This is a genomic window from Wolbachia endosymbiont (group A) of Clivina fossor, from assembly GCF_964026865.1.
In the GTDB taxonomy this organism is placed as follows: Bacteria; Pseudomonadota; Alphaproteobacteria; order Rickettsiales; family Anaplasmataceae; genus Wolbachia.
In genome coordinates, this window is sequence record NZ_OZ034707.1 from 288,357 (window position 1) to 749,729 (window position 461,373).

Genomic DNA, 461,373 nt, shown 5'->3' on the forward strand with positions numbered 1-461,373 from the left:
CCTGGGTTTAAAAATTCCTATGTTTTTGTAAGAGATGCAGTTAAAAAATCTTTACATAAAGATGTTCCTTTTCCGGTAGGTTTACTGTTAGATGTAAATGATGATGCTAGTAATTTGGTAAGTTAGTTATGGAATGTAATTTAGTTAATCTGTCTAATAATAATGTAGGTACTGCTCAGCTCAATCCTTTGATATTTTCTGCTAAGCAAAAATTGAGTATTTTGCATGATATAGTGAGATGGCAATTAGCGAAGAGAAGAGCTGGTACTCATAAAACAAAAGGTATCAGTGATGTCTCTGGTACAACAGCTAAACCTTATGGTCAAAAACGTACCGGTAGGGCAAGACAAGGGAGCTTGCGATCTCCTCAATTTAGAGGTGGTGGGATTATTTTCGGCCCTGTTGTGAGGAGTCATACTTATTCTCTTAATAAGAAGGTACGCAAATTTGGTTTAAAAATTGCTTTATCTCTAAAGTATTTAAATAATCAAGTGATTATTCTGGATAATTTAAATATTGATGTGAAGAAAACGTCTGAAATGTGTAAATGTATTAAAAATTTTAAATTTTCTTCCTTTTTGATAGTTGGTGATTATGGAGATGATTTGTTGCGTGCTGTTAGAAACTTGCATTATGTAGACTTAATCAAACCTATTGGGTTAAATGTCTTTGATATATTGAATCACGAATGCGTGATGTTGACAAAGGATACTTTAAAGCATCTTGAAGGTAGATTGTTATGATCAAATATAATAATATAATAAAATCTCCTATAATTACAGAAAAGGCCTCTTTTTTGAGGGAGAAGTTTAATAAATATTCTTTGTATGTTTTTGTAAATGTAAATAAGCGTCAAATAAAGTTGGCAATAGAGTCTCTATTTGATGTTAAAATTTCTTCTATAAATGTTGTTAGAATTAAGCCTAAATATAGGCGTTTCAGGGGTGTGATTGGTTGTGAAAAACAGAAAAAGAAAGTTTATTTTTCTTTGATAGATGGTCAAAAATTAGATATAATGAGCGTTTAATATGGGTATGAAATTTTTTAATCCTGTTACTCCGTCTTCTCGTGGGACTGTGTTAGTAAGTAAAGTTGGTTTATCAAAAGATGAGCCAGAAAAGTCTCTTACATCCGGTAAAAAGTCCAGTGGTGGAAGAAATAATTATGGTAGAATTACAACTCGTCATAGGGGTGGTGGTCACAAAAAGAAGTATAGAGTTATAGATTTTAAGCGTAATAGAAGTGGTCAGGGTATAGTTGAAAAAATAGAGTATGATCCAAATAGAAGTGGGTTTTTAGCGTTAATATCATATAAGGAAGATGATATTAAGTCTTATATATTAGCTCCTCAAGGTATGAAGCCTGGTGATATTGTTACAGCTGGAAATGATGCTGATATTTTGCCAGGTAATTGTTTGCTACTCAAGTATATACCTGTTGGTTCTTTCGTTCATAATGTTGAGCTGAAGCCAGGTAATGGTGCTGCGATTGCTAGAGCTGCTGGTTGTTATGCGCAAATCGTTGGTCATGATGGCCAATATGTTTTATTACGACTCAGGTCTGGTCAAATTAGGTTGATTTTATCTTCTTGCAAGGCTACTATTGGTGTAGTATCTAACCCTGACCATAAGAATAGAAAGCTGGGTAAAGCTGGAAGAAGTAGGTGGCTTGGAATTAGACCTACTGTGCGTGGGGTTGCAATGAATCCGGTTGACCATCCTCATGGAGGTGGGGAAGGAAAAACCTCTGGTGGTCGTCATCCTGTTACTCCTTGGGGTGTTGCAACAAAAGGAAAGAAAACTCGGAGGAAAAATAAATCTAGTGATAAGTATATAAAACAATTGAAAGGTTAGTTTATGAGTAGATCTGCGTGGAAGCCTCCTTTTTGTCATCCTTCTATATTAAAGTCGGTGAATAATGCTTTAAACAAGGGGTTTGTTAACATGGCTATAAAAGTTCATTCCAGGGCTTCTGTAATTCTTCCTAATTGTTTAGGTTTAAAGTTTGCTGTTTATAATGGTAAGGATTACATTCCTGTTAATGTTAATGATCAGAATATGATAGGTCATAAGTTTGGTGAATTTTCGCCCACTCGTAAATTTACTGGGCATAGTGGTGATAAAAAGGCGACAAGAAGGTAATTGATATGAAAAACAGAGATGTAATAGTTAAAGCTGGTTCTAGGGTTTTAAAATCAACTCCTCGTAAATTGAATTTGGTTGCTGGTTTAGTACGTAATAAAAAAGTTTCTTTTGCCACTGTGCAATTAAGATTTTGTGAAAAGAAAGCTGCGGGTCTTATAAGGAAGGTATTAAATTCTGCGATTGCTAATGCTCAATATAATTATGGATTGGATATCGATAATTTATATATAAAAGAAATTTCAATAGGTAAGTCTCTTACTTTGCGTAGGGTATGTCCAAAAGCTATGGGTAGAGCTAATAGAGTTAGTAAACGTTATAGTAATATAACTGTAAAATTGGGAGAAATTATATGATTCATAAAAATAGAAAATTAATAAGGAAAGTGCAAAAGTATGGGAAACGTTAATCCTAAAGGATTTAGGTTAAAAATAATTAATACTTGGTCATCTGTTTGGTATGCTGAGAAGGGTTATAAACAAGGGTTGCATCAAGATTTATCTATTCGCAGTTATATAAATGAATCTTTTAAGCATGCTGGTGTTTCTAAAGTAATTATAGAGCGTACAATCGATTTGGTGTCTGTAATAATACATTCTTCTAGACCTGGAGTGATAATAGGTAAGAAAGGCTCAGATATTGAGAAGATAAAGCAAAAAATAGCTGAAAAAGTAAAAAATAATGTGGAAGTGAATGTAGTAGGAGTTAAAAGGTCTGAAATAGATGCAGTTTTAATATCAAGCAGCATTGCACAACAGTTAGAAAAAAGGGTTTCATTTAGAAGAGCGATGAAAAAAGCTATTCAAAGTTGTTTGAGGATGGGTGCTAGAGGTATTAAAGTAAGTTGTTCTGGGCGCCTTGGCGGAGCTGAGATAGCTCGTACTGAATGGTATAAAGAAGGTCGTTTGCCTTTACACACTTTACGTGCTAATATAGATTATGCTTTTTGTGAAGCAAAAACTATATATGGTATTATAGGAGTTAAGGTTTGGGTTTATATTGGTAATTAAGGTATATTGAGATGTTTGTTCCCAAAAAGAGTAAATATAAGAAGGTATTTAAGGGGCGAATTAAGGGTAATACAAAAGGTGGTAGCACATTATCTTTTGGAGATTATGGCTTAAAAGCTGTAGAAGCAGGTAGGATTCAGTCTAAGCATATTGAAACTGCAAGGCGTGTAATATCTAGAACATTAAAACGCTCTGGTAAAGTGTGGATAAGAATTTTTCCTGATACCCCTGTTAGTAAAAAGCCGGCAGATGTACGTATGGGTAAGGGAAAAGGTAGTGTTGAATTTTGGGTGTTTAAAGCTAAGCCCGGTAGAATGTTGTTTGAGATTAGCAGTGATGTTCCCATGCATTTAGCAAGATTGGCGCTTGAAAAGGCAACCGCTAAGCTTCCTATGAAGTGTAAATTTGTATCTAATCATAATTAAATGGAGTTGCAATGGATATAGCTGACATTGAATCGAGGTCTTCACAAGAATTGCATGAAATTCTTGTGAATTTGAGAAAAGAGTTTGTTAATTTGGTTTTTCAAAAGAAGTTGGGGCAGTGCAACAATATTTCGCGTTTTAGCTTAATAAGAAAGAGCATAGCTCGTATTCTAACTACATTAAATAAAAGAAGAAGAGAGGAAAAGAATGCCTAAAAAGGTTTTTTGTGGTACTGTAACTAAGGCTAAGTGTGATAAGACTGTAGAGGTTTCGGTATTACAAGTGTATAAGGATGAGCTGTATAAAAAGGTTATAAAAAAATACAAGAAGTATACAGCACATGATGAGAATAATAGTTGTAAAGAAGGGGACAAGGTTTTAATACAAGAACACAAGCCTATTTCTACTACTAAAAAATGGGTTGTTGTTAATAGCTCACATTGAATAGGATATTTATATGATTCAAAAAAATACATTGTTGGAAGTAGCTGATAATTCTGGTGCGCGTGCAGTGCTTTGTATTGGTTTATTGGGTGGTAGAAAGTCTGCATCTATAGGTGACACAGTTATTGTATCTACTAAATCTATTACTCCAAGAGGGAAGGTTGAGAAGGGAAAAGTATATAGAGCAGTTGTGGTGAGGGTGAAAAGCCCTATTAGAAAATCTGATGGTTCTGTAATTCGTTTTTCTAGCAATGCTGTAGTTTTGATTAACGATCAAGGTGAACCACTTGGCACTCGGGTATTTGGTCCGGTAAAAAAGTTATCATCTGGTTCTTTTATGAAGATAATGTCATTAGCTGTTGAGGTTTTATAATGAGTGCTAAAATAAAAAGTGGTGACGACGTTATAGTTTTAACTGGTAGAGATAAGGGAAAAATTGGTAAAGTGATTAAAGTTGTGGCATGTGATGCTAAAAAGAAAGTAATTGTTTCTGGGGTAAATGTACATAAGAGACACACTAAACCAAAAGCTGGTAGTAGTGGTGGTATATTAAATAAAGAGTTAGCTATTGATATATCCAACGTTGCAACATTGGACCCTAAATATAAAACTCCAACTAGAGTGGGGTTTAAGGTTATAGACGGTAGAAAAGTGCGTTTTGCAAAAGTTTCTGGAGAAGTGATAGATTAGGTTGATATGTTTAAAGAATTGTATAAAGATAGCATAGTAAAGTCCTTAAAGGATAAGTTTAATTACGGCAATATCATGCAAGTGCCTAAACTTGTCAAGGTGTGTATCAATATGGGCGTTGGAGATGCTGCTACAGATAGTAAAGCAATAAATGAACCACTTGATAGCCTATATTTGATTGCTGGGCAGAAGCCTTTATCAACTTTTGCAAAAAAATCTATTTCTGGCTTCAAGATCAGAAAAGGTGCTACAGTAGGTTGCAAAGTAACTTTGCGTAGAGATAAAATGTATGAGTTTTTAGAAAGATTGATATATATTGCTTTGCCAAGGGAAAAAGATTTTAGAGGATTTAGTGTGAAGCAATTTGACGGTAATGGTAATTTTTCCTTTGGTATAAAGGAACATATCTCGTTTTTAGAAATAGACTATGATAAAATAAGTAAAATTAGAGGTATGGATATTAATATTATAACAAGTGCAGTTAGTGATAAGGAAGCAAAGGAATTATTACTGGCTCTTAAATTTCCTTTTTTTGATTAATTGAGAGGAGAAATATATGGCAAAAAAATCTATGATAGAAAGAAATCTTCGCAGAATAAAGCTGTGCGATCAATATAAAGAAAAAAGAGAGAAATTGAAATCTATAATAAATAATAAGAATTTGTCTATTGTAGAAAGGTTTACAGCTCAAAATAAATTAATTAAAAAATTGCCTAGAAATTCTTCTAAAACCAAAATTAGAAATAGGTGTGCTTTAACTGGGAGACCAAGAGGAGTATATAGAAAATTTGGTTTATGTAGAATTGTTTTGCGTGATTTATGTTCTTTTGGGCAAGTTCCAGGAGTTACAAAGTCTAGTTGGTAAATATAATATAAGGAGTATATTGTGGCGTTATCTGATAGTATTGGTGATTTTTTAACAAGGATACGTAATGCTCAATTGGCAATGCATAGAACAACAAGAGTGTTGTTTTCTAAAGTGAATTCTTCTATACTGAAGATTTTAAAAGATGAAGGGTATATCCTTGATTATGAAAAGCAAGTTGTAGATAATTTACCTTCTTTCATTGTAAAATTGAAGTATTATGAGAAGTCACCTGTAATTAGTGACATAGTTAGGGTGTCAAAGCCTGGTTGTCGTTGTTATTCTAAGTATAAGGACATTTCTAAAGCATATAATGGTCTTGGTATTTTTATTATATCGACACCCAAAGGAGTGATGACTGATTATAATGCACATAAGTTAAAGGTTGGTGGAGAAGTTTTGTGTCGTGTGTTTTAAATAATAGGAGAAATTCATGTCTCGTATAGGTGCTGCTCCTATCAATATTCCTGCTGGTATTTCAGTTGAATATAATAATGGTAGGATGTTAATAAAGAGTGCTAAGGCTGAAAAAGAGCTTAGCTTAATCAGTGATGTTGTGTGCCGGATTGTTGATAATCAGCTACTCCTTTCTGTGGATCAAGATAAAGATGATTATGATGAAATAAAGCCTATGTGGGGCACTTATAGGAGTAATATTAATAATATTATTAACGGTATGGTTGATGGTTTTTCTGTTAATCTTGAGATTAATGGTGTTGGATATAAGGCAGAGTGTGATGGTAAGTATTTGACTTTGTATCTTGGTTATAGCCATAATGTTAAATATAAAGTTCCTAAAGATGTTGAGATTAAGTGCATAAAGCCAACTCACTTAGTAGTTAGTGGTATGGATAAGCAAAAAGTCTATATGGTGGCATCTGATATATGCAGGATTAGGAAGTACGATCCTTATAAAGGTAAGGGTATTGTAATAAAGGGTAAATTTATGTTGCGTAAAGTTGTAAGTAAAAAGAAGTAATTAAGATGAGAAGGTTATATAATTTTTTAAGTAACTATGAAAAAAGGAAGTTGCGTAATAGAGCGAAGCTTGACAAGAGCGCTGAACGTTTGCGTATATCCATATTTAAATCTAATAGGCATTTTTATGTCCAGTTAATTAATGATGTAAAAGGAGTAACTCTCACTTCAGCTTCTACTTTGGATGCTAAAATTAAGGATGTATGTAAAGGAAAAGTCAATGCTGAAACTATAAAACAGGTTTCTTCTTTAATGATTGAGCGCTTATCTGGTCTGAAATTAGAACAAAAGCTAGTATTTGATCGTGGAGCGTATAAATATACAGGATTAGTTTCTCAATTTGCTGAGGCTTTAAGAAGTTCTGGATTTGAGTTTTAGAAGGTTTTGAATATGGCTATAAAGAATTTACAAAATAATAATGATTTATCAGAGCTTTTAGTTTCGGTACGAAGAGTAACAACGGTTACCAAAGGTGGCAGAAGATTTTCATTTTCAATTTTGGTTGTTGTTGGTGATGGGAAGGGTAGGGTAGGATGTGGAATAGGTAAGCACGCAGAAGTTGCTGAAGCAAGAGTCAAAGCTGTAAATGCTGCAAAGAAATCGATGATTAGAGTGTACTTGCGTGAAGGTAGAACTTTGCATCATGATATTAAAGCTAAATTTTGTTCTGGTGAGATAGTTTTAAGAACCGCAAGAGCCGGAACAGGTATTATTGCTGGTGGAGCGATTAGATCAGTTTTTGAGGTGTTAGGTATAAAGGATGTGGTAGCTAAATCCACTAGATCAAATAATCCTCATAATGTTATATGTGCGGTATTTAAGGCTTTTGATAGTATGTTATCTCCTCGTCAGGTAGCAAGCAAAAGAGGCAAAAAGATTAGCGAGATAGTTGGAAACAGGTAAAGTATGAATAATGCTGTAAAATTAAACTCTATATTTACTAAGTTATCTAAAAAAAAGAAGCCTAAGTTGCTGGGTAGAGGTATCGGTTGTGGTAAAGGTAAAACATCCGGTAGAGGGCATAAAGGGCAAAAGGCTAGAAGTGGAGTTTCCATAAATGGTTTTGAGGGTGGACAACAGTCTATATATACTCGTTTGCCTAAAAGAGGTTTTAAGCCTATACGTAGGAACATATATTCTATAATTAATGTTGGCGATATACAGCGCTTAATGGAAGCTAAAAAAATAGTGAAAGACTCTGTTATAGATAAGGAGAGGCTGTATAGATTAGGTTTTATAAAGTCTATTAAGGATAAAATTAAACTTCTTAATAAAGGTAAGTTGAGCGAAAAATTTGTGTTTCATGTTGATTTTGCGTCAGAAGCTGCAAAAAAATCTGTAGCTTCAGTTGGTGGTAGTGTGGAAATACTATCGTAAATCATGGGCAATAAATCCGCATTTAATAGCTTGGATCCTACGTTGTTATATAAAGGCGATTTATTAAAACGTATATTTTTTACGCTAATAGCTTTAATTTGCTATCGCTTGGGTACTTATGTGCCTATTCCTGGAATTAATCTTGATGTAATTAATGATATATTTCCCAAAGAGGGCTCAGGTGTTTTTGGAGTATTTAATTTATTTTCTGGTGGTGCATTAGCTAGAATGACAATTCTAGCATTGAACGTTATGCCATATATAATGGCTTCTATCATTATTCAGTTGCTTTCTTCTGCGATTAAAGGAATGAAGGAAGTTAAGAATGATGGAGAGTCAGGCCGTAGAAAGATGAATTCTTATATACGCTACCTGACCATAGTAATTTGTGTATTTCAATCAATTCCAATTTTGGTTGGATTGGAAGGGATGAATAGGGAAGGGGTATTGGTTGTAATCGAACCTGGTGTTATGTTTCGTACAATAGGTGTTTTCAGCCTTTTAGGTGGAACTATGCTTTTAATATGGCTTGGTGAACGAATCAGTGCTAGCGGTATAGGCAATGGTATCTCATTAATCATTTTCACGGGCATAATATCAGAGTTACACAGCGCTTTGTCATCTCTGTTAACGTTAAATAAAAACGGTAGCGTATCGTTATTTATTATCCTTTTTGTTTTGGTATTGTTTTTTTTGCTGCTAGTCTTAGTCATTTTTGTAGAGTCTTCTTATAGAAAAGTTATTGTTCAACATCCTAAAAAGCAATTTAAAAGATTACATAATGACGATTTTACTTATATTCCATTGAAGATTAATTTATCTGGTGTAGTACCAACCATTTTTGCTAATGCAATTTTATTGACACCTATTTCAATTGCAAATTTCTATAAGGGGCACGCTTTTTCTGATTTTATTTTAAATTACTTTATGGCAAATAAAGTAGTATATATTGTAGCCTATTTGGTGCTGATAGTATTTTTTAATTTTTTCTATACCAATTTTATATTTAATCCAGAGGAAAACGCAGATTTTCTTAAAAAAAATGGTGGTTTTATACCTGGTAGAAGGCCTGGGAAACATACTTCTGATTACCTTCAAGATATAGTTTTTAAGTTGACATTCATTGGCTCTGCGTATTTGGTAGTCATATGTACTGTACCTGAAGTTATGAGATATTATTATGATATACCATTTATTTTTGGTGGGACGAGTTTACTGATTATAGTGAACGTTATTACTGATACTATTATGCAAATACAATCTTATATTTTTTCGAATAGGTACGATAGCTGGATAAAGAAATATGAGTCTAAAACGAGGAAAGTAAGATGATCATTACGATTTTTGGTCCTCCAGGTTCTGGTAAAGGTACTCAGTCAAGCTTGTTAATAGCAAAATATAATTTAAAATTAATTTCAGTGGGGGATTTATTAAGGAATATTATATCTGATGGCAGTGAGTTAGGTAAAAAAATAAAGGGTACCGTGGAATCTGGTAATTTAATTCAAGATGAAATTATATGTGGATTATTGCATGACCAGCTTGCATTAATGGATGATAATTGCTTATTAGATGGTTTTCCGAGAAATTTAAACCAGGCTCATTTTTTGACTCAAGTTTTGCAAGAAAAATATAATAGGGATGTTGATATTGTAATTGAACTGCAGCTTGACGATAATATTGCAATCGATAGATTAAAAAATCGTCTCGCGTGTTTGGACTGTAAAAGCATATATAGTGTATCTTCTTTTAAGAGTACTACTTGTGCTAAATGTAAAAGTACGAGGTTAGAGAAAAGAATTGATGATGCTGATATGTCTGCAATTAATAAGAGAATAAGTGAATATCACCTTCAAATGAAAGGTTTACGCGAGTATTATAAAGGCAAATTATTAACAATTGACGCTAATTTGAGTGTTGATGAGGTAACGCAAGAGATTGAAAGTAAAATTTCTTGTAATTTGGTTTGACTCTGAGTTGTTTTATGGTATAAATTAAGAGTTGTTATTAATAAAGTATCGAGGTACCAGTGGCACGTATTGCAGGCATAAATATTCCAGTGAGGAAATGTGTTCCTTTTGCATTAACTTATATATATGGTATAGGTATTGCTACTGCGAATGTAATTTGTCACGCTTGTGAAGTTGATAAGCGCAAACGTGTTTCAGAATTACGAGATGAAGATATAGAAAAGATCAGCAGTTTCATTAGACAAAATTATGTTATAGAAGGTGAGCTCAGAAAAGAAGTGGCTATGAACATAAAATCTTTAGTGGAAATGGGATGCTATAGAGGAGTGAGACATAGAAAAGGTTTACCTGTGAGAGGGCAAAGGACTCATACTAATGCTAAGACTCGTAAAGGTAGATCTCGGTTGCCTATTGCTGGGAAAAAATAAAATTTATTATTATTGTGAGTTTTAATGAAAAAAGTCAAAACGGTTGGTAAGAGTACAAAGGAGTTTATTACTGGTGTTGTTCATATTCGTGCAACTTTTAATAATACTTTTGTAAATGTAACTGATGTTCATGGTAATACGCTATGTCAAACTTCTGTGGGTGCATGTGGTTTTTCAGGTTCGAGAAAATCCACACCTTATGCTGCAGGTAAGGCTGCGGAGGCTGCTGCGAAGAATGCAATGGAGAGATTTGGTATGAAGGTTGTCTCTGTAATAATTCGTGGTCCTGGCTTTGGTACCGAAGCTGCGGTTAAAGCACTTCAGAGCTGTGGGTTGACTGTGACTTCAATTGCAGATAAAACCGCAATTCCTCATAATGGGTGCAGGTTAAGAAAAAAAAGAAGAGTATAGGATATTTGAAAAGGTTGTTTTATGTATTATAATAATAATGTTTCTCTCTGTAGCAATTTAGATAAATTGATTAAACCTAGTTCAGTTAAGGTAATATCAGATGATTCAAGTGAAAAAGGTGATATAGTCCTAGAACCGTTGGAAAGTGGTTTTGCTTTAACATTAGGTAATGCATTAAGACGTGTAATGTTATCTTCTCTTAAAGGTAGTGCTGTTTATGGAATAAAAATTGAAGGTATAACTCATGAGTTTACTTCAATTCAAGGGGTAAGAGAAGACGTAACTGATATAGTATTAAATATGGGCATGTTGAGTTGTAAATTAAATGGTGCTTCTAATAAATGCTTAAATTTAAACGCTAAAGGGCCTTGCCAGGTATTAGCTGGGATGATAGAAACTGATGATCAATGCTCTATTGTTAATAAAGATTTGTTAATATGTACGCTGGGGCAAAATGTAGAGCTTAACATGACCATATATGTGGCTAGCGGAAAAGGTTATCTTCCTGTAACTAAGTATAAAGAAAATGAACTTTTGAAGCTTATGAGTGAACAGGATTTAATTGGTTTTATTCCAGTTAATGCTTTGTATAGCCCTGTCAACAGGGTTTCGTACAGGGTAGAGAATAGTCGTGTTGGCCAAGTGACTGATAAGGATAAGCTGATATTGTCAATTGAAACTGATGGTACAATCTCTCCAAGTCAAGCTGTTGACTCTGCTGCAAGAATATTACAGGAGCAACTTCAGCCCTTTATTAGTTCTGATGTAAGTTATAAAAAATCGCAGGTTTCTTCGTCTAGTGGTGCTAAAGATTTGGGTTATGACCCTGTCTTATTGCGTAAGGTAGATGAAATGGAATTATCTGTCAGGTCTCATAACTGTCTGAAAAACGAAAACATCACTTATATAGGTGATCTTGTGCAAAAGACAGAAGGTGAAATGTTAAGAACTGCTAATTTTGGCAGGAAGTCTTTGAATGAGATTAAGGCAGTTTTGGCTAATTTTGGCTTGTCTTTGGGTATGAATGTGCTAAACTGGCCGCCTAAGGATATAGATGAGTTGGCTAAACAACATACTGATGAAGATTAGGTGATATATGAAACATGGAATAAAAAAACGTAAACTATCTCGTTGCACTGAACATAGATTATCGACGTTAAAGAATCTATCTATCTCATTAATTAACCATGAGCAGATTGTAACTACTTTACCAAAAGCTAAGGAACTTCGTCCATATGTCGAAAAGTTTATTACAATTGCTAAGAATAAGAATACTTTACATGGTAGAAGACTTTTGCTTTCACGCCTTCATAATAGTAAGTTAGCAGTTGATAAGTTATTAAACGTCTTAGCCAGCCGTTATCAAGATCGTAAAGGTGGGTATTCTAGAATAATAAAATTTAGCACTCGAAAGGGTGATTGCGCTTCAATGGCAGTGATAGAACTGGTTAATAGGGATATTGCAGCAAGAGGTAAGGTTTATAGTAAAAATAGAGAAGGAGGCAAAGTAGTTACACAAAGTTAATTGTTATCATAATTGTTCTTCTTATGGTAAGTAGGTTACGCTACTTTGTAGGTTACTTTGGCGAATTGTTAGTTTTGGCATATTTAAAGCTGAAATGGTATAATGTTATAAAACGCCGTTACCGTTGTAAGTTCGGTGAAATTGACTTAATTGTATCTAAAAAAAAGGAGCTGATTTTTATAGAAGTTAAAACAAGTTTACTTGGAAAAGAAATACCGATATCTCATCTTCAATGTCAGTCTATTATAAATTCTTCTAAGTATTTCTTAAGTACAAACCTTAGTTTTTTAGATTATTCAGTCAGATATGATTTATGTTTTCTTTCCTTAAAGAGAGGACCTGTTTATATAAAAAATGCTTGGATTGAAGAATGGAAGGTTTGTAGCTGAATTAATTTAGATTTACTGGATTTAATATGAAAAAGACCCAATACAATAATTTAGTTTCATCTTACGCTAGAGTGCTGTTTCATGTCTCAGGAAGCAGGTTAGGTATTATAAGGAAAGAAGTAGAATTTTTATTGGCTTTTTTTAAGGATCAACGTGATGTTTTTGTGTACCTACCTCATCCTATGATTTCTTTTGCACACAAAAAAGAAGTGATGCTTTCTATAAATGAGCACTTGAGTGAAAATTTAGTAAAATTTATTATGGTTATATTTGCAAATAAACGCTCTAGTTTATTGATCCTTATATTAGAAAAATTCTTAAGTCTTGCAAGAGAAAATGAAAATGAATTCGAGATTACTATAAAGTCAGCAGAAACTTTAAAGGAATCTGATATAAAAATAATTACTGAATCTTTGAGCTTTCTTGGTAAAATAATAAAAGTAAGCAATGTGGTTGACCCTTCTATACTAGGTGGCTTCGTAGTTAGGTATGGTTTTAATTTGATCGATGCTTCGCTAAAAAGTTACTTGGGTAGGTTAGTTGAATTAAGTAAAATGGAAATATTAAAAGTAAGGAATTTTGTATGAAGAACAGTATGAATGTTTCTGAGATAGCAAGTGTAATAAGGGAAAAAGTTGAGACGTTTGATAATCCTATAAAGCGGGAAAATATAGGTGAAGTAATTTCAGTAACAGATGGTATCGCATTGGTTTATGGGCTGGAAAAAGCAAAATTCGGTGAAAAGGTATTTTTTGCAAGCGGTGTAGAAGGAATAGTTCTTGATTTAGATCATGATACGGCTGGAATAGTTGTGCTTGGTAATGACCGTGATGTGAAAGAAGGGGACGTTATAAAATGTAGTGGTGATGTTGTGCAGGTGCCTATAGGGCATGAATTGTTAGGGAGAGTTGTAAATGCGTTGGGCCATCCTATAGACGACGGTGGGGAAATTAGAGCCAAAAACAGAATGGATATAGAATCTAAAGCGCCAGGCATTATTGATCGTAAGTCTGTGCATGAGCCACTGCAAACAGGAATTAAAATTATAGATTTGCTAATTCCAATAGGTAGAGGGCAGCGTGAATTAATTATTGGCGATAGACAAATTGGTAAAACTACTATTGCGCTTGATACTATTATCAATCAGAAGAAGATTAACGATGAGGTAAACGAAAATCAAAAAATTTACTGTGTTTATGTTGCTATTGGACAAAAAATTTCAACAGTAGCAAAAGTGGTAAATAAGCTGAAAGAAAGCGGAGCATTAGAGTATACAACTGTAGTTGTGGCTAGTGCATCTGACTGCGCGCCTATGCAATTTTTAGCACCTTATGCTGGTTGCACTATTGGGGAATTTTTCCGTGACAATGGAATGCATTGTTTGATTATATATGATGATTTATCTAAGCATGCTGTGGCATATAGGCAGATGTCTTTATTGCTCAGACGTCCTCCTGGTCGTGAAGCTTACCCTGGAGATATATTCTATGTACATTCTCGCTTGCTTGAAAGAGCTGCTAAAATGTCTGATAAAAAAGGGCAGGGGTCTTTAACTGCTTTGCCGATTGTCGAAACTCAAGCTGGTGATGTATCTGCATATGTGCCAACAAATGTTATTTCAATTACCGATGGGCAGATCTTTCTTGAGTCTGAATTATTTTATAAAGGATTTCGACCTGCAGTAAATATAGGTTTGTCAGTTTCACGGGTTGGTTCTGCTGCACAACTAAAGTCTGTGAAGAAAGTTGCTAGTTCTATAAAGCTAAGCTTAGCTCAGTATAGAGAATTAGAAGATTTTGCAAAATTTGGTTCTGATCTTGATGCTAGTGTTCAATTATCCTTGAATAAGGGTAAATATCTTGTCGAGTTATTAAAGCAAAAACAACATTTACCTATGTCAATAGAAGAGCAAGTAGTGCTGATGTATATTTTTTCTAACCTATATAATCAGTTAAGTAAAATACAAATAAGTTACATTAATAAATTTGAACATGATCTTATTAATTATTTTCATACTGTACACCCTGGGGTTTTAAAAAAGTTGTCAAATGACATGAGTGATGATATAAAAGGTGATATTTTTAACATTGTGAGTAATTTCGTTACTCAATTTAATTGCGTTTAGGTGGTGATTATGGCTTCATCCATTATTAATAAATTTCCTATGACGAGGGAAGGTTTTGAGAATATGCAAGCCGAACTTGAAAAATTAAAGGAAGAAAAACCTTCTGTGATACAGGCTATTTCTGATGCTCGTGATCAAGGTGATTTGTCTGAAAATGCAGAGTATCATGCAGCACGGGAAAGGTTAGGTTTTATTGAAGGCCGTATAATGGAGATAGAAAGTAAGCTCTCACATGCGGAAGTAATAGAAGTAAAAAATTTGTCTGGTGATTCAGTAATGTTTGGTGCAACTGTGACATTAAGCATGTTAAGTGATAATAACGGTGAAGTGGAATATGTTTATAAGGTTGTAGGCGAATATGAAGCTGATGTTTCAAAGCAGTTAATATCTACTAGTTCACCACTCGGGAGTGCCTTAATCGGCAAAAAAGTCGGTGAGTATGTGGAAGTGACAGTGCCAAATGGAGAGAAATTGTATAAAATAGTTAAGATTGAATTTAAGTAAATTATTATGGTACAGGCCACTTATGCTTCAATGAGTCTACCCGGTATTTCTTCTGTGGAAGATGTATTAGAGGATGCTCGTTCCGGTAAATTATTCATTTTAGTTGATGATGAAAGTAGAGAGAATGAAGGTGATTTGGTTGTCTTAGCTGAAAAAGTAAAACCAGAACATATGGCTTTTATGGTTAGGTACGGTACAGGGGTTGTGTGCTTAGCAATGACTAAATTTCACATGAAGAGGTTGGGCCTTAATTTCATGGAAAAGAAAAATATTGGTGAAAATCATACCGCATTTACTACATCAATTGATGCACGTTATGGCATTACAACCGGTGTTTCAGCAGAGGATAGAACGAAAACTATACATGCTGCTATCAACAAGGATGGCACTCAGGATGACATCATAACTCCAGGTCATGTTTTTCCTGTAATTGCACATAAAGGTGGGGTGGCACAACGTGCTGGTCATACTGAAGCGAGTGTTGAAATGGCGAAGTTAGTAGGGTTTGATCATTCAGCAGTTATTTGTGAATTAGTGAATGATGATGGCTCTATGATGCGCTTACCTCAGTTACTTAAATTTGCTGAACAACATAAAATTAAGTTAACTACCATCGACAAACTTATCAGTTACGTTAAAAAATTAAACTAGCGTTTATAAATTTGTATAATTTAAGTGTTAAAATATAGAATTCCTATAAATTATACAAGCACAGAATTTCCATGTTTAGAATTGCTAAGTTTTTGACCTTATTGTTCTTTTTTGCATATTATAATAATGCTTACTCTATTAACATTATTAGAGATAGTGAAGTGGAAGCAATAGTGAAAGAGCTAGCGCAACCTTTATTTTTCGCTGCAAACATTGATAGTGACCGAATGAAAGTTTTTATAATTAATGATAATTCGATTAATGCTTTTGTAATTAACAACAACAGTATCTTCATTCATTTAGGACTTTTACAATACTCGGCTAAACCTTATGTCCTGCTTGGTATATTAGCACATGAGATTGCTCACATATCTGCTGGTCATATATTGCAAATGAGTAGTGCTATGGGTTATTTTCAATCGATAGCAATGATTAGTTATATGGTAGGATTAGTTTCTAGTATTATCATTAACCCTCAGGTTGCTGGTGCAATTTTGCTTAGTGGTGTAGCACTCAGTTCAGGGCTATTTTTTAACTATTCTCAAGAGCAAGAAAGTGTAGCAGATAGCTATGCTTTAAGGTACCTTGATGAATCTGGCTATGATAATTCAGGTATGAAAGAGATTTTTGATTATTTTAAAAGTATTGAGCATGAGAACACCGAGGAATATTTCCGCACTCACCCACTTAGTGAGAAACGCATATTTGCTGTACAAAATTATAAGGTCAAAAACAACGTAAAACCAATTTTTGCGGATAAGTTACTAAAGTTTGAGCGTGTGGTTGCAAAGCTAGACTCTTTCTTTGCTCCTATTCATGTGTTATCTAATAAATATGAAAATAATTCTGAGTATGTAAATGCTATAGTTTGCTATAGGCAAGGAAAGATAGAAGAGGCTATTGCTAAAGTTAATTCATTGATTCAAGAGTCACGCAATGACCCATACCTATATGAATTAAAAGCAGAAATGTTATACAAGGCCGGAAATTTAAGTGAAGCAATAAAAATGTATGAGGAATCGCTTAGGTATTTATCTGAGAAAAACAGTTATTTAGTGAAACTTGCATTATCTCATACTTTATTATTACACGGTGATGCAAAAAAGGCGATTTTTTACCTGGAGCAGATTTTGAATGTAGAACCAAATAACGCTTTTGTCTGGAAATATTTAAGCATTGCATATAAATGTGAAGCTGATACGGCAATGCATTATTTTGCCTTGACAAAAAAGGCTTGTATTGAAGGTGATTTAAAGCAATTTACAAAATATGCTGAGCTAGCTGTTAAAACTCTACCAAAAGATAGTCCTTATTTGTTGCAAGTTGAAGATATGAAGCAATTTAATGGATAATAAAAAAGCATTTCTGCACTTTTATGGGTTATTTTCCACACTTTTCCAACATAGCTTTTGCTTCATTACTTACGTTGGGCATAATTTTCGTTATGATAGTTTTAGCGCCAAAAAATACACCACAGAACATGCCTAGAGCAAAGAGGGCTGGCCACGGCATCCTGCCAAATATTGCAAGCAAAGCTGCACCAATTATTACTACCGTCATAAGTGGACCGCCTATTCCCCAAACGTAACCAATAATATTGCATATTACTTTAGTTGTGTCATCCATATCAGGATCAGTGGTAGCTGCATAACCTGAGAAAGAGAAAAGTAATACTACACAAAAAACACTAAAAAATCTTTTTATTATAGAGCTCATTTTCTTGCCTTTAAATAACAAATTAACGCAAACGCAAACCTACACATATTTTTATTTTAAAGTAAAAATTATAATTTGTCTATACATAAGTGTTGCTACATAAATAACCCACCATTAATGTTAAGCACATGCCCTGTTATATATTTTGCTTCATCACTTGCTAAAAATAATACCCCTGCTGCTATTTCTTCCCCTGTTCCCATTCTTTTCATTGGAATATTATCTAATATTTTTCCCTTTTGTCCTTCATTTAAAACTTCAGTCATTTTAGTATCTATAAACCCAGGAGCAATACAATTTACTGTTATATTACGACTTGCAACTTCTTTTGCTATAGATTTGCTCATAGCTATTATTCCAGCTTTAGACGCTGCATAATTTGCTTGCCCGGCGTTTCCTGTCAGCCCTATTATTGAGGAAATATTTATAATTCTTCCCCAATTATTCTTAATTAGTCTCTTACATGCTTCTCTACTCAGCTTAAATGTAGAGCTCAAGTTAATATCAATTACTTTTTGCCATGCTTCATCTGTCATTCTCAATAATAAACTGTCTCGCGTAATGCCCGCATTGCATATAAGCCCGTCAAAGCCTTCCATCAACTCACTTGCTCTATTTACTAGTTGATTTACTTCCTCAGCATTTGATAAGTCACAAGGGAGTATGTGCATATTTTTTTCATATTGTTTAGCAACTTCTTCGAGCACTTCTTTTTTTGTGCCAGAAATACATAAAGTTGCTCCGGCTTTGTGCATAATTTTTACAATTGCTTGCCCTATTCCGCCTGATGCGCCAGTGATCAGGAACTTTCTACTTTCCAATCTAAACATAATAACTTTATATTATCTTAATTCCTAACAGAATATCGACTGGTTGGCAATAGATTTCTTACATAATATAAGTAACTCAGATATTCACAAAATAAAGGAAAAGTTATAATAAAGTTAAACGTCAAAAAATTTTAAAAACATAGTTGATGCAGGAATTGTTACTAAATAGTTTATTCTGGTGCTCTGCAGTCTAAATGGAATGCCTAAATTATAGATTCTTTGTTTTTGTGTGTTATCTTGAGTTAACACAAATTCACAGTAGTATTATGATAAGTAAGTTAAAAAAGCTTAGCGCTGGATTTTCTTTGACAGGCCTGATTGGCCATAGTGATAATATAAATATGCAAGGAGCAAAAAATAAAAAGAAGAAGTACCCAAAATTTTTGGATAAGACGTTTGCATTGATTGATGCAGTGATAAATTTTATTTTAAAACGCGAAAGTAATAACGTAAATGAAGTTCTGAGAGTAACATGGGGACCACTATTTTTTGGTCTGGTAGTAATACTCATCTTTTTTGGGATAGGTGGTATTTGGTCGGCTATAGCTCCAATTGACGGTGCGGTGCATGCAAGTGGAGAAGTTATTGTATCTTCAAATAGGAAAATAGTTCAACACTTGGGCGGAGGAATAATAAGCAAAATTTTAGTCAAAGAGAGCCAAGCAGTTAAAAAAGATGAGCCTCTAGTTTTGTTGAGTGATGTTAACGAGAAGGCGAATTTAAGTATTATCAAAGAGAAGCTCTTATCATTTTTAGCAACAGAAGCAAGGCTTATTGCAATCAGAGGAGATTTAGACACGCTCGAGTTTCCTGATGAGGTTAAAAAATTATCTCACGATGAACTTGTAAATAAAGCGATAAAGAATCAAGTAAAGTTGTTCAACTCTCAGAGAAAGAGCATATTGGGAAAAACAGACATACTGCAACAACGTATAAAGCAGTTAAATGATGAATTAGCTGGGCTAAACTTTCAACTAAATGCAGCTCATAAGCAATATGACTTGATAACTGAGGAGTTGGAAACAAAAAGACAATTACTTGATAGTGGCCATATAAGCAAACCACACATTTTAGCTTTAGAAAAACAGTTTGCTGAAATTGAAGGCAGAGTTGGACATTACCGTTCTGCAATATCTCAAGTGCAGCAAAAAATTGGAGAGAATGAATTAGAAATTATAAACGTGAGAAATGATTCTCAAGAAAGAGCAAACGCTGAACTTAAGGAAGTTAGTACGTCTATTGCAGACTTGAAAGAGAGGCTGATGGTTGCTGAAGATTCATTAGCACGTACAATAATTAAATCTCCTCAAGATGGGATAGTCACAGATATAAGATACCATACTGAAGGTGGTGTTATACAATCTGGAGTTCCAATCATGAGCGTAGTGCCATCGGATGATGACCTAATAATAGATGCTAAAATTCAGACCAGAAACATAGAAGAGGTACTGTCAGCACAAAAGAAAGATAGCAACATAGTCTCTATTGATGGGCTAGAAGGGCTAAAGGTTAAAGTCCGGCTGAGTGCTTACAGTGCACGTCGTTTAAGTTTAATTAGTGGTATAGTAAGCCATATTTCTCCTGATGCTCTTGATGATCCAAGACTAGGGCGTTATTATTCAGTGCGCGTGGTGATACCAAAGTCAGAGCTTGCTCAATTTAAAAATGTATACCTATACCCTGGTATGCCAGCAGAAGTGTACATAGTTACTCAATCCCGTACTCTTTTATCATTCTTGTTTACACCTATAATTGCAACAGTCGATAGGTCTTTTATAGAAAGGTAGCTCTATTTGGCTTCTCTAAAGATTTCGTTTACAGAATCTAGTAACTCAGCTATGCAGAATGAAAAAAGTTTGTATGGTATACAAATATAGTGTGTTTTTTTATAATTATTTTCTATAATGCGTAAATCTTTGGTCCAAGCTGTAAATGCTACCATAGGCATTAAAAGTTAATTAACAAACTGCAATGTATAATAAAATAAAGGAACTTGTAAGATTTTGATCTTGCAAATTATAAACTTGTCATAAAGTTTAATAGTGTCTGTTACTGCTTTTAGGTGTGAGGCTAGAGGGTTATTAGCAGTAACAGACACTATTAAACTTATTATAGAATTTACTTAAAGTAAATACTTAATTTAAAATATTATAATATTTTTCCTTACAATAGATTTATGTAAATGCTTTTTTCCTCAAATTAGTATTGTACTATTATACTTATTGAATGCTAAAAAATTATTAACCATCACTAATCTCTATTTGCATAGTAAGTTTATATATACTATTATACAGTATATCATTTAGTTTTATAGCAAACAAACAAAAGATATGGTGAAGTTATTTGCACTATTGATAATATTTTACTCAAATATATCTGTTGCCTCTGCTCCTACTTCCTGGCAATTTGGATTTCCTGCTCCTGCAACTGAAGTAATGGAGGCTGTAGTTAGGTCACATTCGTTTGTAATGGTTGTGATGGTTGCAATAATGCTTTTTGTGTGGGCGCTGCTTGCTTATGTAGTATTTCGCTTTCGTAAAAGCAAAGTGGCAAACGTAAGCCAAACTAACCACAATGTCCTTTTAGAAATTGTTTGGTTTGTTATACCAACGATTATTGTTGGTATATTAGCCTTTGAAAACGCTAAATTACTGAAGCTACAGGAAGAAATACCGAAAGCTGATATAACACTGAAAGTTATTGGCCATCAATGGTATTGGAGTTACCAATATCCAGAATATCAAGGTGTGTCATTTGATAGTTATATTAAGGGAAAAGAAGACTTTATCGAAGGAGATTTAAAGCTATTCTCTGTTGATAACAACATCGTTTTACCCATTAATACTAACGTTCGTTTACAAGTTACAGCAGGAGATGTGATACACAGCTGGGGAGTACCGGCTTTCGGTGTAAAAATTGATGCGATACCAGGTAGGCTGAATGAGGCGTGGTTTAATATCAAAAAGTCTGGTGTTTATTACGGGCAGTGCTATGAATTGTGTGGTCAAGGCCATGGATTTATGCCAATTGTTGTTGAAGCAGTAAGCAAAGAAGATTTTAATAAGTGGATTGAAAATAGAAAATTAGTGAGTTAAATTTGGAGTATAGATATGAGTGACGTACCAAAGGGCATAAAGCGTTGGTTGTTTTCCACTAATCATAAAGACATAGGGACACTGTACATTATTTTTTCCATATTAGCTGGAATTATTGGTGGATTATTATCGGTGATTATTCGCACTCAGCTAATGCACATTAATATACTTAACAATAATTATCAATTATATAACGTAATGGTTACAGGGCATGCGTTGATAATGGTGTTTTTTATGATAATGCCAGCCCTCATGGGAGGATTTGGTAACTGGTTTGTACCTCTCATGATTGGCGCACCAGATATGGCATTTCCTCGTATGAATAATTTAAGTTTTTGGTTATTAGTGTCATCTTTTATTTTGCTCATTCTCTCAGTGTTTATTGGTGAAGGTCCAGGTACAGGTTGGACTTTATATCCACCTTTATCACAGGTAATGTCCCATCCAAGTGCAGGAGTTGACATTGCTATACTTGCACTTCATGTTGCTGGTATGTCGTCAATTGTTGGGGCGATCAACTTTATAGTTACTATATTTAACATGCGCACAAAAGGAATGTCATTAACTAAGATGCCACTGTTTGTTTGGTCTGTCTTGCTAACAGCATTTATGTTGATTGTTGCCTTACCAGTGCTTGCCGGTGCTATAACTATGCTTCTTACTGATCGCAATGTTGGTACTTCCTTTTTTGATCCTGCCGGTGGCGGAGATCCTGTGTTATTTCAACATCTATTTTGGTTTTTTGGTCATCCAGAAGTTTACGTAATTATTTTTCCTGCATTTGGCATCATAAGTCAGGTTGTATCAACTTTTTCTCACAGACCTGTATTTGGTTACATAGGGATGGTTTATGCTATGATAGGTATAGCAGTATTTGGCTTTATGGTGTGGGCTCATCATATGTTCACTGTTGGGCTTAGTGCTGACGCTGCTGCATTTTTTAGCACTACCACAATTTTTATCGGTGTTATAACTGGTGTAAAAGTCTTTAGCTGGATTGCAACTATGTGGGGTGGAGCAATTGAGTTTAAGACCCCTATGCTATTTGCACTAGGTTTTATTTTCATGTTTGTTGGCGGTGGCATAACGGGAATAATTCTTTCTCATGGTGGAATAGATAAGCTTCTGCATGATACCTACTATGTTGTTGCTCACTTCCATTATGTCATGTCACTTGCTGCATTATTTGGAGCTTTTGCTGGCTTTTATTATTGGATTGGTAAAATGTCGGGTAAACAATATAATGAGCGCTTAGGTCAAATCCACTTTTGGCTTACTTTTATTAGTACCAATATCACTTTTTTACCTCAACATTTCTTAGGATTAGCTGGCATGCCAAGGCGTATACCTGATTATCCTGATGCGTTTATCCCTTGGAATTATATATCCTCAATTGGCTCATATATGTCCTTTGTTTCAGTTATGTTTTTTGTGTTTATAGTTATACATCTCTTTAAATGGGGCAAAAAAGCTGGAGATAATCCTTGGGAAGGTGACACCTTGGAATGGACAGTATCTTCACCACCGCCTTTTCATACTTTCGAAAAGCCACCAGTGGTAAAATAGAATGTACACAAGTATTTTGCTAAATGTTGAATCAACAATACTGGATTTTTGGCGTTTGCTGAAGCCAAGGATAATGTATCTTGTGGTATTTACTGCAGTTGCTGGTATGGTTACTGCACCAGGTAGTATGCACCCTTTTCTAGCACTAATATCTCTTATATGTGTTGCTCTTGGCTCAGGATCTGCAGGTGCTATAAATATGTGGTATGACAGAGACATAGATCTGCTCATGGAAAGGACAAAAAACCGCCCTATACCCTCAGGAAGAATTCTTGCAGAAAGTGCGCTTGAATTTGGTATAACTCTTGGAATATTGTCAGTATTTATCATGGCAATAGCAGTAAACTATATTTCTGCTGCTTTGCTTGCAGTTAGCATATTATTTTACGTTTTCGTATATACAATTTGGCTAAAAAGGCGTACTCCACAGAATATCGTTATCGGTGGTGCAGCAGGTGCTTTTCCTCCAATGATTGGCTGGGCAGCTGTGACTAATTCTGTCAGTTGGGAAAGTTTCATTTTATTTTTAGTAATTTTTATGTGGACTCCACCACACTTTTGGGCCCTATCTTTAAATAAGTCTGAAGACTATGCAAGAGCATCGATTCCTATGTTCAATATTGTTTATGGTCCGGAAAAAACAAGAAAATATATATTAATTTATAGTGTGTTGCTGGTATTAACCAGCTTGCTTCCAGCTCTATTTTTGAAAAAGGCTTTACTTTATCTAAGCATGGCAATTTTTGCAGGTTGCATCTTTATTTGGTACGCTATATCAATTCTCAGATTCAAGAACCACAACTCACAGAAACAAATGTTTTCTTATTCAATTTCTTATCTATTTTCCCTATTCGCCAGTATTATTTTTTGTTCTATTGATTTATTTTAGTTATGAAAGAACGGCAGAAGCATAAAAACTATTTTTTACTTTTCCTTTTGGTAATGCTCGTTGTCACACTTTTTTTTGTTTCTATAATAAAATTTAAAGGTGCAGCTTAAACTACCTTTAGAAATTGTGCTTTCATAAAAGCAACTATATACTTTGTTAACCGATATAAACAAAGATGAGTAAGAAAGAAGTGACAATATACACGGATGGGGCGTGTTCTGGTAATCCTGGAGCGGGAGGATGGGCAGCTATCATATTATTTCAAGATTATAGAAAAGACATTTATGGTAGAGAAGAAAATACCACAAACAATAAAATGGAGTTAACAGCGGTGATCAATGGGCTAAAAGTATTGAAATTTTCTTGTAATATTAATTTATATACGGATAGTCTTTATATTAAGCATGGCATAACAGAGTGGATAAATAAGTGGAAAATGAATGGCTGGAAAACAAGTAATAAAAAATCAGTAAAAAATATGGAATTGTGGAAAGAGCTAGACAACGTTGCTTCACAACACGAAATTGATTGGAAGTGGGTTAAAGCACACAGTGGCAATAAATATAATGAGGAGGCTGATATTTTAGCAAGAAAAGCAATAATCGATGCTTAAAAAAATTACTATATTATTTTCCGTAGCTTTATTGTTCATATTGTGCTTCTTTATTTTTTTAAAGCCTTTAGAAATCAATATTAATTATATTAATTTTTATGTTAAACATAAAATATCAAAAATATTTGTTGGCTCAAGCGTTAATATGGAGAATACCTCAGTTGTTTGGCAGAAAGATGGCAAAGATCCGTATTTAGTCATTACAGATTTGGCAATAGCAAACCCTAATTTTACTATAAAAGTTCCTGAGCTTTTTGTACATTTTAAGTTAAGTTCCTTATTTAAAGCTAGCACAAATCTCTCTCAGGTTTCAGCTGATAATGTGCATGTATGTATCAAGAGAGAAGAAACTAATGTTAATCCGCAAAACTCATTAGACCTTTTGGATAATCATTATTTAAATAGTAACCGCCTTCCTTCGGTGTCATTCCAGCGCGTGACGCTGGAATCTAGAAAAAAAGAAACAAGTAGTCAAGCTACTTGGATGACAAGGACGAGTGCTGGAATGACAAGGACGAGTGCTGGAATGACAGGGAAGAATTTCAAGATGACAGAAAGCAGTGCAAAAAATCTATTAAAAACAATAAGGGAATTTTTTTTTGACTTAAATGCGGATTCAAAAATTGAATTTACTAACATCGCTATTGATAAAAGCACAGAAGATGAATTTTTTATTGATAAATTATATATAGGGAAGGGGGAAGATTTTAATGTTTTAGATATTCATGTGAATACAAAAGATGGAAAGGGATTTTTGGATGATTTATCAATTACAATAAAAAATCGCAACAATTTGCTAAATGTATACGGGACATTTTATAATCTAAAATTGGGACTATTGAGCGAGTTTTCTACATTAGTTAAAAGCTACAATTTGGACAAAAATATAGGATTCAAAGGAAGCTTCTCAGTGAAAATTAATAAAAAGGATGAAATTGTAGATGGAAATATATACGTATTGAATACAGAAAATTATTTGAACAAAAATTTGGCCTTAACTAATGTAAATATAAATTTAACATATAGTGATGGAATTATTAGTGTAAAAAACTTCCATTTTAAGTTAAATGACACGTATCTCTCTTTAATAGGCAAGATGAACTTTAGTACAAGTCATGCTTTGCTTAGAATTAATATTAGCAAGTTTGCTGCAAAGGATTTATGTACTTATGTACCAGATGGTGTAGTGAATAGTAAATTTAGAAGCTGGTATTGTGATAATATTAATGGGGATGTTTTAAATACCATTGTAAGTTTCAATGGCAAAATTAACAATTTGGTTGATGACGATCTGTCAGACATTGTAATTGTTGCTGATATAGAAAATGGTAGCGTAAAATTTGATGAAGATTTTGAGCAAGTAAAGGAATTAAAGGGTGATTTGATCATCAAGAATAACGATCTCAAAATTACTGCAAATAGCGCTAAGTTTCAGAATTTCACTATTAATGGTGGTGATATTGAAATGAAATCTCTCAATAAGGAAAATTCAGTTCTAACCATTAATGGCCAAGCTGTAAGTGATGCGTATGGTTTATATGAGCCTATAAGATTTAAGCTGGATGATGTGGTGAAGGTTGAAAGGGATAAAGTAAGTGGAATGGCAAAATCTGTATTTAATTTTCGCATTTTTAATCTAAATGCTGATGACAAAAAAGTAGACTTCTCAGCAAATTTTCATTCTGAAATTGACAATTTGGCCGTCTATAATGCAAGTCTTGGTAAATATGACATTAAGCTTAGTTTTGGCAGTGACTTTATAGATTTAAATGGTAGTGGTATGGTGAATAACACACAGCTATTATTTGACCTGAAAAGTAGCAATAGGAATGAAAGTTTTGCCTGGAATTTGACCGGAGATTTACCCGCTCAAATACTTGATTTTGATGAAAATATAGGTGGCTATGTCAATACAAATATAGAATTGGTGATAAATCAAGATAAGACGGGACATGTTAATGGTAATATGGATTTATCAGAGCTTGAATCACGTTCAAGTTATTTTGGGTGGAAAAATCGTTTTGAAGATCACAATAAAGTTTTGTTCTCTGTAAAATTAAAAGGTGCCGATGAATTGTTAGTAGACAAATTAGATGTTATAGGAAATGACCTAGATATAAAATTCAGCGGAAGAGTAGGAAATGGAAATTTATATTTAAATTCTAGTAGTTTTAAATTGCCTGATAATGATTTTAGTATAGAAATTGAATCAGGTAAGGAAAAAAATGCCATAACTATTTATGGTGAGAAAATCAATTTGAGTGATATTTTAGGCTTGCTTGGCAAAAACAATAATGGATTAAACAAAGATATAGAAATTAGTATGAATGTTGACAATGTAATTATGAAAGAAGGCGTCGTTATCAAAAATGCTAAGCTGAATGTAACCTGTACTAAAGGTAATTGCAATGGAAGTCAATTTACAGGACAGTTTCTAGAAGATAGCAGCAACATACTAGCGGAATACAGTGGAATAGGGCTCGAAATATATGCGGATAATGCAGGTATACTTTCGTGTTCCTTAGGCATTAGTAAATCAGTCAAAAATGGTAAACTTTCTCTTTATCTATCTCCTCAAAGAGAAAATGAAGAACATTATGGCATGTTATCTATTAGTAATTTTTATATCAAAGATGCTCCACTACTCACTACTTTATTATCGATGTCTTCGCTTCCTGGTATTGTAAATGCTATAAAGGATGAAGGTGTATACTTTTATAAATGTAATGTACCTTTCTCATACAAAGATGGCTCTGTCGAAATTGAAGAATCTTGGCTTGAAGGGGCGGAATTAGGCATTAGCACTAGCGGTAAGCTCGACATTAGAAATTATAAATTCCAAGTTGAAGGACAGGTAATACCAGCATATTCAATTAATAAATCTTTGTTAAAAATTCCTATAATTGGGAAACTTCTTACTGGTGGGAAAAGTAGGGGAATCGTTTCAATAGACTATAAAGCAAGTGGTGATGACAAAAACAATAACGTATCTGTTGATCTTATCTCTTCGCTAACTCCAAACCTATTAAAGAGGTTATTGGGAGTGTTTGATCGCATTATGACAAAAACTAACGAAGCTGTCATCGGTGGCTTAAAAGGTGGTGTGAAAAAGAAATTTGGTTCGACATGACCAAAAGGGAAGTTGTTTAACAAAATTATGGACAAAAATGCAAGAATTTCAGAATGATCCACCTGGTTTTTTATCTAATTATTTAAGCAATACCACTCTCTTTCTGGAAACTTGATTATGATAAAGTAAAAGTTATTTCTTTACAAAATTATAGACAAAAAATGCAAGAATTTCCGAATGATCCACCTAGTTTTTTATCTAGTTGTTTAAGTGCCCTTTATCGCCTCCCATATCTGCAAAGTTATAAATATAACTAGAAGGGTAGGGGATAAAAGTTCGTTATTTTACTATATTAGGTCATCATGTTGGTGATAATCATGATTACATAGTGAGTAATTGCCTACGTAGTTTTCGTCAGCATCGTGATTAACATCAGGTTGTATTTTAGCCAAGCCGCACTATACTTGTTAGGCGGAAGTGGACGGCAACATGTGTCTTACGAAGTCTATGCTTCAACCTAGGATCTTGCTTATCCCTTCCATCGGCATTGCTATCTTTACTTTACATCAAATTATCTACTTTTTGCATTTATTGATAACAGAATTCTGTTTTACTAACCAACATCCTATGCATAATTACAGACAACTTCCGCGCTACGGCAACAATTGCTTTCTTCATACCCTTCTTTTTTGCAAGCCTCAATCCCCAGCTTCTCAATTTAAATTTCCTTTTACATTTTACCAGTAAGACTTGTGCTGCTTCGTACAACACATTCCTACATTCTACTGGTCCCATTTTTGATATACTTCCATGCCGATCAATCTCTCCAGAAGCGTACTGTCTTGGGCTCAATCCCATATAGGCTCCAACTGCATAAGATGTTTCAAACCTATATGCATCATCTATCGCAGCTTTGTATGTCATTGCTACTATAATACCAACTCCTGGAACAGTAGTTAATAATTTACAATCCTCATCTTTTTTACCTTGCTCTGAGAGCATTTTGTCAAGTTTTCTTATCGATTCTTCTATTGTTTCTAAGCTATGTACTAATGCTTCAATTGAGTTCTTGCTAATTTCATCTAGCTCATTAATTATTTCTTGCACTTTTAAAATGAAACTTGTAGATCTGGCACGCTGATCAATTTTTATCCCGTATATTTTTAATAATCCTCTTATTGTTCCCTCAATTTTCTCTCTGCTACGTGTTAATTGTCTTCTGCTTCCAAGCATTATTTTAATCTGACAAGCTTCATCTGACTTTACTAATACCTCTTTAAATAGCCCAACTCTCATCATTTGTGCTATACCTCTTGCATCATTTTTATCATTCTTATTGATTCTTGCAGACAATGCTGCTGCCATATGCCTTGCATCTACACAAGTTACTGGCAATCCAAATCTCCTCAATTCTTTGCACATTGATATTGATAGTTGTCCACTTTCTATCCCTATTGCTTCATATTTTTTGCTTTGACTAAGCAAATACTCCGCTATTGTACTGCTTTCACTTACAATAACTTCTTCTTTAACAATTTTTCCTTTCTCATCAACGATACTGATAAAAGTTTCTTTGAGTGAGACATCTAATCCACTATAATATTTCATAAGACTGCTCCTACTGTAAAAGTTTAAATTATTTTTGAAGAACTAATTCTATTGAACTTGTTACTTCGTGCTAAAATAATGGAGTATGTCTCTCCATCATTCAATAGCAATTACAGTATGTGTCTTATCTAACCATTCGGACATATTCTTGTCTGGATTATGAAAATACATTCGACTTATCTCCTTATTTTCATCAATAGAAATTACTACAGTTGCATTCTGACTTAATGGCCCCTCATTTAATCCATCACATTCACTAATGAGCGATTCATGAGAGTTCTTAATGTCTTTGATAAATTGAAGTTTTTCTTTTTCTGCTGAAAGATAACCTTTGTGTTGTATATCATAATTGGTCCCTTTGTACTTAAATTGCAACACTCCTGTAAACTCTGTGTATTCATCGCCTTTTTGTTCTTCTTCTGGTTCTGGATTCGTGCGGTTTTCATTTGCCTCTTCTTCAGACTTACTTCTGCTTATAAGCGTCTTATCTAGCTGTTTGAATATATTTTTGTCGGAGTTTTGAAAATATATTCGACTTATCTCCTTATTTTCATCAACGTAAATCGATAAAGCTGTATTCTCATTCCCCAATCCATCACATTCACTAACGAGCGATTCATGAGAGTTCTTTATATCTTGAATAAATTGAAATTTCTCTTCTTCTGAAAGGTCCTTGCGGTATATACTATAAGTTGTACCTTTGTATTTAAAACTAAACATCGATCCACGGTCTTTATATTCATCTAGTCCAGAATTCTTGACACATTGTATAATTTGAAATTTTTCTTCTTCTGAAAGATCCTTGCGGTATATACTACCAGTTGTATCTTTATATTTAAATTTAAACATCGATCCATGGTCTTCATATTCATCTACACCCATCTGCTTGCAAATAGCTTTATAATTTTTTTCTTCTACCTCAAGTCCAATTGCATTTGCCATCAGCTGACCATTTACAAAGTCCAATTCTCTTACTTTTGCTTCGGAAAGCTTAAATTGAAACACATGACCGAATTCATGAGCTAAAACGTTGTCCGTATAAACATCTTTATAGAGTAATACGCTTTCTCCATTTGTCATCCCACCAGAAGTATTGAGCGAAGATTGACTCCATGAAAACTTAGGAACCAAAGTGCCATATCTCCTATAATCATCTCCATTATTAAAAATATAGGTATGCACAGTAACTTGAGTATCACTATCCATACAAAACTTTGCTTTATATGCCTCATAGGCATTTTGAATATCAAGCTTTATTTGATCTTGCTCCCGTTGCGATACATTGTCATAATGTATTACGCAATTCAACTTTCCATATTCAAAATTGAATTGATTAGGTAATACATCTTGTAATCCTACGTATTTTGTATTCTCACCAAAGTTTTTTGATTGTGCAGTTTTATATAAATTATTACGGTATGTAATAGAGTTTCCGTTAGGCAACTTAGGTATCTGCGCAATCGCTGTTCCATTACTATCATAGAAGAAAATATCAGAATCACCAATCCTAAAATCCTTTATAGATTGCCCGCAAGTGCCATCATTTGCACAATCGTGATGATTTGGGTCAGTCTTCTTATAAAACCATGCATTAGTGTATTTTCCCATTTTGATACCTCACTACCAAACCTTACTATATTATTATCTTGGTAAAAATCATAATAATTCGTTAACTTGTATTTTAAATCTGTATATCAAGTGTACTTTTCTCATAAAGTGCCAATTGTGAAGCTAATGAACTTTATTTGTTTAAAATTTTGCTGAAATAGCTCTTTTTATACTATGTTTTATATAGCTAAACTGACTTAGATTTACCGACAATTTGAAAAACGACAAATTCGTCATCCCGCTACTAGTTAGCGGAATCTATGCCGAGATACCGCGAATGAATCGCGGTATGACGGTTCGCGGCGGGATGACGATAAGCTCGTCATCCCGCTACTTGTTAGCGGCTGAGAGATACCGCGGCGGTATGACATAGGAAAACCTTTCTTAGGTTAGCTATAGTTCGCTATATTATGTGATTTTATTTTTAGCGTTGCTTCTTATATTATGTGATTTTATTTTCCATAATGTATATTATGTAATTTTCAATGCTAATAAAACTACTTCCCAACCTTTTAAACAGCAACTTGTCGAACCTCCAGATTAGTACTTAAGAGAAAGTGTTAAAGTATCTCTTTAAGTATTATATATTAGTATTTGGAGATCATACTTATTATAGATCTCCAAAGTACTCATAACGCGTTATGAGCAACACTCGCTACTTTGTTTGAGTCTGGTTCATCTAGTTTATTACTAGGTTTTAATACTGCATATGTAATGCCACCAGCAACAATTCCGACTGCCAGCGCAGCAGCTACAGCTATGCCAACTATAGCTAATACTGATAATTGAACACCAGCAGCAAAACATCCACCACCGACTACCAATGCAGCTATAACACCACAAATGATATCAATTTCTAAAGACTTACGTGCTTCTTTATCAGGATCTCCTTTTACAGCAGCTTGAAAATTTCCATCATCCTTCAAAGTGTTTGTTACTGCAGTTCTTAAATCTTGATTGCCTACTACAGCTTCTTGTAACCCTTCATTACCTGCAACCTCAGTTACTAGTGTATCTTTCTTTGCACCAGTAAGTAACTGAGCAGCTACATCCTCATCTGATGGACTTTCTCCATCTTTATCAGGCTCTCCAAGTTTACAATCATCTTCATCCATAGTTTGGATTGCTGCTTTTCTCAAGTTTTTTATATCTTCATTACTTAAATATTCAGCGATTTTTAAATTGAATGGACCCTCTTTCCGCATAAAACCATCAAAATGTCTAGTAATACCAAATCTCATAAATAAGTAGGCAAATAACTCACAGAACAAATGGTTTTGATCGAACTTTCCGTAATATTACGAATGAATGCACATACAGTATCCTCCAATAAACTAACAGAGTCATATATTCTATTTTTAATGAGATTGTCTTTCAAATATTGCCATAAACGCTCTACTGGATTTAACTCTGGTGAATATGGAGGTAAATAGATTAAGGTAATATTTTGTGGTATTTTTAAACCTTTGGATCTATGCCATCCTGCACAATCCACAACAAGAAATGCCTCCCTTGTTCCTAAATATTGTGACATCTGCTCAAGGAATATATTCATACAATCAGTATTGACGTTTGGTACGAATAAGCTAGAACTCTCTCCATTTCTAGGATTAACTGCACTATAGAGATAAAAGTTTTGCCTACCTAATTTTACCTTAACCTGTGTCCTAATGCCTTTTTTAAACCACCCGTGTCCAATCTTTGAATGTGTGCCAAACCGCGACTCATCGAAGAAAAATAGCTCTTTTTCGGGATACGTGACAATAGTTTCATTAAGATTTTTTTTTAAACTCTTCTTGTTTATTTTTATCCTGTTTATTGTGCACAGGCCTTGGAGTAATATACGAAAAACCTAACTTTTGCATCAGTCTATGTGCTGTAGACTTACTTACCTCAATAGAAAACATTTTCTCAATTATGATTTTTAATTTCTTAGCCGTTAGGTTGGCTCCTTCTTCTGCTATGACATTTTTAATTTCTTCTTGCTGCTTGTAGCTCAACTTCGGCTTTACTCCACGTCCTGGTTGTATTTTAAACGCATTGACTCCTCCTTCCTTAAATCTTGTAATCCACTTCATCAATGTAGTTCTAGTAATTCGGTATATTTGAGCAACTTTTGTTATTCCATATTCTTTTGCAGATATTATTGCCTGTAATCTTCTTCCTATCTCTCCTCTTATGCCGTGCTTCTTTAATTCCAGGTTACACTTATTATATAATTCTTCTCCTATTGCTTTACTTTTTCCTGCCATAACTCCCCACTAATTCTTAAATTATTCTATTTTAGAAATTTTTCTTTATTCGTCTATTTATTTTTAGGAATTGGTATAATCTATCTCCTTCTAAATTGTGTACTAGGATTGGAAGTCGATCTTTCAACGCTTCATCAAAAAGAGTGTTTAAAATTTTCTCATCTGCATCTTTTATTAATTCTACAAACTGATCATTGCTTATTGTCTTGATAGCCTCCAGAAACTGATTCATTTTAAGGTGAGGGAAAATTTCTTTTACTTGGTCTAGATTTAAGTCTTTCACTAGGTTTGTAAGCTGATTTTTATCTAAAAGAGGAACAATTATTTGTAACTTTTCTGGATTTAGTTCCTGAGCAAGGGTTTTTAGCTGGTGATTGGTTAGATGATCCACTAAAGCTTGGAGAGCCTGATAAAGATGGAGAAAGTCCATCAGATGAGGATGTAGCTGCTCAGTTACTTACTGGTTTGAATTTAGTTCAGGAATTATTTTTTGCAGCTGCTCATTCGTTAAATTCTGTGCTAAAATCTGGAGTTGATTTGAATTCAGTTCAAAAATTATTTTTTGCAGTTGAATAGGTATATCAAGTAACATATTATTCACTATTTCCTTTATTTCCCCTGCATTACAAGGTGCTACGTTTTTTTGCAGCGCTGTATTGTAAGGTGAATCGATAATATTTCCTTTTTTATCTGAGAAATAGTATTTACCACTTTCGTCTCGCGTTACGTATTGATACGATACAGCTTGTGCAAGAAAACCCACACTATTGTACCTTCCACTGTTATCTCCTACACTAGTTATACCAAACTTCGTTATTGGGAAGACAAATAGAATATACGATAAATTCACTTAAACCTCCAGTTATAGGCGGAAAGCACTCTTTTTCATTTGTCTCATTATTATTGAGAATTGGTATTACTACGTTTACTAGCTGATCATTAAGGTATATAAGAGAATTATTAGTGGCATCTCGGTTATACCAGTTATTAGCGTTCAGACTTTGTCCCGATTCATTAAGACAAGTATACATTCCATTATGAAATTGACAGAAGTTTACGTTTAGTGTTAGCACCTCTTCACTTTTATCATTCAGCGGTATAAAAGCAAGTTTAGCAATTTTGTATGGTCTACTCACATCAGCATTATCTCTGCCAGAAAAAGAGGTTCCTAAACAAACATTTTTGCCTGGATAGCATGTCATTCCTTCGCTTATCACAAGAGACTTTCCAGGTACCATCTTAAAAACATGCTTTTTTCCACTCATAGGCATTACCAATAAATTAACTGTTAGTATTCTAACATTTATTGATTAATTTATTATTAAATTGGTATATATTAGAATTATAATAACAAATATTACTTGTATAGAGAAAAGTTACGAAAAGAAATAGGGATTTTTAGGAAAGTAGATTAAAATAAGCTGTTTTGACAGGTTTTGTGGCGTGCTAGAGCTAATATAGACTGGTGGAGGCAAGCGGGATCGAACCGCTGACCTTCTGCGTGCAAAACAGATGCTCTACCAGCTGAGCTATGCCCCCAATTCTTGCTTAAAGCATAAATCACTCAGGCTGAAATGCAAGAAATATTTATCTGTTATAGCTAAACTAACTTAGATTTACTGACAATTTGAAAAACCGTCATTCCGCTACGTGTTAGCGCCGCGGCGGTATGACGTGTTATACCAAATCTCATAAATAAGTAGGCAAATAACTCACAGAACAAATGGTTTTGATCGAACTTTCCGTAATATTACGAATGAATGCACATACAGTATCCTCCAATAAACTAACAGAGTCATATATTCTATTTTTAATGAGATTGTCTTTCAAATATTGCCATAAACGCTCTACTGGATTTAACTCTGGTGAATATGGAGGTAAATAGATTAAGGTAATATTTTGTGGTATTTTTAAACCTTTGGATCTATGCCATCCTGCACAATCCACAACAAGAAATGCCTCCCTTGTTCCTAAATATTGTGACATCTGCTCAAGGAATATATTCATACAATCAGTATTGACGTTTGGTACGAATAAGCTAGAACTCTCTCCATTTCTAGGATTAACTGCACTATAGAGATAAAAGTTTTGCCTACCTAATTTTACCTTAACCTGTGTCCTAATGCCTTTTTTAAACCACCCGTGTCCAATCTTTGAATGTGTGCCAAACCGCGACTCATCGAAGAAAAATAGCTCTTTTTCGGGATACGTGACAATAGTTTCATTAAGATTTTTTTTTAAACTCTTCTTGTTTATTTTTATCCTGTTTATTGTGCACAGGCCTTGGAGTAATATACGAAAAACCTAACTTTTGCATCAGTCTATGTGCTGTAGACTTACTTACCTCAATAGAAAACATTTTCTCAATTATGATTTTTAATTTCTTAGCCGTTAGGTTGGCTCCTTCTTCTGCTATGACATTTTTAATTTCTTCTTGCTGCTTGTAGCTCAACTTCGGCTTTACTCCACGTCCTGGTTGTATTTTAAACGCATTGACTCCTCCTTCCTTAAATCTTGTAATCCACTTCATCAATGTAGTTCTAGTAATTCGGTATATTTGAGCAACTTTTGTTATTCCATATTCTTTTGCAGATATTATTGCCTGTAATCTTCTTCCTATCTCTCCTCTTATGCCGTGCTTCTTTAATTCCAGGTTACACTTATTATATAATTCTTCTCCTATTGCTTTACTTTTTCCTGCCATAACTCCCCACTAATTCTTAAATTATTCTATTTTAGAAATTTTTCTTTATTCGTCTATTTATTTTTAGGAATTGGTATTAGCTATAGGCTATTGCTAAGCATTATAATAGTGCACAAATTCTGCAGGGTATATACAGTTTTCTATTTTTCTTATCTCCTTAGCGTTATACTTCACACCATCCAAATAAATCTGTGAACTGAAAATTAACAAGAAGTTTTCCTTTAAAAATTTTTTAAATTATCCATAGATTTTTTAACTAAATTATCACTAACGCAGTATATTATATAATTTATTTAACCACACATGAAAATTTTAGTTTGATTAAAACGGATAAAAACTGTATTGATGTTTAGTATAGCTGAAAAATGAAATGATCCCGTAGCTCAGCCGGTAGAGCAACTGACTTTTAATCAGTGGGTCACGCGTTCGAATCGCGTCGGGATCACCAGTCGTGTTTTACGAACTTCTCTCTATAGTAATTTACCACAACACAAAACCCGTTTGTCTAATTATTTGCCCCAAAATTCCTGTTTTCTTTCCGTAATCTGTTAATTTTCTACTATTTTTCTCAAAAAGGTAGGTACTTTTTTGCTATTTTGAGAAAAGTAAATGAGTAAATAAATGAATTTCGCGTGACGCTAAAGAGGACCTGTTTTCTCCATGAACATAGTTTATAGCTTCTTTCAATATTAAACGTAAGAAAAAATAGATTTTAGCTACTCCTGTTTGTTTAATTGAAGGGGTGCCCTCATAGTGACGCTGAACACTCAAAAAGTGTAGCTGCGACCTGCGTTCTATATCCAGCCACATAATAAGCAGCTATGCCTGCCAAATTAACGACTGTGTGGCTTGCCTAGACCGGTATTGGCTGCAACCTACTGCATATTAGCAGCACTGTTGTTGCCCAGATGTGCACTTTTTGCAGCATTTTGTATCTAAGCAACTTTTTCTGTTGAGCCGTAAAATTTCTCCAACTGCTCACTCCATAATATCGGTATCTTGGTTTTTTTGAAGTCTATCAATTTTAGGTAACGGGGTTGTGTTCCATTCAATATGTCTTCTTTCATCTTCGGTGCTAGATAATTTAGACGTAAAATGCGTTTTACATAGTCTAATCCAAGCTTCTCATGGGCACAGAGCTCGTTTATAGTTGCAAATTTTCCGCTACTTAGTTGCCTCTGCCACAAATCTGCTCTCACCAATGCTTTTAGTAATGGATTATCTACTTCCTTATCTTTCCCTTCAGGATCTATTATCATTGTTCTTCCTCCACGTTTTTTAAATTTTACTGGCATGAAAATTTTTTCTTCATTTTTGTTCATGCAGAATTCAATACCATCTTCACATACCTTTAAGTTTTTAATTACCTGACGAATTATTTTCTCTTGCTCTATCGGGGATAGATTATTCCACGTTTCTTCACTTATACCCTTCTCACAATTAAGTGGATTACTCAGTATCTGTGGCATATATTTTATTACTGTTTGTTCTATCTCACCTGCTGCAATATGACGCTGGCTAAATGTACATTCTATTCCCTGTTGATGATTTCTACAGACGTAGTAACAATAATTTCTCCTTTTCTTCTGAGTATAACATGACTTCATTGATGCTCCGCAGCTACAACTTATTATCCCCTTTAATAAATGATTTGTTGCTGTTGGACTTTTCCTACTCTCGGGATTTTTAAAAGTAGCTTGCACTTTTTGCCATAGTTCATCATCAATTATTGCTTCATGCTGCCCAGGATATAGATTTTCTTTATATTTTATACGACCATTGTAGATTGGGTTAGTCAGAACGCGATATAAATAATACTTTTGAAATGAATCTCCTCCGAAAGTTTGGCCAGATTTCTTTTTATACTTCTTTGTACAATGTCCTTCCTCATTTAATTCCCTAAGGGTTTTAATCGCAGACTTTGTCTCTACAAAACTCTCAAATATATTCTTTACTAACTCTGCTTCTTTTTCGTTCACAACCAGCTTTTTATCTTTTACATCAAATCCAAGTGGTGGCAGACCTCCTGTCCATAAACCTTTCTTACGTGATGCTGCTATTTTATCTCTTATTCTTTCCGCTGCTAACTCCCTTTCATATTGCGCAAAGCTCAGTATGATGTTTAGCATTAATCTACCTATAGGGTCTGCTGTATTGAATGATTGTGTAACTGACACAAACGTAACTTTATGTTTATCAAATAAATCCACTATTTCTGCAAAGTCAAGTAATGACCTTGATAAGCGATCTATTTTATAAATCACCACACAATCTATTGTGCCTGCTTTGATATCTCCAAATAACTTCTGTAGTGCTGGCCTCTTTAAATTCCCTCCAGAATATCCTTCATCATCATATCGTTTATCCACTGTAACCCATCCCTCTTGTTGTCGGCTTTTTATATAATGTTCTCCAGACATCCTCTGTGCATCTAGACTATTAAATTCTTGTTCAACTTTATCTTCACACGATTTACGTGTATATACTGCATATCTAATTTGTTTTAACATTGTTTCACCCCAAAAAAAACTAATCCATTCCATCTTGTTCCTGCAATTTCAGTTGCTATTGCAGATAGTGAGGTATAAAGTTGATCTTTATATGTAAATGATCTTTTCCCTCTTACTGTTACTTTATGAATTTCTCCTTTATATTCTTTTGTAAGTACTGTTCCTACCGGTAAAGCATTACCACTCCATACCTTCTTCCCTTGCTCCAATTGATTACGAAGGGAGGTAAGCTTTTTTTCCCCTTCACCCGACATACTACCACAAGCAATTTCCTGTAAACGATAAGCTACGCGCTTTATTAAAGATTTTTTGGAGTATGGTGGTGCGTCAGATTGAAATAAATCCTTCCATATTTCCCTCAGCTCTGCCAACGGTTTTCTCTCTAATGACAACACCTCCTTTTCCACCATTTCCTTCCTTTTCTCAATCAACTTCCATAACCTTCTGCTTCGCCACTAACTCTCTCATTATCTCCTCACTATTTGCCATATATGCCAGATCTATTGGCGTGTATCCTTTTTGGTCTTTCGCATTTACATCACCTCCCGCTTCTAATATCGCTCTCACGTTCCCTATTTCCCTCATAAATACCGCATTATGCAATGGCGTTCTTCCTATGTAGTTCCCAGTATTAACATTTGACCCCGCTTTTATTAGCTCCCTTACCGTCTCTTCATACCCCATTAGGCTCGCATAATGTAATGCCGTATTTCTCTTACCGTTTCTAGCATTTACATCTGCTCCTCCCCTTATCAGCACTTTTACATTTTCTAAACTTCTCGCAAATACTGCGCAGTGCAGTGGTGTATAACCCTTTTTATCTCTTGCATTGACCTCCGCTCCTTTTTTTATTAATAACTTCACTGTTTTGCAATCGGAGATTTCTACTGCATGGTGCAATACTGTTTCCCCTTCTTCATCTTTTTCATTAATATTCTTAAACGAGTTCTCTAATAATTCATAAAATGACTTATTAAAAGCTTCTCTCTTTTCCTTGCTAAACCTCATTTCATACCTCACTATAAAAACATACATAAAGTCGCCAATTTGGCTCACTTCAGTGCAAGATCAATTTCTTATGTTTACCTACACCTACCTAATTTATAGCTGTTTTGGCATGGAAAAGCAACTTCTTTTTTTCAAAAAACACACATTTTTACCGAATGTTAATGTAATATATGAAGATATAAATATAAGTATTTAGCGTATTAAACATATGGGCTGTTTTTCTTCCCAGGACCTGTTCAAATGTCGATGTTCATGCCAAGTTAGTACACATACTGTAATTGCTATTGAATGATGGAGAGACATACTCCATTATTTTAGCACGAAGTAACAAGTTCAATAGAATTAGTTCTTCAAAAATAATTTAAACTTTTACAGTAGGAGCAGTCTTATGAAATATTATAGTGGATTAGATGTCTCACTCAAGGAAACTTTTATCAGTATCGTTGATGAGAAAGGAAAAATTGTTAAAGAAGAAGTTATTGTAAGTGAAAGCAGTACAATAGCGGAGAAACCTTTCTAAAATTGGCTTGTATTTTAAATTCCACACTTGTTCAGATAGCTTATCACTTCCTAGTAAAAACCTTTTTCCCCTCTCTTCTATACTACTTACTGGAAAACATGCGTTTATTTCTCCTAAACTCCAACTGTCCGATAATACTATCTGCGCTTTAGCAAACTTAATCTCAGGTAATAAGCTCTGTGGTAGCGGATATAACGTTTTTAAATTATTCCACTGATGACTTCTTTCATAAATACCGTTATAATTCTTTGTGTGAGGCTCGGTTTCTCCAAGTATTGCTACATCTAGCCTATACAGATCATTACTTAATGCCTGCTCATAATGATCGCGTAGATAGTTTTCTATAATCCTAATAACTGGACCACTAGACCTGAAAAAATTTACTCTCCCAAATGATAACACTGGTCCATCTTTTTCTATTTTTACCCCCGAATAGTCAGAAAGAAGATCTCCAAATAAACTCTCATCCAATATAAATCTCTGCGCATTATAATAATCGTTAAAAATCCTCATTAGCCGTGATCTTGCAGGTAATGATAGTTTTGCTAGTTCTACTACTGCATCAACAAAGAAGTCTTTCGGAACATCTTTTATCCCTATCTGTAATTCAAAAAAGTGTTCTCCGGGTGGCTCTTCAATAATTGTAATATCTTCTATATTTGCCCATTTTAATGCTATTTTTAGTGACGCTGGTGTTCCTCTTAAACGCTGAAATTCTACCCCTTCTTTTATCGCTCTTCTTTTCTCTTTTGCCCAACGCAGAATCTCTTCTAACCCATATTCCTCTATTATCCACGGCAATACTTTTTCCCCTGGGCTAAATTTAAATCCTTTTACACAGCTTGGGTCTACTTTGTAATCGATTGCATCAATCAGCGCTTTTTCTTGCTTTGTTGCGTTTGGTGGTAATAGCATTAATTCAACTCAACATTTAAACTTCTTAAGGCAGCACACTCATTCCCCAGTACCACAACGTCCTCTCTTGGCTCGATTAATTCCACGTTTTCTACTCCTTCTACGAACAAATTCGCTATAATCCACGACCTTGTTACATTCCATCCTAATCTTTTCGTTGTTTCAAATTTTTCTATAAATTTCTTCTTCACCGTTTCAATAATATCTGGTCTTTTAATGCTAATTTTACTGTGGATATCTATTTCTATAATATTGCAACTTACCACTTCTATTGTATCTGTTAAAATCCTCACATCCTCCCTGTTTAGCTGATTTCTGACAATTTCTAGTAATTCTTCTGGCAGTGTGGATAATTCTGTGGATAAGATTGAAACTTGTACTTTTCCTGGTACAGGTGATTCTACTAATGCATCTTTTACTCTCGTATCTGCTGATAATGCATAATACCGATAATTTCCTCCTGTGCTTGAGCCAACTATTCTTGCCTTGATTCTTTTTCTAAATCGTTCATCCTTTTCCCCGTTCTCCCTTTCCACTCCGTAAAATTCAGCTAAATCATCAAGTTCTTCTCCCCTTGCAAACTTAAGTAAGTTGCCCCTTGCTGCTTCGTTTATTCTTTCTCTGAGCAAAAGTTCTCGCCATGCTGCTACCTCTAAAATCTTTATTGCTGGATCACTTTCTACCAATACTGTAAAACTTGAGTCTCGACGTATCAACTCCTCCTTCATACGTGAAAAGATTTCTTCGAAGTTCAGTGGCTCAATAATGTTAGGCTGCTCCATCTTTATACCACAACTCCATCAAAGCGAATCTTTTCCCCATTTGGTAGATAAATCCCATCCAAAGAAATTGTGACTTTCCCTTCTTTTACCTCTGTAATTTTTACCTTTTCCAGTTTGAACCTCTTTTCCCATTTCTGCAATGCCTCAGCGGTTGCTGCGTAAATTTCTAATGTAAAATCACGATTTACTGGCTTATCTACTAATTCAAATAATCTTGATCCATACTCTCTTCTCATAATACGTGATCCAATAGGAGTGGTTAAAATATCAGTAATTGATTGTTTTAAATGCTCCAAACCTTCTAATGCCTTACCTGTTTCAGCACTCATTCCCTTCATATCTTTATCCAGAAAAAACGCTGCTACTTCCACTTACTACCTTAAAACCACATGAGGCTAAATCACCAACTCGTGCAATACCAATATCATTAACAAATACGCTGTTTGACCCTTGCGTTAGTTTCTCACCTAGAGTTAAGATATCTCCTTTTCGACAAACAGATCTACCGTTTATAAAAACGTCGTTACTTCCACTCATACAAACATGAACCGGTATCCCCATGCAATGATCTCCTATACAAACTATAGCTCTTCTCATGTCAATTGAGATCAACTCTCCTTCCCTTAAGTTTTATTCCTTCTTTTGTCATCTCTATACTCGATTTTCCAACTTTTAGCGTTATTTTATCTACTACTTCAATCTCAAGATGATGATTCTCCTTATCGTACGATAATTTCGTTCCATCCTTAAACTCTAAAATATGCGCGTCTTTTCGGCATTCCGAGGGAAAATACTTCTGCTGATAAATTGCCGGTAACACCACCCCTAATGACAACTCTCCATATGGCGATAATACCATCACCTGCTCATCAATATCTGGGGAAAACCAACTTCTATCTTCTCCTGCTCTTGCCGTTACCCACGGAAGCCAATCGGTTAAAAATTCTCCTACCTTTACCCGCACTCTTGCTTTTTCATAGTCTACTTCTTTAACTAGACCTATACGAATAATGTTCGCTAGCCTTCTATTTAGCTCTGCAATCGCAAAATTATGGTCTAACATTTTCCCCCACACTAATAATATGCGGTATAATACCAGTTTCTAACCACATTGATTGACCTGTATGTAGCTCATGAACCCATTCGACCAACCACACTAGATATGCATCTAATTCTGGTCTAAAATCATCTCCTCCTGCTGATATAAATTCACCTGCTGAAACATTTTCCACGTCCCAAGTATTTTTATTCACAACTCTTGCAACTTCTGTTGCTAATTCTCTCACAACTATCGAGATGATATGAATTGTTATTGCTTGGCTGGAAGCATGAGAAGATAATAACTTCTCAGAGTGGATAGGTGGCAGGTTGAAAGGATTCATGAGGCCCTATTTTGCTTTTATATGCAATAATGGGATTAGACCTCGTTATCGAGATTAACCGCCCCTGCCACCGAAAACCATCGTGCGGCCCATAAAATTTGGTGACCGCGTATAGGAGGTTGGACCAACCGGTAATATTCTACTCTGATATTTTGTAGTATTCAATAAGAGGGAAAATTTATGCGTTACATAGGTATTGATTTACATACTAATAGCTTTACTGTTTGCTACTTATACCAAATCTCATAAATAAGTAGGCAAATAACTCACAGAACAAATGGTTTTGATCGAACTTTCCGTAATATTACGAATGAATGCACATACAGTATCCTCCAATAAACTAACAGAGTCATATATTCTATTTTTAATGAGATTGTCTTTCAAATATTGCCATAAACGCTCTACTGGATTTAACTCTGGTGAATATGGAGGTAAATAGATTAAGGTAATATTTTGTGGTATTTTTAAACCTTTGGATCTATGCCATCCTGCACAATCCACAACAAGAAATGCCTCCCTTGTTCCTAAATATTGTGACATCTGCTCAAGGAATATATTCATACAATCAGTATTGACGTTTGGTACGAATAAGCTAGAACTCTCTCCATTTCTAGGATTAACTGCACTATAGAGATAAAAGTTTTGCCTACCTAATTTTACCTTAACCTGTGTCCTAATGCCTTTTTTAAACCACCCGTGTCCAATCTTTGAATGTGTGCCAAACCGCGACTCATCGAAGAAAAATAGCTCTTTTTCGGGATACGTGACAATAGTTTCATTAAGATTTTTTTTTAAACTCTTCTTGTTTATTTTTATCCTGTTTATTGTGCACAGGCCTTGGAGTAATATACGAAAAACCTAACTTTTGCATCAGTCTATGTGCTGTAGACTTACTTACCTCAATAGAAAACATTTTCTCAATTATGATTTTTAATTTCTTAGCCGTTAGGTTGGCTCCTTCTTCTGCTATGACATTTTTAATTTCTTCTTGCTGCTTGTAGCTCAACTTCGGCTTTACTCCACGTCCTGGTTGTATTTTAAACGCATTGACTCCTCCTTCCTTAAATCTTGTAATCCACTTCATCAATGTAGTTCTAGTAATTCGGTATATTTGAGCAACTTTTGTTATTCCATATTCTTTTGCAGATATTATTGCCTGTAATCTTCTTCCTATCTCTCCTCTTATGCCGTGCTTCTTTAATTCCAGGTTACACTTATTATATAATTCTTCTCCTATTGCTTTACTTTTTCCTGCCATAACTCCCCACTAATTCTTAAATTATTCTATTTTAGAAATTTTTCTTTATTCGTCTATTTATTTTTAGGAATTGGTATTAGAAACAGGAAAGCAAGAATATATTCGCACATTTCACTTACAGAACTTGGACAATTTCGTTGAAGGTCTTAAATCAGAAGATGAAATAGCTTTCGAAGCTACAGGTAATAGCTGTTTCTTTTATGATGCAGTGTCATCTTACGTCAAGCGCGCAGTGATAATTGCACCCTGGCAATTTGAAGTTATTCGCCGCTCTGTAAAGAAGACAGACAGGCATGATGCAAGAGCTATTGCTTTCTTTCTAAGCAAGGATATGTTGCCTGAAGCGAGATGTAAAAGCAAACAATGCCAGCAGTTAGCTTCTCTTCTTCGAACAAGAGAGCAGTTAGTGAAATCACAAGTATCTCTAATCAATAAAATGCACGGTCTTTTTAATTATCATGGGATAAAAATTAAGAAGGAAACGCTGACAACTAAAGCTGGATTTGAACGCTCTATTCAAAAACACAATTGGGATTATATAGAAAAGATAGAGATTGAAGTAATTATCTATCAACTGGAAGCTATTAGAGAAAATCTCAAGAAGCTTAAAGAAGAAATTACTGCTTTTGCTAAGCAACTTCCTGGATTTAATAACCTTATCAGTATTAAAGGTATTGGTGCAATTTCTGTAGCAGTTTTTATCACGACAATTGGCGATATTAATGATTTTAGCAATCCTGAAAAGCTCACTGCTTATTTCGGAGTTGTACCATCAGTTTCTCAATCTAATCAGCAATGTACTATTGGAAGAATCACCAAATATGGGCCAAAAATGGCACGAACTTCTTTAGTACAGTGTACCTGGGTCGCTATACGATATAGTCCTTACCTGAAAAGTTTTTACGAGCATGTGAAAAAGAAGCGTGGTTCTGCTAAGGCTATTATTGCAACTGCTAGAAAATTTCTAACAACCATTTTCTATACACTGAAAAGGAACTGGATTTTTGAAGATTTTACAAAATTTGAATTTTTTATTGAACAATAATTGTAAGGGAAAATATGATACCTTAGTTTTTATAAGCCAAATGAATATGTGCTTTAAGTGTATGTAGACGCACATATTCATTAGCTACATTAATTTAAAAATATTAATTAAAAACTTAGTATTAGTATTTTTGTTGTCAATGAAACAACTTTTGATCGAATAAGATGGTACAGTAATAAATAAAAAATTACATTAGAGCTGAATTTTACATCAGAAAATGTTTTGAGTAATACAAAAATCATTATTGACTTTTATGCAATTGAGAGCTACCGATCTCTGACAGACATTTTCTACATACTTAAAGACAACCGGGTTTTTAAAGATTTTACAAAATATGAAATTTCTTATTGACAACAATCATAGGAGGATTCCTCGGTAGTTGAATTTTTGTCTAGTTCTTTACATAGATAAATGTTCTTTAGGTGCAATGAAATATTATCAATTGAACAGTCAAATAACTCTGCCATATGTTTCTGAGTAAGCCATAGATTTTCATTTTCAAATCTAACTTCAATACATACCTTTCCGTCATCTGTTTCATAGAACAAAATTTCATTATAATCTAGTGATTTGTTGTTCATATACTTCCCTAGCCATATACTTCATATATAGCACCTTCTGCTTTAAGTGACAAATTTTTAGACGCAGAGCCAGTCAATTGATACATAGAAAAAATTGTATACAATATCTCTGTTCGTTTCCCTCTTACTACAACCTATAATAAAAATATAAAGTTATCCGATAAAGGAGGTGAAAACCAAAAGGTCCATAATTGCGTTTTAAAACGATTTTGTAACTCTGGGATAGCTTTAACGCTTGTAACACCCTTTAAAAGACAAATAAAAAGCGTTTCTAATGATTCCATTGGTGCAAATAAACTTACGAGTAAGTTTAGCGTCATTTTTATTCATTGTAAAGAAAAAATTTGTATGAAGGTCTTATTTATAAAACTCACTTGATGTTTTTGCAATAGCCAACTCATGTTACTTCTACCATAAGGAGGGTGACAAAATGTCCCTACCCTTTAAAACGCTTTAGGAGGTCCTTATAACACTATTTGTAATTTAGGTAGGATAGAAATCCTTCTTTTTTAAATTAATGCGTGTAGACCCCTTTAAAACGCAAATAAAAGGCATCTTTAGTAATCTTACTGTTACAAAACAAACTTGCTTGCAAGTTTATCACGGTTTTTATGCTTTGTAAAGAAAAATTTGAAAAAATTGTAAAAACACAGCTACGTAGCCGACAATCAACTTTGCAATTTAAAATTATTTTAACTTTTTTTTCAAATTCATCATAAAAAACCATGAGAAACACGGTAATACATTAGTATAGGGGCAATGAAACAGATTACCTTGTAGGATGATTCTTGGATTTCCGTTGTTGGTCAGCAAAAAACTATAAATTGCTAGTGTATTTTGAAGGAACCAAACGATATTTAGTGCTGCTCGTAGTCAATGTTTTGGTAATTTTATGATAAATGCAATAGATTGTTCAAGAGTAAAAGTGGGTTGGTTCACCTCCTGAAAAAGAATTCACAGTACAAAATTGGCTCTCTGTAGGGATATCTCAGTGGTGATTATGAAGTTGGTAAGTCCCTTCTCGCTCAGCAATTAATGACAGCAGTTGCTACCGGAAAACCTTGGCTCAGTATAGATGTTAAACAAGTTAAGACATATGCTTTATTTTGTGAGGATGAAAAAAAAGATCTTATACGCAAGCAATGTGCAATAAATGAATTATACCAACTGAATTCTGATCTTGTCAACAATATTCGTTTATTATCTCGAGTAGGTGAAAATAATTCACTTATAGTTTTCAATGACAGCTATACAGGTCCCTTATTTTCACGATTTGCTTGAAGACATAAAATCTTTTCAACCAAAACTTGTGATATTGGATGCAGCTTCAGATTTATTTGGAGGAGATGAAAATATCTGTACTCACCGTAATGCAGCTTTGTTGTGCCAATATAGCAAGGACAGTAAATTGCGCTGTTTTGCTGTGTAAACACGATACAAATATAGATATGTGGCATAATAGGGCATTTTACTTATCTAGATCAGAAGAAGCAAGTGATGAACGTGTTCTACAGTTCGGAGAATTTAGTCATTTTTTGCGTTATCAAGATGGGGTCTTTGTAATTTAGGATGTCTATTTTAACACTCGACCTCGGCAAACAAACAGGCTGGGCTATTCTTACAGATGGAGTAATTCAAAGCGGAGGTGAGAGTTTTCATGGTAGCCGTTTCAGCGGAGGTGGCATGTGCTTCTTAAGTTTTAGTAATTGGCTTAATTCCTTGAAAGACATTTCTGTAGTGTATTTTGAAGAAGTAAGAAGACACATACTGTAATTGCTATTGAATGATGGAGAGACATACTCCATTATTTTAGCACGAAGTAACAAGTTCAATAGAATTAGTTCTTCAAAAATAATTTAAACTTTTACAGTAGGAGCAGTCTTATGAAATATTATAGTGGATTAGATGTCTCACTCAAAGAAACTTTTATCAGTATCGTTGATGAGAAAGGAAAAATTGTTAAAGAAGAAGTTATTGTAAGTGAAAGCAGTACAATAGCGGAGTATTTGCTTAGTCAAAGCAAAAAATATGAAGCAATAGGGATAGAAAGTGGACAACTATCAATATCAATGTGCAAAGAATTGAGGAGATTTGGATTGCCAGTAACTTGTGTAGATGCAAGGCATATGGCAGCAGCATTGTCTGCAAGAATCAATAAGAATGATAAAAATGATGCAAGAGGTATAGCACAAATGATGAGAGTTGGGCTATTTAAAGAGGTATTAGTAAAGTCAGATGAAGCTTGTCAGATTAAAATAATGCTTGGAAGCAGAAGACAATTAACACGTAGCAGAGAGAAAATTGAGGGAACAATAAGAGGATTATTAAAAATATACGGGATAAAAATTGATCAGCGTGCCAGATCTACAAGTTTCATTTTAAAAGTGCAAGAAATAATTAATGAGCTAGATGAAATTAGCAAGAACTCAATTGAAGCATTAGTACATAGCTTAGAAACAATAGAAGAATCGATAAGAAAACTTGACAAAATGCTCTCAGAGCAAGGTAAAAAAGATGAGGATTGTAAATTATTAACTACTGTTCCAGGAGTTGGTATTATAGTAGCAATGACATACAAAGCTGCGATAGATGATGCATATAGGTTTGAAACATCTTATGCAGTTGGAGCCTATATGGGATTGAGCCCAAGACAGTACGCTTCTGGAGAGATTGATCGGCATGGAAGTATATCAAAAATGGGACCAGTAGAATGTAGGAATGTGTTGTACGAAGCAGCACAAGTCTTACTGGTAAAATGTAAAAGGAAATTTAAATTGAGAAGCTGGGGATTGAGGCTTGCAAAAAAGAAGGGTATGAAGAAAGCAATTGTTGCCGTAGCGCGGAAGTTGTCTGTAATTATGCATAGGATGTTGGTTAGTAAAACAGAATTCTGTTATCAATAAATGCAAAAAGTAGATAATTTGATGTAAAGTAAAGATAGCAATGCCGATGGAAGGGATAAGCAAGATCCTAGGTTGAAGCATAGACTTCGTAAGACACATGTTGCCGTCCACTTCCGCCTAACAAGTATAGTGCGGCTTGGCTAAAATACAAATTAGCCATATCAGACCGCGGAGAGAACCATGGAAGCATGCTATTTTAACTTATATTAAGACTATGAAGGGAAAGAATGATACCTTAGTTTTTATAAGCTTAATGAATATGTGGATAAATACTTTAAATGTGTGTGGCGTATTTATCCACATATTCATTGGCTGCATAATTTAAAAGAGATTAATTAGAAATTTAGTGCTGGTGTTTTGATTGCCAATAAAACCCCTTTTGATTGAATAAGATAATACGATAGTAAATAAAAGGTTGTATCAGACCTGAGTTTTACATCAAAAAATATTTTTCATGATACAAAAAATTATTATTGACTTTCATGCAATTAGAGAACCTTGGAACTGATGGTGCGCATTGTTATGGTGGTTTCTTTGCTGTTTTAGCTGCTTGGTGTGAAAAGCATCATATACCTTATCAAGGTGTACCTGTCAAGACGATAAAACGTTTTATCACCGGTAAAGGCAATGCAAGTGTGGCAAAGTAGTGTTAACGGCAGGGGTTGATGTGCAAAAAGATCGGTTAGAAGTAGAAGTAGTAGCATGGGGAAAAAACCGAGAAAGTTGGTCAATAGACTACCAGGTATTTGAAGGAGATCCGGGAGGAGAAGAAGTATGGGGAAAACTTTCGGAGTTATTAAATCATCATTTTATCGGTGAAAATGGGCTTGAATACATGATAAGTATGATGGCGGTAGATGCTGGGTATGCAACACAAGAGGTATACAACTGGGTAAGAAGTCATCAAGGGTCAGGGAGAGTAATGGCAGTAAAAGGGGCAAACAAAGCGCTAGTGCCACTGAGCAGCCCAAGTAGAGTTGATGTAACAGTTAGCGGACAAAAGCTAAAGAGAGGAATGAAGCTGTGGCCAGTTGGAGTATCGATATTAAAGTCAGAATTGTTTCAGTTGCTGAATGTTTTAACAGAAGGGGCGCCGGGGTATTGTCATTTTCCAGATTATACACCTGAGTATTTTAAACAGCTAACCGCAGAGCAACTAATTACCAAAGTAGTAAAAGGATATACCAAACAAGAGTGGCAAAAGATAAGAGACCGAAATGAAGTACTAGATTGCAGAGTTTATGCAAGAGCAGCATCGATAGCACTGGGAGTAGACAGATGGCCAGAGAGTAAGTGGGAGAGTTTAGTAGGTGAAAAAACTAAAAAGCCTAAAAAGGTAAGAAAGAGTAGATGGCTGGGTGAGAAGAATGTACAGCAGTGAATATTTAGCCCAAGTTGAAGAAGCGATAAAGAAGCTGCAAAGCGGGGAAAGGGTTGTCTCAATTGCATATGGTGACCATGTAGTTCGGTACGGGGAAGTTCAAATAAAGGATTTATTGGAGCTCAGGCAACGAATCAAAGCAGAGTTAAAAGTTGCAGGTGTGAAGCCGAAGAGAAAGATTGTTATTGCAACGAATAAAGGGATCATATAATGATAAAAATCGTTGAAAGGAACACTATGACAAAAATTATAGGAAAAGAATATACAGAATTTTTAGAGCAGTTGAAAGAACATATTGCTATTAGTCGTTATAAGGCAGCAAGAACAGTAAATAAAGAACTGCTACTGCTTTATCATTATATTGGAACGCGGATTCTAGAAAAACAAAAGAGTCAGAGTTGGGGATCTAAAGTAATTGAGCAGTTAAGTAGAGACTTAAAGGCTGAATTCCCGGAAATGAAAGGTTTTAGCACGAGAAACTTGAAATATATGCGTCAATTTGCAGTGGAGTATCAAGATATTGAATTTGTGCAACAACTTGTTGCCCAATTGCCGTGGGGACATAATGTATTTCTAATGGACTTAGTTCAGGACAAAGAAGCGAGGCTATTCTACATAAAAGAAGCTATTGAACATGGCTGGTCACGTAACATTATGGTGATGCAGATAGAGCTTGGTCTACATAAACGTCAAGGGAAAGCTATTACTAACTTGTTGTCTAAGTGAAGAAGGTCGCCCCTCTTCACTCGACTTCAAAACCGTACGTGAGACTTTGCGCCTCATACGGCTTCTCTCTAATTTGGTGCTTGTCATGCACACCTCCTGTGTAATTCATCGTGACAATGCCCATGTAACAAAGATAAATTTTTGATCATATTGTTTCGTCTATTCCGGTCTTTATGATGTATTTCTATTATATCATCACTTTCAAACCATAGTCTACAATTACCGCATTTACTTTGTTGTAACTTCAATAGTTTTATTACTCTTGATGGCTTATCTGGTATTTCTCTAAGACGATTACCCCAATAAACCCAATCACCATCATATGGAGATCTGGTTTTTTGCACTTTGATATGTCGTTTAATAACATGATCGCTGTGTATAATAAGATGTATCTTGTTACTTGTCATAAAACGCCAGTTATCGTTATTATACTTTTTAAAGTATTTTCTTTTTATCCAGCATTTCCCTTTGTTTGGGTGCCTAAAGACTGCCCACTTCCAGAGCTTTCTATGTATAGTATTATCCAATGAGCTAAAGATTTTACATGAAACTACTGAAGAGTAATATTGACTCCACCCTCTAATGATTGGATTGAGATTCCTTATTACTACTTCCTGTGGCGCCCCACGCATTTCTCTAAGTTTATGTTTAATAGCAAATATATGCTGCTTTATAGAATTACGACTTGGTTTTATTAATAATTTGTAACCTTTCTTACTTTCTTTTGTTGGATATTGTCTTATTGAAAATCCAAGAAAATCAAATCCTGGTTTTATTCCATTAATGATTTTTAATGTATGAGAAACTTTTGTCTTAGAAGGCTTTAATTCTAATCCAATGGTTTTTAACCATTCTTCAACTAGAACTTTTGCCCTAAGAATAATTTCTTCACTTTCATGTATGACGACAAAATCATCACAGTAGAAAATTACACTAATAGACTTTTGCGCATTTTTATGCGATATCCTACCATATTTTCTTTTCATGCATTGAAAGAGTTCGTTTGTTAATGCTTTTTTGATATGTTGCTCTAATCCGTGTAATGCAACACAAGCTAGCAACGGTGAGATCGTCCCTCCTTGAATTGTACCACGTTTTGTGGATTGAAACTTTCCATCTTCCATAACGCCTGCCCTTAACCATCCTCTTATGATTTTCTTTAACGTTGGTGTGGTATTGAGCTTTTCAAGCAGTTTATTATGGTTAATATTGTCAAAACATCCAGAAATATCAGCATCTAATACATATGCTGTTTTCTGTTTTAGCACATCAAATATGGCTTCAATTGCATCATGACATGATCTACCAGGTCTAAAACCATAAGTGTTTGGCTCAAGTTTTGCCTCCCATTCTGGTTCTAAAGCCATTTTTACAAGTGTTTGTTTTGCTCGACACGATATAGTAGGTATACCAAGCGGGCGATGCTCCGATGGCTTACCAGGTTTTGGGATCCAGACGCGTCTTGATGGCTTTGCTTTTTCTTTTATATCTAAAGAATATGATAGTTGTAATCTTTCTTTTTGATTAAGATTAGCCTTTCCATCAATACCTGCAGTCTTCTTCCCCCTATTGTCCTGTGTTACTTTCCTAACAGCGAGTGTTTTTGCACTTGTTGATTTGAGTAATAATCTCTGAAGATTATGCATCTTTCTGATATCATTACATTTAGAAGCTTGGTAAATTCGTTTTTGTAGCTTAAATGAAGATTTCTTCAGCTTTCGCCAAGGAATTCCATTCCATTCATACCTAGCTTTTTGCTGGTCCATAACATATTCACTACTATTCACCACTTTACCTTCCAAATTAAAGTGTTTACGTCTGCGTATCCCAGATATTACTTTGGGCATTAGCTTCTTAAACAATCCTTCCACATAGCAGCTTGTGGTTGGCTACCTACTTATATTTTTATGAATATAAGAGCTTTTATGTGGTTACTCCGTTCCATGGCTTCGTTTCACGTTAAACTTAGATTCCTACTATTTGCCGGAAGCTGGGAACATCAATAACTAAAGTCTTCAATCTTTAGTTCCCCTTTTGCTTCGTACCATTTTGGTCTATGCGTAGTTCAACCTCTTTTCGCATACTATGCTTTGACGACAATTCAAACATAGGTTCCTCTCGTAATCATATCTAACTCTGTTTGCAGGGATTCACCATGAGGTTTAGTGTTACCTGCTTTTATCTCATGCTTGCATCCCAAAGGTTGCCACCCTTTAAAATGTGAGATATACATTATCCCCGATGTCTAGGGAAAGTGGAATTTAACCACCACAAAACCACGACTTTCAGGGTCGCACTGAAGAAAAATTACCATCTCCACAATCCGATCTAGCACATTATACATTAAAAGATCCATATATTTTTGATTTTTTAAGTATAGGTAAGGATGCTCACGAAAGAGAAGTAGAAAAGGGACTTGTAGGGCATATGGAAAAATTTCTGTTAGAACTCGGTGAGGGATTTGCATTTGTTGGTAGACAATTTCATTTAGATGTTGGTAATAAAGACTTTTATATTGATTTATTATTCTATCATTTAAAGTTACGTTGCTTCATAGTAATTGAACTAAAAGATAAAGATTTTAAACCAGAGTATGCAGGTAAAATGAATTTTTATCTTTCCGCAGTTGACGATTTACTGAAGCACTCGACAGATCAACCTTCTATAGGGTTAATCTTATGTAAATCTAAAGACGATGTACTTGCTAAATATACACTCAAAGACATAAATAAACCAATAGGATTAGCGGAATATCGAATAACTGAAAATCTACCAGAAAACATCAAAACAGCTTTGCCAACAATAGAAGAGTTAGAAGCTGAATTATCGAAAGTTTCAGATAAGGAAAAGTAATGCTACTAAAATCATTCAAGCAATTATTCCGCAAACCACCAAAGTCTAAAGGTTCAGCATGGAGGTTCAGGAAGGAGATTATTGCACTTTCAACCAGAGTCAGGAAGTATAAATAGCTTACTTTCCCAAAGCCTTGAACACTTACGCAGTCGGTCTCGTGATATGGTAAGAAAGAACTCCTATGCAGCAAACATAATCGATACGATAGTGAGTAATTGCGTTGGAACAGGAATAAAACCGCAATCAAAGGCGAAAGATGCAGAGTTTCGGAAAAAAGTGCAAGAATTATGGCTGAGATGGACAGATGAACCAACAGGACCAGAGCCTGCGATGATAATGTTTTTCATTTTTACCTCATATGAACCACCTAACGCTAGGCTTACCATAATATGAGATATAATGTAACAGTTTTTTTATTTAGAAATAGACTACTGTGGTGATTGCTGTGCTGCTACAAAACGCTCATGTTCTACTCTTGCCATTTTAGTACTGGGTTTAAATATCTCATATGTGATACGACCAGCTGCAAATGCTGCTACTGTAACTAAAGCTGCTGCGCCTATTATACGTGGTGCATCTGGTGTAATATTGCCAGTTGTAAAAAGTGTTATTGCTGCTACAGCCCCTAGTAACAGTGTTGAATAACGAACAAAGAGGCCTCCATTGCGTGCTTTTTCAAATTGTGCTAAACACCCATCACCAGACCCAGGTGAAAGCTTACTATTACCCACAAATAAAAACATAGTATTGTATTTACTCAAATAATTTAATTTTATTAACCTGAAAGCTTATTGGATTAAAATTATTAAACTAAGAGTTATAATTTTAGCAACTAAAAGCTGTAAATTGCACCATATAAACAGTTATTTCAAGCAAAAGTTATGCCATTAAGAGCTATGCAACAAACATTTATATTTGTGGGTAATAGTAAGAGGTGAAAGGAGCCATGCACGCCCGTATACATAGCTATATACTGGAGTTTCACTATTTTTATCCTTCACCCAAGGATCTGCACCATTTTGTATGAGAAGCCGTATTATAGATTCACTACCACTAACTGCAGCATAATGTAAAGGAGTACATTCCCAGATATCTTTTGTATGAACATTTGCGCCGTTTTTTATTAGAATCCTTGCTGCTTCTAGCTGATTACTTTTAGCAGCTGCATGTAAAGGAGTATGGCTATGCTTGCCATCAACATCTGCACCACTTTCTATCAGAATTTTTATTATGTTCGTATGGCCATGTTTAGCAGCCACATGCAGTAATGTACCTTGCCAACTAGCAATATTAGTAGTAAATTGGCAGTCTAATGAAAACTTACTTTCTTTCCATACATTATATTCTTCCTTTGCTAATGCTCCTTCAAATCCACTATCTAGTTTGCTTTTCTCTTCTAGTTTTTTCTTTATCTTTTTAACTATATTATTCGAGTTTAAATCTTGATCATTATTTAATACTTCCAGTATTTCATGTAGCGGCTCCATAATCACCCTCTCTCTTTAATTAAATAATACATTATGACTACCCTGTAGAAGAGAGTCAATTAAAAAGCATTTGAGGCAAAACTTTCTACAAATTAAATTATGTAAAAAAATGTTTGCACATTATGTAATTGTTCAATATAAATGGCATTAATTGTCAAGATAAGGTGTTTTATGCAAGCTGCAGAGTAAAAAACAGAACAGCAAATATTATCAAAAGAACTAAGAGAGGATAAAAGGCTACAGTTAACAAATATAACTGAAGAGCAAAAAGCTGCGGTAATAAAGCAACTTGAAACACGAGGAATCATCATCCGCAAGGGAGTTTAACGAGCTACCAGACTCAGCAACTTACATAGAAACAACTTAAAACACACAGCATTAAAGGGAAAGGGGGAAAGAATGCAAAATCCATTTACAAATCCAGCATTTAGTATGACGGAATTAACTAAAGCAATAAACATATTGCCGATAAATTATGGTCGCGTCGAAAATTTAAAATTATTTCCAAGTAAATCAGTAAAAGTTCGTCATATTACCATAGAAGAGCAAAACGGGGTATTGAGTTTATTACCAACGCAAGTTCCGGGAGCACCAGCAACAGTAGGAAAACGAGGAAAAAGGAAAATAAGAACTTTTACCATTCCGCATATTCCTCATGATGACGTAGTGTTGCCTGAGGAAGTACAAGGGATAAGGGCATTTGGGTCAGAAAGCGAACTTACGGCACTGGCGAGTGTAGTAACAGATCATCTGGAGTTGATGAGAAACAAACACGCAATAACGTTAGAACATTTGCGAATGGGGGCGCTCAAAGGAATAATTTTGGACGCAGATGGCAGTGAGTTATTAAATCTGTATAACGAATTTGAAATTACACCGAAAGTAGTAAATTTTGCACTGGGAACAGCAACCACCGATGTCAAGCGTAAGTGTCTGGAAGTATTGCGCCATGTTGAGGACAACTTAAGTGGTGAATATATGACGGGGATTCATAGTCCTGAGTTTTTTGATGCTTTAACTTCTCATGCCAAAGTAAAAGAAGCATACGAGAGATGGCAAGAAGGAGCAGCACTCCGGAACGATATGAGATCAGGATTTACGTTCTGTGGAATAACATTTGAGGAATATAGAGGGCAAGCAACTGATCCTGAAGGAAACGTAAGAAGATTTATTGAAGGAAATACCGGACATTGTTTTCCACTTGGTACAGCAAGCACATTTACTACTTACTTTGCGCCAGCAGACTTTAATGAAACAGTGAATACCCTTGGGCAGCCATTATATGCAAAACAAGAGCCGAAGGAGTTCAATAGAGGGACTAAATTGCATACTCAGTCGAACCCTTTGCCAGTGTGCCATCGTCCAGAAACATTAGTCAAAGTCGTTGCAGCATAACAATACTGATAGAGCAACTACAAAGTATGAGACTGCTCTACCAGTATGCCCCTTCTTAGCGTGCATGTAGAGGTTAGTGCATAAAGGTAAAGTATGCAAGCATCGAACAGACGAAATCTGTCAAATCAGAAAGAAACACACAAATTTAAGTTTTTAGTAGTTTTCAAGTATAGTTGTACAGGGAGCGCCTCTGCAGTTATGACCGACATTTTCAATGGTGCCTAAGTGCCCGTATGCAAGCATGGTTTTGGAAGGAACGGTCAAATCATTGATGGAGTCATTTAGACTACCTCGGTTAGGAGATTGTACTATCAACCGTTCCAAGCTGAAGCGTTTCCCTGTTACAAATTATATGTAGGAGTTACCATGAAAAAAGCAAAAAGTAAATTAGAAATAGTGAATCCTAATGCAGCAGGAATAGACATTGGTTCAGCTGTACACTATGTGTGTGTACCTGAAGGAAGAGATGAACAACGCGTTCAGAAATTTGGCTGCTTTACTGAAGACCTTCATAACTTAGCACAGTGGTTGAAAAAGTGTAAAGTTACAACAGTAGCTATGGAATCAACAGGAGTATACTGGATTCCTTTATTTCAAATACTTGAGTCATACAAATTCGAGGTAAGATTGGTAAATGCACGGCATGTAAAGAATGTACCTGGTAGGAAGTCTGACGTTCAAGATTGCCAATGGCTCCAACAACTGCATAGCTACGGACTGCTTCATGGATCGTTTAGGCCAGATAATCAGATGTGTGTATTGCGCAGTTACGTGCGGCAACGCAAAAATCTCACTGAAAGTGCATCTACACATATTCTGCGTATGCAGAAGGCATTAATTCAAATGAATATACAATTACACAAGGTTATTAGTCATATTACTGGGATAACTGGTATGAAAATCATTGAAGCTATAATTGAAGGCGAAAGAGATTCTGAAAAATTAGCAGAATTCAGGGACGTGCGAATGAAAAATGATCAGTCTACTATTGCAAAAGCGTTAGCTGGTGACTATAGAGAGGAACACTTATTCACGCTAAAGCAAGAATTTGAATTATATAATATTTATCAAGAAAAAATAGCAGAATGTGATAGAAATATTGAAGCCTATTATAAAACGTTTGAAACAAAGTCTTGTGAAAGCAAACAGCTAAGTAAGCAAAAGAATAAAAATAGCAAAAGTAAGCCAAGCTTTGCTTTGTATGAGGAACTGCACCGAATAACTGGTATGGATTTCACTAAAATTCCTGGATTTGATGTATTAAGTATACAAACCATAATTTCAGAAGTTGGTATAAACCATAGTAAATGGCCAACAGAAAAGCACTTTTCGTCGTGGTTGGGACTCAGTCCTGCTAATAAAGTTACAGGGGAAAAAGTGTTTAACACAAGAACACGTAAAGTCATTAACCGTGCTGCGAATGCTTTGCGAATAGCTGCTCATTCTGTAGGAAATAGTAAAAGTGCGTTGGGTGCATACTACAGAAGATTGAAAAAACGACTAGGAGCACCAAAAGCAATAACAGCTACTGCAAGAAAAATGGCATGCATATGGAGTTGAGGGAAAAAAGTTTAGCTATTATCGCTGTAGTAGTACTATACGTATTACTGATGGTAGGGAGAAGTGTACTAATAAATTGGTCCGTACAGATATGTTAGAAACAGCTATATGGGAAAAGGTGAAAAATTTACTAAAAAACCCAGAGATAATAAAAAATGAGTATCACCGTAGAATTGCAGAAAATAAAAATGATGAATCATCAGATAAGAAGTTTGCAAGAAGGGAAAATCAAATAAAACAAGGCATCGAAAAGTTAATGGAAGACTATTATAGTCAAGAAAATGTAGGAGATAAAGGATATATAAGTGAGGAAGAATTTAAACAGACGATGAAAAGAATGAGGGAACGCTTAAGAGGGATAGAAGAAGAGAAGAAAAAGGTAGTTGATCAAAAAGCAATAGAGAAGGGAATGAACCTTATCATCAACAGTATAAAGAGTCTTTATTCCAGTGTAAAATCTAATTTGGAACAGCTAGATTGGCAAACTAAGCGTGGCATCATTAAAGCATTAGTAGAACGAATTCAGATTGGTTATGACCAGGTAGAAGTGGCGTTTAGAATCGAAGAACCAGCACAGGATGGAGAGATTTTTAATTTGCAACATTGTACTGGACGTCATGAAAATGAAGGTATTCAGTTATCTTCATCTGTGCAGATTAAACAGCAAGAAAACAACGTAGTTGGCGTCTTATTTTTAATTTTTTGCACTATGTGCACCTTATGTCTTCACAACATTTCTAGGTTTTTACCTATATAAGCTGAAACGCGCTTATAAGTCGTTTAAGACAGTATAGTACGCCAATTTGCAGGATTAGGGAGTGAACACTAATTACCACGGGGTTTCTTTTGCCTTTTTTTCTGCTTAGTAAATTTCTTAAACATTTAAACAAAGGTGAGTTGCATTTAAAAGCAGCTAAATTGCAGTGTTTAAGACTTAAAAAACGCCAAATACTGAAAATAGACAATGACTAGGGCTTCTTTTGCCTTTTTTTTCGCTTGGTAAATTTCTTAAACATTTATAGCTAAACGACAACCGTCATCCCGCAGCGGGATCTCTTGTTAGCGGCTGAGATACCGCGAATGAATCGCGGTATGACGGTTAAGTAGGGTGTCATTCCAGTCTGGGATCCAGTCTTTATTATGCAGCCACTTGGTTAAAATTAAGTTTTCTGGATCCCAGTGTCTGGGCACTGGGATGACAAGAAAGAGGCTACTTGGATGACACCCTGACAATCGTCATCCCGCTGCTTGTTAGCGGGATCTATGTGAGATACCGCGGCGGTATGACGTAGGACTGCTGTCATGCAAGTACTAGAATCCAGTAAGCTTATTTATGCATATAAAAGGTTATTATTTTGTAAAGGCAAAGTTGCTTTTGGTTTTTAGTTAAAGTACAATAAATGCAAAGGCTCATATGATGAATTAAACTCGATCCAAGTAGTCAGCTACTCGGATGACATCAGAGAGATGGTAACCGAAGTTCATGCGATACACGCTACCAAAGTGTTTAAATAATTAATTAGGTTAAGGTTTGGTATTCAAACAGTCATACATATGCTAGTCAAAATAGGTACCAGAGGAAGCAAGCTTGCAGTTGCCCAGGCTTTGGAAGCAAAACAAAAGTTGCTGGACTCTTTTCCTAACTTATCTATTGAAATTGTTAAGATAAAAACTTCTGGAGATAAGTATGCAAACGCAAATCTTGCTGAAATAGGAGGTAAAGGATTATTCATTAAAGAAATTGAGGCTGAATTGCTCGAAAATAATATAGATATGGCAGTTCATTCGCTAAAGGATGTGCCTGCGTTTTTCTCAGGGGGTTTAACAATTCCTTGTGTTTTAGAAAGGCTAAGTCCATGCGATGCGTTTATTTCTCATAAACACAATAGCCTTGAGTCTTTGCCACAGCAGGCTACTATTGCCACTTCTTCAATAAGAAGAAAAGTTCAGTTGTTAAATGTTAGACCAGATCTAAATATAATATCGCTACGTGGAAATGTAACAACTAGATTGCAAAATCAAAGTTTTGATGGAATAATTCTAGCTGAAGCAGGACTCATAAGATTAGAAAAGAATCACTTAATTACAGAGGTATTGCCACCAAAAGTTATGTTAAGTGCAGTGGGACAGGGAGCGATTTGTATTCAATGTAGAAGGAATGATGTAAAAATTATCGATCTTGTAGAGAAAATTAATAATAATATGTCTTTTATAAGAGTGAAATCAGAGCGCAGTTTTATGAAGACAGTGAATGGTTCATGTTTTACACCACTTGCAGCTTTGGCTGAATATGTGAACGAAAATATGCTACACCTTTGTTGTATGTTAGCAAGTGGAAAAAATATATACTTCACTGAGCGCACTTCATTTATAGAAGATGCGGAGAAAATGGGTATGGATGCAGGACTAGAGTTGAAATCAAAATGCTTATAAGCTTACCTAAAGTACGTGGAATCTATCGTTATGACATCTTAATGTCTAAAGCGACGTGGTTAAACGTCGGTGGACGAGCTGATGTGTTATTTAAACCATGTGATATTGAAGATTTAACATACTTGATTAAAAATACTGAACTGCCAGTTAGCGTTATTGGTGCAACATCCAACATAATAGTACGAGATAGTGGCATTCGAGGAATAACAATAAAATTAGGTAAGGAGTTTGCATATATTAAAAGTAAGGGTAACAACTCCATTGTTGCAGGTGGTGCTGCGCTGCTCAGGAACCTTGCTTACTTTGCAGGAGAGCAACAAATTAGTGGACTCGAGTTTCTAGTTGGAATTCCAGGAACAGTTGGTGGCGGAATAGAAATGAATGCAGGTGCGTATGGTAGTGACATCGCAAGCGTTGTACAATCCATAAAAGCAGTGAACCTAGAGGATGGAAACCTATATGAGTTCTCCAGCAAAGAAATGGGATATTTTTATCGTGGACATAGCTTAAAAGGAAATTGGATTTTTGTTGAAGCTGAGTTTAAAGGAGTAAACTCAGAGCATGAGCTTATATTGCAAAGGTTAAAAGAAATTGTTGAGAAAAAAAATAAAAGCCAGCCAATAAGAGGAAAAACTGCTGGGTGCATATTCAAAAATCCAAAAAACTACCGAGCATGGGAGTTAATTGATAAATCTGGCTGCCTAGGGTTAAATATTGGTGGAGCTAGAATCTCTAAGAAACATTGTAACTTCTTGCTCAATTACGATAATGCAACTGCATCTGACTTGGAAAACCTTGGCAACAGAGTAAAAGATGCAGTGAAGGATAAATTTAATGTTGAACTTGAGTGGGAAATAAGGGTTTTGGGTAGCTATTAAACAGTTTTTATAGCTGCTGTATATTCTAATCTTTCCTAATGACTCAGCATGATCGTAACCTTTCACACTTAATTAAACAGACTAAATTCTGTAATTTTGGGATGTTGAAAAATTTACCTTACGTTGTTATTCCAGCGCATAACGCTGAAATCCAGATTTATAGAAACGAAAAAACTTGCTTGACAAGTTTCGCCGGCCCCCTTATTATGACAATGAAGGTATTCAGTTATCTTCATCTGTGCAGATTAAACAGCAAGAAAACAACGTATTTGGCGTACTATTGTTTAATTTTTTGCACTATGTGCATCGTATGTCTTTATAAAATTTCTAGGTTTTTACCTACATAAGCTGAGTCGCGGTTATTAAGTGTTTAAAACATAAAAAAAACGCCAATGTTTTAAAATAGATATTAACCGGGGCTTCTTTTGCCTTTTTTTCCATTTGGTAAGTTTCTTAATGTTTGTAGCTAAACGACAACCGTCATCCCGCTACGTGTTAGCGGGATCTCTTGTTAGCGGCTGAGATACCGTGAATGAATCGCGGTATGACGGTTAAGTATCCCGCTACGTGTTAGCGGCTAAGAGATACCGTGACGGTATGACGTAGGACTGCTGTCATCTCGCTACTTGTTAGCGGCTAAGAGATACCGCGGCGGTATGACGGTTCGCGGCAGCATGACGATAAGCTCGTCATCCCGCTACTTGGATGACAGCAGATCACCTCTTCACAAAAATTTTATCAGTAATACGCATATCAATAATACTCCAATCGCTGAAAGTAAAATCAGTTGTATTGTGCAAGTGGTTTAAATAGTCCCATGCACTAGAAGGGTTATCTTCAGGCAGTTTCACTGTGGAATCGTTATCAAGTATGATATTCCATCTTCTATTCCCTATATAAGCAAAAGAAGAAATGTGGTTACTTAATTGAGTTTTACTCTCTAACACATCTCTAACAAATTCTAGGTTTGATAACGAGTTTTGTCCTGTAATTACAACAAGATCATCTACTGGATAGTCATCTACGATCACTTTGCCTTCGAAATCAATTACCGAAGTTTTGTTATTATCTTTCCAGAGAGCAAACGGTTTATGCTCATCTATATTAATATGTAGGGTATTGGGCAAAATTCTGTGAACTCCTACGTATTTTATCCATCTGCTTACGGATTGTATGTTACCGGCAAGTTTTGAAAGTGATATATACAGGATAGGTTGCGTTCTATCTGTCAAACTTAGAATGTCCTTTTTGTTTGTAAATTTGTTGCCGCTCACGACTACTTCATCGATTGAAAATCCATTGCTGAGTAATAAACTGGATAGGCACTCATTACACCAAGTAAAGTAGTAATTAAATCGATTTATTATTTTATTAAGTGAACTATAAAGTACTAATGTAAAAAAAAGCGCAGTTATAATAACGAAAGCGCACTTGCGCAAAAAACTCCTTTGGCTTCTAGTAATACTGCTCAACATGACTTAAATCCCTAATATTTTTGTGCTGCAAACTATCTTCAATAATAATTTTAACTAATTCATTAAAATTGATTCCTTTTGCCAATTTTGCAATTTCTGGCACTAACGATAACTCAGTAAAGCCAGGATGTGTATTAATCTCAAGCATTTTTAAAGTGTTATTTTTGGGATTATAACGGAAATCTGAGCGGGAAATAGTTTTACAGCCTAAAAATTGATGAATTTTCAGTGCGTGTTCCAAGGTCATTTTATATATATTGTCAGGAATTTCAGCAGGAAATATATGTTCTGCAAATCCATCTGTATACTTTGCTTCATAATCATAGAATTTATTTTTTGGTCGTATTTCCATAGTGCCAATTGCTTCATCTAGCAATACAGCAGTATGTAACTCTATTCCTGGGACATATTCTTCTATGATCATCAAGTCTCTTGTCATAGAGGTAGCTGACACTGGTTCTTTTTTCTGGATTCCAGTGTCAGCTACTTGAATGACATCAAGTATGATAGCGTCATTTTTAAATTTTAAATGGTCTTCATATGAGGAAACAATATGCACTCCGATGCTAGAACCTTCGTTAATTGGTTTTAAGACGTACGGATAATCGATTTTAATATTATTTTTTAGTAGATCTTCTTGGCTAATTACATAACCTTTTGGAGTGTCGATACTAAGGGATCGAAATATATGCTTTGACATCACTTTATTCATAGCAACAGCAGAAGCCATAACTCCTGAGTGTGTATATTTTATACCTAAGATTTCCAATAAACCTTGAATGCAACCATCTTCACCATAAGGTCCATGCAGAGCAATAAAAGTAAGGCCCGGATTAATCTTTTTAAGCTTTTCAACAATGTTGCTGTCAACATCTATTTCTATTGCATTATATGAAAGGCTATCAAGTGCCTTCTTTACGGCTTTTCCGCTCATAAGCGACACTTCTCTCTCGCAAGAAAATCCACCACTTAAAATTGCTATAGTTGGAATCATGAGCATTCTATGTTTTGCTATATAGCATATAGAAGATACTTTTATCTTCAATAAAAACCTGCTTCTATAGCTAAAAATTTATCAATGAATTAATATTAACTTAGTATTAAATAATGTTAAAAACTTGATAATATGATTATTTTCAGCAATAAAAACTAAAGGTTGTGAGAACCGTTCATTTTGGAATCTGTATACCTAGCCTTTACTCCTCAAAAGATTATAAACAGGTTCTCACGACTATAATTCATCTGGCGGGTTGATCAGATAACATCTTGCTCCCTCTAACCCTTTTTCCTGATTAATTTTTGCTAGTGCTACTTGCTAGCCTATTAAGTGATAATCATGATTATAATCATCTAGCGGGTGATCAGTAGTTGTTATAACATCTTGTTGATCAGATTCCTTTAATTCTTTTTCCTGTTTCTCCTGATTAATTGTTGTTTTAGGTCTCTCTTCTGTATTTAACTCTCCTTGATTATCGTCTAATCCAATGTTTTTTAATTCTTCTGCTACATCTCTTATAAATTCGCCTCTTGGGAAAGAAGTGCCGTAATTTTTCTCATTATACAAATTTAGAGTAACATAAATCATTGTTGTCAAATCATTAGCTATAGACTCACTGTGATAATGGTATTCGTGATAATCCGCGGTAATAGAATCATAATCATCGTCAGACAAATTTGCTAAGTTGTTATACAATCGTAAGGAGATCTTTCTCATCTAATTGATCGTAATGTATTTCATACTTAAAGTTTGTTCCCTCAATATTGATTGTTTTTGAATGTGGCAACACTGTTTTTGGACTGATTTCTTCTTGGCTACTTTTTTCCTCATCTAGCTTGATTTTTCCTTCCTCTTCTGAGCCTGAAGGTTCTATTTTTTTTGGCTCTTCTTGATTAATTGTTGTTTCAGATGTTTCCTCTGTATTTGACTCTTCTTGATTGTCATTCAAGTTATTCAAATCTGGCAACATTGTTTCTGGACTGATTTTTTCTTGGCCACTTTTTTCCTCATCTAGCTTGATTTTTTCTTCTTCTCCTGAGCCTGAAGGTTCTATTTTTTTTGGCTCTTCTTGATTAATTGTTGTTTCAGGTTTCTCCCCTGTATTTGACTCTTCTTGATTATCGTCTAATCTAATGGCTTTTAATTCTTTTTCTACATCTCTTATAAACGTGTATTTGTCTTCTAGGTAAGGAGTACCGTGATTTTCCATATTATACAAATTTAGAGTAAGATAAATCACGTCTGTCAACTTATGAGCTATAGACTCACTTTTATAATGGTAGTGGTGACCATATGCGTTTGCATAAGCACCGTGACGCAAATCTGTTAAGTTGTTATATGTAAAGCCTTTGAAAGTATAATCTGTACTCACATCTAAACCATATCTCGCTTGGTAGGCATGAAAAATATGATTAGCGTATCTTTCGATCGTAAGAAGATCTTTATCATTTAATTGATCGTAATGTATTTCATACTTAAAGTTTGTTCCTTCAATATTGATTGTTTTTGAGTTTGGTAATACTGTTTCTGGACTGATTTCTTCTTGGCGACTTTTTTCCTCATCTAGCTTGATTTTTTCTTCTCCTCCTGAACCTGAAGGTTCTATTCTTTTTGGCTCTTCTTGATTAATTGTTGTTTCAGGTTTCTCCGCTGTATTTGACTCTTCTTGATTAATTGTTTGATGCTTTTCTGGACTGATTTCTTCTTGGCGACTTTTTTCCTCATCTACCTTGATTTTTTCTTCTTCTGAGCCTGAAAGTTCTATTTTTTTTGACTCTTCTTGATTGTCGTCTAATCTAATAGCTTTTAATTCTTTTTCTACATCTATTGTAAAATTGCCTTTTGGGATAGGAATATTACGACTTTGTTTATTATAGAAATTTAGAGTAATATAAATCATTTCTGTCAAATCATGAGCTACAGACCCACTTTTATGAGGGTAGTGGTGAAAAGATGCGCCTGCATAAGCCGTGTTATGCCCTGGACGTGCATTACGCAAATCTGTTAAGCTGTTATATATAAAGCCTTTAAAAGTATGATCTGTGTTGATATCTAAACCATATCTCTCTTGGTAGGCATGAAAAATATAATTAGCGTATTTTTCAATCATAAGAAGATCTTTCTCATCTAATTGATCGTAATGTATTTCATACTTGAAATTTGTTCCTTCAATATTGATTGTTTTTGAGTTTGGTAATACTACTTTATGCTTTGTTGGGTTTATACTCTCTTTAGCGTGATTTTCCATTTTGATGCCTCTAAATTTTATAATACTGTCATCCTACTAAAAGTTATATAATAATTCGTTAATTCTATATTTAACATAATCTTTCGTTGTTTCCAAGTAGATTATTATTAATCTAATATTAAATATTACTAAAAACCTAAATAATGCGACCATTTTCAATAACCAAAGACAAACAGGATAAGATATAAAAGAAGTTTCTTCCTCTTCAGCAGTATTACTCTAAATTTTCATCAAAATAAGCTGTTTTATCCTTTTTTTCCTTATACTCTTCTGCAGTATAGAGAGGTTGCTTTTTAGCTGTAATGTTTGGCCATTTTTGTGAGTATTCTACATTTATATCGTAAAATAACTTGAAAGTTTTTTGTTCGCTGCTCAGTAATTCTTCATCTAATTCTAAAATATCTTTTATGGAATCATCAGTTACAATTGCATCTACTGGACACTCAGGTATGCACACTCCGCAATCAATACATTCATCTGGGTTAATCACGAGCATGTTTTTACCTTCATAGAAGCAGTCAACGGGACATACTTCCACACAGTCCGTATATTTACATTTTATGCATTTATCTGTAACAAAATGCGTCATAAAACACTGTATATTTGCATTATCTTGGGTACACTAAATTGATAAGAAATTCAAGCCTTTTATGAAGATAAATAAATTGAACAACAAAGAATTAGAAGTATGGTTAAGCTTGGCTAGAACTATAGGACCAATAAAGTTTTTTAGTATACTAAGAACACATGGATCGCTAGATGAGGTGCTAAAATATCTCAATAGGGTGGCTAATAATAAGGTGTATGGCATTCAAGATGCACGAGAAGAAATCAATAATGCAGAAAGAATTGGAGCTAAAATTATACCCGCATGTGACCCAGATTACCCTGATCTTTTAAGAAATATCTCTAGTTGTCCTCCTATAATAACTGCGTTTGGTAATATATCATTATTAAGCCGTGAGATAATTGCAATAATCGGTGGGCGCAACTCTTCGATGAATGGAAGAAATTTTGCCAGTAAACTAGCACTTGATTTAAGCGAAGCTGGTTTTGTTATCGTTTCTGGACTTGCAAAAGGAATCGATACCGCAGCAAACAGTGTAATATACAAAAATCATCCCACTATTGCTGTTACAGCAAGCGGAATTGATGTGGTGTATCCAAAAGAGAATTTTGATCTATACAAAAAAATCACTGGGAACGGTGGTTTAGTAATTACTGAGCTTCCATTTGCTACTAAACCAAAGCCTCAGTATTTTCCTCAAAGGAATCGAATTATATCTGGTCTATCGCTGGGTGTTGTAGTGATTGAAGCATCGAAACGTTCTGGCTCTCTAATAACAGCAGATTTTGCTTTAAATCAAGGGAGAGAGGTATTTGCAGTTTCTGGTTTCCCTTTAGATTCACGCTGTAGTGGTAGTAATTATTTAATTAAAAACGGTGCTAAGCTTATCGAGTCCGCTGATGACATAATAGAAAGTGTTAGGTTTAGTTTACCTCCGCAGCAAAAAAACCTATTTGATGTTGAGCACCATTCTGTTAACCAAAAACAAGAAAAATTACAACAGGCAAAATCTGTTATAGTTAATCATATTAACTCTGTACCTGTTGATATAGATGAACTTATATTAGCAAGCGGACTTTCTGCCAACATAGCTCTAATGGCTCTTTTAGAACTAGAGTTGGAAAACAAAATAGAGCGTTCACCGGGGAATAAAATATCGTTAATTTTCTAGATTACTTTAGCTATAAGCCCACAACCGTACGAACATTGTGATTTGAGTCCACCAAGAAAGATGTCATTCCAACGCGTGACGCTGGAATCCAGCCTTTATTATGCAGCCACTTGGTTGAAATTAAGTCTTCTGGATCCAAGTAGTCTGGGCACTGGGATGACACCGTCTTGGATGGAAATCAGTGTCAGCTACTTAGATGACACCACCTTTGTATGGAAACCAGTGTCACTCTGACAACCGTCATCTCGCTACGTGTTAGCGGATACCGTGACGTTATGACGAGGGAGTACGCGTTAGCGGAATCTGCTGAGACGCCCGTGATAGCCCTATTCCTATAGTGAGTAATTCCCTTTTATCTACTTTTAGAATTGATAAGAGAAAACTTTTTTTCAACTTGTTGTATGATTTTATAAAAGTGATCGAAATCTAAGCTTGCACTGCCAATTAAAACTCCTGATAAATTTGAAATATTTAACAAATTTTCTATATTTTCTGAACTGACTGAACCACCATATGTAATGTGTTTTTTACCAGTACACAATTTTATTACCTCTATCACCTCAGCAATTGCATCATTATTTGGCACATGACCTGTGCCTATTGCCCATATTGGCTCATATGCTACGGTATATTCACCGTGTGTTGGCAAACGGTTTTTGCATTGATATTCTATTACTTCTTTTGTTTTTTCATTCTTATAATCTTCTGAATTTTCACCTACACAGATAATTGGGTGTAAGCCTGATTCTATTGCTATTTCCGACTTAAGTTTTATTTCACTATCTGTTTCGTTAGCCCTTTCAGAATGCCCAAGTATTACGTAAGTACACCCTAATTCCTTTAACATTTCTGCGCTAATTTCACCTGTGTAAGAACCAGATTTTTTATAATGGCAATTCTGTGCTCCTATATTAATATTATCGCTCAACTCTATACTGTCTGAAAATGCGGTAAATGGTGGACAAATCACTAGTCTAGAAGTAATCTCATTGTTCTTGTTATTAAGTTTGCCTATAAAGTCAACAAATGAAGAACGCATTCCATTCATTTTCCAATTTGCTACTATTAAAAAGGACATCAACTTTACTTATATGGGCGAGAGTGCCGGCTGTCGGACTTGAACTGACAACCTACTGATTACAAGTCAGTTGCTCTACCAATTGAGCTAAGCCGGCGTTAAACACATTAATAATATACAATTATCAATGGATTTTAGTCAACTGATTTTTAAAATACTGTATAATGAAAATAATATGAGAAAATTTTTACTGAAGCCAAAAAAAAGTCTAGGGCAAAATTTTATTTTATCGAGTGAGATAACAAAAAAAATCGTCGCTTTAGCCGGTAGTCTAGAGAATTTTAATGTCATTGAAATTGGTCCTGGATATGGTGCATTAACAAGAGAAATATTGGTGCATAATCCAAAGTCTCTACTTTCTATAGAAAAAGATAGAGATTTAGTAAAACACCATGACCAACTGCTAAATGAGCATCAAGGAAAGTATAGAATTATAGAAGCGGATGCACTGCATGTTATAGAAGAAGAGCTGATAGAGCGCCCAGTCAAAGTTATTGCTAACTTGCCTTACAATATCTCGGTAGCGTTATTTTTAAAGTGGTTAAATAATATAAAATTTTTTACGAACTTGACATTAATGTTTCAAAAAGAGGTAGCAGATCGCATTACGGCAAGACCCAATTCTAAAGATTATGGTTCCTTATCAGTGCTAAGCCAGTTACTATGTGATATAAAAAAGGAATTTGATATTGAACCTAAAGAGTTTTTTCCAAGGCCAAAAGTACATTCTTCAGTAATTACAGTAAATCCTTTGCCTACCCCAAAGTTTGCAGTAAATTTGGAAACCTTAACAAGATTAACACGTGCCGTTTTTGCTCAAAGAAGAAAGATGCTGAGAAATAGCTTGCAAAATATAACGAACCACGCTGAAACTGTCCTTGAAAACGCTAAATTGAGTGGAAACGAACGTCCAGAAAACTTAACTATTGAGCAGTTTTGTTTGCTGGCAAATAATGTAGAATGCTTATTTTGCAAAAGCCCTATTGCAATTTAATTAATTGGCGTATAAGCTTTAAATAAAGCCTATGAAAAAAATGGAAGCTTGTTATTCGTTTGACGATATACTTCTTTTGCCAGCCTATTCTAATATATTGCCTTGCGATGCAGATACAAAAACTTATTTAACAAATAATATAGAACTAAATATCCCTCTCATATCCTCTGCAATGGATACTGTTACTGAATCGGGCTTTGCAATAGCTATTGCCCAACATGGAGGGATAGGTTGCATACATAAGAATTTATCAATAGATGAACAAGTTTTAGAAGTAAGAAGGGTGAAAAAATATGAAAGTTGGATCGTGTATAACCCAATTACGATTTCACCGGATAAAACAGTTGCGGAAGCAATTTCATTAATGAGAGAGCACAATTATTCTGGCATTCCTGTAGTCGATCAACTCAAGTTAGTTGGAATTTTAACTAACCGAGATGTGAGGTTTATTGAAGACCAGAACATGAATGTAAAAGTTTCCGAAGTGATGACAAAAGATAAGTTAGTGACAGTGCGGGAGCAGGGAGTGAATAGTGCCTCAGCAATGAAATTGTTGCATGAAAATAGAATAGAAAAGCTTTTGGTCGTAGATGAAAATTCTTGTTGTATAGGTTTAATTACGGTTAAAGACATTGAAAAATACAATAGATACCCAAATTCATGTAAAGACAGTAAAGGGCGGCTCAGAGTTGCCGCTGCAATTGGCACTGGTAAAAAAGATGGTATAGAAAGATGTGAAGCTTTGATCGGAGAAGAAGTTGATGTAGTTGTTGTGGATACTGCTCACGGTCATTCCGAAAACGTTATCAATACCATTAGGGAAATAAAAAAGATGTATCCTAATACGCAATTAATTGGCGGAAACATTGCAACAAAGGAGGCTGCTGAAGCGTTGATTGATGCGGGTGTTGATGCAGTGAAGGTCGGAATAGGACCAGGATCAATCTGTACAACCAGAATAGTTACAGGTGTTGGTGTGCCACAATTCTCTGCAATCAAGAATGTTGCAGAGGCGTGTAGAGCAAGAAACGTCAGACTAATTGCTGATGGTGGGGTAAAATACTCAGGAGATGTTGCAAAAGCTATTGCAGCTGGTGCTGACTCTGTGATGATTGGTTCGATTTTTGCTGGCACTGACGAAAGCCCAGGTGAGATTATCATGTATAAGGGCAGAGCATATAAAGGCTATCGAGGAATGGGATCTATTAGTGCAATGAAACGAGGTTCAGCTAGCCGTTATTTTCAAGATAAAGATTCAAAACTAAAATTAGTTCCACAAGGAGTGGAAGGAAGAGTTCCATTCAAAGGTCCAGCTTCAGGAGTAATCCATCAGTTGATTGGCGGATTGCAAGCTGCAATGGGGTATACTGGTAATAGGAATATAGAAGAGATGAAAAAAAATTGTAAATTTGTTACTATTACTGCATCAGGATTAAGAGAGAGTCATGCTCATGATGTAGTCATTACACAAGAAGCTCCAAATTACGCTTATCAAGCGTCCAATTTGTCAACCGATTCAGAGTAGTGACCGTTTATTATTTTGCACCCCAGTCTTTTTCAAATATTGCTAGCCCTTGGTCAGTAAGTGGGTGATTAATTAATTGTCTAAGTACTTTTGCTGGCACAGTAATTGAATCAGCACCAAGCCTTGCAGCTTCTATTACATGTGCTGGGCTTCTCACTGATGCAACAAGAACTTTAGTATCAAAACCGTAATTAGAATATATAGTACATATATCTTCTATTAGCGATAAGCCATCATAGCTTATATCATCAAGGCGACCAACAAAGGGAGAAATAAAACAAGCACCGGCCTTAGCGGCAAGCAGTGCTTGTCCAGGAGAAAAACATAATGTGATGTTAACAGGTATTTTATGCTCTGTCCACAACTTTTTACAAGAAATTAATCCTTCATATGTAAGGGGCAATTTTACCACAACATTATCAGCGATTTTCGCTAACTTAAGGCCTTCTTTAACCATATCTGCATGGTTATTTGCAACAACTTCAACACTAACAGGCCCCTTGATAATAGAGCATATTTCACGCACTAAATCCTCGTATTTATCTTTACGCCCGGACTTTGCTATTAAAGAAGGATTAGTTGTTATGCCGTCAATGAACTCCTTTAGTTCTTTAATTTCATTTAAATCAACGCTATCAAGAAAAATTTCCATATTAATCTCCCATAAAAAAAATACCCTTGCAAAATCTTGTCATTAAACTCCTTGCATAACCATTGTTTACATGAAAAACCAGTAGCCCACCCTTTAGTATCATTCCAGCGCGTGACGCACAACTGTACGAACATTGTGATTTATAGGTAATTTGCGTAGCAGACATTGTCATTCCAGTGCGTGACACTGGAATCCAGAAAAAAAAGAAAACAGGTTCCAGTGTCATGCACTGGAATGATAGGAGGTAGTGCAAGAAACCTATTGGTTTGCAAAATAGATCCCAGTGTCGGAGCACTGGGATGACACCTTGGAGTTTCTGGGATAACGAAAAAAGAGCATTTGGAGCAACGATCTTACAGCCATTTGAATGATAATTGATTTTTTGCCTAAAGCAGCTAAGAAAGATGTTTCTCATTAAGATACCTTAAACATATACTAATTCTTTTGCTCTTCAACGATTCCTCATCATGAATTACATGATCAAAAATCTGAACTTGGTTCGCCATAATGCTACAATTGTTATCTGCAACTTCCAACACACCATTATCAACTACAACTTTTTCTTTTTTTTGATTACCCATTTTAATGGTAATTATACCAGGCAATAAATAAATTAAGTAAGGAGCATGGTGAGCTAAAATCATAAGCTCCCCTTCGAGCCCAGTTACTGAAAGAGAAACCACTCCACTGAATGAAATTTGATCATCAGGAGAGAAAAATTGCACTTTAAAAGTATTCATAATCTTTAACTTTTATTTAGCTTCAGCTTGTATTAATTCAGCCTTTTTTATTGCTTCATCTATATTCCCCACCATATAAAAAGCAGCCTCTGGTAAGTGATCATATTTACCTTCAACAATTTCTTTAAAACTGGAAACAGTATCAGAAAGTGAAACAAATTTACCAGGCATACCAGTAAATATTTCTGCAACGTGAAAAGGTTGAGAAAGAAATTTCTGAATCTTACGAGCCCTATCAACAATAATTTTATCTTCATCAGATAGCTCATCCATACCAAGTATTGCGATAATATCCTGCAGTGATTTATAAGTTTGCAATATACGTTTCACCTCAGAAGATACCTTATAATGTTCTTCACCAATGATTTCAGCAGATAAAGACTGAGAAGTTGAATCAAGTGGATCAACAGCAGGGTATATTCCCATTTCAGCTATTTGCCTTGACAACACTGTGGTGGCATCAAGATGAGAGAATGTAGTTGCTGGGGCTGGATCAGTTAAATCGTCCGCAGGAACATATATAGCTTGCACAGAAGTAATAGAGCCAGAAGTTGTTGAAGCTATTCTTTCTTGCATTGCACCCATATCAGTTGCAAGGGTTGGCTGATAACCAACAGCTGACGGTATTCTTCCAAGTAAAGCAGAAATTTCAGAACCAGCTTGTGTAAAACGGAAGATATTATCCACAAAAAATAGAACATCTTGGTTTTCACGGTCACGAAAATACTCTGCCATAGTAAGTGCTGTTAAAGCAACTCTAGCCCTTGCTCCAGGAGGCTCATTCATCTGACCATAAACCAAAACAGCTTGAGATTTTTCATGCTCATTTATATTTATTACATTTGAAGTGATCATCTCGTGATAAAGATCGTTACCTTCACGCGTTCTCTCCCCTACCCCGGCAAACACAGAAAATCCTTTATGAGCTTTTGCTATATTATTAATTAATTCCATTATCAGGACTGTTTTACCAACACCGGCTCCACCAAATAAGCCAATTTTTCCTCCTTTAAGATAAGGTGCAAGAAGATCTATAACTTTTATTCCCGTAACTAAAACTTCTTCCTGTATTCTCTGTTCAGTAAAACTTGGAGGTGCTCTATGTATAGGCTCTAAGTTATATTTTCCCTTCAGTGGACCACACTCATCTATAAGCTCTCCAACAACATTAAAAATCCTTCCTAAAGTTGAACGCCCAACCGGAACTGATATTGGTGCGCCTGTATCAACAAATTCATCCCCCCTTGACATGCCATCTGTGCTATCCATAGCAATACAACGAACTATATTGTCACCTATATGCTGCGAAACTTCTAAAACCAGCTCCTTATCCTTATATTTTAGTTTGCTTTTTAAAGCATTAAATATTTTAGGCAATTCACCTTCAAATTTTATATCAACAACTGCTTGAGTTACCTTAATCGCTCTACCTATATTCATCTCTTTATTTTTATCACCCAACACTATAATTCCATAAAAGAACTTCTAAAGAAAATAAATCTTATATTATTAATAGAAATTTTGCAACATTAAAACGCTTACTAGTTACGCTTCATTACAAACAATGCAAATGCATTTAATAGCCAAGTAATAATAAACAATACTAAACTAAGCGCATAAGCAGCAAGAGTTTGTACACTATTGAAATCCTGATCTCCGGTAAGTAATGTAGCGATCTGCACGGTAATGGTAGTAACTGAATTAAGAGGGTTAAAAGTCAAATTTGCGTTGATTCCCACAGCCATTAGCACAATCATTGTTTCACCTATCACTCTTGAAATTGACAATAAAATTGCACTTAAAATTGTAGGCATTGCATAAGGTATTGTTATATGCCATATAGTTTCCGCTGGAGTTGCGCCAAGTGCCATGAAGCCATAACGCAAGCTTTTTGGAACAGATCTTATGGCATCTTCGAGTAAAGAAATAATAAAAGGAAGAATCATTATCCCAATCGATAAACCGGCAACTAAGGCACTTTCTGAGTGTATACTTAAACCAAAAAAATTTGCTACCTGCTTTATAAAGAAAGACAAGAACACAACCGCAAAATATCCATATACAACCGTAGGAATAGCAGATAAAACTTGCAAAGTTGTATTAACAATATAACGCACTTTCTCACTCGCATATTCACTAATATATATTGCAGAAAATAAACCAAGCGGAACGACAACTAACATTGCTATAATAGTTATAAGTAATGTACCTACTAAAAGCGGCGCTATACCAAAATATCCTATCTTCTCTTCATTGACAGTGACTACATTGTGGCCCCATTTCAAGCAAAACAAGAATTCTGAAATAGCTACTTTATTAAAAAAATTAATGGATTGAATAAAAATAGATAGCATTATAAATAAAGTGATAAAAAATGATATGGCCAAAGCCACAAATAACGAAAGTTTTATTATCTTATTTCTTTTATTTTTAAAGATAAAAGCAAGCATGAAAAAAAGTAACGCTATAGAAATAAAAGTTACAAAACAATTATTATAGAGTACTAACAACCAAGTTAGCATCCATACACAACTAAGATATAGATAAGATTTAACCTTATTTACTTCTTGAAACCTACTAAAACAAAATAAAAGGATTAGTAGGACAGGTATGACTATCACCGAATTCATTTTCCCATGCATCAAATTTTATTCTACGAAAATGTCATACAAGTTCACCATCATTTGACAATAAAGTAAAACAATTTAAAATAAATAATTATATTAATATAAAAACAATGAAGAGAACATTTCAACCAAAAAATTTGATAAGAAAGCGCAGACATGGATTTCGTTCACGTATGGCAACAAGAGCTGGAAGAAAAATCCTTAATAGGCGCCGTTCATTAGGGTGTAACAAATTATGCGCATAGTAAGTATAAAAAAAAAGATTTTTCCTTTGCTTTCAAAAATAAGTTAGCACTCAGCAGTCTTTTTTATCGTGGGCTTTATATATCACTGTACGCCATAAAAGAAAGAGAACCTGAAAAGTACACTCATACTATTAGAGTAGGTCTGGCTATCAGTAAAAAAGCCGGAAAAGCAGCAAAAAGAAATAAAATAAAAAGGCAATTACGAATGCTTGCTAAAATTAGCATTTTAAATATAAGCAATATAGGGCACTACTACATAATACTAACTCATAGAAACATTATGCAAGCAAATTATAAAAACTTACAAAAAGATCTAACTATTTGCTTAAAAAAGATAAAATAAAAAAAAATCTCAATTAAGGTATTTACAACTATATTTTTTATGATAACATAAGTAAAATTTTTAAAATAAATTAACGGGTGTGGGTGTTTAATGGTAGAGAGTAGAAAAGAACAAGATAAAAATCTCAATATAAATACAAATAATGTTAAAGAAGATTTTTATGAATATAAAGAATCTAATTATCGTACACAATGGGAATTAGCATTTGAGCAAAGTCAATACTTAGAGCAGAATAAGAATAAGCCTAGACCACAATTATTAGATTTGAATATAGAAGCGACTTCTCGTAATAAAAGAATTATTAAAAGGCGATAAAAAGAAATTTTTATAAACTTGGCGGCGACCTACTCTCCCTTTTCAAGTACCATCAGCGCTAAAAAGTTTCACTTCCGAGTTCGAGATGAGATCGGGTGGTTCATTTTTGCTATAGCCACCAAGTCAATAAAAATTTCTAACTTAACAATTTTAACTTAATATTTAACACTGCATACACACATATAGAAAGCAAATAAATCAATCAGGCTATTAGTACTAGTTAGCTTCACATGTTACCATGCTTCCACACCTAGCCTATCAACGTGGTAGTCTTCCACGGCCTTAATTGGGAAATCTTTTTGAAGAGGGTTTCTTGCTTATATGCTTTCAGCAATTATCCCATCTATACATAGCCACCCAGCGATGCTATTGGCATAACAGCTGGTACACCAGAGGTATATCCATCTCGGTCCTCTCGTACTAGAGTCAGACCTTCTCAAATTTCCTTCACCCACGGCAGATAGAAACCGAACTGTCTCACGACGTTCTAAACCCAACTCACGTATCACTTTAATCGGCGAACAGCCGAACCCTTGGGACCTTCTTCAGCCCCAGGATGTGATGAGTCGACATCGAGGTGCCAAACGGTGTCGTCGCTATGAACGCTCGAACACCATCAGCCTGTTATCCCCGGCGTACCTTTTATCCGTTGAGCGATGACCCTTCCATACAGAATCACCGGATCACTATGACCGACTTTCGTCTCTGCTTGGCTTGTCAGCCTCGCAGTCAGGCAAGCTTATGCCATTATACTATCAAGCTGATTTCCGACCAGCTCTAGCTTACCTTCGCACGCCTCCGTTACTTTTTAGGAGGCGACCGCCCCAGTCAAACTACCCACCATACAATGTCCTAGTTCCAGATAATGAAACATAGTTAGATATCAAAAGTGTAAAGGGTGGTATCTCAAGGTTGACTCCATTATAGCTAGCGCCATAACTTCAAAGTCTCCCACCTATCCTGCACATCACACTTTTAATAGCAATGTAAAGCTATAGTAAAGGTGCACGGGGTCTCTTCGTCTAACCGCGGGTACCCCGCATCTGCACGGGGAATTCAATTTCGCTGAAGTGATGTTGGAGACAGTGGAGAAATCGTTACGCCATTCGTGCGGGTCGGAACTTACCCGACAAGGAATTTCGCTACCTTAGGACCGTCAGTGTTACGGCCGCCGTTTACTGGGGCTTCAATTTAGAGCTTGCACCCCTCCTATTAACCTTCCAGCACCGGGCAGGCGTCAGACCCTATACTTCCACTTACGTGTTTGCAGAGTCCTGTGTTTTTAGTAAACAGTCGCTACTCCCTATTTTGTGCCACCTGCTCATAGTTGCCTAAAAGCAGGTTACCCTTCTTCCGAAGTTACAGGTATAATTTGCCGAGTTCCTTCAACATCATTCTTTCAACACCTTAGTATACTCTACTCATCCACCAGTGTCGGTTTGCGGTACGGCCTCATAAATATAAGTGCTATTTCCTGGAGCTTCTTTTAAGCATAGATCAATCCAATAAGATCTATACAAATACGAAACCCGTCACACTTAAGAGGTTTAGGAATATTAACCTAATTGCCATCGACTACTCCTTTACGGACTCGCCTTAGGAACCGACTAACCCTACGCAGATTAACTTAACGTAGGAACCCTTAGATTTTTGGTGAGAGTGTTTTTCACACTCTTTTACGCTACTTATGTCAGCATTCTCACTTCCGATATCTCCAGCAGTTTTCACAAACCACCTTCACAGACTTACGGAACGCTCCGCTACCGCGCCTATTGATCGAAATCAATAAGTACTCACATCTTCGGTATACAGCTTTAGCCCCGGTACATTTTCGGCGCAGAAAAACTTATTTAGACAAGTGAGCTGTTACGCTTTCTTTAAAGGATGGCTGCTTCCAAGCCAACCTCCTAGCTGTAATGGTTTTTCTACTTCCTTCCCCACTTAGCTGTAATTTTGGGACCTTAGATAGTGATCTGGGTTGTTTCCCTTTCCACCACGGACTTAGCACCCGTAGTGTGCCTGCTGTATAATTAATTGTTGGTATTCGGAGTTTAGTTAGATTTGGTAAGACGGTGAATCCCCCTAGTCTATCCAGTGCTCTACCCCCAACAACATACATACAACGCTCTACCTAAATAGATTTCGCGGAGAACCAGCTATTTCCAAGTTTGATTGGCCTTTCACCCCTAATCACAACTCATCCAATAATGTTGCAACATTAACTGGTTCGATCCTCCAGTGTGTTTTACCACACCTTCAATCTGGTCATGACTAGATCACTTGGTTTCGGGTCTAATCCATAAAACTAAAACGCCCTATTCAGACTTGCTTTCGCTACGCCTACACCTAACGGCTTAAGCTTGCTTCATAGATTAACTCGCTGACCCATTATGCAAAAGGTACGCTGTCACTCTAAATATCAATAAATTGATATAGAGCTCCAACTGTTTGTAAGCACTTGATTTCAGATTCTATTTCACTCCCCTCCCGGGGTTCTTTTCACCTTTCCCTCACGGTACTTGTTCACTATCGGTCGTTAAGGAGTATTTAGGCTTGGAGGATGGTCCCCCCATATTCAAACAGGATTTCACGTGCCCCGCTCTACTCAAGGATTTAAAAACTTTCTACTTATACAGGACTATCACCTTCTATGGTTACTATTTCCAGAGTATTCTAATTCTTATTCTTAAATCACTAGCCTTTTCCGCTTTCGCTCGTCACTACTAACAGAATCTCGGTTGATTTCTTTTCCTTTGGCTACTTAGATATTTCAGTTCACCAAGTTTGCTTTACATACTTAGTATGTAATAACTAGCCAAGCTAGTTGGGTTTCCCCATTCGGAAATCTGCGGATCAAAATTTGTTGACAATTCCCCACAGCTTATCGCAGCCTGCCACGTCCTTCATCGCCTCTTAACGCCAAGGCATCCATCAAGTGCTCTTAATAATTTATTTACCCGACTATATGCAGAATATGCAGAGTTAAATATTATTAAAATTGAATTGAGATTAAATTAATCTCTACCATAAAACTTGTCAAACATCTAAAAACTAAATTAATCTTTATATTATAACCTAATAAATAATATGTCAACGCCTTTTTGCACAAAACATTTACTTATATTATCAACAACAATATACTAGCAATCCTAAACAGTACAATCTGAGAAATATGCGGTAAACTTATATATACAGTAAAAATTAATAAAAAAGATATTTTGTAAGATAAAATGTGTTAAAATCAATTGCCTAAAAATGATAATGAACATTCGGAGTATTTCTCATGTATGAAAAGTAATCTCTCTTTTATAAAAAACGTTGCTTTAAATTGTATGTCTAAGCTCATTGGTGTATTAAATATTAAGAAAGTAAAACACTTCATTGTGAATAAATATAATACTCTTCATAAAGAAATGACAGTGCTTCTTAAAAAATCTAAGAACCTGTTAAATACCAACATTGAAATCGGTTTATATCACTTTTATAAAGGTAGCATATCAGATGCAAAGTTACGATTTTGGTTAATTAGCATATTTTACCCCCATTTACCCATAGTCTGGTATAACATCGGAAGGTGTCATTTTGCGGTAGGGAATACTAATAAAGCTTGTAATTATTTAACACAGACACTAAAATTAGATAGTGATCACGAGGAGGCATCTTACTATATAAAAAAAATGACAAACTCAGCGCCTATTACAGAATTGCCAAAAAACCTCATAAGACAATATTTTGATTACACAGGTGAATATTTTGTTGAGCATTGGTTGATTGCTAAACAGTATAGAGGGCATGAACTTGTACACATGATAATTACAAAAATCTTCAACAACTCCACTTCTGAGCTCAATATACTTGACCTTGGTTGTGGGACTGGAATATGTGGTCATTTCTTGAAAATAAATAGTACTGGAAGCCACATAACAGGAATTGACATTTCAAGTAGAATGCTAAATATCGCAAGAGGATGCTTTATAAAAGGTAAGCCTGTTTACAATGAATTAATACATATGGAAATGAAAGAGTTTCTTAAACAAAAGAAAAACCAGCAGTATGATGTAATTATCTTTGCTGAAGTGCTACATTATCTACATGACTTTCAAGAAGAATTGGAATTAGCAAAAAGATCTACGAGCAAAAAAGGGGTTATTATATGTTTAATAAGAAGAAAGGAAGGTGAAGGTATTGACTTTGTAAACAAAGGAGACTATTTTCGTCACTCAGAAAGTTATGTTCAACATGTTGCAAAAAAAATAAATATGCAGATAAGTTATATGAGTTACTGTAAAATATATGGCAGTCAGGTTGACGGTATCTTGTTTGCATTACAGCATCAACAAGAAAATCCGAAAAACCTAACTTAAAAATCGCTCAAAGTGGCTTTTAAGTATCTATATATAATAAAAGAATAAAAGGAATTTTATGAATAACATTACTATTAATTACGCAAAGGATAGCAAATTAACCGATTTTGGAAAAGCAGTTCTATCAGACAGGTATTTAATAGAAAATGAAAGTTACCAAGACCTCTTTGCACGTATTGCTAATTACTATTCTGATAACAAAGAACATGCGCAGCGTCTTTATGACTACATGAGCAACTTGTGGTTCATGCCTTCAACACCAATACTCAGCAATGGTGGCACCAAGAGAGGGTTGCCTATCTCTTGCTTTCTTAATGAAACCGAAGACAGCTTGCAGGGAATAGTTGACTTATGGAATGAAAATGTTTGGCTTGCTGCACGTGGAGGAGGCATAGGTAGTTATTGGGGAAATTTACGTTCAATTGGTGAAAGTGTAAAAGGTAGTGGTAAAACATCAGGAATTGTACCATTTATTGTGGTGCAAAATGCTCTAACTCTCGCAATTAGTCAGGGATCCTTAAGGCGAGGAAGTTCAGCAGTCTATCTTCCTGTATCTCATCCGGAGATAGAAGAGTTTCTGGATTTGCGCAAGCCAACAGGCGGTGACCCAAATCGCAAAGCGTTAAATATACATCATGCTGTAATAGTAACAGATAAATTTATGCAGGCTGTTGAGAATGATCAAGAATGGAATTTAATAAGCCCTCACAACAATAAGGTTATTTCAACTGTAAAAGCGCGGGATATATGGATCAAAATATTAACAGCAAGAGTTGAAACTGGAGAACCTTACATTATTTTCCTTGATGCAACAAATAACAATAAGCCAGAATCTTACAAAAAGCTCAACTTAGACATCAAGATGTCAAATCTATGCAGTGAAATAACTTTAACTACAGGTTATGATCACCTGAATAAGTCACGCACTGCTGTGTGTTGTCTATCATCCGTAAACCTTGAGTACTACGAAGAATGGAAAGACAATAAACTCTTCATAGAAGATATAATGCGCTTTCTTGATAATGTATTGGAAGATTTCATAAATAAAGCACCGAATGAAATGCAGCGAGCAAAATATTCTGCAGCCAGAGAACGCAGTATTGGTCTTGGTGTGATGGGTTTTCATTCATTTTTACAAAGCAAAATGGTTCCTTTTGAATCAGTAATAGCACAACAATGGAATAAAAAAATATTTAAGTATTTACGTGAGCAAGCAGATATAGTTTCTAAAAAATTAGCAGAGGAAAAGGGGGCATGTCCTGATGCCAAAGAAGTTGATCTAATGGAAAGGTTTACACACAAGCTCGCTATTGCTCCAACTGCCTCAATCTCCATTATTGCAGGCAATACCTCTCCTGGAATAGAGCCATATGCAGCAAACGTATTCATACAAAAGACACTGACAGGCTCATTTGTAGTGCGAAATAAATTCTTGCAAAAACTATTAGTAGAAAAAAATCAAGACAATGATAAAATATGGTCTTCAATTTCGACAAACGAGGGTTCCGTTCAGCATTTAGATTTTCTTAGTGAGCATGAAAAATTGACATTTAAAACAGCGTACGAGCTTGATCAAAGATGGATTATAGAACATGCAAGTGATAGAACTCCGTATGTTTGTCAGTCTCAATCAGTCAATCTGTTCTTGCCTGCCAACATACACAAACGTTACTTGCATAAAATACACATGCTTACCTGGAAAAAAGGATTGAAGAGCTTATATTACTGCAGATCACAATCAATGCAGAGAGCTGACAAGGTTTCGCATGACATATTCAAAAAAAGTGAAATATTGCAACACAAAACAGATATTGACTACGATGAATGTTTGTCATGCCAATAGTGACCTTATTCAAAAAAAGTAGAGAGAAAGTTAAGCAAATGGGTAAGGAAATATAATAGACTTCTTGCATAACCATATAACGAACTTTTCTTGGGAATAGAAACGAAAAAACTTCCTTGACAAACTCCGCCAGCCCCCTTATCATGATAGTGAAGGTATTCAGTTATCTTCATCTGTGCAGATTAAACAGCAAGAAAACAACGTAGTTGGCGTCTTATTTTTAATTTTTTGCACTATGTGCACCTTATGTCTTCACAACATTTCTAGGTTTTTACCTATATAAGCTGAAACGCGCTTATAAGTCGTTTAAGACAGTATAGTACGCCAATTTGCAGGATTAGGGAGTGAACACTAATTACCACGGGGTTTCTTTTGCCTTTTTTTCTGCTTAGTAAATTTCTTAAACATTTAAACAAAGGTGAGTTGCATTTAAAAGCAGCTAAATTGCAGTGTTTAAGACTTAAAAAACGCCAAATACTGAAAATAGACAATGACTAGGGCTTCTTTTGCCTTTTTTTTCGTTTGGTAAATTTCTTAACGTTTGTAGCTAAAAGAGCCCAAGAGAGGTGTCATCCCGCTGCTTGTTAGCGGGATCTATGTTAAGAGATACCGCGAATGAATCGCGGTATGACGTAGGACTGCTGTCATCCCAGTGCCCAGACACTGGGATCCAGTTTTCCATATAATCTCATCGAAAATGTTGTAACCACTTTCTATGCTAGTTTGCTTGCTTACAAGCAAACTTTTCTGGATCCCAGTGTCGGGGCACTGGGATGACATCATAGGGGCACTGGGATGACAGGAGAAGGAGGCTACTTGCATGACACCATTCTTTTTCCTGAATCCAAGTAGTCAAGCTACTCGGATGACACCATTTACAACCACTCCCCTACCCTTTCTAGCTGTTTATAGCTGTTAAATCTCAGGAATTTATCAAAATATGGAGAGGCAATAAAGGGTGTGGAATTACTTAAATAATTAGATAAAAAACCAGGCAGATCATTTTTTAATTCTTGCATTTTGTATCTATAATTTTGTATAGAAATAACTTTTATTTTATCATAATCAAGTTTCCAATAAGCAAGTTCTGAAACTTCTCTTTTTGTTATATGTTCTACCGCTAAGGCTTGCAAAATTAACTGTGGAAAAAACCCCGACATCACTTCTTCGTTGGAAGGTGGTGAACCAAGTTTATAGTCTATAATTGCTACTTGCCCACTTGGTAGATACTCAACTCTATCACATCTTGCTGTCAGTAAAATTTCTTGTGGGATCAGATCTCTATTTGTCATCCAAGCAGTTTCATACTGGGATACATCATCACAAGAAATATAGATTCCAGCGTCACGCGCTGGAATATGAAATATCGGACAGGTAAAACTCTTTTCCAACTCAACATAATTGCTTCGAGTCTCATCAAATTCGACAAAAGATTGAATTATCCTTTGCAGTCTTACCCACCACATATTTGAAAAATTAAACTGACTAGTCGAGAATGCTTTTCGTGCAATGCTCATTGGCGACTTTTTGTTGCGTAAATATCTTGCAAGAATGTTGTGCACCATAGTGCCAAATTCCAATATCGATGGCTTAAAATTCAAGTCTCTTAATTGTTTAAGGCCCAGTATATATTCAACGTAAAATGAATAAGGATTACGAATTAGCTTTTCTATTGCACTGCAAGACATCACCTGCATTTTTTCTTTTCTAACTTCGGTTTGAGGTTTTGGCATAGGCTGAGTACATGGAACAGTACATTCAGGCGTATTTAATATCCTCAGCCAATCGCGATACGGCTGTTTCCCCTCCTTGAGCAGAATTTCCAAACGCTGCAATAGAATTGGTTTTCTATGGCTTAGCGATCTTGTAATATAAACCTTACTTGCGCAAAACAAATTGTGTAAAGTATAAAAAAAATACCCCTGCTCTTCTTGCACAGAAGGAAGGTTAAATTTTTCTCTCGTAAGTGCATTCAAAAGCGGACTTTGAAAGCTTGGCGCTTCATTAAATCCAGCGAGTATTACAACTTTGTTGTGATATAAGCTGAATTTATTCAAGTCATTTGCTACAGAGAAAAACTCTTTCTCTAAAAATAAGGTCAGAATTTGGCTATATAACTCTAAGGAGCACTTAATTTCTATACCCTCACATGCATTCAAGAAATTACAGGTGAAATTACCTATTTCACTATTTAGCTCTGAAAAATTTATACCAGATAGCACATTAATACACTGCAAATGAGTTGCCACCACATCAGAAATAGGGCAATTTATAGAGTTAAGTAAAAGATTAAGTATAGCCTCCAACCTATTGATAATAAGCAATATATCCTCTTTATGTTTTAGCTTTTTATAGGTATTAATAGCATCTATAATATCTTTAAGGCCATTTGTACTAAAGTTGCGTAATATCTCTATTTCAAATTCAGATAAAATCTGAGAGTACTCTTCTTGAGTGTAATCAAAAGTCACTAGCCTATGTTTAAGGAGCGAAAGTAATGACACACTGCTCCAATTTGAGGTCAAAACTTCGATACTATAAAGTAGGAGTGTTATATAAGGATAATTTTCCGGTATGGCACTGTGTTGCCTTGATAAACATGCTATACGAGCTGCAAGTAATTTATCAAAGACAACCAAAGAAACGTTTTCATAACCTTCATTCTCTATAATTAATGATGTCACTTGTGCTTCTTCCTCTCTGGAATCACAAGTGATGACTTCAATATTGCCAATATGTCCATTACTAACTTTGCTTAGATCGGCAGTTGTATCAAAAATGTAATCTAGATATTCCTCAGGACTTCCTGTCATTCCAGCCCTTTGATTTTTGGTGTATGAACATTGCAATTTGCAGGTAATTTGAGTAGTAGATGGTGTCATTCCAGTGCTTGACACTGGAATCCAGTTTCTATTGCACAGCCACCTGGTGCGCTCATTTAAAGTTAAGTTTTCTGGATCCCAGTGTCGGAGCACTGGGATGACACCAGAACACGCTTCTGGCAGAAAACTAACATCCCTTCTATCCACTTTTAAATAATCGAGCAGATCTTTCAGGCAATATTGATAATGTTTTTTATCAAGTGATTGCCAATCTTTCTCTTTAATTTTCAAATTCAGATTAGGCAAAATTATTTTTCCAAACGGCAGGTCATATATAGCCTTAATTAACGACTTATCCTTTCCAATTCCAACAAAGATTATATGTTGGTCTTTTTGTAAAGAGATTATCATATTGTTTATGTAATCACTCTTATGTTCTAATATATCTACTACTCCTAAATCTTTTAAAATTTTATTCCAACTCTCAATGAGTAAGCTTATGAAATTCTCTATTTTTTTTGAATGTTCATCGAATTGATAACAATCCGTTGTTTGGGTAGATTGAATTTTATCAAGCAAGGATGGCAGGCTATAAGCTAAATCAATGGGGAAATTATCATTATTTTTTCTATTCCACTCCAATATGAATTGAATGAGTAGCAGCGTCCTCTTTGTTGGATTGATAACTTTAACTCTATCAAGATTTAATATTAAATCCTCTTCATCAATGTTTTCCAGTGAAACTATCTCTGGCAAAATTATGCATTTTTTAGCGTTATAATTCTTGAACGCACTCAGCAGCGCTATTACATCCCTTTTGCAGGGAAGTATGATCTTTATCTCGGGAATTTTTTCTCTTTCATATTCAGAAAATATGTGCTGAACCAATACATTGAAAAAGGACTCATCCACATTAACGGTAAAAACTCTTCCCACTAACAGTAACAATTAATACAATATTTTATTATATAGAAATCACTCAAAATATAAATGTGCTCGCAGTTTCTTATGCTATGATATATTAAAGTCTTTCACAATATTACATGGCAAACATCAGAATAGAAGTTTTAAATAAATGTGAACAAGTTGGCCGCAGAAGGGTAGTTAATGTTTACTTGATTTACATAAGCAAAGAATTACCATCAAAATTACATGAAGAAATTTGTGGGCTATTTTATAATAAAGTCATACAAGACTGCCGTTATTATTCCTACAATGAAAACCTTGAAGAAGTTCAATATAACTTCATAGAACCACAAGCAAAGTGGGGCTTGGAGATAAGCTTTTTACCTGGCATGACCGACAATGTGGGCAACACAGCGAAACAAATTATTACAGAATATTTAATAAGCAAAGGCTATATCGACCAGCCTGTCATCCCAGCCCTCCCTTCTGTCATCCAAGTAGCTGACACTGGGATCCAGAAAGAGAAAACGCAGATTCCAGCGTCACGCGCTGGAATGACACCAATTGAGATCAAAGCAAGAAGTTCAAAATTGATTCTAAGTCAAGGGAATTTGCCAACTGAAGATGATATAAAACAAGAATTCAACCCTATCACTGAATATTGCACACTTATCTGTAAGAACTATAGCTGGAAATATTATGGTAAATCGAATACAACACCTGGTGTCATCCCAGTGCCCCGACACTGGGATCCAGAAAATTTCAAGCAATTGTATAATGCAAACTGGATTCCAGTGTCAAGCACTGGAATGACAGAAGGTAGGGTTGGGATGAAAGAGGATAGTACTAAGTCTGTTGACCTCAATGTGAGTGACCAAGAGCTTGAAAAAATCAGCAGAGATGGAATCGATGGTAATGGCACTTTAGGGCTCTCGCTGGCAGCAATGAAAGCTATAAAGGATTACTTTAAAAAACTCGGTAGAAATCCATATGATATTGAACTTGAGTCTCTGGCACAGACTTGGTCTGAACATTGTAAACACAATATTTTTTGCTCCCCTATTGATGAAATAAAAGACGGTCTATATGCTCATTATATTAAGCGTGCAACGCGTGAGATAAATTCTGACATATGCGTGTCAGTTTTCTCCGACAACGCAGGAGGAATAATTTTTGATGACGATTACTTGATTGTAGATAAAGTTGAAACTCACAATAGCCCTTCAGCTCTTGATCCATTTGGTGGAGCAATGACCGGAGTGCTTGGAGTTAATCGTGATATAGTGGGTTTCGGGAAAGGCGCGGAGCCTATAATGAATACCTATTACTTTTGCTTTGCCAAAGAAGCAAAAGGCAAATTTTATAGGGACAAGGAGCGTACTGATGAGATTTTACCGCCAAAATATATAATGAAAGAAGTGATTCATGGCGTTAATGTTGCTGGCAACTGCTGCGGTATTCCAACACAACTTGGATCAGTATATTTTGACGATAGATTTTGTGGAAAGCCGCTGGTCTTTGTTGGAAGTGTTGGAACTATTCCGCGCAGTATAAATAATGTACCTTCACACATCAAAGGGCCTAAAAACGGCGATAAAATCGTAATTATTGGTGGAAGAGTTGGAAGAGATGGAATTCACGGTGCAACGTTTTCTTCAGAGGCTTTGTCGGGAAACAGCCCTTCAACGATTGTGCAAATTGGCGACCCCATAACACAAAAAAAACTATCCAATGCCGTCATAAAAGCAAGAGAGCTTGGTCTTTATAATGCAATAACGGATAATGGAGCAGGCGGTCTATCATCGTCCATTGGTGAAATGGGAAAAGACGGATTTGAAGTTGATTTGAGCAAGGTTCTCCTTAAAAACGATGGTATGGCTCCGTGGGAAATATGGATATCAGAATCACAAGAGAGAATGACCTTAGCAGTGCCAGAAGAAAATCTTCCTATGTTTAAGCAAATCATGAAAAAACATGATGTGGAGGTTTGTGTGATTGGAGAGTTTAACGAAAGTGGTAAAGCTGTTGTTAAATGTCCTGAAGGGAAAGTAATAATGGACATCGAAACTGAATTTCTGCATGACGGTAATCCCAAAGTGCATTTACAGACAAAGCCATGGTCTAAGGAGCCTGCTGTCATTCCAGCGCACAACACCGAAATGATACTCAGCCAAGAGACTGAACTAAAAGAAATGCTAAGCAGACCAAACATATGCAGCAAAGAGTTTATAGTGGTGCAATATGACCATGAGGTTCAAGGATCGTCAATACTGAAACCAATGCAAGGCAAGGGAAGAGTGTGCAGTGAAGCTGTTGTCTCGAGGCCAGTCCTTTCTTCAAACAAAGGTGTTGTAAAATCGCAGGGATTTGGCTCAAGTTATGGAGAAATTGACACTTATCACATGGCAGCATGTGCGATTGACACTGCAATACGCAACTACGTAGCTGCAGGAGGAAATATAAATCATCTAGCGTTGCTCGACAATTTTTGCTGGTGCGATGCTTATAATCCAGAAAGGCTATGGCAGCTAAAGAAAGCTGCAGAGGCTTGTTACGACTTTGCAACTGCATTTAAAACGCCATTCATATCCGGAAAAGACAGTATGTTCAATGACTTCAAGGGATATGACGAAAATGGCGAGAAAGTGATGATATCTGCACCACCTTCATTACTCATTTCAGCAATTGGAGTTATAGAAAATATTGAAAATGCGGTATCGCTTGATGTGAAAATGCCAGGGGACTTGATATATGTGCTTGGTACAACCCACGATGAGCTTGGCAGATCTGAATATCAGTTATATAGTGGAATAGATAATAACAACGTGCCAAAAGTTGATGCAAAGAGCGCTAGGAAGTTGTATGAGCGTTACAACCAGGCAATAAAAGATGGCATAATTGCCTCTGCAATTGCACCAAACTTGGGCGGATTAATTATTGCTCTGGCAAAATCGCTAATTGCAGGAGACCTTGGTGCTGAAATCGATCTTTCACTAGTACCAATAGGAAAAACACAAAATACAGACATAATAAACAAGATAATAATGTTTTCTGAATCGCAAAGTAGAATTTTGGTTACTATTGCACCACAAAATCAGCAGAGGTTTGAAGAATTGTTTAAAGGCGTAGTTTATTCATATATTGGTGAAGTAACAGAGAAAAAGGTGCTAAACATAAAGGATGTTTTAAAAGTAAATCTGAAAGATTTGGGAAATAGTTATTATATAGCTAAAGTAACTTAGGTTTACAGACGATTTGATAAACGACAAACTCGTCATCCCGCTGCTTGTTAGCGGCCGCGGCGGTATGACGTAGGAAAACCTTTCTTGGGTAGCTATAGCATGTCAGTTTAAAATGTTTTTTGTTTTCCATTAGGTTAAATAACTCTTTCACTATGTGCAATATTTACTTAAAATAAATGTATGTCATTAAATTTGGGTAGGTAGTTATGTCTATTTTACTGACACTCTTATTTATCAGTCTTTCTTTACTCAACGCTTCAAATAAATTGATGATATGTGCTGCTTTATTTATAGGAGCTGCTTTAGTTGTAAATTCAATGGTTGAATTTTATGGCAAAGAAAAAGCTACGTATAGCTTAATAGTGTGTACAGCGCTATGCTGTATTTTAAAATGGCAAAGTTTTAGTTTGATGATATTGACTTCATATGCTGCAATTTTAGTATCTCTTCTCTCGAGCATAATTGTTTTTGAAAAATTGAAGTCCAAGTTGAATTTTCATATGGCAAATTTCATTACTTTAATTATGGCATCAGTAATTGATAGTGCCGTTGTATGTGTTGGATTACTATACAAATTTTCTGCAGGTAAATGCTTAGCAATATATATTAGAGATTTAATTTTTAAGTTTTCTTATGCGTCAGTATTAAGCATCTGCTTGTTTGTAGGAATGTATTTATTTTGCTTGGCGAACAAGAAGTATTTTAAGATTTCCACATAACCTGTTTTCTGATATAGCTAAACTGACTTTGGGTCCTGGGGATGTATTTGGTGGTCCTAATACGTAACAACAGTTTAGAATTTATAGGTAGTAGATTTGCCCTAAGACTCTAACACAAGTTGTACAGCCCTACGTCATACCGCCCGGTATCTCAGCATAGATTCCGCTAACAAGTAGCGGAATGACGATTTATCAAACGCTGCCTAATTTTCCGTAACAGTTGAAAAAATCAATAGAAAATCAACATATCACTGTAAATTCATGTATTTTAAGGCTATAATGGTTAAAATACGTTATATAGTATAATATGGACGATTTTATAAGAGTTAAGGGTGCAAGGGAACATAATCTGCAAGGTATAGATGTCAATATACCGAAAAATAAGCTAGTTGTTATAACTGGGCTAAGTGGTTCTGGTAAATCTAGTCTCGCATTTGATACGATTTATGCAGAAGGCCAACGCCGATACGTTGAAAGCCTATCAGCTTACGCGCGTCAATTTCTCAACATTCAGGATAAACCAGATGTTGAGTCGATTACAGGTCTTTCCCCTGCAATATCTATCAACCAGAAATCGATCTCAAAAAATCCAAGGTCAACAGTTGGAACTGTTACCGAAATTTACGATTACTTGCGCTTAGTATATGCACGAATAGGGGTTCCTTATTCACCTGTAACTGGATTACCGATAACAAAGCAAACTGTATCTCAAATTGTAGATACTATAATTGCGTTACCTTTAGAAACTAAAATATATATACTTGCCCCTGTTGTGCGTGGTAGAAAGGGAGAACATCTCAAAGAGATATTGGAAATTAAAAGACAAGGTTACGTAAGGTTCAAAATAGATGGTGAAGTGTACAATGTAGATGACTTGCCTAAACTCGATAAGAACAAGAAACACGACATTTTTGTGGTTGCAGATAGAATATCAATATTGGGCGATATAGGAAATCGACTGCCAAGTAGTATAGAATCCGCACTAAAACTTGGTAATGGTCTAATGTATGTAGAAGTAGTAAACCTACCTGACAACCATAATTCCGAGTATAAAAATGGTCAAATTCTGACTTTTTCAGAGAATTTTGCATGCCCCGAGTCTGGTTTCACTCTTGAGGAAATAGAACCAAGATTATTTTCTTTTAACAGCCCTTACGGTGCATGTGGTTCGTGTAATGGGCTTGGTAAAAAGCTGGCTGTTGATGTAAAGCTGATAGTGCCAGATGAAACTCTTTCAATATCTGAGGGTGCTTTAAAGCCAGTAGGACCAATGTTCCGTCAAGTGCACACAAGTTATGGATTTCTAAAAAGTGCAATTCTATCACTGGCTGAAAATTGTAAATTTAGCCTTGATGTTCCGTGGAAGAACATAGATCAAGAAGTAAAAGATATGATACTCTTTGGCTCTAATAAATTTCAAGGTTTGATCAGTATCTTGGAGAACCAGATGGATTATGATGAAACGCTTGTTGAGCGATACTGCTCTGTTATTCATTGTAAGGAATGTACTGGCTATAGATTGAGAAAAGAAGCACTCACAGTGAAAATTGATAGCAGACATATAGGTGAAATATCAGGGCTCAGCATCGATAAATCCCTTAAGTGGTTTGAAAATTTGCCAGACAAGCTCACAGAACAACAGAAGCAAATCTCAAGTAAAATATTAAATGAAATAATCAAGAGGCTAGCATTTCTAAAGAATGTAGGGTTGAATTACCTAACGCTCGATCGAGAATCTAGCACTCTCTCTGGCGGTGAGAGTCAGAGGATCAGACTTGCTTCGCAAATTGGCTCTGGTTTAACAGGAGTGCTGTATGTGCTTGATGAACCCTCGATAGGCCTTCATCAATGCGATAATGATCGGTTAATTGCTACACTGAAAGACTTGAGAGACATGGGTAACACTGTAATCGTTGTTGAGCATGATGAAGATACAATAATGGCTGCTGATTATGCGATTGATATTGGTCCTGGAGCTGGCGTAAATGGTGGAAAAGTTATTGCAGAAGGAACACCAGACCAGGTGCAAAGAAATTCAGGGAGCATAACAGGGCAATATTTGAGTGGAGAGAAAAAAATTTTAATTCCAAGGAGAAGAAAGCAAGCAACTCAGTTCATAAAAGTAATAAATGCATGTGAAAATAACTTAAAAAATGTGAACGTTAAATTTCCTATAGGGAATCTTATTTGTGTTACTGGAATATCAGGAGGGGGAAAATCAAGTTTAGTCATAGAAACGTTATATAAATATTCAGCACATAAGATATATCATTCGTCTGCACGGTATGGTCGGTGTGATAGAATAGAAGGCCTTGAATATATAGATAAAGTTATAGAAGTTGATCAGTCGCCAATTGGTAGAACTCCTGCGTCAAATCCAGCAACATATGTCGGTATGTTTACTCATATAAGAAATTGGTTTGCAGGTCTTTCGGAGTCAAAAGCAAGGGGATATAATATAGGCCGGTTTTCATTTAATACCAGAGGGGGAAGGTGTGAGGCTTGTAAAGGTGATGGGCACTTAAAGATAGAGATGCATTTTCTACCGGACGTTTATGTGAAGTGTGAGCAGTGTAAAGGGCGAAGGTATAATCGTGAAACATTGGAAGTTACTTATAAAGGAAAATCAATCTCTGATGTACTTGATATGACGATAGATCAGGCTTGTGATTTTTTTGAAAACCTTCCAATGGTAAAAGAAAAGTTGGTTTCTTTGCAGGAAGTGGGGCTTGGCTATATAAAACTCGGACAGTCGTCAACAACGTTGTCTGGGGGTGAAGCACAACGAATAAAGCTGTCCAAAGAGCTATCAAAACGATTTACCGGAAGAACATTGTATATTCTTGATGAGCCAACAACTGGATTACACTTTGAAGATATAAATAACTTACTAAAAATACTCCATAGATTAGTCGATCTGGGAAACACTGTTATAGTTATCGAGCACAATTTGCACGTTATAAAAACTGCAGATTATATAATAGACATCGGACCAGAGGGCGGAATAAAAGGCGGAGAAGTGATTGCTACTGGAACTCCAGAAGAAGTGGCAAAAATTCCAGAAAGTGTTACAGGCAGGTATCTTAAAACGTATTTATTATAAACTATTTCTTAATTATATTAGGCTAGGTTGCATATTTATGATTTGGAGAGGGTAATGTCAATATATCAATATTTTAAAAGGTATGCTAAACATGGAATTGTACCTGCTAAGAGAGCAGAAGATTGCACACTAGCTCCAGAAAGTAGTTTCTATAAATCTGTAAGTTATGTTGATAGTGTGTTAGGACCTGTGAAAGATGTAATTTGTGGAGCTGGAAGTAAAGACGATTATAACAAGTATTATAAAAACAATGATAAATGTGAATACGTGGGTTACAGGGCAGAGGAAGTGTTTCCACTTTGTGAACGGGGTGCTTTTCTAGTAGCTAGCATAATATTGCAACCTTTATGTTTGATACTAGCATATTTGTCATACTTCCCAATTAAGTTATTATCAAAAATAACAGGGGACTATTGTTTAAAAGCAAGTACAAAATCATTAGTTGATCATTCAAATGCATTTTTAAGTGCTGGGCAAGATTGTGCTAGTGCAGTAGCTGAAGTATTTAACAAGATTGTAAGTTATTCTTGCGCTGCTATCATTTGGGCTGCCGCGTCAATGATAACGCCACTTGTGTGGGCTTGCAACAAAGTGCAAAGTAAGTTAAGTGAAATACAGGAGCCAGAAAAACATCAGCTTTTATCTAATCGGAGTGATTCGGAGACTACTTTAGTCAATGGTATACCGCAAACTTATAAGTTCTGCTTTTTCAGCAGTGGCTCAGTTTGAATTACATTGAGATGAAATAAAAAGTGAAAGAGTGTAAGCACAAGTTACTTTAGCTATACTATATAAATTTTATAATATATTTAATGAATTGTGAACCTTCTCTTACTAAAAAAAGCTACAAATCTTATATTTCCGAACGTATGCGTAAGTTGCGAATATATCATTGATGAAAATCTTAATCTGTGTAGTGAATGCAACAAAAAAATCAATTTTCTAACTAAGCATTACTGCAATGTTTGTGGCGTAGTAATCTCAGACAATATTCATACGTGTGGTAAGTGCATCATCAATCCTCCACCGTTTAAAGTATTAAGATCAGTTTTTGCTTATGATCAACATAGTAAAAACATGATTATAAATTTCAAATTTTTTGATAATTTGAATTACGTAAAAATCTATGCAAAGTGGATACACCAAGCTAATCAGGATACGTTTCAGAACGCAGAGGTCATAATTCCTATACCGTTACATAAAATGCGCTTGTTTAAACGTAAATATAATCAAGCAGCATTACTTGCAAAAGAGTTGAGTAATACCAATTCCTAAAAATAAATAGACGAATAAAGAAAAATTTCTAAAATAGAATAATTTAAGAATTAGTGGGGAGTTATGGCAGGAAAAAGTAAAGCAATAGGAGAAGAATTATATAATAAGTGTAACCTGGAATTAAAGAAGCACGGCATAAGAGGAGAGATAGGAAGAAGATTACAGGCAATAATATCTGCAAAAGAATATGGAATAACAAAAGTTGTTCAAATATACCGAATTACTAGAACTACATTGATGAAGTGGATTACAAGATTTAAGGAAGGAGGAGTCAATGCGTTTAAAATACAACCAGGACGTGGAGTAAAGCCGAAGTTGAGCTACAAGCAGCAAGAAGAAATTAAAAATGTCATAGCAGAAGAAGGAGCCAACCTAACGGCTAAGAAATTAAAAATCATAATTGAGAAAATGTTTTCTATTGAGGTAAGTAAGTCTACAGCACATAGACTGATGCAAAAGTTAGGTTTTTCGTATATTACTCCAAGGCCTGTGCACAATAAACAGGATAAAAATAAACAAGAAGAGTTTAAAAAAAAATCTTAATGAAACTATTGTCACGTATCCCGAAAAAGAGCTATTTTTCTTCGATGAGTCGCGGTTTGGCACACATTCAAAGATTGGACACGGGTGGTTTAAAAAAGGCATTAGGACACAGGTTAAGGTAAAATTAGGTAGGCAAAACTTTTATCTCTATAGTGCAGTTAATCCTAGAAATGGAGAGAGTTCTAGCTTATTCGTACCAAACGTCAATACTGATTGTATGAATATATTCCTTGAGCAGATGTCACAATATTTAGGAACAAGGGAGGCATTTCTTGTTGTGGATTGTGCAGGATGGCATAGATCCAAAGGTTTAAAAATACCACAAAATATTACCTTAATCTATTTACCTCCATATTCACCAGAGTTAAATCCAGTAGAGCGTTTATGGCAATATTTGAAAGACAATCTCATTAAAAATAGAATATATGACTCTGTTAGTTTATTGGAGGATACTGTATGTGCATTCATTCGTAATATTACGGAAAGTTCGATCAAAACCATTTGTTCTGTGAGTTATTTGCCTACTTATTTATGAGATTTGGTATAAGTTGTCCAATTTATCCTATACGCCATTTGCAATAAAACGTCTTCGCCATACTGCGCCTCAAGCTGGTCTTTCACTTAAACAGCGTGAAAAAAATTTGAAAAAGGCTTTTAGCATAAGCAACAAGAAAATTATCGAAAATAAAATCGTGATATTAGTTGATGATGTGGTAACAACCGGAGCAACTGTAAGATCTTGCTCTCAAGAAATTTTAAACTCCGGTGCAAGAGAAGTGAGAGTGCTATCACTTGCAAGAACGGTGAATGATTGGACCTCTTGCATAAAAAATTAGCAGTCAGTGTCATCCAAGTAGCTTGACTACTTGGATCTATTTTTTTCTAGATTCCAGTGCCAGCGTTACGCACATAGCTGTACGAACATTGTCTGCCAAGGAGGGTGTCATCCCAGTGCCCCGACACACAGCTGTACGAACATTGTCTACCAGGAGGATGTCATCCCAGTGCTTGACACTGGGATCCAGGAAAGTTTGCTTGTAAACTGATTTGTTGAGTATGAAAAGTAGCTGATCTTATACTAAATTGATAAGGTTGCATAAAAAGCTAAATTCCAGCATCAGCTACTTTCATGACACCAATCCCTGCCATCCACTGGATCTATGCTCTTTTTTTCCTGGATCCCAGTGTCAAGCACTGGGATGACATCACTTTTGCTTCAATATTCGCACATTAGCCACGTCCCTGAACAGATACGGAGGTAAGCCCATTGTGAAAATCAGTATGTTAAGGCATGATTTTTAATAACCTCAACATCACTGAATTCAAAAGTTTGGCCGCTCACGATTTGGTATCCTTCATGCCCCTTTCCTGCAACTAGCAGAATCATACCCTCGTTATAGGCAATATCTACTCCTTTCTCTATAGCTTCTCTTCTATCTTCTATCTCTAGCGCATTAGGGCAATGTAGTAAAATACCACGACGAATTTCTGCAGGATTCTCATCACGCGGATTGTCATCCGTGATTATCACTTTATCTGCATATATTTGTGCTACTTTACCCATTTCTGCGCGTTTTGTTTGATCACGATTGCCACCACAACCAAAAACTAGAATTATTTTTTTATTGAAGTGCCATTTTAAAGACAATAGGGCTTGTTTAAGCGCACTTGGAGTATGAGCGTAATCCACAAATGCAAAAGGTTTCACTTTTTCCATTCTTCCTGGTGGAGAAACGAGTTTTTCTACGCATATTTCTCTGTAATTCAGTCCAGACGAGGTAACTATACCCATTGCACACAACAGATTATATGCTTGAAATTGCCCCAGAACCGGAAAAAACGTATCATAAATTTCACCACCAATTTTTATTGTAAGGTGTTGACCATTAGGGGTTGGTGTTTGCTCCAATAAAGTAATATCAGAGCCTGTTTTTCCATAGGTGATAATTTTGTTGCTGCGTTTTTCAGCTATCTTAAGCAACCCGTAGTATTCATCTATATCCGCATTTAAAATCGCTGTTTTTCCTTCTGGTAATACCTCGTAAAATAACCTTTTTTTAGTTTCTAAATATTCACCAAGATTTTTATGGTAATCTAAATGATCTTGCGAGAAATTAGTAAAAGCTGCAGCACTCAACTTTAATCCATGGATTCTATATTGATCAATCCCATGACTTGATGCTTCTAACACTAAGTGTTCTACATTTATACCACGCAATGTTGCGTAAAGGTCATCTGCATCTGGAGTGGTAAGACTGTTGCTATTACCTTTTCTACCATTATTGATGCATGTTCCAAGTGTTCCAATAGACGCAGCATTATAGCCAGAGTTTTGCCAGATCTGGCGGCAAAATTCTACTACTGAAGTTTTACCATTCGTACCCGTTACAGCAGCAACATATTTGGGCTGTTTGAATTGATAAAACCTGCTGACTATTTCGCTGTATATTTCTTGAGGATTTGGGTGTTCAAGCACTGCAAAGCTCGAAGTATCTGTCATTCCAGTGCGTGACACTGGAATCCAGTTTTTATTATACAATTGCCTAGTGTGCTCATTTGCAATTAAATTTTCTGGATCCAAGTAGTCAAGCACTGGGATGACATCTTTTTTGGTTCCTTGTATGACAACGTCTACACAGTCGTGTGCGTGATACTGGGATTCAGTAGGAAAAATCTGGATACATGCTGGTTTTCTAGATTCCAGCGTCACGCGCTGGAATGACACCGCAGACACACAAACAAAAAGATAACCTTCCTTGACTCTCTTGGGATTACATGTAACGCCCTTGATTTCAACGTCAAAGTTAACATCAACAATATCATGCAGTAATTCTCTCAGTTTCATGTCCTACTTCATCGTTTTGAAAGTCTAAACATGGTAACCTTTTTAGTGCGTCATTAAGGTCAAAGATTAAATCTTCAGGATCTTCCAGTCCACAAAATATTCGCACGAAACTTCCACCACAATCTGAATTCATTACAGATCTTGACATAGATCTACGATCTACTGGTAATATCAAACTGTCGCACCCTCCCCAAGAAGCACCAATACTAAAAATTTTCATATGATCAACCATGCAGCTTAGTTCTTCACATGAATATTCTCTATCCAGTGCTATACTGAATGTGCCGCTTGCTCCTTTGAAGTAACTTTTCCATAATTCGTGTTGAGGATGGGAGGGAAGTGCTGGATATAAAACCTTTCTAACTTTTTGCTGTGCTTCTAGCCACTTTGCCACTTCCATTGCTGTATTTTGGTGCCTTTTCATACGTGTGTGCAGTGTTCTTAGTCCCCTGTGTGCAAGGTAGCAGTCGTGCGATTGAATGGTTACTCCATAATTTTTATAGCTCTCATAAAGCAATTTAAAAATTTCACCTTCAGCAATAATAGCTCCCATAACTAAATCTGAGTGACCGGCTAGATACTTTGTCACTGAATATAGTGCAACATCAATTCCATAATCAAGCGGCTTAAATAACAAAGGAGTGGCCCATGAATTGTCGCAAACGGTTACGATTCCATGTTCTTTAGCAACTTTTACTATATGCTCTATATTCGAAATCTCAAACATTATAGAACCAGGAGTCTCGATCATTATCAATGAAGTATTACTCTGAATTAAATCAGTTATATCCTGCGTTGGATCATAAAAAGTTACTTCTGTTCCTCTTTTTGGTAGCTCATTTTCTGCAAACCTCCTAAGCCTATAATAACTATTATCTTGAATTAAAACGTGCGAGCCTGCTTTAGTGAAAGTCAAAATAGCAAAAGTAAGTGCAAATAGTCCGGAAGGATAAATAAGCGCTTGTCCACTCCCTTCAATTTCAGCCAGTGCATTTGAAAGATAATGGACAGTAGGAGTACCAACATTACTGTAGCTATAATCCCTTGCAACACCATCGTTGATTACATCGTATATACTTTCTCCATTTGCTGCATTCAAGTAGTCCTTGTAAGTAGGAAATAATATGGTAGAAGAATGATAAACTGGCGGGTTCATAGAACCTTTATAGTCATTAAATTTTCTTCCTGCTTTAACTAATATAGACTCTTCCTTCACATTTTTATTATTTATTTTTTAAATTGTACTCGTTTTGCGTATACAAGTGAAGAGAAATTGCATGTATTAGCTCTATCTCACCCTTCAATAACTCATAAATCAACTTATGTCTTTTTAGAATGCTCATTCCAATAAAGCCGTCAGATATTAATATTAATTTAATGTGCGAAGGTAATGTTGAAGATGAAGCAAAATAATGATCAGCATGCTTTGCTGATTCATCGACAATGTTGATATCAATTACATCTATCGAATCGCGTATCTTTTCTTCTATTGTTTTAATAATATCCATAATGGTTTCTTTAAGCAACAACATGCTCCTCTTGTCATCCAAGTAGCTGACACTGGGATGACAGGAAAAGTGATATAACAATACACCCTTATTTATTCTCTTCCTTATTATCTATGTCTTGATAATCAGAATCTACTACTTTTTCTTCTTTATCATTTGGATTCCCTTCTGATGAAAAGCCATTTCCAGCACTATTTTGTTGTGAGGCATTATACATAGCTTCTCCAAGTTTCATAGATAATTGAGAAAGATTAGTAACTTTCTGCTGGATTGAATCAGCGTCATCAATGTTATCAGATTTACTAACTTCTTTTAATTCGTTAACTGCATTTTCAATAGCAGATTTATCTTCTGGTGAAACTTTATCACCATACTCTGTCAGAGACTTTTCTGTAGAATGAACTAAACTATCCGCTTGATTCTTCACTTCAATAAACTTTTTGCGCTTTTCATCTTCTTGCGCTTTTTCTTCAGCTTCTTTTACCATGCGATTTATTTCATCATCAGATAGACCACCTGAAGATTGAATGCGTATTTTTTGCTCTTTTCCAGTAGCTTTATCTTTTGCAGAAACGTGTGCTATTCCATTTGCATCTATGTCAAATGTTACTTCGATCTGAGGAACTCCACGAGGAGCAGGAGGTATCCCTTCCAAACTAAACTGACCAAGTAGCTTGTTATCAACCGCCAATTTTCTTTCACCTTGATGTACCTTAATTGTAACGGCTGTTTGGTTATCTTCTGCAGTTGAAAACACCTGAGATTTTTTAGTAGGAATAGTAGTATTACGTTCAATAAGTGGAGTGAATACTCCTCCTAGAGTCTCAATACCAAGAGAAAGTGGAGTCACGTCAAGTAGTAACACATCTCTTACATCACCTTGAATGATTCCCGCCTGTATTGCAGCTCCAATTGCTACAACTTCATCAGGATTTACTCCTCTATGTGGATCTTTGCCAAAGAATTCTTTAACTTTCTCTATGACTTTTGGCATACGAGTCATGCCACCAACGAGAACCACTTCGCCAATTTGACTAGCAGACAAACCAGCATCCTCAAGAGCTTTTTTACAAGGAGCCATAGTTCTTTCGATTAAACCATTCACTAAGCTTTCAAGTTTTGCTCTCGTTAATTTCATATTTAAGTGTTTTGGACCACTTGCATCAGCTGTAATAAACGGTAGATTTATTTCCGTTTCCATTGCACTTGATAATTCAATTTTCGCTTTTTCAGCAGCTTCTTTGATTCTTTGCATAGCCATTGGATCATTTTTCAAATCAATGCCATTACTTTTCTTGAATTCATCTAGTAAATAACTCACTATTACGTTATCAAAGTCTTCACCTCCAAGATGAGTGTCACCATTTGTAGCCTTTACTTCAAAAACCCCTTCACCTATTTCAAGTATTGAGACATCAAATGTACCACCACCAAGGTCATATACCACTATTGTGTGCCCATGTTTCTTATCAAGACCATAAGCAAGCGCTGCAGCAGTCGGTTCATTTACTATTCTGAGCACATTTAATCCGGCGATTTTTCCTGCATCTTTTGTTGCTTGACGTTGAGAGTCGTTGAAGTATGCTGGCACTGTTATCACAGCATCTTTTACTTCCTCTCCAAGATAAGCTTCTGCTGCTTCTTTCATGTTTTGTAGTATGAATGCACCAATTTGACTAGGAGAGTATTCTTTATTATCAGTGGTTTTAACCCATGCGTCACCATTTTTTGCTGCAAACACTTTATACGGCACGTTTAGATTTTTCATTTCAGAATCACCGTATTGACGGCCTATTAATCTCTTAGTAGCAAAAAAAGTATTACTTGCATTGGTGGTTGCTTGTCTTTTTGCAGGAGCGCCAATCAACCTTTCTCCTGACGAAGTAAATGCAACTATAGATGGAGTAGTTCTTGCCCCTTCTTTATTTTCTATTACCTTTGTATCCTTGCCCTGCATTATTGCAATACAAGAATTTGTTGTTCCGAGATCTATGCCTATTGCTCTTCCCATAATGAGTACCCCATTGTAAATATTATCTGATATAAGAATATATAAGTATAGGACTTATTAATTACAAGCCCAATTTAGGGTTTCTAATTAGTTATTAGAACTTAAAAAGCGCGAAAGCCATTTAGTCAGCCAAAAATTGCCTCGTAGTTTATTTGAATTATCAACTTCTTCATTGCTGCTATCCTCAATTTGGTATCCAGAGTTCTGTAATGGCTTATAACCGTTTGAATTAACATCATCTCCTTGTTTTAAAACAAATGTATTTACATCTAAACTGTTATCAATACTAATGTTCAATGTAATATTAAACTCTTTTTCGATTGTAGAAACTGTATTCCTTTTATTATTAAAAATATGCGCTATAACCGCACTATGCGCTACTAAATCAAAAGACTTATTTTGGTTCCTATGAGCAATGTGTTGTAAATCCCTTAGTATCGATGCAACAATTACTTCGTTCGATTTTACTCTTCCAATACCCTTGCAGTGTAAACACTCTGTAGTATTAATTTCTTGTATGTTTGGTTTAATTCTTTGTCTTGAAAATACCATTAAACCAAAGTCATTTATGTAGCTAAATTGAACTTTAGCTTTATCGTCTTTAAACGCTTGCTTTATAGCAGACTCAACAGCTCTGCAATACTGATATTTCAACATGTCAATAAAATCGACTACTATTAATCCTGATAGGCCCCTAAGATTCACCTGTCTTGATATTTCAGGTACTGCTTCCATATTGGTTCTATAAGCTGTTTCTTCTATGCTATCTTCTCCTGTCATCTTTCCTGAATTTACGTCTATTGAAACAAACGCCTCAGTTAAAGTTATTACCAAAGACCCACCAGATGGCAACTCTACCCTATTGCTATATAACTCAGAAATTTGATCTTCGATTCCATAGTAAGTAAAGATTGGGATAGAACCTCTATACAATCTGTAACGCAACTTACTACCTTTTAATGCATTTTTAGTATATTGTCTCACTGCTTCAAAAGCTTCCTTCCCAGATACTATGACTTCTATACCATCGCTACAAAAATCACGAACAGATCTCATAATTACATCTGCTTCGTTGTAAATTAATGATGGAGCATTTACAGAGAAGGCATTTTTTTGAATGCTCTGCCATAATGAGGATAAGTAATTGTAATCCTGCTCAATTTCTTTCTTATCTTTTCCTGAACCAACAGTTCTTACTATTAAACCTGATCTTTTTGGCAAGTTTATTGAACTCAGTATATCCTTTAACTGCTTTCTGACATTAGCATCTTCAATTCTGCGAGACACTCCACCTTTACTCATGGAATTTGGCATGAAAACACAGTATCTACCCACTAAAGTTATGTATGTTGTAAATGAAGCTCCTTTATTGCCTCGTTCCTCTTTAGTTAGCTGGACCAATACTTTTTGATTTACTGAAATAACATCTTGTAATTTGTATTTTTTATATAAAGGTACCTCTCTTACAAAACCACTACCTAACTCGTTGACATTCTTACTAGCTGCAGAATCTGAAGAAACATTTGCTGAAGCTTCTTCTGTACAATCGTCATTTGAGTAGCCCTCAAAGATAGTTTCCTTTTCTTTTTCTGGAATATTGAAGTAATCTAGAGATATCTCGGAAAAAGATAAAAAACCTTGCTTGTTTTTTCCATATTCAATAAATACGGCTTGCAAAGAAGGCTCTATACGCTTTACATAAGCAACGTATATATTACCTCTTAATTGTTTTTTTTCCTTGAATTCTTGTTCAAATTCTACAACCTTATTATTAACTGATAAGGCAACTCTTACCTCATTAGAACAGGCAGAATTTTCTATCAATAATAACCTTTTGCCACTATTTGCCACTTATTTACCGTTTGCTTTTCATTCTGAAGTTAACTTCATGCTACTTAATGCACTGTTGATTGTCAAGAATTTTACGATCTGCATTATTCGGTTGACTTTTAGTGTTTTGCGTAATAAACTCGCATAGAATTTATTATATCATTATAAGTATGGCGAAAAAAAATGCTTCTTTGCTCGTTAAGTTAGTCAGCACTGCAATCAAGATAACAAAAACTGGTGAAGAAAAATCAACTGGCTATTTTTATGTAAAAAAGCGTAATCCAAAAAAGCTCACCAGAAAACTGGAGTTTAGGAAGTATGACCCAGTAGTCAGAAGGCACGTATTATTTAAAGAAGAAAAATTAAAGTAGTTTTTTTATAAGGAATTTTATTATTATGCAAAATTTACAATTAAGTTATCCTATAATAGTAGAGTTGGGGGATGTAAAAGATACAAAACTGAAATTAATAAAGGTCATTGCACAATTAATAAGTAAGAGGTACAAAACACAGAAAAAAGCAGCAAGCGCTCTAAAGATTGATCAACCTAAAGTATCTCAAATCAATAGGTCAAAAATCGAAGGGTTTTCCTTAGAATACTTGCTTAACTTATTGATTGCATTGGACCAAGACATAAACGTAAGAATAAAGCATAATTCTAAACCTGTATAATATGTAAAGGACAAATGGTGATTTAAATGCAGAACAATAAAACAGTAAGTCAGAGGCATTTTAAAAAGAACTTGTTACTCAACAAAACAAGATTTGAAATTTTGTGCAATGCTATTGATTATAGCTAGATATGCATCTTTTCCAGGCTCTATGTCTGATCCAATAGGATCAAGAACTACCATTTTTGCGTCATTAGAAAGAGCATTAGGCTTTATGCTATCTTCTTGTGAATGAGCAAATATACATTTAACGTTTTCTTCCTTCATTATCTTTTTTAGCTTCATTAAACTCTTCATACCTATGTACGAATCCTCTTCTATAGAAAGAATGGCGCTTGGGTGATTTAAACCAAAATATTTTTCAAAATATTGATAAGCATCGTGAGTGACGATGTATTTTTGATTTTTAAAATCATTCAGTTCTTTCACGATTTCTTTTACTTCTTGGTCTATTTTTTTTATGGCTTTTGTTGCATTAGAGTTGTATCGATGGAAATTTTCTTTATCTATGTTAGACAATGTTGCACTTATAAAAAGTACCATGCTCTTTGCATTTTCGGGACTCAGCCAAATGTGTAGGTCTTTTTCATCTTGAGTATTGGTAATTTTTCTAGAAAATGAATGTGGCCGAGCAGGAAGTAGGTTGATTACCTTTGACAATTGCACTAGTTCTTTATTATTTTTGGCGAAAGTTTGAACAAACGTCTCTAAGTTATCGTCAGTGTAAAATATAACATCACTTGATTCCAAATTACTCGCATCAGACGGCTTTAATATATAATTATGCGCAGATGTTGCATAGCCAAGCAATTCCGGTTCTAAAATCCCTTCTGTCACAGAAGCTACAAGTGAGTGGATAGGTTTGATTGTAGCTACAACTTTTAAATTGGATGAAAAGGCAATATTATAGTATAGTGTAAATGAAAGTAATAGAAAAAAAGCCAGTAAATGTCTCATATAAACGTTGAGAAGAAGTTAAATTTTGCCAAAAAGTTAAATAATGTCAATAATCGTGTTCTAAAAATAGAAAATCTTGCTCTCACATATGATGGTAAAAGAATCCTTGACAATATCAATATGTTCATGGAAAGAGGAGACGTAATTACAATACTTGGTCCAAATGGTGGAGGTAAAACCTCTTTAGTGAAAGCAATTGCTGGCATAAATAAAAGCTGTACCGGTAGTATCGTATTTGCTGACAACATAAAAATTGGCTATATGCCGCAAAATTTTAGTATTAGTAATTTGATGCCAATAACAGTTGAATATTTCCTTTTAAATAGCTCCTTGAAAAGACTAAAGAAAAATCAATCCATTATTACAGAAGCGATAGAGTTGGTTGGTATCGGTAACATTTTGAAGAATCAAGTGTTAGAAATTTCTGCAGGGCAAACACAACTACTACTGCTTGCACGTTGTTTAATTGCAGAGCCTGACTTGATCATTCTAGATGAACCAGTCAGTGCAATGGATATTAACGCGCGGGCTAAATTTTATGATATTATAAATAAAATAGCAAAAAAACGATTGGTATCGATTCTTATGACTTCTCATGATCTTAACTCTGCTCTACCATCCTCAGATTACGTAATTTGTATAAATAATACTATCTATTGCCAAGGCAAGCCTGATGAGATTATGAAAAATAGAACCCTAAATGAAATATTTAGCAGTTACGCAGCAAAATGATTCAAAATATTTTGCGTCTTCTGCACATAACTACAGTGCTGACACGTTACAATATATTACCTTATTTACTTCCACCATCAAAGAAATCAATAAATAAAATACAAGGCCATAAGCTAAAGTGTGCTCTTGAAAAATTAGGTCCGGTGTTCATTAAGTTTGGGCAGTCTATCTCATCACGTACTGATGTTTTAAATGAGGATATAACAAATAACTTGTTATTGATATGTGATAGATTGCCATCATTTTCACATAAAATAGCAGTTAAAACTATAGAAAGTGAGTTTAATTGTAAATTGAGCGACATTTTTTCAAGCTTTTCTGAAAAGCCAATTGCAGCAGCATCGATTTCTCAGGTGCATAGAGCGGTTACAACTGAGGGTAAGGAAGTTGCTGTGAAGGTTTTAAGGCCAAATATTGAGAAAACATTCTCAAGGGATATAAAAATGCTTTCTTGGCTCGCAGAAATTGCAGAAAAATTTAGCGAACAATCAAAAAGGCTGAGGCCAATTGAATTAGTCAAAACTTTTGCTGAAATTTGCCGATTAGAGTTAGATCTACGTTTTGAAGCTGCTCACTCTTCAGAACTAAAGGAAAACACAAAAAATGACAGAGGTTTTTATGTACCTGAAATAGATTGGAATAGAACTGCAAAAAAGGTTTTAACATTAGAATGGATAGAAGCAACACCAATATACGAAGTTGAAAAACTGAATAATCGTAAGCAAATAGCTATCAATCTTATAGAATCGTTTTGTAGTCAGGTATACAGGGATTGTTTTTTTCATGCTGATATGCATCCTGGAAATCTAATGGTTGATAGTAATAACAATATTATTGCCCTGGATTGTGGAATCATGGGTAGAATAGATCGTGAGACATGCTATTACGTTATAGAGATACTCAAAGGCTTTTTAAATCGGGATTATGACCACGTTGCAAAAATGCACTTTAAAGCTGGTTACGTTTCATCACAGCATAGAAATTTTGTCACAGCTTGCAGGGCAATAGGTGAACCCATTATTGGGCAGCCTATACAGAAGATTTCATTTGCTAGTTTACTTGCTCAGCTATTAAAAATAACTGGTGATTTTGATATGAAAGTTCAAACACAATTGTTATTGCTGCAGAAAACTATGATTTTACTGGAAGGGACATGTAGAAAGATCTACCCAGAAATCAATATGTGGAAAGTAGTTGAAGCGTGGATAAGCAGTCAACATGAAAGTAAAATAGGGTATAGGGAAAAAATTAGAAATTCTTATCCTGTAAAAACAATCCAAGGGATATTTAGCCTTATAGAAAAATTAAACCTAATAGCTGATAAAAAATTAGAAAACATCCAAGTTAAAAATAAATCAAATGGAAAAGTCTATTTTTTACTGTGGTTTGTAATTATAATTCTAATCGTTAAATTTTTAATTTTTTAAACTATGGGAAAAAACTGCGTCAAACCCAATTTTTAATTCAACTTAATTTTTAATCTGCAGGAGTCGAGTTGAGAATGTCCAATTTTCCACTTTCTTTATAGCATAACATACTTCAGTCCTGATCCGCCTCTTGCTCCTCTTGAAGCCCAATAGCTCACCACTTATGTGTAAATTAATCGTTAATGTTGTACACGTTCTTTTCTTTTTCTACTCTCTCTTGCTCTTCAATACAATATATAGCAAGCGGATTAGCTTTAAGTCTTTCGACTCCTATTTCTTCTCCTGTTCCATCGCAGTAACCATAAGTGCCTAATTTTATTTTTTCTAACGCCTCCTTAATCTTTTCTTTTCTATCTTTTCGGCGCTTGATTAATTCCTCATTTCCACTATCTCCATCAGAATAGTATGTATCAATACTATTATCTTCTAGTTCTTGTTTCTCCAACTCAGCGAGTATTGATTGTAACTTTAAGCTGAAGTATTCCAGTTGTTTTACGCTCATATATTCTTCATCTTCTGAAGGAGTATAATCCTCTGGTGACTTTATTTTCGGTAACTTTTCCATAATTGCATTATCAAAAAAATAATAAAACCTATATAACTTATGAACAAAAAATTATACTACCCTCAAAGTAAACACTATAATTTATAATAAACATTTAAAAGCCTAGTATGATCGACTTAGTAAAAAAATTAGTAATAGATGGTAAGAACCTTACCTATATAGTATGTATTTTTATTATAATGTTAAGTTTATCTTCATTTACACTTGAAAACAACAATAAACAAGAAGTTATGTTAACATTAACATGGATATGTGCTACATTTGTTTTGCAGATCTCTACAAATAATTTGTTTACATCTGATTATCATGATGGAATATTAGAGCAAATCTTTGTACAGCCACTCTCTTCTAGGCTTATAGTTGCTTATAAAATTTTCGCTCACTGGTTATTATTTGGGCTACCGATTTCAGTGGTTTCTTCCATATTCAGCTTTGCAGTTCTAGGCAATAGTATTGAACACTCAATAGCAGTTGGAGTGTCTTTATTATTTAATACGCTGATAATCATTAATATTTCAGCTACTGGAAATGCATTGATGATTGGTCGAAACAACTTAGCATCAGGAGTATCGCAAATTCTTGTTTTGCCAATGATAATGCCAACCTTTGTGTATTTTAAAATGCTAACTCAATTTGAAAATTTGTCCTTGAATATTTATACACTACTAATCACCATGTTAATTTTTGTCGTTTTGATTGTTAACAGCACTATAACTACTCACATGGCATTAAAATTTGCTGTGGAACAGGATTGAAAAATCTTACTGTTATTCAGTAGGTATCCGTTTAGCAGAGTGGCAAAATAGGTAGACAAGATAAACCAAAAAATCAAGAAAAAGTGAGTTTACAACAAATGGTGTCATGCAAGTAGCTGACAACATAGAAACGAAAAAACTTACTTGACAAACTCCGCCAGCCCCCTTATTATGACAATAAGGGTATTTATGACTCAAAACTTGTTTTTGACCTGCAGGCTCAATGACAAAATTCAGTAAAAAACTCAGGGTATTTTTTGGCGGATTACATAAAATTATAGCGGCTGCATGTCTTTTTTATTTTTTCTACATTCAGCCAAATCGCGCTTATTTTAAGCGTTAGCACATTATTACAGCGCCACTTACAGTAATATAGAGTCAAAACTCGCACCACGGGGCTTCTTTTGCCTTTTTTTTCATTTGGTAAATTTCTTAAATTTTATAGCTAATCAGTACTGGGATGACAAGAAAGGAGCACTGCTATTATAGAGTGAAATGAGATCCCAGTGTCACGCACTGGGATGACATTATAGGGGCTACTGGGATGACATTATAGGGGTTACTGGGATGACATTATAGGGGCTACTGGGATGACATTATAGAGAGGCACTGGGATGACATTATAGGGGCTACTGGGATGACATTATAGGGGCTACTGGGATGACATTATAGAGAGGTACTGGGATGACATTATAGAGAGGCACTGGGATGACACCCTGATAATCGTCATCCCGCTACTTGTTAGCGGGATCTGCTGTGGCGACATAAACTCAAATCATTTCAAATTTCAATCCAAAGAGGTATCATTATGTCAAACAATTTCAATTTTAAAGAATTTTTTAACCACTATGAAACAAATAGTACGTCAGATGATATACAAAGGTATTATTTGCTGTGGAAATCAGTAATAGCGCAGGCAATGACTGATGCAGCAAGTCACTGTAAAAAAACAGAAAGCTTGGTAGAGAAACGTAAGGCGATTTCTTGGTTATCGGACTTTAGTCAAGATTTTGTACACACATGTATATTGGCTGATTGTGATCCGGTATACGTAAAAAACAAAATACAGCCAATCTTAAAAAGCCTTACTAGATAAAGCCTTTTTAATGAGGTTTACTCCTTTTACCGAAAAAAATATCATTCAATCTCCTATCTATAGTTGCCTCTATATCTTTGATTAATAGCTGCTTTATTATGTTTACTTTCCGCTTTGCATCTTGAGCGTGATGCTCACTGTTATTGCTGTAATTATTCTTATCACTATAACTACTGCCACTTGGTTTACTACTGTTACTGAACTCACTACCCTTTTTTCTTCTTGTGCTGAGTATCTGCACTATCTTTTCCTTTAAAAAAGACTTCCAGCCTGTGCTAAGGAACAACTTATAGAGAAAATGCGGAGTAAGGAATGCTACTAATATTCGAATAGAAATTCCGTAACCGAGGTCTTCCCTATTTTCATAATACCACTTGCAATATTGAAATAAATGGTAAAACGCATTTTTGAAAGAGCCAAATTCTACAGCATACCAAAAACCATTGCTGAGAAACATGAGCACAATGCTGGATGTGTAAAGATACATTGTGAAGAGAAACAGTTTCACAATTATATCTTTTAGACTACCTAATATATAATTCAATAATCTTAATTTATAGAAAAGTGATATCATTTCACACCCACTTCAATATGGCTGGGGTGGAAGGATTCGAACCTTCGCGTGACGGTATCAAAAACCGCTGCCTTACCACTTGGCTACACCCCAATACTACTTACATCAATAACACTATTAGCCCAATTAGTAAAAGATTTATTTGCTTTTTCTATGGACATCACAGCAATAGCTGGCTGATCATAAGAATGCATTGCTTCGATTTTTTCTACAATTTTATCAATTTGATCATTTTGATCATTTTTGCTCTTCATAATTGCTACTACTTCACAACTATTACTAATTTTACCTTCCCATAAATACAGAGAATTCACTTCGGGAAATATATTTACACATACAATTAATTTCTCGTTTAACAATTCCTCAGAAACAGTTTTAGCCTCTTCAAAACTTGAAAAAGTTGTATAAATCAAAACTAAACTATTCATTAGAATCTACGTAAATGCATTTCTACTATACTCCACTCAGGTTTATTCATCAAGAGAAAATAGATGAGATTTTTCTGTTATTCTAGCACTCTCTTCTGTCATTCCAGTGCCTCCTTCCCATGTCATCCGAGTGCTCTCTTCTGTCATTCCAGTGCTTCCTTCCCATGTCATCCCAGTGCGTGACACTGGGATCTCATTTCTTAATTTCACAATATAGATCATTCCAAATTGCACCTATTTGCAAGTATATAAATATAATAATTTTGCATAAAAACTTAGATCCCAGTGTCACACACTGGGATGACAAAAAAGGGCACTGGGATGACAAGAGAGGGCGCTGGGATGACAAGAGGGGGTATTGGGATGACAAAAAAGGGCACTGGGATGACAAGAGGGGGTATTGGGATGACAAAAAAAGGGCTACTTGGATGACAAGAGAGGGTATTGGGATGACAGAGGATAACGTAAAAACTCTAATTGTAAATTTAAGTCGACTATAGTCAAAAACAAAAAAGGATGTTACTCAATGAGTAACATCCTTTTGAAGAAGGTGAGTAGCTTTGTTTATAACTACTATGCTTTCACATTTGTAGCTCCTTGTATAGTTGCAAGCTGTGGATGAACGTCAGCTTCAACAGCCATTTGCGTAGAAGGCTGTCCCACCAGTTTGTCCAGATAACCTGTTTTTTTCAGTTCTGCACGAGCTTTACTTAAGTCTTCTGGAGAAGGACTTTTTGGCGTAGAAGAACCAGATGAACCTCTGCCACTATCATGGAAATCACTGGAAGTAAAATCCCTTTTCTGTTTTACCGGTTCAGATTTTAGTCTCTCCAACCTTCTCTTGAGCCCTTCGCCGTCAACCCCTTGTGAAAAACGATTTCCTATTGGCGTAGACACACCAGAAGCATTAGGTGTACAATATTCACTTGGCGTAGACACACCAGAAGCATTAGGTGTACAATATTCACTTGGCGTAGAAGAATCAGATAAACCTATTGCACTATCAGAAGAATTACTGCGAGTTAGAGTTCCCTCATCCAGTGAATTGCTTCTGGTTGATTTGGGTGTAGAAAGCACATGTTTTTTCACCCGCTGATCAACAAACTCTGACCATTCATCCTCTAAAGTTGGACTTTCAGGTACTTTTGGTAGAGCAACTGGAATAGACTGCTTACCAGAAGGTTTTTGTCCTATTGTTGCAGTTTTGTCAAGCACCCCAAGATCAGAACTAGAAGGTTCGTGAAGTTGTTTTTCTACGTTACTCCCTCCAAATTGTATAGAACCTCTGAGTGTCCCATACTTTCCAGCTACTTTATTAAGGTTCTCTATAGAGTTAGAAAGTTTATGCTCTGTTTTGCGCTCTTTAACAATCCTCTTAATTTCATCGTGATGCTCAGAGAAAATTTCATAAAGATTGTTATTATTTTTAGACAACAAATTTTGCAACTTCTTAGCGTCTAATTTATTGACAAAATCTGCTTGCTGTTTCAACTGATTGATCAACTGGTCCTTTTTGGCACCTTGTGGACCACCAACAGAATAAGCTTTCTCTAATATTTTTTCTCCCAGCTTAGAAAATATTTCCTTAGTTAAAGCAGAGCTATTCACGGCTTTGTCTTCAAGAACTTCCTTAATAAACATCTCCTTTACACTATTGAAATTCCTTGTTTTTTCTTCTGTTTTCAAAACAACAGTTTGACCTTCGTTACCTATTGAATATGGAATGGCGTCTAAACTAGACATACTTTCACTTAAATTACTTAAACTGCGCCCCATTTTTCCTAACGTAGCACCAGTTCCCTCTCTTGTTGCTCGTCTCACAGAACTTATAGCTCCTTTTACTGAATGATAACCTTCTCTTGCTTTTTCTGCAGTATATACTGACGCGTCCTTAACTTTCTCGGCAGTATATTTCGCCCCATCAACTGTTTTTTCTGCTGACCATTTGAGCCCTTTGAATGTGTATTCAACTGCTTTATAAGCAAAAAATAGAGTAAGGGCAACTATTGCACCTGTTGCAGCAACCGGTAAAGCAACTGCCACAAATGGAAGTAATGCACCAACCATCACACCTACTGCACCTACTGCAATCATTTGCTCTTTTGCAGACCAATTAGAGAAATTTTTTATATCTTTTAGTTTATCCTGCACAGTTTCCATGAAAGGAGAATTTTTTTTAACAGGACTTGAATTTGTTTGTTTACTGGCTAACATTTTAAACCTCACTATTAATTAAATATATTCATATTGTACACCCTCGATTCTTAAGTTAGTGTTAATTTGCCTGTTAATGTTCATTTGTCTTTGAATAATTCTGCTTGACGTGTTTTTTGGAAGCGTAGAAAATTAGGTCAAGAAGCCGGAGTATTTATGAGGTGCATAAAAAGGGCACTCATCTTTTTGGCTGTTATAACTTTAATAATAATAGCTTTACTATTTAGGTATAATTCCCATTTTCACGAAGACGTAGTGCACTTAAAGAGTGACAACAAAGAATTCAAAAAAAAGCCAGAAAATTCTATAGAGTCGACCATACTACATAGAGAAAAGGAAGTGTACGATCATGTTTTCCATCCTGATGATTAATTTGTAAATAAAATAGCAATTTATGTTTGCATTTTCTTATTAAAGAAGTAATATTAGCGTATTAATTATAGAATCAATCGTTATGTTTGATGAGAATAATCCTTGGAATTTGGGAAAGAAACCGGTAGGGAACAAAACTCCTAATAATGAAGATATTTTAAGTAAAGCTGTATCTGATGTAAGATTCTTTCTTAATGGATTAACCAGAAACAGGGGCAAAAAACCTTATTTCATCATTTTCATTATTTTACTGTTCTATGCTTGCACTGGCTTTTATATTGTCCATCCTAGTGAGGAAAGTATAGAACTTACCTTTGGTAAATATTCTAATACAGAAACACCTGGTTTGCGTTATCACTTCCCCTACCCTATTGGCAAGGTTTTTAAAGTGAATGTTAAGGAAGTAAATCGTGAAGAAATTGGGGTAAGTAATTCTTATGGGCGAGACACAGATCGCGGTGAAGGTGTGATGCTAACTGGAGATGAAAATATAGTCAACGTTAACTTCGAGGTTCAGTGGCGCGTTAGAGATGCTAAGGACTATTTATTCAAAGTGCGGGATTACAAACCCGGTTTCAGTGTTAAAAATGCTGCTGAAAGTGCCATGAGAGAAATAATAGGTAAAAACACGATCTCTTTTGCACTTGGTCAAGGCAGACCAGAAATTTCTAGAGATACTAGAATTCTATTGCAGCAGATTCTTGATGGATACCAAATGGGCATAGAGATTTTATCTGTTCAAATGAAAAAAATTGATCCACCAGAAAAAGTAATCAGTTCGTTTAGAGATGTACAAAGTGCTCGTGCAGACAAAGAGCGTACTATAAACGAAGCATACGCTTATAATAATGATATTATACCTCGAGCAAAGGGTGAAGCGATAAAGATAAAATTAGATGCAGAGGCATATGAGAATGAAGTAATAAATGAAGCAAAAGGTAATGCAAATCGCTTTTTATCTCTTTATGAGGAATATAGACAGAATCCTTCTCTCGTTAAGAATCGTATTTATCTTGAAACTATGGAAAATATTTTCAGTAAGGTAGACAAAGTTGTTGTAACTGATGATCTGAAAGGTATGTTTTCTTATTTACCTCTTACAAATTTAGGGAAATAACCATGAGTAGTAATATTAAAATTGTTTTTGTTTCTGTATTTGTTGTTTTATTGATTGTTTTATTTAATTCAATATTTGTTGTGCAAGAAACAAAGCAAGCGATAGTTATACAACTCGGTAAAGTTGTAAGAGATGTTAGGGAAAGTGGCTTATATTTTAAGTTACCATTCATAAACAGTGTAGAGTTTCTTGATAAAAGAGTTTTAGATTTAAGTCCTGATAAGATCCCAAGGGAAGTGATAACAGCGGATCAAAAACGTATTATAGTAGATGCGTATGCAAAATATAAAATAACAAATCCTGTTACTTTTTACCAGGCTGTGAGGAATGAATCAGGGCTGGTTAGAAGATTGTATCCGGTTATAGAAGCACACATAAGAGAAAATATAGGCAGATTTTCGTTGATTAGTTTGTTGAATGAAAAAAGATCAGAGGTTATGCAATTGATTCAGCGTGGAGTTTATTCTGAAGCTGAAAAATTTGGCATAGAAATAATAGACGTAAGAATTAAGAGAGCAGATTTACCAGAAGAAAATAGTTCTGCAATATTTCGCCGTATGCAAACTGAAAGGGAAAAAGAAGCAAAAGAAATTAGAGCAGAAGGAGAGCAAGCTGGGCAGGAAGTTAGATCAAAAGCTGATAAATTAAAAAGGGAAATTATCTCCAGTGCAGTAAAAGAATCATATGAAATAAGGGGCCGTGGTTATGCTGAAGCAACTAGAATTTATAATGAGGCATTTAAGGTTGATGAAGAGTTTTTTAACTTTTATCGCTCTATGAGCGCTTACAGTAAATCATTTGCCGAAAATAATACTAAATTTGTACTTTCACCAAACAATAACTTTTTAGATATTTTAAACAAAGGATGGAAATAATTTATGAAAAGTAAGGCATTTATTTTATCTATATTTGCATATTTTCTAATTGCGTTTTCTTCATACGCTAATATGTTTGATTGGAATGCAAAAAAGGTCGTTGATGCTAGCACTACTTCATGTAACTGTAATCAAGGACTTGCCGATTTAGTGGAAGAACTCATTCCTGCAGTTGTAAATATTTCAAGCGAACAAATAATCAAACAAGAAAGTAACAATAGAACTAAAATCCCTTTTATGCCAAGAAATAATTTCTTTGATGATTTTAGAGAATTTTTTGAGCATTTTGATCAGTTTTTTATGGATAGGGGCCCTAGTGTTAACAGAGAGGTGGTGTTGCTTGGTTCTGGGTTTATTATAGATAAAGGTGGAACTATAGTAACCAATTATCACGTTATTAAAAACGCCCAAGATATCACAGTTACTATGAACGATAATACTTATTTCAAAGCAGAAGTTTTAGGCTATGATGCAAGAACTGATCTTGCTGTGCTTAAGGTTCATTCTAATAAAGATCTTCCTTTTGTTGCATTTGGTAATTCTGATACAGCAAGGGTTGGCGATACAGTTATTGCAATAGGTAACCCATTTGGTTTGGGTAGCTCTGTAAGCACAGGAATTATATCTGCAAGGTCCAGAGACATTAGTATCGGCACTATGAATGAATTTATTCAAACTGATGCTGCAATTAATAGAGGCAACTCTGGAGGGCCATTATTTGATTTAAATGGAAAAGTTATAGGCATTAACACCGCTATCTATTCCCCATCTGAGTCTGGCGGTAACGTGGGTATAGGCTTTGCTATACCATCTAATTTAGCTATGTCAATTATTGACACATTAAAAAGTGGCAAAAAAATAAAACATGGTTGGCTTGGTGTGCAAGTTCAGCCTATAACGAAAGAATTTGCTGAGTCTTTGGGTTTAAAAGATACAAAAGGTGCACTGGTTGCAAGTATAGTAAAGGATAGCCCTGCAGAAAAAGGTGGAATTAAGGTGGGTGACATATTATTAGAATTTGATGATAAAAAAATTGATAGAATGACACAACTGCCTCAAATGGTTTCAAGAACTGAACCTGGAAAAAAAGTACAAATTAAGTTACTTAGAAAGGGCAAAGAGGTCAATATTAAGGTTGTGATTGAAGAATCTGCAAATGATGGTCAAGGTAATAATCAAGAAGAAAATAAATCAACATCCGATTACATAACTGGTTTAACTGTTTCAAACCTGCCAAAAGAATCAAAAGAAAGTAATCCTACAAAAGGTGTGATAGTTATTAATGTAGATAGTAACAGTAATGCCACGCTGCGTGGTATTAAAAAAGGAGACATTATTATCCAATTAGATGGAACCGATATAGAAAATACTAATGATTTTCAAAAACAAGTTGATTCAGCAGTAAAGAAAAACGGTAAAGATTCAATAATGTTGCTCATTTACCGCAATGGAAATCAGTTTTTTACTTCAATAAAGTTAAAGAAATAGCACTTTTCGTAGGTTATTTACTAAATTCACAAAGCAGTAGCGTTTGCCATTATAGCTACTTCAATCTTATCAAATAAATCAAATCTACATTAGATTTATTGCATAACCATATATAAAAACCAAAGGATGTCATTCCAGTGTCAGCTACTTGTAAGAACATTTACTAAAATATACACATGAACAAAATCAACTTTTTAAAATTCATTGAACTGTGCTTTCAAACGGTGGTGCCGGGATGTGAGTATAATGATTATCAGTACATAAAAGTCATAGAAGACAGGCTGAAAGCAGCGAATGCTGGCGAAGTAAGGCGCATAATATTCAATATGCCTCCGCGTTCAATGAAGTCCATGTGCATAAGCGTTGCGTGGCCCGCATGGATACTGGGAAATCAACCAACCGCAAGAATAATAGTTGCAAGTTATTCTCGGCTGCTCAGCGAAAAGCACTCGCTTGATACCAGGTGCATAATGCAATCTGATTGGTATAAAGAGCTGTTTCCAGAGGTAAAATTATCCAAAGACCAGAACACTAAATATAAATTCCAAACAGTGCAGAGAGGATACAGAATCGCAACATCAGTTGGAGGGACGTTAACCGGTGAAGGTGGTGATTTTATTATTGTGGATGATCCGCTTAACCCTGCTCAAGCTTTGAGTGAAACGTTTAGAAAGCGTGTTACAAATTGGTTCGATCAGACTTTGGTAACGAGGTTCAACGATAGAAAAAAAGGAGTAATTGTGCTTGTTATGCACAGGCTGCACCTGGAAGACTTAACTGGGCACCTCTTATCCAAGCTAAAAAACATATGGCATCACATTTGTTTGCCAATGATTTCTGAAAAAGTGGAGATAATCAACTCAATTACGACACTAGAAAAAGGTTTATATTCAAGAGAAGAGAATGAGTTATTATATCCCCTGGAGGGAGGAAGAGAAGAAGTTGAGATGATAAAAGTTGAACTCGGGAGTTACGCTTTTGCTGCTCAATATCAACAAAACCCCCTGCCGCTTTCAAGCGGTATAATTAAACAAGAGTGGCAAAGCGCTATAAAAATTTCCCTGATAATCTCTCACATGTAACACAAAGCTGGGACACTGCAGTTTCAACAAACGATTCCAGCGACTTTAGCGTCTGCACCACCTGGGCAAAAATAGATAATAAATTCTATTTACTTGATGTATATCGAGCAAAGCTTGAGTATCCAAAGCTTAAAGAGCAAGTTCTGTCACTAGCTGCAAGATGGGCACCACATGCAATTTTGATCGAAGCAAAAACGAGTGGTCAGCAATTAACACAAGAGCTAAAGGCAAATAGCGATCTACCGATTATCGAAATAATTCCATACAATGACAAACTCACTCGATTTTATCAAATTGTTCCGGTGATAGAGTCTGGCAAGGTTTTTTTGCCACAGCAAGCAGTATGGCTCAATGATTTTGAGTACGAAATTTTAATGTTCCCAGAAGCTCGCCACGATGATCAAGTGGATAGTACCGTGCAATATCTGCAATGGATGAGAAAAACTAACACCAGTGCTTTCAGGGTCAGAGACTTTGGTCCCAACCCTAATAAAACACTTGGGTGGCTGAGATATATCTAAAAACCTCAATTTTTCTCCAAAGCTTTTGACATATACTTTGCCTGTTGCACACTACACTCTTTGCACTCTGAAGAGACACTTCCCTTATGTGGCACAGCAGGAGAAGCCGATCCAATAGAACAAAAGCCACTATCTCTATTAACTTTTTCAGAACTAAGGTTATCAGATGACGGTAATTGTGCGTTTACACATCGCATTAAGTTCTCTTCTGGACTCTCGAAAGATTTTGTTATCTCGCATTTCCCCGAAGGAGTATGCGTCAAATATAAATGCTGCTCCTCCCCAGGGGAGAAAGAGTTGGAGTCTAGCTTCTCCTTCATCTCAGAAGAAAGAAATGGGCGTAGTTCCTCCCTCTGATCAAGATCAAGACGTTTTTGCGACTTTAGTCCACTATTAGATTCTACCACGGTAGTACCTTGTGACGGGAGTCCTGGAATACTACCAATAATTGTAGAATGTACAGGAGAAGTCTCTTTTGAGGGTGAATTATTTTTTGCTCTTCTTTCTGAGGCAGATCGTTCAGAAAGAGGTGGTTTTTCAGTTACAAAATCCCCAGGAGCACTTACACTTGAATGCATCGTATCACGCCCTACATCACATCGCTTCAAGCTTGCGTCATGTTGCTTAGGCTTAGAAGGTGAAGAGAGGAAACTTTTTATTATACTTTGGAGACCACCCCCATGTTTCTTCGGAGATTCACTCTCTTGTGACTTTGCTTCAGAACACTCATCACTACTTTCTCGATCACTTTTATCAGTAACTTGCTGTTTTTCAGGTTCCACACCACAAATGCTCTCCGTACCTTTTGGATAATCTCCAAGAATCCCCAAATCTGGAGAACCTGATAATGACACATACCAAGTACTATTCCCTATTGACGTGCTTTCATTAGTACCTTTCCATGATGAAGGTCCACTCTGTGACCATAACGAGGGTCCTGCACTTGAAGCCTGGAATGACCAAGCATCCACTGGCTGATCCCAAGCACTAGTCCCTGCTTGCACATTTTTAGCAGCACTTACAGATTGCACTGATGAAGATGGCTCTGAACCACCATGATTAACTGCAATAGAATTCAGCTGCGGCGATGGCGAGAATCCTTTACTCGGTCCAGCTAAATTTACTGGATTATGCAGCACTTGTTTTCTCTCCGATCCTCCCCTGGGAGACCTTTCTAATTCTTCACCATGACCCCGCGTGGGAAACTCCTTTATCGTTGATAATGATTCAGTTAAGCAAGAACTTGGACGATTAGGCATTCCCTCTGGCGACTGCACAGGCGACAATGCTCGCACAAGCTCAGGGTCAATGGCCAGTTCATGGTCTTTGTTGATTACAGAGCTTTCTATGATTTTGGTTATCACACAGTGAGAAATTTCTTTATTAGAAAAGTCTATACCATATACCCCATTCCTTCCATCTGCTGATAATTCTCCCTGAGCTTTATCATCAATATCATTAAGTACAGCACCATTAAATGCATAATTTAGTTTAAGAGCTTCTTCGCTTGTCAATATCCGCTTTCCTTCGCCACCTAATACAAGAGGTATAAGAATTGAGGCCTCTTCTCTATTTAAAGGAGACGCACATATAAACCCAACTACTATCATTTTCGTTGATTGATAAACAGAGTTCATTATTGAGTCTTTAAGCAACATCACACTATGATCAACATCATTGCCAATTCCAAGATCGATGCCTATACGCCATGCGGCACGCCGTGTTACACTATCAATAAAACGAGCGTCATCAAAAACGTTCCTGATATATACACTATTGCCTTCAACCTTTAAAGGGTTCTTAGGAACATTCTCATATCTTTCTTTTGTCCTTGATAAAAACTCACGCTCAAATTGCTGACGTAATTCTTTATTAGGAAACTCACCACACCATAAATACTTTTTCTTGTTGAACGTTTTAGCAGTTATATAAATTGACATATCTTCTTGGACATCTTTTTTAAGTGAAAAAGCCAAATGAGACTTCAAATTAAAAATTACGCCCTCATCTACAGGTGTTACAAACTTAAGCCCATGCTGTTCATCCCAAGACCAGTCTCTATCACTGATATTAAACGGGAAAGAATTAACATCAAAAATTAGCTTAGCTGTATCCAATATTTCTGCATCATTACTTTCTTCAATGCCGTAGAATTCACGTATTATCTTCCTTTTTATACTGTCCAGATATCTTCTACACTGATACGTATCCATACTTTTATCAAATGAGACTACAATATAGTCCTTCTTGCCCCTGCTTTGCAGCGTAAAATTAGTTTTAACTGCATTGAAATCATAATTATTAACATTAAAAGCATCAACCAACGCTCTTACTGTTTCTGTATTAGGCATACCAACCTCCCCATTTTTAAATTACAACAACTACCCTTTACTTAACGTCTAGGACCACCAGGATTGTTTTTCTGCTCAGACTGACGTCGCTTCTCTATTTCCATTAGCTTCCTGGCTGCGTCACTATGGTCATCATACCTCATTCCTTTTGCTCCTTGCACTATACCACCACCTGGTGCTGTATTCTCACGTTTCCACTTTTCAGCATCAAAACCTTTTTTATCATTACCACTATGCATATTAACTCCTAGTAAAAATATTATGTAACTAATATACTAAAAATAAATTGTAGTGCAAGCACTTTTTTTATATTTTTTAGTATAAATTTTATTCACTCTTTATTCATAAAACTTAAGTTTTCGAGATTCCAGTGTCACGCACTGGAATGACAAAAAAAGACGCTGAATGACACTCGTGCTTCTTTATGTCATACCAAATACCCATAGGATATCATCCTAGAGCTATAACCATAAGACGTCATCCCAGTGCCCTCTTCTTGTCATCCCAGTGCCCAGACACTGGGATCCAGTATTCTTTATCACATAAGTAACTAACACTGGTTTTTCACAATTTCATCAAAAACACTCCCTTCTAACATAAAACCCTACACTTATCAAACCTAATGTACATCCTGGATTCCAGTGTCACGCACTGGAATGACAAAAAGGAAGCACTGGCTCCTGGATTCCAGCGTCAAGCACTGGAATGACACCTGTGTTTCTTTTTACCATCAACTCCTACTCTTTAATAATGTCATACCAGTACCTTTTTTCCTTGTCATCCCAACTAGGAAGGGTGTCATCCCAGTGCCCTCTTCTTGTCATCCCAGTGCCCAGACACTGGGATCTAGCTACCCTATTTACGATGTCCTTCTACTGACTGAGTTTTTACATGTTCATCAACTTTTACATCATCAGTAAATCTTCCTGGTGGTTGAGCATTACTTACAGAACCTTCATTCTCAGCACCATTCCAAGGACCTATGTTAAAATCAAATCCACAATTAGCAACAGAACTTTTAACGGATTGCTTCGGAGCTCTTTTGTCAGAAGCAGATTCCTGAGCAGATTTTCCTAGAGTATTTTCACTGGTTTGGTTAGGTTGCCCGTTAGAAACAGAGCTTTGAGCAGGTTGACTTGAAGCTTCCTTATAACTTCTCCTTCTTCCTCTAGTACTATCGCATCCATAAGGCTCCCTTATCACCTGCCCCGTCCCCGTTGCAGGCTGCTTTGGAAGTTTCGGTGGACACACAGCCACCTTCGGTTCCGCTTTTTCCTTTTCTTTGTCCACTTTTTCTGGTTTTTGTGAATTTTCATGATATTTTCTTTCAAGCTCAGTAATACGCAATAGATGTTTCAAAGGATCTGACACAATTTCAAGTTCTGGTTTGCTCAGAACAACCGGCCTTACAAATCCGGGTGAAACTTCAAAAAGGAAAACTGGCACTTTAGGTTTTTCTCTTTCATCTACCTTCATTTCTACGTTTCCACGAACTTCTTTAATTGCTTCTTCCTTTAATGATGTTTTTTCTGCTTTTTTATCTTCTTTTTCTGTAGATGCCTCTACTATAGCTGCTAGCTCAACTCCAAACATCTCTGCGAACATTGTAATAATCCATCCGGTAACGGCGAGCTGTAACCTAAATTTGAGATCCGTCAAGGCTTGTAGACGTTCGAGCACCCTTGCAAGCTCCTCTTCTGATAACTCACTACTGCCCAATTTCTCCTGCAATTCTTTTATCTCTTTGTCCAACCTCTGATCGAAACTTAAATCGCGTGCAAAAATCTTCTTGATTAACTCCTTAAGCTTATCACGCAAAAACTTCATTATCGCAGCAATCAGGTTTTTTTCTTTCTTCTCCTTGAGCATTTGGTAGATTTTCGGATCATCTACATCTACTTCAAAGAGGTTGAAGAGAGGTTCAAAGAAACTCCAGAAATCTCCGAGTGGTTTTTCACAATCGAAGTAACCCTCATCATCACCTTTGATATGTAGCTCTGCTTGAGATGATATTTCATCGATACAACTAGAAGCCTGACGCTCACACTCGAGCCTTCTGAGCAAATCTTGTCTGTCAAGCTTCTCTATGGCTGCTTTCAGTTCATTTAACTTCTGCTCCGCAGAGAAATCTTGCTCCCTGATTTTTCCTTGGAAGATTGAGCTACCGTTTTCGTTATTATCTGAAAAATTTTCCATTATTTTTGTCCCCTCAATAAAATTACTGTCTTTATTGTTACCTGAAAAACTTTCCACTATTTTTACTCCCTTTATAAAACTTAATAATTTAATTCTACAGTACTAAATATTTAAGAATTATTAATGTAAAGATGTCAATAAAATTATTTATATCTTTACACTATACATATTATATCATACACCATTTAACCTTTCAATAATATTTTTTATTCTTGCTGCTTTTTCAAGCTCTAGCATGCGCTTTCCTTCTTATTAATGTTCACTTTTGCCTCTACCACCACTTTTTCTTGTAAAGTATTTGATATAAGTTTTATTATACTCTTTGGTATAACATTGTGCAAAGTTATTATATTCAGAGTGTAATGATATAAAATTACCATCATCAAAGAGCAGCTATCAGAGCAACAGAGGCAGAGCAATACAAATAGTAAAAAACTCTCTAAACCTCGATCCGGAAACTTGAAAATGGAGGAAATGCTTATTCACTAAAGATGCTCCAAAACATCCAAGATCTTAACTCTTGACCAACACATTCCCAACAAAATTGTTCTCACGCTTGCTGGAAATGGTTATATTGTTTAAGTTATTAGTAACATATATTGCTAAATTAACAATAATCCATTAAAAACTTTCATCAAAAATTATTTCAAAAAAATTTCTAAATGATGGTTGACAAGTTTTAATGATGGAATATCATGCTCAAAATGTAGTTGCTAGCATGGATAGGAAAGCGGTTTTTTCTATTCATTTCAAGAGGTAGCTATGTTGCGTGAGAAGGTGTTTCAGGGGTTTTGTCTTCCATTAGGGAGGGCGTTCTCTACGTGGTGTCCGAGCTTTTTCAAATTAGGCGTTGATGTTATTCAGAGATTTTCTTAATAGGGAAAGATGAGGCACAGTAATTAGCATAAGTTTTGTAGTAAAGACATGGGGTTTTATGGATTATGACGAACTAAAAGAAGCAGTTTTTTCTATCATTAAGGACGATGATCCTTACAAGGCATCTACCGTCTTAAACATCAAGATAAAAATTATTGTTTTTTATCATAGCATTTAAACAAATGATGATTTTTCTCATTACAGCAACTAAAGCGACTTTAGCGGCTTTGCCAGAGTCAACTAAGCGCTGGTAAAATACTTTCATTTTTTTATTATGACGCATTGCAACCACAGCAGACATGTATAATGCTTTTCGGGCATAAAATCTGCCACCTATGACTTGGGCCTTGCTCACTTTCCTTCCGCTTTCACTAGTTTTTGGTGCAACTCCAACTAGACAAGCTATTTCCTTATTATCTAACCTACCAAGTTCAGGTACCTCTATGAGTAGGATACTTGCGGTTTTCCGTCCAACACCTTTATAGCTAGTTAGCAGTTTGCTTTTTTCCTTCAAATCAGGGTCAGAGTTTATTATGCCTTCTATATCTTTCCTAACTTGCTCTGATTGCTTTTTTGCAAATTCTATCTGTTTTTCTATATATTCCCTGGCTTTTCCTGTAACCTTATGCAAACAACACTTATTTGCGTATCGTTTAGATTGCGCTCAACTGCTCTTAGCTCTTTTAGTTCTTCTTGCTTTTGTGAAACTATGTATTCTATTACCTCGTCATTTTTTGTGATAAATTCAGCATATTTTTCTAGTAATTTTGCATCTAATTTATCTGTTTTTGCAAAGTGGTTGCAGGCTTTTGCAAATGCATATACCCGATTTGGGTGAGCTCTGTGAACAGCTATGTTATGTTCCCTTAACAACTTTATGACAAGTTTTTCATAACCACCTGTTTACACATAACCTAACAAATACGTTAACTATTTTTGACTTTATAAACTCAGATATAGCTGTCTCTACATTTTCTATACGCTGATGTTTATTGTTGATTGAGATATCAAGTGTTTCTTTTGAAACATCAATACCCATAAAAACTGTTCTAGCCATTTTTGTACCTATAAATATAATCAAATAATAATGCAAATGCTGTACAGGATTGTGATTCGATCTTTTATACCAAACTTCGTTATTGGGAAGACAAATAGAATATACGATAAATTCACTTAAACCTCCAGTTATAGGCGGAAAGCACTCTTTTTCATTTGTCTCATTATTATTGAGAATTGGTATTAGATCCCCCTACCGTTCGTACTACATTTTTTAAAGCTAGGAGTGTACTGAGATACCTATGATTTCTATCAATCAATCCAATTGACAGTATCACTCCTTGCTCATTATAGCCTTGCGGCTTTGATTTAATATACAATCCACTTCGATCTTTAGCAGGGTATCCCCAGGAATTAATCGTCTGACAGACAAATGAACGTACCTCTGTACCATCATCTTTCTTGATTCCAACCATGCTGATTACTTCATCAACAATTCCAGGAATTTCACTGGCAGTTTTAGCCCCTTCACATTGAGGCAGCCAGGTTGGACGATTGCAATCATCAAGATACTGACCTAAAGTGCCAACTATGATGATGTCTTTATCCCGAATATGTTGAAACTGATTGAGCCAAGCCATCATCTCCTGAGCAAGTGTGCCGTAAGCAGCTCTTTTATCTTCTCTTCCCGATCTATCAGAAAAAGCTTCAGGTTGCATCCTTGCCCATAAAAAGCATAAACGTGATGCAACAGTGATACTATCGATAAAAATGCAATGATATTTAAAAAACTCCGAAGAAAGATCTTTGTACTTGCCAGATACATGCTCATAGTGCCTTTGACTATATGCTTGATCAGACTTCAGTGCAGGATTTGGCCCACCAATAAGACAAGCTATATCTCTTGCCTCATTCCAAGTACGAACGCTGATTGAATCTCCTTTCCAGTCTTGAACTGCTAAAAGCCCTGCTTCAAAATCAAGACAAAGTGTCGTTGACTCATCGAGAGTTTTAAGTAGACTAGTTTTGCCGATTCCATAAGGTCCAAAGATTACCATTTTTACACCTGTTACTGTTTTTACTCTTTCTTCGTTACTTATTATTTTTAGAGTCATAATCTCCCCCTATGTTTTATATACCGGAATGGTTCTCTGTTGTCGGAGGTTCTAGAAAACTTTTTTTGTATGTCGTCTTATTCTTCTGAGAATGTCATAGACTGTTGTCCTTGCTATTCCACGTATTTCAGCTACTTCTGGAACACTGAAGATTTCTAGCTGTCTGCATAGAACTTGCCATTCTTGAGGTAGTGTTGAGACAATGTAATCAAGATCACTACGGTCTGCTATTTCATCTTCAAAACGGCACCTTTCATCAGCAATGTTATCTAAAATAGTATGATCTATATATAATATACCTTGTTTGCCACCACGCTTTTCGCATGATTGCCTATACACTAAGTTAATGGCACGGCACTTAACGAGTTGTTTAACAAAAGCGACAAAACAACTTTTACTCTCGTCATATTGAATAATTGTTGGCCAAACAAGTAAAAAAAGTTCTTGTTCAATATCTTCAATACTTTCATCGGCAAAACATTTAAGGCGTTTAAGACATTTTGCATAATACTTTACGTACTTAACAACTATAGGATTAATTCCCGAGTAAGAGTTCTGCGATTTCATAATTTTTCTTGAATAATTAACTTCTTCAAGAGTGATCGTTTTCGGAGACTGATTGTAATTGCGGAGCAAAATTAAATAATTGCGATGCGATTTTTAACTTACTGATATTCTATGCTTTTTTTTGAGAATAATGGCGATAGCAATTTAAATAATGGTGATGGCGCACAACAAGCAGCAATTACGGTATAGAGCATATAGGGAGCATTTAAAGGTTTTGAACTATGAATTTCGGTTTAAGCAGTGAAGAATTAAAAGCAGAACTATTGTTGCAGATAAGATCGTGTCTTTCGTACTTACTACCTAATGGTACTTTTTGCAAAAATGAGTTTCAAGTAGGGGATATCTGGGGTAATAGAGGAAAAAGTTTAAGAGTAGAGCTAAGTGGCAGTAAAGCCGGGTTATGGAATGATTTCGCAACCGGGGACGGTGGTGACATTATCGATCTCTGGGCAGCTGTACATGGGAAGAATGCGAGGACAGAGTTTTCTGAAGTAATGACTTCTATAGGTGAATGGCTTGGCAAACAACACACTAGAGAAAAAAAGAGTATCAAAGATCTAGAACAGTACATGACTTGTAGCTGGAATTATTACGATGAAAACAACCAAGTTATTGTTATAGTTTACCGATATGATCCACCTGAAGGAAAAGAATATCGTCCATTTGATGTTAAAACGTTGAATTATGCTTCACCAGAAATAAGGCCTCTATACAATATTCCAGGCATTTTGAAGTCTGATAAAGTTATTCTGGTTGAAGGAGAAAAATGTGCTGAAGCGCTGATAGAACAAGGGATTGCAGCTACAACAACAATGTCTGGAGCAAACGCACCAATTGATAAAACAGACTGGTCACCACTTAAAGGTAAGCATATTATCATTTGGCCAGATAATGATGAACCAGGGAATAAATACGCCAAGAATGCTGAGAAAAAGCTTTCAGAACTTGGAGTTGCATCGCTTTCTATTCTAAAAATTCCACAAAACAAGCCAAAAGGTTGGGATGCTGCAGATGGTGTACAAGAAGGTATAAATATTTCGGAGTTCATCGAAAAAAAATCTACAAAAAAGCCACTTAACATTTTAGATTGGAGTGCAGAGCGCTTTGTAGGTCCGGTACCAGAGCAAAAGTTTCTTGTTGAAGGTCTATTTCCTTTAGGTGTTATACCAAACTTCGTTATTGGGAAGACAAATAGAATATACGATAAATTCACTTAAACCTCCAGTTATAGGCGGAAAGCACTCTTTTTCATTTGTCTCATTATTATTGAGAATTGGTATTACTTCAATAATAGCAGCAATGGGAGATACCGGCAAAGGTATGCTTCTTCTTGACCTAGCGCTTAAGGTTGCAAGTGATAAGGATCAGATGTGTGGCTTTGGTTCACTTGTTACTGAACATGGATCAGTAGTGATTTTTTCAGCAGAAGATGATGCAAGTGAGATACACCGCCGCTTAGAACGACTTGACCCTAAGTGTGAAAGGTTGAAACATAAAGATAAATTATTTATTGTACCACTGCCAAACGTCAGAGGATCACTTACAATACTCAGAAATGTTCGTGGTAAAATCGTCGAAGTTTCTCCTGAATTCGAATCCGTAATGAAACAGCTCGAGGAAATTAAAGATCTGAAATTGATAGTATTTGATCCACTTGCTTCATTTATCCATGCAGATATAAATGCTGATCCTGCTGTAGGGGATTATCTAATGTGCTTATTATCTGATTTAGCATGTAGTACTGGAGCTTCGATAATTACTGCTCATCACATGAGAAAGCCAAAAGGAGAAAAACCAATATTAACTGCTGAACAAGCACGCGATGCAATTAGAGGTACCTCTGCTCTTGTTAATGGTGTTATACCAAATCTCATAAATAAGTAGGCAAATAACTCACAGAACAAATGGTTTTGATCGAACTTTCCGTAATATTACGAATGAATGCACATACAGTATCCTCCAATAAACTAACAGAGTCATATATTCTATTTTTAATGAGATTGTCTTTCAAATATTGCCATAAACGCTCTACTGGATTTAACTCTGGTGAATATGGAGGTAAATAGATTAAGGTAATATTTTGTGGTATTTTTAAACCTTTGGATCTATGCCATCCTGCACAATCCACAACAAGAAATGCCTCCCTTGTTCCTAAATATTGTGACATCTGCTCAAGGAATATATTCATACAATCAGTATTGACGTTTGGTACGAATAAGCTAGAACTCTCTCCATTTCTAGGATTAACTGCACTATAGAGATAAAAGTTTTGCCTACCTAATTTTACCTTAACCTGTGTCCTAATGCCTTTTTTAAACCACCCGTGTCCAATCTTTGAATGTGTGCCAAACCGCGACTCATCGAAGAAAAATAGCTCTTTTTCGGGATACGTGACAATAGTTTCATTAAGATTTTTTTTTAAACTCTTCTTGTTTATTTTTATCCTGTTTATTGTGCACAGGCCTTGGAGTAATATACGAAAAACCTAACTTTTGCATCAGTCTATGTGCTGTAGACTTACTTACCTCAATAGAAAACATTTTCTCAATTATGATTTTTAATTTCTTAGCCGTTAGGTTGGCTCCTTCTTCTGCTATGACATTTTTAATTTCTTCTTGCTGCTTGTAGCTCAACTTCGGCTTTACTCCACGTCCTGGTTGTATTTTAAACGCATTGACTCCTCCTTCCTTAAATCTTGTAATCCACTTCATCAATGTAGTTCTAGTAATTCGGTATATTTGAGCAACTTTTGTTATTCCATATTCTTTTGCAGATATTATTGCCTGTAATCTTCTTCCTATCTCTCCTCTTATGCCGTGCTTCTTTAATTCCAGGTTACACTTATTATATAATTCTTCTCCTATTGCTTTACTTTTTCCTGCCATAACTCCCCACTAATTCTTAAATTATTCTATTTTAGAAATTTTTCTTTATTCGTCTATTTATTTTTAGGAATTGGTATTACTTCACTTAATTTATCGTTTTCATGTATTTTCCCATGAAATCGTACGTCTCTTGCGCCTTATCTTTATCAAAACAACTGTCTTCTCTTGATGGAGGAAGTAGATTACTAATAGGAACTGACAATGCCTTTGCTATACGTTTTAACTTTTCAGTTGGAATGCCACATTTTCCTTTTACATACCTTAGCAGCGTATAGTATTCTATACCTGTTTTATTTGCTAAATCTTTTTGGGTATATTTCCGCTTTAATATCCAGCTTCTTACATTTTGTGCTATTTTGTACCTTATGGAGATAGTAGTACGTTTTGCCATGCCGCTAACAGAAATAAACTACACATTATTACACAGGTTAGCATAAATTTACTATGAAAATGTTGACGTTAAACTTCAAGCTCTTTATTATGAAAGATGTGAGAGCTCGATGGTAGGTTTGAGCTTTTGGCTCGTATTTTATTAGGCTCTCACACCAAAAATAAGTGTTTTTAGAGCTCTTTATAGCTACTAAATTCATGAATTCATTTGCCGGGGTTTTTAGGTATTTTATAGCGTGGCTTATAAAAAGATCTACAAAAGGACCTCTAAGGTGCGTAGTAGCATTCTAAAGCCATCTATGGGAGACATTTTTTTCATCAACGCATTCAAAACTTAAAAAAATAAACTAAAAATAAAGAAGTTGAATATTTTTTCAGAATTATGTATAATTATTAATGCTTTTTAGGTTAGTTCGTTATGGCTCTTTCGAAGTTTCTCGATCCCAAAAATGATGTCGCCTTTCGCCGTATCTTTGGTACTGAAAAGAATAAAGATATCCTCATTCACTTCCTCAATGATATTCTTGGCTTCACTGGTAAAAATGAAATAAAGGATATAGAGTTTTTAAGTACTATTCAAGACCCTGATATCGCCGCTAAAAAGCAAAGTATTGTTGATGTTCTCTGTAGAGATTCTACAGGTGCTCAATACATTTGCGAGATGCAGGTCGCTAAAACTAAAGGCTTTGAAAAACGCGCCCAATACTATGCAGCTAAAGCTTATTCAAGACAAGCTGATAAGGGCGATCAATACCATAACCTTAAGGAAATTATCTTCATTGCTATAGCAGATTGTATTTTATTTCCTGATAAGTCTGAGTATAAATCAAAACACACTATTCGCGATGAAGATACTAATGAACATGACCTAAAAGATTTCTACTTTATCTTTATTGAGTTGCCTAAATTTCCAAAAACCAAAGAGGATCAGCTTTCAAGTATTGTTGAGAAATGGATCTACTTCTTTAGATATGCAGATGAAACTAGTGAAGAAGAGCTAGAAAGAATAATAGGAAGTGATCTAATAATTAAAAGAGCTTATGAAGAACTAAATAGGTTCAACTGGTCTGAAAAAGAATTTATTGCCTATGAACAAGAGATCAAGCGTATTCGTGATGAACAGGCTGTACTCGCTCAAAAACTCGATGATGCTAAACAAGAAGGTAGACAAGAAGGCATCCAAATCGGTCATGAAAAAGGCAGAAAAGAGGGTGAAAAGCAAGCTAAAATAGCAGTTGCAAAGAATCTACTTAAAGCAGGGGTTTCTATTGATATTATAGCTCAAACTACTGGTCTTACAGTTAACGAAGTCAAAGACTTAAGCTAATTCTATCTTTGGGTGTCTAGATGAACATCTTTATACTAGATGAAAACCCAGCAATTGCGGCTCAAATGTTATGTGATAAGCATATAGTAAAAATGCCATTAGAAACTGCTCAATTATTGAGTAATGTTTTTTCAACAGCATTGAAAGTGCCAAATCCTTTTGTCAGTATCATAAATCAGAATATAGAAGTCCCATATAAACTGACTCACAACAATCATCCTTGTTCTTTGTGGGCTAGGCAATCGAAAGGGAATTTTTGTTGGTTGATAGAGTACGGAAGAGAATTATGTAAAGAGTACACTTGGCGATACAAAAGAAAGCATAAATCAGAGGAAGTAATAAATTGGTGTGATAGTAATAAGGATTTACTCATTTTTCGATCAACTGATATGCAAGCTTTTATACAAGCACTGCCGGATCAGTATAAATGCAGCAGTTCTGTGGAAGCTTATAGGAGATATTATCTCAAGGAAAAGATGAGATTTGCTAAATGGGAAAATGGCAGAGGAGCACCAGATTGGATAATAGGAAATCCTGCTACGTAATACCACAGCTAATACAGCTCATAAATAGAGAAGCCATCCAAATCGGACATGAAAAAGGCATCCTAATCGGCGAAGAAAAAGGTGAAATGAAAGCTAAAATAGCAGTGGCAAAAAATTCACTTAAGGCCGTTGTCTCTATAGATGTTATAGCTGAAATCACCGGACTTTCCCTTGACGAAATCAAACAGACTTTCTGATCAATCAACATTAGTTAGAGAAACAGTAGGAGCAAGTAGCCACAAAAAATGCAAACACCTGCTCCTTCCTTCACTCAGGCTCTATCTGATCAATTCAGTAGAATTAGTTGTAATTGATACGTTATTTAAATTGGTTCTAGGACCAGATAGAGCTACAGCTTTATTAGTACTTACTGATGAAGGATCAACATTTGCTTTGTCCAGTAAAGGCATCATTTCTTTCTGCAACATTTGCTCGATTTTACCTTTAAAAGACATTGAGAATTTCTCCTTTTGCTCTAATGCTGGACAAGCTTTTTCTGCATATGAGTACAGCATACCTGAGATTTCATGATAGTTTCCCGCTATGACTTTCTTAAGTACACTTAATTGTACTTCTTGAAAATTAATTTTTAATTGTTGTACCGATATACCACAACGAAAAGCTGCTTGTTTTAGTTCTGCTTCAAACTTATCTACGATATTTAATGAATAGCCTTGTGCCTCTTGTAAAGAAATCTGTTTATCTGCTGAAGAAGTATACATTTGTCTTTTACCTCTCTTGGCCAGCAACATATCAGCTAATAGTATTCTTCCATTTATATCAGATTGTGCTGAAATGCTTCTAATGTCTGGCACCACTTTAGTTTTATCGTCAATTCCTTTTACAAATTCTTTATTTACTAAAGGCGCTGATAATAGAGTCTGCTTGTTGGAAACGCTTTGAAAAGATAATCGACTCATTATGTTTACAAACCAACCTCGGATCTGGAACAAAAGTGGTTTTAAATAAGGTTGATCGATAGAACGACGGCTACGGTTCCCATTCTCTACTTCCATCGAAGAGTTTGCTACTTGAATTGTTTTGTAGTTTCTTTCCTTTACCAAACAATACGTTCGAACTTTTCTATATAATAATTCTACTATACTATAAAGTCAGCTATATTAACCTACTTTTGCCACATTTAGATATGAACTAATTTGTTTGGCTTTGTTGCAACAATTTTGCGTTTTTATTTTCACAACGCTGCTTTTATTTAAATTGTTCTCACAAAGGTAGGTACTTTTTTGTGATTTTTGGAAAAGTAAATGAACAAACTTTTTGTGACGCTAAAGGGACTTGTGTTTTTATAAAAGTAATACTTTTTATGATAAAAAGAGCATACAAAATAATAGCCACAAATCCAAGTTTTTCACAAACTTTAAAACTCTTATCTCCTACAAGAAGGTCCTGCAATTGGTTCATTAGTTACATTGTTAAATACAGAGCTTGGCGCTTGCATATCTTGCAAAACAGTACTGTTATCAACTTCTATTACTACCTTCTCTACCATTTCTTCAACTATTTCATTAATAGTCAAAAAGTTTCTTATAACTACTTCTATCAATTCATCACTAACAGCGCCTTCTCTTACAACTCGTTCTTCATTAAACTTTATTTCTTCCATTATTGCACCTAGCACCTGCTCTAGAGAAAAGTCGTACTCCATAATACACTTCACAATCTTCCGTTCAATCTTTCTTTGATCTTTAAATATTGCTTCACTTAATTTACTATCCATGCTGGGGCCCCATAACCTTTTCGTAAAAAGATCACTTACCTCTTCAATAAGTTCTGCTTTGTGTTTTGTTTGTCTTAATTCTTCTTCTGCTTTCTCTCGTCTTTCTTTCAATTGCTTAGATTCTTCTCTTTGCCATTGGAAAGCTGTTTCCTTGCTTTGAAATCTATTACTCAATAATTCCTCTAAGCGTTTTAACATGAATACTATTACATTTCCTATTTCTTCTTTAGTCGGTACTTTACCTACCTTCGATTCCTTATAGGATCTCTTTACCTCTTCATTTAATTCATTATCATCATTCTTAACATAGGAATTTACCATAGCTCTTGTATGAAATAGTAATTCTCTGTAGGATAACTTATCCTCCTTTATGTTATCTTTATAAGATAATTGATTTTTCTTCTCTATTCTCTCTTCATGCGATGATTCACCCTCTACCTCTTCTTTGCTTTTTTCTTTCAAAACTTCCTTGCTATCTTTACTTTCTTTCAGTATGGAACTTATCTTATCAAGAGCATCTGAGTCGAAACGATAACCCTGAAGACTATAGCAATTCTTTTTGTCCTTAAGTAGTTTAGTAGCAAACTTATAGTATGCTTCCATCAAAGTAAAATAGTCTAACATAGGTAGTACAAAATTCTCATCTGGATTCACGCCATAAGATTGCCCTACTAGCATTTCATATTGTTCCTTGCTCTCTTTTAACAACTTTTCTACTGCTTCCTTTATTACCTCAAGCAACTCAGATTTTTCACAACGAGCATTCAAAGACTCTAAGTAATCTACCCAACGTTTATAATATTCCTCCACATACCCATTATAAGCACTATCAAACTCCTTCCATCTTACTTCTATAACGTTGCTTAAAGACTCAATTTCTTTATATGTTATGTTCTTTATTGCCAACAACTTTTCACAAAGGAATTCAACAGATGCCTTTGCATCTTTTAAGTACCTATTTCTTGCCCTCATCAAAAATTCTTCTTCCTGATCAGCCAAGAGACTCAACTCAAACAAAGCAGAATTTCTATCTATGGACGACACCTTTACTATTCTAGATATATCTTTTTCATCACTACTTAATGTGCTTAATGGTATGCGGTTATACATTCTATACAATAAGTAACAGTCTTTATTGAGAATAAACGTCTCATCCTGCATGATGTATGAATGTATATTCCTCAGAGCTTTTGTAGTCTGGTTAATTATTTTTTGCATTTCTCCATCTTTAACTTTTCCCTTGTCTGGATGGTGCTTTAATGATAAGTCCCTAAATTGTTTAATAAGACTTTCAAAATATTTGTTATGTTCCTCTTCACTCTTTGTTTTTTTTCTCACTCCACCCAAGCTTTTATCAAGATAAAATGGCATCCACTTTTTTTGCAATAAATCAAGTGCCTGACTTAAACTCACTTCTTTGTTATCAACTCTATACATGGTCCTGACTAATTTATCAATCCTACTTGCCTCTTCTAACCTATTTTCTTCCCTATATGCTTCCTGTGCAGTTTCAGGTACTTTTTCATCACTAGAAATAAGATTGTTGCTTTGTAGTAATTTTTTACATGAACCTATTATATCAAACCCTAATACCATTTTCCCTCCAAGTTTATGATAACTATAAAGATAACTTAGCCTTGCAACGTAAAGTTGATGCAACGCAACGTTAGTAAATAAGGAATAGATTAAGCGTGAAGCAATCGAGTAATCATTGTAGTTCACTGCTCTATTTATTTGTTCTTCAGTGATCGTAATATCCTCTATCCGTTTACTCCATGACCACCACCAATACTGCGGCATTCTCTCTAGTGCTTTCAGCAATTTAACACAATCCTCTTGGCTTACCACCCCAGCCTTTCTTTTTGTCATTTGATAGTCAACGGCAAGTGTAGTTATAATCCCTAGTACTATTAGGCTAGAAGTTACTACTGCAGCAAGATTTACCCTGCGTGTTGATACAAATGAAACAAGCCCAGCAGAAAAAGCAACTATAGGAGTGAAAAAAGTTCCAACTCTTATATAGTCTGTGCGATAATCCCTTATCCTATATAACTCATCAAGTAAAATTGGACCAAACTCCCATCCAAATAACCGATACTTTCTACGACTAGATAAGAACTCAACAACATTTTTTTGCCACTCAGGCAAACTGGATGCATGTTTCATCAATTTCTCCCCATTCCTATATTTGCACCATCCGAAACAATGAAGCTCTATCAAACCCACGTCCATATTTAATCTGAAGTTCTTTTGCAAGTTGGGAGATGATTCGTTTGCCATAGTCTGCACGTTTGTGCTTTAAGATATCTTGACCAATTCTGAAGCCAATTTCCCAATTTAACAATACTAGAGTAGAATTGAAATGTGTAGCAAGATGATTCTTTGCTCTATCTATTAAATTACTAATATCCCCTAATAAGCTAGTAGTGATATCCATCAACGCTATTTTCAATAAAGAACCATTATGGCACAAAAACTTATGTATGCAAGAGGTTACTTTCACCCCGAAAAAACATTACTACTTCCTCTTATTACCTTAAATCCACAGGAAAATCTCGCTTGAGTGAGGCTATATCTACACACTACGTTTTCTTTATTTTGCTTATAACTTCCACAAGCAGTGCAAACATAAATGAAGAATACAAATATCCTTTTGGTAATTCTATATGAAATCCATGAAGTATGAGGTACACACCGACAAGTAAAATAAATAAGATAGCAATTACTTTTAAACCTGGATTAGATTTGATTAACTGGGCGGTATAACTTGATAAAAACAGCATTGCTAGCATGGAAAATGTAAACGCTGTAGCAATTATTATCATGTTATAAGTTAATGCTATAGCAGTTAATATCGAATCAACTGAAAAAACTAAATCTATTAATATAATTTGTAGCACAACTAAAAAAAATTTTGATTTAACGTTTGCTTTCTTTTTATTTTTCTTACATACAAAGATGTCATCCCATAACTCCATAGAGCTTTTAACAATAAGGAATAATCCCCCTGCAATCATAAGTAAATCCCTTGCTGAAATATTTAGCGATGCAGTGTGAAATATAGGTTTTTGCATTGACAATATAGATGATGTAAAAAATAGTATTACAAAACGCATTAATAGCGCTAATCCAAGGCCCATAAGGCGCACTCTTTCTCTCAGCACATTTTGTACCTTATCTATTGCTAGAGAAATAAAGATTAAATTGTCTACACTAAGTATAGTTTCAAGTAGTGTAAGTGTCAGTAAAGTCCAAGCATCAGCTAGCATTTTTGTCCCAAATTCGGCTCTTCTTACTCTACAATAGATGTGTAAAAATTAAGTGACTTCACTACGAAGTTTTATAGCAGCTCTCCAGAAAAACAGGATGACTGAAGCAAACGTAATATAAAGTTCAGCAGCTTCTTCTATTTTTGTTTTTGAGCAAAATCGACAATAAGAGAGTTTCTTATTTTCATGCACGCAAATAAGATAAAGCCTTATTTTCATTTTTGACTTTATTTGAAAATAATATATACTATAAAAATAGTGTACTAGGTTGAATGAATGTATATTAAAGGATCACCATCAGGCAAAGTATTCGCTGGTTATCAGGCATTTATACCTAACCCCTTGCCACCAAAATTTGAATGGGACAATGATTTAGTTAATAGTCTTTCCAGAGCAGATCATATTTTGGGTATGTTATCCAGGGAAGGAGCTAAATTGCCTAACCCTCATCTTCTCATACGACCCTTTATAGCACGTGAAGCAGTTCTTTCAAGTAGAATCGAGGGAACTCAAGCAACTCTTGGTGAAATTTTGGCTCAAGAAGCAGGTGCTAACGTAGATCGCAATCCCGATGATTTACAAGAAGTACGCAATTATATATCAGCGCTCGATTATGGACTAAAACGTTTACAATCTTTTCCACTGTCGCTTCAGTTGGTTAAAGAAATTCACGGAAAACTTATGCAAGGTGTAAGAGGTTCTCACGCAACTCCAGGAGAATTTCGCCGAGTGCAAAATTGGATTGGAAGCCCAGGATGTACAATAGACACAGCAAAATATGTGCCACCAATGCCAGGTGAATTGATGGGTTGCTTGGACTCTTTTGAAAAGTTTCTACATGATAGAACATTACCCCCACTTATACATATAGCTCTATGTCATTATCAATTTGAAGCGATTCACCCATTCTTGGACGGCAATGGACGTATTGGACGTTTATTAATAACATTACTTCTGATCGAAAGAAAATTATTACCATTACCTCTGTTATACTTAAGTGCATTTTTTGAAGCTACAAAAAGTGAGTATTATGACCAACTTTACAATATAAGCAACAGAGGCACGTGGCATGATTGGTTCTCTTATTTCTTAAATGGTGTAGTACTGCAATCATTGGATGCATTGTCAAGAGCAGAACGAATTAACATTTTGATTGCAAATTGGCAAACTGAAGTTAGTTCTAAAACTGAGGGAGTTGCGAGTGGTATTGTAAGGTATCTCGCTGTAAACCCTTACTTTACTATAAGGAAAGTGGTTGAAAACTTAGGTGTCGTATTTACAACAGCCCAAAGAGCAATCGTAAAGCTTGAAGATTTAGGCATCGTTTCACAAACTTCTCAAGGAAAGAGAGATCGGGTTTATTGTGCAACTGATATTTTGAATATTCTAGAAGAACCAACTAAGATTACAGAGAACTTCGATAGCACATTGTAGCTATTGTGATGAATAAATTCAGCAAACAGCAAGCTTAAAGAGTCTGATCCAATGGACATGCTGAACAAAAAGTAAGGAGCTCCTTTTGGAGAATTATATTAACTTATTAATTAATTGCTTGACTTTTAGCAGGATTTATTATATTATTTATTAATGAGTAATGCAATCAAACCAAGGAGGATAGCATGACTGGTGACGATAACAGAAAAACTTTACAATCGATAATTGCTAGCGAAAATCACAGTATAAATAGAGTTGGAAAGTTAAAAGATTTCCTTAAACAAAACAAAGAAATAACTATTAATAAAGACACATTTGCATATGCTTTACGATACCAAAAAACTACAAAGGAAGCAATAGTACACGAAATTCTGCTTCATTTTATACAAAATCCTGGCGAGCAATCACTAGAACAAGTGATACAATGCTTAGATAGAGCAATAAAACCTAGGATATATGCAAAAAACAACCCAATAAGAAATCTAGATGAGGAACTTCGTACTCATATAAACTTTAAAGATGAAAAGGGAAATACATTACTACATCATGCAGTTATAGGTAAGAAAACTGAAGAAATAATCACCCTTCTTGTTACATATAGTGCAAATCCTTTGATACAAAACGCGGATAATAAAATTCCTTTAGATTTAGCTCAAGGAGAAACAAAAAAAGTGCTTATTAAAAGTATGAAAGAACAAGCTAATACGAAAAAAGAAAGCGCTATGATAGGCAGTTTGGTGCCTGGCGTAATAATTGGTGGTTTTCTTGGTGTTGTACTTGGAGCTGGTGTGTGTGTTGCAGTAAGTCTTTCTGGTGGTATGATACTAGGTGTAATGATAGCACCTGTTCTTGTTGCTAGTATAGCTGTTGGGCTGGCCATGTATTTTTTGAGTCAAGACTATGAACAGGCTAAAGCGATAGAAAAAACTATTAGCACTGTTAGCTCTGAAATATCTGTTGATGGTGCAACTCCCGCAAATGATAAAGAAGGGCCACAACCTACGTATAGCTGACCCAAGCAACACGTCATACCGCGATTCATTCTACAACTGTACGAACATTGTCTAGCAAGGGTGTCATCCCAGCGCCCCTATGATGTCATCCCAGTGCTTGACACTGGGATCCAGAAAAGTTTGCTTGTTCACAAGCAAACTAGCATGGAAAGTAGCTGATCTTACACTAAATGAATGTTTTTGATGAGGTTGCATAGAAGCTGGATTCCAGTGTCAAGCACTGGAATGACACCATTTGCTGTGCAATTTACCTTCAAAAATGAATGTTCGTACAGCTATGGATTCATTCGCGGTATAGATTCCGCTAACTAGTAGCGGAATGACGAATTTTTGTTTTTCAAATTGTCGTAAGTCACTTTAGCTATAATACATACAAGGAGGGTGTCATCCAAGTGTCCTGACTACTTGGATCCAAGAAATTTAATTGTTTTAAATTTTCCCCTCTATACACCTATCTAAAATTTATGTTATTCACATGTGCAATATAATCTATAATAACATTGAATTTATTACCAATACAATATATTAAAAAATATTATGAGCTTTGTGAAAGAAAGAAACACTCCTGTGATGGAGCAATATTTGAACCTGAAAGCTCAATACAAGGATCATCTGCTATTTTATAGGCTAGGAGATTTTTATGAGTTGTTTTTCGATGATGCTATTAAAGCTGCGAAATTGCTGAATATAGTGCTCACTAAGAGAGGTAATTCGTGTGGGCAAGAAATACCAATGTGTGGAGTGCCAGCACACAGTAGTGAATCTTACCTACACAAGCTAATAGATTTAGGATTCAAAGTAGCAATCTGTGACCAATTAGAAACTGCTGATGAAGCAAAAAAGAGGGGCTATAAATCCATAGTAAAACGTGATGTAGTGCGAGTTGTAACTCCAGGTACAATTATAGAAGATTCGCTACTGGAGGATAAAAGCAATAATTATCTCGCATCCATAGTTGAACAAAATGACGAATATGCTATTAGTTGGCTTGAATTATCAACGGGAAAATTTTTTCACACTTTAACGAATTTGAAAGCTCTAGATAGTGATTTATTGCGTATATCACCAAGAGAATTATTAATTTCTGAAAAATTCACTGAGGACGAAAAAATTAGATCGATTTTAAAAAATTATAAAATATCAATTACACAACACGCACAGAGTTTTTTTGAGTATAGTAAATCTCACAGAACGTTATGCGAGTTTTATAAAATCAGGGAACTTGGGAGTATAGGAAATTTCAGCAAAGTAGAAATCATGGCGTGCGGTGCACTGCTTGAATATGTCAGAGTAACACAAAGGGGCTCCATTCCAAGGCTTGAATTCCCAAAAACCTATAAGCAACAAAATTTCATGCTTATTGATGCTTCAGCAAGGAGAAATCTTGAGTTGTTTTCAACTCAATTTGGTGAAAAGAAAGGTTCACTAATTTCAGTTATTGATCACACAGTTACAGCCTCTGGTGGACGCCTGCTCAAACAAATGCTCGCTTCACCACTTGCTTGCTCCAAGGCAATCAATTTGAGGCTCAGCACCGCTCAATTTTTTGTAAATAATCATGAGCCACGCAGAAAAATACGAGAGATATTATCTAACATTCCGGATATTGAGAGGTCTTTATCGCGCTTAATACTAGGACGTGGTTCACCAAAGGATATGAACCTATTAAAAATAGGCCTAGGAAAAACTTTAGAGTTATCTGAGTTCTTATGTAAAATTGAATCAGGTGAAAATGGATCTCTCCCACAACAATATGTCATCCAAGTAGCTGACACTGGAATCCAGATGCAGATTCCAGCGTCACGCGCTGGAATGACAGTAAAATCAGACGAGAGTGAACTAAGCACAATACATAAAAGTCTTGGTAATCATAAAGATCTATTCGAGCTTCTAAACAGCGCTATACTTGATAATAACCTCAGTTCCGTGAAAGAAGGAGGATTTATCAATCCAAAATACAACTCAGAATTATCTGAGTTATCTTATATATTGAACAACAGTAACAAGTTGGTAACTAAGCTCCGTGAGTCTTATCGCGACCTAACTGGCATTGCCGCACTCAAAATATTACACAACAATATACTTGGTTATTACGTTGAAGTGTCAGCAAATCACAAAATAACTTCGGACATATTTATTCATAGGCAAAGCTTAGCAAATAGCATGCGCTACACTACTAATGAATTGAAAGAACTAGAAAATAAAATTCTTACGGCACGTGATGCTGCAATCGGCTTAGAAGTGAAAATTTTTAGTGAACTGTGTAGTGAAGTCGCTAAAGAATCTGAAAAAATTGCTCTTGCTGCAAATGCTTTGGCAAAACTTGATATTAGAGCCACTTTTGCGGAGCTTGCAGTGCAAAATAATTACGTAAAACCCATTATCGATGACAGTAAAGAGTTCAATATTCGCAATGGAAGACATCCAGTGGTTGAAGTTAACGATAAATTCATTGCAAATAGCATCAATTTAGCTGGTATACATCTAATTACTGGTCCTAATATGGCTGGAAAAAGCACTTTCTTGAGGCAAAACGCTCTCATTGCAGTTTTAGCTCACATGGGGTCATTTGTGCCAGCAGAGAGTGCGCATATTGGAGTGATTGACAAGATATTTAGCAGGGTTGGTGCAACAGATAATATAGCAGCTGGTTATTCTACCTTCATGGTAGAGATGATCGAAACAGCAACGATAGTAAATCAGGCAACAGATCGTTCCTTGGTGATACTTGATGAAATTGGTAGGGGCACAGGAGTGTATGATGGATTATCTATTGCACAGGCAGTGATTGAACATATTCACAATGTAAATAAGTGCCGCGCCATTTTTGCAACTCATTATCATGAATTAACTAAAGTAAGCAAATACTTGAAGAACGTGAAATGTTTTTGTGTAAAAATAAGAGAGTGGAACGGAGAGGTTATCTTTCTACATGAAGTAATTGAAGGCATTGCAGATGAGTCATATGGAATACATGTAGCAAAACTTGCTGGTTTTCCTGATTCTGTTTTAAATAGAGCAAGTGAAGTATTTGAGGAGCTAAAGGCTTAAGAGGAAATTCTGATCTTACCCAGAAAAAGTAGAGAGAACCCTATGATATTATTTTTTGTAACATTGTTATACACGTCATGATAAGGGGGCTGGCAAAATGTGTCAAGTAAGTTTTTCGTTTCTATGTTATCCGCTACTTGGATGACAGAAAAGAGTGCTGGGATGACAGGAGGCAATGTAACCTCATTAAAAACTTAATTTCAGTCCAGTCAAGAGCACATAACCAGAGTTGCTATTTTCTACTTCAGGCTCTTTGGTACTAAATTTTACAATATCGAAATAGTATGAAGTGCCCATAAAAAATGGATATTCAAGGCTTAAAGCATATGATGTTAACTCGTTTGCTGCAATATCCCTACCACTATTGAAATATGTTAAGCTCAATTTACGAGAATCAGAATGGTAAGCAATACCTGCATTCATATAATACGTATTATTTATTTCAGGATTACGCTTCTCACCAGATTTACCGCCATTACCATACGAAAAAATGCAATCAAGATCGAACAATTTTAGCTTCAAACCAAAATTCCAGTGCAGTAATTGATTACGACATTCATAATTTTTAGAAGTTCCATCTGAGCAATCAGTTAAATTTTCTCTTGCAAATTCACCAGTTAAGGCAGTAGTAAAATTTATATCATCTGATAGGCCATTTTTATAGGAAAGGCCAGCAGCAATTAAATTGCTGTACTGTAAGTTATTTTTTCCTGGGACATAACTGAACCCGAGTTGAAAGTTATAGATTTCAGGGGAGATGTAGTTAATTGATGATTGTTTTAACCCTAGTTCGAGTCCATTATAATTACTGTAAATGTTGGGTTTTACCCAAAATACCTTGTCTTTATCATATCCAGGGCCATTATCTCTGTTTTCGTTACCACGCAAATTTGCATAGTTTGTCCAATGACCATTTACTCCTCCAGCAGCTGTATAAATTTTTGAAGTGTTAATTAACATGCCCTGACTAACTAAACTTCTTTTACCATATTCAATTGATCCAAGCACCTGATTTTTAATGATGAAATACCATTCCTCCATGTCTAACTTTTCTATGTCTAACGCTTTTAGGTTTGCAATACCAGAAACTCCTGCCTTAACATTAAACCCCATTTGAGTATTTGGATAAACTTGCTGTAAATAAAGAAAGCGCAAGTATGAATAACTTGAAGTTTTATCCTTAGCTTTAGCATTGAAAGAACCTCTGTTGAAGGCGTAGCCGAATCTCAAATCTACTTTTCCATCTAGTTCTGCATAAAATATTTCCTTATCCAGAATTGTTCTAGAGCTAGCACTATTCTGCAAAAATAATGATGAAAGCAATGCTACCAGGTAGTACCTTAACTTCATAAATAAACTTAAATTTTTATAAAAATTTAAGTTTAAACTCAATATAAATAAAAAACAACTTTTCAGAAGGCGCCGCTGGTAGATTTTGCTGCCCGTTTTTGAGCTATATTCCCATAAATTATTGATACACTTGGTAATTTTCGCTTTAATAACTGCTTATTAATGGCAGAATGTATACGATTAATTATTTTAGACGTACTTTTTACATCGCAGTTAATCAAAACAAAAAGCACTTTATTCTCATCAATATACCCTAGAAAATCATCACTACGGCAATTTTTACAAAAATGTTCTATGATAACTTTCAGTGCATCATTTGTCTCACTACAGCTACTATTTAAGCCAATCACTCCTATAGCTGCATTAATTTGATGTTGAAAGGCAAAATTTAATATAACGTATAACTCTAGAATAGTAGACTCATTGTTTGGTATATCGAATAAGTCATGGTTTTTATATTTTTTACCCATTAGATATTCATCTCTAAAGATTCCTAATTTATGAGACAAGCTGATATCACGTATCAATAGCTCATAATTTATTTTATTACTAGCAAATTGTGCAGTGCGGAAAACTTTTACTTTTGTCTTTATATCTTCTCCTTTAGCATCAGTTAAGGAAAAACCTATCACTTTAGGTAATACATCAAGTAAATCGTGTCCATTTTCGGTATACTCTAAATAATTCTTCATGTCGTCAGCTGCTCTTGCACTTAAAATATTGATTAACGGCTTATTAAGTAAATTCCCTTCCTCGTATTTTAACAAATTCCTTGCGGCTTGATTGAGCCCTAAAATTAATACGGTTTTTTTCTTATTATCCTGACAAACAGATACCACAGCATCATCTTTCCTTCTTGCAGTTATGAAATCATCCATACTTTCATTCTATACAGCATATTTATAAGTATAATAAGATTATATTAAAATTTACTTACTTATTAATATGCTTGATTAGATATAGATAAAATGTCATACGGAATGGCTTTGTTAGCTATTTTAGGTGGTAATAAATGGATAGTCAAGCAAAGTTACATTTGTAACTTTGCTTGACTTATCCGTTTTTTTTATATCTTTATTACAATCATAACCTCTAGCTCTGAGTTATACCCCTTTGTTACATTGTATTAGATGGAAGTAGAACAAGTCACGTTTAGTTGTTCTGAAAGATCTACTATAGCTAACTGAAAAAAGGTTACCCCAGAAGGGATAAAAAGGTATAAAATGGCTTTAGATAAGGTAGAATGATGCCAAAGTGAGAATCTGAGGGGACGTGTTTTGAAAGTAGGTAGCTTGTGCTGTTTACCCAGTCTTACCAGTGTGGGGTTTAGCTATCCTTGGCGTTAATTCTCTCGTATGTTTTGCTGGTGGTTTAGCTTTTCATATGAAGCATGAGAAAGAATCAGACAATGTTGAGGAGGCTGAAGAAGCAGTTAGGAATTATGGACCACCTCCTCCTTATAGTGAATTTAATAATTCTAATGCGGAACAGCAGTTTGGGAATTGTGAGGGGTTCTAAACCCACAACTATACGAACATTGCAATTTCAGATCCAGTGCCTTGACTACAAATGTTCGTATAGTTGTGAGCTTGACCATAAAATGATTCTTAAGAAAACAAATGCAATTTTTTGCAGGTTTCACGTATGATAAAAATTAACAGTTTTATTTTTAGCCAAATTAATTGAATCAAGCTACAAAACCTGCTAAAGTTAACTTTATGAAAGCACCCTTAGCTCAGTTGGATTAGAGCATTTGACTACGGATCAAAAGGTCGGGCGTTCAAGTCGCTCAGGGTGCACCACATTTTATAGGAAACAGAAGTCACACTTGAAATTAATATATGCAATACCTATCTTTAAAGGTTAAACACTAAACTATTATATATGAGCAAAAAAGACTACTATGATCTGCTGGAAGTAGGAAGAAATGCCAGTATTGATGAGATAAAAAAAGCGTATAAAAAATTAGCGTTAAAATATCATCCTGATAGAAATCCTGGCAATCAAGAAGCAGAGGAAAAATTTAAAGAAGTAACAGCTGCATATGAAGTTCTATCTGACTCTGAGAAAAGGGCAAGCTATGACCGTTATGGCCACGAAGGTGCTTCTGGTGGGTTTCAAGGCTTTAGCTCTGCAGGAGATTTTAGCGACATATTCAATGACTTCTTTGGTGGAGGATTCGGTGGTGGTGCAAGTAGATCAAGAGCAAAGAGGAGCACAACAGGAGTGTCTGGAGCAGACCTACGTTATGATCTTGAAATTACCTTAGAAGATGCATTTAAAGGAATACAAGCGCCTATACATTATGTGACAAATGTAAAATGTGACACATGCCAAGGCACAGGTAGCGAAGGAGCAATTAAACCAGTTCAGTGCCCCACATGCCAGGGAAGCGGTAGGATTAGAACTCAACAAGGCTTTTTTACCATCGAAAGAACATGTACTACATGCTATGGGGAAGGAGAAATAATACAAAATAAATGTAAGAAATGTGGTGGAAGTGGACGTAGAAGAGATGAAGTAAATATATCCGTTTCAATTCCAAAGGGCATAGAAGAAGGAGCTAAGGTAAGGATAAGTGGTAAAGGAGAAGCTGGAGCAAGAGGTGGAAAAAGTGGAGATTTATACGTATACGTGAAAATAGCTCCCCATAAAATCTTTACTCGAAATAAGGCAGATTTACACTGTAAAGTACCTATAAGAATGACACTAGCTGTGCTTGGTGGTGAAATTGATGTTCAGTCAATTGATGGAGCTAAAACAAAAGTAAAAGTTCCAGAGAGCACTCAAACTGGTACCAAGTTACGTTGTAAGGAGAAGGGTATGCCGCATATGAGTTCACATGTTCGCGGTGATTTGTATGTACAGGTAATAGTTGAAACCTTAAATCTAAAAAGTTTAACCAAAAAGCAAATTGAGCTATTAAAAGCGTTTGAAGAAGAGGAAAATGCAAATGTACAACAACGATCTGAAGGGTTTTTTAGTAAAGTAAAAAAAAAATAAGAAATCTGCTAAATGACATGAAGGAGTAACTGTTTACGGGTTTTCATTTAATCCTGCAATTCTTTGACCTTATTAATGGAAAACTTAACAATAGTGTTGATATCAACATTATTAGCCAACAGAAACTTCTTAGTTCCTTAAAATTATGTAAAAGCAATAAATTTCTTTATTTAAGGTCGAAGTTTTGCTATTCTCAGGTTTTAATAATTTAAATTTAATGAATATAAACAAAAATGAGTTTTTATTTCTTCCGCTTGGGGGAGTAGGAAGAATCGGGATGAATGTTAGCCTATATCATTATCAAGGTAAGTGGATTATGATCGACCTTGGTGTTGGTTTTGCAGATGAAACTATGCCAGGTGTTGAGCTGCTCATTGCTGATGTAGATTTTATTGCTCAAAGAAAAAAAGATTTGCTTGGAATAATAATTACACATGCACATGAGGACCACTGCGGTGCAGTGCCCCACTTGTGGGAAGAGTTGCAGTGCCCCATATATACAACAAAGTTTACGGTTAATTTTCTTAGGGAGAAACTAAAGGAGTTTCGATTAGAAGATACAGTACCTGTGAAAGAGGTGGACATAAATGGCAGCACAAATTTGGGTCCTTTTACCGTCGAGTTTATAAATATAACTCATTCAATTCCTGAGGCAAATTCAATATTAATTAGCACTGAAATGGGTAGTGCACTCCATACCGGAGACTGGAAATTTGATCCAAAACCTGTTGTTGGATTAACTTCTAATATAGAGCGTCTAAAAGAAATTGGCGATAAAGGTGACCTGCTTGCAGCAATTTGCGATTCAACCAATATATTAAGCAAGCATCACCCTGAGTCAGAAGGTGAAATTTATAATAACATTTATAACATAATAAAGCGGTCTAAAAAATTAGTTGCTGTTTCGCTATTTGCTTCAAATGTGGCACGAATTGAAACGATAAGCCAAGCTGCAAAAGCACTAAATAGAAAAGTAGTTTTACTTGGTAGATCTTTATGGAGAATAGTGAAGGTTGCGCAAGATAGTGGTTATTTAACTGATTCTCCTCAGTTTCTTGAAGCAAAGGAAGCAGTAAATTTTCCAAGGGAAAAACTGGTGCTACTTTGCACAGGTTGTCAAGGTGAGCCACTGGCAGCAACTTCAAGGCTTGCTAATAAGAGTCATCAAGCATTTAAAATGCAGCAAGGTGATACCATGATCTTTTCGTCAAAAATCATTCCTGGAAATGAAACTCGTGCGCACAACATGCTCAATGCCTTTATTGAGATGGGGGTAGAAGTTGTTACTGAAAAAACAGAGCATGTTCATGCTTCTGGGCATCCAACAAGAGAAGAGTTAAAGGAAATGTATTCTTTAATAAAACCGAAGATGTCTATTCCAGTTCACGGCGAATATATTCACACGCATGCACATGTAAAATTTGCTAAAGAGTGCGGTGTGGCAAAAGCAATAATGATTGCACCAGGTGATATTGTTAATTTGGAGAACGGAGAAAAAGTTGATTCAATCGATGTTGACTACTTTGGTATTGATGGTATGCTGCTACGTCATCCGGAGAGCAGTGTTATAAAAATGCGTAAAAGAATGAGAGATGCCGGAGTTATTGTGGTAATAGCAGTTGTAAACAAGAAAAATAAATTGCTTACTAAACCGAAAGTATTTGCACCAGGTGTTTTCGAAGCGCAAGAAGATGCAGCTATTATGCAAAGGATCATAGAGAAGGTTGAGTCAGCGTTTAGTTTACAACCGACAAAAAAAATAAGAAATAAGATTGAAAGTTCAATATTTAGTATCTTAAAGGAATATTTACTAAAAAGACCTATAATTGAAGTCCAGATAGAACAGGTATGAAATGAAAGAATGAAGTTATTCGTTCAGCTGGCGTTACTTATTTCGTTATTTATTCCTTATTTTACAAAAGCTGCTTTATATGTTGATATAAAAAAAAGCAATGTTGGTAACATCGGTCTTGTTGTATCTAAATGTACATGTAAAACAGCGCTGGAAAGCGAATTAAGCGAAAATATTGCAAAGGTAATAGGAACAAATTTATCTAATTGTGGCTTATTTAATGTAAAACGTGGCGCGGAAGCTGAATTTAAATCTTGGAAAAGCGATACTGTAGTCACAGTAAGTTTAAGCGAAGTATCTGGTAGTGCATTAGAGCTATCATTTCGTTTGTTTGATACTTTTACAAAAAGAGAATTACTTACTCAGTCAGTTGTTTTTCCAGCAAAAGACTGGAGAAAAATTGGTTGCCTCGTTTCGGATGTGATACATGATAGATTGATTGGTGAGAAAGGGCACTTCAACACAAAAATCACGTATATCGCTGAAGAAAAAGATAGCAACTACAAATCTGTGCGTAAAATTGCTGTGATGAATCAAGATGGAAGTAATATAAAATACTTAACAAATGGCGATAGATTTGTGTCAACACCGAGATTCTCACCAAATGGAAAGGGTATTGTTTATATCTCATACGCAAATGGTAAAAGTTATATAGTATTAAAAAATTTAAAAGACCACACTGAATCAATAATCAGCGCATTTGAAGGAGTTATTTCTGCACCAAGATTTTCTCCTGATGGTAAATCTCTTTTAATTTCCCACTCATTGGGTGGTGAAACGAATATATTATCTTTGGATTTAAGTAGTAAACGGACAAAAAAAATTACTAAAGGTTCAGCTATAAGCACTTCTCCCTCTTTTTCTCCAGATCAAAAGTATATGGTTTTTAGTTCCGATATGAGTGGGAGTCAGCAGCTGTATGTTATCGATTTTACTAACAAAAGTAAAAAACCTAAAAGAATTAGTTTTGGAAGTGGAAGATATGCTACGCCTGTTTGGTCGCCAAAAGGAGATCTGATAGCTTTCACAAAGATTCAGTCAGGAAAATTTTACATAGGAGTTATGAAGCCAGATGGCAAAGAAGAACGTCTACTTTCAGAAGGGCATAAAATTGAATCTCCGGCATGGCTACCAAATGGTAGAGAAATCATTTTCACAAGAACAGAATCACCAAGCAACTCTAAACTATATTTAGTAGACTTAGTAAAGAAAAATCAAAAAATGGTTTCCACTCCCACAAATGCTTCTTTACCGGATTGGTCTTATTCTTGAACTACTGAGCTGCATGCTCCACAGCATTGATTTATTGCCACATTAACAAGATATCCCGCTACACCACCTACTATAGTACCAGCGATTCCTGACAACACAACAGTTGCAATTACTCCAATAGCAGCAATTTCAGGTATAGTTCCCATTGTAGCCAGTGTGGCTCCTATAGCGCCAAACAATAATGCTGAGCTTATAATTATCCAGCTCCTCCCTGAAGATTGTTTTTGTGGAGAATTATGTATTAAGATGTATATGAACAAGTAGAGAGAGCAAGCAAAGTTTTGCATATTGATGAAACTAGCCATTATTCTAAAGGTAAACTTGGCTGGTGCTGGGTGTTTGCTAATAATGAAGCAAGCCTTATTAAATTAGCAGACACAAGAGGAGTTAAGTTTCTAGAGAGTAGTACATTTTCTAGTTATAAGAATTTGGTTGTTACCGATAGGTATGCGGTTTACAACTACTTCAGTGACGAAAAAAGACAGATTTGTTGGGCACACTTGTTAAGGGATTTCGAAAGGCTATCTACCCACTTTAAATGGTGCTATATTGGGCCTTAACTTGACGCGTATGGTTTATTTAACACTCCCAGTTAAAATAATTACTTAGCAAACAATAGGTTTCATGTAATGGTAACCCTATAACGGAAGAGTAGGAGCCGCGTAAGAACAATACGAACATCCCAGCTAGGCCTTGTATATTGCATCCCCCTGCCCTATTTTTCCACTCTTCTGATGCTAAATAATACTTAATTTCTTGTTCACTGAGACGTTTAAATTTCACTATTGTAACCACAGTTCTAATATGTTGTTTAGATTGATCGGGAGTTAATAGACACACACTGGTATATACTCTATGCCTTCTTCCTGATAACAAGCGGATGCATTTTTCTGCTTGCTCAACGTTTTCAGCTTTAAGCAATATCCTTCTACCACAAGCAACAACTGTATCAACACCAAGCACAAAGTAATTTGGATTTGAACTTTGTATTTTCTCAGCTTTACTTTTTGCCATACGGATTGAGTAATCCTTCGGAAGTTCCTTTTTTAAAGGGGCTTCATCTATGTCTGCTGGCAAAATTAAACCTGGCTCAATATTTATTTGTTTTAGTAAAGCTATACGCCTTTTCGATGATGAAGCAAGAATAAGATTATTTAGAGATCGTTCTGTCACTTGTACCTTTAAGCCTTCTAATGATCCGACCTTTTTTCGCATTCCTATCGTAAATACTCATCTCAACTAACACCCTATCCCCGATAATGATGCGTATTTTACTTCTTCTCACTTTCCCTGATACATGACAGATAATCTCATGTTCATTGTCCAGTTTCACTCTAAATTCTGCTGCAGGTAGTAAAGCAGTTACTGCCCCTTCCACTTCAAAAATTGTTTTCGATTTCTCGTCTTTTATCATATGTTATATTATAATTTAATAATCTTTTTCAGTCTACTATAGATTTTAAATTATTATCAACACAAAAGACTTTTTGCACCCCACTTAAGTATTTCTCTTGCAACTTAACCCCAATCATCTTCACAATAATGCCTTACCTACGTTTCTACTCTCTGCCACCTTCTCAATAGAAGTTGTAGTTATGTTGGAAGATAAATCATCATCACAATTTTCCTTACCGCTACCATATCCGTCATCAATGCTTGAAGATCTGAGTGATCTTCTCTCCCCTTCTAGTAGAACATAAGATTCACTATCAAAGCTTAAAGATCTGGATAACTCTATCTTCTTTCGTGGAGCATTATCAGGCTCACTAGAAATGTCTCCTGTTAGAGTATAAAATTGATCGTTGAGGCCCTTTTGTTTGTCAGCAAACGTTTCTGCACTCAACATTTCTACTTGATTACGCAAATCTTCTATTTCTTTTTTACTGTCTTGTAATTCTTTCGTCAGACCTTCAATATCCAAAACTTTATCTGCAATGATGTCGCCCAATGCATCACGGCTCTCTTCCAATTCCTTAATCTCATCTTCATGCTCTCTATCCATGGATTCCAATATTGATGCTACATACTCTTTAAACTCATCATGCATGTTTTCTAACTTTCCTATCTCTTGTTCATAAGATTCCAGTTGTGCTTTATACTCATTTTCCAACCCTAGCATTTGATATTTTAAATTGCTTATAGACTGCTCCTTTTCCTTCATTATGTGTGCTGCTTGGTCTATCTCTTTTTCAAATTCTTTTAATTTATCTTCTGATTCCTTCTTTTCTGTATTAACACCTTTCAGCTTGTCCTCTAGCTTTCTTTTTTCTTCATGCACACTTTTAAATTCTTCCTCATTCCTCTTCAGGTTTTCTTTAAGCTGCGTTAACTCCTTACGCATTGCATCTATTTCTGCCTTGGATCCTCGCTCCTTTTTTTCAAGTTTATCTTGTAAATCGCTATTCTGCCTCTCTTTTACAATTGTTTGATTATCTTCTGCTTGGGTTGTTTCTAGTTTCTCCTGTAGTTGCTGATTTTCTTGTGTTAATTCATGGTGCTTTTTATTTATCACTTGCAACTCTGCTTCTTCTTGCTTCAATTCAACGTTTTCTTCGGACAGCATCTGATTATTTAAAATCAATTCATCCATTTGTTGTGAAGCAACTTCTGGTTGAGTTTCAGTGTGCTGTAAATTGACTTCTGTTTGAATTAATGCATTGCTATTAATAGAAGGAGAAGAAGGAAGGCTATTGTCATCATCAACTTTAGGGTCTGGACCTTTCGATTCCCCCCCTGGTTCCTTATCTTGATAGGCCACTATAGATTCATTTTGAAAATTATTATTAGCAGTAGGTACAACATCAGCAGCCTTACCCTTTTCTAGTGATTTCATTACAGCATCATGTAAGACGAGGCCTTGAATATATAATTCATCATTTTGCTTTATTAATTCTAGGATCTCCTCCGATGACACAAAATCTTCACCATCAAATTTTAGTACTTCAGTTATGCCGCTACTACTCACATTCATAATCATGGTACACATTCTGGATCCATTCTCTACAGGCCAAGTGCTTGCCATTTCATAATATGCGCCTTCTTTAAATTCATAATATCTTTTCTTATCTTCTTGATGAGCGTGTATTTCATGTTTTTTATTGCAATAGATATTCAATTCTTTAATATCTTTCTCTTGCTGTAAAATGTCACTAATTCTTGTTGGCTCACTTCTATTGTAATTAATAAGGTTAACATTCAAAACTCTATGAGCGTTATCAGTTTCTGTGTAATAAGCTTGAAGCTCTACGTCTTTCCTCTCAAAATATTTACTTGCAGCTTTTTTTCCCTGCTCTGCCAACTCTATGCATTTATTTATATCTTCCTTAAAGCTCTTATTAGCAGACTCTGTTACTACTTTATCTATGTACGTTTGTTTAAAATCTCTATCGTTTATTAGGTCATAAAAACTCCACTCATCCCTATAAGCCTTTTGTATAGCAGTGAAGTCACTTTCTTCTTTCAAAAGTACTAAGAAGCCTACCTTGTCTTCTAGATCTTTTAGTTTAAAACCTGTTATTATCTTCTCTAATTGAGAATCAAATTCTTTATTGGCAAAATTTTCAGCAAGATTATTTAAATTTCTTAATTCTTTGCATAATTTATCATTTTCTGCAATTGAGCGGCAGAACTTTATTGTAGCAGAGTCCTTAGTGGAAGGATTTTCTTTTTCCACTTCATTGATACGGTTCTTGAGAGATATAAAAGGTAGTGTAAACCGTGATGAATAACATAATTTTTCTTTTTCTTCTCCATACAACACCAGTAGGCGATGTATTGCATACCAGGTACATGATGCTGCCCTTATAACTGATTCAACATCATAATTCTCTGACTGATCACTTGTTTTTCCTGCCTCTGCTGCTTTGTCTCCCTTAGTCAAACCTCCAATCATAACACACCTCCTTTGACTATATTTATATTATACTAATTAACATATATTCAAAAAAATCAAACCACGTTCTACACTAACTTTTATTATTAACTTAATTGTGTTGAAAATAACTGCAAGTGTTAAACTTAAGCTTTTATCTTTCATTGTACACTACTCATACCAAACTTCGTTATTGGGAAGACAAATAGAATATACGATAAATTCACTTAAACCTCCAGTTATAGGCGGAAAGCACTCTTTTTCATTTGTCTCATTATTATTGAGAATTGGTATCACTATAAGTTTATAATATATCTTATATAATAGACTTAGTATTTTGAGTTATGCAAGTATTTTTTTTATTGGATAAAAGTTAAAAGACGTTTTCAGAAATCTTTAAGCTTAATAACATCCTCTCTTTTTGGACTAGTTGAAATTAGATGAATTGGTACACCTATTAATTTTTCTAACTTGTCTATATATTTTATTAAATTGATAGGCAATGCTTCAATCGACCTTTTACCTTGAGTATTTTCTTTCCAGCCAGGAAACTCTTCATATATTGGCTCTAATTCCTCCTGTATTGAATGCGATGCGGGTAAATAATCATACATTTTCCCGCTATACTTGTAACCAGTGCATATTTTAATTGTATCAAAAGAATCAAGCACATCTAATTTGGTTAATACAATGCTTGAAACTCCAGAAAGTTGCACAGCCTGGCGCACTAAAACTGCGTCAAACCATCCGCAGCGCCTTCTTCTATTGCTCACTGTTCCAAGCTCCTTGCCTATAGTAAATAAGCTATCTCCAATCTCGTTCTTTTGCTCAGTAGGGAATGGACCATTGCCCACTCTTGTTGTATAAGCTTTTACCACACCAATAATGTAAGCATTGGAGGCTAATCCTGAGCCTGTTATTGCTTGCGACGCTACAGTATTACTTGAAGTAACAAAAGGGTAAGTTCCGTGGTCGATATCTAAAAATGTGCCTTGGGCGCCTTCAAATATTATTTTCTTACCTTCTTTCACAAAGTCATTTAATATCCTCCACACAGGTTTTTTATATGAAAGAATTTTTTTTGAAATCCCTTGAATTTCTTTTAATATTTCTTCTTTTTTAACCACCTGGTAGTTAAGGCCTTTTCTGATAGCATTGTGGTAATTCAGAAGAGTATCCACTCTTTTATTGAGCTCATCTGCGTTTTCTAAATCACAAAGGCGTATAGCTCTCCTTCCAACTTTATCTTCATAACATGGCCCTATCCCTTTGTTTGTTGTACCAATTTTGTGATTTCCGTTTAAATCTTCAAATAGCTTTTCCTTGTCCTTATGTACGCTAAGTATTAATGGACAGCTCTCGGATACCATCAAGTTGTTATAGTTTACGTCCACTCCTTTAACTTTCAATGACTCTATTTCTGAGATTAGAGCATGTGAATCAAGAGCAACACCGTTTCCTATGATAGATATTTTGCCCGTTCTCAAAACAGCAGAGGGCAGTAAATTTAATTTATAAACCTCATCATCTATTACTATAGTGTGCCCTGCATTATTTCCTCCCTGAAATCTCACAACTACATCTGCATTCCCAGAAAGATAATCTACTATTTTACCCTTGCCTTCGTCACCCCATTGCAGACCAACAATTACAATGTTATTCATCATTATTTTCTAAATTAATACATAAATATTAATGCAGTACGCTACAAATGGAAAGAGAAATCTGCGCCTTTCCTGCACCTCTTAAATAAAGAAATATACTGTCGATTTTCTTAATATATTACCAAATTATTCATCATTATATGATATAACTTACAGCATATTTACAGTAAGGTGTTATTTATGAAAGAGGCAAAAGGAAAAAATAATAAGAGTCCAGTAGTTAGATTAAAGGCCACAGCTAAAGAGTTCAATTTTAGTAAATTAAGAGCAGGTCAAGATAATGAATTAGCAAATTCTGGTGAAACAATGTTCTTAGATTTTCAAAGGATGAATTTTATTATTAACGGAAAAGAAATAGATAAAAATCTTATTATTGCATTTAAGGAAGGAGCTAAGCACCGCAAAAGCGAACTTTTTAATAGTGATGATATATATAATGACGAAATATTTAACAAAAAAGGAACAAGAGAAATAGATACGGATCATGGCAAAGCTTTTGTTGCTTCAGTACTCGAAGATATTGAGAAAGAGCTTGTAAGTAATGCATTGGGTGAGCTATGGAAAAATCACTGTGAAAATCCCAAAATTGCTGATCATCAAAAGACCGATTCATATAAGAAAGAATTTGAAGAATTTTACAATGCTGGCCAACATCTATTACCAACAGAGAAAGATGAAAACAAAGACTACCGTTCCTTTGCAAAAGAAGTTTTCAAGAAAATGTTCAGATACGCTGGGGCAGAAGTTCCAAGTAATGCTATTTTAGAAGAGCTAGTCACCAATTGTAATCAAGCAGGGTATGAGGCTGCTCCATTTATACAAACCCAACTTGCACTTGGACAGTCGTTCATAGTAGAAAATCCTAAAAAAGTAATAAATATTGATTGTGCTAACCAAAATAATGTAAGAATTAGATCTGACATGAGGCTACCAATACTCTCTGTTAAAAATCAAGTTATGCATGGTGATAAGATATGTGATCTGTCTAACTCATTAGAATTTACACTTGAGTCTCAAGATGGTAAAGACTTTGTAACATACAGAGATGGTAAATTGTCACTTACTATTCCTAAAGAGTTAAAAAATTATAAAGATAATGGCAAGAGCTTGTTTGACATTATTAAAGAATATTTTCAGAAATTCTGTGCAAAATTAGGATTTAAACCTGAGATAAAAATACAAATAGAGCATAGCTTAGGTACTCAAAGTAACTATTTAGATGGTACAATATCTGCTACAGGATCGGATGCAAATAAAGAGTTTATCAATCTTTTAAGCGAAAATCTCAGAGATAGGTTGTTGAGATCAGGCTCTGCTCTAGAAGATGTTAATGATCTTGTTGAAGTCAGAGTATCTACAGTTATGGATCTATTGAGTGATTATGCTAAATTGGAAGATAATAAAGAAAACAGAGAGTTATTAATAAGTGAAGTAGCAGATAATTTAGGGCTTTCCTTTCAAGGTAAAATAGCATCAGAAGTATTGAAAGAGTTTGATGATGAAATAATAAAGTTAATGCATACAGAAGGTATAAAGAATAACATAGGTCAACATATAATGGAATTAGGCTCTTTACCTTCTTTGATAAAAGGTCAGGTTAATCATAATCAAGTGCAGTCTGTTGTAAATACTTTTATTAAGTTAATTATTGAAGGGAAAAGCGAAGTATACAAAGAAAAAAATGCAATTAATGCAATTGATGCAATTTATCAGAAGGTAGATAAGGCAATTGTTGAGCAAGAAAAAAGAGCAACCAACAAACAAGATATAGAAAATGATAAATGGACAGATAAAATAAAAAAACAGAGATTATCTGTGGAATCACATGAACACTTACATTAAAGATACTAGTAGGCTCTTTAAATATTTTAGAGTTCATGGTTACAACGGTTGCTATTTTACAGTGCACCTCATCGTAAAAACTACGTGCCGTTGCATCATATGTTTCAAGAACGTTGGTAAAATGTTCAAGTTGATCTCGATTCAATACCTGATCTATTCTAGTTATACCAATTCTCAATAATAATGAGACAAATGAAAAAGAGTGCTTTCCGCCTATAACTGGAGGTTTAAGTGAATTTATCGTATATTCTATTTGTCTTCCCAATAACGAAGTTTGGTATTAGTTGGTCATTGCTGCTTTTAAAATTAGTTAGATCACATAACATAGCACGTTCTTCAGTTTCAGCAGGCAAGTATTTAAAGTGACCAAAGATATTTTACCTAATTTTCTCTAGCATATTTACCTGTATACTTACAAAGCTACCTAATACCGCATACTGATTTCTCTCTTTATTTTGTACAAATTAATTAAGTGAAGTGAGTATAGTATCCACACTACTAAAAAAAATGTGGCACAAAACATAAACATTACAATGAGTGGCAACAGCAAAGAACTTTCTATTGCTACTCCACCTCTTCTCAAAATGCTTGCTGGCTGATGGAGAGTAGACCATAAATTCACAGAAAATTTTACTACGGGAATATTTATAGCACTAAAAATGGCAAATACTGCTGCTGATTTTTCTGCCCTCGCTTCATTATCAAAAGCGCTCCACAATGAAAGGTAGCCAACATATAGGAAAAATAAAATTAGCATTGAAGTAAGCCTTGCATCCCATACCCACCAAGTGCCCCAGGTTCCTTTTCCCCAGATGCTACCTGTGATTAAGCATATTGCAGAAAAGACTGTCCCTGCAGGAGCAGCAGCATGTGCCAAGACACTAGCAATGCTATTGTTCCACACCAATGAAATGAAACTAAGTGATGCAATGAGTCCATATATTCCAAGAGCAAGCCATGCAGAAGGCACATGAATGTACATAATTCGTACAATTTCTCCTTGTTTATAATCCTCTGGGGAGAAGAGTAACGCCAAAAACATTCCAATTAAAAAACATGCGAAACAAATAACCCCAAGCCAAGGTAGTGCTTTTTTAGAAAAAGAAGTGAAATTTGTAGGCTTTAATAAAAACATTCGTTTTGAGAATAATTGCGTTAAGAATTTACCAATTAGTTTGAGTTTTATCAACAGGATAGTTTTTCTGCATTGACATAGATTAACAAATTAGCACAATTTCAGTAGCCGATTGCTTGCTATTATTTTTAGTATAACACTATATAAAACATGACCCTTAAAAAGCTTAATTTACACTTAGTATCAGATTCAAGTGGTGAAACTGTTATATCAGTTGCAAAATCAGCTCTGAAACACTTTCGTTCTATAGAAACGATCGAATATGTTTGGTCTTTTGTAAAAGGAGAAGAGCAGATTGACAAAATTCTGGAGGAAATTAATAGGAAAAGTGATGAGCATAATTTTGTTATATGCACTATTACTGATGATGAGCTAAGAAAATATCTAAAAGATAACTGTATAAAGTTGAAAATTCCCTATAGAGCAATATTATCACATATTATTAGAGAAATTTCGTCCTATCTTGAAATTGAAAAAGACGAAAAGCTTGACTTGCATACTGAGATAAATAACGAATATTTTCAGCGCATTGAGGCAATAAACTACACTATTAATCATGATGATGGGCAAAATATTCAAGATATTGATAAAGCAGATATAATTTTGGTTGGAGTTTCACGTACATCAAAATCTCCCACCAGTACGTATTTAGCTTATCGAGGCTATAAGGTTGCAAATATTCCTTTTGTTAGTGGAGTACCCTTTTATGTCGACTTGGCAAAATTAAAAAATAAACTAACAATAGGGGTAACAATAGACGTAAGTAGGCTAATAGAAATACGCAAAAATAGACTTACTTCAATTAACAACGAAGATAATAATATATATGCTAATCCTAGAAAAGTAGAAAAGGAAATTAAAGAAGCAGAGGAACTATTTAAGCAGAATAACTGGCCAATTATTGATGTCACGCAAAAGTCAATCGAAGAAGTATCAGCAACAATTATACAGTATTTTAATAAAATGTGAAAAATTTATCAATTGACTAACTCTCTGTAAGTGATCATAATGTAAGATAATTTAATTCTTACTATAGATATGAAAGTCAAAGGGTCGCTAAAATCTCATCGTAACAGAGATAAAAATTGTAAAGTTGTGAAAAGGGGTGGTAAGATTTACATTATAAACAAGGTAAAGCCAAGGTGTAAAGCGCGTCAAGGTTCTTAGCTTTTTGTTCACCTTTTCATGTTATACATTTCTTGTATGTGAAAGTACGGTGTTTATACCTAAAAAGAAGCAAAAGTTATTGTGTTTAAGCGCAGCCTTATTCATTTCTTCTCTTACATTATATTTTAGCATTAGCACAATTACAGGTAAACGTGGCTTATTGACGTTAATCGACTTAAAAAAAGAGATTGAGTACAATAAGCTTTTGCTAAAGGATGTCTCTTCTGAAAAGGAAAAGTTGGACAATAAAGTATTTGGCTTATATGAAAAAAGCTTAGATTTAGATCTGCTTGATGAGCAAGCAAAAAATGCTTTAGGTTATGTGAACCCTAATGAACTTATGGTTGTTCTTGACGTGGAATAGCAGTAGACTTCTTGCGTTACCTCCTGTCATTCAAGCCCCTTTCTTGTCATCCCAGTGCCCCTATGATGTCATTCCAGTGCTTGACACTGGAATGACATCATTATAGAGTGAACCAGTGTCAGCTACTTTCATGACACCATTCTTTTTTCTGGATTCCAGTGCCAGTTACTTTCATGACACCATCATAAAGTGAAACTAGATTCCAGCGTCACGCGCTGGAATGACAAAAAAGAGTAGGTTTTTTATGTGATTATGCAAGAAGCTAGTGTAAATTTAAGTTTTATCTACCGCTTGATCAAAAAAGAATAAGTTTAGTAAAAAATAATGATATTATTAGTGGAACATAAAATAGTCCCACTGCAGTACTAATTAGAAGCAACAGAGTAGCTTTATCTGGTTGATAATTCAAAATATTAGCAAGTATTATACTGGACCCAGAAACTGGAATAATAGCCAGCAACATCAGTGCTTTATATATACTCTCGTCGTATACACCTATAACATGTTTGTCTAGAAGGACAATTCCTAAAACAAACAGTGGCCAGAATACGTACTTTGCTGTAATAGTGATCAAAGCAAGCTTCCAATCTACTTTAAAGCTTGTAATATTTGCAATGCTCACTCCAAGTAGCATCATCCCTAATGTGACAAATGTACTTCTAATATTCATCATAACATCTGTTAAAAAAGTAGGTATTTGTATATCATATATACTTAAAAAGAAGCCCAGAACCATCGCATAAAGCGAAGGAAGTTTGAACAACTTTAATATGCATTCTTTTGCGGTATAAATACCATTTGCAGCTATGTAAAATCCTAAGCTATTTTCAAACAACGCCATTCCTATATAACAAACAACATATACAGATACTGAATCTTCATCAAACAAAGCCATGGCAATCGGCAGGCCAAAATAACCCATACTTGTGCTGCCCGAGCTAAACGCTAATATGTTTCTCGTGTTATCCTTAAATAAAAAAGAAGAAAGATAATACACTGATAAGGACATAGTGCTACCTATAAACCATATCAAAATCGGCAGAGAAATTACTTTTAAATTAACTTCTGTATGAGAGACTCCATATAAAATCACTATTGGATTAGCTATATAAAAGAGTATTTGAGATATAGTGTTTCTGTCAATTTTAAGACATTTTCCTGATAAATAACCAATAAATATTGTAATATAAATAGGTAATATTTTTAGGAAAAGAGTAAGGAACATACTAGCCTATTGTGATACTTTTGACTGATAAAGTGATATTAGATCTTAAGGTATTATAAAAGTAAACAAAATTTATTTTCCAATTTATCCAGCTCATAGTTAATTAAAAAAGATTCACTTAGTGTCAAAATTTGTTTTTACATAAGACTTAAGAATGACATTTTTATGATAAAATTATGTTAAGTTTCTATAAAGCTCCTTGCATATTTTTGAATAATGATGAAAAATTAAACTGCTTGTGGTAATTTAGACGGACTGTTGAAAAAGTAAGATACCGTCTTGCTAGTCAACAAAAAAATTACTCAAGCTGTATCATAAAATCAAAAAATACTTCCGATTGTGTAACAGTACACAGATTACAGTTAGTGAATATGTTGAATGGATTGGAAGCATTTTTTGATTTTAAACCACAGTCAACATCCTAGTTCTGTAATTCTTGATATGATTTGGATCAAAAGCACTTTTGGATGTCAGGATACCGAAAATGATATGGAGTAGTTTACGCATTGCAGCACCAACGATGGCCATATTATGCTTACCCTTTTCCTTTAATATTTGGCAAAAACTCATAATGATAGGATTGTGATTCTTAGCTACTATGGCAGGAAAGAACAGAGCCTTACGTAATGTTTGTGAACCTGATTTACTTAATCTGGGTTTGCCATATACAGATGAACCTGACGTCATATTTCGTGGTATAACTCCTGCGTATGCTGCCAATTGCCTGGCATCTCTAAAAGCCTTTATGTCAGGAACTTCAGCTAAAATAGCTATTGCTGACTCCTCTCCTATACCTGGAATAGTCAATAGAAGTTGAAAATTTTCCAATAACTCTTTGTGTTGCTTTAATAGTTCATGTATGGAGTTTTTTATTGTTTCTATTTTTTGAGTTATATTCATTGCAAGGTCTTCCCAAGCAGTTGCAACTTCTTTAGGTAGTCTCTCTTTTTTTTCTAGATGATTATTCATTAATGTCAATTCATCTTTTAACGCAGCCGAGCAACGATAAAGATGTCTTAGTTTTTTCAATTCAGAAGAAGGTGGTGTCCAACGAGTTGGTTCCTGTCTTTGGCAATAATCAGCAATAATTTCTGCATCAGTCTGATCATTCTTTTGTCTTACGAGCTTACTCCTCGCATAAGATTTAATACAATAAGGATTTACAACACTAACAAAATGTCCAGCATTGTGCAAAAATTCAGCCAAAGCTTCGCTATAACAACCAGTAGCCTCCATGCATGCCTTTACTTCTTCCACATTATGCTTTTGTAGAAAACTCAGCAGACCTTGAAACCCAAGATCATCGTTCTTAAAGCTCCTTTTCCTAGTTTCACGCTTTTCTTTTTTACTTATGAATGAAAGAAAAACATCAAAGCGATCTTTTGATACATCAATTCCAAGAAAGTTGTTGATCATATATAACCCCATACGTTACCATTTAAAACGAAAAGTAAGGCTAACCTTGTGGATACAGAATTAGAGCCATTTAGGTCTTTCTACGATACCGTCCAGCCTATACTTTTGAGGAGGGAACTCTTATCTTACTTACAGATTTTATATCTAAGAGGAGAAACAGAGTTCTTCCCTCCTCCACCTAATGCTTAAGCTTAAAACATTAGATGCTTTTTACAAGATACAAGAGGAAATAAGTAAAGTTAGGACAGAGAGTAAGGGCTTTAACATAGTTGTCATATTTTTCTTTAATTAACCCTAGTGTCCAATTTACCCACCATAGCTTCACATGAGGTGTTTCTAACCATTTTAATAACAGTAAAAAATGTTCTTCTTTCAACGCTTTAAATGTGATATTTTTATTCATTAATTAAAAATTTCAAATGTTACTACCCTTTCTATTAATCCTGTCTCTAATTGCTAAGTTCATTGAAATTGACATTTCCGTACCTAGTTTTCCTGATATGGTGCACTATTTTAACGTATCAGAAGGCACAATTCAATTAACTATTGCTTATAATTTCCTAGGCTTTTGCATAGGAGGGTTGTTTTTTGGTCCATTGTCTGAATGCTATGGCAGAAGAAGGATTATGATCATAGGTAACACTTTGTTATTAATCGGCGCTGTTGGTTGTGTTTTTGCACCGTCGATTTTTTTGCTTTTAATTTCTCGCTTTGTTCAGGGCATTGGTGTTAGCACATCTGTAGTTGTGTTTGCAATCGTTGCAGACAGCTACAAAGGCGACGAAGCGGTGAAATTTATTGGAATCATGAATTCTGTTCTTACAGTTGTCATGGCAATTGCGCCAGTGTTAGGCAGTTTCATTAATGAAATTGTAGGATGGCGTGGTAATTATGCAACTGTTGCAATACTTTGTTTGATCTCTTGGGTTTTGCTGCTTTTTCTGTTACCAGAAACAAAAAAGGATCGCGATGCTTTCAGTTTGAAAAAAATAATGAAAGATTACAGAAAACTACTATCTAGTCCGAGGTTTGTTACGTTGTCTTTAATGTCAAGCCTCTTTTCTGCCGCTTATATGTCATTCATCACTTGTGGACCTTTTCTGTATATGAAGACTTTTGGTTTATCTAGCACTATTTATGCACTACATCAAGGTGCAATAGTTGGGTGCTTCTCACTCATTAGTCTATTTGCTGGCAAAATCTTACAGAAACTTGGAGCAATATGGTGTGTAATTTCTGGTACGAGCGTGGGTGCTATTGGGTCTCTATTGCTTGTAATATTCAGTATAATTGTACCCCACTCTTTCTACTTAGTAACACTGTCTATGATTATTTTTTCTATCGGTTGTGCAATTTGCCAGCCAGTGATTTTTAATGCATCAATAAATGTTTTCCCTGAAATTAAAGGCACAGCTTCTTCTGCAGTCTCGTTCATTAGAGCTTTTATCATGGCTATTTTTATCGGCTTAACAAGCTACGTTTACAACGGTCAAGCAATTAGTGTAGCTGTTCTTGTTCTATCCGCGATAGTACTAGAACTTGTTTTTACTGCCTGTTTATTGTTTTTAAAAGATCCGGTATAATTAATGATCTTTTTACAGATGTGAGCGATTAACTTTCCCCGGCCAATCTTTCTGCTTCATTACGTGAAATTAATGCCTCAATAAATTCATCTAGTTCACCTTCTTTTATAATCTGCTCTAGCCGATGTGAAGTTAGATTAATTCTGTGGTCTGTTATTCTTGATTGTGGAAAATTATATGTTCTTATGCGCTCGGAACGATCACCAGAGCCAATCTGACTTTTTCTCATTGTTGACCTTTCCATTTCTTTTTTTTGTCTTTCAATTTCGTATAGCCTTGCCCTCAATACTTTAAGCGCTTTAGCTTTATTTTTGTGCTGCGATTTTTCATCTTGCTGTATTACAATTATCCCTGTTGGCAAGTGGGTGACCCTTACTGCGCTGTCAGTTGTATTCACTGATTGCCCTCCAGGACCACTGGATCTATAAACATCTATTCGTAAGTCTTTTTCTTCTATTTTAAAGTCAACTTCTTCTACTTCAGGTAATATCGCAACAGTAGCGGCAGAGGTATGTAACCTTCCTGAGGATTCAGTTTCTGGCACTCTCTGTACTCTGTGTGCTCCTGATTCAAATTTCAACCTTGCAAAAACTTCTGTTCCATTAATGAGTGCAGAAGCTTCCTTATAGCCACCTATACCTGTATTAGAAATGCTTATTGGCTCGAACTTCCAATTTCTTCTTTCTGCATATTTTTGATACATACGAAATAACATTGCTGCAAATAATGCTGCTTCTTCTCCTCCTGTACCTGCTCTAATTTCTAATATTGCATTTCTTGAGTCATCTTCATCTTTAGGCAATAATGCTAACTTTAGTTTTGCTTTTACTTTTGGTAATAATACCTTGTGCTTTTCGAAAAATTCTTCTTTTGCTAACTCTTTTATATCACCTTCGCTGTTTTCATCCTTCATTATTTCTTCTAAATCTGAAATTTCCTCTTTCAGCGTGTTATATTCATCAATTATCTTGATTATTGGCCTGAGCTCAGAGTATTCCTTTGAAAGGGTAATGAATTCTTTTTGACTTAAATTGGTAAGGTTTTCCAAGTTCCTTTCTATATCATTAAATTTTTTCTTTAAGTCTTGTAAATTATTCTCTATATTCATATAGCACAGATCTAGTATTTTAACTAAGTAATATATACTGAAATAAAAAATTTCTTATATCAAGCAATAACACTATAATATATCTACTACCTTCTACTTGAATATAATGGCAAGACAGATAACATCAAGCTGCAATTTCATATTTGGAGCTTCGGACATGAAATCATTACCAGATGAGTCGGCTCCAGAGATTGCGTTTGCTGGTAGATCAAATGTAGGAAAATCCAGTCTGATCAACTTACTGATAAACAGCAAAAAAGCTGCCAGAGTTTCCTCTAAACCTGGATGTACTAGACAAATAAATTTTTACTCTATGTACAATGATAAATTCAGACTTGTTGACCTACCAGGGTATGGTTATTCTCATGCAGGTAAGGAGGAAATTATACAATATTTAAACTTAATTGAGTATTATCTAATTCAAAGAAAAAATCTAAGAAGAGTGTTTGTGTTGATAGATAGCAAGGTAGGATTAAAAGAAATAGACAAAGACTTCATTTATTGGTTAATATATAATAATATTAACTTTAACGTTGTGCTAACAAAAATAGATAAAGTGAGTCAAAAAAGCCTAGATGCCATTCTAGAAGATACTCAAAAATGGATTAATAATGAGAATGTGTCAATTCATCAAATAAGCATCCGTGTTAAGCATAAAATAATCAAGGTAAGAGATGAGTTTTTCAAGTTTACAAGATAAAAAAATGAAAAGTAGTGAATTTTTAAAGGGTGAAGTATCATTTGAACAAAAAGCAGAAATATTACTTGAAGTGCTGTCTAGCATACCTAGCTTTGTGGGTGAAACTTTTGTCATTAAATGTGGCAGCGTAACGATCTCAGATGAAACACTATTCTATACTTTTGTGCATAATGTTGTCTTATTAAAGCAGCTTGGTATAAATCCGGTGATAGTTCATGACGGAGAATATGAAATTAACTCAGTGTTAAAAATGCTGGGTATGGACAGTAAGTTTGTGAATGGTATCAGACTTACAGACAAAGACACTATGAAAATCATTGAAATGGCACTGTGTGGTTCAGTTAATAAAAAAATTGTTCAGCATATAAATTCTGCTGGTGGTTCAGCTATTGGATTATGTGGAAAAGACGGCAACTTAATAAAAGCTGAAAAGATAAGCGCTACGCTTAAGGAAGACAGATCAAATAACATCGAAAAAATACTAGACATGGGATTCATCGGTAGGCCCACTGAAATCAATCCTGATATATTATTTTTTATTGAAGAATCAGATTTTATACCAGTTATTGCACCAATTGGTCATGGAAAAAATGGGGAAACATATCATATTGATGCCGATAGCACTGCAAGCACAATTGCAATTGCAGTTTCTGCATCTAAAATGATAACCTTTAGCGATACAGGTGAAGAAATAGATAAAATTGGTGGCAGGAAGATATCTGTTAAAAATTTAAATGCATCGATTGATTGTGGCAAAATTCAAGGAGAAAAATTTATTGGAAGGCTTATGGCATATACTAAAATGGTAGAGGAATGTGCTGGAGTTGTTCACATAGTTGATGGTAGAATACCTAACATTATGCTTGATTTATTTACTGAGAATAATTCAAGCATATCAATTGTGAGTGATTTATAACTAGACAACTACACGAATAGACTTCTTGCATAACCATATGACGAACTTTTCTTGGGAATAGAAACGAAAAAACTTACTTGACAAACTCCGCCAGCCCCCTTATTATGACAGTAAGGGTATTTATGACTCAAAACTTGTTTTTGACCTGCAGGCTCAATGACAAAATTCAGTAAAAAACTTAGGGTATTTTTTGGCGGATTACATAAAATTATAGCGGCTGCATGTCTTTTAAATTTTTTCTACATTCAGCCAAAACGCGCTTAAACTAAGCGTCAGCACATTATTACAGCGCCACTTACAGTAATATAGAGTCAAAACTCGCACCACGGGAGTTCTTTGCCTTTTTTTTCATTTGGTAAATTTCTTAATGTTTGTAGCTAAAAGAGCCCAAGAGAGGTGTCATCCCGCTGCTTGTTAGCGGGATCTATGTTAAGAGATACCGCGAATGAATCGCGGTATGACGTAGGACTGCTGTCATCCCAGTGCCCAGACACTGAGATCCAGTTTTCCATATAATCTCATCGAAAATGTTGTAACCACTTTCTATGCTAGTTTGCTTGCTTACAAGCAAACTTTTCTGGATCCCAGTGTCTGGGCACTGGGATGACAAAAAAGGGGCTACTCGGATGACACCTACGCACGCTCACTTTGTCATTCCAGCGTGTGACCAGAAAAAACATAGACCCCAAGTGTCAGCTACTTGAACAACATCACTTTGCTTAAAAATTGCAACGTTTGTACACGGTATGACGTTAGCTATTGTGCTACACCTTTCCCCTTTCCCCTGAAACTAAAATCTATATACTTAACTTTAGAAACTTCAAAATACGATGCGATCTAATATTAGAGAGTTATTTTGCTATATAAAGCCTAATCTATCTTATTTCATCATAGCTTTTATTGCAGTTTTATTTTCAGCCTTAACGATCCTCCTCTTTGGCAGAGGCTTAAGCAACATAATTGATTCTGGCACAGAGCACGATTTTACTACCAAACTATTAGTTGCAATACTTATAGTTTTAGCCATTTCTCTCACTGCATTTACTCGGTTATATTTCATTGGCATTGGCAGCGAGAAAGTTATCGCAAGAATCAGATATGACTTATATAGCAGTATCACTGACTTGCAACCAAGTTTCTTTGAGAACACAGGCGTACAAGATGTTATCTCAGCACTCATTACTGATACCTCTGCGCTGCAATCAATAATAAATAGCAGCCTACTCACCATATTGCGAAATTTTGTAATATTAATTGGCAGTGTTGCCATGTTATTATATACAAATCTGCACCTAACTGCGTATGCAGCCGCAATAGTACCTATACTACTCATTATTATGACCTCATTTGGAAAAAAAGTGCGTAGCTATGCACGCTTTGCCCAGGATAAATTAAGTGAGCTTGCATCACTTAGTGAGGAAAATTTTCGATCTATAGTGACTATCAAATCGTTTGTACTCGAAGAAAATGAAAAAACCCGTTTTAAGGAGTATTTAAACTCAGTATCAAAATCATACGTAAAATTAGTACTCTTGCGTGCTATTTTAGTAACTCTAGTTATCACGTGTGTGATAGGTTCACTAGTTGTTTTGCTCTTTTTTGGTATTAAAGAAGTCTTAAGCAATAATATAACTATTGGAGAACTCTCCTCATTTGTGTTTTATTCAGCGCTTGCGGCAGGAGCTATAAATAATTTGAGCGATAATATCAGTGATTTACAACGAGGTCTTGGAATAGTAGAGCGTTTATTTGAATTTAAAAATATGAAAAGCTCTATAGCAGATGCCAATGATCCTATAAAAATTTGTAGTGTTCAAAAAGGAATTTCGTTTAATGGCGTGACATTTTTTTATGAATCTCAGTCTGATAAGCCAGCGTTAAATAACATATCATTTTCTATAAAGGCAGGTCAAGTAGTATCAATTGTTGGACCATCTGGCAGTGGTAAAAGCACCATTTTAAAACTTCTGCTCCGTTTTCATGATCCAAGCAGAGGCAGCATTACTATCGATGGGCACAATATTAAGTCAATTGCGTTAAATGACCTCAGATTGTTGTTTGGCTTAGTGCCACAAGATAACATAATATTCTCTTGCTCAATAATGGAAAATATACTATATGGCAAACCTGGTGCTGAATATGAAGAAGTGAAGCAAGCAGCTATCAGCGCTTATGCGATGGAATTTATTGATAAGCTGCCTGATAAATTTGATACATTTGTAGGAAAAAGAGGATTAAAACTTTCTGAAGGACAAAAACAACGTATTATAATAGCAAGAGCCATACTCAAAAACCCTCAGGTTTTAATACTGGATGAAGCAACCTCTGCCCTTGATTATAAAAGTGAGAACCTCGTGCAAAAAGCATTAAGCAAGTTAATGCAAAACAGAACAACGATCGTAATTACACACAGACTATCAACTGCACTTAAAACTGACAAGATTATAGTAATTAATCACGGAAAAGTAGAAGAAGTAGGGACTCATGACTCCCTAATAAGTAAAGACGGGTTGTATGCAAAACTGGCGAAGATACAGTGGAATTGAAAGAAAATTTACATCATATCGTTAGTTGATATGCTAGATTTATAATTAAAGTTATTAAATTTTTAATCATTTTAATTTATAATAATCTTATAGTATTTTTTTAAGGATCATTATGACTTATCATTACAGTAATTTAGCAAAACTACCATGTACGGGTTATAATTTGCCAGCTTTACCAGCACCAGTATCGAACTGTGCACAAGCTTGTGCACCTGCATACGCACCTTGTGCTACTAATTCGTGCCACAATCATTTTAACTCATATCATAACTATTATGACACATGTTATAATCCTTGTGATGAATTTGGGTTTCTTTATTAGAAGATTGTTTTTAAACAACTCATAAACGCACGTCTAGCTATACGTGCTTCCAAGAGCACATGGTTTCCCATGTGCTTCACATTTTGCTTGAAAATATAATAAACAGGTGCTTACTTGTTATTCACAGTAACCATATATTACAATTTATTTCAGCAACACGACTAATTTGACTACTGACAGCTTCTTCTTGGAATCTTATCATTATTCTACCATAGTAAAACTTTTAACTCTAATATCTGCTACATTAAAGTCGTATTTTGAAATGTACTGTAAGTTTGTATATGCTAATTTTAGCCTCAAAATTATTAAATCATTAACTTTTTTATCCTATAATAATCTCATAGTATTTTTTTAAGGATCATTATGATTTATCATTACAGTAATTTACCAAAACTACCATTTACGGGTTATAATTTGCCAGCTTTACCAGCACCAGTATCGAACATGGCTTATAATTTGCCAGCTTTACCAGCACCAGTATCGAACTGTGCACAAGCTTGTGCACCTGCATACGCACCTTGTGCTACTAATTCGTGCCACAATCATTTTAACTCATATCATAACTATTATGACACATGTCATAATCCTTGTGATGAATTTGGGTTTCTTTATTAGAAGATTGTTTTTAAACAACTCATAAACGCACGTCTAGCTATACGCGCTTCCAAGAGCACATGGGTGTTATTCAACCCATGTGTTTCACATTTTGCTTGAGAGGATAAGCAAGTTGTTATTCGCAGTGGCTATAGCAGTTCTACCAAAATTTATTTCAGCAACACAACTAATTTGACTACTGACAGCTCTTTCTTGGAATCTTATCATTATTCTGCCATAGTAAAACTTCCAACTCTAATATCTGCTACATTAAAATCGTATTTTGAAATGTACTGTAAGTTTGTGTATGCTAGTTTTAACCTTAGAATTATTAAATCATTAACTTTTTTATCCTATAATAATTCAATAGTTACTTTTTAAAGGATTTTTATGACTTACAATTTTTCTTCGTATCCACATATGGATCCATGTATTTCTGCACGCGCAGCTTGCATAACTGATCCACGGTACCATCATAACTTTGACCCACGTTGCCATAACCGCTTTGACTCGCGGCATGATGGACTCGAATTAAATATACAGCTTCCCGAATTCGATTTAAATATACCACCTTGTCCTGCTTGTCCCCCTTGTCCCCCTGTTCCTGCTTGTCCCCCTTATCCACAAGTTAAGCCTGAACCTGAATCTAAAATAATCGTTGATTTTTCAAAGCTTGCAATAACGGTCAACCCAATAACTGATGATATTCTTGATATTGAGACCAAAGAGCCAACAGGCTACAAGTTTAAAGAATGTGCAAAAATTATTCAGAATTCTAAAAACAACCTTCAGGTTATAGATGGTAAACTTGTGGGCAATTGTGAAGACAATTCTGCATGTGATAAATGTGTAGAAGTAATAAACTCTTCTATATTAGATGCAAAAAGTGCTGAAGCCTTTTTTTCTACCCACAATATGTCAGTGCTAGAAGGCACTGTTCATATTATATAAAAGTAATACAGTGTGTACATTGTTAGTACACACTTTCACTTTATAGTTAATTTTTTAATAATTCCATTTACTAATGGAGATATTTTATGCCAACGAATACTTTTTCTTGTCCGAATCAAAAAAATGCAAATCATGTACGTATATTGCCACTTGATACGTGCTATGTCAGTGATATGTTAAAAATTAATTTGTTCACAAAGTTGGATGATTGTAAAGTCAATAAGAGTAAGTTGATTTATGATAAATGTGGTAAAGATCTTAAGTGTAAGATTGATGATAAGACTATGAATGAATTGAAAAAATGTTTTAAGTTTGAGATTGATGATAAGACTAAGAATGAACTGAAAGAAAATATTAAGGATGAACTGGAGAAAGGTCTTAAGTTTGAGATTGGTGATAAGACTAAGAATGAACTGAAAGAAAATATTAAGAATGAACTGAAGAAAGGTCTTAAGTTTGAGATTGATGATAAGACTAAGAATGAACTGAAAGAAAATATTAAGAATGAACTAGAAAAAGGTCTTAAGTTTGAGATTAGTGATAAGACTAAGAATGAACTGAAAGAAATTATTAAGAATGAACTGAAGAAAGGTCTTAAGTTTGAGATTGATGATAAGACTAAGAATGAACTGAAAGAAAATATTAAGAATGAACTAGAAAAAGGTCTTAAGTTTGAGATTAGTGATAAGACTAAGAATGAACTGAAAGAAATTATTAAGAATGAACTGAAGAAAGAGCCTGATACTAAGAATGAGCTAAAGAAAGAACCTGATACTGAGAATGAGCTAAAGAAAGAACCTGATACTGAGAATGAACTAGAGAAAGAACCTGATACTGAGAATGAGCTAAAGAAAGAACCTGATACTGAGAATGAGCTAAAGAAAGAACCTGATACTGAGAATGAACTAGAGAAAGAACCTGATACTGAGAATGAGCTAAAGAAAGAACCTGATACTGAGAATGAGCTAAAGAAAGAACCTGAGCCTAAACCTACGACTGATAATAATGATCTTAGTTACAGCGAAGGTATGGCTTTCTCTTACCATGGTTACGGCAACGACTTAATATAAACTATAACTTTCCTAATCCAGGAAAGTAAAATAGTTAAGATAACTCTTCAACTAGCCCCACTTGTCCGCTATACTGCTCTAGGTTTTCATAGTTTTTCTAGTTGATGAACATTTTCAAGCAAATTTTCTCCTTAATGCAAAACAGAACAACAATTATAATTACGCACAGGCTATCAACCGCACTCAAAACTGTCAAGATTATAGTGATTAATCATGGGAGAGTAGAGGAAGTAGGAACTCATGACTCTCTAATGAATAAAGATGGACTGTATGCAAAATTGACGAAGATACGGTAGAATTGAAAGAAAATTTCTGTTGGTTCGCATGCTAGATTTGTAATTAAAGTTGTTAAACTTTTAACCTTTTTGTTTTATAATAATTCTATAATATTCTTAGAAGGAGTTTTTATGATTTGCCGTTCCTTTTTACCTGCAGGTATTCCTACAACTGCAATACGCATAGTTAAACAATGTAGACCATGTGATGATAAGGTTAAAGTTAAAAATGAAATAAAAATTTATGAAAAATTTATAAATAAAATAAAGGAAAATATTAAGAATGAACTAAAGAAAGATCTTAAGTGCGAAATTGATGATGAGACTAAGAATGAATTGAAGAAAAATATTAAGAATGAACTAAAGAAAGATCTTATACCAAATCTCATAAATAAGTAGGCAAATAACTCACAGAACAAATGGTTTTGATCGAACTTTCCGTAATATTACGAATGAATGCACATACAGTATCCTCCAATAAACTAACAGAGTCATATATTCTATTTTTAATGAGATTGTCTTTCAAATATTGCCATAAACGCTCTACTGGATTTAACTCTGGTGAATATGGAGGTAAATAGATTAAGGTAATATTTTGTGGTATTTTTAAACCTTTGGATCTATGCCATCCTGCACAATCCACAACAAGAAATGCCTCCCTTGTTCCTAAATATTGTGACATCTGCTCAAGGAATATATTCATACAATCAGTATTGACGTTTGGTACGAATAAGCTAGAACTCTCTCCATTTCTAGGATTAACTGCACTATAGAGATAAAAGTTTTGCCTACCTAATTTTACCTTAACCTGTGTCCTAATGCCTTTTTTAAACCACCCGTGTCCAATCTTTGAATGTGTGCCAAACCGCGACTCATCGAAGAAAAATAGCTCTTTTTCGGGATACGTGACAATAGTTTCATTAAGATTTTTTTTTAAACTCTTCTTGTTTATTTTTATCCTGTTTATTGTGCACAGGCCTTGGAGTAATATACGAAAAACCTAACTTTTGCATCAGTCTATGTGCTGTAGACTTACTTACCTCAATAGAAAACATTTTCTCAATTATGATTTTTAATTTCTTAGCCGTTAGGTTGGCTCCTTCTTCTGCTATGACATTTTTAATTTCTTCTTGCTGCTTGTAGCTCAACTTCGGCTTTACTCCACGTCCTGGTTGTATTTTAAACGCATTGACTCCTCCTTCCTTAAATCTTGTAATCCACTTCATCAATGTAGTTCTAGTAATTCGGTATATTTGAACAACTTTTGTTATTCCATATTCTTTTGCAGATATTATTGCCTGTAATCTTCTTCCTATCTCTCCTCTTATGCCGTGCTTCTTTAATTCCAGGTTACACTTATTATATAATTCTTCTCCTATTGCTTTACTTTTTCCTGCCATAACTCCCCACTAATTCTTAAATTATTCTATTTTAGAAATTTTTCTTTATTCGTCTATTTATTTTTAGGAATTGGTATTAAGTGCGAAATTGATGATGAGACTAAGAATGAATTGAAGAAAAATATTAAGAATGAACTAAAGAAAGATCTTAAGTGCGAAATTGATGATGAGACTAAGAATGAATTGAAGAAAAATATTAAGAATGAACTAAAGAAAGATCTTAAGTGCGAAATTGATGATGAGACTAAGAATGAATTGAAGAAAAATATTAAGGGTGAACTAGAAAAAGATCTTAAGTGTAAATGTATTGAAGAAGAAATTACTAAAGAAATTGACGAGAGTGGGTGTAATCGAAGGGAATGTGAGAATGCTAGAGAAGATGGTGAATATGTTAATGTAGGTAGTGATGCTAAGCTTTACATAAGAAAAGCATTGGATAAATTTTATCCTGACTTAAGCGCAGAAATTATTGACAAAATTAAAGCTGGGGATTATTATGTAGAACAATTTGGTATAGAAGTAACTAACTGTGATAAGAATGGCACAGACTACAGTTATATCACTACTAGAGGAAGTATGGATTCACGGTGCGTTAGTATTCCTCAGGGTGATCTTTGCAAAGAATCTTATGATATACGGCGAGATGTTGAAGGTGATTGGTATGAGAATTGTAAAAATCATATTTTTGATGATGAGGCTCATGTAGTAAGCGCAAAAGTATATTACAAAGGTGGAAGCATCGACAAAAATAAGCCAGTGGTAGTGCTTTCTCAAAATCAACCACTGATTATTGCTGACAAGAAAACGCATAAACTTGTAAAAAAAGATGGGACAATAAGTGATAAAACACTTGATGAATGCAAAGAATTTTTTGATAGTGATAAAAGAATAACTAGTTGTGCAGAAGAAAAAGGAGATTGTGAAGTTTGCAAAGAAACAATTTGGGATTTTCAGGATGTAGTACCAGCGTTTTTTATATAAATGATATTTTGAACAGGGAATGGTATAAGCTTATACGATTTTGATACATGTGCCATTAAAGAAAAGACTGCAAGATTAGGCTTTTGCATAACCATATGAAAAACCAATAGCCCATTCTTCTTTGTCATTCCAGCGTTACGCGTTGGAATGACAGGGCTATAGGTGTCATCCAAGTAGCTGACACGGAGCAACACGTCATACCACCGCGGCCGCTAACGGGTAGCGGAATGACAGTTCTTCAAATTGTCGGTAAACCTAAGTCACTTTAGCTATAGATTACATCAGATAACCCTTCAACTCCTTCCATTTATCCACTATACTGCTACAAGTCTTATAGCTTTTTAGTTAATGAACATTTTCAAACAGGTTTCCTCTCTAATTTCCAGCAAATTAAATGAGTTGAAGCAAAGGGGTGTCATAAATACAAGTGCGGCAAATTTTATTGTAGAGCCTCCAAGCAATAGAGCGCATGGAGATATTTACACAAACGTTGCCATGGTGCTTGCAAAGCATGAAAAGAGGAATTCAGTTGAGATTGCAGGGATCTTAGCAAGAGAATTTAAACCTTTTGATGAAGTTGCAAAAGTGGAAATAGCAGGCCCTGGTTTCATCAACATGCACTTAAAAATAGAAGTATGGCATGGAATTTTAAAACAAATAAATGAGCTAAAAACAGAGTTTGGCACCCTAGATATAGGGAACAATCAGGCCATCAATGTTGAATTTGTATCGGCAAATCCAACTGGTCCACTGCATATTGGTCATGCAAGAGGAGCAGTATTTGGTGACGTTTTGGCAAATTTATTGAAAAAAGTTGGTTATAAAGTTACTAAGGAATACTATATTAATGATGCTGGAGCGCAGATAGATACACTAATAAAGTCAGTATATTTGCGGTATAAGGAAGCTCTGGGAGAAAAAATCAGCATTGAAAAAGGTTTATACCCAGGTGAATATTTAAAACCGATAGGGAATGGGCTGGCCAAAAAATATGGCAAGGAGCTTCTAGAAAAGCAAGATAATCAGGTGATTAAGGAATATACTTTAAGTTCTATCTTAGAAATCATAAAGGAAGACATGAACTTACTTGGGGTAAGTCATGATGTTTTTACTTCAGAGTATGAGCTACAAAAAAGTGGCAAAATTGAAGAGAGTATAAAGATATTGTCTGACAAGGGTCTAGTGTATGAAGGGTACCTGGAGAAACCAAAAGGCAAAGAAAGTGAAAACTGGACTTCCAGAAAAGAAATGTTATTTCGCTCTACAAAATTTGGTGATGACGTTGACCGCGCATTGAAGAAAGAGGACGGCAGTTGGACTTATTTTGCCTCAGATATCGCTTACCATTTTGATAAGATATCACGTGGTTTTAATAATATGATCGTAGAGCTTGGTAGTGACCACGGCGGTTATGTCAAAAGGCTAAAAGCAGTTGTCTCTGCATTAAGTGATGATCAAGCAAAAATAGAGGTAAAACTGCATAATATTGTGAATTTTTTCGAGAATGGCAAACCTGTTAAGATGTCCAAAAGATCAGGAAACTTCCTCACAGCAAGAGATGTAGTGGAAGAAGTTGGCAGGGACATAACTCGTTTTATAATGTTAACACGCAAGAATGATATGGTCTTGGACTTTGATTTTGCTAAAGTTAAAGAACAGTCAAAAGACAACCCTATTTTTTACGTGCAATATGCGCATGCTCGTGCTCATTCGTTAATGCGTAATGCTCCAAAAGAGCTCCCAACAGCAGACCCTTCACTTTTAAAGACAGATGGGGAGCTCTTCCTCATAAAAACCTTAGCAAAGTGGCCAAATGTGATAGAAACAGCGGCAAGGCTTTATGAGCCACACAGAATTACTTTCTACTTACTTGAAGTTGCAGAAGCGTTTCACGTTTTATGGGGGTATGGCAAGAGTGATTTAAACATGCGGTTCATACTGGAAGACAACTTAAACCTCACCGCTGCAAGAATGTTCCTTGTACAAGCCTTAGCACACGTCATCGCTTCTGGACTTTCCATCTTTAATATAGAACCTTTGGAAGAGATGAGTTGACTTTTTTTGTGCAAGATTGTTTTTTCAACGAATAGAGAAGTTGACAAAATTAAGTAAAAATGTTATAGTTTATAGTAGTATTTTTTGGTTAATATATGGCTCACAGTCAAAAAAAGCTCAATGTTAATGTAAGTTTTGACAGTAAATTGGCTCAGTATCTTACAGAAATGGCAGAGATTCAAAATAAAACTATCCCTGAAGTTTTAGTAGATTTAGTGGAAGAAGAGTTCGAAGAAGATGTAGAGCTATCCCAAATAGCTGACGATCGCCTCTCTGAAGGTGAAGAAGAAGTAGAGGATGATGAAAACATCTGGAAATAAAACTTACACTATAAAATTCTTAAAAAATGTTATTGAAAAAGAAATTCCAGCTCTTCCGGCAAAGATTAAATTAATGGTTCAGGAGGCCATAAAGAAACGCCTTACAGTTGATCCTTTTAATCTAGGAAAGCCTTTATGCCATAGCTTTAGAGGGCAATATAGGATAAGGGTTAGCAACTACCGTATAATTTACATCATAAATCATTCAGAACGTAAAGTACTTATTACTGCAGTGGGGCATAGAAAAAACATTTACAAACACAGAAGATTACACAATTAAAAATATAAGAAAGACCTCACCTCGTACAAGCCTTAGATCGCTTCTGGACTTTCCATCTTTAATATAGAACCTTTGGAAGAGATGAGTTGATTTTTTTGCCATAATACATGATAATTAAAATATTATTGAAGTAGGGGTAAAATTATGACAATGAACTATGAGCAGTGGAAAAGAATGTTAAGCGCAGTTGATAAGGAGGAAGGCTTAAGTAAAGACAACGTAATTGACAAAATAAAAGAGGAATTAAAGAAATATCCAGAAGAATATAAGAAATGGGAAGAAGCTGGTTTTGATGTAGATTACCTATTTAAAATTAAAGATGATATACTAATAGCATATGATCGATTTACGTTATTGCATTTTACGTTATTGCATTTAGCTGCTTTATGTGGCTATGAAAAAATAGTAAACCTTCTAATAGAAAATGATGCAAGTGTTGATGTAGAATACAAAGGGATGACTCCTTTACATTGCGCTGCTATAAAGGGCCATACAGAGATAGTAGAAATTCTAGTAAAAAACGGGGCGAAGGTTGATGCAAAGGCTAATGTAGAAGGATTTAAAGGATATACTCCTCTACATTGTGCTGGTGAACGAGGTCATACAAAGATAGCAAAAATTCTTATAGCAAATAGGGCAAATGTTAATGCAAAGGCTGATCATCTAGAAAAAACAAAAGGTATTACTCCTTTACATTGCGCTGCTGTAAAGGGCCATACAGAAGTAGTAAAAATTCTCATAGCAAATGGGGCAAATGTTAACGCAAAGATTGATGCAGGAGAAGCAAAAGGTATTACTCCTTTACATTGCGCTGCTGTAAAGGGCCATACAGAAGTAGTAAAATTCTTATAGCAAATGGTGCAGATCCTTTATTAAAGAATAAAGATGGTAAAACTCCGAGAGATTTAGCTGAACGTGACTTTATAAAGAAGCTTCTGAAAGAAGCAGAAGAAAAACAACTGAAGCAGCAAGCACTTAATAAAAGTATTTCTGCCGGTGGTGCAACCGCAGTATTAGGCACTGCCGTAGCAGTGGCACTTTTTGCGACTGGAACGGTTGCAGTTGAGTTAATACCTATAGTAACAGCAGTGGTTGCAATTGCAGCAGCAGCACTAGCAGTTGGTGGTATCACATATATGATGTTAAAACCTAGTACTAAAGTAGAAGAAGTGGAAGAAGAACAAGGCCTACCAAATGAGCAGGAAATATATGCAGGGTATTTTATGTAATCCTATTGCTTGACAATATGGTCTAATTGTTATCTAGATTCCAGTGTCACGCGTTAGAATAACAAGTGGAGTGTCTGTAGGTGTCATTCTAGTCTGGAATCCAGTTTTCTTTACAAATTCACCAAAAGTGCTTCATTCTATAACGCAAAACCCATACTCACCAAACCCAATGCATTACTTGCAATTAAGTTTCCTGGATCCCAGTGTCTGGGCACTGGGATGACAAGAAAGAGGCTACTTGGATGACACCCTGACAACCGTCATCCCGCTACGTGTTAGCGGGATCTAGAGATACCGTGACGGTATGACGTAGGACTGCTGTCATACCGCTACGTGTTAGCGCCACGCACAACTGTACGAACGTTGTAGTTTGGGCCACCAGTGGGCAGTACCCAGACACTGGTTCTATGCAACTTAATTAAAAACGTTTGTTTTAGCGTAAGACAACTACCTTTAGCTCATCAGCTCAGTTATAAGCAAAATTTCTGGATTCCAGACTGGAATGACACCATTTGCTGTGCAATTTACCTTCAAAAATGAATGTTCGTACAGCTATGCATAACTCTTTCAGATTTCATAATATCTCTTGCCACTCATCTGAACAGATACCCATTTTGGAGGGATACCAATAATAGTTGTGAGCGGGTGACCACTAGTCCACAAGCATAACACGCTCACGAAACTTTAATGCGATAGCTTGATTTCTACTGAAAGACAGCATTATGCCAAGTGCGATGCTCGAAGATAAAAGAGAAGAACCACCATAGCTAAGTAGTGGCAGGGTTATACCGGTGGTGGGAAAAACACTCAATGTTACCCCTGTGTTTATTATGAATTGTGTGATGAATTGAATTGAGATACCAAGAATCACCAATAGATTGAATAATTCATTTTCTCTATATGCAACGTAAAGCAAGCGGGCGGAAATGATGCCAAATAACATCAATGTGGCTAAGCACGTAATCAAACCAAATTCTTCTGCTAAAACAGAAAACACAAAATCTGTATGACAATCAGGAAGAGAGGTTTTTACGCTACCTTCACCAGGTCCAACTCCAGTTAATTGACCTCTTTTGAATGCTTCTAATGATTTTGTGACTTGAAAGTTATCGCGTTGCGTAAAAAAGACAAAATTGTAAATCCTTTGCTTTATATGTGGGAGGCATAAGTAAGCTATTGTAGTTCCAGTTGTGGCCATTCCTATTATGCATAGAAAGTATAAAAGTGGTATACATGCAATAAACATTTGACCAATAAAAGAATATGTTAAAAGCATGGACATACTGAAATCAGGTTGCAAAAGTAACAACACAAAAACTAACAGAAATATTATGATTGATATGTGCATTTTAAACTTCATTCCGCTGGCTAAGATACTAGCTATAACAACAGAAAAAAATGGCCTTACGAACTCAGATGGTTGAACTGAAATTTTGACAATATGTAACCATCGTTTCGCACCTTTTACCTCTATACCAAGTATTATCGCAACTGCCACTAAAATAGTAAATAAAATGAAACCTGCGAATGAGAGGTTAAGTATAGTTCTTGTGTTGAGAAAAGAAAATGTCACCAGGGTAATTAGTGACAGGACTATATAAATTGTATGGCGCCGTATAAAATAATCTTGTGGTAAAGAAAGACGCTGCGCAATTACAGGGCTTGCTGAATAAACAAGAATGAAGCTTATAGTGAGCAAAAAAAACACTGGAAGGATGAGATAATAATCCAGCGTTCTATACCAGAATTTAATATTCATTTTGTTCCAATGTGTAATGCCACTATTCCATAGCTCATATTATGAAACTCAACATTCTTAAAGCCTACCTCTTCAATTTCCATTTTAAAATCAGCCTGAGTTGGAAACTCTCTAATGCTCTTCACTAAATATTCATAAGAACTCCTGTCTTTAGCAACTATGCTGCCAATTTTAGGAATTACTTTAAATGAATATAAGTCATAAAGTTTGGTAAATATCTCATTTTGATAGTGCATAGGGGCAAATTCTAAGCAGATAAATTTCCCATGTGGTTTTAATACCCTGTGCGCCTCATTTAAAGCCTTCTTGCGGTCAGAAACGTTTCGAATGCCAAAAGCTATTGTGCAATAATCAAATTCGGAGTCTTCAAATGGTAAACTTTCTGCATTCGCACATACCCAATCAAAATTAATTTGGTTTGAATTTATAGCTTTATCACGTCCTCTGCTTAGCATATTTTGATTTATGTCACATACTGTAACCTTAGCACTTGGCTCTTTTCTTACTATTCTTATTGCTATATCTCCAGTTCCTCCAGCAATATCTAAAATCTTAGAGTTTTTTGTAAAATGCACACTATTTACCATCTTATCTTTCCATAATCTGTGCATTCCGAGGCTCATTATATCATTCATGGTGTCGTAGCGACTTGCCACGGAATCGAATACCTCTTTAACTAATTGTGATTTCTTCTCGATTTTTATAGTAGACATTACGTAAAGTCGCTCAACTCCTTTATAATTAGTAAAAATTAATTTGAATTAACACAAATGTCAACGACAGGCCTTGAGCCTGTTGAAATCTTCTTCAGCGTGGTATGATGACCGAGTTAGTGGGCTTGATGCAACCACTAAGAAACCTTTGGAGTAAGCAACGTATTTATAATGCTCAAATTCCTCTGGGGTAACATACCTATCAAGTTTTGCATGTTTTGGAGTTGGTTGTAGATATTGACCAATTGTAATAAAATCAACCTCAGCACTGCGCAAATCGTCCATAACCTGAAGTATTTCCTCTTTTGTTTCTCCAAGACCAACCATAAGCCCTGACTTTGTGAAAACTTTAGGATTAATCTGCTTTACCATCTTCAACAAATATAGTGAATGAAAATAGCGAGCTCGTGGTCTTATTTTTGCATACAATCTCGGCACTGTTTCAATATTGTGGTTATAGACATCAGGTGATGCAACAGCAATTGCTTCAAATGCTCCTTTCTTATTTAAAAAATCAGGAGTTAAAATCTCTATTGTTGTTTCTGAAGTTATCTTTCTAATTTCTTCTATGCACTGTATAAACTGATTTGCGCCACCATCTGGTAAATCATCACGATCAACAGAGGTAATGACAACATGTTTTAAGTTTAACTTTTTTATCGCTTTTGCTAAATTTTCTGGCTCATGAGGGTCTAGTTTATCAGGAATGCCAGTTGCAACGTTGCAAAATGCACAAGCACGAGTACAAACAGAACCAAGAATCATCACAGTAGCATGACGTTTATTCCAACATTCACCAATATTTGGACATGCAGCTTCTTCACATACCGTATGTAAGTTATGCAGTTTAACGATGTTTAAAGTTTCATTGAATACTTCACCGGTCGGAGCTTTTGCTCTGAGCCATTGAGGTTTGCTATGCATCTGAAACGGCTAACTCTACCTCTTGCTTTACTAAAACTTTTTTCAACCTTCTTTTTATCTTCTGCGCTTTTTCACTTAGTTTAATCGTTCTTGTGTTGAGCAAAAAAGCATCTAAATCACCTTTGTAATCTATAGTTCTCAAAGTTCTTGTTGCCACACGAAATCTAAACTTTTTATTCAATATATCACTTGTCAACGTAACCTTATGTAAATTTAAAAGAAAGGTACGCTTTGTTTTACGATTCGAATGTGATACCTTATTACCAAAAGATTTTTTTCTATTTATTAATTCACAAACTCTACTCACTTCAATATACCAAATTATTCTATGTACTTAGATTACCTTATATAGTCAAATAGTCAATACTCTCTTGCTTAATTTTTATACCATATACTGCTTTGTAGCCAAAAAATATCGTAATTTTTTCTATTATAAGAGAAATCATATGCTGAATTTCTAATGCTTTACTGCCATTTGTTACTACTAGATGCAATACACCCGAATTTACATTCTGTGCATATGAGATCTTTTTCGGTTTTGTACACTCTGCTATTTCTTTCCCTACTATATTTCGCCAGTTTAAAATCAGACGTATTTCATTTTTGCTAATCTTATTTTTCATGCATTTTAATGCGTAATTTTCAATTATAGACTTTATTTTTTTTGGACCGCTACGTTTGAGCATTTTTCTGTTTTGTTTCTAGTATAACTAAATAAGTAAGGTTTACTACTACATTGGATTTCCTCAGTGCCAAATCCAAGTAGCTAACACTGGGATGACAACCTTCTAACTACTTTACAAACCTCTAGCCTCACACCGTAAAAAGCAGTATTTTTATGTAAAATTTATCTCAACGTAGCACTTGTCAGGCAAGTCGTAATCACGTTCCATCCAAAAATTTTTGTGCTGCCATCTTTGCCTCATAATTAACCTTCTAGCTGTTTTAATTGTAATTAGTTAAATTATTATTAACCTGAGTGAATTTTAAATTAGATTTAAAAAGTACAGTATTGTCTAAAATGAATGATATACGGTGTCCGAATTTTAGACTCCTTCTTTTTTGTTGTCATCCCAGTACTTGATACTGGGATCCATTTTTCTTTTTTTTCTGGATTCCAGCGTCACGCGCTAACTTTTAATAGCGATAGTTATTTCTTATTTGTTAAGATCTTTCCTCAATCCAAGCTGCTTGAATGGCTTCGAGTATTTTCTCGTTACAGCGTTTTTCATCATCATCAAATTCCTCTAAACTCAAGACCTTTTTTTTAAGCTCAGTGAATCTGATATTAATTATATTCTCATCTGGAAATTTTTCCTCTAGAGCTTCTACAATATCTTCTATATCAAGCCATTTCATACTTTTTTGTATTTATCTGCTAAGTTAAATTGGTGCCCATGGGGAGACTTGAACTCCCAAGGTCGCAAAACCCACGGATTTTAAGTCCGCTGCGTCTACCGATTCCGCCACACGGGCTTTTTTTTATCTATCTAGAGTAAAACTCTACTACTAAATTGACTTCCATGTCTGCTGAATAAGGAACCTCAGAATATTGAGGTGACCTCAAATACTTCACTGAATGCTCTTTACTATCTGTCTCTAAATAATCCGGAGCCTTGCGCTCTTGTTTTTGTTCAGCCTCTACTACTACAGGGATTTTTGCTGCCCTTTCTCTTATTTTTATTATATCACCTGGTTTCACTCGATAACTCGATATATTGACCACCTTATCATTAACTGTAACGTGCTTATGAGATATGAGCTGCTTCGCTGCATAAATTGTTGGCACAAGACTAGAGTGGTATAAAACAGAACTGAGCCTTGATTCTAAAATACCGATAAAATTATCAGCCGTATAACCCCTTCTGTTATAAGCATCTAAAAATGTACGTCTGAGCTGCTTACTTGAAATCGCATAGTAAAACTTAAATTTCTTATGCGCAGCAAACTGCTTACCAAAGTCGGATAACTTCTTGAATCCAAGAATACCATGTTGACCTGGAGGGTATTTCCTTTTGTTTACTGGGTCTTTAGCTCTACCCCATAAATTTACACCAAGTCTACGGCTAATCCTATACTTTCTAGTGATAACAGTTGTCATATAAAAACTCTCACGATTTAACTTTAGATTATTAAGGATTTTAGCATTCAGTGTCAACTTGTTTTTGCTGATATAATCTTTTATACTTCATTTTTAAGTTTTTCTATTAACACATGAATCATTCACATTTGGAATCTATGGCAAACGCCATCCGTTTTTTATCAATTGATGCAGTACAAAAAGCAAACTCTGGACACCCAGGTATGCCACTTGGCATGGCAGATGTTGCAACTGTTTTGTTTGCTAAATATCTGAATTATAATCCTGATGATTCTAAATGGTTCAATAGAGATCGCTTTGTTTTATCAAACGGTCATGGGTCAATGTTACTATACTCAATATTATATTTGACAGGTTATACTAGCATAGATGAGCTAAAAAACTTTAGGCAAATGGGATCCAAGACCCCAGGTCATCCAGAGTTTGGCTTGACTTCCGGGGTAGAGGCAACAACAGGCCCGCTCGGTCAGGGGTTTGCCGCTGCTGTTGGCATGGCACTTGCTGAATCAATCCTTAAAAAGCAATTCAGAATCAATCACTACACTTACGTAATGCTAGGGGATGGCTGTCTTATGGAAGGAATAAGCCATGAAGCAGCATCACTTGCTGGGCATCTTAAATTGAATAAATTAATAGCCCTTTTTGATGATAATGATATCTCTATAGATGGCGCTACTTGCCTTTCCTGCTCTGATGATGTAGAGAAACGCTTCTTAGCGTATGGATGGAATGTTGACAAAATTGATGGCCATGATTTTGATGCCATATCCCTTGCAATAGAGCAAGCAAAAAAGTCTGATAAACCTACAATGATCTGCTGCAAAACTATTATCGGAAAATTTTCAAGCCGTGCTGGCACATCCTCTGCTCACAGTGGTGCTTTTTCGGAGGAAGACATCAAACAGATGAGAGAGAAATTAAACTGGAATTACGAGCCATTTCATGTGCCAGAAGATGTGAAAAACGCCTGGAAGAAAACTGTTGAGAGAGCAAGGCAAAATTACAATTCATTGTCATTCCAGCATGTGACCAGTGAAGAAGAAAAAGAATGGATCCCAGTGTCAAGCACTGGGATGACAGAAGAGAATGCTGGGATGACAGAAGAGAATGCTGGGATGACAGGATATCATGCAGAACTTCAAAGGCGACTAGATGAGCGTCTGCCAGATAACAGCAATTCGGTGTCATTCCAGTGCTTGACACTGGAATCCAGTGAAAATAAAGAACTTCAAAGACGGTTAGATAAACGTCTACCAGACAATATCGATAATGTTTTGGCTAACTTGAAGAAACAAATACACGAGACAATGCCAAACGAAGCTACACGTTCTTCTTTCGGCATGGTAATGGAACTTTTAACACAACATATGCCGGAATTAATCGGTGGTTCTGCTGATCTTACTGGGTCAAATTGCACTAAATATAAGCACATGCAGGTAATAGATAGTAATAATTATAGTGGTTCTTATGTCCACTATGGAGTGAGAGAACACGCTATGGCAGCATGTATGAATGGTATGGCACTTCACGGCGCGATTCTTCCTTATGGTGGCACTTTTTTGGTATTTTCCGACTACTGTCGTCCTGCTATACGTCTTTCAGCTTTGATGAAACAGCAGGTTATCTATGTGATGACTCATGACTCAATTGGAGTGGGAGAAGATGGCCCAACTCACCAACCAATAGAGCATTTAGCTTCTTTGCGTGCTATACCAAATCTATATGTTTTTAGGCCAGCCGATGCAGTTGAAACTCTAGAGTGTGTTAGCATTGCACTCGAAAAAAAAGAATCACCTGCACTGTTTGCGCTCTCAAGGCAAAATGTCAATTACATGCGCAAATTCTATTTTGATATCGATCAATCTGCTAATCTATCGAAGTTTGGTGCATATATTTTGTGTGAATGTTCAAAAGAATTAAAAGTGACAATATTTGCTACGGGGTCCGAGGTTGAAATTGCAGTTGAAGCAAGGGAGAAATTGCAGGAAAAGGGTATAGGTACAAGGGTTGTTTCTATGCCATGCTGGAGGCTTTTTGATGAGCAAAGTGATGAATATAAAGCAGCGATATTAAATAATGACAGCATTAAAGTTGCAATTGAAGCCGGAAGTGAAATGGGTTGGCATAAATATATAGGTTCAAACGGTATATTTATTGGCATGAAAAGCTTTGGAGAATCAGCACCTTATAAAACACTTTATGAGCATTTTAATATCAGCGCCGATCACGTAGTAAAATGTGTGTGTGAATTTTATCATTCCACTGTATATATTCAATAGAAACCACTTGACAAACTCTGCCAGCCCCTTTATCATGAAACTGAAGGTATTCAGTTATCTTCATCTGTGCAGATTAAACAGCAAGAAAACAACGTAGTTGGCGTCTTATTTTTAATTTTTTGCACTATGTGCACCTTATGTCTTCACAATACTTCTAGGTTTTTACCTATATAAGATGAAACGCGCTTATAAGTCGTTTAAGACAGTATAGTACGCCAATTTGCAGGATTAGAGAGTGACAACTAGCTAACACGGGATTTCTTTGCCTTTTTTTCTGCTTAGTAAATTTCTTAAACATTTAAACAAAGGTGAGTTGCATTTAAAAGCAGCTAAATTGCAGTGTTTAAGACTTAAAAAACGCCAATACTGAAAGTAGACAATGACTAGGGCTTCTTTTGCCTTTTTTTTCGTTTGGTAAATTTCTTAACGTTTGTAGCTAAAGTAACTTAGGTTCACCGACAACCGTCATCCCGCTACGTGTTAGCGGGATCTATGCTAAGAGATACCGCGAATGAATCGCGGTATGACGTAGGACTGCTGTCATTCCGGTGCTCCTTTTTTTGTCATCCCAGTGCGTGACACTGGGATCTAGCCTTTATTATTTGGTTGAAATTAAGTCTTCTGGATCCCAATGTCAGCTACTTTCATGACATCATCATAAAGTAAAATGAGATCCCAGTGTCACGCACTGGGATGACAGGAGAAGGTACTGGGATGACAGGAGAAGGTACTGGGATGACAGGAGAAGGTACTGGGATGACACCGTCATAAAGGAACCAGTGCCTGGGCACTGCCCTCTTGGATGGAAACCAGTGTCAGCTACTTGGATGCATCCCACCATGTCATTCCAGCGCGTGACGCTGGAATCTAGTAAACCTTTAGCTATATTATGTCATGGTCTCCTGAACTATTCGGTGGTTCTAATACCAAACTTCGTTATTGGGAAGACAAATAGAATATACGATAAATTCACTTAAACCTCCAGTTATAGGCGGAAAGCACTCTTTTTCATTTGTCTCATTATTATTGAGAATTGGTATAACACAACTGGTTGGTCAGATTCAGATGATGATTGTATTGGCTCATCAGACCCAAACAACCATGAAAAAAAACCACCAAAAAATGATGCAACTAATGAAAAAGGCTTCATAAGTATACTAAACAAACTACCAAAAAAAGAACTCGGCTGTTCTTCTGTTTGTGCAGGTTCTATGGGAGCAATAGGCTGTGCACTTCCGGTTGCTACATCAGTTCCTTGTCCTGCACTGGTGGTGGGTTGTCCTCCATTATTTTGTGTAGGTCCTGTAGGTTGACTACCGTTGCTTACACCAGTTCCTTTTTCTGCAATGTCTGATCCTGATTGAGCATCACCTTCTTGCTTTTCTTTCTTTTCTGTACCAGCATCTTCTTCTTGAACCCCTTTACTATCCGTCGATGGCTCATCAATTAAACCAGCATCAGGGCTTTCTGCGGCTTTTTGAAATAGAGTTTTTATTTCTTCATCAGTAGTTAAATCGAAAGGAGTTTTTTCATCTTTATCTTTTACATTAATATTTGCTCCTGCTTTTATTAGAGCGTCTACTACCTCTTTTTTGTTATTTTGAGCAGCCCAATGTAAAGGAGTTTCCCCTGTTTCATCTGTTGCATTAACCTGTGCTTTTCCTTCTTTACCCAACAGATTTTTTACATCATCAATATTACCGCTTTCAGCAGCCTTAAGCAGTTTATCATTGGCCTCTTTTACGCTTTGCAATAGATTTTGTATTCCTTTATTATTGGCTAAATCTAAGGGAGTCTTTCCTTCATCATTTTGTGCATTAACATTTGCCCCTTTATCCAATAGGGCTTTTACTACCTCTTGATTGCCCTTGAAAACGGCAAAATGTAAAGGAGTATTTCCATCATTATCTTTTGCATTAACATCGATTCCATCTTTATCCAATAGGGCTTCTACTACCTCTTTATGGCCCCTTACAGCAGCCCAATGTAAAGGAGTACCTCCACTATTATCTTTTGCATTAACATCGATTCCATCTTCACCCAATAGGGCTTTTACTACCTCTTTATGGCCCCTTACAGCAGCCCAATGTAAAGGAGTTTCCCCTGTTTCATCTGTTGCATTAACCTGTGCTTTTCCTTCTTTACCCAACAGATTTTTTACATCATCAATATTACCGCTTTCAGCAGCCTTAAGCAGTTTATCATTGGCCTCTTTTACGCTTTGCAATAGATTTTGTATTCCTTTATTATTGGCTAAATCTAAGGGAGTCTTTCCTTCATCATTTTGTGCATTAACATTTGCCCCTTTATCCAATAGGGCTTTTACTACCTCTTGATTGCCCTTGAAAACGGCAAAATGTAAAGGAGTATTTCCATCATTATCTTTTGCATTAACATCGATTCCATCTTTATCCAATAGGGCTTCTACTACCTCTTTATGGCCCCTTACAGCAGCCCAATGTAAAGGAGTACCTCCACTATTATCTTTTGCATTAACATCGATTCCATCTTCACCCAATAGGGCTTTTACTACCTCTTTATGGCCCCTTACAGCAGCCCAATGTAAAGGAGTTTCCCCTGTTTCATCTGTTGCATTAACCTGTGCTTTTCCTTCTTTACCCAACAGATTTTTTACATCATCAATATTACCGCTTTCAGCAGCCTTAAGCAGTTTATCATTGGCCTCTTTTACGCTTTGCAATAGATTTTGTATTCCTTTATTATTGGCTAAATCTAAGGGAGTCTTTCCTTCATCATTTTGTGCATTAACATTTGCCCCTTTATCCAATAGGGCTTTTACTACCTCTTGATTGCCCTTGAAAACGGCAAAATGTAAAGGAGTATTTCCATCATTATCTTTTGCATTAACATCGATTCCATCTTTATCCAATAGGGCTTCTACTACCTCTTTATGGCCCCTTACAGCAGCCCAATGTAAAGGAGTACCTCCACTATTATCTTTTGCATTAACATCGATTCCATCTTCACCCAATAGGGCTTTTACTACCTCTTTATGGCCCCTTACAGCAGCCCAATGTAAAGGAGTTTCCCCTGTTTCATCTGTTGCATTAACCTGTGCTTTTCCTTCTTTACCCAACAGATTTTTTACATCATCAATATTACCGCTTTCAGCAGCCTCAAGCAGTTTACCATTGGCCTCTCTTACGCTTTGCAATAGATTTTGTATTCCTTCATCAGTGGCTAAATTGGAAGGAGTCTTTCCTTCATCATTTTGTGCATTAACATTTGCCCCTTTATCCAATAGAGCTTGCACCACCTGCTTATGACCACTTACAGCAGCCAAATGTAAAGGAGTACATCCATCATTATCTTGTGCATTAATATCGATTACGTCTGCTTTTAATAGAACTTCTACCACTTCTTTATGGTCATTTTCAGCAGCAAAATGTAAAGGAGTCTCTCCATATTGATCTACTGCATTAACATTGATGTCTTTTGCTCCCAGTAGAGTTTTCACTATATCTATGTCTATCTTCTTCTTTTTAAGAACAGAATGTAAAGGAGTCTCTTCTTTATCATTTTGTGCATTAACATTTGCCCCTTTATCCAATAGGGCTTTTACTACATCTTTTTCGCCATTTTCAGCAGCAAAATGTAAAGGAGTCTCTTCTTTATCATTTTGTGCATTAACATCGATTCCATCTTCACCCAATAGGGCTTTTACTACATCTTTTTTGCCATTTCGAGCAGCCAAATGTAAAGGAGTACATCCATTATTATCTTTTGCATTAACCTGTGCTTTTCCTTCTTCATCCAACAGATTTTGTACATCATCAATATCACCTTTTTTAGCAGCCTTAAGTAATTCAGCTGTGTTTTGTAATAGAGTTTTTATTTTGTCATCAGTGGCTAATTTTAAAGGAGTGTTTCCCTCTTTATCTTTTGCATTAACATTTGCCCCTTTATCCAATAGGGCTTTTACTACCTCTTTATAGCCATTTAGAGCAGCGAAGTGTAAAGGAGTACATCCACTATTATCTTGTGCATTGACATTGATTCCATCTTTATCCAATAGGGCTTTTACTACCTCTTTGTTGTTATTTCGAGCAGCAAAATGTAAAGGAGTCTCTCCTTTATCATTTTGTACATCAACATTTGCCCCTTTACCCAATAGGGCTTTTACTACCTCTTTGTTGTTATTTCGAGCAGCAAAATGTAAAGGAGTCTCTTCTTTATCATTTTGTACATTAACATTTGCTCCTCCTTTTAATAGAACTTCTACCACTTCTTTATGGTCATGGTTAGCAGCCAAATGTAAAGGAGTCCATCCACTCTTATTTTTTGCATTAACATCGATTCCACCTTTATCCAATAGGGCTTTTACTACCTCTTTGTTGTTATTTCGAGCAGCAAAATGTAAAGGAGTCCTACCACGGTTATCTGCTATATCAACCTTCGCCCCTTGATTTAATAGCATTTCTACTATCTCTTTTTTTTCGTTATATTGAGCAGCTAAATGTAGAGGAGTCTTACCACGATTATCTGCTATATCAACCTTCGCCTTTTTATTTAATAGCATTTCCACCATAGCTCCTCTGCCATATTCTGCAGCTAAATGTAAAGGAGTCTTGCCATTTGCGTCTACTGCATTAATACTATCATCATTAAAAATGTTCAATTTAAACATAAATTTCATAAGAGCTTCTTTGTTCTCATAAACATATGAATGTAACAAATTCCCCCCTACATCATCTTTAACAAATGCTTCTTTTATCGGTTTATTGTGAATACCGTCGGGGCTGTTTGTATAAGACACATCAGTAAAATTCTTTACATTATTTTTACCGATATCAGCCTTTATATGTATGTAACCTTTACCGTTTTTAACAAAATCTTTTCCTAATGATTCATAATAACTAGCAATTTTCTTTTCTATTGATTGATGAGATTCTTCGATATCTTCTATAATCTTATTTACTTCTGTTGGTGAGAAGTTATAAACTTCGGGGTTGTTAAGGAAAGATTTCTCATCATCCGAAGAAACAAAGAGTGGAGGGTATACACGATAATTAAAGTCTTTATATTTAAATGTAAGTGGCCCAGCTCCTATAAAATTTACTTCGTGATCTCTCTTAAGTTGTAATAAAAAGTTATTCCATTGATCTTGGCTGAACTGATTGATATCAAGCCATGAGTAAACTAATACTTTAAAGTCTCTAAATCTTACATGAATACTGTTCTGCAAGTACTTCTCTTCACGGTCTTTTACTTCTCTTTCTTTGAACTTGTCAGTATCAAGCTCTCCAATATCAAAAACACCGATCCACACACTATTGATATTATTGCCAGTGTGTTCCGAGAAGATTTTTCCAATCTGATTAATATTGTTAGCTAACTTCGTTCTTTCAACCCCAGTTAGATAGCAATGAGAGTTTATAGAAATGCTAGTATCACGGTTTAATATTTGGCTACCAAAATATTTACTTTCATCACTGTAGTCTATTCCTTGTTGTTTAATAGTTAACACCCCACACCTCCATGTAAAATTATATTATCACGGCAAAGCCGTTAATAATCTATGACCTTTATGTTCCTGGATCACGCAAATAATGCCCATGTTTTTCAGTATATTTGAGCAGGCTGTACATAAGAATCGCAATTGTAGAGCATATTATTGTTAATAGTAAATTTGGTAAAATGCCATAGCGAAAAAATTTTCCTACTATATATATTCCAATAGCCCCAAACATCATATTGCAGAATGAGAGGACTGCACTACCAAGCCCTATACCTTTGATCGTTTCTAAAGCAGAAGTTACGTTATTGCTGATTACTAATGCAAGCCCAATATTGGCTGGAATCCAGGCAACTTGAAGAATTAATATATTTAACTTGTCCGCGAAATAAAAATATACCAATAAACTATCGGATATTATCGGTAACACCAAACCTATTATTAGCATTTTGCTAACCCCTACTTTTGGTACATACCTTCTATTAATTAAAGTTCCAATTATGTAAAATATGACTATGATCGATATGAGGTAGCCAAAATACTGTACTTCAATGCCCATTGATTCAAATATGAACGGGTAGTTAGCAACATATGCCCAAAGCCACATGAAAGTTAATCCATGAATGGCTGAAAACCCAAGGAAACGATAATTTCTAAATATTGATATATATTGCTTGAAGATATTAGTAGTTATGTTAGTTATACTGGTTTCATTTTTATTCACAATGAGTGTTTCTTGTAACTTAAAGTAAATAAAAATAAGCATAGCAATTGCCACAAGTGACATAATAAAAAACAAAAATTTCCAACTATACCCATGTGAAATTATATAACCGCCCACCACTGGAGCTATTCCAGGTGAGAGTGCCACTACCATATTTAACTTTGAAATTACTCTCGAGTATTCACTACCCGAGTACATATCCCTTATTGCTGCATACCCAACAACACCTGCAACACCAGCCCCTGCTCCTTGTATGAAGCGAATTAGTATCAAGAGCGCAATACTGTCGGCTATATAACACATGATACTTGCTAAAGTAAAAATTGTCATACCAATCAGCATCATTGGACGCCTACCATAATGGTCCGATAATGGACCATAAATTAATCCAGATACTGCAAATCCAACTAGATTCAAGCTAATTGTAAGCTGCACTACACTGCCTTCTACTTTAAAATAATTGGCAATGCTTGGTAGTGCAACTGAGTATAGGTCAGTTGCCATATCGACAATTGCTACAGACAATATCATAATAAGAGAGATGATATTTTGCGAAAGAGCTGTTTTCACTTAATGATTTACTGGATTAAATATACTTGATTATAATATATTTTTTTCATTAGTATAAGTACAATGTAATACCAATTCCTAAAAATAAATAGACGAATAAAGAAAAATTTCTAAAATAGAATAATTTAAGAATTAGTGGGGAGTTATGGCAGGAAAAAGTAAAGCAATAGGAGAAGAATTATATAATAAGTGTAACCTGGAATTAAAGAAGCACGGCATAAGAGGAGAGATAGGAAGAAGATTACAGGCAATAATATCTGCAAAAGAATATGGAATAACAAAAGTTGTTCAAATATACCGAATTACTAGAACTACATTGATGAAGTGGATTACAAGATTTAAGGAAGGAGGAGTCAATGCGTTTAAAATACAACCAGGACGTGGAGTAAAGCCGAAGTTGAGCTACAAGCAGCAAGAAGAAATTAAAAATGTCATAGCAGAAGAAGGAGCCAACCTAACGGCTAAGAAATTAAAAATCATAATTGAGAAAATGTTTTCTATTGAGGTAAGTAAGTCTACAGCACATAGACTGATGCAAAAGTTAGGTTTTTCGTATATTACTCCAAGGCCTGTGCACAATAAACAGGATAAAAATAAACAAGAAGAGTTTAAAAAAAAATCTTAATGAAACTATTGTCACGTATCCCGAAAAAGAGCTATTTTTCTTCGATGAGTCGCGGTTTGGCACACATTCAAAGATTGGACACGGGTGGTTTAAAAAAGGCATTAGGACACAGGTTAAGGTAAAATTAGGTAGGCAAAACTTTTATCTCTATAGTGCAGTTAATCCTAGAAATGGAGAGAGTTCTAGCTTATTCGTACCAAACGTCAATACTGATTGTATGAATATATTCCTTGAGCAGATGTCACAATATTTAGGAACAAGGGAGGCATTTCTTGTTGTGGATTGTGCAGGATGGCATAGATCCAAAGGTTTAAAAATACCACAAAATATTACCTTAATCTATTTACCTCCATATTCACCAGAGTTAAATCCAGTAGAGCGTTTATGGCAATATTTGAAAGACAATCTCATTAAAAATAGAATATATGACTCTGTTAGTTTATTGGAGGATACTGTATGTGCATTCATTCGTAATATTACGGAAAGTTCGATCAAAACCATTTGTTCTGTGAGTTATTTGCCTACTTATTTATGAGATTTGGTATTACATAGTAAACGATGTCATTCGAGTAGCGGACACTGTCCTCCTTTGTCATCCCAGTGCCTTGACTACTTGGATCCAGGAATTTTATTAAGTTGGTAAGCATAAAAGTAGCCGTTTTATACAACGTTTTGATGATTATGAAAAAGCTGGATTCCAGTGTCAAGCACTGGAATGACACCCTCCTAGTGGATTCAAATCACAATGTTCGTACAGTTATGTGCTTTGACACTGGAATCCTAAGCTAAAATCATAAAAAGCCTGAATTTCAATATCTTATCTTCAATTATTCAGGTTTAAGTTTAAATACTGAGCATCAATTGTTCAGGACCTTTGCTTCCGTGTTATCCAACGAATCACCATAAGTCACTGCTTTGAGGTAAAATTTTCTCCCTGATTGCACTTCGAAAGATATTATTGAATCATCAAGTAAGGTAAATTTCTCACCTCCTGTATGCTCATACTCTTTAGTACCTTCTTGCCCTCTAATTAGGTTGCTAAGCTTATATTTATTTTTATCTATGAGTTTAGTACTCTGGAATTTCACTATCTCTTTTCCGATTAATGCTGAATTTGAATCGATAATTCCTAGCAGCTTACCAAAACGTAATACTATTACAAGCCCCTCATCGGTAGATTCCATTACATATCCGTAAGTAGACTGTTTATTTGTGCTTGCGATAGGCTTATAATCCTTATCGTTGTACGAAATAAAGAGTGTTGCTCCTTTCCAATTCTTTTCCTCATTAATTAAAGTAAAGCTTGCGCTATTACCTTTAACATGCGGTAAATCTATCATTTCTATGGTGGTTTTGCTGATGTGAGAAGGAGGGTATTCCTTCAGCATAAGTGACCTTGTTGAAGGAAAAGAAAGCTTATATATAGAGTGATCATAACCAACGCCAATTACTTGAATGGACATGCTTTCAAATTTTGTTTTTATAATTCTCACCGTATGCTTTTTCTCACCGTCTAAAATCGTTATGACATCACTTGGCGCAAGCCATGCATATTTTATCGGTAGCTTGAAATTGTATATATTTCTCTCTTGCCACGAAGAATAAAGTAAAACCTCAGCTATATTTTGTGCCTCTCCCTCCTCCATAATGAGCGGTATTTCAACTGTTGCAGCAGTGCCTTGCTTTGGCAACTCAGCATATTTAACATCAATTGGATAGCCAAAATTGCGATTAAAATAAACGACGTTAACTTTATTGTTTAAATCCAGTTGACTAATATTAACAAGTTTTGAATTGTTACTGAAAACCGTTTCACCAATTGGCATTACAGTTGTAACTCCCCTGCCCTTTTGGACAAATTTCAGTTTAGAGCCCTGTTCAACCACATCAAAAAAATAGCAACTTTGCAGCATTTTAATAATTGAACGTACGGGTTGCTGGTCGTTTATCACATATCCAGACAATAACCCTTTGACGTTGCTTGTATCGAACTGATTGCTTTTTAAACCTGTTTTTTGTAACAGATCCAATAAAACATCGGAAATATTAAGCTGTAAAAGCTTTCCCTGAATCCAATGTCCTGTCTGCCAGTTATGGCAGTCAGCCCACACATCACACAAATTGGGAAAGTAAGGAAATGGCCTTGCATCCCATGCCCAGAGAAACATTTTTTCTACCATTTCTGAGCTTTGCCACTTCTTTAGCGTTCCTTCAATTGCAATTTTTTGTGAAAGAAAGCTCAGCTCTCCGTTTGAATATCGTGGATATTTGCTCTCTATGCTGCCTTTGTCAACAAACACATTTGGCTCATTAGTGCAGCCGTTCATACTGGGAAATCCATATTCAGTAAACCATATTTTTTTCATTTTTGGTTGCCATTTTGTTTTACTACCACCGGGGTTTATGTGAGTTTCACTCCACCATTTCTCTATATTTTTCCACGCATACCTGCTGTCGTTATACTTTACTTTTTCAGGCTCACTTTTTGAGTAATCATAGAAATAATCATACCCCACTCCACTGCTCCAACCACCCATTACATCTTCCGCAGAATAGCCAAAAGGAGGCTCTGGACCATCAGTCAGTGGAAAATAAGCATCTATGCCAACAACGTCGATGTACTGTGAAGACCACAGTTCATCCATATTATACCAACCATCATATGAGTGGTATTCGCTCCAATCCGCAGCGTAAGTTACTGTTACTTCTTTTCCAAGATCAAGTTTTATCTGCTTTGCAAGCTTAACTAGCTCTGCCACTGCAGGGTAATTACCTTTTTCATCTCTGATTTTGGTAAGTTCAACAAATTCAGAACCAATGATAAACCCTTCCACTTTAGTTTGTTTGGCAATGCTTGCATAATGCTCTATAAATTTGTTGTACTGATTCTTAAAAAAATCACTTATATCTTGAGGAGCCCCGCTCAATCTTCCTCGCCACTCTTTGTTCTTTGTATCAAGTAAGGGCATCGGATAGAGCATCACCTTGTAGCCTCTGCTGTGTAGCTCTTCTATATATCTTATTAGCGCTGAATCACTAACTGTGCCACCATATCTTGGGTTTCCATTATCGTCTTTTGAAATTAGCTGAGCATCATCTCTGGTACTACTTCCTACTTGCCAATCATCAGGTAATATTGCGGAATCATCTTGAAATTCAACTGCAGGGTATATTTTACAATCTTTAATGTTCAGATCATTCACAAACCAATTGACTACTACCGATACCCACTCAACATTTGGTAAATCTCCCTTTAATTGATCCAAAGAAAGCACTGCATCGCTCTTTTTAGTGTGGTTGTTATGATTTACCCTTTGTGCTAGCCCATATGGGATATATTGGTTGCTGCTTATTTTCTCTTGCGCGATTTTCTTCTGTATTTTTGTATCATATACAAACTCTCCTGAGCCTGGTATTATATTGATATTCTGAATATTTTCTACTACTGAAAATCCGCTAGGCTTTAATATAGTCTGCACTTCAAATGTGAATACCGGAACGCGGTTATTATAGTCTGCTAAAGGAAAATTCTTGATGACTATGTAAGATATTCCCCTATAAGCCGGCACACCTTCGATTGACGACATAAATGGATCAGGATTTTGGTCTTCTGTACCGCGGTAAAAAGTATAATCTATTTCATCAAAGCTAAGTGATGTTGTATCTGCCCAGATTCTGTTTAATTTTTCTACTTTCCCCTTGCAGATCGCAATTGCAAGCGTTGCATAGTAATTATACTCAACATTCATACCTCTTCCAATTTTGCTTTTGGTGGTTATCGCCTCTTCTTTTATTGGCTGTGACCAAATAATGTTCCCTGCAATGCGAGCAGTGCCATAGATAATTGGTATCGTCCTTCCATAGGTTGAGGTTTGAACTTGCAGATTTTTTAGTCTCGCACCATGCGTTACTTTCTGCTCAGCATCAAGGCTAAACATCGCACCATCAAGCTGCGCACCAAGAAGAGCACCGAGTTCTGAGCCGATAATCTGGCCAATTGGACCAAAAATGCTGCCTGCTTGACCAAAAATTGATGATAAAATTATTGTGGACATGATAATCCTCCTTTTTGTTTCTATAGTTAATGTAGGCTCTACGTCATACCGCCGCGGATAGATCCCGCTAACAAGCAGCGGGATGACGAGCTTATCGTTATGCCGCCGCGAACCGTCATACCGCGATTCATTCGCGGTATCTCGGCATAGATTCCGCTAACTAGTAGCGGAATGACGAATTTGTCGTTTTACAGCCACTTGGATGACAATTTGCCACTAAATAGTAGGAAATTCAACAGCTTACAATGAATAGTTGAAGTTTTTAATTAAGAAAAGCACATGGCGAACCATATGGTTACAAATTTATTATAATCAGTGAAAAAAAGTGCGGAAGTAAAAAATTTATGTTGATTTTACAATATTAATTATTAGCATAATTAGCATGATTATAAGTATGGTAAAACCAATGAAAGTTAACTTATCTAAAGAAAATAGTGAGAGAGTCTTATCCGGTGCAAAATGGATTGCTAACCTTGTTCAAGGTTATTTTGCATCACTGAATAATAATAGCATAAAACCAACTAGCTCTGGAAAAAAGCTAATAGATGCTTTTTTACTTGTCCCAATCATTGTACCCACTGCCATTACAGTAGCATGGGGAGTGTGTACCTATTTTCTTTTGGATGCAGTTAGTATTCAAAAAAACAACTCCTTATTATCTAAAATAGCAAAATTTACAGCTAAAATCTTCATCTATATTGCTGCCGCTATGATTTTAATTCCGTGCATCATATCAAATGTAGTAATTTCACTGATACCTGCACTTATTTTTTATTGCATTAATAGAGATTTCCTTCATCAAAAAAATACAAGTATAGAAAATCAAGCGGCAGATACAATGAATGATGAAGAGTACAAAAAGCGTATTGAAGAAGAAGTTGGTGAATTGGAACAGCAAAACATTGCAGAACCAACTACAGAAGTAATATCTCGAACAGTGGAAGGTATAGATCGGACCATTATAGTAGGGATTGTAAATGATGATATTAAAGACGGTAAAGGAGTGATAAGAACAGTTGAAGATGACCACAATGTAGCTATAAAGGGGATAATTGCTGCTGGTGAAACAGAAGGTTATGCTGTCGGTTTTGGTTTACAATGTAGCCTTACTGAAGAGGGTGGCGTAGACCTTCAATGTGGTCTTAGCACACGCATTGGAAGTAACAAAAAGCAGGCAATTGAACGTTTGGGAGAAAGTGAATCAGTACGCACTTTGCTCTCTGGCAATGGTGGAATATTATTTATAGAGCAGCCCGGTAGCCCACAACGGAAGCAGTAATTATTTCACCAGCGGCAAAGTGATACCATGCTGATTCATATATTTTCCTTTCATATCATCATATGATTTTTCACACTCACTTTCGCCGCTTAAAAATACGAATTGGCATGCGCCTTCATTAGCGTAAATTTTTGCAGGAAGTGGGGTGGTGTTTGAGAATTCGAGTGTGACATGACCTTCCCATCCAGGTTCTAAGGGAGTAACGTTTACTATAATTCCACACCTTGCGTAAGTTGATTTACCAACACAAATGACCAGTACATTTCTTGGTATACGAAAATATTCCACTGTGCTTGCAAGCACAAAGCTATTTGGTGGAATTATGCATACGTCTGTTTCTTTATCTATAAAACTATTCTCAGAGAAATTTTTAGGGTCCACGATGGCTGAATTAACGTTAGTAAAAATTTTAAATTTATTATCCACTCTTGCATCATACCCATAAGACGATAGTCCGAAAGATATAACACCTTTGCTGCTTTTGTGATCCACAAAAGGCTCTATCATTCCAAAATTTTCAGCTTTTTCTCTTATCCATTTATCTGGCATAACTGCCATAATTGCCCCTTAAAGTTGTGTAATACTTACAATAATATAAAATAAAATTTAAATGTAAACTGTAGCTTTTGTCATGCAAGTAGCTTGTATCAAATCACAATGTTCGTACAGTTATGCGCATGGCGCTGGGATGACAATGGATTATTAACTAACAAATTGTACTTCGTCACATGGTAAACGATGTCATTCCAGTGCTTGACACTGGAATCCAGAAAACTTAACTTTACACCAGGTAATAAGAACTGGATCCCAGTGTCTGGGCACTGGGATGACATCCTCCTAGTGAAAATTGCTCTCAAATCACAATGTTCGTACAGTAAGCTGCTTGCAGACACCATTGTTACAATGTTCATGCAATTGAAATAGCGGTCAATTGGATTAGCTATAGGTCAATCACAAGAGAAAATTAAAGCTTTTCAGTTTGATTTTTTGTTACAATAATTAGATTTATGTTCTTAGCTAAAAACAATGTTTAGAAACTTTCTCCTGATTTTTGTATTCGTATTATTCACGCCGCTGTCAAATGCTGATGCCAGGAAATACATCAGAATTGTTGGATCTTCAACCGTTTTTCCTTTTATCTCATTTGTAGCCGAGGAGTTCAATCGTGTATTCTCTTTTAAGACTCCAGTTGTGGAATCGATAGGAAGTGGATCAGGGTTCAAAATGTTTTGCTCAGGAATAGGGGAAGACACGCCAGACATCACCACTTCATCTCGCCCTATGAAGGAAGTAGAAAGAGAACTATGTAAAAGAAATAAAATTAATGAAGTGATAGAGATCATCATTGGCTATGATGGAATTGTCATTGCAAATTCAAATCAAAGCCATAGATTTGATTTCACAAAAAAGGACTTATTTGAAACTTTATCTGCATATTCTCAAGAAAATGATAAATTAGTAAAAAATAATAAGAAGTTTTGGTCTGATGTAAATCAAGCCTTACCAAAAACAGAAATTGAAATTTATGGTCCACATCAAAATACAGGCACATACGAAACTTTGGTTAATTCCATTATGTTCAATCAATATTCATGCATGAACTCGAGAATTTTCAAAGAGAATTATAAAGATCAGGAAGAAAGAAAGAAAGCATGTGGTAATATAAGGGATGACGGAAGGTATATAGAAGTTGGAATTAATGAAAACATAATAATACAAAAATTGAAAAGTAACAAGAACGCTTTAGGGATATTTAGTTTTAGCTTTTTAATGAGGAATCAAGATAAAATACAAGGGAGCACAATTGCAGGAATTGAGCCAACTTACGAAAATATATCATCGGGAAAATATATATTAGCAAGACCTCTATACCTTTATATAAAGAAAGAACACCTGGATACTGTTGATGGATTAAGAGAATTCATAAAAGAAATTATAGATTCGATCGGCATTGAAGATGGGTACCTATCTAGGCTTGGTCTAATCCCACTTTCAAGTGAAGACATGAAAAAAGCTTCAGCAAAAGTTTATGATATAACGTGACGGCAACGCTTCTTTTATATTCTTGATACTGTTCAGGGGCACGGCTAATGCGCAAATATTGAGCAAAAGTGGTGTCATTCCAGTGCTTGACACTGGAATCCAGACTTTAATTATTATACTCGTAAATAAGTGTAATAGATAATGGTCCTGGTGAGAAAAAAGTTCACCTCAAATGCAGTATTTTTGTTGAAATAGCTCAACTGGATGCCAGTGTCACGCACTGGCATGACACCATTTGTTGTAAACTCACTTTTATGGTTATCTTTTTATACTACCTTGTCTACCTTATTTTGTCGCTTTCCTGAACGGATACATATTCTTTGTCTAGCGTAGTCAGATCCCAGCGCGCCGCGCTGGGATGACATTATTAACGTTGTACTGCTGTAAACGTTCTGTCTACACTTGGATCTTCTAAAACCTTAGCAATACCAGCACCCATTAATATAACGGCTGCCAAAGCTGTTAAAGCCAGTGCAACTGCAGGATACGCTAGCACATAGGCTGCAACAGCACCAGCTACGCATAGTCCAGTAACGCCTAGAGCAATCTTCCCTTTGTGTTCACTCCAGAAGGTTGTATCGTTATTTTCTGGGGTTTTGTTGCCAGTAGTTGGTGCAGTAGTGTTAGTTACTATAGGAGCGTTGGAATCAAGACCCATTACCCTCTTGTGCTCTTCCACTTCTTCAATAACTGTTTTAAGAGCAGGATATATATCTGTGTTATTAGGGTCAATTTTTCTTTGAAAATGTTTAAGATTATCTATTGTATCCGTAAAATATGGTTGATCTTCAAAAAATTTTGTTACCTTGTAACCACACAAAGAATCACGAGTTTTTTGATCAGCCTCCTTCCAAATTAGTTCAATGATCTCTACTTTAGTGTTAACGCTAGCTTTAGGACAGTTAATAACAAAATCTAAATGGTACCTTTGTCACCAGTCAAAGTCTCCTCGTGGCTCAAAACTGCTTGTATATCACTATGTCCATTACTGTCGAGTACGTTCTGGAATTCTTGAAAATTGCCATTCCAGACTGCCTGTCTTAATGAACCTAGAATTTCTTCTTGTGCATTAGTTAATTCAATCATATCTTACCTCTATTTTCTATAAAGTTTAATTATCACACATATTTACAAGTAAGTCAAGTATATTGTTAATAACTGTTAATAAAGGCCAACAAAATGCTTGACGTTAGAGTAGCTTTTATGGCTTTGTATAGCGAGGAAATAACTCTATGAAAAATCATCAACGTTTACAAACTTTACGTTCAATTGTATTTATTGTGGGAATATTCCTATTGTTATTTAGCTTAGCAATGCTTATTCCTGCTATTACTAATAAATGTCTCAGCTACGAATGGAAAAATTTTCTCGCTGGATTCATAATTACCTGCACATCTGGCGTAATTTTTATTTTACTCGGTAAATTAAATGGCATGCCGGCAATTTTTGCAATTACTAGTTGCACCTGGATTGCCTTGTCTTTGTTTGCAGCTATTCCTTTCTATTTTGACAATCTGAGCTATGTTGATGCATTATTTGAAACGATATCTGGCATCACAACCACAGGGGCAACTATATTTAATGATATTGAAAAACAATCTCCAGGAATACTGCTATGGAGAGCAATGCTACATGGCATGGGGGTTTTGGTGTAATCACTTTAGGAATTGCAGTTTTTCCTATGTTTAAGATTCTCAGCCTAAATAATTTACTTTATTCTGAATATTCAGATGCTACAAAAAGGAAGTTGCCGAACACGCGAAGCGTAGTAATTCATATTACAGCAATATATTATGGCCTAATTTTGTTATGTATATTTTCCTATTATCTGGCTGGCATGCCACTATTTGACGCAATATGTCACGGAATGTCCGCTGTATCAACTGGTGGATTTGCTAACTATAATGATTCTATAGGGCACTACAATAACCCTATGTTATACCAAACTTCGTTATTGGGAAGACAAATAGAATATACGATAAATTCACTTAAACCTCCAGTTATAGGCGGAAAGCACTCTTTTTCATTTGTCTCATTATTATTGAGAATTGGTATTACTTAAGCAATGCAGACTTTATAACTAGCATCAGCTCAGTCTCTGCAACGCTTACAAATTCTGGCCCGGGATTTAGTAATTTAATAGGCCCTTCAGGTAACTATTCTTCTTTCAGTAATGAAGTAAAATTATTTTTGTCGTTTTTGATGCTGCTTGGTAGACTTGAAATATTGCCAATCTATTTTTGTATAGGTAATTTATTCTTATTTAATAGAAAGAAATAGTTGGTAAAGTTGTGAAACTTGATATTGTCAACTGTTTAATAAAAAGATCGTAGCTAAACCAAGAAACATAAGAGCTGAGAGAATATCAGTTGTTGCCGATGTTAGGATTGAAGAAGAAACTGCAGGGTCAGACTTTAAACGGTGAAGCATTATAGGAATGAAAGTTCCGATGAACGTTGCAATAATTGACATCATAATCATGGAGACCACAAAAATCATCTCCACTTTGAAATTGTGAAATCTTATTGCTAATACTACGAGTGAAATGGTAGATAAAATTACCCCGTTTATAAGACCTATTAAAAATTCTTTCATCAGTACTCTTTTTGCATTTTGCTCAGTTAGATATTTTGTTGCGATTGCCCGGATGGTTAGCGTTACTGTTTGGGATCCTGCATTTCCGCTCATTGATGCAATTATCGGCATGATTATTGGCAGTACTATAAAACTTTTTATTACATCATCGAAAAAGCCAACTACTATGGAACACATTGTTGCAGCTAAGAGGTTAAACAGTAACCAAGGTAGCCTTTTAATTATAGTTTTATGTATAGGGGCATTTATATCGGCTTTAGAAGATACACCGCTTATTTTGAGTACATCCTCTTCTGTTTCTTGTTGAACAACTTTTATCACATCTTCAATTAAGATCACACCAATAATTTTACCATTCTTATTTACTACCGGAGCCGATAATAGAGAGTAATCTTTAAATATTCTTGCTACTTCCTCTTGGTCTACTCCAGTTTTAATGATTTTTATGTCATGATCCATTATCTCTTTTATTATTGTGTCTCCTGAGTGAGATATTACCTTATTTAAATTCACACTGCCTATAGGCTCTAATTTTGAGTTGATAATGAATATCTGGTGAAATCTTTCTGGTATTTTTTTATAGTTGCGCAAGAATTCCATTAGCTGATTTATCGTCCAATAATATGGAGCTATAACCATATTTTTATGTATCAACCTTCCTGCACTTTCTTCTGGGTATGATAACAATTCCTCTACTAATTTTTGAGTTGCATTGGGTAAGTAGTTAAGTATGTTTTCTATAGACTTTCTATCCAAATCTTTCACTATGGTTACTATATCTTCTACATCAAGGAGCATTAGTAACTTTGCTGTATTTTCTATTCCCAATGTTTCTATGATCTCTCTTTGTAAATCTGGCACTACATGCACTAGGGCATCACTTAACAAATGTTGATCGAGGATATTAACTAATTTCTCCCTGTGATCACTGATTGAAGTAGATAAAAAATAAGCTAACTGAACGCTATCTATCGTTTTTACAATATTACAAACATTTTCTAGCTCCTCGTTATCAAGTGACTCTATTAAGTCATCAATAGCCTTTTTGTCTAAACCATAATGAGAACTTATTTTAATATTCATTGCTTTACCTTGTTTTTTAATAAATATACACACTTGATTTCCTTAAACATTAAAGTATAATGAAATTATTTTGAATTAACTATCATATGGTTAAATTTCTATTTTGTTTGCTGTTATTGTTAGTAATAGTAAATATATTAAAATCTAAAGTATAATGAAAACTTATTCAGAAATTTTCGAATACTTTCAAGGCTTAAATAAAAGTATTTCTCTTATCAGGAGGTGTCTTTGACATAGAAAAATTAAAGTTGCGTCTTGAAGAGCTGGATTCCCAAGCGTCGAATGATAATCTGTGGCAAGACAATCAAAAGGCACAAGAAATTTTAAAAGAACGTTCTAAAATTAATAATGACGTAGAGTTGTTTTTAAAGTTGGAAAGCGATTACAACGATGCCATTAGCTTAATGAAGTCTGCTATTGATGAGAATGATGAAGAATTTTTCTCTGAAGTTGAAAGTGAATTAGCTAAGCTAGAGAAATTAATCAAACTTAAAGAGACAGAATCCTTATTTACTGGTGAAGCAGATAACAATAACTGCTTTTTAGAAATCCACTCAGGAGCTGGTGGAACAGAGAGCAATGATTGGGCTGAAATGCTGATGCGCATGTATGTAAGATGGGCAGAAATTTATCACAACTTTAAAGTTGAAGTTGTAGAAAAATTAGAAGGAGAGTCGGTTGGTATAAAGTCTGCAATGATAAAAATCGTTGGAGAAAAAGCTTATGGGTGGGCAAAAAGTGAAAGTGGAATTCACAGGCTGGTTAGAATATCGCCGTTTGATGCAAATGGTAAACGTCATACCAGTTTTGCAAGTGTAGGAGTAACTCCAGTGATAGAAGATTCAATTGATATTGCTGTGGATGAAAAGGATCTAAAGATCGACACCTACCGTGCTTCCGGAGCAGGCGGTCAGCACGTGAACAAGACTGAAAGTGCGGTACGCATTACGCATATTCCAACTGGTGTTGTAGTTCAATGCCAAAATGGTCGTTCTCAACACAGAAATAAGGATGAGGCATTAAAATTACTTAAAGGACGTTTGTACCAAATTGAACTGGAAAAAAAAGAACAAAAGATGGCTGAAGAATATGGTAAAAAATGCGATATAGGCTGGGGCAATCAGATCAGATCGTACGTTATGCATCCATATCAAATGGTGAAGGATTTAAGAACTGGACATGAAGTGGGTAATATAAATTCTGTTTTTGATGGTAATATAGATTGTTTCATAGTTAGTGTGCTTACTAAGCAAAATTAGGTAGGGTTGACTTTCTTGTCATAATATATGATAATTAAAATATTGTTAAAGTAGGAGTAAAGTTATGACAATGATGAGTGGAAAAGAATATTAAGTACAGTTAATGAAGAAGGGAATTTAAGTAAGGACAATGTAATTGAGAAAATTAGAGAGAAATTGTCACGATATTCAGATGAATATACTCAGTTGAGCGAAACTGGTTTTGATGCGAGTCTCACCTGCTTAAATATAGAGTATACTAGTAGTTGCATAGAACCTGGATTTTTGGCTTACCATCCATACGTAACCAAGTGGAAATCCATCATAGAACATTATTTATTTTAGCTGCTATTACTGGTCATGTGAAGATAGTAGAAGCTCTAATAGAAAGAGGGATAGACATTAATACAGTAGATAAAGATGGTTTGACTCCTTTACACGAGGCTGCTGGAAGTGGTTAATGCTCTAATAAAAAAAGGAGCAAATGTTAAAGCGGTAGATAAGTATGGGAATACTCCTCTACATTTGGTCGCTTCACATTATAGCGATGAAGGAATTGTAAAAGCTCTAATAGAAAACGGGGCAGATGTTAATGCAAAAAATCAAGATAGATGTACTCCTTTGCATTGTGCTGTTCGAGGTGGTTATACAAGGATAGTAAAGGCTCTAATAGAAAACGGAGAAGACTACTCATTAAAGAATAAAAATGGTAAAGCCCCAATAGACTTTAATGAACATGTGGCACGGCTTGCGAAGGAAAAGGAGCAAAAACAAGCTGAAAAAAATAAGAGAGAAAGGAATTTTTGCAGGTGGTTCAACAGCATTATTAGGCGCTGCTATAGCAGTGGCACTTTTTGCAACCGGGACAGTTGCAGTTGAATTGATGTCCGTAATGATAGCAGCAGCTATCATTACAGCAGCGGCACTAGCAGTTGGTGGTATTACATATAGCATATTAAAACCTAGTACTAATACCAATTCTCAATAATAATGAGACAAATGAAAAAGAGTGCTTTCCGCCTATAACTGGAGGTTTAAGTGAATTTATCGTATATTCTATTTGTCTTCCCAATAACGAAGTTTGGTATAAAATGGATGAAACGAAAAAAGCGTAAAACGTAAATGGGAATGTGCCAGGAGGTGGCAGGCGGCAACTTGACATAGTTTTTTGAGCCATAGTATCAAGTTAAGCTTAAAATATGATTGAATAGTTGTTAATAATAGTGTATAATTATTAATCTTTTCTAAGCATTTTTACTATGGCTATTTCTAAGTTTCTCGATCCTAAGAACGACTTTGCCTTTCGGCGTATTTTTGGCTCTGTAAATAATAAGGACATTCTTATTCACTTTCTTAATGATATGCTAGGCCTTACTGGTGTTGATCAGATAGAAGATGTTTCTTTCTTAAGTCCCATTCAGGATCCTGATATTGCTTCTCAAAAGCAGAGCATTGTTGATGTTCTCTGTACTGATTCTGCTGGAACCCAGCTAATTATTGAAATGCAAGTTGTTAAAACTACAGGCTTTGAGAAACGCGCTCAATACTATGCTGCTAAAGCTTATTCAAGTCAAGCTCACAAAGGTGATCAATATCAAGATCTTAAAGGAGTTATTTTTATTGCTATCGCCGATTTTATCTTATTTCCTAACAAGCTGGCTTACAAATCTGATCACGTTACTTTTGATAAAATTACCTATGAACATGATCTCAAAGATTTTAGTTTCACTTTCATCGAGCTACCAAAGTTTAATAAGACAAAAGAAGATCAGCTTTCAAATATTGTTGAAAAATGGATTTATTTTTTTAGTGCGACCCTGAAAGTCGTGGTTTTGTGGTGGTTAAATTCCACTTTCCCTAGACATCGGGGATAATGTATATCTCACATTTTAAAGGGTGGCAACCTTTGGGATGCAAGCATGAGATAAAAGCAGGTAACACTAAACCTCATGGTGAATCCCTGCAAACAGAGTTAGATATGATTACGAGAGGAACCTATGTTTGAATTGTCGTCAAAGCATAGTATGCGAAAAGAGGTTGAACTACGCATAGACCAAAATGGTACGAAGCAAAAGGGGAACTAAAGATTGAAGACTTTAGTTATTGATGTTCCCAGCTTCCGGCAAATAGTAGGAATCTAAGTTTAACGTGAAACGAAGCCATGGAACGGAGTAACCACATAAAAGCTCTTATATTCATAAAAATATAAGTAGGTAGCCAACCACAAGCTGCTATGTGGAAGGATTGTTTAAGAAGCTAATGCCCAAAGTAATATCTGGGATACGCAGACGTAAACACTTTAATTTGGAAGGTAAAGTGGTGAATAGTAGTGAATATGTTATGGACCAGCAAAAAGCTAGGTATGAATGGAATGGAATTCCTTGGCGAAAGCTGAAGAAATCTTCATTTAAGCTACAAAAACGAATTTACCAAGCTTCTAAATGTAATGATATCAGAAAGATGCATAATCTTCAGAGATTATTACTCAAATCAACAAGTGCAAAAACACTCGCTGTTAGGAAAGTAACACAGGACAATAGGGGGAAGAAGACTGCAGGTATTGATGGAAAGGCTAATCTTAATCAAAAAGAAAGATTACAACTATCATATTCTTTAGATATAAAAGAAAAAGCAAAGCCATCAAGACGCGTCTGGATCCCAAAACCTGGTAAGCCATCGGAGCATCGCCCGCTTGGTATACCTACTATATCGTGTCGAGCAAAACAAACACTTGTAAAAATGGCTTTAGAACCAGAATGGGAGGCAAAACTTGAGCCAAACACTTATGGTTTTAGACCTGGTAGATCATGTCATGATGCAATTGAAGCCATATTTGATGTGCTAAAACAGAAAACAGCATATGTATTAGATGCTGATATTTCTGGATGTTTTGACAATATTAACCATAATAAACTGCTTGAAAAGCTCAATACCACACCAACGTTAAAGAAAATCATAAGAGGATGGTTAAGGGCAGGCGTTATGGAAGATGGAAAGTTTCAATCCACAAAACGTGGTACAATTCAAGGAGGGACGATCTCACCGTTGCTAGCTTGTGTTGCATTACACGGATTAGAGCAACATATCAAAAAAGCATTAACAAACGAACTCTTTCAATGCATGAAAAGAAAATATGGTAGGATATCGCATAAAAATGCGCAAAAGTCTATTAGTGTAATTTTCTACTGTGATGATTTTGTCGTCATACATGAAAGTGAAGAAATTATTCTTAGGGCAAAAGTTCTAGTTGAAGAATGGTTAAAAACCATTGGATTAGAATTAAAGCCTTCTAAGACAAAAGTTTCTCATACATTAAAAATCATTAATGGAATAAAACCAGGATTTGATTTTCTTGGATTTTCAATAAGACAATATCCAACAAAAGAAAGTAAGAAAGGTTACAAATTATTAATAAAACCAAGTCGTAATTCTATAAAGCAGCATATATTTGCTATTAAACATAAACTTAGAGAAATGCGTGGGGCGCCACAGGAAGTAGTAATAAGGAATCTCAATCCAATCATTAGAGGGTGGAGTCAATATTACTCTTCAGTAGTTTCATGTAAAATCTTTAGCTCATTGGATAATACTATACATAGAAAGCTCTGGAAGTGGGCAGTCTTTAGGCACCCAAACAAAGGGAAATGCTGGATAAAAAGAAAATACTTTAAAAAGTATAATAACGATAACTGGCGTTTTATGACAAGTAACAAGATACATCTTATTATACACAGCGATCATGTTATTAAACGACATATCAAAGTGCAAAAAACCAGATCTCCATATGATGGTGATTGGGTTTATTGGGGTAATCGTCTTAGAGAAATACCAGATAAGCCATCAAGAGTAATAAAACTATTGAAGTTACAACAAAGTAAATGCGGTAATTGTAGACTATGGTTTGAAAGTGATGATATAATAGAAATACATCATAAAGACCGGAATAGACGAAACAATATGATCAAAAATTTATCTTTGTTACATGGGCATTGTCACGATGAATTACACAGGAGGTGTGCATGACAAGCACCAAATTAGAGAGAAGCCGTATGAGGCGCAAAGTCTCACGTACGGTTTTGAAGTCGAGTGAAGAGGGGCGACCTTCTTCACTTAGACAACAGTATGCCGATGAAACTAGCGAAGAAGATCTACAGAAAATAATAGGTAGTGATGTTATTATTGGTAGAGCTTATGATGTGTTAAATCAATATAACTGGAGTAAAGAAGAACGTTTTGCTTATGATCAAACTAAGAAACATATTGATGATTATCTTTCTTCTATTCAACAAGGAAAAATTGAAGGAAAAATTGAAGGCATCAAAATTGGTGAAGAGAAAGGTAGGAAAGAAGGTAGAGAAGAAGGAAAAATTGAAGGAAAAATTGAAGTTGCAAAAACAATGCTAGCCAATAATATTGATGTTAACACTATTGTCAAGTGTACTGGCCTGTCCATTAGTGAGATTGAAGAATTGCAGAATTAAGTGTGAACGGTTACGGTTTCTCGTCTCCACCATGCTGTATAGAAAAAAGTCTGGATTCCAATTTGCATGACAATGTGGAGTATCTGCTTCTGTCATCCCAGTGGGATCTCTTATTCCATTTTATCAACAGTTTGTTTTGCAGTATCAAACAATTTTAATCCTATAATCCCGAATGTAACTAAAATAAAGCATATTACTTCGAATAAATTAACTGGTTCATTAAATAGGTAAACTCCAAGTATCGAAGCTCCTATAGCACCTACTCCAGTCCAAATTGCATAGCATACTCCGATAGGTATAGAACGTATAGCGAGCGAAAGTAAATACGTGCTAAGAGCCATGGAGAGTATGCTAATTATTGATGGTACGAGATGAGTAAATCCACAACTATGCTTAAGTGTTATGACCCAGAACACTTCAATTAGTGACGATAAGAGTAAATATATCCAATTCATGCATAAATTTTTAGGTTTAAATAGAGAGCTTTAGCCCTATGGTTCCTATTACAATTAAAATGATACATAAAACTTGAGATAAATTAATATTCTCTGTGAAAGCGGTTGCACCAATTATAGTTATTCCAATTGTGCATATTCCAGAGGAAACTGCATAGCATACTCTAATAGGTAGAAAGCATGCTGCAAGAGATAAAAAGTAAATGCTAATGATCATAATTACCAATGTTGCAATCGAAGGCACAACTTTAGTAAAACTGTTACTAAACTTTAACGTTACAGCCCACAGTATCTCTAGGATACTAGACAGCAACAAATATAACCAGCACATTTTCGTAACATTTCAATCTTGTATTGTAACAGAAATTGTTAGTTAAAACTACACTAAAGTGCAATAGATCTCTCTTTCGAAATTGCTTTGAAAGCCAATATATTAAACTTAAAATAACATTCTAAAAAACTTTTCTACGAAATTCAATTCCTGTACGTCATTTGCTGCATAAAGAGGTGTAGTTTGTTGCTCAACACCTGGTATTTCTACAAAAACTTTGCCCACTTCTTGACCTTTTTTAATGGGTGCAGGTATCATATCTTTATATTCAATATGCACCTTAATTTGGTCATGCAATTTGCGGTTGTAAGTTATGGTAACATCGTTTGCAACTGTAATAGGCACTTTTTTATCTTTTCCATAGAGAACATTTACTTCCTCAACTACACTGTCTTTAGCAAATATTTTCTTAGTATTAAAATGTTTTAAGGAGTATTGTATCAGTCTTTTTGCTTCTTCTATTCGCTCTTTCTCAGTGTTTAAACCATTTACGACAGCAAAAATTCTCCTATCATTTCGTTTTGCAGATGCTACAATGCCATAACCACCAGCATTTGTATAACCGGTTTTTAAACCGTCAACCCCAATGTCGTGAAAAAGTAGAAGATTTTTATTCTTTTGTGCAATTTCGTTATATGTCAAATATTGTTCAGAAAATAAATCGTAATATTCAGGAAAATCAGTGAAAATCCTTTTTGCCAGCATTACCAAGTCTTTTGCGCTCATAAAATGATCTTCGTCTGGCCACCCGCTTGAGTTGACAAAATGACTGTCATTCAGGTTCAAATTTTGTGCAACCTCATTCATTTCAGCCACAAAGTTCTCTTCTGATCCTGCAATGCCCTCGGCTAGTGTTATGCAGGCATCATTACCTGAGACTATTGTAATTCCTTCAAGTAATTCCCTTACCGTAACGGATTGACCTTCTTTCAAAAATATAGAAGAGCCTTTTCTTTCCCACGCTTTTCTGCTTACTCGAAATTTATCCTCCATATTTATTATTCCAGCTTTTAGATAATCGAAGGCTATATATAAAGTCATTAACTTGCTCATTGAAGATGGGGCCATTTTTTCATCGGAATTATGGTCAAAAATGAACGAGTCTGAAGCTAAATCTAAGACTACTGCTTGCTTTGCTTTGGTTCTAAACTGGTATGAGTATGAAGAAAAAGGAAGTATAAAAACTAATAGCAAAATTACCAATCTGCTTAACATATCTATAATTTTAAATTTACAGTGCACTAATTAATAGTATAATTTTACAGGGGCATTTCAATAGATCTCTTGCATAAAACTTGCTTGACAAACTCCGCCAGCCCCCTTATTATGATAGTGAAGGTATTCAGTTATCTTCATCTGTGCAGATTAAACAGCAAGAAAACAACGTAGTTGGCGTCTTATTTTTAATTTTTTGCACTATGTGCACCTTATGTCTTCACAACATTTCTGGGTTTTTACCTATATAAGCTGAAACGCGCTTATAAGTCGTTTAAGACAGTATAGTACGCCAATTTGCAGGATTAGAGAGTGACAACTAGCTAACACGGGGTTTCTTTTGCCTTTTTTTCTGCTTAGTAAATTTCTTAAATATTTAAACTAAGGTGAGTTGCATTTAAAAGCAGCTAAATCTTGCTTGTCAAGCGTTTAAAACATAAAAAACGCTAATATTTTAAAGCGGATAATAACCACGGGGCTTCTTTTGCCTTTTTTTTTATTTGGTAAATTTCTTAATATTTATAGCAACATGAACTGGGCAGGAAGGTGTCATTCCAGTGCTCCTTTTTTTGTCATCCGAGTAGCCCCTATGATGTCATTCCAGCGCGTGACGCTGGAATCTAGTCTTTATTATGCAGCCACTTATTTAAAGTTAAGTTTTCTGGATCCAAGTAGTCAAGCTACTCGGATGACACCTTGACAATCGTCATCCCGCTACGTGTTAGCGGGATCTATGCTAAGAGATACCGCGAATGAATCGCGGTATGACGGTCTGCGGCGATATGACGGTTCGCGGTGGCATGACGATAACTTCGTCATCCCGCTGCTTGTTAGCGGGATCTGCTGAGATACCGCGAATGAATTGCGGTATGACGTAGAGCTCGCGTCAGCTACTTTGATGACACCATTTACTGTCTTTAAAAATGAATGTTCTTACAATTGTGCGTCATGCGCTTTATTAAATATTTTACTTAAAAATCTAACTTCTTATTATACAAGAGATAAGCAATTCACTAATGATGAAAAATTACGAAAAGGGGCATAGAAAGCGCCTAAGAGAGAAAATTATTTTAGATAATGGACAATCATTACTTGATTATGAAGTTTTAGAGCACATTTTATATTCAGCATACAGTAGAATTGATGTAAAGCCGATAGCAAAGAGTTTGATAGAAAATTTTGGCAGTTTGAATAAAGTTTTTAATGCTGACCTGGAAGCACTGCAAAATGTTGATGGTGTCAGCAATGCAGCAATATCTGCCATCTTTTGTGTGAAACAAGCCTTTGTTCGTTCTGCAAGAGAAGAAATAAAAGACCTGCCTATAATCGATAACTGGGAAAAATTGCTTGATTATTTAAGAATAAGCATAGGAAGCCTCAATAAGGAAAATTTTCGCGTCATCTATATGAATAAAAAGTATCGTCTAATAGCGGAAGACCTGCAAAACGTTGGTACAGTAGATCAAACTCCTCTTTATGTCAGAGAGATCATCAAGCGCGCACTTTTGATTGGTTCAACATCCATTGTAATATCTCACAATCATCCAAGCGGAGATACACAACCTTCAAATAGCGATATATCTCTCACTAGGCAACTAGCAGAAGCTTGCCAAAGTATAGGAATAGAATTAATAGACCACATTATTATTACATTCAGTAGCTATTTTAGTTTCAAGGAAAATAGGTTGTTGTGAAAGCTTTTATAGCTACAGTAACTTAGATTTACCGACAATCGTCATTCCGCTACGTGTTAGCGGCGCGGCGGGATGACGGTAAGTTTTATTGTGGCACGATGGTGTAGTATAATGTTGGTAAACCTCAGTTACTTTAGCTATAAACGATTAAGATGAAGTTATCATATATCTATATACTTACAAATAAAGCTAATAGCACATTATATATTGGTGTAACTGTAAATTTGATCAAGAGGATTTGGGAACACAAAAACAAAATTGTTTCAGGTTTTACATCAAGATATAATGTAAATAAACTTGTATATTTTGAAGAGTTTGAAGATATAAGTTTAGCTATTGCAAGAGAAAGGCGCCTGAAAGAATGGCCAAGGCAGTGGAAAATTAATTTGATCAATCAAAAGAATCCTAGCTGGGTTGACTTATATTACTTAGCTTTAAGATAGCTATGCTGAGATCCCGCTAACACGTAGCGGGATGACGGGAAAGGAGTAGCGGGATGACGAGAAAGGAGCAGCAGGATAACGGTTAAGTAATTCGTCATTCCGCTACGTGTTAGCGGATGAGATACCGCGAATGAATCGCGGTATGACGGTTTGCGGTGGTATGACAGTTAAGTAATTCGTCATCCCGCTACTTGTTAGCGGGATCTATCCGCAGCGGTATGACGTAGGACTGCTGTCATCCCGCTGCTTGTTAGCTGATGAGATACCGCGAATGAATCGCGGTATGACGGTCTGCGGCGGTATGACGGTTCGTGGCGGCATGACAGTTAATTAATTCGTCATCCCGCTACTTGTTAGCGGGATCTAGAGATACCGCGAATGAATCGCGGTATGACGGTTAAGTAAGGGATCTATGCTAAGAGATACCGCGGGGTATGACGTAGTAGCTATTTCTTGTAATCAAGTTTCGTTAAAGGTCAGATTGAATGGTTAAATCTTCCACCCAAATAACCACACACTCTACTTGCTTGTTTGGATATATTTCTTGTACTAAGGTTTTATAGGTCAGCATTTGCTTTTTTATTTCATTTAATAAGGAAACAGAAACGTTACGGTGTGATTTGTAGTCAATTATGATCGCTTTATCTTGCGTTATGCATAGCCTATCTAGTCGTACTAATACTGGTTCGCCATCGATTATTCCACTCAGTGTAATCTCTGATTTGCCTTCTAAGTCAAACAAATAGCCATATTTTTCATTAAAGGCCAATATTTTACTGTAAATTTCATCCTTATCTTCACTGGTGTTTATATTGTCAAGATATTTTCTGACCCAGTTTTTTCTCCTTTCTTTTTCTATCTTGGGCATATACTGCAATATGCTGTGGATTATTAAGCCTCTTGTATAACTGTCTTTCGTTTCAGCGCTACTTTCTGTCATTCCAGTACCCCTATTTGTCATCCAAGTAGCGGACACTGGGATCCAGGCTTCTTTTTCTCTGGATTCCAGCATCAAGTGCTGGAATGACACCGGAGAGTGAGTAGCTGATGCTGGTTCTCCTTCTTTTTTACTGGATTCCAGTGTCAAGCACTGGAATGACATTGATAGGTTTGGCGGAAGGGAAATGACTGGAACGTCAAAATAATCACGTTTTTTATAAATGTAAGGGTAGTTTGCGTTCACACATAGCACTTCAACTTTTTCTTTAAATATTGGCTGTAAGTATGCTTGTTTCTTTTCATATGGTTCTCCATACTGAGTGATTAGATCATACCAAGAGCCCTTTTGCACTGGCTCTTTACTTAAGATGTATAACTCATCTTCAGCACGTGTGAGTGCTACGTATAATAAACGCAAATATTCGTTATAATCCTCTAGTTTTTTCTCTCTTTTTACTTGATCACAATAAGCGTTATTGTTTTTTCCACACCAAAATGGCACTTCCGTTCCATCAAAGATAATGCTTTCACTGTTTCTTGGCACTGTGTTTGTATCAACCAAAAATACTATGGGAGCTTGCAGACCTTTTGATTTGTGAATTGTCATTATTCGCACAGCATTGCGTTCTGATTGCATATCATTCTTAATCTCCGGGTTATTCTCCTTGATCCACTGAACAAACGCTTGAAGAGATGGGTTTTCAAATTGCAACACAAGGTTCATAAATTCGTCTAGAACCTCGAAGCACTCAAGACCTAGCCTTGCAGCAAATTTCTTCTTACCTGTACGCAATATATGTGTAAATAGTGCAAGAGGAGACTCTATGCGAGATAAGTTAATGAGATAGTTTAATTCACTATAGATAACCACAGAATAATCCTGAATTCTTTCCCATAGTGAATGCTCTTTACGGTCATATGCAATGTTAAATAAATCATCCTCGGTAAAATTGAATAACGGTGATTTTAAAGCATTTGCAAGAGCTAGATCATTTGCCTGGAGGAGTAAAAATTCGGCCAAAGCTATTAAGTCCTGCACGGCTATATAGTCCATAATTCTAAAATAATCTCGGCCTACAACTGGCACGTTTGCTTTTTTAAGTTCGCTTATTATGTAATCAACTAACACGTTTCGTTGCCGTACCAGAATCACAATATCCCTTGGCTCTATATGGCGATCTTTAGCGACTAAAATCCGCCCTTCGTTTAACCAATTGTGAATTCTGTTGGCTATTGTTTGAGCAAGTAATCGATCTGTTATTATATAATTTTCCCTGCATGTCAGAGGAATTTGTAAAGCTCGCTGTTCTTTCTCTTTACACTTTGGTAACGCTGGCCAAATTTCAATATATCCTTGATCATTTTCTCTATGTGGAACATGTTTTATTTCATTATCAACAAAAGATATTTCTGCGCGGAAGTTGTTAAATATTCTATCTACAAGCATTAAAACTTCTGGAGTTGAACGAAATGACTTTTCAAGTTGGCATGATATCCAATCTCTGCCACCAGTTTTCGTATGAAAGTATTGTTGCATGTAGTTGAATAGATGGGGATTTGCTCCTTGAAATCTGTATATGGATTGTTTTACGTCACCAACTACAAATAAGGTTCGCTTTTCATCATTACCGGCAAAAAATTCATCGCAGAGATTTGTTATAATTTTCCACTGACTGATGCTATTGTCTTGTGCCTCGTCAACAAGGATGTGATCTATTTTTTGATCCAAGTTAAACAATATCCAATCTTTGTAGTTTGGATTGCTGAGAAGATTTGTTGCTAAGCCAATTATATCATTGTAGTCAAGCAGTGCGTTTTTTGATTTTTCGCTACTGTATAGATCAACATATACTTTAAATATACCAAGTAAGCTACTGGTTCTCTTGAATATTTGATAAGAGTTCATGTCTTTTATATGAGTAAACACTACATTCTGAACGCTCTCTATTATTTGCTCTGCATCTCTAAATTTTTCTAAAGTACTTTTTGTTGCAATGGATGATATGCTCTTTTTTTCGTGCGATTCTGATTTGAGAAATACCTTGGCTAAATCTTCTATTCTGGTGTCTTTCCGCTCCATTCCGGTGCCATCCGAGTAGCTGACACTGGGATCCATATTTCTTTTTTTCTGGATTCCAGCGTCACGCGCTGGAATGACAGAGAGTGGTGGAATGATAGGAGATTTTACAAGGAATCTATTACACCAATCATAAAGTATTTCACTATAACTCTGATCTCTTTTACTGCCTTCACTTAATATCTCGGCTAATCTTTTTATGTGCTCAGTCGTTTCACTCTGTAAGTCATGAATTTCATCTGGAGCACTGAGTTTATCTTTGATATATTCTGAATCATTTTCTGATATCGATCTTTTTATACATAAAGTATAAAGCAAATCGCGTAGTTTATTTTCATCAATTTCAGTTGCAATAAGGTTGATATCATCCTGCACAGTTTCGTTATGAAGCACTTTATTGAATATGATGGAATGTAATTCTTTACATTCACTCAGCGTACAATTTGGGGCGATGCCAGCTTCTATGGGAAAGTTGGAAATTAGTTTGTAACAGAAAGCGTGTATGGTTTGTATAGTTAGACCAAGATTTTCCAATTCAGAGAAAAGCCTTCTTGCTCTTGTTAAATAATCTTTATTTTTTCTGGATCCCAGTGTCACGCACTGGGATGACAAGTAGGGGTGCTGGGATGACAAGTAGGGGTGCTGGGATGACAAGTAGGGGTGCTGGGATGACGTCGAAGGGTGAGCTACTGGATTTTCACTTAAATCGTGATTATGTGGTGCTATCACCTCAGCATCATTCTCCGTTATTTCTGCGTCATCCCCTGTCATCCCAGTGCGTGACACTGGGATCCAGGTTTCTTTTTTTCTGATTTGCAATAGGTCTAGTTGTTCCAGATCCATTATTAATTCACTTTCTGAGCATATTGCCCACTTACTGAGTATGCTGTGAATGCGATTCTCCATCTCGTTTGCTGCAGCATTGGTGAACGTTAAGCAGAGAATATTTCTTTTGTTTTCTAATAAAAGTCTCAATACTCTGTCTATTAAGATTTTTGTTTTGCCTGTACCAGCGGACGCATTTACCCATACAGAGAAATTAGGATTTATGGCATTTTTTCTCATCAGAAGTGCGAAAACCTTATAGAAGTTGACTAAAATAGCATTATACATATAATGTAAAAATAATCTTAGTGAAGATATATAATGAAAAGTTTTTGTGTAAAGGCGCCTGCAAAAATCAATCTTTTTTTGCATGTTGTAAATAAGAAGGAAACAGGATATCACTTGATTGAAGGTTTATTTGTCTTTGCTAATCTTTCTAATTTTTTGGAAATAAAAGTAGGTGAGAAGTATTCTAGATACGATAACTCTACAGTTGAATTTGTAAATTCCGAACTTAGAATTAATAACAGGTATAACACCGTAATGAGAGCAGTTAATCTATTGCTTAGATATACTCCTGCACGAACTAAAGTCATTGTAAAGGTTGTGAAAAATATACCAATTGCTGCGGGTTTGGGCAGTGGCTCCTCAGATGCTGGAGCTGTGGTACGCATACTAGGGAAGCTGTGGAAGATTGATAGGACGATTTTAAATGAAATAGCTTTAAGCGTTGGTGCTGATGTTCCTGCGAGTATAGATAGCAAGCCAGTTTTTGTTAGAGGTATTGGTGAAGAGTTGTGTCCCATAAAAAAATTCTCTCTACCCACAAATATAGTACTGGTGAAGCCGAAAAAAAAGTTTTTGAGCACACTAGAGGTATTTTCCAAACATGAAGGAGAATTTTCTGAGCCAATTAAATGGAGCGATGACGCTGAAAAGGATTTGTTGAAGCTTCTTAAAGAGACGAGAAACGATCTTCAAGAGATAGCAGTAAGTCTTGTACCTGAAATTCAGGATGTGATATCAACACTTGAGTCACAAGAAGGCTCTATACTTTCTCGCATGTCAGGCAGTGGTGTATCATGCTTTGGAATATTCGATAGTGAGGAAAATGCAAAAGCTGCTGCAGTTAATATCAGAGAAAAGCAACCAGAATGGTGGGTATGTGACACTCAATTAATAGTTTGACTTTATGCCCTTAATTTCCGAGAATAAAAATCTTATAAATGGTTACAGGGAAGGAAAATTTTTGGTGAATAATAGAGAATATTGCGGCTCAATTATAGTTTTTCCTGAAAAGGTGATTAAATTGAAAGAAAGTGATATAAATAGCAAGGAACATTTTAAATCTTTTTTAACAGAGGAAATAGAAATTTTGATAATAGGTACTGGTAAAACACGCAATATACCAAGTTCTTCAGTGAAGTCCTATCTTATGGAACAAAAAGGTTTAAATTTTGAATTTATGACAACCGGTGCAGCATGCAGAACCCATAACGTTTTAATATCCGAAGATAGATTTGTTGTCAGTTATCTAATAGCCATATAGCATGCTTGAAATGTTTACCCAGGACTTTTTCATCAATAGTCTAGTTGCAGTAGTCGTAATTAGCCTAGTAACAGGCGCTTTAGGATCGTTTATGATATGGCAAAGGTTATCTTATCTTGGTGATAGTTTGTCCCATTCTTCGTTGCTTGGTGTTGCACTTGCTTTAATCTTTAAGATTAGCCCATCGCTTAGCATAATGCTCATTGCAATTACATTTGCTATACTACTTTCTCTTAATTTTAACAGATTATATTCTGCTGATACGATATTGAACATTGTTACCAATGTAGTTTTATCATCGAGTTTAATACTTATGTCTTTTCTTCCATCGGGCAATAATAGTATTATTAGCTCACTGTTTGGTGATATATTAACGCTCGATCAAAGTGATATAATATTGATTTTTTTAATCTCTGTAATAGTTACTTTGATATTAATATTTAGATGGCGTTATTGGTTAATGATTTCAATTAATCAAGATTTAGCAGTAGTTGAAAAGATTAATGTTAATTTTGTTAGAATAGAATTTTTAATCACTCTTGCTATATTTATAGCAATTGCTGCCCAATTAATAGGAATATTACTCATTGCTGCATTTTTGCTAATACCAGCAGCATCTGCAAGGCTCATTTCGAAAACTCCAATGCAGATGATTATTGTTGCAACAGTTTTTTCTGTGATTTCTGGGATATCAGGTCTGATGTTATCTGCAAGTTTTGATTTGTTAACTGGACCTGCAATTATACTTGTTGCAGCCGTATATTTAATTATCGCTTATTTTATAAGGTTAGTATTAAACAGGTTGGCTTGATTTTAGTCTCGAATGTTAATAATTTTGTAATATACTCATTATAAAACATCACTATCTTAGCACAAAATAGTCTTTGCTATATTATTGTTTATGTGCTAATGATAAGCTGTTAATTTTATGGAGTAAGCAATATGAGCGAAGAAGGATTTTTTTCCAAATACATATCTCAACCTGTGAAAAAATTTTATAATTATATTACAGGAAAAACAGAAGAGTCGGATAATGTGCAGAGTACGGCAGATGATGTGCACAATATTGTGCAAGAAAACTCAGAGTCTTTGGATACTCATGTACAATCAAATGAGAATGATATCATATAGATGGCATGAGGGTCATACCATCCAAAGTTAAAAAATTCCTAGAGAAACCTGATGCTTTAAGTGGTGTGTTAATTCATGGAAGTGATAACAGTAGGGTTGGTTTTTATGTACAAGAAATAATTGCCAATTTGGATGAGTATTCAGTTCAGGTGATGGATTTTGCAATAGTGAATAAGTCACCCGGTTTACTGTTTTCTGAATTGGCAAACATTTCGATGTTTACCAGCAAAAAATTAATTAAGCTGATAAATGTGAGTGGAGGTATATCCAAAGAGTTAAAAAACGTATTGGATTATAACGCAAGTGGTCACTATGTAATGATGGTAGCAAGTGATCTTCCATATAATTCTGCGACTAAAAGTTATATGGAGAGTTCAAAAATTTTTGGTGTGATTGCTTGCTATAAGGACAGCAACAGCAATCTTTATGACATTATATCAAGTTACTTAAAACAAAATGATATAAAATGCACAAATGAGATAATCTACCATTTGCAATCTTACTTTAATCATAGCAAGCTGCCTATATGTTCAGAACTTGAGAAGTTAGTTTTGTACTTAGGGGAGAGAAAAGACCTAAAACTTACTGATATAGAATTATGCTTTTCAACTTCCGGCAACGACTATGTTACACTTGATGATCTATGCTCTGCCATAGCAAGTAAAGATATGTCGCGCTTCATTAGAATTTCTGATGCATTGATATCGCAAGAAAATTTTTCACCGATAGCGCTAATTCGCATTATATCAAATTATTTCCTACGCCTTGAAAACGTTTTGCTGTCAGTGCAAGGTGGAATGAGTGAGCAGGCTGCGATTGATCAGCTAAGCCCTCCATTGTTTTTTAAACAATTGCAGAGCTTTAAATCTCATTTGAAAAGTTTGCAACTTTCAGAACTTAAAAAGATTTTGGAAGAATTGATAAGCTTAGAAGTTACCTGTAAAAAAACTGATTTAGATCATAAAATGATTTTTCAGCAGGTGATTTGTCATATTACAAATACAATTACTTGCTATAGCTAACAAAGATAAGGTGTAACCAGACTGCATTCTGTGATTTTTAGCAAAACACGATCTTTCATTTGAGCTTTCTTCAATTTAAAATAAATACAGAAAATTGCTGCCTATAGCTAAACTGACTTAGATTTACCGACAATTTGAAAAACCGTCATTCCGCTACTAGTTAGCGCCGCGGCGGTATGACGGTTCGCGGCGGCATGACGATAACCTCGTCATCCCGCTACTTGTTAGCGGGATCTATGCTAAGAGATACCGCGGCAGCATAGCTATAGCTATCTTCAAAAATATGGTTGAATAATTGTTAATAATAGTGTATAATTATTAATATTTTCAAGCATTTTTGCCATGGCTCTTTCAAAATTTCTCGATCCTCGCAATGATTTGTGTTTCAAAAAAATCTTTGGAACGGAAAAAAATAAGAATATCCTGATCCACTTTTTGAACGATATTTTAGGGTTTACTGAGATAAATGCAATACAAGAAGTTGAGTTTCTTAGCACTATTATGGATCCCGAAGTTGCCTCTGATAAACAAAGTATTGTTGATGTTCTCTGCAAGGATTCTCACGGAAATAGATATATAGCAGAAATGGTGCGACCTGAAAGTCTTCGGTCATATTGTTTAAAAGGAGAGGAATTCATTCAGAAAGAAACTGAAAGGATTCTAAAACTTATTAAACCAGATGTTTTGCCGTCTGAGTCTACGCATCAGTGCGAATCGGGCAACCGGTTGGTGCCAAGCGATGCGGACAATGAACCTCCTCTTGAAAAAGAAGATGCTCAATCGTGAGAGGGGCATAAACTGCAAGCATCATGTGGTTGGAGGGCTAGGCTAGTGGTATGGTGAACGTAAGTGAAGCTTTATAAGTACCGATACGATGAAAGAGCTAAAGATGCTGATAAGCTCTGACCAAAAGGTAATGTGGATAAGTTACATTTTTCATTTCTAGATGTACGCAAATAATAACTCCACCGGTATAGAGAAGCCACCTAACCCACTGTTGTATGACTGGAGAAACAGGGTAAGCCTGTATTTTCGCCTACATGGCAAGCAAACCGCAAGGAATGCTGATGGAAGTGCAGGTAAAGGAGAATGGAGAAAGCGAATGCCATTTTGTAACGAAATGGATAGAATTTGTAACATTAATTCGCGTGAAAACGAGCAGACTTCCGTTTGGTCCCTCGTGACAAGAAACTTTGTTAACCACTTAAGGTAGGAAAGCAGATGATTACAAGTAAACCTGTAAGTGCATCTACCAAAAGCTTTGAAGCATGGAAGCAGTTGCCATGGAAGAAATGCCAGAAAGTTATTGTGAGGCTACAAAGACGTATTGTTAAGGCTGTCCAAGAAGGAAGATGGGGTAAGGTAAAAACTTTACAACATCTTCTCACACGCTCTTTTAGCGGAAAAGCTTTGGCTGTTAAGAGAGTAACTGAAAACCAAGGAAAAAACACAGCGGGTGTAGATCGTCAACTATGGTCAACTTGCAATGCTAAATTTCAAGGAATAAAGCAGTTAAAGCAAAGAGGATATAAACCTTCTCCGCTAAAACGGATTTATATCAGTAAATCTAATGGCAAAAGAAGACCTCTTGGAATACCCACGATAAAAGATAGAGCCATGCAAGCATTATATCTGTTTGCTCTGGAACCGATAGCTGAAACGATCAGTGATCGTCACTCCTATGGCTTTAGACCTAAAAGATCCTGTGCAGATGCTACAGTAGCTTGTCATTTGTTACTGGCAAGTCGTAATCAACTACAATGGATACTTGAAGGTGATATCAAAGGATGCTTTGACAACATTAATCATGAATGGCTTATGAAGCATATTCCTATGGAGAAAAAAATTCTGCATAGTTGGTTAAAAGCTGGCTTCCTAGAATCAAAAACTCTGTATCCCACAACTGCAGGTACCCCGCAAGGTGGTATAATTTCTCCAATACTAGCCAATTTAGCCTTAAACGGACTTGAAAAGTTATTGGAAAGTCGATTTGGTAAACTCGGCAGTAGAAAAAGAAACAAAATCAGAAGTGGAGTGAATGTAATCAGATACGCAGACGACTTTATTATTTCAGGTTTCACACATGAAGTACTGGAAAAGGAAGTTAAGCCTTTAGTATCATCTTTTCTTCATGAGCGAGGTTTAATTCTGTCAGAAGAGAAGACAAAGATTACATCTATCACAACAGGGTTTGACTTTCTTGGTTGTAATGTACGTAGATATAATAAGAAGTTAATTATTAAACCTTCGAAAGAAAGTATTAAAAGACTTCTTAATAAAGCACGTACATTGATAAAAGCAAATATAGCGAACACTCAGGCTATAGTAATTAAGTCACTCAACTCTCTACTGAGAGGATGGGGAAATTACTATCACCATGTGTGTGCTAAAAAAGCGTTTAGAAAGATCGACAATGAAATTTGGCATAGTTTATGGAAATGGGCAAAGAAAAGACATCCTCGTAAAGGATTACGTTGGATAAAGAATCGTTACTTCAAAGTAATGGGTCAACGCCAATGGGTTTTTGCTGCACCCCTATGCAAGAACAAACCAAAAGAGATACGGTATTTAAGACTGCTTAAGCTGATTGATATACCTATCAGACGACATGTTAAAATCAGAGCGGATGCAAATCCCCTTGACTTAAAATGGAAAAAGTATTTTGATGAGAGAGTGAAACGAACAAGAATGTTAGCAAGCTCTTTCTCAAGAGAAGGTTCTCTACTGTTGGTGTCACCATTAAGAATGATGTTTCCTGAGGAATCATGAAGGACAAGCCGGTTCTAGAAAAGAAGAACTTAGATAAGGGGCTCAAGCGTAGTGTGGGGAAACCTGCATGCTGCGTTTCTAAGGGAGGGGGTAGTAGTAATACTGCTTCCTTACCTGACCAGCTCGCTAGAGACAAGGGCTTCGAAAAACGCGCTCAATTATATGCCGCTAAAGCCTACTCAAGACAATTAGATAAATCTGGCAACTACATTGATTTAAAGAAAGTCTTCTTTATTGCTATATCAAATTGTAACTTACTTCCCGAAGAAGTTGATTATATTTCTACTCACAATATACGTGATATAAAAACTAACGGCCATTACTTAAAAGATTTTCAATTTATCTTTATAGAATTGCCCAAATTTTCAAAAAGTAAAGTAGAGCAGTTAGAAAGTATAGTAGAAAGGTGGTGTTTCTTTTTTAGTGCGACCCTGAAAGTCGTGGTTTTGTGGTGGTTAAATTCCACTTTCCCTAGACATCGGGGATAATGTATATCTCACATTTTAAAGGGTGGCAACCTTTGGGATGCAAGCATGAGATAAAAGCAGGTAACACTAAACCTCATGGTGAATCCCTGCAAACAGAGTTAGATATGATTACGAGAGGAACCTATGTTTGAATTGTCGTCAAAGCATAGTATGCGAAAAGAGGTTGAACTACGCATAGACCAAAATGGTACGAAGCAAAAGGGGAACTAAAGATTGAAGACTTTAGTTATTGATGTTCCCAGCTTCCGGCAAATAGTAGGAATCTAAGTTTAACGTGAAACGAAGCCATGGAACGGAGTAACCACATAAAAGCTCTTATATTCATAAAAATATAAGTAGGTAGCCAACCACAAGCTGCTATGTGGAAGGATTGTTTAAGAAGCTAATGCCCAAAGTAATATCTGGGATACGCAGACGTAAACACTTTAATTTGGAAGGTAAAGTGGTGAATAGTAGTGAATATGTTATGGACCAGCAAAAAGCTAGGTATGAATGGAATGGAATTCCTTGGCGAAAGCTGAAGAAATCTTCATTTAAGCTACAAAAACGAATTTACCAAGCTTCTAAATGTAATGATATCAGAAAGATGCATAATCTTCAGAGATTATTACTCAAATCAACAAGTGCAAAAACACTCGCTGTTAGGAAAGTAACACAGGACAATAGGGGGAAGAAGACTGCAGGTATTGATGGAAAGGCTAATCTTAATCAAAAAGAAAGATTACAACTATCATATTCTTTAGATATAAAAGAAAAAGCAAAGCCATCAAGACGCGTCTGGATCCCAAAACCTGGTAAGCCATCGGAGCATCGCCCGCTTGGTATACCTACTATATCGTGTCGAGCAAAACAAACACTTGTAAAAATGGCTTTAGAACCAGAATGGGAGGCAAAACTTGAGCCAAACACTTATGGTTTTAGACCTGGTAGATCATGTCATGATGCAATTGAAGCCATATTTGATGTGCTAAAACAGAAAACAGCATATGTATTAGATGCTGATATTTCTGGATGTTTTGACAATATTAACCATAATAAACTGCTTGAAAAGCTCAATACCACACCAACGTTAAAGAAAATCATAAGAGGATGGTTAAGGGCAGGCGTTATGGAAGATGGAAAGTTTCAATCCACAAAACGTGGTACAATTCAAGGAGGGACGATCTCACCGTTGCTAGCTTGTGTTGCATTACACGGATTAGAGCAACATATCAAAAAAGCATTAACAAACGAACTCTTTCAATGCATGAAAAGAAAATATGGTAGGATATCGCATAAAAATGCGCAAAAGTCTATTAGTGTAATTTTCTACTGTGATGATTTTGTCGTCATACATGAAAGTGAAGAAATTATTCTTAGGGCAAAAGTTCTAGTTGAAGAATGGTTAAAAACCATTGGATTAGAATTAAAGCCTTCTAAGACAAAAGTTTCTCATACATTAAAAATCATTAATGGAATAAAACCAGGATTTGATTTTCTTGGATTTTCAATAAGACAATATCCAACAAAAGAAAGTAAGAAAGGTTACAAATTATTAATAAAACCAAGTCGTAATTCTATAAAGCAGCATATATTTGCTATTAAACATAAACTTAGAGAAATGCGTGGGGCGCCACAGGAAGTAGTAATAAGGAATCTCAATCCAATCATTAGAGGGTGGAGTCAATATTACTCTTCAGTAGTTTCATGTAAAATCTTTAGCTCATTGGATAATACTATACATAGAAAGCTCTGGAAGTGGGCAGTCTTTAGGCACCCAAACAAAGGGAAATGCTGGATAAAAAGAAAATACTTTAAAAAGTATAATAACGATAACTGGCGTTTTATGACAAGTAACAAGATACATCTTATTATACACAGCGATCATGTTATTAAACGACATATCAAAGTGCAAAAAACCAGATCTCCATATGATGGTGATTGGGTTTATTGGGGTAATCGTCTTAGAGAAATACCAGATAAGCCATCAAGAGTAATAAAACTATTGAAGTTATACCAAACTTCGTTATTGGGAAGACAAATAGAATATACGATAAATTCACTTAAACCTCCAGTTATAGGCGGAAAGCACTCTTTTTCATTTGTCTCATTATTATTGAGAATTGGTATTACAACAAAGTAAATGCGGTAATTGTAGACTATGGTTTGAAAGTGATGATATAATAGAAATACATCATAAAGACCGGAATAGACGAAACAATATGATCAAAAATTTATCTTTGTTACATGGGCATTGTCACGATGAATTACACAGGAGGTGTGCATGACAAGCACCAAATTAGAGAGAAGCCGTATGAGGCGCAAAGTCTCACGTACGGTTTTGAAGTCGAGTGAAGAGGGGCGACCTTCTTCACTTAGACAACAATACGCAGAAGAAACAACAGAAGAGGACTTAAAAGAGATAGCAGAAAAAGCGCCAATAATAAAGCTAGCATATGATGAATTAGACAAGTTTCGTTGGAACGAAAAAGATTTAGTAGCTTACGAAGAAAGAATAATGGATCTACGGAAAGAAGAAGCCATTCTTGAATACAGACTTGATCTTGCTGAAGAGAAAGGTATACAAAAAGGTATAGAGAAAGGGAAAATTGAAGGGAAAATTGAAGTCGCAAAAGCAATGCTGGCTAATAATGTTGATGTCAACACTATTGTCAAGTTTACAGGCCTTTCTATTAGTGAGATTGAAGAATTAAGTGGAAATCTGTGAACGGTTACACTTGGAAAACCTTTGTGGCATAATTTAAGTGGGCAGCGTAGTCTACGATTACCGCATAATTTACTATATAGATATTCCAGAACATATAGACTTCAATTGAACACAGAAAAGATTCTTATCAAAGTTAATTACCCTTATTGTCAATAACTATTAGCTACAGACCAGTTCTTGTTAAGTTACAGTAAAGAAATGAGTCATATATAGCTAAACTGACTTAGATTTACCGACAATTTGAAAAACCGTCATTCCGCTACTAGTTAGCGCCGCGGCGGTATGACGTGTTGCTTGGGTCAGCTATAGCTAAAGTAACTTATACCAATTCCTAAAAATAAATAGACGAATAAAGAAAAATTTCTAAAATAGAATAATTTAAGAATTAGTGGGGAGTTATGGCAGGAAAAAGTAAAGCAATAGGAGAAGAATTATATAATAAGTGTAACCTGGAATTAAAGAAGCACGGCATAAGAGGAGAGATAGGAAGAAGATTACAGGCAATAATATCTGCAAAAGAATATGGAATAACAAAAGTTGCTCAAATATACCGAATTACTAGAACTACATTGATGAAGTGGATTACAAGATTTAAGGAAGGAGGAGTCAATGCGTTTAAAATACAACCAGGACGTGGAGTAAAGCCGAAGTTGAGCTACAAGCAGCAAGAAGAAATTAAAAATGTCATAGCAGAAGAAGGAGCCAACCTAACGGCTAAGAAATTAAAAATCATAATTGAGAAAATGTTTTCTATTGAGGTAAGTAATACCAAACTTCGTTATTGGGAAGACAAATAGAATATACGATAAATTCACTTAAACCTCCAGTTATAGGCGGAAAGCACTCTTTTTCATTTGTCTCATTATTATTGAGAATTGGTATAAGTCTACAGCACATAGACTGATGCAAAAGTTAGGTTTTTCGTATATTACTCCAAGGCCTGTGCACAATAAACAGGATAAAAATAAACAAGAAGAGTTTAAAAAAAAATCTTAATGAAACTATTGTCACGTATCCCGAAAAAGAGCTATTTTTCTTCGATGAGTCGCGGTTTGGCACACATTCAAAGATTGGACACGGGTGGTTTAAAAAAGGCATTAGGACACAGGTTAAGGTAAAATTAGGTAGGCAAAACTTTTATCTCTATAGTGCAGTTAATCCTAGAAATGGAGAGAGTTCTAGCTTATTCGTACCAAACGTCAATACTGATTGTATGAATATATTCCTTGAGCAGATGTCACAATATTTAGGAACAAGGGAGGCATTTCTTGTTGTGGATTGTGCAGGATGGCATAGATCCAAAGGTTTAAAAATACCACAAAATATTACCTTAATCTATTTACCTCCATATTCACCAGAGTTAAATCCAGTAGAGCGTTTATGGCAATATTTGAAAGACAATCTCATTAAAAATAGAATATATGACTCTGTTAGTTTATTGGAGGATACTGTATGTGCATTCATTCGTAATATTACGGAAAGTTCGATCAAAACCATTTGTTCTGTGAGTTATTTGCCTACTTATTTATGAGATTTGGTATTAGGTTCACCGACAATCGTCATTCCGCTATTAGTTAGCGGAATCTATCCGCAACGGCATGACGTGTTGCTTGGGTCAGCTATAGAATATAGATCAGAAGTGACAGAGCTTAAAAAAAGGCCTAATATAACACAAAAAGCTTTATGAAAATCAGAGTTGGAGTAATAGGTTGCTTAGGCAGAATGGGCAAGAAAATACTCAATGAATTAATTACAAATGCCGAAGTGGAAATAGCAGGTGCTGTTGCCCGTTCAGGCAGTAAGTACATGGGCTTAGATATTGGACCAATTATAGGCTGCGGTTCCAATCTAGGAATTGAAGTTACAAGTTCTATTAATGGCATATTTGAGTCATCTGACGTTGTAATAGATTTTACAACTCAAGAATGTATGTTAGACTGCCTTAAAGCAGCTGTAAAATTTAAAACACCGCTAGTTAGTGGCACAACTGGAATAGAAGGTGTCGATTTAAAAGAGTATGCTGCTGAAGTTCCAATATTATGGTCAGCAAATATGAGTGTTGGGGTTAATGTGTTGCTGAAATTGGTAAAAAAAGCTGCTGAGCTTTTAGGTAATGAATATGACGTTGAGATTTGGGAAATGCATCATAACTTAAAAAAGGATTCACCATCTGGAACAGCTATAGAACTTGGCAAAACAATTGCTAACGCTTCAAAAGTGGATTTTCAGTCCAATCAATATTTACATAGTGGTTCAAACATAAGAAAAAAGGGGGGAATAGGTTTTGCAGTATCTCGTGGAGGTGGAGTAATAGGAGATCACAGCGTGATGTTTGTTAATTCTGATGAACGGATAGAACTAAACCACAAAGCAATTGATCGCACAACATTTGCTAGAGGAGCTGTTCAAGCAGCAGTATGGCTATATGAAAATAAAAGAGAAATTCCGGGGCTCTATTCAATGCAGGATGTGATATGAGCAATACACGTGCCTCTGTTAAAGATTTAAATCTCTGGTATGGCTCTAAGCAAGTTTTATTCGATATAAATTTGAATATTTATAAAAGAAAAGTTACTACTTTTATCGGACCATCCGGGTGCGGTAAATCAACATTTTTGCGTTGTTTTAATCGTATGAATGACTATGTACCTGGATGCAAAACTGTTGGTGAATTAGATATCGATGGGCTGGGTGATATATATTCACGCGATATGGATGTTGTGCTACTCAGAGCAAAAGTTGGCATGGTATTTCAAAAGCCAAATCCTTTTCCAAAATCAATATACGACAATGTTGCTTATGGACCAAAACTGCATGTTATGGCGAAGGATAAGCAAAAATTGAATGAGATGGTGGAAAATAGTTTAACTAAAGTTGGCTTATGGGAAGAATTAAAAGACAGATTGCAAGATAGTGCACTCGATTTATCCGGTGGCCAACAACAGAGGCTATGCATCGCTCGCGCAATTGCAGTGAAGCCAACTATTTTATTAATGGATGAACCGTGCTCCGCTCTTGATCCAATGGCAACCAATGCAATCGAAAATCTTATACAAGAGCTGAAATTAAGGTTTACTATAATTATGGTAACTCATTCAATGAAGCAAGCTAAAAAGTTATCTGATAGTGTAATTTTCTTTCATAATGGCAGAATTGTTGAGTCTGGAAGCACTCAAGAAATATTCGAAAATGCTCAATCTCCCTTAACAAAGGAGTATATCCTGGATCATTAGGTTTCTGTCATCAAAGTAGCTTGGCTACTTTAAAAAATGTATCCGTATGCCGTATTTGTCATTCAGCATGGTAGCGGTTGGATCATTCAAAAAATACCACTTCATTCTTTTTGCTTCTAACTTTTCTATTTTTTACTGTAAATTCTTGCAGAGTTCTCTCACATTTACTCTCTGATTACCTTTTTGTCTTGCTTTGTTTATCTGTTTTAACGCTCCACTAAACGGATACCCAATTGTTCAACACTGTCTATTTCAATTTGTAAAGTGTCCTTTATAAACTTATCAGCCTGGTCTGTACTCATAAAAACTGTATGTTTATTGGGCATTAATTTTTCTATAGTGGCTCTATCTTTTTCGTCATATGTATATTTAAGAAGCTCATCAATTTCTTTGTCCTTCAGATGAGATGTGCAATTATAGCTATGCTTTTTGAGATCCAGAAATTTAGCAAAGCTATTACAATCGTTCTCATGGTGAAAGGTTACATTTATACCTACTATTTCGTCCGTTTCTTGCAACTTTCCATCTTTAGCTATCTGTGCCTTAGCAAGCGCAATTGTAGGTTTATGGCCATAATTTGCTCCAATAATCCTTCTTATTGAGTGTTCTATTGCCATTTTTTGCACTTTGGGATTTTCATCGAACTCTTTCAAAAAATTAAGGTGTAAGTTAATATATTCAGAGTATTTCAACCTGTGTTTTTTATGTATAGTTGGTTTGCAGGGCAGTTCATTTGTAGGTGACTTATAGCTTGCAAGAAGCAACTTTTGTTCATACTGTTCATTATATTCTTTTACCCCTTTAAAATGTCCTTCATATTGAGTCAATCCATCTTTTCCTTTTTTCTCCATCCTTTGCAAAAATTTCTCTACTGGCTCTTGTTTGGCTGGAATAATTTTGCGTATAAACGGAATTTGTTTTTGCAAGCTAACCCAATATGGTAAGCAGACAACTTTTGCATCTTTCGAAAATAGACCTTCTAACTTTTTCACTGCATTGTATAAATTTGCTGATTCTAGTTTATAATGCCCACTATTGTTGTCTATATAAGTTATTTTACCATTTACCACTTTTATTAAACCAGAACATAAAACTGGCCTACCACCTGCAAGAGTTGAATGACGATAAGCCCACTCGTTTTTATTAACATTAATATGTTCATGAGTTACCAATCTGCCATCAAGCGTGATCACATAAGCTACACAACCTTTTTTACCCTTACTAATTTTATCAGTTGTATCATATAGCTTGCCTTCTAAGTCGTATAACCTTAGTTCCCCATCTTCCTCACCAATAAATTTGCTTTGATCAAACTGTTCATCAGAGTTAAAATACTTAACCTTTGTATTAGTTCTAGGAATTTTTCTTCCTTTAACTCCAACTTCTGAAAATAAATTATAGCATGGAAAAAAATATGTAAATTTACTTTCTATCCAGTGTAAAATTCTGTTTATAATACCAAAAACTTTTTTGTTACCTAAATCAATAGAGAGTTGCTGTTCTTTTGGTACTGTTTTATGATTGGACTTTGTACCAGATTTGCCAAATTCTTTGGCAGCATATTTAAACTTTTCTAGTAAATATTCCTTACGCTCTTTTGATACTGACATTTTTACCTCACCAACTATTATTTTATTTTATATTATTTTAGACAAAAAGTCAATTTTTCTTAATATGTTAATAAAATGAAACTTGAGTGAGAAATATTTAAGTAATAATTTTCCGCCACAAACAATACTTTCTTTGTTTGCTAGTGCAATAGAAGTCTAATCTACTTTCAGTTCTTCAGTATGTAAACTGCGCGGTAAGGACTCTAATTCCTTTGCAGCACTTAAACTTTTATTTTTTGCATGTATACCAAGCTTATTGAATTCTCGAGCAGCAGGAAATACCCTTGCTTCAAGCGAACCAGCAGTTTTATTATAATGATCAACAGCGCTTTTCAAGCTCCTGCGCAAATTATCAAAGTTTTCGCCCATTGTGCAGATTCGCTCATATAAAATATGACCTAGTTCACTGATTTTCTTTGCGTTTTCAGCTATCATCTCTTGCTTCCATCCATATGCTATTGCTCTCAGCAACGCAATTAGAGTGATCGGTGTTGCAATGATCACTTTTTTTTCCACTCCAATCTCTATCAAAGCAGGCTCATATTCCAGTGCTGCGCTAAAAACCCCCTCCCCTGTTAAGAAAAGCACCACAAGTTCTGGCGTATTTTCAAATTGATTCCAATACTCTTTTTTACCCAAGTCATTTATGTGTTTTTTTATTGCCAGGGAATGATTCTTTAATTTCTCCTTTTGTATTTGCAAATCATTTTGTGATATAGCATCCATGTAAGAATCAAGCGGCACTTTAGCATCTATTATTATTTGCTTTCCAGATGGCATTTTGATTATTAAATCAGGACGCAATAAATTATCCTCGTTTTTATCAACCACTGACGGCTGAGTAAAAAAATCGCAATATTCAATCATTCCCGCCATTTCTACCACTCTCTTTAACTGCATTTCACCCCATTTTCCTCTAATGTGGGGCTTTCTCAAGGCATTAGCAAGGCTAGAAGTTTGGTTCATCAGCGCTCCAATTTGCTCCTTTAAACCTTCATAGGCCCCTACCCTCTCCTTTTCTAGCTCACGTATTTCATTATCGAATTTTTCTAATTTTTCTTTTATTGGCGTTACAACTTCGTTGATCGTTGCTTGTCTTTTTTTGAAATCGCTTTCTGTTTCTTTTAATTTACTATCAATTACTTCCTTTGCTAAGTTCAGAAAATTATTGTTATTTGTCTGCAAAGCATCAAGAGAGAGCGCTTTAAAAGTGTTTGTTAATCTCTCCTCTGCTTTTGTTAGTAATTCTATTTCCTTTTTCTTTTCCTCACGTTCTTTTTGCAGAGTTACTTCAAGTTCTGCTCTTTTGACCCTTAAATCAACTATTTCTTCATTCTTCGTAAGCAAACTTTGCTTTGTTTCTTGAAGCTCACGCTCTAATTTACATAAATTACCCTCAAGGTTTGCTTTCTTTTCGCTCAGTTTTTTTACGATAATGTAGAAAAATAGTAATAGAGAAACAACCAGAGCTATAGAATTGAAAAGCATCAGAATAAAAGAACTGCGTTTACAATTCTATATGATTTTTGTGTGTATAGCTATAAGTAACGACGTCATACCGCACACAACTGTACGAATGTCTAGTTTAGTTATAAAATGTATATAAAATATTAACCGCTGATGTCATCCCAGTGCGTGACACTGGGATCTAAATTTTATGAAAAACTATTATATTTATATACTTGCAAGTAGACACAATAAGGCTCTATATATAGGTGTTACGTCGAATTTAATTAAACGAATTTGGGAGCATAAGAACAAGGTTATTCCCTGTTTACATCGAAATATAATGTGCATAAATTAGTTTATTTCGAGGAATTTCAAGATGTAGATTCGGCTCTTAATAGAGAAAAACTTTTAAAAAGTTGGAAAAGAGAATGGAAAGTCGATTTAGTTGCAAGAAAAAACCCAAATTGGTATAATTTATATTATGAAATCACGAAATGAGATCCCAGTGTCACGCACTGGGATGACACAAGTAGGAGCTGGGATGACAACGTTCATACAGTTTGCACGGTATGACGTACTTATTTATATAGTATAATATAAAAAAAAGAACACCTAAAGAGGTGCTCTTTTTGAAGAGTTTGCTACAATGATTATGCATTAACTGATAGATCATCACCAACAGTGTGTTGTTCTGCTTCTGGATTAGTAGTTTCTGAATTTGGTGTGTTACTATTTGCAACAACTTTGGGAACCGTAATCGGATTTTTAGATATCTGAGTTACGGCAACGATTGCTTGCTTCTCATTCAGATCTAACATCTGCTTCATTGTTGCCAGTTCGTCAGACGAAGTTTTACCATCATGAGATGCTACTGACTCTATACTCAAGAATGCACCCTCACTGTTATTAGCGTCAATAAGTTTGTTGCAAGTAATTTGGAATATCCCTCCTTTTTCACATTTGATATATACACGGTATTTTAATTTATCCATACTCTCGGTATAATTAAGATCAATGTTACCACTAAGACCTACACCATCACCAAAAATTTTAGATGTATGATTTGTCGTTACAAATAGTTCCAGTACTCCATTTGTGTTTTCACAAATACTGCCAATAACAGGTAATTCATCATGTGGCTGTTCAGGCTTAGCTTCATTATCCAAAGTTTTTGGTAATGTCTCGTTTGAAAACTTTCCTTGCTGTGATGTATTTTGTTTGGTAACCCTTGTTTCACTTTTTTTACCACCAAACAACCACTTCCAGCCTGATGAAATTTTTCTTGCAATCCACGAAATTCCCGTGTGATCAGCAATCCACTTAAAAAACTTTTTTATACTTTTCCACATATTTTACCCCTTAAATTAATAATAAATTAACTTAATTATTTCATAAATAGTATAACATGTCAACTATTTTTTACTTTAAAGAGAAAATAGACTTCTCACATTATATAGCTAACCCAAGAAAGGTTTTCCTACGTCATACCGCGATTTATTCGCGGTATCTCAGCATAGATTCCGCTAACAAGTAGCGGAATGACGAATTTTTGTTTTTCAAACTGTCGGTAAATCTAAGTCAGTTTAGCTATATGTGTCAAGCACTGGAATGACATCGTCGTAACATTATACCGTATTACAATGTTCGTACAGTAAGCCATAGGATGGAGCTATACAAAAAGAAGTAAAACGGCTCTAAAGATGATGCTATAGAAGTTTTTAGTACTTGCTCGCAACTTTCAACAATTTAATAGCACTGGTGTTTATAACCTCTCCGCCGACACGCTTAGTGACAAAAAACCTCACATAAGGTTTATTCGTATAAGGGTCTCGTAATATTCTCATTCCTCTGTTATCTACAATCTTATAAGCTTGTTTGAAATCTGCCATCGCAATTACCGGTAGCTGATTGTTTGGCACCGGTGGCATATCGGCAGATTGATATACTGGTATTCCCATTAAGGTACCTGGAGCTTCAAGCGACAAACTTGGTTGCCAAAGATATTGACCTGTTTGAGCTTTTAGTAGCCTAATACCAAATCTCATAAATAAGTAGGCAAATAACTCACAGAACAAATGGTTTTGATCGAACTTTCCGTAATATTACGAATGAATGCACATACAGTATCCTCCAATAAACTAACAGAGTCATATATTCTATTTTTAATGAGATTGTCTTTCAAATATTGCCATAAACGCTCTACTGGATTTAACTCTGGTGAATATGGAGGTAAATAGATTAAGGTAATATTTTGTGGTATTTTTAAACCTTTGGATCTATGCCATCCTGCACAATCCACAACAAGAAATGCCTCCCTTGTTCCTAAATATTGTGACATCTGCTCAAGGAATATATTCATACAATCAGTATTGACGTTTGGTACGAATAAGCTAGAACTCTCTCCATTTCTAGGATTAACTGCACTATAGAGATAAAAGTTTTGCCTACCTAATTTTACCTTAACCTGTGTCCTAATGCCTTTTTTAAACCACCCGTGTCCAATCTTTGAATGTGTGCCAAACCGCGACTCATCGAAGAAAAATAGCTCTTTTTCGGGATACGTGACAATAGTTTCATTAAGATTTTTTTTTAAACTCTTCTTGTTTATTTTTATCCTGTTTATTGTGCACAGGCCTTGGAGTAATATACGAAAAACCTAACTTTTGCATCAGTCTATGTGCTGTAGACTTACTTACCTCAATAGAAAACATTTTCTCAATTATGATTTTTAATTTCTTAGCCGTTAGGTTGGCTCCTTCTTCTGCTATGACATTTTTAATTTCTTCTTGCTGCTTGTAGCTCAACTTCGGCTTTACTCCACGTCCTGGTTGTATTTTAAACGCATTGACTCCTCCTTCCTTAAATCTTGTAATCCACTTCATCAATGTAGTTCTAGTAATTCGGTATATTTGAGCAACTTTTGTTATTCCATATTCTTTTGCAGATATTATTGCCTGTAATCTTCTTCCTATCTCTCCTCTTATGCCGTGCTTCTTTAATTCCAGGTTACACTTATTATATAATTCTTCTCCTATTGCTTTACTTTTTCCTGCCATAACTCCCCACTAATTCTTAAATTATTCTATTTTAGAAATTTTTCTTTATTCGTCTATTTATTTTTAGGAATTGGTATTACATTCTTCAACGTACTCCTGTTCATCAAAAATGATGCATTTTTGGAATAATATTCATCCAGAGAGTAATACAATATCATTATTGAATCGCTATCTAATTTTTCAGTTTTAACTTGCTCTATTTTATTGTAGCCCTTTCCATCATCATAAGCTAAAATTCCTTTGGGTTGAAAAGTGCCATCACCCTTAATGAAGGCTTCGTTTTCTTTCTTACTAAAAGTCTCGGCAATCTTTTCCACCAGCCAACTCTCAACATCAACAAACGCATCATCGAGTAACTTTTGCGATATCTGTGGTTGAGCATATAACTCGTAAGTCGTGATAGAAATCTTTTGGATTTTAGGCGTGTCCGTATCTTTTGCAAAATCATACTTAGATTTATTGCCACCGTCCTCATCATCTACTGTTTCACTGCTCCAACCTGCACCGGCACGGTCAAAATCTTCTATAATGTAATCCAATGTTTCAGTAGAGATTCTTTGACTGGAGCATATTTGTCGCATTGGGGACGAATCAGTTACGCGCTTGTTTATGCGTTTTACAATATGCGGAGTAACTAGATACCCTCCGATATCATTATCATCTCCACTGAGGGTTTTGTGTGATAAACCGCTTTCCATTCCCTTGCGGATATAATCAGAAAAATATTTATCACTTGTGCTAAAATCTGTATTTACTTCTGGACGTTGAGCTGCAGTTTCGATCAAGTCTAAACGCTCTTTGCAACTATCAATGGCATTATTTACCTTGCATAGCTGCTCAATCGTTGCAGAATCAGCACGCCCTTTGCTCTCAATTTCTTTTAATTTGCGATCATTTATTAATTTAAATTGCTCCCATGATGAAGCGAGTTCATTGATACGGTGAGCGATATCGGTAAGTGACATAATAGCCTCCTTTGAAAATAAAATTAGAATGGAAATAAGGTAATAGGAATGGCACCCATAGATGTTTCCCACAGTTGTACGAATATTGCAATATGGTACATAGTAAACGATGTCATTCCAGTGTCTGGGCACATAACTGTACGAACATTGTAGTTTGGGAGCAATTCCCTACCAGTGGGGTGTCATCCCAGTGCCCAGACACTGGGATCCAGCTTCTATGCAACTTAATTAAAAACGTTTGTTTTAGCGTAAGACAACTACCTTTAGCTCATCAGCTCAGTTATAAGCAAAATTTCTGGATTCCAGACTGGAATGACATCATCTGTTGTGCAATTTATCTTCAAAAATGAATATTCGTACAGTTATGTGCCCAGACACTGGCATGACATCATTTGTTTATCTGTTGAAAATGTAAATCGGAAAATAGCGTGGCACTTTGTACCACGCTTAGTGATGTAAGCTTAATCCAGTAATTAAATTAAGCGAGGTAAAAACAAAAGACAACAACAATATATAATGTTCGTTTTTTTATGTCAAGCACTTTTTTTATCTGCTTCAAACTTTTTTTTATCTGCTTCGATTAGATAAGGGATTTCAATATTAATTCTGCACTACTTGCAGTTTTTGTAATGGGTCTGCCAATGACGATATAATCAGCTCCTAAATTTATTGCTTCTCTTGGTGTTGCTGTTCTTTTTTGGTCGTCATGACCTGGATCTATACGAATTCCTGGAGTAATAATTTTAAAGTCTTCACCGCATTCTCGGCGCACTTCTTGAGCTTCTAGTGCAGAGCAGACTATTCCATAGAGTCCAATCTTTTTTGCAAGTTTTGCAAGCAAAATTACCTGTGATTTTGCCTCTCTTGCTACTCCAAGCTCGTTTAAATCCTCATTGCTCATACTAGTTAGCACTGTCACTCCAATCAGCTTTATTTTTGTGCCTTGCAATACACTTAGCGCTTCTTCAAGCATTTTTGTTCCGCCACTGATGTGCAGAGTTAACATTTCAACACTTAGAACTTTTATTACTTCAACTGTTTTAGCTACAGTGCTCGGAATATCATACAATTTCAGATCTAAAAAAATTGGTACATTGCATTTTGCAACTTCTTGCACTCCAGAGAGACCATGAGCAGCAAAAAACTCTAAGCCAAGTTTTACCATGCCAACTTTATCACGCAGAGTATTAGCTAGAGAAATAGCCTTATTTAAGTCTTGTGTATCCAGTGCGCATATTATTGGGTTCATTATCTTGCATAATTTTTTTTATAATAAAGCTAATTATTATGTTTTGCAAATACCTTCACTCTGACTACGTTCATAAGATTCTGTCAATAGTGAATTTGGCAATTTGATCGGAGTGGATGAGCGACTGTTATATCCAGAATCTTCCTCGGATCCATATCCAGGATCTCCTGCATGTAAAGGAACAGATGTTTCACCTGGCGATGATGCATATCCAGAATCTTTCCCAGATGTTTTGCCTCGCAAATCTTGTACAACTTCTTCCAGTACAGACTTCATTACTGGAATCTCCTGTAATATTACTGTTTTATCATCATTTTTGATCACTTTATTTCTCTTTATTGATTCTTCTAATACCAATTCTCAATAATAATGAGACAAATGAAAAAGAGTGCTTTCCGCCTATAACTGGAGGTTTAAGTGAATTTATCGTATATTCTATTTGTCTTCCCAATAACGAAGTTTGGTATAACTTGCATAACATATATTCTATTATCCTTTCCACATAAGACATTTTTTCTTCCTTCTCTCTCAACAAATCTTTTTCAAGTTGTTCTATTTGAGCGTCTTGCTTCAAAAGTAAATTTTTTAAACTTTTCACTTCGTTATTACAATCTTTTCTTATCCCATCTAACTCAAAAGATTGATTTTTAATTAAATCATCTGCTTTATATAGCTCTTCAAATTTCCTTTTTAATTCTTGAGATAAGTTTTTATTTTTCTGATTAATTTCTTTAAATCTATATTGTAATTCATCTAATTCTACACAAAGTTCTTCTTGTCTTTTATGTAATTCTTCTTTTTTTTCACATAATATATGTTTTTCCTTACACAATTTTTCTATTTCCTTATCTAATTTCTCTTTTTCTTTAGATAATTTTTCTATTTCCTTATATAATTCTTCATTTTTTAATTCTGCATGTTTATTATTGTCTATTTTCCTTTTCAATTCCGTTATGCGTTTTTCTTTTTCAGCTAGATTACCTTCTTTTTCTTGTAAATGTTCACATAAACGCGTGATTTCATAAAGTAATTCTTCTTCTTGCTTACCAAGCTCATCTTTTTCCTTCGTTATCTTTTTCAATTCGTCTGTTATTTCAAATATGTGATTCGCTTTGGCTTCTAATCTTTTCTCTAAAGATTTTTTTTCTTCAAGAAGAGATTCTCTCTCAACTTCTGACTCATTTACTTTCTGATCCAATTTTTTTGCTCTCTTGTCTAAATTTTGCTTTTCTCGAGTTAATTCACGTGATTGATTCTTTAATTTTTCCACTTCTTTGTTTGCAGCTTCTTCAGCTTCCTTTCCTAGAGTTATTTTATTTTCTAACTCTTGCTCTTTCTGAGCGAATTTATTTCTCTCAACTTCCAGTTTCTTATTATTACTAATTATTTTATACGAAAGTGCAAGCACCAAAACAGATAATGTAGCTAAAGCAAGAATTAGAGGAAGAGGCACATTAGAAGTTACAGTAAGCGCTAAAGATGTAAGTAATACCAATTCCTAAAAATAAATAGACGAATAAAGAAAAATTTCTAAAATAGAATAATTTAAGAATTAGTGGGGAGTTATGGCAGGAAAAAGTAAAGCAATAGGAGAAGAATTATATAATAAGTGTAACCTGGAATTAAAGAAGCACGGCATAAGAGGAGAGATAGGAAGAAGATTACAGGCAATAATATCTGCAAAAGAATATGGAATAACAAAAGTTGCTCAAATATACCGAATTACTAGAACTACATTGATGAAGTGGATTACAAGATTTAAGGAAGGAGGAGTCAATGCGTTTAAAATACAACCAGGACGTGGAGTAAAGCCGAAGTTGAGCTACAAGCAGCAAGAAGAAATTAAAAATGTCATAGCAGAAGAAGGAGCCAACCTAACGGCTAAGAAATTAAAAATCATAATTGAGAAAATGTTTTCTATTGAGGTAAGTAAGTCTACAGCACATAGACTGATGCAAAAGTTAGGTTTTTCGTATATTACTCCAAGGCCTGTGCACAATAAACAGGATAAAAATAAACAAGAAGAGTTTAAAAAAAAATCTTAATGAAACTATTGTCACGTATCCCGAAAAAGAGCTATTTTTCTTCGATGAGTCGCGGTTTGGCACACATTCAAAGATTGGACACGGGTGGTTTAAAAAAGGCATTAGGACACAGGTTAAGGTAAAATTAGGTAGGCAAAACTTTTATCTCTATAGTGCAGTTAATCCTAGAAATGGAGAGAGTTCTAGCTTATTCGTACCAAACGTCAATACTGATTGTATGAATATATTCCTTGAGCAGATGTCACAATATTTAGGAACAAGGGAGGCATTTCTTGTTGTGGATTGTGCAGGATGGCATAGATCCAAAGGTTTAAAAATACCACAAAATATTACCTTAATCTATTTACCTCCATATTCACCAGAGTTAAATCCAGTAGAGCGTTTATGGCAATATTTGAAAGACAATCTCATTAAAAATAGAATATATGACTCTGTTAGTTTATTGGAGGATACTGTATGTGCATTCATTCGTAATATTACGGAAAGTTCGATCAAAACCATTTGTTCTGTGAGTTATTTGCCTACTTATTTATGAGATTTGGTATAACTCTTCTTGTTGAACTAATATGTAGCCAAATTCGCTCGCTTTTTTGATCAAATTTTTTACAGTTCTATCTTTATAGCGTGTTTCATAGTATTCCATTCCTTTTTCTACATATTCCTGTCCGTATTTGAGCATACTATAAAATATGCATGCCATTTTTCTTGCAGTAGCTGTTATTGCTTTTGGTGCTCCTAGTCGTTTTTTCAATCTTCTGTAGTATGCACCCAACGCACTTTTACTATTTCCTACAGAATGAGCAGCTATTCGCAAAGCATTCGCAGCACGGTTAATGACTTTACGTGTTCTTGTGTTAAACACTTTTTCCCCTGTAACTTTATTAGCAGGACTGAGTCCCAACCACGACGAAAAGTGCTTTTCTGTTGGCCATTTACTATGGTTTATACCAACTTCTGAAATTATGGTTTGTATACTTAATACATCAAATCCAGGAATTTTAGTGAAATCCATACCAGTTATTCGGTGCAGTTCCTCATACAAAGCAAAGCTTGGCTTACTTTTGCTATTTTTATTCTTTTGCTTACTTAGCTGTTTGCTTTCACAAGACTTTGTTTCAAACGTTTTATAATAGGCTTCAATATTTCTATCACATTCTGCTATTTTTTCTTGATAAATATTATATAATTCAAATTCTTGCTTTAGCGTGAATAAGTGTTCCTCTCTATAGTCACCAGCTAACGCTTTTGCAATAGTAGACTGATCATTTTTCATTCGCACGTCCCTGAATTCTGCTAATTTTTCAGAATCTCTTTCGCCTTCAATTATAGCTTCAATGATTTTCATACCAGTTATCCCAGTAATATGACTAATAACCTTGTGTAATTGTATATTCATTTGAATTAATGCCTTCTGCATACGCAGAATATGTGTAGATGCACTTTCAGTGAGATTTTTGCGTTGCCGCACGTAACTGCGCAATACACACATCTGATTATCTGGCCTAAACGATCCATGAAGCAGTCCGTAGCTATGCAGTTGTTGGAGCCATTGGCAATCTTGAACGTCAGACTTCCTACCAGGTACATTCTTTACATGCCGTGCATTTACCAATCTTACCTCGAATTTGTATGACTCAAGTATTTGAAATAAAGGAATCCAGTATACTCCTGTTGATTCCATAGCTACTGTTGTAACTTTACACTTTTTCAACCACTGTGCTAAGTTATGAAGGTCTTCAGTAAAGCAGCCAAATTTCTGAACGCGTTGTTCATCTCTTCCTTCAGGTACACACACATAGTGTACAGCTGAACCAATGTCTATTCCTGCTGCATTAGGATTCACTATTTCTAATTTACTTTTTGCTTTTTTCATGGTAACTCCTACATATAATTTGTAACAGGGAAACGCTTCAGCTTGGAACGGTTGATAGTACAATCTCCTAACCGAGGTAGTCTAAATGACTCCATCAATGATTTGACCGTTCCTTCCAAAACCATGCTTGCATACGGGCACTTAGGCACCATTGAAAATGTCGGTCATAACTGCAGAGGCGCTCCCTGTACAACTATACTTGAAAACTACTAAAAACTTAAATTTGTGTGTTTCTTTCTGATTTGACAGATTTCGTCTGTTCGATGCTTGTAATGAAATTCGTTCCAGCATGCTTAGCGTTTCCTCGTACTTGTTAATATTTTCGTTGAACTTCTTTTCCGCTTTTAGAGCTTTATTAAAAAGAGTTTTATCAATATTAGAATTTTCAGATGAGTGCTTTTTGTTTTGTTTATGTAAACCAATATTTCTACTTGTCATATTGAGGGATGCCTTTAGATCCTCTATTTCTTTTGTTATCTTTTTTTCTAACTCCTCATTTTTATTTTCATCTCCCCCTTTTCCTTCTGATTCATCATACAGTTCTTCTCCTGATTCATCATATAGTTCTTCTTGTGATTCTAACTGTTTCTTTAACCACTCTATTTCCTCATTTAGCCTTTCAATTTCGCTTTCTAAACCCTGCTTTTCTCGAGTTAATTTATTTAATTGATTCTTCACTTCTTTATTTACAGCTTCTTTAGCTTCTTTTTCTAGAGTTATTTCGTTTTCTAACTCTTGTACCTTACTCTCTAATTGTTGTTTTACGCTTTCTAACTCTTGCTCTTTTTCAGCAAATTTATTTTTCTCAACCTCTATTTTCTTATTATTACTAATCATCTTGCATGAAAGTGCGAGTATCAAAGTAGATAGTATAGATAAACTCAAGGCAACAGGAAGAGCTACATTAAAGGCTGCAATTGGAGATAAGAATGCAACATAAGGAGCAACAGCAAGTGTCCCAGATGCAAGCAATACCAAAGTAGCAAAAGCACCAGCTATAAGATATGGTGCATTGGTTTTACTATACAAATCCCTCATCTTCACAACTAATAATGATTATAATAGTATGGATATCAAAGGAAGTAAAGCTATAAAAATCAGTATAAGTCTATATTCACTATGTATTTCCCGTCTTCAGTTTCAAGCTCAGACTGCATCCACTCTATCATTTCCGCATTGCAAACTGCTTGTAGGTCATTCTGCGCGGATTGATTCAATTTGTCCTCTCGTAGATCTGCTTTTATCACTAATTTCTTTATCAAATGCTTAACTGATACATTATTATCTGCTTTTATCTTTCTGATAATGTTTAATATCTGCACGCAATTGTCTCCCATTTCCTCTGAATATTTATCGTAGATAAGCTCTTCTTTGCTCGGCCAATTACTTTGATTGTGTACAGAATTATAACTATACAACTGGTGGTATATCTCTTCTGTAATGTAAGGCAAAAAAGGTGCAAATAACCGCAAAATAACATTTAACACATACGCCAAGCTTTGTTTTGCACTTAAGGTTGCTTCACTGCTTCCGTACGCGCGTTTTTTTACTAATTCCAAGTAGTTATCACAAAAATCCTTCCAAAAAAATTCCTCTATTACGCCCAAAGCTTCGCAGTATTCAAACTGTAATAGGTTATTCGTTGCTCTTTCTATAACTTTGTATAACTTAGACAATATCCACTTATCTATTGTCTCGTGAGCAGAATTTATGCTCATTACTTGATGCTTTTCCATGAACATGGAAACAAACTTGCTAGCGTTCCAAAGTTTTGTAACTAGGCGCTTGCCAATTTTGAATATATTTTCAGAGTAGACTGTATCAACTCCAAGCCTTGAGTTCGCTGCCCAATAGCGTACTACATCAGCTCCATAAGTTTCAAGTATTACATGAGGAGTGATGATGTTACCTTTTGATTTACTCATCTTTTTCTTATCATCGGCTAAACACCAACCGCTGATCATAATGTTTTTCCAAGGTAAAGAATCTGCATGATAATGTGCTTTCAAAATCGTATAAAAAGCCCAAGTTCTTATTATCTCATGGCTCTGGCTGCGCAGATCTGCAGGAAATATTGTATTATAGCGATGATTTGGTAAGCTAAACTCACTGTTTACTGCCAGTGCACTTAGTTGAGGAGTAATTGAACTTGTGGCCCAGGTATCCATTACATCTTGATCTGGGATAACCTCTTCTTTGCTATACCCTTTTGGCAAATCTTTGAGTGGATCTATAGGTAGGTCCTTTATCTCAGCTAGAATAATTTTACCTTCTTCTCCCTTACGTTTGGAATACCACGCTGGAAATGGCACACCAAAATAGCGCTGCCTTGAGATGCACCAGTCCCAATTTAGCCCTTCTATCCACACTTCCATACGTTTACGCATAGTAGCTGGATGCCAATTGCATTCTTTTGCTTTATCTAATACTTGAGCTTTTTGCTCTAAGGTCTTGATAAACCATTGATAAGTAGGCAATATCTCAAGTGGTGCACCAGACCTTTCTGCGCACTTAACAGAATGAGAAATGTTAGTGCTTTCTATTAGTAACTCCTTCTCAGTTAGGATTTCGATCATCCTCTTTCTTGCTGCTGTAACTTTCAATCCATTGATTTCATTGTAGATTCCAGCGTCACGCGCTGGAATGACGCCGGGGTGTGGTGGAATGACGTCTTCTTTTGTCATCTGAGTAGCCCTTTCTCCTGTCATCCGAGTAGCCCCTATGGTGTCATCCCAGTGCCCAGACACTGGGATCCATTCTTCTATTTCCTGGATTCCAGTGCCACCTATGGTGTCATCCCAGTGCCCAGACACTGGGATCCATGCTCTTTCCTTCTGACCATGTGGTGGATGCAGGTTCATCCTCCCATCCTGATCGATGATAATTTTCATCGGCAGATTATGCTTTTGCTGCCAATATATGTCGAGCTCATCACCGAATGTACAACACATAACAAGCCCAGTGCCTTTATCTACTTTAACCTTATCATCAGCTATTATTGGAACTTTTTCCTTTGTTATTGGCGCTACGGCTGTTTTTCCGATCAGATGAGTGTAGCGCGTATCCTCTGGATGACAAAAAACTGCAACACATGCTGGAAGTAATTCAGGTCGCGTAGTTGCAATATTGATCTGCTCATTTTCTTCAGTAGAGAAAACTATCGTGTTTAAGGATGACTCAAAAACTTTATCTTCTATTTCTGCTTGCGCAATTGCGGTTTTATCAACCGGATCCCAAAGGATAGGCTGCATTTTTCTATATGCATACCCTTTATTATATAGATCAATAAACGACATCTGTGAAAGCGTCACAGTTTCCTTGCTGATCGTGTGGTATTCCAAACTCCAGTCATAACTAATGCCGACCGATTTAAATAGTTCCTTAAATTCTTGCTTTGATTTTTCAATAACTTCATGGCACATCTCTATAAATTTTTCTCTGCCAAGTTCTTTTGCACGGGTTTTATAGGTTTGTTCAACCAATCTTTCAGTGGGAAGGCCGTTATCATCAAACCCAATTGGATAAAACACATCTTTCCCCAGCATGCGTTGAAACCTTGCAATAAAGTCTGTGTGGCAATAGCTAAATATATGGCCGATATGGAGTTTTCCCGATATTGTTGGTGGAGGTGTGTCTATAGTGAAAGTGTTATCCTTTTCACCATTCCATTTATAAACTTTACTGCCTTCCCATAATATGTTGCATTTGTCTTCAACTTCTTTAAAGCCGTATTTTTCTTTTAACATAAATATTTCTCAATTTTAAACCTTAAGCTAGCAACGTCATACCGCGATTCATTCGCGGTATCTAAGCCGCTAACACGTAGCGGAATACTCAACCGTCATACCGCCACGAACCGTCATACCGCGATTCATTCGCGGTATCTCTTAGCATAGATCCCGCTAACAAGCAGCGGGATGACGATTGTCGATAAACCTAAATTACTTTAGCTATAGCACAATTAAGCAAATACGGCAATTTTACGCCAAAATTTTTTGTTTACGAACATAAATTTCTATGTTATGGTAAAAATATTACTTGACCTTAGGTTCTAAGGGTATTATGTAATGTTAATTATATATTGAGGTTTAATATGATTTTGAGTAAAGAATTAAAAGAAAAATTACAAGATAATAGCTAAAGAGAAGCAAATAAAAACATTAGAAGATGCAAAAAAAGAAGCCGAGAAGGAGAAAAATAAAGCACTAGAAGATGCAAAGAAAGAAGCCGAGAAGGAGAAAAATAAAGCACTAGAAGATGCAAAGAATAAAGCTAAAGATCAAATAACCAAATTAAATGATGAAGTTAAAAGCCTAAAGAAAGACTTAGAAGATAAAAATGATCGAGTTCAGCAATTAGAGAAGGAAAATAAAGAATTAGAAGCTAAAAACAAAACAATTGAGCAACCAAAACAAGGCAATGGAGCACGGTACACCGCTACTGTTGGTATGGGTCTTGCTGCTGGACTGATAGCATTTACTGCACTTGAACGTACAGTTAGGTTAGAGATGTTAGTGATGATTGGTATAGCAGTAACATCTGCACTCGTAGTTGGTGGTATTACATATGCAGCATTACCTAGTACTCAAGTAGATGGAGCGAAAGCACAAGAAGTAAATGAGAATGGGAAAAAGAAGTAACAAAGGCACTGGGCTGACACCTTCATAAAGGAACCAGCGTCAGCTACTTGGATGACAAGAAGAGGGCGCTGGGATGAAATCATTATAGAGTGGACCAGTGTCACACTACTAGGATGACACCCTGACAATCGTCATCCCGCTACTTGTTAGCGGGATGACGATTAATTATTCTGCGCGGGATGACAAGAAAGGAGCAGCAGGATGACGCCTCACCATGTCATTTGAGTAGTGGACACTGGAATGGCTTTGTTGCATCGCTAGCTATGATGGATTAAAGATAAAAAAGATGGAGAATATCAGTAGCTTATTATTCTGGTGTTTATAACAAGAACGGTCAGTGAATACCTAAATTTTAACAATCTCAATTATCACATACCATAACAAAAAAGTCAACCCACACCTTAGGTTGCAAAATCCCAAAAAGCAGCCAGAATAGAATAAGCAAACATTTACGAATTAAATTTAGTGGATAATCACCAAATAAGGGTATTGATATCAACCATACTCTGCAGAATCGCAATATGGTATGACTACATGCTCTTCACTGATTTGATTAACATAATTAGCAGAGAGTTTTGTTTTGCAAAAGATGTCTACAGTAACATACTGCAATTATTTGGAATTGTAGGGCTAGGTGCAATTGTAAGGCCACTTGGTGCATTCATATTTGGTCACGTTGGTGACAGGTATGGAAGGAGGATAGCATTAATAATTACTATCTTGCTAATATCGATACCATCAAGTCTTATTGCATTTATTCCAAGTCACAATCAAGTAGGTATAATTTCTACTATATTGCTTCTTGCAATCCATGTGACACAAGGAATTGCACTTGGTGGTGAACAGGGAAGTTCTGTTTATCTTATAGAACATTTATCCAGTAGGAAAGAGAACTTAGGGATGTATTTTGGAATAATGGGCTTTGGCCGCTCCATTGGTGTCTTGCTTTCTGCGGTGATAGTAATTATCTGCAAAAAAACTACTGATTTTTGTACCTGGGGTTGGAGATTGCCATTTATTTTCTCAGCTATTTTAGGATTAATTAGCGCGTATAGCATATACACATTGGGAGAAACTCCAGCATATGAAAAAAATCGAAAACAAAGAAATTTACCTGATTTGCCAATAATAGAGCTTATAAAGCGCCACAAGAGAGCTCTTATACTTGCTATTTTAATATCTGTACCTGTTAATGTTGCTGTCGGATTTACCATATTTCTTCGAACACTCGCAAAGGAAATAGCATCAGTGGATGTGTATGTAACGACATATATCAACGAAATTGTGCTCATTATAACCAGTGTATTAATGCCGATATCTTCAATAGCGTTTGGAATGTTGGCTGATAAAGTTGGAAAAGAGCGCACTGCAATCTTATTTATAGCAATTACAATGGCACTATGTTGTCCTGCGTTATCTATTGCATATTACTACAAAAATTACCTTATAATTATGCTTAGTGTAATGGCTCTTTCTATAATAGAAAGAGGTATAGTTCCCATAGGAATAGTTGCATCTGAACTCTTTCCCACCAATGTTAGATTTAGTGGTGTGAGCTTATCACGCAACATCTCTTATGCGTTACATGGAGGATTTACTCCTATGGTTTGTATTTGGTTGACTGTAACATTTCCTCAAACAAACCTTGCTGCTGGGCTTTATATAGTCTTCTGCTTGTTGATCAGTGTGGTAGCAATATTGCAAATAAAACCGCAAGATAAAAAATGTGATTGGTCTTAGTTTTCTCTTATGTGATTTGATAGTGATCTCCACCGGAAAAGGGTTTCATCTAAGTAGCTAACACCCTGACAACCGTCATCCCGCTGCTTGTTAGCGGGATGACGGTTGTCAGGGTGTCATCCGAGTAGCCTCTTTCTTGTTATCCGAGTAGCCCCTTTTTTGTCATCCCAGTGCCCCGACACTGGGATCCAGGAATTTTATTAAGTTGGTAAGCATAAAAATAGATGTTTTACGTTAAAATACAACGTTTTCGATGAGGTTATATGGAAAACTGGATCCCAGTGTCTGGGCACTGGGATGACACCATTTGCTGTGCAATTTACCTTCAAAAATGAATGTTCGTACAGCTATGTGTCAGCTACTTGCATGACACCCTGCTGGTGGGACAATGTTTGTATAGTTGTGCGTCACGCGCTGGAATGACGAATTACTTAACCGTCATACCGTCACGGTATCTCCTAGCATAGATCCCGCTAACACGTAGCGGGATGACGAATTTGTATCGGAAAACAAGTAGCATGACGGTTTGTCAAATGTCTCTCAGTCTTTCAAAAAAATCCTTTAACAAAAAAGAGCATTCTGTTTCTAATATCCCACCATAAACTTCAGGTATATGGCTGCAAAATTGAAATATCTTAGCACCATTTTCAATTCCTCCACCTTTTGGATTATAAGCTCCAAAGTACAATCGTTTAATCCTGGCAAAGGAAATAGCTTGAGCACACATCGGACATGGTTCTAATGTTACGTATATGTCAGAATCATAAAGCGTTGAAGTTGAGAGCAACTCACATGCCTGCTTGATCGCTAACATCTCTGCATGTGCAGTTGGATCGTTGGATATGTTGTGTGCAGAAGAAACGACATTGCTTCCACTAACTATTACGGCACCTATGGGAACCTCATCATCTTTCTGAGCAAGTTTGGCTTGCTCTATGGCAAGCTCCATATATTGATACTTGAACACTTTCCTTTGCTAATCTTCTTTTTTTAAATTTTATTAACTGCTGCCTTAATAAACGATATAAAAAGAGGATGAGGAGAAAACGGCTTTGATTGAAACTCTGGATGAAACTGCACACCAATAAACCACGGATGACTCTCTAACTCCACTGCCTCTATACATGTTCCATCTTCTGATATGCCACTGCATAGCAGCCCATTTTTTTCCAAATCATCTTTATAATCTGAATTGATTATGTATCTATGTCTGTGTCTCTCTGAAATAGTAGTGTTACTATATGCATCCATCATTTTAGAGCTTGCATTTATATTACATTTGTATGCCCCAAGTCTCATGGTTCCACCAAGATCGTCATCTTGATCGCCAGCTAACTTAACGATTGGATGTTTACAGTTATGAAATTCTTCAGAGTGTGCATCTTCAAGCTTAACAACATTACGAGCAAACTCAATAATTGCAAGCTGCATACCAAGGCAAATTCCGAAAAATGGGATATTATTTGTACGGGCATAATTTATTGCTAATATTTTACCCTCTACTCCGTCATCACCAAACCCCCCTGGGACAAGAATTGCATGAGAATTCTGTAACTTCTCCCCTATAAGCTTTTCATTTATAGGTTTTTCTTCCTTCTCTCTTGAGTTAACCCAATTTATCTTTACTTTGACTTTATTACTAATCGCACCATGATTTAATGCTTCAACTAGTGATTTATACGCATCAGGGAATTCGGTGTATTTTCCCACTATAGACACAGTAACTTCCTGTGTTAGGTGCCTTATGGAATGCACTATTTGATCCCATTCAATCAAGCTTGGTTTTGGCTCACTTAAATGAAAGTGCTCCAAAATTTGCGTATCAAGCCCACATTGGCTATACAACACCGGTAACTCATATATATGACTCACATCAGGAGCAGGTATCACATTGGACAAAGAAACATTGCAAAGCTTAGCTATTTTCTCTCTCTGATTATCGAAAATTTCTTTCTCACTGCGGCATAATATAATATCTGGTTGTAACCCCGCGGAATTTAACTCTCGAACTGAATGCTGCGTTGGTTTTGTCTTTAATTCTTGCGCTGCGGTAAGATATGGTATTAAAGTTAAGTGAATAAGGATAACTCTTTGTTTTCCTAATGTGTAGTTAACTTGGCGTATAGCCTCCAAAAATGGTTGGCTTTCAATGTCACCTACAGTTCCGCCTATTTCACATATTACAAAATCTAAACCTTCCGTACCATTAAAAATGAACGATTTGATTAAATCTGTCACATGAGGAATGACTTGCACAGTTTTGCCCAGATAATCACCACGCCTCTCTTTCTTCAACAACTCATGATATATCTTACCAGTTGTTATATTGTCATCTTTTGTTGCTTTAATTCCAGTAAAACGCTCATAATGCCCAAGATCCAAATCAGTTTCAGCACCATCCTCGGTAACAAACACCTCTCCGTGCTGAGTTGGGTTCATTGTCCCAGGATCAATGTTGAGATACGGGTCAAGTTTTCTGATACGGATCTTAAAACCGTAAGCTTGAAGAAGCGCACCAACGCTTGAAGCAACTAAGCCTTTACCAAGCGATGACACAACTCCACCTGTGACAAAGATAAATTTAGCTTCCTTCATTAATTTTCAAATGGAACAGAAGTAGGTTCACTTTCTTGCTTTTTTTCTAATATAATTTTCTCTGCAATCGATTTTTTATGTACGTCTTTTGAATATAATCCTGACAATAGCAATGTGTTTATAATAAACAATCCAGCAACAATAGCCGTTATTCTGCTGAGCGGGTTTTCAGAAGATTTTACCGGAATCATCGAATTGACTCCCTGTTGTGTATTACTAAAACCACTTAACGAACTACTCCCAGGCGGCTGCAAGAGCACTAAAATTACTAACACAACAACCAATATTACTTGAAATATACTTAATACCGCTACTGACATTATAGATAGAGCTGAAAATAAAAATTTTAGGAGCATAAAGTGCATAAGTCAAGAACATCTGTCACCCAAGTAGCTTGGAATCTAAGTATGTATTTACTGCCTACCTTATTTTGGTTAGCATATGCATAAAACTGTGGGCTTAATATGTATCACATTTTAAAATACAAAGATTATGAACCAAAAATAGACGAAAGTGCTTTCATCGCAGGTGGTTCGCATATCATAGGCAAGGTTGAAATAGGAAAAGATGCGAGCATCTGGTTTAATTGTGTGGTCAGAGGGGACGTTGGATCAATAAAAATAGGTGATGGAACAAATATTCAAGATGGAACGGTAATTCATGTGGATAGAAACCCAGGTGGTGATACAACTATTGGCAATATGGTAACAGTGGGACATTTTTGTATGTTGCATGCATGTATGGTGCATGATAAAGCGTTTATTGGTATGGGCTCTACCGTGATGGACCATGCAGTTGTGGAGCCTGAAGCTATGGTAGCTGCTGGCTCGCTAGTGACACATGGAAAAGTAATAAAAAGTGGGGAAATATGGGCTGGCAGGCCAGCAAAGTTCTTCAAAAAAATGTCGAATGAAGAAATTAAACATATTACACAATCAGCACAAAATTATATTATGCTAATGAAGGAATATAAAAATTAAAGTTCGCGTGAGGCTAATTTATACTACCAACCCTATTGAGGGACTGCATAGACAGATTAGAAAATTCACTAAAACTAAGGGCTCATTTACTAGCTTGTACAAACAGGTATATTGTGCTATAAAAAAGGCAGAGCAAAATTGGACTATCCTAATTGGGCTTTAACTATATCTCAACTTGATATTTTCTTTCCTGGTAGATTGAAAATTGAGTTGAGTTAAAAATGCGGTTTGACACACTTTTTTGAACATTTCCTTATTGCCTGTTTTTACAATTTTGAATTGATTCCTTAGGTTATGCAAGAGGTCTATTGAGCAAATCCAATAATATCCTTGATTTCTTTTATATTATGGGTTGCAATTTCTGCTGCTTTCTTTGTACCTTTTTTTAATATTTCATGTAAATGGAATTGGTCTTTTAAAAGATCATTCATTCTCTCACGTATGGGTGATATAACACTGATAATTAAATCAGCTAACTCTTTTTTGAAGTGCTTCATGTCATGTTTGTTCACTTCTTCACACACTTTTTCCACACTTAAATTACTAAGCACTGAATAAATGTTTATCAAATTGCTTATCTCTGGTCGGCACTCTAAAGTAGCAAAATCAAAGCCTAGAATTGAATCTGTTTTTGCTTTTTCTATTTTTTTAACAATTAAGTCATCTGTATCATCAAGGTTAATGCACGAATATTCTGAAGGGTCAGATTTACTCATCTTGCTTGTGCCATCTCTTAAGCTCATTATCCTTGATGTGCAATCCAAAGTTAAGATTTCAGGTACGATGAAATAATCCAGTTTATAATGATTGTTAAAAGCTGATGCAATATCACGTGCAAGCTCCAAATGCTGTTTTTGATCATCACCAACAGGAACGTATTTAGTTTGATACAACAATATATCTGCAGCCATAAGTACTGGATAACTATATAATCCAAGAGAGGCTTTTTGTTTATCGCCGCCAGCTTTATCTTTAAATTGAGTCATGCGATTAAGCCAACCAATTGGTGTATAGCACCCAAGCAGCCAGCCCAGTTCTGCATGACCACTAACCGTGGACTGATTAAAAATAATGGACTTTTCTGGATCTATTCCACATGCAATATAAGCTGCTGCTGTTTTGAAAATATTACTTTTTAATTCACTTGCGGGAAGCTTATTTGCTGTGATTGCATGTAGGTCGACAATACAAAAAAGAGATTTGTATTTATCCTGTAAGTCTATCCACTGTTTGATTGCACCAAGATAATTACCTAAATGTAGTACGCCACTTGGCTGGATACCTGAAAAGACAATACTTGTCATTATACATTTACCTCATGCTAATCGCTTCCACAATCAGCAGATTTCTTAGAAAGAATAACCATTGCAGGACGGAGCAACCTATTTTTGATAGTATAACCAGTCTGTAGTACTTCTATAATAGTGCCAGGCTCTTTTTCATTGTCTTCTCTTTCCACAACAGCTTGGTGTAAATTACTATCAAAAAGCTCACCAAGTGGATCTACTTCCTCTATTCCATGTTTTTTTAGATCATTTATAATTTTTTGATAAGCTACTTTAATCCCCTCATGAACAGGATCACCGTCTTTCAAAATTTCCATTACTTTTTTTAAATTGTCGCACGAGTCGATCATATCACGTGCAAATTTTGTGACTGCATAGTCACTTGCATCGCTAATTTGCTTTTGCATTATACGTTTGACGTTTTCATTATCTGCAACAGCACGGCGTAAATGATCTTCAAGCTGAGCTGCACGTTCTTTTAATGTATTGAGATCTTCATTTAAATCATCAGTTTGCTTATGGTTATCACTTTGTTGGTCGTCACCTTTCTGCCTATTTACCATATCGGCAAATCTCCTCTTTTTTTCTTTACTGCTGTCTGACATATCACTATCCTTAAGAATCTAATAAATATATAGCAATTAATTCGAAAATATCAAGCACCAGCTACATTTGTCTTTCTATGCTCGCATTTAAAAAGTCAATTAAAGTAATTTTATAAAAAGAATCAGAAAAAGTACTAATATCATTTTGTGCCATATTAATGTAGTGTCTAGCTTTTTCCATAGAAAGCTGAATGGCATTATGGTGATTAATATAGTGTAATGCTTGGTCAAAATTGTGTCTAGCTGAAGAAAAGCATTTTTCCCAGAATTTTTGCTCTGCTGGACTGCCCTTTTCGTATGCTATAATAGCAGGTAAGGTGACTTTACCTTCGAAAAAGTCTTTTCCGACTTGTTTTCCAGAAGTGCCTTGATTAGCAGTATAATCGAGCATATCATCAACTATTTGAAATGCCATACCAAAATTAAAACCAAAATTCTTTAGCCTCTCTGTTTCGTCATTTGTTGCACCAGATACTGTAGATGCAGCTTCACAGCATGCAGAAAATAAAGATGCTGTCTTTTCTCCAATGATATCAAAATAATTTTCCCTGACTGTGTGGGGGTCAAAACGTGTTGTCATCTGCTTTATTTCACCCTTCACAAGTAAATGCGATGCTTTAGATAAAATAGAGAGAATATTTAAATTTCCACACTCTATAAGCCATCTAAATGCTAGAGTCAACAATAGATCACCAACTAAAATGCTTGATTTATTTCCCCAAATCTTATTCGCTGTTTTAACTCCATGGCGTGCCTCACTTTCATCGAGCACATCATCATGAAGTAAAGTAGCATTGTGTATAAACTCTACCGATGCAGCAACGTTGATCCTATCCTCCCCAGAATAGTTTAGCATTTTACATATAATAAAAACTAGTTTAGGCCTTATTTTTTTTCCACCTGAACTAACAAGATGAGATATAATATCAGTAGCAAGCTTAGCACCTTCATCATTGACATTTTTGAAGATAAAGTCCTTCATAGCTGATAAATCAGAAGATACGACATCGTCTAATTTACCATTATTTGTTAAATCAGTATTTAGCATTTTAAAGAGACTTATGCTTCTTGTCCCTGTGCTTTCTCGTTCTCTACTTTCTTCTTTTCTGTTTTCTTTGGTTCTGTTTCTAAAGTTACTATGCCTTTTTTAATGAACCATAGTACTCTTTCAGTTGCTTGCGCGCCTACGCTTAGCCAATGTTTTAATCTATCAGCCTTCACCACAACACGATTTTTATTGTCTTTTGGTAACATTGGATCATATTGTCCTATTTTCTCAATAAAACGCCCATCTCTTGGTGCTCGTGAATCAGCTACAACTATCCTATAAAAAGGGCGTTTCTTTGCGCCAAACCTTGCCAACCTTATTTTAACTACCATGTTAACCTTTATTCATATATTAGTCACAATTTTATACAATGAGCCGTTTTAAGTCAAATGAATTATACAACTTTTGCACCTTATAATATAATTACCAATAATGTAGGGCAGCGCCGGGCGCACAGCTATACGAACATTCATTTTTGAAGGTAAATTGCACAGTAAATGGTGTCATTCCAGTCTGGAATCCAGCCTTTTCATAATCATTAAAACGTTGTATTTTAACATAAAACGGCTACTTTTATACTTAATAAAATTCCTGGATCCCAGTGTCTGGGCACTGGGATGACATCCTTCCTAGTGAAGATTGCTCTCAAATCGCAATGTTCGTACAGTTGTGTGTCTGGGCACTGGATGCGTTTGAAGCAACTTATAAGATTTTTGACTATATATCATCAAGTATAGCGTGATTAACTTCGACTTTATACTTTGATTCCAGATAGCTAATTAATTGCTCTTTTAGCGATATCATCACACGTTTTCCGGTGTCAAGCGTGTTTAATTTACCATTTGATGAATGCATTTCTTTTAGAACACCTATTATAATTTCATTATTGTATTGAATAGGGTCTGTCACTGAACCAGTTGTTTTCATATTGAAAATCTCTTCTACAAAAGAAAAGGGGTAGTTTTGTTGATCCACTTCATTGCGTTGCATCTGCTGACCTTTAACTAATTCCACACCTTGAATTTCTTCCAAATCTGTTTTTTCTCTTAGTTGAACTGCAACCTCTTGCCCAATTTTAAACATTCTTTCTTTTATAAACTCACTACACCAAAGCTCTACCGCTAATGCCCTGCCTTCTTCAAAACTTTGCAATTTGGGTGGAACGATATCAATGATTTTTACACTAACAACAGCGTCCCCAACGCCCTTGAAATAACCTTTCTGATCCTTTTCTCGCGAAAAAATGAAAGAAATCAAATCACTAGAATCTCCTACGTTATTACCGCTTTGATCTTTTCCACTCGCATCTACTGGACCAATAGTTTGTATAGGTAAATTATATTCACTCAATATTTCTTCAATTTCTGAACCATTGTATATCTTATAGTTCACTTGGTTTATGAAATCATTGACTCTTTCAAAAGACTTTTGGTTAGTTAGAACTGACTTTATGTCTTTTTTTAAATCAACTAAGTCTTCATCAGAGATTTGATGCGCACTTTCCACTTTTATTATATGCCAACCAAAACTGCTTGCTAAAACTTCACTTACTTCACCTACTTTGAGAGCAAATACCTTTTCCCTCACGTCTTCTGGTAAAAAATCCTTAGTTATATTATTTACTCTAGTTTCCTCAAGTTTTGCTTTGCCAAACTCTCCTACTATCTGTTCAAAGCTTGTTTTACCCTCCTCAAATGCTCTTCTTGCTGTCTCAGCTTCTTCTTTGGTAGAAAATATTACATTGAATACATCTCTTTGATCTTTTAGTTCCTGTTGTTCTATTATACCATCAACTTCTTCATCTGAGATCTTGATTTGATCTTCAAAATACTTTTGGCCTAGGGAAATATATTGCGCAGTTCGATACTCAGGATAATAAAAATGGGATTTATTTCTTTCGTACAAATCAAGTAATGCTTGATCATCTGGTTCAGGAATGTTTGTAACTGCATCTTCAGTTATTTTAACAATATCAACCACTCTAGTTTGGTAGCGACTTTTGTATATCTGCTCATCAACTCTCTCGCCAAAAGTTACCGGATAATTATCTTTAAATAACGAAGTCATGAACATCATTCCAGGCAGAACTTTCTCTAGCTTTGCTATATACTCTTTCTCTGTCATATGCAGGTCATTTAGCGTTTCATGGAATTTATTTTTGTCAAATTCGCCTTTATCATTTTGAAAGTATTTGGTATTTTTAATATGGTTTTTTATAGACTCTTCTCCAACTGTCAACCCCAGCTCACTAATTAGGTTAAACAATAGTTTTTGCTCTATAAGTGCGTTAAGCAAATCATATTTCAGCTTTTTTACTTGTTCTCTACTCGCATCAGATCCAGAAATTTGCTTTTCATAATTTTGATATAGTGATTTATACTCATCTGACGTTATAACTTCTTTTCCAACCCTAGCTACCTCTTCTTTTTCATCATCACCTGATAAAAGGTTGCCAATTCCCATGAAGACTAATAAGCAAGCTAAAAGGACAACGGTTACTTTAGTGAAAAAATTTTTAACATTCATTTTAAACTCAGTTAATTAATGGTTAATTATAGAATAGTGATAATTTAATTCTTGTAAACCTGTTGCTTTATTAGCCAATATATATAATATTACAATATATTAACTTAAAATTTAACTCTTTTCTTAAATAGAAACATATGTTTGACTGAGTTATACTATACCTTAAGAAGGGAAAATATTTTTTTGAATCGTTTGAAATATGCTTAAACGTAAGCGCATTTAATTAACTTAAGAGGTGGGAAGTGACAAACAAAAAGTCATTGAATGACAAAATTAATGCTTTTTTAGTTTTAATAGCTTATATTTTAGCTCTGTATAACAGTAAGGGATACTTTAAATGGGAGATGCTTTTTTGATGTCAATGGAATCTTCTAAGGGCAATAACGATAGAAATAAACAGTTTCTAATGCAAATAGCTGCTTGGTTAGTAGACAACACTGGTTTAACTTTTAATCAAATAGCACAATGCTGTAGGTTGGCCCTTGAAGAAGTACAAGACATAGCTGATGAGGAAATAGAAGTTGAAAAATATAACCCTATTATTTCTGGGGTAATTACTGAAAAAGAAATCGATGATTGCAAAAAAAATTCAAACCGTGTACCAAATTTGATTATAAAAAATATAAAAAAAAGGAGTAAAGCGATTGGTAGCATTCTTGGCTTTGCCTCTACGGCAAGGCGTAGAGATAAACCTGATGCGATTTATTATTTAGTAAAAAAATTTCCTATCTTGGATAATAACGTTATAGCTAAATTAATTAGTACAACAAATTACACAGTTGAGCAAGTAAGAGATGGATCTCATTATAACATCCAAAATATAAAACCCCAAGATCCTGTACTACTTGGCTTATGTAGTCAAGAAAATTTAGAAGCAGAAGTGGAAAAAGCAAAAGTAGAAGAAGAGAAGCAAGAAAGGTTAAAAAATATAAAGAATAGCTATTGAAAATCCTCAAATTTTTGTGCTTTGTTAACATTAAATTAACTTGACTTGCTAGTGTTTATTAGTATAATGTAAGTAAAGTACGGGGTTTAATAATAATTAAGCTTAATACGCACTAAAACTAGCTCAGCCTAATTTATTATCTTATAGTCACATTTTAGGTTAGTAAGCATCAATTAAAATTTTTGGAGGATTATGACAACAATCAATGAAGATGTTTTGGCAAAAGGAAAGGTTACAGCTCAACCTGAAAAAAGTGAGCAAATTCACAATAACGATACAGTAAAACAGATGGTCAATGAAGGTACTGAGAAAAACAGAAAAACATTAGATCTGAGCGAATTAAAAGAGAAAACAGCAGAAGAATTGTTAGAGTTAGCTGAAGAAAGAAAAATTTCAACTAACGGTAAAAGCAATGGTAGAATGCTAAAGCAGGAAATGATATTCAGCTTAATGAAGAAAATGAGCGAAGAAGGAGGCATAACCACAGGGAGTGGAATAGTGGAAATATTGCCTGATGGTTTTGGTTTCTTACGTTCAGCAAGTGCAAATTATGCCCCAAGTACCGATGATGTTTATATTTCTAACGGGCAAATAAAGAAGTTTAATTTACGTACAGGAGATATGGCATGTGGAGAAATAAGGCCACCTGGTGATAAAGAAAGATATTTTACTTTAACTAAGGTTCAAAGTATAAACTCTACTGAAGTCAGTGAATTAAGAAAGTACGTCCATTTTGATAATTTGCTTCCTCTTTATCCTGAGGAAAGCATAGTACTTGAGTGTAATAGTGGTGATGATAAAAAAGGCTTAAGCATGCGTGCTATAGATATAGTAGCTCCTCTTGGAAAAGGGCAAAGAGCGTTAGTAGTTGCTCCACCTCGCACAGGAAAAACTGTATTGCTTCAGCAAATGGCTAACTCTATAGCTATAAATCACCCTGAAATAGAATTAATAGTGTTACTTATAGATGAAAGACCTGAAGAAGTAACAGATATGATACGTTCTGTAAAAGGTGAGGTAGTGAGTTCTACGTTTGATGAGCCTGCTTACCGTCACGTACAGCTTGCTGAAATAGTAATAGAAAAAGCTAAAAGAATGGTTGAGCATAAAAAAGATGTGGTAATCCTACTTGACAATATTACTAGACTTGCACGTGCTTATAACGCTGTTATTCCTTCGTCTGGGAAAGTTCTAACTGGTGGTGTGGATTCAAATGCACTGCAGAGACCCAAGCGTTTTTTTGGAGCGGCTCGTAATATTGAAAATGGTGGTTCTTTGACAATCATCGCTACAGCTCTTATAGACACTGGTTCAAAAATGGATGAGGTTATTTTTGAAGAGTTTAAAGGTACAGGAAACGCTGAGATTATACTTGATAGAAAACTTTCTGATAAACGTATATTTCCAGCTATTGACATTACAAAATCCGGAACAAGGAAGGAAGAGCTATTAGTTGATAAGGCTATACTAAATAAAATATGGGTGTTGCGTAGAATACTCAATCCTATGGGATCTGTTGAAGCAATGGAATTTTTACGTGACAAACTACTTTTAACAAAGAGCAATGCTGACTTTTTTAACTCCATGAATCACTAAAAGTAAGCCAGTTATGATGGATATGCTGAGCAAAAAGTAAAACGCTTTTATAGTTAAAATAATTGTATCCGTTCAGGCAATGGCGAACTTAGGGAGCGTTAAATAAACTATACGCGTCAAGTTAAGAAGCAAAGGTAAGAAAATTCAATGAACTTAAGGTGGATACTCTAGTCTTTCTATATCTGTCTTTCACAGAAAATTGTGACCAGTTTGTGGTAAGTTTTTTCAGGAAAATTCTCAAATTATTAATTTTGCTGCTTAACGCTAAAAACAAGTAACCGTTCACGGATTGTGAGAATGAATAAAGAACTAAGCAGTCGTAACTTTTGGAAGGGATTTTGGCCATTGAGACGTGATGTCAAAAATATCGACAACATTCTTCCACGAACCTTTCCCCACGTTCCAACCAGGTGAAAAAGCTGTTTTTACGATAGCCGTCTAATTTGCCGTTCTGCAAGGTTGTTGATTGACTTCAGGCTTTCGTAAAAACTTCCACACCATATCCTCGGCCTTAACATCTTAATGGCCATTCTCAAACCATTCTCGTCATTTCATGAAAAAACCCTTCTTTCGCATTAGTTGTGTAGCATCTTTTAATATTAACAAGGCCTATAATAGTGCAGCACTGCCTTACGTATTGCCAATCCAAATTCTACTTGCTGTAAAATAACACAATCTGCTACATCGCTGCTAATCTCAATCCCTCTATTTATTGGCCCTGGGTGCATAACAATCGCATCTGGTTTTGCGTATGATAGCTTTTGTGAATCAAGTCCATACAAATGAAAATATTCTTTCTCTGAAGGAACAAAACAACTATTATTCATGCGCTCTTTCTGCAGTCTTAAAAGCATGATTACATCAGCATCCTTTATACCTTCAATTAATGAATAATGGACTGAATCTACTTCAGGAAAATGCTTACAAATCAAAGTTGGTGGTGCGACCAAGCTTATCTCTGCTCCAAACATTTTTAGCAACCTTATATTTGACCTTGCAACTCTGCTGTGCAGAATATCTCCACATATCACAACTTTGAGATCCTTTATTTGCTTTTTATGACTGCTGATTACAAGATAATCTGCAAGAGCTTGAGTTGGGTGTTCACTGCTTCCATCGCCTGCGTTGATTAGCGAGCAGCTAACATTCTTAGCCAGCATATTAACAATACCGCTATTTTTTTGCCTGATTATTATATAGTCAGGATTCATTGCATTTAATGTTTTGATCATGTCTTTTAGATCTTCTCCCTTGTTAATAGAAGAAGATCTTATTGGCAAAGTTACAACATTTGCTCCAAGGCTTTTTGCTGCTATTTCAAAAGACGCAAGTGTACGCGTTGAATCTTCAAAGAATAAATTTATTACTGTCTTATTTTCCAAGATATGACTATTTGCAGCTTCTTTTTTAAGGTACTGGTTAGCCAACTTAGTTATATTTTCTACATCATCGACTGTAAGGTCTGAGATGTTTAACAAATTCCTTCTCTTGTGCATAGTTTCCTTTTCAACTACTTGAACCTATTCTACTTTCTTATTATTGTTTTTCAATAGACCTCTTGTGCAGCAATTGTTTTGGTGAAAGAACAGAAAAAGATAGTAAAGTCAAAATTAAGTTAGAAGGAAGAAAAAGTTCAGCGAGTCAAGAGTAAGGTACATTAGCATAAATCTTTCATCCCAGTGTTCAGTGGCACTGGGGATTACTTCCACTTACACTCATCCGCTATCATAACAGCCTCAAGAAGATGCTTCTCAAGTTCACTTAGAGGTAAATCACTTTGTGGATAATTTCCCCAAGACTTTAGTATATCGGAAGTTTCAACGCCTTCAATAACAGGGTATTCTTGGTTTTTTTTAGCGTATAGCTCTTGAGCCTGCTTGCTTACTAAAAATTCCAATAAGACTATAGCATTTTCCCTGTTTTTTGCGTTTTTTGTTACTGCTGCACCACTGATGTTTACCATTACGCCGTGATCATTGCGATTAGGAAAAAAAGCCCCTAGCTTGTCTATAACATTCTTTTTATTTTCTGATGAAAGAATTCTTGCAAAGTAATAACTATTTACTATTGCAACATCTCCTTCACCAGCAGCTACAGCATAAATTTGGTCAGTATCACCACCACTTGGTTTTCTTGCCATATTACTCACAATTCCACTTACCCATTCTTTCGTCTTTTCAAAACCATTATTTGCAATCATAAAAGCAATCAATGACCGGTTATATGGACTTGTAGAAGAACGCACTAATATTTTTCCTTTCCATTTTTTATTTGCTAAATCTTCATAAGTACTTAAGTTTTTAGGATTTACTGACTCTTTATTATAAACCAATATTCTGGTTCTTTTTGTAAGGCCAAACCAATAATCTTCACTATCTCTAAATTTTGCAGGTATAACACTTTTTAAAATCTCTGAATCCACTTGAGATAAAAGCCCTCTTTTTTTTGCCAAAATCAGGTTCACTGCATCTGCAGTTAAAAGTAAGTCAGCTTCACCGCCATTTTCCATGCGTGAAAGTAGCTGAGAATAATCATCAATGATGTAACGTACTTTAATGCCTGTATTTTTTGTAAATTCATCAAATAAAGTACGTACTAATTCTTCTTTGCGCGATGAATAGACATTCACTACTTGTGAATTGTCAGTTCCGCTGTTTTTATACAAAAAAGTAATGACTATTAATACAACTGCTATTAAGGATGTGAATATAAAGGCTTTTTTCATATTGGATAAAAAATAACTTCTTTCAGTTAAAGATACTCAAATAGCGCAATCTTAGCAAGTGTAAAATTCGTTAGATGTAGCTAATATAATTTGGATTTACCGAAGTCAATGTATGAAATAATCGAAATTGTCATTCCAGCGCATGACGCTAGGCCATAAAACCTACTTGACAAACTTCGCCAGCCCCCTTATCATGAAACTGAAGGTATTCAGTTATCTTCATCTGTGCAGATTAAACAGCAAAAAAACAACGTAGTTGGCGTCTTATTTTTAATTTTTTGCACTATGTGCACCTTATGTCTTCACAACATTTCTAGGTTTTTACCTACACAAGCTGAAACGCGCTTATAAGTCGTTTAAGACAGTATAGTACGCCAATTTGCAGGATTAGAGAGTGACAACTAGCTAACACGGGATTTCTTTTGCCTTTTTTTCTGCTTAGTAAATTTCTTAAACATTTGAACTAAGGTGAGCTGCACTTAAAAGCAGCTAAATTGCAGTGTTTAAGACTTAAAAAAACGCCAATACAGAAAATAGACAATGACCAGGGCCTCTTTTGCCTTTTTTTTCGTTTGGTAAATTTCTTAATGTTTATAGCTAAACGACAACCGTCATCCCGCTACGTGTTAGCGGGATCTATGTTAAGAGATACCGCGGCGGTATGACGTAGGGCTACAGGTGTCATCCCAGTGCCCAGACACTGGAATCCAGAAAACTTAACTTTAAATAAGTGGCTGCATGATAAAGACTAGATCCCAGTGTCACGCACTGGGATGACAAAAAAGAGGCACTGGGATGACATCATAGGGGCGCTGGGATGACACCCTGACAATCGTCATCCCGCTACTTGTTAGCGGGATCTGGAGATAAGACTCCGCCAACAATATTGCAATAAACCTGAAACTTGAGAAGACTATTTCTCGAAAGCTTCTACAAAAAGAACGGAGAGTTGAATTTATTTATAGAGCTAATGATCAAATAACCATATGTCTCGATGAATAATATATGGTAGAGCTCATGGGCAACAAAAAATTAATAGTTCGGATTAGTTGTAGTTATGAAGTAAATCGATTAGCAGAGTTGTATCTATTAGATGCATATGAAAAATTAGTGTTAAGTAAACCAATAAAAGCGAGCAAAAAGGAAGAAAACTCTGAATATAAGAAAGTAGATTTGAGGACGGTAAAATGGTAACAGTTAGTTTATATGCAAGAGTTTCTTCAGGTAGGCAAGCACAAGAAGATACAATAGCAAGCCAAATTGCTGCTATAGAGAATCAAATTAGTATGGATGGACATAAATTATTAAATGAATATAAATTTATTGATAATGGTTATAGTGGTTCTAACATAATCCGTCCTGGTTTGGAAAAATTACGTGATAAAATAGCAGAAGGTAACATTGATAAGGTTTATATTCATTCTCCTGATCGTTTATCTCGTAAGTATGCATATCAGATGATATTACTTGAAGAGTTTAAGAAATTAGGAGTGGAAGTCATTTTTTTAAATTATCAAATTAGCGATAATCCAGAATCTCAATTACTATTACAAATGCAAGGTATGATAGCAGAATACGAACGTGCAAAAATCATGGAACGAAGTCGTCGAGGAAAGATTTATGCAGCAAATAAGGGTTGTATAAGTGTAATGAGTGCTGCTCCTTATGGCTATCGTTATATAAACAAAAATACAGAAACAGGACAGGCCTTATTTGAGATTTATGAAGAAGAAGCTGAAGTTGTTCGTAAAGTATTTTCTTTGGTAGGAAGAGAAAGAGCCAGTATAGGAGAAGTATGTCGTAGGCTAAGTGCTATGTCCATTATGACGAGAACTGGAAAAGAGTATTGGGATAGGGCTGTAGTTTTGAGTATGTTAAAAAACTCTGCTTATAAAGGACAAGCAGCTTTTGGTAAAACAAGGTTTGGCGTAAAACTAAAACATATAAGACCGAAAAAAAACTCCTGCGAGCATCCAAAAGATAATTATTCTACTTATCCTGTTCCAAAAGAGGATTGGATTTATATTAAAGTACCTAGTATAGTAAGCGAAGATTTATTTGAAATCGTTCAAGAACAATTAGCTGAGAATAGAAAAATAGCAAGAACAAGACAAAGAGGAGCAAGACATTTATTGCAAGGTTTAGTAGTATGTAAGCTTTGCAATTATGCATATTATGGTACTAGCACTGCAAGGAATAAGGAGGGGAAAAAAACTAATAATCAGGTATATTATCGTTGTGTTGGCACGGATTCATACCGTTTTGGCGGTAATAAAATGTGTAACAACAAATTAATTCGTACAGATACATTAGACATGGCTGTGTGGGAAGAGGTGAAACATCTATTAAAAAATCCGAATAGAATATTAGAGGAGTATAAACGTAGACTTTCAGAACTTACCACTAGATCAAAAAAGCGCTTTGCTTGAAACACAAGAAGATAAATTAAAACGAGGTATTGCAAGGTTAATTGATAGTTATACTCAAGAATATATTGATCAAGAAGAATTTGAGCCAAGAATTAAAGCAATGAAACAAAACTTAAAAATGGTTGAAGAACAAAAGAAAAAGATATTTGATCAGAAAAAACTCACACAAGAGTTAACTCTAGTAGTAACAAATTTAGAGGGGTTTTCCTCTAGTATTAACTCAAGTCTTAATAATGCAGACTGGCTAACTAAACGTGATATTATTAGAACGTTAGTTAAGCGAATTGAGATTAATTTTGAGGATGTAAACATCGTGTTTAGAGTAAAAGAGCTTCCAGACTCTTTTCATATGGAGAAAAATCAATGCTTGCAATGTTGTTGTAGGGGTAACCGCGGCGGTATGACGTAGGATTGCTGTCATCCCGCTACGTGTTAGCGGCTGAGATACCGCGGCGGTATAGTAACTCGTCATCCCGCTACGTGTTAGCGGCTAAGAGATACCGCGGCGGTATGACGGTTCGTGGCGGTATGACGTAGGGCTACAGGTGTCATCCCAGTGCCCAGACACTGGAATCCAGAAAACTTAACTTTAAATAAGTGGCTGCATGATAAAGACTAGATCCCAGTGTCACGCACTGGGATGACATTATTAGGAGCACTGGGATGACAGCTACCCTGACAACCGTCATCCCGCTACTTGTTAGCGGGATCTCTTGTTAGCGGCTGAGATACCACGAATGAATCGCGGTATGACGGTCTGCGGCGGAATGACGATAATCTCGTCATCCCGCTACTTGTTAGCGGGATCTATGCTAAGGAGATACCGCGGCGGTATGACGGTTCGTGGCGGTATATTCGTCATCCCGCTACGTGTTAGCGGCTAAGAGATACCGCGGCGGTATGACGTATTACTTATTATAGCTATAGTTCTACATGAATTACAAAAGTAATATTTACTAGATCTTAATATTTTAGATCTATATTTTAATAAATAATGAGCTGTAATTAGTATGAATGATCCATTTAAAAGTGAGAACTATAAAAAAAATCTCGACTCCTTGATAGAAGCTATAAAGCTGAAAAATATTGGTGAACAATATAATAAAACAGTGAGAGATTTATCCCAGACATTAGAGAGTTTTACAGATAAGGCAGAAGATGTAGCTAAGTTTGTTATATGTAGTGACTTGAATAATTATATAGAACCGGTGAACAAAAAGCCATCAGGTTTTTTTGGAATATTCAAGGAAACATTTAATAAAATCTTGGGAAAAGATGCTTCAATTCAGGATAACGATATAAGAAATTTTGCTAATAATAAATTGCCCAGTCTTGCTGAAAAAATAACATTCGAATACCTAAATGTTTTAAAGAAAATTTCAGATTTAGAGCAAAGTAAAAAAAATCAGGAGGAACATAGATTGTATGGAGTGAACTTAGAGGATAGAACAGCGTCAAAGCAAGAAGAAAATCCTTTATATGAGCAGAGAGAAGATTTAGGCTATGGAAGTTCATTAAATGAAGAGCATGAATATGAAGACATATCACATTATCAAGAGAAAAAGCAAAAGGAAAATCCTTTATATGAGCAGAGAGAAGATTTAGGCTATGGAAGTTCATTAAATGAAGAGCATGAATATGAAGACATATCACATTATCAAGAGAAGAAGAGTAAAATTTTAATAGAAAATTCGCAGAGTTCAAAATCGCCCAAAGAAGAGCCAATTTATGCAACAGTTTCTAAAGAACATATAGAAGCAAAAAGAGAACGTAAGCAGAAACAACAACCTCAATCCCTCGTACTACCAAAACCACCAAGAGCATCGCAAGTGCCAAAAAAGTTTACTACTGGTCAAGAAGTTAGACAAGAATCGAACGTGGTAGTCAAAGATAAACCTGCAGTACCGCCAAAGCCTAAAAATCTAAGCCGTGCTGATCAAAAAGTAAGCACAGAGCCAAAAGTAGTAGAAGTAATTCTTAAAAAATCAGCTGAAAGTAAACCTACAGTACCACTAAAATCTGAAAATCAAGACAATAGGAAATCAGCACAAAAAGCTGCTGGTAAGGCGATACCAAAAGTAGCAGCAGCTACTATGAAAGGAGGAGCTAATCGCGAGATGGGCAGTAAAGTAAAGGCATTAAAAGAAAAATTTGAGCAAAATCAAGCAAAAGGAAATGCTAATGTACGGCTTGCTGAAAGCAAAACTACCCCAGCAGCACAAGCGGATATCGGTGTGAAGAAAAAACAATCTCATTCATTTCTAACAGAGAATAAAAGATCTGCAACGAAACACATAACAGCAAAATCTGATCCAAAATCTCATGTCAGCAAAAATCCTCCTTCCACACAAGTAAGTGTTAAGGAAATGGTTGCACAAATTGAGAAAGGAAAAGGAGGAAGATAGTAACATTTGGGAAAAAAACATATGGTCAAGTCAAGAGATTGTGAGCAAACTTAGGAAGTTATAGCTAAACTGACTGTATCTGTTCAGAGGAGTGGCTAATGTGCAAATATTGAAGCAAAGTGCGTGACTCACAGCTGTACGAACATTGCAATATGGCACATAGTAAACGATGTCATCCCAGTGCCCAGACACTGGGATCCAGTTTTCCATATAATCTCATCGAAAATGTTGTAATCACTTTCTGTGCTAGTTTGCTTGTGAACAAGCAAACTTTTCTGGTTCCCAGTGTCAAGCACTGGGATGACATCATAGGGACACTGGGATCTAGGGAATGTTCAAAAAACTGTGTCAAATCAACTCATACACTTCATTACCAACTTCATGATGAAGTTCTGCAGTTGGATGGAAATAATCAAAAAAGAAATAATCCTTTAGTGTTTCTTCGCTACACCCAGGGTTATAGTGAACGTCAAGTTCCCCTTTAAATATCAACTTTAAGAGTATTTTTATATTTTCTTTAAATCTCCCAATTTGGTCTGCAATGTTCGATGTGCATGCATCTTGACAATTTAAACCTTTGCTCTTGTATTCGCTAAGCATACTTTTCATTTTAGAGTTAAGATCAAATGCTTTTATTTCAAGATTTGTACTTTTCTTCATATAATCTAAGCCATTAGCCAATTTTGCATTGAAACTCTCTGTGAGCTTCGTAGCTAGTTCCCTTGCTTCTTCATCTCTATTAAAAGCTGGTATTGAGCCAACTTCAGGTGCGTTTGCAACAACTACATGCTTAACACCATGTTCATTTAGAACCTTAAGTGCATTACATATTTCACTCACTGCTTGTTCCAACACTTCTTCCGCTTTAGTATCGTCATAAGCAGTGGCAACCATAACATCATTTCCGCCGATTATGATGCAAAATAAATCTTCTTCACCTATATCTGGATGATGTTTAATTACCGCATCTAGCTGGTTAGCTAAACGAAATTTATTGAAGAAATAAGAAAAAATAGGGTCAAAAATTTCAGACGCTGTTGCACATGAAACTGCATAGTTTTGACCTTGCTGTTCGTGGCATCTACCAAAAAATGAATAACTCCACCCAGGTTTAAATTCGTCTAAATCTAAATATTTTGCTACATATTCAACAGCAGTAGGGCCATTGCTAAAAGATCCTCCTTGATAAAAAGGGTCATCAAACTTTACGCTTTTTGCAAAGGATAAGTTATTTAAAATTCCAATGATTGCGCCATTATCGGATAAACTATCACCCAGAACATAAAAATTTCTATACTTTGAATTAGAATTGTCATTTTTGTTTGTCATAATATTTACCGTAGATTAGCATGTTGTTTCATTAGATTCATAAAAAAAAATAGCGGTGCAACTTTTTTACAACCCCCATTTTAAACTTTATTGTGCATTTCCTTCATATCATACCTTTTTGAAAAAACGTTTTATTTTAAAAACGCTCTGACTTTTTCTCCACTTTTTCCGGGCAAAATCAGCTTCTTCTTAACTTGACACGTATACTTAAAAGAACCCTCTAAGTTTTCTAGCGCGGCTTGGATGTTTCAACTTGCGCAGTGCTTTTGCCTCTATTTGCCTAATTCTCTCACGTGTTACATTAAAAATTTTTCCTACTTCTTCTAAGGTATGCTCCTTCCCATCTTTACCAAGGCCAAAACGCATTCTTAGAATTCTTTCTTCCTTTGGTGTTAAAGTTGCAAGAACATTGGTTGTAATGCCACGCAAGTCAGCAAGTATTGCAGCATCCTCTGGTCTGGAGACTCGCTTATCTTCTATACAATCACCGAAGGTACTACTATCATCCTTTCCTGTTGGAGCTTCAAGACTTACTGGGTCCCTTGCTATTTTCATAACTTTGCGTATTCTTTCCAGTGGCATTGTCAGTTCTACACTTAATTCCTCTAACGTCGGCTCTCTTCCCATCTCATGAGTCATTTTTCTTAATGCTCTGTTGATTTTACTGATAATTTCTACCATATGAACTGGTATTCTAACTACTTTAGACTGCTCAGGTATTGCCCTAGTGATTGATTGTCTTACCCACCAAGTGCCATAAGTTGAAAATTTATATCCACGTTTGTAATCAAACTTATCCACGGCCTTCATAAGACCAATATTGCCTTCTTGTATCAAATCAAGCAGATCAAGGCCTCTTTTTGAATACTTCTTAGCAATGGAAACTACTAGCCTTAAGTTAGCCTTAATCATCTCTTGCTTTGCTTCAGAGACTTCTCGTTCGTGTTTTTGTATTCTCCTGATTAGCTCCTTAAATTCTTGCACGTTATCTTCCTGTATATGCTGCTTAATACCGTTCAAAGTACTAGCTATATGTTCAGAGTTATCGTCTATAAACCTTAAAAATTTGTTTTTTAATTCACCTGTAAAAGAGGACTGATTTTCATTGATCTTTAAAAGACTTATCTTTTTCAATTCGTGCTTTAAAAGCACGTCATCATAAACTTTATAGAAACTTTCTCTATCGATATCGTATTTTCTAGCCTCAGCAATAAGATTAGCCTCTTCAAGCGTGATGGATCTATTTATCTTATAAAGTTCTTGTGTAATTCTGGCAACAGCAGCATCACTTAACTTAATTTGTAATGCTATAGACCATATTTGACTATATAAATTCTCTAGTTCATCAGAGGAATCTTTAGAATTTTTTCTTAATACCAATGCTTCATTTGTTAAAGTAATTATCTCATCCAATGCAACTATGACCTTTGGCAATAAGTCACTTTCCATTTCAAGAATAGAAACATTTAAATTCGCTGAATTTATATCTTCATTATCACCGTCTTTCTCATCATCACTTTTTTTACTATCTTTCTCATCATCACTACAGTACTCAGCATCTTCAGAAACATCCTCAGAATCCTCAACATCTTCAGCACTTTCTTCACTCTCTTCTTTGGGTACCACATTAAAGTCAGAGTTATAAATTGCATCCAGATCTATAATTTCTCTCAGTAAGAGAGCTCCGCTACTTAAATCATCACGCCATACTTTTATCACCTTTAATGTTACTGATGTTTCAATTATTGCACGTAACATGTTATGCTTTTCAGATTCAATTTTTTTTGCTATCTCGATTTCATCTGCCCTTGACAAAAGCTTTACAGAGCTCATGTCTTGTAAATAAATCCTCACTGGATCATCATTTTGTACTAAAGTTGCAGTAACATTTGGCGATGTGTCATCATCATCAAGTTTACTATCATCACTGTTGGAAGGAATATCTTCTTCATCTTCGCTACTTTCAAGCACATTAATTCCGGAATCCTGCAATAAAGATATAGCATCATCTATAAAATCAGACGAAAAATTTTCATCTGATAATTTATCATTTATATCATCAAAGGTGACAAAACCACCTTTTTTTATACTTTTAGTTACAAGATCTCTGATAATTTTTTTCTTATCTTCTGCATCATTAATAGTTGACATCATTACCTTTATAGTTTATAATTTTATTTCTTATTAACAAATAAACTTACAACGAGCAAGTCTATAATTTTACTTTTAACTTGTGGCTATTCGTTACTTCATATAGTTTAAGATACTGTTAATTTATGTACACTTGTCTTGATCAATTGTTCCATACTTTTCTTCCATTTTTACTGCTATGGACAATCCAACTGAAAATGTTGCAATTCCAACCACTATAGCAGTAAGCATTAAAACATGAGGTATAGGATTGCTATATGAATAAAAATTTGAAACCAATATAGGAGGCAAAGAATTTTTTATATATCCTAGAGATATGTAAAACAACAAAACAGATGCTTGGAAGACGCTTACCCCTATCATTTTCTTGATTAAATTTTTATCGTTTATAATAATATATAAACCTAGCACCATTAATACAATAATAATCGTATAATTATATAAAGTCATTGTTTTTTCCTACGAGCAAAATTCATATATATAATTAACATAGAGGAGCAGACAGTAAATGCTACACCTAATTCCACCAAAAAAATACCCAATTTTTGACCGGTTCTATTATTGGCTGACAAGATATCATAAGATAAAAAATTTTGGCCAAGTAAAGTTGTTGCAACGCCCGTTCCTCCATAAATTAAAATACCTAACACGTTAGTCAATCTAATCACAGAATAAGGTATTGCTTTTAGAGTTGTAGATACACCAAATAGCATTGAATATAATATTATCCCGGAGGCAATAATTATTCCTGCTTGAAAACCTCCACCCGGAGTGTAATCACCGTGAAATTGTATGTATAAACCAAATAAAATGATAAAAGGTATCATCAAAAATGTTACTGCATTTAATATCGGATCTTTAATCATTGTCTTTTTCTTCTTTTAATATCAACGTTATACAAAGCGCAGCAGTAAAAACTACTATAGTTTCTCCAAACGTGTCATAACCACGAAAGCTTGCCAAAACAGCTGTCACTATATTAGGAATACCGGTAGCTTTTTCGGTATTTTCCACATAATAAGGAGCAACATGCAAGTGGATCGGAGCATTGTGGCTGCCAAAATCTGGCAATTGAATCATAAAATATGACAAACATACAGCCAGAAATAACATAAAAAAAAGCGTTATAGGGTTATGAGATAGATTTACTTTATGATTCTTTATCAAGGAGAGTGCTGCAAACGTAAAAATCGTACTGAGCCCCGCACCAACAGAAGCTTCAGTAATTGCAACATCAGGTGCATTCATAATTAAGTATATAAGCGCAATAAGTGAACTAAATACACACATTAGAACAGCACTTACGACTAAATGTCGCGAGAAGACTATAAAAACCGTAACTGTTAGTAACAACAAAAGTAGCACTATATTTAATATTTCTAACACCTTAACCTTCTTTAACAGTTTTTTTCTTAACTTTATAATAAGTGCGCGCTAAAATATAGCCATTAGTTGAGCTAGCTACCCATATTATAAGAATTAATAATATTATTTTAACAGTATTGATTGAAAATCCATTCTGCAAAGCAAAACCAATTAACAATAGCGTTGCACCGCTAGAATCTGTAATACCTGCTGCATGTAACCTAGTATAGAAATCAGGAAATCTAATTACTCCCACACTTGAAATGATTACTGAACAAATGCCTAAAAATATAAGAACGGATCCTATCATAAATTATTAAAACAACATTAATCTCATTAGTGCTATAGTTGATATAAAGCTAATGCTAGCATACAACAATGCTATATCAATTAAAAAAAAATTATTCAGAATGATTGATATTGCTGTTATGAGTACAACTACTTGCGTTGAGAAATTATTGAACGCTAAAACCTTATTGTACACATCACTTGACTTAGACACTATGCGGCACAACATTATACTCATACAGAACAACAGTGTATAGATAGCAATGTGAAGCATTTAAAGACTATGTAACTTCAGTAGATTTCTAAACGGATACTTCTTCATCGCCATCTTGATCATCTATTTCACCATCCACTTCATAATCTTGGCTTTCTTGACTTGGATCAAGATCTGTGTAAAATTGACCATCAGAAAAATTTAATAAATTCGCTAGCTTACTTGTATTACTGCTGTAAACATTATTCATATTTCCTTTCATGTACTCCTTGCATCTACCTACCAAAAGGTTAAATAGCTCATGAGTATCCACCTGTTTTTCTGCTATTTCACATAAGGAAACTATGGTGTTTTTATGGTCTTTAAACTGAACTGTTTGAACTGGATTACTTGCTCCTGTATTTAAATCATGTGTTCTTTGACTTGCCAATAGAACCAATTTGAAACGGTTACTTACCTGTTCTATACACTTTTCTACAATAGACTCAGCCATAAGATACTACCTTAATAAGTTTTATACTATATCACAAAAAACAAGTTGTCAACTTTGTATCTATTGCGATTCAACTTCATGTTTTACTTTTTCTGCCTCAGATTTTATTTCTTGGCTTTCTGTCATCGTGATTGTTATTTCATGATCAAGTTTTTTTAGAAATCCTAACAATCGCTCTAAAGAAAAACCATCTATTTTACCATTTTTAATTTGTGATACCTTTGGCTGATCAATACCAAGTTTCTCAGCTGCAAAAGCCTGAGTCCAAGCATTTTTTTCTATAATTTTATTTATTATATAAAGCAACTTTGTTTTTATTGCTGCACTGTCTAAGTTATTTAACGATATTGTTTCCATAATTCTTATACTCACATATCAATTAACTTTATTAAATATTATAGCATAATATTTAATATACCAAGATATTAATATCATATAACTTGTCAATAATTATATGATATCAAATTTAAAACTTTAAGTTGATTGTATATTAATATTTCAATCAAATTTCTAGTAATTTTAAATTACCATTTTACCATCAGCCTCTCTGAAAAAATCATTTACAGAAAGAACAAGCTAAAATTACAAAGCTTGAAATACAAAAATAATTATTTTATAAATTTATCTTACATAAGAAGTTTATATCTCTATATCTTAACATAGATATTTATTTAAATTTTTAAAATTTCTATTTTAACGAGAATTCTATATACTATATTTATAATATAACTTAAATATTTGTTGCTTTTTAGCTGGAACACTATTTAGTTAGTAAGTAAAATTGTGTTGAATATGACAAAAATAAAAAAAGATGTTGCTGTTATTATGGGAAGTGAGTCAGATTACACCACTATGGTCCATACCGTCGATATGCTAAAAGCATTAGAAGTTTCACATGACATATTCATAATATCTGCACATAGAACACCAGAAAGGCTCTTCAATTTTGCTAAATCTGCACAAGAAGAAGGTTTTAAGGTTATTATAGCTGGTGCAGGAGGTGCAGCTCATTTACCTGGTATGGTTGCGTCATTAACTTGTTTACCAGTTATCGGCGTTCCTGTGCATAGTAAACAATTAAATGGGCTGGACAGTCTACTCTCTATAGTTCAAATGCCAAAGGGTGTTCCAGTTGCAACCATGTCTATAGGAGAAAATGGAGCATATAATGCTGCCATTACCGCCGTATCTATATTGTCAATTTCCAACAGTGAAATTGCAGGTAGGTTAAAAAAGTGGAGAGAGAGACAGATCAAAGAAGTAAAAGAAAAACCAGTTTCATAATAAATCTATGGCAATAATCCTTCTAGACACAAAAACCATAAACCGTATAGCAGCGGGGGAGGTGATAGAAAGGCCAGCAAGTGTAGTAAAGGAATTAGTGGAAAATGCAATAGATGCTGGAAGTTTAGAAATAGAGATCAAAATAGAAAGTGGTGGGCGTAACCTTATTATTGTGACAGATGATGGTAACGGAGTAGAAAAAAACGATTTAGAACTTGCGTTTATGCGCCATGCTACTTCAAAATTGAGCGATAGTGAGTTGATAGAAATCAAGCATCTTGGCTTTAGAGGAGAAGCTCTGCCTTCAATAGCAGCAGTAAGTAGGATAAAATTATCGTCTAAAGCAAGCGGAGCAAGTGAAGCATGGTCTATAAGTTATGAGGGTGGAGAAAAGATGGGGGAGCTAACTCCTTACTCTTTATCACAAGGGACACATATTGAAGTACGAGATTTGTTTTTCGCTACCCCAAATAGACTAAAATTTCTAAAAACCGAAAGAGCAGAAACTCAAAGCATTGTTGATATTGTAAATAACCTAGCAATGATTAACTATCATATAGGGTTTACTCTCACTTCAGGTAATAAAAAGCTCTTAAAATACGCTAAGCAGACTTCGTTATTTCATAGATTGTGTGAAGTAGAAGAAGAATTTCAGGGCAATTCTTTGGAGGTCAATGAAGAAGAAGACGGCATCAAACTTACGGGACACATCTGTAAGCCAACCGTCAATCGTGGTAAGTCAACTCAGATCTATACATTTGTTAATGGAAGGCCAATTAAAGATAATTTACTTATTGGTGCGGTTAGGTATGCATATCATGATTTTATTCCAAGCGATAGGTATCCTTTTGCAGCGTTACATTTAGAGATACCTTATGATCAAGTAGATGTAAATGTGCATCCAAATAAATCAGAAGTAAGGTTTCAGAATAAGAAGCTCATATATGAGATAGTGACAAGAGGATTAATCAAAGCATTGTCAAGAAGGATAGGCACCTTTGATGTCATTCCAGCTAGTGACCAGAAAACTACTAATACAATAGAGGGTTTTTTGAAAGGTTCATTATCAGATTCTTTTGATAAATCTGATGTTCAAAATGAATTTTATGAAAGAAGGCCAAGTCCTTTTGAAAATCAACTAATAAAAGAATTTGCTTCTCCAAATGAAAAAGCAAAAGGCTTATCAGAACAGTCAAAATCGTTTGATTATACCGGCATACAGAAATCCCCATCACAAGCGGAAATTATGGTTCTAGAAAAAAAGGTGTTAGAGCAAGTTGATTTGATAGAGAGCCACCCGCTCGGGTTTGCACGCTGTCAGGTCTATAATACTTACATTATTGCCGAGGTAAGAGACAAATTGATTGTAGTTGATCAGCATGCAGCCCACGAGAGGTTAGTATATGAATGCCTAAAACAAAAATCAAGTATAAAAAGACAAAAACTACTTCTTCCTGAAACGGTTGAAATCAAAAATCAAGCTGGAATGGAGATGATTGAAATCTATAAAGATAAGTTATTTGAAATGGGTTTTGATATTGAAATCAAATCAGAGAATAAAGTGATAGTAAAAGAAATCCCTGCAATTTTGGGAGCAATAGATGTGAAAGAGATGCTAATTAATATAGTGGGTAGATTAACGGAAATAGAAGATACATTGCCAGTAGAAGACAAAGTGAACAAGATATTGGCTACTATCGCTTGTCATGGATCAATTAGAGCAGGCAGGAAAATGAGGTTAGAGGAGATGAATGAGCTGCTGAGACAAATGGAAAAAACTCCATATTCCGGGCAATGCAACCACGGAAGACCAACTTATATAGAAATGAAACTCAGTGATATTGAAAAACTTTTTGAGCGCAGGTAATGAGGTTGCCATAAATATGTAAGTGCTCTTTCCTCGTCATCCAAGTAGCTCATAGAAACGGATTAAACGAAAAACGACTTGACAAACTCCGCCAGCTCCCTTATCATGACAATAAGGGTATTTATGACTCAAAACTTGTTTTTGACCTGCAGGCTCAATGACAAAATTCAGTAAAAAAACTCAGGTATTTATTGGCGGATTACATAAAATTATAGCGGCTGCATGTCTTTTAAATTTTTTCTACATTCAGCCAAACCGCGCTTAAACTAAGCGTCAGCACATTATTACAGCGCCACTTACAGTAATATAGAGTCAAAACTCGCTACTCGGGGCTTCTTTTGCCTTTTTTTTCGTTTGGTAAATTTCTTAATGTTTATAGCTCAAAGAGAGGTGTCATTCCAGCACTTGATGCTGGAATCCAGGAATTTTATCAAGTATAAAAGTTATGTTAAAATGCACCATTTATGGAAAACTAGATCCCAGTGTCTGGGCACTGGGATGACGAGAAAGGAGCACTGGAATGACATCATAGGGGCGCTGGAATGACACCCTTTCCTAGATGGAGATAAATTACAATGTTTGTACAGTTATGGGATTGCGCAGTGGATGCAGTTTAACATAAAAAGCTTTGCTTTTTGAAATTTTGGGTTATACTTAACTTCAACACTATTAGCAGGGGTAATGATCATGAATAAAGAAGAAGCTTTAAAAATATTAGGCTTAAATGCAAATCCCAGTGAGCAAGAAATCAAAAAGGCATATAGAAAATTAGCCCTTGAATATCATCCTGATAAACATTCAGGTGAGAGTAAGGATGTGCAAAAACAAAACGAGGAGAAATTTAAAGAATTAGGTGCTGCATATAATTTTCTTACCGGAAATGATGTAAAAGAAGCTACAACATTTAGTGGTGAAGATTTAGATAGAGTTAGTTCTACCGATGATTTATTAATTCTTTTGTGCTTTGCTATTCTCAAGAAGCAAAAGGATTTTTTAGAAAAGTTACTTTCTAGGTTTAAAAGTGGTGAAGGCGAAGAGTTTGGTGATTATATTAACGAAAAGAACTTTACAACATTTGATAATTCACTGTTATATATTGCTTGCCTTCTGGGTTACACTGATATTGTAACACTGCTTTTAAAACACAAAGCAAACCCTGACTTATCAAAGGATTATACACCATTACTTACTGCATGTTCGATGGGTCGTGCTGATGTTGTAGAAATACTTTTAAAATACAAGGCGAACCCTAATTTATCAAGCGGGCCAAACAATTTTCTACCATTGCTTACCGTTATTTTTTCGCATACGAATGATAGTAATAAAGAAAATTACATTAAGATTACAGAGCTATTGCTAAAATATGGTGCGGATCCCAATACATTAGTAAAAGACAGTATTAGAGTTATAGAGTGTACTGAAAGCAACATCTTGAAGCGTACATTTATGTTGCATGGCAATAATAAGATTAAAAAATTAATGGTGCAATATGGTGGCGTTGACCGTCATTACCTTTTTACTTACGGGTTATTTGCCACTTATTTTACTTCATGCATGATAATCCACGTTTCGTCTATTTATAAACTAAGTAATTATGAAATACCTATTTGTATATTTGCTATATTATTCTGTACATATAGGGCCTTAGAGGCAGCATTTTTTGCAAAAACAAAAGAACCTTCTCCTGAATTTGCTGAAGTTATTACTGAAAAAGTAGTAAATAATGTTGGGCTAAATGCCGAGGACAATTCTAAAAGAATTGACAATGCATTAGCTTAATCACAACTGTACGAGAATTGTGATTTAAGAGCAATCTCCACCAAGAAGGGTGTCATTCAAGTAGCTGACACTGGAATAACGTCCTCCTTTGTCATCCAAGTACCCTCTTCTTGTCATTCCAGTGCTTGGCACTGGGATGACACCCTGACAATCGTCATCCCGCTACTTGTTAGCGGATGAGATACCGTGAATAAATCACGGTATGACGGTTCGCGGTGGTATAGTAATTCGTCATCCCGCTACTTGTTAGCGGGATCTATGCTAAGAGATACCGCGAATGAATCACGGTATGACGTGTTTAGCCATAGAAACTAAAAAAGTTCTTTTTTAAAAAACTTAAGTTATACTTATAAGTGTTTGATATCTTATATAGTAATTATGTCGAGTTTAAGCTGCCTTTATGGCGATAATGCAGAATTTGTGGAAGAAATGTATAGCCGTTATCTGCAGGGCGATAAATCAATCGGGGAAGATTGGTATAGAATTTTTTCAAGCAATTTAGAAGTTAATAAAGCAGAGCCCTGCAATGCAACTAAGGTAGATGATTCAGTTTCTAGTTTAGCAAATTTCTTCAGGTCCTATGGTCACTTTTTTGCAGACTTAAACCCATTGTCACCAAGTGAGAATCAATTAATAGATTACCAAAAATATTCAAATCTATCTCCGGCAAGTGACGCTGAAATCTATAGAGATATTTACTGCAAGAATATCGGTTTTGAATTTATGCATATCTCCTCTTATGAGGAGAGAATATGGCTGCAGGACAAGATCGAAAATCAAACCTATACGCTGAGTTTACAAGATAAAAAGGAAATCCTGAGGCACTTGATCGAATCTGAGATGTTCGAGCAATTTCTCCATATGAAATTTCCTGGATATAAGCGTTTTTCTATCGAAGGTGGAGAGTTAGCTATTGTTGCGATTGAGAGAATTATTAGTGATTCTGCGGCTTTTGGCATTGAAGAAGTAGTTCTTGGCATGGCTCACCGCGGACGACTTAATGTTCTGACCAAAGTTATGGGCAAAGAATATGCGGCAATGCTATCTGAATTTCAAGGCAACCTTGCATACCCAAGTGGTCTTGAGGTGTCTGGTGATGTTAAATATCACCTTGGTTATTCTTCTGATCGAGCACTTACAGGTGGCAAAAAAATACATTTAAGTTTATGCCCTAACCCATCTCACCTTGAAGCGGTGAATCCGGTTTTGGCTGGAAGAATAAGAGCAAAACAGAATATAAGGTCTGTGCTTGGCATATCAATTCATGGTGATGCGGCTTTCATCGGTCAAGGTGTCGTTGCCGAGACCTTGAGCCTAAGCAACATTGAAGGTTATAAAGTGGGTGGTATTGTGCACATTGTTATAAACAATCAAGTTGGTTTTACTGCTAACCCATGCTGCGCACGATCCTCTTTTTATTGCACTGACATAGCAAAATCAATAGAAGCTCCGGTTTTCCATGTGAATGGAGATAACCCGGAAGCTGTGAGTTTTGCTGCAAGTCTGGCGATGGAATATAGGCAGAAATTTAAAAAGGACGTAGTGATTGATATAATATGCTACCGCAAATACGGCCATAATGAAGGCGATGAACCGAATTTCACTCAGCCACTTATGTATAAGCTGATATCAAAACATAAAACTCCTGGAACATTGTATGAAGAAAAATTGACTGCAGAGAAAGTATTAGATGGCGATGAAGTAAATAAATTGCGCAGTGAGTTCAGGGCAAAATTAGATAAAAGTCTTGCTGAATCAGTGACTTACACTCCAAAAAAAGCTGACTGGTTCGGTGGAGTGTGGTCAAAATTAAGAAGAGCAAAGCTGAACGATTTGAGCGAATACTACACGGATTCTGGTGTTCCGCCAGATGAGTTGAAAAAATTGGGTGTGCATATAAATAGCAATATTCCAAGTAGCTTTAACATTAACAATAAGGTTAGAAAAATACTCGATGGAAGAATAGACAGCATAAATTCTGGTAGCAATATAGACTGGGCAACTGCCGAAAGTCTTGCATTTGCGTCACTGCTTACAGAAGGAATAGGAGTGCGTTTATCAGGACAAGATTCTGGTCGTGGGACTTTCTCGCACCGTCATTCAAGGCTTGTTGATCAGGCAACAGAAGAAGCGTTTATTCCGCTAAACAATATAAATGAAAAGCAAGCTCACTTTGAGGTCATAGATAGCGCTTTATCAGAGTATGCTGTAATGGGCTTTGAATATGGATATAGTCTTGATTCTCCGTATTCACTGGTGCTCTGGGAAGGACAATTTGGTGATTTTGCAAATGGTGCACAAATTATGATCGACCAGTTTATCGCATCTGCAGAAACAAAGTGGTTGCGATCAAGCGGTCTAGTTCTATTGTTGCCCCACGGTTATGAAGGGCAAGGACCTGAGCATAGCTCCGCACGTATAGAGAGATTTTTGCAACTCTGCGCAGAGGATAATATGCAGGTAGTTAATTGTTCCACTCCGGCGAATTACTTCCATGTCTTACGCAGACAAATGCATAGAGACTTTCGTAAGCCTTTAGTAGTGTTTACACCTAAATCACTATTGCGTCATAAAAGAGCAGTTTCTAACCTATCTGACTTTGAAGGAAAATTCCTCACGGTAATTCCAGAATGTAGAACAGGTTTAGTTTCAAATAATGAAATACGTAAAGTTGTAATATGCAGTGGTAAAGTTTATTACGATATAATTGAAATGCTTGAAACACAAAAAATAAACGATATAGCAGTGATACGTTTAGAACAATTCTATCCGTTTCCGGCCGATAAATTAAGCAGCGAACTTGAAAAGTACAAGAACGCTGAAATTATATGGTGTCAAGAAGAACCAAAAAATATGGGGGGATGGTTTTTTGTCAACCCATTGATAGACGAGGTGTTATCTGACCTCAATATTCAAGCAAAAAGACCTAAGTGTATCGCAAGACCTGCTGCTGCATCTCCTGCATGTGGTTATGCTAGTGTTCACACTCAGCAACAGGAGGAAATTTTAAAGCAGCTTAATTAAACTTCACCTCTACTAGTGGAATGTTATTCCAGCTATTGCTTCCATAGTCATCAATAGAAGCGTTTAAGTAATCTGTATCAAAGCGCACGGGCACATCAAATTCGAAGCTCGCAGTGATTATCGCATCTTTTACTGGTGGCTTCATAAATGTTATTTCTCCCGTTGAATAATTTACTGAATATTCACTCTCTTCTTTACCATTTAAATAAATCTTTACTGTCCCATGTACTGGCTTTTTGATCATGCGTATATGCTTATCTTCCCCACTTACATAAGTTTTGATTAGCTGAAAAGTCGTTTTTTTGTTATCTCCTATACCAATCTTTTGATTAATGGCTATAAAATCTGACCAATCCTTAAAACGAAACCCTATTGCTTTACCTTTTCGTGCATGAAAAAATGTTATGAGTTCTGTTAGCTGCTCGTTTGATCTGACCCCGTAAGCTATGTTGTATCTAGTGCGTGCATGAGACCAATTGATGTTGCGCTGTTCACAACCGTTATGAGTTGTTACAACGTCAGTGGAAAATTCCGGTCCTCCAGTGGAACCATAAGATATATTTTCTGGAAATCTAATTTCTGTGAATGACATATGTCCTCCTATGAAAGTAAAATTAAAGTAATTTGAGCTAAATAACACCAGGTCATCCTGATTAAAAAGTACAATTATTGATGTCTGTGCTTGAGAGAAAACTTGCTAATTGAATGGTATCTTAAGTGTAATTTAAGCACCACGCCTACGGTACATTGTACTCAGGTTCGTTTACGTTGTCAAGTAAAAAAATAAAATTTTATAGCAAATTAATCGCTGAAGCTAGTTTTTGCTTGCGACTTAATTCATCTACTTTTTTGCGTAATACATTCAAATCAGTTGCTCCTACAAACAGACTATCCCCAATTATTAAAAAAGGTGTGCCACCTACTCCCAAATCTCTTACTAGGAGCTTACTGCCATTTATCATTTGCTCAATTTTGTCCGCGTTATTTTTCATGGAATTATTAAAGTCGTCTTCATTAATCCCTATGCTTTTCACTATATCCAATATGCTTTCGTCTGAAAATCCTCCTTTGTGACTTAAAGCAGAATAGTGAAAGTCGAAATATTTTTCTTTATCAATAAAGTAAACAGCTAAAGCGCTTTTTGCTGCCCTTAAAGAGTCATTACCAAGTATTGGAGCATCCCTAAAGATATACTTAATTTTACCGTCGTTAATTAACTGTTTTATATCGTCTTTTATAGTCTTGCAATATCCACAAGAATAGTCAAAGAAACCTACAGCTATAACACTACTATTTTCATTTCCGGAGTAAGGATAAGTAAGGTCAAATATTTGATCCTTGTATTGTGAAATTTTACTTTTGGTCACATTATCTCGAGCAGCGTAACTACTTTTAATCGACTCCTCTTTGAGAGTTTTTACGATCTTATCAAAATTTCTACTTATATAATTATCTAATTTCTCACCTATATAATCATCGCTTAGCATTTGGCTGCGATTTGAAAGCCAATTGTTTATTACTGGTAAACTTGCTACTGCCAGTATAAGGATCAATAAAAACGATATTCTAGACATACACTTACTTAAAGAATAATCAGACACATTATATTAAATAAATGTTCAATCTTAAGATATAAAAACATTTATATCAAGAAATGCAAACTTTATAAAGTGAAATTTAAGCATATTGTTGTAAAGTTCATTAGAAGATTTGGTGATGAAAACTTGTGCAGAGTTGGGGATTTGAGAGATTTGGATGGTCTTTACCGTCACGTCTAGCAATTGTAAGTGTGGTAGTAAAAAGTTGATTATCTTGTAATTGCCGCATATAATACTGGTAAACGCGGCGGTAAATTATATGAATGATTGGTAAAGAAACAGCCATCCTAGAAAGTAAACTTCTTTCCTAATCAGCTGGCTGTTTGTATTATAGGCAGCATTGTGTAAGTCTAATAAAATGATTTTTCAGTAAATATGGTGACGTAATGAAATTTTTAAAAACTCTCTTTAACTTAGCATTATTAGTACTTTTTGTAGCTTCTACAGCTGAAGCGAGGTGGAGCAAGTATGAAGATGCTTCCGTTGAGGTCAAATTTTCTAATGTTAACATTAGTGTTAATAAGGATGGTACCTATGAAGTGGAAGTTGAACAACTAGTAAAAATACTCAAGGAATCTGAGCGTAGCAGATTCTCTCCGTATAGTGTTATTTATAATGGTGATAGTACAGACTTGACTGTTTTAGAGGCTAAAACAGCTTATAACGGAGAGGAATATATAGTCACTGAAGACATGATGGAGGATAAACCATTGGCTAGTCCTGGCAAAAGTTTCGATCAGTTAAGGCAAGTAACCATATCATTTTCTAAAATAGAAATTGGTACCGAAGTATATTTAAGATATAAAAGTATTAACAAAAAAGTCCCTGTTGATAATTTTTATAGCTTGAGCTTTTCTTATTATGGGAATTACTTCCAAGCAGAAAATACTAAAATCAATTCTAAATTACCTCTAGAGATTAAAGTTAATGATCCAAGAAACGTATTAAAGATCGTTGAGAAAAAAAAGAATGATGTACATTCTATAAGTATTACTTTAAAAAAAGCAGTTTATGAAAACACAATAAATGAGCCACATAATGGAATATTGAATATTAAACATAATACTTGGGTATCATTGTCAAGCTTATCTAAATGGGAGGATTTAGCTAAAAAATTAGCGCCTGGATATCATAGCGTCATTAATCAGCCACTTCCTGCAACTTTTACAGCTATAGTAGGATCTGCTGCCAATAAGAATACTGATGAGGAGAAAATTAATGCTGTTACTTCTTTATTGAACGAAAAAATCCAATACATGGGAGATTGGCGTACAGTATCAGGAAAGTATTTTCCGAGAGATTTAGAGAAAATTGCTGATTCTCAAGTCGGGGATTGCAAAGACTTTTCTGCCAGCACGGCTGCTATTTTACAAGAACTTGGTTATAAAGTTCAACCTATTTTAGTTATGAGGGGAACTACTGGCATTTCCAATCCTGAAGCGTTACCTAATATGGATAATTTTAATCATGTGATGCTTAGAGTAACAAATAAAGGTGGAAAAATATATTGGATTGATCCAACTAATACTGTCAGTATGGCTCAGGGTATTTTCCCAGACATTGCTAATAGGAATGCTCTAGTACTGGATTCTGAGGAAGCTAGTTACATAAAAATTCCTGCTGTGCAAGCTGAAAACTCAAAAGTGATATCCTATAGTGAATTAACTATAGAAGATAATGTTGTAAGTGAACGCGGATGGCTTACTGTTCAAGGGGAGTCAACTCTAAGCTTAACAGGTGTTGGATTATATTATTCAAACGAACAATTAAGAGATTCTGTTTTTCGTATGATTAGTGGAGTATATCTTGATGAAGAAGAAAAGAAGTTCTTAGAGTTACCTGATCTTACTTTGCGTAATGTAGAGGGTCTTACAATTAAGTATGAATTTCAGCAAAAAAATAAGGTTTTTAAGACAAATCTAGGGCCTGCTTTGAATTTAGGAAATAATTGGCTTAATGATGTTGTGAATACAGCTTCTGATCAAGTATCAGACCTTTTTATCGGTATTCCTAAAACGAAGGAAAGTCATATGATAATAAAAGATATTAAAATTAAAAACTGTGAAAGTTTGAATTTTGAAATAGATACTCCTTGGTTATATGTAAATAGGTTCTGTAAATATAAAAATGATGGAACTGAATTTAGCAATGTAATAGCTATAAAGAAAAGTTTTATTACTAATGAAGAGTTAAAGACTGCTGAATATAAAAACTTAAAAAGCGAGCTGGAGAATAATTTTTCTAAGGCCTCTATAGTAATCAGTGAATAGATAATTGTCTTATGTACTTATTGTGCTGGAATCTGGGGAAAAGCACTACTTAGTAGACTTAAATACTCAAATATGTACACCAACTTACGCGACTTCATTAAAGCCTTAGAAGAAAAAAAAGATCTGATTAGGATTAAGGAGGAAGTTTCAACAGTTCTTGAAATGACAGAAATTCACCGTAGGGTTTTGTCAAACAAAGGGCCAGCTATAATTTTTGAGAATGTTGTTAAAGAGAATGGTAAAAGCTCGATCCCTGTTTTGGTGAATTTATTTGGTACTATTAAGAGGATTGCATTGGGGTTGAACATAAACCCTGGTGAACTAAGAGATCTTGGTAAACTTTTAGCATTTTTGCGATCACCTGAGCCACCAAAAAACTTCAAAGATGCCGTGAAAATGTTTCCTTTACTAAAAGTTGTATTGTCGATGCGAAGTAAAGTTGTGAGCAAGGCTCCATGTCAAGAAGTGGTGCTAACTGGGGATGAGGTGGATCTTAGTTTGCTACCTATTCAAACATGCTGGCCAAATGAACCTGCACCACTTATCACCTGGCCAATTGTGGTGACAAAAGGCCCAACGGAAGACAAGCAAGATAACTTCAATCTTGGAATATATCGTATGCAGGTTATAGATAAAAAAACGACTCTAATGCGCTGGCTTGCACATCGTGGTGGTGCAGGTCACCACAAACGATGGAAAGAGAAGGAACAAAATATGAAATTTCCTGCTGCTGCTGTGATCGGTAGTGATCCTGCAACAATTATTGCTGCGGTAACTCCAGTGCCAGAAACATTGTCAGAATACCAATTTGCTGGGTTGCTGCGCAAAAAACCGCTTGAGCTTGTAAATTGTAAGACTATTCCGCTTCAAGTGCCAGCTCATGCAGAGATTGTTCTGGAAGGCTATGTAAGTTTGGATAGATATCAAGATGAAGGGCCATACGGAGATCACACCGGCTACTATAATTCTGTTGAGCAATTTCCAGAATTTAATATTACTGCAATTACTATGCGCAAAAATCCAATTTATCTCAGCACTTTCACTGGCAAGCCACCTGATGAACCATCAATTCTTGGTGAAGCGCTCAACGAAATCTTTGTGCCCATTCTTATCAATCAATTTCCAGAGATAGTGGATTTTTATCTACCACCAGAAGGTTGTTCATATAGAATAGCGGTGATATCGATAAAAAAGTCTTATCCAGGGCAGGCAAAAAGAATTGTTATGGGCATACTTTCCTTTCTAAAGCAATTTTTATACACGAAGTTTATTATCGTTGTTGATGATGATATAAATGTACGTGATTGGAAGGAAGTGATGTGGGCAATATCAACGAGAATGGACCCTGTGCGTGATACAATCATGATAGAAAATACACCTATTGATTATTTAGACTTTGCTTCCCCTGAAAGTGGCCTGGGAGGTAAGATGGGATTTGATGCAACAAATAAAATCCCGCCTGAAACCAAACGAGAATGGGGAGAGAAAATTAAAATGAGTGAGGAAATAGTAAGAAAAGTCACGGAGAAGTGGGAAGAATATGGATTGACAGGTGATTAAATTATGATGTAGCCTATCGCCGTATATCCGGGGGTGGGTTGTTGTGAGGCTTTTTCACTTTTTATTCTTGTTAATGTGTTTTTCTCTGTATTACTATGCGGGTTTTATATTTTCGCCCTGCCCAAAAGCTACGGTTTGCTTTTCACCTGGAGAAGATTGTGCTGTACCGATAATCAGCGTAATAGATCAGTCTAAAAAATCTATCTTAGTTCAAGAATATACATTTACTCTTGGAACAGTTGCAAAATCTTTGATTAATGCTAAAGAACGCGGTGTTGATGTTAAAGTCATCTTAGATAAATCGCAACTCTACTCAAAATATAGTGTTATAAATGAATTATTTTCAGGTGGAGTACCAATTTGGATCGATGATAAGCCAAAGATTGCTCATAATAAGATAATGATTGTTGACAATCAAAAAGTCATCACAGGGTCATTTAACCTTAGTAAGACAGCTAAAAAAGGAAATGCTGAAAATTTATTAATTATTACAGATTATCCTGAATTGATTCAGCAGTATGTGAAAAACTGGGAGGCACGAATGTCACAATCTTATAAATATGCTCCCAACTAATCGAGAGCACTTGCTTAAAATCAGTTCTAAAAACAGCAAGAGAGAGCTTTTTTGATTGATTGGCATAATGATTATGATATAATGAACTAAAAGTTTAAGGAATAAAGTAATGGATTATATAAATGATGCTGCCGGTAGCTACACTGCCATTCATGATTTTTTTCAAAACAACGGTGTTGGAGATTACAAAGTTCAATGCAGTTATGGTGGGGTGCCGTATGCTACTGATGAGTACGTGCATTCTGGCGATAAATTTTGGAGTAATAATTTCATAGACTCACATTTTGGCAGGGAAATAAAAATGTATCCTCAAAGTGAACTTTTAGCTAAAGAATATGCTGGAAATACGTTGCCAGTTTCAATATCACTAGATAAGGATTTAATAAAAATGAAGGAATGTCAGAAAAAAACGAAATTTATGGAACTAGAAAGGGAGTCAGGTGATTTAGTGTATGATAAGCAAAAGCATGTAAAGTGTTACACAACAAAGCTATCATATGATGATGTACATATTTACAATAACGATAAAGTTTCAACATTTAGCATAAAATACGACGTGCCAAATGATCCGAAATACAGTTTAAATATAACATTTACAAAGGTTAATGATAATAAACCAGGATTTTGGCAAAAATTTAAAAACATGTTTTAACGTGACCATTCACTAGACTTCTTTCAAAATTGTTAGAGGGAGTGTAAGATCAAGTATTTGAAAGCATGAAATATAAGGAAATAGAAAAGTTAGAAGGAGAAAAGTTTTGACGTTTAACAGGGGTAAAAAAAGCAACATTTGAGCGAATGGTAGAAAACATGATTTTCGGATGTTTAGAAAATCAAAGGTAGCAGTATTGCCACAAACTAAAATCTTAGCTGATGCCGGCTACAGGGAAATGCAGAAGATACACAAAAATGTTGTATTACCGCACAGGAAAACGAAAAAGAATCCGTTAAGCAAAGAACAAAAAAAAGAGAACAGAACACTTATGATCCAAAGGGCAATAGTTGAAAACGTAATTGAAAAGGTTTAAAATCATTTCCGATAGACATAGAAACCGACGAAAACGTTTTGGTTTAAGATTTAATTTGATTGCTGCTATCCACAATTTTGAGCTCCTTATATGAATTTTGAAAGAAGTCTATTAATGCCTATTTTGCCTAAACTGAAGCGTCTTTTCCAATTTTTTCTAGCATCAACTCAGCAGCTTTTTGTTCAGCAATCTTTTTACTAGAAGCACATGCAGAAACTTTACCATAATCTTCTATGCAAACTGATATAGTAAATTCAGGATTGTGTGCTGGTCCAGTTTGTTTTACAAGCTCATACTCTGGTAAAGGCAATTTGTTTTTCTGAGTCCACTCTTGCAGTGAGGTTTTAGGATCTTGAGGGGGGTCAAGCATGCTTTTAGCTAGCTTTTCCCAATATTGGGTAATAAATTTTTCAACATTTTCAAGTCCGCCATCAATATAAATTGCACCTATTAGTGCTTCAAGCGAGTTTTCTAAATTTTTTAGATTACATCTCCCTCCATTGCAGCGTTCACTATTATTCATGATGATAAAGCTGCCTAATTTTATTTCTTTAGCAACATTAGCAATGGTGTTGCCACAAACTAAATCCGTCTTTCTTTTTGCCAATGCTCCTTCTTTTTCTTCAGGAAATAGTTTAAACAGTATGGCAGATACGACCATATTCAAAACACTATCACCCAAAAACTCTAGTCTTTCGTAGCTTACAATCTGGTTTTTGCTATTCCTTTTATTTACGCTTGGGTGAGTTAGTGCCTCTTCTAATATTGCATAATTTGTAAATTTATAATCAATGATCTTAGATATTGCATCATTCAAACTCTTCATACCCATTATTTAAAAGAAAAGCACTTTCTACCACCTTTATACCAGAGAATTAGTCTTATTTTATTAAAATAATACCACCAACTTCCAAAATTAATGTATACAACCCACCACCTCACTAATGTTACTAAATCCATCTCTCCTTATTAGTTCTGCAAGTTCTAGATTAATTTTGTTTACAACTTGAGGTCCGTGGTATATGAGAGCAGTGTACAACTGCACCAAAGAGGCTCCTGCCTTTATTTTTTTATATGCATCAGCACCACTTGAGATTCCTCCGCACCCTATCAATAATATTTTGCCCTTAGTAAATTTGTACATATCGCCCAATAACTCGGTTGAAAGTTTGAACAGTGGTTTGCCACTCAATCCGCCACTTTCGTTGTGGTGGGAATGCAGATTATCTCTACTTACCGTAGTGTTGCTTACTGTTAATCCGTCAATCTTATATTCCAACGCAAGCTCAGCGATATTTTCTTTCGTTTGCTGATCTATATCTGGTGAGATTTTTAATATTATTGCGGAATTATCAATTGATTTCCGGGTTAGAGTTATGGATTTCAACAATTTCGATAATTCTTGCTTATTGTGCAGATTGCGTAAATTAGGCGTGTTTGGAGACGAGATGTTCAGCACTATATAATTGCTTTTTCCATATACCATCTTTATTAAATCAACATAATCACTAATTTGGTCTTTCGATGCACTATTTTTTCCTATATTTATGCCAAAAATGCAGTCATCAAGCTTGGTTTCATCTATTTGTTTAAGAAAATAGTCTATTCCTTTATTGTTAAATCCCAATCTGTTAATTACCCCTTGATCTTTAATTAACCGAAAAATTCTTGGTTTTTTGTTTCCATATTGTGGATTACGAGTTACAGTACCAGTTTCAATAAACCCAAAACCAAATGAAAGCATAGGCCTTATAACTTCTGCATTCTTGTCAAAACCTGCAGCCAGGCCCACGGGGCTTCTGAGCTTATTACCAAAAAAATTCACACTCAAAGATTCTGGTAGCTCTATAGGATTCTTATAAGGTATTTTCTTTAATACCATAATTGCCAAAGAGTGAGCAACTTCAGGCGGCAGTAAAAACAATAAATTACGTAATATCATTTTGTAAAACACTTTGCTTATTTTTAGTTTATTTTTTACCATGAAACGCTATAAGAGTATAACCATAACTTGAAAAGAAATTAGACTTCTTGCATAACCATATAACGAACTTTTATTGGAAATAGAAACAAAAAACTTACTTGACAAGCTTCGCCAGCCCCCTTATTATGACAATAAGGGTATTTATGACTCAAAACTTGTTTTTGACCTGCAGGCTCAATGACAAAATTCAGTAAAAAACTTAGGGTATTTTTTGGCGGATTACATAAAATTATAGCGGCTGCATGTCTTTTTTATTTTTTCTACATTCAGCCAAATCGCGCTTAAACTAAGCGTCAGCACATTATTACAGCGCCACTTACAGTAATATAGAGTCAAAACTCGCACTACGGGATTTCTTTGCCTTTTTTTTTATTTGGTAAATTTCTTAATGTTTGTAGCTAAAGCAATTTAAGAGACTGAAAATGGTGTCATTCCAGCGCGTGACGCTGGAATCTAGTCTTTATTATGCAGCCACTTATTTAAAGTTAAGTTTTCTGGATCCAAGTAGTCAAGCTACTCGGATGACACCTTTTTTCTACTTAGTTTGGGTTATGCAAGAAGTCTATTGATTTTACTTATGAATAAATAATGGATAAGCTTTCTCTATAGGTTACACACTTAAAGCTACTGTTGAATTGAGCAACTTTTACAAGATATAGAAAATGAAAGAGGCCGGGACCGGAATTGAACCGGTATAAAAGGATTTGCAGTCCTCCGCATAAGCCATTCTGCCACCCAGCCATTTTTTATGTGTAGATATCCATTATATCTTTTAGCATAGATAAAGCTTCCTCCCTTTTGCGTTGAAAAGTGTTACGTCCAATGATTGAACCATTACCACCACCCTGCTTAATTTCTTTCGCTTCATTGCATATGTCATCTACTTCCTTCGATTCGCCACCAGAAAAAACTACTATTCTTTTCCCTGCAAAACAAGATCTTTTAACATATTCAATTCTTTTAGATAATGATTCAATATTTTCTGTTTCTATTTTCTCCCTTTCCAAATATTTAGTTGGAAGTTTTACTTTTATTATATTAGCGCCAAGCAAAGCTGCCATATGCGCAGCATAGGCAATAACATCAACTGCTGTTTCACCTTCTTTGGAAATTCCTTCACCGCGTGGATAAGACCACAGCACTACTGCAAGCCCATAAGATTTGGCTTCAGCTACGATTTCACGGGCTTCTTCCATCATATCAAAACACTTAGCAGAACCAGGATATATAGTAAATCCAACAGCCAAGCAGCCCAAACGCAGTGCATCTTTCACAGAAGAGGTTATTGCTTGATCAGAAGTCAGATTTTTTGAATGTAAGGAGTTGGAACTATTAAGTTTCAAAATAAGTGGGAGCATTCCAGCATAAGTTGAAGCACCAGCTTCAATCATACCAAGTGGAGCAGCATATGCACTTACTCCCGAATCAACTGCAAGCTGAAAATGATAATGTGGGTCATAAGCATCAGGGTTAACTTCAAAGCTTTTTATTGGCCCGTGCTCAAATCCTTGATCTACTGGCAGAATCACTAACTTGCCAGTACCGCCAAGCTTTCCATGCATGAGAATACGAGTAAGATTTGCTTTTACCCCGGGGTTTTCACTTTCGTAGTAGCTTAGGACTTGTTTTACTTTATCACTTATCACTATAATTCAAATTAAATTTAAGTTATAAATTGTAACAAAGATGAAGTTCAATACAAGGATTTTAAACTATATCAAAAGCAATTTTATTTTCTACTTTATTCATATAGATTCTTAATTTCTTTCCTTTTATTAATTTACGATTCAGTATTTCTTCCGCTAAGTAACTTTTTATCTCTTTTTCAATAAGTCTCTCTATCGGACGTGCTCCCATTTCCTTACTATAACCCATTTGTACAAGATAAGATTTCACTTCATCCTCTACCAAGCAGTTTATGCCTTTTTGCGTCAGTTGCTTTTTCAGTTCTAGGACAAATTTATCCACAATATGCAAAATCACATCCGTACTTAAGTCAGAAAAAGAAATAATCGCATCAAGACGATTACGAAATTCAGGGCTAAAAACCTGTTCTATTGCTTTTTCGCTATCACCAATGTTAAAATTTTTATGCCCAAAGCCAACAAAACTTTTGCTGCGTTCAACTGTTCCTGCATTAGTTGTCATAATTAAAATTATATTGGAAAAGTTAACTTTATGTCCGTAAGTGTCTGTAACACAACCATAATCCATAATTTGTAGCAATATATTATAGATATCGCTATGGGCCTTTTCAATTTCATCAAGCAGCACAACACTATATTGATTGTTAGATACAGACTCTGTGAGTAATCCACCCTGATCATAACCTACATATCCAGGAGGAGAACCAATCATCCTTGATATCGTATGAGATTCAATATATTCGGACATATCAAAGCGTATAAGATTCATGCCCATGCTTTCTGCTAATTGTTTTGCTAGCTCGGTTTTACCAACACCGGTTGGCCCTGCAAAAAGATAATTTGCTAAAGGCTTATTGTAATTTCTCAACCCAGATTTAGCAATTTTAATAGAATTAACAAGAGATTCTATTGCCTGCTCTTGGCCAAAAATCACCTTTTCTAGATTAGCTTTTAAAGACTTTACTTTCTGCAAATCATCAGATTCAGATCCGCAAGGCACATTTGTAATTCTAGTAATGGTATTCTTAATATCTCTACTATTTACAATTTTACCCCTGTTTCTTAGCAATTTACAATATGCCCCTGCCTCATCAATAACATCAACCGCTTTATCAGGTAATATTCGCCCAGTAATATACTTATGCGAAAGTTCAGCCGCAGACCTAATGGCATTCTTTGTATAATATACTCCATGATACCCTTCATAGTAGTGCTTTATGCCATCTAGTATCTTTATCGTTTCATTAACAGAAGATTCTTTAACATTAATTTTTTGAAACCTTCTTGCTAGTGCTTTATCTTTTTCAAAACTAGTGCTGTACTCTCTATATGTAGTTGCACCTATACAACGTAGTGTACCTCTTGCAAGCGCAGGTTTGAGTAGGTTACCTGCATCAAGAAAGCTACCACTTGTAGAACCTGCTCCAATGATAGTGTGTATTTCGTCAATAAAAAGGATAGCACCTGGTTTTACCTCAATCGCTTTTATTATAGATTTTATTCTCTCTTCAAAATCACCTCTGTAGCGTGTCCCTGCAAGGAGTGATCCTAAATCCAAAGCATAAATTATACTGGACCTGAGCGCACTCGGAACACTGCCTTCAATGATCTTGAGTACCAAACCCTCAACTATTGTTGTTTTGCCAACACCTGGGTCTCCAACATATAAAGGGTTGTTTTTTCTACGCCTCAATAATATTTCTATAGTGCGATTTAATTCATAATCACGACCAATAACATAATCTATTTTTTTGCTTCTCGCATAGTCATTTAAATTTTTACAATAACTTTGTAGAATTTCCTCATCTTTTAGTAGCTCACCTTTATTTACTGTAGTAGGAGCGTCATTATTTTTATCAAGTTTTACTTTATGATTGGTGGTGTATTCATCTATATCGCTCAAGTATTTCATATTAGATATATGGTAAATCAAATTGGAATCTTTCACACTTTGTTTCTGCAATAGATCTTCAACGTATAAATCTTGCCCAGACAAAATTTCTACTAGAACACTTGCTCCATTTATTTCTTTTTTCCCCAAGCTATGAGCCCGTATTATTGCTCTGTGTATTATGCATTGAAACATTGAGCTAGGTTTAACTCCACTGATAATCAATTCAGAACTGCTTTGTAAAAACCCTTTTATATTATTATTATAATCATTAGCCTTAATATTGCATCTTGATAGAATGTTATCCATATTGATGATTTCATCGGCTCTGATATTACATCTTGATAAAACGTAATTTACATCCACGTCTTTAGTTAACGCCAGCAATAAATGTTCTACTTTCGCATATTTTAGATTAAAATTAGAAGCAATAAGTAGCGCTCTATTCAAACTTGCCTCTAAGTTTTTGGAAATCATCTCCTATTCTCTTTAAAAGTGGGAACTCATATATAATGAATAGCACACAATTATTAAAAAAATTGAAATCCAGCAGTTCGCTGTAGCCAATTTGAATCCCCACTCTGGATCTACGTCATAGCACCGCGATATCTCAACATAGATTCCGCTAATGAGTAGCGGAATGACGAGTTTTACGCTTATCAAGTTGTAGGTAAATCCTATTTAATATGCTTTTTCTAGTACTCTGCTTTTCTTCTTAAATGCATTGATCTTTTTTCTACCGTATTTAGTCTTTAACGTACTTGGCCTTTTAAAGACCTTTTTGCTATTACGTTTTTTAAATTGCACACTACAATCAAAATTTGGCTCTCCTTCTTTGTCTGCCAATGCAGGCAGTCTTCTCTTATCTTGAGGTGTAACAAAAGATAGCGCATGCCCTTCAGCTCCAGCACGTGCAGTTCTGCCTATACGATGAATATAGTCAGCTTGCGATTGTGGTGCATCATAATTGATAACATGTTGAATGTGGGGAATATCAAGGCCGCGAGAAGCAACATCTGTTGCAACCATGATTTGATTGCTGCCACGACGAAAAGAATTAATGACCCTTTCGCGCTTGTGCTGCCTTAAATCACCATGAATTGCTAAAGCGCTATAGTCATCTTTGTGCAATCTGCTAGCTAGCTGATCCGCTCCTTGCTTTGTTTTGACAAAGATAATGATTGATCCTTCGCGCTGACATAGTTGTGTAACAAGCTTTTCATATTTTTCTGATTCTGATGCATAAACAATCTCTTGCTTAATTTTTACAGAAGTTGTAGTCTCACAATCAACAGAAATACGTTCTGGTCGATTAAGGTACTTCTCAGTAAGTTTAACTATATCACTAGGAAGAGTTGCAGAAAACATAAGAGTCTGCCGTATTTTTGGCAGATATTTCATGATCCCTTCAATTTGAATTCCAAAGCCCATATCAAACATACGATCCGTTTCATCAAGCACAAGAACGCTAACATTGCGAGTAATCAAAGTTTTACGCTCAATATGGTCTATAATACGACCAGGAGTACCTATTACAATTTGTGGTTTTTTCTGAAGCTGATTTAGCTGCCTAAAAATAGGCTCACCACCAATCAATAAAGCGACCCTTAGTGCAGAATTTTGAAATAAGAGTTTTCTTATCTCATTTGTTACCTGATGCGCAAGCTCCCTGGTTGGCACGATGACTAAAGCTGAACCAGTGTTAGGCTCATTCAGCAACTTAGCAACCAACGGAATAGCAAATGCCAAAGTTTTTCCAGTTCCCGTTTGAGCAGACCCAAGAATATCTTTACCTTGTAGCGCTAAGGGAATCGCTTGTATTTGAATCGGAGTTGGGACGAAAAGATTATTTTTATCTAGAGCTTGTGTAAGCGAAGCTGGGAGACCCATCTCATAAAAATTATTCACAATACGTTAACCCTATTAAAAGACTTCATAATAGATTAATCTTCCAATCTTAAATTTATTGCAGATTTTTTATCTTCTCCGTTTCTACCGCGCTCCTCTTTAACCTCATAACTCACCCTTTCTCCTTTTATCCCCTTCTCTTTATTCTCTCCTTTAAGTGTCTCAGGCCTTATTCCTGAACGTTCCAACGTGCTAATATGTACAAAAACGTCACCCCCTTTACCTTCTGGCTTGATGAAACCATAGCCTTTTTCGGCATTAAACCATTTTACATTACCAAATTCCATTTAAACAACTCCTAAATTATTAATTAACATTACTAATGTGATGAAAAACTTTGAAATTACGATTGAGAATGCTTTAAGCTTAGCTATTGAAACTAAACCTTTATACTCCATAGTCTATTCTTAACATTACATGACAATAATACACAATTGTTGTACTTAATGCAAATAAATTTTTTAATCGTTAAGCGAACCTGCAACCGTCATTTCGCTAACTTTAATCGTTGGTGAATTAAATTGCCCACAAAAAGTTAGATCATCTGCAACGACTAAATTGCTAAACATATCCTTTAAATTGCTAGCAATGGTAATCTCATGTATTGGATACGTTATTTTTCCATTTTCTATAAAAAATCCGGAAGCGCCTTGGCTGTAATCGCCATTGATTAAATTAACACCAAAACCAAATAAATCAGTTACATATATTCCCTCTTTCACTTCCTGAATTAATTCTTCAAACGATACATTACCATTCTCAATGTAGAGGTTACTAGCTGCAGGAATAACTGCAGCATTACTTGCACGAGTTGCACTTCCGGTTGTTTCTGAGTCTAATTTTCTAGCCGAGTATAAGTCTAAAATCCAATTTTGTAATATTCCGTTTTTTACAAATATATTTTTCTTGCTAGTTATCCCTTCTCCATCAAATGGTCTCGATGCTATGCCTCTTGGCAACAATGGATCATCGATAATATTAATTCTATCGTTGAAAATCTGAGCGTTTAAACTACCCCTCAAGAAAGAACTGTTGCTTATAATACTGCTCCCATTTATAGCAGAAGCAAAACTTTTTACTAGCCCTTTTGCTGCTCTTTTTTCAAAAATAACTGGAAATTTACCAGTTTTAATTGTACGTGAATTCAATTGATCAACTGCTCTTTTTGCTGCTTCTTTTCCCATTAACTCTGGCAACTTTAAATCACTAAAATTACATGCTATATCATAATCGTAACCAACCTTCATTTCACTTTCTCTTCCAGCAACAACAGAGACCTGATTAGCAAAGGTTGATTTACTAAACGAGCCAATAAAACCAGAAACAGTCGATAATACTGTATTCACTAAAGCGTATGAAGAAGAGGCTCCTTCAGAATTAGTGATACTCTTATGTGCAAGGGCTGAATTTTCTGCAGCTTCAGCAATTTCTTTTAGGTTATCAACGGTTACAACATTATTATCTGAGATACTTAAATCTGCAGAAGAGATATAATTACTACCATTTACAGCAAAATTAATGCAAGGATCTTCTGGCGCATTCTTTGCCATTTCTACCACTTGGCTTACCGTATCACTAAGATTATTCAAATCGTTTGTAGAAATATACGCAGCTTTGTTTTTACCTGCTATAGCTCTGATTCCTACAGTGCAATTTTTAGATTGTGATATTTGCTCAATTTTTGATAGACGCTGAGAAACTGAAGTCTTATTAGTTTCATATATTGTAACTTCCGCATCTTGATTCTGCTTTTTTATTAATTTAGTGATATCTGCTGCAATATTTAATATATTCATTTTCTATTCCTTAGATTTTTATAAAGACTCTGCACCACCTATAACTTCAATTAAATCAGTTGTAATTGCTGCTTGACGAGAACGATTATAAAGCAATGCTAGTTTGTTCAGCATCTCTTTAGTGTTTCTGTTTGCTGATTCCATAGCAACCATCCTAGCACTATTCTCACTTGTTGCACTTTCAAGCAAAGCAGAGTAAAGAGCAATTACAACGTAATCTTGAACCAAAGATTTTAAAATAAATTCAATATTTTGTGGTTCATACTCATAGCCGTAATCTGTTGTTGGACCAGCCAGAGAGTTGTCAATCAAGGATGAGTCTTCACTCCATGGTTTTATTGTTTCCAACATTGGTTTTTGCGTGAAGGTATTATAGAATTTACTATAAAAAACTTTAACTTTATCGTATTTACTTAAATCTATACCATCAACCAAAGCTTCTACGTGCTTTAACGTGATCCCCTTACTATTTTCAATTTTTAAGATACTTTTAGAGTCAAATCTATTTTTACCTACATCAAAAGCTTTTTTACCAAGAAATACAATATCTACTTTTTTGCCATTTGCGATTAACTTATTTTGACTAAATTTGACAATAGAAGAGTTAAAGTTGCCGCACAAGCCACGATCAGACGCAACAATGAATACTAGGTAAGAACCGTCGTTACTGACATTTAGAATTTTTGCCAGTAATTCTTGATCAACTGATAGCATTAATGAAGAAATAATGCTATGCAGCTTAGATATATATAATTTTGAATTTGATAATTTCTTTTGGCTTTGTAATAACTTTGCTGCAGAAACCATTTGCATTATTTTCGTGGTTTTCTGTACAGACCTAATATTCTTAATTCTTAAGGATAATTCCTTTAAGCTCTTCATTTTGTATACAACCCTGATTTATTAAAATATATAATTGTTAGTGTCTAAAAGCAAGTTTTTTTGACATTAGAACCAAGTCTAACTAAAAAACTTGCAGGTTTATTATTTTGAAATAAGGGTTATATTAAGAGATCTACTCCAAAAATTGTTCAATAGAGGTCTTTGATGGTAATTTCCCATATATTATTATCATCACACTTTGTGGAACCTTATAATATATAATAAACGCAATTAAAACTATTGCAATTTGAACATTTATGATCCCATTGCTTTAGTTCTCTGTTACAATTTTTACACTTCCAGCCCGGATCAGGTAAAGCTTCTGAGCCCATCTTGTTTAGCCAATAAATTACCTTGTCGTGTTCTTGCAATGTAACCTTAAGTTGTATTACAATAAAGTAGATTGACATGTAATTAGCCTTTTTCATAGCAGTGTCTAAATATTGACTTGCAAGATCATATTTACCTGAACTCATTGAGGACAAAGCAAGTAAACAGTAACTAAAATAATAATCAGGGCGTAAGTTGTATAGTCTTTCAGCACCTTTACTATTTAAATTGATGTACATTTTAGCTGACTGAGGAGTAGGATTTACTGCATATTCTGCCTCTAGCACTGCAGAAGCTTTTCTGATTTTTCCAAGTTTAATATATAATTCTGCCTTTAAATAATTAATGGGCCGAAAAGTTGCATAATAACTTTGTGCTCTGAGTAAAGACTTTATAGCCCCTTTAAAATCCCCTTTACTTTCATATTGTTTTGCCAAAGCACAATAAAAAACTGCAAACATTTCTTTATGGTCAAAGGGAAGAAAAATATTGAACTTAACTGCTTCCCTCAACTTCAAAATTGCATTAATCCAATCTTCTTTCAATATGCAATGCTCTATTTGAAAGGGAATAGATAGCATTTTATCATTAATTGAACTAGAGCAATATTCTATAAATTTTTGAAAGACTACTTTTTCTTGTTTGAGGTGAACAATCAGCTTATTGGCCAGAAGTAGAGCTAAGTTACGATTTTTATTTGCAATATTTGTTAAACCGTTACTGAAAAAGCTGTAATTTCCCGTCTTACCTGAGTTAAAGAGCTTTATTAAAGACAACCTATCGCTCTTCTCATTTAGACTTTTAACTAGCTTTTCAGCATTCTCTATATTGTTTAAGTCTATGCTAAAGAAAGCTTCAAAGAGAAGCAATTCTTCCCTATCCCTTCTTCTATTTCTTATGTTGGCAAATGTCGATGAAATGGAAGAAAAAAAGCGTGCAAGTGCAATTAACAAAAATAATAAAACTACACAAGTAAAAATAATGAAATATAGATCAATACTTATAGTGTAATTGCCTAATTCCAATTTTATTACTTCACCACTTACCTTGACCCATATGCCAAATAAAAACGAAAGAGCGAAAATTATAAAATAAATCATGAGATATATTGTAATAAGTGATGATATATTGTTGAAATATTCTTAGAAGCTACAATAAAACCATTCAATTTATTCAGCCATGGCTTGAATTCTGAATGCGTTAAATTGCTTACTGTAACAGTTATATTTTGCCAATCATTATCGTTTATTGACTCCTCAATTTCTGCGAATTTTGCCCTTAATGGGTCATTTTTATCTTGTATTCTAATCCAGTTTGAAATGATTTTTTTAGACAATGTACTTTTATTGTAGTTAATAACAGCAATGGTCTTCTCAAAAGATAACTTCAACTCACGTAAAGTATCTACCTCTTTCAAACTTTCCAATTCATTTACTGCATTTTCTATCTCTGGATCATCAAGCTCTGATATCAAAGGCTTTATTGAATTTATATGATTATCAAATTTTGCTTCTCGCAATAACGAATTCTTCATTTTAACTACAAGTAGCAGCAATCTTGCGAGGTTCTTATACCTTGAGCTACCATCACCTTGCTCACATTGAGTGTGCAGACCTCTCTTTAAGTCAAATATCTTTTTTTCTACCCTGGATTGATTAACTTCAAGTGACATTCTGAATTCATCTATTTTTTCCGTTAAAACATTTATATTGTCTTCGCTTTCTTGCTGACTTATTTTAAAAAAGATTATGTTATTTATTGTGATGTAACCGGTAAATAACAATACAATTAAGAACCAACCTATGTACTTTTGCTGAGTATCATTCATAACGTAGTATCTCCGCAGGATCTTGTGCAGCTGCCTGCAATGCAGGAGCAATTGTCGCTAAAAATGATAAGAGTAACGCAAGTGCAGAAATACTTACTACATCTTGAGGGACTAATATCACCGGTAAACTTGAAAAAAAGTATATCATAGGATCAAATAGCTTGACGTTAGTAATGTTTTCTAAAAACACTCTAATACTTTCGATATTGAGAGAAAAAACGACACCTATAATACAGCCAAGACAAGTTCCCGTAAAACCGATTAATAGACCACAAGCGCAAAATATGCGCATAATGCTTCCACTTGTTGCACCAAATGTACGCATAATTGCAATCGCGGATTTCTTTTCTTGCACTATCATCATTAAATTTGAGATAATATTAAACGCTGCTACAACTATAATCAAAGTAAGAATTAAAAACATCACATTTCTTTCAGTTTTTAAAGCACTAAAATAATGGCTTTGCTGTGATTGCCAACTTTCAGCTTTCATTCCTATTTCTTTTTCTATAGCATCTGCCAGCTTATCAGCTCTAGTAACGTCGTCTACAAGTACTTCTATATTTTTTATGCTATTTTCATAATTAAAAAAGGCTTGTGCTGATTTTAGAGGCATATATATCAAGGTATTATCATACTCAAACATACCCATATCAAATATTGCTATAACTTTATATTTTTTCATTCGCGGCATTTCACCAAGTAATGCATCAAATTCTTCAGATGATATAAACGTAATTTTGTCGCCATAGTCAACGTTCAAAGCTTCTGCCAATCGTGCTCCTATTATTATCCCTTCATCAAATTTTTTTACATCACCTATAATTACATTATTTGTAATGGTAGTACTATCAAGCAAATCTTTAGTTGATACACCTCGCACTACGCTACCTGCAATTTTACCATTTGCTACAATAATAACTTGATCATTGGTCATAGGAGTAGCTTTTAATATACCAGGAATTTTCTCAATAGATTTCGAAACTGTGCAGTAATCTGAATTTATGTTCCTATCAAAATAAACATTAATATGGCCATCAATGCCAAGTATTGAGTCAAGCAACTTTGCTCTGAATCCGTTCATCACAGACATCACCACTATTAGTGTTGCAACTCCAAGGGCAATGCCGATAATAGAGAACAAAGTCATTATAGAGCAAAATCTGGCATTTTTCGCTCGCAAATAGCAAGCAGCCATAGTAATTTCAAAGGCAATGGACATTACAAAATATTTTGAGGTTAAACATTATATTCTTGAAACTTCGTATAATTGTAGACTTTTCTTTATTTGAAAACTAGATATTTTTACTCCTTTAAATTTAGCAGACTTATAGAGTATCTTTAACATTAGAATTTCAAAATCTTCCATATACATCATCCAATCTCACTATATCATTATCAGATAAATGCTCTCCTATCTGAAATTCAACTATTTCAAGTGGAGAGCTTGTGCTTCTATTTTCAATCCTATGGGAAACTTCCCTTGGGATTTCTATCATATGGTCTTTTACTATAGCATATTCTTTGTCGCCTAAACTAATACCAATTCCTAAAAATAAATAGACGAATAAAGAAAAATTTCTAAAATAGAATAATTTAAGAATTAGTGGGGAGTTATGGCAGGAAAAAGTAAAGCAATAGGAGAAGAATTATATAATAAGTGTAACCTGGAATTAAAGAAGCACGGCATAAGAGGAGAGATAGGAAGAAGATTACAGGCAATAATATCTGCAAAAGAATATGGAATAACAAAAGTTGCTCAAATATACCGAATTACTAGAACTACATTGATGAAGTGGATTACAAGATTTAAGGAAGGAGGAGTCAATGCGTTTAAAATACAACCAGGACGTGGAGTAAAGCCGAAGTTGAGCTACAAGCAGCAAGAAGAAATTAAAAATGTCATAGCAGAAGAAGGAGCCAACCTAACGGCTAAGAAATTAAAAATCATAATTGAGAAAATGTTTTCTATTGAGGTAAGTAAGTCTACAGCACATAGACTGATGCAAAAGTTAGGTTTTTCGTATATTACTCCAAGGCCTGTGCACAATAAACAGGATAAAAATAAACAAGAAGAGTTTAAAAAAAAATCTTAATGAAACTATTGTCACGTATCCCGAAAAAGAGCTATTTTTCTTCGATGAGTTGCGGTTTGGCACACATTCAAAGATTGGACACGGGTGGTTTAAAAAAGGCATTAGGACACAGGTTAAGGTAAAATTAGGTAGGCAAAACTTTTATCTCTATAGTGCAGTTAATCCTAGAAATGGAGAGAGTTCTAGCTTATTCGTACCAAACGTCAATACTGATTGTATGAATATATTCCTTGAGCAGATGTCACAATATTTAGGAACAAGGGAGGCATTTCTTGTTGTGGATTGTGCAGGATGGCATAGATCCAAAGGTTTAAAAATACCACAAAATATTACCTTAATCTATTTACCTCCATATTCACCAGAGTTAAATCCAGTAGAGCGTTTATGGCAATATTTGAAAGACAATCTCATTAAAAATAGAATATATGACTCTGTTAGTTTATTGGAGGATACTGTATGTGCATTCATTCGTAATATTACGGAAAGTTCGATCAAAACCATTTGTTCTGTGAGTTATTTGCCTACTTATTTATGAGATTTGGTATAAGATTTGTAAGCTTAGATAATTCTTTTACACCTTCATCACCAATATTGTTATTCGATAAATTAAGTGAAGTAAGATTTGTAAGCTTAGATAATTCTTTTACACCTTCATCACTAATATTATTTTTTCCCAAGTTAAGTGAAGTAAAACTTGTAAGCTTACCATTAGCTAAAGCTTTCGCACCTTCATCACTAATTTTGTTATCATTTAAGTGAAGCAAAGTAAGATTTGTAAAATTACCTTCAGCTAACCCTTTTGCACCTTCATTACCAATATTGTTACCATTTAAGTGAAGCCTTTCAAGATTTTTAAGATTACCTTCAGCTAAAGAAGATCATTAGAGGGAAAAGAGGAGCTTGATGATTTGGAAGAGAGCTTAATTGATGAAAGATAGCGCTATGTGTTTCCAAAATTGTGCATAAAAGTAAAACAAAACGAAGGTTAACAGTTGCGTCTTTTTTGCAAGAATAGCTGATAAATGGATTTATGGAAAAAAGGAGTGCCTGAACTATGAAAACATTTACAGGAGAAACTATGAGAAAAAGAACATTAACTGTTACCTGTCGATATGAGCCTGATGAGTTAGCAGATAAACGCTTATCGGATGTATACGGGCAACTGATAGAGAGATTGATAAAGAGAAAAAAAGAAAATAGAGAGAAAGAAACAAATGAAAGTAGTGAGTTTATATGCGAGAGTGTCATCGTGCAAAAAATTAAGCATAGTACGACAAATACAAGTTTTCTTGTCGTTTTAATCTGCACAGATTGCGAAGTTAAATGAAATAGCTTCAAGTTTCATGATAAGGGGGCTGACGAAACTTGTCAAGTAAGTTTTTTCGTTTCTGCGGGCTACTTCTTGACACCAGTGGTGTTAAGTATTCGTACAGTTATTGGTATTATTAAGATACTCCCTAATCTTCTTTAAATCCTCCCAGGCTAAACGTTTTTGCATTGGCTGACGCAGTAGGTAAGCTGGGTGAAATATAGCAGCTGTAGTGATTGAGTGAGATAAATATTGGTTAGTGTACGTATGAAATCTACCACGCAAATTCGATATAGTTTTTGTGCTGTCAAGAAGGCTATAACACGCAATTCCCCCGACCAAAATTAGAATTTGCGGTGAAACCAGTGCAACATGCTTCTCAACAAATGGTCTGCACATATCAAGCTCTAGGTCGGTTGGCTTTCTATTGCCAGGTGGGCGCCAAAATACGGTATTGCTTATGTATACCTTAGTGCGATCAAGATTGATTGCATTTAACATTTTATCGAGCAACATTCCACTTGCACCACAAAATGGTATGCCTTGAAGGTCTTCATTTGCTCCTGGAGCTTCACCAACGAGCATAATTTTTGCGTTTGGATTACCATCGGAAAAAACAGTATTAGTTGCAGTTTTTTTTATCTCACAACCTTCAAATGATTCAACTGCACTTCTTAGTTCATCCACACTACTACATTTACTTGCAAGTTTCCTTGCTTCAATTATCCAATCACTTGGAAACATGTCTTTTCCATCTTTAGTGTCACCCCAGCGCGTATCTGCATCTTTCTTCTGGGTCCCAGTTTGGATAACAGAGGGTTGCACACCCTCTTTGCTCTCCAACTTTTTTTCCTCTTCACCCTCTGTTAGTGTGCAATCAACGCCCACTTCATGGTAAAATTTTAATAATTCTAGGTCTTCATTGCTCATAATGCTTTTTAACCTTTTGTGCTTTTTTCATGGCCATATCATACTTTAATTTAGATAAATGTCTAATATATAATATGCCATTTAAGTGATCTAGCTCATGCTGAATACACCTTGCGAGCCAGCCGCAAGCTTTTAGCGTCTGTTCCTCATTATTTAAATCCTTATATTTCACAGTCAAATATTTTGGACGCTTAATTTCATAGCTTTGCTCTGGAATTGAAAGGCACCCTTCTTTGAGAATTACTTGTTCATCGGATAATTCCGTAATTTCAGGGTTAATCATGTAAAATTTGCCAGTCGATTCATACCCTACTGGCTCGTCTTCAGCTCGAGAGAGCTGAATGTCCATAACAAAAACTCTCCTCAGCACTCCAACTTGCACTGCAGCAAGGCCAAGACCTTCTGCATCGTACACAGTTTCGAACATGTCGTTTACTAATTCTTTAATTTTATCGTTTATATCTGTTACTTCACTGGCACGTGTGATTAGTCTTTCATCAGGGGCAATTACAATTGGTAATATGGACATAAAAATTATAATTCTATGTTTTGCTTTTCCTTTTGTCCAGAATTTAGTGTATATTAAAATGTTGCTATATCTATAATAGAAATATAAATTATTAAAGAAAGCTACAATTTAAATGAAATTGCGTAATAAGGTTAACTAATGTACTCTGCAGTAATAGCAAAACCAAAGAGAAACGTTTTTGCTGTTTTAGACATAGGTACAACAAAGATTATTTGTCTAATCGTTAAGATAAATAGCAACTTCAGCTATAAAGTAACAGGAACGGGCTATAAGATTGCAGAAGGTGTAAACGGTGGGTCGATAACTAATGTAAAACACGCAAATTACTCCATCTCATCAACTATAGGTTTAGCTGAGCAAGTGTCAGAGGAAACTATAGACCAGATATATGTGAACATTGCTGGATGTGGCATCTCATCTTTTAATGTACATAATGAAATTATTGCAGCTAATCATGAAATTTCTGACCGGGATATAAAACGTGTAGTTTTTCAGACGTTTGAGAAATATATTGAAGAAAATGTTATCATTCACAATATACCACTGAAATATCACTTAGATGACATGACTGACATAAAAGAAGTTGGTGGATTGTACGGAAAAAGACTATCTGCTGATGTTAATGTTGTCACTGCTTCGCGTCCAGCGCTTACCAATATTGAAAACTGTATTACCAATAATGGTGGATTAAATATGGCAGGTTGTATTGCTTCTGCATATTCTGCAGGTCTTGCCTGTCTGAGTGAAGATGAAAAAGAGCTCGGGACTGCTATTGTTGATATAGGCGGTGGGTGCACTGCAATTGGAATTTTCAAAAGAGGGAAACTTGTGTATGCAAGCAGCGTTCCAATTGGTGGCGTTCATATCACTCGAGATATTGCTTACGGGCTATGCACAAGCATAGAACGTGCAGAGTATATAAAAATACTGTATGGTAGCACTATCGTAACTTCAATAGATGAGAACGAATATATTACAGTCCAAAATAGTGAAAATGATGAACCTACTCAAGTATTCAAATCTGAGCTTATTAACATCATAAGACCAAGAGTTGAAGAAATACTTGAAATGGTAAGAGAGCAATTTCAAGAGCAGAAAGATCCAATTAATAAAGTAGTGATCACAGGTGGAACTAGTCAACTCACAAGCATGAAGGAAATTGCAGGCTATATATTCAATAAGCAAGTTCGAATTGGGTGCCCTGAGTCTTGTAGCGGTCTTGATGGCGAATATGATAAAAATCCTGTATTTTCTGCTGCTATAGGTTCTATAAAGCTAATAGTTGATACTTTTTATAAGAATAACTCTGGAATGCTCGGTCAAGATGGTAAAATAAGTAAGTTGTACCATTGGGTTAAATCAAAAGTTACAGTTTAATTTTACTGAATGAAATTCTTATATCTGTCAAAGGAAACATTATGAATAAAAAACATTGTTTCAAAATTAATAAACTTGTTCGTGATCATACAACTGAAATTATACGTTCCCATGGAATTATTGTTTATGAGAGGGTGATGGAAAAAGATGAATACATTGAACGTCTCAAAGATAAACTTTTAGAAGAAGCAAAGGAAGTTATTGCCTCTAAAACCTCAGATGAAAACCTTGAAGAGTTAGCTGATTTACTTGAGGTCATACATGCATTAGGCAAAGAAAGTGGACTATCTATAGAACAAATTGAAGAAAAGCGTATCTCTAAAAAACAAGAGAGAGGTGGTTTTGAGAATCGTATCTACAATACTTACATTGAGGTGAATTCTAATAGCATCGATTACTATCACAAAAAACCTTCAGATTATCCTGAGATAGTAGTTGTATAGTTCAGATTATTAAATAGACTTCTTGCTTGACCACCTTTCATACAAATGACTTGACACTAGGATCCGCAGGGCTTATTTTCATAATACGTAAAGTTATTACATTTATGTACTTGCAAGTAAGCGTACCAATTACAATAAGACATGGAAAATATGAACATAACTATACACTCACAAGAAGATTTTGAATTTATGCGCAAGGCTGGCAGGCTTGCTGCTGAAACTCTTGATTTCATTGCACCGTACGTAAAGGTAGGGGTGACAACTAATGAGTTAAATGATCTATGTCATGATTTTATAATTAATGCAGGTGCAATTCCAGCACCACTAAACTATAGGGGGTATCCAAAATCGATTTGCACTTCAAAAAATGCAGTTGTGTGCCATGGTGTTCCCGATGATAAAACGCTTAAAGATGGAGATATTTTAAATATTGATGTCACGGTGATTTTAAATGGTTGGCATGGTGATACAAGTCGCATGTTTTGGGTTGGCAAGCCATCAATAAAAGCAAAACGTTTGTGTGACGCTACTTATCATGCATTGATGGAAGCAATTAAACAAGTTAAACCCGGCAATAAGTTAAATGAAATAGGGCTTGCTATAGAGAAATATATTAGAGATTTTGGATATTCTATCGTACGCAGCTACTGCGGACATGGTATAGGAAAAGTCTTTCATGCTCCACCAAATGTAGTGCATTTCTATGATCAAGATGAAAATCTCATCTTGAAGGAAGGTATGTTTTTTACAATAGAGCCAATGATTAATGCTGGAAAACATGAGACTCTGCTCAGTAAAATCGATGACTGGACAGTGACAACACGCGATCTTTCACTTTCTGCTCAATTTGAACATACGCTCGGAGTAACTAAAGATGGTGCTGAAATATTCACATTATCACCTAAAAATTGGCACTTCCCACCATATAATTAGATTTTTTTAAACTCTGCTATACTGCAACTATACTTGGATCTTGAAGAAAGCTAATCCTTAATTTGCGATATAGCAACTAGCCCAATTAATGCACAGAAAATCATGTAAAAACTAGCTGAAGTCTCTTGTCCTGTAACTTTGATAATTGTTGTGCATATAAATGGTGCAAGGCCACCAAAAAATCCAGCAGCTATATTTCTTGACAAGCCAAATCCGCTGTAACGAACCTTTGTTGGAAATAATTCACACATAAATGCACTGACAGGACCAAGCGATGCAGCTATTGGAATTATAAAAAGAATATGTGCCGTAAAAGTGAGTAAGTAATTGCCACTACATAACATTGAGAAAACTGGATAACTCACTATTACAAAAGCTATAAATGCAAATTTCATAACTTTTTCTCTTCCTACCTTATCAGAAAGTATTGCAAACAATATTGTCAATCCTCCGAGCGCAATTTGACTCAGTATTTCTACCATATGGTTAAAATGAGTATTTATTGTTGATGTAAGCACATTGAAAAATACCAGATATATGTAAAGAGATGAGTTTTCAACTATATCAACCCCAACTGATATCAGAAAAGGTTTTTTATAGCTATTCAATAACTCTTTTAATGGCAGTTTAGATGGATTTTTCTGTCTTTTATACTCTGGGCTTTCATCAAGTATATATCTCATATATATGCTGATTAATCCCATTGCTAAACTGAAAATGAAAGGTAATCTCCACCCCCAAGATTCAAAATCAGATACTTTTTTGCATATGAGTACTGCTATCAGGCTTAATACTGAACCAAAAATTGCGCTTAATACTTCAATGCTGCCAAAAAATCCTTTTTTGTTTTTAGGAGCGTGTTCTATTAAAAATGGTGCATTTCCTGCTTCTCCTCCAAGGGATATACCCTGCAATAATCTTAAACAAACTACCAGCATTGACGCTAGTATTCCAATGCTTTGATAACCTGGAACAAAAGCAATTAATACAGTTGATAAAGTCATTAATATAATCGAGAGCAATAAGGCAACTCTTCTGCCATGCTTATCACCAATGTGACCAAATATAGCAGCGCCGACTGGTCTCATTAAGAAACCCACTGCAAACACTCCAAAAGCCTTCAATACGCTGGTTAGTTGATCATCCGATGGAAAAAACACACCACCTATTATGTTTATTAAGTGGCCAAAAAGCATGTGGTCATACCACAATAAAGTGTTACAAATCAAACTTGAAAATATTACTTTTGTTATTTGCTGCATAATTTTCTATAGTTTGTTTAGTATTTAGTAATATACATTACTTTTTTTTATATAATAGAAAAATTTGAACATTATATTAATAATAGTATCTTATTAAATCTTAATATTTTTATATCATTGACTATATTCAAGTATTTTTATATTATTGCCTATATATTTCCATATGTTTTAGTGGGAAGCTATTTTTATTTGTATGCACAGAGTCTTTTGATGGAGCACTATGACACACACTCCAGTTTTGTTAAAAGAGATGCTATCACTACTATCACCGCAGGATGGTGGTATATACGTGGACGCCACATTTGGAGCTGGAGGGTATAGCAAAGCAATATTGGAGTCAGCTGATTGCAAGGTATATGCAATTGATAGAGATGAAACGGTAACTAAGTTTTATGATGATTTAAGCGTTAGATATCCCGATAGAATAAAACTATTCATTGAGAAGTTTAGTAATATTAAAAGTATACTAAGCAGCGTTGAGCCATCTCCTGTCATCCCAGTACTTGATACTGGAAAAAATAACTGGTCACGCGCTGGAATGAAATCAAACGGAGTGGATGGGGTGGTTTTTGACATCGGAGTTTCATCTATGCAGCTTGATAACGGAGATAGAGGGTTCTCATTTTTACATGATGGTCCACTCGATATGAGCATGGATAACTCTTCTTATATAAACGCTTCAACGTTTGTTAACGCTTTACGCGAAGAAGAAATTGCAAATACTATATATAACTACGGAGGAGAGCATCATTCTCGCAAAATCGCAAGAGCAATAGTAAGTGCACGGAAGAAGAAAACTATCAAAACTACATTTGAGCTTGCGAACATTGTACGTTCTGTGGTGTTCCGTGGAAAAAGCAAAATTGATCCTGCAACCAGAACATTTCAGGCAATCAGAATATGGGTAAACGATGAGCTGGGAGAACTTGAGAGGGGCATTAAAGCTGCATCTGAAATTTTAAATGAGAATGGCAAATTAATTGTTGTCACCTTTCATTCTTTGGAAGATCGTATAGTCAAAACTTTTTTTAAAGATCTATGTGAGCCAAGATCTACTGATTGTAAGACATTCTCTCTTCTAAATAAAAAAGTGATCAAAGCAAGTATAGAAGAAGTAAGTGCAAATCCGCGTTCACACTCAGCAAAACTAAGAGCTATACAGAAGTTGTCATGAGAACTTTCTGCATCATCTCAATAGTTATGTTTTTTCTTAGCATTGTAGGACTATTTAAGATAAAACTACATGTTCAGTCATTAAATAGAGAGCTAATAAAAATAAAAAGTGAAATTAGTTTAGTACAAAGTGATATAAAAGTTTTACAAGCAGAGTGGAGCTATTTGAATAATCCAAAAAGACTTGCAAGCCTTGTAAAGAAATACCTAAAAAATAACTCTTTAATACTGGCTAGCCAGGTTAAAAATCTTGACTCTTTAAATGGCCGCAGTGTGTTAGCACAACTTAAAACCCAGAGTTAAATTGGTTATACTAAGCTTTATCTTTTACAGATAAGCACACCACAATAAACCTTACTTTAGTATGAAATTGCTTGCGTAAGATTTTGGCAGCCTCTTAACATTTTTTGGCATTTCAATTACGTATTTAACGTTGCGTTTTTTTGCGTAGAATACTGCTTTTTCAAGAGAATCAAACTTTAATACAATCTGTTTTTTTGGATCTTTTGAGCCAACCCACCCCATTAAAGGTTCAATGTAGTAAGAACCAGATTCAATTTTTAGGTGCCAGAGATTTGTATTACCTAAACCAGATTGTGTTGCAGTTTTTGTTGGTTTATAAATCCTAAAAACTACTTTATCATCAATGCCCATAGTTCTTGTTAAATAAGCTTAAATATACATCTAAATAAATCCTTTCACAAACAATTAGTATGAAAGAATGAAGTTTGAAATAAATATTTTTATGTTATATTATTATTAAATTATATTAAAAGGATTAGCTGAATAGGAGTAATCGATGACGCAACAAGAAATAGTAACAATTAATGCAGAGTTACGTGATATAACAAAAACAAAAGCGATGCATTCTCTAAGGAAGAAAGGAAACATCCCTGGAATCATATATGGAAAGGGTCATGATAATGTAAATTTAACATTGTCTGCAAAGGAATTCACGAAGCAATATAAATCAGGCTCTCTTTCTGCACATTTGATAGAGCTGAATATTTCGGGCAAAAAGGAATATGCTCTTGTTCGCGATATCCAATTGCATGTAGTAAAGGATACTGTGCAACATGTTGATTTTCAATTTGTTGATAAAGGCAGCGAAATTAAAATAGACATACCTCTATCATTTGTGAATGAAAGTAAAGCTCCAGGGATCAAGTTAGGTGGAGTGCTTAATGTTTTGTGTCGTTCTATTGCTGTTAAATGCTCTCCTGATAAAATACCTCAGGTTATTGAAGTTGATTTATCCGGTAAAATGATTGGCCAGTCTATACATATTAATGATGTAAAATTACCAGAAGGTGTTAAGTTTGTAGCTCATGAAGAAGAAAATTTTACTATTGTTACAATTTCTGCTGCCGATAGTGACGTTGAAGAACCTCAAGCAGAAACAGAGTAATAGTGCATCTGATAGTTGGACTTGGTAACCCTGGTGGTCAATATGAGTTAACTCATCATAATATCGGCTTCATCGTAGTTGATAAAATTTACAAATATTGGAATTTCCAGTCGTTTTCTAAAAAAGCCGATTATCTAATAACCTCTGGCATAATTAATGATAATAAAATCATGTTAATAAAGCCTTATTCATTTATGAATAATTCAGGCATCCCTGTTGCAAAAATACGAAACTTTTACAAATTATCGCTAGATAATATCGTTGTCATACACGATGACGCTGATTTGGAAATTGGAAGAATAAAAATAAAGAAAGGTGGTAGCTCTGCTGGACATAATGGACTTAAATCCATAGATAGTTTTATTGGTAATGATTATTGGCGCTTGAGATTTGGAGTGGGTAGACCTGAAGATGAAAAAAGCTTAGCAGATTATGTATTATCAAAATTTTCAAATTTTGATAACGTTACTCCCTTAGTGGAAAAAATAGCAAAAAATATACACTTAATGCTGCAAGGAGATAATACAGCTTTTATCAATTTGATTGTATAATATTATGAAACACAAAACTAAATTTCACACAATTAAAATAACAGATTTCTTGTATTACCTCCCAAGCCACAACTGTCATTCAGTGGAAACAAAAAACTTCCTTGACAAACTCCGCCAGCCCCCTTATTATGACAATAAGGGTATTTATGACTCAAAACTTGTTTTTGACCTGCAGGCTCAATGACAAAATTCAGTAAAAAACTTAGGGTATTTTTTGGCGGATTACATAAAATTATAGCGGCTGCATGTCTTTTAAATTTTTTCTACATTCAGCCAAATCGCGCTTATTTTAAGCGTTAGCACATTATTACAGCGCCAGTTTAAATTATTATAGGGTCAAAACTCGCACCACGGGAGTTCTTTGCCTTTTTTTTCTGCCTGGTAAATTTCTTAAATATTAAAGCTAAGGTTAGTTGCATTTAAAAGCAGCTAAATTGTAGTGTTTAAGACTTAAAAAACGCCAACGCGTTTAATACAATGTTGCAAATTCTCCTCCTGCGCTAGTTCTTTGATCCGAAATGCTACTTCCACCTTATCAAGACCAATGTTAATTTGCTTTATCAATGTCCTAACAATACCACGTTTAGTTTGCCAATCTAGGTAGTCTAGGTTCGATTTAACACTAGAATAAAAACCCTTTATGCTATTGATAATAATGCTCATTCTCTCCTGTAGTGTCTTTTGATCAATAACTTTTTTCTTCTCTTTTTCTACCACTTTTAAACGTTCATTAAGTTTTTCTTTTGTCCGCTTAAATTCTCCCTCACTTATATATTTTTTTTCTCCTGCATTTTCTTGACTATAATAATCTTCCATAAGTTTTTCGATACCTTCTTTTATTTGATTTTCCCTTCTTGCAAATTCTTCATCTGATGATTCATCATTTTTCTTTTCTGAAGCTCTACTTTGGTACTCCTTTTTAATCCTCTCTGGGTTCTTTAACAAACTTTTTACTTCTTCCCATATAACCATTTCTAACATATCTGCACGGATATATTTATTGCTACATTTATCGTGACTATTAATCATAACACGCGCATTACAACGATAGTAGCTATAGTCTGCAGAATCAGTTTTTTCTTCTGCATTACTATATTCTTATATGTTAAAAACAAGTTCATAAATATTACAAAGTGGTAATACTAAGAACATGCAGAGAAGAGGAACCGTCTGTATTCTTGGTCATAAGGACCGCACTGAAGCAAGGTTCTCTTTTCTGTTTATATACTGAATAGTTCCGAACAACTGATTGAGCGTTGAGGCTCGTATATAAGGGTGGAAAATGCAGTACTACATATTATTCTATGGAGGAATTATGAATTCATCAAATATTATTGCTGGCATTGATGTTAGCAAAAGCAAACTAGATATCCACATTCATCCACTTGGACATCATAAAGTATTTGAAAATAACATTCAAGCTATTGATCAAATACTCGACTTTTTGCGGTTACATAACGTAATCAAAGTTGGACTTGAAGCAACTGGTGGGTACGAAAAATTATGTGCTTATACTTTACTAAGCCATGGTTTCGAAGTATATGTCATTCAACCTAGATGGGTTAGAGATTATGCAAAAAGCCTTGGCATTGCCACTAAAACTGACAAAATAGACTGTAGCATCATCTCACGTTATATTAGTAATACAGATATGCGTGTTACTCCTTTAAAAGTTAGTAATAGTAATGTTGACTATTTGAGGCAAAAATTATCTCGCAGAAATCAACTAGTAGAAATAGCAAAAATACAAAAAATACAAGCTCATCAGGTAACTGATATATCCATAATCAAACAAATGGAAGAGCTACTCGTTGTTTTGCAAAATCAAATCCAATCCTTAGAAGATCAGATGATAGAATTGGTTGATCAAAGTCAAGAGCTTAAAAAAAAATACATATCAATAACTAGTATTCCAGGTGCAGGTCCAATCTTAGCTATCACTATGATTTGTTATCTACCAGAACTAGGAACTATCAGACATAAAGAAATATCTAGCCTTTCCGGAGTCGCACCTTTTAATCGAGATAGTGGTTTTAGTAAAGGGAAAAGGTGTATTCAGGGTGGTAGAGCACAAATTAGAAAAGTTTTACATATGTGCATCCTTACTGCTCGTGAGTGGAATTCTTACATAAAAACTTTTTTTGATAGGTTGTACGATCAATATAAAAAACCATATAAAGTTGCTTCCACTGCTGCAATGAGAAAATTGCTTATTCTTGCGAACTCTTTAGTAAGAGATGGCAGGGTTTTTACTAAGGAATACAGCCCTAAATTTGCTTAGATCCAACATTAGCAGATTAGTGTGGATGTGTACAAGTGCGCTTATACATATTTAAAGCACTTATACACATCCACACTTATTAAAAGAATTTAAGCCAAGAATTACAACTTAAATGCCTAAAACTGTTTGCAGTAAGGCCATTTGATCAACACCGTTAATTCTCCGAATCATGTTTTCAGCATCAATTTCAATGAGTTCCTGACCAGATATGGTGAGCTTATAATAATGAGCGGCTACTGTACATTTGAGAGTTCCTTTCTCAGCAGGCTTCCAGCTACCAAAGTCAAACTCTTTAAAAATGCCTCTTAAATTGATTATTACTGCTTCAATATCATTGCTACTACTACCTTGCATTCCACCACGAAGAGTCAAAGCTACTGAATTTCCATCTATTAAACCAAAGAGTCTAAAGAGCTCAGAGTCATACTCAGCAAAAATAAAGTCTGCTTCAAGCTTTTCCATGCCCATATCAATACTTATTGGAATATCCATACCACCAGCTCTATATTCCTCTGTTTTAATTGTGAGTTTTGGTAGAGTGATCTCATCGATGCGGCCAGCATAACCACGACCATCAACTAACACATTAAAATTCTTTAAGATTTTTGGCAACATCTTTTTATGTCTTTAAAAATTATTTTCAGTATTTTCATTTTTTCTATTGACTTTTAACACAACTGCTTCAGTTGATAAGCCCGTTGCTTGGAAAATTATTTCAACAGAAACTCCTGCTTTAACTAGATTCTTTGCCACCTCTATTCTTGCCACTTTTCTACTATTTTCCTTGCTAGCTTGTGCAGATGTAATTAATGAATAAACTACATTACGTAATTCTTGATTCTCAATTTTCTCATACTTTTCTACTAGATCTAATATCTCATTCTCGAGATAACTTTCTTCATTTGATATTGTGTGTTCAGGAATAAGATCTATAATGCTAACTGATAGTGCTTCTGCGATGCTATATAACCTTCTGATTGAAATTTTACGCTTTCCTTTTTCGTAATGAAGTATTACCCAGTATTTTACCCCGATTTTCTCCGCTAAATCCTTTTGAGTATACCTCTTTGCTAGCCTACAACTTCTTACTTTCTGTCCTACTTTGTGGTCTAGTATGCTAGCAGTCATTCTTTTTCGTAGCCTGCCATAAATCTCCTTTAGAAGTTTTAGATAGAAATTTTGCTAGCATATTGGTACCTTTGCTGAAAACTAGTATATTAAATGCCTATGCTGTGACAAGCTAAAATGAGAAGTTCACACTTTAAATAGGTATGTTTAAGACCACTAAACTCATGAGATTCATTTGCTGGGGGTTTTAGGCACTTTATGAGGGGGTTATAAAAAGATGTACAAAAGGATCTAAGGTGCATAGTAGCATTCTAGGGTCATCTATGAAGGTAGTTTTTTTGCCAACTCTTGAAATTTAGCTAAATTTACCACTTTAATAGACCTCAGCATAAAAACGTTGAATATTTCTTCAGAATTGTGTATAATTATTAATGCTTTTTAACTTACTTTCTCATGGCTCTCTCTAAATTTCTCAATGTGCGAAATGATTATGCATTTAAGAGAATATTTGGTACTGAAAAGAACAAAGACATTCTTATTCACTTTCTTAATGATATATTAGATCTTACTGATGACAACCAGATTAAAGATGTCTCCTTTCTCAGTCCCATTCAAGACCCTGTTATTGCCTCTCAAAAGCAAAGTATTGTTGATGTTCTCTGTGTTGATTCTACAGGGGTCAAAACCATAATTGAGATGCAAGTCGCTAAAACAAGAGGTTTTGAAAAACGTTCTCTAATTGCACATAAGTCAACAATAATTTTTATATAAACCAAAATAACATATTTCCTACATAATCTTTAATAATTTTACATACAAGAGCAGTGTGCTTCCATGGTTCTCTCCGCGGTCTGATATGACAACAAACTTGTCAAGCCGCACTATACTTGTTAGGTGGAAGTGGACGGCAACATGTGCCCAACGAAGTCTAGGCTTCAAGGTTTTTTCTTGCTTATCCCTTCCATCGGCATTACTACCTCGAGTAAAATTATTGTTTATGCTCCTCTTAATTGTAATAACAAAATTCTGTTTTATTGACCAACATCCTGTGCATAATTACAGCCAATTTTCTTGCTACTGCTACAATTGCTTTCTTCATCCCTTTTTTCCTTGCAAGTTTTAACCCCCAGCTTTTCAACTTAAAATTTTTCTTACTAACTGTAAGTAAGACTTGTGCAGCTTCATATAACATACTTCGACATTCCATGGGCCCCATTTTTGATATACTACCATGCCGATCAATTTCTCCAGAAGCATATTGTCTTGGTGTTAACCCCATATACGCTCCAACTGTACTAGATCTTTCAAATCTATTTGGGTTATCCACTGTTGCTTTATATGTCATTGCTACTATAGTACCAACACCTGGAGCAGTAGTTAATAATTTACAATCCTCATCTTTTTTGCCTTGTTCTAAGAGCATCTTGTCAAGTTTTTCCAATGACTTCTCTATTGCCTCTAAACTACAAACTAATGCTCCAATTGAAGCCTTACTTATTTCATCCAAATCTTTAATTGCTTTTTCTATTCTTAAAGACAAGCTTTCAAATTTTGACCCTTGACCGAGCTTTATCCCGTATATTTTTAATAACCCTCTTATTGTCCCAACAATCTGCTGGTAGCTGCATGTTAACTGTCTTCTACTTCCAAGTGCTATTTTAATTTGACAAGATTCATCCGATTTTACTAGTACTTCTTTATATAGCCCAGCCCTCATCATTTGAGCTATACCTCTTGCATCATTCTTATCATTTTTATTGATTCTTGCAGACAAAGCTGCTGCCATATGTCTTGCATCTACACAAACTACTGGCAAGCCAAAACTCCTTAATTTTTTGCACATTGATATTGAAAGTTGTCTACTTTCTACTCCTATAGTTTCGTAATTTTTGCCTTGTTCAAGCAAGTACTCTGCTATTGCCTTGCTTTCGCTTGCAACAACTCCTTCTTTAACAATCTTTCCTTTCTCATCAACGATACTAATGAAAGTTTCTTTGAGTGAGACATCTAATCCGCTATAATATTTCATGAGACTACTCCTACTGTAAAAGTTTAAATTGTTTTTGAAGAACTTATTCTACTGAATTTGTTACTTCGTGTTAAAATAATGGAGTATGTCTCTCCATCATTCAACAGCAATTACAGTATGTGCCCAATACTACGCTGCCAAAGCTTATTCAAGTCAAGCTGATGTAGGTGACCAGTATCATGACCTTAAAGGGGTTATCTTTATTGCTATTGCTGATTTTATCCTATTTCCTAATAAGCTGGCTTATAAGTCTGATCACGTGACTTTTGATAAGATGACCTTTGAACATGATCTCAAAGACTTTAGTTTCACTTTCATAGAGCTACCAAAGTTTAACAAAACAAAAGAAGATCAATTAGAAAATATTGTTGAAAAATGGATCTATTTTTTTAAGCACGCAGATGAAACGAGCGAAGAGGATCTAAAAAAAATAATAGGTAGTGATGTAATTATTGGTAGGGCTTATGATGAGTTATACCAATTCCTAAAAATAAATAGATGAATAAAGAAAAATTTCTAAAATAGAATAATTTAAGAATTAGTGGGGAGTTATGGCAGGAAAAAGTAAAGCAATAGGAGAAGAATTATATAATATCTGCAAAAGAATATGGAATAACAAAAGTTGCTCAAATATACCGAATTACTAGAACTACATTGATGAAGTGGATTACAAGATTTAAGGAAGGAGGAGTCAATGCGTTTAAAATACAACCAGGACGTGGAGTAAAGCCGAAGTTGAGCTACAAGCAGCAAGAAGAAATTAAAAATGTCATAGCAGAAGAAGGAGCCAACCTAACGGCTAAGAAATTAAAAATCATAATTGAGAAAATGTTTTCTATTGAGGTAAGTAAGTCTACAGCACATAGACTGATGCAAAAGTTAGGTTTTTCGTATATTACTCCAAGGCCTGTGCACAATAAACAGGATAAAAATAAACAAGAAGAGTTTAAAAAAAAATCTTAATGAAACTATTGTCACGTATCCCGAAAAAGAGCTATTTTTCTTCGATGAGTCGCGGTTTGGCACACATTCAAAGATTGGACACGGGTGGTTTAAAAAAGGCATTAGGACACAGGTTAAGGTAAAATTAGGTAGGCAAAACTTTTATCTCTATAGTGCAGTTAATCCTAGAAATGGAGAGAGTTCTAGCTTATTCGTACCAAACGTCAATACTGATTGTATGAATATATTCCTTGAGCAGATGTCACAATATTTAGGAACAAGGGAGGCATTTCTTGTTGTGGATTGTGCAGGATGGCATAGATCCAAAGGTTTAAAAATACCACAAAATATTACCTTAATCTATTTACCTCCATATTCACCAGAGTTAAATCCAGTAGAGCGTTTATGGCAATATTTGAAAGACAATCTCATTAAAAATAGAATATATGACTCTGTTAGTTTATTGGAGGATACTGTATGTGCATTCATTCGTAATATTACGGAAAGTTCGATCAAAACCATTTGTTCTGTGAGTTATTTGCCTACTTATTTATGAGATTTGGTATTACTAGCATCATGATTATCTTCAGCTTCGCCACTGTTGCCGCTTTCGGTTTCACTCTCCATACTCCCTCTACAACCAGTTTCATTTTGATCAACGTTATCAGGATGATCTTTTTTGCTGCTCTTGTTAATAGCTTCTGAAATTACTTGTTCTATTTCCTCTTTTTTTGTTGGGTCTAGTTTTTTTGACTGTTTGATTTCTTTTTTCAATGCTGGAAGGAAGTGTTGAGTATAATACTTATAATATTTTTCTTGTTCTTCAGGTGATTCTCCTAATTTGGTTAACACTTCGGTTAATATCTTAGGACTAGCCCCTTCCTTGAACAATCCCTTGCATTTGTTGAGAGTCTTGTCTTTCCCAACTTCTGGGTGTAGGTGTTTGTGCTTTCCTTTTGTTACTTTTTTCGTTATAATGCTCAATAATTCATTGTTGTGTACTAACTCACTAGATGTAGAATTTTCTTTTGTCATACCAAAGCCTCACTAAAAACTAACTATTTGTGTATCTTTGTAGTTGTAAGTGTCAACAATTTGAGATTGAGAACTAACAACTAAAAAGCTAGATTTAAATTTTAAAATGTTGTATATGTAATTGAAATACAGGCAGAAGAGCGTTTCTGCTAGTATCATAGTTAAACCTCACTTCAACGATTATCTACTATTTTAAATGTTTAGTTTTAAGAAAGGATAAATATTGGTATATAGCTAAAGTGAACAGGTGCAAAATGTGCTATACCGCGGCGCTAACGAGTAGCGGAATGACGGCATATCAAATTGTAGCTAGCTATCGAACGTTCCCTACTAGCTTATTCATGAGTTGACGTAGTATTGATACATCGCTCATTTTAGTAGCTGGATTTTCTGTATATTCTGATTGATTTTGTTGTCTTTTTGCTGCTAGGTCTTCAGAATCATTTCCTAAATTCTGTTGATCATTGTCAATAGGGTTCTTCGAAGCTTGATTCTGCTCTGTTGTTGAATTAGAGCGATTTTTGTCGTTAAATGTGTCCTGTGCTTTGTTGGTTGATTTTTCAAAAAGTTTCTTAATACCACTAAATCCTAAAGTTAAAGTAAGACATATAACTCCAGCAGTAGCTATGATAGGAATGGCTGCTCCAATTGCCATTTGACCCTGAAAGAAAGCAAATGTTACCATTGCAATAACAGTAATTGTTATCGTGATTGCTAACAGTTCGCGGGTTCTTTTTGCTGGATCTATGAATCCTGCTACAGCAGATGCTGCTTTTTCTATAAAAGAACCTGCTTTTTCAATGCCAGACTTGCATTTTTTTGAAGCAGTTCCACAGTGGTATTTTTCCTCAAGCTTCTCTTTTAGTTCTTTAGCTTTCTCCTGTGCTTTCTGTGGAGTCCCTGAATAATCTTTTAGATCTCGTAAAGTTAAATAGTACTTTTTAGTATGGAATTCTGGATCTTTCAGCTCCAGAGAACAGGGATCAGCGCCTATTTCTAGCAGCATTGTACAAAATTTTGTTGTATTGTCATAAGCAGTTGCTGTATCAAAAATTGTTCCTTGTGATAGGTATTTGATACTTCTTTTTTCTGCTTTTTTCTTTAATGCCAATTCTAGGGGTGTGTTCTCTTCTCCATTAGGTGCATTCACAGCCTCTCTTAATTGATCTTCAGATATTTTTCTTTCTTTTACTAAACCTAAAATCAATTCCAAACATGCAACTTTTTGTCTTCCTTTGAATGAAGCAATATAGTGAAGAGCATTTTTTCCATCTTTATCTTGCACAGTAATATCTGCACCGTTTTGTAGTAATAGCTCTAGGGTTTTATATCTCTTAGTTTTCTCAAATTTCTTAAGTGATCGGTTCTCACTCTTCTCTTGTATGCGCTGGAGTACCTGGTGGAGCGGTGTTTGCCCTTCTTTTTTATCATTTACAGCTTTTATAAATTGTTCTTTTTGGCTTGCTTCTAGCAATATATGGAGAAGTTCAAGTTTTTGTTTTGTTTCAGGTTTAACAATCAAGTGTAAAGCATTATTACCATCTGTGTCTTTAAGGCTAATATCTGCCCCTTTTTGCAATAGTTCTTTAAAAAGTTCTTTATCATTATTTTTAATTGCTAAATGTAATTGATAATTATCATTACTATCTGGAGTATTTATGGTATGTGGTATAATTTCTTTAATTTTTGCTTCTGTATTGATTTTTATTTCTGGCTTTAATTTAGATTTCTTTCCTTGCTCTGCTAATTTTTCTAAGAAATTACGATAGTATGTCTTTTGCTCTTCTTTTAAGCCTTGTAATTCTTTTGTAGATAATCCTAAATTATCAGAGCTGGCTCCATGCTCTAACAATTTTGTAAGAAACTTAAGTGTGTTATCATTATTTTGGATCGTATGAGACTCATGTTTTTCTTTTGTTATCTTGTTAATTAGTGCCACCTGAAGAGCGTCCTGATTTTCACTATTAATGAGTTGTGCTAAATCTTCCTTGGTGACCGTTTTTATTAGGATACCCAGAAACTTGCATTTCTGTTTCTTTTCGAGCGATGCAATAAGGTGTAAAATATTATTTCCTTTTTCATCTTTTATGCTGCTAATATCCGTACAATCTTTTAGATATTTTCTAAATTTCCTGTTATTTCCATTTTTGATCGCTTTTAGTAATTGAACATTATTATTCGTTATTCCATTGCTTATTTCTACTTCATGATCATCTTCAACATCGCTACCGTAGCCACTCTCTGTTTCACTGTCCCTACGATCATTTTGGTTGTGGGTAAAACAATATTTGCTATTACAAGTAATTTCTGAAATTGCTTGCTTTACTCGCTCTTTTGTTTCATTTGGTGTTTTTTTCGATCGTTCTATTACTTCATCTAGCACTGGAAGGAAGCATTGGACATAATACCTATAATATTTTTCTTGTTCTCTAAGTGATTCTTCTAATTTAGTTAATACTTCAGAGCTAGCACCTTCCTCAAATAACCTTTTGCACTTCTTGAGGGTTCCATCTTGACCTCTTGGTTTTTCACGCTTGTGTTTTTCTTTTTTTACCTTTCTCTCTATAGTGCCATACAATTGCTCGTCTTTTCTATCCTGCTCTCGCTTTTTATTTTTATCTATGCATTCGTCTAATTTATCTGCATTAGTAGCTAGTGCGCTTAGATCTATACCCATACTAAAACCCCAATATTAAAAGCTATTTAAGTTGTCAGCACTAAACTAACAACCAAGAAGTTTGACTTTTAAATTGAGCTAAACGTTGTATATGTGATCAAAATATAGGTGGAAAGGCAGAAAACTAGTTTCTATTAGAAAATCTGTTATCATAGTCAAATCCTCACTTGAACAGTTGTCTAGTATTTTAACCATTTAATCTTAAAAAATAATAAATATAGCTAAAGTGAGTAACTGCAAAACGTGCTACTGGCTAAAATATAGCTAAACTGACTTACGACAATTTGAAAAACCGTCATTCCGCTACTCGTTAGCGCCGCGGCGGTATGACGGTCCGCTACGTGTTAGCGGAATCTATGCTGAGATACCGCGAATGAATCGCGGTATGACGGTTCGCGGCGGTATAGCTATAGGATAAGAAACTATAGCTGCAGATCGATGCTTTTATAAATCTTCCAGACTTGGTTTTTCTTTTAGTTTTTTAAGTCTTTCTTTATTTAGTATGGAGCTTATCTCTTCTACACTTTTATCAATATCATCATTGATTATTACATAATCATATTTATCACGTTTGCTTATCTCTTTTTGAGCTTCGGCTAATCTGCGCTCTATTTCATCCGCACTGTTGCTATTACGCTTTTGCAGGCGTAACCTCAGCTCTTCCATTGAAGGGGGAAGTATAAAAACACTTACAACTTTTTTTCTCATGAGCTTGAATAAGTGAAATGCCCCTTGCCAGTCTATGCTTAGTAAAACGCTTATTCCACTGCTTAAGTTTTGCTCTATAAAATCTCTTGGTATACCATAAAAATTCTCAAAAACTTTGGCGTATTCAAGCATCTGACCAGCTTCGCATAACTCGTGAAATTTTTCTTCGGTAACGAAAAAATAGTCTTTTCCATTTATTTCGCCAGAGCGAGGCTTGCGCGTAGTCGTAGAAACAGACCTAACTAAATTAGTTGATCGCTCAAGTAATTTTTCTGATATAGTAGTTTTTCCAGCTCCAGAAGGAGAGGATAGAACCAATAATATGCCCTCACTTTTTATGGTCATTTTTCTTTGCATTTTTTAACATGGCGCTTTTTGGATCAGAGTTTAAAAAGCTAGAGCCTTCTAAATTAGAATTTGATAAGTTGGTGCCAATGAGAGAAGAGTTATCAAAGACAGTATAGCGCAAATCGGTTTTTTCAAGATTTGCCTTATTCAAATTAACGTTTACAAACTTTGCTCTACTCAATGTTGAATTAGAAAAATCAGCATTTTCTAAATTCATATTCTTAAATTCAAAGTAAGAATAATTTACATTAAATTTTTCACCCTGTGATATTTTCTCTTGCAAATCTCCAATTGAAGTTATAGCATTTTCTAACCCTGCAAGTTTTTTCTGCCCTTGATTGTCAATCAAAATTGAATTATCAAACTTGCAATCTGTTAAATGAGCATCAGCAACTGAACTTTTATATATGCTTGAAGAGTGAAAAGACATATCACTAATTGTTGAATTGCTCAAATTGCTAAGAAAAAAGCTAGTTTTCCTAAAGGCATTAGCGTGAAGCAAAGAAGATCTGAAATCGCTTTCAATAAAATTTGAATTAGTTACTTTTAAATTGGACCAGCTCGAATTATCAGCTAATAAATTAAAGAATGTTGAATTTTCTATTTCACTGGAATCAATATTATGGTGAAAAAGTGTACTGTTATAAACTTGAGAGTCTTGGATTTTTATCTTATACATTGAAGTTGTAGAAAGGTCTGAATCTTCTATCTTCGCAGAGGTGAATAGTGAATGGTCAAAAAATGAGCCATTCATGTCAGAATTCGCAACTTTAGTATTATGAAACTTTCCGTGACGAATGTCAGCATTAGAGACATTAACTTGATGCAGTTCACTAAAACTAAAATCAATATTGGATAAATCAGCATCCTGAAGACTTGCTCCAGAAACATATACATGTTTTATCTTGGAACCATTTAGTATAGATTGAACAAAACTTGAATTATCGTCATTCACATAGGAAATTTGTGTGTTGCTTAAATTAGCTTCGTCGAAGTTACTGTTAATTATGATAGAAGAATTAAGGCAGGCATCGGAAAGATTGCTACCTGTAAAGTCTGATTCTTTTAACTCTGCACCATATATGTTAGCATTTTTTAATGAAGAAAATTGTATCTTTAATTTATATGCATCCACTCCAAAGAAACTTGCATTATCAAGGTTATTTTTCTGCATAACAGTATCGTTTATTTCACTATCATTAAAATTTACGTAGCTAACATTCGAGTTTGATAAGTTGGAGAGATTCATTTGCACATTCGAGAAATTAGTATGCAAACCAATTACGTTGTGCATACTTACTTTTTTGAGATCGGAACTGATAAAATCAGCATAACTAACATGAGACTGATCAAATACGATATCTGTTAAGTTTGCAGAAACAAATTTTGTAAAACTCAAATTTGTACCTTTTATTCTAATGCCACGTAAATTAGCATTGGAGAAATTAGCACCACGTAAATCAACATCAATGAAAGACACGTCGGATAAATCGGTGTTAGAAAAATCAGCACCAATCAGACTTACTCCATCAAAAACAGATCCACTTAGGTACAATTGGCTAAAATTAGCTCCATTTAAGTTAGAGCCAAAACCTTTCTTAAAATCTTCTGGCACGCCCTCTTTGTGGCACTGCACCAAAAATTCAGCAAAGTCTTTTTTACTGTAAGATACGTATTTTGCATCATGTAGAGCGTTTAAAAAATCACTAATCTGATTTTTTTCATCATTTGTTTCGTTTCCATAACATAAATGACCAACTAAAATTAATATCAAAAATCTAATCATCTTGCTTATCGCACTGCGACTCATTGTTTTCTTTCGTTTTCACAGCCCAATCGTAAATTGCTGAGCTTTCTTTATTGTCTATTTTTCTATCCTCCAAAAGGTGTGGCATCATTTCGGCAATCGCATTTATTATATTGATCTGCTTTTTTTCGATTGCTATATCAATTGGGGATTGAAAATTATTATTAACTACTCTAAGATCAGCGCCTTGTAATAAGAGAAAGCGCACTATGTCTACCTCACCTTGTTTAACTGAATAAATGAGAGGAGTATCACCCAATTTATTTCTAAACCTTAGTATCTCTTGAGTTGTTAATCCAATTTTTTCTAACTTGCTTATTATTCCCCTTAAGCAAGTTAAGTTGTTCTTCTTAATGCAGTAAAAAAATTGCTTACTGTAATCATCAATAAATACAGTTGTAGGAAGATGCTCATTAAGGCTATCATATTGTCGTTTATATATTGACTTGCTTTGTATATCTTTATGACCCCATTCTTTTATTGGTTCTCTGTTTAGCTTTGTCCATTTTTGTAAATTTTTCTTTTCACTTTGCTCTTCTTCATCTTTTTTAGTTATAGGTTTTACTCTATTGCGGTCCTTAGAATTATTACTTATTCTTTTTACTTTTTTTTCTTCAGACTGACTTCCTACTTCTTCTTTTTTTCCCTCTAATAATTGACTCGCATCACTTTTTGAAAGTTCATTATCTTTTATATCAATCTTCTGATCAGCTTGTAGATTTTTTTGCGGGTCAGTTGTATTCTCATTTAAATCAGCACTTAAAGGCAAAGGCTCTGGTTTCAAATCTTTATTCACTTCTTTATTGGCCACATTTGGTAAATTTCGAGCAAATTCGCCTGTACTTTCTTCTAGCTGGTCATTTGGCAAATCTTTATCAATCCTTTCACCTTCACTTATAGTTTTTTCAACCACAGAAGCTTTATTCTCGTTGTGTTGCAGTTTCTCTTTATCGGTTACTCTTTTGCTCTCAGCCTCTTGTATTTGTTTAGCATCGACGTTGCTTTTCAACTCATCTTTTTGATTTGTGCTATCTTGCTTCCTTACACCTACATTTTCGTTTTTATGAACTGATTCAATTTTCTTTTCTTCAAATTGCTCTACAGCAAATAGGCTCAGTGATCCAAATACAACAACTAATAATACAAAGTATAAAATACTCTTCATAAATATTCCAAGCATAAGCTTAATTAAGATGATACTATAATCAAATGATTAATCTACAGTAAAAAATGCCTTAGGATTTAATTTATAAAAAAACAATAGATTTTTTGTATCTGTTCAGGGGCATCGCAAATATTGAAGCAAAGTGGTCAGTGCTTACTGTACGAACATTGTGATTTGAGAGCAATCTCCGCTAGGGAGGATGTCATCCCAGTGCTCAGACACTGGGATCCAGAAAAAAGAATGGTGTCATGAAAGTAGCCTTCTTCTCCTGTCATCCCAGTGCCCAGACTACTTGGATCCAGAAAAGTTTGCTTGTAAGCAAGCAAACTAGCATAGAAAGTGGTTACAACATTTTCGATGAGATTATATGGAAAACTGGATCCCAGTGTCTGGGCACTGGGATGACAAAGGAGGACGTTATTCCAGTGCCAAGCACTGACCATTTGCTGTGCAATTTACCTTCAAAAATGAATGTTCGTACAGCTATGGAATGAATCGCGGTATGACGTAGGACTGCTGTCATTCCAGTCTGGAATCTAGTCTTTATTATGCAGCCACTTATTTAAAGTTAAGTTTTCTGGATCTCAATGTCAGCTACTTGGATGACAAGAAAGGGAGCACTGGAATTTTTGTTTCAATATTTGTACATTAGCCATGCATCTGAACAGATACCTCCCCTAAACGGATACACTGTAGAAGGAGGAGTTTCTTCTCCCCAGAAAGCTACACATTAAACCTAAAGTGCATTATATCACCATCTTGTACGATATAATCTCTGTCTTCAAAGCGAATTTTTCCTGCGTCTTTGCAAGCTGATTCACTTCCATACTTTATGTAGTCTGCAAAGCTTATAGTTTCTGCTTTTATGAAGCCTTTCTCAAAATCAGTGTGGATTACACCTGCTGCCTTATCAGCTGTTGATCCTATTTTTACTGGCCATGCCCGTGCTTCTTTTGGCCCTACAGTAAAGAAAGTTATCATACTCAGCACTTCATACATAATACGCGCTACTCCATCAAGGCCTGATTCTTGTAAGCCAAATTCTGATAAAAAACTCTGTTTTTCCTCTTCACTATCAAGATTTGCAATATCTGCTTCAAGTTTTGCTGAAATGCAATAAAATTTGCTTTTATTTTCCTCTGCCATTCTCTCTACCTTTTGAGATAATTCATTGCCAGTTATAACATTTGTATCTTCAACATTGCAAACGTACATAACGGGCTTTGTTGTGAGCAATTGAAGCGACTTCATCTCATCTCCATCGATATTCTCCAAGCTTCTTGCAGGTTTACCTAATTTTAAAGTAGCTAATACCTCTTGCATTAATTCAAGTTGTCTCTTTAGCTCTTTATCACCTTGCTTTGCTTTCTTTTCCAATTGAGGAAGCCTTTTTTCTATGCTATCAATATCAGCTAGGATTAATTCCATTTCTACCACTTCAGCATCTGATATTGGATCTATTTTACTGTGTACGTGGCTAATATCGTCATCCGTAAAGCACCTGAGCAGATGAACGATGGCATCAACTTCTCTGATATGGCTTAAAAATTTATTGCCGAGCCCTTCACCTTTGCTTGCGCCTTTTACGAGGCCTGCAATATCTACAACTTCTAATTGGTTGTAGATTACCTTCTCTGAGCCTGCAATTGCTGCGATTTGTTTCAAACGCTGATCTTTTATCGAAATCTTGCCTATATTTGGCTCGATTGTGCAGAAAGGATAATTTGCAGCTTCGGCTGCACTTGACTCTGTAAGCGCATTAAATAAGGTTGATTTTCCTATGTTTGGCAGTCCAACTATACCGCAGTTAAAGCTCATATTTGCTATGTAAAGTTATAACTATTGCATAATTTAAAAATTTCTGCTATACTTAGTTAGTTACTTATTGACAGTTTTGTTGGTATAGTAATATATAGCTTAAATTAAGGTAAAAACTATGCTTCAATCTAGAGAACGGAAATTACCAACTAATAGCCAAGTAGTTAAGTATAATACTGCGGGCAATGGCAATTGTTTTTTTCATGCTGTGTTTGGTGATAATAGCTCTGGTCCATATAAAGCTGAAAGAGCGCAAGATATGAGAATGGAATGGCACAAATTTTTAAGTCAATTTACATCTTTAGATGATGTAAGTATGCCAGCTCCTTTAAGAGCTCAGCTAGAAAAGGTTTTTGATGCGTTTTTAAACACGCCAAGAGATTTAACCGGTAAGTCCAAGAAAATAAAAGGATTAGCTGAACAAACAAATAAGAAAATCGAGGAAGCTGACAGTAAGACTCAGGAATTAAAAGAAGAAATTGTAAAAAACTTTCGTGATGATGGTGACTTCAGAAAAGTAATATATCCAGTAATAGAAAGAGCTATTAATCAGCGTAATGAGCGTAATATCGACTCCCCGAGAGACCAAAAAACTTTGCTCAGTGTTGAAGACTTGCTTAAAGAAGAAAATAAGAAGAGGTTATATGATGATATCACAGAAGATCTTGAGTCTTGTGCATTAATATTGAATCCTAACCTCAGTAAAAAGGAGTATGGTAATACATATGACCCTAAAGTTATAAAAGATTCATTTTTTAACGATGAAGTTCTCTATAAAGCCTATCTAGAAGCAATAAAAAGTCAAAGTTATTTTGTTTTCATTGAAGAAATTAGTATGTTAGCTTCTTTAGCTAACATTGAAATTAATGTCTACTACAAAGATAATAATAGCGAGGAGCAAAAAAAGTTTGAGCCAGATCCACAAATGATAAATGATGATGATCAGTTAAATCAGGTATTTAATCGTGAAAGTTATAAATTAAATGATGAGCTATGGGGTAGTAAAGAGCGAGAAACAATATATCTTGGAGGGAATCATTACTCTAGAGCTGAAATTGTAACTCAAGAATTAATAAGACAGCAGCAAGAGCAAGAAGATTTCCTATTAGCAAAAAAACTTCAGGTAGACGAGATCTTAGAATATTGTAACCTTTCAAAGGATATCTCTGAGAGAGCAGAGGTTGAGAAGAGATTTGATGAGTTATTGGCAAAAAATGCTGATGGAAAAATTGGTGATGTTGTAGGGCAGTGCGTTAGTGATATAAAGCAGCGCATAGAGCGCTCTGAAGAGCAAAACCCTTCAAGCTTACCAAGATGTGGTATGGAGGAAACAAGGATAGAAGCATTTCATCAACAACCACAACTTGTAAAATAAATCTTTATAGCCCTATATATTTTTATATAGGGGCTTTTGCAAGCATTTCATATAATATGAACTTGCAGTACGTACTAACCTAAATGCAAGTTGATCATGAAACTAGTTTAATCATCGATGCCATAGAGGAATTTGGTGGTGAGGCTAGGTTTGTTGGCGGGTGTGTGAGAGACTCAATTTTGCAGCGTGATGTCCACGACATCGATTTAGCTACTAATTTGCTTCCCAATCAAACGATTAAAGCGCTAAAACTCCGTAATATAAAAACTATTCCAACTGGCTTAAAACATGGGACTATAACTGCGGTTCTAAATCAAAGATCTTTTGAGATCACAACACTAAGGCATGATGTGAAATGTGATGGCAGGCATGCAAAAGTAGAATTTACTAATAATTGGCAAGCTGATGCTTCAAGGCGTGACTTTACATTTAACGCTCTATATGCAGATAAGCATGGCCATATATATGATTACTTTGGTGGTATAGAGGACTTAAAGGCGCGAAGGTTAAACTTTATAGGCAACGCTGAAGATAGAATTGAAGAAGACTATCTACGTATTTTAAGAGCATTTCGTTTTCATGCAAAAATATGTGTCGGAGATTTGAGTGATGAAATACTAAGCGTATGCAAAAAGCATTCGCATATGATCCAAAACCTCTCTGGAGAGAGAATAAGAGATGAAATACTTAAATTGCTGGAGTGCAATGATCCTTTTCCAACACTTAAGAGCATGCAAGAATCTGATGTTTTGCAAAAGATTATCCCAAAAGAAGTAAAATGCGAAATTCTGTCTTCGTCACTTCTTTTGGGCACTGATGCACTAGTAAAATTAGCATTACTCCTTAGGACCACCAAAAATGACAGGCTAAGTCTTGGAGAATATGTAAGTAAGTTTCTACGTCTTTCAAACAAGCAAAAGAAAAAGCTGTTATTTTTATTATCCAACGATATCAAAACAGAACTCTCAGAAAAAGAGCAAAAAAAATACATATCTTTATTTGGTAGAGAATTATATTGTGATTTAGTAAAAATTTGTGGTGTTGAGTCTGGAGAAAATGTTGATAAATACATTTCGTTTGCTAATACATTCAATATTCCAAAATTTCCTTTATCTGGCGATGATTTAATAAGTATAGGTCACCAGCCAGGAAAAAGTTTAGGTAGGAGCTTGGAGTTGCTAAAACAACATTGGGAAGACAGCTCCTACACTTTAACAAAAGAGGAGCTGGTGCTTTATGCTAAGAGCCTACTCTAACTGCTTTCCGACTGTTCAATGAATGTATGCTTGCAATATTAGTGTGACTCATCGAGGAATTAGGTGTGTATTCTTTTTTAGCTTTTTCTGTTAATTGGTATTCGTTTACTCCTCCTTGAGTTTGATTACACATTTTCTGATCTGGAGATAAAAATTTATCTCTTATACTTGGTGTCAGTTGTAACTCTTGAATCTTATCTGAAAAAAATCTCATTCTAGCTTCTACTAGCTCTTTCACAACAATTTCTTTAAGTAATTTTCCTGAGTCGTTATTATTATTATTTTTGCTATTAAAGCTGTGCAAGATAGAATCTCTAGTTGCAACTGCATCTTTTTCGTTAAAATTTAATTTTTTCATGCATTGCTTAACAGAAGTTAACAACTTGGCTTTTAACGTGCCATCTCGTGGTTCTTTACCTACATTTTCTCCAATGTTACAATGTTTGTTGACAACTTCTTTAACCTTGGCTTCTATGATCTCCCTTGCGGATTGTTTTAAATTACTTTCTAATAATTTAAGTAATTCTTTACTTTCAAATTTTCCACTATTTTTATTTGATAGAGATTTTATGGTTTCATCAAGCACGTTATGGCAAAAGTGCTTTTCTTTAAATTCAGGAAAATTTTCTTTCAACTCTTTATTTTTATCAGATAAAAAGTCATCAAGATTCTTATCCCTAAAAAGCTTATAGAAAACCTTTGAAACGTTTGACTGAGTTGATTTCATAGCACCGAACAGAAAAATCTGTCAAACCAGGAAGAAACTCTCCAATTTAAGTTTTTAGCAGTTTTTAAGTACAATTGTACAGGAGGTGCTTTTGCAGTTATAACCGAATTTTTCACTGGTGCCATAAGTGCCCGTTTCATAGCATGGTTTTGGGAGGAACGTTCGAACCATTGATGGAGCCATATTTTATGACTACCTCGTTTAGGAGATTGTATAATCTTAACCATTCCCAAGCTGAAGCACTTCGTTATTACAAATTATAGGAGCTACCATGAAAAAAGCAAAAAGTAAATTAGAGATAATGAATCCTAACGCAGCAGGAATAGATATCGGTTCATCTGTGCATTATGTATGTGTACCTGAAGAAAGAGATGAACAACGTGTACAAAAGTTTAGCTGCTTCACAGAAGATCTTCACAATATAGCAAAGTGGTTAAAGAAGTGTAAAGTTACTACAGTAGCTATGGAGTCAACAGGAGTATATTGGATTCCTTTGTTCCAAGTACTTGAATCGTATGGATTCGAAGTAAAACTGGCAAATGCAAGGCATGTAAAAAATGTACCTGGGAGAAAATCAGACGTCCAGGATTGCCAATGGCTACAACAACTACACAGTTATGGGTTAATCCAAGGATCGTTTAGGCCAGATGATCAAATGTGCATATTGCGTAGTTATGTTCGGCAACGTAAAAATCTTACAGAAAGTGCGACTACACATATTAATAGGATGCAAAAGGCGTTAGTACAAATGAATATTCAGTTACATAAAGTAATAAGCCATATAACAGGTGTCACTGGAATGCAAATTATTAAGGCTATAATCGAAGGTGAAAGAAATCCTAATAAATTAGCTGAATTAAGGGATGTGCGAATAAAGAGTGATAAATCGGCTATTGCCAAAGCACTAACAGGTGACTACAGAGAGGAACATTTATTTGCATTACAGCAGGAATTTGAACTATACAATGTTTATCAGGAAAAAATAGCAGAGTGTGACAAAAATATTGAAAACCACTATAAGACATTTGAAGCGAAATCTGACGAGAGTAAAGAGTTAAGCAAGGAAAGAAGTAAGTATCGAAAAGATAAGCCAAACTTTGCCTTGCGTGAAGAATTGTATCGAGTAACCGGTATAGATTTTACTAAAATTCCTGGATTTGATGTACTAACTGTACAAGCTATTATTTCGGAAATTGGTATTAACTACAGTAAATGGCGATCAGAAAAGCATTTTACTTCATGGTTAGGGCTAAGTCCTGCTAATAAGATTACAGGGGAAAAAGTATTTAGGACAAGAACTCGTGAGGTTATCAATCGTGCTGCAAATGCCTTTCGAATGACTGCTTATGCCGTGGGAAAAAGTAAGAGTGCATTGGGTGCATATTATAGAAGATTAAAAAAGCAACTAGGATCCCCAAAAGCAATTACTGCTACAGCAAGGAAATTAGCGTGTATCTTCTATCAAATGTTGAGATACGGACAAAAGTATGTAGAAAAAGGAATGAACTATTACGAAACACGTTACAAAGAGAGAGTCGTGAAAAATTTGATCAAAAAGGCACGGGATTTTGGTTATATCTTGGTGCAACAGGAAGAGCTAGTTGAGGGAGTTTCTTAGGAGAATAATTAAGTGATTTTTTAGTAGATGCTGGCTTTAAGCTTATTATACTTGATCCTTGAGCTTTTGTCTGTTCTTGTGTATCTTTCTCTGTTAACTTCCCATTTTGTTGTTCATCTTCAGCTGTTGAATTTTCAACTTGCTGTATTTTCAACTCGTAATTTTCTCCAAGTGTGTCTGTATGCGCTTTAACAGATGACATTGCAACACTTCTTACTTTTTCTAATTCTACATTCAGATGTTCAACTTGCTCTTGTAACTTTTTATTATCCCCTTGTGAAGACTCTAATTTTCTCTCCAATTCTGCCTTTAGTCTTTCTATTTCTTCAGCTTTATTTCCTTCTAAGATCTGCTTTTCTTCTTCAGTAGCGTTTAGCTGACTGATTAAAATTTTTAATTTATCTTCTAAGTCAACTTTTTTTCCTTGTAGTTGTTGCTCTTGATTATTTAGTGGTAGTTGCTGCGCTAACAATTCCATCACGCTCAAAGAAGTTTTATTTAAGGTATCACCTATTCCAGCTAACTCCCATTCTTTACTTCCTTCTAAGATCTGCACTTGTTCTTGCAACCTAGCAATCTCATTTTCTAAGTCTTTTTTCTCGCTTACTACAGTGCTTAATTGACTATTTAAATCTTTCGATTTACCTTCTAAATCAATTTTTTCTTTCTCTAATTGTTGCTTAAATTCCTGAGTGCTTTGTAGTTGTTTTTTCAGATTCTCCACTTCAGCTGATTGAGCAGTCAGTTTGTCCACGTTTGACTTCAAATCCTCATTTTCCTTTTTTAAGAAGGCATTTTGTAAACGCTCAAGTTCTAGTTCCTGACTTACACCTTCCTCCTCTATGCTTACTTCTTCCATACTATCGTATTCTTCATCAATGAATTCATCATTTACTATAGTATCAAAACAACTCTCATCAGTGAACTCACTATTTTCTTCAGTTTGAACCTCTCCATCCTTACTTATTACTTCACTCTAGCTCCCTTTTTCTGCAACCTCAGGTTTTAAGTCAGCTCCAATATTTTTATCCGTTGTTTCAACACATTCGGTCTGCATTGTCGTATCTTGAAATGTTACTTTATTAGATAGAATATTTTCCGCCCATTTGTTCCATTTCTTTGGTAGTATTCGTCCAATCGTTTTTAAGTACAACCAAGCAAATACAGTAGACCAACTGTATTTTTTTTCCTTTCGTTTAACATTAATTTCATAATTAACCGTATTGTTAGTATTTAGCATAAAATTACCTTATTTTTTAACTTCGATTTACAGAAAATTTTAACAGTAGTAAAGTTATATATATTAGTATAAATGTTAAATAAATACTAACGCAGGTATCAAATTATGGTAAAGTCTTTGCCCGCCTAATACACTTTATAGCTAATTTAGCTATAAGCAGAAATAACACATGTCTGTAAGTACAGCATTTGCTTTTTCTATCGCTCTTGCTAACATTTCCTGTTCATTGTTCTGATTTTTCACATTGATTACCTGAGCAGCTAAGTTCGCAGGAAAAGTGACCAAACTGACTTCCCATAATTCCACTTGTTTTAACACTCTAGCTCCGCTTTTATGATCAACATCATACTCTATAGGTATATAGCCGATGGAAAGTCCATTGATTACTCCAGTTTTGAGCATTAAGTACGCTTCCTTTGCTTTTTGGATGCCCAAAAGTAAGTGTGCGGTTATATACAGGCCAACATCATTTTCGCAAATATCTATAATATTACCTATAGGTTCACCTGGATTGTGCTGCCAAAGGAGTTTTATTTTATTTCTGTTTAAATTTTCCTTAAATGCTCCGGGTAAGATCAGGTCATTTTGTTTATCAACTATATTAAAAACGCTAGCATAACCAGAAAATACACCGTTTTCTCCTATGCTTTTTATTGACAATGGTGAATAGAGAAATTTCTTATTCATAAAGCCTCCTGTAGTATTGGGAATTTTGTTTGCACAATGCACTGCAATGTCAAATCTATTATATGCAGTTCTCTAAAAAGGGGAAGCACTTTTCTTAGTTACTAAAAACGCTAACTGGAATCCAGATTGGACACTGGGTTATAAAAGTATAGCTTCTACATCATACCGCCGCGGTATCTCTAGATCCCGCTAACAAGCAGCGGGATAACGATTGTCAGGGTAGCTGTCATCCCAGTGCCCAGACTGCAGTTCTCTAAAAAGGGGAAGCACTTTTCTTAGTTACTAAAAACGCTAACTGGAATCCAGATTGGACACTGGGTTATAAAAGTATAGCTTCTACGTCATACCGCCGCGGTATCTCTAGATCCCGCTAACAAGCAGCGGGATGACGATTGTCAGGGTGTCATCCCAGTGCCTCTCTATAATGTCATCCCAGTAGCCCCTATAATGTCATCCCAGTAGCCCCTATAATGTCATCCCAGTAGCCCCATAATGTCATCCCAGTAGCCCCTATAATGTCATCCCAGTGCGTGACACTGGGATCTCATTTTACTTTATGATGATGTCATGAAAGTAGCCTCCTTCTTGTATCTTGTCAAAAGCATCTAATGTTTTAAGCTTAAGCATTAGGTGGAGAAGGGAGGAACTCTGTGCTTCTTCTTAGATATAAAATCTGTAGAGGAGATAAGAATTCCCTTCTCAAAAGTATAGGCTGGACGGTATCGTAGAAAGACCTGAATGGTTCTAATTCTGTATTCACAAGACTAGCCTTACTTTTCATTTTTAATGGTAACGTATGGGGTTATATATGATCAACAACTTTTTGGGCATAGATATATCAAAAGATCGCTTTGATGTTTTTCTCTCATTTATAAGCAAAAAAGGAAAGCGTGAAACTAGAAAAAGAAGCTTTAAGAACGATGATCATGGGTTTCAAAGTCTACTGAATTTTCTACACAAACATAATGTAGAAAAAGCAAAAACCTGTATGGAATCTACTGGTTGTTATAGCGAAGCACTGGCTGAATTTCTACACAATGCTGGACATTTTGTAAGTGTTGTAAATCCTTATTGCATAAAATCTTATGCAAGGAGTAAGCTGATACGACAAAAGAATGATCAGACCGATGCAGAAGTTATTGCTGATTATTGCCAAAGACAGGAACCTTCTAGTTGGACACCACCTTCTCCTGAAATGAAAAAATTAAAACATCTTTATCGTTGCTCAGTTGCGTTAAAAGATGAGTTAACATTAGTAAATAACCACTTAGAAAAAAAAGAGAGACTGCCTAAAGAAGTTGTAAATGCTTGGGAAGACCTTGCAATGAATATAGCTCAAAAAATAGAAACAATAAAAAACTCCGTACGTGAACTATTAAATCAACACAAAGAATTGTTGGAAAATTTTCAACTTCTATTGACTATTCCAGGCATAGGAGAAGAATCAGCAATAGCTATTTTAGCTGAAGTTTCTGATATAGAGGTTTTTAGAGATGCCAGGCAATTGGCAGCATATACAGGAGTTATACCACGAAATATGACGTCAGGTTCCTCTGTATATGCCAAACCCAGATTAAGTAAATCCGGTTCACAAACATTACGTAAGGCACTTTTCTTTCCTGCCATAGTAGCTAAGAATCACAATCCTATCATTATGAGCTTTTGCCAAAGATTAAAGGAAAAGGGTAAGCATAATATGGCCATCGTTGGTGCTGCAATGCGTAAGCTACTCCATATCATTTTCGGTATTCTGACATCCAAAAGTGCTTTTGATCCTAACCATATCAAAAACTACAGGGCTAAGAGGTTGACTGAAGGTTTAGTACTTTAAAATCAAAAATGCTTCCTATCTATCTTATGTAAAGTGGTATCTTACACAAATTTATTGAATGTTGTTGGTTAGTGGATATGTTGATAAGTAAACTTCATCTGTTTTGTGCGTATAAAACTAATTTACTTATCAACATATCCACTAACTATAATCTGTGTACTGTTACACAATTGGAAGTATTTTTTGATTTTATGATGCAACTTGGGAAATTTTTATAATTTTTTTGTTGACTAACAAGACGGTATCTCCTGTCATCCAAGTAGCTAACACTGGGATCTCATTTTACTTTATGACGGTGTCATCCTAATACCTTCCCCTGTCATCCAAGTAGCTAACACTGGGATCTCATTTTACTTTATGATGATGTTATGAAAGTAGCCTCCTTCTCCTGTCATCCCAGTGCCCAGACACTGGGATCCATTTTGCATGTAATTCCGCTATAGTATTATGTTTTAGTGTAAAGTTTGGTATTTATCCATTAAGTTCGTTTGCGAGCAAAGTTCGCTAGATCCCAGTGTCACGCACTGGGATGACATCATAGGGGCACTGGGATGACAGCAGTCCTACGTCATACCGCGATTCATTCGCGGTATCTCTTAACATAGATCCCGCTAACAAGCAGCGGGATGACACCTCTCTTGGGCTCTTTTAGCTACAAACATTAAGAAATTTACTAAACGAAAAAAAGGCAAAAGAAGCCCCGTGGTGCGAGTTTTGACTCTATATTACTGTAAGTGGCGCTGTAATAATGTGCTAACGCTTAAAATAAGCGCGATTTGGCTGAATGTAGAAAAAATTTAAAAGACATGCAGCCGCTATAATTTTATGTAATCCGCCAAAAAATACCCTAAGTTTTTTACTGAATTTTGTCATTGAGCCTGCAGGTCAAAAACAAGTTTTGAGTCAGAAATACCCTTAATACTACAATAAGGGGGCTGGCGGAGTTTGTAAAGCAATTTTTTAGCCCTGTCTCCTTGCTATAATGTTCATATCGATAGAAAAGCAAAAGAATAGAATGAAATATCAAGTGATATCCTCTATAATTAAATTTTTTGAATGAAGAGATGACGATTCGTGTAGGAATTAATGGTCTGGGTAGAATAGGCAGAGGCGTATTGCGTGCTATTTTCGAAATAGAAGAATATAGCAAACAAATAGAAGTTGTAGCTGTGAATGGATCGCTCAGTGCAAAGCAGCATGCACATTTGATTAAATATGATTCTGTTCATGGCAAATTCAGTGGTGATATTGACTTTAATGAGTCTCAAAATTGGCTATCTATAAATGGCAGAAAATTTTCTTTATATAGAGAACGGAGCCCTGAAAATATTCCTTGGAATGTTGATGTAATACTTGAATGTACTGGTGCATTTAACAAGCGTGAAGAAGCAATAAGGCACAATGCAGAGAAAGTGATTGTCTCTGCTCCAGTTCCAGATGCTGATGTAACTATAGTTTATGGTGTGAATAATGATATGCTCAAAAAAGAGCATAAAGTAATATCAGCAGGTTCTTGCACTACAAATTGCCTTGCTCCGATTGTGAAAGTTCTACACTCTAATCTAGGTATAAAAAGTGGCTTTATGACTACTATACACGCCTATACGAATGATCAAAATGTTCTTGATGGCAATCATAGAGACTTATGCAGAGCAAGGGCTTGCGGATTATCTATGGTGCCAACTACAACCGGGGCAGCAAAAACAATCGGTTCTGTAATTCCTGAATTAAAGGGAAAGCTAGATGGCACTGCCGTCAGAGTTCCAGTTAGCAATGTTTCTATGGTTGATTTTAAATTTACGACTGATAAGAAAGCGACCGTTGAAGAAATCAATGAAATATTTAAGGATGCAGCTCTCTCCTCTACGTCATTCCAGCGCGTGACGCTGGAATCTAATTTCTGGATCCCAGTGTCAGCTACTCGGATGACATCAGAGGGTACTAGGATGACAGAGGGTTCTCCAATGTCAAATGTACTTTCTATATGCACGGAACCTTTAGTTTCAATAGACTTTGTGCATAACCCTTATAGCGCAATTGTGGATTCAACTGGTACATATGTTACAGGCGACATCTGTAGAGTTGCAGCGTGGTATGACAATGAGTGGGCTTTTTCGCTGAGAATGTTAGACATAGCATTATTGAGCCATAGTAAAGTATGAATGGAAACCCAAACAAATATGCTTCATTTTGTGAGCACTTTGCGGAACTCAGAAAAAGAGTTATCTTTTGCTTTCTATTTTTTTGCGTTACTTTTGGTTTTTGTTACTACTTTAAGGAAAATATATACCGTTTTTTACTTGCACCTTTAATAGAAGCAACAAAAGATAGCGAAGGTTTTTCTTTAATTTACACAGACTTAACAGAGGCATTTTTTGTGTATCTTAGAGTCGCAATAATGAGCGCACTTTTGTTTTCTTTTCCTGTGTTTGCATGGCAATTCTATATGTTCTTAGCACCTGGGTTATATAAAAGTGAAAGGGCAGTGTTGTTGCCATACTTAATTGCAACCCCGGTTTTATTTGTAACGGGAGCTACTGTAGTCTATTACTATATATTTCCTTTAGCCTGGAAGTTTTTTATCAACTTCGAACACAGTGGTAAATCCTTCGATATACCGATAGAGTTTATGCCATCAGTTAGCGAATATTTAGACCTCGTTCTCCAATTTATGTTTGCATTTGGCACTGCATTTCAAATTCCAGTAATACTCACATTGATGGTGAGAGTAGGGTTACTCACTACACAAAGTTTGTCAAATAAACGCAGAATCGCGATAGTGGTAATTTTTATTATCGCTGCAATCTTAACTCCACCTGATGTATTAAGCCAAGTAGGGCTTGCAATACCAATGCTGATTCTATATGAATTGTCCATTTTGATATGTAGGTATATTGAGAAGAAGGCAAAGGTTTGAATAAATATGTATTTGTAACGTTCTTTTTCGAGCACGAGCACCTTTTTCTTGCTTAAGCGTGTGTGATCATTACTAATAAGACTTTGTGTATTTGATTTTTTACATAAAATATGCAATGATTAAATTATATTACTTTAGAGAAATTATGAACACTGGAGATAGTAGAGCTTCTAATGATTTGGCAAGAAGATTTGTTGATGATATGGAAAGAAGCTTGTTGGAAAGAAGCTTGTTGGATAGAAGATTTAATGCGGTAGAAGTTGTGAATACTGATGATTGGGAAAGAATATTTAATGCGATAGAAATTGACAATAGCTTAAGTGAGCATAATGTAATCGATAAAATAAAGGAAAAATTACGAGATACATCTATTGTATATAAATTGTGGAAAATGGATAACTTTAATATAAATTATAAATTTATTATACAACATATGTACTGTTCTTCAAAAGAAAGCTTGCTGGATATGGCTGCTGTAAACAGGAATCCAAAAATATTACGAACTCTATTAGATAAAGGAGCTGATATCAACGTACAGGTCGAAACTGCTTTACGTGGGGCCCCCTAGGTTCAGTTCGTTGGGTAGATGGCCATGACAGGGTTCGTAAAGAGGTAACAAAGCCTCTAATAGCACATGAAATTAAGTTAAAAGGTTCCCGAGCAGAGAAGCCAAAAATTTTTATACAATACAATCATGAAAGCTTTTTTTCTGATGAAGAACTCAGTTCTTGTTTAAAAGAAGAGTCGGAATATTGGGATAGGTGTCTAGATGAAGTAGAAAAAATGAAAAAAGAAAAGATTGGTAATAATGTTACATTCTATGATATTTTGACAGGCAAGAATGATGAATTAGCATCTCACGTACGAAAGGTAAAAGCATTGGAAGATGACTATAAAAGTAAATTTCCTATATATGCTAACGATCTAGAACGTCAATTCAAAATAGGAAATCAGAGACTGGATGCTTTAAATGTAGGCGAGATAGTTATACCAATTCCTAAAAATAAATAGACGAATAAAGAAAAATTTCTAAAATAGAATAATTTAAGAATTAGTGGGGAGTTATGGCAGGAAAAAGTAAAGCAATAGGAGAAGAATTATATAATAAGTGTAACCTGGAATTAAAGAAGCACGGCATAAGAGGAGAGATAGGAAGAAGATTACAGGCAATAATATCTGCAAAAGAATATGGAATAACAAAAGTTGCTCAAATATACCGAATTACTAGAACTACATTGATGAAGTGGATTACAAGATTTAAGGAAGGAGGAGTCAATGCGTTTAAAATACAACCAGGACGTGGAGTAAAGCCGAAGTTGAGCTACAAGCAGCAAGAAGAAATTAAAAATGTCATAGCAGAAGAAGGAGCCAACCTAACGGCTAAGAAATTAAAAATCATAATTGAGAAAATGTTTTCTATTGAGGTAAGTAAGTCTACAGCACATAGACTGATGCAAAAGTTAGGTTTTTCGTATATTACTCCAAGGCCTGTGCACAATAAACAGGATAAAAATAAACAAGAAGAGTTTAAAAAAAAATCTTAATGAAACTATTGTCACGTATCCCGAAAAAGAGCTATTTTTCTTCGATGAGTTGCGGTTTGGCACACATTCAAAGATTGGACACGGGTGGTTTAAAAAAGGCATTAGGACACAGGTTAAGGTAAAATTAGGTAGGCAAAACTTTTATCTCTATAGTGCAGTTAATCCTAGAAATGGAGAGAGTTCTAGCTTATTCGTACCAAACGTCAATACTGATTGTATGAATATATTCCTTGAGCAGATGTCACAATATTTAGGAACAAGGGAGGCATTTCTTGTTGTGGATTGTGCAGGATGGCATAGATCCAAAGGTTTAAAAATACCACAAAATATTACCTTAATCTATTTACCTCCATATTCACCAGAGTTAAATCCAGTAGAGCGTTTATGGCAATATTTGAAAGACAATCTCATTAAAAATAGAATATATGACTCTGTTAGTTTATTGGAGGATACTGTATGTGCATTCATTCGTAATATTACGGAAAGTTCGATCAAAACCATTTGTTCTGTGAGTTATTTGCCTACTTATTTATGAGATTTGGTATTACATGATTTAATTAATAAGCTAGACCACAAGAAACTTGCAATAGTAGCTCGAGATTTAACTGATCCTAATAAGATTCAGATTATCATTAAGTCTTTAGTTGATAACCCAGACAAACTTCAAGCTTTTGCTCGCAATATGTCTAATGAGCAGTTTAAAGAACTTTTGGATAACGTAGGTGCAGAAGAGCTTAAAGACATCATTCACAAGCTGCCTTATGAGAAAGTGACAGCTGTGATTGGTGATCTCAGCAATCAAGATCAGTCTAAAGCTATTATTGATGCATTAAAAGGGAAACTTGACGAGCAGAGTAAACAGAACGAGGAAATGATTGAGATGCTCAAGCAAATCAAGGACGATATGCCAGGCATTGCAGAAGCTCCAGATTTTACAATAGTAGAAAACAATAACGATTCAATGCTACTTGTATGGTAGCAATTTATGAAAATCAATTTTTTTATAGTAGGTAACTTATTATGAGTAAAAACAATGTAGAATTATATTTTAATGAAAAGATTTCAGACCAAGAGAAATTAATAGAACTTAAGGGCCCGAGTTTTAAAAAAACAGATTTTGTAAAACCAAATATAGATTCAATAAAAATTGATAATAAAGACAAAAATGCTGATACTAAGAAGTTAGATTTTGATATAAATCAGCCACTGGACAAAATACCTGTAGAGCAAATGAAGCCAACAAACGTAGGTATAACATACCTTAAAAAGGTTTATGATGGCTTGATAGACAGTATTGATAAGTATAACACAAGTTTAAGCAGTCAAATTACAGATGGCATAGTGAACCCACTGTCAACAACTATATCAAATATAGGGAGAAATACAACTGGAATAGAAAGTCAACTTCGAACTCTTCGAGATGAGTTGCAGGAATTGCGTGATGATCAGCCAGGCACTGCAGAAGCTCCCATATTACCTCATGCTACTGGTGAAGAGAACGGATTGCTTTAATAAAAAAGGTAATAGCCTGATATCAGGCTGTTACCTTCTCCATATGCTATTTTAATATAGCTGAGTTAGGAAATCTATTTTAAAACTTTCGGCATATAGTTCTCATCATGTTTTGCAAACACTGTATCTGCAAGAAAAGTACTATTATCAAACATTTTACCTTGCACAACAACACCACTTTTTTCTGAAAACATTGGTGGAAGTATTCCCTGATATTTCACCATAACGCTCTTATTAAAATCTGTCATTTGAAAAATCACTTCGCTTTCGCTCCGTATCACACTATTTTCAACAACCATTCCACCAACACGGATTGGCTTTTGATTGTTTGGTAAAACTATTGCCTCACTTACTGTATAGAAAAATGAGATATTTTCTTTGAGCGTTGTTAGAATAAAAAAGACTGCACAGTTTAAAAAGAAGAAAATACCTGAAGTTATAAGTAAACGCTTATGTTTCTTCTTCATTATTATCTTTTAGGCTTTCTAGAATTTTTTTACTTTTAATATAGCAAGAAATGGTAAAAATCAGTTCTCCGGTAATCAACGTAAAACTAATAAGGTAAGCAAAAATTACATATGTATTCATAATGCATTATCAATAAATAACTCACCTGCATCAAAATAAATTAAGCTTCCATCCTTTTGCTGCAACACCAATTTACCACTTTTATCTATATCAGCAAAAATTCCTTCATACAATTTGTCAGCTAACTTTACACTGATTTGCTCATTCATTTTGAATGCTTTTTTTAACCACATTTCTCTTATAGCATAAAACCCATCAAATAGCCATTGCTTTCTTAGCTTATTAAAATTTATTATTAATTCCTTTAACAGATCCATGTTAGACACAGATTCACCGTAATTGCTAATGCACGTTGTTCCTGGAAGTGGTGCATGATTGACATTAATTCCAATTCCTATAATGAGCCAATTCGAATTGGATCTTTTTTCAAGCAATATTCCACTTATTTTCTTGCCATCGATTAGAATGTCATTTGGCCATTTATTTTGAACGTTACTGTCACTTATAAATGATAGTAACGTGTTGCCAACAGCAAGAGCAGTAACAAAAGTCAATTCTGTCAATTTGCTGACATCCGTTTCTTGGTTAATTATCAAACTCGCATAGAGATTACCCTCTGGAGAAATCCAGCTTTTTCCAGTGCGTCCCCTACCTTCTGTTTGTTTATCAGCAATAATGACAGTTTCATTTGATATTCCTTTATCAATTAAATCTAACGCTTCTTCGTTAGTGCTTGAAACTTCTTTGTAATGATGAATATGAAAGCCCTTAGGGATCACCTTGTCAGCCCTTTAGTTCAATGAGTGAGTAAAACGTACAAGAAAAGAACGAGGTTGATCAGTGAAGCCACTGAAGTGATAATGAATAGACCCTTAGAATAAGCAACCTTATTACCACTAGCTTTATCAAAATACATAACTTTCATGATATTTAAATAATAGTAGCATGATATCACACTCGCTATTACAAGGACCAAAGACAGGCTGATAAAGCCAGAATTTATTAAACTTTTGAATATAAAAAATTTAGCGATAAAACCTGCAAGTGGAGGTATTCCCGACATCGAGAGTAATAGTATAGAAAGATGGAATGCTAAAATTGGTTGCTTTTTTCCTATACCAGATAAATTTGCAATATCACAATCGTCATCGTCAATTTGTACGAGATATGAGAATAGCCCTATGCTTGTGATGATATATATCACCAGATACATTAAGGCACTATCTGTTCCTGCTTGTGTAAAAATAGAAAGTGAAGCAAATATAAAACCAATGTGACCAATTGAACTGTAAGCAAGCAGCCTTTTTAAGTTTTGCTGACGCAAGGCCCCAAAAGCTGAGATAAGCACAGACAATGCTGAAACGTATAAGAAGATAGGCTGAACATAACTTTTTACATTTACTAACTCTTCATTCATCAATCGAATTAAAAATGTTACAAGTGCAGCTTTTGGGGCCGTAGAAAAAAACGCAGTTACTATGGTAGGTGCACCTTGATAGACATCTGGAGCCCACATATGAAAAGGAGCAATAGCAAGCTTGAAACACAAACCAATAAGGATAAAAACTAACCCAAAAACTGTTCCATAAGTTATCTGATGGTTTTGCAAGAATGAACCGAGCTCAGAGAAATTGACTTGTCCTGTATATCCATAAAGCAGCGACATTCCATATAGCATAATGCAGGAAGATAGTGCACTAAGTGTAAAATATTTCACTCCTGCTTCACATGAATAAGCTGAATCTTTATTAAAGCTCGCAAGAACATACAAAGATATACTCATCAACTCAAAAGCTAAATAAAAAGAAATCAGACTATTTGCTGAAACCAAAGTTATCATGCCAAATAGCGCAAAAAGAATCAGTATTGAAAATTCATATTTATAGTCATATTTTGATAAATTCAGCATCAAAAGTATTAAAATTCCTGTGCTGAGAATTAACCCTTGGGCTGACCTGATGTATAAATTGAGTTTTAACAACGAATTAAAGAGAAAAATTTCATTGTTTTCTGCCGAAATAATTAAAATAATCAAAGTTACCACTGTGCAGCCAAGTGCTAATAAGTTGATAGTTCGGCGGTTAAATATAATTCCAAGCAGTAGCAACACTAACGAGGAGATAATAGAGAACGTTTCCGGCAATATCTGTATATAATTCATAGCGCATTATATTTGACTAACAAATTTGCCATACATGGCTTCAAATAATTCAGTGCAAGGGTTGGGTAGAATCCAAGCAAAATAACAAACACTGCAAGCAAAATTAAGACAGAAAATTCTATGCTATCCAAGCGGTTATTTAATAATTTAGAATAGCTAACCCCCCATATTATTTGCTTACATAAATTCAGCATATAAACTGCGCTTAAAATAGTGCCAAGTGCGATAAATCCTGTAAAAAACCCTATGCTCTTAAACATTCCAACCATAGCCAAAAACTCACCTATGAATCCAGATGTTCCAGGTAGCCCTATTGAAGCCATTGAAAATAAAATGAACATAAAACCAAATTTTGGCATTGTGTTTACTATGCCAAAGTACTTTGCAATCTCCAAAGTTCCAGTTCGAGTATATAGCATTCCAACACACAAAAATAAAGCAGCAGAAATAAGGCCATGACTAATCATTTGAAATATGCTACCCAGTACTCCTTCCTCACAAAATGAAAAGAGGCCAGCGGTAACGATCCCCATATGTGCTATTGAAGAATAAGCTATTAACTTCTTTATATCATCTTGAGCAAACGCAACTAGAGAAGCATATATCACCGCAATAATGCTCAGCACAACAACGAAATTTGAAAAATACAAACTTGCCTGAGGAAGCATTGGAATAGAAAACCTTAAAAATCCATATCCCCCCATTTTAATAAGCAAGCCAGCTAAAATCACAGATCCAGAAGTTGGTGATTGCACATGCGCATCAGGAAGCCAAGTGTGAAATGGAAACATAGGTACTTTTATTGCAAAAGAAATAAAAAATGCAATCCACAGCAATGACTGCACTTCAAGATCAAGGCTTGGCACTAATGTAGCTAATTTTTGTATACTAAACGTTCCAAAAACACTATAGATGTATACCAACCCAAGTAGAAATAATAATGAGCCAGTTAATGTATAAAGAAATAACTTAAACGTCGCATATATCCTTTGCTTCCCTCCCCAAATGCCAATAATAAAGAACATTGGTATTAAGACAGCTTCAAAAAACACATAAAAGCTTATAGCATTCAGTGAAACGAAAAAACCGACTACAAAACTCTCAAGCAGTAGAAATAATGCCATATAGGCTTTTAGGGTCGTATAACTCATTTTGCAATTATAGAGCATACAAATAACAAACAAGAAGGTCGTAAGTAGAAGGAAAAGCAACGATATTCCATCCACCCCTATTCCAATATCTCTTACTGGATAGCTGACAAACTGAAAGTCCGCATTGTTATAATCAAATTCTATACAAGCTACAATGCTAAGCAAAAATGGAAGTACAGCAAAAAATAGGGCAAGGAATCTTAGGTGTATAGATTGATGATTAATCCTGATCGAGGATAAAATCAACGCTCCTATCAGTGGAAGCAAGAATATACTAAGTAACAACACCTTCTATTTAATTCCAATAATATATAAAGCACCGATTATTAAAGTAACAAACATAATAAATGCATAATCAAATATATAACCAGTTTGTAACTTTATAGAACTTTTTGAACATTCATTAACCAACCTTACAACACCATTTGGCCCAAATGAATCAATAGCCTTAACATCAAACTTCCATAGAAGCCTAGACATAAATCTTATCGGTGCAATTATAACAAACTCATACACCTCATCAAAGTACCATTTATTCTGCAAAAACTTAAGTAAAAATTTACTCTTAATTTGCCTAATTACTTGATATTGGTAAATTAGGTACGCAAGTGCTATTCCACTTAGGCTTGCTAAGGTTGGCAGTAGTTTTATAAAGAAATTATGAACTCCATGCTCATCAATCATCACTAAACTTGATTTCCAAAACGCATTACTAGTTATGTTCAAAATATTTGCTCCCCACACTCCAGAAAATACCGATCCAAAAGCAAGTATCAGTAATGGTATAAGCATAATCTTCGGTGCTTCATGTATATTAATTTTACTTTGTTTTTGGCTATGGAACACAAGAAGCAATAACCTCCAAGAGTAAAACGCTGTGAAGAATGCAACAACTAAGCTTATTACAAAAGCAAAGCTATCCGTGCTATAAGCATGTTCAATTATCAAATCCTTTGAGTAAAAACCTGCAAATGGAAATATTCCAGAAAGCGCAAGAGACCCAATCCACATGAGAGTGTAAGTGCAAGGGATTTTCTTCCAGCAATTTCCCATTTTCTGAATGTTTTGCTCATGATGCATTGCATGAATCACATTGCCAGCACCAAGAAATAGTAGAGCTTTAAAAAAAGCGTGTGTCATTAAATGAAAAATAGCAACATTGTAAGCAGAAAGCCCACATGCCATGAACATATAACCAAGTTGACTGCAGGTTGAATAAGCAATTATTTTCTTTATATCGTTCTGAGTAATCGCAACCGTAGCTGCAAAAAAAGCAGTAAGTGCCCCAACAATAACTATTAATTCTCGTGCCACATTTGATAGCTCAAACAATGGAGAACATTTTGCTACTAAAAATATACCTGCTGTTACCATCGTTGCTGCGTGAATGAGTGCAGAAACAGGGGTTGGCCCTTCCATTGCATCTGGCAACCAAACATGTAAACCAAGCTGTGCAGATTTACCCATACAGCCAATAAAAAGTAATATGCATATTATATGAATTATTTTAAATTCACAGCAGAATGCCCTAATGTTCTGTGCGCCAAGAAGATCAGCTGTGTCAAAAACTTCAGTAAATTTCAAAGAGTGAAATGTATAATAAATGAGAAAGATCCCAATCAATAGTGCAAAGTCTCCTACCCTATTCACAACAAATGCTTTAATTGCTGCATTATTTGCAGAATATTTTTGGAACCAAAATCCTATGAGTAAATAAGAACATAGGCCAACCCCTTCCCAGCCAAAAAAAAGCTGCACGAAATTATCGCTTACAACCAGCACAATCATGCAAAACGTAAATAGCGATAGGTAAGAAAAAAACCTCGACTTCCCTTTGTCATGCTCCATATAACCGATAGAATAGAGGTGGACTACTAGTGAAACGGTGGTAATAACAATAAGCATTAAGGATGAGAGAGCATCCACACTAATTGCCCAATTTACTTTTAATACACTTAATGAAAATAGAGGAAATAAACTCAAGTGATAATTTTCAGAGAAGGTGAGAAAAACATACCAAGATAAAACTGCAGATATTCCAATCCCTGCCGTTGTAACTAACTGACTTTTTCTAAAAAGTGCTGCAAATAGCGAACCAAAGAGTGGCAAAAATACTATTAATTTCAGTATATCCATCATACTTTCATTCTTTCATTAAGTTCGCTTGTTCAACATCTATATTGCCACGACTTCTATAATATACAACCAATATTGCAAGCCCAACTCCTGACTCTGCTGCCGCAACAGTCAACACAAACATCACAAAAATTTGCCCAACTATATCATTCATAAAGGCAGAAAAAGCAACTAAATTGATATTAATCGCCAGCAATAATATTTCTATTGATAATAATATATTGATTATGCTCTTACGGTTAATGAAAATACCGCACACCCCAATAGTGAACAAAATAGCAGCAACTATCAAAAAATGATTTAATCCTATTTCCATTCTACTCCTTTTCCAAATTTAGCCTTAACCAATTTTACAGATGAAGATTGTGTCAATTGCTTTAATACATTCTGTTTTTTAACTCCTTTTTTCTTGTCCTGCAAAGTAAGAGCAATTGCACCGACAATTGCAACAAGCAGCAGAATACCAGAAAGATGAAAAGCGTACATGTAGTCAGTGTAGAGCAAATTACCGATAGCTTTCACGTTATTGGCATTATAGTTTATAACATTACTTATATTCAGCGTTGAGCTGCGGATTACAAAACTGATAATCAGAAAAAACACAACACATAATATAGCACCAGGAGTGAAATGCTTCGCAAAACCCTGGCGCAACCTTATGTAGTCAATATCGAGCATCATAACTACAAAAAGGAATAACACTGCAACCGCACCGATGTATACTATCAGCACCATCATAGCAATGAATTCAGCTCCAAGGAGAATAAAAAGAACTGCAGAATTAACGAAGGTGAAAATTAAAAATAATACTGCATGCACAGGATTTCTTACACTAATTACACAAACAGCAGATAAAATGCTAAGAATTGCGAAAAAATAAAAGAAAAAAGGCATCGATACTTTAACTGCAACAACAATTACTAATTTAAAGTGACTATCGTAGTAAAGTCAATATTAAATGCCTACCTTATGGATGAACTTGCGATTGTGATTTTAAACATTCGGGAGTAAGTACATTCTTAATTGCAGTACACATACTCATATCAGGATCATTTTGCTTCTCTTCACTTACTTTCTCGCAAAACTTTCCAATACCATAACCCACCAGTGCACCAACAACAGTGGCTGCAATAAATACTGCAACAGCAACAACAGGAGTTAAAGCAGCAGCTCCTGCGAGGTATGCTATAGCTGCTCCTATCACCGCACCACTACCTAAAGCACAATAAGTTTTATAGATACTTGTCTTGATCTTCACTTCTGTTTGTGGTTTTGAAGCTTCTTCTATCCGTTCAAGTTTTCTTGCAAGTAAACGTCTACCAATCTCCGTACCATCTGAACTACCACATTTCTCCAAAATCTTCGAAATATATTCTACATAGCTCCCAATAGATTTTATATACCCTCCTAATATGTCTATCTTACCTTCATTGACATATTTTTCAATAGTATCAGGGGTAAGCTCATCAAGTATTAGCAAATAGCGGATTTCTGTTTCATTAATTGTTTCAATAAATTGCTCAGAAGGTTTCCCTACACATTCAATATACTTATCTATGATATCGGTATTTTTTTTAGATAACTCTGCAACACCTCGTCCTGATTCATATCTTTTTAATTTATGTTCGTATCTACACAGCAACATGTCCACAACAGCACTTTCCAATTCTTCAAGCGATATTTTTCCTTGGTCATCAGAGTTAGTAGGCATATTTTCTCCTATTTACTATACTTAACATACAATAATTTTAACTAATATTTTCACAATTGTCAAATTTAGGCGTCCATTTTTCTTAAAGTTCAAAGTACACAACAAAAACTTTACAGAGTGCAAGTAGTAAAATTCTTGACAATTTTAATTTATTAACGTATAATATATGTATGTTAGTAATTAATGGCAGCTCAAAATGTATAACATATTTGGTTATTTTCAAAGCAATAACACTTGTAATACCAAACTTCGTTATTGGGAAGACAAATAGAATATACGATAAATTCACTTAAACCTCCAGTTATAGGCGGAAAGCACTCTTTTTCATTTGTCTCATTATTATTGAGAATTGGTATAACACACAAAGTAACAAATTAGATGGAGAAAGTTATCAATACACCACAAGAGACTATATGACAATTTACTTCAATAACACACTAGCCAGTTTAGATAGATCATGGAGAGAATTTAAAGAAAAAGCGTATGGATTTGTGTATAATATCGGAACTTGGTTGAAAGAAACATATGAAAACCTCACTGAACGACCTGCAACGCATAACCACTATATCCCGCAAGAAGAATCTCCTATTAAAGTCAAAGAGATAATTGGAAGAAGAGAAGTGGAGGAACTAAACCGTACATATAAGCCATTCCAAACTCCACCTATCCACCCAACAAGCAGAAGTCCTGGTGCCAATACCTCAAATCAAGTTGTTGTTACTCGACATACACCTGAAACTACTAAAACAAAATAGATGCAAAACCTACGTTTAAAGTACTTGAGTGAAGCATTCTTTAACTGTTCTATTCAATAAAACCTTTACAATATTTCGATCATAGGTTTAACTTTACGAAGTTATAATCTATAGAGCTGCAAATGAACGATTATCTCTCACTGCTAAATCCAGAACAACAATTAGCTGTAACTAACATAGATGGACCGGTTTTAATATTGGCAGGAGCCGGAACCGGAAAAACAAGAACGATCACTTCAAGAATAGCGCACATAATTAGAAACGGTCACGCTTATCCTGATGAAATATTAGCAGTTACATTTACAAATAAAGCAGCAAATGAGATGGTATCAAGGGTACTTGAGCTAACAGGCACAAACATACCATGGCTTGGCACTTTCCATGCAATTGCAGCAAAAATTTTACGTCATCATGCTGAAGTTGTGGGGCTAAATTCCAATTTTACAATTATTGGTGTGGATGATCAATTACAGGTAATAAAAAACATCATGAATGAAATCAGCCCTGATTACCTATCAGAAAAATGTAAGACCATTATGAATATTATTCAGCAATGGAAAGAGAAGTGTTTACTGCCATCTGAAGTGGAAGACGTTCAATCATTTAGGCCAGTGTACGTAACTGCACTCAAAGTCTATCACCAGTATCAGGAAAGGTTAAAATTCCTTAACTCTGTCGATTTTGGTGACTTATTGCTATATAACATACAACTCTTTAATCAAAAGACCGAAGTTCTGTCCTACTACCAAAACAAGTTTAAGTATGTCATGGTAGATGAGTATCAAGATACAAATGCAATACAATATCTTTGGCTAAAATACCTTGCAAAAAAGCACTCAAATATTTGCTGTGTGGGAGATGACGATCAGTCAATATATAGTTGGCGTGGTGCAGAAGTTGAAAACATTTTAAAATTTTCTGATGATTTTAAAAATGCAAAAACTGTCAAACTAGAGTGTAACTATAGATCAACATCTCACATACTTGCAACTGCGTCATATGTTATCAATCACAATAAAACTCGGCTAGAAAAAAAATTGTGGACAACAAACATTGAAGGGGAAAAGGTAAATCTAATAAAATTATGGGACGGAAAAGCTGAAGCAAGGTTCATAAGCGAACAGATATTAAAGCTCAATAAATACAGATTTAGTGACATTGCAGTGCTGGTAAGGGCCACTTTTCAAACTAGAGTTCTCGAAGAGTATTTTATAAAATATTCAATCCCCTATAAGATTATAAGTGGCGTAAAATTCTACGAACGTCAGGAAGTCAGAGATATAATTGCATATTTAAGACTTGTTACAAACAATAACGATGACTTAGCTTTTGAAAGGATCGTAAACCGGCCAAAAAGAAGCATAGGAGCTACAACTCTAAAGAAAATATACACGACTGCTCAGGATAATAAAATTTCTTTTTTTGAGGCAGCAAAAATATTAGTTAATAGTAATCAAGTAACCGAAAGAATTAAACTCTCACTAAATGATTTTTTAAATAAAATTAAAGCTTGGGAAGAAATAGTAAGCGTAAAACCACTGCATGAATTCGTTAAAATCGTAGCAAACCAATCAGGGTATATTGAAATGCTTGAAAATGAGGAGGTAACAGGCTTAGCACGAATAGAAAATGTCAAGGAGCTCATCTCATCTTTAAAAAATTTCGATAATGCCACAACTTTCTTGGAGCATATAAGTCTAGTGATGGAAGTGGATAATATGAATAACGATGACACCGTATATGTTATGACTCTTCATGCAGCCAAAGGACTTGAATTCCCGTGCGTGTTTCTACCTGGTTGGGAAGAGGGATTATTTCCTCATCAAAGATCTTTTGAAGATAAAAGTGGTAAAGCTTTAGAAGAAGAAAGGAGACTTGCATATGTTGGCATAACCAGGGCAAAGGAAAGGTTAATCATTTCATGTGCAGATAGGAGGGAAATTAACAACCAGTGGCAACCGATGCGCACTTCTCGGTTCATTAAAGAATTGCCAAGAGAAAATGTTGAGGTAATCAAGAGTAACGCCTACTGTTGAAGCTATAACTGCAGATAAACATATCTTACAAATCTGAATTACTTCAACTATATGTGTAACCAGACTGCATTCTGTGATTTTTAGCAAAACACGATCTTTCATTTGAGCTTTCTTCAATTTAAAATAAATACAGAAAATTGCTGCCTATAGCTAAACTGACTTAGATTTACCGACAATTTGAAAAACCGTCATTCCGCTACTAGTTAGCGCCGCGGCGGTATGACGGTTCGCGGCGGCATGACGATAACCTCGTCATCCCGCTACTTGTTAGCGGGATCTATGCTAAGAGATACCGCGGCAGCATAGCTATAGCTATCTTCAAAAATATGGTTGAATAATTGTTAATAATAGTGTATAATTATTAATATTTTCAAGCATTTTTGCCATGGCTCTTTCAAAATTTCTCGATCCTCGCAATGATTTGTGTTTCAAAAAAATCTTTGGAACGGAAAAAAATAAGAATATCCTGATCCACTTTTTGAACGATATTTTAGGGTTTACTGAGATAAATGCAATACAAGAAGTTGAGTTTCTTAGCACTATTATGGATCCCGAAGTTGCCTCTGATAAACAAAGTATTGTTGATGTTCTCTGCAAGGATTCTCACGGAAATAGATATATAGCAGAAATGGTGCGACCTGAAAGTCTTCGGTCATATTGTTTAAAAGGAGAGGAATTCATTCAGAAAGAAACTGAAAGGATTCTAAAACTTATTAAACCAGATGTTTTGCCGTCTGAGTCTACGCATCAGTGCGAATCGGGCAACCGGTTGGTGCCAAGCGATGCGGACAATGAACCTCCTCTTGAAAAAGAAGATGCTCAATCGTGAGAGGGGCATAAACTGCAAGCATCATGTGGTTGGAGGGCTAGGCTAGTGGTATGGTGAACGTAAGTGAAGCTTTATAAGTACCGATACGATGAAAGAGCTAAAGATGCTGATAAGCTCTGACCAAAAGGTAATGTGGATAAGTTACATTTTTCATTTCTAGATGTACGCAAATAATAACTCCACCGGTATAGAGAAGCCACCTAACCCACTGTTGTATGACTGGAGAAACAGGGTAAGCCTGTATTTTCGCCTACATGGCAAGCAAACCGCAAGGAATGCTGATGGAAGTGCAGGTAAAGGAGAATGGAGAAAGCGAATGCCATTTTGTAACGAAATGGATAGAATTTGTAACATTAATTCGCGTGAAAACGAGCAGACTTCCGTTTGGTCCCTCGTGACAAGAAACTTTGTTAACCACTTAAGGTAGGAAAGCAGATGATTACAAGTAAACCTGTAAGTGCATCTACCAAAAGCTTTGAAGCATGGAAGCAGTTGCCATGGAAGAAATGCCAGAAAGTTATTGTGAGGCTACAAAGACGTATTGTTAAGGCTGTCCAAGAAGGAAGATGGGGTAAGGTAAAAACTTTACAACATCTTCTCACACGCTCTTTTAGCGGAAAAGCTTTGGCTGTTAAGAGAGTAACTGAAAACCAAGGAAAAAACACAGCGGGTGTAGATCGTCAACTATGGTCAACTTGCAATGCTAAATTTCAAGGAATAAAGCAGTTAAAGCAAAGAGGATATAAACCTTCTCCGCTAAAACGGATTTATATCAGTAAATCTAATGGCAAAAGAAGACCTCTTGGAATACCCACGATAAAAGATAGAGCCATGCAAGCATTATATCTGTTTGCTCTGGAACCGATAGCTGAAACGATCAGTGATCGTCACTCCTATGGCTTTAGACCTAAAAGATCCTGTGCAGATGCTACAGTAGCTTGTCATTTGTTACTGGCAAGTCGTAATCAACTACAATGGATACTTGAAGGTGATATCAAAGGATGCTTTGACAACATTAATCATGAATGGCTTATGAAGCATATTCCTATGGAGAAAAAAATTCTGCATAGTTGGTTAAAAGCTGGCTTCCTAGAATCAAAAACTCTGTATCCCACAACTGCAGGTACCCCGCAAGGTGGTATAATTTCTCCAATACTAGCCAATTTAGCCTTAAACGGACTTGAAAAGTTATTGGAAAGTCGATTTGGTAAACTCGGCAGTAGAAAAAGAAACAAAATCAGAAGTGGAGTGAATGTAATCAGATACGCAGACGACTTTATTATTTCAGGTTTCACACATGAAGTACTGGAAAAGGAAGTTAAGCCTTTAGTATCATCTTTTCTTCATGAGCGAGGTTTAATTCTGTCAGAAGAGAAGACAAAGATTACATCTATCACAACAGGGTTTGACTTTCTTGGTTGTAATGTACGTAGATATAATAAGAAGTTAATTATTAAACCTTCGAAAGAAAGTATTAAAAGACTTCTTAATAAAGCACGTACATTGATAAAAGCAAATATAGCGAACACTCAGGCTATAGTAATTAAGTCACTCAACTCTCTACTGAGAGGATGGGGAAATTACTATCACCATGTGTGTGCTAAAAAAGCGTTTAGAAAGATCGACAATGAAATTTGGCATAGTTTATGGAAATGGGCAAAGAAAAGACATCCTCGTAAAGGATTACGTTGGATAAAGAATCGTTACTTCAAAGTAATGGGTCAACGCCAATGGGTTTTTGCTGCACCCCTATGCAAGAACAAACCAAAAGAGATACGGTATTTAAGACTGCTTAAGCTGATTGATATACCTATCAGACGACATGTTAAAATCAGAGCGGATGCAAATCCCCTTGACTTAAAATGGAAAAAGTATTTTGATGAGAGAGTGAAACGAACAAGAATGTTAGCAAGCTCTTTCTCAAGAGAAGGTTCTCTACTGTTGGTGTCACCATTAAGAATGATGTTTCCTGAGGAATCATGAAGGACAAGCCGGTTCTAGAAAAGAAGAACTTAGATAAGGGGCTCAAGCGTAGTGTGGGGAAACCTGCATGCTGCGTTTCTAAGGGAGGGGGTAGTAGTAATACTGCTTCCTTACCTGACCAGCTCGCTAGAGACAAGGGCTTCGAAAAACGCGCTCAATTATATGCCGCTAAAGCCTACTCAAGACAATTAGATAAATCTGGCAACTACATTGATTTAAAGAAAGTCTTCTTTATTGCTATATCAAATTGTAACTTACTTCCCGAAGAAGTTGATTATATTTCTACTCACAATATACGTGATATAAAAACTAACGGCCATTACTTAAAAGATTTTCAATTTATCTTTATAGAATTGCCCAAATTTTCAAAAAGTAAAGTAGAGCAGTTAGAAAGTATAGTAGAAAGGTGGTGTTTCTTTTTTAGTGCGACCCTGAAAGTCGTGGTTTTGTGGTGGTTAAATTCCACTTTCCCTAGACATCGGGGATAATGTATATCTCACATTTTAAAGGGTGGCAACCTTTGGGATGCAAGCATGAGATAAAAGCAGGTAACACTAAACCTCATGGTGAATCCCTGCAAACAGAGTTAGATATGATTACGAGAGGAACCTATGTTTGAATTGTCGTCAAAGCATAGTATGCGAAAAGAGGTTGAACTACGCATAGACCAAAATGGTACGAAGCAAAAGGGGAACTAAAGATTGAAGACTTTAGTTATTGATGTTCCCAGCTTCCGGCAAATAGTAGGAATCTAAGTTTAACGTGAAACGAAGCCATGGAACGGAGTAACCACATAAAAGCTCTTATATTCATAAAAATATAAGTAGGTAGCCAACCACAAGCTGCTATGTGGAAGGATTGTTTAAGAAGCTAATGCCCAAAGTAATATCTGGGATACGCAGACGTAAACACTTTAATTTGGAAGGTAAAGTGGTGAATAGTAGTGAATATGTTATGGACCAGCAAAAAGCTAGGTATGAATGGAATGGAATTCCTTGGCGAAAGCTGAAGAAATCTTCATTTAAGCTACAAAAACGAATTTACCAAGCTTCTAAATGTAATGATATCAGAAAGATGCATAATCTTCAGAGATTATTACTCAAATCAACAAGTGCAAAAACACTCGCTGTTAGGAAAGTAACACAGGACAATAGGGGGAAGAAGACTGCAGGTATTGATGGAAAGGCTAATCTTAATCAAAAAGAAAGATTACAACTATCATATTCTTTAGATATAAAAGAAAAAGCAAAGCCATCAAGACGCGTCTGGATCCCAAAACCTGGTAAGCCATCGGAGCATCGCCCGCTTGGTATACCTACTATATCGTGTCGAGCAAAACAAACACTTGTAAAAATGGCTTTAGAACCAGAATGGGAGGCAAAACTTGAGCCAAACACTTATGGTTTTAGACCTGGTAGATCATGTCATGATGCAATTGAAGCCATATTTGATGTGCTAAAACAGAAAACAGCATATGTATTAGATGCTGATATTTCTGGATGTTTTGACAATATTAACCATAATAAACTGCTTGAAAAGCTCAATACCACACCAACGTTAAAGAAAATCATAAGAGGATGGTTAAGGGCAGGCGTTATGGAAGATGGAAAGTTTCAATCCACAAAACGTGGTACAATTCAAGGAGGGACGATCTCACCGTTGCTAGCTTGTGTTGCATTACACGGATTAGAGCAACATATCAAAAAAGCATTAACAAACGAACTCTTTCAATGCATGAAAAGAAAATATGGTAGGATATCGCATAAAAATGCGCAAAAGTCTATTAGTGTAATTTTCTACTGTGATGATTTTGTCGTCATACATGAAAGTGAAGAAATTATTCTTAGGGCAAAAGTTCTAGTTGAAGAATGGTTAAAAACCATTGGATTAGAATTAAAGCCTTCTAAGACAAAAGTTTCTCATACATTAAAAATCATTAATGGAATAAAACCAGGATTTGATTTTCTTGGATTTTCAATAAGACAATATCCAACAAAAGAAAGTAAGAAAGGTTACAAATTATTAATAAAACCAAGTCGTAATTCTATAAAGCAGCATATATTTGCTATTAAACATAAACTTAGAGAAATGCGTGGGGCGCCACAGGAAGTAGTAATAAGGAATCTCAATCCAATCATTAGAGGGTGGAGTCAATATTACTCTTCAGTAGTTTCATGTAAAATCTTTAGCTCATTGGATAATACTATACATAGAAAGCTCTGGAAGTGGGCAGTCTTTAGGCACCCAAACAAAGGGAAATGCTGGATAAAAAGAAAATACTTTAAAAAGTATAATAACGATAACTGGCGTTTTATGACAAGTAACAAGATACATCTTATTATACACAGCGATCATGTTATTAAACGACATATCAAAGTGCAAAAAACCAGATCTCCATATGATGGTGATTGGGTTTATTGGGGTAATCGTCTTAGAGAAATACCAGATAAGCCATCAAGAGTAATAAAACTATTGAAGTTACAACAAAGTAAATGCGGTAATTGTAGACTATGGTTTGAAAGTGATGATATAATAGAAATACATCATAAAGACCGGAATAGACGAAACAATATGATCAAAAATTTATCTTTGTTACATGGGCATTGTCACGATGAATTACACAGGAGGTGTGCATGACAAGCACCAAATTAGAGAGAAGCCGTATGAGGCGCAAAGTCTCACGTACGGTTTTGAAGTCGAGTGAAGAGGGGCGACCTTCTTCACTTAGACAACAATACGCAGAAGAAACAACAGAAGAGGACTTAAAAGAGATAGCAGAAAAAGCGCCAATAATAAAGCTAGCATATGATGAATTAGACAAGTTTCGTTGGAACGAAAAAGATTTAGTAGCTTACGAAGAAAGAATAATGGATCTACGGAAAGAAGAAGCCATTCTTGAATACAGACTTGATCTTGCTGAAGAGAAAGGTATACAAAAAGGTATAGAGAAAGGGAAAATTGAAGGGAAAATTGAAGTCGCAAAAGCAATGCTGGCTAATAATGTTGATGTCAACACTATTGTCAAGTTTACAGGCCTTTCTATTAGTGAGATTGAAGAATTAAGTGGAAATCTGTGAACGGTTACCTATATGTTTTTGCTGGCAAAAATTCTCTAATGGTCTTAAATAAAACTTTCAGTGAGTGATTGTCAGACATGTTGTGCTCTGCTGATTTCATCAAGTATACTTCAACATCGGTTGACTTAATTTTTTCAGCTAAATTCAATGAAGTTTGATAAGGAACATCTTTATCATTAATGCTATGCAATAAGCGCACAGGACAGTTTATATCTATTGCTTCTCTGTTTAAAAGAAGGTTCTTTCTGCCATCTTCGATCAAATTTTTAGTTATTTTGTATGTACAATGCTCTGAAGTAAAATCTATTACACCTTTAGAACCTAGTTCTTCTTTTTGCTTGCCTGACAATTGCTTGAATATCAAATCTTCAGTAAAATCAGGAGCAGACGATATGCCGATTAATGCTGCAATTTTTTCTGGAAATTGAAGGGCAATGAGCAGCATCAGCCATCCTCCCATACTTGAACCTATAATTATTTGTTTATCGCTAGTTAATTCACTTATCACTTTAGCACAATTTTCTTGCCAATCACTTATCGTGTAATCAATAAAATCACCACTTGAATGACCGTGACCAAAATAATCAAATAGCACAAGTGCTATATCGTTTTCTTGGCAAAATTTGTAAATAGCAGTTGCTTTAGTTCCATCCATATTAGATGCAAATCCACCGAAAAAAACTACAGAAGCTTTCTTTCCTTGTAGCTTTCGATATGCTATGTGACCATTATTTCCATCATTACAATAATCCATACTACTTTGGCAAAGCAACCGGGTTATCACTCAATTGACGCAAATAACTAACTAGATCTGCAATTTCTTGTGGATTGGAAATACCTGCAAATGCCATACGCGTACCTTTTATATAGGCTTTTGGGTTCTTTAAGAAAGCAAATAGCTCCTCATACCCCCATTTTCCACCTCTTTCAAGCACTGCTTTTGAGTAATTGAATGAGTTACCAAGATGAGCCTTTTTGTTTCCAACTACGTTCCATAAGTTTGGTCCTACTTTATTCATTCCACCTTTCTCAAAACTATGGCAGGCTATACATTTCTTCGCTGCTGACTTGCCTTTTTCAAAGCTAGCATTCTGCATGAGCGCTCCAATATCGAGCGCCACTTGCTCGATTTTTTGCTGGAACTCATTGTTACCAGCAGCTACTATCGTTTGGTGTTCAATCTTATATTCCTCTGGACTATACAGCATATCAACTACGTTGCTGACTATCATAATGATTAGCCCAGAAAGTAAAATCGATGCTGCAATCTTATTAAGCTCCATAGTTAATTTTTATCAATTAATGTTGCTTAAATTATGCAAATATTTTCGCAAATAGCAACCAATTACCTTGAAGCTCGCTAAAGATGAGAGTCTCTAGCTACAAATATTAAGAAATTTACCAAATGGAAAAAAAGGCAAAAGAAGCCCCGTGGTTGGCTAATTACTTACATTATACTTTCAAGTATGGCGTTTTTTTATTCTAAACGCTTAATAACCGCGATTTAGCTGCTTTTTAATGCAACTAACCTTTAGTCATAAATGTTTAAGAAATTTACCAAGCAGAAAAAAAGACAAAGAATACCCGAGTTAGCTAATCTTTTACTATCTTTGTCGAGTATTGGCATTTTTTGATGTCTTGTAACGCTTTGTAAGCGCGTTCAGCTTATTTAGATAAAAATCTAGATGTAGATGAAGTTTTGTAAAGACATACAGTATCTATATACTGCAAAAAATTGAACATAAGACGCCGATACATTAAGTAATCCTTACCTTTTAATCTGCAGATTGGCGAAAGCAAATACAATAGCTTCACTGTCATGATAAGGGGACTGGCGGAGTTTGTCAAGTGGTTTTTGTAGCTCTCATGGTTTTTGGATTCTAACGTCACACGCTGGGATGATACCAGTTGTTACTCAAACAACAGTTATGCAAGAGATCTGATTACATCTAATACCAATTCCTAAAAATAAATAGACGAATAAAGAAAAATTTCTAAAATAGAATAATTTAAGAATTAGTGGGGAGTTATGGCAGGAAAAAGTAAAGCAATAGGAGAAGAATTATATAATAAGTGTAACCTGGAATTAAAGAAGCACGGCATAAGAGGAGAGATAGGAAGAAGATTACAGGCAATAATATCTGCAAAAGAATATGGAATAACAAAAGTTGCTCAAATATACCGAATTACTAGAACTACATTGATGAAGTGGATTACAAGATTTAAGGAAGGAGGAGTCAATGCGTTTAAAATACAACCAGGACGTGGAGTAAAGCCGAAGTTGAGCTACAAGCAGCAAGAAGAAATTAAAAATGTCATAGCAGAAGAAGGAGCCAACCTAACGGCTAAGAAATTAAAAATCATAATTGAGAAAATGTTTTCTATTGAGGTAAGTAAGTCTACAGCACATAGACTGATGCAAAAGTTAGGTTTTTCGTATATTACTCCAAGGCCTGTGCACAATAAACAGGATAAAAATAAACAAGAAGAGTTTAAAAAAAAATCTTAATGAAACTATTGTCACGTATCCCGAAAAAGAGCTATTTTTCTTCGATGAGTCGCGGTTTGGCACACATTCAAAGATTGGACACGGGTGGTTTAAAAAAGGCATTAGGACACAGGTTAAGGTAAAATTAGGTAGGCAAAACTTTTATCTCTATAGTGCAGTTAATCCTAGAAATGGAGAGAGTTCTAGCTTATTCGTACCAAACGTCAATACTGATTGTATGAATATATTCCTTGAGCAGATGTCACAATATTTAGGAACAAGGGAGGCATTTCTTGTTGTGGATTGTGCAGGATGGCATAGATCCAAAGGTTTAAAAATACCACAAAATATTACCTTAATCTATTTACCTCCATATTCACCAGAGTTAAATCCAGTAGAGCGTTTATGGCAATATTTGAAAGACAATCTCATTAAAAATAGAATATATGACTCTGTTAGTTTATTGGAGGATACTGTATGTGCATTCATTCGTAATATTACGGAAAGTTCGATCAAAACCATTTGTTCTGTGAGTTATTTGCCTACTTATTTATGAGATTTGGTATAAGCTAACAATGGACCACTAGATATATTACTAACTACGTTGACCTGACTCAATATTTTATTAGTGGGATTGAAATAATTTTCTATAAATTCCTTATATATAGCTGTTAATTTGTGTATATCATTTACTAATACGCATTCGTTTATCTGATGTGCGGTTTTGTTGATTATACCAAATTCAATCACTGGACAAACATCTTTGATAAACGCAGCGTCAGATGTGCCACCACTTGTGCTCAGCACAGCATCAATACTGGTAACTTTATTTATCGCATCAAGCATAATATCAGTATTTCTATCAGGAGTAGAGAGGAAAACGTCCCTGCTGCTATGCATAGAAAGTTTATAATCGTTAGTTACACTGGAGCATATTTCATCAATCAGCTTATATAAGCCGTCAGGTGTTTGTGTATCGTTATATCGAATGTTAAAACGTGTAGTTGCTGAACTAGGTATTAGATTGCTAGTATTATTTCCAACATCGATAGTAGTAACTTCGCAATGTGAAGGCTGAAAATATTTATTACCATGATCAAAAGTAGTATTTTTTACCTTACTCAATATCGATATTACCTTATATATTGGATTATCTGCTAGGTCTGGGTAGGCAACGTGTCCTTGTTTTCCATGGCAAATTAATTTAAATGTTACAGAACCTCTTCTGCCTATTTTTATGGTATCACCTAATTTCTCACTACTGGTTGGTTCGGCAACTACACAAAAATCTATCTTTTTTTGCTTACTTTTCATCCATTCCAAAACTGCCTTTGTTCCATATTCTTCCGTGCTTTCTTCAGCACTGGTAATCAATGCACTTATCGAACCATTAAATTGAAACTTTTCTGCAATTAAATTTGCCATAGCAGCAATAAATGCAGCTATTCCGCTTTTCATATCAGCTGCTCCTCTTCCATATAGCATTCCATCTCTAACTTCTGGATTAAATGGACCAAATGCCCAATCTTTTAACTGACCCGGTGGTACAACATCAACATGCCCAGCAAAGCACAAATTTGGTACTCCATTTATATATTTCGCATAAAGATTTTTAACTTTAGTTCCATCATTACCAAATTCTAAAATCTCACAGTCAAAGCCACTTTTCTTGAAGATTGTTGCTATATGCTCTATTGCCCCGCCGTCCCTTGGTGTTATACTCTCAAAAGAGATCAATTTCTTAGTTAGCTCTACAGGGTCAATTTTCATGTCAATCTTAAAATACTTATATTGCTATATTGTAAACACTCTATGCACTATTTAAAACAAATATTACATCAAGCCGAACAAACTTTTCTAAGGGAAGTAATAACAGATTACCACCTTGCTGATGATATCTATAAAATATGCACACGACACGGAAATGACATCTTTCTAGTTGCAGATGAAAATACAGCAAAACTTTTAAACAAAAACGTATTTAATAAAATTTCTCACTTAATTATCCCGAGCAATACCATTAGGCCTCTTGCAAAACCTCATATCATTTCGGATGCTCCCTACATTTTATCATCCCAGTCCTCCGAGACTGGGATCCAGGAAAAAAAATCAGCGTCACGCGCTGGAATGACACCAACCATGGGTACTAATCTTTCACTTGCCTCTCTTGAAACCATAAATCTAGTTAGAAACAAAGCAAAAGACAGTGACTTAATAGTTGCATTTGGTAGCGGCACCGTTAACGACATCTGCAAATATGCAAGCTACCTCGAGAAAAAAGATTATATATCGTTCCCAACAGCCGCTTCCATGAATGGATATACATCCGCAAATGCTTCAATATTAGTAAATGGATACAAAAAATCGTTCAAAGCACATCTTCCAAGAGCGATATATATAGATATAGACATACTTACCAATGCACCACTGCGCCTCACATTAAGCGGATTTGCAGATTTCATTTGCCGTTCGACAGTTCAGGCTGACTGGCTACTATCTCATTTGTTGCTTGGCACAGAATACAATGAATTACCTTTTACACTTGTTCGCGATTTGGAGCAAATTTTGCTAAGAGAGTATACGGCGCTTACTAAAAGAAGTAGAAAAGTGGTCCTATTACTTATGGAAGTTCTACTAATTTCAGGACTTGGAATGGTAATATCAAAAGGCAGCTATTCTGCAAGCCAAGGAGAGCATATGATAGCTCACGCAATGGAAATGGTAACAAGAGATCATTCCTCACTACATGGCGAAAAAATTGCTGTTACGACGATTACCATGGCTAATTTGCAGGAAAAGATATTATCAATACAAAACCCGATTATCAACCCGACCACTTTAGATGTAAAACATATAACTCAGTGCTTTGATAATATCGAATTTGTAAGAACTTTTGAACAGAAGCAAATTATGCAGCAAAAAATCCAAGAGATTATTTGTAAAGAATGGACTAATATTTCCAATTTAATTAAGCAAAATTTACTACCTGCAAAATACCTGCAAAAAATATTTGAAGATCTATCAATTCCGCACTTACCAGAGCACCTCAGTTGGAATAAAGAACAATATTGTAAAGTGGTCGATCTTGCGTTTGCAACAAGAGATAGATTCACCTTTCTTGACTTAGCTAATTGCATAGAAGAAAGTTAAGTTTTGTAGTGAAATTCTGTCATTTAAAGAGATCATAGGCCAAAAGCTAAACCCTTTTCACAATCTCTTATCCATTTTCCTCTAAACTGTACACCTAAGTGGATATACAACTGAACGTAACCATTCCAAGTAGCTGACACTGGGTCGCACTACTTCACCAATAGCACTATCTTGCTAAACATAGTTTAGTTCGAGTGGCTGAGGAGGGACTTGAACCCCCGACCAAGAGATTATGATCCTCCTGCTCTACCAACTGAGCTACTCAGCCTAATTGAAAACCTTGCTATATATGTGACCTACATGCTTTGTATAATATTTCAAATCAAACAAAGATTCAAGTTTTTCCGAGTTAATAACCTTAAGTAAAGGTTTATCTTGTTTCAGTTCGGCCAGAAAATCACTGTTGTTTTGTTTCACTTTCATTGCATTGCTCTGAACAATTTTATACGCCTCTTCCCTCGCCAAACCACTATTTACTAACTCAAGCAATACACGCTGTGAGAAAACTAAACCTTTTGAAGAATTTAAGTTCTTTTCAATGTTTTCCTTATTGATTACCAATTTATCTATCAAATCTGTTAATCGCACTAAAGCAAAATCCATTGTTATACAAGCATCAGGAGCAATGCATCTTTCCACAGACGAGTGTGATATATCACGTTCGTGCCACAATGCAACATTTTCTAACGCAGGAAAAACATAACTGCGTATTAAACGTGAGAGTCCCGTCAGATTTTCACTTAAAATAGGATTACATTTGTGTGGCATAGCAGAGCTTCCCTTCTGCCCAATGGAAAAATGCTCAGAAATTTCGCCGATTTCAGTTCTTTGCAAATGACGAATTTCAATTGCAATATTTTCTATTGAGCTTGCAATCACTCCCAAAACCGAAAAGAACATGGCATGTCTATCACGAGGAATGACTTGAGACGATATGGTTTCAGGTATGAGTCCCATTTCTTTTGCTACATACTCTTCAACAAACGGATCAACATTTGCAAAATTACCTACTGCACCTGATATTTTACAAATTGAGATCTCTTTTTGCGCGCTAATTAATCTCTGATAATTGCGTTTAAATTCAGCATAAAATCTAGCAAATTTTAATCCAAGAGTTGTTGGTTCTGCATGCATTCCATGACTGCGCCCAACACAAACAATATCTTTATAGTCCTCAGCTTTTTTTTTCAATACTGCAAGTAAATTTTTTAGATTCCCGAGTAAAATATCACATGACTCTTTCAACTGCACCGCAAGGCATGTATCCAAAACATCAGAACTTGTCATTCCATAGTGGAGATAACGAACATCAACTCCCGCTTTTTCAGCAACATATGTCAGAAAAGCTATAACATCATGTTTTACAATGGATTCAATTTCGTTGATACGTTCAATATCAAATTCAATAGCACCAGAGAGCTTCTGAGCAACACTATTTGGAATCACTCCTAACTCTGCTTGAGCTTCACACGCTAATTTTTCTGTTTTAAGCCATATATTAAATTTATTATTTTCCTCCCAAATGGAAGACATTTCTTTTTGGCTATAGCGCGGGATCATTAAATGATCCCCGTCTTATCTTTGAACATGCTAGATCCCAGTGTCACGCACTGGGATGACAGAAAAAAAAGGCACTGGAATGACAGGAATAGTTGATATATTTTATTCACTGTTATTTGTATCTTCTTGCTCCACTGCTTCACCTTCTTGTTGCTCAGACTTCTGATTTTGCAACTTTACTTGCCTTAATTCATGCGCATCTGTTTCGGATTTCACGACGTATATAGTAATTGGTACTACTACTTCACTATGTAATTCTACGTTTACTTGGTATTCACCCAAGTTTTTGATGCTTATTCCACCAAAAGATAAACTACGATGATCTATCGCATGTCCTTCTTGTAGTAAAACTTTCGCAATTTCACGTGTTGTTACAGAACCAAAAATTTTACCATCCTCTGAAGCTTGCTTTATCAATACCACAAACTTATCATGTAGTGACAATGCAAGCTCTTTTGCTACATTTAATCTTTTTATATTCTCTTCTTCCAGTAATAAACGTTGCTCCTCTAGCTTTGTTAAATTTTCCTTGGTAGCTTTCACCGCTTTTCTTTGTGGAAAAAGAAAATTACGTGCATAACCTGGTTTAACTTTGACAACTTCACCAAGCTTACCTAAAGTCCTTATATTTTCCTTTAAAATTATCAACATAAATTACCTAAACTTTTTTAGTACAGTAAGGAACAAGAGCCAAAAAACGTGCCCTTATGATCGCTAAGCGTAACTTCCTTTGTTTTTTTGCACATACGCCTGTTAACCTTCTAGGTAATATCCTACCATAGTCAGAGGTAAACTTGGATAATAAATCTGTATTCTTATAATCTATGTCTTCATCTTTAGACGTAGCAAGAGGGCAAACTTTAGAACGCCTAAAGCCAGTCCTATTATTTACAGATACGTAAGAATTATTAAAACTATTTCGTCTTTTCATCATTATGCGTTTTGCTCCTCAATTTGTTTATTCATCATATAAGATTTACCTTCAAAAAATTTATCAACCTGCACAGACAAGTGGCGAATAACGTTCTCATTAAGTTTCATTCTACGCACAAATTCATCCAGAATGTTTGCAGTAGAACTTATGCACATTATACAATAATGACCGCTCTTCATCTTATTTATTGGATATGCAAAATCCAAAAGACCCCAATGTTCATACTTGATTAATCCCGATGCTTCAATGTTTTCCAAAAGCATCTCCAATGCTTTGCTCGATTGAGTTGGACCGTTTATTCTAAAATCTTTCAAAATATCTTGAAAAATCTTTATTAGATGTTCTGAAATATTTCTCTTCAAAGCATTTACTGCATTATGGATAAACGCACTTTTAGTAATTTGCTCACTGCCTCCTAGAAATTTTATAAAATCTTGCGTTATTCCTAAATCTTTTAGGTCATCTTTCAACTCTTTATCGATTTTTGACTTCACTTCTTTCAAATTTGAAAGATCTTCTTCCAATTCAACCCATAAAATTTTTGTAAGATCTTCCAAGAAATCAGAGTAAGCAACTAGACCTTCTTTAATGTTTTCAGCACGCGTTTCTAACTCTTGTTTTGTAAGCGTACTATTTTGCCTTTCCATAAGACTCTTGATCTTCTGGAAAATAACATCTGCTTTAATATTTTTCAATGAAACAGCTAGCTCTTGGACCATCTCCTCTACTTCTTGCTGTAATAATCCTTGTTGTGCTATAAAAGTAAATTCATAAAGATTCACTATATCTTCCTTTAATACCGATTAAATATTTCATTATATAAAGCTTTTTTATATAAGCAAGTTATTTGTATTAATTTCTACGCCTTTAATCCAGCTTAAATTAGATATTTCATAAATAACTTGAGGAGCAATTGAGTATGCACCTGGTAATAAGATGCTCACTTTATGTTTTTCGAGAAGAAGTTTTAGCATTATTTTGGTTCTGCCTTTATCTTTCAATATTGCATTTAATTCCATAGCGGCTTTTTGCGAATCCGTGCACTCAGTGGTGAGAACTAATTCCTTTATTGTAGAAGCGATTCTTTTTGTAAACTCAGATATATCCTTGCCTGCTAATCTTGTCGTATTTTCCGAAGCTTCAAGATCAATTATCACAAATGTTCCTGGTGAAAATAAATCTCTTTTTTCTTCTATTATTTCATTATTATAAAATGCTATTTCAGAAACGTTATGGGGATCAGAAAGTGTGAGTATAACAAACCTTCCACGCTCTGAAGTTCTCATACGTGCATTTAATATTACCCCAGCAGTTTTTGCTGTTCTATTTTCTCCGATAAACCCAATATTTAACTTTTCCAGAAGAATTCTAAATTTTTCAAGTGGATGATTAGTTAAATAAAATCCTAGTGAAAATAACTCATGCTCTAATTTTTCCTCTTCATCAAAATTTTCCACATTCTCAAATTTCGGTTTGAGGACATCAAGACTACCAAACAAAGCAGCTTGACTTGATTCTCTATCCTGTTTGTTTTTATTTGCAAAGTAAATCAGCATGTCCATTGACTCATATAGCTGCTTTCTGTTCTTATGCACGCTATCGAATGCTCCGGATTTAATCAGGCTTTCTAGCGCTCTCTTATTTATTATATGACCTGAATTTTGAATGAATTCCCATATGTCCTTATAAGCGCTTGAACGTACGTTCACTATTCCCTCCGCTATAGAAAAACCAACATTCCTTAAGGCAGCAATACCATAACGTATGCGTTCGTCCTCTATTGAGAATTCAGCTTGAGACTTGTTTATATCAGGTGGAAGAATGGTAACGCCACTAAACTTTGCTGCATGATAAAATAAGTTCAATTTATCTCTATCATCAATATTCAGATTCATTAGTGCTGTAAAAAATTCTAACGGATAATTAGCTTTAAGGTAAGCCGTTTGATAAGATATAACCGCATATGCAGCTGCGTGAGATTTATTAAATCCATAACCAGCAAATTTTGCAACAAGGTCAAAGATATAACTTGCCCTGTCATAATCAACGCCATTCTTTGTTGCCCCTTGGATGAAAAGTTCACGTTGTTTATCCATCTCTTCCTTAATTTTCTTACCCATGGCACGTCTCAGCAGATCTGCTTCCGCTAAGCTATACCCGGAAAGAATACGGGCTATTTCCATCACCTGCTCCTGGTAGATTATTACCCCAAATGTTTCTTTTAACACTCCTTCAAGTAACGGATGAATATAATCTGGCTTTTCAAGTCCATGCTTTCTTGCAACATAAGTTGGAATGTTATCCATAGGTCCTGGACGATAAAGGGAAATTAAAGCGATAATATCTTCAATGCAATCTGGCTTTAATTTGATTAAAGCTTCTCTCATTCCCGAACTTTCAAGCTGGAACACTCCAATTGAATCACCGCTAGAGAGCATCTCATAGGTTTTTTGATCATTCAAAGGAACTGAAGAAATATCGATCTTTTTTTCATCACGATTAATTAAACGACATACATGATCTATTAGTGTTAGCGTACCAAGTCCAAGAAAATCAAATTTTATTAACCCAGCTTTCTCCACATATTTCATGCTGTATTGAGTGATTGGCAGAGCCGAATTTGGATCGTAGTACACAGGAACAAAATTTTCCAACTTTTGATCACATATTACAATTCCAGCAGCATGAGTTGAAACGTGACGATATATTCCTTCAAGCTTTAGTGATATATCAAGAAGCTTTGCAATTACCTCATCACTATCCCGTTCTTTCTGCAGGTTTTGATCAAACTCTATCGCTTGCGATAAAGTTACAGGATTTACTGGATTAAATGGAACCATTTTAGATATTTTATCCACTTGAGAGTAAGGCATTTGCAATACTCTACCAACATCACGCAATACTGCCCTTGCTTGCAATTTTCCAAAAGTGATTATTTGAGCAACATAACCGTACTTTTTCTGAACATAATCAATAACCAGGTCCCTTTTCTCTTGGCAGAAATCGATATCAAAGTCAGGCATTGATACACGATCGGGATTTAAAAACCTTTCAAATATTAGGCCAAACTTTATTGGATCAAGGTCTGTAATCTGTAAGCTCCAAGCAACAATTGATCCAGCACCAGAGCCTCTTCCTGGACCAACTGGAATGCCATTTGCTTTGCTCCAGCGGATAAAGTCAGAAACTATTAGAAAGTAACCAGCATAGTTCATTGAAGTGATTACACTTAGTTCATAATCTAACCTGTCGTAGTATTGCTCGAAATCGATATCATGTTGTGTGTCATCATCTGGTTTGGTGTCATTCCAGCGCGTGACGCTGGAATCTCTCTGGATCCCAGTATCAAGTACTGGGATGACAGTGGAGGGTGTTCTGGTGACAGAAGAGGATTTTGCAATACGCAGCTTCAATCCTGCAACTGCCTGCTCCCTCAGTTCTTCATTCTCAGTTTTATTTTCTCGACAAGGAAATTTAGGCAAGATAGGCTGCCTGCTTCTTGGCATGTAAGAGCACCGCTTAGCTATCACTAAAGTGTTATGAATTGCTTCGGGAATGTCGCTGAACAGTTCCTCCATTTCTGCCACAGATTTGAAGTAATGCTCGGTAGTTAACTTCTTTCTGTTATTCTCCAGGGCATAACTCCCCTCCGATATGCACGTTAATATGTCATAAGCTTCATAGTCAGACCTATTTGGAAAAAACACATCGTTCGTTGCAACCAGTGGTATATTGCGCTGATAAGCAAAATCTATTAAAGCTTCTTCAAGCTCTAGCTCTTTATTCAGCCCATGACGCTGCAATTCAACATATAAATGACCATCGAATGCTGAAAGCAGTTTTTCAACCGTTTCTTTATCTTGCCCCAACAATAGTTGAGCCAAACATCCACCGGTTAAAGCGATCAGACCCATACTTAAATTCAATAGCTCATCAAAATCAACGTAAGGAATATCGCTGTTATTCTTGCGCTTTTTAAAAGACTCACTCACCAAAGTGACTAAATTAGTGTACCCTTGCTCATTTTTTGCAAGCAATAATATAGGTAAATTTTGTTCTGAATGTTTAACTATAATATTGCATCCTATTATTAGCTGTATTCCCCTACTTGCTGCATATTCTGAAAATTCGAGCGAGCCAAACAAGTTGCCTGAATCAGTAATTGCAACCGCTGGCATTTTATTTCGCAAACAAAGGCCTATCAGCTCCTCAATTTTAACCGAGCTTTCAAGCAGCGAATAAACACTATGAACACGTAAGTGTATGAACATAAAAAACTTTAGATCAACAAAAAAGGATAACATTAATTTACCCATGAGAACATAATTTCATGAAAACAAAAGCTTATAAAATTCTAAAATTAAAATACAAAAACTTCCTTGACAAACTCCGCCAGCCCCCTTATTATGATAATAAGGGTATTTATGACTCAAAACTTGTTTTTGATCTGCGCAGGTTCAACAACAAAAATTCAGTAAAAAACTCAGGGTATTTATTGGCGGATTAGATAAAATTATAGCGGCTGCATGTCTTTTTTATTTTTTCTACATTCAGCCAAATCGCGCTTAAACTAAGCGTCAGCACATTATTACAGCGCCACTTACAGTAATATAGAGTCAAAACTCGCTACTCGGGGCTTCTTTTGCCTTTTTTTTCGTTTGGTAAATTTCTTAAATATTTATGGCTAAAGTAATTTAGGCCTACCGACAACCGTCATCCCGCTACGTATTAGCGGCTAAGAGATACCGCGAATGAATCGCGGTATGACGGTTCGCGGTGGCATCTCGTCATCCCGCTACGTGTTAGCGCTTACTATTACCCACAAATAAAGACATGGTATTGTATTTACTCAAATAATTTAATTTTATTAACCTGAAAGCTTATTGGATTAAAATTATTAAATTAAGAGTTATAATTTTAGCAACTAAAAGCTGTAAATTGCACCATATAAACAGTTATTTCAAGCAAAAGTTATGCCATTAAGAGCTATGCAACAAACATTTATATTTGTGGGTAATAGTAAGGTGTTAGCGGGATCTAGAGATACCGCGGCGGTATAATGGTTAAGTAATTCGTCATCCCGCTGCTTGTTAGCGGGATCTATGCTAAGGAGATACCGCGGCGGGACTCCGCCAACAATATTGCAATAAACCTGAAACTTGAGAAGACTATTTCTCGAAAGCTTCTACAAAAAGAACGGAGAGTTGAATTTATTTATAGAGCTAATGATCAAATAACCATATGTCTCGATGAATAATATATGGTAGAGCTCATGGGCAACAAAAAATTAATAGTTCGGATTAGTTGTAGTTATGAAGTAAATCGATTAGCAGAGTTGTATCTATTAGATGCATATGAAAAATTAGTGTTAAGTAAACCAATAAAAGCGAGCAAAAAGGAAGAAAACTCTGAATATAAGAAAGTAGATTTGAGGACGGTAAAATGGTAACAGTTAGTTTATATGCAAGAGTTTCTTCAGGTAGGCAAGCACAAGAAGATACAATAGCAAGCCAAATTGCTGCTATAGAGAATCAAATTAGTATGGATGGACATAAATTATTAAATGAATATAAATTTATTGATAATGGTTATAGTGGTTCTAACATAATCCGTCCTGGTTTGGAAAAATTACGTGATAAAATAGCAGAAGGTAACATTGATAAGGTTTATATTCATTCTCCTGATCGTTTATCTCGTAAGTATGCATATCAGATGATATTACTTGAAGAGTTTAAGAAATTAGGAGTGGAAGTCATTTTTTTAAATTATCAAATTAGCGATAATCCAGAATCTCAATTACTATTACAAATGCAAGGTATGATAGCAGAATACGAACGTGCAAAAATCATGGAACGAAGTCGTCGAGGAAAGATTTATGCAGCAAATAAGGGTTGTATAAGTGTAATGAGTGCTGCTCCTTATGGCTATCGTTATATAAACAAAAATACAGAAACAGGACAGGCCTTATTTGAGATTTATGAAGAAGAAGCTGAAGTTGTTCGTAAAGTATTTTCTTTGGTAGGAAGAGAAAGAGCCAGTATAGGAGAAGTATGTCGTAGGCTAAGTGCTATGTCCATTATGACGAGAACTGGAAAAGAGTATTGGGATAGGGCTGTAGTTTTGAGTATGTTAAAAAACTCTGCTTATAAAGGACAAGCAGCTTTTGGTAAAACAAGGTTTGGCGTAAAACTAAAACATATAAGACCGAAAAAAAACTCCTGCGAGCATCCAAAAGATAATTATTCTACTTATCCTGTTCCAAAAGAGGATTGGATTTATATTAAAGTACCTAGTATAGTAAGCGAAGATTTATTTGAAATCGTTCAAGAACAATTAGCTGAGAATAGAAAAATAGCAAGAACAAGACAAAGAGGAGCAAGACATTTATTGCAAGGTTTAGTAGTATGTAAGCTTTGCAATTATGCATATTATGGTACTAGCACTGCAAGGAATAAGGAGGGGAAAAAAACTAATAATCAGGTATATTATCGTTGTGTTGGCACGGATTCATACCGTTTTGGCGGTAATAAAATGTGTAACAACAAATTAATTCGTACAGATACATTAGACATGGCTGTGTGGGAAGAGGTGAAACATCTATTAAAAAATCCGAATAGAATATTAGAGGAGTATAAACGTAGACTTTCAGAACTTACCACTAGATCAAAAAAGCGCTTTGCTTGAAACACAAGAAGATAAATTAAAACGAGGTATTGCAAGGTTAATTGATAGTTATACTCAAGAATATATTGATCAAGAAGAATTTGAGCCAAGAATTAAAGCAATGAAACAAAACTTAAAAATGGTTGAAGAACAAAAGAAAAAGATATTTGATCAGAAAAAACTCACACAAGAGTTAACTCTAGTAGTAACAAATTTAGAGGGGTTTTCCTCTAGTATTAACTCAAGTCTTAATAATGCAGACTGGCTAACTAAACGTGATATTATTAGAACGTTAGTTAAGCGAATTGAGATTAATTTTGAGGATGTAAACATCGTGTTTAGAGTAAAAGAGCTTCCAGACTCTTTTCATATGGAGAAAAATCAATGCTTGCAATGTTGTTGTAGGGGTAGGTATGACGGTTCGCGGTGGCATGACAATAACTTCGTCATCCCGCTGCTTGTTAGCGGGATCTATGCTAATACCAATTCTCAATAATAATGAGACAAATGAAAAAGAGTGCTTTCCGCCTATAACTGGAGGTTTAAGTGAATTTATCGTATATTCTATTTGTCTTCCCAATAACGAAGTTTGGTATAAGAGATACCGTGACGGTATGACGTAGAGCTACGTGTTGAGGTTTAATGAATCCACTATTTTTTTTATTTGAGAAAAAACATACTCTTTGCTTACACTGGTGTCGATAATAAAGTCATTCATCTTCCTTTTCTCCTCAATAGATAACTGAACATTGAAGATTAAATTTAGCTTTTCTTTATCTATGTTGCGTTCGTTAAGTCTTTGAGCTTGCACAACGCTATCTGCATAGATAAAAATAATAAGGTCACAGTATGAATGAAATTTTGTTTCTAATAGAAGTGGCACATCTAAAACTAAAAGCTTTCTATCGATCTTTTTTTCCTTGGCAATAAAAAATTCTAATTCACGCAGCACAGCAGAGTGAACCAAAGATTGAAATTGTTTCCAATTTTCATCGTAGGCTAAGAAATATTTAGACAGTACTGTTCTACCTATTTCACCATTTACTACCACTCCAGGAAAATTTTCTTCTGCATAACTTATTATGCTTTTATCCACTTTATAAAGTTGGTGTACAACAGAATCAGCATCAAACACAGCAGCACCAAACTCTTGAAAGCAATTAGCTACAAAGCTCTTTCCTACCCCAATTCCGCCTGTTAGACCTATGATCATATAGCAAAATACATTAGACTTCTTTCGAAACTATATTACAGTAGCTGCTGTGTCTACTCAAAACCCAAATTTAGCTATGCAGAGGCTCTGATGATATAAGAAAAAATAAACAGCTATTATTTTTTTAGTAATTAAGTAAAATAGAGTGAAAGATTGCGAGGAAGTTTTGAAAAATAAGATAAAAAAGATAGTAATTTCAGGAAAGGAAGTGTGGCCAATCATTGAGGGCGGCAAAGGCATCGCAATCAGTGATGGAAGGTCAAGTGGAGCATTTGCTGCAGCAAATGCTGTGGGTACGTTTTCTGGTGCAAATGCTAAGCTTATTGATGATAATGGTGAGTTAGTGCCGCTGATTTACAAAGGCAAAACAAGAAATGAAAAACACAGTGAATTGATTGAGTATAGTATTAAAGCTGGAATCAGTCAGGCAAAAATAGCGAATGAAATATCAAAAGGTCATGGAAGAATACATATGAATGTGCTTTGGGAGATGGGAGCAGCAGAACGCGTGCTTCATGGCATATTAGAAAAAGCAAAAGGCTTAGTTCATGGTATTACCTGCGGTGCTGGTATGCCTTATAGGCTTGGAGAAATTGCAGCTAAATATCAGGTTTATTATTACCCTATTGTCTCATCGGTGCGTGCTTTTAAAGCATTATGGAAGCGTACTTACCAAAGAATATCTTCCTGTTTGCTTGGTGGAGTAGTGTATGAAGATCCATGGCTTGCTGGAGGGCACAATGGACTCAGTAACAGTGAAGACCCAGAGCTACCACAGGCTCCATTTGAAAGAGTTGCAGAGCTTAGATCTTTCATGAACGAGATCGGTCTTTCAGAAACACCAATTGTTATGGCAGGAGGAGTGTGGCATTTGAAAGATTGGGAACATTGGTTTGACAATCTGCAAATTGGACCAATAGCTTTTCAGTTTGGCACTCGTCCACTTTTGACGAAAGAAAGCCCAATTTCTGCAGAGTGGAAAAAGAAGCTACTCACTTTAGAAGAAGGTGATGTATTTTTAAATAAATTCAGTCCAACAGGGTTTTACTCATCTGCAGTAAAAAATAACTTCATATGTGAGTTGCAGAAACGGAATTCACGTCAAATAAAGTTTTCAGAAAATGCCAGCGAAGAATTTAGTAGTGAATTTGCAATGGGTAGCAGAGGTAGGAAGATCTACCTTACTTCAAAAGACAAAGAGCTGGCAAATACATGGACTAAAGCAGGGTATACAGAAGCAATGAAAACTCCAGATACAACTGTTATTTTTGTGACGCCAGGCAAATTTGCAGAGATAAGACAAGATCAAATCAATTGTATGGGATGTTTGAGCCATTGTTTGTTTAGCAATTGGAAGGATCATGGTGACCACTCAACGGGTTGGAAGCCAGATCCACGTAGTTTTTGCATACAAAAAACACTGCAAAACATCATACATGACGGTGATATTGAAAATGAACTCATGTTTTCCGGGCACAACGTGTACAAATTTAAGCAAGATCTGTTTTATGAGAATGGCTACATACCAACAGTAAAAGAACTGCTTGAAAGGATATTGACTGGGTATTGAGTCAGGCTCAAGTTGACAAGAGGACGTTACTTTGTTATAATAAGTATTTATTAATTTAGTCTTAACTTAAGAGGGTATTTATGGTAGCAAGTGATAGTGTTTTAAAAAGGTATGCGTTAGCCTATATAAAGAAATCAGGTGGTAACAGTGATGTTAAAGAGTTTTTGCGGTATTTTAACAATACACGGAATTTAACTTGGGACGAGGATACATTTGCAGAGGCGTATAAAGAGCATACACGTCTAAATTCAACTAATAGACGCAATACAGAAAGCAGAAATAATCAATATAACGCAGGGAATAACAGGCAACCTACAGGCCCTCAGGTTACACACGTACATGTACACAATGATAGAGGTTTAGATTTTTGGGATTATTTACTACTTCGCAGCCTGTTTGGTGGTCATACTACAGTTATAAATAACCCTGGTTTCAGTAGTGGTAGCCATCAAAGCAGAGAAGATAAGAAAGAAGACTCGGAAGACAGTATAAAGCTATTAGCTTTAGGTATGGTAGCTGCAGTTGTGTGTGTTGCTTTCCATGCTGGTATGTGTTTTTGGTATAACAGCAGCAGAAAAGCGGCTAGAAAAGAAGAAAAAATAGATTATCTTGATAATAAGCTTAAGATGCTTAGGAATATAGAATTTGCGGTTGGCGCTGTTTCTTTAGCGGCTTTGGTAGCTTGTGTTGTTTACCCAGTCTTACCAGTGTGGGGTTTAGTTATCCTTGGCGTTAATTCTCTCGTATGTTTTGCTGGTGATTTAGCTTTTCATATGAAGCATGAGAAAGAATCAGATAATATTGAGAAGGCTAAAGAAGCAGTTAGGAATTATGGACCACCTCCTCCTTACTCTCCTCCAAGCGCTCCTCCTTATAGTGAACTTAATAATTCTAATGTGGGAAGGGTGTTTGAGAATTGTAAGGCGTGCTAAACCCATAACTGTACGAACATTTTGATTTGGGCCCATCAGGAGGGTGTCATTCCAGTGCTCCTTTCTCGTCATCCCAGTGCCCAGACACTGGGATCCAGCTAAGTTAGTGAGTGTAAAAGTAGCCAACCTTACGTTAAAACACAACGTTCTTGATGAGATTGCATAAAAACTGGATTCCTTACATCATAGAGGCACTGCCATTATAGAGTAAAATGAGATCCCAGTGTCTGGGCACTGGGATGACAGCTAGCCTGACAACCGTCATCCCGCTACTTGTTAGCGGGATCTAGAGATACCGCGGCGGTATGACGGTTTGCGGTAGTATGACGTAGTACTGCTGTCGTCCCGCTGCTTGTTAGCTGATGAGATACCGCGAATGAATCGCGGTATGACGGTCTGCGGTGGCATGACGATAACCTCGTCATCCCGCTACTTGTTAGCGGGATCTAGAGATACCGCGGCGGTATGACGAGGGAGAACAGTCAATGGCGTTAACTTAAGAGCATACATTAGCAAACTCTCCTAAAGACATGATGGCGTTTAGGCTTATCTACTTTATCGCGGCTATACAATCTTCCCGGTCGGATCTTAACTTTAGCGCGTATACTTGCTCTATCAAAAAGGGCTTGAAAATCTTTTGGTGCAACAAGCACTTGATAAAGTTTCTGTCTCATCACACCAAATAAAACTGAAAAATTTAAACGATACTCAGCAATTTGATCTGGGTTCCAAGGCCCTTGTGCATCACACATATGAAGCGATAATATATTGCACATGACCAAGTTTGCCCAAAATTCTTGTAATACAGCCTCTCCAGAAAAATTCTCTAACTCTGCTCCTACTTTGAGTCGTTTATAGCACTCCTCTATGTGCCACCTTAATACATAAGCTTTACTGATATCTTCCAAAGTCTCGATCAAAAAGTGAAGTCCTCTGTTTCTCCGTTGGCTAATGTCAGCTCTTACTTTCTGTCCTTTCATTTTATTTTTTAGCTTTTCATTTTCCAATATAAAATCAAAATCTAATTCGCCAGCGTTCCCATAGCTTGCTATAATTTCTTTTTTGCAAGCGAAAAATAAAATCTACTTCCAAATCATCATGCTGCTGAATGAATTTTACTGAAGACGATCATAGATAAATAATAATTTCTCTTGATTTAATGAACGCATTTGAGTGATAACTTCGGGTAATTGCTCTTCCGCCAACGTTTGTTCACCTATATTCCAAGCCGCAAGACGAGCACTACAAATCAGCGAAGTACACAAATCAACAAACAAATTGCCAATGGTGCCTGTTGTTCCATTTGGTTCAAACTCGGATACAATTTCCTCAGAGCTGAATACCAGAACCATCTGCTGCAATAAGTCTATAGCCTCTCCAAGTTCCATACTCAGGTTCATCCTGATAGGCTGTTTGGATGCTTAAATTCTTGAAAGCCTGTATGGCAAATCTTATACCTTGCTTTAGAAAAAGCTTGCTTTGAGGGTACATGTCAATGGCTCCATAAGTTCACATTCTATTCCCAAACTTTTTTTAACTAACTATAGAAAATACTGTCGAAAAAAGAAGTTTTCTTGTTCGTGTAAAACTCAACACAATGGATTTTCTGAAAAGTTTTCGAGTATATTGCATTTTTAATTTGTAAGATAAGATCTTTTCCTTTTTGCATGCCTCACCTAAAAATGACACATTTTAAACTTTTTTGTTGCAATAAAATAGAAACAAAAGTGCTGTCTCTTGTAGTATTTTACTCCTTAACATCCCTTAAGTTGATGCCATTGCCTGAACGGATACAATTATTCAACCATATTTTTGAAGATAGCTAGTTTCTGTATTTATTTTAAATTGAAGAAAGCTCAAATGAAAGATCGTGTTTTGCTAAAATCACAGAATGCAGTCTGGTTACATTACTCTAGCTATACGCAACAACTTTACTTTCAACAATTTTATTAGCAATAATACGACTTTCACAATCAATATTTATTATATCAGATAGTGAATTAATATCAGTGTAACTATCAAAACTTTCCATTGTTGATTTCACTACCTCTACTATTTTTAAAAAGCCAATTCGTGACTTCAAAAATTCATTAACAGCTATTTCATTTGCAGTATTGAGCACAATACTGTTTGTTTGTGGAGCAGAAGAGTTTAACACTGCCATGCTAAGCTTTAGCGCAGGAAAACGCTTATGGTCTGGTTCTTGAAAGGTCAATTTTCCTTGCTTTGTTAAATCTAATTTACGATTTAAAGCTGATCTTTCCGGCCAAGACAAAGCATATGAAATAGGAATTGCCATGTCAGTTTCTGCAAGCACAGCAAAGTTGAACCCATCCTTATAAGTTACAATTCCATGTACTATTGACTCAGGATGTACTATTGCTTCAATTTTATCCGGGCTGATGTTAAACAAGTTATGTGCTTCTATTATCTCTAGTGCCTTATTCATCATTGTTGCACTATCAACTGAGATTTTCCTTCCCATATTCCAAGTGGGGTGACTAAGCGCCTGATCTACCGTGACATTTCTTAATTGCTCAGAACTATAGTTTAAGAATGGTCCACCAGAAACAGTAAGTATGATCTTTTCTACGCATTTGTCGTCATTTTGCAAAACTTGAAAAATTGCGTTGTGTTCAGAGTCGATAGGGATTATTTGTACGTTTTTTTCTTTAGCTTTTTTGAGTAATAACTTTCCACCGCAAACAATGCTTTCTTTGTTCGCTAGTGCAATGACTTTAGTGCCACTTTCTATGACTTCTATAACTGGCCCAAGGCCTGCAATACCAACTATTGCAATAACTGAGAGATCAACGGGTAGGGAAGCAACATTTACTAGACCTTCAGCACCAATTGCTATTTTTACATCTGTACCAAGTAGGTTTTCTCTTAAATCTTTGTAAAACCTTTCATCGGAGATAGCAACGTATTTTGCATTCAGCAGTTTTGCTTGGTGTGCCAGTAGAGCAAAGTCTGAATGGGCACTTAGTGCTTCCACTTGGTATTCTTCTTTTCTCCTTGAGAGCAAATCTACAGTCTTTTTTCCAACACTTCCTGTTGATCCTAAAACTGAAACCTTTTTCACTAAGACAAACTCACAACAATAGCAACTTTTCTTATTAGGTCTTCTCGCATACTATTCAGCAGTTTTTAAGCGTTTAACCAAGTTCATGTCCGTGGTCATCGCCAACAGATGGTGAAGGACCAGGTGAAAAAGATTGACCATGGTGATCACCTGCATCATGCATGTCTTGCAAACCATCAGCATTATGAGCCATTTCATTATTGGCATGAGGGTAATCATCTGAGTGAGGTCCCTCATCACCATGAGCCATATCCATTCCTTCTGATGGCATATCTTCCCCACCTCCACCTGAAAAATGTTCTCCAAGGCTTTCAAGAAATTTTATGCCAAACATATTACCTGATTTTCCAAACAGTGTTACTAAACTACTGCCACTTACCAAACTTTCAAACACGTTACTATAAGCAGCAATTGCTCCTTCATGAAAGTTGAACAACCATTTCATTCCATCCACGACTGTTGAAACAGAGTCACTATGACCAAGACCAAAACCACTTTTCTCACCAGCGGCTTCTTGGTGTTGCTGCTGCGCTTGCCATTCTGCAATATTTGGACCTTGAGCTTCACTCATAAATTTTTACTCTCAACCTTAAGCTATTATTTTATCACAAATATTGCAAAATATCAATAGAGCTTTTGAATATAGCTAATACAAACAATTTCTGTCATCTTATATAGGACCCAGTTTGAAAAAATCCGAATTCCAATGTCTGCTACCTTATATAACGAATGAATTTCTTTATATATTCGTTATTAGTATTTTGTATTTCCTGAACAGTTCCATGGGAAATGATCTCCCCTTCATGTAATACTGCTATTTTATCAGCTATTTTAAATGCGCTATGAATATCATGTGTAATCGTGATAATTGTAGTGTTAAGATCTTTAGATAATTTTATTATTATCTCGTTTACTATATCTGACATAATTGGGTCCAATCCTGAAGTTGGCTCATCTAATACGATGATTTCTGGATTGTGTGCAATCGCCCTTGCAAGTGCTACTCTTTTTTTCATTCCACCTGATAGCTCTATTGGAAACATATCTGCTATGCTTTCCTCCAGTCCAACATCATTTAACTTCTCGATTGCTAGCTGTTTTGCCTCCTTTTTGCTGATATTAAAGCGCTTTTTATAATTAAAAGATATATTTTCCCACACTGTAACGTAGTCAAATAAAGCGGAATTTTGAAATAAAACCCCAAATTTATTTTTGCTTTTACTATTTATTTTAACAGACCCTGAGTCTGGAGCAAGCAAGCCGATAATTGTTTTTGTTAGTACAGATTTGCCGCTTCCTGAGCCGCCAAGTATGACTAATGATTCCCCTTTTAATATATCGAAACTTAGATCTTTTAGTACTGTCCTATCATCAAAAGATAAGCTTAAGTTCAATATTGATATTATGGGGTTACGCATGTATCAAAGTAATCATGTAGTTTGCTAAAATGATCAGTATGGACGATAAAACAACAGTTGATGTTGTAGCAACACCTACTCCTCGTGCACCTTCTTTGCAATGATAACCGTAATAGCAACTTGAGACAGAAATTATGGCGCCAAAAGCAATTGCTTTTATTAGCCCAACAATAAAATCGTACATATTAAAGAATTGAGCTGTGTATTTAATGTATATATTTAGATTGTGGTTAAATTCGAAGACTGCAGTGATACATCCTCCAAATATTCCTATTAAATCTGCACATACTGTAAGTATGGGAAATACTATGATTGACGCTAAAATCCTTGGTGCAATTAAATACTTGAAAGGGTTGATGTTCAAAGTTGTAAGGGCATCTATTTGCTCGGTGATGCGCATTGTACCAATTTCTGCTGCAATTGATGATCCAACCTTCCCTACCATTATTAAGCTGATCAAAACTGGTCCTAACTCTTTAATGATAGTGATCGTAACAAGTTTGGGTATTATCTGCTCTTGGTTAATTAATGAGTCACTCAAGCTGCTTTGTAAAACTATCGCCGCTCCTATAAAAACTTCAGTGAGCCCAACAATTGGCAGAGAGAAAAAGCCTATCTCTATAATTTGTTTTGCTACGTTGCTAAAATAATATGGTGGCACAAAGCAGTGGTATAGAGATTGAATAAAAAATATGAATGCACTACCAAGCCTTAACAAAAAATTGATAAAGTACCTACCAATTATTCTAACACTATTTATATCAAAAAAGCTCACTTTGTATTCATTTTAGCTAGAGGTTAGTCTTACTGATTTTATTAAAATTTTTATTAACTTTATCGCAAAGTATAGCTGAGATATGTTTTAAGTTCAACATACTTGATGTTTTAATTTAAAGCTTAACCCAAGAAAGGTTTCCCTACGTCATACCGCCGCGGCGCTAACTAGTAGCGGAATGACGGTTTTTCAAATTGTAGGTAAACCTAAGCCACTTTAGCTATAGGACTCAATTACATAAGCAAACCTTACTTATTTTATTATCCCTGTTTACTTCTTGTAAAAAACATGTTATTAATAAATTGAATTTTGTAGTAGAATGGAGGAAGTTTTGGCAGTTCCAAAAAGAAAAAAGTCGAAGTCAAGGCGTAATATGCATCGTTCTCATCATGCTATTGAGCCTAAGAATGTTGTGGTATGTTCAACAACTGGAGAATTCATGTTGCCTCACAATGTAGCAGTAGATGGCAGTTACAAAGGAAAACGAGTTTTCATTAAGCAACAGGCAGAATGACTATTATGGTATGTTACCTACGGTCAATAATCACATAGTTATTGCACTTGACGCTATGGGGGGCGATTTTGCGCCTCTTTCCGTAATTCAGGGTGCTGGTTTTTTTTTGGATAATCTTGTTGACCCAGGCATTAAAGTTCTTTTTCATATTTATGGAGATAAGGAAAAAGTATCTCCTTTGCTTTTGAAATATAAAAAAGTAAGTAACAATTCTGAGTTTACTCATTGTTCTGACAATGTCCTTGCAAATGATAAGCCATCTTTTGCGCTGAGACATCGTAAAGACTCAAGTATGAAAGCTGCAATTGTTGCAGTGAAAGAAGGTAAAGCTTTCGGAGTGGTATCTTCAGGCAACACCGGGGCGTTGATGGCAATTTCCAGATTTATTTTAGGAACATTACCAAATATTTATCGTCCTGCTATTGTCTCTATCTGTCCAACTAAGACAAAAAGCTTCGCTTTGCTTGACCTTGGTGCAAATGTCGATTGTAATGCCGATTCGTTATTCCAATTTGCATTAATGGGAAGTATATTTGCAAAAGTAGCGCTAAAAATTGACAATCCTGAGGTTGCTTTGCTAAATATCGGTACAGAAGAAGTTAAAGGTAATGACTCAGTGCGTGGCGCTTTTGAGTTGCTTAAAAACGCTCCAGGCATTAATTTCAAAGGGTATATAGAGGCAAGTGAATTTTTAGAGGGTAATATAGATGTGATTGTTGCTGATGGTTTTGTTGGCAATGTAATGCTCAAAACAGCTGAGGCAACCGCTAGTACTTTTATCAATCTAATAAAGCAGGAAGTATTCAACTCGTGGATAGCGAAAATGCTTATTGGTATATTGTTAAAATCTAAACTAAATAAAGCATTAACGCGTTTTAATCCCAAAATTAGAAGTGGAGCTATGTTTTTAGGGCTGAATGGTATCATCATTAAAAGTCATGGAAATTCTGATGCTATTTCTTTTGCCCATGCTATAAAATTTGCAGTAAATGCAATTAGTGAAAATTTAAATCAAAAGATAATTAACGGGGTAAGTCATATTGAATAAAAGTTTCATATTAAGCACTGGATCTTATCTACCAAGAAAAACGTTGAGTAACAACGAAATTGCATCGATAGTTGAGACAAGCGATAAATGGATAAGGCAGAGAACAGGAATAATTCAAAGGCATATAGCAGATGAAGGAGAATTAACGTCAGATCTAGCTGTAAATGCAGCAAAAAGTGCTATAGAAAAAGCTAAAATTTCAGTAGATGAAATTGACTTGATTATAGTTGCAACAACAACGCCTGATAAAACTTTGCCTAGCTGTGCAACGATTGTACAAAGTAAGTTAAAATGTAAAAACGCATTTTCTTTTGATGTACAAGCAGCATGCTCTGGTTTTATATATGCAGTTACAGTTGCTGATTCGCTCATAAAATCTAACAATAGAATTAAATATGCGCTCGTTATTGGTGCTGAAATAATGTCTAGGATTGTTGACTGGGAAGATAGGTCAACTTGTGTACTCTTTGGTGATGGTGCTGGTGCAGTGATAATAAAATCGGAAATGGGTAGCAGCGTCATCATATCAACAAACTTACACTCTGATGGCAATGTGGACATATTATGTACGAACGGAGGGGTATCCTCTACTGATGATTCTGGAAAAATATGCATGAATGGAAGAGAAATGTTTAAACATGCAGTGGATAAGTTAACAGCCTCAGTAGAGGAAACACTAAGATGCAATAATTTGAAAATCACTGATATTGACTGGTTAATTCCCCATCAAGCAAACATTCGTATTATTGAAGCAGTAGTAAAGAAATTAGATTTTCCTATAGAGAAAGTGATTAATACCGTTGATAAGCATGCAAACACCTCAGCAGCGTCAATTCCACTGGCCTTAGACTATGCAATACAAGAATCAAAAATAAAATCAGGAAATCTGGTACTGCTGATTGCAATAGGTGCAGGTCTCACATGGGGTTCCGTGTTGCTGCGCTATTAGACTTCTTGCATTACCTCCTGTTACCCAACTCGTAGAACATCACACCATAGGGCACAGCATAACTGTATGAACATTGTGATTTGGGCCCATCAGGAGGGTGTCATCCGAGTAGCTTGACTACTTGGATCCAGAAAACTTAACTTTAAACAAGTGGCTGCATAATAAAGACTAGATTCCAGCGTCACGCGCTGGAATGACACCATTTTCGGTCTCTCAAATTGCTTTAGCTACAAACATTAAGAAATTTACCAAATGAAAAAAAAGGCAAAGAACTCCCGTGGTGCGAGTTTTGACTCTATATTACTGTAAGTGGCGCTGTAATAATGTGCTGACGCTTAGTTTAAGCGCGTTTTGGCTGAATGTAGAAAAAATTTAAAAGACATGCAGCCGCTATAATTTTATGTAATCCGCCAAAAAATACCCTAAGTTTTTTACTGAATTTTGTCATTGAGCCTGCAGGTCAAAAACAAGTTTTGAGTCATAAATACCCTTATTATCATAATAAGGGGGCTGGCGGAGTTTGTCAAGGAAGTTTTTCGTTTCTGCGGGCTACTTGAATAACGGCTACAATGTTTGTACAATTGTGCGTAACGCGCTGCCGAACACTGGTTTTTATATGGCTATATAAGAAAAATTAAGGCTTAAAAGGAAACTTAAGCAGCTAATAGGGCCTAAGCCTTTTTAATAAAACATAAAAAGCCCCTTTACCACCATGTTTTTTCGTAGCTTGCTGGTAGTATAGAACCATATGCTGGATTTTAGTATCATTTAACCACTTATTTAAGTTATTCTTTATAGTGTCTGTTTTATTTGTTGCACTGCCGTATCCCGTAATTACCAATAAACATCTATTTCCTGCTCGATAATTTTTGATAATAAAATCTATCAATTTACAGTAAGCATCCTCTATACTATAGCCGTGCAAATCGAGCTTATCGCTTATAAAATATTTACCCCTATCAACTTTTGATTTTGTGTTTTGGTCAAGACAAAATGATGAGTTACCATTATTGGTATTAAAAAAATTCCTTTGTAAGTCGGAGGTACCTTTATCAACCATAGACTTTATATTTACTTTATGATTAACTTTCAAAGTAACTTTTCCACATTCTATTGGCTTAACATTTTTTTGCCAATCCAACTCATCGTCCGACATAAACGCATTAATCGAATTGTATAATTTTACAACAATATCCAAACATAGTAAAATGTTGCTTATTCTATAAAAATCAGATTTTCGATAATACGATGAAATCGTCAAAAACTAATGAGAATTTTTGGCTGTATGGAAAGCACACCTGCATGTCAGCACTGAAGAATAAAAATAGGCGGTGTATAGAACTGTTAGTAACAGAAAATTTCTATAGAGAACATGAAAAAGAAATTAGGCAATGTGTAAATAGTAAGGGCATTAAAGTTCGATTAGTAGAAAACAAAATACTTAATGACGTTTTATCTAAAGGTGCTAACCATCAAGGAATTGCTTTAAATGTTGCCCCTATTCTTTGTAACTTAAGCATCGAAGAAGTAGCTGAAAGCTCAAACGACAGCTCTACTATAGTCATTTTAGATCAAGTCACTGACACGCACAATATTGGGTCAATTTTAAGAACTTCAGCTTGTTTTAATGTCAACGCATTGGTTTTACCACATAACCACTCACCGAGTGAAAATGCATCTATTGCAAAAGCAGCAAGTGGAGCATTGGATATTGTTCCGCTAATATACGTTACAAATATAGTAAAAACTATGCAGTATTTAAAAAAGGTCGGCTACTGGTGTTACGGGTTTGATTGCAATGCTAAAGAAAATATAGATGAAATAAAGAGCTTTGAGAAAAAAAGAGTAATTATTTTTGGTTCTGAAGAGAAAGGAATGCGGAGGTTAGTTAAAGAAAATTGTGATTATCTTTTAAAAATCCCAATGTCAAATGCAATTAACAGTTTAAATGTTTCAAATGCAGCAGCAATAGGCCTATATTCTATTTATATTAAAACAAATGCCAGCACATAACTGTTTATAATAAAAATACTTGATAAAAATGTGGTTTTATATTATAATGTGTTAAATAATGGACAAAAGGAGTTATATTTATGTCTTACATGAGAAATGAACAGGATATCCGCTCTCAGGGCGTTTATTATAGCGCTGGGCTCAGAAGTTACCTAACTAAAGTATATAATTACATGGCTTTAGCTTTAGGCGTTACAGGGCTTGTTGCGTTTCTAACGGTATTTTCTGGTCTTTTTCAGGTAATTCATTCTAATCCTGTTCTGTCGCTTGTGATAATATTCTCTCCAGCTGCATTGGTGATCTATATGCGGTATAGAATTCAACACCTAAGTGCTCAGTCTGCCGTTACTATATTTTTCTCGTTCTCAGTGTTAATGGGGCTTTCCTTATCTTATATTTTTATAGTTTATACTGCAGAAAATATAGCAAGAGCGTTTTTCATTACATCAATTATGTTTGGCTCTATGGCTTTATATGGTAATACCACAAAAAGAGATCTTACAAGTATGGGCTCTTTCTTGATTATGGGAGTCTTGGGGATAATTATAGCATCCATAGTAAATTTATTCCTTGGAAGTAGTCCTCTCTACTTTGCAATATCGTTCATATCAGTAATAGTCTTTACCTTAATGACTGCGTATGATGCTCAAAGAATCAAGGACGTTTATTATAAATATAACGACGGATCAGAAGTCGCTACTACTAAATTGGCAATACTGGGTGCAACTGATCTTTATTTTAACTTTATTAACATATTTCTCAATCTACTCAGGTTACTTAACTTGTTCAATAATAGGGACTAGATGTTTTCCTTTTTAAGGAAAGGTAGTAAGAATTCTATAGTTTTCTTTTTAATATCTTTAGTCGTGTTGATGCTATGTCTTGCATATGCATCGGTACCATTATATAGCATTTTCTGTAAAGCTACCGGGTATGGTGGCACAACAAGAAAAGTAACTAATGCAACAATAAGTGCAACTGACCAAAAAATCAGGGTCCACTTCAATGCTGATATAATGTCCGATCTACCTTGGGAATTTAAATCAGAAACTAACTACGTTGACGTAAACATAGGAGAACAAAGTTTAGCATTTTATTACGCAAAAAATCTATCTGATCATCTTTCATTTGGTATGGCAGTATATAACGTTACGCCTTTCAAAGCAGGTAAGTATTTTAATAAAGTTGCATGCTTTTGTTTTGAAGAACAAATGTTGCTACCAAAACAAAAAGCAGCTATGCCCGTATCTTTCTATATAGATCCTGAGATAATGCTTGATAGTAATACAAAAGATTTAAGTGAAATAACGCTATCATACACGTTTTTTAAGCTTAAGTAACAAACTTTTTCTATTGTCCACCCAAGCAGCGTGAGCTATAGCTATAGCTAAACTGACTTAGATTTACCGACAATTTGAAAAACTGTCATTCCGCTACCCGTTAGCGGGATCTATGCTTTGAGATACCGCGGCGGTATGACGTGTTGAAACAATCCGATAAGGTAAACCTCGTCATCCCGCTACTTGTTAGCGGGATCTATGCTTTGATACCAAATCTCATAAATAAGTAGGCAAATAACTCACAGAACAAATGGTTTTGATCGAACTTTCCGTAATATTACGAATGAATGCACATACAGTATCCTCCAATAAACTAACAGAGTCATATATTCTATTTTTAATGAGATTGTCTTTCAAATATTGCCATAAACGCTCTACTGGATTTAACTCTGGTGAATATGGAGGTAAATAGATTAAGGTAATATTTTGTGGTATTTTTAAACCTTTGGATCTATGCCATCCTGCACAATCCACAACAAGAAATGCCTCCCTTGTTCCTAAATATTGTGACATCTGCTCAAGGAATATATTCATACAATCAGTATTGACGTTTGGTACGAATAAGCTAGAACTCTCTCCATTTCTAGGATTAACTGCACTATAGAGATAAAAGTTTTGCCTACCTAATTTTACCTTAACCTGTGTCCTAATGCCTTTTTTAAACCACCCGTGTCCAATCTTTGAATGTGTGCCAAACCGCGACTCATCGAAGAAAAATAGCTCTTTTTCGGGATACGTGACAATAGTTTCATTAAGATTTTTTTTTAAACTCTTCTTGTTTATTTTTATCCTGTTTATTGTGCACAGGCCTTGGAGTAATATACGAAAAACCTAACTTTTGCATCAGTCTATGTGCTGTAGACTTACTTACCTCAATAGAAAACATTTTCTCAATTATGATTTTTAATTTCTTAGCCGTTAGGTTGGCTCCTTCTTCTGCTATGACATTTTTAATTTCTTCTTGCTGCTTGTAGCTCAACTTCGGCTTTACTCCACGTCCTGGTTGTATTTTAAACGCATTGACTCCTCCTTCCTTAAATCTTGTAATCCACTTCATCAATGTAGTTCTAGTAATTCGGTATATTTGAGCAACTTTTGTTATTCCATATTCTTTTGCAGATATTATTGCCTGTAATCTTCTTCCTATCTCTCCTCTTATGCCGTGCTTCTTTAATTCCAGGTTACACTTATTATATAATTCTTCTCCTATTGCTTTACTTTTTCCTGCCATAACTCCCCACTAATTCTTAAATTATTCTATTTTAGAAATTTTTCTTTATTCGTCTATTTATTTTTAGGAATTGGTATGAGATACCGCGGCGGTATGACGTGTTGAAACAATCCGATAAGGTAAACCTCGTCATCCCGCTACCCGTTAGCGGGATCTATGCTTTGAGATACCGCGGCGGTATGACGTGTTGAAACAATCCGATAAGGTAAACCTCGTCATCCCGCTACCCGTTAGCGGGATCTATGCTTTGAGATACCGCGGCGGTATGACGTGTTGAAACAATCCGATAAGGTAAACCTCGTCATCCCGCTACCCGTTAGCGGGATCTATGCTTTGAGATACCGCGGCGGTATGACGTGTTGAAACAATCCGATAAGGTAAACCTCGTCATCCCGCTACCCGTTAGCGGGATCTATGCTTTGAGATACCGCGGCGGTATGACGTGTTGAAACAATCCGATAAGGTAAACCTCGTCATCCCGCTACTTGTTAGCGGGATCTATGGGATACCGCGGCGGTATGACGTGTTAGCTATAGAAGGAGTGCGTTGTTATTCAAATAATAGTTATGCAACAGATCTATTGAATTGAGCAGGAGCTCTTGTTTTCTTTTTGCACACTGACTACTTGTGTTTCAGTGCTTGGTGTTGCTGAATCAACCAATACCCATCTTTTATTATTTGCTTCACAAGCATTCCAATACTTAGCCAACTCCTTATTATTTTTTACAGAATCTGACATTTCTATGTTGGGATTTTTTTCTAATATGTAATCAATTAGCATCTTGACACATTTTATCTGACTTTCAGCTCTTTCAGCATTCTCTTTATTTGGTGAAAATTGGTCGAGGGAAAAGTTAGTAAAACCTTCTAAAATGGCACATGCTTGCTCATTAGAGGTAATGATTATTTTTCTCTCCATGAGAGTCTTAAAAAGGTTTGGAGATGGTATAAAAAAAGCTGTATGTAGATAGGTAAATCCATTTTTTTTTGGCTTAATGTCCGCTCCAGCTCTTACTAAAGCTTCTGCCACGTTAAGGTATTTAGAGTTGATAGCTATATCTAAGAGTTTTCTGGCATCTGGATCTTTGCCATCATTTTGCACACGAAATTCATGGTCAATTGCAAAATTTCCAGCTTTCCATAACTCAAATAAATCACTGCAGCTTTGACTATACTCTTTGCCTTCTTCTAACTTGCTTTTTATTAACTCTATTACATTATATGTTTTTATATTATTGCTTATTTTCTTAAATATCTCACAAAGAGCAATATACCTATTAATATATCTATCTCTTCTACCTAACATAATTTATACTCTCTAATTGTTTAAATAGCTTATTTAAAATATAGAGATATTTGATAAAAAAGTCAAGCTTGTTAATTGTGGAAACAATAACTTTGCAAAATATTAATTGTTAGATAACATAATGAAAGTTTTTATCTTACATTCATCATGGTTAGAGCTATACAAATTAAAAAAACTGGGGGACCAGAAGTATTAGAATTTGTAGATAAGAATATAGGTGAGCCAAAAGGCGAGGAAGTCTTAATACGTCATACAACTATCGGCTTAAATCGTTATGATTTAGAGCACAGAAAAGGTACACGCAAAATTAAAAATTTACCATCAGTGCTTGGAGTGGAAGCAGTTGGGGTTATTGAAAAACTTGGTAAAAAAATCAGTGATGGATTCAAAGTTGGAGACAGAGTTGGATATTGCACAGCTCCTCCAGGGGCATATTGTGAAAAGCGCATTATACACCAGAAATATCTGATAAAAATTCCAGATGACATATCTGATGAAGTTGCTGCTGCAGTGCTGTTTAAAGGTATGACAGCTCACTATTTAGTTAATCAATCTTATAAAGTTAGGCCTGGTGCTTTCGTGCTAGTTCATGGGGCTAATGGTGGCTTAGGACAAATAATATGCCAATGGGCAAAGGATAAAAAAGGTGTAGTGATAGGTTCTGTAAGCTCTGATGAAAAAATGAAGATAGCTTTACAAAGTGGCTGCACATACGCAATAAACTACAATGATAAAGACTTCGTTTCTAAAGTTATGGAGATTACGCAAAACAGAGGAGTAGGTGCAGTGTATGACCCTATAGGTTACGCTACAAGCAAGCTTTCTTTTGAATCTTTAGGCAGGTTCGGCATATACGTTTCCTATGGGCAGATATCAGGTAACGCTCCTATTAGTTTTTCTTTACTTAGTTCACGTTCGTTATTTGCAACTGGAACCTCAATATACCATTATAAGCATGATAGATTCACATTAGTGCTTACCACAATGGAAATCTTCGAGATGATAAGAAAAAAACTTTTAACTGTACGGATCAATAAAAAATATAAATTTGATGAAACAATTCAAGCTCATCGCGATATGGAAAATAGAAAAGCGAGTGGGTTAAATATTATCAAAATCTCTTAAATAAATTAGTAATTTAAACTAACCATTCATTAAATCATATCAACTAGAACTTCACATATTTAATTCTCCTTTTGGGGGAATTAAAAGCATATAGCTAAACTGACTTAGGCTTACCGACGATTTGAAAAACCATCATTCCGCTACGTGTTAGCGGGATCCAGGATTTTGATTGGGTTATAAAAGTATAGCTTAGGTTTTCCTACGTCATACCACTGCGGTATCTCCAGATCCCGCTAACAAGTAGCGGGATGACGAGCTTATCGTCATGCCACCGCGAACCGTCATGCCGCCGCGAACCGTCATACTACCACGAACCGTCATACCGCCGCGGTATCTCTTAGCATAGATCCCGCTAACAAGTAGCGGAATGACGGTTGTCAGGCTAGTACCTTCTCCTGTCATCCCAGTGCGTGACACTGGGATCTCATTTTACTTTATGATGATGTCATGAAAGTAGCTGACATTGGGATCCAGAAGACTTAATTTCAACCAAATAATAAAGGCTAGATCCCAGTGTCAGCTACTTGGATGACAAAAAAAGGAGCACCGGAATGACAGCAGTCCTACGTCATACCGCCGCGGTATCTCTTAGCATAGATCCCGCTAACAAGTAGCGGGATGACGGTTGTCAGGCTAGTACCTTCTTTTGTCATCCCAGTGCGTGACACTGGGATCTCATTTTACTTTATGATGATGTCATGAAAGTAGCTGACATTGGGATCCAGAAGACTTAATTTCAACCAAATAATAAAGGCTAGATCCCAGTGTCAGCTACTTGGATGACAAAAAAAGGAGCACCGGAATGACAGCAGTCCTACGTCATACCGCCGCGGTATCTCTTAGCATAGATCCCGCTAACAAGTAGCGGGATGACGGTTGTCGGTGAACCTAAGTTACTTTAGCTACAAACGTTAAGAAATTTACCAAACGAAAAAAAAGGCAAAAGAAGCCCCGGTTAATATCTATTTTCAGTATTGGCGTTTTTTAAGCCTTAAACACTGCAATTTAGCTGCTTTTAAGTGCAACTAACCTTAGCTTAAATGTTTAAGAAATTTACTAAGCAGAAAAAAAGGCAAAAGAAACCCCGTGGTAATTAGTGTTCACTCTCTAATCCTGCAAATTGGCGTACTATACTGTCTTAAACGACTTATAAGCGCGTTTCAGCTTATATAGGTAAAAACCTAGAAGTATTGTGAAGACATAAGGTGCACATAGTGCAAAAAATTAAAAATAAGACGCCAACTACGTTGTTTTTTTGCTGTTTAATCTGCACAGATGAAGATAACTGAATACCTTCAGTTTCATGATAAGGGGGCTGGCGGAGTTTGTCAAGTAAGTTTTTCGTTTCTATTCCCAATAAAAGTTTGTTATAAGGTTATACAAGAAGTCTAATGAATCGCGGTATGACGTCTTAGCTATAGATGCTGATTTGTGTGATTTCAAGAGAAGCTTAGTAGATAAGTTGTGTTTTAAACCAGATTCGGTATTTTAAACTGAACATTTTCAATAATACCACCTGGCATAACTGAAATTTTTACACTCAGGTTTACTTTTAGGTAGTCCATTAATTCATCAACCAATATGTCAGGAGCAGAAGCACCTGCAGTGATTCCTATCTTTTCTACGCCATGAAACCAGCTTTTATTCACACAGCTGTAATTATCAATTAAGTAGGCTCTTTTTCCTCTGGCAGTGCACAGATCTAATAAGCGGTTTGAATTTGAGCTATTTTTACTTCCTACAACTAACACCATGTCTACAATTTCAGCTAGCTTTTTAACAGCATTTTGTCTGTTTTGCGTTGCATAGCATATGTCCTTTAAATCTGGACCTGTTATGCTTGGAAACCTGAGCTTCAGGGCAACAATAATTTCACGGGTATCGTCGATGCTTAACGTGGTTTGTGTAACATAAGATAAATTATCTGGATCTTTAACTTTTAAATTGCGTACGTCCTGCACAGTTTGCACTAAAATGATAGGATTATTTACTCTTCCTCTAATTCCCTTAACTTCTGGATGGTTTTCATGCCCAATGAGAATTAATTCTTTACCACTGTTTTCATACCTTTTTGCCTCTTTATGCACTTTGCTGACTAAAGGACATGTTGCATCAATCACTTGAATACCCTTTCTTTTTGCCTTATCTTCTATATTTTTTGATACTCCGTGCGCGCTGAAGATCAGTATTCCTCCATTATCTTCAATTTCCTCGATACTGTTCACAAAAACCACTCCTTGTCTCTTAAAGTCCTCTACTATATATTTATTGTGAACAATTTCGTGTAGCACATAAACTTGGCACTTGTTTTTGTATTTTTCTAAAGTAATAGCTAATATGTCCACAGCTCTTTTTACCCCGGCACAAAAACCTCGCGGCTCAGCTAAGATAATTTCCATTTTTGTCAAATCAAGTAAATATGCAAGCATTACTTAAAAATAAGCTCCGCTCACTGTGTTTTATAGTACCATTATTTATGTTTTATATAATAATTATTTTTCGCATATTCTCTTTAACATTTGATCAACCTACTACTTCAGAAAATTTTAGAAAAGATAATACAGTATATAAACAACCTGATATTTTAGATAGAAATGGAGTGGTAATAGCAACAAATGTGCCCACAACATCACTATATACAGATGCAACCAAAGTAAAGAATCCGGAAAGTATAGCAGCACAACTGTGTTCTATTTTGAATGATCTTGAATACGAGAATTCATATAGAGTACTTACTTCAAAAAAGAAATTTGCTTGGGTAAAGCGGCACTTGACTCCAAAAGAACTGTTAGCAATAAAAAATGCCGGCGTGCCAGGAATAAACTTCTATAACGATGTAAAACGTATATATCCTCACAGTAATTTATTTTCACACGTGCTTGGTTACACTGACATAGATGGCAACGGTATTGCAGGAGTTGAAGCATATATAAGTAAAAACAAACAACATTCTGTTATCCAAGTAGCTGACACTGGGGTCCAGAAAAAAAATACGTGGATTCCAGCATTACGCGCTGGAATAACACCTTACCAGGGTATTCAACTATCCTTAGATACACGAGTGCAAAGCATAGTGCATGAAGAGCTAACTAAAGCTGTAAGCAGATATCAGGCACTCGGCGGAGTAGGAATTGTTTTAAATGTGAGAAATAGTGAAGTCATCTCAATGGTCAGTCTGCCTGATTTTAACCCCAACCTACAGAATAAGGCAGAAGACGTACAAAAGTTTAATCGCGCCAGTCTTGGGGTGTATGAGATGGGGTCGGTATTAAAATTCTTTACAATAGCCGCAGCGCTTGATGCAAACGTTGTAAAAATTGATGATTTATATGACGTGTCAAAGCCAATCACTATTGGGAAATATAAAATTTATGATCTTCATGAATTTAAGATTCCGGAAATCACTGTGCGAGATATATTTGTGAAATCATCCAACATTGGTGCAGCAAAAATTGCAGTTAAATTAGGTATTGAAAAACAAGTAGAATACTTTAAAGCTATGAAGCTATTTTCTCCTTTGAAAATAGAAATACCAGAAAAATCTACACCGATAATCCCGGATAAATGGAGTGAAAACACTTTAATAACAGCATCTTATGGTTATGGCATAGCTGTAACTCCTATACATCTTGCACAAACTGCAGCAGCATTAATCAACAATGGGATATTTCATAACGCAACCTTGATGTTGAATAAAAGAAGTATAGGAGAGCAAATTATCTCAAGAAGAACTTCCAGGAAAATGAGAAAATTATTACGCGCAGCAGTAACAGATGGCACTGGCAGAAAAGCAAAAATAAAGGCATATTCAATAGGGGGAAAGACTGGATCGGCGGAAAAAGTTGTAGATGGTAAATATAGCAAAGATGCAAACATAGCGTCATTTATAGGAGTGCTAACTATGCTTGACCCAAGGTATATAGTGCTAATTGCTATTGATGAACCTCAAGGGATACACCATACCGGGGGAATAATTGCTGCGCCTATAGTAAAGAACATTATAAATAGAATAGCACCTATACTAAATGTTACACCTGAGATGTAAAATTATGATTGCTTTACTATAACTTCAAATCTATCATTGCCAAAATCCTTATTAATATACCAAGAACCATCATCTTTAGTTACAAATTCAAGACCTTTAAGATTTCTTTTCATTGTCTTTCCATTTTGACCATCGATAGCGATATTAATATCGAATGTAATAACGTCTAGATTTATCATAGCTTCTTTCCCGCTGCACGAATTTAGACTGAACTTGCCTAACATGACATCATTAAAACTCACTTCCCCTGTATAGACATCACACTGACCGTCCACACAACACGTAGTTTCAATATAGAAAAGGTCTGACATATAAAACACCTTGCGTTTATAAAAAAAGAGCTAAATATATATAGCTAGTGCAGCCCTACGCCACGCCGCTAACAAGTAATCGTCAGTAAACCTAGATCACTTTAGCTATATAACCATAATACAGCTAGGAATGTAAAATTCAACAGTTAATTGTGTAAGGAAGTCTAAATTACTACATCTTAGAGGAATGGCTGTTTAGTTTTTTTGTTAATCTTTTTTACCATGCTGTCAATCATATGCTTTATCCCTTGATATACAGAGTATGTACTTTCGTCACTACGCATATAAGCAGAACAAGAAAATACATTATACTCTTCGTCTTCTATTGATAACCCTGTATCGCACTTTATGTGTTCGCCGCCAAGCTTTTCTATCAACTGTTCTTTGTCATCTCCTATAGTTACCTTAACCTTACTTTCTTCTTTACCTATCTTGCTACTTAAAATTGAAACAATGATGGCTGGAGATATGCATATCGCTCCTATCGGCTTTTTTGTAACAAAAAATTCTGAAACTAATCTTTCAAATTCAGGCATTACTGTCACCATGTCTTTATTTTCAGCTAAATCAGATAAATTTTTTGCAACCCCGTATCCACCAGGTACAACTAGCATGTCAAAATTTTCAGCTTTGGCTTCTTTTAAGTCATATATTTCACCTCTTGCGATTCTTGCTGCTTCTGCAAGTACATTCCTTTTTTCTTTTGTTGCCTCTTTTGTTTTATGATTCATAACTTGTGTGATATTGATATCAGGTGCAAAGCATTTAACATCCACATCCTGCTGATCAAGCACAAGCAGACTTAAAACCGCTTCTCTTACCTCTGCACCGTCAAGGTGACCACACCCTGATAAAACCACAGCAGCTTTTAATTTTTTTCCGCCCATAAAGTACCTTAATTTCATGTAATCTAGATATTTTAATACAAATTCTATATTTGGAAAGAGGTTATTATATTAATTATCTCATATTTATTATAATATAATTAATAATTAGTATATATAATTAGGCATATTTATAGTTGATGAAGTTGAATATGGCACCTACAAACAGTACGTTTTTTGACACTGACTACTCAGAACTAAGAAAAGCTATTTCAGATATAATAGAAAGCATTGCACAATCTCCATCAGAGGGAAAAGAGGAGTTACTTAAAGCCCTATCAGAACAAGTTAGAGGGATGAATCTCGAAGGTTTAAGTTTAGCAATTAATGACCAAGGCTTGCAAAAGGAGGTAAATAAAGAATTATTTATAAAACTCATTGAAGAAGCACTTAAAGGGTTAACTTCTGAAAACGTTGACTCAAAAATAATAGAAGAGGCGTTAAAATCTGTTAATCAGCAAGCAATAAGTAATGTTATAAATAATAATAAAGGTCTGCTGGACAATCTAGTCAATTATTTTAAATCAGCATCTGCAAATAAAAAAATTGGAATAGCTTCTACAGGAATAGTATTGGGAGTAGCATTTTCTCCGCTTATTGTGCTTGCTACATTAATAGCGCTTGTGGCTATTGGAGCACGTTATGTAGGAATAGGTATAGGAAAGGCAGGGGAAAAAATAAAAGAAGGTGCGATTGAAGCAGGGAAAGCAGTAAAAAGTTCATATAAGGATTTAATAGATAAATTACCTAAAGTTCAAGCAAGAGAGAATAACTTTATACCAAATCTCATAAATAAGTAGGCAAATAACTCACAGAACAAATGGTTTTGATCGAACTTTCCGTAATATTACGAATGAATGCACATACAGTATCCTCCAATAAACTAACAGAGTCATATATTCTATTTTTAATGAGATTGTCTTTCAAATATTGCCATAAACGCTCTACTGGATTTAACTCTGGTGAATATGGAGGTAAATAGATTAAGGTAATATTTTGTGGTATTTTTAAACCTTTGGATCTATGCCATCCTGCACAATCCACAACAAGAAATGCCTCCCTTGTTCCTAAATATTGTGACATCTGCTCAAGGAATATATTCATACAATCAGTATTGACGTTTGGTACGAATAAGCTAGAACTCTCTCCATTTCTAGGATTAACTGCACTATAGAGATAAAAGTTTTGCCTACCTAATTTTACCTTAACCTGTGTCCTAATGCCTTTTTTAAACCACCCGTGTCCAATCTTTGAATGTGTGCCAAACCGCGACTCATCGAAGAAAAATAGCTCTTTTTCGGGATACGTGACAATAGTTTCATTAAGATTTTTTTTTAAACTCTTCTTGTTTATTTTTATCCTGTTTATTGTGCACAGGCCTTGGAGTAATATACGAAAAACCTAACTTTTGCATCAGTCTATGTGCTGTAGACTTACTTACCTCAATAGAAAACATTTTCTCAATTATGATTTTTAATTTCTTAGCCGTTAGGTTGGCTCCTTCTTCTGCTATGACATTTTTAATTTCTTCTTGCTGCTTGTAGCTCAACTTCGGCTTTACTCCACGTCCTGGTTGTATTTTAAACGCATTGACTCCTCCTTCCTTAAATCTTGTAATCCACTTCATCAATGTAGTTCTAGTAATTCGGTATATTTGAGCAACTTTTGTTATTCCATATTCTTTTGCAGATATTATTGCCTGTAATCTTCTTCCTATCTCTCCTCTTATGCCGTGCTTCTTTAATTCCAGGTTACACTTATTATATAATTCTTCTCCTATTGCTTTACTTTTTCCTGCCATAACTCCCCACTAATTCTTAAATTATTCTATTTTAGAAATTTTTCTTTATTCATCTATTTATTTTTAGGAATTGGTATTAGTAGATTAAGAACAAACGTGCTTGAAACTATTGCAAACATTAGTCTTAAAGATAACGAAGGCGTTGACGCTAAAAAAGGTCTTGATGATGGGAAAAAAATATTAGAAATGCTTCAAAATGAAAGGCAGCGATCTGCTATACAAGAGTTAGTAAAGAATGGAACCATTCAAAATTTTTCAGAAGATGATATGAGCAGACTTCTGGAAAAGGGCCTCAGTACTCATGTAGCAGATATGAAAGCACTTAATGATCTTATAAATAAATTTCAACCTGCAATTATGGCTATTGGTAACGGTAAAATAGAAGATGTAGAACAAAAAGTTAATGAGAAAGCTCAGGAAATGAAGCCAGATTCTCAAGTAGATAGTCCAAGTCCTGAACGAGTTAGTGAAAAAGAAAACTCTGATGGCTTGGGGAGGAAATGAAAAAGATAGAGATCTACTCCTTTTTATCCACTTTTTTGAGCAATCCACCTCCACATCTAACACACATCTCAGTGATTATAATATCCAATTTTTGATCATGTTGTTCTACAGGTAAATCTTTACAATATTGTTTCTCATAGGCTACACCTATAAATATTTTTCCAAGTGGCCGTAATTTTTTTATCATTGTATCATACCAACCACCGCCAAAACCTAATCTATTAAAATGATCATCAAAAGCAACAACAGGAGTAATGATTGTGTCGGGAATTACATCTTCATTTGTTTCGTTCCATCCCTCAAATCTTAGCAACTGATTTTTATCAGGAATTGCTACTTTATAACCTAAATAGAGCAAACGACACATCAAAGGGACAACATTTATTTCCCCATCCATTGGAATGTAAGCCGCAATTGTTTTGCCTTTAACGTAACTTAAGTTCTGATTAAAGAGATTAATAAGGGAACTTGCCGCATAACTGGAATAACTTTCATCAATATCTTTTCTTATAGCTCTATATTGCTCTCTTATTTCCTTTTTGTGCTGTTTAATATCTTTGAACATGATCTATCCATTTCGCAGTGAGTTTTTCTTGTAAACTATTTTGCTTTAAGCGCTCACTTAAAAAATCAAAGTCAATAAATTCCATATCCTGGTCTTGATTACTGCAACTATAAACAAAACTCCTTTCTCCTGTTTCCGTATTTATATGTTGCTGAACACACTGAGCGCAGATTTCTTTCATCATACACTGCATAGGAGAATTAACTGACGATATTGCTATGTGACTTGACTTCAGATATGGCTTTAAAATTGTTTTTCTAGCTTCATTCACAGCTTTCATCATTTTATCAGAACCAATAGTGATAATTTTATCTATAGTGTTTAAATTAATACCTAATCTTCCTTGTTGATAAGAGACTATTGCATCAACTATATTACCATGAAAGGATTTATCTTGATCTCTGCTTGTTTCTATCAATCCTTCTTCACATGCCCAAACTACTGCATTTGATGCACGCTCTATCAGTGCTCGTTTAAATACATCACTTAATTTCTTATAGCCAGCAAAGTACAAAACCTTATTATTATTTTCAAGACACGCCTTCCCTATCGAAAATAATACTGCATTTCCAACTCCACCACCAATTAGCATTATATTCTTCATGTGCTATTTTAACTATATTTGTTCAAATTTTATAGAACAAAGTAATTTTCGTACACAAAGACAGAGACAAGGACACTCTCTGACTTCAACTATACCGATAACTGACAGCTGAATTTTTACGCATATCATCTAATAACAAGTTGCTTTGTATCATAATCTTTTGTTGGTACATCTGCTGTTTAATTGCTTCTATATCCGCTGCATTACTCTTGATATCACACAACATCATTAACTTTGCAGTGCCATTTTCTCTTAATTCTACTATTTCATTCACACTTGTTTTACTAAATAAAATCTGTAAATCAGGATTTAAATCTCGCATTTTTATTTCAAACTCTTTTGCATTTGGCAACTTAAAATCATCTGCTAATTTGTCAAAATTTAAACAATTGACCTTTTGCTCTTGAAAATTATCCAATAAACTTTCTGAACCCTCAACCACAATCTGTTTTAATTTTAAAGTGCTTTCCAGCAGTGCATAATTAAGTTGTACCTTGTCTATGACTTTTATAATAGAGTAACCTTCACTGAAACTGAATGGACCTGCTATATCGCCGGTTTCTAGTCTTTCTAAAACGCTCTTAAGTTTATCTTTGAGCTGACTTAAATTAACTGTTGCTTTACGCATCTTTATTGGAGATTCCGGGTTATTACTATTACGTAATTTTTTTACTAAATCTTCAGCTATGCCATAAACATCCTTGTCTTTTTGATCAGGAATTATAAACTCTTGGAACGTGATAAGATAATCCGGCTTTTCTGTTTGCCTTTTTACATCATCTACTTCTTTATCGCTTATATTAATAAATGGCACAATTCTTACTTCAATAATTTTGCCCCACAGTAACTGACATTTTATTTGTTTTCTTAAAATACCAAGATCTATATTATGCTTCTCTATGTATTGATCAACTTCATTAGCCTTAAGTTTAAAACTTTGGGTTAAAAATAACATGATAGCATTATCTAACTCCTCGTTGCTCAATTTTATATTCAGCCTCTGCGCTTCATTGATAATGATAATTTCGTCTATTAGCTCCCTAAGAATTTGAGGCTTTGCTTCTTTTTGATTAACACTTTGAGTGCCAAACAATGAATTTATAAAGTTGATGCGTTTTTCGATGTCCAAATTTGAAATTGGCTCACCATTTACATCTGCAACAATTTCAATCTCGGTTGCAAGCAACCTAAGTGGCAACACTATCAACAGTAAAATTAGTATTTTATGCATATAAGTAAGGTTAACAACCAATTCTATAATAAATACTGAGTCAACGCTAGCCAACTTTTTAATAGCTATCTAAGCAAAGACGGAAATAAAAACCATTGCAACAAGATCAGGTAAACAGGCTAAAAACATGCCAATATAGCGAATTCAGACCGTGCTAAAACAGTATACGGAAGGAGAGGGATTCGAACCCTCGATACGACTTTTCAATCGTATAACGGTTTAGCAAACCGCCGCCTTCAGCCGCTCGGCCACCCTTCCAAATTTAGAACCTAAAGATTATATAATACCAAGACCTCTACCGCCTGTCTAATGCTTTTAATTGCAACATTAAAAACAACAACATTTTTCAAACAGTGTAATTTTTAGATCTTGGCTAAATCAACACAAACTAATTTCTGCTTTTTTCAATGATTTTCTTTGCTTCTTCTATACCAACCCATTCTCCAACTGCTACCGTTTTTCCCTTTTCTAGATCTTTATAATGAGAAAAGAAATGAGCAATTTTATCTAGTAGGTTTTTAGATAAGTCAGAATAGTCCTTTATATTGTCATAATAGCTATCAACACTGGAAACAGGCACAGCTAATATCTTTTCATCTTCTCCTTTTTCATCTTTAGTGAGTAATGCGCCTATTGGACGCACCGATATTAAAACACTAGATGCTAAGGGAAATTGAGTTAGCACAAAAACATCCACAGGATCACCATCACCTGCGCAGGTATTTGGTATAAACCCATAATTGCAAGGATAAGTCATTGAGGTAGACAAAAATCTGTCAACTTGTAACAACCCAAGCTCTTTATTAAATTCATACTTTACAGGCTCAGCATTTGCACTTATTTCAATTACCACATTCACCGCATTTGGTCCCGCTGTTATTTTACTTAAATCCATAAATCACCTCTTAACTTAAGAATAAGCATTATACAATATGTGCTTTTAAGTTGCTACATTTATGTAGTTCTAAGCTTGTTTTGCATGGGGCTGTTCTAAATTTTCATTCGTCATTCCATTGACTGTTGAAAGTGGTGGTTTCTGTGATAATTGAAATAAAGCATATACTATTACAATAGTAAGCACCGCACCAACTATCAAGTTAGTAAGGTTGTCTTGTGGCAAAACATTTTTTATTGAGTTGAACAATTTTTGCTCCATAAGGAAATAATCAGCAACATATAACCCAACAGATAATACAAACATACCCAAAATAAGTTTACAGACTGTGTTTTTATGGTCTTTTTCTTTTTTCTTGCTGACAATGAAATTTGGCCTACATTTATTCTCTTCTTGTGGCACTGAGTAGTATATATTTTTAGGGCTCGTTACTAATTGTTCAAATTCATCACTATTTTGGTTTTTTAACAGTTGCTCTAGGGTGTTTTTTGTATTTATACGATGTAATTCGAATTTACAATGCTCTTTCAAGCCTTCCTCTTGCCGATCCACATTCTCATGGTTGATTGTATATTTATCTCTACTTGATAACTCGATCATGTGTAATGTCCTAGCTAAGAGGGTTATATAGCTCTCTATTAACTGATTCTCACATATCTCTAATACTTCTCTTTTTACTATTTTGTCAGGTGACAAAGGTTCTTTATAACTACCGCTCAAAGAATATAATAGAGAAAACAATAAAGCCACATCTTTATCTACCTTTATATCTTGATGAATAGAATAGTAACAGTCGATAACAAATTTATTAAAAAAAAATTTTTTATCAGATTTTTCATTTAATAATTTTTTAACGTCAGTAAGCACTTTATTTTCAAAATCTTCTTCTGTTTTAAATATTGGTTCTCTCTTTGGACTTGCTAAGATGTTAAGTAAATCTAATTTACTTCCATCTACTTCTACTACTTCATTTATATCTCTATTTAACTCAGACCCTTTAATAACTTCATATATTTTATCTATGACATCTTCAGTATTCAGGTTGTTGTTTTTACTTAGAATGTTATAAGCTTGAGCATAAATTAAAAACAGCCCTTGTAGACTAAATTTTAAGTTAAAATAGTAATCTAATTGTTCATCTTGCTTCTGTATGAATGCAGAAAGACCTATGTGATTTCTGCAGTCCATACTAAGATCTAAGTCAGCATGTTGAAAGCCACCTAAAAAAATAAACAAAGTCTCTAATAAATTACCCTTACCAACAATTTTTATTAGTTCTTCAACTTCCTTAACCATTGCTGAAACCTGTAGTATAATAATTACCCTTATAGTATAAAGGATATAGGGTAAAATAGCAATAAATATTATTGTACGTTTACATTCTGCATAAAAAAATTAAGCCACCCAGTTAAGAGCATATCCATCCTCCACCGATAACTTGTTCACCTTTATATGCCACACAGGCTTGACCTGGACTGATGCCAAAGTAATCGTCGTTTAAAATGACACAGGCTTTATTTTTTTCGTCAGTTGAATGTATTGTTGCTAAACTTCCCGCATGTGATGATCTCAGCTTCACAGTTACTTCCATACCTTCCTTTGGTTGTTCTAACCAATTTAACTCCTTGATCAATATTTTTTTTTGCATTAATGCGTTGATCGGACCTACTATAACCTCATTATTTTCTGTATTAATTTTTATCACATAAAGAGGTTCATTGTGTGCGATACCCAAGCCCTTTCTTTGCCCCACTGTAAAATTTACTATGCCACTGTGCTCGCCTAGCACTTTTCCATTAACATCCACTATTTTACCTTTCTGTACAGATTGTGGAGCTAATTTAGCTATTGTTTTACTATAGCTTTCGGAAACAAAGCATATATCTTGACTGTCCGGCTTTTCAGAAATTTGTAAGCTGAAATACTTTGCTAATTTTCTTATATCACTTTTATAGAACCCACCTAGTGGAAATCGCAAAAGCTTCAACTGCTCCTTTGTTGTAGCAAATAGAAAATAGCTTTGATCTTTACTTTTATCAATGCTTCTGCACAACTTTACCTCACCATTTTTTTCTAATCTTCTCACGTAATGTCCTGTTACAAGCACATCCGCACCAAGATTTTTTGTAACTTGCAATAGATCACGAAATTTTACCGTTTGGTTACATCTTACGCATGGTATGGGAGTTTCCCCACGCATATAGGTACTTGCAAAATCCTCTATTACTTCCTTTTTGAATATTTCCTCGTAGTTTAAAATATAGTGAGGAAAGCCAACACTTTCAGCCACGCGCTTAGCGTCGTAAATATCCTGTCCAGCACAACATGCACCTTTTCTTGCGTTAGCATTACCGTCGGTGCCATAGAGTTGAAGAGTCACACCTATCACCTGGTACCCAAAGTTATATAGCAGTGCTGCAGCAACGGAGCTATCAACTCCCCCGGACATTGCAACAATAGCCTTGGTCTGGTGCGGAGCTCTATCTTTTAGCAGAGGTTCAATTTTAAATTCTTTTAGCATAATCGCCTTAATTTATAAACGCAAATCTTGTGTCATTCCAACATACAACTGTGCAAACGTTTTGATTTGGGGGCAATTTACATAGTAGATGATGTCATGAAAGTAGCTGACACTGGAATCTAGTGTCTATTTATGCAAATTCATTAAAACAGCATATTTATTTGTAATCAAGTTTCCTGGATCCCAGTGTCAGCTACTCGGATGACACCCTTTCCTGCTGGAAGTTGCCTTCAAATTACTTGGTGCGTGACACTGGGATCTCATTTATATTACATAATTCCATCAAAACAATTCGATAAACTACCTTCAAAAACAATTTAATCTTGCTTGAATAAAACATGGCCAAAATAATCCATGTTTTCAAGCACTTTTCCACTACCCAAGGCAACACAACAAAGTGGTTCATCTGCAACACGAACTGGTAATTTTGTTGTTTCACTGATAACTTTGCCCAAGTTACGCAATAATCCACCACCACCGGATAAAATTATTCCTCTATCGACTATATCAGAAGAAAGTTCAGGTGGAGTGCTCTCCAGTGCAGTCCTAATAGCAGAAATTATCTGATGTACAGGCTCTATTAAACTTTCTGCAACTTGATATTCTGATAAAAGCATTTCTTTTGGCATGCCACTCACTAAATCCCTGCCTTTAATTATCATTCCCTCTTTGTTATTTTCACCTGGCAGACTGGCTGAACCTACGTTTTTCTTAATTTTTTCAGCAGTTGTTTCACCGATTAATAACTTATGATTTTCACGAATATACGATTTTATTGCTTCATCCATAATATCGCCACCTACTCTGGCAGAACGTGAATAAACAATTCCGCCTAAAGAAATAATTGCAACTTCAGTTGTACCGCCTCCTATATCAACGATCATAGAACCCTCAGGTTCAGTAACTGGGAGCCCAGCTCCGATTGCTGCAGCCATTGGTTCTTCAATCAAAAATACTTCATTTGCACCAGCACTTTCTGCTGCATCTTGTATAGCACGCCTTTCAACTGGCGTGGATCCAGATGGAACGCATATGATAATATTAGGTTTATTAACAGTGAATTTTGTGTTTGCACTGCGTATGAAATATTTTAGCATTTCTTCCGCACTTTTAAAATCAGCAATAACTCCATCCTTTAAGGGCCTTATCGCCTCTATTTCTCCAGGCGTTTTTCCAAGCATCATTTTAGCTTTTTTACCAAAAGCATAAGGAACGTAGCTTCCTTTTTCTTTTACTCTTGCTACAACTGAAGGCTCATCAAGCACTATTCCCTGATTTTTCTGATAAACTAAAGTGTTTGCAGTACCAAGGTCTATGGCAATATCGCTAGCAAACAAACCTTTGAAAGTAAAAAGGCTATAAAACTTTCCGGTCAATTTTCGAACAAAATTCATACATAACTCAAGAAAACCATTTATTGAGACAAATTATACTTTTCAGACAGGTAGTAAGTAACACACTCAACGTCTAAACCCTTGCCTGTTACTTTTTTTAGCAGTTCCAGGCCACACTTTGCACTGTATATATTTTGAGATAACCAACTGATAAGTAAACTAAAATCTCCTTTTATTATAGCACTTAATGATTCGTAATGATTCTTTTTAACGAAAGAGAAAATCTGCACAGCAGCAATTAAAGCAATAATTTTTATAGGAAAGTAGCCCATAACACCGCTTGCCCAATATTCATCTTGAAAATAAGTGTCCAGCTCATTTTTAGCTTTTACTGGAATTTTATAGTGCTTCATACCTTCCAGCCACGCATCGTGCAGATCCTTAACTTCCAGTGTACCATTTATTATATCCTGTTCTAACCTAGTTCTCAACATAATATGAGCTAACAGACTAAATTCATCTGCGTTCTTTAAAGAAGAGGAAAGGTTTATTTCATTGAAAACCAAGTGCAAATTTTCAACACTGCTATTAGTTTTGCCTTTTATAGCAAATTTCTCTTTTATGTGTGGTTGAATGAACTCAATAAATTCTCTGGATGTTCCAATCATCCTTTCCATGAATAACCCTTGAGTTTCATACATAACATGTCTCGTAATTGGGCTACTTATAGAATTTTGCGCTAAACATTTTTGATAAATCGCATAACCACTATGCCGTAAAAGTGAAAATAAACCATAACAAAAATCAGATTCATCATAATCTATAGGGTAGTAATAAGAAGTACGAATCTCATTTAGTGCAATACCCATTTGCTGTAAACATAACGAGCCAAGTTCAATCTGCTTCTGAGTAGCAACTCTTTGTATATTAGTAACCTTATCCTTTTTCTGCTTTTCAATTATTTCATCCACATTTTCGCTAAAAAATTTGCCTACCTTGGGGAATACTTCCCTTATATTCTTTTCTGTGATATCAGAGTCATAGTCAGCAAGCAGTAAGTCGTATTTTGAGCATTTTAATTGCTGCGATTTTATAGAAGCTACTTCGCGAATGAGTGTGATTAAATCAGTAAAACGTTCTTTTAGTTTTTCTAAGTTACTGGTTTCAGAATGAGATAGTTTCCATAAATTTTGGCATTCAACCTTAGCTTTGGATAAAGACTTTACTAAATCAATAGGAACAGCACTGTTGCTTTTATGTATTCTCTCTATTAACTTTAGCTGCTGAGTATTTGCACTTTTTTTGTTACCAAGAGCATCTGCTAATGATTCCTTTATTGCATCATGAGAGATAATTTCATGTCTGATTTCTTCTAGAAGACTCATTTGTTCAACTTTGTCCTCTATATTCAATTGGCTTTGATTTAGTACTTTTAGCGTATTTTCGATATTCTTTACCCTATATAATACTTCCTCTAAAAACTTATAAGATTTCATAATTTATTCATTGTTTTAGAAAACATCTCTTTAATATCGTAATAGATTAATAATAAAGTTAAAAGTATATTTGCTTAAAGTACAATAAAAAATTGTACTTTTTATTCCTTTATTGGATTTTTCTACTCAGAGTCCAGCATATTATAAGAAAATTAATTGTAAGGGTGTAGAAAAAGTATTTAGTATTTTATTTCTCTTGACTATATTACAATATGGAGAGATTATTAGCTACTGAAATTAAAGTTACGCACTATTTTAAAATTTATGGAGGTTTAGTAATGTGGAGTAGACTGGTTATAATGTGCTGTTTTTGTTTGCTACTTACTGGTGTAAGTTCTTGCCCAAAAAAAGGAGCAAATACAACAAATAAAATGAATTCTGTTGTTAAGCAGATAGGTGATAAAAGAGTTTTCTTTGGTTATGATGAATCTAGTATTACTGAAGTAAGCGCAGATGCATTACTTAACGTAATGGAGGTGTTACAAGATAACCCTGACGCGAAGGTTACTTTAACTGGTCATACTGACAACCGTGGTTCCCATGAATATAATCTTGCGCTAGGCGCTAGAAGGGCAGATGCAGCTAAAAAATTTATGGTTAGTTGTGCACCCTACATAGAAAACAGAATAAAAACTGCTTCTAAGGGTGAAACTGAGCCTTTGGTTAATGTAAAAGATGATTCTAGAAATTCTAAATATGAAAAAGAGCATGCTAAAAATCGTAGAGTGGAATTTTCATTTTCTGGAATAAAGAAATAGTTTCTTGCATTAAAACCTGGATCCCAGTGTCAAGCACTGGGATGACAAAAGAGAGCAATTCCGCTGCTTGTTAGTGGGATCTATATATACCACAAATAAGTCGCTGTATGACGTAGAGACTATCTTGCCATCAAGAAACATAATGAAATTAGAGTTATTATTTCAAAATATAGCTAATAGCTTTGCTTTCTATAACCAAATCGCAGTTGCAGTATCAGGTGGTGTAGATAGTATAGTCTTACTGCACTTAATGACTAACTGGGCAAAAAAAAACAAGCTTTCACTTCCTATAGCATTAACAGTAAATCATGGGTTACGTTCAGAGTCTCAAAAAGAAGCTGATTTTGTTACAAGTTATGCAAAAGAACTTGGAGCAAAGGAATCGTTCATATTAAATTGGGAGAAGCAAAATATTAAAGGTAATATTCAATTACAGGCACGAAAAGCACGATATAAGTTACTAGCAGAGTGTTGTAAAAACAATAATGTTAAATGTTTGCTCGTTGCTCATCACAAAGATGATCAAGCAGAAACGTTCTTATTAAGATTGGAGCGAGGTAGTGGCGTAGATGGATTATCATCAATGGATTACAAATCTTTCTTAAATGGTATTTATATATTTAGGCCATTGTTAAATTTTAGTCGTAGTGAAATAGAAAAGTACGCTAAGCTTCACCGGTTAAAATGGATCGAAGATAGAAGCAACTATAACTTAAAATACAGGCGAACTTTATACCGTAGCTTACTTAAAGCAAGTGACAATCAAGAGATTTTAACAGAGCGAATATGCCTCACAGCCCTTCATATGAAAAGAGCTGCAAAAGCGTTGATGCACTACACACGCCTTGCATTTAATGACTGTGTTAATGTTCATGATCTTGGTTATATTGAAATTAAACTAAGTGAATTTTATCAATTGCCAGAGGAAATAGCCTTGAGGCTTCTTCTTTACTCTATAATGGCAATTGCCAGTAAACATTATAAACCAAGGTACAATAGCCTTATTGCGATATTTAATAAAATATTGCAAAAGGATAGTAATGTTAACTGTACACTTTCTGGGTGCAAAATAAGAAAATATGGAGAAAATATCTTAATAATTAGAGAATCGTCAAAGATACAAGAAATTACCGTAAACCTACCTTTAAATGAACCTACTCAATGGGATAACAGATTTAGCTGCACAATACTCGGAAATCAAGAGTGTTCAGTTATCATCGCTCCATTAAAAAAAACACAAAAAGTTCCTGAATTTCTGAAGGATTACAACTGCTGCCCTGAAGTTTTCTATTCTTTGCCTACAGTACAAAAAGATGGAAAGGTGCTTGCTTATCCTAGTACATGTCAAAGTAATCAGAAAATCGATAATAATGGAGTTAAGTGTATTATTACTAACATATTGTACGAAAATCTGATAAGCTCAATTCTTTCAGGTGAAAATTAAATGACTCAGTGGAAATTCCTTAAAATTGCTCTCTTATGTCTGGCAATTGCTGCTACCATTTTTGCAATTTATATGCTGTTTTTTCAAGGTGAAGGTCTAACTACTATATCTTTTTCAGAATTTTCAGACAGATTAGAAAGTAACGATATAAAAAGTGTTGTTATAGATATAAATGAAAATAGTATTGTAGGTAAGCTTAAGGATGGATCAAGTTTTAAGTTAGTCAGTATTATATCTAATGATCTCATAAAAATTTTACGCGACAAAAGGGTTCACATCCTCTTTTCAACAGAAGCCATAAATGAAGATGTCATTTTAGGTAGCATTTCCATTATAATATTTCTAGGTGTGCTAGTATTTGGCTGGGTGATATACAAAAAAAATTTTAGCATTAGCTTAGACGATAAATTAATTACAGAAGAAGAGAAATTAAAATTTAGTGATGTTGCAATCTCCGATAAGGTGAAGAAATCATTAGAAATGATTTGCAATTTCATAAAAAATAGAAAAATTTTTGAACAATTCAATTGTGATATACCAACAGGCTACATTTTATACGGTCCCCCCGGAAATGGTAAAACCCTCCTTGTTCGTGCAATTGCAGGCGAAGTTAATATTCCGTGTTATAGTGTTTCAGCGTCTGAGTTTTCTAAATCATTAATGGGTGCTGGTCCAGCTTACATTCGTGATCTTTTCGAAAAATTAAGAAAAAATTCTCCTTGCATACTCTTTATAGATGAAATAGATGCCGTTAGTAGACGAAATAATTCAGAAACTTCTGCTAGTAATAATGAAGAGAGGCGGATGATCACTCAGTTATTGAGTGAACTGGATGGGATAAAATCTAGAAAAGATGTAATAGTAATTGGTGCAACAAATCATTTGTCTCATATAGATGAAGCACTCTTGAAACCTGGGCGCCTAGGTGAGCGCATTTATATTCCTCTACCTGAAGAAAAGGAGCGTGAGAAAATATTGAATATCAACTTAAAGAATATACAAATAGCACCAGACGTAAATCTGGAAGAAATTGTAAGCCGCACTTCTGATTATTCAGGAGCTTATTTATCTAATTTGGCAAAAAAAGTAAAATATAATGCTATAAACAGAAGCCATGAAGGCACTACTCCTACTATTACTATGGATGATTTTGATCGTGAATTGAACAAAATAAGTAGTGCAAGAGTAAAACATGTAGCTTGCCAGTGTAGTATAGAAGTATAATATAGAATAGTGTGCGGTAATGTACATAAAGTCATCTTATTAACAAATTACTTTGTCCCACAAGGTTTTCCTACATATTAGACCTTGCAACTATTTTCCCATAAAAGAAAGCACATGGAGCAGTAGCTACCCGCTTTTTCAAGTTTACAACTGCTGCCCTGAAGTCTTTTATTCTTTGCCTACAGTACAAAAAGATGGAAAGGTGCTTGCTTATCCTGATGTAAATTATAACGAAAAAAATACCAATGACGATAAGGTTCAATGCATTATTAATAGCACGATAAAACAAAATTTGGTAAGCTTGATTAGTACTTAGTTAGAAATAGAAATGAAAAAATTTTTAGAAGGCTTATTGATCTGGTTAGTAATTATTGTTCTTATTTCAGTTGTTTATATTCAGTTCAGCGGAAATGTAGGTAGAAGTAAAACAACCATACCTTTTTCGGAATTTTTAACTAGACTAGAAGACAATGATGTAGAAAATATTGTCATAAAAAACCAGAGCATTGAGGGCAAGTTTAGGGATGGTTCAAGTTTCAACTCAAGCGGTGTTATATATAGCGACCTAATAAAAAATTTACATGATAGAAAAGTGAGATTCTCCTTTTCAACTGGGGATTCTGCCATGAGCGTAATTGGTGGATTACTTATCTCATGGGTCCCAACATTTATCTTTATTGGCTTTTTGCTATTCTTTCTTAAACAAACACAAGCGGGGGGCAACAGAACTATAAGCTTTGGCAAGTCAAGGGCTAGACTCATGACTAGTGGGAAAAAAGTAACATTTGATGATGTTGCCGGAATTGATGAAGCAAAAGAAGAGCTAGTAGAAATCGTTGATTTCCTTAAACAAAGGCAAAAATTTCAAATATTAGGTGGAAAAATACCAAAAGGGTGCCTTTTAATTGGCTCTCCTGGAACTGGTAAAACTTTACTTGCTCGTGCAATTGCAGGAGAAGCTAATGTGCCATTCTTTAGCATTTCTGGATCTGATTTTGTTGAGATGTTTGTTGGTGTTGGTGCGAGCCGTGTTCGTGATATGTTTGATCAAGGCAAGAAAAATGCTCCTTGTATAATTTTTATAGATGAGATAGATGCGGTGGGTAGACATCGTGGCATTGGTCTTGGTGGTGGTAATGACGAAAGAGAACAAACATTAAATCAGTTATTAGTTGAGATGGATGGCTTTGAGTCTAATGAGGGCGTAATAATAATTGCTGCGACTAACCGTCCGGATGTCTTAGATCCAGCACTGCTTAGGCCTGGTCGTTTTGACCGGCAGATTACTATTTCTTTACCCGATATAAATGGGCGCGAGAAAATATTAAATACGCATATAAAGAAAATATCAATGGCCCCTGATGTAAATGTGAAAACAGTTGCAAGAGGAACACCTGGTTTTTCAGGGGCTGATTTAGCAAATTTAGTGAACGAATCTGCGCTTATTGCTGCAAGAAGAAACAAGAAGATTGTTACCATGGATGATTTCGAATATGCACGTGATAAAGTGATGATGGGTGTGGAAAGGCGATCTCTCATTATGACAGAAGAGGAAAAGAGACTGACTGCATACCATGAAGCTGGCCATGCGATGATTGCTGTTAATATGCCTGCTTCTGATCCTATACACAAAGCAACAATTATTCCACGCGGTAGGGCACTCGGTTTAGTTATGAGACTACCAGAAACAGATAGAGTGTCCCTCACAAGAGAAAAGATTCTAGCAGATATAACTGTTGCAATGGGTGGACATGTGGCAGAAGAGCTAATTTTTGGCTATGATAAAGTCACAAGCGGCGCATCTTCAGATATAAAACTAGCATCAGATTTATCACGTTCTATGGTAACAAAATGGGGAATGAGCGACAAAATAGGTCCGATCTATCACAATCGCGAACAAACTATGCATGGTTCTGAGATAATTTCTGAAGATACATTAAAACTTATAGATGAAGAAGTGAAGAAAGTTGTGTCTTCTTGCTATGAAAAAGCGAAAGACATTTTGACCAAGCATAAGAAAGGCTTAGATCTCATTGCCGAAAATCTACTGGAGTTTGAAACTTTAACAGGAGATGAAATAAAGGACATATTAAGCGGAAAAAAAATTGTTAGAGAGGAAAATGAGAAGAATGAGAAAATAAAAAAATCCTCTCTCTATTAGATCTGACCCTAGCTTAAAATGCTAATCAGCTAACGCTGCAATAAAACATTCAGAATTGTAACTGTCAATATAAATTGTATTAGAATATTCATAATGTTGCATTTTCATCACGATAATGCTATCATTCAGTTAGTATTACTGTTTAATGAGGTATGAGTAATGGTTGACGTAGCTTCTATTGGTGTAAATGCAGTCATTGATCATAAGTATAAAAAAAGAGCGCAATTAACTTTATTAGGGCTATTTCTTGTTGTATCAGCAGCAACTGCTGTCTGGTTTATCTTTCCTGTATCACAAAATGTACTAGTGCCATTTTTGCTCCCAGCCGTATTCTTGTTCTTTACTCTATCTATGGGTTATTACATGTTCATATTTAGTTGTGAAAAAAAATCTTTGGTAAAGAATGTTCTTGGTATGGTTGAACCAGCTGAATCAGTAAAGAGAGTGTATTGCCAAGAAAATATTAAATCCTTATTAGCAGAAGTGAGAAGTACTACGAGAGATAGGTTTTGCAACGCGCTTGTTAATCTTTGTTTTGAAGATCGTATTAAAGCACACGAACTTGCATTATCTGTGAAAGAAATTGACGATATTGTGTCTTCAATAAAAAATAAAGACCTCTTAGACCATTTTGATCAATTTTTTACTATTACTGAAGTAAGTAATAAAAAAAATAGAAGTGAATTAATGGATCCCGCAAGAGCATATAAGATAATAAGTGAAGAAGATCCAAACGAAATACAGAATTTTTTAGCTACTCAAACAAAAAGTTATTCATGTGAAATAACGTTATCTAAAATTAATAATTTTCTATCACAAGTTAAAGGGGCGGTTTAAATTAGTAGAGATTAAATAAATATAGTTAAGTCTTTGCAATAGTGATTTTATCAATAATTTTAGTATGTACTTGATTATCATTTTTTGTTTCAATTTCAGTGATGACATGGCACCTAACGGGCTCTTTTATGGCGATTTCTTTAAACCCTTTTCCAACTTTATTATAAAAATCAACATCCATTTCTTCATATTTATTCTTGTCTTTCGCTCTACTTAACCCAACTTTAACATCAATATCTAGAATAAATGTAATATCTGGATATCTAACTCCAGCCAACCTGTGCAAATCTTCTATTAGTTTTAAATCAACTCCAAACCCATATCCTTGGTATGCAATGGTTGAATCAATAAACCGATCACAAATCACTATTTTCCCTTCTGCAAGAGCTGGTAATATTAATTTTTTCATATGTTCGTGCCTCATCGAGATAAGTAGCAAGAGTTCAGAAATAGGATCAATATTATTTGTTAACAACACTCCTCTTATCTTTTCTGCAAAATCAGTGCCACCTGGTTCTCGAGTCGACACTACATTATTTTCGCAGTGAATTTGCTTAAAATGATTTGCAAGTAGCTTAGATTGTGTTGTTTTACCAGAGCCGTCTATTCCTTCGAAAGTTATGAACATAAGTTTTATAATTATAATACTAAAAAAGAATATGCAAACAGTATACATAGAAACCGTTTGACATTTAAATAATAAGACCGTAAATTACATATGGTATAATAATAGTCTATGGTTGCTCTGAATACTCCTAAAGTCGATTTTAGTTTTACTGCAAAAGATTTTAATCTTTTGGGAGTAGACAATAAATACTATACATTAAGTGACTGTTGTGGAAAAAATGGTCTTATTGTAATGTTTATATGCAATCACTGTCCTTACGTTCAGTCAATTATTAGCAATCTGGTAAGCGATGTTGATCAATTGAAAAAAGATTATCAGGTAAACACCGTTGCAATAATGTCAAATGATGTAAATGAATATCCAGAAGATTCCTTTGAAAATATGATTAATTTTGCCAAGGAAAATAAGTTTACATTTCCATATTTAATTGATAGTACACAGAAAATAGCTAAAGAATACGGGGCTGTTTGCACTCCTGACTTTTTTGGCTTTAATTCCAATTTAAACCTTTGCTATCGTGGACGTTTTAATGACACAAAAAAAGAAAAGGTTCAAAGCTATGAAGTAGGAAGTAGTGACTTATTTCAAGCTATGAAATTTATTGCAGAAACTGGTAATTCTCCAATTGACCAAAAATCAAGTATTGGCTGCTCAATTAAATGGTCTAATTCTACAGGTTAAATATCATGCACAGTGGCTCTCAGCATTTGTTTGATATTATAATTTTACTTTCTGCTGCTGTGTTTATAGTCATAGCGTTCTGGAAAATGAATATTAGTCCAGTGCTCGGTTACTTCGTTGCAGGTGCAGTTATTGGTTCTCATGGATTTAATCTGATACACTCAGCTGAAGCAATGGATAATCTTGCAGAATTTGGTGTAGTTTTCCTATTATTCATTATAGGCCTTGAATTGACATTTGAACGCCTGATCGCTATGCGTATTCATGTATTTGGGTTCGGTTCTCTTCAAGTTATAGTTACCATGGTAGCAATATGGTGCATCGCTCTTGCTTTCGGAGTGAATACGAATATAGCAACAGTTATTGGTGGTGGGCTTGCGCTATCCTCAACAGCAATAGTGTTGCAGGTTCTGCAAGAAAAAGGTTCTCAAGCAAGTCAGGTTGGTAGGTTGTCAATAGCAGTACTATTAATGCAAGATTTTGCAGTGGTACCATTAATAGTATTGGTACCTTTACTTGCTGGCAATTCTGAGCACAGCCTGATAAGCTCATTGGCAGGTTCATTGGTGCAAGCAGCTATTGCATTAGTGCTGATATTTATAACTGGTAGATTATTGCTTAGACCTTTATTTTCGGTTATTGCTAAAATGGAAAGTAATGAGGTCTTTATATCAACAACGCTTTTAATAGTATTAGGAGCAGCATTTATTACTGAGCAATTCCATTTATCGTTGGCATTAGGTGCATTTGTCGCTGGATTGTTAGTTGCAGAAACAGAATACAGACACTCAGTAGAACACGCAGTATTGCCATTTAAAGATTTGTTTCTTGGCTTATTTTTCATGACTGTTGGTATGTCTATCAATACCGAACTTTTACTCAATAAGTTACCACTAATTACTTTATTATCGATTATCCTTATCGTTTTAAAAACATCTATCATATATATATTGTGTAGATTTTTTGGGTTTAAGAGTGCACCTGCTATACAAGCTGGGTTACTACTTTCACAAGGCGGTGAATTTGCGTTTATTTTATTTCGCTTAGCAAATGAACTAAATGTGCTACCAAGTGAAATCGCTCAAGTACTTATGATGGTAACTACAGTAACCATGGCTTTCACTCCTCTTTTATCGGGGCTTGGAGATTGGATAGCAAACTCATTTAGCACTGAGAAAATAATATTAGATGATGAAGCTGTTGAAACAGATACACAAGATCTTTATAACCATGTAATAGTTGCTGGATTTGGTAGAGTGGGATATATGGTAACAAAAATGCTTACTGCAGAGCATTTAAGTTACGTTGTTGTAGATATTCAATCAAAAATAGTCAAAGAAGGAAAAAGTGATAGTTTTCCTATATATCTTGGAGATGTTACAAGATGTGAAATTTTAAAATCAGTAGGAATAGAAAGAGCTCAAGCTCTCGTTATTTCAATAAAGAATGAAGTTACTATAAAAAAAGTTGTTTCCTTAGTTGCTGCAAATTTTCCGCATGTAAATATTGTAATACGCTTACCAGATCTGAGTAATGTGGAGGTTTATAGAGATCTAGGAGCTAGTAAAATTATTCCTGAAACATCTGAGATAGGATTGCAGCTAGGTGGAGCTGCACTGAGCCTCAGTGGTATTAGCGAAAGTGGAGTTACGTCTTTAAAAAGTAGATTTAGAAAAGGCAATTACAGTATGTTAAAAGACCTTGGTAGTGATAAAGATGAATAACTACTTTTCTAATTTTATGTACAGAAAGCTTCAAGCTTTATTGAGGTTTTGCCTATAGTAAATTACGCACATAATCAACCAAGTTAAGGAAAGTGCAAACCAAGTGATTGCATATTCCAAATGCTTCATTGGCTGTATAGCTACTTTGCTGCCAAAATTGTTCGGCCACAATATACACTTCTCTAGCTTAATACCTAACTCATTGGAAATTTCCTCTGTACTCAGGGTAAACCATGTATTCGAAGCAGTATCGTTTTTGATGAACCAATTTTTGCTTTTATTGCTATCGCAATATAAAGTTCCATCTGCAACTACTTTTTCAATTTTTACTTTTTTCTCCTTTTTTTCTCTGACTATTCCTTTATTCACCAACATGTAACGTCCAGTGGTGAGCAACATAGGAGACAGCACGTGATAGCCGTGTTGCCCTGCAAAAACATATAGTTCTATGTCACTTAGAATCCCATCGATCTTGACATGCCTATAGTTGAATTTTTCAAGGTCGTTATTGGGCAACAGATGAACAACAGGAAGACTCATACTTTTAATAATATTATTCTTCCAGTTCAATCTGAATATTTGCCATAACCCTAATAAAAAAAGAAGTGAGCAAGGTATAATTAAAATAAATACTGTTTTTTTTAACACTCTATATTTGTGTTCTTAAATAGTTTTCAACACCCATTAGTTCAATAAGGTCAATCTGTTTCTCAATCCAATGGAAGTGCTCTTCTTCATTTTTTAACATCTCTTCTAATAACATTACACTAACAAAATCTTTTTCTTTCTCAGCGATAGAAATCGTTTCTTTGATATCCTTAATACCTTTTCCCTCTAATTTTAAATTAGCCTCTAAGATTTTCTGTATTGTGTCTTTTGCAAACTTTCCATCATACTTTGATATTTCATTTGTATCTTGAAAATTTGGTACGCCTTTAAGCAATAAAATCCTTTCTGCCAACTTGTTTGCATGTTCAAGTTCTTCGTTAAGCTCATTTTTTACCTTTTCTGCAAGTCTATTAATTCCATTGTTTTTGAGAACCGCAAAATGCAAAAGATACTGGCGTACAGAAGTCAGCTCATTGGTCAATAATTTATTCAAACATTTTACTATCTCTTCATTCATAATCTTCCCTTAGTTCAATTTATCAGCATAATTTATATGATAACGATGATTATAGCAACTCATTTAATAGTTCCTTTGATAACAACCGTATTAAATAGCATGTCGTGGTATGTCTGTTTCTTTTTAGAAAAACAAGCAACTAGATACCAGCAGAGAGTGAGCAGCATTATAATTACTTTCAATGCACTCAAGACATTCACTAATACCTCCTGATCTTGCAAAAATTCAGTAAGGACAACTACTACACTGTTTAACAAAGGAAGAAAAAACTGGGAAGTGCTTCTGTCAAACGCTAAATTCAAGTCTATTTTAGAATTATCTAAATTGATAGTACATATATTCATTAACTGTTGACCTGGAGTTGCTTGGGCCTTTGAAGATATAAAATATGTGAAGTAACTACAATTTACACACATGTATGATAGATGTAAGATCAACGGAGAATCCTCTAATAGCAGTATAATTAATAAAGTTGGAATTAATAAAATTGCTACATCTATTAAATATGCGCAAAAGCGTCTTATTATACTGGCAATCTCTGTAACAGCGGTCATTACCTATCTTCCAAATATTTTATTATGAAATCTGTAAGCTTATCAAAATGTTGAAAACATAACAAATCTTCATAACCGCTTATTGATTGACCGTATATAATAGGTAAACAATTGGCATTTTGTGCACATAGAACATCTGTGATGCTATCACCAACGAAAAACACATTTTCTCTATTTATAGGCAACGTACTCTCTTCTAGTGCAAATAGCAGTGGGGTTGCAGATGGTTTATCTTCCGCGGTATCGCATGACCCAACCACTCTTTCAAAGTAAGAATCCAGTTTAAAATAGGTAACTTCTTCACGTAAATTAGTATTTTTCTTATTACTTACTATTGCTAGATAAATATTGTGGCTTTTCAGTGTCTGCAACATTTTCTCTACTCCTTGATTCAGAGCAATGTTTTGCAATAGTGCATCATCTAAATATTGTTGATATATCTGATTTGCTTTTTTCCACTGATCACCAAATAAATTGACCATATAGCTCTTTCTCGACTCATGGGAATTTCTATCAGCAGCTTTATTACTATACCCCATTGAGTTTATGGTATGCTTAATAGCATTAAAAATGTTATCTTGAGTGTCAACTAAGGTATTATCCCAATCGAATACTACTGCTAATGGGCTATCTTTCATCTCTTATATAATTATACATTTTAACTTAAGTAAGTAAATAGCATTTTAATAAAAAAAATATAAATAGGACGCTCTTACTCTTTACCACAAGTTATGTTAACTGTTTTTTATATAATTAGCTAATATACTGGTTATATGATATGTTTTAATAGGTAACAGGTATGGCCCAGACATCTAAAGAAAGTGTTGAAAAAAAGTTTAAAGGTGTCTTTGAACGTTCTCCAGGTGCTTTTCCAGAAGGTACTCCGTTAGAAGAGAAGGTTAATTATATTGCAAAAGGAACAAAGGCTCTAAAGGCTATGAAAAGTAAAGAGCTCGAAAACAAAATGAAAAGCGTTGCAGAATTGAATCAGAAATTTGAAAGTCAAAAAAGGCGTACAGATGAAAAAATACGTCAAGATTTTGAAAGAATTGCTGAGCTTGACCAACAATATAAAGGGAGGGGCATCTTCACAAGTGAAAAAGTTGCAGAGTCAAAAAATGACAAAAAATTTCAAGAAGCAGCTAACACTCTTAGAGAAACTACAGCAGAAGGTAAAAGCGTTGAACAGAGTGGACAAAAAAAGACTACTGAAGCTTCTGTACAAACAGATGCACAGCCATCAAAGCATGATGTTAGTCCCTCAGTGAGCAAGAGTTCTGTAAAAGAGAAGCTCAACACTGAGCCAGGCAAAAAAGATACCACACCTCAACCACAAGAAAATCAAAAAGAAGAAGGGTTTTTGAGTCTTCTGAAGCGCTTTGTTAAGAAAATATTAGAAAAACTTTTAGTTGAGGATGAAAAGAGTGTGGAAAATGCTCGTGGCATAAAAGAAGATGCTCAAAGAGATACGTCAAATAACGAAGAGCAACAAAAGAGTAAGCACTTTGATAAAATTTTAAATCAGGACCAAAGTATAAGCAAGGGCTTAGAGCAAGCAACACAACTTGAAAACCCAACGATAACACCTGTTAATATTCCTGAAGTAAATACAGGTCGTGAAAGGTGATCCGCTTTCAAGCTTCATTATACCGCCACGAACCATCATATCGCCGCGGTATCTCTAGATCCCGCTAACAAGCAGCGGGATGACGATTGTCAGGGTGTCATCCCAGCGCCTCTATGATGTCATCCCAGTGCCTCCTTCTTGTATCTTGTCAAAAGCATCTAATGTTTTAAGCTTAAGCATTAGGTGGAGAAGGGAGGAACTCTGTGCTTCTTCTTAGATATAAAATCTGTAGAGGAGATAAGAATTCCCTTCTCAAAAGTATAGGCTGGACGGTATCGTAGAAAGACCTGAATGGTTCTAATTCTGTATTCACAAGACTAGCCTTACTTTTCATTTTTAATGGTAACGTATGGGGTTATATATGATCAACAACTTTTTGGGCATAGATATATCAAAAGATCGCTTTGATGTTTTTCTCTCATTTATAAGCAAAAAAGGAAAGCGTGAAACTAGAAAAAGAAGCTTTAAGAACGATGATCATGGGTTTCAAAGTCTACTGAATTTTCTACACAAACATAATGTAGAAAAAGCAAAAACCTGTATGGAATCTACTGGTTGTTATAGCGAAGCACTGGCTGAATTTCTACACAATGCTGGACATTTTGTAAGTGTTGTAAATCCTTATTGCATAAAATCTTATGCAAGGAGTAAGCTGATACGACAAAAGAATGATCAGACCGATGCAGAAGTTATTGCTGATTATTGCCAAAGACAGGAACCTTCTAGTTGGACACCACCTTCTCCTGAAATGAAAAAATTAAAACATCTTTATCGTTGCTCAGTTGCGTTAAAAGATGAGTTAACATTAGTAAATAACCACTTAGAAAAAAAAGAGAGACTGCCTAAAGAAGTTGCAAATGCTTGGGAAGACCTTGCAATGAATATAGCTCAAAAAATAGAAACAATAAAAAACTCCGTACGTGAACTATTAAATCAACACAAAGAATTGTTGGAAAATTTTCAACTTCTATTGACTATTCCAGGCATAGGAGAAGAATCAGCAATAGCTATTTTAGCTGAAGTTTCTGATATAGAGGTTTTTAGAGATGCCAGGCAATTGGCAGCATATACAGGAGTTATACCACGAAATATGACGTCAGGTTCCTCTGTATATGCCAAACCCAGATTAAGTAAATCCGGTTCACAAACATTACGTAAGGCACTTTTCTTTCCTGCCATAGTAGCTAAGAATCACAATCCTATCATTATGAGCTTTTGCCAAAGATTAAAGGAAAAGGGTAAGCATAATATGGCCATCGTTGGTGCTGCAATGCGTAAGCTACTCCATATCATTTTCGGTATTCTGACATCCAAAAGTGCTTTTGATCCTAACCATATCAAAAACTACAGGGCTAAGAGGTTGACTGAAGGTTTAGTACTTTAAAATCAAAAATGCTTCCTATCTATCTTATGTAAAGTGGTATCTTACACAAATTTATTGAATGTTGTTGGTTAGTGGATATGTTGATAAGTAAACTTCATCTGTTTTGTGCGTATAAAACTAATTTACTTATCAACATATCCACTAACTATAATCTGTGTACTGTTACACAATTGGAAGTATTTTTTGATTTTATGATGCAACTTGGGAAATTTTTATAATTTTTTTGTTGACTAACAAGACGGTATCTCCTGTCATCCGAGTAGCTGACACTGGGATCCAGGAAAAAGAATGATGTCATGCAAGTAGCCCCTATGATGTCATTCCAGTCTGGAATCCAGCTTTTGATCGAAAATGTTGTATAGTACATAATCAATTTTTCTGGATCCCAGTGTCACGCACTGGGATGACACCCTACTAGCAGAAGTTACTCTCAAATGTTTGTTCATGTTGCTATAAATATTAAGAAATTTACCAAATAAAAAAAAAGGCAAAAGAAGCCCCGAGTAGCGAGTTTTGACTCTATATTACTGTAAGTGGCGCTGTAATAATGTGCTGACGCTTAGTTTAAGCGCGTTTTGGCTGAATGTAGAAAAAATTTAAAAGACATGCAGCCGCTATAATTTTATGTAATCCGCCAATAAATACTCTGAGTTTTTTACTGAATTTTGTGATTGAACCTGCAGGTCAAAAACAAGTTTTGAGTCATAAATACCCTTAGCACTACAATAAGGGGGCTAGCGGAGTTTGTCAAGGAATTTTTATGCAAGAGATCCCATAAATTGGGTGTCATAATATGGCGGCTACATTAATTTTGGCGTGCGTGACCTTGAAAGATTGCAGTGCAATACTTAGATTATTAGGGTAGTAGGCAAATAATGGAGCTCAAAATGCATAACGTACAAGAAACTGAAAATTTAAAATTTGACGCTGAAGTAGGGAAAGTACTGAATATAGTGATTCATTCACTTTATACTAATAAGGACATTTTTCTGCGTGAGTTAATATCAAATGCATCGGATGCATGTGATAAATTGCGCTATGAATCTCAATCTAATTCAAATTTGCTAGATTCAAGTGATGAGTTAAAAATCACTATTAGCTCCAATAAAGATAAGAACGAGCTATATATCACTGATAATGGCATCGGAATGAACAGACAAGATTTAATAGATAACCTTGGTACAATTGCAAGCTCTGGTACGCAAAAGTTCTTAGATGCGATTAAAAATAGCAAGGATTCAAGCCAAGCTGTGGAGCTGATTGGGAAGTTTGGTGTTGGTTTTTACTCAAGCTTTATGGTTGCATCAGAAGTAATAGTAGAATCAAGAAAAGCTGGAGAGGAGGAGTCTTGGGTCTGGAAATCCAAGGGAGATGGAGAGTATTCGATAAGTAAACTAGATAATCAAATTTCTCGTGGAACTAAAATTACACTCATTATGCGTCCTGAAGAGAATGAGTTTTTAGATAAATTTCGTGTTGAAAACATTGTCACTACTTACTCTGATCACATAAATTTTCCTGTTGAATTCATAAATGAAGAAGGAAAAAGTGAAAAGTTAAACAGTAAGGCTGCAATTTGGACTAAGCCAAAAAATGATGTTACTCAAGAGGAACACAATGATTTTTTCCGCAGTGTTGCTCACGTTGGCGGGGAGCCTTGGATGATATTGCATAATAAAAATGAAGGTGCAATAGAATATACAAATTTGCTTTATGTTCCTTCCATTAAACCTTTTGATTTATTCCATCCAGATAGACGTTGCTCTGTTAAGTTATATGTAAATAAAGTATTTATTACTGAAGATAACGTACAGATCATACCACAATACTTGCGTTTTCTGAAAGGTATTGTTGATTCACCGGACTTGCCTCTTAATATCAGCAGAGAAACGCTGCAGAACAATCGCGTTGTTGAGCAAATCAGAAAATCCTTAACTAAACGCGCGATATCAGAGCTTGGTAAAAAGGCAAAAGAGAATTTAGAGGAATATACAAAATTCTGGACCAATTTTGGTGCAGTATTAAAAGAGGGTCTTTGTGAAGCTATGCCAACTGATGAGAGAGAGGCACTGCTCTCGATTTGCAGATTTCATAGCACTGGTGATGAGAAATTAGTCAGCATTGATGACTATATAAGCAGAATGAAGCCTGAGCAGGAGCATATCTATTATCTCACCGGAAATAGCCTCGATTCAGTGAAAAACAGTCCGCAACTTGAGGGATTCGTCAGTAAAGGACTAGAAGTGCTCCTATTTGTTGATCCAGTTGATGATTTCTGGACTAGCGTGATTCATGAATATAAAGATCAAAAATTTAAGTCTGTGACCCGCGCTGATGTTGATTTGGAAAAATTCTCTTCAGAAGAAGATAAAAAAGATGAGGAAAATAAGCAAGATGAAGAAAAGACTGAAGAAAATACGGACTCTATACTGCAATATTTCACCAAGGTTCTTGGCAATTCAGTGAAAAGCGTGAAAATCTCAAAAAAACTGACTGACAGCCCTGTATGTCTAGCAGTTGATGAAGGTGCTATGGATCTTCGCATGGAGCGTTTTTTGCGTGAACAAAAGCAGCTAAATTACCGCACGCCAAAGGTACTGGAAATTAACACTAAGCATCCTGTAATAAAAAGCATAATGAAATCTCACGCTGAAAATGGTGAAAACCCAACATTGGAAGACATGATTCATTTATTATTTTACCAAGCTTGCATCGTGGAAGGTGAAGAGATGGATGATGTAAGTCTGTTTGCTAAGAGAGTTAATAATTTGCTTGGCAAGATTTCTGTTTAATGCTATACTTAGTTTGGTTAGTAATTAGGGGTAAAACATGTTTGGTTCCAATTTTAGAGACTTTGTATCATAGGATACAACTTCACAGGACCAATCAAATTCTGAAAGATTAATCAAAAGTTGGCATGGTTTTGAAAGATCAGATTCTGAAGATTCAGGTATTGAAGAAGGGTTTGAAGTTTTAGATAGCGAAAGTCAAGAGATACCAGCTACTCCATGTAGCACACCCCCTGAAGATCTAAGTTTAGAGAATGCAATACTTGCAAACTTTCCTGATGGTTGTGATAGGTCGTTTACTGTAGAGTTAAAAGATGAAGATTCATATGGTATCATTCCTAAAAACTTAACTTTTGCTGAGATAATAAATATCTTAAATCAAGCTGTAAGGGAAGATGATTGTGAAGAATTAGACGAGGTTGTACAAAATATTGAAGATTATGAAGGCAGGTCTATTATGCTGGATAATGAAAATCTCAAAGATTTCTGTTCAAATCAACTTAATTTGGAGTTACAAAACAGAAGCAACCATCAACATATATATTCAAATGTACTATCACAGTATAAATTTGATCAAGAGGGTTTCAAGTATGATTATTCAGTAAAAGAGTTGGTATTGCTAGCAATTGCGGCTAATGACAAGTTGATAGAACGATATCAGGACATACTTTTTGCTGAAGGAAATTTAAGTCTTTTACCTTTACTTGTTGGTGGTCAAAAATATATTGAAGCTTTTATAGAAAAATTCCATGGTACCGATGGAGTTTATGGAAGATTAAAAGATCAAGCTATACAACTTGTCGAACCTAATAAGATTGACTTTTTCTCAGTTATAGCACTAAGAAAAGAGCAAGAATTATTAAATGCAGTTTTTGTCGAATACGTCTTAAGGGATCTTGAACAAGTGTTAAAAACAAGTAAACCTGATCCTTTGTATGGTGTGCTTGAAACAGCGTCTCTGATCAAAAATGAAGAATTCATCACGATAGTGCTAGGTGCATTTGAAAGATATATTAATGGGCCAACTAAAAAAGCCTCAACAGAAGAGTTATTAAAAAAGAGCTTTGCTACCTTGTTAGAAACTGCAATAAGTCAAGAACGCATATCTGTCATTGAATACTTGTGCAAACGATACACTAATAGTGCAGATCGTGCCATTTACGATGTATATGAACAAGCATTTGCAGATGATAAAGTTATTACAATACTAAGGCAACAAATCCTGAAAAACATAGGAGTTCGTGGCAGAAGAGAAATTTATGATTTAATTCTGAAAACTGCATTGGATGCTGGCAATATTGCATTTATTGAGCACCTATGCAAAGAATGTGCTGAGTGCAGCAATGATGTTATCGGCTATCTCAATCAAAAATCTAAAAATAACGAATTTGATAACATACACGAATCAATCCTCATTGCATTGTCTAATGTTGAATACACAAACACAAACGTTATAGTCGAGGTGCTTTTTTACACTAAAGAAATTCATCAAAACGTATCACATAATGAGCAAGTGATTAGGCAGGTCATACAGAATATACTGAAAAATGCAACACACTACTCAATAGGCCAAGAAGATTACTCCTTAGTCAAGGGAGTATGTTACTTATGCACAGAAATTGATGCAATTAACATAATTTTTCGAGAGGAGTGTGGGATTTTTAAATCTAGCATAGAAAAGCGCATAGAAGATCTGGAAAAGGAAAACAAATTATTACAATCTGAAGCTTTACGTGAATATAATTATAGCTACTTGCCAGGTATTGTAAATGGATTAGCTCAGACTGCTTACATAGCATATGATGAATACACTAAAGATCCAAAAGACAATAAACGTCAAGAGAATACTGATCTTATATTAAGTTTAATGCAAATTAGAAATATTCTGCAATTTTCTATTGATGTGCAAGAATATCCCTGTCATGAACGTCAAGATTTGTGGGATGAAATGTGCCAAACTCCTGGAACTTTTATAATACGAAAAAGAAGTAATAACGTTGCAGATGAATTAGAAATTCCAGTTATAACAAGTGACATTCTATCAGAAAATCCAGCACCTAAAAATCAACAGCCACAAGAAAATGTGGACAGACGAGAAAATATTATGAATAATAGAGGGGGCTCGACAGAGGAGCTCATTAGCAATAGTTTTGAGGAGGGTGAAATGCATAGTAGTGACCAAAATACAAAAAGCATAGAAGAAGCGTTGTCTGATGCTATCTTCGATCTTAATTATAAAAAAGTAGAATCTTTAGTAGAACAGGTAAAGCAAGAGGGCAATAATGTAGAACGAATCATTAATTGGGCTTTGGAGAAAGCTAATGAGACAAGAGTTGGGAAGAAAGATAAAGAGTCTAAAGATAAGATTAAAAAAATTAGAGAATTTCTTGCAGAAGAGCTCATTGCTGCATCACCAGTGGACGCTAGTGTAGAAAGTATTGGTGCTACTGCAAGTGGTCAGGAAATTCCTATGGTGGAGTTTGAAGAAAGTGAACCAAATTCACCATCGCTGAGTTCTGAGGATGATGATTATTCTAAGCTTGAGGGTGATCAAAATGATAAGTTTTCTGGAATTTCTTCAGGTAGTGGCTCTCCATTTGAAGAAGTTGTAGTAACATCAGAAATGCCTTCAATGGCTACTGAGGAAGCTAAAGTCAATGATGAGCAGTCTGATAATATAAATGGCGATGATCTAACTCCGGTATTAAGTTTTGTAAGTGAGGATGTTTTGACATCTAGAAGTGATGAAGGAGAGCCTAATCTAGCAAGTAGTAATGATAAATCCATTGCTCCGAAAGTAAAAACTCCAGTTTCCACTTATAGACATGGTATACCATGTACAGGCAGCTCCTTTTATAAGGCAGGTAGCAGTCAACGTGGTACTGGATTATTGGGTAACAATAATGGAAATTTTGGTGCTCAGCTCAATAGAAGTAATATTTTTAGTGCTAAAGAGCACTCAGATTCACCACCACTTTCACCACAGAGTTCTGTGAGTGGTGATGAGTGCAGTAGCGGTCCTTCAAAGCTTCACTAAATTGCCTAAGAGTGATGAAGGTGATACTGACAATAACAATGATAAATATGTTAAAGTTTCTTCTGAGGATATAACTAAGGAGGACCTTACTCCCAAAGGTAGTGGTAGTTTGCAAGGCATACAACCAGAAATTTCAGTACCATCACCTAGCGCTTTTTCAAATGTTAACGGTGTACCTACAATCGAAGGGCATATGGTAATTATGGCAGATATTGAGGATAGTAAAGTCTCTTCAATTGTTAGTGAAGACTCTTTAATTGAAGATGTAACTGATGAACTAGATAAAACAAATAAAGGAGATTCTACGCTAAAAAGTAGCAACAGTACAAAAAGTAGTAAGCTGCCTGTTATAGCTGCTTCTGCACTTGCAATAGCTGGTATTATTTCAGGGGTGGCTGTTGCAGTTTACTTGGAAATGTTAGCGGTAGGAATAGCAGTTGGAGCTTGTTGTTTAGTTGCTGCTGTAATCATATATTGCTGTAACAGACCTTCAAGTTCATTTAAGGGTAGTAATGTTGAACCTGTAGCTAACGGAAAGCTTGTTGAATAACAGTAAGTTGAAGAATAAATATTGTAGTTTACCATTTAATAATTTATTATAATTGTATTAATTATTAGTGAATAAAAACTTGGTAAACTACGAAGAAATATTCTTAAACAAAATCAAAGATATAAAAGATGAGGGGCGCTACCGTGAATTTACGCACTTTGCGTCATTGCCAGGTAGGCTCCCCCACATTATGGACTATGAAAGAAATAGGGAAGTAATAGTCTGGTGCAGTAATAACTATTTAGGAATGTCACAAAATGAGAAAGTTATTGCCGCTATTCAAAATTCATCAATTGGTGCGGGGGGAACAAGAAATATATCTGGTACAACAAAAGAGGTTGTCGAACTGGAAAAATCCTTAGCTTGTTTGCATAAAAAAGAGGCTGCTTTAACTTTTGCTTGTGGCTACCTTGCTAACCAGACAACACTTAGCACTTTATCGTCTATTATCCCAAATGTAGTAATTTTTTCAGACGAGAAGAACCATTCTTCAATGATAGAAGGCATAAAATCAGGAAAAAGACCAAAACATATATTTAAACACAATGATGTTGATCACTTAGAGCAGTTGTTAAAGTCCGTAGACACAAAAACACCAAAGATAATAGCACTTGAATCCGTATATTCAATGGATGGCGATATAGCGCCGCTTGAAGCGATATGCGATCTTGCAGATCAACATAATGCAATCACCTATTTGGACGAGGTGCACGCAGTTGGCATGTATGGTTCACATGGTGGCGGAATTGCAGAAAGAGAAGGCCTGATGGATAGAATAACCGTCATTCAAGGTACACTATCGAAGGCTTTTGGAGTGATGGGTGGGTATATAGCGTCTTCAAAGAGCTTGGTAGATGTAATAAGAAGTTCCGCTCCAGGATTTATTTTTACCACTGCTATGTCGCCTGTTTTAGCAGCGGCAGCAAAGGCAAGCGTTGAACACCTAAAATCGAGCAACATTGAAAGGGAAAAGCAAAAGCAAGTCGTTGAAAAAGTAAAAAACTCACTGAGAAATACAGGAATTAACTTCATTCCAACAGAAACTCATATAATTCCAATAATAATTGGCGACCCAGAGTTATCCAAAGGAGCATCAAAATTATTATTTGATGAGCATGGAATATACGTTCAACATATAAATTATCCAACAGTGCCAAGAGGAACTGAGCGTTTCCGTATTACCCCTACACCTTATCATACTGATGAAATGATAGAACATTTAACAGAATCTCTTGTAAAAGTTTTTGAGAAGTTGTCTATCTCTGTAGCCTGTTTATGCTATAGCTAGTACAGCCCTACGTCATACCGCGATTTATTCGCGGTATCTCAGCATGGATTCCGCTAACAAGTAGCGGAATGACGAGTTTTACGCTTATCAAATTGTAGGTAAACATAAATTACTTTAGCTATAGTTTTATATCTCCAGCAATGATTAGCCCGTTGTCTTCCGTTAGCCTTCCACCGCTTTCTTGCAGAAAAAGTCTACCGAGCAAGGCTTTATATTTGTTAACTCCAGAGTAAACTGCTCCTCTGTGCCTTCCTGCTGCAAGGTACGCAAAGCCTAAAATTGTTGAACCGATGGAGCGTACATTACTATTGCCAGGCAGCAATTTATTTAATAAATTACCACTTACATCTATTAGACCCCCTTCACGGCTTTTCACCCGCATTTTTATATGACGAGATCTAAAATCCTCAAGAAAAGCACCTTTCTTTTCTTCTGCCCAAAAAGTTTCTCTAAGAGCCGGAGCATCAATTACAGCTGCCACAACTTTATTTTTATGAATGAGACAGACTGATACTGCAAAATAAACCATGCAACTAGAAAAGTTCTCCCTGCCCTCTATAGGCATAATAAACCAAGTGTAACCGTTATCTTTTATTTCTTGGTCAGTATCATCTTCGGAAATAAACCCATAGTCTCGTTTGTAGTCGTGCAAGCAATCGTATATGGTTTGCTTGGATTTTGAATAAGTTTTATTAATGAAGTCTGCTGATTTAACATTAGAAATTTGCAATTCATTAAAATCGCGCATAAGCTGCCTGGAAGCACTACGCACAGAATCAAGCATCACATTAATTCGTGGTGATGAGATGGACATTCTTCCTTTTACTCTTTCACTCTTTCATAATAGCTGTCATCTGGAGTATATACTACAATTTTATCCTCTTCTTTTATAAACTGAGGCACGTTAACGTGCATTCCGTTTTCTAAAATTGCAGGCTTATAAGAAGCAGTAGCAGTTTGTCCTTTAATAACAGACTCTGTTTCTTTCACAGCAAGTGTAACATAATCAGGTACATGCGCAGAAATTATTTTGTCTTGATAAGTTACTATTTTAACTTTCATATTATCCTGTAGATAAATCTTTTTTTCTCCCAATAAGTCCAAATTTATAGTGATTTGCTCGTAATTACTTGGATGCATAAGATTTACAATGTTTCCTTCAGTGAAAAGGTAAACATACTCCTCTTCATCTAAAATTGCCCTTCTGATTGTTGCATCAGAGCGAAATCTTTCATAGTGTTTTGCTCCGGTTTTGATGTTTTTCATTTCGGCTTGTATGTATGCACCACCTTTACCAGGTTGAGTATGCATAATACCTACAACCAAAAATAATCCGCCGTTATGTTCCAACACCTGACCTGGTCTGATATCGTTAGCTCTTTCTGCCATAATTACATTTTCAGTTCGATCTTACAATTATAAATAGCTTTATATAAATATCAAAGTCTTTATTAGTCAATAAATTCTGGCATATTGAGCACCATATACCTCTCCTTCATGTTTATGTGCGGAAACATTTCTTTGGTAAAAGACAGCATAATGCGTTTTTTTGTGCTGATAACTAAAATTTCTAATATATCCCCTGAGCCGAAATTATATATAGATTTTACATTGCCATATAATTCATTACTTTCCAGCCTTACTTCCATATCTACAAGGTCACTTTGATAAAATTCATTCTCATCATTTAGCTTCGGTAGCTTGCTTCTTTCTATATACAGCTTCTTATTCCTTAAAAGCTCTGCTTCATTACGGGAATTTACTCCGCTGATTGTAGCTATTACTAGATTATCACCTATGACGGATACTAAGTCTATTTTATAATTCTCATCACCACTTATTAGCTCACCATATAAGGAGATATTTTCAGGTTTTTCGGTAAAAGTTTTTAATTTAACAGCTCCTTTAATTCCGTGAGGAGAAGTAATCATTCCGAGGCATACCAGATTGTCGTTCATATTAAGATGATAACTAATGTTGGATTTTTTGTCTATAAGGCATAAAATACCTAAAAATGTTTGTTGTAATTCTATCAATACAATGTATTACTAATCAAATAAAAGAGCTTATCCCTCATTTAAAGGAAGTTAATAGTAAGCTACAAGGTGAATCTATAAAGCTCTTCAGTGACAAAGAATCTATAATAGTAGAACGTCGTAAACCTGTTGTTGAAGAGATGCTAAAGCATCTAGAAAGTTCTTCCATCACTAACTGTAATACTATGATTGATGCAGAAACTGGGTTTGGCAAGACTTATGATATTGGATTGTGGAGTCATGCGCTAGCTCAAGCAGGATATCACCATTTAGTTGCAGTGCCAAATGGTAATTTAGTTGAACAAGCTAAGAAAATGATAGATGGTGCATTTACTGTAGATGTTAAAACACCTAAAACTGTGCAAGAAATTAAAGATGCGCTGAAAGTCACTGAACCTACAACAATTATAGTAACACATGATCTGCTTTTACAGCAAGAGAATGATCGAAAATTTGAAGAGCAAAACGGTGAAAAGCCTAAATTGTGGGTTAGTGTTGATGAAGCAGATAGCATTAACAAGCAGCAGGCCTTTGAAAATATGTGCAAACTTGATGCGGAATATCCTACGACTTACCTAACCGCAACACCAAAGAAAAGGATTTTAAACAGATGTGGAAAAATTATCAGTCCTACAAGATCAAGTAGACGCTGCATTGCAGACACTATCAAAACAGTAAATGTTATTGCAAAAACTAATGAAAGAGAAAAATTCAATCGAGCATTCGTGGTGAATGTTGCTGCTACCATAATACCTTTAATTACATTATTCCCTATTATAAATAGTAATGTTGCTGCAATAATTGGTCTAACTTCAGATCATTGGCTGTATTCCGCTTTAATTGAGAATCTATATTATATAGTTTCTATGTTTATATTTAGTATAGTAATGTTGCCAATTTGGTGGGCGTTGACCAAAATAACTGGAGTAGAATCAAAAGAACTGCTCCTTAGGTTTGCTGCTAACGTGCGCAGCTTATTTACTAGGGAAAAGTCTAGTCCAGCTCATGAATATGTTGAAGAATGTGAAGAAGTTTTTAATTACAATAAACTTGTTGACTCTGATAATCTGCTGGAATCTGTGAGATGGAATATACAAAGTCCGGTTGGGGAAAATGCTCTTATTCTAGTTGATGATGTGAATAGCATAATTAACCTTAGCTTTGCATTGCAAGGTGAGGATAATTTGGTATATGAAGATGGTACGCGTTATAAAGTTTATGATAAATTTCAGCCTGAAGGGATTTGTACAAAGATTACAGACTCAAATTACGTCAATCAAACTTTATAAACTGCATTAAAAAGCAACACCCCGGTCTAACGGAAGAACAGATATCTGAATTGAAAGACAAGGTAGATTTTAGCGATACTGTTAAGTATCTAGAATACAGAGTAATGCATTCAATGATCGATCTTACACTCTCGTATTTAATGGGATGCGATAACACCGCTTTGGATAAACAAAGAAGAGAAGATTTAGGTGGATTAATAGAAGGTGTTAAAGATAAGGTTAGTACTGCTAATAATGGCAGCATTATAGCTTTCCTAGAGGAAAAAGGTTTTAGTGAGCAATTCGCTAAGGATGAGCTTTTACCACAGGTAAATACAGTTATTAGTGCACTGAAAACAAGCAACGATGATCAAAGTAGATTAATAGTAGACAATTGGCACTTAAGTCAAAAGCTACATGATCTTATAGAAGGTGCACTACACAATCTCAGCGATTTCTGTGAAAAAAATAAATGTATTTTTGCAGGACTTGGAAAAAATGATCTTGGTATTGAGACAAATAAACCTTTTTTTAAAATAACACGTAATGACGAAGGTGAATATGAAGTTGACTATTGTAATTATGACCAAGGTGATTTAAGTACATTGGCTAAATATGCGTTGATAACAATTATAGACGAGTCAAAAGGCCGTGGTTTCGATAGTGAGTATAATCACGTTGCATCAATATTTAGAGATTCAACTAGTCAGTTCAACAATCCAGCAGAAGCTTTGCAGAATTTGGGAAGAAATAGAGAACGCAATCCTAACAGGCAACCTTGGTTTTTTGCTGCTGGAGGTGAAAAAATTGAGTTATTTGTAGATAAAGTTTTAGCAAAATTAAAAAGCGCACCGCAGGATTTTTGTCAAAAGGTTTTATTTCCAGCCACTGATAGGTACAATAAACTAATAAAAAATAGAATGGGAATAGAGCTTGGAGAAAAAATAGAGATCTATATTAGCGAAAACATGGATGCACTAGGAAATATCGATGACGCAGCTCTGAAAAAATTTTCAGATGATTCGATGAAAGAGGTGTATGAAAAAGTACATGATATAAATGATTTTGACGTAGGAAAGACAGAAGAAGATTTACGTAAGATTTTAAAAAGCACAGAAAAATATCTTTGTTCATATGAAGACAGAATTAAAAACAACGGTAAATTATCTTGCACGCGCTCAGTTCTATTTTCTGTGGGAAGTGCTATTGTAAAGTCCATGTATTATCTATGGGCAGGGTTTGATTATTTAGTCTTTTTAGCTAAAGCGTATAATGTAGGCAAGTCCGAAGATGCTAATGCAAAGGCATATGTACATATAATCAGAAACTGCTACTTTGAAAGTAGTGTGAAGGCTCAAAATATGTTAAGTCATGTATTAAAAATTGCCGGAGAAAATGATGATAGTTTTACACAAAATAGTTTGTACGAAGGCAATGGAGATAGGTGTAAAGAAAAAATCATCTCATATTTTCAATCCAAACAATATATACACGCATTAGATAAAACAGTTGCTTGCATTGAAAATGAGCATTTAGCAACAGTTTTGAAAGCCGTAGGTTACGGAGATGATGCTAATAAAACAGCACAAGAAATTAAAGACTTTTTGTGTGATTTAAAGAATTTAAGCTGCACAGACTTTAGAAAAAAGCATTATTGTGGATGTTCATATAAAATGAGCAATTTATACAAGATCAATAATCAAATTAGTATGGTAATTGATGAGATTGTAAGTTGCCATAAATGGCGTCATGAAGTAATTTCAGAGTGGGAAATTTTTCTTGACCCAGAGCTTAGAGAAAATTTTGATTTAGGACTTAAATTAAAAACTAACCATAATATTTTTAAAGTAAAAGTTAACAATGACTTTTCTGAATTGTGGCGCAAGAACTTGACAGAACGTTCTGGACAAAGGATGGTTTTGGGTACAGCTATGCTATTCATCGGACTTATAGTTTCAGTGAAGCTTATATATGAAATATCATTAGGCTATACTATGCTATTGCCATCACTTTGCGGTTCCATAGCATTTGGACCGCTAGCATTTTTGTGTGGTGCATTATTATGTGGAGTAACGACCTATTTAGTGAAAGGAACATTTTTTCTTTTTGGAATACCAATCCTGTTAGGGGAGTTGTCAAAATGCGTTTTTAGAAACGATTTAGTACAGGATTTATTAGACATAACATTGTCGCTTGGTAATAACGCTTTTTTCTGTACTCCGACAAGCATCATACAATCATTTATATTTGAGGATGCAACAAAGTTTGACTCACTAAGTGATATGAATGAGCTTACACTGATGAGAGAGCAGGATAAGGTAAAATACATGAACGAGATGGCTGATGCTATAGCTACTGACCTATCTTCAGTCCTGATACAGCCAATACCTCATGAAGAGAAATCTCCTTATGTGTCTGCATCTGCTTGATACGTAGCACTTAATCAGAAGATTTTTCAGATAAGTATTGTCTAAGAATCTCAATTCCTTCATCAATCTCATTTTCAGTGATAATTAGTGGAGGTAGAATTCTCACAACGTTATCTGATGTTACTCCAACAGTGAGTAAACCACGATGACTTAACTCTTCTGCAAACTTTTGATTGTCTGCTTTCACTTTTATTCCAAGCATTAACCCCTTTCCTCTTACTTCTTCTATCATTGAAAACTTACTTGCCAGGTCTTCTAATTTATGTTTTAAACACTTACCTCTAATTTCAACATTTTTCAAAAAGCCAGGACTTAGCAATTCTTCAAGCACAACATTGCCTATTGAAGTTGCAAGCGGATTGCCACCAAAAGTGGAACCGTGCATACCGACCGCCATATACTTAGCAGCCCTTTCAGTCGCAAGACAAGCCCCTAGCGGAAACCCGCCACCTATTCCCTTTGCAAGAGCACATATATCAGGTTCCACTCCTATATGTTCGTATGCGAATAATTTTCCTGTTCTACCAGCACCGCATTGTATGCAATCAAAAAATAACAATATGTCATTTTCATCACACAGCTTTCTTAGTTCTTTCATAAAGGCTTCATTCATTACTTTGATACCACCTTGCCCTTGTATTGGTTCTATTAATATAACACCTATGTCATTAGAAATTGCTTTCTTTATGCTCTCAATATTGGGCTCGATGTTATCACACCAATCAATGTAGGGATTTAGTAATTCAGAAAATTTCTGTTTATCGTTTGTAGCACAAGTTAAAAAGGTTCTTCCATGAAATGCACCATGGAATGTTAAAATTCTGTGACGGTTTTTATTGCCTTTTCCGTTTTGATAGACTCTAGCAATCTTAAGCCCACATTCTACTGCCTCTGATCCAGAATTTGAGAAAAATACAGTGTCAGCGAAACTGTTGTTTATTAATTTTTCTGCAAAATTATTGGCAGCAGGTATATTATAGGTATTTGATATATGCCATAATTCTTCTCCTTGCAATTTTAGAGCACTAATTAATCGCGAATTGGTGTGACCTAAGCTACTAACGGCTATTCCAGAGTGAAAATCTACGTAGCGCTTACCGTCAATATCATACAAGTAAATACCTTTACCATAAGAAAAATTTATGTTAACAGGAGAATAAACTGGCAAAATAGGAGAAATTGTCATAAAATATTATATGCTAAATTTTATTATTAATAACATAAAAACCGTTGTTTCACAATAAGAAGAATATGTATAAGCTAGGTAAATCAATGTTTTCTGCGCTGGAGAAAAACAAATACACAAAAGTTATTGCATTACTCTCATCGATCTTTATGATTTTATTCAGTGTGATATATTGTAATTATTTACTAAGGAGTAATTTCCTTTCTTCTTACCGTGATTCAAGTGTAAACTTAAAAAGTATACTGGAAAATGGCATAATAAAAAAATACCATTATTTACTAATAGAAAAGCATCACATTAAATACAAAAATTTTGACTACATAAACCAACTGGTAAAACTGCGTGCTGAATTATTACAATCAGTGAGCAAAGTAAAGGATTTCAGCTTAATACTGTATGATCAAAATAGCAGAATAATATTCAGTAATTTTAACACTCAAGATTATGATTATGAACAGTTACTTACAAACGATGAAATTGATGAACTATTAAGTAACCAAGAAATATTTTATACTACAGGAAATACATTAACTTCTATTTTTCCTATATTCCATGAAAATAGCGTTAAACCTTCGTTTTTTTTGAAGATTCTTCGAAACTACAATAATTCTTATGTTATAGCATATGGCCTATTTTTAACATTTTTGGGCTTATTATTAATAATTTTAATATTAATAATGTTCTATTTGCAATTTTCTAATACCCAAATGCTAGCCAAGCAACATAAAACTAACATTGAATTACAGCAGATAAAAGAGGCATTAGAGCAAGAAAATGCAAATAAGCTAAAATTTTTTGCAAGCGTTACACATGAATTACGCACACCTCTTAATGCTATTATTGGATTTGCGGAGTTGATCAAAAATGAAACTTTAGGTTCAATGGATAACTCTCAATACAAGGAGTATGCAGACGATATATATAATGCAGGAACACACTTACTTACCTTAATTAATGATGTGTTAGATTTTTCAAAAGCTGAATCAAGTAGTTTAACAGTAGAAAAAGTGAAGTTTAACCTGAACAAAATAATAGATTCATGCGTAAATATGCTATTACCTAAATTAAAAGAAGCCGGGATTAATTTAAAAAAAGAGACGACTAATAAACAATTATTAGTCATTGCAGATCCTAAGAGAATGAAACAAGTTATAATAAATTTATTATCAAACTCAATCAAGTTTACTCCCAAAGATGGTTTAATAAGAATGGTGATAAAAGAAAATATAGAAAAAAACTTATTAACTATTGAGTTTCATGACAATGGAATAGGAATAATGCAGCAGGATATATATAAAGTTATGTCTGTTTTTGGCCAAGCAGATTCGGGATATAGAAATGAAGGTACGGGCATCGGATTACCGCTAAGCAAGAAATTAGTAGAGTTAATGGGTGGAACTTTCGACATTAAAAGTGAAGCAAAACTTGGTACTACGATAACATTGAACTTCTTTTATGAAGAACAAACATGTGAAGATTCGATTGATTTTTAATAGGATCTATTTGATATTGTCTTGAAAACCACACTTTATCAAAAGCAGCAAGCCGAGAAGGTAGGTACCGTCTGGCTAGTCAACAAGAAAATTATAAAAATTGAATCTCAAGCTGTATTGTAAAATCAAAAAATACTTCTAACTGTGTAGCGGTATACAGATTATAGTTAGTGGATATGTTGATAAGTAAATTAGTTATACCAATTCCCGCTATACAAGTAACGGATAGACAATAATGGAAAAAAAGCCATACTGGAGTAAGTAAAATAGCGAGGTTTAAATGGCATTAAGATCAAAATTATTGGATGAAAAAGTGAGCAAAAGAAATGCTGAAGAAAGTAAGAAATAATGCATATGTTGCAAAAAAACTAAATGCTGTAATTGCAGCAAAAAAGCATAGTATAACAGCCGTAGCAAAAATATGTTGCATTTCAAGAAAGGCACTTACTGCATGACCTAAAGTTTGGAAGAGAAGAAAAATTATTTGCTCCACCTCAACGCCGTAGAAAAACTATATTGAATCAAAGTCAACGTGAACAAGTTGAGGTGTGGATAGAGGAAAACCCCAATATTACTATAAAAGAAATGAAAATAAGAATTCAGGAAAGGTTTGGTTTAGCAAGTCTACAGTACACCGTAATATGCAAAGAATGAAATTCTCATATATCACACCAAGACCAGTGCATAACGGACAAGATAAAAGTAAACAAGAGGAGTTTAAAAAAAAATCTTAATGAAACTATTGTCATGTATCCTGAAAAAGAGCTGTTTTTCTTCGATGAATCGCGGTTTGGCACACATTCAAAGATTGGACACGGGTGGTTTAAAAAAGGCATTAGGACACAGGTTAAGGTAAAACTACTATAAGGACTATCTTGTACGTTGGGATCAGCTCCCTGATCTAACAAGCATTGGACTAGTGGTGCACATGCAGCACTTTTCCTGCATTGAATGGCAATGTGCAGTAGCGTTGTTTCTACTTCATAACTATCATCTAATTTGAATCTGAAGTTTGGATTAAATTCACTACTTTTCCATTCTTCATATACATTATTAAGTTCTTCTCTCAGCTAATTTTTTATTTCATCATAAATCTCAATAGAATCACCCTTACCAGAATCAATGGTGTCACTTATTCTTGCTAATATATTGTCAAACTTTTTGAATTGAGATTTATCTTGTGGTGCCATATTACCAACCTCTAGAATAAAATTATTTAATTGTACAATAAAGCTAAAGAAAGTCAAGTCCAGCACTTATTCAGGAAAGAATAGCTTAAAAAGAGACTTAGTGTTAAATTTCTAATAGATTACTTATAAAAATAAATCTTATGGAAAGCAGAGCTAAGGCTTGGTTCATTTGGCTGATCAGTAACTTGGTTGTTATATTCAGCAATATTCAGATAGTTTATACTTTTATAAGTGTGAATCTTGAAAAAGAACTTGGACTTACAATCGCGCAAGTTGCGCTAGCTAACTCAGTATATACTTGGACTTTTGCTATCTTACAATTTTTTAGTGGGGCAACGTTTAATGTTTTTTCCAGTAAAAAAATTTATTTTTTCTCGTTATCAACTATGATCTTGGGGTTTTTTGTCCTTATTAATAGTGATAATTTTTCCCATTTGATTTTATCTCAAGTATTGATTGCAACTGGAGCATCATTTGGTTTTATTGGTGCTGCTCATACAAGTAGCATATGTTTTTCCGTTGCCCAATTTGGATTAATGTTTTCACTAGTGCAGACAATTTCAAGTCTTTCCGCTTTGGTGATTCAAATGTTGTTCTCTAGCTTGCTTGCCGAAGGTGCAGATTGGAAGAATCTGATTGTATGCATAATACTATTTGGTGTGTTGATATTTGTACTTACGCTTTTTTGTCCAAACACACTTCCAGAAAGCAGTTCAGAAGAATGCACAATAAAAAGCTCTATAAGAACAGTAATGTGCTCTGTACTCACAGTGCTAAAATTAAGAGATATCTGGATAACTTCAGTGGTGGGTGCTATTACTTTTGGAACATTTTTAGCACTGAATACCTTGTGGGCTCCAAGGTTACTGAGCAACTCAGAACTTGATGCAGTGGAGTCAGGTGTAGCAACCGCAATATTATGGCTTGGTCTTGCAGTTGGTGCTCCAATTGCAGATCGAATCTCAAATCTATTTAAAAATAGAAGGCATGTAATCTCTGCTTTTGCTCTGTTACAAGGTATTTCAATGATTATTTTGTTGTGCAGCCACTTAACAGTCCACGTTGTGTACTTTTGTATGTTAATGTTCGGGTTTTTTGCGGGAGGACATATGCTTAATTTTACTGTCGGCAGCGAGATTGTGAAACGAAAATACATTAGCACATCATCATCCATTATCAATGGGTTTATGTTTATTGTCAGCGGAATTATAGTGTCAATGCTAGCACTTTTTACAGATCATCAAATGGCGCTTTTTGCAATATTTGTAATGTTGGCAGTTGCTAGTATTTTAAATTATGCTACAGAAGAGACATACCCTAAAAAATAAAGTAGCTGAATCTCGAGTCGATTGCTATATTATATTTACGTATTGTAATATTTATCAATAATGGATCACGTTACAACAAAAGACACAACAGTAACTAAGGCAACGATAGCTGAAAATATAAACCAAGAAATAGGATTATCAAAGGAAGACTCTGCTTCGATAATAGATGATATATTGAACGAAATAAAGACAAGCTTGGCAAAGGATGGAATAGTAAAAATATCGTCATTTGGAACATTCTTGGTTAAGAAAAAGAAGGAAAGACCAGGAAATATACCAAATACATCAGAGAAAGTGATGATTCAGGCAAGAAATTCAATTTCTTTTAGGCCTTCAAAAATTATAAAAAAATTAATCAATAATTAATGAATAAGGAAAAATTATTTTATACGATTGGGGAAGTAGCTGAAGAGCTACATTTGGAACAGCATGTTTTAAGATTTTGGGAAGGTCAATTTCATCAAATTAAGCCTACAAAGCGTAAAGGAAGAAGGCTATATGATCTTAAGTGTATAGAGGCCATAAAGAAAGTAAAATACATGCTATATGATAAAGGATATACAATAAAAGGAGTGCAAAAAGAATTTGGTAATGATATAAAAGTCAATCGTGATCCAAAGAATTTGTTGCAAGAACTTACCGATTTGAGGGATTATTTAACTAGTAAAATAAATAACGAGGAAAGTAACGAACAGGCGTGAAACACTACGTCTCGCTAAAATTTTGGAGTTTTGTGAGAGTTGATATATCTAAAATGTGGCATATAGCTTCATTTCTTATATTATTAGCAATATTAATAGGCTGTGGCCTGCAAAAACCTGCACCTGTGCTGCTTAAAGGCGAAGAATTTTACGGAAAAAGAGAGCTGGAATATACAAGAGAGTACCATTTAATTAGGGAGCCTTTAATAAAAAAAGAAAATAGAAAAGCCATCATAAACAGGATATACAAAGATAACAATAATGCACAAAACGTGGGGGTAAATTGCAAATTTGTAATGCCAGTTAAAGGTACAGTTATTTCAGCTACCTCTTCTGATGAAATGTGTAAGGATGGCATAAAAATTGCTGCTCAAAATGGAACGAATGTAGTTGCCTCTGCACCTGGCAAAGTGGTATATGTAGGCAAAGGGCTGAGATGGTATGGAAATTTAATTATAGTAGAACACAAAGATAATTACATGACTGTGTACTCCTATTTAAAAAACATACATGTTGAAATTGGTGATAAAGTAAAGCAAGGTCAAGTGATTGGATCTGCAGGTAAATCAAGCACACAAGATAAAGATCCACAGATGTGTTTCACAATACGGCATAATGGCCAAGCGGTTGATCCTTTGATGCATGTGAACTGTAATTGAATTTGGATTTATATGAAATATGATTTTAAAAGTGTTGAAAAATTTTATCAAGATAAATGGGATTTTTCTGTAAGCAAGAATAGTGAACAAGAGAAATGTTACGTATTGGAGATGTTTCCATATCCATCCGGTAAAATTCATATGGGGCACTTACGTAACTATGCAATAGGAGATGTGATAGCGCGTTACAAGAGAGCTCGTGGATTTGAGGTTTTGCATCCAATTGGCTGGGATGCGTTTGGATTACCAGCTGAAAATGCAGCAAGGGACAATAATATTAGCCCTGAAACATGGACAAAAGAGAATATAGATAATATGCGTACACAGTTGAAATCTATAGGTCTTTCTTATAATTGGGAGCGTGAACTCTCCACATGTGAGCCTGATTACTACAAACACGAACAAAAATTTTTCCTGGATTTTTTAAAGCATGGGCTTGCCTATCGAAAAGAGTCATGGGTTAACTGGGATCCAGTGGACCAAACAGTGCTTGCAAATGAACAGGTGGTTGATGGAAAAGGGTGGCGATCAGGTGCAGTTGTTGAAAAACGTAAGTTGTCCCAATGGTTTTTAAAGATTACTGATTTCGCTGAAGACTTACTCAAGTGCCTGCAAAGTTTGAAAAATTGGCCAGAAAAAGTCAAAACAATGCAAGAGCGCTGGATAGGAAAATCCGAAGGGGTCACCATAGAGTTTGAAATAGTTGGTCTAAATAAGAAATTAAAGATTTTTACAACTTATCCTCATACTTTATTTGGGGCTTCTTTTTGTGCAGTGGCAGCAGAGCACCCTATTGTGCAGGATTTAAAAAATAAAGAAATACAGGACTTTATCGATAACATAAAAACAAATGGGGAGAATGATGAAAAAATAGGAGTTTACACCGGATTAAACGTTAAGCATCCATTTCTTGATAAGGAATTGCCGCTTTACATAGCGAATTTTGTGTTGATGGAATATGGGGAAGGCGCGATTTTTGGTTGCCCTGCACATGATCAGCGTGATTTTGAATTTGCACAGAAATATAATTTGCCGATTATTCCCGTAGTTCGTGAAGAGGGTGCACAAACTATAGAGACCTTGAAGGTCGTTGATGGGATAATGTTTAACTCTGAGTTCTTAAACGGATTAACGGTAAGTAGAGCAAAGGAAGTAATCATTAAAAAGTTCAAAGAAAAAGGGATAGGTGAGAAAACAACAAACTATCGTTTACATGATTGGGGAATTTCGAGACAACGTTATTGGGGATGCCCTATACCTATAATATATTGTAAAGATTGTGGAACTGTGCAAGTGCCAGAAAAAGACCTTCCTGTAGTTCTACCTGCAGATGTAGAATTTACAAGTGGTGGCAATCCGCTGGATAAGCACCCAACTTGGAAGTTCGTTGATTGCCCAAAATGTGGAAAGCAAGCAGAGCGTGAAACTGATACATTCGACACCTTTTTTGAGTCTTCCTGGTATTTTGCTGCATTCTGTAGTGAAGATAAATCAATAGACAAAGATGCATGTAATCGTTTTATGCCTGTTGATTATTATATAGGTGGGATAGAACATGCAATTCTGCATTTGCTTTACTCACGATTTTTCTGCCATGCTTTAACCAAATGTGGCTATTTTGCTATTAAAGAGCCTTTCTCTACTTTAATCACTCAAGGAATGGTCTGCCATGCAACTTATAAAGACGAAAATGGTAAGTGGCTATTTCCCGCAGAAGCAAAAGAGTTGATTGCACAAGGAGCTAAGGTTCAAGTGGGCAAAGTTGAAAAAATGAGCAAGTCGAAAAAGAACACAGTTGATCCAAATTTTATCATAGAAAAGTATGGTGCTGATACTGCTCGCTTGTTTGTGTTGTCCGACACTCCTCCAGAAAAAGATATGGAATGGTCCGATGATGGCGTGGAAGGTTGTTCTCGTTATGTAAATAAATTGTGGCGTATGGTCATGCAGCTGAGACCTGTAAATATACACTATGATAATGAAAGTATTACGGGTGGACTTCTAGAGTACAGAAAAAAAATTCATAAACTCTTACACGGACTTACAGATGACTTGGAAAACTGCAGATTAAACTGTGTAGTGGCAAAATTTCGTGAGATGACGAACTTAATAGCTGAAATAGATGTAAAAACTGGAAAATCTCTTATTGATGAAGGTATATGTATATTAATCAGAGTAATCGAACCATTCATACCACATCTAGCTGAAAGCCTATGGCAAGAAATAGGAGGTCAACCTTGGCCAAAAGCTGATGAATCATTATTAGTTGACGATACGGTAACTATAGCAGTGCAAATCAATGGAAAATTACGCACAACAATAAAGGTAGCAATTAACTTACCTCAAGAAGAATTGAAGAAAATAGCGATAGACTCTGTGTCCAGTAAGATCGGTCAAAGCAAAGTTCGCACTGTATATGCTGTACCAAATAAGATAGTAAATATAGTTATATAAAAAATCCGAGTGTATCTGTTCAGGCAATGGCGTCAACTTAAGGGAAAATATCAGTGATAGTGTATAAAATTTCTCTCTAAAATTTTTACCATTAAATTACCCAAAAGCTGCAATAAACAGCACTTTTGTTTCTGTTTTATAGTATTTTCAAAAGCGAATGATAAAGGTATAATATATTCTATACTGAGAATATGCACGAGCTCCAAGAGGAGAAAAAATATATGCTGATGTTCCAGGAAAAAAGCGGGAAAGAGTGAGTATAATAGGTGGATGGATTGAAAAGAAGTTTATTGCACCAATGACCTTCACAGGAGGGTGTAATAAAGATGTATTTAATGTATGGTTAGAGCGAACCACAATTGCAGCGTAATACAACCATAGTTATGGATAATGCTACATTCCATAAAACTCCCAAAACAAAGTCATTAATAGAGTCTTTTGGCTGTCATTTGCTTTATCTTCCAACATATTCACCTGATCTAAATCCGATAGAGCATTGTTGGCACACCATCAAAAGTCGCCTCAGACCTCTAATGCATCAATGTACAGACTTACACCTTTTAGTTGGTAATACCATTTTAGACGTTTATCATTCGTTTTAGAAAATACTATAACTGCTAACATTGTTTGCTTTTATGCCTTGCCTCAGGCAACATATCTTTGCTTAGAAAGAAAGCAATAGCTCTTGCATCATGCTTGTCTGTTTTGTGTATAGAGCGGCGCACAACTTCAAACTGTCCGGGAGCGACTATTACCACACGCTTAACGTAAGGTGAAACTGCATCATAAAAGAAACAGCTATTGCCTGTTGCTTCTATAGCCACTTTATCTGTTTCTTGAAGATTTTCGATAAAATTATCCAAGTCTTTTAAGCAAAACGTTTGAATATACTCTGGCTTCCCTTCTTGCAGATAACAAGCAGTAAAGCTATTAGTATAACTCCAATGTGACGCATTTTTTCCTCCAATTGCATATTTCAATATATCAGAGTACCGGTTGTTCCAAACTCCTATACGAGGTCATCACATTTTGTGAGCCTCGCCGGTGGCAGAATCTGGGTCACGAGGTCTTCTTCCTACACTCCATGTAAGAGCAGAAAGTGCCTCAAAAGAAGTACCAACCTGCCACCTATCCACTCTGAAAAGTTATTATCTTCTCTTGCTTTCAACCAAGCAATACTTATTCATATCATCTGGGTAAGGTCACAGTCATATAATAAAAGACCAAGGACGTAAGTATTTCTTTCCTTTTGCAGAAGAATATTGTCACTTATTTACTTAACAATTCAAAAAACTTGAAAGAATAAAGATAGCTATTGAAATTATCTTGATTTACATCAGTTATCCAAGTTTGACATTGAATACTTAACACTTCCTCTATTAACGCCTTTCTGTAATGTTTATCCAGATGAGACATTATATCATCAAGTAGAAGAAGTGGTGCCTTATTGTAATGAATACACCTTGCTTTTACACTGGATAAAATAATAGAAAGCAGTAATAACTTTTGTTCTCCAGTGGAGCACAGATTTATTGGTACGTTTCTTTTTTGACAAAAAACCCGAAAATTATCGTTATGCACACCAAGGGTTACTCTACCAGTCAATGAATCTTTTTCTCTGTTTTCCTTTAGACGATTCTGAAAATATTCTGCAGTATCGTCCAAAGTTAGCTGGCTGCTGAATTTCAAACTTGCCTTCGGAAAAAGCTTACTGGAATGGTTATCAATTGTATCTTGTAATATTTTTAAAACAGACGATCGCATATGTAAAATACTAACTGCATTAACGGCCATTATGTTTTCAAGACTAGAGAACCAGTTTTTGTTCAAAATGTTCTCCCTCAATAGTTTACTTCGCTCATGTTTAGCTTTTCTATATTTCATGTAGCAGCAAGTGTAATTTTCTTCAAACAGTGAAACTATACGGTCTAAAAATTTTAATCTGTCACTTGGAGAATTAAGAAGAACATAGTCCATTTGTGGAATCAGCCATATTACATTGGATATCTTATACAGAGATGAATAACTTGATTGCGTTTTTCCATCAATTTGTATTAGTTTCTTATCAAAACTCTTTGCGATACCAATTGAATTAAAATCCGTTCCATTAAAAAAATCATAGTGCACTACCCAATCTTCATTACTGAATCTATTTTGTATCTCACTGGCTTTTGCTTTTTTCATTCCATTGCTTTTAGCAAGCAACGAGATTGCTTCAAGTATATTAGTTTTACCAATACCATTTTCGCCAGTTATTACAACTGAGCTATCATCTGAATCCAGTTCAAAGTTTGAGTGGCTACGAAAATTATGTAATTTCAACTTTTTGATGTAGCAATGGGTAGCCATTAACCTATTCTTTAGTTTACATTCTCCTTACTTCTTCCAGAACCTCATCAACATGCCCACTAACTTTTACATTTTTCCAGATCTTCACTACTTTACCTTTTTTATCTATTAAAAAAGTAGTGCGCTCTATTCCCATATACTTTTTGCCAAACATACTTTTCTCTACCCAAACACCATATTTTTCCAACATTTCAGCATTCTCATCAGAAACTAAGGAAAATGGCAGAGAATATTTTGCTTTGAAGTTAGCGTGGCGCTTAACACTATCTTTTGATACACCAATTATCACTGTGTCAAGGGAAGAAAAATCATCTATTTTATCTCTAAAACCTTTTGCCTCCATCCTACAACCCGGAGTATCGTCTTTAGGATAAAAATAAAGAACTACATTTTTTTTATCAAAAAATTCACTCAATGATAAATTTTCACCAGAATCTGTTGGTAAGCTAAAATCAGGTGCATTATTTCCTACTGCTAATTCCATACCTTGCTCCATTAATAACACTTTTATGGTATTATAGTAATATGGTACATTATTTCCTACTGCTAATTCCATACCTCGCTCCATTAATACCACTTCTGTGGTATTATAGTAGTATGGTACATTATTTCCTACTGTTAATTCCATACTTTGCTCCATTGATAACACTTTTATCTATAGTAGTATATTGTAGTCAGAGTATCAAATTTTATATATAGCTAACAGATAAAGATTCTTGATGGGGGCTTATTGATAAGTTTCTGCCTTGTATCTTGTAAAAAGCATCTAATGCTTTAAGCTTAAGCATTGTAAGTCATGTTCATTAGTTTCCTCATCTCTTATAGTATGGCTAGATATATAATTGGATTTCTTAGGAAACAAAATACAATTTGAAATCGCAATAAAGAAGACCTTCTTTAAATTAGTGTATCTGCCAGACTATCTTGAGTAAACTTTACCAGCATATGCTTGTGCGCGTTTTTCAAAGCCCTTGTCGCGAGCGAGCTGCATTTCGACCACAAATGCAGCCTTGTAGAGAGGAGTATCATCACCATTGGTCTTAGCATTAATATCAGCCCCTTTTTCTACAAAATATTTCACTGCATTTAAATTACCTTGCTTGGCAGCTAAGTGTAAAGATGTGTTGCTATATTCCTCTATAACTTGCTCTTTTCCTGTTTCAGTAGACAAAATTTGTTTGAGATCATCTATAAAATCTTTTAAATCTTCTATATCACCTAAAAGTTCCCTGGCTGTTTCTAGAGTTTGCTCCTGTCCACGTTTTATACCTAAGTACCGATTAACTACCTGTAAACCACGCTTCCAACCCAATTTATCTACCAGCCGATATGCACGATACATAAGGACTACTGAGTAATATATACCTCTTCCCATATCTCGCTTTGAACGACGAAGTTCACCCGTATTATCTTCGCTTAAACTTATAATATCATTTATTAATCTGCTTATTTCTTCATGACTAATTTTATCATTAAGATTTCTTTGCTTTAAAACACCAGACTGTAATAGCTGAAGAATAATGTCTTTTTTAGTAGTATTACTTGATTGTTGTTGATTCATGTGCACTTTACCCTCCCTTAAGTATAACTAAAGATCACCCACACTATAAAAACTAAATGGTTGTAAACAATTTATGTAAATGCCAAATATAGACTAGCTTATAACGCAGATATTTTTAGTGTCAACAATTTTTTTCCATGTTGATTAGAAAATTGATTTTATTGCAAGCATCGAACAGACGAAATCTGTCAAATCAGAAAGAAACACACAAATTTAAGTTTTTAGTAGTTTTCAAGTATAGTTGTACAGGGAGCGCCTCTGCAGTTATGACCGACATTTTCAATGGTGCCTAAGTGCCCGTATGCAAGCATGGTTTTGGAAGGAACGGTCAAATCATTGATGGAGTCATTTAGACTACCTCGGTTAGGAGATTGTACTATCAACCGTTCCAAGCTGAAGCGTTTCCCTGTTACAAATTATATGTAGGAGTTACCATGAAAAAAGCAAAAAGTAAATTAGAAATAGTGAATCCTAATGCAGCAGGAATAGACATTGGTTCAGCTGTACACTATGTGTGTGTACCTGAAGGAAGAGATGAACAACGCGTTCAGAAATTTGGCTGCTTTACTGAAGACCTTCATAACTTAGCACAGTGGTTGAAAAAGTGTAAAGTTACAACAGTAGCTATGGAATCAACAGGAGTATACTGGATTCCTTTATTTCAAATACTTGAGTCATACAAATTCGAGGTAAGATTGGTAAATGCACGGCATGTAAAGAATGTACCTGGTAGGAAGTCTGACGTTCAAGATTGCCAATGGCTCCAACAACTGCATAGCTACGGACTGCTTCATGGATCGTTTAGGCCAGATAATCAGATGTGTGTATTGCGCAGTTACGTGCGGCAACGCAAAAATCTCACTGAAAGTGCATCTACACATATTCTGCGTATGCAGAAGGCATTAATTCAAATGAATATACAATTACACAAGGTTATTAGTCATATTACTGGGATAACTGGTATGAAAATCATTGAAGCTATAATTGAAGGCGAAAGAGATTCTGAAAAATTAGCAGAATTCAGGGACGTGCGAATGAAAAATGATCAGTCTACTATTGCAAAAGCGTTAGCTGGTGACTATAGAGAGGAACACTTATTCACGCTAAAGCAAGAATTTGAATTATATAATATTTATCAAGAAAAAATAGCAGAATGTGATAGAAATATTGAAGCCTATTATAAAACGTTTGAAACAAAGTCTTGTGAAAGCAAACAGCTAAGTAAGCAAAAGAATAAAAATAGCAAAAGTAAGCCAAGCTTTGCTTTGTATGAGGAACTGCACCGAATAACTGGTATGGATTTCACTAAAATTCCTGGATTTGATGTATTAAGTATACAAACCATAATTTCAGAAGTTGGTATAAACCATAGTAAATGGCCAACAGAAAAGCACTTTTCGTCGTGGTTGGGACTCAGTCCTGCTAATAAAGTTACAGGGGAAAAAGTGTTTAACACAAGAACACGTAAAGTCATTAACCGTGCTGCGAATGCTTTGCGAATAGCTGCTCATTCTGTAGGAAATAGTAAAAGTGCGTTGGGTGCATACTACAGAAGATTGAAAAAACGACTAGGAGCACCAAAAGCAATAACAGCTACTGCAAGAAAAATGGCATGCATATTTTATAGTATGCTCAAATACGGACAGGAATATGTAGAAAAAGGAATGGAATACTATGAAACACGCTATAAAGATAGAACTGTAAAAAATTTGATCAAAAAAGCGAGCGAATTTGGCTACATATTAGTTCAACAAGAAGAGTTAGTTGAGTGAGTTTCTTAGGAGAAATCACGTAGTTTATTTGAAACTAGCATTAAAAGAATCACATCAACCACAGTAGGCATGTAACGTACAGCAAGGAGAAAAATTATCTTGAAGATTTGTGGTATATTGCCACTGTTTTTGCAATTTTATCATGAAAAAACTGCTTTCGTTTGTCAAATATTGCAAATATAAAAATTAGTATTATAGCTGTAAAGGCTAAGTTTGTTAAAGGATAAAACCACCATTTAGAAATATACTTATCAAGCAAATCAAAAAATATATTCATCGTGAATATAGAATCCAATATCAAAGTAGTAACTTCAAACAAAACACATCTGATTGCTGCTTGCATTAGGGTAATATTTCCAAGTGTATTTGCATCTTTTATGTGAATACTGCATAATAATTGTCCTGGAGTACCGCTAAATCTTCTTATCATGTATACTCCAAATACTATTGGTAGCAAAAAAGATAAGCATGTGTCTAATAGTTCAGCTCTAACAGGGTCAAAAGTCATTTCTGCAAAATAGAAAAAGACTAAAGAAATACCCGTAATAATAAAACGGTCAATAATGTATGCTACCACGCGCCTAGTTATTCCTACATAGTTTAAATTTAAGTGACATTCTTCAGGTTTATAGTCTATCACTACCGTGTTTGCAATTTTGTCGTAGAAAAACTGCTTGCGTTGGTCAAATATTGCAAGTAATAGGGCCAATATTGGTAAAACTAAAAACCATTCAGAAATATAGCTGGGTACCCACAAAAATACCTTAAAACTACTCCTTACTGCTGCTTGCGTTAGAGTAGCGTTTTTAATTTTGTTTGCATCTTTTATACATATACCACATAAAAATTTCCCTGGAGTCCAGCCAAATTTTGTTATCATTAATGCTTCTAATACTACAGACATTAGTGCTCCTAACACTGTATCTTGTACTGACATAAAGGTTGTATAGGAAAGAACAGCATCAAATAGGTCAGCATTGGACAAATCAGCGTAGGGTGATCTGTTTAATGTGAATAAAAGTAATAAACCAAAAATTAGATAAAATATCATTTGGTCAACTACATACGCTGCAACGCGTTTAGTAATTCCCGCATAGTTATCCATTTTTGTATCCAACACGATTGCCTAACATACCAGACTAGCAGTTAAATAATAGTAAATTTGTACTCCTTGTCTTCTTCTTGCTTTCAACCAAGCAACCTGGGTAAGTTGATCTATTTCATTTATTGGCACAAGTTTAACTTTTGCGTGTCTGCTGACCTGTATAACCCCTTAGCTGTTTGAGAGAGTTCACAGAAATACTGTACATTTTAAAAAAAATCACTCTGAAGCGTGCTTAATTTCAATAGCATCCACCCCATTCTGCTAGTACTCATGTCCTACGATGCCCTACTTGCCTTGAGTGCGTGCTTTTAACCCGAATTCTAGATTAGAAACAGTTTTTAGTTTGAAATCAAATCCTCATATTGCTTGCTAAGCTTGTATTTTCTTCCTCTGTTGGAAAAGTCTACAACCTCAATAAATCCCATTTCTACCCACTTTTTACAAAGCTGAGCACTGGTGCGAGGCTTAAAATTAAATAATTTGCCTACTTGACTAGCTGTAATCATGGAAAATTCCCCAAAGAGCTCAAGAGCCCTACGCTGTTTAGGATCAAGTTTACGTATAAGATCAGTCTGGTCAGTTCTGTGCCCTTCCTCGTTTATACGCTGTAAAACATTCTCAAATGCAATTGCCACACCTTCCACAAAATAATCTATCCACTTGGTAATATCTGCTTCAGCTCTTCCCATGTAATAGTTGTGCGATGGACCTATACTGATTGCTTCATAATACGCTCCTAGATTCTTGGCATAATATTCTTCCAATGAATAAAGTCCTTTTAGGTCATATCCACCAAGGTGTAAAATTAATGTAGTCAACAATCTTGCAGTACGACCATTACCGTCATAGTAAGGGTGAATTGTTACAAATTGATAATGCGCAATACCTGCAATAATTGGGCAAGGCACTTGCTCACCGTCACGAATCCAATCAATCATATTGCTCATGAGCTTTGGTACATCCTTTGCTTCAGGTGGCATATAAATTATTGCACGTGTACGGCTATCACGAATAACGTTTTGACCATCACGATAAGGTGTTGGTTTTATTTTAGATTTTCCACTTGCTATTACTAGAGCATGTAGTGTTTGAACAGCTTTCTCAGTAATGGGTATTCTCCTTGCTGCCCATTGTTCAATTCGAGTTAAGGCTGCATAATATCCTTTAACCTCATTTTCATCTCTCTTATACCTTGGGAAGTGACCTTTATGCTTTAAAATCTCTTCAATCTGTTTAGGTTCAAGTCGATTTCCTTCAATCATAGTAGAGTAGTGTGTTGTATAGAGCCTTGCAGTTTCACGAAGAGATGAAAGCATTGATACAGTGAGTGGTAAATGTAACACTTTTTCCTTTGCTGCTTCAATCCTCATAAGACAACCAGCGATTTTGGAGGTAATTGTATAATTTGGTGTAAATTTTATCGGCATAATATCTGCATTACATTACTTCTATATTATGCTGATAAAATGCAGATAATGCAACATTTGCAAATCTAAATACTGTAGATTACTTTCTGGATAGTTGATCTATTTCATTTATTGGCACAAGTTTAACTTTTGCGTGTCTGCTGACCTGTATAACCCCTTAGCTGTTTGAGAGAGTTCACAGAAATACTGTACATTTTAAAAAAAATCACTCTGAAGCGTGCTTAATTTCAATAGCATCCACCCCATTCTGCTAATAAATTTGAGCACTTTTCTTCAAAAGGGAAGGAAGAAAGTTTAAGCTAATCAAGTAAGGTTTCTGTTATTCCAGTGTGTAATACCAATTCCTAAAAATAAATAGACGAATAAAGAAAAATTTCTAAAATAGAATAATTTAAGAATTAGTGGGGAGTTATGGCAGGAAAAAGTAAAGCAATAGGAGAAGAATTATATAATAAGTGTAACCTGGAATTAAAGAAGCACGGCATAAGAGGAGAGATAGGAAGAAGATTACAGGCAATAATATCTGCAAAAGAATATGGAATAACAAAAGTTGTTCAAATATACCGAATTACTAGAACTACATTGATGAAGTGGATTACAAGATTTAAGGAAGGAGGAGTCAATGCGTTTAAAATATAACCAGGACGTGGAGTAAAGCCGAAGTTGAGCTACAAGCAGCAAGAAGAAATTAAAAATGTCATAGCAGAAGAAGGAGCCAACCTAACGGCTAAGAAATTAAAAATCATAATTGAGAAAATGTTTTCTATTGAGGTAAGTAAGTCTACAGCACATAGACTGATGCAAAAGTTAGGTTTTTCGTATATTACTCCAAGGCCTGTGCACAATAAACAGGATAAAAATAAACAAGAAGAGTTTAAAAAAAAATCTTAATGAAACTATTGTCACGTATCCCGAAAAAGAGCTATTTTTCTTCGATGAGTCGCGGTTTGGCACACATTCAAAGATTGGACACGGGTGGTTTAAAAAAGGCATTAGGACACAGGTTAAGGTAAAATTAGGTAGGCAAAACTTTTATCTCTATAGTGCAGTTAATCCTAGAAATGGAGAGAGTTCTAGCTTATTCGTACCAAACGTCAATACTGATTGTATGAATATATTCCTTGAGCAGATGTCACAATATTTAGGAACAAGGGAGGCATTTCTTGTTGTGGATTGTGCAGGATGGCATAGATCCAAAGGTTTAAAAATACCACAAAATATTACCTTAATCTATTTACCTCCATATTCACCAGAGTTAAATCCAGTAGAGCGTTTATGGCAATATTTGAAAGACAATCTCATTAAAAATAGAATATATGACTCTGTTAGTTTATTGGAGGATACTGTATGTGCATTCATTCGTAATATTACGGAAAGTTCGATCAAAACCATTTGTTCTGTGAGTTATTTGCCTACTTATTTATGAGATTTGGTATAACATTGGAATAACAAGATTTGACATTAACCGTTGATAATCGGAATATTAGTAGAGTAGAATTACTCAAAAAAGCATGCATAAATATGACGTAGTAGTAGTAGGTGGTGGTCATGCAGGGTGCGAAGCTGCTGCTGCGGCAGCTCGCCTTGGTGCAAACACGCTGCTTATAACTCATAAAATTTCAACTATAGGAGAAATGTCCTGCAATCCAGCAATTGGAGGAGTTGCAAAGGGTGTTGTAGTCAGGGAAGTTGACGCTCTTGATGGAATAATGGGAAGAGCAATCGATCAAGCAAGCATACACTCAGTCATTTTAAATAGCAGCAGAGGTGCAGCAGTATGGGGACCACGTGCACAGGCAGACCGAAAATTATATAAGCAGGCAATACAGGAAATTATTCTAAATTATAACAATTTGACGGTAAAAGAAGAGTCAGTTGACAATTTTCTTATAGAAAGTAATGGCAATGGAGAACCGTGCATTAAAGCTGTAATGATAAGCTCAGGTGAACGTATACCAACAAGTAAAGTCGTTCTAACTACAGGGACTTTTCTGCGGGGTGTGATTCATATAGGAGAGCAAACAACTCCTTCAGGAAGAATGGGAGATAAGTCTGCAGTAGAACTTGCAAATACGTTGAAGAGATATGATTTTAGATTAGGTAGACTGCGTACCGGAACTCCACCAAGGCTTGATCGTAATACTATAAACTGGTCAATATTGCAAGAACAAGTGGGTGATAACCCACCTGTGCCGTTTTCTTATCTCACAGAAAAAATTAACCAACCTCAGGTATCATGCTTTATTACCCATACTAATGAAAATACGCATAAAATAATTAGAGAAAATCTTCATAGGTCAGCTTCTTCGTATTTGGATGACATTGTTGCACCAAGATACTGCCCATCCATTGAAGTTAAAGTTAATAAATTTGCAGAAAAAAGTAGTCACCAAATATTTTTAGAACCAGAAGGGCTGGATGATGATACTGTATACCCAAACGGAATTTCAAATTCATTGCCTGTTGAAGTGCAAAATGAAATGATAAAGAGTATCAAAGGACTTGAAAACGCAGAAATATTGAGGTCTGGATATGCAGTTGAGTATGACTATATTGATCCACGAGAACTAAGCCATACTCTTGAAACTAAGAAAATTAAAGGTCTATATTTTGCTGGCCAAATTAATGGCACCACTGGATATGAAGAAGCAGCAGGGCAAGGAATTATCGCCGGAATTAATGCAGCACTCTCTGCATCTGAAAAAAAAGAAAGCTTTGTTCTTCACCGCACAGATTCATATATCGGTGTAATGATAGATGATTTGGTCACCAAAGGGGTGATCGAGCCTTATAGATTATTTACCTCACGTGCAGAATATAGGCTAGCTATCAGGTCAGACAATGCGGATAGAAGATTAACACAAAAAGGTTATGATATTTCCCTTGTTTCGCATGAGAGATACTCTGTTTTACAGAATAAACTTAAATCCATTAAGCAGCTTGAAGAGAAGTTAGGGAGTCTGACGATTACTCCTGAGCAGCTTAGGTCTTATGGTATTAAAATATCTTATGATGGGATAAGAAAAACGGCACTAGATTTACTCAGCTATCCAAACATCGACTGGAATAAATTACAAGAAATATGGCCGGAGTTAAGCAGCATCACGCGCTGCACAACGGATACTGGATCCTCTTCCGTCATCTCAGGACACTCTCATATCATCCGAGTAGCTGACACTAGGATCCAGGAAAAAAGCAGCGTTACGCGCTGGAATGACGCCGCAATGGGTAGCATAACTAAGAATGAAATATGCGAAGCAGTTGAAATTGAAGCAAAATACAAACCTTATCTAATAAGACAAGAAGCAGATATGAAGTTTTTACGAGAGGAAATTAACACTCAAATTCCAATTGATTTTAACTATTCACAAGTTAAAGGCCTGTCAAGTGAAGTAATAGAAAAGTTGCAGACGATAAAACCAGCGACGATTGGCATTGCAAAGCAAATACAAGGCATCACTCCCGCAGCGATAGTGAGCATATTAGTGTACCTTAGGAATAAGAAAACGAAAGTAGCTGCTAGTTTTGCGTGAGGTATATGTCAAAAATCGAAGAATTTCGTTCTTTTATGTGTGAAACAAATGTTGACGCATTTATGTTGCATACTAAAGATGAATATTTAAATGAGTATTCAGAGGAGCTAACAAAGCTGTGTGGCTTTACAGGAACAAATGGGCTACTTATCGTTACAAAAGACAACAAGTGCCCATTTTTTACGGATGGACGCTATATCACACAAGCTCGCAATCAGCTCGATCGGGGCAATTTTCAAGTATATAATATACAAGAAGAGGATCCACGCGAATGGGTAAAAGCAAACTTAACATTGACCACCTCACTAGGTTACTATTTGCAATATTTTACCATAGAAGATATAAGAAAGTATGAGAATATCTGTAAATTAATACCCTGTTTAGCTGGAAAAAAAAGTGACTATCGAAAACAAGCAGTGGTTTTACATTCTATTAAATATGCTGGTGAAAGTAGCAAGAATAAATGTGAAAAAGTCGCTAAAAGCATAGATAAAGAAGCTGAAGCAGTGCTTTTAACTGATCCAAATTCAATTTCATGGCTATTAAATTTAAGAAATGAAAATGCCAAATATACTCCATGTATATTGGGCCGTGCTATATTGTATAAAAGCGGTAATGTTGATTTGTTTATTCAAGATAAAGAACATTCAACTATAGAAGCAAATTTAGGCAATCATATAAATATTTTTGATATTAGTGAGCTAGAAAATTCGCTGCACAAGCTAAATTCAATAGTTATAGATCCAAACACAACTCCAATGAGTATCATGGCTGTAATAAAAGATAAACAGGTAGCTGAAAGAGAAGATCCTTGTCTAATTTATAAAGCAGTAAAAAACCAAACTGAAATAGCTGGGGCTATAAATGCGCATATCAGAGATGGAGTGGCAGTTACAAACTTTCTACATTGGCTTGAAAGTAATGTTGGTACAGAACTTGAAGCTGAAGAAAAGATTTTAGAATACAGAAAAGAACAGAATTTGTTTAAGCAACCAAGTTTTCCAACAATTTCCGCATTTAATGAAAATGGTGCAATAATTCACTATCGTGCAAGCAGTAAGACGAATAAGGTAATTCAGAAAAGTGGACTATATTTGATTGACTCTGGTGGCCAATACCTTAATGGCACAACTGATGTGACAAGAACTGTAGTGGTTGGTAATCCGACTAGTGAGCAAATAACCCACTATACAATAGTATTGAAAGCTCACATTGCTATAGCAAGTGTCATCTTTCCTTCTGGCACTACTGGTGGAGAATTGGATATATTGGCACGTACGCATTTATGGAAATTTGGAATGGACTATATGCATGGTACAGGGCATGGAGTAGGAAGTTACCTATCAGTACACGAAGGACCACAAGCAATATCAAAGGGCAATAAAGTGAAACTCACGCCAGGAATGATACTTTCCAACGAACCTGGTTATTACATTCCGGGAGAGTATGGAATAAGAATTGAAAATCTGATGTATGTCGACAGACAAGAAAATAGCTTTTTACATTTCAAACAACTGACCTTCATTCCATATGATAGAAGGCTAATAGATGTGCAAATGCTTACTAAAGATGAAATTGAATGGATAAATAGCTATCATCAATTTGTCTATGAAAACTTAGAAAATAGCGTAAAAGATAAGGAATGGTTAAAGAAGGTATGTGACCATTTGTAAGCAAAGGAGCATTTTTTATTGTTTAAAAAGTATTAATGCAATTGTGATAGGTATTTTGTATTGTTTTTAATTTAAAAACGATATATAATAAAGAATACGTATTTTTAGGTAGACATATTATGATAGACAAAGGACAAGAAGATGAATTTATGAAGCAGTATATGGATACTTGCAAAGAGCAAATAGAAAAATTAGCCAAGGATCCTGAATTGCTTAATCAGACTTTAAAACCATTTATGCAAATGTCCCAGCAGCTTATGGCTGGCGGTATGTTAGAAGGGGCTATGCCTGGCATGGTACCTGATTTGGGTAGTATGGATGTTAACAAGATGATTGCTCAGATGAAGGAAATGATTGACTACATAAGAGGTAACTATAAGGAACTAATGAAAGAGCATAGCTCGCAGATTCAAGAGCTTGATGAATCCAGTAAAAAGCTAAGAGGCTTAGTTAAAAAATTGATAGAAAAGATCGAAAGTAAATAAACAATATCTAACGCAAGTCTCTTCTGTCACTCTATGCACAGCTGCATAAGTGTCTAGTGACCTTACCCAGAAAAAGTAGAGAGAAAGTTAAGACGTTTTTGGAGTAAAATAAAACGTTTTTTCAAAATATGGCAAATAGAAGCAGCAGGATTCAAA

At 35.2% G+C, this 461,373-nt stretch carries 412 protein-coding genes, 9 tRNA genes, 2 rRNA genes and 47 pseudogenes (1 of these 470 cut by a window edge); 247 read left to right on the top strand and 223 right to left on the bottom strand.

Annotated features, from left to right (window positions below):
- The 31 genes from rplC to AAGD99_RS01690 all read left to right on the top strand — a co-directional run.
- On the top strand, positions 1 to 126 hold the end of the coding sequence (gene rplC / locus AAGD99_RS01540; RefSeq protein WP_265021969.1) for a 50S ribosomal protein L3. The gene continues 597 nt to the left of window position 1, outside the view; the window shows 126 of its 723 coding nt (coding positions 598-723); its start codon lies off the left edge, out of view; the stop codon is at positions 124 to 126.
- A gap of 2 nt (positions 127 to 128) precedes the next feature.
- Complete coding sequence (rplD, locus tag AAGD99_RS01545) at positions 129 to 743, top strand: 50S ribosomal protein L4 (RefSeq protein ID WP_064124641.1); 615 nt, start codon at positions 129 to 131, stop codon at positions 741 to 743.
- Entirely contained in the window at positions 740 to 1,027 is a 288-nt protein-coding gene (locus AAGD99_RS01550; protein ID WP_064124642.1) for a 50S ribosomal protein L23, read from the top strand. The genes rplD and AAGD99_RS01550 overlap by 4 nt, the downstream gene beginning before the upstream one ends.
- Position 1,028: 1 nt before the next feature.
- Positions 1,029 to 1,853, top strand: coding sequence for a 50S ribosomal protein L2 (rplB, locus tag AAGD99_RS01555; protein ID WP_341814117.1), 825 nt, complete (start codon positions 1,029 to 1,031; stop codon positions 1,851 to 1,853).
- A 3-nt stretch (positions 1,854 to 1,856) separates the two neighbouring features.
- The gene (rpsS, locus tag AAGD99_RS01560) at positions 1,857 to 2,141 is read left to right on the top strand and encodes a 30S ribosomal protein S19 (RefSeq protein WP_006279181.1); all 285 of its coding nucleotides are present in this window, start codon (positions 1,857 to 1,859) and stop codon (positions 2,139 to 2,141) included.
- Positions 2,142 to 2,146: 5 nt separating this feature from the next.
- The gene (gene rplV, locus AAGD99_RS01565; protein ID WP_096616838.1) at positions 2,147 to 2,497 is read left to right on the top strand and encodes a 50S ribosomal protein L22; all 351 of its coding nucleotides are present in this window, start codon (positions 2,147 to 2,149) and stop codon (positions 2,495 to 2,497) included.
- A 39-nt stretch (positions 2,498 to 2,536) separates the two neighbouring features.
- Positions 2,537 to 3,151 (top strand): 30S ribosomal protein S3, encoded by a 615-nt coding sequence (rpsC, locus tag AAGD99_RS01570; protein ID WP_253309088.1) that lies wholly within the window; start codon positions 2,537 to 2,539, stop codon positions 3,149 to 3,151.
- Between the two features lie 11 nt (positions 3,152 to 3,162).
- On the top strand, positions 3,163 to 3,576 hold the full coding sequence (rplP, locus tag AAGD99_RS01575) for a 50S ribosomal protein L16 (RefSeq protein WP_250294844.1): 414 nt from the start codon (positions 3,163 to 3,165) through the stop codon (positions 3,574 to 3,576).
- Between the two features lie 11 nt (positions 3,577 to 3,587).
- The gene (gene rpmC, locus AAGD99_RS01580) at positions 3,588 to 3,791 is read left to right on the top strand and encodes a 50S ribosomal protein L29 (RefSeq protein ID WP_006279350.1); all 204 of its coding nucleotides are present in this window, start codon (positions 3,588 to 3,590) and stop codon (positions 3,789 to 3,791) included.
- Positions 3,784 to 4,020: a 30S ribosomal protein S17 gene (gene rpsQ / locus AAGD99_RS01585; RefSeq protein WP_341822398.1), complete on the top strand. Its 237-nt coding sequence runs from the start codon at positions 3,784 to 3,786 to the stop codon at positions 4,018 to 4,020. The genes rpmC and rpsQ overlap by 8 nt, the downstream gene beginning before the upstream one ends.
- Positions 4,021 to 4,033: 13 nt before the next feature.
- Complete coding sequence (gene rplN / locus AAGD99_RS01590; RefSeq protein ID WP_006279348.1) at positions 4,034 to 4,393, top strand: 50S ribosomal protein L14; 360 nt, start codon at positions 4,034 to 4,036, stop codon at positions 4,391 to 4,393.
- On the top strand, positions 4,393 to 4,710 hold the full coding sequence (gene rplX, locus AAGD99_RS01595; RefSeq protein WP_182182782.1) for a 50S ribosomal protein L24: 318 nt from the start codon (positions 4,393 to 4,395) through the stop codon (positions 4,708 to 4,710). The genes rplN and rplX overlap by 1 nt, the downstream gene beginning before the upstream one ends.
- Before the next feature lie 6 nt (positions 4,711 to 4,716).
- The gene (gene rplE / locus AAGD99_RS01600; RefSeq protein ID WP_010962750.1) at positions 4,717 to 5,250 is read left to right on the top strand and encodes a 50S ribosomal protein L5; all 534 of its coding nucleotides are present in this window, start codon (positions 4,717 to 4,719) and stop codon (positions 5,248 to 5,250) included.
- Between the two features lie 16 nt (positions 5,251 to 5,266).
- Positions 5,267 to 5,575, top strand: coding sequence for a 30S ribosomal protein S14 (rpsN, locus tag AAGD99_RS01605; RefSeq protein WP_064124653.1), 309 nt, complete (start codon positions 5,267 to 5,269; stop codon positions 5,573 to 5,575).
- Positions 5,576 to 5,596: 21 nt separating this feature from the next.
- The gene (rpsH, locus tag AAGD99_RS01610) at positions 5,597 to 5,992 is read left to right on the top strand and encodes a 30S ribosomal protein S8 (protein ID WP_064124654.1); all 396 of its coding nucleotides are present in this window, start codon (positions 5,597 to 5,599) and stop codon (positions 5,990 to 5,992) included.
- A gap of 16 nt (positions 5,993 to 6,008) precedes the next feature.
- Positions 6,009 to 6,554, top strand: a complete 546-nt coding sequence (rplF, locus tag AAGD99_RS01615) for a 50S ribosomal protein L6 (protein ID WP_253309084.1) — start codon at positions 6,009 to 6,011, stop codon at positions 6,552 to 6,554.
- A gap of 5 nt (positions 6,555 to 6,559) precedes the next feature.
- The gene (gene rplR / locus AAGD99_RS01620; protein WP_250294835.1) at positions 6,560 to 6,931 is read left to right on the top strand and encodes a 50S ribosomal protein L18; all 372 of its coding nucleotides are present in this window, start codon (positions 6,560 to 6,562) and stop codon (positions 6,929 to 6,931) included.
- Between the two features lie 12 nt (positions 6,932 to 6,943).
- Positions 6,944 to 7,456: a 30S ribosomal protein S5 gene (gene rpsE, locus AAGD99_RS01625; protein ID WP_253309082.1), complete on the top strand. Its 513-nt coding sequence runs from the start codon at positions 6,944 to 6,946 to the stop codon at positions 7,454 to 7,456.
- 3 nt (positions 7,457 to 7,459) lie between these two features.
- Positions 7,460 to 7,930 carry a 50S ribosomal protein L15 gene (gene rplO / locus AAGD99_RS01630; RefSeq protein WP_096616812.1) on the top strand — a complete coding sequence of 157 codons (471 nt, stop codon included), beginning with the start codon at positions 7,460 to 7,462 and terminating at the stop codon, positions 7,928 to 7,930.
- Between the two features lie 3 nt (positions 7,931 to 7,933).
- On the top strand, positions 7,934 to 9,262 hold the full coding sequence (secY, locus tag AAGD99_RS01635; RefSeq protein WP_253309081.1) for a preprotein translocase subunit SecY: 1,329 nt from the start codon (positions 7,934 to 7,936) through the stop codon (positions 9,260 to 9,262).
- Positions 9,259 to 9,900: an adenylate kinase family protein gene (locus tag AAGD99_RS01640; RefSeq protein ID WP_264732200.1), complete on the top strand. Its 642-nt coding sequence runs from the start codon at positions 9,259 to 9,261 to the stop codon at positions 9,898 to 9,900. Before secY ends, AAGD99_RS01640 begins: the two co-directional genes overlap by 4 nt.
- Positions 9,901 to 9,959: 59 nt before the next feature.
- Positions 9,960 to 10,328 carry a 30S ribosomal protein S13 gene (gene rpsM, locus AAGD99_RS01645; RefSeq protein ID WP_007550179.1) on the top strand — a complete coding sequence of 123 codons (369 nt, stop codon included), beginning with the start codon at positions 9,960 to 9,962 and terminating at the stop codon, positions 10,326 to 10,328.
- 24 nt (positions 10,329 to 10,352) lie between these two features.
- The gene (gene rpsK, locus AAGD99_RS01650; RefSeq protein WP_264732204.1) at positions 10,353 to 10,739 is read left to right on the top strand and encodes a 30S ribosomal protein S11; all 387 of its coding nucleotides are present in this window, start codon (positions 10,353 to 10,355) and stop codon (positions 10,737 to 10,739) included.
- A gap of 21 nt (positions 10,740 to 10,760) precedes the next feature.
- Entirely contained in the window at positions 10,761 to 11,828 is a 1,068-nt protein-coding gene (locus AAGD99_RS01655; RefSeq protein WP_253309078.1) for a DNA-directed RNA polymerase subunit alpha, read from the top strand.
- Between the two features lie 7 nt (positions 11,829 to 11,835).
- Positions 11,836 to 12,264: a 50S ribosomal protein L17 gene (rplQ, locus tag AAGD99_RS01660; RefSeq protein WP_253309077.1), complete on the top strand. Its 429-nt coding sequence runs from the start codon at positions 11,836 to 11,838 to the stop codon at positions 12,262 to 12,264.
- A 23-nt stretch (positions 12,265 to 12,287) separates the two neighbouring features.
- Positions 12,288 to 12,653, top strand: a complete 366-nt coding sequence (locus tag AAGD99_RS01665) for a YraN family protein (protein ID WP_253309076.1) — start codon at positions 12,288 to 12,290, stop codon at positions 12,651 to 12,653.
- 26 nt (positions 12,654 to 12,679) lie between these two features.
- Positions 12,680 to 13,240 (top strand): ATP synthase F1 subunit delta, encoded by a 561-nt coding sequence (gene atpH / locus AAGD99_RS01670; RefSeq protein ID WP_341822399.1) that lies wholly within the window; start codon positions 12,680 to 12,682, stop codon positions 13,238 to 13,240.
- Complete coding sequence (atpA, locus tag AAGD99_RS01675) at positions 13,237 to 14,778, top strand: F0F1 ATP synthase subunit alpha (RefSeq protein WP_341822400.1); 1,542 nt, start codon at positions 13,237 to 13,239, stop codon at positions 14,776 to 14,778. Before atpH ends, atpA begins: the two co-directional genes overlap by 4 nt.
- 9 nt (positions 14,779 to 14,787) lie before the next feature.
- Positions 14,788 to 15,282 (top strand): transcription elongation factor GreA, encoded by a 495-nt coding sequence (gene greA, locus AAGD99_RS01680; RefSeq protein ID WP_007549342.1) that lies wholly within the window; start codon positions 14,788 to 14,790, stop codon positions 15,280 to 15,282.
- A gap of 6 nt (positions 15,283 to 15,288) precedes the next feature.
- Positions 15,289 to 15,933: a 3,4-dihydroxy-2-butanone-4-phosphate synthase gene (ribB, locus tag AAGD99_RS01685; RefSeq protein WP_182182755.1), complete on the top strand. Its 645-nt coding sequence runs from the start codon at positions 15,289 to 15,291 to the stop codon at positions 15,931 to 15,933.
- A 71-nt stretch (positions 15,934 to 16,004) separates the two neighbouring features.
- Positions 16,005 to 17,285, top strand: coding sequence for a M48 family metalloprotease (locus AAGD99_RS01690; protein ID WP_341822401.1), 1,281 nt, complete (start codon positions 16,005 to 16,007; stop codon positions 17,283 to 17,285).
- 28 nt (positions 17,286 to 17,313) lie between these two features.
- Here the strand turns inward: AAGD99_RS01690 and AAGD99_RS01695 are convergent, their stop codons facing one another.
- Together AAGD99_RS01695 and fabG are read right to left on the bottom strand one after the other, a co-directional pair.
- Complete coding sequence (locus tag AAGD99_RS01695; protein ID WP_264732216.1) at positions 17,314 to 17,649, bottom strand: TrbC/VirB2 family protein; 336 nt, start codon at positions 17,647 to 17,649, stop codon at positions 17,314 to 17,316.
- 95 nt (positions 17,650 to 17,744) lie between these two features.
- Positions 17,745 to 18,479 carry a 3-oxoacyl-[acyl-carrier-protein] reductase gene (fabG, locus tag AAGD99_RS01700; RefSeq protein ID WP_253309071.1) on the bottom strand — a complete coding sequence of 245 codons (735 nt, stop codon included), beginning with the start codon at positions 18,477 to 18,479 and terminating at the stop codon, positions 17,745 to 17,747.
- A 266-nt stretch (positions 18,480 to 18,745) separates the two neighbouring features.
- On the opposite strand from fabG, the gene AAGD99_RS01705 reads away from it, so the two are divergent.
- From AAGD99_RS01705 to AAGD99_RS01730, 6 genes are all read left to right on the top strand, one after another.
- Positions 18,746 to 20,266, top strand: a complete 1,521-nt coding sequence (locus AAGD99_RS01705) for an HlyD family type I secretion periplasmic adaptor subunit (RefSeq protein ID WP_253309070.1) — start codon at positions 18,746 to 18,748, stop codon at positions 20,264 to 20,266.
- 543 nt (positions 20,267 to 20,809) lie between these two features.
- Complete coding sequence (gene coxB / locus AAGD99_RS01710) at positions 20,810 to 21,574, top strand: cytochrome c oxidase subunit II (protein ID WP_182182743.1); 765 nt, start codon at positions 20,810 to 20,812, stop codon at positions 21,572 to 21,574.
- Positions 21,575 to 21,589: 15 nt separating this feature from the next.
- Positions 21,590 to 23,140 carry a cytochrome c oxidase subunit I gene (gene ctaD, locus AAGD99_RS01715; RefSeq protein ID WP_253309068.1) on the top strand — a complete coding sequence of 517 codons (1,551 nt, stop codon included), beginning with the start codon at positions 21,590 to 21,592 and terminating at the stop codon, positions 23,138 to 23,140.
- Position 23,141: 1 nt separating this feature from the next.
- A complete protein-coding gene (locus AAGD99_RS01720; RefSeq protein ID WP_264736343.1) occupies positions 23,142 to 24,029 on the top strand; it encodes a heme o synthase in 888 nt (295 codons plus the stop codon).
- A 175-nt stretch (positions 24,030 to 24,204) separates the two neighbouring features.
- A complete protein-coding gene (gene rnhA / locus AAGD99_RS01725) occupies positions 24,205 to 24,642 on the top strand; it encodes a ribonuclease HI (RefSeq protein ID WP_253309066.1) in 438 nt (145 codons plus the stop codon).
- Complete coding sequence (locus AAGD99_RS01730) at positions 24,635 to 27,772, top strand: AsmA-like C-terminal domain-containing protein (RefSeq protein WP_341822403.1); 3,138 nt, start codon at positions 24,635 to 24,637, stop codon at positions 27,770 to 27,772. The genes rnhA and AAGD99_RS01730 overlap by 8 nt, the downstream gene beginning before the upstream one ends.
- A 528-nt stretch (positions 27,773 to 28,300) precedes the next feature.
- Here the strand turns inward: AAGD99_RS01730 and AAGD99_RS01735 are convergent.
- From AAGD99_RS01735 to AAGD99_RS01775, 9 genes are all read right to left on the bottom strand, one after another.
- On the bottom strand, positions 28,301 to 29,320 hold the full coding sequence (locus AAGD99_RS01735; protein WP_341822222.1) for an IS110 family transposase: 1,020 nt from the start codon (positions 29,318 to 29,320) through the stop codon (positions 28,301 to 28,303).
- A gap of 96 nt (positions 29,321 to 29,416) precedes the next feature.
- Positions 29,417 to 30,928, bottom strand: a complete 1,512-nt coding sequence (locus AAGD99_RS01740; RefSeq protein WP_341822404.1) for a hypothetical protein — start codon at positions 30,926 to 30,928, stop codon at positions 29,417 to 29,419.
- Positions 30,929 to 31,557: 629 nt separating this feature from the next.
- Entirely contained in the window at positions 31,558 to 32,169 is a 612-nt protein-coding gene (locus AAGD99_RS01745; RefSeq protein ID WP_341822405.1) for a hypothetical protein, read from the bottom strand.
- A protein-coding gene (locus tag AAGD99_RS01750; RefSeq protein WP_341822214.1) for an IS630 family transposase occupies positions 32,166 to 33,180 on the bottom strand; the annotation gives its coding sequence in 2 pieces (ribosomal slippage) (positions 32,166 to 32,714 and positions 32,716 to 33,180; 1,014 coding nt in all). Before AAGD99_RS01750 ends, AAGD99_RS01745 begins: the two co-directional genes overlap by 4 nt.
- 31 nt (positions 33,181 to 33,211) lie before the next feature.
- Positions 33,212 to 33,610, bottom strand: coding sequence for a hypothetical protein (locus AAGD99_RS01755; protein ID WP_341822406.1), 399 nt, complete (start codon positions 33,608 to 33,610; stop codon positions 33,212 to 33,214).
- Between the two features lie 27 nt (positions 33,611 to 33,637).
- Positions 33,638 to 33,943, bottom strand: coding sequence for a hypothetical protein (locus AAGD99_RS01760; RefSeq protein ID WP_341822407.1), 306 nt, complete (start codon positions 33,941 to 33,943; stop codon positions 33,638 to 33,640).
- A gap of 31 nt (positions 33,944 to 33,974) precedes the next feature.
- Positions 33,975 to 34,445: a hypothetical protein gene (locus AAGD99_RS01765; protein WP_341822408.1), complete on the bottom strand. Its 471-nt coding sequence runs from the start codon at positions 34,443 to 34,445 to the stop codon at positions 33,975 to 33,977.
- 198 nt (positions 34,446 to 34,643) lie between these two features.
- A tRNA-Ala gene (locus AAGD99_RS01770) sits at positions 34,644 to 34,719 on the bottom strand.
- A 150-nt stretch (positions 34,720 to 34,869) separates the two neighbouring features.
- A protein-coding gene (locus tag AAGD99_RS01775) for an IS630 family transposase (RefSeq protein ID WP_341822214.1) occupies positions 34,870 to 35,884 on the bottom strand; the annotation gives its coding sequence in 2 pieces (ribosomal slippage) (positions 34,870 to 35,418 and positions 35,420 to 35,884; 1,014 coding nt in all).
- Positions 35,885 to 36,256: 372 nt separating this feature from the next.
- Between AAGD99_RS01775 and AAGD99_RS01780 the strand changes: the two genes are divergently transcribed.
- A tRNA-Lys gene (locus tag AAGD99_RS01780) sits at positions 36,257 to 36,332 on the top strand.
- Positions 36,333 to 36,819: 487 nt separating this feature from the next.
- Here the strand turns inward: AAGD99_RS01780 and AAGD99_RS01785 are convergent.
- The 10 genes and pseudogenes from AAGD99_RS01785 to AAGD99_RS01830 all read right to left on the bottom strand — a co-directional run bounded on the left by AAGD99_RS01785 (position 36,820) and on the right by AAGD99_RS01830 (position 44,259).
- Positions 36,820 to 38,394: a recombinase family protein gene (locus AAGD99_RS01785; RefSeq protein WP_341822409.1), complete on the bottom strand. Its 1,575-nt coding sequence runs from the start codon at positions 38,392 to 38,394 to the stop codon at positions 36,820 to 36,822.
- Entirely contained in the window at positions 38,388 to 38,804 is a 417-nt protein-coding gene (locus AAGD99_RS01790; protein ID WP_341822410.1) for a DUF2924 domain-containing protein, read from the bottom strand. The genes AAGD99_RS01785 and AAGD99_RS01790 overlap by 7 nt, the downstream gene beginning before the upstream one ends.
- Before the next feature lie 13 nt (positions 38,805 to 38,817).
- Positions 38,818 to 39,402, bottom strand: a complete 585-nt coding sequence (locus AAGD99_RS01795) for an ankyrin repeat domain-containing protein (protein WP_341822411.1) — start codon at positions 39,400 to 39,402, stop codon at positions 38,818 to 38,820.
- 415 nt (positions 39,403 to 39,817) lie between these two features.
- A complete protein-coding gene (locus tag AAGD99_RS01800) occupies positions 39,818 to 40,837 on the bottom strand; it encodes a phage tail protein (protein ID WP_341822412.1) in 1,020 nt (339 codons plus the stop codon).
- Positions 40,837 to 41,619, bottom strand: a complete 783-nt coding sequence (locus tag AAGD99_RS01805) for a baseplate J/gp47 family protein (RefSeq protein WP_341822413.1) — start codon at positions 41,617 to 41,619, stop codon at positions 40,837 to 40,839. The genes AAGD99_RS01800 and AAGD99_RS01805 overlap by 1 nt, the downstream gene beginning before the upstream one ends.
- A gap of 2 nt (positions 41,620 to 41,621) precedes the next feature.
- Entirely contained in the window at positions 41,622 to 41,957 is a 336-nt protein-coding gene (locus tag AAGD99_RS01810; RefSeq protein ID WP_341823190.1) for a GPW/gp25 family protein, read from the bottom strand.
- A 4-nt stretch (positions 41,958 to 41,961) separates the two neighbouring features.
- On the bottom strand, positions 41,962 to 42,216 hold the full coding sequence (locus tag AAGD99_RS01815) for a PAAR domain-containing protein (RefSeq protein WP_341823181.1): 255 nt from the start codon (positions 42,214 to 42,216) through the stop codon (positions 41,962 to 41,964).
- 1 nt (position 42,217) lies between these two features.
- Positions 42,218 to 42,682 (bottom strand): phage baseplate assembly protein V, encoded by a 465-nt coding sequence (locus tag AAGD99_RS01820; protein ID WP_341822319.1) that lies wholly within the window; start codon positions 42,680 to 42,682, stop codon positions 42,218 to 42,220.
- A pseudogene (locus tag AAGD99_RS01825) lies at positions 42,669 to 42,911 on the bottom strand (hypothetical protein); the annotation flags it as partial. The pseudogene AAGD99_RS01825 and the gene AAGD99_RS01820, both read right to left, overlap by 14 nt.
- 333 nt (positions 42,912 to 43,244) lie before the next feature.
- Positions 43,245 to 44,259, bottom strand: a protein-coding gene (locus tag AAGD99_RS01830) for an IS630 family transposase (protein ID WP_341822214.1) whose coding sequence is annotated in 2 segments (ribosomal slippage) — positions 43,245 to 43,793 and positions 43,795 to 44,259 — 1,014 coding nt in all. Because the reading frame shifts where the segments join, the coding sequence is not laid out codon by codon here.
- A 70-nt stretch (positions 44,260 to 44,329) separates the two neighbouring features.
- Here AAGD99_RS01830 and AAGD99_RS01835 point away from each other — a divergent pair.
- Positions 44,330 to 45,304: an IS110 family transposase gene (locus tag AAGD99_RS01835; protein ID WP_341822414.1), complete on the top strand. Its 975-nt coding sequence runs from the start codon at positions 44,330 to 44,332 to the stop codon at positions 45,302 to 45,304.
- A 344-nt stretch (positions 45,305 to 45,648) separates the two neighbouring features.
- On the opposite strand, the gene AAGD99_RS01840 is transcribed toward AAGD99_RS01835, so the two are convergent.
- The gene (locus AAGD99_RS01840; RefSeq protein ID WP_341822415.1) at positions 45,649 to 45,885 is read right to left on the bottom strand and encodes a hypothetical protein; all 237 of its coding nucleotides are present in this window, start codon (positions 45,883 to 45,885) and stop codon (positions 45,649 to 45,651) included.
- 999 nt (positions 45,886 to 46,884) lie between these two features.
- On the opposite strand from AAGD99_RS01840, the pseudogene AAGD99_RS01845 reads away from it, so the two are divergent.
- The 8 genes and pseudogenes from AAGD99_RS01845 to AAGD99_RS01880 form a co-directional block, all read left to right on the top strand.
- Positions 46,885 to 47,166: pseudogene (locus AAGD99_RS01845) on the top strand (AAA family ATPase); the annotation flags it as partial.
- Entirely contained in the window at positions 47,159 to 47,314 is a 156-nt protein-coding gene (locus tag AAGD99_RS01850; protein WP_341822416.1) for a hypothetical protein, read from the top strand. The pseudogene AAGD99_RS01845 and the gene AAGD99_RS01850, both read left to right, overlap by 8 nt.
- 140 nt (positions 47,315 to 47,454) lie before the next feature.
- Positions 47,455 to 47,652, top strand: a pseudogene (locus AAGD99_RS01855) (Holliday junction resolvase); the annotation flags it as partial.
- 116 nt (positions 47,653 to 47,768) lie between these two features.
- Positions 47,769 to 48,788, top strand: coding sequence for an IS110 family transposase (locus tag AAGD99_RS01860; RefSeq protein ID WP_341822222.1), 1,020 nt, complete (start codon positions 47,769 to 47,771; stop codon positions 48,786 to 48,788).
- A gap of 494 nt (positions 48,789 to 49,282) precedes the next feature.
- A pseudogene (locus AAGD99_RS01865) lies at positions 49,283 to 49,423 on the top strand (Holliday junction resolvase); the annotation flags it as partial.
- A 5-nt stretch (positions 49,424 to 49,428) separates the two neighbouring features.
- Positions 49,429 to 50,169: pseudogene (locus AAGD99_RS01870) on the top strand (terminase gpA endonuclease subunit); the annotation flags it as partial.
- On the top strand, positions 50,156 to 50,380 hold the full coding sequence (locus AAGD99_RS01875) for a gpW family protein (RefSeq protein ID WP_253309098.1): 225 nt from the start codon (positions 50,156 to 50,158) through the stop codon (positions 50,378 to 50,380). The pseudogene AAGD99_RS01870 and the gene AAGD99_RS01875, both read left to right, overlap by 14 nt.
- Positions 50,381 to 50,406: 26 nt before the next feature.
- Positions 50,407 to 50,892, top strand: a pseudogene (locus AAGD99_RS01880) (DUF1016 N-terminal domain-containing protein); the annotation flags it as partial.
- An 86-nt stretch (positions 50,893 to 50,978) separates the two neighbouring features.
- Here AAGD99_RS01880 and ltrA (AAGD99_RS01885) read toward each other — a convergent pair.
- Complete coding sequence (gene ltrA / locus AAGD99_RS01885) at positions 50,979 to 52,766, bottom strand: group II intron reverse transcriptase/maturase (protein WP_341822236.1); 1,788 nt, start codon at positions 52,764 to 52,766, stop codon at positions 50,979 to 50,981.
- A gap of 427 nt (positions 52,767 to 53,193) precedes the next feature.
- Here ltrA (AAGD99_RS01885) and AAGD99_RS01890 point away from each other — a divergent pair.
- Together AAGD99_RS01890 and AAGD99_RS01895 are read left to right on the top strand one after the other, a co-directional pair.
- Positions 53,194 to 53,748, top strand: a pseudogene (locus AAGD99_RS01890) (PDDEXK nuclease domain-containing protein); the annotation flags it as partial.
- A pseudogene (locus tag AAGD99_RS01895) lies at positions 53,748 to 54,057 on the top strand (phage portal protein); the annotation flags it as partial. The pseudogenes AAGD99_RS01890 and AAGD99_RS01895, both read left to right, overlap by 1 nt.
- A 119-nt stretch (positions 54,058 to 54,176) precedes the next feature.
- On the opposite strand, the gene AAGD99_RS01900 reads toward AAGD99_RS01895, so the two are convergent.
- Positions 54,177 to 54,491 (bottom strand): hypothetical protein, encoded by a 315-nt coding sequence (locus AAGD99_RS01900; RefSeq protein ID WP_341822417.1) that lies wholly within the window; start codon positions 54,489 to 54,491, stop codon positions 54,177 to 54,179.
- 144 nt (positions 54,492 to 54,635) lie between these two features.
- Entirely contained in the window at positions 54,636 to 55,235 is a 600-nt protein-coding gene (locus tag AAGD99_RS01905) for an ankyrin repeat domain-containing protein (protein WP_264731117.1), read from the bottom strand.
- 249 nt (positions 55,236 to 55,484) lie between these two features.
- Between AAGD99_RS01905 and AAGD99_RS01910 the strand changes: the two are divergent.
- The 6 genes and pseudogenes from AAGD99_RS01910 to murB all read left to right on the top strand — a co-directional run.
- Positions 55,485 to 55,562: pseudogene (locus AAGD99_RS01910) on the top strand (head decoration protein); the annotation flags it as partial.
- Between the two features lie 72 nt (positions 55,563 to 55,634).
- Positions 55,635 to 56,630: a major capsid protein gene (locus AAGD99_RS01915; protein ID WP_341822419.1), complete on the top strand. Its 996-nt coding sequence runs from the start codon at positions 55,635 to 55,637 to the stop codon at positions 56,628 to 56,630.
- A 366-nt stretch (positions 56,631 to 56,996) separates the two neighbouring features.
- Positions 56,997 to 58,184 (top strand): annotated as a pseudogene (locus AAGD99_RS01920) (IS110 family transposase); the annotation flags it as partial.
- A 124-nt stretch (positions 58,185 to 58,308) separates the two neighbouring features.
- Positions 58,309 to 58,947, top strand: coding sequence for a hypothetical protein (locus tag AAGD99_RS01925; protein WP_341822420.1), 639 nt, complete (start codon positions 58,309 to 58,311; stop codon positions 58,945 to 58,947).
- A 797-nt stretch (positions 58,948 to 59,744) separates the two neighbouring features.
- Positions 59,745 to 60,623, top strand: coding sequence for a hydroxymethylbilane synthase (gene hemC, locus AAGD99_RS01935; RefSeq protein WP_264688058.1), 879 nt, complete (start codon positions 59,745 to 59,747; stop codon positions 60,621 to 60,623).
- Positions 60,614 to 61,501 (top strand): UDP-N-acetylmuramate dehydrogenase, encoded by an 888-nt coding sequence (murB, locus tag AAGD99_RS01940; RefSeq protein ID WP_341822421.1) that lies wholly within the window; start codon positions 60,614 to 60,616, stop codon positions 61,499 to 61,501. The genes hemC and murB overlap by 10 nt, the downstream gene beginning before the upstream one ends.
- A gap of 716 nt (positions 61,502 to 62,217) precedes the next feature.
- Here murB and AAGD99_RS01945 read toward each other — a convergent pair.
- The 5 genes from AAGD99_RS01945 to AAGD99_RS01965 all read right to left on the bottom strand — a co-directional run bounded on the left by AAGD99_RS01945 (position 62,218) and on the right by AAGD99_RS01965 (position 66,810).
- The gene (locus tag AAGD99_RS01945) at positions 62,218 to 62,976 is read right to left on the bottom strand and encodes a cell division protein FtsQ/DivIB (RefSeq protein ID WP_341822422.1); all 759 of its coding nucleotides are present in this window, start codon (positions 62,974 to 62,976) and stop codon (positions 62,218 to 62,220) included.
- Positions 62,957 to 63,976 carry a D-alanine--D-alanine ligase gene (locus AAGD99_RS01950; RefSeq protein ID WP_341823191.1) on the bottom strand — a complete coding sequence of 340 codons (1,020 nt, stop codon included), beginning with the start codon at positions 63,974 to 63,976 and terminating at the stop codon, positions 62,957 to 62,959. Before AAGD99_RS01950 ends, AAGD99_RS01945 begins: the two co-directional genes overlap by 20 nt.
- A gap of 315 nt (positions 63,977 to 64,291) precedes the next feature.
- Positions 64,292 to 64,669: a hypothetical protein gene (locus AAGD99_RS01955; protein ID WP_341822424.1), complete on the bottom strand. Its 378-nt coding sequence runs from the start codon at positions 64,667 to 64,669 to the stop codon at positions 64,292 to 64,294.
- Positions 64,662 to 66,221, bottom strand: coding sequence for a hypothetical protein (locus tag AAGD99_RS01960; RefSeq protein ID WP_341822425.1), 1,560 nt, complete (start codon positions 66,219 to 66,221; stop codon positions 64,662 to 64,664). The genes AAGD99_RS01955 and AAGD99_RS01960 overlap by 8 nt, the downstream gene beginning before the upstream one ends.
- 214 nt (positions 66,222 to 66,435) lie before the next feature.
- Entirely contained in the window at positions 66,436 to 66,810 is a 375-nt protein-coding gene (locus tag AAGD99_RS01965; protein WP_010082601.1) for a ferredoxin family protein, read from the bottom strand.
- Positions 66,811 to 66,871: 61 nt separating this feature from the next.
- Between AAGD99_RS01965 and dprA the strand changes: the two genes are divergently transcribed.
- Positions 66,872 to 67,960 carry a DNA-processing protein DprA gene (dprA, locus tag AAGD99_RS01970; protein ID WP_341822427.1) on the top strand — a complete coding sequence of 363 codons (1,089 nt, stop codon included), beginning with the start codon at positions 66,872 to 66,874 and terminating at the stop codon, positions 67,958 to 67,960.
- A 352-nt stretch (positions 67,961 to 68,312) separates the two neighbouring features.
- Here dprA and AAGD99_RS01980 read toward each other — a convergent pair whose 3' ends face one another.
- Entirely contained in the window at positions 68,313 to 69,038 is a 726-nt protein-coding gene (locus AAGD99_RS01980) for a triosephosphate isomerase (protein ID WP_341822429.1), read from the bottom strand.
- 24 nt (positions 69,039 to 69,062) lie between these two features.
- A tRNA-Thr gene (locus AAGD99_RS01985) sits at positions 69,063 to 69,135 on the bottom strand.
- A 78-nt stretch (positions 69,136 to 69,213) separates the two neighbouring features.
- Here AAGD99_RS01985 and rsmA point away from each other — a divergent pair.
- Positions 69,214 to 70,032 carry a 16S rRNA (adenine(1518)-N(6)/adenine(1519)-N(6))-dimethyltransferase RsmA gene (gene rsmA, locus AAGD99_RS01990; RefSeq protein WP_341822430.1) on the top strand — a complete coding sequence of 273 codons (819 nt, stop codon included), beginning with the start codon at positions 69,214 to 69,216 and terminating at the stop codon, positions 70,030 to 70,032.
- Positions 70,033 to 70,063: 31 nt separating this feature from the next.
- Complete coding sequence (guaB, locus tag AAGD99_RS01995; protein ID WP_341822431.1) at positions 70,064 to 71,557, top strand: IMP dehydrogenase; 1,494 nt, start codon at positions 70,064 to 70,066, stop codon at positions 71,555 to 71,557.
- A 10-nt stretch (positions 71,558 to 71,567) separates the two neighbouring features.
- Here the strand turns inward: guaB and fsa are convergent, their stop codons facing one another.
- The 4 genes from fsa to pstC all read right to left on the bottom strand — a co-directional run bounded on the left by fsa (position 71,568) and on the right by pstC (position 75,579).
- A complete protein-coding gene (fsa, locus tag AAGD99_RS02000) occupies positions 71,568 to 72,209 on the bottom strand; it encodes a fructose-6-phosphate aldolase (RefSeq protein ID WP_253309151.1) in 642 nt (213 codons plus the stop codon).
- A 395-nt stretch (positions 72,210 to 72,604) separates the two neighbouring features.
- Positions 72,605 to 72,949, bottom strand: coding sequence for a F0F1 ATP synthase subunit epsilon (locus AAGD99_RS02005; RefSeq protein ID WP_341822432.1), 345 nt, complete (start codon positions 72,947 to 72,949; stop codon positions 72,605 to 72,607).
- Between the two features lie 12 nt (positions 72,950 to 72,961).
- Positions 72,962 to 74,389, bottom strand: coding sequence for a F0F1 ATP synthase subunit beta (gene atpD / locus AAGD99_RS02010; RefSeq protein WP_341822433.1), 1,428 nt, complete (start codon positions 74,387 to 74,389; stop codon positions 72,962 to 72,964).
- 101 nt (positions 74,390 to 74,490) lie between these two features.
- Positions 74,491 to 75,579 carry a phosphate ABC transporter permease subunit PstC gene (pstC, locus tag AAGD99_RS02015; RefSeq protein WP_264688474.1) on the bottom strand — a complete coding sequence of 363 codons (1,089 nt, stop codon included), beginning with the start codon at positions 75,577 to 75,579 and terminating at the stop codon, positions 74,491 to 74,493.
- A gap of 107 nt (positions 75,580 to 75,686) precedes the next feature.
- Here pstC and rpmH point away from each other — a divergent pair, with 107 nt between their 5' ends.
- The 3 genes and pseudogenes from rpmH to AAGD99_RS02030 all read left to right on the top strand — a co-directional run bounded on the left by rpmH (position 75,687) and on the right by AAGD99_RS02030 (position 76,479).
- Positions 75,687 to 75,821 carry a 50S ribosomal protein L34 gene (gene rpmH, locus AAGD99_RS02020; protein WP_006279898.1) on the top strand — a complete coding sequence of 45 codons (135 nt, stop codon included), beginning with the start codon at positions 75,687 to 75,689 and terminating at the stop codon, positions 75,819 to 75,821.
- A 67-nt stretch (positions 75,822 to 75,888) separates the two neighbouring features.
- A pseudogene (gene rnpA / locus AAGD99_RS02025) lies at positions 75,889 to 76,164 on the top strand (ribonuclease P protein component); the annotation flags it as partial.
- A gap of 90 nt (positions 76,165 to 76,254) precedes the next feature.
- Entirely contained in the window at positions 76,255 to 76,479 is a 225-nt protein-coding gene (locus AAGD99_RS02030; protein ID WP_341822434.1) for a hypothetical protein, read from the top strand.
- A gap of 16 nt (positions 76,480 to 76,495) precedes the next feature.
- Here AAGD99_RS02030 and rrf read toward each other — a convergent pair.
- Positions 76,496 to 76,602 (bottom strand): 5S ribosomal RNA (rrf, locus tag AAGD99_RS02035).
- Between the two features lie 66 nt (positions 76,603 to 76,668).
- A 23S ribosomal RNA gene (locus tag AAGD99_RS02040) occupies positions 76,669 to 79,434 on the bottom strand.
- A 332-nt stretch (positions 79,435 to 79,766) separates the two neighbouring features.
- Between AAGD99_RS02040 and AAGD99_RS02045 the strand changes: the two genes are divergently transcribed.
- Positions 79,767 to 80,843 (top strand): methyltransferase domain-containing protein, encoded by a 1,077-nt coding sequence (locus tag AAGD99_RS02045; RefSeq protein ID WP_341823192.1) that lies wholly within the window; start codon positions 79,767 to 79,769, stop codon positions 80,841 to 80,843.
- A gap of 58 nt (positions 80,844 to 80,901) precedes the next feature.
- The gene (locus tag AAGD99_RS02050) at positions 80,902 to 82,686 is read left to right on the top strand and encodes a ribonucleoside-diphosphate reductase subunit alpha (RefSeq protein ID WP_341822436.1); all 1,785 of its coding nucleotides are present in this window, start codon (positions 80,902 to 80,904) and stop codon (positions 82,684 to 82,686) included.
- Positions 82,687 to 83,561: 875 nt separating this feature from the next.
- Here AAGD99_RS02050 and AAGD99_RS02055 read toward each other — a convergent pair.
- The gene (locus AAGD99_RS02055) at positions 83,562 to 86,444 is read right to left on the bottom strand and encodes a WPE palindromic element domain-containing protein (protein ID WP_341823193.1); all 2,883 of its coding nucleotides are present in this window, start codon (positions 86,442 to 86,444) and stop codon (positions 83,562 to 83,564) included.
- 107 nt (positions 86,445 to 86,551) lie between these two features.
- On the opposite strand from AAGD99_RS02055, the gene AAGD99_RS02060 reads away from it, so the two are divergent.
- The 7 genes and pseudogenes from AAGD99_RS02060 to AAGD99_RS02090 all read left to right on the top strand — a co-directional run.
- Positions 86,552 to 89,656: an AIR synthase-related protein gene (locus tag AAGD99_RS02060; RefSeq protein WP_341822438.1), complete on the top strand. Its 3,105-nt coding sequence runs from the start codon at positions 86,552 to 86,554 to the stop codon at positions 89,654 to 89,656.
- Between the two features lie 206 nt (positions 89,657 to 89,862).
- A complete protein-coding gene (locus tag AAGD99_RS02065; RefSeq protein ID WP_253309619.1) occupies positions 89,863 to 90,375 on the top strand; it encodes a hypothetical protein in 513 nt (170 codons plus the stop codon).
- 307 nt (positions 90,376 to 90,682) lie between these two features.
- Positions 90,683 to 93,478, top strand: a complete 2,796-nt coding sequence (gene uvrA, locus AAGD99_RS02070) for an excinuclease ABC subunit UvrA (protein ID WP_341822439.1) — start codon at positions 90,683 to 90,685, stop codon at positions 93,476 to 93,478.
- Between the two features lie 54 nt (positions 93,479 to 93,532).
- Complete coding sequence (locus AAGD99_RS02075; protein WP_341822440.1) at positions 93,533 to 94,207, top strand: hypothetical protein; 675 nt, start codon at positions 93,533 to 93,535, stop codon at positions 94,205 to 94,207.
- Positions 94,208 to 94,297: 90 nt separating this feature from the next.
- Positions 94,298 to 94,750: pseudogene (locus tag AAGD99_RS02080) on the top strand (ComF family protein); the annotation flags it as partial.
- Between the two features lie 66 nt (positions 94,751 to 94,816).
- Positions 94,817 to 95,831, top strand: a protein-coding gene (locus tag AAGD99_RS02085) for an IS630 family transposase (protein ID WP_341822251.1) whose coding sequence is annotated in 2 segments (ribosomal slippage) — positions 94,817 to 95,281 and positions 95,283 to 95,831 — 1,014 coding nt in all. Because the reading frame shifts where the segments join, the coding sequence is not laid out codon by codon here.
- 10 nt (positions 95,832 to 95,841) lie between these two features.
- Positions 95,842 to 96,132, top strand: a pseudogene (locus AAGD99_RS02090) (ComF family protein); the annotation flags it as partial.
- A 440-nt stretch (positions 96,133 to 96,572) separates the two neighbouring features.
- Here AAGD99_RS02090 and AAGD99_RS02095 read toward each other — a convergent pair.
- The 5 genes from AAGD99_RS02095 to AAGD99_RS02115 form a co-directional block, all read right to left on the bottom strand.
- Positions 96,573 to 98,141: a UDP-N-acetylmuramoyl-L-alanyl-D-glutamate--2,6-diaminopimelate ligase gene (locus AAGD99_RS02095; protein ID WP_341822441.1), complete on the bottom strand. Its 1,569-nt coding sequence runs from the start codon at positions 98,139 to 98,141 to the stop codon at positions 96,573 to 96,575.
- The gene (metC, locus tag AAGD99_RS02100; protein WP_264687837.1) at positions 98,116 to 99,357 is read right to left on the bottom strand and encodes a cystathionine beta-lyase; all 1,242 of its coding nucleotides are present in this window, start codon (positions 99,355 to 99,357) and stop codon (positions 98,116 to 98,118) included. The genes AAGD99_RS02095 and metC overlap by 26 nt, the downstream gene beginning before the upstream one ends.
- Positions 99,358 to 99,364: 7 nt before the next feature.
- Positions 99,365 to 99,649 carry a BolA family protein gene (locus AAGD99_RS02105; RefSeq protein WP_253309613.1) on the bottom strand — a complete coding sequence of 95 codons (285 nt, stop codon included), beginning with the start codon at positions 99,647 to 99,649 and terminating at the stop codon, positions 99,365 to 99,367.
- Between the two features lie 88 nt (positions 99,650 to 99,737).
- Positions 99,738 to 101,660 (bottom strand): molecular chaperone DnaK, encoded by a 1,923-nt coding sequence (gene dnaK, locus AAGD99_RS02110; protein ID WP_341822442.1) that lies wholly within the window; start codon positions 101,658 to 101,660, stop codon positions 99,738 to 99,740.
- An 87-nt stretch (positions 101,661 to 101,747) separates the two neighbouring features.
- Positions 101,748 to 103,511, bottom strand: coding sequence for a ribonuclease E/G (locus AAGD99_RS02115; protein WP_341822443.1), 1,764 nt, complete (start codon positions 103,509 to 103,511; stop codon positions 101,748 to 101,750).
- Positions 103,512 to 103,660: 149 nt separating this feature from the next.
- Here AAGD99_RS02115 and rpmG point away from each other — a divergent pair, with 149 nt between their 5' ends.
- A complete protein-coding gene (gene rpmG / locus AAGD99_RS02120) occupies positions 103,661 to 103,861 on the top strand; it encodes a 50S ribosomal protein L33 (RefSeq protein WP_064124823.1) in 201 nt (66 codons plus the stop codon).
- A gap of 25 nt (positions 103,862 to 103,886) precedes the next feature.
- Entirely contained in the window at positions 103,887 to 104,162 is a 276-nt protein-coding gene (locus tag AAGD99_RS02125; protein ID WP_264687833.1) for a helix-turn-helix domain-containing protein, read from the top strand.
- Between the two features lie 74 nt (positions 104,163 to 104,236).
- On the opposite strand, the gene AAGD99_RS02130 is transcribed toward AAGD99_RS02125, so the two are convergent.
- Positions 104,237 to 105,118: a zinc ABC transporter substrate-binding protein gene (locus AAGD99_RS02130; RefSeq protein ID WP_265033318.1), complete on the bottom strand. Its 882-nt coding sequence runs from the start codon at positions 105,116 to 105,118 to the stop codon at positions 104,237 to 104,239.
- Here AAGD99_RS02130 and AAGD99_RS02135 point away from each other — a divergent pair.
- Both AAGD99_RS02135 and ubiB read left to right on the top strand, forming a co-directional pair.
- Entirely contained in the window at positions 105,110 to 105,850 is a 741-nt protein-coding gene (locus tag AAGD99_RS02135) for a metal ABC transporter ATP-binding protein (protein ID WP_064124826.1), read from the top strand. The two genes, AAGD99_RS02130 and AAGD99_RS02135, sit on opposite strands and share 9 nt — an antisense overlap.
- Positions 105,847 to 107,277 (top strand): 2-polyprenylphenol 6-hydroxylase, encoded by a 1,431-nt coding sequence (ubiB, locus tag AAGD99_RS02140; RefSeq protein WP_264736205.1) that lies wholly within the window; start codon positions 105,847 to 105,849, stop codon positions 107,275 to 107,277. The genes AAGD99_RS02135 and ubiB overlap by 4 nt, the downstream gene beginning before the upstream one ends.
- A gap of 172 nt (positions 107,278 to 107,449) precedes the next feature.
- On the opposite strand, the gene AAGD99_RS02145 is transcribed toward ubiB, so the two are convergent.
- On the bottom strand, positions 107,450 to 107,842 hold the full coding sequence (locus AAGD99_RS02145; protein ID WP_253302608.1) for a TraR/DksA family transcriptional regulator: 393 nt from the start codon (positions 107,840 to 107,842) through the stop codon (positions 107,450 to 107,452).
- A 107-nt stretch (positions 107,843 to 107,949) separates the two neighbouring features.
- Here AAGD99_RS02145 and AAGD99_RS02150 point away from each other — a divergent pair, with 107 nt between their 5' ends.
- Together AAGD99_RS02150 and AAGD99_RS02155 are read left to right on the top strand one after the other, a co-directional pair.
- Complete coding sequence (locus tag AAGD99_RS02150; RefSeq protein WP_253309720.1) at positions 107,950 to 108,597, top strand: heme exporter protein CcmB; 648 nt, start codon at positions 107,950 to 107,952, stop codon at positions 108,595 to 108,597.
- Positions 108,598 to 109,405: 808 nt separating this feature from the next.
- A complete protein-coding gene (locus AAGD99_RS02155; protein ID WP_182158640.1) occupies positions 109,406 to 109,693 on the top strand; it encodes a hypothetical protein in 288 nt (95 codons plus the stop codon).
- 7 nt (positions 109,694 to 109,700) lie between these two features.
- Here the strand turns inward: AAGD99_RS02155 and AAGD99_RS02160 are convergent, their stop codons facing one another.
- The 4 genes from AAGD99_RS02160 to AAGD99_RS02175 form a co-directional block, all read right to left on the bottom strand.
- Positions 109,701 to 110,267: a hypothetical protein gene (locus AAGD99_RS02160; protein WP_265016699.1), complete on the bottom strand. Its 567-nt coding sequence runs from the start codon at positions 110,265 to 110,267 to the stop codon at positions 109,701 to 109,703.
- 18 nt (positions 110,268 to 110,285) lie between these two features.
- Positions 110,286 to 110,360: transfer RNA gene (locus AAGD99_RS02165), tRNA-Gln, on the bottom strand.
- Positions 110,351 to 110,695, bottom strand: a complete 345-nt coding sequence (cutA, locus tag AAGD99_RS02170; RefSeq protein WP_341822446.1) for a divalent-cation tolerance protein CutA — start codon at positions 110,693 to 110,695, stop codon at positions 110,351 to 110,353. The genes AAGD99_RS02165 and cutA overlap by 10 nt, the downstream gene beginning before the upstream one ends.
- A gap of 42 nt (positions 110,696 to 110,737) precedes the next feature.
- Positions 110,738 to 110,905, bottom strand: a complete 168-nt coding sequence (locus AAGD99_RS02175; RefSeq protein ID WP_341822448.1) for a hypothetical protein — start codon at positions 110,903 to 110,905, stop codon at positions 110,738 to 110,740.
- Positions 110,906 to 110,980: 75 nt separating this feature from the next.
- Here AAGD99_RS02175 and AAGD99_RS02180 point away from each other — a divergent pair, with 75 nt between their 5' ends.
- On the top strand, positions 110,981 to 111,127 hold the full coding sequence (locus tag AAGD99_RS02180; RefSeq protein ID WP_341822449.1) for a hypothetical protein: 147 nt from the start codon (positions 110,981 to 110,983) through the stop codon (positions 111,125 to 111,127).
- A 141-nt stretch (positions 111,128 to 111,268) separates the two neighbouring features.
- Here the strand turns inward: AAGD99_RS02180 and AAGD99_RS02185 are convergent, their stop codons facing one another.
- Positions 111,269 to 112,909, bottom strand: a complete 1,641-nt coding sequence (locus AAGD99_RS02185; protein WP_341822450.1) for a hypothetical protein — start codon at positions 112,907 to 112,909, stop codon at positions 111,269 to 111,271.
- A 454-nt stretch (positions 112,910 to 113,363) separates the two neighbouring features.
- Here AAGD99_RS02185 and hflK point away from each other — a divergent pair, with 454 nt between their 5' ends.
- From hflK to terL, 4 genes and pseudogenes are all read left to right on the top strand, one after another.
- Positions 113,364 to 114,398: an FtsH protease activity modulator HflK gene (hflK, locus tag AAGD99_RS02190; RefSeq protein WP_264687825.1), complete on the top strand. Its 1,035-nt coding sequence runs from the start codon at positions 113,364 to 113,366 to the stop codon at positions 114,396 to 114,398.
- A gap of 2 nt (positions 114,399 to 114,400) precedes the next feature.
- Positions 114,401 to 115,273 carry a protease modulator HflC gene (gene hflC / locus AAGD99_RS02195; protein WP_010962867.1) on the top strand — a complete coding sequence of 291 codons (873 nt, stop codon included), beginning with the start codon at positions 114,401 to 114,403 and terminating at the stop codon, positions 115,271 to 115,273.
- Between the two features lie 3 nt (positions 115,274 to 115,276).
- Positions 115,277 to 116,761 carry a DegQ family serine endoprotease gene (locus AAGD99_RS02200; protein WP_341822451.1) on the top strand — a complete coding sequence of 495 codons (1,485 nt, stop codon included), beginning with the start codon at positions 115,277 to 115,279 and terminating at the stop codon, positions 116,759 to 116,761.
- Between the two features lie 176 nt (positions 116,762 to 116,937).
- Positions 116,938 to 118,364: pseudogene (gene terL, locus AAGD99_RS02205) on the top strand (phage terminase large subunit).
- A 5-nt stretch (positions 118,365 to 118,369) separates the two neighbouring features.
- Here the strand turns inward: terL and AAGD99_RS02210 are convergent.
- From AAGD99_RS02210 to AAGD99_RS02245, 8 genes are all read right to left on the bottom strand, one after another.
- Positions 118,370 to 120,715, bottom strand: coding sequence for a hypothetical protein (locus tag AAGD99_RS02210; RefSeq protein ID WP_341822452.1), 2,346 nt, complete (start codon positions 120,713 to 120,715; stop codon positions 118,370 to 118,372).
- Between the two features lie 41 nt (positions 120,716 to 120,756).
- A complete protein-coding gene (locus AAGD99_RS02215) occupies positions 120,757 to 120,954 on the bottom strand; it encodes a hypothetical protein (protein ID WP_341822453.1) in 198 nt (65 codons plus the stop codon).
- Positions 120,955 to 121,570: 616 nt separating this feature from the next.
- The gene (locus AAGD99_RS02220; RefSeq protein ID WP_410529929.1) at positions 121,571 to 122,971 is read right to left on the bottom strand and encodes a hypothetical protein; all 1,401 of its coding nucleotides are present in this window, start codon (positions 122,969 to 122,971) and stop codon (positions 121,571 to 121,573) included.
- Positions 122,972 to 123,920: 949 nt separating this feature from the next.
- A complete protein-coding gene (locus AAGD99_RS02225; protein ID WP_341822455.1) occupies positions 123,921 to 124,418 on the bottom strand; it encodes a transposase in 498 nt (165 codons plus the stop codon).
- Entirely contained in the window at positions 124,382 to 124,660 is a 279-nt protein-coding gene (locus AAGD99_RS02230) for a hypothetical protein (protein WP_264735968.1), read from the bottom strand. Before AAGD99_RS02230 ends, AAGD99_RS02225 begins: the two co-directional genes overlap by 37 nt.
- A 16-nt stretch (positions 124,661 to 124,676) precedes the next feature.
- Positions 124,677 to 124,844: a hypothetical protein gene (locus tag AAGD99_RS02235; protein ID WP_341822456.1), complete on the bottom strand. Its 168-nt coding sequence runs from the start codon at positions 124,842 to 124,844 to the stop codon at positions 124,677 to 124,679.
- Positions 124,845 to 125,010: 166 nt separating this feature from the next.
- Entirely contained in the window at positions 125,011 to 125,898 is an 888-nt protein-coding gene (locus AAGD99_RS02240) for an ATP-binding protein (RefSeq protein WP_341822458.1), read from the bottom strand.
- Positions 125,899 to 125,949: 51 nt separating this feature from the next.
- Complete coding sequence (locus AAGD99_RS02245; RefSeq protein WP_341814810.1) at positions 125,950 to 126,534, bottom strand: sigma-70 family RNA polymerase sigma factor; 585 nt, start codon at positions 126,532 to 126,534, stop codon at positions 125,950 to 125,952.
- 152 nt (positions 126,535 to 126,686) lie between these two features.
- Between AAGD99_RS02245 and AAGD99_RS02250 the strand changes: the two are divergent.
- Both AAGD99_RS02250 and AAGD99_RS02255 read left to right on the top strand, forming a co-directional pair.
- A pseudogene (locus AAGD99_RS02250) lies at positions 126,687 to 127,628 on the top strand (toprim domain-containing protein); the annotation flags it as partial.
- Positions 127,624 to 128,325 (top strand): annotated as a pseudogene (locus AAGD99_RS02255) (AAA family ATPase); the annotation flags it as partial. The pseudogenes AAGD99_RS02250 and AAGD99_RS02255, both read left to right, overlap by 5 nt.
- Before the next feature lie 10 nt (positions 128,326 to 128,335).
- Here AAGD99_RS02255 and AAGD99_RS02260 read toward each other — a convergent pair.
- Positions 128,336 to 129,350 (bottom strand): IS630 family transposase gene (locus tag AAGD99_RS02260; protein ID WP_341822214.1). Its coding sequence is split into 2 segments (ribosomal slippage): positions 128,336 to 128,884 and positions 128,886 to 129,350, totalling 1,014 coding nucleotides; the frame shifts between segments, so codons are not numbered across the junction.
- Positions 129,351 to 129,435: 85 nt separating this feature from the next.
- A complete protein-coding gene (locus AAGD99_RS02265) occupies positions 129,436 to 129,741 on the bottom strand; it encodes a helix-turn-helix transcriptional regulator (protein ID WP_341822459.1) in 306 nt (101 codons plus the stop codon).
- 417 nt (positions 129,742 to 130,158) lie between these two features.
- Here AAGD99_RS02265 and AAGD99_RS02270 point away from each other — a divergent pair, with 417 nt between their 5' ends.
- From AAGD99_RS02270 to AAGD99_RS02280, 3 genes are read left to right on the top strand one after another with little or no spacing between them, the layout of a single operon-like run.
- On the top strand, positions 130,159 to 131,067 hold the full coding sequence (locus AAGD99_RS02270) for an Rpn family recombination-promoting nuclease/putative transposase (RefSeq protein ID WP_341822461.1): 909 nt from the start codon (positions 130,159 to 130,161) through the stop codon (positions 131,065 to 131,067).
- Positions 131,068 to 131,087: 20 nt separating this feature from the next.
- On the top strand, positions 131,088 to 131,612 hold the full coding sequence (locus tag AAGD99_RS02275) for a pyrimidine dimer DNA glycosylase/endonuclease V (RefSeq protein WP_253309106.1): 525 nt from the start codon (positions 131,088 to 131,090) through the stop codon (positions 131,610 to 131,612).
- Positions 131,585 to 131,809 (top strand): hypothetical protein, encoded by a 225-nt coding sequence (locus AAGD99_RS02280; RefSeq protein WP_253309107.1) that lies wholly within the window; start codon positions 131,585 to 131,587, stop codon positions 131,807 to 131,809. The genes AAGD99_RS02275 and AAGD99_RS02280 overlap by 28 nt, the downstream gene beginning before the upstream one ends.
- 81 nt (positions 131,810 to 131,890) lie before the next feature.
- Here AAGD99_RS02280 and AAGD99_RS02285 read toward each other — a convergent pair whose 3' ends face one another.
- The 4 genes from AAGD99_RS02285 to AAGD99_RS02300 all read right to left on the bottom strand — a co-directional run bounded on the left by AAGD99_RS02285 (position 131,891) and on the right by AAGD99_RS02300 (position 136,619).
- Positions 131,891 to 132,676 carry a latrotoxin-related protein gene (locus AAGD99_RS02285; protein ID WP_341822463.1) on the bottom strand — a complete coding sequence of 262 codons (786 nt, stop codon included), beginning with the start codon at positions 132,674 to 132,676 and terminating at the stop codon, positions 131,891 to 131,893.
- A 323-nt stretch (positions 132,677 to 132,999) separates the two neighbouring features.
- The gene (locus AAGD99_RS02290) at positions 133,000 to 135,516 is read right to left on the bottom strand and encodes a hypothetical protein (protein WP_341822465.1); all 2,517 of its coding nucleotides are present in this window, start codon (positions 135,514 to 135,516) and stop codon (positions 133,000 to 133,002) included.
- Between the two features lie 16 nt (positions 135,517 to 135,532).
- Complete coding sequence (locus AAGD99_RS02295; RefSeq protein WP_264688114.1) at positions 135,533 to 135,787, bottom strand: DUF1016 N-terminal domain-containing protein; 255 nt, start codon at positions 135,785 to 135,787, stop codon at positions 135,533 to 135,535.
- 145 nt (positions 135,788 to 135,932) lie between these two features.
- The gene (locus AAGD99_RS02300; protein ID WP_341822466.1) at positions 135,933 to 136,619 is read right to left on the bottom strand and encodes a TerC family protein; all 687 of its coding nucleotides are present in this window, start codon (positions 136,617 to 136,619) and stop codon (positions 135,933 to 135,935) included.
- Between the two features lie 276 nt (positions 136,620 to 136,895).
- Between AAGD99_RS02300 and AAGD99_RS02305 the strand changes: the two genes are divergently transcribed.
- From AAGD99_RS02305 to mutS, 3 genes are all read left to right on the top strand, one after another.
- Positions 136,896 to 138,053 (top strand): Fic family protein, encoded by a 1,158-nt coding sequence (locus tag AAGD99_RS02305; protein WP_341822467.1) that lies wholly within the window; start codon positions 136,896 to 136,898, stop codon positions 138,051 to 138,053.
- A gap of 185 nt (positions 138,054 to 138,238) precedes the next feature.
- A complete protein-coding gene (locus AAGD99_RS02310) occupies positions 138,239 to 139,066 on the top strand; it encodes an ankyrin repeat domain-containing protein (RefSeq protein WP_341822468.1) in 828 nt (275 codons plus the stop codon).
- A 537-nt stretch (positions 139,067 to 139,603) separates the two neighbouring features.
- Positions 139,604 to 142,117: a DNA mismatch repair protein MutS gene (gene mutS, locus AAGD99_RS02315; protein ID WP_341822469.1), complete on the top strand. Its 2,514-nt coding sequence runs from the start codon at positions 139,604 to 139,606 to the stop codon at positions 142,115 to 142,117.
- Between the two features lie 186 nt (positions 142,118 to 142,303).
- Here mutS and AAGD99_RS02320 read toward each other — a convergent pair whose 3' ends face one another.
- Together AAGD99_RS02320 and AAGD99_RS02325 are read right to left on the bottom strand one after the other, a co-directional pair.
- Entirely contained in the window at positions 142,304 to 143,467 is a 1,164-nt protein-coding gene (locus AAGD99_RS02320; RefSeq protein WP_264732547.1) for a porin, read from the bottom strand.
- Positions 143,468 to 143,529: 62 nt separating this feature from the next.
- Entirely contained in the window at positions 143,530 to 144,345 is an 816-nt protein-coding gene (locus AAGD99_RS02325; RefSeq protein WP_341822471.1) for a hypothetical protein, read from the bottom strand.
- 846 nt (positions 144,346 to 145,191) lie between these two features.
- Between AAGD99_RS02325 and AAGD99_RS02330 the strand changes: the two genes are divergently transcribed.
- From AAGD99_RS02330 to AAGD99_RS02345, 4 genes are all read left to right on the top strand, one after another.
- Positions 145,192 to 145,269, top strand: a tRNA-Arg gene (locus tag AAGD99_RS02330).
- An 82-nt stretch (positions 145,270 to 145,351) separates the two neighbouring features.
- Positions 145,352 to 146,470 carry a molecular chaperone DnaJ gene (gene dnaJ / locus AAGD99_RS02335; RefSeq protein ID WP_264732332.1) on the top strand — a complete coding sequence of 373 codons (1,119 nt, stop codon included), beginning with the start codon at positions 145,352 to 145,354 and terminating at the stop codon, positions 146,468 to 146,470.
- A 217-nt stretch (positions 146,471 to 146,687) separates the two neighbouring features.
- A complete protein-coding gene (locus AAGD99_RS02340) occupies positions 146,688 to 148,322 on the top strand; it encodes a ribonuclease J (RefSeq protein ID WP_341822472.1) in 1,635 nt (544 codons plus the stop codon).
- A gap of 9 nt (positions 148,323 to 148,331) precedes the next feature.
- The gene (locus AAGD99_RS02345) at positions 148,332 to 149,594 is read left to right on the top strand and encodes a protein TolB (protein WP_341822473.1); all 1,263 of its coding nucleotides are present in this window, start codon (positions 148,332 to 148,334) and stop codon (positions 149,592 to 149,594) included.
- Here AAGD99_RS02345 and AAGD99_RS02350 read toward each other — a convergent pair.
- Entirely contained in the window at positions 149,585 to 149,899 is a 315-nt protein-coding gene (locus AAGD99_RS02350) for a hypothetical protein (RefSeq protein ID WP_341823238.1), read from the bottom strand. The genes AAGD99_RS02345 and AAGD99_RS02350 overlap by 10 nt on opposite strands.
- Here AAGD99_RS02350 and AAGD99_RS02355 point away from each other — a divergent pair.
- Positions 149,843 to 150,121 (top strand): annotated as a pseudogene (locus tag AAGD99_RS02355) (IS66 family transposase); the annotation flags it as partial. The gene AAGD99_RS02350 and the pseudogene AAGD99_RS02355 sit on opposite strands and share 57 nt — an antisense overlap.
- Before the next feature lie 52 nt (positions 150,122 to 150,173).
- Here AAGD99_RS02355 and AAGD99_RS02360 read toward each other — a convergent pair.
- From AAGD99_RS02360 to AAGD99_RS02370, 3 genes are all read right to left on the bottom strand, one after another.
- Entirely contained in the window at positions 150,174 to 150,767 is a 594-nt protein-coding gene (locus tag AAGD99_RS02360; protein ID WP_341822475.1) for a Maf family nucleotide pyrophosphatase, read from the bottom strand.
- Entirely contained in the window at positions 150,745 to 151,008 is a 264-nt protein-coding gene (infA, locus tag AAGD99_RS02365) for a translation initiation factor IF-1 (RefSeq protein WP_164224845.1), read from the bottom strand. Before infA ends, AAGD99_RS02360 begins: the two co-directional genes overlap by 23 nt.
- 120 nt (positions 151,009 to 151,128) lie before the next feature.
- A complete protein-coding gene (locus AAGD99_RS02370; protein WP_341822476.1) occupies positions 151,129 to 153,486 on the bottom strand; it encodes a hypothetical protein in 2,358 nt (785 codons plus the stop codon).
- A 97-nt stretch (positions 153,487 to 153,583) separates the two neighbouring features.
- Between AAGD99_RS02370 and AAGD99_RS02375 the strand changes: the two genes are divergently transcribed.
- Entirely contained in the window at positions 153,584 to 153,775 is a 192-nt protein-coding gene (locus AAGD99_RS02375; RefSeq protein ID WP_341822477.1) for a hypothetical protein, read from the top strand.
- A gap of 76 nt (positions 153,776 to 153,851) precedes the next feature.
- Here the strand turns inward: AAGD99_RS02375 and AAGD99_RS02380 are convergent, their stop codons facing one another.
- Positions 153,852 to 155,129, bottom strand: a complete 1,278-nt coding sequence (locus tag AAGD99_RS02380; RefSeq protein ID WP_264688480.1) for an adenylosuccinate synthase — start codon at positions 155,127 to 155,129, stop codon at positions 153,852 to 153,854.
- 180 nt (positions 155,130 to 155,309) lie between these two features.
- On the opposite strand from AAGD99_RS02380, the gene AAGD99_RS02385 reads away from it, so the two are divergent.
- Positions 155,310 to 156,971 (top strand): hypothetical protein, encoded by a 1,662-nt coding sequence (locus AAGD99_RS02385; protein WP_341822478.1) that lies wholly within the window; start codon positions 155,310 to 155,312, stop codon positions 156,969 to 156,971.
- A 231-nt stretch (positions 156,972 to 157,202) separates the two neighbouring features.
- On the top strand, positions 157,203 to 157,337 hold the full coding sequence (locus AAGD99_RS02390; protein WP_341822479.1) for a hypothetical protein: 135 nt from the start codon (positions 157,203 to 157,205) through the stop codon (positions 157,335 to 157,337).
- A gap of 58 nt (positions 157,338 to 157,395) precedes the next feature.
- Here AAGD99_RS02390 and ccmC read toward each other — a convergent pair whose 3' ends face one another.
- Positions 157,396 to 158,106: a heme ABC transporter permease CcmC gene (ccmC, locus tag AAGD99_RS02395; protein ID WP_264732341.1), complete on the bottom strand. Its 711-nt coding sequence runs from the start codon at positions 158,104 to 158,106 to the stop codon at positions 157,396 to 157,398.
- Positions 158,107 to 158,256: 150 nt separating this feature from the next.
- Between ccmC and AAGD99_RS02400 the strand changes: the two genes are divergently transcribed.
- The 3 genes from AAGD99_RS02400 (at position 158,257) to AAGD99_RS02410 (ending at position 159,637) form a co-directional block, all read left to right on the top strand.
- On the top strand, positions 158,257 to 159,075 hold the full coding sequence (locus tag AAGD99_RS02400) for a pyruvate, water dikinase regulatory protein (RefSeq protein WP_341822480.1): 819 nt from the start codon (positions 158,257 to 158,259) through the stop codon (positions 159,073 to 159,075).
- Between the two features lie 69 nt (positions 159,076 to 159,144).
- Positions 159,145 to 159,273 carry a type B 50S ribosomal protein L36 gene (gene ykgO, locus AAGD99_RS02405; protein WP_006279631.1) on the top strand — a complete coding sequence of 43 codons (129 nt, stop codon included), beginning with the start codon at positions 159,145 to 159,147 and terminating at the stop codon, positions 159,271 to 159,273.
- Positions 159,274 to 159,322: 49 nt separating this feature from the next.
- The gene (locus tag AAGD99_RS02410; protein WP_253309259.1) at positions 159,323 to 159,637 is read left to right on the top strand and encodes an FtsB family cell division protein; all 315 of its coding nucleotides are present in this window, start codon (positions 159,323 to 159,325) and stop codon (positions 159,635 to 159,637) included.
- A gap of 295 nt (positions 159,638 to 159,932) precedes the next feature.
- On the opposite strand, the gene AAGD99_RS02415 is transcribed toward AAGD99_RS02410, so the two are convergent.
- The gene (locus tag AAGD99_RS02415; protein WP_253309260.1) at positions 159,933 to 160,862 is read right to left on the bottom strand and encodes an AEC family transporter; all 930 of its coding nucleotides are present in this window, start codon (positions 160,860 to 160,862) and stop codon (positions 159,933 to 159,935) included.
- 402 nt (positions 160,863 to 161,264) lie between these two features.
- Complete coding sequence (locus tag AAGD99_RS02420; protein WP_253309747.1) at positions 161,265 to 162,278, bottom strand: IS110 family transposase; 1,014 nt, start codon at positions 162,276 to 162,278, stop codon at positions 161,265 to 161,267.
- Positions 162,279 to 162,778: 500 nt separating this feature from the next.
- Between AAGD99_RS02420 and AAGD99_RS02425 the strand changes: the two genes are divergently transcribed.
- Complete coding sequence (locus AAGD99_RS02425; RefSeq protein WP_341822482.1) at positions 162,779 to 163,861, top strand: multidrug effflux MFS transporter; 1,083 nt, start codon at positions 162,779 to 162,781, stop codon at positions 163,859 to 163,861.
- A gap of 28 nt (positions 163,862 to 163,889) precedes the next feature.
- Here the strand turns inward: AAGD99_RS02425 and prfA are convergent, their stop codons facing one another.
- Positions 163,890 to 164,969 (bottom strand): peptide chain release factor 1, encoded by a 1,080-nt coding sequence (gene prfA / locus AAGD99_RS02430; protein ID WP_341822483.1) that lies wholly within the window; start codon positions 164,967 to 164,969, stop codon positions 163,890 to 163,892.
- Between the two features lie 103 nt (positions 164,970 to 165,072).
- Here prfA and yihA point away from each other — a divergent pair, with 103 nt between their 5' ends.
- The 7 genes and pseudogenes from yihA (at position 165,073) to AAGD99_RS02460 (ending at position 172,742) form a co-directional block, all read left to right on the top strand.
- A complete protein-coding gene (yihA, locus tag AAGD99_RS02435; RefSeq protein WP_375316731.1) occupies positions 165,073 to 165,669 on the top strand; it encodes a ribosome biogenesis GTP-binding protein YihA/YsxC in 597 nt (198 codons plus the stop codon).
- 4 nt (positions 165,670 to 165,673) lie between these two features.
- Positions 165,674 to 166,585: an acetylglutamate kinase gene (argB, locus tag AAGD99_RS02440; protein WP_320157132.1), complete on the top strand. Its 912-nt coding sequence runs from the start codon at positions 165,674 to 165,676 to the stop codon at positions 166,583 to 166,585.
- A gap of 830 nt (positions 166,586 to 167,415) precedes the next feature.
- Positions 167,416 to 169,131 (top strand): ABC transporter ATP-binding protein, encoded by a 1,716-nt coding sequence (locus AAGD99_RS02445; RefSeq protein WP_264735645.1) that lies wholly within the window; start codon positions 167,416 to 167,418, stop codon positions 169,129 to 169,131.
- A 1,306-nt stretch (positions 169,132 to 170,437) separates the two neighbouring features.
- A complete protein-coding gene (locus AAGD99_RS02450; protein ID WP_341822484.1) occupies positions 170,438 to 170,998 on the top strand; it encodes a hypothetical protein in 561 nt (186 codons plus the stop codon).
- A gap of 86 nt (positions 170,999 to 171,084) precedes the next feature.
- A complete protein-coding gene (locus AAGD99_RS02455; RefSeq protein WP_341822485.1) occupies positions 171,085 to 172,068 on the top strand; it encodes a hypothetical protein in 984 nt (327 codons plus the stop codon).
- A gap of 116 nt (positions 172,069 to 172,184) precedes the next feature.
- Positions 172,185 to 172,364, top strand: a pseudogene (locus AAGD99_RS08980) (multidrug ABC transporter ATP-binding protein); the annotation flags it as partial.
- Between the two features lie 69 nt (positions 172,365 to 172,433).
- Positions 172,434 to 172,742, top strand: a complete 309-nt coding sequence (locus tag AAGD99_RS02460; RefSeq protein WP_341822486.1) for a hypothetical protein — start codon at positions 172,434 to 172,436, stop codon at positions 172,740 to 172,742.
- Here the strand turns inward: AAGD99_RS02460 and AAGD99_RS02465 are convergent.
- Positions 172,729 to 173,743, bottom strand: a protein-coding gene (locus AAGD99_RS02465; RefSeq protein ID WP_341822251.1) for an IS630 family transposase whose coding sequence is annotated in 2 segments (ribosomal slippage) — positions 172,729 to 173,277 and positions 173,279 to 173,743 — 1,014 coding nt in all. Because the reading frame shifts where the segments join, the coding sequence is not laid out codon by codon here. The two genes, AAGD99_RS02460 and AAGD99_RS02465, sit on opposite strands and share 14 nt — an antisense overlap.
- A 111-nt stretch (positions 173,744 to 173,854) precedes the next feature.
- On the opposite strand from AAGD99_RS02465, the gene AAGD99_RS02470 reads away from it, so the two are divergent.
- From AAGD99_RS02470 to AAGD99_RS02495, 6 genes are all read left to right on the top strand, one after another.
- On the top strand, positions 173,855 to 174,724 hold the full coding sequence (locus tag AAGD99_RS02470) for a hypothetical protein (RefSeq protein ID WP_341822487.1): 870 nt from the start codon (positions 173,855 to 173,857) through the stop codon (positions 174,722 to 174,724).
- A gap of 348 nt (positions 174,725 to 175,072) precedes the next feature.
- The gene (argS, locus tag AAGD99_RS02475) at positions 175,073 to 176,779 is read left to right on the top strand and encodes an arginine--tRNA ligase (protein ID WP_341822488.1); all 1,707 of its coding nucleotides are present in this window, start codon (positions 175,073 to 175,075) and stop codon (positions 176,777 to 176,779) included.
- Positions 176,780 to 176,874: 95 nt separating this feature from the next.
- The gene (locus AAGD99_RS02480; protein ID WP_264732366.1) at positions 176,875 to 177,099 is read left to right on the top strand and encodes a hypothetical protein; all 225 of its coding nucleotides are present in this window, start codon (positions 176,875 to 176,877) and stop codon (positions 177,097 to 177,099) included.
- The gene (locus tag AAGD99_RS02485) at positions 177,080 to 177,379 is read left to right on the top strand and encodes a type II toxin-antitoxin system RelE family toxin (RefSeq protein ID WP_250295924.1); all 300 of its coding nucleotides are present in this window, start codon (positions 177,080 to 177,082) and stop codon (positions 177,377 to 177,379) included. The genes AAGD99_RS02480 and AAGD99_RS02485 overlap by 20 nt, the downstream gene beginning before the upstream one ends.
- Before the next feature lie 144 nt (positions 177,380 to 177,523).
- Positions 177,524 to 178,231, top strand: a complete 708-nt coding sequence (locus AAGD99_RS02490) for an ankyrin repeat domain-containing protein (protein ID WP_341822489.1) — start codon at positions 177,524 to 177,526, stop codon at positions 178,229 to 178,231.
- A complete protein-coding gene (locus tag AAGD99_RS02495; RefSeq protein WP_341822490.1) occupies positions 178,186 to 178,608 on the top strand; it encodes a hypothetical protein in 423 nt (140 codons plus the stop codon). Before AAGD99_RS02490 ends, AAGD99_RS02495 begins: the two co-directional genes overlap by 46 nt.
- A 652-nt stretch (positions 178,609 to 179,260) precedes the next feature.
- Here the strand turns inward: AAGD99_RS02495 and AAGD99_RS02500 are convergent.
- The 8 genes from AAGD99_RS02500 to rpsD form a co-directional block, all read right to left on the bottom strand.
- On the bottom strand, positions 179,261 to 180,367 hold the full coding sequence (locus tag AAGD99_RS02500) for an FtsW/RodA/SpoVE family cell cycle protein (RefSeq protein WP_253308944.1): 1,107 nt from the start codon (positions 180,365 to 180,367) through the stop codon (positions 179,261 to 179,263).
- Complete coding sequence (gene ubiE / locus AAGD99_RS02505; protein ID WP_253308943.1) at positions 180,364 to 181,080, bottom strand: bifunctional demethylmenaquinone methyltransferase/2-methoxy-6-polyprenyl-1,4-benzoquinol methylase UbiE; 717 nt, start codon at positions 181,078 to 181,080, stop codon at positions 180,364 to 180,366. The genes AAGD99_RS02500 and ubiE overlap by 4 nt, the downstream gene beginning before the upstream one ends.
- A gap of 60 nt (positions 181,081 to 181,140) precedes the next feature.
- Positions 181,141 to 182,004, bottom strand: a complete 864-nt coding sequence (gene lipA / locus AAGD99_RS02510; protein ID WP_264732375.1) for a lipoyl synthase — start codon at positions 182,002 to 182,004, stop codon at positions 181,141 to 181,143.
- The gene (gene rpmB, locus AAGD99_RS02515; protein WP_341822491.1) at positions 181,997 to 182,311 is read right to left on the bottom strand and encodes a 50S ribosomal protein L28; all 315 of its coding nucleotides are present in this window, start codon (positions 182,309 to 182,311) and stop codon (positions 181,997 to 181,999) included. The genes lipA and rpmB overlap by 8 nt, the downstream gene beginning before the upstream one ends.
- A gap of 37 nt (positions 182,312 to 182,348) precedes the next feature.
- Complete coding sequence (locus AAGD99_RS02520) at positions 182,349 to 182,690, bottom strand: DUF721 domain-containing protein (protein ID WP_341822492.1); 342 nt, start codon at positions 182,688 to 182,690, stop codon at positions 182,349 to 182,351.
- 478 nt (positions 182,691 to 183,168) lie between these two features.
- Positions 183,169 to 183,363 (bottom strand): Fe-S cluster assembly protein IscX, encoded by a 195-nt coding sequence (iscX, locus tag AAGD99_RS02525; RefSeq protein ID WP_253308941.1) that lies wholly within the window; start codon positions 183,361 to 183,363, stop codon positions 183,169 to 183,171.
- A 30-nt stretch (positions 183,364 to 183,393) separates the two neighbouring features.
- Positions 183,394 to 183,480, bottom strand: a tRNA-Leu gene (locus AAGD99_RS02530).
- A 10-nt stretch (positions 183,481 to 183,490) separates the two neighbouring features.
- Positions 183,491 to 184,105 carry a 30S ribosomal protein S4 gene (rpsD, locus tag AAGD99_RS02535; RefSeq protein WP_096616967.1) on the bottom strand — a complete coding sequence of 205 codons (615 nt, stop codon included), beginning with the start codon at positions 184,103 to 184,105 and terminating at the stop codon, positions 183,491 to 183,493.
- A gap of 113 nt (positions 184,106 to 184,218) precedes the next feature.
- On the opposite strand from rpsD, the gene AAGD99_RS02540 reads away from it, so the two are divergent.
- On the top strand, positions 184,219 to 186,384 hold the full coding sequence (locus AAGD99_RS02540; protein WP_341822493.1) for a transketolase: 2,166 nt from the start codon (positions 184,219 to 184,221) through the stop codon (positions 186,382 to 186,384).
- 985 nt (positions 186,385 to 187,369) lie between these two features.
- On the opposite strand, the gene AAGD99_RS02545 is transcribed toward AAGD99_RS02540, so the two are convergent.
- Together AAGD99_RS02545 and AAGD99_RS02550 are read right to left on the bottom strand one after the other, a co-directional pair.
- Complete coding sequence (locus AAGD99_RS02545) at positions 187,370 to 191,872, bottom strand: ankyrin repeat domain-containing protein (protein ID WP_341822494.1); 4,503 nt, start codon at positions 191,870 to 191,872, stop codon at positions 187,370 to 187,372.
- Between the two features lie 58 nt (positions 191,873 to 191,930).
- A complete protein-coding gene (locus tag AAGD99_RS02550) occupies positions 191,931 to 193,115 on the bottom strand; it encodes a multidrug effflux MFS transporter (RefSeq protein ID WP_341823194.1) in 1,185 nt (394 codons plus the stop codon).
- Positions 193,116 to 193,299: 184 nt separating this feature from the next.
- Between AAGD99_RS02550 and AAGD99_RS02555 the strand changes: the two genes are divergently transcribed.
- Positions 193,300 to 194,314 (top strand): IS630 family transposase gene (locus tag AAGD99_RS02555; protein WP_341822251.1). Its coding sequence is split into 2 segments (ribosomal slippage): positions 193,300 to 193,764 and positions 193,766 to 194,314, totalling 1,014 coding nucleotides; the frame shifts between segments, so codons are not numbered across the junction.
- Between the two features lie 322 nt (positions 194,315 to 194,636).
- On the opposite strand, the gene AAGD99_RS02560 is transcribed toward AAGD99_RS02555, so the two are convergent.
- Positions 194,637 to 197,834, bottom strand: a complete 3,198-nt coding sequence (locus tag AAGD99_RS02560) for a glycoside hydrolase TIM-barrel-like domain-containing protein (RefSeq protein ID WP_341822495.1) — start codon at positions 197,832 to 197,834, stop codon at positions 194,637 to 194,639.
- A 394-nt stretch (positions 197,835 to 198,228) separates the two neighbouring features.
- Between AAGD99_RS02560 and AAGD99_RS02565 the strand changes: the two genes are divergently transcribed.
- The gene (locus tag AAGD99_RS02565) at positions 198,229 to 199,113 is read left to right on the top strand and encodes a hypothetical protein (RefSeq protein ID WP_341822496.1); all 885 of its coding nucleotides are present in this window, start codon (positions 198,229 to 198,231) and stop codon (positions 199,111 to 199,113) included.
- On the opposite strand, the gene dcd is transcribed toward AAGD99_RS02565, so the two are convergent.
- Positions 199,114 to 199,671 carry a dCTP deaminase gene (gene dcd / locus AAGD99_RS02570; RefSeq protein WP_064125494.1) on the bottom strand — a complete coding sequence of 186 codons (558 nt, stop codon included), beginning with the start codon at positions 199,669 to 199,671 and terminating at the stop codon, positions 199,114 to 199,116. It lies immediately after the preceding gene.
- A gap of 468 nt (positions 199,672 to 200,139) precedes the next feature.
- On the opposite strand from dcd, the gene AAGD99_RS02575 reads away from it, so the two are divergent.
- Positions 200,140 to 201,156 carry a substrate-binding domain-containing protein gene (locus AAGD99_RS02575; protein ID WP_264735658.1) on the top strand — a complete coding sequence of 339 codons (1,017 nt, stop codon included), beginning with the start codon at positions 200,140 to 200,142 and terminating at the stop codon, positions 201,154 to 201,156.
- Between the two features lie 367 nt (positions 201,157 to 201,523).
- Here AAGD99_RS02575 and AAGD99_RS02580 read toward each other — a convergent pair whose 3' ends face one another.
- Entirely contained in the window at positions 201,524 to 201,976 is a 453-nt protein-coding gene (locus tag AAGD99_RS02580; RefSeq protein WP_341822498.1) for a hypothetical protein, read from the bottom strand.
- Positions 201,977 to 202,071: 95 nt separating this feature from the next.
- Positions 202,072 to 202,242, bottom strand: coding sequence for a hypothetical protein (locus AAGD99_RS02585; RefSeq protein WP_341822499.1), 171 nt, complete (start codon positions 202,240 to 202,242; stop codon positions 202,072 to 202,074).
- Between the two features lie 194 nt (positions 202,243 to 202,436).
- Between AAGD99_RS02585 and AAGD99_RS02590 the strand changes: the two genes are divergently transcribed.
- Together AAGD99_RS02590 and AAGD99_RS02595 are read left to right on the top strand one after the other, a co-directional pair.
- Positions 202,437 to 202,811: a potassium transporter TrkG gene (locus AAGD99_RS02590; RefSeq protein ID WP_341822500.1), complete on the top strand. Its 375-nt coding sequence runs from the start codon at positions 202,437 to 202,439 to the stop codon at positions 202,809 to 202,811.
- Entirely contained in the window at positions 202,772 to 203,218 is a 447-nt protein-coding gene (locus AAGD99_RS02595; protein ID WP_341822501.1) for a potassium transporter TrkG, read from the top strand. Before AAGD99_RS02590 ends, AAGD99_RS02595 begins: the two co-directional genes overlap by 40 nt.
- 245 nt (positions 203,219 to 203,463) lie before the next feature.
- Here the strand turns inward: AAGD99_RS02595 and mgtE are convergent, their stop codons facing one another.
- Positions 203,464 to 204,834 carry a magnesium transporter gene (gene mgtE, locus AAGD99_RS02605; RefSeq protein ID WP_253308930.1) on the bottom strand — a complete coding sequence of 457 codons (1,371 nt, stop codon included), beginning with the start codon at positions 204,832 to 204,834 and terminating at the stop codon, positions 203,464 to 203,466.
- Between the two features lie 154 nt (positions 204,835 to 204,988).
- On the opposite strand from mgtE, the gene prfB reads away from it, so the two are divergent.
- The 3 genes from prfB (at position 204,989) to AAGD99_RS02620 (ending at position 206,951) form a co-directional block, all read left to right on the top strand.
- Positions 204,989 to 206,093, top strand: a protein-coding gene (prfB, locus tag AAGD99_RS02610) for a peptide chain release factor 2 (protein ID WP_341822503.1) whose coding sequence is annotated in 2 segments (ribosomal slippage) — positions 204,989 to 205,063 and positions 205,065 to 206,093 — 1,104 coding nt in all. Because the reading frame shifts where the segments join, the coding sequence is not laid out codon by codon here.
- Between the two features lie 290 nt (positions 206,094 to 206,383).
- On the top strand, positions 206,384 to 206,533 hold the full coding sequence (locus AAGD99_RS02615) for an ankyrin repeat domain-containing protein (protein WP_341822504.1): 150 nt from the start codon (positions 206,384 to 206,386) through the stop codon (positions 206,531 to 206,533).
- Positions 206,526 to 206,951, top strand: coding sequence for an ankyrin repeat domain-containing protein (locus AAGD99_RS02620; protein ID WP_341822505.1), 426 nt, complete (start codon positions 206,526 to 206,528; stop codon positions 206,949 to 206,951). The genes AAGD99_RS02615 and AAGD99_RS02620 overlap by 8 nt, the downstream gene beginning before the upstream one ends.
- Before the next feature lie 76 nt (positions 206,952 to 207,027).
- Here the strand turns inward: AAGD99_RS02620 and AAGD99_RS02625 are convergent, their stop codons facing one another.
- On the bottom strand, positions 207,028 to 207,249 hold the full coding sequence (locus AAGD99_RS02625; protein WP_341822506.1) for a hypothetical protein: 222 nt from the start codon (positions 207,247 to 207,249) through the stop codon (positions 207,028 to 207,030).
- An 82-nt stretch (positions 207,250 to 207,331) separates the two neighbouring features.
- Here AAGD99_RS02625 and AAGD99_RS02630 point away from each other — a divergent pair.
- The 3 genes and pseudogenes from AAGD99_RS02630 to AAGD99_RS02640 all read left to right on the top strand — a co-directional run.
- Positions 207,332 to 207,880 (top strand): annotated as a pseudogene (locus tag AAGD99_RS02630) (Rpn family recombination-promoting nuclease/putative transposase); the annotation flags it as partial.
- Between the two features lie 427 nt (positions 207,881 to 208,307).
- Positions 208,308 to 210,095, top strand: coding sequence for a group II intron reverse transcriptase/maturase (gene ltrA / locus AAGD99_RS02635; RefSeq protein WP_341822236.1), 1,788 nt, complete (start codon positions 208,308 to 208,310; stop codon positions 210,093 to 210,095).
- Complete coding sequence (locus AAGD99_RS02640; RefSeq protein ID WP_341822507.1) at positions 210,092 to 210,553, top strand: hypothetical protein; 462 nt, start codon at positions 210,092 to 210,094, stop codon at positions 210,551 to 210,553. Before ltrA (AAGD99_RS02635) ends, AAGD99_RS02640 begins: the two co-directional genes overlap by 4 nt.
- A gap of 110 nt (positions 210,554 to 210,663) precedes the next feature.
- On the opposite strand, the gene AAGD99_RS02645 is transcribed toward AAGD99_RS02640, so the two are convergent.
- The 3 genes from AAGD99_RS02645 to AAGD99_RS02655 all read right to left on the bottom strand — a co-directional run bounded on the left by AAGD99_RS02645 (position 210,664) and on the right by AAGD99_RS02655 (position 212,554).
- A complete protein-coding gene (locus AAGD99_RS02645; RefSeq protein WP_264732404.1) occupies positions 210,664 to 211,008 on the bottom strand; it encodes a DMT family transporter in 345 nt (114 codons plus the stop codon).
- Between the two features lie 16 nt (positions 211,009 to 211,024).
- Positions 211,025 to 211,339: a DMT family transporter gene (locus AAGD99_RS02650; protein WP_064124961.1), complete on the bottom strand. Its 315-nt coding sequence runs from the start codon at positions 211,337 to 211,339 to the stop codon at positions 211,025 to 211,027.
- 108 nt (positions 211,340 to 211,447) lie between these two features.
- Positions 211,448 to 212,554: a D-alanyl-D-alanine carboxypeptidase family protein gene (locus tag AAGD99_RS02655; RefSeq protein ID WP_341822508.1), complete on the bottom strand. Its 1,107-nt coding sequence runs from the start codon at positions 212,552 to 212,554 to the stop codon at positions 211,448 to 211,450.
- Positions 212,555 to 213,573: 1,019 nt separating this feature from the next.
- On the opposite strand from AAGD99_RS02655, the gene radC reads away from it, so the two are divergent.
- Positions 213,574 to 214,248 (top strand): RadC family protein, encoded by a 675-nt coding sequence (radC, locus tag AAGD99_RS02660; protein ID WP_253309929.1) that lies wholly within the window; start codon positions 213,574 to 213,576, stop codon positions 214,246 to 214,248.
- A 152-nt stretch (positions 214,249 to 214,400) separates the two neighbouring features.
- A complete protein-coding gene (locus AAGD99_RS02665) occupies positions 214,401 to 214,691 on the top strand; it encodes a GIY-YIG nuclease family protein (protein WP_341822509.1) in 291 nt (96 codons plus the stop codon).
- A gap of 469 nt (positions 214,692 to 215,160) precedes the next feature.
- Here AAGD99_RS02665 and AAGD99_RS02670 read toward each other — a convergent pair whose 3' ends face one another.
- Entirely contained in the window at positions 215,161 to 218,772 is a 3,612-nt protein-coding gene (locus tag AAGD99_RS02670; protein WP_410529930.1) for a UvrD-helicase domain-containing protein, read from the bottom strand.
- 81 nt (positions 218,773 to 218,853) lie between these two features.
- On the opposite strand from AAGD99_RS02670, the gene AAGD99_RS02675 reads away from it, so the two are divergent.
- The 16 genes and pseudogenes from AAGD99_RS02675 (at position 218,854) to pstB (ending at position 231,431) form a co-directional block, all read left to right on the top strand.
- On the top strand, positions 218,854 to 219,720 hold the full coding sequence (locus AAGD99_RS02675; RefSeq protein WP_341822511.1) for a 4-(cytidine 5'-diphospho)-2-C-methyl-D-erythritol kinase: 867 nt from the start codon (positions 218,854 to 218,856) through the stop codon (positions 219,718 to 219,720).
- 4 nt (positions 219,721 to 219,724) lie between these two features.
- Entirely contained in the window at positions 219,725 to 220,081 is a 357-nt protein-coding gene (locus AAGD99_RS02680) for an Mth938-like domain-containing protein (protein ID WP_253307338.1), read from the top strand.
- 1 nt (position 220,082) lies between these two features.
- A complete protein-coding gene (locus tag AAGD99_RS02685) occupies positions 220,083 to 220,892 on the top strand; it encodes a metal ABC transporter permease (protein WP_341822512.1) in 810 nt (269 codons plus the stop codon).
- Positions 220,893 to 221,023: 131 nt separating this feature from the next.
- Entirely contained in the window at positions 221,024 to 221,212 is a 189-nt protein-coding gene (locus AAGD99_RS02690) for a hypothetical protein (protein WP_341822513.1), read from the top strand.
- A 5-nt stretch (positions 221,213 to 221,217) separates the two neighbouring features.
- Positions 221,218 to 222,234, top strand: a complete 1,017-nt coding sequence (gene holA, locus AAGD99_RS02695; protein ID WP_341822514.1) for a DNA polymerase III subunit delta — start codon at positions 221,218 to 221,220, stop codon at positions 222,232 to 222,234.
- Between the two features lie 342 nt (positions 222,235 to 222,576).
- A pseudogene (locus AAGD99_RS02700) lies at positions 222,577 to 222,822 on the top strand (PD-(D/E)XK nuclease family transposase); the annotation flags it as partial.
- 358 nt (positions 222,823 to 223,180) lie between these two features.
- Positions 223,181 to 223,447: a hypothetical protein gene (locus tag AAGD99_RS02705; protein ID WP_338482311.1), complete on the top strand. Its 267-nt coding sequence runs from the start codon at positions 223,181 to 223,183 to the stop codon at positions 223,445 to 223,447.
- Positions 223,448 to 223,455: 8 nt separating this feature from the next.
- Positions 223,456 to 225,003, top strand: coding sequence for a group II intron reverse transcriptase/maturase (ltrA, locus tag AAGD99_RS02710; protein WP_264330863.1), 1,548 nt, complete (start codon positions 223,456 to 223,458; stop codon positions 225,001 to 225,003).
- Positions 225,000 to 225,425: pseudogene (locus AAGD99_RS02715) on the top strand (PD-(D/E)XK nuclease family transposase); the annotation flags it as partial. The gene ltrA (AAGD99_RS02710) and the pseudogene AAGD99_RS02715, both read left to right, overlap by 4 nt.
- A gap of 427 nt (positions 225,426 to 225,852) precedes the next feature.
- On the top strand, positions 225,853 to 227,613 hold the full coding sequence (gene ltrA, locus AAGD99_RS02720; RefSeq protein WP_341822516.1) for a group II intron reverse transcriptase/maturase: 1,761 nt from the start codon (positions 225,853 to 225,855) through the stop codon (positions 227,611 to 227,613).
- The gene (locus AAGD99_RS02725) at positions 227,594 to 227,758 is read left to right on the top strand and encodes an HNH endonuclease (RefSeq protein WP_341822517.1); all 165 of its coding nucleotides are present in this window, start codon (positions 227,594 to 227,596) and stop codon (positions 227,756 to 227,758) included. The genes ltrA (AAGD99_RS02720) and AAGD99_RS02725 overlap by 20 nt, the downstream gene beginning before the upstream one ends.
- A 95-nt stretch (positions 227,759 to 227,853) precedes the next feature.
- Positions 227,854 to 228,198: pseudogene (locus AAGD99_RS02730) on the top strand (Rpn family recombination-promoting nuclease/putative transposase); the annotation flags it as partial.
- A 398-nt stretch (positions 228,199 to 228,596) separates the two neighbouring features.
- Entirely contained in the window at positions 228,597 to 228,995 is a 399-nt protein-coding gene (locus AAGD99_RS02735; RefSeq protein WP_341822518.1) for a helix-turn-helix domain-containing protein, read from the top strand.
- Between the two features lie 76 nt (positions 228,996 to 229,071).
- Positions 229,072 to 229,729 (top strand): annotated as a pseudogene (locus AAGD99_RS02740) (IS630 family transposase); the annotation flags it as partial.
- Positions 229,730 to 229,881: 152 nt separating this feature from the next.
- Positions 229,882 to 230,676: a 4-hydroxy-tetrahydrodipicolinate reductase gene (gene dapB / locus AAGD99_RS02745; protein ID WP_341822519.1), complete on the top strand. Its 795-nt coding sequence runs from the start codon at positions 229,882 to 229,884 to the stop codon at positions 230,674 to 230,676.
- Positions 230,673 to 231,431, top strand: a complete 759-nt coding sequence (gene pstB / locus AAGD99_RS02750) for a phosphate ABC transporter ATP-binding protein PstB (RefSeq protein ID WP_264735555.1) — start codon at positions 230,673 to 230,675, stop codon at positions 231,429 to 231,431. Before dapB ends, pstB begins: the two co-directional genes overlap by 4 nt.
- Before the next feature lie 206 nt (positions 231,432 to 231,637).
- On the opposite strand, the gene AAGD99_RS02755 is transcribed toward pstB, so the two are convergent.
- Positions 231,638 to 233,041 (bottom strand): hypothetical protein, encoded by a 1,404-nt coding sequence (locus tag AAGD99_RS02755; protein WP_341822522.1) that lies wholly within the window; start codon positions 233,039 to 233,041, stop codon positions 231,638 to 231,640.
- A gap of 156 nt (positions 233,042 to 233,197) precedes the next feature.
- Positions 233,198 to 234,529: a DNA recombination protein RmuC gene (gene rmuC, locus AAGD99_RS02760; protein WP_341822523.1), complete on the bottom strand. Its 1,332-nt coding sequence runs from the start codon at positions 234,527 to 234,529 to the stop codon at positions 233,198 to 233,200.
- A gap of 169 nt (positions 234,530 to 234,698) precedes the next feature.
- On the opposite strand from rmuC, the gene AAGD99_RS08985 reads away from it, so the two are divergent.
- Positions 234,699 to 234,845 carry a GIY-YIG nuclease family protein gene (locus AAGD99_RS08985; protein ID WP_410529922.1) on the top strand — a complete coding sequence of 49 codons (147 nt, stop codon included), beginning with the start codon at positions 234,699 to 234,701 and terminating at the stop codon, positions 234,843 to 234,845.
- 295 nt (positions 234,846 to 235,140) lie between these two features.
- Here the strand turns inward: AAGD99_RS08985 and AAGD99_RS02770 are convergent, their stop codons facing one another.
- From AAGD99_RS02770 to AAGD99_RS02800, 7 genes and pseudogenes are all read right to left on the bottom strand, one after another.
- Positions 235,141 to 235,839 (bottom strand): hypothetical protein, encoded by a 699-nt coding sequence (locus tag AAGD99_RS02770; RefSeq protein ID WP_341822524.1) that lies wholly within the window; start codon positions 235,837 to 235,839, stop codon positions 235,141 to 235,143.
- Positions 235,840 to 236,208: 369 nt separating this feature from the next.
- Positions 236,209 to 236,523 (bottom strand): annotated as a pseudogene (locus AAGD99_RS02775) (phage major capsid protein); the annotation flags it as partial.
- Between the two features lie 8 nt (positions 236,524 to 236,531).
- A protein-coding gene (locus tag AAGD99_RS02780) for an IS630 family transposase (RefSeq protein WP_341822214.1) occupies positions 236,532 to 237,546 on the bottom strand; the annotation gives its coding sequence in 2 pieces (ribosomal slippage) (positions 236,532 to 237,080 and positions 237,082 to 237,546; 1,014 coding nt in all).
- A 77-nt stretch (positions 237,547 to 237,623) separates the two neighbouring features.
- Positions 237,624 to 238,511 (bottom strand): annotated as a pseudogene (locus AAGD99_RS02785) (phage major capsid protein); the annotation flags it as partial.
- A 580-nt stretch (positions 238,512 to 239,091) separates the two neighbouring features.
- Positions 239,092 to 239,760 (bottom strand): orotidine-5'-phosphate decarboxylase, encoded by a 669-nt coding sequence (gene pyrF / locus AAGD99_RS02790; protein WP_341822525.1) that lies wholly within the window; start codon positions 239,758 to 239,760, stop codon positions 239,092 to 239,094.
- Between the two features lie 36 nt (positions 239,761 to 239,796).
- Positions 239,797 to 240,117 carry a hypothetical protein gene (locus tag AAGD99_RS02795; RefSeq protein WP_341822526.1) on the bottom strand — a complete coding sequence of 107 codons (321 nt, stop codon included), beginning with the start codon at positions 240,115 to 240,117 and terminating at the stop codon, positions 239,797 to 239,799.
- On the bottom strand, positions 240,086 to 241,213 hold the full coding sequence (locus AAGD99_RS02800) for a hypothetical protein (RefSeq protein ID WP_341822527.1): 1,128 nt from the start codon (positions 241,211 to 241,213) through the stop codon (positions 240,086 to 240,088). The genes AAGD99_RS02795 and AAGD99_RS02800 overlap by 32 nt, the downstream gene beginning before the upstream one ends.
- 112 nt (positions 241,214 to 241,325) lie before the next feature.
- On the opposite strand from AAGD99_RS02800, the gene AAGD99_RS02805 reads away from it, so the two are divergent.
- A protein-coding gene (locus AAGD99_RS02805) for an IS630 family transposase (protein ID WP_341822214.1) occupies positions 241,326 to 242,340 on the top strand; the annotation gives its coding sequence in 2 pieces (ribosomal slippage) (positions 241,326 to 241,790 and positions 241,792 to 242,340; 1,014 coding nt in all).
- Here the strand turns inward: AAGD99_RS02805 and AAGD99_RS02810 are convergent.
- The 3 genes from AAGD99_RS02810 to AAGD99_RS02820 all read right to left on the bottom strand — a co-directional run bounded on the left by AAGD99_RS02810 (position 242,335) and on the right by AAGD99_RS02820 (position 247,424).
- Positions 242,335 to 243,678, bottom strand: coding sequence for an IS110 family transposase (locus AAGD99_RS02810; protein WP_341822529.1), 1,344 nt, complete (start codon positions 243,676 to 243,678; stop codon positions 242,335 to 242,337). The two genes, AAGD99_RS02805 and AAGD99_RS02810, sit on opposite strands and share 6 nt — an antisense overlap.
- Positions 243,679 to 243,819: 141 nt before the next feature.
- A complete protein-coding gene (locus AAGD99_RS02815) occupies positions 243,820 to 244,716 on the bottom strand; it encodes a hypothetical protein (protein ID WP_341822530.1) in 897 nt (298 codons plus the stop codon).
- A 59-nt stretch (positions 244,717 to 244,775) separates the two neighbouring features.
- Positions 244,776 to 247,424, bottom strand: a complete 2,649-nt coding sequence (locus AAGD99_RS02820; protein WP_341822531.1) for a valine--tRNA ligase — start codon at positions 247,422 to 247,424, stop codon at positions 244,776 to 244,778.
- Between the two features lie 702 nt (positions 247,425 to 248,126).
- Here AAGD99_RS02820 and AAGD99_RS02825 point away from each other — a divergent pair.
- Together AAGD99_RS02825 and AAGD99_RS02830 are read left to right on the top strand one after the other, a co-directional pair.
- Positions 248,127 to 248,318, top strand: coding sequence for a hypothetical protein (locus AAGD99_RS02825; RefSeq protein ID WP_341822532.1), 192 nt, complete (start codon positions 248,127 to 248,129; stop codon positions 248,316 to 248,318).
- A gap of 465 nt (positions 248,319 to 248,783) precedes the next feature.
- Positions 248,784 to 250,058: an MFS transporter gene (locus AAGD99_RS02830; protein ID WP_341822533.1), complete on the top strand. Its 1,275-nt coding sequence runs from the start codon at positions 248,784 to 248,786 to the stop codon at positions 250,056 to 250,058.
- A gap of 529 nt (positions 250,059 to 250,587) precedes the next feature.
- Here AAGD99_RS02830 and AAGD99_RS02835 read toward each other — a convergent pair.
- Genes AAGD99_RS02835 through secG form a run of 3 tightly spaced genes read right to left on the bottom strand, consistent with a single transcriptional unit; the run spans position 250,588 to position 252,973 of the window.
- Entirely contained in the window at positions 250,588 to 251,007 is a 420-nt protein-coding gene (locus AAGD99_RS02835) for a nucleoside deaminase (RefSeq protein WP_264732554.1), read from the bottom strand.
- Between the two features lie 41 nt (positions 251,008 to 251,048).
- On the bottom strand, positions 251,049 to 252,653 hold the full coding sequence (locus tag AAGD99_RS02840) for a CTP synthase (protein WP_341822534.1): 1,605 nt from the start codon (positions 252,651 to 252,653) through the stop codon (positions 251,049 to 251,051).
- Entirely contained in the window at positions 252,653 to 252,973 is a 321-nt protein-coding gene (gene secG, locus AAGD99_RS02845; RefSeq protein ID WP_264732556.1) for a preprotein translocase subunit SecG, read from the bottom strand. The genes AAGD99_RS02840 and secG overlap by 1 nt, the downstream gene beginning before the upstream one ends.
- Positions 252,974 to 253,117: 144 nt before the next feature.
- On the opposite strand from secG, the gene AAGD99_RS02850 reads away from it, so the two are divergent.
- Together AAGD99_RS02850 and AAGD99_RS02855 are read left to right on the top strand one after the other, a co-directional pair.
- Positions 253,118 to 253,633 (top strand): gamma carbonic anhydrase family protein, encoded by a 516-nt coding sequence (locus AAGD99_RS02850; protein ID WP_253307252.1) that lies wholly within the window; start codon positions 253,118 to 253,120, stop codon positions 253,631 to 253,633.
- A gap of 10 nt (positions 253,634 to 253,643) precedes the next feature.
- Positions 253,644 to 253,852, top strand: a pseudogene (locus tag AAGD99_RS02855) (IS256 family transposase); the annotation flags it as partial.
- 86 nt (positions 253,853 to 253,938) lie between these two features.
- Here AAGD99_RS02855 and trpS read toward each other — a convergent pair.
- The 5 genes and pseudogenes from trpS to AAGD99_RS02880 all read right to left on the bottom strand — a co-directional run.
- Positions 253,939 to 254,937: a tryptophan--tRNA ligase gene (gene trpS, locus AAGD99_RS02860; protein ID WP_341822535.1), complete on the bottom strand. Its 999-nt coding sequence runs from the start codon at positions 254,935 to 254,937 to the stop codon at positions 253,939 to 253,941.
- 17 nt (positions 254,938 to 254,954) lie between these two features.
- Positions 254,955 to 255,524, bottom strand: a complete 570-nt coding sequence (locus AAGD99_RS02865; protein WP_341822536.1) for a nucleotide exchange factor GrpE — start codon at positions 255,522 to 255,524, stop codon at positions 254,955 to 254,957.
- 61 nt (positions 255,525 to 255,585) lie between these two features.
- The gene (locus AAGD99_RS02870; protein ID WP_341822538.1) at positions 255,586 to 256,572 is read right to left on the bottom strand and encodes a polyprenyl synthetase family protein; all 987 of its coding nucleotides are present in this window, start codon (positions 256,570 to 256,572) and stop codon (positions 255,586 to 255,588) included.
- 11 nt (positions 256,573 to 256,583) lie between these two features.
- Entirely contained in the window at positions 256,584 to 256,904 is a 321-nt protein-coding gene (gene rpsP / locus AAGD99_RS02875; RefSeq protein ID WP_253307256.1) for a 30S ribosomal protein S16, read from the bottom strand.
- A 385-nt stretch (positions 256,905 to 257,289) separates the two neighbouring features.
- Positions 257,290 to 259,101 (bottom strand): annotated as a pseudogene (locus tag AAGD99_RS02880) (SurA N-terminal domain-containing protein); the annotation flags it as partial.
- A 334-nt stretch (positions 259,102 to 259,435) separates the two neighbouring features.
- Between AAGD99_RS02880 and AAGD99_RS02885 the strand changes: the two are divergent.
- Positions 259,436 to 260,044 (top strand): cell cycle transcriptional regulator TrcR, encoded by a 609-nt coding sequence (locus AAGD99_RS02885; RefSeq protein ID WP_341822541.1) that lies wholly within the window; start codon positions 259,436 to 259,438, stop codon positions 260,042 to 260,044.
- A gap of 192 nt (positions 260,045 to 260,236) precedes the next feature.
- A complete protein-coding gene (gene rho, locus AAGD99_RS02890) occupies positions 260,237 to 261,640 on the top strand; it encodes a transcription termination factor Rho (RefSeq protein WP_264328936.1) in 1,404 nt (467 codons plus the stop codon).
- A gap of 121 nt (positions 261,641 to 261,761) precedes the next feature.
- Here rho and AAGD99_RS02895 read toward each other — a convergent pair.
- From AAGD99_RS02895 to AAGD99_RS02905, 3 genes and pseudogenes are all read right to left on the bottom strand, one after another.
- Positions 261,762 to 261,914: pseudogene (locus tag AAGD99_RS02895) on the bottom strand (IS4 family transposase); the annotation flags it as partial.
- 325 nt (positions 261,915 to 262,239) lie between these two features.
- Positions 262,240 to 263,136, bottom strand: a complete 897-nt coding sequence (locus AAGD99_RS02900; protein WP_253307260.1) for an aspartate carbamoyltransferase catalytic subunit — start codon at positions 263,134 to 263,136, stop codon at positions 262,240 to 262,242.
- Between the two features lie 203 nt (positions 263,137 to 263,339).
- Positions 263,340 to 264,365 (bottom strand): extracellular solute-binding protein, encoded by a 1,026-nt coding sequence (locus AAGD99_RS02905; RefSeq protein WP_341822542.1) that lies wholly within the window; start codon positions 264,363 to 264,365, stop codon positions 263,340 to 263,342.
- A gap of 1,017 nt (positions 264,366 to 265,382) precedes the next feature.
- On the opposite strand from AAGD99_RS02905, the gene AAGD99_RS02910 reads away from it, so the two are divergent.
- The 4 genes from AAGD99_RS02910 (at position 265,383) to AAGD99_RS02925 (ending at position 269,199) form a co-directional block, all read left to right on the top strand.
- Positions 265,383 to 265,559, top strand: coding sequence for a hypothetical protein (locus AAGD99_RS02910; RefSeq protein ID WP_182319925.1), 177 nt, complete (start codon positions 265,383 to 265,385; stop codon positions 265,557 to 265,559).
- A complete protein-coding gene (locus tag AAGD99_RS02915) occupies positions 265,553 to 266,794 on the top strand; it encodes a recombinase family protein (RefSeq protein WP_341822336.1) in 1,242 nt (413 codons plus the stop codon). The genes AAGD99_RS02910 and AAGD99_RS02915 overlap by 7 nt, the downstream gene beginning before the upstream one ends.
- Positions 266,787 to 267,203, top strand: coding sequence for a hypothetical protein (locus AAGD99_RS02920; protein WP_341822543.1), 417 nt, complete (start codon positions 266,787 to 266,789; stop codon positions 267,201 to 267,203). Before AAGD99_RS02915 ends, AAGD99_RS02920 begins: the two co-directional genes overlap by 8 nt.
- 601 nt (positions 267,204 to 267,804) lie before the next feature.
- Positions 267,805 to 269,199 carry a hypothetical protein gene (locus AAGD99_RS02925; RefSeq protein ID WP_341822544.1) on the top strand — a complete coding sequence of 465 codons (1,395 nt, stop codon included), beginning with the start codon at positions 267,805 to 267,807 and terminating at the stop codon, positions 269,197 to 269,199.
- A 128-nt stretch (positions 269,200 to 269,327) separates the two neighbouring features.
- On the opposite strand, the gene AAGD99_RS02930 is transcribed toward AAGD99_RS02925, so the two are convergent.
- The 10 genes from AAGD99_RS02930 to AAGD99_RS02975 form a co-directional block, all read right to left on the bottom strand.
- Positions 269,328 to 269,495 carry a hypothetical protein gene (locus AAGD99_RS02930; protein ID WP_187297384.1) on the bottom strand — a complete coding sequence of 56 codons (168 nt, stop codon included), beginning with the start codon at positions 269,493 to 269,495 and terminating at the stop codon, positions 269,328 to 269,330.
- Positions 269,496 to 269,547: 52 nt separating this feature from the next.
- On the bottom strand, positions 269,548 to 270,528 hold the full coding sequence (locus AAGD99_RS02935; protein WP_341822546.1) for an SGNH/GDSL hydrolase family protein: 981 nt from the start codon (positions 270,526 to 270,528) through the stop codon (positions 269,548 to 269,550).
- A 207-nt stretch (positions 270,529 to 270,735) separates the two neighbouring features.
- On the bottom strand, positions 270,736 to 272,679 hold the full coding sequence (rpoD, locus tag AAGD99_RS02940) for an RNA polymerase sigma factor RpoD (RefSeq protein ID WP_341822547.1): 1,944 nt from the start codon (positions 272,677 to 272,679) through the stop codon (positions 270,736 to 270,738).
- 123 nt (positions 272,680 to 272,802) lie between these two features.
- Positions 272,803 to 273,129 (bottom strand): cation:proton antiporter subunit C, encoded by a 327-nt coding sequence (locus tag AAGD99_RS02945; RefSeq protein WP_253302472.1) that lies wholly within the window; start codon positions 273,127 to 273,129, stop codon positions 272,803 to 272,805.
- Positions 273,126 to 273,545, bottom strand: a complete 420-nt coding sequence (locus AAGD99_RS02950) for a Na(+)/H(+) antiporter subunit B (RefSeq protein WP_164224942.1) — start codon at positions 273,543 to 273,545, stop codon at positions 273,126 to 273,128. Before AAGD99_RS02950 ends, AAGD99_RS02945 begins: the two co-directional genes overlap by 4 nt.
- Positions 273,538 to 274,065 carry a DUF4040 domain-containing protein gene (locus AAGD99_RS02955; protein ID WP_341822548.1) on the bottom strand — a complete coding sequence of 176 codons (528 nt, stop codon included), beginning with the start codon at positions 274,063 to 274,065 and terminating at the stop codon, positions 273,538 to 273,540. Before AAGD99_RS02955 ends, AAGD99_RS02950 begins: the two co-directional genes overlap by 8 nt.
- A gap of 1 nt (position 274,066) precedes the next feature.
- Entirely contained in the window at positions 274,067 to 274,354 is a 288-nt protein-coding gene (mnhG, locus tag AAGD99_RS02960) for a monovalent cation/H(+) antiporter subunit G (protein WP_096617042.1), read from the bottom strand.
- A 6-nt stretch (positions 274,355 to 274,360) separates the two neighbouring features.
- Entirely contained in the window at positions 274,361 to 274,606 is a 246-nt protein-coding gene (locus AAGD99_RS02965) for a monovalent cation/H+ antiporter complex subunit F (protein WP_341822549.1), read from the bottom strand.
- Between the two features lie 28 nt (positions 274,607 to 274,634).
- Entirely contained in the window at positions 274,635 to 275,039 is a 405-nt protein-coding gene (rpoZ, locus tag AAGD99_RS02970) for a DNA-directed RNA polymerase subunit omega (protein ID WP_341822550.1), read from the bottom strand.
- Between the two features lie 60 nt (positions 275,040 to 275,099).
- Positions 275,100 to 275,396 carry a helix-turn-helix transcriptional regulator gene (locus AAGD99_RS02975; RefSeq protein WP_341822551.1) on the bottom strand — a complete coding sequence of 99 codons (297 nt, stop codon included), beginning with the start codon at positions 275,394 to 275,396 and terminating at the stop codon, positions 275,100 to 275,102.
- A 435-nt stretch (positions 275,397 to 275,831) separates the two neighbouring features.
- Between AAGD99_RS02975 and purE the strand changes: the two genes are divergently transcribed.
- The 5 genes from purE (at position 275,832) to AAGD99_RS03000 (ending at position 282,993) form a co-directional block, all read left to right on the top strand.
- On the top strand, positions 275,832 to 276,323 hold the full coding sequence (gene purE / locus AAGD99_RS02980; RefSeq protein ID WP_341822552.1) for a 5-(carboxyamino)imidazole ribonucleotide mutase: 492 nt from the start codon (positions 275,832 to 275,834) through the stop codon (positions 276,321 to 276,323).
- A gap of 7 nt (positions 276,324 to 276,330) precedes the next feature.
- Positions 276,331 to 278,190, top strand: coding sequence for a DNA mismatch repair endonuclease MutL (gene mutL, locus AAGD99_RS02985; RefSeq protein WP_341822553.1), 1,860 nt, complete (start codon positions 276,331 to 276,333; stop codon positions 278,188 to 278,190).
- 369 nt (positions 278,191 to 278,559) lie between these two features.
- Positions 278,560 to 278,736, top strand: a complete 177-nt coding sequence (locus tag AAGD99_RS02990) for a hypothetical protein (protein WP_341822554.1) — start codon at positions 278,560 to 278,562, stop codon at positions 278,734 to 278,736.
- 141 nt (positions 278,737 to 278,877) lie between these two features.
- Positions 278,878 to 279,969 carry a DnaJ domain-containing protein gene (locus AAGD99_RS02995; protein ID WP_341822555.1) on the top strand — a complete coding sequence of 364 codons (1,092 nt, stop codon included), beginning with the start codon at positions 278,878 to 278,880 and terminating at the stop codon, positions 279,967 to 279,969.
- Positions 279,970 to 280,347: 378 nt separating this feature from the next.
- Entirely contained in the window at positions 280,348 to 282,993 is a 2,646-nt protein-coding gene (locus tag AAGD99_RS03000; RefSeq protein ID WP_341822556.1) for a 2-oxoglutarate dehydrogenase E1 component, read from the top strand.
- Here AAGD99_RS03000 and AAGD99_RS03005 read toward each other — a convergent pair.
- Positions 282,986 to 283,585, bottom strand: a complete 600-nt coding sequence (locus AAGD99_RS03005; protein ID WP_253307282.1) for a TIGR02217 family protein — start codon at positions 283,583 to 283,585, stop codon at positions 282,986 to 282,988. The genes AAGD99_RS03000 and AAGD99_RS03005 overlap by 8 nt on opposite strands.
- 199 nt (positions 283,586 to 283,784) lie before the next feature.
- Entirely contained in the window at positions 283,785 to 284,567 is a 783-nt protein-coding gene (locus AAGD99_RS03010) for a DsbA family protein (RefSeq protein WP_341822557.1), read from the bottom strand.
- Between the two features lie 410 nt (positions 284,568 to 284,977).
- Between AAGD99_RS03010 and AAGD99_RS03015 the strand changes: the two genes are divergently transcribed.
- The 5 genes and pseudogenes from AAGD99_RS03015 to AAGD99_RS03035 form a co-directional block, all read left to right on the top strand.
- Positions 284,978 to 286,861 (top strand): DUF3857 domain-containing protein, encoded by a 1,884-nt coding sequence (locus AAGD99_RS03015; RefSeq protein ID WP_341822558.1) that lies wholly within the window; start codon positions 284,978 to 284,980, stop codon positions 286,859 to 286,861.
- 72 nt (positions 286,862 to 286,933) lie between these two features.
- Positions 286,934 to 288,421: a UbiD family decarboxylase gene (locus AAGD99_RS03020; protein ID WP_264732499.1), complete on the top strand. Its 1,488-nt coding sequence runs from the start codon at positions 286,934 to 286,936 to the stop codon at positions 288,419 to 288,421.
- A gap of 43 nt (positions 288,422 to 288,464) precedes the next feature.
- Positions 288,465 to 288,995: a phospholipase D family protein gene (locus tag AAGD99_RS03025; RefSeq protein WP_253309843.1), complete on the top strand. Its 531-nt coding sequence runs from the start codon at positions 288,465 to 288,467 to the stop codon at positions 288,993 to 288,995.
- 109 nt (positions 288,996 to 289,104) lie between these two features.
- A complete protein-coding gene (locus AAGD99_RS03030) occupies positions 289,105 to 289,647 on the top strand; it encodes a hypothetical protein (protein WP_341822559.1) in 543 nt (180 codons plus the stop codon).
- Positions 289,648 to 289,789: 142 nt separating this feature from the next.
- Positions 289,790 to 290,117, top strand: a pseudogene (locus AAGD99_RS03035) (transposase family protein); the annotation flags it as partial.
- A 33-nt stretch (positions 290,118 to 290,150) separates the two neighbouring features.
- Here the strand turns inward: AAGD99_RS03035 and rnc are convergent.
- The 13 genes from rnc to AAGD99_RS03100 all read right to left on the bottom strand — a co-directional run bounded on the left by rnc (position 290,151) and on the right by AAGD99_RS03100 (position 303,892).
- Positions 290,151 to 290,849 (bottom strand): ribonuclease III, encoded by a 699-nt coding sequence (rnc, locus tag AAGD99_RS03040; RefSeq protein WP_253309845.1) that lies wholly within the window; start codon positions 290,847 to 290,849, stop codon positions 290,151 to 290,153.
- Between the two features lie 90 nt (positions 290,850 to 290,939).
- Positions 290,940 to 292,007, bottom strand: a complete 1,068-nt coding sequence (locus AAGD99_RS03045; RefSeq protein WP_341822560.1) for a quinone-dependent dihydroorotate dehydrogenase — start codon at positions 292,005 to 292,007, stop codon at positions 290,940 to 290,942.
- A gap of 669 nt (positions 292,008 to 292,676) precedes the next feature.
- Positions 292,677 to 292,748 (bottom strand) — tRNA-Cys (locus tag AAGD99_RS03050).
- A gap of 5 nt (positions 292,749 to 292,753) precedes the next feature.
- Complete coding sequence (locus tag AAGD99_RS03055; protein WP_341823195.1) at positions 292,754 to 293,650, bottom strand: class I fructose-bisphosphate aldolase; 897 nt, start codon at positions 293,648 to 293,650, stop codon at positions 292,754 to 292,756.
- A gap of 64 nt (positions 293,651 to 293,714) precedes the next feature.
- A complete protein-coding gene (locus AAGD99_RS03060) occupies positions 293,715 to 296,021 on the bottom strand; it encodes an AAA family ATPase (RefSeq protein WP_341822561.1) in 2,307 nt (768 codons plus the stop codon).
- Positions 296,022 to 296,225: 204 nt separating this feature from the next.
- Positions 296,226 to 297,452, bottom strand: coding sequence for a DEAD/DEAH box helicase (locus AAGD99_RS03065; protein WP_341822562.1), 1,227 nt, complete (start codon positions 297,450 to 297,452; stop codon positions 296,226 to 296,228).
- A gap of 35 nt (positions 297,453 to 297,487) precedes the next feature.
- On the bottom strand, positions 297,488 to 297,739 hold the full coding sequence (locus AAGD99_RS03070; protein ID WP_064124857.1) for a cold-shock protein: 252 nt from the start codon (positions 297,737 to 297,739) through the stop codon (positions 297,488 to 297,490).
- A gap of 174 nt (positions 297,740 to 297,913) precedes the next feature.
- Positions 297,914 to 299,248: a TldD/PmbA family protein gene (locus AAGD99_RS03075; protein WP_341821328.1), complete on the bottom strand. Its 1,335-nt coding sequence runs from the start codon at positions 299,246 to 299,248 to the stop codon at positions 297,914 to 297,916.
- 18 nt (positions 299,249 to 299,266) lie between these two features.
- Complete coding sequence (atpG, locus tag AAGD99_RS03080; RefSeq protein WP_341822563.1) at positions 299,267 to 300,130, bottom strand: ATP synthase F1 subunit gamma; 864 nt, start codon at positions 300,128 to 300,130, stop codon at positions 299,267 to 299,269.
- 209 nt (positions 300,131 to 300,339) lie between these two features.
- The gene (locus tag AAGD99_RS03085) at positions 300,340 to 301,560 is read right to left on the bottom strand and encodes a heme biosynthesis protein HemY (protein WP_341822565.1); all 1,221 of its coding nucleotides are present in this window, start codon (positions 301,558 to 301,560) and stop codon (positions 300,340 to 300,342) included.
- Positions 301,557 to 302,288 (bottom strand): hypothetical protein, encoded by a 732-nt coding sequence (locus AAGD99_RS03090; RefSeq protein WP_253309852.1) that lies wholly within the window; start codon positions 302,286 to 302,288, stop codon positions 301,557 to 301,559. The genes AAGD99_RS03085 and AAGD99_RS03090 overlap by 4 nt, the downstream gene beginning before the upstream one ends.
- Positions 302,281 to 303,510, bottom strand: coding sequence for a lipoprotein-releasing ABC transporter permease subunit (locus AAGD99_RS03095; protein WP_264732521.1), 1,230 nt, complete (start codon positions 303,508 to 303,510; stop codon positions 302,281 to 302,283). Before AAGD99_RS03095 ends, AAGD99_RS03090 begins: the two co-directional genes overlap by 8 nt.
- A gap of 133 nt (positions 303,511 to 303,643) precedes the next feature.
- Entirely contained in the window at positions 303,644 to 303,892 is a 249-nt protein-coding gene (locus AAGD99_RS03100; RefSeq protein WP_341823196.1) for a hypothetical protein, read from the bottom strand.
- A gap of 12 nt (positions 303,893 to 303,904) precedes the next feature.
- Here AAGD99_RS03100 and AAGD99_RS03105 point away from each other — a divergent pair.
- Positions 303,905 to 304,919, top strand: a protein-coding gene (locus tag AAGD99_RS03105) for an IS630 family transposase (RefSeq protein WP_341822277.1) whose coding sequence is annotated in 2 segments (ribosomal slippage) — positions 303,905 to 304,369 and positions 304,371 to 304,919 — 1,014 coding nt in all. Because the reading frame shifts where the segments join, the coding sequence is not laid out codon by codon here.
- On the opposite strand, the gene AAGD99_RS03110 is transcribed toward AAGD99_RS03105, so the two are convergent.
- A complete protein-coding gene (locus AAGD99_RS03110; RefSeq protein WP_341823197.1) occupies positions 304,906 to 305,202 on the bottom strand; it encodes a hypothetical protein in 297 nt (98 codons plus the stop codon). The two genes, AAGD99_RS03105 and AAGD99_RS03110, sit on opposite strands and share 14 nt — an antisense overlap.
- Positions 305,179 to 305,232, bottom strand: a pseudogene (locus AAGD99_RS03115) (hypothetical protein); the annotation flags it as partial. The gene AAGD99_RS03110 and the pseudogene AAGD99_RS03115, both read right to left, overlap by 24 nt.
- Before the next feature lie 206 nt (positions 305,233 to 305,438).
- Between AAGD99_RS03115 and AAGD99_RS03120 the strand changes: the two are divergent.
- Positions 305,439 to 305,711, top strand: coding sequence for a hypothetical protein (locus tag AAGD99_RS03120; RefSeq protein ID WP_264329155.1), 273 nt, complete (start codon positions 305,439 to 305,441; stop codon positions 305,709 to 305,711).
- Positions 305,712 to 305,801: 90 nt separating this feature from the next.
- Here the strand turns inward: AAGD99_RS03120 and AAGD99_RS03125 are convergent, their stop codons facing one another.
- A complete protein-coding gene (locus tag AAGD99_RS03125; RefSeq protein ID WP_253309680.1) occupies positions 305,802 to 306,623 on the bottom strand; it encodes a uracil-DNA glycosylase family protein in 822 nt (273 codons plus the stop codon).
- The gene (gene def, locus AAGD99_RS03130) at positions 306,613 to 307,152 is read right to left on the bottom strand and encodes a peptide deformylase (RefSeq protein ID WP_253309681.1); all 540 of its coding nucleotides are present in this window, start codon (positions 307,150 to 307,152) and stop codon (positions 306,613 to 306,615) included. The genes AAGD99_RS03125 and def overlap by 11 nt, the downstream gene beginning before the upstream one ends.
- A gap of 138 nt (positions 307,153 to 307,290) precedes the next feature.
- On the opposite strand from def, the gene ftsA reads away from it, so the two are divergent.
- From ftsA to map, 3 genes are all read left to right on the top strand, one after another.
- Positions 307,291 to 308,529, top strand: a complete 1,239-nt coding sequence (gene ftsA, locus AAGD99_RS03135) for a cell division protein FtsA (protein WP_341822566.1) — start codon at positions 307,291 to 307,293, stop codon at positions 308,527 to 308,529.
- A gap of 41 nt (positions 308,530 to 308,570) precedes the next feature.
- Complete coding sequence (locus tag AAGD99_RS03140) at positions 308,571 to 308,972, top strand: nucleoside triphosphate pyrophosphohydrolase (protein WP_264732302.1); 402 nt, start codon at positions 308,571 to 308,573, stop codon at positions 308,970 to 308,972.
- A 150-nt stretch (positions 308,973 to 309,122) separates the two neighbouring features.
- Positions 309,123 to 309,905, top strand: coding sequence for a type I methionyl aminopeptidase (gene map / locus AAGD99_RS03145; protein ID WP_253309684.1), 783 nt, complete (start codon positions 309,123 to 309,125; stop codon positions 309,903 to 309,905).
- 50 nt (positions 309,906 to 309,955) lie between these two features.
- Here the strand turns inward: map and AAGD99_RS03150 are convergent, their stop codons facing one another.
- Positions 309,956 to 311,167 (bottom strand): MFS transporter, encoded by a 1,212-nt coding sequence (locus AAGD99_RS03150; RefSeq protein ID WP_264736134.1) that lies wholly within the window; start codon positions 311,165 to 311,167, stop codon positions 309,956 to 309,958.
- 220 nt (positions 311,168 to 311,387) lie between these two features.
- Here AAGD99_RS03150 and rsmH point away from each other — a divergent pair, with 220 nt between their 5' ends.
- Both rsmH and AAGD99_RS03160 read left to right on the top strand, forming a co-directional pair.
- Positions 311,388 to 312,341, top strand: a complete 954-nt coding sequence (rsmH, locus tag AAGD99_RS03155) for a 16S rRNA (cytosine(1402)-N(4))-methyltransferase RsmH (protein WP_341822568.1) — start codon at positions 311,388 to 311,390, stop codon at positions 312,339 to 312,341.
- A complete protein-coding gene (locus tag AAGD99_RS03160) occupies positions 312,338 to 312,643 on the top strand; it encodes a hypothetical protein (RefSeq protein ID WP_096617865.1) in 306 nt (101 codons plus the stop codon). Before rsmH ends, AAGD99_RS03160 begins: the two co-directional genes overlap by 4 nt.
- 51 nt (positions 312,644 to 312,694) lie before the next feature.
- On the opposite strand, the gene AAGD99_RS03165 is transcribed toward AAGD99_RS03160, so the two are convergent.
- Complete coding sequence (locus AAGD99_RS03165; protein WP_253309377.1) at positions 312,695 to 312,994, bottom strand: ETC complex I subunit; 300 nt, start codon at positions 312,992 to 312,994, stop codon at positions 312,695 to 312,697.
- A 145-nt stretch (positions 312,995 to 313,139) separates the two neighbouring features.
- Here AAGD99_RS03165 and AAGD99_RS03170 point away from each other — a divergent pair, with 145 nt between their 5' ends.
- A complete protein-coding gene (locus tag AAGD99_RS03170; RefSeq protein WP_250295275.1) occupies positions 313,140 to 313,748 on the top strand; it encodes a 50S ribosomal protein L25/general stress protein Ctc in 609 nt (202 codons plus the stop codon).
- 2 nt (positions 313,749 to 313,750) lie between these two features.
- Entirely contained in the window at positions 313,751 to 314,299 is a 549-nt protein-coding gene (gene pth, locus AAGD99_RS03175) for an aminoacyl-tRNA hydrolase (RefSeq protein ID WP_253309378.1), read from the top strand.
- Positions 314,300 to 314,749: 450 nt separating this feature from the next.
- Here the strand turns inward: pth and AAGD99_RS03180 are convergent.
- Positions 314,750 to 315,352: pseudogene (locus AAGD99_RS03180) on the bottom strand (zinc ribbon domain-containing protein); the annotation flags it as partial.
- Positions 315,353 to 315,614: 262 nt separating this feature from the next.
- On the opposite strand from AAGD99_RS03180, the gene AAGD99_RS03185 reads away from it, so the two are divergent.
- Positions 315,615 to 316,580, top strand: a complete 966-nt coding sequence (locus AAGD99_RS03185) for an IS110 family transposase (RefSeq protein ID WP_341822569.1) — start codon at positions 315,615 to 315,617, stop codon at positions 316,578 to 316,580.
- A gap of 108 nt (positions 316,581 to 316,688) precedes the next feature.
- Here AAGD99_RS03185 and AAGD99_RS03190 read toward each other — a convergent pair whose 3' ends face one another.
- Both AAGD99_RS03190 and AAGD99_RS03195 read right to left on the bottom strand, forming a co-directional pair.
- On the bottom strand, positions 316,689 to 317,195 hold the full coding sequence (locus tag AAGD99_RS03190) for a phage major tail tube protein (protein ID WP_341822570.1): 507 nt from the start codon (positions 317,193 to 317,195) through the stop codon (positions 316,689 to 316,691).
- A gap of 12 nt (positions 317,196 to 317,207) precedes the next feature.
- The gene (locus AAGD99_RS03195) at positions 317,208 to 317,708 is read right to left on the bottom strand and encodes a helix-turn-helix transcriptional regulator (RefSeq protein WP_341822572.1); all 501 of its coding nucleotides are present in this window, start codon (positions 317,706 to 317,708) and stop codon (positions 317,208 to 317,210) included.
- Between the two features lie 393 nt (positions 317,709 to 318,101).
- Here AAGD99_RS03195 and AAGD99_RS03200 point away from each other — a divergent pair.
- Positions 318,102 to 318,383: pseudogene (locus tag AAGD99_RS03200) on the top strand (Rpn family recombination-promoting nuclease/putative transposase); the annotation flags it as partial.
- 271 nt (positions 318,384 to 318,654) lie between these two features.
- On the opposite strand, the gene AAGD99_RS03205 reads toward AAGD99_RS03200, so the two are convergent.
- The gene (locus AAGD99_RS03205) at positions 318,655 to 319,677 is read right to left on the bottom strand and encodes an IS110 family transposase (RefSeq protein WP_341822573.1); all 1,023 of its coding nucleotides are present in this window, start codon (positions 319,675 to 319,677) and stop codon (positions 318,655 to 318,657) included.
- A 121-nt stretch (positions 319,678 to 319,798) separates the two neighbouring features.
- On the opposite strand from AAGD99_RS03205, the pseudogene AAGD99_RS03210 reads away from it, so the two are divergent.
- Together AAGD99_RS03210 and AAGD99_RS03215 are read left to right on the top strand one after the other, a co-directional pair.
- A pseudogene (locus AAGD99_RS03210) lies at positions 319,799 to 320,161 on the top strand (PD-(D/E)XK nuclease family transposase); the annotation flags it as partial.
- A 104-nt stretch (positions 320,162 to 320,265) separates the two neighbouring features.
- Positions 320,266 to 321,175, top strand: a pseudogene (locus tag AAGD99_RS03215) (IS630 family transposase); the annotation flags it as partial.
- Here AAGD99_RS03215 and AAGD99_RS03220 read toward each other — a convergent pair.
- The 5 genes from AAGD99_RS03220 to AAGD99_RS03240 all read right to left on the bottom strand — a co-directional run bounded on the left by AAGD99_RS03220 (position 321,166) and on the right by AAGD99_RS03240 (position 328,374).
- Positions 321,166 to 321,654, bottom strand: a complete 489-nt coding sequence (locus AAGD99_RS03220; RefSeq protein ID WP_341822574.1) for a hypothetical protein — start codon at positions 321,652 to 321,654, stop codon at positions 321,166 to 321,168. The pseudogene AAGD99_RS03215 and the gene AAGD99_RS03220 overlap by 10 nt on opposite strands.
- 313 nt (positions 321,655 to 321,967) lie before the next feature.
- A complete protein-coding gene (locus AAGD99_RS03225; protein ID WP_341822575.1) occupies positions 321,968 to 324,331 on the bottom strand; it encodes an ankyrin repeat domain-containing protein in 2,364 nt (787 codons plus the stop codon).
- Between the two features lie 444 nt (positions 324,332 to 324,775).
- Positions 324,776 to 325,384 (bottom strand): guanylate kinase, encoded by a 609-nt coding sequence (gene gmk, locus AAGD99_RS03230; RefSeq protein WP_253308926.1) that lies wholly within the window; start codon positions 325,382 to 325,384, stop codon positions 324,776 to 324,778.
- Positions 325,368 to 327,173: a pentapeptide repeat-containing protein gene (locus tag AAGD99_RS03235; protein WP_341823198.1), complete on the bottom strand. Its 1,806-nt coding sequence runs from the start codon at positions 327,171 to 327,173 to the stop codon at positions 325,368 to 325,370. Before AAGD99_RS03235 ends, gmk begins: the two co-directional genes overlap by 17 nt.
- The gene (locus AAGD99_RS03240; protein ID WP_410529923.1) at positions 327,166 to 328,374 is read right to left on the bottom strand and encodes an ankyrin repeat domain-containing protein; all 1,209 of its coding nucleotides are present in this window, start codon (positions 328,372 to 328,374) and stop codon (positions 327,166 to 327,168) included. Before AAGD99_RS03240 ends, AAGD99_RS03235 begins: the two co-directional genes overlap by 8 nt.
- A gap of 293 nt (positions 328,375 to 328,667) precedes the next feature.
- On the opposite strand from AAGD99_RS03240, the gene AAGD99_RS03245 reads away from it, so the two are divergent.
- Positions 328,668 to 328,853: a hypothetical protein gene (locus AAGD99_RS03245; protein WP_197907208.1), complete on the top strand. Its 186-nt coding sequence runs from the start codon at positions 328,668 to 328,670 to the stop codon at positions 328,851 to 328,853.
- A 229-nt stretch (positions 328,854 to 329,082) separates the two neighbouring features.
- On the opposite strand, the gene ychF is transcribed toward AAGD99_RS03245, so the two are convergent.
- Positions 329,083 to 330,177: a redox-regulated ATPase YchF gene (gene ychF / locus AAGD99_RS03250; RefSeq protein WP_341822576.1), complete on the bottom strand. Its 1,095-nt coding sequence runs from the start codon at positions 330,175 to 330,177 to the stop codon at positions 329,083 to 329,085.
- Between the two features lie 118 nt (positions 330,178 to 330,295).
- Between ychF and AAGD99_RS03255 the strand changes: the two genes are divergently transcribed.
- Together AAGD99_RS03255 and AAGD99_RS03260 are read left to right on the top strand one after the other, a co-directional pair.
- Positions 330,296 to 331,552: a hypothetical protein gene (locus tag AAGD99_RS03255; protein ID WP_341822577.1), complete on the top strand. Its 1,257-nt coding sequence runs from the start codon at positions 330,296 to 330,298 to the stop codon at positions 331,550 to 331,552.
- Between the two features lie 83 nt (positions 331,553 to 331,635).
- Positions 331,636 to 332,808 (top strand): CCA tRNA nucleotidyltransferase, encoded by a 1,173-nt coding sequence (locus tag AAGD99_RS03260; RefSeq protein WP_341822578.1) that lies wholly within the window; start codon positions 331,636 to 331,638, stop codon positions 332,806 to 332,808.
- Here AAGD99_RS03260 and AAGD99_RS03265 read toward each other — a convergent pair.
- Entirely contained in the window at positions 332,792 to 333,535 is a 744-nt protein-coding gene (locus tag AAGD99_RS03265; protein WP_341822579.1) for a hypothetical protein, read from the bottom strand. The two genes, AAGD99_RS03260 and AAGD99_RS03265, sit on opposite strands and share 17 nt — an antisense overlap.
- Before the next feature lie 271 nt (positions 333,536 to 333,806).
- Here AAGD99_RS03265 and AAGD99_RS03270 point away from each other — a divergent pair, with 271 nt between their 5' ends.
- Entirely contained in the window at positions 333,807 to 335,153 is a 1,347-nt protein-coding gene (locus tag AAGD99_RS03270; protein ID WP_341822580.1) for an IS110 family transposase, read from the top strand.
- Here AAGD99_RS03270 and AAGD99_RS03275 read toward each other — a convergent pair.
- From AAGD99_RS03275 to AAGD99_RS03285, 3 genes are all read right to left on the bottom strand, one after another.
- Positions 335,086 to 336,012: a hypothetical protein gene (locus tag AAGD99_RS03275; protein WP_341822581.1), complete on the bottom strand. Its 927-nt coding sequence runs from the start codon at positions 336,010 to 336,012 to the stop codon at positions 335,086 to 335,088. The genes AAGD99_RS03270 and AAGD99_RS03275 overlap by 68 nt on opposite strands.
- Positions 336,013 to 336,129: 117 nt before the next feature.
- On the bottom strand, positions 336,130 to 336,393 hold the full coding sequence (locus tag AAGD99_RS03280; RefSeq protein WP_341822582.1) for a hypothetical protein: 264 nt from the start codon (positions 336,391 to 336,393) through the stop codon (positions 336,130 to 336,132).
- 150 nt (positions 336,394 to 336,543) lie between these two features.
- Positions 336,544 to 337,080: an HK97 family phage prohead protease gene (locus tag AAGD99_RS03285; RefSeq protein ID WP_341822584.1), complete on the bottom strand. Its 537-nt coding sequence runs from the start codon at positions 337,078 to 337,080 to the stop codon at positions 336,544 to 336,546.
- Positions 337,081 to 337,888: 808 nt separating this feature from the next.
- Here AAGD99_RS03285 and AAGD99_RS03290 point away from each other — a divergent pair.
- From AAGD99_RS03290 to AAGD99_RS03325, 8 genes and pseudogenes are all read left to right on the top strand, one after another.
- Positions 337,889 to 338,911 carry an IS110 family transposase gene (locus AAGD99_RS03290; RefSeq protein WP_341822585.1) on the top strand — a complete coding sequence of 341 codons (1,023 nt, stop codon included), beginning with the start codon at positions 337,889 to 337,891 and terminating at the stop codon, positions 338,909 to 338,911.
- A 1,064-nt stretch (positions 338,912 to 339,975) separates the two neighbouring features.
- On the top strand, positions 339,976 to 341,073 hold the full coding sequence (locus AAGD99_RS03295; RefSeq protein WP_341823200.1) for a type I glyceraldehyde-3-phosphate dehydrogenase: 1,098 nt from the start codon (positions 339,976 to 339,978) through the stop codon (positions 341,071 to 341,073).
- Entirely contained in the window at positions 341,070 to 341,828 is a 759-nt protein-coding gene (gene tatC, locus AAGD99_RS03300; RefSeq protein ID WP_253309061.1) for a twin-arginine translocase subunit TatC, read from the top strand. Before AAGD99_RS03295 ends, tatC begins: the two co-directional genes overlap by 4 nt.
- 145 nt (positions 341,829 to 341,973) lie before the next feature.
- Positions 341,974 to 342,396, top strand: a complete 423-nt coding sequence (locus tag AAGD99_RS03305) for a hypothetical protein (protein WP_341822586.1) — start codon at positions 341,974 to 341,976, stop codon at positions 342,394 to 342,396.
- Positions 342,397 to 342,611: 215 nt separating this feature from the next.
- Positions 342,612 to 342,839 carry a hypothetical protein gene (locus AAGD99_RS03310; RefSeq protein ID WP_341822587.1) on the top strand — a complete coding sequence of 76 codons (228 nt, stop codon included), beginning with the start codon at positions 342,612 to 342,614 and terminating at the stop codon, positions 342,837 to 342,839.
- A gap of 53 nt (positions 342,840 to 342,892) precedes the next feature.
- Positions 342,893 to 343,907 (top strand): IS630 family transposase gene (locus tag AAGD99_RS03315; protein WP_341822277.1). Its coding sequence is split into 2 segments (ribosomal slippage): positions 342,893 to 343,357 and positions 343,359 to 343,907, totalling 1,014 coding nucleotides; the frame shifts between segments, so codons are not numbered across the junction.
- Between the two features lie 9 nt (positions 343,908 to 343,916).
- A pseudogene (locus AAGD99_RS03320) lies at positions 343,917 to 344,351 on the top strand (magnesium transporter MgtE N-terminal domain-containing protein); the annotation flags it as partial.
- A 41-nt stretch (positions 344,352 to 344,392) separates the two neighbouring features.
- Positions 344,393 to 344,884, top strand: a complete 492-nt coding sequence (locus AAGD99_RS03325; RefSeq protein WP_341822589.1) for a hypothetical protein — start codon at positions 344,393 to 344,395, stop codon at positions 344,882 to 344,884.
- Positions 344,885 to 344,958: 74 nt separating this feature from the next.
- On the opposite strand, the gene ccmE is transcribed toward AAGD99_RS03325, so the two are convergent.
- From ccmE to AAGD99_RS03370, 9 genes are all read right to left on the bottom strand, one after another.
- A complete protein-coding gene (gene ccmE / locus AAGD99_RS03330) occupies positions 344,959 to 345,351 on the bottom strand; it encodes a cytochrome c maturation protein CcmE (protein WP_341822590.1) in 393 nt (130 codons plus the stop codon).
- Positions 345,335 to 345,472, bottom strand: coding sequence for a hypothetical protein (locus AAGD99_RS03335; protein WP_167482792.1), 138 nt, complete (start codon positions 345,470 to 345,472; stop codon positions 345,335 to 345,337). The genes ccmE and AAGD99_RS03335 overlap by 17 nt, the downstream gene beginning before the upstream one ends.
- The gene (locus AAGD99_RS03340) at positions 345,469 to 346,191 is read right to left on the bottom strand and encodes a biotin--[acetyl-CoA-carboxylase] ligase (protein ID WP_341822591.1); all 723 of its coding nucleotides are present in this window, start codon (positions 346,189 to 346,191) and stop codon (positions 345,469 to 345,471) included. Before AAGD99_RS03340 ends, AAGD99_RS03335 begins: the two co-directional genes overlap by 4 nt.
- Before the next feature lie 17 nt (positions 346,192 to 346,208).
- Complete coding sequence (locus AAGD99_RS03345; RefSeq protein WP_341822592.1) at positions 346,209 to 347,573, bottom strand: NADH-quinone oxidoreductase subunit N; 1,365 nt, start codon at positions 347,571 to 347,573, stop codon at positions 346,209 to 346,211.
- On the bottom strand, positions 347,570 to 349,012 hold the full coding sequence (locus tag AAGD99_RS03350; RefSeq protein ID WP_253309434.1) for a NuoM family protein: 1,443 nt from the start codon (positions 349,010 to 349,012) through the stop codon (positions 347,570 to 347,572). Before AAGD99_RS03350 ends, AAGD99_RS03345 begins: the two co-directional genes overlap by 4 nt.
- A 3-nt stretch (positions 349,013 to 349,015) precedes the next feature.
- Positions 349,016 to 350,863, bottom strand: coding sequence for an NADH-quinone oxidoreductase subunit L (nuoL, locus tag AAGD99_RS03355; protein WP_341822593.1), 1,848 nt, complete (start codon positions 350,861 to 350,863; stop codon positions 349,016 to 349,018).
- Between the two features lie 4 nt (positions 350,864 to 350,867).
- On the bottom strand, positions 350,868 to 351,176 hold the full coding sequence (gene nuoK / locus AAGD99_RS03360; protein ID WP_019236815.1) for an NADH-quinone oxidoreductase subunit NuoK: 309 nt from the start codon (positions 351,174 to 351,176) through the stop codon (positions 350,868 to 350,870).
- Positions 351,167 to 351,754, bottom strand: a complete 588-nt coding sequence (locus AAGD99_RS03365) for an NADH-quinone oxidoreductase subunit J (RefSeq protein ID WP_253309432.1) — start codon at positions 351,752 to 351,754, stop codon at positions 351,167 to 351,169. Before AAGD99_RS03365 ends, nuoK begins: the two co-directional genes overlap by 10 nt.
- A 73-nt stretch (positions 351,755 to 351,827) precedes the next feature.
- Entirely contained in the window at positions 351,828 to 352,571 is a 744-nt protein-coding gene (locus tag AAGD99_RS03370) for a hypothetical protein (RefSeq protein WP_341822594.1), read from the bottom strand.
- A gap of 255 nt (positions 352,572 to 352,826) precedes the next feature.
- Between AAGD99_RS03370 and AAGD99_RS03375 the strand changes: the two genes are divergently transcribed.
- The 9 genes and pseudogenes from AAGD99_RS03375 to AAGD99_RS03415 all read left to right on the top strand — a co-directional run.
- Positions 352,827 to 352,949: a hypothetical protein gene (locus AAGD99_RS03375; RefSeq protein ID WP_341822595.1), complete on the top strand. Its 123-nt coding sequence runs from the start codon at positions 352,827 to 352,829 to the stop codon at positions 352,947 to 352,949.
- A gap of 35 nt (positions 352,950 to 352,984) precedes the next feature.
- Positions 352,985 to 353,326 (top strand): hypothetical protein, encoded by a 342-nt coding sequence (locus tag AAGD99_RS03380; RefSeq protein ID WP_341822596.1) that lies wholly within the window; start codon positions 352,985 to 352,987, stop codon positions 353,324 to 353,326.
- A gap of 122 nt (positions 353,327 to 353,448) precedes the next feature.
- Positions 353,449 to 355,362: an ATP-dependent helicase gene (locus tag AAGD99_RS03385; protein WP_341822597.1), complete on the top strand. Its 1,914-nt coding sequence runs from the start codon at positions 353,449 to 353,451 to the stop codon at positions 355,360 to 355,362.
- 385 nt (positions 355,363 to 355,747) lie between these two features.
- Positions 355,748 to 355,993 (top strand): annotated as a pseudogene (locus AAGD99_RS03390) (PD-(D/E)XK nuclease family transposase); the annotation flags it as partial.
- 358 nt (positions 355,994 to 356,351) lie between these two features.
- Positions 356,352 to 356,618, top strand: a complete 267-nt coding sequence (locus tag AAGD99_RS03395; RefSeq protein WP_338482311.1) for a hypothetical protein — start codon at positions 356,352 to 356,354, stop codon at positions 356,616 to 356,618.
- Positions 356,619 to 356,626: 8 nt separating this feature from the next.
- On the top strand, positions 356,627 to 358,174 hold the full coding sequence (ltrA, locus tag AAGD99_RS03400; protein WP_264330863.1) for a group II intron reverse transcriptase/maturase: 1,548 nt from the start codon (positions 356,627 to 356,629) through the stop codon (positions 358,172 to 358,174).
- Positions 358,171 to 358,596: pseudogene (locus AAGD99_RS03405) on the top strand (PD-(D/E)XK nuclease family transposase); the annotation flags it as partial. The gene ltrA (AAGD99_RS03400) and the pseudogene AAGD99_RS03405, both read left to right, overlap by 4 nt.
- A gap of 427 nt (positions 358,597 to 359,023) precedes the next feature.
- Entirely contained in the window at positions 359,024 to 360,811 is a 1,788-nt protein-coding gene (gene ltrA / locus AAGD99_RS03410; protein WP_341822236.1) for a group II intron reverse transcriptase/maturase, read from the top strand.
- A gap of 95 nt (positions 360,812 to 360,906) precedes the next feature.
- Positions 360,907 to 361,251: pseudogene (locus AAGD99_RS03415) on the top strand (Rpn family recombination-promoting nuclease/putative transposase); the annotation flags it as partial.
- Positions 361,252 to 361,255: 4 nt separating this feature from the next.
- Here the strand turns inward: AAGD99_RS03415 and AAGD99_RS03420 are convergent.
- Positions 361,256 to 362,005 carry an alpha/beta hydrolase gene (locus tag AAGD99_RS03420; RefSeq protein WP_264735522.1) on the bottom strand — a complete coding sequence of 250 codons (750 nt, stop codon included), beginning with the start codon at positions 362,003 to 362,005 and terminating at the stop codon, positions 361,256 to 361,258.
- Between the two features lies 1 nt (position 362,006).
- Entirely contained in the window at positions 362,007 to 362,534 is a 528-nt protein-coding gene (locus AAGD99_RS03425) for a c-type cytochrome (RefSeq protein WP_253309627.1), read from the bottom strand.
- Between the two features lie 746 nt (positions 362,535 to 363,280).
- Between AAGD99_RS03425 and AAGD99_RS03430 the strand changes: the two genes are divergently transcribed.
- Positions 363,281 to 364,295 (top strand): IS630 family transposase gene (locus tag AAGD99_RS03430; protein WP_341822214.1). Its coding sequence is split into 2 segments (ribosomal slippage): positions 363,281 to 363,745 and positions 363,747 to 364,295, totalling 1,014 coding nucleotides; the frame shifts between segments, so codons are not numbered across the junction.
- On the opposite strand, the gene dapE is transcribed toward AAGD99_RS03430, so the two are convergent.
- Entirely contained in the window at positions 364,286 to 365,509 is a 1,224-nt protein-coding gene (gene dapE, locus AAGD99_RS03435; protein WP_341822598.1) for a succinyl-diaminopimelate desuccinylase, read from the bottom strand. The genes AAGD99_RS03430 and dapE overlap by 10 nt on opposite strands.
- A gap of 42 nt (positions 365,510 to 365,551) precedes the next feature.
- Between dapE and AAGD99_RS03440 the strand changes: the two genes are divergently transcribed.
- Positions 365,552 to 366,889 carry an iron-containing alcohol dehydrogenase gene (locus tag AAGD99_RS03440; RefSeq protein ID WP_264735520.1) on the top strand — a complete coding sequence of 446 codons (1,338 nt, stop codon included), beginning with the start codon at positions 365,552 to 365,554 and terminating at the stop codon, positions 366,887 to 366,889.
- A 195-nt stretch (positions 366,890 to 367,084) separates the two neighbouring features.
- On the opposite strand, the gene AAGD99_RS03445 is transcribed toward AAGD99_RS03440, so the two are convergent.
- The 6 genes from AAGD99_RS03445 to dnaE all read right to left on the bottom strand — a co-directional run bounded on the left by AAGD99_RS03445 (position 367,085) and on the right by dnaE (position 373,654).
- Positions 367,085 to 367,157: transfer RNA gene (locus AAGD99_RS03445), tRNA-Met, on the bottom strand.
- Positions 367,157 to 368,449, bottom strand: a complete 1,293-nt coding sequence (gene purB / locus AAGD99_RS03450) for an adenylosuccinate lyase (RefSeq protein WP_341822599.1) — start codon at positions 368,447 to 368,449, stop codon at positions 367,157 to 367,159. Before purB ends, AAGD99_RS03445 begins: the two co-directional genes overlap by 1 nt.
- Positions 368,450 to 368,551: 102 nt before the next feature.
- The gene (gene rplI, locus AAGD99_RS03455; protein WP_341822600.1) at positions 368,552 to 369,100 is read right to left on the bottom strand and encodes a 50S ribosomal protein L9; all 549 of its coding nucleotides are present in this window, start codon (positions 369,098 to 369,100) and stop codon (positions 368,552 to 368,554) included.
- A 7-nt stretch (positions 369,101 to 369,107) separates the two neighbouring features.
- Positions 369,108 to 369,383 (bottom strand): 30S ribosomal protein S18, encoded by a 276-nt coding sequence (gene rpsR, locus AAGD99_RS03460; protein WP_064125330.1) that lies wholly within the window; start codon positions 369,381 to 369,383, stop codon positions 369,108 to 369,110.
- Positions 369,383 to 370,165 carry a 30S ribosomal protein S6 gene (rpsF, locus tag AAGD99_RS03465; RefSeq protein ID WP_264731023.1) on the bottom strand — a complete coding sequence of 261 codons (783 nt, stop codon included), beginning with the start codon at positions 370,163 to 370,165 and terminating at the stop codon, positions 369,383 to 369,385. The genes rpsR and rpsF overlap by 1 nt, the downstream gene beginning before the upstream one ends.
- A 48-nt stretch (positions 370,166 to 370,213) precedes the next feature.
- The gene (gene dnaE / locus AAGD99_RS03470) at positions 370,214 to 373,654 is read right to left on the bottom strand and encodes a DNA polymerase III subunit alpha (protein ID WP_341822601.1); all 3,441 of its coding nucleotides are present in this window, start codon (positions 373,652 to 373,654) and stop codon (positions 370,214 to 370,216) included.
- 1,001 nt (positions 373,655 to 374,655) lie between these two features.
- Here dnaE and AAGD99_RS03475 point away from each other — a divergent pair.
- The 4 genes from AAGD99_RS03475 to AAGD99_RS03490 are packed head-to-tail and all read left to right on the top strand — an operon-like array spanning position 374,656 to position 376,669.
- Positions 374,656 to 374,832 (top strand): hypothetical protein, encoded by a 177-nt coding sequence (locus AAGD99_RS03475; protein WP_182319925.1) that lies wholly within the window; start codon positions 374,656 to 374,658, stop codon positions 374,830 to 374,832.
- A complete protein-coding gene (locus tag AAGD99_RS03480) occupies positions 374,826 to 376,067 on the top strand; it encodes a recombinase family protein (protein WP_341822336.1) in 1,242 nt (413 codons plus the stop codon). Before AAGD99_RS03475 ends, AAGD99_RS03480 begins: the two co-directional genes overlap by 7 nt.
- Positions 376,060 to 376,542 carry a hypothetical protein gene (locus AAGD99_RS03485; RefSeq protein ID WP_341822602.1) on the top strand — a complete coding sequence of 161 codons (483 nt, stop codon included), beginning with the start codon at positions 376,060 to 376,062 and terminating at the stop codon, positions 376,540 to 376,542. Before AAGD99_RS03480 ends, AAGD99_RS03485 begins: the two co-directional genes overlap by 8 nt.
- Entirely contained in the window at positions 376,520 to 376,669 is a 150-nt protein-coding gene (locus AAGD99_RS03490; RefSeq protein WP_309165904.1) for a hypothetical protein, read from the top strand. The genes AAGD99_RS03485 and AAGD99_RS03490 overlap by 23 nt, the downstream gene beginning before the upstream one ends.
- Before the next feature lie 2 nt (positions 376,670 to 376,671).
- Here AAGD99_RS03490 and coaE read toward each other — a convergent pair whose 3' ends face one another.
- On the bottom strand, positions 376,672 to 377,259 hold the full coding sequence (gene coaE, locus AAGD99_RS03495; protein ID WP_341822603.1) for a dephospho-CoA kinase: 588 nt from the start codon (positions 377,257 to 377,259) through the stop codon (positions 376,672 to 376,674).
- Between the two features lie 166 nt (positions 377,260 to 377,425).
- Here coaE and AAGD99_RS03500 point away from each other — a divergent pair, with 166 nt between their 5' ends.
- A complete protein-coding gene (locus tag AAGD99_RS03500) occupies positions 377,426 to 378,829 on the top strand; it encodes an NAD(P)H-dependent flavin oxidoreductase (RefSeq protein ID WP_341822604.1) in 1,404 nt (467 codons plus the stop codon).
- A gap of 80 nt (positions 378,830 to 378,909) precedes the next feature.
- A complete protein-coding gene (locus AAGD99_RS03505) occupies positions 378,910 to 379,761 on the top strand; it encodes a hypothetical protein (RefSeq protein ID WP_341822605.1) in 852 nt (283 codons plus the stop codon).
- Positions 379,762 to 380,270: 509 nt separating this feature from the next.
- Here AAGD99_RS03505 and AAGD99_RS03510 read toward each other — a convergent pair.
- From AAGD99_RS03510 to AAGD99_RS03530, 5 genes and pseudogenes are all read right to left on the bottom strand, one after another.
- A pseudogene (locus AAGD99_RS03510) lies at positions 380,271 to 381,430 on the bottom strand (transposase).
- Positions 381,431 to 381,673: 243 nt separating this feature from the next.
- Positions 381,674 to 382,846 (bottom strand): 1-deoxy-D-xylulose-5-phosphate reductoisomerase, encoded by a 1,173-nt coding sequence (dxr, locus tag AAGD99_RS03515; RefSeq protein WP_341822606.1) that lies wholly within the window; start codon positions 382,844 to 382,846, stop codon positions 381,674 to 381,676.
- Between the two features lie 73 nt (positions 382,847 to 382,919).
- A complete protein-coding gene (locus AAGD99_RS03520; RefSeq protein ID WP_341822607.1) occupies positions 382,920 to 383,417 on the bottom strand; it encodes a hypothetical protein in 498 nt (165 codons plus the stop codon).
- Between the two features lie 142 nt (positions 383,418 to 383,559).
- Positions 383,560 to 384,264: an ABC transporter ATP-binding protein gene (locus AAGD99_RS03525; RefSeq protein ID WP_264688025.1), complete on the bottom strand. Its 705-nt coding sequence runs from the start codon at positions 384,262 to 384,264 to the stop codon at positions 383,560 to 383,562.
- Positions 384,257 to 385,039 (bottom strand): ABC transporter permease, encoded by a 783-nt coding sequence (locus AAGD99_RS03530; protein ID WP_341822608.1) that lies wholly within the window; start codon positions 385,037 to 385,039, stop codon positions 384,257 to 384,259. Before AAGD99_RS03530 ends, AAGD99_RS03525 begins: the two co-directional genes overlap by 8 nt.
- Before the next feature lie 331 nt (positions 385,040 to 385,370).
- Here AAGD99_RS03530 and rpmF point away from each other — a divergent pair, with 331 nt between their 5' ends.
- From rpmF to AAGD99_RS03545, 3 genes are read left to right on the top strand one after another with little or no spacing between them, the layout of a single operon-like run.
- The gene (gene rpmF, locus AAGD99_RS03535; protein ID WP_010962967.1) at positions 385,371 to 385,553 is read left to right on the top strand and encodes a 50S ribosomal protein L32; all 183 of its coding nucleotides are present in this window, start codon (positions 385,371 to 385,373) and stop codon (positions 385,551 to 385,553) included.
- 10 nt (positions 385,554 to 385,563) lie between these two features.
- Positions 385,564 to 386,601 (top strand): phosphate acyltransferase PlsX, encoded by a 1,038-nt coding sequence (gene plsX / locus AAGD99_RS03540; RefSeq protein ID WP_253310008.1) that lies wholly within the window; start codon positions 385,564 to 385,566, stop codon positions 386,599 to 386,601.
- Positions 386,594 to 387,550: a beta-ketoacyl-ACP synthase III gene (locus tag AAGD99_RS03545; RefSeq protein ID WP_341822609.1), complete on the top strand. Its 957-nt coding sequence runs from the start codon at positions 386,594 to 386,596 to the stop codon at positions 387,548 to 387,550. Before plsX ends, AAGD99_RS03545 begins: the two co-directional genes overlap by 8 nt.
- Positions 387,551 to 388,211: 661 nt before the next feature.
- On the opposite strand, the gene AAGD99_RS03550 is transcribed toward AAGD99_RS03545, so the two are convergent.
- Positions 388,212 to 388,706: a Smr/MutS family protein gene (locus AAGD99_RS03550; protein WP_341823201.1), complete on the bottom strand. Its 495-nt coding sequence runs from the start codon at positions 388,704 to 388,706 to the stop codon at positions 388,212 to 388,214.
- A gap of 92 nt (positions 388,707 to 388,798) precedes the next feature.
- Here AAGD99_RS03550 and rlmB point away from each other — a divergent pair, with 92 nt between their 5' ends.
- The 3 genes from rlmB to AAGD99_RS03565 all read left to right on the top strand — a co-directional run bounded on the left by rlmB (position 388,799) and on the right by AAGD99_RS03565 (position 390,903).
- Positions 388,799 to 389,563, top strand: coding sequence for a 23S rRNA (guanosine(2251)-2'-O)-methyltransferase RlmB (rlmB, locus tag AAGD99_RS03555; protein ID WP_341822610.1), 765 nt, complete (start codon positions 388,799 to 388,801; stop codon positions 389,561 to 389,563).
- Between the two features lie 80 nt (positions 389,564 to 389,643).
- Positions 389,644 to 390,366 carry a Bax inhibitor-1/YccA family protein gene (locus AAGD99_RS03560; protein ID WP_264688029.1) on the top strand — a complete coding sequence of 241 codons (723 nt, stop codon included), beginning with the start codon at positions 389,644 to 389,646 and terminating at the stop codon, positions 390,364 to 390,366.
- Complete coding sequence (locus AAGD99_RS03565; RefSeq protein ID WP_253307274.1) at positions 390,367 to 390,903, top strand: cytochrome c oxidase assembly protein; 537 nt, start codon at positions 390,367 to 390,369, stop codon at positions 390,901 to 390,903.
- Between the two features lie 216 nt (positions 390,904 to 391,119).
- Here the strand turns inward: AAGD99_RS03565 and AAGD99_RS03570 are convergent.
- Positions 391,120 to 392,134, bottom strand: a protein-coding gene (locus AAGD99_RS03570; RefSeq protein WP_341822214.1) for an IS630 family transposase whose coding sequence is annotated in 2 segments (ribosomal slippage) — positions 391,120 to 391,668 and positions 391,670 to 392,134 — 1,014 coding nt in all. Because the reading frame shifts where the segments join, the coding sequence is not laid out codon by codon here.
- Positions 392,135 to 392,711: 577 nt separating this feature from the next.
- Positions 392,712 to 393,440 (bottom strand): ankyrin repeat domain-containing protein, encoded by a 729-nt coding sequence (locus AAGD99_RS03575; RefSeq protein ID WP_341822611.1) that lies wholly within the window; start codon positions 393,438 to 393,440, stop codon positions 392,712 to 392,714.
- A gap of 147 nt (positions 393,441 to 393,587) precedes the next feature.
- Between AAGD99_RS03575 and AAGD99_RS03580 the strand changes: the two genes are divergently transcribed.
- Positions 393,588 to 394,565, top strand: coding sequence for a quinone oxidoreductase (locus tag AAGD99_RS03580; protein WP_341822612.1), 978 nt, complete (start codon positions 393,588 to 393,590; stop codon positions 394,563 to 394,565).
- A gap of 1,469 nt (positions 394,566 to 396,034) precedes the next feature.
- Here the strand turns inward: AAGD99_RS03580 and ispH are convergent.
- Entirely contained in the window at positions 396,035 to 396,964 is a 930-nt protein-coding gene (ispH, locus tag AAGD99_RS03585; RefSeq protein WP_341823202.1) for a 4-hydroxy-3-methylbut-2-enyl diphosphate reductase, read from the bottom strand.
- A gap of 20 nt (positions 396,965 to 396,984) precedes the next feature.
- Here ispH and AAGD99_RS03590 point away from each other — a divergent pair, with 20 nt between their 5' ends.
- On the top strand, positions 396,985 to 398,610 hold the full coding sequence (locus tag AAGD99_RS03590; RefSeq protein WP_341822613.1) for a penicillin-binding protein 2: 1,626 nt from the start codon (positions 396,985 to 396,987) through the stop codon (positions 398,608 to 398,610).
- Between the two features lie 2 nt (positions 398,611 to 398,612).
- Here the strand turns inward: AAGD99_RS03590 and AAGD99_RS03595 are convergent, their stop codons facing one another.
- Both AAGD99_RS03595 and elbB read right to left on the bottom strand, forming a co-directional pair.
- Complete coding sequence (locus AAGD99_RS03595; protein WP_064125016.1) at positions 398,613 to 398,921, bottom strand: hypothetical protein; 309 nt, start codon at positions 398,919 to 398,921, stop codon at positions 398,613 to 398,615.
- Between the two features lie 179 nt (positions 398,922 to 399,100).
- Complete coding sequence (elbB, locus tag AAGD99_RS03600; protein WP_341822614.1) at positions 399,101 to 399,808, bottom strand: isoprenoid biosynthesis glyoxalase ElbB; 708 nt, start codon at positions 399,806 to 399,808, stop codon at positions 399,101 to 399,103.
- A gap of 149 nt (positions 399,809 to 399,957) precedes the next feature.
- On the opposite strand from elbB, the gene AAGD99_RS03605 reads away from it, so the two are divergent.
- Positions 399,958 to 400,605, top strand: coding sequence for a hypothetical protein (locus tag AAGD99_RS03605; RefSeq protein WP_341822615.1), 648 nt, complete (start codon positions 399,958 to 399,960; stop codon positions 400,603 to 400,605).
- Here AAGD99_RS03605 and AAGD99_RS03610 read toward each other — a convergent pair.
- A protein-coding gene (locus AAGD99_RS03610; protein WP_341822214.1) for an IS630 family transposase occupies positions 400,592 to 401,606 on the bottom strand; the annotation gives its coding sequence in 2 pieces (ribosomal slippage) (positions 400,592 to 401,140 and positions 401,142 to 401,606; 1,014 coding nt in all). The genes AAGD99_RS03605 and AAGD99_RS03610 overlap by 14 nt on opposite strands.
- A 96-nt stretch (positions 401,607 to 401,702) precedes the next feature.
- On the opposite strand from AAGD99_RS03610, the gene AAGD99_RS03615 reads away from it, so the two are divergent.
- The gene (locus AAGD99_RS03615) at positions 401,703 to 402,110 is read left to right on the top strand and encodes a hypothetical protein (protein ID WP_341822616.1); all 408 of its coding nucleotides are present in this window, start codon (positions 401,703 to 401,705) and stop codon (positions 402,108 to 402,110) included.
- Between the two features lie 13 nt (positions 402,111 to 402,123).
- Here the strand turns inward: AAGD99_RS03615 and AAGD99_RS03620 are convergent, their stop codons facing one another.
- The 9 genes from AAGD99_RS03620 to AAGD99_RS03660 all read right to left on the bottom strand — a co-directional run bounded on the left by AAGD99_RS03620 (position 402,124) and on the right by AAGD99_RS03660 (position 410,756).
- Entirely contained in the window at positions 402,124 to 402,675 is a 552-nt protein-coding gene (locus AAGD99_RS03620) for a 5-formyltetrahydrofolate cyclo-ligase (protein WP_341822617.1), read from the bottom strand.
- A complete protein-coding gene (locus AAGD99_RS03625) occupies positions 402,659 to 403,279 on the bottom strand; it encodes an oxidoreductase (protein ID WP_253309835.1) in 621 nt (206 codons plus the stop codon). The genes AAGD99_RS03620 and AAGD99_RS03625 overlap by 17 nt, the downstream gene beginning before the upstream one ends.
- Before the next feature lie 85 nt (positions 403,280 to 403,364).
- Entirely contained in the window at positions 403,365 to 404,510 is a 1,146-nt protein-coding gene (locus AAGD99_RS03630; protein ID WP_341823203.1) for a SurA N-terminal domain-containing protein, read from the bottom strand.
- 167 nt (positions 404,511 to 404,677) lie between these two features.
- Positions 404,678 to 404,768: transfer RNA gene (locus AAGD99_RS03635), tRNA-Ser, on the bottom strand.
- A gap of 130 nt (positions 404,769 to 404,898) precedes the next feature.
- Positions 404,899 to 405,405, bottom strand: a complete 507-nt coding sequence (gene ppa / locus AAGD99_RS03640; protein ID WP_341822618.1) for an inorganic diphosphatase — start codon at positions 405,403 to 405,405, stop codon at positions 404,899 to 404,901.
- 69 nt (positions 405,406 to 405,474) lie between these two features.
- Positions 405,475 to 406,701 carry a hypothetical protein gene (locus AAGD99_RS03645; protein ID WP_341822619.1) on the bottom strand — a complete coding sequence of 409 codons (1,227 nt, stop codon included), beginning with the start codon at positions 406,699 to 406,701 and terminating at the stop codon, positions 405,475 to 405,477.
- 112 nt (positions 406,702 to 406,813) lie between these two features.
- Complete coding sequence (gene mnmA / locus AAGD99_RS03650; protein WP_253309830.1) at positions 406,814 to 407,926, bottom strand: tRNA 2-thiouridine(34) synthase MnmA; 1,113 nt, start codon at positions 407,924 to 407,926, stop codon at positions 406,814 to 406,816.
- A 317-nt stretch (positions 407,927 to 408,243) separates the two neighbouring features.
- On the bottom strand, positions 408,244 to 409,320 hold the full coding sequence (locus AAGD99_RS03655) for a rod shape-determining protein (RefSeq protein WP_341822620.1): 1,077 nt from the start codon (positions 409,318 to 409,320) through the stop codon (positions 408,244 to 408,246).
- Positions 409,321 to 409,340: 20 nt separating this feature from the next.
- Positions 409,341 to 410,756: a carboxypeptidase gene (locus tag AAGD99_RS03660; protein WP_264736276.1), complete on the bottom strand. Its 1,416-nt coding sequence runs from the start codon at positions 410,754 to 410,756 to the stop codon at positions 409,341 to 409,343.
- 278 nt (positions 410,757 to 411,034) lie between these two features.
- On the opposite strand from AAGD99_RS03660, the gene AAGD99_RS03665 reads away from it, so the two are divergent.
- The 6 genes and pseudogenes from AAGD99_RS03665 to AAGD99_RS03690 all read left to right on the top strand — a co-directional run bounded on the left by AAGD99_RS03665 (position 411,035) and on the right by AAGD99_RS03690 (position 417,180).
- On the top strand, positions 411,035 to 411,514 hold the full coding sequence (locus tag AAGD99_RS03665; protein ID WP_265016724.1) for an OmpA family protein: 480 nt from the start codon (positions 411,035 to 411,037) through the stop codon (positions 411,512 to 411,514).
- 142 nt (positions 411,515 to 411,656) lie between these two features.
- Positions 411,657 to 412,958, top strand: coding sequence for a tRNA lysidine(34) synthetase TilS (gene tilS, locus AAGD99_RS03670; RefSeq protein WP_264731992.1), 1,302 nt, complete (start codon positions 411,657 to 411,659; stop codon positions 412,956 to 412,958).
- Positions 412,959 to 414,182, top strand: a complete 1,224-nt coding sequence (locus AAGD99_RS03675; protein ID WP_341822621.1) for an ATP-dependent metallopeptidase FtsH/Yme1/Tma family protein — start codon at positions 412,959 to 412,961, stop codon at positions 414,180 to 414,182.
- A gap of 145 nt (positions 414,183 to 414,327) precedes the next feature.
- Positions 414,328 to 414,498 (top strand): annotated as a pseudogene (locus AAGD99_RS03680) (tRNA(Ile)-lysidine synthetase); the annotation flags it as partial.
- A gap of 12 nt (positions 414,499 to 414,510) precedes the next feature.
- A complete protein-coding gene (ftsH, locus tag AAGD99_RS03685; RefSeq protein WP_341822622.1) occupies positions 414,511 to 416,343 on the top strand; it encodes an ATP-dependent zinc metalloprotease FtsH in 1,833 nt (610 codons plus the stop codon).
- Between the two features lie 363 nt (positions 416,344 to 416,706).
- Positions 416,707 to 417,180, top strand: coding sequence for a hypothetical protein (locus tag AAGD99_RS03690; protein WP_341822623.1), 474 nt, complete (start codon positions 416,707 to 416,709; stop codon positions 417,178 to 417,180).
- A gap of 25 nt (positions 417,181 to 417,205) precedes the next feature.
- On the opposite strand, the gene tmk is transcribed toward AAGD99_RS03690, so the two are convergent.
- The gene (gene tmk, locus AAGD99_RS03695) at positions 417,206 to 417,808 is read right to left on the bottom strand and encodes a dTMP kinase (protein ID WP_341822624.1); all 603 of its coding nucleotides are present in this window, start codon (positions 417,806 to 417,808) and stop codon (positions 417,206 to 417,208) included.
- A gap of 108 nt (positions 417,809 to 417,916) precedes the next feature.
- Between tmk and AAGD99_RS03700 the strand changes: the two genes are divergently transcribed.
- Positions 417,917 to 418,489, top strand: a complete 573-nt coding sequence (locus tag AAGD99_RS03700) for a thioredoxin family protein (protein WP_182367219.1) — start codon at positions 417,917 to 417,919, stop codon at positions 418,487 to 418,489.
- Between the two features lie 5 nt (positions 418,490 to 418,494).
- Complete coding sequence (locus AAGD99_RS03705; RefSeq protein ID WP_264688048.1) at positions 418,495 to 420,213, top strand: monovalent cation:proton antiporter-2 (CPA2) family protein; 1,719 nt, start codon at positions 418,495 to 418,497, stop codon at positions 420,211 to 420,213.
- Positions 420,214 to 420,243: 30 nt separating this feature from the next.
- Here AAGD99_RS03705 and AAGD99_RS03710 read toward each other — a convergent pair whose 3' ends face one another.
- Genes AAGD99_RS03710 through AAGD99_RS03725 form a run of 4 tightly spaced genes read right to left on the bottom strand, consistent with a single transcriptional unit; the run spans position 420,244 to position 422,531 of the window.
- Complete coding sequence (locus AAGD99_RS03710; RefSeq protein ID WP_341822625.1) at positions 420,244 to 420,861, bottom strand: SURF1 family protein; 618 nt, start codon at positions 420,859 to 420,861, stop codon at positions 420,244 to 420,246.
- 1 nt (position 420,862) lies between these two features.
- Positions 420,863 to 421,339, bottom strand: a complete 477-nt coding sequence (bfr, locus tag AAGD99_RS03715; protein ID WP_264736269.1) for a bacterioferritin — start codon at positions 421,337 to 421,339, stop codon at positions 420,863 to 420,865.
- A 59-nt stretch (positions 421,340 to 421,398) separates the two neighbouring features.
- Positions 421,399 to 421,893: an RDD family protein gene (locus AAGD99_RS03720; RefSeq protein WP_264736268.1), complete on the bottom strand. Its 495-nt coding sequence runs from the start codon at positions 421,891 to 421,893 to the stop codon at positions 421,399 to 421,401.
- Positions 421,893 to 422,531, bottom strand: coding sequence for an HAD family hydrolase (locus AAGD99_RS03725; protein WP_264736267.1), 639 nt, complete (start codon positions 422,529 to 422,531; stop codon positions 421,893 to 421,895). The genes AAGD99_RS03720 and AAGD99_RS03725 overlap by 1 nt, the downstream gene beginning before the upstream one ends.
- 161 nt (positions 422,532 to 422,692) lie before the next feature.
- On the opposite strand from AAGD99_RS03725, the gene AAGD99_RS03730 reads away from it, so the two are divergent.
- From AAGD99_RS03730 to htpG, 3 genes are all read left to right on the top strand, one after another.
- Positions 422,693 to 423,520: a hypothetical protein gene (locus AAGD99_RS03730; protein WP_341822626.1), complete on the top strand. Its 828-nt coding sequence runs from the start codon at positions 422,693 to 422,695 to the stop codon at positions 423,518 to 423,520.
- A 361-nt stretch (positions 423,521 to 423,881) separates the two neighbouring features.
- Entirely contained in the window at positions 423,882 to 424,904 is a 1,023-nt protein-coding gene (locus tag AAGD99_RS03735; protein ID WP_341822627.1) for an IS110 family transposase, read from the top strand.
- Between the two features lie 887 nt (positions 424,905 to 425,791).
- Positions 425,792 to 427,696 carry a molecular chaperone HtpG gene (htpG, locus tag AAGD99_RS03740; RefSeq protein ID WP_341822628.1) on the top strand — a complete coding sequence of 635 codons (1,905 nt, stop codon included), beginning with the start codon at positions 425,792 to 425,794 and terminating at the stop codon, positions 427,694 to 427,696.
- Positions 427,697 to 427,891: 195 nt separating this feature from the next.
- Here the strand turns inward: htpG and AAGD99_RS03745 are convergent, their stop codons facing one another.
- Positions 427,892 to 428,029, bottom strand: coding sequence for a hypothetical protein (locus AAGD99_RS03745; protein WP_182319882.1), 138 nt, complete (start codon positions 428,027 to 428,029; stop codon positions 427,892 to 427,894).
- 121 nt (positions 428,030 to 428,150) lie between these two features.
- On the opposite strand from AAGD99_RS03745, the gene AAGD99_RS03750 reads away from it, so the two are divergent.
- The 3 genes from AAGD99_RS03750 (at position 428,151) to hemA (ending at position 432,568) form a co-directional block, all read left to right on the top strand.
- Positions 428,151 to 430,730, top strand: a complete 2,580-nt coding sequence (locus AAGD99_RS03750) for a hypothetical protein (RefSeq protein ID WP_341822629.1) — start codon at positions 428,151 to 428,153, stop codon at positions 430,728 to 430,730.
- Positions 430,696 to 431,280, top strand: coding sequence for a hypothetical protein (locus AAGD99_RS03755; protein ID WP_341822630.1), 585 nt, complete (start codon positions 430,696 to 430,698; stop codon positions 431,278 to 431,280). The genes AAGD99_RS03750 and AAGD99_RS03755 overlap by 35 nt, the downstream gene beginning before the upstream one ends.
- Before the next feature lie 79 nt (positions 431,281 to 431,359).
- The gene (hemA, locus tag AAGD99_RS03760) at positions 431,360 to 432,568 is read left to right on the top strand and encodes a 5-aminolevulinate synthase (RefSeq protein WP_341823204.1); all 1,209 of its coding nucleotides are present in this window, start codon (positions 431,360 to 431,362) and stop codon (positions 432,566 to 432,568) included.
- Positions 432,569 to 432,686: 118 nt separating this feature from the next.
- On the opposite strand, the gene AAGD99_RS03765 is transcribed toward hemA, so the two are convergent.
- The 3 genes from AAGD99_RS03765 to rimM all read right to left on the bottom strand — a co-directional run bounded on the left by AAGD99_RS03765 (position 432,687) and on the right by rimM (position 434,526).
- Entirely contained in the window at positions 432,687 to 433,382 is a 696-nt protein-coding gene (locus AAGD99_RS03765; protein WP_264732157.1) for an inositol monophosphatase family protein, read from the bottom strand.
- An 8-nt stretch (positions 433,383 to 433,390) separates the two neighbouring features.
- The gene (efp, locus tag AAGD99_RS03770) at positions 433,391 to 433,957 is read right to left on the bottom strand and encodes an elongation factor P (RefSeq protein WP_341822631.1); all 567 of its coding nucleotides are present in this window, start codon (positions 433,955 to 433,957) and stop codon (positions 433,391 to 433,393) included.
- A gap of 62 nt (positions 433,958 to 434,019) precedes the next feature.
- Positions 434,020 to 434,526, bottom strand: coding sequence for a ribosome maturation factor RimM (gene rimM, locus AAGD99_RS03775; protein ID WP_253307237.1), 507 nt, complete (start codon positions 434,524 to 434,526; stop codon positions 434,020 to 434,022).
- 56 nt (positions 434,527 to 434,582) lie between these two features.
- Between rimM and AAGD99_RS03780 the strand changes: the two genes are divergently transcribed.
- On the top strand, positions 434,583 to 435,893 hold the full coding sequence (locus AAGD99_RS03780) for a DEAD/DEAH box helicase family protein (RefSeq protein ID WP_341822632.1): 1,311 nt from the start codon (positions 434,583 to 434,585) through the stop codon (positions 435,891 to 435,893).
- Positions 435,848 to 438,301, top strand: coding sequence for a hypothetical protein (locus AAGD99_RS03785; RefSeq protein WP_341822633.1), 2,454 nt, complete (start codon positions 435,848 to 435,850; stop codon positions 438,299 to 438,301). The genes AAGD99_RS03780 and AAGD99_RS03785 overlap by 46 nt, the downstream gene beginning before the upstream one ends.
- Positions 438,302 to 438,311: 10 nt before the next feature.
- On the opposite strand, the gene AAGD99_RS03790 is transcribed toward AAGD99_RS03785, so the two are convergent.
- The gene (locus AAGD99_RS03790; RefSeq protein ID WP_341822634.1) at positions 438,312 to 439,487 is read right to left on the bottom strand and encodes an aspartate aminotransferase family protein; all 1,176 of its coding nucleotides are present in this window, start codon (positions 439,485 to 439,487) and stop codon (positions 438,312 to 438,314) included.
- A 65-nt stretch (positions 439,488 to 439,552) separates the two neighbouring features.
- On the opposite strand from AAGD99_RS03790, the gene AAGD99_RS03795 reads away from it, so the two are divergent.
- Positions 439,553 to 440,980, top strand: a complete 1,428-nt coding sequence (locus AAGD99_RS03795; RefSeq protein ID WP_264688069.1) for a sensor histidine kinase — start codon at positions 439,553 to 439,555, stop codon at positions 440,978 to 440,980.
- Between the two features lie 280 nt (positions 440,981 to 441,260).
- Positions 441,261 to 441,841 (top strand): annotated as a pseudogene (locus tag AAGD99_RS03800) (winged helix-turn-helix domain-containing protein); the annotation flags it as partial.
- 23 nt (positions 441,842 to 441,864) lie between these two features.
- Here AAGD99_RS03800 and AAGD99_RS08990 read toward each other — a convergent pair.
- Positions 441,865 to 442,050, bottom strand: a pseudogene (locus tag AAGD99_RS08990) (hypothetical protein); the annotation flags it as partial.
- A 260-nt stretch (positions 442,051 to 442,310) separates the two neighbouring features.
- Here AAGD99_RS08990 and AAGD99_RS03805 point away from each other — a divergent pair.
- The 6 genes and pseudogenes from AAGD99_RS03805 (at position 442,311) to AAGD99_RS08995 (ending at position 447,914) form a co-directional block, all read left to right on the top strand.
- Positions 442,311 to 443,498, top strand: a complete 1,188-nt coding sequence (locus AAGD99_RS03805; protein ID WP_253307243.1) for an MFS transporter — start codon at positions 442,311 to 442,313, stop codon at positions 443,496 to 443,498.
- A 60-nt stretch (positions 443,499 to 443,558) separates the two neighbouring features.
- Positions 443,559 to 443,864, top strand: coding sequence for an integration host factor subunit alpha (locus AAGD99_RS03810; RefSeq protein ID WP_341811964.1), 306 nt, complete (start codon positions 443,559 to 443,561; stop codon positions 443,862 to 443,864).
- The gene (locus AAGD99_RS03815) at positions 443,864 to 444,199 is read left to right on the top strand and encodes a MerR family transcriptional regulator (protein ID WP_264732147.1); all 336 of its coding nucleotides are present in this window, start codon (positions 443,864 to 443,866) and stop codon (positions 444,197 to 444,199) included. The genes AAGD99_RS03810 and AAGD99_RS03815 overlap by 1 nt, the downstream gene beginning before the upstream one ends.
- A 53-nt stretch (positions 444,200 to 444,252) precedes the next feature.
- Positions 444,253 to 444,858, top strand: a complete 606-nt coding sequence (locus AAGD99_RS03820) for a murein hydrolase activator EnvC family protein (RefSeq protein WP_253310003.1) — start codon at positions 444,253 to 444,255, stop codon at positions 444,856 to 444,858.
- A gap of 12 nt (positions 444,859 to 444,870) precedes the next feature.
- Positions 444,871 to 447,312, top strand: a complete 2,442-nt coding sequence (gene leuS, locus AAGD99_RS03825) for a leucine--tRNA ligase (RefSeq protein ID WP_341822636.1) — start codon at positions 444,871 to 444,873, stop codon at positions 447,310 to 447,312.
- A gap of 217 nt (positions 447,313 to 447,529) precedes the next feature.
- Positions 447,530 to 447,914: pseudogene (locus AAGD99_RS08995) on the top strand (transposase).
- Positions 447,915 to 447,932: 18 nt separating this feature from the next.
- Here AAGD99_RS08995 and AAGD99_RS03830 read toward each other — a convergent pair.
- The 5 genes and pseudogenes from AAGD99_RS03830 to AAGD99_RS03850 form a co-directional block, all read right to left on the bottom strand.
- A pseudogene (locus AAGD99_RS03830) lies at positions 447,933 to 448,280 on the bottom strand (IS110 family transposase); the annotation flags it as partial.
- 301 nt (positions 448,281 to 448,581) lie between these two features.
- Positions 448,582 to 449,661 (bottom strand): DNA replication/repair protein RecF, encoded by a 1,080-nt coding sequence (gene recF, locus AAGD99_RS03835; RefSeq protein WP_264328634.1) that lies wholly within the window; start codon positions 449,659 to 449,661, stop codon positions 448,582 to 448,584.
- A gap of 16 nt (positions 449,662 to 449,677) precedes the next feature.
- Positions 449,678 to 450,145 carry a thioredoxin-dependent thiol peroxidase gene (gene bcp, locus AAGD99_RS03840; RefSeq protein WP_264688477.1) on the bottom strand — a complete coding sequence of 156 codons (468 nt, stop codon included), beginning with the start codon at positions 450,143 to 450,145 and terminating at the stop codon, positions 449,678 to 449,680.
- Between the two features lie 303 nt (positions 450,146 to 450,448).
- Positions 450,449 to 450,664, bottom strand: a pseudogene (locus AAGD99_RS03845) (PD-(D/E)XK nuclease family transposase); the annotation flags it as partial.
- A 9-nt stretch (positions 450,665 to 450,673) separates the two neighbouring features.
- Positions 450,674 to 451,222: pseudogene (locus AAGD99_RS03850) on the bottom strand (ankyrin repeat domain-containing protein); the annotation flags it as partial.
- 434 nt (positions 451,223 to 451,656) lie between these two features.
- Here AAGD99_RS03850 and AAGD99_RS03855 point away from each other — a divergent pair.
- On the top strand, positions 451,657 to 452,994 hold the full coding sequence (locus tag AAGD99_RS03855; protein ID WP_264704179.1) for an IS110 family transposase: 1,338 nt from the start codon (positions 451,657 to 451,659) through the stop codon (positions 452,992 to 452,994).
- Between the two features lie 94 nt (positions 452,995 to 453,088).
- On the opposite strand, the gene AAGD99_RS03860 is transcribed toward AAGD99_RS03855, so the two are convergent.
- Complete coding sequence (locus AAGD99_RS03860) at positions 453,089 to 454,099, bottom strand: RDD family protein (protein ID WP_341822637.1); 1,011 nt, start codon at positions 454,097 to 454,099, stop codon at positions 453,089 to 453,091.
- A gap of 338 nt (positions 454,100 to 454,437) precedes the next feature.
- A complete protein-coding gene (locus AAGD99_RS03865; protein ID WP_341822638.1) occupies positions 454,438 to 455,526 on the bottom strand; it encodes a Fic family protein in 1,089 nt (362 codons plus the stop codon).
- A 411-nt stretch (positions 455,527 to 455,937) separates the two neighbouring features.
- Here AAGD99_RS03865 and AAGD99_RS03870 point away from each other — a divergent pair.
- From AAGD99_RS03870 to AAGD99_RS03885, 4 genes and pseudogenes are all read left to right on the top strand, one after another.
- Positions 455,938 to 456,952: pseudogene (locus tag AAGD99_RS03870) on the top strand (IS630 family transposase).
- An 85-nt stretch (positions 456,953 to 457,037) separates the two neighbouring features.
- The gene (mnmG, locus tag AAGD99_RS03875; protein WP_341822639.1) at positions 457,038 to 459,059 is read left to right on the top strand and encodes a tRNA uridine-5-carboxymethylaminomethyl(34) synthesis enzyme MnmG; all 2,022 of its coding nucleotides are present in this window, start codon (positions 457,038 to 457,040) and stop codon (positions 459,057 to 459,059) included.
- A gap of 5 nt (positions 459,060 to 459,064) precedes the next feature.
- Complete coding sequence (locus AAGD99_RS03880) at positions 459,065 to 460,732, top strand: aminopeptidase P family protein (RefSeq protein ID WP_341822640.1); 1,668 nt, start codon at positions 459,065 to 459,067, stop codon at positions 460,730 to 460,732.
- Between the two features lie 119 nt (positions 460,733 to 460,851).
- Positions 460,852 to 461,217, top strand: coding sequence for a hypothetical protein (locus AAGD99_RS03885; RefSeq protein WP_096641498.1), 366 nt, complete (start codon positions 460,852 to 460,854; stop codon positions 461,215 to 461,217).
- The last annotated feature ends 156 nt before the right edge of the window (positions 461,218 to 461,373 follow it).

Bases quoted from the DNA above. Each gene is read 5' to 3' on its own strand.
- AAGD99_RS02540 (WP_341822493.1), top strand. From the start codon at position 184,219: ATGAATCATTCACATTTGGAATCTATGGCAAACGCCATCCGTTTTTTA.
- pyrF (WP_341822525.1), bottom strand. From the start codon at position 239,760: ATGAACCCAATAATATGCGCACTGGATACACAAGACTTAAATAAGGCT.
- purB (WP_341822599.1), bottom strand. From the start codon at position 368,449: ATGATCCCGCGCTATAGCCAAAAAGAAATGTCTTCCATTTGGGAGGAA.
- AAGD99_RS03700 (WP_182367219.1), top strand. From the start codon at position 417,917: ATGGTTGCTCTGAATACTCCTAAAGTCGATTTTAGTTTTACTGCAAAA.
- AAGD99_RS03550 (WP_341823201.1), bottom strand. From the start codon at position 388,706: ATGTCGGACGATGAGTTGGATTGGCAAAAAAATGTTAAGCCAATAGAA.
- fsa (WP_253309151.1), bottom strand. From the start codon at position 72,209: ATGGAAATTTTTCTTGATAGCGTTGATTTAAATGAAATTAAAGAACTA.
- AAGD99_RS02130 (WP_265033318.1), bottom strand. From the start codon at position 105,118: ATGAGACATTTACTGGCTTTTTTTCTATTACTTTCATTTACACTATAC.
- AAGD99_RS03265 (WP_341822579.1), bottom strand. From the start codon at position 333,535: ATGAAATCAACTCAGTCAAACGTTTCAAAGGTTTTCTATAAGCTTTTT.
- AAGD99_RS03160 (WP_096617865.1), top strand. From the start codon at position 312,338: ATGAGAACTTTCTGCATCATCTCAATAGTTATGTTTTTTCTTAGCATT.
- AAGD99_RS01815 (WP_341823181.1), bottom strand. From the start codon at position 42,216: ATGAGAAGAGCTATAGTTTGTATAGGAGATCATTGCATGGGGATACCG.
- AAGD99_RS02065 (WP_253309619.1), top strand. From the start codon at position 89,863: ATGTCTATTTTACTGACACTCTTATTTATCAGTCTTTCTTTACTCAAC.
- elbB (WP_341822614.1), bottom strand. From the start codon at position 399,808: ATGGGCGGAAAAAAATTAAAAGCTGCTGTGGTTTTATCAGGGTGTGGT.
- AAGD99_RS02810 (WP_341822529.1), bottom strand. From the start codon at position 243,678: ATGAAAAAAGCAAAAAGTAAATTAGAAATAGTGAATCCTAATGCAGCA.
- bfr (WP_264736269.1), bottom strand. From the start codon at position 421,339: ATGAATGAAGAGATAGTAAAATGTTTGAATAAATTATTGACCAATGAG.
- AAGD99_RS01900 (WP_341822417.1), bottom strand. From the start codon at position 54,491: ATGTTTTTATTTGTGGGTAATAGTAAGCTTTCACCTGGGTCTGGTGAT.
- rplN (WP_006279348.1), top strand. From the start codon at position 4,034: ATGATTCAAAAAAATACATTGTTGGAAGTAGCTGATAATTCTGGTGCG.
- AAGD99_RS02680 (WP_253307338.1), top strand. From the start codon at position 219,725: ATGCCCTTAATTTCCGAGAATAAAAATCTTATAAATGGTTACAGGGAA.
- pstC (WP_264688474.1), bottom strand. From the start codon at position 75,579: ATGAATTCGGTGATAGTCATACCTGTCCTACTAATCCTTTTATTTTGT.
- AAGD99_RS01840 (WP_341822415.1), bottom strand. From the start codon at position 45,885: ATGAACAACAAATCACTAGATTATAATGAAATTTTGTTCTATGAAACA.
- AAGD99_RS03380 (WP_341822596.1), top strand. From the start codon at position 352,985: ATGACAATTTACTTCAATAACACACTAGCCAGTTTAGATAGATCATGG.
- AAGD99_RS02125 (WP_264687833.1), top strand. From the start codon at position 103,887: ATGCAAAATTTACAATTAAGTTATCCTATAATAGTAGAGTTGGGGGAT.
- secY (WP_253309081.1), top strand. From the start codon at position 7,934: ATGGGCAATAAATCCGCATTTAATAGCTTGGATCCTACGTTGTTATAT.
- AAGD99_RS01655 (WP_253309078.1), top strand. From the start codon at position 10,761: ATGTATTATAATAATAATGTTTCTCTCTGTAGCAATTTAGATAAATTG.
- AAGD99_RS03575 (WP_341822611.1), bottom strand. From the start codon at position 393,440: ATGTTAGGTAGAAGAGATAGATATATTAATAGGTATATTGCTCTTTGT.
- bcp (WP_264688477.1), bottom strand. From the start codon at position 450,145: ATGGAATTAGCAGTAGGAAATAATGCACCTGATTTTAGCTTACCAACA.
- rplR (WP_250294835.1), top strand. From the start codon at position 6,560: ATGAGAAGGTTATATAATTTTTTAAGTAACTATGAAAAAAGGAAGTTG.
- rpsR (WP_064125330.1), bottom strand. From the start codon at position 369,383: ATGATGAAAAGACGAAATAGTTTTAATAATTCTTACGTATCTGTAAAT.
- AAGD99_RS02935 (WP_341822546.1), bottom strand. From the start codon at position 270,528: ATGACAAACAAAAATGACAATTCTAATTCAAAGTATAGAAATTTTTAT.
- AAGD99_RS02400 (WP_341822480.1), top strand. From the start codon at position 158,257: ATGACCCTTAAAAAGCTTAATTTACACTTAGTATCAGATTCAAGTGGT.
- AAGD99_RS03660 (WP_264736276.1), bottom strand. From the start codon at position 410,756: ATGAAATCTTATAAGTTTTTAGAGGAAGTATTATATAGGGTAAAGAAT.
- AAGD99_RS03270 (WP_341822580.1), top strand. From the start codon at position 333,807: ATGAAAAAAGCAAAAAGTAAATTAGAGATAATGAATCCTAACGCAGCA.
- AAGD99_RS01915 (WP_341822419.1), top strand. From the start codon at position 55,635: ATGCAAAATCCATTTACAAATCCAGCATTTAGTATGACGGAATTAACT.
- rplV (WP_096616838.1), top strand. From the start codon at position 2,147: ATGAAAAACAGAGATGTAATAGTTAAAGCTGGTTCTAGGGTTTTAAAA.
- AAGD99_RS02990 (WP_341822554.1), top strand. From the start codon at position 278,560: ATGTTTATAGCTCAAAGAGAGGTGTCATTCCAGCACTTGATGCTGGAA.
- AAGD99_RS02915 (WP_341822336.1), top strand. From the start codon at position 265,553: ATGGTAACAGTTAGTTTATATGCAAGAGTTTCTTCAGGTAGGCAAGCA.
- AAGD99_RS02965 (WP_341822549.1), bottom strand. From the start codon at position 274,606: ATGCTTCACATTGCTATCTATACACTGTTGTTCTGTATGAGTATAATG.
- AAGD99_RS03005 (WP_253307282.1), bottom strand. From the start codon at position 283,585: ATGTCATTCACAGAAATTAGATTTCCAGAAAATATATCTTATGGTTCC.
- argS (WP_341822488.1), top strand. From the start codon at position 175,073: ATGAACATTTTCAAACAGGTTTCCTCTCTAATTTCCAGCAAATTAAAT.
- AAGD99_RS03420 (WP_264735522.1), bottom strand. From the start codon at position 362,005: ATGGATTATTGTAATGATGGAAATAATGGTCACATAGCATATCGAAAG.
- AAGD99_RS02910 (WP_182319925.1), top strand. From the start codon at position 265,383: ATGGGCAACAAAAAATTAATAGTTCGGATTAGTTGTAGTTATGAAGTA.
- AAGD99_RS03275 (WP_341822581.1), bottom strand. From the start codon at position 336,012: ATGGAAGAAGTAAGCATAGAGGAGGAAGGTGTAAGTCAGGAACTAGAA.
- AAGD99_RS02735 (WP_341822518.1), top strand. From the start codon at position 228,597: ATGGCAGGAAAAAGTAAAGCAATAGGAGAAGAATTATATAATAAGTGT.
- tilS (WP_264731992.1), top strand. From the start codon at position 411,657: ATGAAATTAGAGTTATTATTTCAAAATATAGCTAATAGCTTTGCTTTC.
- AAGD99_RS03490 (WP_309165904.1), top strand. From the start codon at position 376,520: ATGCTAATACCAATTCTCAATAATAATGAGACAAATGAAAAAGAGTGC.
- AAGD99_RS01705 (WP_253309070.1), top strand. From the start codon at position 18,746: ATGATAAGTAAGTTAAAAAAGCTTAGCGCTGGATTTTCTTTGACAGGC.
- AAGD99_RS02135 (WP_064124826.1), top strand. From the start codon at position 105,110: ATGTCTCATATAAACGTTGAGAAGAAGTTAAATTTTGCCAAAAAGTTA.
- AAGD99_RS02160 (WP_265016699.1), bottom strand. From the start codon at position 110,267: ATGATATCACTTTTCTATAAATTAAGATTATTGAATTATATATTAGGT.
- dnaK (WP_341822442.1), bottom strand. From the start codon at position 101,660: ATGGGAAGAGCAATAGGCATAGATCTCGGAACAACAAATTCTTGTATT.
- AAGD99_RS02480 (WP_264732366.1), top strand. From the start codon at position 176,875: ATGGCTCACAGTCAAAAAAAGCTCAATGTTAATGTAAGTTTTGACAGT.
- rpsS (WP_006279181.1), top strand. From the start codon at position 1,857: ATGAGTAGATCTGCGTGGAAGCCTCCTTTTTGTCATCCTTCTATATTA.
- ppa (WP_341822618.1), bottom strand. From the start codon at position 405,405: ATGGATTTAAGTAAAATAACAGCGGGACCAAATGCGGTGAATGTGGTA.
- rpsK (WP_264732204.1), top strand. From the start codon at position 10,353: ATGAAAAAAGTCAAAACGGTTGGTAAGAGTACAAAGGAGTTTATTACT.
- AAGD99_RS02385 (WP_341822478.1), top strand. From the start codon at position 155,310: ATGAAAGAGGCAAAAGGAAAAAATAATAAGAGTCCAGTAGTTAGATTA.
- AAGD99_RS01905 (WP_264731117.1), bottom strand. From the start codon at position 55,235: ATGGAGCCGCTACATGAAATACTGGAAGTATTAAATAATGATCAAGAT.
- AAGD99_RS02185 (WP_341822450.1), bottom strand. From the start codon at position 112,909: ATGTTAGCCAGTAAACAAACAAATTCAAGTCCTGTTAAAAAAAATTCT.
- AAGD99_RS03295 (WP_341823200.1), top strand. From the start codon at position 339,976: ATGACGATTCGTGTAGGAATTAATGGTCTGGGTAGAATAGGCAGAGGC.
- rpsE (WP_253309082.1), top strand. From the start codon at position 6,944: ATGGCTATAAAGAATTTACAAAATAATAATGATTTATCAGAGCTTTTA.
- AAGD99_RS02770 (WP_341822524.1), bottom strand. From the start codon at position 235,839: ATGTGGAAAAGTATAAAAAAGTTTTTTAAGTGGATTGCTGATCACACG.
- pstB (WP_264735555.1), top strand. From the start codon at position 230,673: ATGAGCAATACACGTGCCTCTGTTAAAGATTTAAATCTCTGGTATGGC.
- AAGD99_RS02320 (WP_264732547.1), bottom strand. From the start codon at position 143,467: ATGAAGTTAAGGTACTACCTGGTAGCATTGCTTTCATCATTATTTTTG.
- AAGD99_RS03860 (WP_341822637.1), bottom strand. From the start codon at position 454,099: ATGGATAACTATGCGGGAATTACTAAACGCGTTGCAGCGTATGTAGTT.
- AAGD99_RS02655 (WP_341822508.1), bottom strand. From the start codon at position 212,554: ATGTTAAGCAGATTGGTAATTTTGCTATTAGTTTTTATACTTCCTTTT.
- AAGD99_RS03060 (WP_341822561.1), bottom strand. From the start codon at position 296,021: ATGATTTCCAAAAACTTAGAGGCAAGTTTGAATAGAGCGCTACTTATT.
- AAGD99_RS01965 (WP_010082601.1), bottom strand. From the start codon at position 66,810: ATGACGCATTTTGTTACAGATAAATGCATAAAATGTAAATATACGGAC.
- AAGD99_RS01695 (WP_264732216.1), bottom strand. From the start codon at position 17,649: ATGAGCTCTATAATAAAAAGATTTTTTAGTGTTTTTTGTGTAGTATTA.
- AAGD99_RS03880 (WP_341822640.1), top strand. From the start codon at position 459,065: ATGTCAAAAATCGAAGAATTTCGTTCTTTTATGTGTGAAACAAATGTT.
- AAGD99_RS03310 (WP_341822587.1), top strand. From the start codon at position 342,612: ATGAAAAAAGAAAAGATTGGTAATAATGTTACATTCTATGATATTTTG.
- AAGD99_RS01720 (WP_264736343.1), top strand. From the start codon at position 23,142: ATGTACACAAGTATTTTGCTAAATGTTGAATCAACAATACTGGATTTT.
- rlmB (WP_341822610.1), top strand. From the start codon at position 388,799: ATGAAATCGTCAAAAACTAATGAGAATTTTTGGCTGTATGGAAAGCAC.
- AAGD99_RS01945 (WP_341822422.1), bottom strand. From the start codon at position 62,976: ATGTTGAGCAGTATTACTAGAAGCCAAAGGAGTTTTTTGCGCAAGTGC.
- AAGD99_RS02345 (WP_341822473.1), top strand. From the start codon at position 148,332: ATGAAGTTATTCGTTCAGCTGGCGTTACTTATTTCGTTATTTATTCCT.
- leuS (WP_341822636.1), top strand. From the start codon at position 444,871: ATGAAATATGATTTTAAAAGTGTTGAAAAATTTTATCAAGATAAATGG.
- AAGD99_RS02550 (WP_341823194.1), bottom strand. From the start codon at position 193,115: ATGATATTGTCTGTAGCAATTGTCGATATGGCAACTGACCTATACTCA.
- AAGD99_RS03480 (WP_341822336.1), top strand. From the start codon at position 374,826: ATGGTAACAGTTAGTTTATATGCAAGAGTTTCTTCAGGTAGGCAAGCA.
- AAGD99_RS03090 (WP_253309852.1), bottom strand. From the start codon at position 302,288: ATGAATGATACTCAGCAAAAGTACATAGGTTGGTTCTTAATTGTATTG.
- AAGD99_RS03590 (WP_341822613.1), top strand. From the start codon at position 396,985: ATGCAAGCATTACTTAAAAATAAGCTCCGCTCACTGTGTTTTATAGTA.
- dprA (WP_341822427.1), top strand. From the start codon at position 66,872: ATGAAGATAAATAAATTGAACAACAAAGAATTAGAAGTATGGTTAAGC.
- AAGD99_RS02240 (WP_341822458.1), bottom strand. From the start codon at position 125,898: ATGACTCTAAAAATAATAAGTAACGAAGAAAGAGTAAAAACAGTAACA.
- AAGD99_RS02865 (WP_341822536.1), bottom strand. From the start codon at position 255,524: ATGTCAGACAGCAGTAAAGAAAAAAAGAGGAGATTTGCCGATATGGTA.
- AAGD99_RS03475 (WP_182319925.1), top strand. From the start codon at position 374,656: ATGGGCAACAAAAAATTAATAGTTCGGATTAGTTGTAGTTATGAAGTA.
- AAGD99_RS02295 (WP_264688114.1), bottom strand. From the start codon at position 135,787: ATGGATATCACTACTAGCTTATTAGGGGATATTAGTAATTTAATAGAT.
- AAGD99_RS02650 (WP_064124961.1), bottom strand. From the start codon at position 211,339: ATGTGCTGGTTATATTTGTTGCTGTCTAGTATCCTAGAGATACTGTGG.
- murB (WP_341822421.1), top strand. From the start codon at position 60,614: ATGCTTATAAGCTTACCTAAAGTACGTGGAATCTATCGTTATGACATC.
- rplB (WP_341814117.1), top strand. From the start codon at position 1,029: ATGGGTATGAAATTTTTTAATCCTGTTACTCCGTCTTCTCGTGGGACT.
- efp (WP_341822631.1), bottom strand. From the start codon at position 433,957: ATGGCAGAAAGAGCTAACGATATCAGACCAGGTCAGGTGTTGGAACAT.
- dapE (WP_341822598.1), bottom strand. From the start codon at position 365,509: ATGAAAATTGACCCTGTAGAGCTAACTAAGAAATTGATCTCTTTTGAG.
- holA (WP_341822514.1), top strand. From the start codon at position 221,218: ATGAGGGTCATACCATCCAAAGTTAAAAAATTCCTAGAGAAACCTGAT.
- rpoZ (WP_341822550.1), bottom strand. From the start codon at position 275,039: ATGGCTGAGTCTATTGTAGAAAAGTGTATAGAACAGGTAAGTAACCGT.
- AAGD99_RS02670 (WP_410529930.1), bottom strand. From the start codon at position 218,772: ATGAGAAAAAATGCCATAAATCCTAATTTCTCTGTATGGGTAAATGCG.
- AAGD99_RS01800 (WP_341822412.1), bottom strand. From the start codon at position 40,837: ATGCTATTACCACCAAACGCAACAAAGCAAGAAAAAGCGCTGATTGAT.
- atpH (WP_341822399.1), top strand. From the start codon at position 12,680: ATGAAAAAGACCCAATACAATAATTTAGTTTCATCTTACGCTAGAGTG.
- AAGD99_RS03815 (WP_264732147.1), top strand. From the start codon at position 443,864: ATGAATAAGGAAAAATTATTTTATACGATTGGGGAAGTAGCTGAAGAG.
- AAGD99_RS03185 (WP_341822569.1), top strand. From the start codon at position 315,615: ATGAATTCATCAAATATTATTGCTGGCATTGATGTTAGCAAAAGCAAA.
- AAGD99_RS03745 (WP_182319882.1), bottom strand. From the start codon at position 428,029: ATGATACCATATGAATCTTCATCTTTTAACTCTACAGTAAACGACCTA.
- AAGD99_RS03085 (WP_341822565.1), bottom strand. From the start codon at position 301,560: ATGATTTATTTTATAATTTTCGCTCTTTCGTTTTTATTTGGCATATGG.
- AAGD99_RS03345 (WP_341822592.1), bottom strand. From the start codon at position 347,573: ATGAATTATATACAGATATTGCCGGAAACGTTCTCTATTATCTCCTCG.
- AAGD99_RS02420 (WP_253309747.1), bottom strand. From the start codon at position 162,278: ATGATCAACAACTTTCTTGGAATTGATGTATCAAAAGATCGCTTTGAT.
- AAGD99_RS03805 (WP_253307243.1), top strand. From the start codon at position 442,311: ATGGAAAGCAGAGCTAAGGCTTGGTTCATTTGGCTGATCAGTAACTTG.
- AAGD99_RS02675 (WP_341822511.1), top strand. From the start codon at position 218,854: ATGAAAAGTTTTTGTGTAAAGGCGCCTGCAAAAATCAATCTTTTTTTG.
- AAGD99_RS03525 (WP_264688025.1), bottom strand. From the start codon at position 384,264: ATGCGTAACCCCATAATATCAATATTGAACTTAAGCTTATCTTTTGAT.
- atpD (WP_341822433.1), bottom strand. From the start codon at position 74,389: ATGAATATAGGTAGAGCGATTAAGGTAACTCAAGCAGTTGTTGATATA.
- AAGD99_RS03140 (WP_264732302.1), top strand. From the start codon at position 308,571: ATGAATAAAAAACATTGTTTCAAAATTAATAAACTTGTTCGTGATCAT.
- AAGD99_RS02075 (WP_341822440.1), top strand. From the start codon at position 93,533: ATGTCAATATATCAATATTTTAAAAGGTATGCTAAACATGGAATTGTA.
- AAGD99_RS01665 (WP_253309076.1), top strand. From the start codon at position 12,288: ATGGTAAGTAGGTTACGCTACTTTGTAGGTTACTTTGGCGAATTGTTA.
- AAGD99_RS03620 (WP_341822617.1), bottom strand. From the start codon at position 402,675: ATGTTCAAAGATATTAAACAGCACAAAAAGGAAATAAGAGAGCAATAT.
- rpsC (WP_253309088.1), top strand. From the start codon at position 2,537: ATGGGAAACGTTAATCCTAAAGGATTTAGGTTAAAAATAATTAATACT.
- mgtE (WP_253308930.1), bottom strand. From the start codon at position 204,834: ATGAATATTAAAATAAGTTCTCATTATGGTTTAGACAAAAAGGCTATT.
- AAGD99_RS02145 (WP_253302608.1), bottom strand. From the start codon at position 107,842: ATGGAAAAGTTACCGAAAATAAAGTCACCAGAGGATTATACTCCTTCA.
- AAGD99_RS01810 (WP_341823190.1), bottom strand. From the start codon at position 41,957: ATGAAGGGAATGAGTGCTGAAACAGGTAAGGCATTAGAAGGTTTGGAG.
- AAGD99_RS02945 (WP_253302472.1), bottom strand. From the start codon at position 273,129: ATGACTTTATATAATTATACGATTATTATTGTATTAATGGTGCTAGGT.
- AAGD99_RS03820 (WP_253310003.1), top strand. From the start codon at position 444,253: ATGTGGCATATAGCTTCATTTCTTATATTATTAGCAATATTAATAGGC.
- tatC (WP_253309061.1), top strand. From the start codon at position 341,070: ATGAATGGAAACCCAAACAAATATGCTTCATTTTGTGAGCACTTTGCG.
- AAGD99_RS03765 (WP_264732157.1), bottom strand. From the start codon at position 433,382: ATGTCCATCTCATCACCACGAATTAATGTGATGCTTGATTCTGTGCGT.
- mnhG (WP_096617042.1), bottom strand. From the start codon at position 274,354: ATGATAGGATCCGTTCTTATATTTTTAGGCATTTGTTCAGTAATCATT.
- AAGD99_RS02520 (WP_341822492.1), bottom strand. From the start codon at position 182,690: ATGCTCAAACGTAGCGGTCCAAAAAAAATAAAGTCTATAATTGAAAAT.
- AAGD99_RS03365 (WP_253309432.1), bottom strand. From the start codon at position 351,754: ATGCCTTTTTTCTTTTATTTTTTCGCAATTCTTAGCATTTTATCTGCT.
- AAGD99_RS02200 (WP_341822451.1), top strand. From the start codon at position 115,277: ATGAAAAGTAAGGCATTTATTTTATCTATATTTGCATATTTTCTAATT.
- AAGD99_RS02690 (WP_341822513.1), top strand. From the start codon at position 221,024: ATGAGCGAAGAAGGATTTTTTTCCAAATACATATCTCAACCTGTGAAA.
- rpmC (WP_006279350.1), top strand. From the start codon at position 3,588: ATGGATATAGCTGACATTGAATCGAGGTCTTCACAAGAATTGCATGAA.
- AAGD99_RS02565 (WP_341822496.1), top strand. From the start codon at position 198,229: ATGGTAAAACCAATGAAAGTTAACTTATCTAAAGAAAATAGTGAGAGA.
- atpG (WP_341822563.1), bottom strand. From the start codon at position 300,130: ATGAAGAGCTTAAAGGAATTATCCTTAAGAATTAAGAATATTAGGTCT.
- ubiE (WP_253308943.1), bottom strand. From the start codon at position 181,080: ATGTCTACTATAAAAATCGAGAAGAAATCACAATTAGTTAAAGAGGTA.
- AAGD99_RS02325 (WP_341822471.1), bottom strand. From the start codon at position 144,345: ATGGATGATTTCATAACTGCAAGAAGGAAAGATGATGCTGTGGTATCT.
- AAGD99_RS02370 (WP_341822476.1), bottom strand. From the start codon at position 153,486: ATGATTGGAGGTTTGACTAAGGGAGACAAAGCAGCAGAGGCAGGAAAA.
- AAGD99_RS02585 (WP_341822499.1), bottom strand. From the start codon at position 202,242: ATGATTGAATTAACTAATGCACAAGAAGAAATTCTAGGTTCATTAAGA.
- cutA (WP_341822446.1), bottom strand. From the start codon at position 110,695: ATGAATAGTTTAGTTTTGATTTATACAACTTTTTCAAGTTTTGAAGAG.
- AAGD99_RS02210 (WP_341822452.1), bottom strand. From the start codon at position 120,715: ATGCCTAATACAGAAACAGTAAGAGCGTTGGTTGATGCTTTTAATGTT.
- AAGD99_RS02870 (WP_341822538.1), bottom strand. From the start codon at position 256,572: ATGCTAAATACTGATTTAACAAATAATGGTAAATTAGACGATGTCGTA.
- plsX (WP_253310008.1), top strand. From the start codon at position 385,564: ATGTTACCTACGGTCAATAATCACATAGTTATTGCACTTGACGCTATG.
- purE (WP_341822552.1), top strand. From the start codon at position 275,832: ATGACAAAAATAAAAAAAGATGTTGCTGTTATTATGGGAAGTGAGTCA.
- AAGD99_RS01980 (WP_341822429.1), bottom strand. From the start codon at position 69,038: ATGTCCTTTTTAATAGTAGCAAATTGGAAAATGAATGGAATGCGTTCT.
- AAGD99_RS02815 (WP_341822530.1), bottom strand. From the start codon at position 244,716: ATGAGGGATTTGTATAGTAAAACCAATGCACCATATCTTATAGCTGGT.
- AAGD99_RS02560 (WP_341822495.1), bottom strand. From the start codon at position 197,834: ATGTCCACAATAATTTTATCATCAATTTTTGGTCAAGCAGGCAGCATT.
- uvrA (WP_341822439.1), top strand. From the start codon at position 90,683: ATGGACGATTTTATAAGAGTTAAGGGTGCAAGGGAACATAATCTGCAA.
- AAGD99_RS02030 (WP_341822434.1), top strand. From the start codon at position 76,255: ATGGTAGAGAGTAGAAAAGAACAAGATAAAAATCTCAATATAAATACA.
- recF (WP_264328634.1), bottom strand. From the start codon at position 449,661: ATGGCTACCCATTGCTACATCAAAAAGTTGAAATTACATAATTTTCGT.
- mutS (WP_341822469.1), top strand. From the start codon at position 139,604: ATGAGCTTTGTGAAAGAAAGAAACACTCCTGTGATGGAGCAATATTTG.
- rplP (WP_250294844.1), top strand. From the start codon at position 3,163: ATGTTTGTTCCCAAAAAGAGTAAATATAAGAAGGTATTTAAGGGGCGA.
- AAGD99_RS03795 (WP_264688069.1), top strand. From the start codon at position 439,553: ATGTATAAGCTAGGTAAATCAATGTTTTCTGCGCTGGAGAAAAACAAA.
- AAGD99_RS02305 (WP_341822467.1), top strand. From the start codon at position 136,896: ATGTATATTAAAGGATCACCATCAGGCAAAGTATTCGCTGGTTATCAG.
- dnaJ (WP_264732332.1), top strand. From the start codon at position 145,352: ATGAGCAAAAAAGACTACTATGATCTGCTGGAAGTAGGAAGAAATGCC.
- AAGD99_RS03095 (WP_264732521.1), bottom strand. From the start codon at position 303,510: ATGTCCATTGCCTTTGAAATTACTATGGCTGCTTGCTATTTGCGAGCG.
- AAGD99_RS03240 (WP_410529923.1), bottom strand. From the start codon at position 328,374: ATGCTTGGAATATTTATGAAGAGTATTTTATACTTTGTATTATTAGTT.
- AAGD99_RS02150 (WP_253309720.1), top strand. From the start codon at position 107,950: ATGATCGACTTAGTAAAAAAATTAGTAATAGATGGTAAGAACCTTACC.
- rmuC (WP_341822523.1), bottom strand. From the start codon at position 234,529: ATGCTTTTCAATTCTATAGCTCTGGTTGTTTCTCTATTACTATTTTTC.
- AAGD99_RS01805 (WP_341822413.1), bottom strand. From the start codon at position 41,619: ATGGAGCAGCCTAACATTATTGAGCCACTGAACTTCGAAGAAATCTTT.
- AAGD99_RS03285 (WP_341822584.1), bottom strand. From the start codon at position 337,080: ATGAATAAGAAATTTCTCTATTCACCATTGTCAATAAAAAGCATAGGA.
- ispH (WP_341823202.1), bottom strand. From the start codon at position 396,964: ATGGAAATTATCTTAGCTGAGCCGCGAGGTTTTTGTGCCGGGGTAAAA.
- htpG (WP_341822628.1), top strand. From the start codon at position 425,792: ATGCATAACGTACAAGAAACTGAAAATTTAAAATTTGACGCTGAAGTA.
- AAGD99_RS02380 (WP_264688480.1), bottom strand. From the start codon at position 155,129: ATGAATAACATTGTAATTGTTGGTCTGCAATGGGGTGACGAAGGCAAG.
- AAGD99_RS03020 (WP_264732499.1), top strand. From the start codon at position 286,934: ATGTACACCAACTTACGCGACTTCATTAAAGCCTTAGAAGAAAAAAAA.
- AAGD99_RS03225 (WP_341822575.1), bottom strand. From the start codon at position 324,331: ATGGGTATAGATCTAAGCGCACTAGCTACTAATGCAGATAAATTAGAC.
- AAGD99_RS03440 (WP_264735520.1), top strand. From the start codon at position 365,552: ATGCACTATTTAAAACAAATATTACATCAAGCCGAACAAACTTTTCTA.
- AAGD99_RS03010 (WP_341822557.1), bottom strand. From the start codon at position 284,567: ATGTCTAGAATATCGTTTTTATTGATCCTTATACTGGCAGTAGCAAGT.
- AAGD99_RS02995 (WP_341822555.1), top strand. From the start codon at position 278,878: ATGAATAAAGAAGAAGCTTTAAAAATATTAGGCTTAAATGCAAATCCC.
- AAGD99_RS02925 (WP_341822544.1), top strand. From the start codon at position 267,805: ATGAATGATCCATTTAAAAGTGAGAACTATAAAAAAAATCTCGACTCC.
- AAGD99_RS02900 (WP_253307260.1), bottom strand. From the start codon at position 263,136: ATGCACAAGAGAAGGAATTTGTTAAACATCTCAGACCTTACAGTCGAT.
- AAGD99_RS03220 (WP_341822574.1), bottom strand. From the start codon at position 321,654: ATGACAAAAGAAAATTCTACATCTAGTGAGTTAGTACACAACAATGAA.
- AAGD99_RS02885 (WP_341822541.1), top strand. From the start codon at position 259,436: ATGGGAGATGCTTTTTTGATGTCAATGGAATCTTCTAAGGGCAATAAC.
- AAGD99_RS02950 (WP_164224942.1), bottom strand. From the start codon at position 273,545: ATGATTAAAGATCCGATATTAAATGCAGTAACATTTTTGATGATACCT.
- ltrA (WP_264330863.1), top strand. From the start codon at position 223,456: ATGATTACAAGTAAACCTGTAAGTGCATCTACCAAAAGCTTTGAAGCA.
- AAGD99_RS03560 (WP_264688029.1), top strand. From the start codon at position 389,644: ATGTCTTACATGAGAAATGAACAGGATATCCGCTCTCAGGGCGTTTAT.
- AAGD99_RS03655 (WP_341822620.1), bottom strand. From the start codon at position 409,320: ATGAATTTTGTTCGAAAATTGACCGGAAAGTTTTATAGCCTTTTTACT.
- AAGD99_RS03385 (WP_341822597.1), top strand. From the start codon at position 353,449: ATGAACGATTATCTCTCACTGCTAAATCCAGAACAACAATTAGCTGTA.
- rplD (WP_064124641.1), top strand. From the start codon at position 129: ATGGAATGTAATTTAGTTAATCTGTCTAATAATAATGTAGGTACTGCT.
- hflC (WP_010962867.1), top strand. From the start codon at position 114,401: ATGAGTAGTAATATTAAAATTGTTTTTGTTTCTGTATTTGTTGTTTTA.
- rpmH (WP_006279898.1), top strand. From the start codon at position 75,687: ATGAAGAGAACATTTCAACCAAAAAATTTGATAAGAAAGCGCAGACAT.
- secG (WP_264732556.1), bottom strand. From the start codon at position 252,973: ATGTCAGTAGCGGTATTAAGTATATTTCAAGTAATATTGGTTGTTGTG.
- AAGD99_RS01745 (WP_341822405.1), bottom strand. From the start codon at position 32,169: ATGAGATTTGGTATTACTAGACATTTTGATGGTTTTATGCGGAAAGAG.
- iscX (WP_253308941.1), bottom strand. From the start codon at position 183,363: ATGAAATGGCTTGATATAGAAGATATTGTAGAAGCTCTAGAGGAAAAA.
- AAGD99_RS01730 (WP_341822403.1), top strand. From the start codon at position 24,635: ATGCTTAAAAAAATTACTATATTATTTTCCGTAGCTTTATTGTTCATA.
- AAGD99_RS02820 (WP_341822531.1), bottom strand. From the start codon at position 247,424: ATGTTAAAAGAAAAATACGGCTTTAAAGAAGTTGAAGACAAATGCAAC.
- AAGD99_RS01950 (WP_341823191.1), bottom strand. From the start codon at position 63,976: ATGCTCATGATTCCAACTATAGCAATTTTAAGTGGTGGATTTTCTTGC.
- AAGD99_RS01820 (WP_341822319.1), bottom strand. From the start codon at position 42,682: ATGTTAGACCATAATTTTGCGATTGCAGAGCTAAATAGAAGGCTAGCG.
- AAGD99_RS02595 (WP_341822501.1), top strand. From the start codon at position 202,772: ATGGAGAGCAATGCTACATGGCATGGGGGTTTTGGTGTAATCACTTTA.
- AAGD99_RS02105 (WP_253309613.1), bottom strand. From the start codon at position 99,649: ATGGATATTATTAAAACAATAGAAGAAAAGATACGCGATTCGATAGAT.
- AAGD99_RS02665 (WP_341822509.1), top strand. From the start codon at position 214,401: ATGAAGTTATCATATATCTATATACTTACAAATAAAGCTAATAGCACA.
- AAGD99_RS02445 (WP_264735645.1), top strand. From the start codon at position 167,416: ATGCGATCTAATATTAGAGAGTTATTTTGCTATATAAAGCCTAATCTA.
- AAGD99_RS03755 (WP_341822630.1), top strand. From the start codon at position 430,696: ATGAGTGCAGTAGCGGTCCTTCAAAGCTTCACTAAATTGCCTAAGAGT.
- AAGD99_RS03630 (WP_341823203.1), bottom strand. From the start codon at position 404,510: ATGCATAAAATACTAATTTTACTGTTGATAGTGTTGCCACTTAGGTTG.
- AAGD99_RS03150 (WP_264736134.1), bottom strand. From the start codon at position 311,167: ATGCAGCAAATAACAAAAGTAATATTTTCAAGTTTGATTTGTAACACT.
- AAGD99_RS02060 (WP_341822438.1), top strand. From the start codon at position 86,552: ATGGCAAACATCAGAATAGAAGTTTTAAATAAATGTGAACAAGTTGGC.
- AAGD99_RS03290 (WP_341822585.1), top strand. From the start codon at position 337,889: ATGATCAACAACTTTTTGGGCATAGATATATCAAAAGATCGCTTTGAT.
- AAGD99_RS03790 (WP_341822634.1), bottom strand. From the start codon at position 439,487: ATGACAATTTCTCCTATTTTGCCAGTTTATTCTCCTGTTAACATAAAT.
- AAGD99_RS03325 (WP_341822589.1), top strand. From the start codon at position 344,393: ATGAGTAAAAACAATGTAGAATTATATTTTAATGAAAAGATTTCAGAC.
- AAGD99_RS02755 (WP_341822522.1), bottom strand. From the start codon at position 233,041: ATGTCAGTATCAAAAGAGCGTAAGGAATATTTACTAGAAAAGTTTAAA.
- AAGD99_RS01690 (WP_341822401.1), top strand. From the start codon at position 16,005: ATGTTTAGAATTGCTAAGTTTTTGACCTTATTGTTCTTTTTTGCATAT.
- prfA (WP_341822483.1), bottom strand. From the start codon at position 164,969: ATGAATATAGAGAATAATTTACAAGACTTAAAGAAAAAATTTAATGAT.
- AAGD99_RS02840 (WP_341822534.1), bottom strand. From the start codon at position 252,653: ATGAAGGAAGCTAAATTTATCTTTGTCACAGGTGGAGTTGTGTCATCG.
- AAGD99_RS01640 (WP_264732200.1), top strand. From the start codon at position 9,259: ATGATCATTACGATTTTTGGTCCTCCAGGTTCTGGTAAAGGTACTCAG.
- AAGD99_RS03855 (WP_264704179.1), top strand. From the start codon at position 451,657: ATGAAAAAAGCAAAAAGTAAATTAGAAATAGTGAATCCTAATGCAGCA.
- rimM (WP_253307237.1), bottom strand. From the start codon at position 434,526: ATGAACGACAATCTGGTATGCCTCGGAATGATTACTTCTCCTCACGGA.
- AAGD99_RS03045 (WP_341822560.1), bottom strand. From the start codon at position 292,007: ATGGTAAAAAATAAACTAAAAATAAGCAAAGTGTTTTACAAAATGATA.
- mnmA (WP_253309830.1), bottom strand. From the start codon at position 407,926: ATGCTAAAAGAATTTAAAATTGAACCTCTGCTAAAAGATAGAGCTCCG.
- AAGD99_RS02455 (WP_341822485.1), top strand. From the start codon at position 171,085: ATGCCAACGAATACTTTTTCTTGTCCGAATCAAAAAAATGCAAATCAT.
- greA (WP_007549342.1), top strand. From the start codon at position 14,788: ATGGCTTCATCCATTATTAATAAATTTCCTATGACGAGGGAAGGTTTT.
- ccmC (WP_264732341.1), bottom strand. From the start codon at position 158,106: ATGTTTTTATTAAAGCCTACAAATTTCACTTCTTTTTCTAAAAAAGCA.
- atpA (WP_341822400.1), top strand. From the start codon at position 13,237: ATGAAGAACAGTATGAATGTTTCTGAGATAGCAAGTGTAATAAGGGAA.
- AAGD99_RS03235 (WP_341823198.1), bottom strand. From the start codon at position 327,173: ATGATTAGATTTTTGATATTAATTTTAGTTGGTCATTTATGTTATGGA.
- AAGD99_RS03520 (WP_341822607.1), bottom strand. From the start codon at position 383,417: ATGAGTGAAGCTCAAGGTCCAAATATTGCAGAATGGCAAGCGCAGCAG.
- AAGD99_RS01960 (WP_341822425.1), bottom strand. From the start codon at position 66,221: ATGGAAAATCACGCTAAAGAGAGTATAAACCCAACAAAGCATAAAGTA.
- trpS (WP_341822535.1), bottom strand. From the start codon at position 254,937: ATGACAAGTATTGTCTTTTCAGGTATCCAGCCAAGTGGCGTACTACAT.
- rplI (WP_341822600.1), bottom strand. From the start codon at position 369,100: ATGTTGATAATTTTAAAGGAAAATATAAGGACTTTAGGTAAGCTTGGT.
- infA (WP_164224845.1), bottom strand. From the start codon at position 151,008: ATGATAAAAGACGAGAAATCGAAAACAATTTTTGAAGTGGAAGGGGCA.
- AAGD99_RS08985 (WP_410529922.1), top strand. From the start codon at position 234,699: ATGAAAAACTATTATATTTATATACTTGCAAGTAGACACAATAAGGCT.
- hflK (WP_264687825.1), top strand. From the start codon at position 113,364: ATGTTTGATGAGAATAATCCTTGGAATTTGGGAAAGAAACCGGTAGGG.
- def (WP_253309681.1), bottom strand. From the start codon at position 307,152: ATGTCCATATTACCAATTGTAATTGCCCCTGATGAAAGACTAATCACA.
- rplE (WP_010962750.1), top strand. From the start codon at position 4,717: ATGTTTAAAGAATTGTATAAAGATAGCATAGTAAAGTCCTTAAAGGAT.
- AAGD99_RS01875 (WP_253309098.1), top strand. From the start codon at position 50,156: ATGTACAGCAGTGAATATTTAGCCCAAGTTGAAGAAGCGATAAAGAAG.
- AAGD99_RS03580 (WP_341822612.1), top strand. From the start codon at position 393,588: ATGGTTAGAGCTATACAAATTAAAAAAACTGGGGGACCAGAAGTATTA.
- AAGD99_RS02290 (WP_341822465.1), bottom strand. From the start codon at position 135,516: ATGAAACATGCATCCAGTTTGCCTGAGTGGCAAAAAAATGTTGTTGAG.
- AAGD99_RS02215 (WP_341822453.1), bottom strand. From the start codon at position 120,954: ATGCATAGTGGTAATGATAAAAAAGGTTTTGATGCTGAAAAGTGGAAA.
- AAGD99_RS03015 (WP_341822558.1), top strand. From the start codon at position 284,978: ATGAAATTTTTAAAAACTCTCTTTAACTTAGCATTATTAGTACTTTTT.
- AAGD99_RS03000 (WP_341822556.1), top strand. From the start codon at position 280,348: ATGTCGAGTTTAAGCTGCCTTTATGGCGATAATGCAGAATTTGTGGAA.
- ftsH (WP_341822622.1), top strand. From the start codon at position 414,511: ATGAAAAAATTTTTAGAAGGCTTATTGATCTGGTTAGTAATTATTGTT.
- AAGD99_RS03705 (WP_264688048.1), top strand. From the start codon at position 418,495: ATGCACAGTGGCTCTCAGCATTTGTTTGATATTATAATTTTACTTTCT.
- AAGD99_RS03260 (WP_341822578.1), top strand. From the start codon at position 331,636: ATGCAAGTTGATCATGAAACTAGTTTAATCATCGATGCCATAGAGGAA.
- rpoD (WP_341822547.1), bottom strand. From the start codon at position 272,679: ATGTCAACTATTAATGATGCAGAAGATAAGAAAAAAATTATCAGAGAT.
- AAGD99_RS02270 (WP_341822461.1), top strand. From the start codon at position 130,159: ATGGCTCTTTCGAAGTTTCTCGATCCCAAAAATGATGTCGCCTTTCGC.
- ccmE (WP_341822590.1), bottom strand. From the start codon at position 345,351: ATGAAGAAGAAACATAAGCGTTTACTTATAACTTCAGGTATTTTCTTC.
- dnaE (WP_341822601.1), bottom strand. From the start codon at position 373,654: ATGTTCATACACTTACGTGTTCATAGTGTTTATTCGCTGCTTGAAAGC.
- AAGD99_RS02685 (WP_341822512.1), top strand. From the start codon at position 220,083: ATGCTTGAAATGTTTACCCAGGACTTTTTCATCAATAGTCTAGTTGCA.
- AAGD99_RS01550 (WP_064124642.1), top strand. From the start codon at position 740: ATGATCAAATATAATAATATAATAAAATCTCCTATAATTACAGAAAAG.
- AAGD99_RS02500 (WP_253308944.1), bottom strand. From the start codon at position 180,367: ATGAATATTAAATTCTGGTATAGAACGCTGGATTATTATCTCATCCTT.
- map (WP_253309684.1), top strand. From the start codon at position 309,123: ATGAACATAACTATACACTCACAAGAAGATTTTGAATTTATGCGCAAG.
- AAGD99_RS03165 (WP_253309377.1), bottom strand. From the start codon at position 312,994: ATGGGCATTGATGATAAAGTAGTTTTTAGGATTTATAAACCAACAAAA.
- mnmG (WP_341822639.1), top strand. From the start codon at position 457,038: ATGCATAAATATGACGTAGTAGTAGTAGGTGGTGGTCATGCAGGGTGC.
- AAGD99_RS03335 (WP_167482792.1), bottom strand. From the start codon at position 345,472: ATGAATACATATGTAATTTTTGCTTACCTTATTAGTTTTACGTTGATT.
- AAGD99_RS02265 (WP_341822459.1), bottom strand. From the start codon at position 129,741: ATGGCAAAACGTACTACTATCTCCATAAGGTACAAAATAGCACAAAAT.
- rplX (WP_182182782.1), top strand. From the start codon at position 4,393: ATGAGTGCTAAAATAAAAAGTGGTGACGACGTTATAGTTTTAACTGGT.
- ctaD (WP_253309068.1), top strand. From the start codon at position 21,590: ATGAGTGACGTACCAAAGGGCATAAAGCGTTGGTTGTTTTCCACTAAT.
- AAGD99_RS03255 (WP_341822577.1), top strand. From the start codon at position 330,296: ATGCTTCAATCTAGAGAACGGAAATTACCAACTAATAGCCAAGTAGTT.
- AAGD99_RS02640 (WP_341822507.1), top strand. From the start codon at position 210,092: ATGACAAGCACCAAATTAGAGAGAAGCCGTATGAGGCGCAAAGTCTCA.
- AAGD99_RS02835 (WP_264732554.1), bottom strand. From the start codon at position 251,007: ATGGAGCTTGCCATAGAGCAAGCCAAACTTGCTCAGAAAGATGATGAG.
- dapB (WP_341822519.1), top strand. From the start codon at position 229,882: ATGAAAATCAGAGTTGGAGTAATAGGTTGCTTAGGCAGAATGGGCAAG.
- AAGD99_RS03170 (WP_250295275.1), top strand. From the start codon at position 313,140: ATGACGCAACAAGAAATAGTAACAATTAATGCAGAGTTACGTGATATA.
- ykgO (WP_006279631.1), top strand. From the start codon at position 159,145: ATGAAAGTCAAAGGGTCGCTAAAATCTCATCGTAACAGAGATAAAAAT.
- AAGD99_RS02645 (WP_264732404.1), bottom strand. From the start codon at position 211,008: ATGAATTGGATATATTTACTCTTATCGTCACTAATTGAAGTGTTCTGG.
- rnc (WP_253309845.1), bottom strand. From the start codon at position 290,849: ATGAAGAGTTTGAATGATGCAATATCTAAGATCATTGATTATAAATTT.
- AAGD99_RS03030 (WP_341822559.1), top strand. From the start codon at position 289,105: ATGGATTATATAAATGATGCTGCCGGTAGCTACACTGCCATTCATGAT.
- AAGD99_RS01755 (WP_341822406.1), bottom strand. From the start codon at position 33,610: ATGGACTTTCTCCATCTTTATCAGGCTCTCCAAGCTTTAGTGGATCAT.
- gmk (WP_253308926.1), bottom strand. From the start codon at position 325,384: ATGACCATAAAAAGTGAGGGCATATTATTGGTTCTATCCTCTCCTTCT.
- AAGD99_RS02350 (WP_341823238.1), bottom strand. From the start codon at position 149,899: ATGGCTAGTTTCATCAATATGCAAAACTTTGCTTGCTCTCTCTACTTG.
- nuoL (WP_341822593.1), bottom strand. From the start codon at position 350,863: ATGATGGATATACTGAAATTAATAGTATTTTTGCCACTCTTTGGTTCG.
- AAGD99_RS02975 (WP_341822551.1), bottom strand. From the start codon at position 275,396: ATGGAAACAATATCGTTAAATAACTTAGACAGTGCAGCAATAAAAACA.
- AAGD99_RS02300 (WP_341822466.1), bottom strand. From the start codon at position 136,619: ATGCTAGCTGATGCTTGGACTTTACTGACACTTACACTACTTGAAACT.
- AAGD99_RS02050 (WP_341822436.1), top strand. From the start codon at position 80,902: ATGAATAACATTACTATTAATTACGCAAAGGATAGCAAATTAACCGAT.
- AAGD99_RS02905 (WP_341822542.1), bottom strand. From the start codon at position 264,365: ATGAAAAAAGCCTTTATATTCACATCCTTAATAGCAGTTGTATTAATA.
- AAGD99_RS03505 (WP_341822605.1), top strand. From the start codon at position 378,910: ATGGTAGCAAGTGATAGTGTTTTAAAAAGGTATGCGTTAGCCTATATA.
- ltrA (WP_264330863.1), top strand. From the start codon at position 356,627: ATGATTACAAGTAAACCTGTAAGTGCATCTACCAAAAGCTTTGAAGCA.
- AAGD99_RS03280 (WP_341822582.1), bottom strand. From the start codon at position 336,393: ATGCTAAATACTAACAATACGGTTAATTATGAAATTAATGTTAAACGA.
- radC (WP_253309929.1), top strand. From the start codon at position 213,574: ATGAAAAATTACGAAAAGGGGCATAGAAAGCGCCTAAGAGAGAAAATT.
- AAGD99_RS02825 (WP_341822532.1), top strand. From the start codon at position 248,127: ATGGGTCTTGCTGCTGGACTGATAGCATTTACTGCACTTGAACGTACA.
- rsmA (WP_341822430.1), top strand. From the start codon at position 69,214: ATGAGAAAATTTTTACTGAAGCCAAAAAAAAGTCTAGGGCAAAATTTT.
- nuoK (WP_019236815.1), bottom strand. From the start codon at position 351,176: ATGGAAATAGGATTAAATCATTTTTTGATAGTTGCTGCTATTTTGTTC.
- argB (WP_320157132.1), top strand. From the start codon at position 165,674: ATGAAAAGTAGTGAATTTTTAAAGGGTGAAGTATCATTTGAACAAAAA.
- rpsQ (WP_341822398.1), top strand. From the start codon at position 3,784: ATGCCTAAAAAGGTTTTTTGTGGTACTGTAACTAAGGCTAAGTGTGAT.
- AAGD99_RS03865 (WP_341822638.1), bottom strand. From the start codon at position 455,526: ATGCCGATAAAATTTACACCAAATTATACAATTACCTCCAAAATCGCT.
- AAGD99_RS03425 (WP_253309627.1), bottom strand. From the start codon at position 362,534: ATGGAGCTTAATAAGATTGCAGCATCGATTTTACTTTCTGGGCTAATC.
- AAGD99_RS03780 (WP_341822632.1), top strand. From the start codon at position 434,583: ATGTTTGTTGTAATTCTATCAATACAATGTATTACTAATCAAATAAAA.
- AAGD99_RS03125 (WP_253309680.1), bottom strand. From the start codon at position 306,623: ATGAGCAATGAAGACCTAGAATTATTAAAATTTTACCATGAAGTGGGC.
- rpsD (WP_096616967.1), bottom strand. From the start codon at position 184,105: ATGACAACTGTTATCACTAGAAAGTATAGGATTAGCCGTAGACTTGGT.
- hemC (WP_264688058.1), top strand. From the start codon at position 59,745: ATGCTAGTCAAAATAGGTACCAGAGGAAGCAAGCTTGCAGTTGCCCAG.
- AAGD99_RS02095 (WP_341822441.1), bottom strand. From the start codon at position 98,141: ATGAAACTGAGAGAATTACTGCATGATATTGTTGATGTTAACTTTGAC.
- coaE (WP_341822603.1), bottom strand. From the start codon at position 377,259: ATGATCATAGGTCTAACAGGCGGAATTGGGGTAGGAAAGAGCTTTGTA.
- AAGD99_RS02450 (WP_341822484.1), top strand. From the start codon at position 170,438: ATGACTTACAATTTTTCTTCGTATCCACATATGGATCCATGTATTTCT.
- fabG (WP_253309071.1), bottom strand. From the start codon at position 18,479: ATGTTTAGATTGGAAAGTAGAAAGTTCCTGATCACTGGCGCATCAGGC.
- AAGD99_RS01785 (WP_341822409.1), bottom strand. From the start codon at position 38,394: ATGTTAAAACAAATTAGATATGCAGTATATACACGTAAATCGTGTGAA.
- AAGD99_RS02415 (WP_253309260.1), bottom strand. From the start codon at position 160,862: ATGTTCCTTACTCTTTTCCTAAAAATATTACCTATTTATATTACAATA.
- AAGD99_RS03810 (WP_341811964.1), top strand. From the start codon at position 443,559: ATGGATCACGTTACAACAAAAGACACAACAGTAACTAAGGCAACGATA.
- AAGD99_RS02575 (WP_264735658.1), top strand. From the start codon at position 200,140: ATGTTTAGAAACTTTCTCCTGATTTTTGTATTCGTATTATTCACGCCG.
- rplQ (WP_253309077.1), top strand. From the start codon at position 11,836: ATGAAACATGGAATAAAAAAACGTAAACTATCTCGTTGCACTGAACAT.
- ftsA (WP_341822566.1), top strand. From the start codon at position 307,291: ATGTACTCTGCAGTAATAGCAAAACCAAAGAGAAACGTTTTTGCTGTT.
- AAGD99_RS03605 (WP_341822615.1), top strand. From the start codon at position 399,958: ATGGCACCTACAAACAGTACGTTTTTTGACACTGACTACTCAGAACTA.
- AAGD99_RS03750 (WP_341822629.1), top strand. From the start codon at position 428,151: ATGCTGGATAATGAAAATCTCAAAGATTTCTGTTCAAATCAACTTAAT.
- AAGD99_RS03075 (WP_341821328.1), bottom strand. From the start codon at position 299,248: ATGAATATATTAAATATTGCAGCAGATATCACTAAATTAATAAAAAAG.
- ychF (WP_341822576.1), bottom strand. From the start codon at position 330,177: ATGAGCTTTAACTGCGGTATAGTTGGACTGCCAAACATAGGAAAATCA.
- AAGD99_RS03720 (WP_264736268.1), bottom strand. From the start codon at position 421,893: ATGACCGCTGTTACAGAGATTGCCAGTATAATAAGACGCTTTTGCGCA.
- tmk (WP_341822624.1), bottom strand. From the start codon at position 417,808: ATGTTCATAACTTTCGAAGGAATAGACGGCTCTGGTAAAACAACACAA.
- AAGD99_RS02485 (WP_250295924.1), top strand. From the start codon at position 177,080: ATGAAAACATCTGGAAATAAAACTTACACTATAAAATTCTTAAAAAAT.
- AAGD99_RS01790 (WP_341822410.1), bottom strand. From the start codon at position 38,804: ATGGTGGAAAAGGAGGTGTTGTCATTAGAGAGAAAACCGTTGGCAGAG.
- AAGD99_RS01740 (WP_341822404.1), bottom strand. From the start codon at position 30,928: ATGGGAAAATACACTAATGCATGGTTTTATAAGAAGACTGACCCAAAT.
- ubiB (WP_264736205.1), top strand. From the start codon at position 105,847: ATGATTCAAAATATTTTGCGTCTTCTGCACATAACTACAGTGCTGACA.
- AAGD99_RS03690 (WP_341822623.1), top strand. From the start codon at position 416,707: ATGTTCATATTTAGTTGTGAAAAAAAATCTTTGGTAAAGAATGTTCTT.
- AAGD99_RS03370 (WP_341822594.1), bottom strand. From the start codon at position 352,571: ATGCCTACTAACTCTGATGACCAAGGAAAAATATCGCTTGAAGAATTG.
- AAGD99_RS03195 (WP_341822572.1), bottom strand. From the start codon at position 317,708: ATGACTGCTAGCATACTAGACCACAAAGTAGGACAGAAAGTAAGAAGT.
- AAGD99_RS03070 (WP_064124857.1), bottom strand. From the start codon at position 297,739: ATGGAATTTGGTAATGTAAAATGGTTTAATGCCGAAAAAGGCTATGGT.
- AAGD99_RS03120 (WP_264329155.1), top strand. From the start codon at position 305,439: ATGAAAACATTTACAGGAGAAACTATGAGAAAAAGAACATTAACTGTT.
- dcd (WP_064125494.1), bottom strand. From the start codon at position 199,671: ATGGCAGTTATGCCAGATAAATGGATAAGAGAAAAAGCTGAAAATTTT.
- AAGD99_RS03205 (WP_341822573.1), bottom strand. From the start codon at position 319,677: ATGAAATATTATAGCGGATTAGATGTCTCACTCAAAGAAACTTTCATT.
- AAGD99_RS03730 (WP_341822626.1), top strand. From the start codon at position 422,693: ATGGCCCAGACATCTAAAGAAAGTGTTGAAAAAAAGTTTAAAGGTGTC.
- AAGD99_RS02155 (WP_182158640.1), top strand. From the start codon at position 109,406: ATGTCAAACAATTTCAATTTTAAAGAATTTTTTAACCACTATGAAACA.
- rpsN (WP_064124653.1), top strand. From the start codon at position 5,267: ATGGCAAAAAAATCTATGATAGAAAGAAATCTTCGCAGAATAAAGCTG.
- AAGD99_RS02850 (WP_253307252.1), top strand. From the start codon at position 253,118: ATGTATCACATTTTAAAATACAAAGATTATGAACCAAAAATAGACGAA.
- AAGD99_RS02625 (WP_341822506.1), bottom strand. From the start codon at position 207,249: ATGGCTCAAAAAACTATGTCAAGTTGCCGCCTGCCACCTCCTGGCACA.
- AAGD99_RS03725 (WP_264736267.1), bottom strand. From the start codon at position 422,531: ATGAAAGATAGCCCATTAGCAGTAGTATTCGATTGGGATAATACCTTA.
- rho (WP_264328936.1), top strand. From the start codon at position 260,237: ATGACAACAATCAATGAAGATGTTTTGGCAAAAGGAAAGGTTACAGCT.
- AAGD99_RS01735 (WP_341822222.1), bottom strand. From the start codon at position 29,320: ATGAAATATTATAGTGGATTAGATGTCTCACTCAAAGAAACTTTTATC.
- AAGD99_RS02490 (WP_341822489.1), top strand. From the start codon at position 177,524: ATGACAATGAACTATGAGCAGTGGAAAAGAATGTTAAGCGCAGTTGAT.
- AAGD99_RS03595 (WP_064125016.1), bottom strand. From the start codon at position 398,921: ATGTCAGACCTTTTCTATATTGAAACTACGTGTTGTGTGGACGGTCAG.
- ribB (WP_182182755.1), top strand. From the start codon at position 15,289: ATGGTACAGGCCACTTATGCTTCAATGAGTCTACCCGGTATTTCTTCT.
- AAGD99_RS01765 (WP_341822408.1), bottom strand. From the start codon at position 34,445: ATGAGTGGAAAAAAGCATGTTTTTAAGATGGTACCTGGAAAGTCTCTT.
- AAGD99_RS03665 (WP_265016724.1), top strand. From the start codon at position 411,035: ATGTGGAGTAGACTGGTTATAATGTGCTGTTTTTGTTTGCTACTTACT.
- AAGD99_RS03675 (WP_341822621.1), top strand. From the start codon at position 412,959: ATGACTCAGTGGAAATTCCTTAAAATTGCTCTCTTATGTCTGGCAATT.
- guaB (WP_341822431.1), top strand. From the start codon at position 70,064: ATGAAAAAAATGGAAGCTTGTTATTCGTTTGACGATATACTTCTTTTG.
- AAGD99_RS02005 (WP_341822432.1), bottom strand. From the start codon at position 72,949: ATGAATACTTTTAAAGTGCAATTTTTCTCTCCTGATGATCAAATTTCA.
- AAGD99_RS03885 (WP_096641498.1), top strand. From the start codon at position 460,852: ATGATAGACAAAGGACAAGAAGATGAATTTATGAAGCAGTATATGGAT.
- AAGD99_RS03190 (WP_341822570.1), bottom strand. From the start codon at position 317,195: ATGTTGCCAAAAATCTTAAAGAATTTTAATGTGTTAGTTGATGGTCGT.
- rsmH (WP_341822568.1), top strand. From the start codon at position 311,388: ATGACACACACTCCAGTTTTGTTAAAAGAGATGCTATCACTACTATCA.
- rpmG (WP_064124823.1), top strand. From the start codon at position 103,661: ATGGCGAAAAAAAATGCTTCTTTGCTCGTTAAGTTAGTCAGCACTGCA.
- AAGD99_RS02045 (WP_341823192.1), top strand. From the start codon at position 79,767: ATGAAAAGTAATCTCTCTTTTATAAAAAACGTTGCTTTAAATTGTATG.
- AAGD99_RS03305 (WP_341822586.1), top strand. From the start codon at position 341,974: ATGAACACTGGAGATAGTAGAGCTTCTAATGATTTGGCAAGAAGATTT.
- rpsP (WP_253307256.1), bottom strand. From the start codon at position 256,904: ATGGTAGTTAAAATAAGGTTGGCAAGGTTTGGCGCAAAGAAACGCCCT.
- AAGD99_RS03565 (WP_253307274.1), top strand. From the start codon at position 390,367: ATGTTTTCCTTTTTAAGGAAAGGTAGTAAGAATTCTATAGTTTTCTTT.
- AAGD99_RS02340 (WP_341822472.1), top strand. From the start codon at position 146,688: ATGAATATAAACAAAAATGAGTTTTTATTTCTTCCGCTTGGGGGAGTA.
- AAGD99_RS02425 (WP_341822482.1), top strand. From the start codon at position 162,779: ATGGTGCACTATTTTAACGTATCAGAAGGCACAATTCAATTAACTATT.
- coxB (WP_182182743.1), top strand. From the start codon at position 20,810: ATGGTGAAGTTATTTGCACTATTGATAATATTTTACTCAAATATATCT.
- AAGD99_RS03735 (WP_341822627.1), top strand. From the start codon at position 423,882: ATGATCAACAACTTTTTGGGCATAGATATATCAAAAGATCGCTTTGAT.
- rplF (WP_253309084.1), top strand. From the start codon at position 6,009: ATGTCTCGTATAGGTGCTGCTCCTATCAATATTCCTGCTGGTATTTCA.
- AAGD99_RS03625 (WP_253309835.1), bottom strand. From the start codon at position 403,279: ATGAAGAATATAATGCTAATTGGTGGTGGAGTTGGAAATGCAGTATTA.
- rplO (WP_096616812.1), top strand. From the start codon at position 7,460: ATGAATAATGCTGTAAAATTAAACTCTATATTTACTAAGTTATCTAAA.
- lipA (WP_264732375.1), bottom strand. From the start codon at position 182,004: ATGCATAGCAAACCTCAATGGCTCAGAGCAAAAGCTCCGACCGGTGAA.
- AAGD99_RS02235 (WP_341822456.1), bottom strand. From the start codon at position 124,844: ATGGCTAGAACAGTTTTTATGGGTATTGATGTTTCAAAAGAAACACTT.
- AAGD99_RS03645 (WP_341822619.1), bottom strand. From the start codon at position 406,701: ATGGTTAAGGAAGTTGAAGAACTAATAAAAATTGTTGGTAAGGGTAAT.
- AAGD99_RS01795 (WP_341822411.1), bottom strand. From the start codon at position 39,402: ATGAGGTTTAGCAAGGAAAAGAGAGAAGCTTTTAATAAGTCATTTTAT.
- AAGD99_RS02310 (WP_341822468.1), top strand. From the start codon at position 138,239: ATGACTGGTGACGATAACAGAAAAACTTTACAATCGATAATTGCTAGC.
- mutL (WP_341822553.1), top strand. From the start codon at position 276,331: ATGGCAATAATCCTTCTAGACACAAAAACCATAAACCGTATAGCAGCG.
- AAGD99_RS01860 (WP_341822222.1), top strand. From the start codon at position 47,769: ATGAAATATTATAGTGGATTAGATGTCTCACTCAAAGAAACTTTTATC.
- AAGD99_RS02275 (WP_253309106.1), top strand. From the start codon at position 131,088: ATGAACATCTTTATACTAGATGAAAACCCAGCAATTGCGGCTCAAATG.
- rnhA (WP_253309066.1), top strand. From the start codon at position 24,205: ATGAGTAAGAAAGAAGTGACAATATACACGGATGGGGCGTGTTCTGGT.
- AAGD99_RS02705 (WP_338482311.1), top strand. From the start codon at position 223,181: ATGTACGCAAATAATAACTCCACCGGTATAGAGAAGCCACCTAACCCA.
- AAGD99_RS03395 (WP_338482311.1), top strand. From the start codon at position 356,352: ATGTACGCAAATAATAACTCCACCGGTATAGAGAAGCCACCTAACCCA.